The organism is Streptomyces sp. NBC_00358 (genome assembly GCF_036099295.1).
Classification (GTDB): Bacteria; Actinomycetota; Actinomycetes; order Streptomycetales; family Streptomycetaceae; genus Streptomyces.
In genome coordinates, this window is record NZ_CP107976.1 from 3220844 (window position 1) to 3680500 (window position 459657).

Below are 459657 nucleotides of genomic sequence, written 5' to 3' on the forward strand. Positions count from 1 at the left end.
AGACCGGCCCAGAACGGGCGGTCGCCCCTCCAGTCACGGAAGTTCCGCCGGAACACCGCAAGGTAGTGCTCATCGTTCTGGCCGGGCGCGGCAGGAGTCTCGGCGCTCATGGAAACAGCTCCCTGGAACGGCATTGCTGTGAGAAGTACGCGTTGAGCGCTCCGCCTAGGACGGGCGGAGCGGCGGGGTGGGCGAAGCGGCCTGGGCCTCCTCACCCACCCCTGGAGTGCTCAGTAGCACTCGTGGGTGCCCGCGGACACCGACATCTTCAGACCGCTGAGCTTGAACGTACCGGCGGTGGTCGCCCACGCCGTCTGCTTCACGTTGGTCAGCTCGGCCGAAGTGGCCTGCTGGGCGAACCCGTACGGGTTGGCCTGCTCGGCGCCGCCCTTCATGCCCGGACCCTTGGAGGCGTCCTTGGCGGCAACACCGATGTCGATGCCGTGGAACACGGCATCGGCCGCGAGGTCCTCGACGTCGATGTACAGGTTGTCGGCCTCGACCGGAGTACCGCTGCCGCCGGCCTTCAGCACGAGGCTGACGGAACCGAGGAGCGGGATGTTCGGGGTGACGACCGACTGGCACATGTTGGTGATCTTGGCGCTCTGGAACGCCGAGACCGCGACGGGGTGCAGAGTCTTCGAGCCGTCGAGGTTGTAACCGTTGTCGAGAGCTCCGTACTGCGAGAAGCCCTGACCGTCGAGTCGGTCGGCCGAAACCTTGAACGACTGACCGGAAACGCTGAACGACGCGGCGAGGGCACCCTGCGCGAGGGCGACACCTATCGCTGCCGTGGCTGCCACGCTGGGCACCATGACGACGGCGAACCGCTTCCATCTGGTCCCGCCACGCACCTGGGACATCATAATTTCCTCCTTCTCGGACGTACATCTCCTGGCCCTGACTGCCACGTTGCGGCGGCTCAGCCGGGCAGGGATGGGAGAAGTGCTACGTCCTCGGGAAGGAGAGCGCCTGTACCCGGAGGTGCTGTTGCACCCGAATCACCGGCGATCACCCCCGAGCGACAACCACTGGTCGCGCCTGACACACATCACGCACAACCTGCTGGACAGGCTCCGCCGGACGGCGAAGACCCCCCTGCCCAAGAACCGACCGCACTGGCTATCGGCCCTACTCGGTGGGGACCCAGAAAGTCCGCCGACCCGATTGGCTGTCGGGGTGCGGGAATGGACCGAGCGTCGCCGATCGTGGTGCATTCTCGCCGCGTGCACAAGGGGGTTCGTTACTGGCTAGTAACGGCGGGATAACCGAAGAACGACCCGTCGGTATCGGGTGGCGACTCAGGGTGGCCCCATCGGGGGTGACACAACGGTCAAATGCCGGACGGAACCAGACAGTTCAACGCCCTCGACTTACTACGAGTAACAGCGGCCGCGTTTACCAAGTTTTGGTAAAGCGCGGCCACATGCACCCCTGTCGGCCAATCTTTCACCTGGGCATCACAAGCCCCGGCGTTTAGGGACTGGTCAGAACAGAGCCCTGGCCAGAGCCCGGCGCGCCGCGATCACGCGCGGGTCGTCGGCCCCTACCACCTCGAAGAGTTCCAGCAGCCGCAGCCGTACGGCGTCCCGGTCGTCGCCCGCCGTGCGCCGCACCGTGTCGATGAGCCGCCCGAAGGCGTCCTCGACATGGCCGCCGACGAGGTCCAGGTCGGCCCCCGCGATCTGCGCACGCGCGTCACCGGGCTTCTCGGCGGCGTCCTTGCGCACCTGCTGCGGGTCCAGACCCTGCACCCGCTGGAGCAACTCGGCCTGGGCCAGGCCCAGTTTGGCCTCCGTGTTGCCCGGGTCGTCGCCCAGCACGTTCCGGTAGGCCTGGACGGCACCGCCGAAGTCGCCCGCGTCGAGCGCCTGTACGGCGGCCTCCAGCAGCGCGTCGTACGGTCCGGCCGGCATCTCCTGCGCGGCCGGGGTCCCGGCCGGCTCGCCGTCCGCGTCGACCGTCAGACCCGTCAGGCCGAAGCGCTGCTCGGCGACCTGGACGAGCTGGTCCAGGGTCTCGCGGATCTGCGCCTCGCCGGCGGCTCCCTGGAAGAGCGGCAGGGCCTGTCCGGCCACCACCGCGAAAACGGCCGGAATCCCCTGGATCCCGAACTGCTGCATCAGCATCTGATTGGCATCGACATCGATCTTGGCGAGCACGAAGCGCCCGTTGTATTCGACGGCCAGTCGCTCAAGGACCGGGCTCAGCTGCTTGCAGGGCTCGCACCACTCGGCCCAGAAGTCGATGACGACGGGCACCTCGGTGGAGCGCTGCAGGACGTCGTGCTCGAATCCCGCCTCGTCGACGTCGATGACAAGGCTCGCGGGGGTCACTGCGCCACCCCCGCCGCCCTGCCTGGCGGCTTCGGCGCGCGCCTGCTCCGCCTTCGACTTGGCCTCCTGGGCCGCCTTCACCGCGGCGAGGTCGACGACTCCGCTCATGGACATGTTCCGTGGCTGCATGAGTACATCCTCCCCCTTCCTCGCGCACGTGTGAAAAGCGTCGTGAAAGCCAAGCCTTGTCCTGCGTGTTCGGCGCCGGGTCCCCACCTGACGCCTGTGCGGTTGTCGCCGCGGTCGAGCTTTCGCTACGAGTCGTAGCGTAACTGGGTGGGGACACGCCTGTGCACCGTCTTCCGGTGATCTCCCTCACGACTTCACATAACCGCCGGATATGGCCATGGAAGCGGCCGGATATGGTCACTGGCATGCAATGTCGCTCCCAGGCCGCCCGTACGGGCCGCCCCCGCAGCGCCGCCGCGGACGCCGCGATCCTGGAGGCGACGCGCACGGCCCTGGTCGAACTGGGCTGGTCCAAACTGACGTTGGGGTACGTCGCGACCCTCGCCGGGGTCGCCAAGACGACCCTCTACCGTCGCTGGGCGGGCAAGAACGAACTCGTCGTGGACGCGGTGGCCGAGCTCTTCGACGAGCTGGAGCTCCCCGACCGGGGCAGTCTGGCCGCCGACATCGAGGGCGTGGTGCTCCAGTTCGCGGCGATCCTCGACCGCCCGGAGGCGAAGACGGCGCTGATGGCCGTGGTCGCGGAGTCCACCCGTGACGAACCGCTGCGCGAACGCATCCGCACGTCCATCGTCGACCGGCAGAAGCGCCTGGTCATGGAGGGCCGTGCCCGCGCCCAGGCCCGCGGCGAACTGCCCCCGGAGGCGGACCCGGCGGCCGCCGACCGCACCGCCGCCCTGATCTTCGACGTGGTCGCCGGAGCGGTCGTCCACCGCACCCTGGTCAGCGCCGAACCCGCGGACGAGGAGTGGGTGCGCTCGTTCACCCGCATCCTGCTCCTCGGCCTGACGGGCGCGACGGCCGCCGGCCCGGTCCCCCCGGAGGCGGTCTCCGGCCCCTGACCGACGGGGCGGGCGTCCGGAGTCGGCGCGTCGCGGGTCGGGGCCGTGCCGGTACATCCGCCCGCATCCGAACGGATCCCACCGGGGTTTCGAGGTGCGAGTGGGTGACGATCCGTCCGGCCTGCGGGCATTTGATGTACCGGCACGGCCCCTCCCGAGCGCGGCCGACTGCGGGTGCAAAATCCAGCCCCTCCGGCGATTGAGGAGCGGGGGTCCGGGGGCGGAGCCCCCGGGTACGGGACGGGTAGGGGCGGAGGGGGCGAGAAAAGGGCACCTGGCGCCGCGCAGGCCTCGGTGGCGGAGCGGGGACCCGGCGCCCCGGGCCCGGCCCGGATGCCGGGCAGCCAGGGACGCCAGGGACGCCAGGCCGCCCGGGCTGCCCGGGGTGGGTCAGAAGCCCGCCGGCTCCGTGTACACGCCCCACTCGTCCCGCAGGACACCGCAGATCTCGCCCAGCGTCGCCTCGGCGCGGACCGCCTCCAGCATGGGGGCGATCATGTTGGAACCGTCGCGCGCGGCGGCGAGCATCGCGTCCAGCGCGCCGCGCACCGCGGCCTCGTCGCGGTCCGACTTGCGCGAGGCGAGCACCCGCACCTGCTCACGCTCCACCTCGTGGCTGACCCGGAGGATCTCCAGGTCGCCGGTCACGGACCCGTGGTGGACGTTGACCCCGACGACGCGCTTGTCGCCCTTCTCGACCGAGCGCTGGTACTGGAACGCCGACTCGGCGATCTCCCCGGTGAACCACCCGTCCTCGATCCCGCGCAGGATGCCCGAGGTGATGGGCCCGATGGGGTGCTTGCCGTTCGGGTGCGCCCGCAGCCCGCGCTCCTTGATCTGCTCGAAGATCTTCTCGGCGTCGGCCTCGATCCGGTCGGTGAGCTGCTCGACGTACCAGGAACCGCCCAGCGGGTCGGCGACGTTGGCGACGCCGGTCTCCTCCATGAGCACCTGCTGGGTCCGCAGCGCGATCTCCGCGGCCTGCTCGGACGGCAGGGCGAGCGTCTCGTCCAGCGCGTTGGTGTGCAGCGAGTTCGTGCCGCCGAGAACCGCGGCGAGGGCCTCCACGGCGGTGCGTACGACGTTGTTGTACGGCTGCTGGGCCGTCAGCGAGACACCGGCGGTCTGCGTGTGGAAGCGCAGCCACTGGGCCTTCTCGGAGGTCGCCCCGTACACGTCGCGCATCCAGCGGGCCCAGATCCGGCGGGCGGCGCGGAACTTGGCGATCTCCTCGAAGAAGTCGACGTGCGCGTCGAAGAAGAAGGACAGTCCGGGGGCGAAGACGTTCACGTCGAGCCCGCGGGAGAGCCCCAGCTCCACATAGCCGAAGCCGTCCGCCAGCGTGTACGCGAGCTCCTGCGCGGCCGTGGAGCCCGCCTCCCGGATGTGGTACCCGGAGACGGACAGCGGCTTGTACGCGGGGATCTTCTCGGCGCAGTGCTCCATCAGGTCGCCGATGAGGCGCAGATGCGGCTCGGGCTGGAAGAGCCACTCCTTCTGCGCGATGTACTCCTTGAAGATGTCGGTCTGGAGCGTGCCGTTCAGTACGGCGGGGTCGATGCCCTGGCGCTCGGCCGCGACCAGGTACATGCAGAAGACCGGCACCGCGGGCCCGCTGATCGTCATCGACGTCGTGACGTCACCGAGCGGGATGTCCTGGAAGAGGACCTCCATGTCGGCCGCCGAGTCGATCGCGACACCGCAGTGCCCGACCTCGCCGAGCGCACGGGCATCGTCCGAGTCGCGGCCCATCAGCGTGGGCATGTCGAAGGCCACGGAGAGGCCCCCGCCGCCGTTGGCGAGGATCTTCTTGTAGCGCTCGTTGGTCTGCTCGGCGTTGCCGAATCCGGCGAACTGCCGGATGGTCCACGTACGCCCCCGGTAGCCGGTCGCGTACAGCCCGCGCGTGAAGGGGTACTCCCCGGGCCAGCCGATCTGCTCGAAGCCCTCATAGTTGTCCCCGGGCCGGGGACCGTACACCGGCTCCACGGAATCACCGGAGAGCGTGGTGAAGTCGGCCTCGCGCTTGCGCGAAGCGTCGTAACGGGCCTGCCAGCGTCGGCGGCCTTCCTCGATGGCGTGAGCGTCCATACCCTCGAATTTACTAGGACGTCCTAGTAAATGTCGATGGCAAACCGCCGTACGGTCCCGTACGGCGGTGTGGATCAGGCCTTGACGGCCTCGGGGGAAGCCTCCGTGACCTGCGACTCCAGCTCGTGGCTGATGCGGCGCTCCACGAAGAAGGCGGCCGTGGGAATCGTGCCCGCCAGCAGCACCCAGAGCTGCTTGCCGACCGGCCACTTCGCCTTGGAACCCAGGTCGAAGGCGAAGATCAGGTAGACGACGTACAGCCAGCCGTGCGCGATGGCGACGACACGGGTGAAGTCCGCGGCCCCGTCGACGCCCATGCCGTACTTGGCGATCATGCTCAGGCACAACAGGACCAGCAGCACGCCGGTGACGTAGGCCATGACGCGGTAGCGGGTCAACACGCTCTTCTTCATGGCACGAGGGTAACCACCCTTTTTGCGCGATCTTCACGCGCCCCCACGCCGCGCCGCGGGACCCCGGCCCGCGCCCGGTCCGCACCCGCCCCGGCGCCGCGACGGTCACGAGAGGGCCCGCCGGCCGGCCTACTCGTCGGCGAAGTCGTGCGCCGCGACCCGCAGCGGCCGCAGCATCGCGAAGATCTCCGCGCACTCCTCGGCGTCGTAGACCCCGAGCCCGAAGTCCATCGACATCAGGTCGCGGGTGGCCGCGTCGCAGACCTCGCGGCCCTTGTCCGTGATCGAGGCGAGGGTGCCCCGCCCGTCGTTCGGGTTCGGGCGCTTGTCGACGAGCCCGGAGCGCACCAGCCGGTCCACCGTGTTGGTGACGGAGGTCGGATGCACCATCAGGCGCTCGCCGATCTTGGACATCGGCAGCTCGCCCGCCTTGGAGAAGGTCAGGAGCACCAGCGCCTCGTAGCGCGCGAAGGTCAGTCCGTACGGCCGGACGACCGCGTCCACCTCGGCCAGCAGGATCTGGTGCGCGCGCATGATCGAGGTGATCGCGGCCATGGACGGCACGGAACCCCAGCGCTGCTGCCAGTGTTCGTCGGCGCGGGCGATGGGATCGAAGGCAAGACTGAGCGGCTTCGGCACGCCAAAGACCTTACCGGCCGGTCACATCGTGGTCAGCCCCGTCTCGCGTTTCGGTACACGGCCCCTCGGCGGCCAGGTTCCGGACCCCTTCGGGCGACCGGACCCACCGGCCGTCCGCGCCGCTCCCCCACCGGTCCGCCGTGACTACTCGCCCCGCGCCCCGCCGTGTCCGGTCCGCCGCGCCGCCACCGCCAGGCCCGCGCAGACCACGGTCCCCAGCACGCCCGCGCCCACGACCGTCGCCCGCACCCCGGCGAACTCCGCCACCACCCCCGACAGGGCCATGCCCACACCCTGGATCGTCATCAGCCCGGCCGAGTTCAACGTCATGGCGCGTCCGAGCAGTTCGTCCGGCACCGCCCGCACGAACCACTGGTCCAGGCCGAGGGTGTACGCCGACCCGGCGCCCGCGAGCACCAGCAGGACCAGCGTCCAGCCGAGACCGGGCCGCAGCGCGTACCCGGCGTAGGGCAGCAGCGTGACGCAGACCAGCGGGAGCGTGAGCCGGTTGCGGGTCGCCGGCCGCAGCCTCGATCCCGCGAACAGCTCTCCCGCGATGGTGCCGACGGGCAGCGCGCACATCAGCAGCCCGAGCCCGGCCGTGCCGGCCCCGAGCCCCTCGGCGTACGGCGCGGCCAGCGCCTCCGGAGCGACGACGAACATCGACGGCGCCCAGAAGAGCAGGAGCAGCACGAGGACGCGGCGGTCGGACAGCACCTGACGGGCTCCGCCGAGGGAGTCCCGCACGAGCGCCTGCCCCCCGTGCGCCCGCGCGGGCCGCCGCCGGGTGCCGAACCGGAGCAGCACGGCGGAGAGGAGGAAGGTGCAGACCGTGACGAGGAGCGCGTGGCGCGGGGACACGACGGTGAGCAGCAGCCCGCCGGCCCCGAACCCGGCCAGCAGCGCGCTCTGCGACAGGATCCGCAGCAGGGAGCGGCCGAGCACGAACAGTTCCCCGTCGCCGAGGACGTCCGCGAGGGTCGCCGTCCGCGTCCCCTGGAAGACCGGGGCGACCAGGGCGAGCGCGGCCCGCATCGAGAGCAGTACCGCGATGGGCGCGCCCGGCACCACCATCACGGCCACGCATCCCGCGCACATCAGGTCGCACACCACCAGGACCCGGCGGGCCGGGAAGCGGTCCGCGACGCCGGCCAGCAGGGTGCCGCCGATCAGATAGGGCAGGAAGCCGAGCGCGAACGTCAGGGCGCTCAGCAGCGGAGAGCCCGTCAGGTCGTAGACGAGGACGGAGAGCGTGATCTCGGCGACGACGAGTCCGAGCAGCGAGAACGCGTGCGCGGCGAAGACCGCGCGGAACTCGCGCACGGCGAACACGGGACCGTACCCGGTACGCGCGGGAGCGGCCTCCGGGGTGCCCACCGAAGCACTCGGGACGCTCCCCAGGGCAGTCTCCACTGCGCTCCCCGAGCCGGTCTCCACGGCGGGCTTCGCGGTGCTCGTCACGGTGTCCTGCGTGGCGGGGTTCGCGGTGTCGTCCGCGGTGCCCGTCGGTGCGGGCACGCCCGTCGTGACCTTCGTCTCTGCTTCTGGCATGGGCGCCAGCGTGCCCGGCCCCGCTCCGGCACCGTAGAGTTTCGGCGTCAGCCGAATCTTCTGGGGTCGCGCCATGCCGTCACTGCTGCACTTCGGGGAGGACGACCTCCTCAACTGCAGGTTCGCGGTGTCGCCGCTGTGGGAGACGCAGGAGGCGGTCCGCACGCTCAACCGGCCCGCGCGGCACGGCTATCACGCGCACTGGCTGCGCCGCATACGCGCGGCGGCGGCCGGACTCGACCTGACCCCGCTGTGGCTGCTGATGCCCCAGCGCGGCTACTCCCCCGACTGGCTCGGCCCGCCGCCGCTCGGTCCGGCGGCGAGCTTCGAGGAGGAGATCGCCGCCATCCGCGCGGCCGACCCGGACATGGCCCGCGAGGAGAGCGCGCGGTCGCTCGCCGAGACGCCCGGCGCCCTCGCCTCGCCGCGCGGCCGGGCGCTGCTGGCCGACCCCGCCCGCATGGTGCGCGAACTGACCGGCCTGCTCGAACAGGCCTGGCACACCCTCGTCGAACCGGACTGGCCCCGGCTGCGCGCCCTGCTGGAGGCCGACGTCGCCTTCCACTCACGGCGGCTCGCCGAGGTCGGCCTCGGCGGGCTCCTCCCGGAGATCGACCGGCGGTTCGGCTGGCGCTCCCACACCCTGACCGTGGAGGTCGCGGGCCGGCACGAACGTCATCTCGCCGGACAGGGCCTGGTCCTCATCCCGAGCGTCTTCTCCTGGCCGGACGTGATCAGCGGCTTCGAACCGCCCTGGCAGCCGACTCTCGTCTACCCCGCGCGAGGCGTCGGCGGTCTGTGGGCCGAGCCGACGGACCGCACTCCCGACGCGCTCGTACGGCTCCTCGGGCGCGGCCGGGCCACCGTGCTCACCGCGCTCGACGAACCGGCCGGCACGACGGCCCTCGCGCACCGGCTGCGCCTCGCGCCGTCGTCGGTGTCCGCGCATCTCGCCGCCCTGCGCGACGCGGGCCTGCTGGTCTCCCGGCGGTACGGGCACCAGGTGCTGTACGAGCGGACGCCGCTCGGGATCGCGCTGGCGTCGGGCGGCGGCTGACCCGGTGGCCGGGCGCCGGCCGCGCCACGCCGCTTCCCTGCCGGAATGCCCCCTTGTGCAACGATTGGTGACCGACTGTCACCTTCGCCAAGGGAGCGGCATGCCCCGGCTGATCCACACCCTCGCGGCACTCGCGGTGCTCGGGTTCGTGGCGGGCTGCACGCCCGCGCCCGAGGCCGGCGGGGCCTCCGTCGCCGGGGCCGCCCCGAAGCGGTCCGGCCCCGCCGCCCGTTCACCCTTCTGGGTCGACCCGGACGGACCGGCGGCCCGGCAGATCGAGCTGTGGCGGCGGCAGGGCCGCACCCGGGAGGCCGGTCTGCTGCGGCGGATCGCGGACGAGCCGGTCGCCCTGTGGCCGGCCGGCGAACTCGACCCGGGCCCGGCGGTACGGGCGGCGACCGCGTCCGCGACCCGGGAGGGGCTGACGGCGGTGTTCGCGGCGTACGACATCCCGCACCGGGACTGCGGCCAGCACTCGGCGGGCGGAGCGGCGGACGCGGACGCCTACCGCCGGTGGATCGACCGGTTCGCCGACGCCCTCGGCGACGGCAGGGCCGTGGTGGTCCTGGAGCCGGACGCCGTCGCCCACATCGTGGACGGCTGCACCCCAGGCGAGTACCACGACGAGCGCGAGCGGCTGCTGAGCGAGGCGGTCGTCCGGCTGAAACGCCAGCCGGACACCAAGGTGTACCTGGACGCCGGAAACCCCGCCTGGATCGCCGATTCCGGGAAGCTGGTCGAGCCCCTGGAACGCGCGGGCATCGCCGACGCCGACGGCTTCGCGCTCAACGTCTCCAACTTCCAGACGGACGCGGCCAGCAGGCGGTACGGAGTACGCCTCTCCGAAAGACTCGGCGGCAAGCACTTCGTCGTCGACACCAGCCGCAACGGCAACGGCCCGCTGGAGGGCGTCTGGTGCAACCCGCCGGGCCGGGCACTGGGCACCCCGCCGACCACGGCCACCGGTGAACCCTCCCTCGACGCCTACCTGTGGATCAAGCGGCCGGGCGAGTCGGACGGAGAGTGCGGGGGCGGACCGGCGGCCGGCCGGTGGTGGCCGGACTACGCCCTGGAGCTGGCGCGCGGCCCCGTCACCTGACCCGGATCCACTTCGCCTCGGACGGGGTGCCCTGGCCGTCCGTCACGAAGAGCATGTACCAGCCGGGCGGCACCAGGGCGGGGTCCCGCGGTACGTCGACGGTGACCGAGTCCGCGGTCTTCGTCAGCCCGAGCTCGATCGACCGCTGCTCGACGTCCGTGGTGTGGGTGACGGCGCTGGGGCGCATCAGCCGGGCCCTGACGACCCGTTCGGGGTGGTCGGTGGCGAAGGTCGCCCGGTGGTTCGCGTCGAGCTCCTCGGGGCCGCGGCCGAGCACCGGACGGTTCCTGCCGTTGCGGTGCAGGGCGGGCGGGGTGAAGACCTCCATGCGCTGTTCGAAGTGGCCCAGTTTGGTGTTCCGCCGGTCGTCGAAGAGCGGGTCGGAGCCGAACGTGGCGACGCGGCCGTCGGGCAGCAGCAGCGCCTCGGAGTGGTAGTTGCGGCCCACGCGCGGAGCCGCCGCCTCATGGAAGGTGTTGGCCCTGGGGTCGTAGAACTGCGCCTTGAGGATGTTGCTGGCGCCGCGGCCGCGGTAGTCCCTGGAACCGTTGGTGGTGAAGACGGAGTCGTCCGGCATGATCACGCTGTTGAGGTAGCGCGTGCCCTGGGGAAGGTCGGGGCCGTCCCGGAAGACCGGGTTGGCCTGCTTGAGGTCGACGACGGCGGTACGGGCGGTGGACTTCCTCGACTCGCCGACCCCTCCGCCGCCCAGGATCATCACCTTCTGGTCCTGCGCGGGCGGCAGCAGCAGCGAGGCGGAGGTCTCCGTCCGGTCGGCGTCCCGCAGACCGGGCACCTTCTGGAACGTGTTGGTCCGCGGATCCCACAGGCCCGGCTCGCGGCCCTGGTCGGCGGGCCCGTACCCGGCGTTGGAGGCCGGGTAGAAGAGCTTGCCGCCCTCGGTGAGGAAGAGGGCCGGGTAGGTGGGGAAATAGCGCCGCGGTCCCGGGCTCCACTTCTTGGTCACCGGGTCGTAGATCTCGGTGTCGCCGGGGTCGATGACCCCGACGTCGTCGAGGCCGGAGACCGCGAGGACCCGCCCGTCGTCCAGCCCTACCAGGGTCGGGTACCAGCGGGCCTTGTCCATCGGGTCGACGGGGATGTACTTCTCGGCCTTCGGGTCGAACTCGTAGGCGGCCCTGATGCCCTGGAAGTCCTGCTTCTCCAGGGTGATCTTCTCCGAGAGACCGTACGTGTTGTAGGCGTCCTCGCCCCGCAGGCCGACGATCTCGTACTGGGCCTGCCGGTCGGTGACCGACCCCGGTCCCTTCTTCGCGGCCTCCACGAAGACGCGGGCCTCTCCGGCGGTGACCTCGGTCTTCCAGGGCCGCATGGCACCGGACCGGTCGTACGTGACGACCTGGTTCCGCCTGGCCCGGGGGACCGTCACGTCGACCCTGCTGACGTAGTCGACACCCGCGGGCGAGCGGAAGACGGTGCCCTTCCTGAGGACGACGGCCTTGTCGGGGTTCTCGTTCTTCACCCGCATGCCGCCGCCGGCCCGTACGACCTCGCCGTCCAGCCGTTCGTAGCGGGCGGTGCCGCCGGCCACGAGCATTCTGCCGTCGGGGAGCTGTGCGTGGCCGGCGCAGAAGAAGTCGTCCGGGGTGGGGATCTTCTTGAAGGTGTCCGTCCTCGGATCCCACAGGACCGTGTCGAAGGACCCCTCGTCGAACTTCTTCTGCTCGTTGCCCGATCCGGCGACGATGAGCACCTTCCCGGTGTGCAGGAGCGCCGCGTGGATCGCGTTGGTGCGGTACTCCTCGGGGATGTCGACCGGGCTCCAGGAGCCGTACTTCGCCATGTAGGCGGGCCGGGAGATCTCGTACTCGTGGTACCGCTCGCCGGCGAAGCCGAGGGCGGCCGGGGCGTTGAGTCCCGCGAGGACGGCGATTCCCGCGATGCCGAGCACCGTCTTCTTCGTCTTCTTCGAGGGCCGGTACGCCATGGCCTAGGTGCCTCCTGTCGTGGAGCCGGTGACCGTCAGGGGGGTGCCGGCAGCGGCCGGCACCGGTACCCCGCTGTCGTGAGCGCGGGCGGGGGCCGGCAGGGCGGGCCGGGTCCGGCGCTCCCTGAGAGTGGTGAGGACCCAGACCGCGACCGGCGCGAGCGAGATCCCCATGGCCAGCAGCGCCCAGGTCCGCATGGCCGCGTGGGTGTGGCCGAGGACCTCCGACGCGCCGAGCGAGACGGCGAGCAGCGCGGCCCAGCCGAGGTGGACGCGGAACGTCCGGAGCCGGTCGGGGCTGGCGTCGCGGCCCTTCGGGGTGACGACGAAGCGGCTGGGCCGCCTGATCAGGGCCTCGCTCAGCGACTTCAGATAGATGGGGGCCGACAGGGCCGACATCGCCATGCCGGCCAGGCCGCCCGATCCCTCGGGTTCGTGCGGCGAGACGTTGTGCCGCCGGTTCCACAGGTACAGGCAGATCTGGAGGGCGGCCGCGTCGCTGTAGAGCATCAGCCACACGGAGGCGGTGACCTGCGTCCCGGAGGCCCCGAACCACAGGAAGAGGAAGCAGCTGATGATGCCCAGAAGCCAGTTGACGGCCGTCATCGGGTAGTAGACGAGCATCAGGGTGTACGAGAACAGCCGGCCGGGAGGCATGGTGAACAGGGCCTTCCCGTACTGCTTGAACAGGGTCTCGTAGGTGCCGCGCGACCAGCGCGTCTGCTGGGTGAAGAAGTCCGTCCAGGTGGACGGTCCCTCACCGACGGCGAGGACGTCGGGCGTGTAGACGGACCGCCAGTGCCGGCCCGTCCGGGGGTTCCTGTGCCGGTGGATCTCGAACCCGGTGGCCATGTCCTCGGTGATGGAGTCGTACAGCCCGCCGATCTGCTTGAGGGCCGCGATGCGTACGACGTTGTTGGTGCCGACGAACATGGGCGAGCCGTACCGGTTGCCGGCGCGCTGGATCAGGGCGTGGAAGAGGAACTGCTGGGACTCGGCGGCCTTGGTGACGGGGTTCTCGTAGTTCCCGTACACCTGGGGGCCGACGACGAACGCGACGTCGGGGTCCCGGAAGTAGCCCATCATGCGTTCGAGGAATCCGGGCAGCGGGACATGGTCGGTGTCGACGGAGGCGAAGAAATCGTACGCGTGCCCGTAAAGGGAGAGCCACGCGTTGTAGTTGCCGTGCTTGGTGCGGGCCCGGTGGCTGCCCTCGGGGCGGTTCCACTCGGGCACCCCGTTGCGGGTGAAGTGCCGCACCCCGAGTTCGGCGCAGAGGGCTCTGGCCTGTTCGTCGTCGCCCTCGTCGAGAAGCCAGATGTCGAGGCGTCCGGTGTGGGTGACGGTGAGCGCGCCCTCCAGGGTGGCGCGGACCGTGGCGAGGGGTTCCTTTCCCGGTACGTAGGTGGTCAGGAAGGCGACCCGGGTCCCCTGCTCCGGGACGACGGGAACGGGATCGCGGGCGGCCATCGCGGCGTGGGCGATGCTCATGACGTTGACGACCATGAAGAACTCGATCAGACCGATGGACACGAGCATGGTGGTGTCGAGGGCGATCAGCCAGGACTCGGCGCCCTCGCGGTCCACCCAGTGGGTGGGCCAGACGAGGTAGACGAGAAGAGCGCCGGTGACGACAGGGGCGAGGGTCATCAGCAGGATGGCGCGTATTCGGTGCGGTTCCCGCGAGAGGAGCTGGGTGTACTGCACCCGGTAGCCCGTGCCGGACGGCTGGGTCAGCGGTCCGGCGAGTCGGCTGCAGGTGTCGTAGTCGTAGCCCTCGGGCCGCACATCGCCCTCCCGTGGTTGAACGTGCCCGGTGATCGTTCTGGCTGGTACCCACACATAAGTGGAGTTTTGACGATGTGTCGAACGGGGCGCGTCCGGTCGGGTGCGGGGGGCGTGCGGGCGGGTGGTCTTTGGCCCCCGCCGTCCCGCGCACGAAGGAACCCCGGTCCTGGGGACCGGGGTTCTCGGTGCGGGGCCCGCGCCCCGAGGTCATGCCCGGCGTGCCGACACGCCGTCATACCGCTCTGCCGTCGGAGCCGTTCCGCCCGTCGGACCGTTCCGCCGTCACGACGACAGGTGCCGCTCCACCGTCTCCACCTTGGAGGTGAGGCCGTCCGTCACGCCGGGGCGGATGTCCGCCTTGAGGACGACCGAGACCCGGGGCGCGCGTTCCTCGACGACGGCGACGGCACGCTTGACGACGGCCATCACCTCGTCCCAGTCACCTTCGATCGAGGTGAACATCGCGTCGGTGCGGTTGGGCAGGCCCGACTCACGGACCACGCGGACGGCGTCGGCGACGTACTCCCCCACGTCCTCGCCGACACCGAGCGGTGTCACGGAGAAGGCGACGATCATGCGTTCACGACCCCTTCCTTGCGGGCGCGGGAGGCGACGACCGCGTCCTCGGCCTCGCGCTTGAGCTTGCGCTCGGCGAAGAAGCCGCCGGTGGGCAGGACGGAGAGGACGAAGTAGAGGACGCCGGTGCCGGCGCTCCACCGGGCGCGGTTCCAGGCGTCCGCCCAGAAGATCACGTACAGGATGAAGAGGACACCGTGGACCGCGCCCATGACGGGAACGGCGTTGAAGTCCGTGGTCCGCTTCAGCACCGAGCAGACGAGCAGCAGCAGGAAGGAAACGGCTTCGGGGGCCGAGACCAGACGGAGCCGGCGGAGTGCGGTGGCGGTCTTTATGTCCACGGGTCACCTTCGGTGGGATTCGCTGTCGGGGGGAACGCCTGCCTTGTGAACGCAAGCACAAGCATCCCGGACATTGTGGCATCCAGAGCACGGGATCCCGGGTCCGGGGCCCCTAGGGGTCGGCTCAGGGACGGGATCCACCCGTGGGCTCTGTCCGCCGTCCGGCGCTGCGGCTACCTTCACACCTGTGGCGATGTTTCGACTTCAGGGCAGCAAGGTGCTGGCCGTCGACATGACCGGGGACGCCGTGAAGGCGAAGAACGGCTCCATGGTCGCGTACGACGGTCAGATGGCCTTCAAGAAGCTGAGCGGGGGCGGTGAGGGGATCCGGGGGATGGTGACCCGGCGCCTCACCGGTGAGCAGATGACGGTGATGGAGGTGAAGGGGCACGGCACCTGCTGGTTCGCGGACCGGGCCTCGGAGATCAACCTGGTGGCCCTTCAGGGGGACAAGCTGTACGTGGAGTCGAGCAACCTGCTCGCCACGGACACCGGTCTGCGCACCGGCACGACGTTCACCGGGCTGCGCGGCGCCTCGCAGGGCAACGGTCTGTTCACGACCACCGTCGAGGGCCACGGCCAGGCGGCGATCATGTCGGACGGGCCCGCGGTGGTGCTGCGGGTCAGCGACCGGTACCCGTTGACGGTCGATCCGGGGGCGTACATCGCGCACCAGGGCAACGTGCGGCAGTCGCTGCAGTCCGGTGTGACGTTCCGCACTCTCCTCGGCGAGGGCGGTGGCGAGGCCTTCCAGATGCGCTTCGAGGGCGACGGGCTGGTCTACGTGCAGCCCAGCGAGCGCAACACGATCGCGGGGGATGTCTGACATGCCCTTCCGCGAGGTGAATTCGAAGATGGTCGAGGCGACCGTGGTGCCGGGTCAGCGGCTGTTCAGTCAGCGCGGCGCGATGCTCGCGTACAAGGGCGAGGTGTCGTTCACGCCCAACATCCAGGGCGGGCAGGGCGGGGTGATGTCGATGATCGGCCGCCGGCTGGCCAACGAGGCGACTCCCCTGATGACCGTCGAGGGCGCGGGCACGGTGCTCTTCGGGCACGGCGGCCACCATGTCCATGTGATCAGCCTCACCGGGGACACGCTGTACGTCGAGGCGGACCGGCTGCTGGCGTTCGACGGGGCGCTTCAGCAGGGCACGATGTTCCTGGGCTCGCAGGGCGGCGTGATGGGCATGGTGCGGGGCCAGGTGACGGGCCAGGGGCTCTTCACGACCACGCTCAAGGGGCACGGCGCGGTGGCCGTCATGGCGCACGGCGGCGTCTTCGAGGTCCCGGTCACCCCGCAGCGGACGGTGCACGTCGACCCGCAGGCGTACGTGGCGCACCACGGCGACGTGCGCAACAAGCTGTCCACGGCGCTGGGCTGGCGCGACATGGTGGGCCGCGGTTCGGGCGAGGCGTTCCAGCTGGAGCTGAGCGGGAGCGGTTCGGTGTACGTCCAGGCCTCGGAGGAGAAGCTGTGAGCTACGGAGCCCCCGGCGGCCCGGTGATCCACGATCCGATGTCGCTGCCGGTCGACGACAACGTCAACAAGTACACCTTCTGCGTGGAGCTCAAGGGGAGCGAGTGGTTCCTGCAGAAGGGCAAGATGATCGCCTACTACGGATCGATGGAGTTCAACGGCATCGGGCACGGCCGACTTGACCGCCTTGTCCGTACGTCGTTCCATTCGCCTCTGCACGCGAGCGACTGGGTCGTGGCGCAGGGTTCGGGCAAGATGCTGCTCGCCGACCGGGCCTTCGACGTGAATTCGTACGACCTCGACGACGGCAACCTGACCATTCGCTCTGGCAACTTGCTCGCTTTTCAGCCAAGTCTCGCGCTCAAGCAGTCGATCGTGCCGGGCTTTCTGACCCTGATCGGAAACGGCAAGTTCGTGGCCGCGTCAAACGGTCCGGTGGTGTTCATGGAGCCCCCGATCAGAGTGGACCCGCAGGCCCTCGTCGGGTGGGCGGACTGCCCGTCCCCGTGCCACCACTACGACCATGGGTACATGACAGGCGTCATGGGCGGTCTACGTGCGATGACGGGCCTCGGAGGGGCCTCCGGGGAGGAGCACCAGTTCGAGTTCGTGGGGGCCGGCACGGTGCTGCTCCAGTCCACCGAGATCCTGATGGCGGAGCAGGCCACGGGGGCGGTCCCGCAACAGGCCGGAGTGCCCGGCGCGGGAGGGGCGCCCGGTCAGCACGGGGGGCAAGCCGGCGCACCGCGCCTTCCCGGACAGCTGGGGGACCTCCAGCGTCGCTTCGGGCTGTGAGCGGTAGTCTGCGGAGTGTGACATCGAACGCGCATCGAACGCGTGCGCACGGTCACACAACCCCTCACTAGTTCGCCTTTCAACATTTTAGGTAGACTTCACATATGGAGACCGAGACGGCCACGCGCTGGCTGACCGATGCGGAGCAGTGCGCCTGGCGCACCCACCTGGAGGTCAACAGGCTGTTGACGTACCAGCTCGAAAGGGACCTTCAGCCGTTCGGGCTGACGATGAACGACTACGAGATCCTGGTGAACCTCTCCGAGTCGGAGGGCGTACGGATGCGGATGAGCGACCTGGCGTCCGCCACCCTCCAGTCCAAGAGCCGCCTCTCGCACCAGATCACGCGTATGGAGAACGCGGACCTGGTGCGCCGGGAGAACTGCGAGTCCGACCGGCGAGGGCTGTACGCGGTCCTCACCGAGCACGGCATGGAGACGATGAAGAAGGTCTCGCCGCATCATGTGGCGTCCGTACGGCGGCACTTCATCGACCTGGTGTCACCGGACGCTCTGGAGGATCTGCACAAGTCGCTGCGGCCGATCGCCGAGCACCTGCTGGGCCAGCGCGGCAAGCCATAGGCCTAGCACGGGAGTTGCGCGCCGTCCGTTTCGGCGGGGCGCGCGCTCCCGGCCGTACCGTGCCCCGCGTCCGTGTCCGGACGCGGGGTCCGTGCGCTCCGGACGCAGACCAGGGCCGCCACGAGCGCCAGTGCCCCCGAGAGCGCGAAGCACAGCCCCAGGGGCAGTCGGCCCACCAGCAGGCCCGCAGCGGCGGCGCCCCCTGAACTCCCGGCGTTCACCGCGGTGTTGACCCAGGCTCCGGCCTGGGTGCGAAAGCCCGGCGGAGCGGCCGCGTCGGCCATCAGATAGGACGTCGTGAGAGCCGGGGCGACGAAGAAACCGGCGCAGGCGACAGCCGCCGTCAGCGTGCCGAGGCCGGGGGCGAGCCCCGCGGCGAGCAGCGTGACGCCCAGAGCGCCGGCCAGCAGCGGCAGCCGTACGCCGGGGGCCGTGCGCCAGTCGACCGCGCCGTTCAGCAGACCGCCCAGCGCGCTGCCCAGCGACAGCGCGGCGAGCACCCAGGCCACCGCGTCCGCACCTCGGTGATGCTGTTCGGCGAAGGCCATGACCAGCAGGTCGACGGCGCCCAGGGACAGTCCGACGCCGAGGGCGGCGACGACGGGCTGGGCCAGGGCCCGTCCGCCCCACCGGCGGCGCCCGCCGCCCCACCGGCGCCCGCCGAGCGCCGCCTTCGCCGCGGCCGGGCGGACGCCCGCCACGACCGGGGACAGGACGAACGCCAAGGTTCCCGACCACACCAGCAGGGCGCTCAGCGCGACCGCCGCGGCAGGCGGTGCCACCTGCACGACCGCGCCGACGAGCAGCGGTCCGGAGACGAAGAGGATCTCCTCGACGACACCATCGAGGCTGTAGGCGCGCCGCAACAGCCTTTCGTCCTGGACCACTTCGCCCCACACGGCGCGCATCGTGGGGCCGAGCGGGGGTGTGCAGGCGCCCGCGGCGACCGCGAGCGCGCCGATCGCCGTCGCCGGTGCGCCGGGCCGCCACGCCGTGGCCGCGAACGCCGTGAGCAGACCCCCGTAGAGCGAGGCCATCGGGATCAGCGCACGGCGGGCGCCGTACCAGTCGATCAGGGCCGCCCGCACGGGCGACAGGAGCACGCTCGTCGCCCCGAACAGCGCCATGACCGTGCCGGCCACGGCGTACGAACCGGTGGCGCGGGTGGTGGTGAGCATCAGGGCCAGGGAGACCACGCCGTACGACAGACGGCCGGTCATGGCCGCCAGGAAGGCAGAGCGGGCGTGGGGGATGCGGAAGAGCGCGGCGTAGGACGGCCGCGAGGGTGACGCAGACATGGGTGGAGTTCCTCAACAGCGAGGCGGGACAGGGGTCGCCGGATCGCCGCGACGCGGCAGCCGCAGTGCTGCCGGTACGTCGCGGGCCTGGGCGGGCCCTATGCCAGGAGGAGGAACATGCCGCTCAACGTAACAGCGGCCGCGGAGGTCGGCCAGGTATTTCCCGGCCGCGCCACCCGGACCAGCACCGTCCCGCCCGACACCGCCCGGCCCGGCCCTCGGGGAGCACACACGCGGACAGCCCAAGTACCGGCGGGCGGCGGGCGGTGCGGTGTCGGTGAGGAGCGCGGGTGGTGCGAGGCGCTGCCTCGGCCTGCTGGACGGGTGCGCACCGCTTCGGCGGGCGCCGTGCCGTGCGACACGGCGCCGGGGCGCACCGCGGCACCTCGGCCCGGGGGTGCGCACGACGGCTCCGGAGTGGGCGCCCGGAGCGGGACCCACCCGGTGCCGCCTCGTGCGTGCTCAGCTCTCCGTCAGACCCTCGATCAGGGTGTCCGCGGCCCGGTAGGGGTCCAGTTCGCCGGCGACGATGCGCTCCGCGAGGGCGCTCAGGCGGTGGTCGCCGTGGAGGTCGCCGATGCGCCGGCGCAGCGCGGTGACGGCGATCGTCTCGACCTCCTGGGACGCGCGGGCGAGCCGGCGCTCGGCCAGCACGCCGTGCTCCTCCATCCACGCCCGGTGCTTCTCCAGGGCCTCGACGACCTCGTCGATGCCCTCGGCGCGCGCGGCGACGGTCTTGACGATCGGCGGCCGCCAGTCCCCCGGACGACGGGACTCACCGAGGCTGAGCATGTGGTTCAGCTCGCGGGCGGTGGCGTCGGCGCCATCGCGGTCGGCCTTGTTGACGACGTACACGTCGCCGATCTCCAGGATTCCCGCCTTGGCGGCCTGGATGCCGTCGCCCATGCCGGGGGCGAGGAGGACGACGGAGGTGTCGGCCTGGGAGGCGATCTCGACCTCCGACTGGCCGACGCCGACGGTCTCGACCAGGATCACGTCGCAGCCCGCCGCGTCCAGGACGCGGATCGCCTGGGGGGCCGACCAGGCCAGTCCGCCCAGGTGACCGCGTGTCGCCATCGAGCGGATGTAGACGCCCGGGTCCGACGCGTGGTCGGACATCCGGACGCGGTCGCCGAGGAGCGCGCCCCCGGAGAACGGCGAGGACGGGTCGACGGCCAGCACACCGACCCGCTTGCCCTGCCGCCGGTAGGCGCTCACCAGCGCCGACGTCGACGTCGACTTGCCGACGCCGGGCGAGCCGGTGAGCCCGACCACGTACGCGTTGCCGGTCAGCGGGGCCAGGGCGGCCATGACCTCACGGAGCTGTGGTGCCGCTCCCTCCACGAGGGAGATCAGCCGGGCCACCGCCCGCGGCCGTCCTTCCCTGGCCTGGGTCACCAGCGAGGAGACGTCCTGCATCACAGCTCCGTTCACGAGAGGTCGGTCGGTCGAACGCGGGTCAGGCCTTGGCCACCCGCACGATCAGCGCGTCGCCCTGACCGCCGCCGCCGCACAGGGCGGCCGCGCCCACACCGCCGCCGCGCCGCTTCAGTTCGAGGGCGAGGTGCAGCACGAGCCGGGCGCCGGACATGCCGATCGGGTGGCCGAGGGCGATGGCGCCGCCGTTGACGTTCACCTTTTCCGTGGACACCCCGAGGTCCTTCATTGACTGGACCGCGACGGCCGCGAAGGCCTCGTTGATCTCGATCAGGTCGAGGTCCCCGACCTCCAGGCCCTCCTTCTTCAGGGCGTGCAGGATCGCGTTCGAGGGCTGCGACTGCAGGGAGTTGTCCGGGCCGGCCACGTTGCCGTGGGCGCCGATCTCCGCGATCCACTCCAGACCGAGCTCCAGCGCCTTGGCCTTGCTCATCACGACCACGGCGGCCGCGCCGTCCGAGATCTGGGAGGCGCTGCCCGCGGTGATGGTGCCGTCCTTGGCGAACGCGGGGCGCAGCTTGCCGAGCGACTCGGCGGTCGTCTCGGCGCGAATGCCCTCGTCCTTGCTGAAGACGACCGGCTCGCCCTTGCGCTGCGGGATCTCGATCGGTGTGATCTCCGCCTCGAAGAGGCCGTTCTTCTGGGCGGCGGCCGCGCGCTGGTGGGACAGGGCGGCGATCTCGTCCTGCGCCGGACGCTGGATCCCGAGGCGGGTGTTGTGCTTCTCCGTCGACTCGCCCATGGCGATGTTCTCGAAGGCGTCCGTCAGGCCGTCGTACGCCATCGCGTCGAGCATCTCGATGGCGCCGTACTTGTAGCCCTCGCGGGACTTCGGGAGCAGGTGCGGGGCGTTCGTCATCGACTCCTGGCCGCCGGCGACGACGATGTCGAACTCGCCGGCGCGGATCAGCTGGTCCGCGAGGGCGATGGCGTCGAGGCCGGAGAGGCACACCTTGTTGATGGTGAGGGCCGGGACGCTCATCGGTATGCCCGCCTTGACGGCGGCCTGGCGTGCCGGGATCTGCCCTGCCCCGGCCTGGAGCACCTGGCCCATGATCACGTACTGCACCTGGTCGCCGCCGATGCCCGCACGGTCGAGGGCGGCCTTGATCGCGAAGCCACCGAGGTCGGCCCCGGAGAAGGACTTCAGCGAGCCCAGCAACCGCCCCATGGGCGTTCGGGCGCCCGCGACGATCACCGAGGTACTGCTGTTCGTTCCAGACATGAGGTGCGATCCCCTTACCGGCTTGCACAGCCGAGGAGTGAACGAGGGTTTACTGAGAATGTACTGAGCGGTAGGCCACCCGTCATCCGGCCCGCAGTGTGATCGCGCGCACGTTGCGTAACCACGCCGGGAGCGCTGCACTGACTCCATGCTGACGCGAATCGACCACATCGGGATCGCCTGTTTCGACCTCGACGCCACTGTCGAGTTCTACCGTGCGACGTACGGCTTCGAAGTCTTCCACTCCGAGATCAACGAGGAGCAGGGCGTCCGGGAGGCCATGCTCAAGATCAACGAGACGTCCGACGGCGGCGCCTCCTACCTCCAACTGCTCGAACCCACCCGCGAGGACTCCGCCGTGGGCAAGTGGCTGGCCAAGAACGGCGAGGGCGTGCATCACATCGCCTTCGGCACCGCCGACGTCGACGGTGACGCCGCGGACATCCGGAACAAGGGCGTCCGAGTGCTCTACGACGAGCCCCGGACCGGGTCCATGGGGTCCCGGATCACCTTCCTCCACCCCAAGGATTGCCACGGAGTACTGACAGAACTGGTCACTTCGGCGGCGGTTGAGTCGGCTGAGCACTGACCTCCGTATATCTGGGCCGGTAGGGTTGGGGTCGGCCGTCGCCTTTCGCGGGTGACGGCCGAGGTCCCGACGCCTTCCGGCGAGCGGGACCAAGGGCCGGGGTCCAGGTTTCGGGGGGCGAGCGTCGGGGCAGCAGCCCGTGCTCCGCCGTTGATCTGACACCATTCCCCGGGGGCCCCGTTCGGCGGAAGAACGGTGCTCGTTCGGAATTACATGCGACCAGGGGACGGATGGGACCGCGCAGTGCGGGGCTACGAACGCCAGGAGCGAGAGCCGGCGGCTGACGTCGACCACCTCTCTCGGTTCGAGGCCGAGATGGAACGGCTGAAGACCGAGCGGGAGAAGGCCGTCCAGCACGCCGAGGACCTCGGCTATCAGGTCGAGGTGCTGCGCGCCAAGCTGCATGAGGCGCGCCGCAGTCTGGCGACCCGTCCTGCCTACGACGGGGCCGACATCGGCTATCAGGCCGAGCAGCTCCTCCGTAATGCCCAGATGCAGGCCGACCAGCTTCGCGTCGACGCCGAGCGCGAGATCAGCCAGGCCCGGGCGCAGACCCAGCGCATCCTCCAGGAGCACGCCGAGCAGGCCGCCCGGCTCCAGGCGGAGCTGCACCAGGAGGCGGTCACCCGTCGCCAGCAGCTCGACCAGGAGCTGGCCGAGCGCCGGCAGACCGTCGAGTCGCACGTCAACGAGAACGTGGCGTGGGCCGAGCAGCTCCGCGCCCGCTCCGAGTCGCAGGCCCGCCGTCTCCTGGAGGAGTCGCGCGCCGAGGCCGAGCAGGCGCTGGCCGCCGCCCGCGCGGAGGCCGAGCGGGTCGCCGCCGAGGCGCGCCAGCGGCTCACCAACGACGCCGAATCGGCCCGCGCGGAGGCCGAGGCGCTGCTGCGCCGGGCCCGCACGGACGCCGAGCGGCTGCTGAACGCCGCGTCGACGCAGGCCCAGGAGGCCACCGACCACGCCGAGCAGCTCCGCAGCTCCACGGCGAGCGACTCGGACAACGCCCGCCGTCAGGCCACCGAGCTGAGCCGGGCCGCCGAGCAGCGGATGAGCGCCGCCGAGAACGCGCTGCGCGAGGCGCAGGCCGAGGCGGACAAGGTCCTGGGCGAGGCCAAGGAAGCCGCGGCCAAGACGCTCTCCGGCGCCGAGTCGGTCAACGAGCAGCGCACGCGGACCGCGAAGGAACAGGTCGCCCGGCTGGTCAGCGAGGCCACCAAGGAGGCCGAGAGCACCAAGTCCGAGGCCGAGCAGATCGTCGCGGACGCCCGCAGCAAGGCCGAGACGATCGTCGCGGAGGCCGAGGAGAGCGCCCGCAGCCTCACCGCCGAGGAGACCGCCTCCCAGCTCGCCAAGGCCGCCCGTACCGCGGAGGACGTGCTCAACCGGGCGTCCGACGAGGCCAAGCGGACCACGAAGGCCGCCTCCGAGGAGGCCGAGCGGATCCGCACCGAGGCGGAGACCGAGGCCGACCGGCTGCGCGCCGAGGCGCACGACATCGCCGAGCAGCTCAAGGGCACGGCGAAGGACGACACCAAGGAGTACCGCGCCAAGACGGTCGAGCTCCAGGAGGAGGCCCGCCGGCTGCGCGGTGACGCCGAGCAGCTGCGTTCGGACGCGGTCGCCGAGGGCGAGCGCATCCGTGCCGAGGCCCGGCGCGAGGCCGTCCAGCAGATCGAGGAGGCGGCACGGACCGCCGAGGAGCTGCTCGGCAAGGCGAAGGCGGACGCGGACGAGCTGCGTCAGGCCGCCACCGGGGACAGCGAGAAGGTCCGCACCGAGGCCATCGAGCGCGCCACGACCCTGCGCCGGCAGGCCGAGGAGACGCTGGAGCGGACCCGCGCGGAGGCCGATCGGCACCGCGCGGACGCCGTCGAGCAGGCCGAGGCGATCGCGGCGGACGCGGAGCGGGCCGCCGAGCGGCAGCGCGAGGAGACCGAGCGGGCCATAGCGGCCCGTCAGGCCGAGGCCGCCGAAGGACTGACCCGGCAGCACACCGAGGCCGAGGAGCGTCTGGCCGCCGCCGAGCAGGCGCTGACGGACGCGCGCGCGGAGGCCGAGCGGATCCGCCGCGAGGCCGCCGAGGAGATCGACCGGCTGCGTTCGGAGGCCGCCGAGCGGATCCGTACGCTCCAGGCACAGGCCGAGGCCGAGGCCGTACGGCTGCGCGACGAGGCCGCGGGGGACGCGTCGGCGTCCCGGGCCGAGGGCGAGGCCATCGCCGTACGGCTGCGTTCGGAGGCGGCGGCGGAGGCCGAGCGGCTGAAGTCGGAGGCCCAGGACAGCGCCGACCGCGTACGGAGCGAGGCGCAGGCCGCGGCCGAGCGCCTGGCGACCGAGGGTGCCGAGACGCTGGCCGCCGCCCAGGAGGAGGCCGCCCGGCGTCGCCGCGAGGCCGAGGAGACCCTCGGTTCGGCGCGCCAGGAGGCCGACCAGGAGCGCGAGCGCGCCCGCGAACAGAGCGAGGAACTGCTCGCTTCCGCCCGCAAGCGGGTCGAGGAGGCCCAGACCGAGGCCGTACGGCTGGTCGAGGAGGCCGACCGGCGCGCGACGGAGATGGTCTCCAACGCCGAGCAGACCGCGCAGCAGGTGCGGGACTCGGTGGCAGGGCTGCACGAGCAGGCCCAGGAGGAGATCACCGGGCTGCGCTCGGCCGCCGAGCACGTGGCGGACCGTACGCGGACCGAGGCGCAGGAGGAGGCGGACCGGGTCCGCGCCGACGCGTACGCCGAGCGCGAGCGGGCGTCCGAGGACGCGGCGCGCCTGCGGCGGGAGGCGAACGAGGAGACGGCGGCCGCGAGCGCCCTCGCGGAGCGCACGGTCGCGGAGGCCATCGCCGAGGCGGAGCGGATGCGTTCGGACGCCTCCGAGCACGCCCAGCGGGTGCGCACCGAAGTGTCGGACGCCATCGCGAACGCCGACCAGGACGCCTCGCGCACCCGTGCGGACGCCCGGGAGGACGCGAACCGGATCCGCTCCGACGCGGCCGCGCAGGTGGACACGCTCATCACCGAGGCGACGGCGGAGGCCGAGCGGCTCGGGGTCGAGACCGCGGCCGAGGCCGAGCGGGTACGCACCGAGTCCGTGGCCAAGGCCGAGCAGCTGATCTCGGACGCGACCGGTGACGCGGAGCGGCTGCGCGCCGAGGCCGCCGAGGCGATCGGTTCCGCCCAGCAGCACGCCGAGCGGATCCGCACCGAGGCCGAGCGCTTCAAGGCGCGGGCGACGGAGGAGGCCGAGCGGCGTACGTCGTCGGCGCGCGAGGAGGCCGAGCGCACCCTGGACGCGGCTCGTCAGGAGGCCAACAAGCGGCGCTCCGAGGCGGCCGAGCAGGTCGACACCCTCATCTCGGAGACGGCGTCCGAGGCGGACAAGCTGCTCGCCGAGGCGCAGCAGAGCGCTCAGAAGACGACGGCGGACGCCGAGTCGCAGGCCGACACGATGGTCGGCGTGGCGCGGGGCGAGGCCGAGAGGCTCGTCTCGGAGGCGACCGTCGAGGGCAACACCCTGGTGGAGCGGGCCCGTACGGACGCGGACGAGCTGCTGGTCGGCGCGCGCCGGGACGCCACGGCGATCCGGGAGCGCGCCGAGGAACTGCGCGACCGCATCACGTCCGAGATCGAGGATCTGCACGAGCGCGCCCGCCGTGAGTCGTCCGAGACGATGAAGAACGCGGGCGACCGGTGCGACGCGCTCATCAAGGCCGCCGAGGAGCAGCTCGCCAAGGCGGACGCGAAGGCCAAGGATCTGCTGTCGGAGGCGAACTCCGAGGCGAGCAAGGTCCGTATCGCCGCCGTGCGCAAGGCCGAGGGGCTCCTCAAGGAGGCCGAGCAGAAGAAGTCCTCGCTGGTCGCCGAGGCCGAGAAGATCAGGTCCGAGGCGATCCAGGAGGCGAAGGCCGCCGTCGAGGAGGGCAAGCGCGACCTGGAGGTCCTGGTCCGCCGGCGTGAGGACATCAACGTGGAGATCTCCCGTGTCCAGGATGTCCTGGAAGCGTTGGAGTCTTTCGAGGCGCCGACGGGTGGCAAGGACGGTGCGGTGAAGGCGGGGGCGGCCGCGGGGGCCACCCGCGCGGGCGGCAAGGCGTCGGAGAGCTAGCCGGAAGCAGGCATTCCGTGCTTTGTGGGAGGTTTGTCACAGGTTCTGGCAAGCCATCCGACAGCTAGCCACCCAAAAGGAGTGTCATTCTCCAGATCAAACACGTATCCGCTCGATGACACACCGCATTGCCCCCTAGGATTCCACCTATCACCTCACCGGTCTCATTCGACAGGAACCCCATGAGCGACACTTCCCCCTACGGCTTCGAGCTTGTGCGGCGTGGATACGACCGCGCTCAGGTGGACGAACGCATCTCGAAGCTCGTCTCCGACCGTGACAGCGCTCTGGCCCGTATCACCGCCCTTGAAAAGCGCATCGAGGAACTCCATCTCGAAACGCAGAACGCCCAGGCCCAGGTGAGCGACGCCGAGCCGTCGTACGCGGGTCTCGGCGCGCGCGTCGAGAAGATCCTCCGCCTCGCCGAGGAGGAGGCCAAGGACCTGCGCGAGGAGGCCCGTCGCGCGTCCGAGCAGCACCGCGAGCTCGCCGAGTCGGCGGCCCAGCAGGTGCGCAACGACGCGGAATCGTTCGCCGCGGACCGCAAGTCCAAGGCGGAGGACGAGGGCGTCCGGATCGTCGAGAAGGCCAAGAGCGACGCCTCTCAGCTGCGGGGGGAGGCGCAGAAGGACGCGCAGTCCAAGCGCGAGGAGGCGGACGCCCTCTTCGAGGAGACCCGTGCCAAGGCCGCCCAGGCCGCCGCCGACTTCGAGACGAACCTCGCCAAGCGCCGCGAGCAGTCCGAGCGCGACCTGGCCTCGCGTCAGGCCAAGGCCGAGAAGCGCCTCGCGGAGATCGAGCACCGCGCGGAGCAGCTCCGCCTGGAGGCCGAGAAGCTGCGCACGGACGCCGAGCGCCGCGCCCGCCAGACGGTCGAGACGGCTCAGCGCCAGGCCGAGGACATCGTGGCCGACGCGAACGCCAAGGCCGACCGCATCCGCTCGGAATCCGAGCGCGAGCTGGCCGCCCTCACCAACCGTCGCGACTCGATCAACGCGCAGCTCACGAACGTCCGCGAGATGCTCGCGACGCTCACGGGCGCCGCGGTGGCCGCGGCCACCGGCCCGGCCGAGGACGAGCCGATCTCCCGTGGGGTTCCGGCCCAGCAGTCCCGTTGACCATGCGGTGGTCCCGTTGACCGCATGGCCGTCCCGGTAGGCGCACAGCACGACACCAGGGCCCGTTCCCTCCCCCGAGGGCGCGGGCCTTGTCGTGTCCGCGAGGGTGCCCTCGCTCAAGTGGCAGGCGCCCGGGGGCCGTCTTAGCGTGGCCGCATGATCGAGCTTGAGGGGCTGACCAAGCGGTACGGCGAGAAGGTGGCGGTCAACAACCTCACCTTCGCCGTCAGACCGGGCATCGTGACCGGCTTCCTCGGTCCCAACGGTGCCGGGAAGTCCACGACGATGCGGATGATGCTCGGGCTCGACCGTCCCACCGCGGGCGACGTGAGGATCGACGGTCAGCACTACGACCACCTCAAGGACCCCCTGAAGTACATCGGTGCCCTGCTGGACGCGCAGGCCATGCACGGCGGCCGCAGCGCCTTCAACCATCTGCTCTGTCTCGCCCAGAGCAACGGCATCCCCAAGGCCCGCGTGCACGAGGTCCTCGACACGGTCGGGCTCACCGCGGTCGCGCGGAAGAAGGCGAAGGGCTTCTCGCTGGGCATGGGCCAGCGGCTCGGCATCGCGGGCGCGCTCCTCGGCGACCCGCGGATCCTCATGTTCGACGAGCCGGTCAACGGCCTCGACCCCGAGGGCATCCACTGGATCCGCAACCTGATGAAATCACTCGCCGCGCAGGGCCGTACGATCTTCGTCTCCTCCCACCTCATGAGCGAGATGGCGCTGACCGCCGACCATCTCGTCGTCATCGGCCAGGGCCGGCTGCTCGCCGACACCTCGATGGCCGACTTCATCCAGCAGAACTCGCGCTCGTACGTCCGGATCCGCTCCCCGCAGCGCGAGCGGCTGCTCGATGTGCTGCACGGCGCGGGGGTCACCGTCGTCCGGACGGGCAGCGGCGCGCTCGAAGTGGACGACGGGAAACCGGAGCGGATCGGCGAGCTGGCCGCGCAGCACCAGATCGTGCTGCATGAGCTGAGCCCTCAGCAGGCGTCGCTGGAGGAGGCCTTCATGCAGCTGACCGCGGAGTCGGTGGAGTACCACGCGCACACCGACGCGCCGGGGCCGCAGAGCCTGCCGAGTGGTCCGGGAACGCCGGACTCGGCGTTCCCCGCGCCCCCCGTTCCACCCGCGCCCCCCGCTCCCCCTGCCCCGCAATGGGGCGGCGACTGGAAGAAGGGCTGATGGCGGCCACCCAGGTCCTCAAGTCCGAGTGGACCAAGATCCGGTCCGTGTCGTCCACGGTGTGGACGCTGAGCCTCGCGGCGGTCGTCACGATCGCCCTGGGCATCCTCATCTCGCTCCTCTCCAAGAACGAGTTCGACAACCTGAGCCGACAGGACCGGCTCACCTTCGACCCGACGTTCATCAGCTTCGCGGGCATGACCCTGGGTCAGCTCGCGATGATCGTGTTCGGGGTGCTCGTCGTCGGCAACGAATACAGCACCGGAATGATCCGCACCTCGCTCGCGGCGGTCCCGCAGCGCGGCACGTTCCTCTTCAGCAAGGTCGCGGTGGCGGCCGGCCTCGCCCTCGTCGTCGGCGTGATCACCAGCTTCATCACGTTCTTCCTGGGCCAGGCCGCGCTCGGTTCGCACAAGGCGTCGATCAGCGATCCGGGTGTGCTGCGCGCGGTGATCGGCGGGGGGCTCTACATGACGCTCATCGCCGTCTTCTCGATGGGCGTCGCGGCGATGCTGCGCAGTCCGATGCTCTCGCTGGGCATCCTGATGCCGTTCTTCTTCCTGATCTCCAACATCCTGGGCGCGGTGTCCGCGACCAAGAAGGTCGGCCGCTATCTCCCCGACCAGGCCGGCAGCAGGATCCTCCGGGTGGTGACACCCCTCGACGACACTCCCTACGGTCCCTGGGGCGGCCTCGGCATCATGGTGCTGTGGGTCGCCCTGGCCCTGCTCGGCGGCTACGTACTGCTCAAGAAGAGGGACGCGTAGAGCGACGCGCGGGGCTTCGTGCCGAGGGGGGCACCCGGGTCCGGACGGCCCGTGGCTCAGGAGGGGTCCAGGGGCCGCTCACCGCTCGGGCGGGGACGGGGGATCAGCCCGTCGAACTCGGACCATCCCTCCCAGCGCCACACGTCCTTGCCGAGGTCCGGCTGGAGCGGCACGAAACGGCCGAGCTCGAAGTCCCCGGCCTCCAGGTCGAACCAGCGCTCGTCGGCGACCTCGGTCCCGAGCCCGACGGTCCGCGCGGTCAGCCGGACCAGCAGCTTCACCCCCGACGAGCCGGACAGCTCCTTGCCCTGGATCCGGCGGAACGGAAGCTCGGCCACCGGCGCCTCGACCGGTATCCACACGGTGAAGGGCGCCCCGCGCTCCACCGCGAGCCAGCTCCGCTCGTCGGCCGGCTCGCCGTTCGCGTCCAGGACTTTCAGCCACTGCTTGTAGATGACGAGGCTTCCGTCGTGCGGGGAGCGCTCCAGGTAGCGCAGATGGGCACGGGCCCGAAGGTCGACGACCGACAGATTGTCGAAGCGGTTGTAGAAGCGGACGGCGATGATGGCGTCGTCGCTGTCCGCGTTCCGGCGCGAGTAGCCCGGGAAGTCGGCGGTCCAGGCGTGCGAGATGCTGGCCCGGCGCCGCCAGACGAAGGGCCGCAGCGCGAACATCTTGATCAGGACGATGCCGAGCAGCACCGCGGGCACCAGGGCGCCGGTGACGGAGGCGACCGTGGCGAGCAACTGGTGAGCGGTGCTGTCCGGTTCCGGGGAGAGGTTGTCGGTGCCGACGCAGGCCCGTAGTACGGACAGGCTGAGGTCGAGGAGCCGCTCCTCGTCGGAGAACCGGTCCGCCATCGGCCGCGGCGAGTTCTCGGTCAGCGTCCACGCGGTCGCCACGACCACCGAGAGTCCGGCCAGCGCGCCCAGCGTCATCAGCAGCAGGGCGTGGACGGTGCGACCCGCGATCCACCAGCGAACGGACGTACGGAAACGGGGATGCGCCGGCCCCCGCCGAGATCGCCCCCGTCGCCTCATCGTGCGTCTCAGCGTGCTCAACTCGCCTCCCCCGTAACCGATTTCGCCTTCGCTCGTACAATAGGGACGGCATCATTCCCGGTATCGGTTCAGGCCAACCCCGCTCGGCCGGGGAGACCGGGCCCCGGTCCGGGTACATCTCGCATGAGGACCCGGCCGCTTCTCGCGTGAAAGGCTGTGCCCGCATGCGCGCGACACCACCCCCGAAGGGCGTCACCGTGACGACGAAGGACCGAAGCCTGGAGGCACTGGGTCTGGCCGACGTGCCCGCGAAGAAGCCGCTCACCTATCCGGGCCGCCCCACGACCGAGCCGTCCCTGCTGACCGGCGGTGAACTGCTCCAGCTCGATGTCCGGCCGCTGCGGCTCGGCGAGTGGTACGTGGAGGAGCGCCAGGAGCAGCAGCGGCTGGACCAGGCCCTCGCCGACCGGGGCCAGGTGAGCACCGGGCTGCGCCACCCCGTCATCGCCGTCGGCTCGAACGCCTCCCCCGGACAGGTCGCGCACAAGCTGACCCGGCTCGGCATCCCGGCGACGGTGCCGATGGTTCCGGTACGGGTGCACGGCATCGCGGTGGGCTGCTCCGGGCACATCAGTCCGGCCGGCTACGTGGCCGGGACGCCGTACGTCGAGCGGACCGCCGAGACGACGCTCGTGGTGACCTGGCTGGACTCGACCCAGCTCAAGGCCGTCGACGACACCGAGTTCCCGGACTACCGGCGGGCGATACTCCCCGGCGACGAGTTCGCGATGACGATGCCCTCCGGGGAGCGGCTCGGCGGCGCGTACATCTACTTCAGCGCGCACGGCGTGCTCGCCGAGCCGGAGACCGGCCGGCCCCGCCGGGGCGGCGGCGACCAGTCCGAGCTGCTCTCCGCCCTGCTGGGCGACTCCGCGCGCCTGCGGGACCTGCTCGGGCCCGATCCCACGGAGTGGGTGCGCCGAGCGGGGGCCGACCGGTCGCTGCGCGAGGCGGGCACGCGGGTCTTCGGCGAGGAGGGCTGGGTGCTGCCGCAGACCGAGTTCCTGCCGTATCTCGACGAATCGGCCGAGCTGCGGCTGTACGACGATCTGCCTCCGCTGGACGATTCCCTGCCGGGCCGGACCTGAGAATTCCCCGTCGGCCGGACGGGCGCGGATTCCGTTTTCCCGCCGGACCAGGAAGGTCGGGTACACGACAGGACACCCGTACGGAACTCTGCCCTCTACTGGATCTTTCCGCAGGTTATGGGCATGACTTTACTTTCTCTTGAGTGGAACCGCCCGCGCCCGGATATCCTCCTAACCCTTACGGGGGCGTGCGCCCCGACGTCCTGAACCTTTCGATGGGTGCGGAGAATGATCGAGGCAGTCGGCCTGACGAAGCGCTATGGCGCCAAGACGGCCGTGTACAACCTTTCCTTCCAGGTGCGGCCGGGCGCCGTCACCGGTTTCCTCGGGCCCAACGGCTCGGGCAAGTCGACGACGATGCGCATGATCCTCGGCCTCGACAACCCCTCCTCCGGGCAGGTGACGATCGGCGGCTTCCCCTACCGCAAGCTGCCGAACGCGCCCCGCCAGGTCGGCGCGCTCCTCGACGCCAAGGCCGTGCACGGTGGCCGGAGCGCCCGCAGCCATCTGCTGAGCCTCGCCCAGCTTTCGGGCATCCCGGCCCGCCGGGTGGACGAGGTGCTCGGTGTCGTCGGCCTCCAGGACGTGGCCCGAAAGCGCTCCAAGGGCTTCTCCCTCGGCATGGGCCAGCGCCTCGGCATCGCCGCCGCGCTCCTCGGCGACCCCCAGGTGCTGCTCTTCGACGAGCCGGTCAACGGCCTCGACCCCGAGGGCATCCTCTGGGTGCGCAACCTGATGAAGTCCCTCGCGGCGGAGGGCCGTACGGTCTTCGTCTCCTCGCACCTCATGAGCGAGATGGCGCTGACCGCCGACCATCTCATCGTGATCGGCCGCGGCCAGCTGCTCGCCGACCAGAACATCAAGGACTTCATCTCCCACAACTCGGCCGACTTCGCCCGGGTGCGCACCCCCGACACCGAGCCGCAGCAGCGCGAGAAGCTGACCGCCGCGCTGACCGAGGCGGGCGGCCAGGTGCTGCCCGAGCAGGACGGCGCGCTGCGCGTCACCGGACTGCCGCTCCCCCGCATCAGCGACCTCGCGCATTCGTCCGACGTCCGGCTGTGGGAGCTGTCGCCGCACCAGGCCTCGCTGGAGGAGGCGTACATGCGGATGACGCAGGGCGCCGTCGACTACCGCTCGACCGTCGACCAGAAGGCCGGGCTCCAGCAGCAGCTTCCGCCGGGCGCCGTGCCGCCGGCGCAGATGCCGGTGGCGGGCCAGGGCCAGCCCGGCTGGTACGCGCCGCCGCCGCCCCAGCAGGGCGGGCAGCCCTTCGCCATGCCGCAGGCCGGACCGTACGGCGCCCCCGCCGCCCCGGGCGGGGGGACTCCCGGTCCCTACGGCGCCCCCGCCGCCCCTGTCGCGGGCGGTCCCAGCCCGTACGGCGCGCCGGCCGCTCCCGGTGGCGCGGACGTCAACCCGTACGCCCAGGCGGCCCCCCAGACCCCGGCGGGCCCTCCGGCGCCCGCGTCGGCGCCGCCCGCACCTGAGCCCGCGCCCGCGCCCTCTGCCGCCCCCGCGCCCGCCGCCGACCTGACCAAGCCCGAGGACGCCCGATGAGCACGCCCCAGCACCCGCTGCCGCAGCAGGCCGCCGCCCCCAACTGGCAGGCGGCGCCCGGCACTTCGTACACCTCGCCGATCCCCGTCACCCGCACCCACCTCGGGCACGCGCTCAACTCCGAGTGGACGAAGATCAAGTCGGTGCGCTCCACGATGTGGACGCTCGGCACCTTCCTGCTCCTGGTGATCGGCATCGGCTTCCTGGTCGCCGCGCAGACCACGCAGGAGGACTTCCAGGACACCCCGTACACGATCCCCGCGTTCTTCGGGCTGATGCTCGGCCAGATCTGCCTGATCACGCTGGGCGTGCTGGTCGTCTCCTCCGAGTACGGCACGGGCATGATCCGTACGACGTTCACGGCCTCGCCGCAGCGGTACCGGGTGCTGGCCGCGAAGCTGATCATCTTCTTCGCGGTCGCGTTCGTCGTCTCGGCCCTCTCGATCGGGCTGGTCGGCCTGTTCACCGCGGGACTGCACAACGGCGACTCCGGCGTCCCGTGGGGCGGCACCGTCCTGATGGCCTCGCTGTACGTCTCGCTGCTCGGCGTGCTCGCGCTCGCCGTGGGCTCGATGCTGCGCCACTCGGCGGGCGCGATCACCACGATGCTCGGGGTCGTGCTGCTGCCCGCGATCATGCCCGCCTTCCTGATGATGTCCGACAGCATGCGGACGATCGGCGAGAAGATGCAGGAGTACAACGCTCCCAACGCCCTCGCCCGGATCTTCCGCCTGGGCAGCGAGGACAGCCACGGCGGCGCACAGCTCGGCCTGCTGGCCGGGGTGACGGCGGCGGCGGTCGTCGGCGCCTTCGTGCTCCTGGAGCGCCGGGACGTGTGACGACCCGGCGGCCGGGCACCCCGGCCGCCCCGGGACGGACGGCCAGGGCCGGTCCACCCGAAGTCGCCTAGAACCTGGGCGCGTTACGGGACCGCTGCACCCGCGAGGTGCGGCGGTCCTTCGCGTTCCAGCAGGCCTTGTGCCAGTGCCGGCGCTCGTCGACGCCCGAGTGCTCCGGCCAGGCCACCACGTGCGGGATCCCGGAGGGGATCAACTGGTCGCAGCCGGGGCACCGGTAGGTCTTGCCCTGCGCGCTCGCGCCCGCCACATGGCGCACGCTCCACTCCTCGCCCCGCCAGCTCTCGGTGGACTGCCAGCCGCCGTAGCGGTCCGACGAATCCTCCTCGGCGCTCCTGCCGGACGATCCGGCGTCCTTCGGACGGTTGCGACGCGGGGACAAGGGACACCTCACGGAGCTATACAGGGAGCAGGGGCCAACTCCAGCCTACGCGGCGCGCACAGGGGTACGCGTACTCCGCCAACCCGCTCGGAACCCCCATCGGACAGCCCAATTCCCAGACAATCCGCAAATCTCTCCGCAAGGCCGTGTCTTCGGCACGTGTCAGGCGGTTATGCCGCGTGGGGGAGCTCCGTGTCGGAGCCGAGGAAGCAGGAAGTTCGATGCACGTTGGAAGCTTTGTACTGGCCGCCCAGTTCCCTGGACAGGGCCAGGGGGAGGCCCTGCACCGCGCGGCACGGTCGGCCGAGGTCGCCGAGGAGGCCGGGCTCGACACCGTCTGGCTGGCCGAGCACCACTTCGTGCCGTACGGGACATGTCCGTCGGCGGTCACACTCGCGGCGTACCTGCTGGGCCGCACCCACCGTATCCGGATCGGCACGGCCGTCAGCGTGCTGCCCACCGTCCATCCCGTGGCGCTCGGCGAGCAGGCCGCGCTCCTGCACCTGATGTCCGGCGGACGGTTCTCGCTGGGAGTCGGCCGGGGCGGCCCCTGGGTCGACCTGGAGGTCTTCGGCGCGGGTCTCGCGGCGTACGAACAAGGGTTCCCGGAGTCACTCGATCTGCTGGTCCGCTGGCTGCGCCAGCCGTCCGTCTCCGGCACCTCCGAGCGGTTCTCGTTCCGTGAGGTCCCCGTCGTCCCCCGCCCCTCGGAGGCGCTGAGCGGCGCTCCGGGTCCCGAGGTCGTCGTGGCGTGCACCTCACCGGCGAGTGTCAGGCTCGCCGCCGAGCGCGGACTGCCGATGCTCCTGGGCATGCACGTCGGCGACGAGGAGAAGGCCGAAATGGTCGCGCTGTGGCGACAGCACGCGCACGCCGCGGGCCGCCCGTCGGACGAGATCCTCGGGGCCGCCCATGTCTCCGCCGGCGTCTGCCAGATCGCGGACCGCCGTACCGACGCCGTCGAGACGCTCGTCAAGGCGATGCCGGGCTGGCTGAGGCAGGGGCTGGACGCCCATGTGACGGTCGACGGCCGCGCCCGCTCGATGCGGGACCCGGTGGCGTACACCGAGCTGCTCTGCGGGCTGCACCCGGTGGGCACCCCGCGCCTGTGCGCGGACCGGCTCGCGGCGACCTCGGAGCGGACCGGCATCACGCGGTTCGCGCTGCTCGTCGAGGGCTCGGGCGATCTGGCGGCGACCGAGGAGAACGTACGACGGCTCGGGGCCGAGGTACTGCCCCAGATCCGGTGACCGCGTCCGGGCCGGCCGTACGGGCCGAAGCCTCGGGGAGCTTGCCGCCCCGGTACCAATGCACCTCCCGCGTACGGAGCGGCAAGCAATGCGGCACTGCGTCAGCAGTCCCTGAACTCCGGGGACTGATTGAGCAGCTGACTGCGGACCGAGGTGAAGCGCGCCAGTGTGTCGTCCACCGAGTCGTCCAGCGGGAACACCGCCACCCGGTGGCAGTTCTGGAAGGCCAGCCGCACTCCGAAGTGCCGCTGCAGCGCGCCGCGTATCGCGTCACTCGCGAGCGCACGCAGCAACTGGCCACGTGCCTGCTCGTCCGGCGGGGGCGTCTGGTTGTCGGCGAACTTGCCACCGTCCACCTTCAGCTGGGCCACCAGGGAGCTGACCATCTCCCACGCGTAGGGCAGGGAGGTCCGGACGCAGTCGACGAAGTCAGCTTCGTCGACCTCGCCTCGCTCGGCCTGTTGGAGTAGGGCCGGTGAGACGTCGAGCGACATGGGTTCTCCTCTCGCACCCCTATACCTCAGGGGTTGCCGGACAGGGACGGGGATCGCAATATCGAACACGCTGAGTACATACATCGCGACCTCCCGTTCATACGGTAAGCATCGCCAGGTAACGGCACCAGGAGAATGCGCACATAGCGAACGCCCACTAGGCCGACAATCAGCCACGGTCGAACAGGGAACCTTCAGGATCAATGGGGTGACCCGCGAAAACCCCGGCCGGGCCCGACGTCGGCAGCCGGGAGAACACCCGGGAGAACAAAAGGGGCGAACCGCGAGTTCTCCGTCCGGCCCGGCCACCGGAGACGGCGGGAGAATCGCGTGCACCACCGTCGGTCGAGTAGCGTTGCCGACCATGCGTCTCGTCATTGCCCGCTGTTCCGTGGACTACGCGGGCCGGCTCACCGCCCATCTCCCGTCGGCCCCCCGCCTCATCCTCGTGAAGGCGGACGGCAGCGTCTCGATCCACGCGGACGACCGGGCCTACAAGCCCCTCAACTGGATGTCGCCGCCCTGCACACTGAAGGAGGGGTCCGGCGACGACGAAGGCACCTGGACCGTCATCAACAAGGCGGGCGAGAAGCTCATCATCACGATGGAGGAGATCCTCCACGACTCCTCGCACGAGCTCGGCGTGGACCCCGGCCTCATCAAGGACGGCGTGGAAGCGCACCTCCAGGAACTGCTCGCCGACCGCATCGAGACCCTCGGCGAGGGCTACTCGCTCATCCGCCGCGAGTACATGACCGCCATCGGCCCGGTCGACATCCTGTGCCGGGACGCCGACGGGAAGACCGTCGCGGTGGAGATCAAGCGACGCGGCGAGATCGACGGCGTCGAGCAACTCACGCGCTATCTGGAGCTGTTGAACCGCGACCCGCACCTCGCGCCGGTCCGCGGCATCTTCGCGGCCCAGGAGATCAAACCGCAGGCCCGCGTCCTCGCCACCGACCGCGGCATCGGCTGCGCGGTCCTGGACTACGACGCCCTGCGCGGCATCGAGGACGACAAATTGCGGCTGTTCTGACCCCCTGGGGTTCGTATACGGGAGAGGGCCGGGTCCGGCATCGGACCCGGCCCTCTCCCGTTCCGCGTGTTCAGACGGCGGTGCCGCTTCCCGTCGTGGCGACGCCGGTGCCCACCGGCGCGCTGCCGGCCGGCACGTCGGCCGACGTGGTCACCGGCGCGCTGCTCGACACGGGGCCGCTCGCGGAGTCCGAGGTGGCGGGAGCGGTCGGTGTGGTGGCCGAGGGCGAGGCGGACGCCGACGGGCTCCCGGTCTTCGTGCCGGTCGGCGACGGCGAACCGCTCGACGTCTTCGTGCCGGTCGGCGACGGCTTGCCCGTGGACGACTTCGAGGGCTTCGACGTCGCCGACTTCGAGGGCTTGCCCGAGGTCGTGTGCGTCCCGCTCGGTTCGCCGGACGGCTGATGCCCCGTCGTGGCCTCGGCCGGGGGCGTCGGGTCGTCCGAGGTGCCGTAGGTGCCGTCCGGCCCCGGGTCGGTGGGCTTGGCGACGGCGCTGGGGGCGGAGTCGTCGCCCTTCTTCGCCTTGTCCGCGCCCAGGCTGTCGTCCTGACTGCCCGGCGTGGCCGAGGGGTTGACGCCGACCCTCTCGGACGGGATGTCGTTGTTCTTGTGGTCCGAGGTCGCGCCGAGGGTGACCACGGTGCCGAGGACCGCGACGAGGAGCGCGCCCGCTCCGGCGGCCACCAGGTTGCGCCGGGTGCCGGTGACCAGCCGCCCCGCGACCCCCTGCCGCCTGGCCGCCGGTGCGCCGGAGCCGGGCGGGAGTGCGAGCACCGTCACCGTGTCGCCGGACAGCGCGGTCGCGGAGAAGGCGGCCGGTACGCCGCCGGGAGGCGACATCGACTCCTCGTGACGGGCGTCGGGCACCTCTTCGCCCGCCGCGGTGCGCCCGCCGAGGATCTGCAGGGTGCCGGAGCGGTCGGCGACCAGCGCGAGGGCGCGGCGGCCCGCGGTGGTGCCGCGTTTGTCGGCGAGCGCGCCGCGCATGCCGACGGAGGCGTCCAGTTCGGCGCGGGCCCGGTCCAGTTGGTGACCGCAGAGCGCCAGGACGCCCAACTCGTGGTGGAAGTAGGCCTGTTCGCCGACGTCCTCGGCCAGCTCGGAGGCCTCCACGCCGAAGCGCAGGACGCGTTCCCAGGCGCTCCAGTTCAGCCCCGCCGCGAAGGCGGGCGCGGCCGTGCGGGCGAGCTGGACGGAGACGCTCTCCTCCTCCTCGTCCTGCGGGGCGGTGGTGACGGGGACGAGTACGTCGAGCGCGGCAAGCAGCGCCTCGGCCTCGGCGCAGACCCGCTCCGGGGTGACGGAGGGGTGCCCGGCCCACCAGGTGTAGTGCTGGGCGGCGGTCTGCGCGCTCTCCTGGAGGGTGTCCGCGTATCCGGAGGCCTCAAGCTGGGCCCGTACCCCGGCGGCGAGCCGGTAGCGGGTACCGACCGGGGAGACGAGCGCGGAGGCGGCGAGTTCGGCGAGCGCGGCGTCGGCGTGGGTGTCGCCCACGAGCGCGGGCAGATGGGCCTGGTGGGGCACCTCGCCGCCGAGCGCGACGGCGAAACGCAGCGTGGCGCGCGCCGAGTCGCTCAGCCGGGAGGCGAGCAGCGCGGCGGGTGCGGCGCCTTCGGCGAGGGAGGGCAGCGGGAGGTCGTGGCCGTCGCCGCTCTCGAAGTGCGCGTCGGACGGGGCCTCCTGGAAGACGCCGTAGTCGTCGAAGGCCTCCTCGCTGGCCTGCAGCCGGTCGCGCTGCCGCAGCAGTGCTCCGGCCTGTATGAAGCGCAGGGGCAGTCCCTCGGACTCGAACCAGAGGTCGCCGGCCCAGTTCGACTCGTCCTCGGTCAGGACGCGTCCGACGGCGCGCTCCAGCAGTTCGAGGCCGCCGCTGCGGTCGAGGCCGCCGAGGACGACCTCTTCGAGGAGCGCGTGGGCGCTCGGGGCGGGTATGTCGGGGGTGGCGGCGATCACGAAGGCGCACTCGGGCGTGGCGTCGAGCAGCTCGTCGAGGGCGCCGCCGCCTATCTCCGCGTCGTCGAGGACGACGACCGCGCCGATCTCGTGGACGAGCCGGAGGAGTTCCTCGCGGTCCGGACGGTGCAGGGGCGCGTCGTAGACGGCGGTGAAGAGGTCGTACAGCAGGTCGCTCGCCGTGCGCCGGTAGCCGCAGAGGCGGACGACGCCGTCGGGGGCGAGGTCCGCGCAGTCGTCGGCGACGGCGTCCAGCAGGACGGTGCGGCCGGATCCCGAGGGGCCGGTGAGCCGTACCGAGCGCCCGCGCGCGAGGAGGCGTACGAGCCGCTCGCGCTCCTCCTGGCGCTCCAGGAGCGGCAGCCGGGGCTGTGCCGGGCCGGGCGGAACGGGCGGCTGGGCCGCGCGGGCCAGCTCGGCCCGTTCGGCGGCGCCGTGCTTGACCGGCGGCTGCGGGCGCTCGTGCGGCGGGCAGTTCTCGATCTCGCTGCCGTCGACGGGGTTGACCGTGAGCAGGAATTCGCCCGTGACGAGCCGGACCGTGCGGGCGAGCACGGGTTTGTGCTGGATCAGGTCGGCTGCGAGCGGGTCGCGCGGCGGGCGCGGGCGAGGCGCCTGGCCGTCGTCGTCATGGCCGTACTCTTCGGATCCCCGGTTGATCGGGTCCATGTTCCAAGCCCCCCAAAAGCGTCGTGTGCCGATGCCCTCCCGGCCTGGCTGCACACCGCTCTGTCGCTTCTGGTCCGGTGCCCGCTCTTAGGGTTTCGGTCGGCGGGCAGCCGAACCCTAAACCTTCGCACAGTATCTACGAACAGGCGGGGTACCGCGCCGTCCGAACCGTCACAGCTTCGTGAGGATTGTGCACGTGATGCGCTTCGTGCGCCGGTCAGGGCGCGTGCGCGGTCGCGTACGCGGAGCGAACGGGGCGCGTGCCCAGGTCACACCCGGGGCAGGGACTCGACCCCGATACCACCCTCGATCGCCAGGATCCGGTGCAGCCGGGTCGCCACCAGAAGGCGCTGCATCTGTGGTGGTACGGCACGCAGCACAAGCCGTCGGCCGCACCGCCCGGCCCGTCGGTGGGCCCCCATGATGACACCGAGTCCGGTGGCGTCCCAGGAGTCCAGCTCGGACAGGTCCAGCACCAGATCGCCGGCTCCGTCGTCGACGGCCGAGTGCAGGACCGTGCGGGCGTCCGCCGCGCTGCGTACGTCGAGGCGGCCCCCGACGACCAGCTCGGCGTGGTCGCCCCTGATGTACATATGCGCTCCCCGAGAATGCGTCTCGTAACTCCGCGTGTGTCTGTTTCCGCGACTTCGCGTCTGCATGTTGTGCATGGTCTGACTGCCTGAGGGCCACGGAGGTTGCCGTCTGTAAGCGAACCGATACCGAATTCACCTCATGGAGTGACGTCCAGAGGCACGCACGGCGTCCGTGGCACATGCGGCGACCGGTGTCCCGGTCGCCGCATGATCGTTCAGTGCTTGTAGAAGCCCTGCCCGCTCTTGCGCCCGATGTCACCGGCGTCAACCATCCGGCGCATCAGTTCCGGCGGCGCGAACTTCTCGTCCTGGGTCTCGGTGTAGATGTTGCCGGTGGCGTGCAGCAGGATGTCGACGCCCGTGAGGTCGGCGGTGGCCAGCGGTCCCATGGCGTGACCGAAGCCGAGCCGGCAGGCGAGGTCGATGTCCTCGGCGGTGGCCACGCCCGACTCGTACAGCTTCGTCGCCTCGACGACGAGGGCCGAGATGAGGCGGGTGGTCACAAACCCGGCGACGTCGCGGTTGACGACGATGCAGGTCTTGCCGACGGACTCGCTGAACTCCCGTGCGGTGGCGAGCGTTTCGTCGCTGGTCTTGTAGCCGCGGACCAGCTCGACGAGCTGCATCATCGGCACCGGCGAGAAGAAGTGCACGCCGACGACCCGCTCCGGGCGCTCCGTGGCCGCCGCGATCTTGGTGATCGGGATCGCGGAGGTGTTGGAGGCGAGCACCGTGTCGGGGCGGACGATCTTGTCGAGCGCCTGGAAGATCTCGTGCTTGATCTCAAGCTTCTCGAAGACCGCCTCGACGACGATGTCCGCGTCGGCGGCGGCGTCCAGGTCGGTGGTCGCCGTGATGCGCGCGAGCGCGGCGTCGGCGTCCGCGCCTTCCAGCTTGCCCTTGCTCACGAACCTGTCGTACGAGGCCCTGATGCCGTCGAGGCCGCGGTTCAGCGCCTCGTCGGTGACATCGCGCAGGACGACGTCCCAGCCCGCCTGTGCGGAGACCTGGGCAATACCGGACCCCATGAGTCCGGCTCCGATGACGGCGAGCTTCCCTGCCACTCCGACTCCCTCAACACCCGTAACACGCTGCTTGTGTATGCCTCTTCGGCGGAGAGTAGCGTTCGGGAGGGGCCGTGAAACCCGTAAGTAACGCGTGTCACGGTCTCAGGGCGTGAGACGCCCGTCACGTCGCGTCCGGCTCACGTCACCGGCGGTCGGGTCACCCGGCCGCCCGTACGGCGTAGTCGAGGACCTTCCGGCTCAGCAGGTCCTCCGCGTCGTCGAGCAGCACGAGGATCTCGCGTGACACTTCGTCCGGATCGCGCCCGGCCATCATCTCGCGGCCGATGGCCGACACGACGGTCTGGTGCACCCAGTTGATCTGGCCGGCGACGAGGCCCGGCAGCGGGTCCCCGGGCGGTGCGCCGGTCTCCTCGCGCAGCGCCTCCTCCAGGTTGACGAGGACGTCCTGGCCGATGGCCCACAGCCGCGAACGGAGCGCGGGGGCCTCGTGGACGACCTGCATGAAGCGGGCGTACCCCGTCATCAGGCCGAGCCGGGGAGACACCGCCTCGACCTCCTCGCGCAGTTCGCGCAGGACGGCGGCGGCGGCCGACTCCCCCTTCGGCCGGCCGCGCACCCAGCGGGCGAGCCGGTCGGCCACACCGGCGGAACGGTCGAGGAGGAGGTCCTCCTTGGCCGGGAAGTAGTTGTAGACGGTGTTCACGGAGACGTTCGCGGCGTCCGCGACCTCCGCGACGGTCACCGCGTCGAAGCCCCGCTCCAGGAACAGCCCCGTGGCGACATCGGAGATGTACTGCCTGGTCTGCCGTTTCTTCCGCTCCCTGAGTCCCTCAGCCATGTCCGCATCGTAGCTTCGCTGGACATCCTGAAATCTTGGAGTCATTGCAAAATTGCAGGGACTCTGTTTTTCTTGACGCCATGCCCATCATCAGCACGGCCGGTCTTGCCCGCACCTTCCGGACCAGGCACGGCCCGGTGGAGGCGGTGCGCGGCATCGACCTCACGGTGCGTCCCGGCGAGATCCTCGGCCTCCTCGGCCCGAACGGCGCGGGCAAGACCACCACCCTCAAGATGCTCACCACCCTGCTCGCGCCCACCGGTGGCGCGGCCACCGTCGCGGGCTGCGACCTGGTCTCCGATCCGGCCGGTGTGCGCCGCGCCTGCGGTTACGTGGCCCAGTCGGGCGGTGTCGACCCGCAGGTGACCGTGCGGGAGGAACTCGTCACCCAGGGACGGCTCTACCGCCTGACGAAGCCGCAGGCGGTGGACCGGGCCGAGGAGCTGGCGCACGAGCTCGGCCTCGGAGACCTGATGGACCGCAGGACCGCCGCGCTCTCCGGGGGACAGCGACGGCGCCTGGACATCGCGCTCGGCCTCACCCACCGCCCCCGGGTGCTCTTCCTCGACGAACCGACGACAGGCCTCGACCCCGCCGCCCGCGCCGACCTCTGGGACCTCGTGCGCCGGCTGCGCGACACGCACGGCACCACGGTCTTCCTGACCACCCACTACCTCGACGAGGCGGACGCGCTCGCCGACCGGCTCGTGATCGTCGACCGGGGGGTGGTGGTCGCCGACGGCACGCCCGGCGCGCTGAAGCTGGCCCACGGCGGCTCCCTCGACGCGACCCTCCAGGACACCTTCCTCGCCATCACCGGCCGCGGCCCCGAGCCGGCCGGGACCACCCCCGTAGCCGTATAGGACGTATCGACCGATGCTTCTCCACGACACCGCGCTGATCTTCGGGCGCTACGCCCGTCAGACCCTGCGTTCCCGCTTCGCGATGCTCTTCGGCGTCCTGATGCCGCTGCTCTACCTGTTCTTCTTCGGCCCGCTCCTGACCGGTCTGCCGCTCGGCGCCCGGGGCACGTCCTGGCAGGTCCTGGTCCCCGGACTGCTGCTCCAACTCAGCCTGTTCGGAGCCGCGTTCGCCGGATTCACCATCATCGTCGAGAAGAACCTGGGCATCGTGGAGCGGATGCGGGTCACCCCCGTCAGCCGCCTCGCGCTGCTGCTCGGCCGCATCCTGCGCGACGCCGCCGTCCTCGTCCTCCAGGCGGCGCTGCTCGTCCTGGCGGCGCTGGTGACGGGCCTGCGCGCGCCGCTCGCCGGCGTCCTGATCGGTTTCGCCTTCGTCGCCCTGCTGGCCCTCTCGCTCGCCTCGCTCTCCTACACCCTCGCACTGCGGGTCCGTACGCCCCAGGAGTTCGGACCCACCGTCAACGCGCTGACCATGCCGTCCATGCTGCTCTCCGGACTGATGCTGCCGATGGCGCTGGCCCCCGGCTGGCTGGACGTCCTCTCCCACCTCATGCCGCTGCGCTACCTCGTGGACGCGGTGCGGGACGCCTACGTCGGCTCGTACGCCACCGCGCACATGCTCTACGGGGTTCTGGTCGCCCTCGCCCTCGCCGCGACCGCCGTGACCGTGGGCACACGGGCCTTCCGGAGGGCCGGGGCGTAACTAGGCTGGGTCCATGGTCAATCTGACGCGCATCTACACCAGGACCGGCGACCAGGGCACCACCGCCCTCGGGGACATGAGCAGGGTCGCCAAGACCGATCTGCGGATCTCGGCGTACGCCGACGCCAACGAGGCGAACGCGGTGATCGGTACGGCCATCGCGCTGGGCGGCCTGGAGGCGGAGGTCGTCGAGGTCCTCACCCGGGTCCAGAACGACCTGTTCGACGTGGGTGCGGACCTGTCGACGCCGGTGGTCGAGGACCCGAAGTACCCGCCGCTGCGGGTGGAGCAGTTCTACGTCGACAGGCTGGAGGCGGACTGCGACCTCTTCAACGAGCGGCTGGAGAAACTCCGCTCCTTCATCCTGCCCGGCGGCACCACCGGGGCGGCGCTCCTCCACCAGGCCTGCACGGTCGTGCGCCGGGCCGAGCGTTCCACCTGGGCGGCGCTGGAGGTCCACGGCGAGGTGATGAACCCGCTCACCGCGACCTACCTCAACCGGCTCTCCGACCTGCTGTTCATCCTGGCACGTACGGCGAACAAGGACACCGGCGACGTGCTGTGGGTCCCGGGCGGGGAGCGCTGAGCGACCCCTCGGGCCTACGCCCCCGTACACCCCACACACCCTCACACCCCGTACACGCCGAACAGGACCAGGGCGTCTGCGCCGGGCTCGGAACGACCTTCGAGCCCGCTGCCGCAGGCGCCCTTCGTCGTTCCCGCCGAAGGCGCCGGCCGACCGTGCGCGGGAACGTGAAGAGCCACGTCAGCCGCCTGCCGGACCGTCAGGACCGGGCGAACCGGTCGTCAACCCTCCCCAGCAACAAGGGAGTTGATGATCAAGTGCAACAATGAACAAGTGGTCCAGACCTATTGACCTATGGTCCAGACCTTCCTATTCTCACGGGCACCGTGGGCGTGAAGGCTCAGTTACGCCCCTCCCCTCCCCCAACTCCCCCGAGGAGCGGAATGCGCTTCAGACAAAGAGCTACGGCAGGGCTCGCCACCCTGCTGCTCCCGCTGGCGGGCCTGGTCGGTCTCGCGAGTCCCGCCCACGCGGCCGACACCGCCACCGCCACGTATGCCAAGACCCAGGACTGGGGCACCGGCTTCGAAGGCAAGTGGACCGTCAAGAACACCGGTACCACCGCGATCAGCTCGTGGACGATCGAGTGGGACTTCCCCTCCGGCACCTCGGTGACCTCGGCCTGGGACGCGGACGTCACCAGCTCCGGCAACCACTGGACCGCCAAGAACAAGTCCTACAACGGCAGCCTCGCAGCGGGTGCCTCGGTCTCCTTCGGCTTCAACGGCGCGGGTGCCGGCTCCCCGTCCAACTGCAAGCTGAACGGCGGCAGTTGTGACGGCGGCACCACCGTCCCCGGCGACTCGGCCCCCTCCGCTCCCGGCACCCCCACCGCCTCCTCCGTCGCCGACACCTCGGTGAAGCTCTCCTGGAGCGCGGCCACCGACGACAAGGGCGTCAAGAACTACGACGTCCTGCGCGGCGGCACCAAGGTCGCGACCGTGACGACGACCTCGTACACGGACACCGGCCTGACCGCCGGCACCGACTACTCGTACACCGTCCAGGCCCGTGACACCGCCGACCAGACCGGTCCGGTCAGCGGCGCGGTCGCGGTCCACACCACCGGCGGCACCACCACCCCGCCGCCCACCGGCAAGGCCGTCAAGCTCGGCTACTTCACCGAGTGGGGCATCTACGGCCGCAACTACAACGTCAAGAACCTGGTGACGTCGGGCTCGGCCGCCAAGATCACGCACATCAACTACGCCTTCGGCAACGTCACCAACGGCCAGTGCGCGATCGGCGACTCCTACGCCGACTACGACAAGGCCTTCACCGCCGACCAGTCGGTCAGCGGCGTGGCCGACACCTGGGACCAGCCGCTGCGCGGCAACTTCAACCAGCTCCGCGAGCTGAAGGCCAAGTACCCGAACCTCAAGATCCTCTGGTCCTTCGGCGGCTGGACCTGGTCCGGCGGCTTCGCCCAGGCCGCCGCCAACCCGACCGCGTTCGCGGACTCCTGCTACAACCTCGTGAAGGACCCCCGCTGGGCCGATGTCTTCGACGGCATCGACATCGACTGGGAGTACCCGAACGCCTGCGGTCTGTCCTGCGACACCAGCGGCGCCGCGGCCTACAAGAACCTGATGCAGGCCCTGCGCGCCAAGTTCGGCACGAACAACCTGGTCACCGCGGCCACCACGGCCGACGGCACCTCCGGCGGCAAGATCGACGCCGCGGACTACGCGGGCGCCTCGCAGTACGTCGACTGGTACAACGTGATGTCGTACGACTTCTTCGGCGCGTTCGCCGCGCAGGGCCCGACCGCACCGCACTCGCCGCTCACCTCGTACAGCGGCATCCCGACGCCCGGCTTCGACACGGCCGACGCCATCGCCAAGTTCAAGTCGAAGGGGGTCCCAGCGAGCAAGCTGCTCATCGGGATCGGCTTCTACGGCCGAGGCTGGACCGGTGTCACCCAGGCCGCGCCCGGCGGCACGGCGACCGGCCCGGCGGCCGGTACGTACGAGCAGGGCATCGAGGACTACAAGGTCCTCAAGACGTCCTGCCCCGCCACCGGCACCGTGGCCGGCACGGCGTACGCCTACTGCGGCAACAACTGGTGGTCGTACGACACCCCGGCGACCATCGGAACCAAGATGTCGTGGGCCAAGAGCCAGGGCCTGGGCGGCGCCTTCTTCTGGGAGTTCAGCGGAGACACCAGCAACGGTGAACTCGTCAGCGCCCTCAGCGGCGGCCTGAGCTGATCACCGGACCGGGACACCGGTCCACAACACACCAAAAGAACCGCGGGCAGACCTCAGGGTCTGTCCGCGGTTCGCTGTTGCTGGGGTCACGCGACGTTCACCCTCCCCCAACCGCTCCGCGGCCGGGGGGACCCCCACCCAACGGGGCCCTGAACGTCGCTACGCGACGTTCACCCTCCCCCAACCGCTCCGCGGCCGGGGGGACCCCCACCCAACGGGGCCCTGAACGTCGCTACGCGACGTTCACCCGTTGTCCGGGCGGGGCCGCTTCCAGCCAGGCGAGGAAGCCGGTCAGCGCGTCCTCGCTCATCGCCAGTTCCAGGCGCGTCCCGCGATGGAGGCAGGCGAGGATGGTCGCGTCGGAGAGCAGCGCGAGCTCCTCCTCGCCCTCCGCGGCACGGCGGCCGGCCACCTCGATCGCCGAGCGTTCGAGGACGCGGCGCGGGCGGGGGGCGTACGAGAAGACGCGGTACCACTCGATGCGGTCGCCGTTGTAGCGGGCGACTCCATAGCTCCAGCCCTTGCCGCTGGGGTCACCCTTCTCGGAGACGTCCCAGCGGAGGCTGCAGTCGAACGTTCCGCCGGAACGCTGGATCAGCCGGCGGCGGAGGCCGAAGACGAACAGCCCCACCACTACAAGCGCTACTAGTACTCCGCACACAGTCAGAGCGAGGACCATCGACACCGACCTCCTCGTCTCCTAGGTAACGGAAAAGAAAAAACTTCCGGATTTGCCTCAGCCGCGGCCAGGGCCGGAGTGATCCGGTCCCAGCCGCGGCTGAGTCAAAGCTTCACACAGTGCTCCCCCAGCACACGAAGGGCTGGGGTCGCACCGATGATCAGTGGTTCGCCACCGCACGCAGACGGACGTCCGCGCGACGCTCGGCGGACGCGTCCGCGTCCGACTTCGCGCGCTCGAGCGCCCGCTCCGCACGCTGGACATCGATCTCGTCCGACAGCTCGGCGATCTCGGCCAGCAGCGACAGCTTGTTGTCGGCGAATGAGATGAAACCGCCGTGCACAGCGGCGATGACCGTTCCACCATCACTCGTACGAATGGTCACCGGGCCCGACTCCAGCACACCGAGCAGCGGCTGGTGACCGGGCATGACGCCGATGTCGCCGGACGTGGTACGCGCGACGACCAGGGTGGCCTCGCCGGACCAGACACTGCGGTCCGCGGCGACGAGCTCGACGTGCAGCTCAGCAGCCAAGGTGGGCTCCTCGGGTCACCACCCGGCGTTGCTGCCGGGTGTTGGGTCAAAGTCTAGTAGGCGTACGGAGGGGGAAGGACCGCACCCCGCGAGGTGCGGCCCCGCCCCCTCACTCAGAACACGAGGTTCAGGAGACGCCGAGCTCCTTGGCGTTGGCCTTGAGGTCCTCAATGCCACCGCACAGGAAGAACGCCTGCTCCGGGAAGTGGTCGTACTCGCCGTCGATGATCGCGTTGAAGGCCACGATCGACTCGTCCAGCGGGACGTCCGACCCGTCGACGCCGGTGAACTGCTTGGCGACGTGGGTGTTCTGGGACAGGAAGCGCTCCACGCGACGGGCACGGTGGACGGTGAGCTTGTCCTCCTCGCCCAGCTCGTCGATACCGAGGATCGCGATGATGTCCTGAAGGTCCTTGTACTTCTGAAGAACCGACTTGACGCGCATCGCGGCCGCGTAGTGGTCCGCCGCGATGTAGCGGGGGTCCAGGATGCGGGACGTGGAGTCCAGCGGGTCCACGGCCGGGTAGATGCCCTTCTCGGAGATCGGACGGGAGAGAACCGTCGTCGCGTCGAGGTGGGCGAACGTGGTGGCCGGGGCCGGGTCGGTCAGGTCGTCCGCGGGGACGTAGATCGCCTGCATCGAGGTGATCGAGTGACCACGGGTCGAGGTGATGCGCTCCTGGAGGAGACCCATCTCGTCGGCCAGGTTCGGCTGGTAGCCCACCGCGGAGGGCATGCGGCCGAGCAGGGTCGAGACCTCGGAACCGGCCTGCGTGAAGCGGAAGATGTTGTCGATGAAGAACAGCACGTCCTGCTTCTGCACATCGCGGAAGTACTCCGCCATGGTCAGACCCGCGAGGGCCACGCGCAGACGGGTGCCCGGGGGCTCGTCCATCTGGCCGAAGACAAGGGCGGTCTTGTCGATGACGCCCGACTCGGACATCTCCTCGATGAGGTCGTTGCCCTCACGCGTGCGCTCGCCGACACCGGCGAACACGGAGACACCGTCGTGGTTGTTGGCGACGCGGTAGATCATCTCCTGGATGAGCACCGTCTTGCCGACACCGGCACCACCGAACAGACCGATCTTTCCACCCTTGACGTACGGGGTGAGAAGGTCGATGACCTTGACGCCGGTCTCGAACATCTCGGTCTTCGACTCGAGCTCGTCGAAGCGCGGGGCCTTGCGGTGGATGGACCAGCGCTCGCCCGAGTACTTCTCGTCCGAGTTCAGCACCTCACCGAGGGTGTTGAACACCTTGCCCTTGGTGAAGTCACCGACGGGCACGGTGATGCCCGCGCCGGTGTCGGTGACGGCGGCCTGGCGGACCAGACCGTCGGTGGGCTGCATGGAGATCGTACGGACCAGGCCGTCACCCAGGTGCTGGGCGACTTCCAGGGTCAGCGTCTTCTTCTCGCCGGCGTTGGCCGGGTCGGCCACCTCGACGTGAAGGGCGTTGTAGATGTCCGGCATCGCGTCGACGGGGAACTCCACGTCGACGACCGGGCCGATGACCCGGGCGACGCGGCCCGTGGCAACGGCCGTCTCAGAAGTCGTCGTCATTACTTGTCACTCCCCGCGGTCGCGTCGGCAAGGGCTGCGGAGCCACCGACGATCTCGCTGATTTCCTGGGTGATTTCGGCCTGGCGGGCCGCATTGGCAAGTCGGGAGAGCGTGGTGATCAGGTCTCCCGCGTTGTCGGTCGCCGACTTCATCGCGCGGCGCGTGGCGGCGTGCTTGGAGGCAGCCGACTGGAGCAGCGCGTTGTAGATACGGCTCTCGACGTAGCGCGGCAGGAGGGCGTCGAGGACGTCCTCCGCCGACGGCTCGAACTCGTACAGCGGAAGGATCTCGCCCTCGGGCGCTTCCTCCGCCGCAACCTCTTCGAGGCGAAGCGGCAGCAGCCGGCCGTCGATGGCCGTCTGCGTCATCATCGAGACGAACTCGGTGTAGACGATGTGGAGTTCGTCCACGCCGCCGTCCGCCGTCTCCTTCTCGATGGCCTCGATCAGCGGACCCGCGACCTTCTTCGCGTCCGCGTAGGTGGGCTCGTCGGTGAAACCCGACCACGACTCCACGACCTTGCGCTCGCGGAAGTTGTAGTGGGCGAGACCGCGGCGGCCGACGATGTACGTGTCGACCTCCTTGCCCTCGGCCTCAAGACGGGCGGTCAGCAGCTCCGCCGCCTTGATGGCGTTGGAGTTGAAGGCGCCGGCCAGTCCGCGGTCGCTCGTGAGGAGCAGAACCGCGGAACGGCTCGCCGTCTCCGCCTCCGTGGTCAGCGGGTGCTTGGTGTTCGAACCGGTACCGACCGCCGTGACCGCGCGGGTGAGCTCGGTCGCGTACGGCGTGGAGGCCGCCACCTTGCGCTGCGCCTTGACGACGCGCGAGGCGGCGATCATCTCCATCGCCTTGGTGATCTTCTTGGTCGCGGTGACGGATCGGATGCGACGCTTGTAGACCCGGAGCTGGGCTCCCATGAGTCAGGTCCCTTCCTTACGTCACTTGGCCGCGGACGGAGCGTCCTCGCCGAGAAGCTTCCCGTCCGAGGTCTCGAACTGCTTCTTGAAGTCCGCGATGGAGTCCGCGACGGCGGTGAGGGTGTCGTCCGACATCTTGCCGCCCTCCTTGATGGAGGTCATGAGGCCCTGCTCCTTGCGGTGCAGGTACTCCAGGAGCTCCTTCTCGAAGCGGCGGACGTCGACGACCGGAACGTCGTCCATCTTGCCGGTGGTACCGGCCCAGACGGAGACGACCTGGTCCTCGGTGGCCATCGGCTGGTACTGAGCCTGCTTGAGCAGCTCGACCAGACGCTGACCGCGCTCCAGCTGCGACTTCGACGCGGCGTCCAGGTCGGAACCGAAGGCGGCGAACGCCTCCAGCTCGCGGTACTGGGCGAGGTCGAGGCGGAGCCGGCCGGAGACCTGCTTCATCGCCTTGTGCTGGGCGGAGCCACCGACGCGGGAGACCGAGATACCGACGTTCAGGGCCGGACGCTGGCCGGCGTTGAACAGGTCGGACTCCAGGAAGCACTGGCCGTCGGTGATGGAGATGACGTTGGTCGGGATGAACGCCGACACGTCGTTCGCCTTGGTCTCGACGATCGGCAGACCCGTCATCGAACCGGCGCCCAGGTCGTCGGAGAGCTTCGCGCAGCGCTCCAGCAGACGGGAGTGCAGGTAGAAGACGTCACCGGGGTAGGCCTCGCGCCCCGGCGGACGGCGGAGCAGCAGGGACACGGCGCGGTAGGCGTCGGCCTGCTTCGAGAGGTCGTCGAAGATGATGAGGACGTGCTTGCCCTCGTACATCCACTGCTGACCGATGGCCGAACCGGTGTACGGCGCAAGGTACTTGAAGCCGGCCGGGTCGGACGCCGGGGCGGCGACGATGGTCGTGTACTCCAGCGCGCCGGCCTCTTCGAGGGCGCCACGCACGGAGGCGATGGTCGAACCCTTCTGACCGATGGCGACGTAGATGCAGCGGACCTGCTTCTTGGTGTCGCCCGAGCGCCAGTTGTCGCGCTGGTTGATGATCGTGTCGACGGCCAGCGCGGTCTTGCCGGTCTGACGGTCGCCGATGATCAGCTGACGCTGGCCGCGGCCGATCGGGGTCATCGCGTCGACGGCCTTGTAGCCCGTCTCCATCGGCTCGTGCACCGACTTGCGGACCATGACGCCCGGAGCCTGCAGCTCCAGGGCGCGGCGGCCGGACGTCTCGATCTCGCCGAGGCCGTCGATCGGGTTGCCGAGCGGGTCGACGACGCGGCCGAGGTAGCCCTCGCCCACGGCGACGGACAGCACCTCACCGGTGCGCTGCACCGGCTGGCCCTCTTCGATACCGCTGAACTCGCCGAGGACGACCGCACCGATCTCGCGCTCTTCCAGGTTCAGCGCGAGGCCGAGGGTTCCGTCCTCGAACTTCAGCAGCTCGTTCGCCATGGCCGAGGGGAGACCCTCGATCTTGGCGATACCGTCGCCGGCGACGGTGACCGTACCGACCTCCTCGCGCGAGGCCGCGTCCGGCTTGTACGACTGGACAAAGTTCTCCAGCGCATCCCGGATCTCCTCCGGCCGGATCGTGAGCTCCGCCATCTGGGTTCCCTGCTCTCCTTGTTGGGCCCGAAGTTTCACTTGGGGGGATGGGGACTCCCCCCTGAAAGAGGTGAATCCTCTGCACGGCCCAACATGGGCCGTAATTGCGTACTGCTTATGGGGTTACTAGCTCGCCATGCGGCGGGCGGCGTCCTCGAGACGGTCCGCGATGGAACCGTTGATGACCTCGTCGCCGACCTGCACCCGGATCCCGCCGAGGACATCGGGGTCCACGTCGAGGTTGAGGTGCATCGGGCGGCCGTAGAGCTTCGCCAGAGCGGCGCCGAGGCGCTGCTTCTGGCCGTCGCTCAGCGGCACCGCCGAGGTGACCACGGCGACCATGCGGTCGCGGCGCTCGGCGGCGAGCCTGGACAGGGACTCGAGTCCCGCTTCCAGGCTACGTCCGCGAGGCGCGGTCACAAGGCGCGTCACCAGACGCCCGGTCGTCACGTCGGCCCGGCCGCCGAGCAGGCTGCGCAGCAGCTCGCTCTTGGCCGCCGTGGTGGCGGCCCGGTCGGTCAGCGCGGCGCGCAGCTCGGTGTTCGAGGCGACGATCCGGCCGAAGCGGAACAGCTCGTCCTCGACGTTGTCGAGCGCGCCCGTCCGCTGCGCCGCCGTGAGGTCGGCGGTCGCGGTGAGCTCCTCCAGGGCGTCCACCAGGTCGCGGGGCTGCGACCAGCGGGAACGCACCATGCCGGACACCAGGTCGGCGGCGGTGCCGCCCACCTGGGCGCCGAGCAGGCGCTGGACCAGCTCGGCCTTGGCCTCGCCGGGCTGCGCCGGGTCGGTGAGGACCCGACGCAGCGACACCTCGCGGTGGAGCAGCGCGGTGACCGCGGCGAGCTCGTCGGCGAGCTGTGCCACGTCCACGGACGTCGAGTCCGTCAGCGCGTCGAGACGCTCACGTGCGGCTGCGGTTGCCTCGCGGCTCGCTCCGTGTGCAGTCATCGAGCCGCCTCGGCCTTCTCCTCAAGCTCGGAGAGGAAACGGTCGATCACGCGGCTCTGCCGGGCGTGGTCCTCAAGGGACTCGCCGACCAGCTTGCCGGCCAGGTCGGTGGCCAGGTGGCCGACGTCCTGACGCAGCGCCTGAGCGGCGGCCTTGCGGTCGGCCTCGATCTGCGTGTGACCGGCGGCGACGATCTCCTCGCGCTGCCGCTGGCCTTCCGCGCGCATCTCGGCGATGAGCGTGGCGCCCTGCTCCGTTGCTTCCTGGCGCAGGCGCGCGGCCTCGTGACGGGCTTCGGCGAGCTGAGCCTTGTACTGCTCAAGAACGCTCTGGGCCTCGGTCTGCGCGGCCTCGGCCTTTTCGATACCGCCCTCGATGGCCTCGCGGCGCTGCTCCAGAACCTTGTTGATGTTCGGGAGAAGCTTCCAGGCCAGGAAGCCGAAGACGATGACGAAGGCGAGCAGGCCGATGACAAGCTCGGGGATCGGCGGGATGAGAGGGTTTTCCTTCTCGGCCGCCAGAATGAGCATGTGGCTCATGTCAGTGCCTTTCGTCTAGTGGGCTGTCGCTGATCGGGTGGATCAGGTGCCGTAGACGAACGGCATGACCAGACCGATGAGGGCGAGCGCCTCACAGAAGGCGAAGCCGAGGATCTGGTTGGCGCGGATCAGACCGGCGGCCTCAGGCTGACGGGCGAGGGCCTGGGTGCCGTTACCGAAGATGATGCCGACGCCGACGCCGGGGCCGATGGCCGCGAGGCCGTAACCGATCGAGCCGAGCGAGCCGGAGACAGCGGCAAGGGTCTGCATGCCAGTTATTCCTTTTCTTTACGGACCGGTGGGGGTTGGCCACCGGACGACTGGGGGGTCGTGAGGACGGACGCTCAGTGGTTCTCGGCCAGCGCGCCCTGGATGAAGGTGCAGGTCAGCAGCACGAACACGTACGCCTGCAGAGCCTGGATGAACAGCTCAAAGGCCGTCATCACGATGACCATGATGAACGAGACGCCCGAGTAGACGATCCCGAGGCCGTTGAGCAGGTACCAGGTGGCGATCGTGAACAGCAGCAGCAGGGTGTGACCCGCGAACATGTTCGCGAACAGTCGCACCGCGTGCGTGAACGGCCGGACGATCAGGTTCGAGAGCAGCTCGATGAACATGGCCAGCGGGAGGACCGGGCCCAGCGACTTGTCGTAGCCGCTGATGTTCTTGAACGCTCCGACGAATCCGTGGCGCTTGAACGTCAGGGACACCCAGACGACGTAGACGATTCCGGCCAGTACCGCGGGGTACGAGATGATCGCCGTCACCGGGAACTGCGCGACGGGGATGATCGACCAGAGGTTCATCATCCAGACGAAGAAGAACAGCGAGACGACCAGCGGTACGTACTTCTCGCCTTCCTTCTTGCCGATCGTCTCGTAGACGACGCCGCGGCGGATGAAGTCGTAGCCGGCCTCGGCGACCATCTGCAGCTTGCCCGGGACGACCTTCGGCTTGCGGAAGGCGGCCCAGAAGAAGGCGACGACGATAACCGAGCCGAGCAGCGCCAGGAGCATCGTCTTGTTGAAGTACACGTTGCTGTCCCCGTTGCCCCACAGGGGCTCGAACAGGAACGAGTGCAGGCCGGGTGCCGGGAAGCCACAACCGTTGTTCTCGAAGATGTGGCAGTCGGTCTCGAAAGCGAGCACCTGCGTCGGGTCAGCACTCACCGCGGGCTCCTTCAGCGTGGCGCATAGGTACGGCAACCTCGTTGTGTCGGCGCGGCGCACAGCCGCGGTTCGGCACTGGACTGGTGTTACGGATGTGGGGGCGGCAGTGGGGCATCAAGCCTCGCGATTGAGCAGGCGTCAGCTCAGATGCCCGCGCCCGCGATGCCGCAGTTGGCACCGGACGATAGCAGGATCTCCTACGTGCACTTATCCCGGCCCTACCCCTCACGACGAATGCCCCTTGTTTTCGGGCTTGTCGCCCTTCGAGGAGTCAGGTTCGACGTAGAGGATCTTGGCCTTCATATGGGCACGCGCCTGTGCGCCGATCCACACGAGGGTGGTGACGACCAGGGTGAGCGCGAAGGACTTGGGATTGAACAGCGATGTGTTCTTGAACGCGGCGACAAAGATGAAGAGCAGAAGAATTTGCGCCGTGTAGAGCAGGAGACCCATCGCCTGGAACAAGTGCGGAAGCGATTTGGCAACGCGCTGCAGAACGTAGAGCCCGATCCCCATGAAGAGAATCACGACCAGCGTCGCGACGATCGCCCCGAGCGCCCCCTTGCCGCCGGCGACCACACCGCTGACGACGGCGGCAATCGCGCCGACGGCAGCCGTGGGTACAGCGGCCTGAAGGAGGATCCGGGCGTCATTGGACGGCATGGCGGCAACTCCGCTTGCTAAGGGGGGCGTGTCGTCATGGACGAGCGTAGTCCCGGGCTGAGAGGGAACCTCACGCCAAAGGACCGTCGTACTGGGGTCCTTCGGCTCTGCCCTGGGTTCTCGTGAACCGTATCACAAACTATTTGATGAGGTCTTTACCTGGTTGGTGTGCTGACTGTCACACATGAGAGTGACGATGCGCGTCTGTGCACCCACGGGGTCAACTTGTCTGGTATTGGGACGCTTTACTACCCCACGAATTGGTCACGCGTTAGTCAGATTCTTACCTTCGGCTCAGCGCGAGGACTCGGCCTCGCGGCGGTCCAGGAGTCGCGGACGGGCACCAATTGCCGTCGCGCCGTTGACTCCTGAGACTCCGGCAGCCGCCGGCGCACGGTGCTCCCGCGCCTCGTCCGGCTCGCCCACCACAGCCGTCTCGTGGGTGACGGGTGCCCCCTCGGCGGCGGCGGCCGCCGCGGCGGCCCTGCGGCGCCGGTAGCGCGGCGGCAGGAGGTGCTCGGCCCACCGCGGGGCACGGGGTGTGAAGCGCGGCAGCAGGAGCAGTACGAGGCCCACCGCGCTCAGGGCCGCGATGGCGAGCACACTCCACATGGCCCCGGAGTTGACCGAGTACGCGAGGGCGCCGAAAGCGATCAGCGCCGACCAGAAGTACATGATCAGGACGGCCCGGCTGTGCGAGTGTCCGACCTCCAGCAGGCGGTGGTGCAGGTGACCGCGGTCCGCGGCGAACGGCGACTGACCGCGCCAGGTGCGCCGCACGATCGCGAGCACCAGGTCGGCGGCCGGGATCGCGATGATCGTCAGCGGCAGCAGCAGCGGGATGAACACCGGCACCGTCTGGTGCACGGTGTTGCGCTCGGAACCGGAGAACAGGTTCATCACGTCGGGGTCGATCTGCCCGGTGATCGAGATCGCGCCCGCGGCGAGCACCAGACCGATGAGCATCGAACCGGAGTCGCCCATGAAGATCCGCGCGGGGTGCATGTTGTGCGGCAGGAAGCCCAGGCACATGCCCATCAGGATCGCCGCGAACAGCGTCGCCGGGGCGGCCGCCTCGATGCCGTACGAGTACCAGATCCGGTAGGCGTAGAGGAAGAACGCGGCGGACGCGATGCACACCATGCCGGCGGCCAGTCCGTCGAGACCGTCCACGAAGTTGACCGCGTTGATCGTGATGACGACGAGCGCCACCGTCAGCAGCGTGCCCTGCCACTGGGTCAGCGCGACCAGGCCGACCCCCGGGATCGGCAGCCACAGGATCGTCAGACCCTGCATGACCATGACGCCCGCGGCGATCATCTGGCCGCCGAGCTTGATCAGGGCGTCGATCTCGAACTTGTCGTCCAGCACGCCGATCAGCCAGATCAGCGCGGCCCCGGAGAGCAGGGCGCGTGGTTCGTTGGAGTTCGAGAAGACCGCGTTCAGGTTCTTCAGATGGTCGGCGACCAGCAGTCCGGCGCACAGACCGAAGAACATCGCGATGCCGCCGAGCCTCGGCGTGGGTTCTCGGTGCACGTCGCGCGCCCGGATTTCCGGCATGGCTCCGGCCACGATCGCGAATTTCCGTACCGGCCCTGTCAGCAGGTACGTCACCGCGGCCGTGATGCAGAGCGTCAGCAGGTATTCACGCACGGGCTTCCCCACAGGTCTCGCTGGCCATCACAGCCCCACACCCTAGCGATGCACGCATATGGTTGAGGACTTTCGGGTAGCGACGATGGTTGCACGAGTGGCTGTGCAGCTCGGTACGCGTACCCCCGGTCAGTCCGGATAAGGCGGAAATCTACCGGTCAGTTCCCGCACTTCCGCCCGTGCCGTCCGGGCGTCGGTCTCCTCCCGCAGCACCCCCGCGAACAGTGCGGCGACCCGTGCCATCTCCGGCTCGCCCATCCCCTGGGTGGTCAGCGCCGCGGTGCCGAGCCGCAGGCCGCGGGCGTCCCCGTGAGGCAGCGCACAGGTGTCGAGGACCATACCGGCGGCGGCCAGGCGGCCGCGCGCGGTGCGCCCGTCGACACCGAGCGGCGCCGGATCCGCGGCCAGCAGATGGGTGTCGGTGCCGCCCGTGGTGATCGCGAGCCCCTCCGCGCCCAGCCCCTCGGCCAGCACGCGCGCGTTGGCGACCACCTGGTGGGCGTACGCCGTGAAGGCCGGGGTCGCCGCCTCGCCGAACGCGACGGCCTTGGCCGCGATGGTGTGCATCTGCGCACCGCCCTGGGTGAACGGGAAGACGGCCCGGTCGACGCGCTCGGCCAGTTCGCCACCGCACAGGATCATGCCGCCGCGCGGGCCGCGCAGCACCTTGTGGGTGGTCGCGCACACGACATCGGCGTACGGCACCGGGTTGGGCGCCGCTCCCCCGGCGACGAGACCGATCGGGTGGGCGGCGTCCGCGATGAGGTAGGCGCCGACCTCGTCGGCGATCTCCCGGAAGAGCGCGTAGTCGATGTGCCGGGGGTACGAGATCGATCCGCAGACGATGGCCTTGGGCCGGCGGGCGCGGGCCAGGGCGCGCACCTGCTCGTAGTCGATGAGCCCGGATTCCGCCTCGACGCCGTAGCCGACGAAGTCGAACCAGCGGCCGGAGAAGTTCGCGGGCGACCCGTGGGTCAGATGACCACCGAAGGGCAGGCCCATCGCCAGGACGGTGTCTCCGGGGCGCAGCAGGGCCGCGTACGCCGCCAGTACGGCCGAACTCCCCGAGTGGGACTGGACGTTGGCGTGATCGGCGCCGAAGAGGGCCTTGGCACGGTCGACGGCGACGCGTTCGGCGGCGTCGACGAACTCGCAGCCGCCGTGATGGCGGGCGCCGGGATACCCCTCGGCGTACTTGTTCGCCAGCGGTGAGCCGAGCGCGGCCAGCACGGCCGGCGAGGTGAAGTTCTCCGCGGCGATCAGCTGCAGGGTGGTCGACTGCCGGTCCAGCTCGCCGATCAGGATCTCGGCGAGCTCGGGGTCCTGGCGGGTCAGGACATCCGCTTCGAGGGTGGTTGCGACCGGCATGGTGGACTCCGGACATCTGCGGGGGACGCTTACGTCCAATGTAGAACCGCGACCCGTGGGACGCCCGGTGTCACGTCCGTGCGGGTACCCCCGTGAGAGCGGTGACGACCGGGTCGAGCGCCTCGTTGATCTCGTCGCCGATGGACCGGAAGAACGGCAGCGGCGCCCCGTAGGGGTCGTAGACCTCGTCGGCCTCCGCGGTCGGGGCCAGCAGCCAGCCGCGCAGGGCCGCCGCGGCCCGCACCAGGGCGACGGCGCGCTCGATCACGCCGTCCTGGAGGGGCGGCAGGGTCGCGGTGTCTATGGCGCGGACCAGGCGGGTGAACTCCTTCAGGGTGAAGGTGCGCAGGCCGGCCGAGTGACCCATGGAGATGACCTGGGCGCGATGGTCGCGGGTGGCCGTCAGGACCAGGTCGGCGCGGATCACGTGGTCGTCGAGCAGCTCGCGCCCGACGAAGCCGGAGGGGTCGGCGCCGAAGTCGGTGAGGACGGTCGCCGCGTTGGCCTCCATGGGCGCGCCCTCATGGCCCCAGGTGCCGGCGCTCTCCACGATCAGGCCGCCCCACAGGGGGTCGCCGAGCCGGTCCGCCAGGGCATGCCGGGTCAGCCGCTCGGTGATCGGCGAGCGGCACACGTTGCCGGTGCTGACGTGGAGGATGCGGAAGGACCCCTGAGGGGACCCACCGGTCCCCGTGATCCCCGCGCCTATCCATCCGCGCCCCGTGTCAGGGGCTGTCAATTCGCCACCTCGAGGTCGGGTACGACCTTCCGGAGCTCCTCCGCCGACAGGGCGCCCGCGCGCAGCAGCACGGGCACCTTGCCGGTCACGTCGACGATGGAGGAGGGCACGTTGCCCGGGGTCGGGCCGCCGTCCAGGTAGACCGAGACGGAGTCGCCGAGCATGTTCTGGGCGGCGTCGCAGTCCTCCGGCGCCGGGTGGCCCGTGAGGTTGGCGGAGGAGACGGCCATCGGGCCGACCTCCGTGAGGAGCTCGATGGCGACGGGGTGCAGCGGCATACGGACGGCCACCGTGCCCCGGGTGTCCCCCAGGTCCCACTGGAGGGACGGCTGGTGCTTGGCGACGAGCGTGAGGGCACCCGGCCAGAACGCGTCGACGAGTTCCCAGGCCATCTCGGAGAAGTCCGTGACGAGGCCGTGCAGCGTGTTCGGGGAGCCGATGAGGACGGGGGTGGGCATGTTGCGGCCACGGCCCTTGGCGTCCAGCAGGTCGGCGACGGCCTCCGAGGTGAACGCGTCGGCACCGATGCCGTACACGGTGTCCGTCGGAAGGACCACCAGCTCGCCACGGCGGACGGCGGACGCTGCCTCACGCAGACCTGTGGTGCGGTCGGTCGCGTCGTTGGTGTCGTATCGCCGTGCCATTTAGCGGGCCTCCTCATACACGTACTGCTGGCTGGGGGTGCGAAGAAACGCGGTGCGGGGACACCCGGCGCGGGGGCGCACGACGGCGCCGCCCGCCGGAACCCCGTGGGCGGTGCTCACGGCATCGCCCTGCGGGCGGTCGCGAAGCGCGGCCGGTTGTTGAGGTCCGGGTGGTCGGCCGCGTCGGCCCAGCCCCGCTCCTCGGTGAAGATCCAGGGCACCTGTCCGCCCTGGGTGTCGGCGTGCTCGATGACGACGACGCCGCCGGGGCGCAGCAGCCGGTGCGCGGTGCGCTCGATGCCGCGGATGAGGTCGAGTCCGTCCTCGCCCGAGAAGAGGGCGAGTTCGGGGTCGTAGTCCCGGGCCTCCGGCTGTACGTACTCCCATTCGGTGAGCGGGATGTACGGGGGGTTGGAGATCACCAGGTCGACCTGGCCGTCGAGGTCGGGGAAGGCCGCGAGGGCGTCTCCCTGGCGCAGGTCGACCCTGGACCCCTCGACGTTCTTGCGCGTCCACTGGAGGGCGTCCTCGGAGAGCTCCACGGCGTGCACCCGGGAGCGCGGGACCTCCTGGGCGAGGGCGAGCGCGATGGCGCCCGAGCCGGTGCACAGGTCCACGATCAGCGGCTCGACGACATCCATCGCGCGGACGGCGTCTATGGCCCAGCCGACGACCGACTCGGTCTCCGGGCGCGGGACGAACACGCCGGGGCCCACCTGGAGTTCGAGGTAACGGAAATAGGCGCGGCCGGTGATGTGCTGGAGCGGCTCGCGGGCCTCGCGGCGCGCGGTCACCTCCCAGTAGCGGGCGTCGAAGTCCGTGTCCTTGACACTGTGCAGCTCGCCCCGCTTCACGCCGTGCACGAAGGCGGCGAGCTCCTCCGCGTCGTTGCGCGGCGAGGGCACGCCGGCGTCGGCCAGCCGCTGGGTGGCCTGGGCCACTTCCGCGAGCAGCAGGTTCACGCTGGTCCTCCGGGACTGAGCTGGTGTCGTTTGCTGTTATGCGGCGGCGAGCTTGGCGGCCGAGTCCGCGTCGACGCAGGCCTGGATGACGGCGTCGAGCTCACCGTCGAGGACCTGGTCCAAGTTGTACGCCTTGAAGCCGACGCGGTGGTCCGAGATGCGATTCTCCGGGAAGTTGTACGTACGGATCTTCTCGGAGCGGTCGACCGTGCGGACCTGGCTGCGTCGGACGTCGGAGGCTTCCCGCTCCGCTTCCTCCTGCGCCGCCGCGAGGAGCCTGGAGCGCAGGATACGCATCGCCTGCTCCTTGTTCTGCAACTGGCTCTTCTCGTTCTGGCAGGAAGCGACGACTCCGGTGGGAATGTGCGTGATGCGCACCGCGGAGTCGGTCGTGTTGACGGACTGGCCGCCGGGGCCCGAGGAGCGGTAGACGTCGATACGGAGATCGTTCGCGAGGATCTCGACCTCGACCTCCTCGGCCTCGGGCGTGACGAGGACACCGGCGGCGGAGGTGTGGATGCGGCCCTGCGACTCCGTCGAGGGCACGCGCTGCACCCGGTGCACGCCGCCCTCGTACTTCAGCCGGGCCCAGACGCCCTGGCCGGGCTCCGTGGCACCCTGGCCGCCCTTGGTCTTCACGGCGACCTGGACGTCCTTGTAGCCGCCGAGCTCGGACTCGGTGGCGTCGATGAGCTCGGTCTTCCAGCCGACGCGCTCGGCGTAGCGCAGGTACATGCGCAGCAGGTCACCGGCGAACAGGGCGGACTCGTCGCCGCCGGCGCCCGCCTTGATCTCCAGGATGACGTCCTTGTCGTCGCTCGGGTCGCGCGGGACCAGCAGCAGGCGGAGCTTCTCGGTGAGCTCCTCGCGCTGCTTCTCCAGGTCCTTGACCTCGGCGGCGAAGTCGGGGTCCGCGGCGGCGAACTCCTTCGCCGTGCCGATGTCGTCCCCGGTCTGCTTCCAGGAGCGGTACGTCGCGACGATCGGGGTCAGCTCGGCGTAGCGCTTGTTGAGCTTGCGCGCGTTGGCCTGGTCGGCGTGGACCGACGGGTCAGCGAGCTTCTTCTCCAGATCGGCGTGCTCGCCGATCAGTTCCTCGACCGCCTCGAACATCTCCGGCTCCAATGGACTGTCCCCCGCTCCATGACGGGCTCGGGGACGTAGGTACGGCGTGGGGTTCCCCTGCTCGAACGGGTCGAGAAGCCTGGGGAGGGGGCTGGACCGCAAAGCGCCGGTCCCGGCGTCCCCGTGCAGGGGACCCCGAAGACCGGCGCTGTGGGCTCGCTACTTGCTGGCAGCGGCAGCCTTGCCGAAGCGGGCCTCGAAGCGGGCCACACGGCCACCGGTGTCGAGGATCTTCTGCTTGCCCGTGTAGAACGGGTGGCACTCGGAGCAGACCTCGGCGCGGACGGTGCCGCTGGAGATCGTGCTGCGGGTGGTGAACGACGCGCCACAGGTACAGCTGACCTGCGTCTCGACGTACTCGGGGTGGATGTCGCGCTTCAAGGTGTCTCCTAGTTTCGGGAGGGCACCGGGTCGCCGCCACTGGATGCGGATGCGTGAACCGGGGCCGACGTACCAGTCTGCCAGCACTGGCCGTATCCCCCAAAACGGGGGGACGCGACGATCTATTCCCCGGGGGTCCGCGCGCGCGTCAGCCGGAGCTGACGACGCCCTTCGCCTGGCCGGTGGCGGTTCCCTCGGTGGCCGCCTTCGGGATGGGCCGGTCGGCCTTGAGCGCCTTCCAGACCAGCTCGGCCTTGGCCTTGTCGACCAGCACGCGGTTGGCGTCGGCGCGGTCGTACTGGACCGGCATCGTCACCATGGCCATGTGGGACGAGCCGATGCCCTTGAGCCCGCTCGCGAAGGAGGCGAGGCGCGTGACGCTGCCGATGCCGGAGTCGGTGGTCACCGCCTTGGTCGCGGTGTCGGCGAGGTCGTACAGCTTTTTCGGGTTGGACAGGAGGCCGACGTGCTTGACCTGGTCGACCAGCGCCTTCATGAACGCCTGCTGGAGCTGGATGCGGCCGAGGTCGGAGCCGTCGCCGACACCGTGCCGGGTGCGGACGAGGCCGAGCGCCTGCTCGCCGTCGAGGTTGTGCGACCCGGCCGACAGACGCAGATGGCTCTCGGGGTCCGAGATGGCCTTGGTGGTGGTGACGGTGACGCCGCCGAGGTCGTCGATCAGCTTCTGGAAGCCGCTGAAATCGACCTCCAGGTAGTGGTCCATACGGATGCCGGTCATGGACTCGACGGTCTTCACCGCGCAGGCGGCGCCGCCGGTGGAGTAGGCGGAGTTGAACATCGCGCCGGAGGCCGCGCCGTGGACGGTGCCCCGCGCGTCGGCGCAGGCGGGCCGCTCGACGAGGGTGTCGCGGGGGATGGACACCACGCTGGCCTTCTTGTGGCCCTTGTACACGTGGACGATCATCGCGGTGTCGGAGCGGGCGCTGCCGTCGTCGGCGCCGCCGCCCAGCTTCCTGTTGCCGCCGGACCGGGTGTCGGAGCCGAGGACCAGGATGTTCTCGGAGCCGTTGTCGACCTTCGTGGGCCGGTCGCTGCCGAGTGCCTGGTTGATGTCGACGGTCTTGAGGTTGCCGTTGAGCTTGAAGTAGAGGTAGCCGGCTCCGGTGCCGCCGAGCACCACGATCCCCGCCGCGGCCCAGGCCGTGACGATCAGGGCCTTGCTCCGCGGACTGCGGGCCCCGCGGCGGCCGCCCTTCGGACGGCGCTGGGTGCTGTTGCCGGGATCCCCCGGTATTCCGGGCTCCGGCGTGCTCTCGGCAGGCATGTACTCCTCGATCCCTTTGCGGTCGGTTACCCCCTGCTTTCAGGGCCAGGCCCATCTGGTCGTGACAAGGCGTACCGCTCCATGGTCACTCCGTACGGTCAGACGGGGAAACTCGGGAAAGGGTTGCACGACGCAGTGTGCCCACCGCGTCACGCGGTGGGCACACTGTGTGTTCGGCGGGAGCGGGGAGAACCCGCTCACCTGCGAGGTCAGCCGAAGATGTCGTACTGCTTGAAATCGGTACCGACCGAGATCCTTGTGGCAAAGATCTCGCTGGTGGCCTTTCCGGTCCCCGGGTACAGGTAGAGCGTGCCGCCGGGGGTGCGGGCCAGGAAGTCGGCCTTGCCGTCGCCGGTCACGTCACCGACGGCGTCGAAGGCGTTGTAGTCGGCCCAGGTGCGCACCTTGATGCGGGCGGAGAAGGCGCCGCTGCCGGTCTTGCCGGTGCCCTTGTACAGGTAGACGTACGAGCCGGTCTTGCTGCGCGCGATCAGGTCGGCCTTGCCGTCGCCGGTGAAGTCGCCGTGCGCGCGCACCGAGTTGTACTGGTTCCAGCCGGTGCCGACCTCGACGCGGGCCGAGAAGGTGCCGTCACCCTTGCCCGGGTACTCCCACATCGCTCCGGAGGAGTCGACGGAGAGCACGTCGGGCAGGCCGTCGCCGGTGAGGTCACCGGGGGCGATGATGCGGGCGCGGGTCTTCCAGTTGGTGAAGATCTTGTCGCTGACCGAGCGTCCCGTCGACGGCAGCACGTGCACCCAGTAGACGTCGCCGGTGGCGCTGTCCCGGACGACGAGGTCCTGGTAGCCGTCGCGGTTGAGGTCGGTCTGGAGCACGACGTTCACGCCGGCCCACGAGTCCATCGACTTGCGCGCGGCGAACGAGGTGCCGTTGGAGTCCTTCTCGTAGCCCGTCTTGGTCGACGAGTTGCGGACCCACAGGTCGGCCTTGTGGTCGTCGTTGAAGTTCGTGTCCTCGACGCGCGGCCAGATGGCGCCGACATAGGCGCTGGTCTTCGAGAAGACGCCGTACGCGCCCTTCTCGACGCAGTCCGCGACACCCCAGGAGACGACGCCCACGATGCGGGCGGTGGTGCCGCTGCCGACGATCAGGGGGCCGCCGGAGTCGCCGTTGCAGGCCGTGGTGGTGCCGGTGTCCGTGCCGGTCGCCGCGGTGCCCGCGCAGATCATGTGGCCTTCGATGAAGTCGTCCTCACCGAGGACCGACTTCATGGCCGTGTTGCACGTGCTGTCGGAGTTGATCGGCAGCGTGGCCGTCTTCAGCGTCTCGGAGATGTCCTGCGTGGTGGAGCTGGTGCGGCCCCAGCCGTAGAGCGTCGCCTTGGTGCCCGACGCGTACGACGTGGTGTCACCGGACGTCGTCATGCGGATCGGCTTGGCGGTGACGGGGTTCGCCAGCGTGAGGACGGCGACGTCGTTGTCGATCCTGGTCGGGCTGTACGACGGGTGGGTCCACTGCCGCGAGACGGCGGTCACCGTACCGCCGTTGAGGCTGGTGTCGGTCGGCAGCTGGGAGGTGCCGGTCACGATGGCGCCGTTGGCCGCCCAGTCGTAGGTCCTGCCGTTCTCGTCCTTGGTGCAGTGCGCCGCGGTGAGGATCTTCGTCGGCGAGACGACGGAGCCACCGCAGAAGAAGCCGATGTCCTTGGCCTCGTCGTAGTACCAGAGCTGCGCCATCCAAGGGGCGGTGGCGATGGTGGTCGTGGTGCCACCGATGATCTTCGGGTCCACGTGCGCCGGGGTGGTCGACGCGCTCAGGGACGCCTTCTTCGTCGTCCGGCCCGCGGTGTCGTCACCGGCGAGAGCGCCCTCGACGCGCTTCTCCAGCACGGCCTGGGACGGCGAGGAGTCGGCGAGCCGCACGGCGGGTATGGACAGCGCCGCCGGGCTGGGTGCGGCGTTCGCCGACGACACCAGCAACGCGCCTGCGACGGCGGCAGCGAGGCCGGCCGCGGCCACCGGAACGGCGATCCGTATGCGGCGTCTGTGACGACCGCCTGCGGAAGTGGACGTATCCACTCAAGTCCCCCCTCAGAGTCAAGAGTTCAGGTCTGATTCAGCAGAAGTTCGAAGGCGCGATCGTACACGTGTGCCGGACAGCGCAAAGGGCCGCCCCCGTCACTCTCGTGACGGGGGCGGCCCTTGGTGGTTCTTGCCCTGGGACCTAGTCGTTGCCGTTGCCCGGCGACGGCGTGGTCTTCTGGATCTGGAGCAGGAACTCGGCGTTCGACTTCGTCTGCTTCATTTTGTCGAGCAGCAGCTCGATCGCCTGCTGCTGGTCGAGCGCGTGGAGCACGCGACGCAGCTTCCAGGTGATGGCGAGCTCGTCGCTGCCGAGCAGGAGCTCTTCCTTACGGGTACCGGACGCGTCGACGTCCACCGCCGGGAAGACGCGCTTGTCGGCGAGCTTCCGGTCGAGCTTGAGCTCGGCGTTGCCGGTGCCCTTGAACTCCTCGAAGATGACCTCGTCCATGCGCGAGCCGGTGTCGACGAGCGCGGTGGCCAGGATGGTCAGCGAGCCGCCGTCCTCGATGTTGCGCGCGGCACCGAAGAAGCGCTTCGGCGGGTACAGCGCGGTCGAGTCGACACCACCGGACAGGATGCGGCCGGAGGCCGGGGCGGCGAGGTTGTACGCACGGCCCAGACGCGTGATCGAGTCGAGCAGCACGACGACGTCGTGGCCCAGCTCCACCAGACGCTTGGCGCGCTCGATGGCGAGCTCGGCGACCGTGGTGTGGTCCTCGGCCGGACGGTCGAAGGTCGAGGAGATGACCTCGCCCTTGACCGACCGCTGCATGTCGGTGACCTCTTCCGGACGCTCGTCGACCAGGACGACCATCAGGTGGCACTCGGGGTTGTTGTGCGTGATCGCGTTGGCGATCGCCTGCATGATCATGGTCTTGCCGGTCTTCGGCGGGGCCACGATCAGACCGCGCTGGCCCTTGCCGATCGGCGCGACGAGGTCGATGATCCGGGTCGTCAGCACACCCGGGTCGGTCTCCAGGCGGAGCCGGTCCTGCGGGTAGAGCGGCGTCAGCTTGTTGAACTCCGGCCGTCCGCGACCGGAGTCGGGGGCCATGCCGTTGGTCGAGTCCAGGCGCACGAGCGCGTTGAACTTCTCGCGGCGCTCGCCGTCCTTGGGCTGGCGGACCGCGCCGGTGACGTGGTCACCCTTGCGCAGACCGTTCTTGCGGACCTGGGCGAGGGAGACGTACACGTCGTTGGGACCCGGCAGGTAGCCCGACGTACGGATGAACGCGTAGTTGTCGAGGATGTCGAGGATGCCCGCGACGGGGATCAGCACGTCGTCGTCGGCGACCTGCGGCTCGGCGATCTCGTCGCGTCCACGACGCCCGCGGCGGTCGCGGTAGCGTCCGCGCCGGCCGCGGCGTCCGCCCTCGAAGTCGTCGTCGTCCTGCGGGCCGTTGTCGCGCGGGCCGTTGTCACGCGGGCCGCTGTCGCGCTGCTGCTGGCGGTCCTGACGGCCGCCGCCCTGCTGCTGACGGTCCGGGCGGTCCTGACGGTCCTGACGGTCCGGGCGCTCCTGACGGTCCGGGCGCTGCTGTCCGGCACCCTGGCCGCCCTGCTGCTCGTCGCCCTTGACCGGGCGGCGGTCGCGGTCACGGCCGCCCCGGTCGCGGTCACGGCGCTCACGGCGCTCACGGCGGCCGTCGGCGCCCTCGGCGTCGCCCTGCGTGTCGTTCTTCGGCTCGTTCTTCGCCTCGGCGGTGACCGTCTCGGGGCTGCCCGCGTCGGCGGTGGCACGGCGACGGCGGCGCTCGGCGGGGGCGTCGTCGCTGAGCGCCGCGTCGGCGGTGGCACGGCGACGGCGGCGCTCGGCGGGGGCGTCGTCGCTGAGCGGCTGGCCGGGGATCTCGATCTGCTGCTGGGCCACGGCCTTCTCGGCGGCGACCTTCTCGGCCTTCTGCTCGGCCGGCGCGGCGGCCTCGTCACCCGTACGGGCCTTCGAGGTGGTCCGGCGCTTCGGCTTGGTCTCGGCGGCGGCGTCGTCGGACGCCGTCTTGGCCGGAGCACCTCCCCCGGCCTGCGCCTCCTTGATGACCTCGATCAGCTGGCTCTTGCGCATACGCGCGGTGCCCCTGATCCCGAGGCCGGATGCGACCTGCTGAAGCTCGGCCAGCACCATGCCTTCGAGGCCGGTACCGCGGCGTCGCCTGGAGCCGGCACCGGTGGCAGGCGCGGAGGCGTCCGTGGCGGGCGCGGCAGCGGTCTCCTCGACACGTGCGCCCATCAGATCGGTGGTGTCGCTCACGAAGGGTCCTTCCCTGGAGCGGACGTCGGCCTGTCTGGCTCGGCGACCGGTTGTGCTGTCCGGCATTGGTCCTTGCTGTGTGGACCGTGCCGGGGCGGTGGTCCGCCAAAGCGGCGGAAGACATATCTGGTGATGACGATTCCGGAGCCGTGGCACTGAGGTTCGGTGTCATCGGCTCGGTCACGCCGGTTCCGGAGCGTGCTCAGCACTGCTCAGCGCATAGCACCCAATGCAAGGCACGAAGCAGTTTGGGAGGCTCCCGGAAGAATGGGTGTCCCGGACGGGGACGCGAAGCACCTCGCCATGGTGAGGTCGGGTGCAGACTTGAGGTTAACACTACCGGATCCAACAAACATTCCCCCTCTCCAAATCCGGCAACCGTGCGTCGTCAATTGACCCCGACAGGTGCGAGCGGCAACACGCACGCCCCCTGGGCGTCGAGGTCCAGACGGTTGGCGGCCCAGCCCTGACCTGCGAGATCGGCCACCTTGTCGGCCGACGCGCGGTCGGCGAGCGCGAGGACCGTGGGTCCCGCTCCGGAGATCACCGCGGGGATGCCGTCGGCGCGCAGGCGCTCCACGAGCGCGGCGCTCTCGGGCATCGCCGGGGCGCGGTAGTCCTGGTGCAGCCGGTCCTCGGTCGCGGGCAGCAGCAGCTCGGGCCGCCGGGTCAGCGCCTCGACGAGCAGTGCCGCGCGACCGGCGTTGGCGGCGGCGTCGACATGCGGAACGGTGCGCGGCAGCAGGCCGCGCGCGGTCTCGGTGAGTACGGGCTTCCCGGGTACGAAGACCACCGGAACGACGGAATCGGCGGGCTCCATCCTGATCGCCCGCGCGGCGCCGGACTCCATCCAGGAGAGCGTGAACCCGCCGAGCAGACAGGCCGCGACGTTGTCGGGGTGTCCCTCGATCTCGGTCGCGAGCTCCAGGAGCGCGGTGTCGTCGAGTCTGCTGTCCCCGCCTATGGTCACCGCGCGGGCGGCGACGATGCCGGCGCAGATGGCGGCCGAGGAGGAGCCGAGACCCCGGCCGTGCGGGATGCGGTTGGCGCAGACGATCTCAAGACCGCGCGGCTGTCCGCCGAGCAGGTCGAAGGCGGTGCGCAGGGAACGTACGAGGAGATGACTCTCGTCGCGCGGCAGCGTCTCGCTGCCCTCACCCGCGATGTCGATGTGCAGTCCGGAGTCGGCCACCCGGACGACCACGTCGTCGTACAGCCCCAATGACAGGCCGAAGGCGTCGAACCCCGGGCCGAGGTTGGCGCTGGTGGCGGGGACGCGCACCCGGACGGCGGCGGCGCGGAACGCTGGACCGGCCATCGCTCGATGACTCTCCTTGAGCTGCGTGATGTACGAGATTTTCGAAGAACTGCGGGATGAACCGCGACAGACGGGCACAGGACCCGGAATCCGCAAAGACGGGCGCGGCACCGCGGCATATGCGGCGGGCGGGTTCGGTACAGCCTATCGAAGGAAGGTTCTGTGGCGACATAGGGCGCACAGGAGGCGCACGATGCGTGTCGTAAGCCCCTCGTGCACCCCCCGTCGGGTCGCCGTCGGGATACCCCTCGGAGCGGGCGGTTTCCGTCGGCTTTCTGACGGTTTTCCGCCTGTCCGCGGCGTGTTGCGCCCCGTCCGGCGCGTTCCGCCGCGTACGCGCGGGGCCTGTCGACCCCGCCTGGCGGGTTCACGCCAGGCGGGTTCACGCCAGGCCCGGCCGGGACGCGCACCAGACGTGGCGTGCGTCCGGGCCGGATCCGGCCCGGATTCAGGCCGGATCAGGACCGGTTCAGGCCGGATCAGGACCGGTTCAGGCCAGCCCGAGCCGCTCGGCCGCCGTCGCCGCGTCCACCGGGACCGTGACGGGCTGCGGAGCGCCCGCGACGGCCCAGTCGGGGTCCTTGAGACCGTTTCCGGTGACCGTGCAGACGATGCGCTGACCCGGGTCGACCTTGCCCTGCTCGGCGGCCTTCAGCAGACCGGCGACGGACGCGGCGGACGCGGGCTCGACGAAGACACCCTCCTGAGCGGCCAACAGCCGGTAGGCGCGCAGGATCTCACGGTCCGTCACCTCGTCGATGAAGCCGCCCGACTCGTCCCGCGCGGCCAGCGCGAAGTTCCACGAGGCCGGGTTGCCGATCCGGATCGCGGTGGCGATGGTCGACGGGTCCTTGACGACCTCACCGCGCACGATCGGCGCGGAACCGGACGCCTGGAACCCCCACATGCGCGGGGTGCGCCGGGCGATGCCGTCGGCGGCGTACTCGGTGTACCCCTTCCAGTACGCGGTGATGTTGCCCGCGTTGCCCACCGGAAGGACATGGATGTCGGGCGCGTCGCCGAGCATGTCCACGATCTCGAACGCGGCGGTCTTCTGGCCCTCGATACGCACCGGGTTCACCGAATTGACCAGCGCCACCGGGTAGTTGTCGGACAGCGAGCGCGCCAGCGTCAGACAGTCGTCGAAGTTGCCGTCGACCTGGAGGATCTTGGCGCCGTGGATGAGGGCCTGGCCCATCTTGCCGAGCGCGATCTTGCCCTGCGGCACGAGGACGGCGCAGACCATCCCGGCGCGCACGGCGTAGGCCGCGGCGCTCGCCGAGGTGTTGCCGGTGGAGGCGCAGATGACGGCCTTCGCGCCCTCCTCCTTCGCCCGCGTGATGGCCATGGTCATTCCGCGGTCCTTGAAGGAACCGGTCGGGTTGGCGCCCTCCACCTTGAGGTGGACCTCGCAGCCCGTGCGCTCGGAGAGCACCTGCGCGGGTACGAGCGGCGTGCCGCCCTCGCGGAGCGAGACGACCGGCGTGCTGTCGGACACCGGAAGCCGGTCCCGGTACTCCTCGATGATTCCGCGCCACTGGTGGGTCATTGCTGGTTACTCTCCTTCAACCCGCATGATGCTGGCGACACCCCGCACGGTGTCGAGGCTGCGCAACGCCTCGACGGTCCCGGCGAGGGACGCGTCGGACGCACGATGGGTGACGACGACGAGGGAGGCCTCGCCGTCCTTGCCCGACTGACGCACGGTGTCGATGGACACGCCGTGCTCGGCGAAGACGGTGGCGACCTGGGCGAGGACACCAGGTTTGTCGGCCACGTCGAGGCTGATGTGGTAGCGCGTGACGACCTCGCCCATGGGCGAGACGGGCAGCTGGGTGTACGCGGAGTCGCCGGGCCCGGTGGCCCCGCCGAGCCTGTTGCGGCACACGGCCACCAGGTCGCCGAGCACGGCGGAGGCGGTCGGGGCGCCACCGGCTCCCGGCCCGTAGAACATGAGCTGCCCGGCGGCGTCCGACTCGACGAACACGGCGTTGTACGCGCCGCGCACGGAGGCGAGCGGGTGGGTCAGCGGAATCATCGCGGGATGCACCCGCGCCGTCACCGATCCCCCGTCGGCGGCCCGCTCGCACAGGGCGAGCAGCTTGATGGTGCAGCCCATCTCCTTCGCCGAGGCGAAGTCGGCGGCGGTGACCTCGGACATGCCCTCGCGGTAGACGTCGTCGAGGCGCACACGGGTGTGGAAGGCGATCCCGGCGAGGATGGCGGCCTTGGCCGCGGCGTCGAACGCCTCGACGTCGGCGGTGGGGTCGGCCTCGGCGTACCCGAGCGCGGTGGCCTCGTCGAGGGCCTCCTGGTAGCCCGCGCCCGTGGAGTCCATCTTGTCGAGGATGAAGTTGGTGGTTCCGTTGACGATGCCCATCACCCGGTTGATCTTGTCGCCGGCGAGGGACTCGCGCAGCGGCCGGATCAGCGGGATGGCGCCGGCGACGGCGGCCTCGTAGTAGAGGTCCCTGCCGTGCTCCTGGGCCGCCGCGTGCAGGGCCGCACCGTCCTGGGCGAGCAGCGCCTTGTTCGCGGAGACGACGGAGGCGCCGTGCTCGAACGCGGTGGTGATCAGCGTACGGGCGGGCTCGATGCCCCCGATGACCTCGACGACGACGTCGATGTCCCCGCGTTTGACGAGGGCGGTGGCGTCGGTGGTGACCAGAGCGGGGTCGATGCCCTCGCGCACCCGGGAGGGCCGGCGGACGGCCACGCCCGCGAGCTCGACCGGGGCGCCGATCCTGGCCGCGAGGTCGTCGGCGTGCGTCGTCATGATGCGCGCCACCTCTGAGCCGACAACCCCGCAGCCCAGCAGCGCCACCTTCAGCGGACGCGTACGCATCATCCGACCTCGTTTCCTCATACCGTCTTCGGTTGGACCAGTCTCACTCACCGGACGGGAGTTTCTACCCTTCGTCCGGATCGTGAGACGTCCATTTCATTTTTCTGCTGGGTGACGACAGGAGATCTTCCACCCGGCGCGCACCCGGCACGTCCGGTACATCCGACCACCTGAAGTCACCCCCTGTCACCTGACGTTCACACCCGGGCGCCCGACGCCGTGTCGAGTGCGAGTCCCTCCGGTCACCCGACATCGAGACGCAGCAGGTCCTCCTCCGTCTCGCGGCGGACGATCACCCGCGCCGCGCCGTCCTTCACGGCGACGACCGGCGGGCGCAGCGCGTGGTTGTAGTTGCTGGCCATCGACCGGCAGTACGCGCCGGTGGCCGGGACCGCGATCAGGTCTCCCGGCGCCAGATCGGCCGGCAGGAAGGCGTCCTTGACCACGATGTCCCCGCTCTCGCAGTGCTTGCCCACGACGCGCACGAGCATCGGCTCGGCCTCGGAGACACGCGAGACGAGGGCGACGCTGTACTCGGCGTCGTACAGCGCGGTCCGGATGTTGTCGGACATGCCGCCGTCCACCGAGACGTAGGTGCGCAGCCCGTCGAGCGGCTTGATGGTGCCGACCTCGTACAGCGTGAACGCTGTGGGACCGACGATGGCGCGTCCCGGTTCCACGGAGATCCGCGGCGTGCGCAGCTTCGCGGCCTCGCACTCGCGCGTCACGATCTCGCTCAGCGCCTTGGCGATCTCGTGCGGCTCGCGGGGGTCGTCGTCGCTGGTGTACGCGATACCGAGGCCACCGCCGAGGTCGATCTCGGGCAGCTCGACCCCGTGCTCGTCCCGCACGGCGGCCAGCAGCGCGACCACACGCCTGGCGGCGACCTCGAACCCGGCCATGTCGAAGATCTGCGACCCGATGTGCGAGTGGATCCCGACGAGTTCGAGCGAGTCCAGCCCGAGCACCCGCCGTACGGCCTCGGCCGCCTGCCCGTCGGCGAGCGCGATCCCGAACTTCTGGTCCTCGTGCGCCGTGGCGATGAACTCGTGCGTGTGCGCCTCCACGCCCACCGTCACCCGGATCTGCACCCGCTGCCGCTTGCCGAGGGACCGCGCGACGTGGGCCACCCGCACGATCTCCTGGAAGGAGTCGAGCACGATCCGCCCGACCCCCTTCTCGACGGCCGTACGGATCTCGTACTCGGACTTGTTGTTGCCGTGGAAGGCGATGCGGTCGGCGGGCATCCCCGCGGACAGGGCGGTCGCCAGCTCGCCCCCGGAACACACGTCCAGGTTGAGCCCCTCCTCGTACAGCCAGCGCACGACCGCGCGCGAGAGGAAGGCCTTGCCCGCGTAGAAGACATCGGCGTCGTGCCCGAACGCGGTGCGCCAGGCACGCGCCCGCTCCCGGAAGTCGGTCTCGTCCAGGAAGTACGCCGGCGTGCCGAACTCCTCGGCGAGCGCGGTGACTTCGAGCCCTCCGACGGTCACGACACCCTCGTCCGTACGACTGACGGTGTGCGCCCACACCTTCGGGTCGAGGGCGTTGAGGTCGGCGGGCGGGGCGCTGTAGTGGCCCTCGGTGAAGACGTCGGCGTGGCGGGGCCCGGCGGGGTGTGCGGAACGACTCATGTCTGTAGAGCTTTCTGCTGTGTCTTCTACTGGGTCATCTGCTGGTCAGAGGTATTCGGGTGCGCTGATGCCGAGCAGGGACAGGCCGCCGGCGAGCACCGTCCCGGCGGCTTCGGCGAGCGCGAGCCGGGCGCGGTGGGCGGCCGAGGGTTTCTCGTCGCCGAGCGGCAGCACGACGTGCTGGAAGCCGAGAAGGGCGTCGGCCGTCACGACGAGATGCCGCGCCAGCCGATCGGGCGCGCGGTGCAGCGCGGCGACGGACAGGGCGTGCGGATATTCGGCCAGGGCGGCGAGCAGATCGGCTTCGCCCTGGCGGGAAAGCACGGAGATGCCGGAGGCATCGGCGATATCGAGGCCTCCCCGTCGACCCGGGAGGACACCTTCCCTCGTACGGAGGATGTCGGCGAGCCCGGAACCGGGAGACCGGAGGTCGTCACCGAGGAGACCCTCCGCATTGCGGCGCAGGGCCCGGGTGCGGGCGTGGGCGTAACGAACGCGGAAGAGAGGGTTGCTCTCACGCTGGACGAGGTGGTCGGCGCCGATCCGGGGCCGGTCGTGGGGCGCGGGATGGAGCAGTGCCCAGCGGGCCGCGTCGGGGCCGAGGACGGCAGGGTCCTCGGGCGCGGGCACGGGCCGCAGGTTCACGGGCTCGGCGTGACGGACCTCGGCACGTCCGCCCTGGGCCGCGACGATGCGTACGAGGGTGTCGGCGACGACTTCGGCCCGGGTGTCGTACGGCACCCGCAACTCGACGACCTGCCCGGCGAGGGTGTCGCCGTACCCGTACCGCGTCCCCTGCTCCAGAACCTCTTCCACCAGACCGGCGAAGGCTCCGTCCCCGAGGGTGATGTTGAGGAACCCCGGTCCGGTGACGGTCACGTCGGTGACACCGGGGGCACCCGCGAGGTGCGGCCGCAGGACCTCGGCGACCTCCAGAGCCGGCCGCCCGGCCGCCCCGGCCAGCCGCAACGCGATGTTCGTCGCGAAGTCCCCGCACCCACCCGCCCCCGGCGGGGTGACCACCGCGCTCGCGGGCACGGAAACGCTCAGCTCCCCCCCGTCGACAGCACGACGCACCGCGCACAGCACGGTACGAGAGAGCTCAACGGGAGTCACGGGACAAGCCTAGGGGAGGAGGGGGGTGGGTACGCGAGTCCGTTTAGCGGATGGTCCGGGATGTGGACGGGGGGCGGGGCTGGGGGCGGGGCTGGGGGGCTGGGGGGGCGGCGCGGATCCGGGGACGGGGAAACGCCGATGGCCGTGCGCCGGCCGGCACGCCGTACGTCGACCTTGCCCCCAGACGCCCAGACGAACAGACCACGGCGGACACGGCTGCCACGGCTGGCCCGGCGGACACGGCTGAGGATGAGGCTGCTGCCACTGCTGCCACTGCTGCCACTGCTGCCACTGCTGCCACTGCTGCCACTGCTGCCACACAACGGCTGGCACGTCGGAACGGTTCAGTGGCCGGTGGGCCGGGACGGTTCAGTGGCTGGCGTGTCGGAACCGCTCAGTGGCTGGCGTGTCGGAACCGCTCAGTGGCCGGTGCGCCCCGCCCGCTCGGTCTCCTCGACGGCGCCGCCCGGGGCGACACCCCCGTCCTCATCACGCCGTTCCATCAACTGCCGCACAAGGCGTACGAGTTCGGAGGGCTCGAAGGGCTTGGCGAGAAAGGCGTCGACTCCGACGTCGAGCCCGCTCTCGACCTCGTACTGCGTGCAGGCGCTCACGATGGCGAGGGGAAGATTCCGTGTCCGGGGATCGGCACGCAGCCGAGCGGCGGTGCGCAGGCCGTCGAGCCGAGGCATCACGACATCGAGGGTGACGACATCGGGCCGAACTTGATGAACGACGTCCAGACACTCGGCACCGTCAGCCGCGGTCACGACCTCGAGACCCTCCAGCTCAAGGTTGACCCTGATCAGCTGCCGGATGACCTTGTTGTCGTCCACAACAAGCACCCGACCGGACACGCCTGGCACAACTCGAGAGTAGGTCCGCGCCCACCGCCGCGTCCGGGTTTTCCCCACTTCCAACCCGTGCGGACCCCATCACCCACCGCGGGCGGACTCCACCGCACCGCCGCGTCCGGACTCCATCAGCCCACAGCCCTCCGTGTCCAGATGCCATCAGCTCACCGCGTGCGCACCCCATCCACCCTGCAGCAGCCACTCCTCCCACGCTCCCCGCAACACCACCCGGCCCGGGCCAAAACACGTGGCGATCACCCCTGGAAGAGCTGGTAGGGTTCTACCCGTCGCCGCACAAAGCGCCCGACACGCCCCCGTAGCTCAGGGGATAGAGCAACGGCCTCCGGAGCCGTGTGCGCAGGTTCGAATCCTGCCGGGGGCACTCGCCACACAGCCAGCAAGAATCACACGCTGAGCTGGGCGGATGCCTGGACGAAAGAGCGGGAGTCAGTCTCACTGACTCCCGCTCTTTCTCGTTCTTTCTCACTGTTCGCGCACTATCTGCGATACACACCACGCACGTCCGATCTTGCCGGGATGATGCTGCGATGGATGACGGCAAGGCGACGCTGCTCGCTGGCATAGCCGCGCTAGTGGGCACCCTCGCGTCGGCAATCGCCGCATGGCTGGCTGCCCGCTTCGGCGCAAGGCAGGGCATCGAGACGGCAAGGGCGCAAGTGGCCGCCCAACGATCAGCCGATTGGGAGCACTGGGCGCGAGAACAGCGCAGCCAGGTTCTCTTAAACGTACTCGATCAGGTGGCGACAGTGGACAGCGCCCTGGGGGCCGCGTCGGTCAAACTCGCTCTCGGGCAAATGCCAGGAAACGAGTTGCACGACCAGTATTTGGAAGCGCACCGCGCGATGTTGCGCAACGCCCTCCTGCTCGGCGTCTGGGGACCAGACGAGGCCCGAGCGATCTGTCAGACGGTTTACGCCCTGGCGGTCCCGATCTACGACTCCTGGTGCCGGTGGGAGGGCGCCACCAGCGGAGGGCTGCCTATCGATGCACATTCCGACGCTTTCCACAGCAGGCGTCGAGCGTTTCATGAACAGCGGGGGAAGTTGATCGATATCACCAAGCAGGCTTTGCGGGAGCCGAAAGAGGGCGACTCTTAGAAGAGTCGCCCTCTGCACCTGGCGCATTGGCTAGATGATGTCTCCCTCTTCCTCCAGGACCTTCGTGATCTTCTCGTTGGCCGCTTCCTCGTGCCCGTCGATGCAGCCGTGGTACCGGCGGTGGATCACCTCTGGGGAGTTGCCGACGCGCCGGGCCACTTCAGCGATCGGGACTCCCGCGTTGAGCCACCGCGTGATGCAGGCGTGCCGCAGGTCGTACGGGCGTCCGGCGAGCGGCGATACGACGCGGTCGGGCGGGAGGGCGAGCAGTCGCGCTTCCTCCCATACGCGCCAGTACGTGGATGAGCCGACGACTCCCCCGCGCTCGTTCCCGAACACGCGCCCTTCCTTGGCGGTCCCGAACTCCTTCAGGTGAGCCCGAAGGATGGCGACCAGGACGGGCGGGATGGGCACCGGGCGGTCGGTATCGGACTCGCGAGCCTTCAGGCCCCGACGGTCGTGCCGCTCCCCGGAGTCGGTCCACTGCTTGCCCGAGACAGGGCGCGTCTCCCGCAGCGTCAACGTGCCCCAACCCTTCTCCGATAGGTGACAGTCAGAGAGCCTCAACCCGACCGCCTCAGCGGGCCTGAGCCCCGCGTAGTACAGGACCCCGTAGAACGCCACCAGGCGCCGTCCGCGGTTGCGGTCCCACGAGCCGACGTAGGAGACGGCGGTGAGCAACTGGCGCCCCTGTACGGCGTTCACGAGAACGCGGCGGTCCACCACTCCACCGGAGCCCACGCGTTTCCCGCGGGCTCCTTGGAGCGGGTTCTCGGGGAGTTCCTTGGCGGCGACTGCGTGTTCGAGGGCCGTGTTCAAGGCGCGGCGCCGCCGTCTGTGCGTCTCACCCGCCGCTGGGGTGCCGTCCAGCCGATAGCTGAGGCGGTACACCACGTCCTCGAACACCTCAAGGTCAATCAGGTCGACAACGGGCCGGTCCTGCGTCGTGAGCCACCCGTACGCGGCTTTCAGCTCGGCCGGCGGATCCTCTCCCGCGTTCGCGGGGACGATCCCCCACCGGAATGCCAGCCGCAGGTACTTGTCGTCAGGAGCGTCGTCCCCGCGCTTCACCATGGCCAGGGCCACGGCGGCGAGCGCGTCCGCCATGCCCTCACGCGTCTTCGCTGCGCTCATGCGCCACCGCCCGGCGACGTACTTCCGGCAGAATTCGAACCACCGCAACGACGGCTCGGCCTCAGCCGCCTTTGCCGCCGCTTCAGCCGCCGCACGGACTTCGGACTCAGGCTGTCCACTCGCGATCTCGAACGCCTCGCCCCGGCGCATGGCCTGTCGGAGCTCCGAGCGTCGGCTCTCGGCGAGTGCCGAAGTGGCGAACGTCGCGCTGCTCACCTTCCCGCCCACGACCCAACGGAGTTGATACGGGCGCGCCTTGCGGTCGACCTTCGTGACCTTCCACAGCCGGACGTCGAGGGAGTATCCCGGCCGGGCCGACCCGTGCGGGCGTCGAGCCGGGGTGCCCTCATTCGTGCTCACGCAGCGTCCTCCCGCTCCGTGAGCCAGCGCTCGTACTCCGACCGCCGGATCCGCACGTCGCCGTTCGGGAGCTTGATCGCGCGGGGACCCTTCCCGAGCTGGCGCCACCGGTAGAAGGTCGACGGAGCCACCTTCAGATCAGTGATGACCTCGGCGACGGTCAACTTCTCGTCCAGCGCGCGGGCGCTCATACCGCCGTCCCTTCGGCTTCGGTCGACCCGGACAGCCCGGACAGCTCCAATTCCGACTGTCCGGGCCGTTCTTGCAGCTCAGGGGGGTTAACCGGACAGCCGGACAGCCCGGACACCTCCGGGGCGCCCTGTGTCCGGGTCTCGGTGTCCGGGTAGTACCGGCCGCCGACGTCCCTGGTGAGCTGTCCCGCTTCGGCCATGCGGGCGCAGGTCCGGCGGATCGTGTCCATGTCGACGTGCGGCAGCTCGCCTGCCATGTCCTTGGGCTTCGCGCCGGGATGGGCACGGACGTAGCGGAGGATCGTGGCTCGGGTGTCTCCGACGGTGTGGTCGGTGGCCGGGCCGTCCAACAAATGCCAGGCTCCGGAGGCGGGTTGGAAGCTGAGGGCGTACTCGGCTTCGTCTACGTCGCGGCCCGTGACGTGCAGGATGCCGTCCGCCTGCCCGCGGGCCCGCTTCAGTACGAGCGTTGCGTCCGCGGCGCCCGCGATGCCGTTGGTCCCGGACACCTCTGTCAGGAAGTCGTCCGAGCCCGCTTTGCGGACGTGGTGGACCAGGACGACGGCGATGCCGTAGTGGTCCGCAAGGCGCTTCGCGTAGCCGACGGAGACGTAATCCGCGTCGTACGCCGAAACGCCGGCCGGGGCCTGTCCGCGCATCTTGGCAAACACGTCAATGACGACCATGCGAGCGTCGGGGTTACGGTCCAGCCACTGGGCGATGGCCTCGGTTCCGCCCTGGGGGAAGGGTGGGCATTCGGTGACCAGGGTCAGCCCGGCGGGTGCCGGCTGTCCGCCCAAGAGCTTGCCCATCCGGGTCTGAAGGCGCCGCGGGGTGTCCTCTAGTGCGAGGTAGAGCACGGGTCCGCCCTGGACGGGCACGGAGTCGAACGCTTGGCCTCCGGCTGCGACCGCGAGGGCGAGTCCGAGGGAGAGCCAGGACTTGCCGACCTTGGGCGGTCCGGCAAGCAGGCTCACGCCCTCGGCCAGGATGCCGGGCACGGCCCATTTCGGCTCGGGGAAGCTGGCGGCCATGAGCTGATCGGCCGTCCATGCGGTCCGCGGGCGCTCCCGCTTCGGCGGCGGGACCGAGACCGCCTCGGTGTCGCTGGGCACGGAGTACAGGTGCAGGGGCGGGATGGGGTTGGCGCTCATGCGGCGACCGTCCGGGGACGCCGGGCGCCAGCCCGCAGGCCGGAAGCGATGGTGCGCCGTGCTTCGCGTTCGCCCTGGCCGACTTGGAGCGCGGCGGTGAGGAGCCAGCCGGTGACGTCGGCTTCGCTCAGCTCGCCTCCGGCGACGAGCTGTCCCAGGGCAACCGCGGCGATGTAGAGCGCGTTGTTGTGCTCATGCGGGCCGGAGCCGATAACCCGCTCCACTTCCCCGTTGAGCGCGGAACGCAGGAAGGCGGTGCGCCGTCCGTGGCCGGTGAGGGCGACCGTGATGGGCGTCTGTGGGGGCAGCGGCGCAGGGCGCAGGAGTTCGGCGAGCCAGCCCGGCAGGGGTGCTACGGGCCTGTCGTGGGTGATCTCGTACGGCTGTCCGGCGACGGTGCTGCCCGCGCCGACCACCAGCCCGCCCCATGCTCGGGTGTCGACCTTCCAGCCGAGCCCGCAGGCGCTGTCCCCGGCGGTGTTGCGCAGTGGTTCGCCCTCGGGGGCGAGGAAGTACAGGTGGATGCCGCCGCTCCAGGTGCGGACGGTGTATGTGTCGGCGGGGAAGGGCTGGCCGTGGTGCTCGCAGAGCACGGCGAGGACGTCGGCGCCGTCGCTGACGCCGTGCTCGGCCCACGCGGCCGGCGGGGTGTCGCCGGGGTGCTTGGGCTTGTCCAGGTCGATGACGATCAGGCCGGAGGGGCCGGTGGAGATGCCGACGTTGAAGGCGCCGACGGACCAGGCCCGGGTGATGCGGTCCGGGTCGGTGGTGGCGCGGGTCTCCCAGTCGGAGATGGCCGGGCGCTTGTCGCCAGGGATGAGAGGGAAGACGCGCCAGTTACGGGATGCCGCGTCAAGCGCGGCGGTGAGCTGGGCAGAGCCGTCCGGGTACGGCATGCTGGTGGTTCTCCTGTTCTGTCTTCGGATGGGCAGGGAGAACCGCGGCGGCGGGCGACCTTGCTGGGGAGTCCCGCCGCCGCGGCGTTGCTACTGGTTCTTGGCCCAAGCGGCGTACTGCTGGCGGACGTAGTGGCGCGGGTCGCTGGCGACGGCCGTGTCGTCCAGTTCCATCAGCCGTTGTGCGGCTCGGGTGGCGAGGTCGGTCGCGTCGTGGGTGACGCTGTCGGCTTCGTTGCTCAGCGCGATGCGGTCCAGCAGCGCGGCCTTGCGGAGCCAGAACTCCCGGTTGAGCGCGTCGAGGAACGGCCTGTCGGCTGCGGTCCGGGCGGTCCATCCGATCTCGCTGATGATGCTCGGGGCGAGTGCGTACGCCGCTTCCGCCGCGGGCCACGGCTCCGGCGCGGTGCGGTGGTCAGCGGTGAGGTAGAGGCGGGTGCGCTGGCCGTCGCGGGTAGGGTGCTGGCGCGCCGGACCGGTGGTGAATGCGGCGGCCAGGGTCGCGGTTACGCGGTCCTTGTCGGCTGGGTCGCAGATGATGCGGATCTCGAACATGGGTCAGTACTCCTTGCCGGTGCTGATGGACGGGAGTTCGGGCAGTCCGGCGGCTTCGACGGCCTTGGAGTCGAAGCCGGGCAGGACGGCACGGGTGATGAGGGCTTGGGCGAGCTGTTCGGCGTAGGCGGCGCCGGTGCGGGCCACCTCGATCTGTGCTCCGGCACGCAGGGCTTCGACGCGCTCGGTGTGGGCGTGTTCCTCGAGGCGCGCGCTGGTCTGCCGCTCGTAAGCGATGAGCTCGCGGCGGTCGGTGCGCCAGTACCGCGCGGCGAGCCCGTAGGCGACGGCGGTGGCGAGCACCCACAGCAGCAGCGGCAGCGAGAGGCCGTCGGCGTATCCGGCAACCCCGGCGAGGGCGAGCCCGCCGGAGGCGGCGAACGCGGTTCCGGCGATGACGGGGTCTCCGGCCTGGCCGATGCTCGCGCACATGCCGGCCGCTGCGGCAGCGAGGGACAGCGCGGTCATCAACACGGCGTTGCCGATGGAGTGTTCGGCGCCGTTGGCGTTCCAGATGCGGGCCAGGATCAGCACGGTGGATGTGGCGATGGCGGGCGTTGCCTTGGGCGCGATGATGGCGAGCCAGTGCCGGGCGATGATCTGTTCGTTCACGTGCCCACTCCTCACGAGTGCGGGATGGCGTCGATGACAGCGACGGCGAGTTGGTTGATGGGTCCGGCGGCGCCGGTCGAGGCGAGGAAGAACCCGAACATCGCGGCGATGAACGCGGCGCCGTAGCCGAGGGACTTGGAGCGCAGCAGGAAGAACAGGACGAGTCCGAACAGGGCCACAAGCGAGACGGTGACGGCCACGACGGGAATCTCCTTTGACGGTTCGCTGAGAGGGTTGGTTGGATGCGTCTGGCCCCGGGGTGCTGGCAGCCCTCGGCGGCTGGCCGACGGTTGCGCCCGCCTAGCTCCTGCAAAGAGCGGGGTACGTCTCATGACGGGCACCGTCGGCCGTCTCGCGTCCGCTGTCAGCGCGTTCCTTCGCGGTAGATCCGCTGGGCGCGGTTGTAGAGCCATCGGCCGATGCGGACGCGTTTGCCGCGGCCCTTGCAGCGGCGGCAGTGCTTGCCGCGCTTGGGGCGTCCTTTGCGGTCGGTGGTGGTGGCGAAGCCGAAGCCGTTGCACTTGCGGCAGGTGCCGAACGGGCTCCCTGCACACAGAGTGCTGTAACAGAGTGTGATGACGAGCAGGCATGCGACAGCGAGGGCTATGGGGGTCATCGGGGTCCCTCCGGGCCGGTTTCCGGGGTTTTCGCAGGTGGGGTGCTATCCGCTAGATCACAGGTGGGGTGCCATTTGGGGTGCTAGCGGGGGTGCTACCGGTAGCAGGTGGGCCCGCTACCGGTAGCGGTGGTGCGGGGCTAGGCGGCTCCCCGGTTTTCGTCACGCTCCGCAATCGCGGTGGTGAGGTCGTCGCGGACGATTCCGCGGCGGGTGGTGCGCTCGCCGTCGTCGGTGGTCCCGGCGATGCCGGTGGTCTTGATGCCGTGCGGCTTGAGGGCGCTGGTGACGTTTTCGCCCTTCCAGCCGCCGTAGATCTCCGGCCGCAGTTCCGCGAGCCGGGCGGCGATCCGCTCGTTCCACACCCGCTTCTCCGAGGCGGGCACGACCGCGGCGACGTCGGCGAGCAGGTCGTAGGACGGTCCGGTCGTGCTCTCGGCGTCCTCACCGAGCGCGTGGCCGGACAGGGTGCCTTCGGCCTTGCGCAGGGCGAGGGCGCGCTGGGCGATGGTGTTGGTGGCCGGGTCGTCGAGGTAGGCGGTGCGGACCACGCTCGGCAGGGGGCCGGCACCGGCGAGGTAGCCGTTGCCTGCGTCGATCTCCGGGCGGAACGCGGTGGCGCGCACGCCGTTCCTGTAGGCGCTCGTGCCGAGGATCATGTCGTTCTCGACCTGGCCGGCGACGCGGAGGCAGAAGCGGATGGACACGTTGCCGCTGATCCCGGTCGGGAGTGAGTCCTTGTCCGGGCGCTGGGTGGCCAGGATCAGGATCACCCCGAGGGCGCGGCCGAGCTTGATGATGAACTCGGCGTCCTCACCTGCCTGTTTGCCGTACTTGGGGTGGGCGAACAGGTTCTGGCACTCGTCGAACACGGCCAGCAGCGGCCACAGCTTCAGCGAGCGCTTGTCGGCGATGGCGCGGGTGATGCGCTTGTCCGGGCACAGGTCCCGCGGCAGCTTCTTGATCGCGGCTGCGCGGCGCATGACCTCGGCGCGCAGCAGGGTGAGGGAGTCGGCGGCGTACTTGATGGAGTCGTCGTCGATGCCGGAGACGAACCGGTGACAGGTGCAGGCGAGGGCGTCCACGTCGCCGGTGCCTTTCAGCTCGTGCAGCCACATTTCCACCGACGGGTCCAGTGCCGCCCCGCAGGCGAGCACGCGGACGGAGGCGGTCTTGCCCTGGCCGGGCTGGGAACCGATCAGCACGTTGTGCTGGATCATCGGCACCGACTGGCCACGGCCGCGCGGGTCCAGGCCGAACGGAATGCCCTTGAAGATGTCGTGCCGGCGGGCGCCTGCGAGCTGCCACCTGACGATGCCGGTCTTGGACAGGTCCCGGTCCCCCACCCACAGGATCAGGCGCCCCTCGTGCTCGTTGGGGTCGGCGTCCGGCCACACGCACCCGAGCGGCCGGCGCAGGCCGGAGGCGAGCCGGGCACGCCGGTCGGCCACGTCCGCGACCGTGACGCCGAGCGGCAGGTCGATGTCCGCGCGCCAGCCGGGGCCCTCGCGGGTGATGGGAGCGGCGAACTGGATGCCGTCCTTGCCCTTGGCCACGGCACTGGCGATCTGGCCGATGCCGATGGAGGCCATGGCCTTGACCACGATGTCGCTGGTCAGCTTCTGCACCTCGGTCTTGACGACCGCCCGCGTCGCCAGCGGCGCATCCGCCGGCGCCCCGGCCAGACCGAAACCGAGCACCGCCACCGCAACGGCGATGACCTGCGTCATCGGCTCAGCGCCGTAGACCAGGAACAGGGCGAGTCCGAGGGCGAAGACGGCACCGATGACGGTGAGGATCATCCGCAGGCGCACTCGGCGGTCCCGCTGCCGGGAGAGCTTCAGGTACTCGTCGACCTGCTCGTTCGTGGCCGTGTACTGACGCAGCGCCTCGCCCTCGGCGTCCACAGACCAGCGGCCCACCTTGCCAAGGGAGTTGAGCGCGCCGCGCGGGGCGCGCCAGACGAGCTTGGGCAGGTAGACGAACGGCACGCGGACCGCGTGGAAGGCGACGGTGTGCCAGGCGTGCCCGGCCAGCCAGCCGAGCGCTTCCCGGAACTCCGCCGCCGACTTGAGCCAGGCCGGGAAGACGTCCAGCCGCTTGGAGTTCTTGATCCGGTCGATGACGCCGGGCCCGGACACGGTCGGCACCATGCTGTCGACCAGGGTCCGCCGTCCGTCGGCCGACTCGGTCGACTCCGGGTCGGCCGACTGCGACAGCCGGGAGTCGGCCGACGCGTCGGGAGCCGAATCGGTCGACTCGCCGCGCGCGGTGCGCGCCTTGCCGAGGTCGACCACCTCGCCCCCGGACCGGGCCGCGGGATCGGTCATCTCGGCTTCCAGCCGGTTGAAGAGTTCGTTGTCGTCGTCGGGGTGCTTCACTGGGACTTCCTTCCTGAACAGGAGGGGTAAGTCGGGGCTCGGTCATCGCTTTGGTCGGTTGAGGGCCGAGCCCCAACGGGCGTTGAACCTAGGGCTGTTTGGGCCCCGGAACCCTGAACTGAAATCAGGCCTGACTGGGATTCAGGGGTGGTTACAGGTCGAACAGGCCGCACTGATCTGTCGGGGTCGGGGGAAGCTGCCTGCGGACGTGCCGTGCGGCGGCGCCGTGGCAGTCGGGGCACCAGGCGCGCAGCTCGCTCGCCGGAAGGCGGGCGGCGGCGACGTCGGTGGCGAGGGGGTCGGCGGGTGCGGCCATCAGTCGGACCCGGCGTCCGTGCTTGCTGGTGTGGTGGTCGTGCTCGTGCCGGCAGCGGCCGTCGCCCTTGGTGTGGGGCTGGCCGCACTCGCCGCTGCACTGGCAGCGGTAGCCGGCCGCCTCCATCACCGTGCGGAAGAGCGCGGCGCCGACGATGGGCTGTGACTTCACGCCGCTGCCCTCCCCCACGTCGCGGGTTCGGTACGGCTGAGCAGGAGGTGCAGGGCTGCAACGGCCTGCGGCGGCACCACGCCGTTTCCCAGTGCCTTGAGCTGGGCGGTGCGCGACAGGCCAGGCACGGCGGTGACGTGGCCGGGGTCCAGGCCCATCATCCATTCGACGAACGCGGGGCTCAGGCGTCCGCGATCGTCAGTTGCCCAGGGGGCACGGCGGTCGGTCGCCGCTTCCCACCGCGCGATCGCGGGCCCGAAACGGCCCCACGCAAGGTCGGATTGCCCCGCCCGTACTCCGTGCTCGCCCGTTCCCCGTCCGATGCCGTCGGTGTCGGCAGCAGCAGGCGCGCCGCATCGAGGAGCGTCATCCCGTACCCGCTGCTGTAGGGCGTCCCGTCCGGCCGGTAGTTCGCCGTCGTCCCGGGAGACGAGGCGTTCGGCGTCGGCAACAGGCTGACGGTGGTCCGCAGGTCCATTCCCCCGTCGCCGTGCTGACCCGCTCCGTTCGTGTCCGAGGTCCGCGGCGTCGGCAGCAGCGACGAGGAGGAAAAGCCGCTTACGCCGATGGGGAGCACCGACCTCGTCCGCGCGTACAACACACCACTCAACATCGAACCCGAGGTCGGCAAGGTCGCAGAGGACAGTGTCGAAGCCGATTCGAAGGTGGTTCGCGACGTTCTCAAAGATCGCGTAGCGGGGTCGAAGAACCCCAAGGGCACGGGCAATGTACGGCCAGAGGTGCCGGGCATCCTTGGTTCCCTCCCGTTTGCCCGCGGTGCTGAACGGCTGGCACGGATAGCCGCCCGTGAGGACGTCGACCGGTTCGACGTCGCGCCAGTCCAGGGCGGTGATGTCCCCGAGGTTGGGCACGCTCGGGTGGTGGTGGGCGAGGATGAGTGCGGCGCCGGGGTCGTTGTCCGCCAGCCACGCCAGCTCTCCGCGGAACACCTCCTGTACGGCCTGGTCCAGGCCCCCGTAGCCGGTGCACACCGAGCCGATCCGCAGGGCGCTCATGCCGTCACCCCCGCGGCCGGCGTGTTGGTGCGGGCGCCCCTCCGGCCAGCCCGCCGTCCGGCGACCGTGCCGAACAGCCGGCCCAGTCCCGCCCGGCGGGTGCCGGCTCGTCCCTGCTTGGCCGCGTACATCGCTTCATCCGCCCGCCGCAGTAGAACGGACAGGTCGTCGCCGGGAAAATCGGCGGCGCGCACCCAGCCGAGAGAGACCGTGGTGTGTACGACCGGGTCCTGGCCGTCGACCGGGCGGGCGAGCACGCTGTGCAGGATGGCGAGCATGTCGGCAGCGGTGCCGTGGTCATCGATCAGGACGGCGGCGAACTCGTCGCCCCCGAGCCGCCCGGCGACTCCGGCATGGCCGACGTAGTGGGCGAGCCGGCCGGCGGTTGCCTTCAGCAGCGCGTCTCCGGCTGCGTGGCCGAAGGTGTCGTTGATCTGCTTGAAGCGGTCGACATCGGCCAGCACCACGATGGCGCGTGAATTCCGCAGCAGAGCAGTGGCACGGCGGGTGAACGCCTCGCGCGTCCGCAGTCCGGTCAACGGGTCACGGCGGGCGACGTTCAGGCGCCGCCGCAGCCACAGCGTGTGCGCCGTCCAACCGGAGGCGACCGGAGCCGCCGCGGCCAGCATGCTCACCATGGTGTTCATGCCGCCGCCCCCTCAATGCCCTGGCTGTCGTCCCCGTCGACGGTGTGCAGGTGGCGCCCCTCGGCCCGCTCGCTGAGCAACAGATCGCGCAGCACTCGGGAGTTGGCAGCCGAGCAGTGCAGCGTGGTGCGGATGGCATCGGCGTTGATCGCGCCATCGGCCCACTCGGCCGTCGCCTGGCGGGCCTCAGCGAGCAGTTCCGCCGGGGTCCGCGGCGCCTTGCTGGCCTTGGCCTTGCCCTTGGTGCCGGTCGCGCGCTTGCGCGGTGCCTTGGGAATCTGCGGTGCCGGTTCGTCTGTCTGCTGAGGCAGGGGTGGGACGTCCTCGATCGCCGGGGCCAGCTCCCCCAGCTTCAGCAGCACACGTTCCGGGCGAGGGGTCTTCGACCGCCACCGCCAGCCGTGCTGCTCACGCAGACGGGCACGGGCTAACTGCCGCTCACGTTCCCGCTTCAGCGCCTCGGAGTACGAGGTGATCTCCCACAGCGTCATCCGCCGCCACAGTGCGAACGTCGACAGCGGGGCAAGCATCCAGCGGGAGAACCGCACCTTCTCCATCCGCCGGCCGATCGCGGCGCCGATCCGCACTGCGTAGACGTGGGCGCCGATCTCGGAGAACACCACCCACAGCAGCGGCATCGTGCCGTGTGCGACCTTCGCCCACAAGGAATGCCCGGCGGCAACGTTCAGCCCGCAGGTGACCAGCGTCAGCGCCCACGGCACGAACCGCACCCACGCCAACGCCATGTCCATCCGGATCAACAGCAGGTTGGCCACGGTGAACACCGGAATGGCCACGTCGATACCGACCGGCAGCATCCACGGCTCACCGAACCCCCATCGGGCCGCAGCAGTGGAGACGGCGTCGAACGAAGCGATCAGTCCCAGGGCGCCGACCCCAGCCGCGGCCAGCGCGCCCAGTCCGGCAAGACCCGTCTCCGGCTTCGTCAGCGGCGGCACCGCCGGCCGACTGACGACCTCAGTCGCAGCGCTCATGACGTCTCGCCCTCCTCCGAAGCCCGGAGCTGGGCGTCCATCAGTTCGGCTTCCACGTTGACGACCTGGCCGTCAAGGATCCGCTGGTAGACGGCCTCACTCTCCAGGAACATGCGGTCCTGGAAGTTGATGTCCTCACTCATGCCGCCGCCCCCTTCCGAGAGGGCCGACGGCGCCCGCTCGGGCGGGCCAGCGGGACCACGTTGAACAGCTCCGGGGCGTGTGCCTCGATCACCTCGGCGGCGATGCGGGCCACGTCGTCCGGGAGGCTGCGGTACTCCGGGGCCACAAGGATGTCCCGCGCCGCGTCCAAGCGGGCCGCGCGCTCCATCTCGTTCTCACCCTCCACCCCGAGCCACAGCTCGACCGGGGTGCCCAGGGCCAGTTCCACGAAGTCTTCTGCCGATACGGCCTGTTGATGGCCGACGTACGTGCGCATGGGCGTTCTCCAGAGTCGAAGGAGCAGGGAGAGCCGCGATGTCGGGCGACCTTGCTGGGGAGTCCCGGCGTCGCGACTTCAGATTGACCTATGTCAATCCGAACTGTCAATCGGGTTGACCTGAGAAACCGAGATTGACCTAGGTCCAGCTACTCTCGACCCCATGGAGCAGAGCCCAGAAGCGCCCAAGCAGGCACCCACAGCAAAGGAGATCGCTGCGGAGTTCCGCGAGAAGATCACGGGGCCGAGCCACGGGTACGACCCGGGAGATCGGCTTCCTGCCGCTCGCAAACTCGCCAAAGACCTCGGCGTGCAGCTCATGACCGTGCAGAGCGCGTATGGCCAGCTGCGTGACGAGGGACTGGTTCTCACCCAGCAGGGCCGCGGAACGTTCGTCCGTGACCCATCGTTGCCGCTCGGGACCGAGCCCGGCAGCAGTCCGGCGTTCACCGCCCTCTCGGCAGAGCTCAGCTCTATTCATGACGCGCTTCGCCTGCTCGGCGAGCGGCTGGACCGCCTGGAACAGCTTGTTGGCGACGAGACTCCACCCTCGCAGTGAGCTCATCGGCGCGCCTCACCAACCGCTCCGCCGTGGCGCGCGCCTTGCTCAAACTCGCTTGGATCACGGCAAGTTCTGCAGGAGTCAAGCCTCCTAACTCGCCGACTCGATCATTAGTCCCTGACATGCCAACGAGCATGCGGCCGTCAACAGACAAGGACCCGGACACTCTGTCCGGGTCCTCTTTTCCGTGCAGGACAAGCAGGTTGACGAGCCGTCAAGACCTAGCTGCGTCCACGGCGTCCAGTACGGCTGTCCACGGCAGTTCGCGCGAAGCCGGCGCTTCCCTTGGCTCGTACAGCGGCCAAACGTCAGGGCCGTAGACGACGCGAGTTCCCCCGGCTCGGAGGGTGTCGATGTGGCCCTGCCACGCGGGGTGCCGAGCATGTGCCGCGTTCACGCGCGGGAAGACGACAACTGGTAGGCCGAGGGTGCCGATAGCCTCACCAACCTGGGTCAGAGCTTGGTTGTCCATCAATCCGACCGCGAGTTTGGCAACCATGTTGGCCGAAGCAGGAGCGACCGCGTAACAGTCCACCGCTGGGTGTGGTCGAGCCTCACCAGGAAGCCGCGGTTCGTCACGTACGGGCAGGCCGGTGAGTCTTTCCAGCCGCTCGACTTCGCCGTTCATCCGTAGCCACTGACCAGCGGTCGGCGTCAGGGTGACAGCCACCTGCCACCCTCGCGCCATCGCGGGTTCGACAAGGCCAGTGCGCAGTGCCTCTACGCCTCCGGCCGCCGATCCGACCACCCCAAGCACTCCGCGCCTGCCTGAACTCACTGCACCGCCCTGCACCGCTGAGCCATCACGAACACCTCGGATGAACGCGATCCGCCGGTCACGGGGGACTGTTTGATCAGGTCCCGGAGCGTCTCACGCACTCTCGGATTGTTGCGCACGAGCTGCGGGGAAGTGCGCTCGGCTGTGCGTAGCGCTGCGAATGCCTCGTCACCCTGGCCCGCGAGCGACAGAGCACGCGCATAGTCGATGCGGTGCGAGACGCTGCGCTCCTGCGGCATGTGGTCGACGTTGATCCGGCCGTGCTGCACAACGTACGAGACGTTGTCGAGATCCAGCTCAATGGACAGGCGATGGAGCAGGACATTCGTCGGTCCAAAGCCGGTCTGCCAGTAGTTCTCATCCGACCCGAGGTCGCCTGCGAGCTCTTCGGCACGAGCTAACAGACCTGTAGCCGTGGGCCGGTCCTGATGCCGTGCCGCCGCGACAGCCGCCCGGAGGTGAATCATCCCCAGCAGACTGAGCGCCGCTGGATCATGCACGGACACCTGGGACGCCAGCCAGGCCGCAGCCGTGTTACCCAGTTCGAGGGCGTCGTCGTAGCGCCCATTGGCAAGCAGAGCATGCGTGCCAGACCGGGCCGCGGACGCCAGCACGAGCGGGTCATCCGACTCATCAGCGGCTCGCATCGCACGCTCGGCAGCGAGCCAAGAGACGTCCGACTCCCCGATCTTTGCCAGTGTTGTAGCCGCGAGATGATGCGTACGGGCCGACACTGCCCAGCAGTCGCCGCGCTCTTCACCGCGCCGCGCGGCTCGCTCTTCCAACTCCTGCGCCGTCTGAAGCAATGCAGGAAGCGCAGCAACGACAGTGCCGAGCCGTCCGCCCTGATAGTCGTTCCACGCCTGTTCCACGCGTACGGCCACAGGAGCGGGAGTCGGGAGCTGAGCGTCAGCGTCGGGACCAAACAGCAGGCGTGAGAGGCGCCGTGGGCTCATGAGTGCGTCACGAACAGCGGGGACGTCATCCTGCTGTCGCTCATCTTCCAAGAGAACGGTCTGCCCAAGCAGATCCCCGAGCTGGACGCGCAGGATGCGGGCTAACTCCGCGAGCATGTCGATACGCGGCGGCTTCCGTCGCCCGGTCTCAATCTTCGCGAGCCAGTCGGTGCTACGACCGACCAAGCCAGCCAGCACCTCCTGCGTGTAGCCGCGGCGCTTCCGGTAGAACGCAATGCGCTCGCCGATGCTGAGGTGATCTCCAAGACCACGCATGGGGTGTTGCCTCCCGCTGCTGAGTAGGGGCGTCTCTCACGGTACCGACGCGGCGGGGAGCTAGTAAGCAATCTCGGCCTCCAACAACCCCACGGCGAGCGTGAGGCACGGAGCAAGAGCAAACCCGGACAGATTGTCCGGGTCTGACGGACCTATGCCGAACGTGTCCGGACTGTCCGGCTGTCCGGTTAGCGCTCTCACCTGCGCTAATGGGTCGGACAGCTCATTGAGCCGCTGTCCGGGCTGTCCGGTGACAGACGGGCTGCAACACCCAGGGTGTTTCAGCCCGTCGGCGAAGCCGACCTTTCAATGGGCGTAGGAGCCGGGAGGCGACTTCCGATCCGAGCCTGGTCAAGGCTGCTCGGCTTCCAGCCGAGCCTGCGCCCCTGTCCCCACCCCTGAGCCCCGCCGACGAAGTCTGCTACGGGGAGTACGCCGCCCTTGGCCCCGCCTGCCGTTATTTGGCTCGCATCACGGCTCCATCACGCGTTCTAACTTCAACAGTCATCCGGGGCGAAGCGGTTCGAAGCGTTGCATAATACTGCAGGCTCTACGTTCACGACTACAAGAAGGCTTTAAAAACAGTCAACAGAATCGTCGCACCCCAGACTGCCGTTTTATACGGCGAAAGCGTCTTGAAGGTCTTCATCCGGTGCGCATAGAGCCGCAGAGATACCCGAGAATTGTAGATCCCCCTGACAAAATGACGAGGGTCTTCTTCACTTGTCTTTTTTCTCGCCGGCCGACGCGAATTTGGATTCACTCGCCATATGTCACTTCTGATCATTTTGCTCATCAGCATCACAATCAAAAACAGAAAGAATGCCACCAAGGCGACGGACAGCCAGCCGATTAGCGATCTATTACCCGTGAACGCCACGCCAGAGAAAAGGATTAGAACTATCTCCATAGATATTAGCGCCGCCAGCGTAGATACTGACGCAGATGCAAGGGATGATAGTCGAAAAAGGAAGCCGAGCAGATGCTCCCTGTCTTTTTCTCTCACAGGTAGATCGATTTCATGCTTCTCCGCTTGACGAGCTTCACTGTCAAAGAATCGCCTCGCCAACGGCTTTAGGGTTTCAGGCAGCAAGACCACTAGAGTTGCCTGAAGAAACGCGACAACCAGCAGAGCGGTAGACAGCTCACTGGCTGACACTAATCTCCTACCTCAATGTCATACTGACATGTTCGATCAAATCGCCGGGAAGGCTCATCAACTACAGGGTCATTCGATTCCTCTCTGGACCAGTCTGCGACTGTTGTGACAACCTCGACCCCTTCAGCCCATCCCGCCCTCTGAAGCTCGAACTCCTTCACCGCCAACCGCCCTCCGAACACGGATCCGTGCCGAACTCGCGAGCTGGACGAATAATTAGGTGCCTGATATGCCACCTCAAGTACGGGATTCATCCACAGGGAAGTGGACACCTTGAAATGCATATCAAAGAGTCTAATGTCGGTGAGGTTATCCAGGGTCGCCACATGCAAACCGGACGCCTTAATTCTGTCCGAGTCACATTCGGCGAATAGGTGTATATCTCCGCGCGGATCTCGCCCGTTAGGCATCTCACTCACCCTCAAGTCGCCAGAGTGACGCTATTTCTCGCGTTACCCAGCCGACGTACTCCGGCGTGCACTCGTTGATATAAAACTGCGCATCCCTGAAGAGGCTAAGCAGGGGAGTTTCGCTCTGCTCTGGCGATGACTCCGAATTGAGATAGAGACTCATGCCGGAAAGCGTTTCAGAGGGATCTACGACACTGGGGGCCACAGGCTCCCTGAAGCGCGTTATTTGCGAATAGAGATCACGCTCATATCTTACCGACAGTAGCTTCGCCGAGGTGTAGGTTTCAACAGCCTTCGGGTCCAGCGTGGTCACCATATCCCGCATGTCATATCTATCACGGAAGGCACTCAAGACCCAAGCCGTGTCCACTGGCATGGGAGACGCAGCCCCCAGGATGAAGCGGGTTGAGTCTTCACATCTACAGAGCACCTGATAGGCGGCTATCCGATGCTCTCTCCTAAAGACGTGAACCCATCCCTCGTCATAAATATCTTTTTCCTTACTCGTCCACTCCCACATTTTTCCCCATTCGAACTCGGTGGGGTCGGGCGGGAAGTCCTCTGGCGCGGGGGGCTCTCCGACTAGAGCAAGCCAGCGGCAATGTATTCCTGACATTTTACCCCCAGCGCAGGCTTTCGATCGTGATCCGGCAAACCTCTAACCGCCCCCACATTCACGGAGCCCAAATGTGCCGGTATGGCCATTATAATGCAGTTCACTGGGCCTGTCTCGCTAGAGACAGGCGGGCGCCAGCCCTTCGACATATCGGCACTCAGGGCTCTATTACAAGGCGCGTGGCGCTGGCCAAATACCGCCAGTTGAGCACCTGGGCCGCAGCGTCCAACGGACCGAGCGGGCGCGCCAGTCGTTGAGGAGGCAAGGCGGTGGGCTACCCGTGGACTCGCCTACGCCTGGTCGGTAACGACCAGGCCCTGACCTGCTCCGTTGACCAAGCATGAAACGCCCTCCAGAACGGTTGCAGTACAGCAGCGAAGTAATGATCGACTGACCAGCCCGCCGGACCCCAATGCCCTCGCAGCCGAGAGTTCGGGACGAAGAGGTCGGTCGGTTAGCGGGCTGCGCGTAACCAGCGAGATCCTGGCTTGTCCCGAGTGCAGCCAACCCCCGACGCCCGCTGACTTCGCGCTGTACGAGCGGGGTCGTATGGCCGACGCATCTGCCGGTCGCTGTTGAAGTACGCCGCTGAGCATGTCTGGTGGAGCTGGGCCCACTGGCCGGACAAGCCTTAGAGGTCTGGCCTGTTCCGGGCTGGAGAACAGCCCCTAGCCAGATAGCGGTCCGGCGGCTCGCGCCAGCAGGCGAGAGGGCCAGCTCAGACACGGGCCAGCCCCGGCTTCGCACTATCTGCGATACACGACGCCACAGGACGTCACCCGCGATCAAGAAACCTGCTGGTCAAGGGCCATTCGCAAGCCGAACTCTGATTGTGCTCCGGAGCCGTGTGCGCAGGTTCGAATCCTGCCGGGGGCACCCCTTATGAGGTGCCCAAAGACCCCGTCACCAGCGGAAACGCTGAGGCCGGGGTCTTCGCGTATGTGCAGGCGGATGCAGCCCGAAGCGGCTCCACGTCGAAGGCTGTGGACGAGGCGTGGACGGGATCTTGGGGCATTGCCGCAGGTGATGAGTCTTCTGAGGGTCGAGCCGACTTACCCTCCCTTCCTGTCGGCCCGGTCTTGAACCATGTGCCGAAGGGTAGGGAGCATGGGCATGGCAGGTGACCGTCGCGTCGCCTGCCGACTCACACCTGGACGAGTTGGGGATCTCGTGGATGTGACAACGCTTGCGGTCACGCTCATCAGCGTCGGAGGGACGCTGGGCGGGACTCTGGGTGGAGCAGTACTCAGCCAGCGCGCCAGCCGCGCCGAAGCTGCGGAGCAGAACCGCCGTACCGAACGTGAGCGAGAGCAGGAGCGTGATGAGCAAGGGCTGCAAGAAAAGCGCGATCTCTATGCCCGTCTGAACACCACAGCTCGCGCCTATCGAGTCGCCGCCCGAGACGCTGTCCTGGCAGCCGAGCGCGGTGAAAGCCTCGACCCGGCGTTCCTCGACGCCGCCAAAGAGGCCTGGGCCGACCAGTACTCTCAGGCCCAGATGACACTGGCGAAGGATGTCCTAGACGTGGCCTCGGCACTTAACAGGTCGCTCGGGGTTGGGTACGCAGTCGTCAAGCAGTTGCCAAACAGCCCCAATCTCGGCGGGGCGTACCAGCGGGCGAAGACATGGTTCGGCGGCCCTTTGTCCGATGGCGTCTATCTGCTGCGGGTCACGTTGCGACACGACCTGGGTGTGGAGGTCGACCCTCATTTCGCCCAGGCTCGTATGCAGATTCTCGCCGCGCTCCGCGACGCGCGGAACGACCTAGATCGCATACTCACGGCAGATCGATCCCAGCCCGCCCGACTCAACTGACAGGCAGCACAAAGGATGAGGCCCCCTGGGAAATGCCAGGGGGCCTCGAATACGTCGCTTTGGTGTCACTCGTACTCGCGGAGCAGGTCCTCGATGCGTCGGTTGGCAACGTCTTGCCGTCCGTCGAGGCACTTCGCATAGCGGGTCAGCAGCACCTCAACGCTGTTCCCGGCACGCTCGGCAACCTCGGTGGGATCCACCCCGGCATTGAGCCACGTCGACAGCGCCGAGTGCCGAAGGTCGTAGGGGCGACTCGCGAGCGGCGAGGCCGCGGCGGCCGGCGGGAGAGCCAGGAACCGGGCCTCCTGCCAAACCCGGTAGTAGGTGGAGGACGGGACGACCGAGCCCTTCTCGCTGAAAAAGAGCCGCCCGTCCTCCGCTGTACCGAAGGTGGCCAGGTGCTCGCGGAACACGGCAACGAGGTGAGGCGGGATAGGCACCCGCCTGACGTCCTCGGTCGGTCGATTCTTGAGCCCGCGGTCGTCGTGGGTTTCGCCCGAGTCGGTCCACTGCTTGCCAACCGACGGACGAGTCCGATGGAGCAAAACCGATCCCCAGCCCTGCTCTGGAAGGCCTAGATCCGTCTCAGCGAGGCCGACCGCCTCAGCTGGCCGGAGGCCGCCGAAGTACATGGCAGCGAACAGACCCACGAGGCGCCGGCCCCGAGCACGCCGGTGACCGCCCACGTAGGAAACGGCCACCAAAAGATTGCGAGCCTGCTCCGGGTTGGCGACGACCCGAGGGTCGACCTGGTTGGAAACCTTCGGCTTCTGCCAGCGGACGGCCGTGATCGGGTTCTCGCGCAGCTCCCCCAAGTCAACCGCGTAGTTCGCAGCGTTGACGAGGGTCCGCCGCTTACGCCGCACGGTTTCGGCTGCCGCGGCCGTGCCGTCGAGCTTGAGTTTCAGCGAGTCCAGCACCGCACGGGCCGTAGCCGGTTCAGCGAGATCGGCCAGCGGTCGCGATGCCTTCGACACCCAGTGGAGGACGTTCCGCACATCGTCCGGGACGTCTCGATCATCAGGACCCGGCAAGACGAAGGCCCAGTTGCGGAGCGCCTGGCGGATGGCCTGATCGGACGGCCGTCCAGCCCGCTCGTCGAGGAGCTCCGCAGTCACGCTGGTGAGCGATTCGTTGATGCCGTTGCGCGTGTTGGGGGCGGCGTGGGGCCATTTCATGGCGAGGTACCGAAGAGCGAAGTCGTACCAGGACACGGCCGACTTCTTCGGTTCCATCGAGTCCGGAAGCCCGGATGCCCTGTCGAACTCCTCGCCGTCGCGCATCGCCCGCATCAGCTTCGAGCGGTAGTGATCGGCGAGTGCCTTCGTGCGGAACGAGTCGGAGAAGACGTTGCCCGCCACAGACCACCGCACGCCGTACGAGGGCGTTTTCGTATCCCGCTTCCGTACGGCCCAGACCTTCACGTCGAGAGACTTCACGCCGCGGCCTCCAGCTCTCGCAGCCATGTGGAGAAGTCACTCCGCCACACTCGGAGCTCCCCGTTGGGCAGCTTGAACGCGGCCGGCCCATGCCCCAGCTCACGCCAGCGGTAGAACGTCCGGCGAGAGACCCCACCCAGCTCGTTCAGGACCTGGCGCACGGTCATCAGCTCATCGCGCTGCGGGCTCACGTCGGTTCTCCTTCCGTACCGAGGGCGGGTTCGAGGGATGCGGCGAGCCAGGCTTCGGCGGAGGACAGACCGATTCCGGCAAAGACCCAGTGCGAAAGAACGAGAGTCGTGTCCGGCTCGTCCTCGGTGATCACTGCGGCTTGTGCGCGGCGCCATTCGGCGCGGGCGGTGCGGAGGGCGCCGAGGGTGGTGGAGTAGCGGCGGGACTTGGTGGAGAAGTGGCCGCGGAAGCCGAGCATGTGAGCCCAGGCCCGGAGCCGGAGATCTTCTAGGTCCTTGCGGGCGCCGAGCGTCCAGGCCGTTCGGATCAGCCGGCGGGCGTGCTCGCTGATGTCGAGCTGGGCGAGTTCGGCGAGGAACTTCAGTGGGCGGTCGAGAGCTCCCGTGGCGGTCTCGGCGCCCTTGGTGGCGTACTTGGCGATGTACGAGGCCACGGCCCGCTCGGCAGCTCCTGGCCGCCGTCGAAGTCGGCGGAGCGAATCGCACGCACGTCGAGCTGACGGCCGAAGGCAAATGCGTGCGGGCGTCCGTCGACGACGGGGCCGTCGACTCGGGAGTGAGCAGCAGCGGCGCCGATCGCGTCGGTGAGCAGTTCGGCAGTCGCCCAGGTGGGAGGCGGGGTGTCGCCGCCCTCAGGCCCGTCGATGCGGATAACGGCGTGGAAGTGGACCGCACCGCGCTTCTGGTACTCGGCGACTTTGGCGAAGGAGACCCGGGCAAAGTCGGCGAAGTCCCGCTGGGTGAGGCCGGCCCGCTTGGCTATCTCCCGGCGGAGGTAGATGGAGAAGCGCCGCCAGAGCATTCCGGCGTGCGCGTTCCACAGGACGGCGCCCTCGTAGTCGTACGTCGTCGGGTCCAGGGGTGTGCCGAGCGATTCGTCGGCGGCGTCGTGCAGGAGTCCGCAGCGGCAGGCACGGACGGTGCCGCGCCGGTCCGTGGGCCGGTTGTGGACGGTGCCGAAGCCGGGGGCGGTAAAGGTGGCGAACACCTTCGGGTGGCGGGTGACGCCGACGGGAGTGCCCTTGCCGCCCCGCAGTCCGGCGGTGATCAGGTGGAAGGTGTCCCGGCGGTAGGTCTCCGCGCAGGCCGGGCAGCGGGTCGCGCGGCGGTTGTTGCAGCGCACGAGGAGGTTGCCTGCCGGAAGCGAGGCCGAGTCGAGGCGGCGGAGAACCCGGCCGATCTCGCCGGTTCGGGTGTCGACCGCGTGCTCGACGCGATGGCCGTCCAGGCGCACAGGCTGTGTACAACCACCGATGCCGCGGAGCTGTTTGACGAGGGTGGGCATGCCACCCAGGGAGACGAGCGCGCCCAGTTCTTTGACCGGGGGCGGAACGCGTCCGGTAGTAATGGGAACTGTCCTTTCGGTTTCGGTCGGGAGGTCCGCGCCTGCCGGGGCGGCGGGATGCTTGGCGGTATCGAGGCCGCCCCGGCAGGCTGGTCAGCGCTTGTGGGCGCTGTTGAGCAGGGAGCGCAGCACCAGGGCCGCGATGGAGACGGAGACGGCCGTGATGGCGACCGTGGCCAGGAGCGCGGTCAGCACGACTCCGACGACGAGGACCGCGGCGACGGCGCTCGCCCCACGGCCGACGAACGGCGCGACCTGGCGACTGGCGGACGCCATCGGGGCGTGAGCGCAGGAGCAGGTGACCGGGGCGTGGTGGTGCTCGACCGGCATGGCGGACGTGTACGTGATCGGTACGGGAGCCGCGTCGGGCATCTTCGGGCGGAGCAGCATGGCGTTTCTCCTTTCAGCGATGGGTGCCGTCGACGACGTCGACACCGGAGCGGGTGCCGGACTCGATGGCCGGGGCGAGGAAGGTCTGAGAGAGCAGGAAGCCGAACAGGGCGATCACGACGGCCACCCACATGCGGATGCCAAGGAACTTGATCGCGGCCCAGGCGATGACGCCGAGGACGAAGACGAGAGGCAGGCTGACGGTCACGGCGGTCTCCTCAGCGGGCCGAGCAGCGGTGGGTGCGGGCGGCCAGCTCGGCGGCGGCGCGGCTGTCGTAGTCGGTGGAGAAGCCGCAGCGCGGTGCCGTGCAGGCGGCGGTGTGCTTCTCCCGGCCGCGGCTGTCGTAGTAGGTGGCGACCTGGACGGGGCCGATGCGGACGACCCGGCGGAAGCGGGGGTTGGCGGGCATCAGGGCAGCTCCTTCGGGTTCTCGTGGTTCTCGTCGGTGAAGTCGGCGACGTGGTCGAGCAGCCACCGCCGGATCTCCTCGCCCTCGATGTCGTCGGCGACGAGGATCACGGGTTCGGCGATGAGCATTGCTTCGGTGAGGCGGTTCTGACGGGTCAGCTCGGCGGCGCGGTTGAGGGCGCGGAGCGTTGACGGACGCATGGGTGGAAGTTCTCCTGGGGTCAGGTGAGTTGGGCGGCGATGGCTTCGGCGAGCGGGGCTGGGACGCCGAGGCGGGCTCGCAGGGTGTCGGTGTCGATGGGCGCACCGGTCCGGGTGCGGTGCTCGGCGGCCACCTTTCGGGCGTGGTCGACGAGCGCGGTCGGGAGCCGATCTGTCGGTGGAGCGGCAAGCGCGGGACGTGAAGCAGGGGCAGCGGGCGGGGACGCAGTCGCGGGCCCGGGGAGCGATCCCTGTTGCGCCGCTTCGTTCGTCGGCTCGTCGTGCTGTTCACGTGGGTCCGGGGCCGGATCGGCGGGTCCGTGTGCGAGCAGCGTGCCGCCGAGGAAGGCGACCGCCGGCCAACCGGCCACGACGATGCGGAGCGAGGCAGGAACGTGGCGGAGGTCGAGGAGCCCGGCCGTCGCGACGTTGGCGCCGAGACTGGCGGTGAGCGCGACCAGGAACCAGCACCACCCGGCCGCCTTGGACTCCCCCGACCTCAGGCGCCTCCAGGCCGCCACCAACAGCAGATCGACGCTGATCGGGTAAGCCCACGCCTTCCAGCCGTCCTGTCCCGCTGCGACGGCCAGGTCGTGGAGGTGGGCGAAGGACAGCGCGGCAGCGATGACCGCTTGGACCAGTACGGCGTCCACGCGGACCGGAAGGGCGCGCGGTGCGGAGCGCTCGGCCACGCTGATCACGTCCTCTCGTTCGGTTTCGGGCATGGCGGGGGTAGGGACTTGGCGCGAAGCGGTCGCGCCGACCGGTGGGTCGGTGGGTCAGCCGGTCGCCGGGTGCGGCTTGGTCACGGTGATCGGGGCGTCCGCGGACGATGCCGGGACGTGCGGCCGGAACGGCTTCAGGGCCGGTACGTCGGGGGCGAGCTCGGCGGTCTCGCGGCAGATGGCCGCAGCGTCGCCGAGGGACAGATACGGAGTGCGCATGCGTCCCCAGCCGCCGGACGTGTCGCCGGATACGGCCAGGCCCGGACGGTCAGCGGGAATGGTGGCAGCGACGCCGACCGCTTCGGGGGCGATGTCGCCAAGGGCCATTTTCGCCGAGGCCTCGTCGTTGACGCGGTGGCAGACGCGGCCCGTCAGTTGAGCGCGGAGCATGGTCGCGCCCTTGCCCAGCTCGGCGCCGAAACGCTGGCCGCAGATCTCCAGGTAGATGCCCGCGGCCCGCCCGAGCTGGGCGAGTCGGATCAGCTGGGTCACCATCTCGTCGCGTCGTTCCTCATCCTTGCGGCTCGCCACGAGGAAGAGTTCGGCCACCTCGTCGACGAACAGCACGATCGGCGGCGGCCGTTCAGCATCCGGCAGCCCCCACACGTCAGAGGTGATCTCTTCATCCGGAGTGCCGGGCGCGATGCCTTGCCGTGCCTTGATCAGGTCGTAGCGGTCCTCCATTTCCTGGACGAGGACGGGCAGCAGCTCGGCGGCTTCATCGGAGTCGGTGGCCAACGCCGACAGTCGCGGAGCGAAGGGCGCCAGCTCGACCCCCCGCTTGCAGTCGATGCCGACCAGGGCAACCGGCTGAGCGGCCAGCCCTGTCAGCAGATTGCGGAGGAACATCGACTTCCCCGACAGGGTGGCGCCGAGGACGAGTTCGTGAGGAACGGCCCGGTAGTCGCGGACGAACACGGTCGCGTCCTCCCGTAGAGCCACCGGCACGGCAAGGAGGTCGTGCCCCGTGCTGCGAGGCATCTTCACCTTGCGCAGCACGTCGAAGCCGACCAACCGCAGCTCGACCACGCCCGGCTTGATCTCACGGACGTGGACCGCATGAACGCCCCAGGCGTGCCGCAGCCGCTCACACGAGGCAGCCACGTCCGCCGGCTCCTGGCCGGGAGCGAGCCGAAGCCGGACCCGCAGCCCCGTGGAGGTGGGACGGATCAGCCCCCGGCGCGGAGGCACCGGCCGAACCTCACGGCGAGTGGTGGCCCGCACCGCCAGCGCCCGCAGCCGGGACGGCTGGACCGTCAGCCCGCACGCGTCCATGGTCGAGCTGTACGAGCCGACCAGCCGGGCCACCGACGCGGGCAGCCCGACCGTGGCCCAGTAGACCGACGGATGTGCCTTCCGGGCGTAGACCGCCCCGCCTAATAAGGCGAGGGGTCCACCCAGTTCGGCCAGGGTCATCAGCTCGGACACGAGATCAGTTCTCCTGTCCGACGGGGAAGACACCCGGGACCACGGCCGCCGCCCGGTAGGCGATGCCGTGACGAGCCTGCCCGCTGAAGACGCTCTCCCAGGGACGAGCGACGAGGCCCGGAAGGGAGACCGGAGCACCGACGGCCAGGCCACCCGTGACACCGCTCTCCGGGACGGTCACCGCGATGAGCGACGACTCCCCCTCGTCGATGTAGACGACGCCGACCTTCATCAGCACCTCCCCGCTGACCGCGTCCTTGGCGATCTCGCCCGTCTGCCGGTCCTTGACCTTCGGCTCGGGGGCCTCGGTCAGCAGGATCGTCGCGGACGAGGTCTCAACTCGGATTGCACGCACAGAACTTCTCCTTCGTAGACACCCGCCAGACGACCTGACAGGTTGACTTAGCAAGTTCGAAGTTAGAGATGCCAGGTTGACTTGTCAAGTCACTCGGAGGGCTCAGCGGCGGCACTGACGCGATCACGAGCGCACGATGAGAACAGCGCTTCCCGGAAGGACAGGCGATGAGCGAAGTCCCCGACAACCAGAACCCGCACGCCCAACCACCGCAGGCCTGGGGCCCACGACCAGCCGCTACGCCACCGCCTCAACCTCGCCAGTGGGCCGAACCTCCGCGGGCTTCTCCTCCGAACCAGCCACCCGCAGGACCACCGGCGCCTCCCAGAAAGCGCCACCGGGTGTTCTTCTGGTTCTTCCTCGCGGTGCAGATCTTCTTCCTGGTGTGGGTCATCGCGGGCGTCGCCAGCGGAAACGGGGCAGATGAATCCTGCTCAGGCCTGACAGGCGACAGCTTGAAGACCTGCCAGGACGCCGGCGACGTGGGCACCACGATCGGAGTCGGCCTGGTCGTCGCTTTCTGGGTGGCCGCGGACTTCATCCTGGCCCTCACCTACGTGATCTACCGGCTCGCCCACAGGCAGCAGCGGGCGTAGTGCCGACAGCGCTGGGACTCCTCGCGATCAGGGTCAGTCGAGGCGGTAGGTCTCTTCGAGTTCTTGCCGGTCAGCGGGCAGCAAGACATCCGTGACCTGCAAGGCCTGACCCGACGCGTCGCATGCAAGGACGAGCACGGACAGAACCGGTTCCCCTTCAGGCATTTCGAGGAGATCCGCTTCCTCCTTGCTCGGGATACGCGCCGAAAGTCGCTCTGTGACGTGGTCGAATCGGATCTTCTTGCGCGCTTCGAGGTGCACACGCAGCCCCTCGCCGAGCAGAGCCGAGTCGGCGAGTTCAGTACCCTCCGCCATGTCGACAGAGAAGTAGGAAGAGGAGAGCTCGACCGGCTCTCCATCCGCTTCGATCAGCAGCCGCCGAAGGAGCACCTGCGTCTTCCTGGGCACACCCAGGAGCGCTGCGACTCGGGGCGGAACAGGCACCTGACGGACTTCGACGAGGCGCCCCGGAGCCTGATCCTCCTGACGGTCGAGCACCTCCCGGCCACGCCGGACCTTCTGCTCAGCCGCTTCCGGCCGCCCGCGGACGATGGTTCCGAATCCCTGCCGGGACTCCAGCCAGCCGTCCCGCTTCAGCAGCTCCAGCGCGCGGACGACCGTGGGCCGGGACATTCCGAAGGCTTGGACCAGCTGATTTTCACTCGGGACCCGGCTCCCGGGCGGGTACGTACCGTCCTCGATACGCCCCTGGAGCGTCTGCGCCAGCCGCACATACTTGGGTGCAGCCACCTCGTACGCCATAGCCCCGCCTAGTGAGAATCCGCCAAGTCAACCTGTCAACCAGCCTACTCACGCGAGCGGGTACTGAACACCCGAAGACACGCAGGCGCCGAAGGCGGGGATCGACTTCACGGCTTCCAGGCTTCGTCGATCTGGAACCACACGACGGTCCCGCCGAAGCGGCTGGGGCCGGCGGCCCAGGAGTCCGCCAGCGCGTTCACCAGGCAGAGCCCGCGGCCGTGCGCATCGTTGGCTCGGGGGCTGCGGAGCCGAACGTCCGCCGGGAAGCCCGGGTTGTGGACATCTACCCGCAGGGACTCCCCTAGGCGCGACCACTCGACCCGGACCCGCCAGGGTTCTTCGGCTTCGCCATAGAGGATCGCGTTCGTCACCAGCTCGGAGAGCATCAGTACGCAGTCGTCGATCGGACAGGCCAGGTTGTACGGGGCGGTGAACTTCCGGAACCATCGCCTGGCCCGAGCCACGGACTCGGGCACGGGATAGAGGGTCATACCCCCGATCGGCGTTGGTCCGACAACCGCGGCTCCGGACTCTTCACGCGCATCCGTCATGAGCACCACTACTCCTTACCGGTGCCGTCACAGTCGAGACAGCGCCGCTTGGACGTAGCACGGACGCGAGCATCAGTGGCGGAGAGTGCCAGGGCGGAGCGGGAGCCGACGTGCTTCCACCCTCGCCCCCGGCATCCACGGCAGACCGCTTCCCGCGAGACGTGCCGTAACTCCCCGCACTCCTGGCTCACGTCCGTGCCCCCTTCCGGTCAAGTGGCCTTAGCCACTTACTGGATAGTGGCATTAGCCACTCGGAGCCACAAGCGATTCTCGGAGAGAAGGCCGATTTTCTAGCTGATCGGGTAGCCCTGCTCGAACGCCCAACGCCCAGGCGGGTACGTGGCCTCAGCGAACTCAAGAGGTCGATCCTGCAGGTCGTAGACCACGTGATGGACGATCAGAACAGCCGCCCCGGGTTCAAGTTCAAGGTCAGCAGCCTCGTCCTCGGTCGCCAGCCGGGCACACATCCGGTCTTCGGCATAGCTTCCCTGCCGACCCGTGACGCTCTCGACGTACATGAGCGTCCCCTCCTGGATCCGGTCAGGATCACAGAGCTTGGGCGCCCGATCGCCGACATCGGCACCGAACCACGAGGTGGAGATGGTGATGGGGCCCGACTCGTTCTTGGTGACGCGTCGACGGTGAACGGCTTGGGTTCCCTTCGCCAGGCTCAACGCCTCAGTCACGTAGTTGGGGGCCTTCAGCCAGCCGGCGGACGTGATGACCGCGTACTCACCCGGCGTGTAGATCTTGCCGGTCTGCTTGGCGCGGCCGTAGAGCTCTCGCGCACGCCGATTCACCGCGAGGCCCCGCACGTAAGTGCCCGAACCCTGACGCTTCTCGACCAGACCTTGGTGACTCAGAGCCTCCAGCGACCGCGCCGCCGTCGGGCGTGAAACGCTCCAGTCGGCGGCCAGTTGACGTTCCGAAGGAACCTCGTCGCCAGGCCGCAAGTCGCCTCGCAGAATCTGATCGCGAATGTGGTGTGCGATCTGGAGGTACTTGGGCTGGGTCTCTTCGATCTGCGGCATCGGAGCCCCTCCCTAAGTGGCTATGACCAGTAGCCACTATAGGGTGAGTGGCCAGCAGGGGAACCCGTACGCTGCGAGGGTGACCCGCTTGATCGTGGCAGCCGGAGGAGGGGGCGACGCAGTCGCCGCCGCAATGCTCGACGCAGCCCTCTACGGGGGTGACGGCAGTCCAGCGGTGATCCTCACGTACGCGTGGGACCGCCTCCTGATCGACCCGGTACCGGGACCCCGAGAGCCGACGAACTTCACGGGTCTACGTCCTCTCACGCAAAGCGTCTGGACGGTCCCGGCCGACGCGAAGCCCATCGCCCCCGCCGGTTCGACACTCCCGCGCCTGGCAGCCGAACTCCCCCACACCTTCGCCCTGATCGACCCCACGCACGGCGCCGAGGGCATCACACGCCAGCTAGAAGAACTCATCGAGCAGCTAGCCCCCGAGTCCATAGATCTCCTGGATGTAGGCGGCGACATCCTCGCCAAGGGCGACGAAGCCACCCTCCGTAGCCCGCTGGGCGACGCCCTCACGCTGGCCGCATGCTGCCAAGTCAACGCGCCCGTGCGACTCCTGGTCGCCGGTCCCGGCCTGGACGGAGAGCTCCCAGCCGAGATCCTGGCCGACCGAATGGGCCCGCCGACGCTGACGCTCACGGCCGAACACGTCGAACCGATCAGCTCAGTTCTTGAGTGGCACCCGTCCGAGGCAACGGCGATGTTGGCAGCCACAGCCCGCGGAGTACGCGGCCTCTGCGAAGTCAGAGACGCCGGCCTCCCGGTCCCCCTCACCGACGAAGGCCCCACCGTCCACGAAGCCGACCTGGACGACGCTCTCAACCGCAATGAGCTCGCGCGCGCCATCCTCGCAACGGAGACCCTTACCGAGGCGGAGCAATATAGCCGCGAGGTCTGCGGGTACTCAGAGATCGACTACGAGCGCAACAAGGCCAGTTGGCTCGGCAGCCAGCCGGAACAGAAGCTCGACCCGGAAGCCACGCTGCGCCAGCTCGACCAGTTCGAGGCCCAGGCCCGCGACCGCGGCATCACCCACACGACATTCCGTCGGATCACCGAAGCCCTCGGCCTCAACGGCAAGCAGCGCCAGGACCTCAGAGCGCTACTGCTCAACAGCCGTCCTGACCAGTACGAAGCCCCACTATGGCGCATCCAGCCGAAGCCTGAGTAACAACCTTCTTTACTGGTTCAAGGCGGCTCGCTCCGCTCACCGCGCGCGGCACGGCCCCCGGCCGGGCCTGCGCTCCTGTCTCCGCCCCGCTCCAGCCCGGCCGGCGCCCGTGCCGCGCACAGCAATCAGCCAATTGATGCCCGAAAAGAGGTAGGGCGCGACCGGAACAGTCGACGACACGGATTCGCGGAGCCACTTTGGTGTGAGCCTCGATCAATCACACCAAAGGAGCTCCAAGCCATTTCAATGATCGCACAGCACCCTTACCTTCCAGGCGGCTGTCGCCTTTTTCTCTTTAGGCCTACAAACCCATTAAGGTTGGGGCTCACGTCATTGATCTCAACGTACGCCGAGTAGAGGCGCGGGACAATAAAAACGAAGATCACTAGGACGTAGGAGCTAATCGCCGCAGAAAGGGCCGCCCAGAATCCGTAAAGGTGACCCTCTTTGGTTACACTCACGTTCATCCCGATGACCAGCGAGGCTACGTCAAACGCACACAAGAGGGAACCTGTAAGGAGATGTGCGGCCGTCTCGTCGAGCATACCTTTTTCTACTTCATAGCGACTGACTTCGGAAACACCCACCCACTCTTTAACTTTAAGCCGGAGAGCAGATAGGTGAGTAAATGCACTCAACATTCCACCCGCCAACAGAGCTACGCCAGTCAGCAGCGCTCCAGGTGTAGAAAGATGCCCTTTCTTCAGCCACATAAGGAGGAAGACCGCTATTGGGATAAGGAGTGCCGAGCGCGCCAATACGTCGGGTCTAGGGGGCGCATATCTGCCGTCTGTCAAACCCTTCCAGTGGCCACGCAGGACTGGGATAAAGTTGAACCGACTAAACAACTCACGCCTCCCCCTCGATTAGGAGACGGGCCAGTCGATGCCTACTTTCGCCGCAGGCTGGATCTCCAATGCCGTCTCTCTCACCGCAGCATAGAACCTAGGTGTGACAGGCTGGTGGTCCTCGGACAGGCGGTACGTGAAAACGTCGGTCATCTGCGTGGGCTTCACACGCTTGACCTGGCCGTCGGGGTCCTCGATCTGCACCCAGCCATCGTCAAGGTCCATGTCCGCGATCTGTGGACCGACGATTGCCGCCAACTGCCTAGCGCCCTGCTCGTTGGTAATTCCGGCTTCTCCAATCCCTTCTGTTCGCTTATTTCGCCGATACCAACCCTGCACAACCTGTACGGTCTTTTCCATTCGGCCCGAGATGGCCAGGGATGCAGTTATTTCCACATCCTTCACGGTGCGGGTCCTGCCCGCAGTAATAGCATGCCGCACCAGCACGAGGGTCTGAGCCTGTCCTTCACGAATCATCTCGGCAAGACGGTCTTCATCGGCCAGGGGGGATGCAGAGAGTCGCCACCAGACGCCTTCATTGTTTCCCTGAGTTGCCTCATCGCGGGATTTCTTAGTCATCCATCTGATGAGCGGTGCCACAGGGCAAGATCGACCAATCGACTCGACTGCAAGAATTCCGATGTCACCTTCCTCGGGAAAGGTGAGAATCACGCGAAAGAGATTGCTTGCAGCTTTATCCTTAATGTCGGTGTCGCTTCCCGAGGCGTCTCCAATAGCCATCACGTGGCTGCCAAATTTGCCTGCCCATACTGTTGCCCGGATGGTGTTGTCAACGGTCCGCACATCCTCGACGCGCAGAGCCAGCTTGCCGAACGCGCCTTCATCCTCCACCTCGGCTTGACCATCATCCGTGGGGTCGCCTACCGCTGTACCAACAGAAAGGATCTTCAGAAGAGACTCTGCTATCTCCTGGTACGGCTGCCCCTTGCAGTCGGCGAGGTCCAGAGGCGTTCGCTTGAAACCTCGGAATACCTGGAAGGTGAAAAGGCGGTAACCGTAGGAGGTCATGTCCGTTCCTGGGATCGAAGTGCTGCTTACTCGAAGCTGAATGACTGTCAGCTAGGTTACGGCACAGCCGCAGAAGGCACTTCAAGAATAAATGGCACTGAGTGTCCTGGATTTGCACGGAATCCTTCATTCCCGGAAATCGAAGATCCATAAGCGCTTCTCCTTGTCACGGAGTGCCAATCTTCGCGCGTATACCCGTCACCCTCCTGTGAGGAACGTCTCGTGATGTGGACGAGTGCCGATCTGTTGTGTCCGAGCTGAAAGTCCTTGTGGCTTGCTCTGGTTGAAGGAGCCAGCAGCGTGGCTGAGGGGGTGGGGGTGCAGCGAGGCATACGCGTGCGTGGTCGATCGGCTCAGCCGCCATCGTGGCTGACTGTCGGCGGCTGAGGTTTCAGACGGGGAACGGAGCAGGTTCCGGCCGTCCCACCCAGGTTGCTTCGGTACAGAGAGATCGCCGTGCCATAGCCAGTGCCAGAAGCAGGGGTCAGCAGCGATCAATAGGGGTGGCCAGCGGATGCATACACGACTGCTAGCTCGGCCGACGAAGCCGGAGGCCACCTGCTGTACTCCCGTGCCCCCAAAGCGGGGGTCCACCTCTCCGGCCGACGCCACCGCCGCCCCTGTCGGCCAACGCTCGACTCGGCCACTGAAACTCCGTCGAACCCATGGCGCGACCGTTAATCGGTGGCCGCAACACAAGGAGCAGCCAAGGGACAATCACCGAGGCGCAACGGAAAAGGCCGCACCAACCCAGTGAGGGAAGTGCTAGGCCACTAGCGGGCAGTTCGCCTACTCCAAAATGCCCTCGGATGGAGTCAGCCCGCTGCAGGCTCAGCAGGCGAGGTCAACAGCAGAGGCAGCGAAGTCGTCCTCGAGCTGCCGGGAAACGTCGTCCTTCACCTGCAGAACTTCAGCATCGAAGAGCATGGAGGTCAGCGCCTCGGTCAGGGGTGGGGGGACGGCATTGCCGATGATGACCTGAACCTCGGTGCGAGTCAGCTCGTAGCGAGGCTTGGCCCTCTCGTCGACGAACTTGAAATAGTCCGGGAAGCCTTGGATACGCGCGGCCTCGTGGGCTGTCAGACATCGGGGGACACCAGGATGGACAAACCGTCCGCGCCCCATCGTTGCGAAGCCGCTGGTAATGGTCTGAGACGGACGGTTCCACCACAGGCGGCCATACATTGAGGTGTAGTTGTGCTTGCCCTGGTGACACTCGGGGCGCTCTTCGTTCGGCAGATTGTGCTCGTCGTTCCTGAAGAGATACTCCATACGCCGCTGGTTATCCGCGTTGGGTATGGCAGCTTCATCGAAGAATGACTTCGGTCGCACGTCGAGCAGGTCGCCGATCGCCCAACGCAGGTCATGGGGTGTGGCATTGCGGTCTTCGATCTGCAGCAGGTCAGCAGCCGAGAAACCGAAAGGCAGCGCGTCTTCGCGGACGGCCAGCAGTATGTGGCGCTTGCGTGTCTGGGCCACGCCGAGCTTGAGTAGGTCGATACGACTGGTGGCGACTTCGTATCCAAGCTTCTTGAGGTGAACGATGGCGCGTGAGACCACCTGCTGCTTGTCATTGACAACGGCCAGCACGTTTTCGATGACGACTACACTGGGGCGCAAAACCTCTGCAGCGCGAGCCATACGCAAGTACAGGCGGTTCTTGGGATCATCGCGGCGGGTATGGTTATTGAGGTTACTGTGCCCCTGGCATGGCGGCCCGCCGATCAGGAGCTCCACCTCACCCACCATCGAGCGAGTCTCGGCCTCTTGAGCGGTCAACGAGGCGCCAAGGTCACCGTCAAAATAGGACTCGACGGTTCCCTGTTGGACGTTGGCCTCAGGAAAGTTGACCTTGAAAACCTTGGTAGGGGCTGCCTCGAAGTCAACTGCGAGGCGAACATCGAGCGAGACGTCATGCTTGTGGGCTGCCTGGGCGATACCGAGAGTGAGGCCACCGCAGCCGGCGAAGAGGTCCACGACTCGCAGGGAGCCGACCCCTCCCTCAAACTTCGGTCGCCGCTTGGCGCGCAAGGGGTACCGCTCACCCACGTGTGACCCCCATCTGGCACTACCTCTAGAACCGGCGGAACGAACGGTCATGGTACTCGATCAAGGATGAGCGCGCGGAGTAGACCGATACCTCAGCGTCGCCTGACGTGCCGACCAAGACGGTTCCACGCCTCACCTTCCGGCATCAGGGGCGCCCTGAGCGAGCTCGTCAACGGCCATCAGGTGCGCCGCCGCTGCTACCGCGGCTCGACGAGGCCTACGTCCCGTACGTCCTAAACGCGATCGCAGTAGCAACGCGCGCCTCAGCACCAAGCACGATGACCAAGATCCCCGGCACGGTCAGGCGCTGACGAGACAGGCGCACATCAGCGCCCTAAAACGGCATTTGATCTATCGTCAGGAGCGGTGACAGTTAGACTTTTGCAGCGCTCACGGCTCGGTCGACGAAGGACAGCAGCATGCCGCTAGAGGTCAACAAACACGTCCAACGAATACGTCGCTACCAGCCGTTTGATGTCGACGCCTCGGAGATGATCTACGAGCAGGCGGACCAGGCGGACCGGACGCAGTCACCGTACCCCGTGGCGACGCTGGAGTACCTGGTGACCGCCATTGAGCAACCAACCACGAAGACCATCGTCCTCACCGGGGACGCCGGGCACGGCAAGACGAGCCTGTGCGCGAACCTTCTGGCCGAGCTGAGGATGGGTGGCGAAACAATCCCATCAGATGTCCGAAGGACAGTTTTCAACGAGTTGCTCAAAGACGGAGACGCCGGCCGCCCCGTTGCCCTGACGCGTAGCGGGCGCCCGCTGTACATCCTCAGGGACCTCAGCGAGCTAAGCCTTCAGGCGGGCGCCCACAAGCTCGTGGAGCTGCTTGACCCCCCGGACGAGGGGGTCGCGATCATCTGTGCAAACGAGGGCCAGCTGCGTAAGTGCGTTGCCGAAGACGACAATCTCGACAGCGGCGGCACCGGGCGCGCCAAGATTTTGGGGAAGACCCTCACGGATGGCATTGCTCGTGGGCAGGTCAGCGACCCCGATGGCGCAGTCACTGTCATCAACCTCAACTACCAGTCCGTAGCGGCCGACAGTCGCACTGGTGGGTTCGTCCCTTGGGTTCTGAGGCAGTGGACGACCCCGCAATGGTCGCGATGGAAGCCCTGCGAGACGTGTGATGCGCGTGAGGTCTGCCCGATTCTGGCCAACCGCAACGAGTTGAACGATGCCACTCACGGGCCTCAGCGCCGGGCAGCGATCCGAGAGCTGTTTGCTGCCGCCGAGCGCGCCGGAGCCGTCGTCACGACTCGTCAGGCGCTCTCGGTGACCAGCTACATGATCACTGGTGGGCTGTCCTGTGAGAACGTCCACGCCAAGTACCAGCGGTCGCACTCGAACAGGTTGTGGCAAGCTCCCCACCTGTACCATCAGGCGCTCTTCGGTGACCAGTTGACCCAGCAACAGCGTCGTCGTGTTCCTGCATTCCTCACGCTGCGCAAGTTGGACCCGGGCAAGGTCTCTCGTCGCCAGGTTGACGACCGTCTCGATCCGGACACAGTCGGCCGGTTTCCTCCCGGGGATCCCAAAAGCTACCTACAGAAGGCCCGGACGACCCGAGACGCGCAGAAGCAGGCCGAACAGCTGCGGGGCTTGTACACGTTCCTGCGACGTGCTGACTTCTTCAACAGCATCGACAGCAAGGACCGGTTTGCCCGCATGGGCTTGCAGGCCGGCGACGACTTCGTCACTGTCCAGAACGAGAGGGGGGATCTGGCGGACACCACGGTGCGCGACCGTTTCCTCAAGGGTTTGGAAGCCGTCCAGGGTATCCACCGAGCCGGGAGCAACCCTGACTTCCTCGTGCTCGACCCCGCCTTCTTTGCCCAACGCGCCCGCGCAGCCGTGATCTCCCGACGGGTGTCCAGCAAGAACGTCGAGGTGGTCGACCAGGTCACCCAGTGGCAGAAGGAAGGCCGAACGGGGGACATCCCGGGGATGCGGAATGCTGTCGAGTGGCTCAACCGCTCCATCTTCATCCGGATCCCGGCCGTCGCTCCTGGCCAGGGCGCAGTTTCGGTCGAAGTGGATCTTCTGCGCTTCGAGTTGCTGACCCGGTGGGCCGCAGGGCTGCGTAGCGAGGTCCAGCACGAGGCCGAGATCCGCGGACTGAGCGGGTCTCTGGCAGACCTGGCTGACTCATTGAACAAGGATGACGAGATCCAGGTACTTGTGGGCAACGTCATGAGAAAGCTCATGATCGACGTCGGCGACAAGATCAGGTCGGTGCGGGCCTAATGGCTGATCGTTCCAAGTCAGAAGTCATCCGCCGTCTCTTCGGGGTAAATCTTGAACAGCAGGGCCGAGGCTTCTACGTCCCGCTGGAGATGCTCGCGATCGCCCGCGGCGTCTACCTGGCACATCAGGAAGACCCAGAGAAGCACGCGGGACTCCTGGACGCCGGAGACCGGGTCGCCTACAAAAGGACCTCACACGACCTGGCTCGGAGGATCGCAACCAAGGCCCCCATCGCTGAAGGCGACGAAGAACTCAGCAAAGCGGTCGAGCTGGACTCTCCCGAGACGTTGGAGACGCTCCACGCCCTGTTCTCGTCCCTGTTGGTCGAAATCCCGGGGCGCCGCAGTCAGCCCAGCTGGTTCGGGGCGCACATCTATCCGTTCGTCGGTGAACTCATCCACTACGACGCAGTCGACCGACCAATCGTCCAGCGCGGCGCCACCCCCAAGAAGAAGGAGCAGGCCAGGAAGCTCGCGGCCAAGGCCAAGGCGAAGGCTCCGAGCATCGAGCGCTATCTGTTCCGCGGCCCTGGGGGCTGGGCCTACAAGGTCCTGCGTAGCGACTCTGATCCTGACCGCAAGGCAGCGACCCGACAGGGCCTTGATGACCTCGTCCGGGACAGCGGCACCCCGCTTGGCAACCTCGCCAAGGCACTCAGCGCCCACGACTTCGACTACGACGAAGAGCCCTACGAAGACGATTCAGAAAGAGACATTGCTCTTTACGAGGACCTCAGCCCGTGGCCTGTCCTGCTGCGGATTGGGGCTCGTAACATCGTCGCCCGGACTACGACGCCCAGGGCCAAGCGCACCGAGAGCCTCATGCACTGGGTCCCCTATTGCTTGGCCCGCCACCAGCTTCGCCTCGCACGCAGGAAGCTGGGCCTTACCGATGGCGAGTCAATCCTCCTGGACTTCGGCAACGAGGCAACCCCGCTGCGCAGCGGGTCGCAGAAGAACCTCACCAGCTTCCGCAACGACATCGCCAACGCGATCAACGCCCAGGCCCGAGAAATGATCAACGAAGCCGAAGGCGACGAGGCTAAGAAGGGCCGCTACGAGCGATTCACCAAGGAGACCGGCAACGCGTTCGCATCGCCTCGAGCGTTCTTCAGTGAGACCCTCGCCGCTGTGGGAGCCCTGAACGCGACGGCCGGGCGCCGACACTTCACCATGAAGCCGCCGATGCTTGAGGCCCTGGTGTCTGCCACCATCCGGCAGGGCACGGAGATGGAGTTCGACCAGTTCTGTGCGCTGCTGTACAAAAACTACGGTCTAGTGGCGGAGAAAACGGTCGCGGCTGTGAGCCCGTTGGCCCATGAGGTCGACTCGTCGGTCTTTGAACACAACGGCAAGGCCTTCCGGGAGAAGCTGGCCGCTATCGGTCTGCTCACTCAGTATTCAGACGCAACCAGCATGGTACGAGGGGAGCCCCGTTGACCGACAGCAGCATCCGAGCGCTCGGCCGGTTCATCGCCGATGAAGCACTGCGCAAGGTCACTGAGACCAGCGGGGCCCGTGTCGGTCTGCGTATCAGTGGGTTCGATCAGCCGACCGTGGCCGAGGCCCTCCGTCGCACGGCCCAGAAGCTGTCCGAGTCGCCGGAACCTCAGGTTGTAGTCAAGGTAGGCACGTCCGAACAGATCGCTGGCGTACCCGATGAGTTCCTGCTGAATCGGGGAGACCAGCTGACCAAGTGGCGAAATTCCGGGCAGGGCACCGCGGTGCTGCTGTTCGAGTGGGGGCAGTCTCCGGACGCAGAGGGCCTGGCGGCCATGAACGCTCTTGACGACGCCCCGATCCTGGGCGACCACCATGACACCTCCAGCGAGCGTGGATTCGACAGGTTCATGGCAGATGTGTGGCGGGAGGCGGGTGGCAGCGGCACAGTTCCGGCCATGATGGCCGACTCTCTGCCGGAGATCTGGCGTGCCGTCACCGATGAAGATCCCCTGTCCTTGCACCGCTGGGCCGCCTTCCTCGTCGAGACGGCGCAGAGGGTCGTAGCAACTCGGGTCCACACACCTGACGCCGTCTGTACCGAGATTTCTGCAGCCCTGCCCGCTCTTGGCCTCTTCCCGGACCGGAGCCTCTTTGCCAAGCCTGCCGCACTGCCCGCCCGGATCAAGAAAAACGTATGCGTCAGCGCCTTCAAGCAGCCCACTGGCAAGGAAATCACCGCGGACGACCTAATAGACCGCATTGCCACGGCTGAGTTCAGCGAGGAATCCCTAGAACACATCGGTGCGGACTCAGAGACTGTCAAAACGCGCATGCGCGACCTCGTACTCAATCTCGACGACCGTGGGCCTGCCCTGCAGGATCGTCGTCAACTGCGCAGCGGGCAGGACCTGACCCTTTGGCTCGAGGTCTTCGAGCAAAAGTCCAAGAAGATTGGCCTTGGCCAGCAGGTCAAGCAGGAGATCGAGAGGACCGCCGCGGACCGAGTCGATGACTTCGACGCGATGATGATCGAAGAAGCGCTTGACCGCGGAGACCAGGAATCCGCCCAGCGCTTCCTTGACGAGGTACCCGCCAGCGGCGCTGAACCGCTGGCCGACCTGCTGTCCAAGCGTTCACGCCGCAAAGTTGAGAAGCTCGCCTTCCCAGACTCTCAGTTCGTCCAGGACCCACTGCGTGCCCTGCTGCGCGAGTTGACCTACTTCTCCGACGAAGAAGAAGGCTCCGTCGTCGTCCGACTTGAAGGAAACCAGGAAGCCGGGCGGTGGAGCCGCTGGTTGTTCGCCTTCCTGTACGCACGTACCCTGCGTGACATCCAGGAATCGACCAGTCTCCGCCTGACTCTGGAGGTCCAAGGCTGCCTGCTGGACGTGACCAAGCCGTCCCTGCCGGAGAACCAAGAAACCCAAGAACCGTTCGATCTAAATATCGAGTGGGCCCCGCTGCGCTTCCTGGTCGAAATGGACGGGGCCGCCCAGCGACGCTTTCGCTGGGACCCCATGGGCATCCCCGGACAGATAGCCCTGGCAGCCCTCATCGACAGCTGGCAACCCTCCCCTGGCCACGGCAGCAATCTGACCTTCGACACCTTCCTCGAGAAGTTCAACGACCCCCGGCAGTGGCAGACCGACGAACCGGTGCCTGCCCCTGAAACTCATTTCGCCGGCCGACTGGACCGCCTCAAGCGGAAGCACTTCGAGCGATTCTCCGAAGGGCTCGATGCCACGAACATCGGCGAATACGTACGCGAGTGGGAAGACATCCTCCGCGAAGCCCGCACCACCCTGGTTCCCGACAACGCTCCGGATGCAGACCTTGAGGCAGTCGTGCTGGCCGACATCGTCGAGCTGGCCAATCACCGCATGATGATGCTGGCCACCCACCCGTTGAAGCTGCGATGGCTGGCAAGGAACTACACAGAGACCTCCGACAGCATTGAGATTGCCCTCAACAATGAGGGAGGCCTGAGCCTCAACCAGGAGAACGAGGACCTCTTCTTCGACGCCATCGACCGCATCTCCCCACACGGAACGCCGGCGGTCCTCGTCGGGCCGCGTGGCACGATCGCCATCCCGATGCGGGAATCGGCCGGCCACGAGGAGTACGCACCGGTCCGCCGCGGCGGCAACGAGTCCAAGGAATGGCTCTCCAGCGTCGACGAGGCCGCGATCGACGAGATGGTCCGCGTCATCACCGACTACCTGACGACTTACCCTCACAAGCTTGACGGCCTACGCGTACTGCTTTTGGACCGCAACGGCGACCCTGTCCTGCCCGTGCGTGTGGCCAAGCAGGTACGGGCCAAGAATCCCCGTCTGAAGGTCGATCTGGTGGTCCTGGCTCCCCAGGCCACCCATCACGAGATCATCCAGGGTTTCGACCTGCAGTTCTCCGGCGCGGAGATGTCCGAGGACAGTTTCCTGCCCGACGTTCAACTCATCCTGCAGGCATGGGAGCCCGACCAGACAACAGACCTGTCGGGGCTGGAAGGCACCATCGACCTCGCCTTGGCTCCGGCACTGTTCGGCACCCAGACCAGTATCAAGGAGAGCACCAAGAAGGAATCCTTGTCGGGCTCCTTCAACCCCTGGAAGCACCCGGCCTCACACAACCTGGCTCAGACCAGCGAGAACGTCGTGAGAGCGCTGTTGCCCGAAACCGCCGACGAGACTCTTGAGTCCTGGTCCACCCTATGCGTGCGCTACGACCGCCGTTCCCCGGTCTCCCGGGAGAGTGTCGACGGCATCGACTATTTCGAGATGCAGGTGCAATTCGACCAGCACCAGGATCTGTTCGCCGAACTGCACAGCGTGGCCCACTGGGTCGTCACCCTTGACAGCTTCATTGGCCGTGAGCAGATCGATGCCCTGCGCAACCGCCCAGACGTCATCCTCGTCAAGCCGAGTGTCGGCAAGAACGAGTCGTACACCCTCATCGTCAGCTCACAGACCGGCAAGCAGTTCGTCGTCCAGCGACTACGACGCCGCCTGGAGCAAATCGGCGTCGTCACCCCGCAGGACTCCGAAGGCACCGCCAAGCGAATCTACGAGGTCGGCCGCAACGTGGCTCCTGGCGCCGTGCTGCGCTCCCTCGGCATCGGCACCACGGTCAACGAAGTCGTCGGCCTTGTGGCCACGCGGTTTGTCATCGACCAGCAGTTTCCCATCCCTCAGCAGGGCACGAGCCTCATCACCTGGATCAGCTTCGACGAGCACCACCGGTGGTTCGGTCGCGGACACAAAACCCGTGCCGATCTGGGCCGATTCATACTGACGGTCCAGAACGACGGCATCGTTCGCCTGGATGTCCTGGTGGCCGAGTCCAAGTTCCGCCAGACCTTCGACGTCGGCTCGGCGGAAGAGCAGCTCAACCGAACCACCGACCTGTGCAAGGATGCGTTCCGCTCGGACGGCGAGGCTCGCCACGACCGTCCCTTCTGGCTGGACGAGCTGGCCGCCGCGATCGCTCAGACAAGCGGAAACGCCCTACGAGCCGCAGAACTTCCAGCGCGCACCACAATCGGCAAGGACGACCATCGTCAGGTCGAAGCGAAGGTCCTAGACGCCCTGCGCTCCGAGGATGTTCAACTCGGTCAAGTCTCCGGCGTTGCCGTGGCCATCTCGGCCGAGGACGACCAGCCGGCCCCGGCGGTCAACACCTTCGGCAGGCACACCCTGGTGAGGCTGAACAAACACGAGCTGCTGAACCTCATCGGCGCTCTGCGCGCCAACCAGGACCCAACAGATGCCGACCACCTCGTTGACTCCTGGAACCTAAGTGAACCCGCGAAGATCCCCTACACGGTCATCAAACCCACCTCAGGCAGTTCCTCCGAACTCCTCACCCAGGAAGAGCAGGCAGCACCTGCCGAGGTTGCCATAGCGACTGCTCGAACGACCGTACCGAGCCAGGTAGTTGGCGGTGACACCGCAGCAGAGGCCAATCCTGACACTCTGAATAGCCACCGCGGTGGGCTCGGCGAGGAGGAGCTGAGGCTCCGATACAACAAAGTTCTCGACGTCTTCCATCGCCACAAGGTCGGAGTTACCGCTCCGGGGAACGGCAAGTGGCAGGAGGGGCCCGGCTTCTACATCTTCCGGTTCATCCCCGACCCTGGGGTCACCGTGGACAAGCTAACCAACCGACGCGACGAGATCTTTCTGGCCCTGGCACTGCCCTCCGGGTTCAGCATCCGCACCCGCAGCGACCGCGGCTCCGTGCTCTTCGAGATCCCCAAGATCGACGACGAGAAGTACGGGGTCGACGCCAAGGCACTGTGGCAGCGGTGCCCGGCCGACCCCGAGAGCCTCATCGCCCCGCTGGGCAGCGACATCGAAGGCAACCCGGTCGCCATCGACCTGTCCTCTGCGGACTCCCCACACTTGCTGGTAGCAGGTACTACCGGATCAGGAAAGTCCGTCGCTCTGGACACGATCCTCAAGGGCCTGGTCCGGTACGACAAGAGCGCCCTGCGGCTGCGTCTTGTCGACCCGAAAGGCACCGAACTCGTCGACTTCGAGGACGACCCTCACCTTGACGGCATGATCGGGATGGACGCCGCCGACGCCATCGAGATTCTTGAGGAAACCGTCGAAGAGATGGCCGTGCGTTATAGAGACATGAAATCAATCCGCACGCGCAAGCTCGTTGAGTACAACGCCCAGGTCGACCAAGCACTCCGAAAGCCGTGGATCGTCATCGTCCTGGATGAGTACGCAGATCTCACCAGCGATCCAGAGGAAAAGAAAAAAATCGAAGTGCTGCTCAAGCGCCTCACCCAGAAGGCCCGCGCTGCGGGCATCCACGTCATAGCCGCCACGCAGCGCCCGAGCGCGGACGTTATCTCGACGACCATCCGCTCCAACTTCCCCGCCCAACTCGCCCTGCGGGTCAAGACCGCGACCGACAGCCGCATCATCCTGGACGAAACCGGAGCCGAGGCACTGGCTGGACAGGGCGACGCCTTTCTGCACACTGCCAAGGGCACCATACGAGTGCAGGTTGCCTACGACGGGAGCTGACGAGGCCCAGTCTCGGCGAGGTTCGAAGGGCTGCGGTCCAAGGCGAATAACCTGGTGGAGCCGGGGCCGTCACGGGGATGATGAAAGACGCCAGCGAGCCTAATCCCCGGCGACAGCCACCTCTTCGTGCGACCTATACGTGGACAGCACCCCCTCCGATGCACCGCCTCAAGCTCTTTGACCAGCAAAAACAGGGTCTAGGCCCAATGCCCTCCGGAACTGTTGCAGCAGTGCAGCGCAGTAAACCGAACCCTTCGACCGGCGAAATCCATAGGGTCTTCCGCGGGCAGGCTGATCAGCGCCTCGGAGTCTGGAAGCAGCGACGGTTACAGACCCCGCACGGCAGGGGCCGAGGATGGCCGCTCTGCGGCCCCAAGCATGTGCTACGGGGCCGCAGAGCTTTGAAGGTCGTCACCTGGGCCGTCGGACGTCCGTCAGAACGTCGTCCAGCAGTCCTCTTACGTCGCTTCCGCCCAGGACCAGCTGTCGATCCAGCAGCCGGTTTCCGGTCTCACAGGAGGTCTCACTCACAAGGGAACAACCGTGACAGGCCGAGAGGTTCAGCTGTGAGGCTCCCTGACGGTCGCTTTCGATGCAGACCGGATCGTTGGAGCAGAAGTCCGCGTCGTCCAGGGCTGCCACCAGGAGTGGGATCAGCTTCTTGGGATCCCCGAGCCTGACGAGGCCGCCGAGAGTCCCCTGGGCGTCCCCTGCTGCGGTGTAGATCAGGATCCCGGCGGTCTTGTCCGTGCGGTCGGAGTTCGCGTAGATCCTTTCCTGCAGCGAGGCAGACGCGTAGCCGCTGGCGAACGCCAGCCGCCGGATGAGCAGGTGTGCCAGCGTGTGCAGGACGATAAACCTGGGTTCCGGCACGTCGAGGCGGCCGGCCCAGGGAGAGTCGGCCCTTCGCGTCTTGAGGATGCCAGCGCGTGCCTGCACCTCCGGTTGTGCCTCCCATGCGGCAAGCTTCTCCTCGTCGAACCGCAGGAAGATCCCTTCCCCGAACAGTTCGATCGCCGGGTAGGTGGGCCGATACGACCGGTCCGACCCCAGATCGACGTTGATCAGCGCCGCTTCCGCATCGTGGCGTCGGAAGCCCTGCAGGGCACGGACCTCCCGTACCCGGCGTACCTGTCCGATGCCGCTGATCTTGCCGAGGAGGCTCTGCGGTCCCACGAGCCCTTCGAGGTTTCGTCCGTCGACGACGAAGTCGCTTCCCGTGCGGTCTCGCCCTTCGTCGAGTTTCTTCAGAAACGCCGACCACTCGCCGTCCTTCAGGTCGAGCAGCAGCTCGCCCGCAGGGCTTTCCGCCCCCGCCGCGACGCCGAGAACGGTTTCCGCCGTCACTCCGAGATCGTCGGCAATCAACTGCGCCAACACTTCCGACTGGGGTCCGCCGTTGTCGGTCACGACTTTCCCGAAGAGCATGTGGCCACGGATCTTGTCGGCCGCCTCCGCGGACTGCGGACGTTCCTCCGGTATGTCGAGAGCCGAGATCCTCTCGGCGATGTAGTTGCCCGTGGCACCACGCTGCACGGCGACCAACTCGTACGGACAAGGCTTCTTGACGGAGTCTTCCGGCTCCCAAGGCTGTCGTCCCTCACAGCGGATCCCGTTCTGGTGCAGGGCCCTCTTCGTCACGAGTTCCGCGAGCTTGCGCTCGTTCTTGCATCCGTAGCACTTCACCACCAGTGCCGCGAGGCCTTCGCCGCGGGTGGCCAGCTTGTGGAACCTGAGCGCTTTGTAGTCACGGCAGACGCGGACCGCTTCGTTCAGGTTCGCCGCACGCCCACGATGCGCCCACTTGAACCAGTTGACGTCCTGGATATGGCTGCCCTTTTCGCAGACCGCGACATATCGCATCGGCACGAGCGCGCCGCCGCAGTCACAGGTGTTGCTCCACTTGCCCTTTTTCCTCCCGGTCAGCTTCGAGAGCTTGTCGCAGCGCTCGCAGAACCGCCAAGCAGGAAAGCGCCAGTACGGCAGCGCGGGAGTCTCCTTGGCGGCACGACCCGCATGCGCCGGCGGTTGCCTCAGGACACCGGCACCGAGGCGGGCCATCAGACGCTCACAGCTGATCTCGTGGGCGAACTTCTTGTCCCACCAGGACGTGTCCGGCGCCATGAGCGACTCGCCTCGCACGTCGACGATCGCTCCGACACCGAACGGTGAGATCGTCTCGGAGAGGCGCAGGTCATGCCTGATCTTCTCCATGGTGCACCTCCTCCTGCGGTTCCTGGACCTCTACCGCCACGTTGGGCTCCACGGACCTCATCGAGTCTCCGACGAGCCACCCTTCCCCGGGCTGGCCGAACTTCTTCAACAAAGCTGCCTGGTCTTTCGTCGTCCGCTGGTAGTACAGAGGCTCGTCCGACTCGCGTGCCTGCGCTGCCCGTCGGTCCCAGTCCCTCAGGAGGCTCCATACCGCGGAGCGTGTTTCCGGGGCTTCGAGATCGTCGGCGCGCGTCACGTAGCCGAGGAACCGGTCCACGAGTCGATCGACCGCTTCGCGGATCCTGTCGTCCCCGAGGTCGAAGCGACCTGCCGCGTCGTTCGGAGCGAGTGCGGTGAACGACTGCCGCAGCAGCGCCACGAGCGCGCCAGCGAGCGATCGCGCGCGCGAGGCCAACGACCATGGCGTGACGCTCGTGGGCTCCACGCTCCGGTAGAGGGCTTCGTGGTAGCCACGGAAGGTCTCGAAGTGCGACCGATCACGGGCCCTGCCCGACCGAAACAGCGTGACGACGACGCCCTTCGTGTCTCCACGTCCGACACGGCTCGTGGCCTGGATGTACTCGGCCGTGGTCTTCGGCTGCCCCACCATGAGCATCAGCGCGAGCCGCGGAATGTCGATGCCCACGGAGAGCATGTTCGACGAGAGGACCACGTCGACGGCCTCCGGCGACTCGTCGGCCCTGACCCTGAGCGCGCGCAGATCGTTCGGCAGCTCCTCGGCTCCGCGACGGCTCGTCAGTTCCAGGACCTTCCCCGCCCTGACGGGCCGCAACGGGAAGCCGAGCCTCTCGGCTCGGGGCTCCAGACGACCGTTGACGTCATCGACGACCAGCGTCCCAGTACGCCCGAGCTCACGAAGACTGTTGTGGTACATGACCAGCGTCCAGTACGCGTCCCGTGACGCGGCGGACGGGGCGCGGGCGGCGAGCGCCTCCGGCATCTCCACCATGGGAGTGACGGCGGCGATGACGGCCGACGGCTGCGAGACCGACTGCGGCATCAGGCCGACGTAGAGACGTCCTTCCCCGCTCTCCACCGGGCGGGAGAAGAAGGTCCGGTCGTCGTCGAGTCCCGATGGCGGATACAGAGCGACCTCACGCCCGTACAGTCCCTCCACCTGCTCCTCGGACGCGCGGATGGTGGCCGTCGAAGCCACGATCTTGGGACTGGAGCCCGACCGACTCAACAGGAGCTGGATCACCGCGTCGAAGACTGCGACGGTGGTCCCGAGCGGCCCCGAGAGCAGGTGCAGCTCGTCCTGGATGATCATGGACGGTTGCTCGAAGGCGGTCCCCAGACCGAGCAGCCGGCCCGCTTCCGGTCTGAACTGCAGACGTGCGAACTTGTCGACGGTGGCCAGGAGGATCGTGGGCGGTTCCTCGTACAAAACCTCGTCGACGACCGCGAGCGGAAGCTCGTCGGCGAACCCGCACGACTCGTCGACACAGTGGAGCACGACGTCCGCGCCCACCAAGCGCATGCCGTAGTCCTGCGGCTTGTCGCTCCTGAGCTTCGGCACCACCGGCGTCAGACACCAGGGGCAGCTCTCGACCTGGAACTCGTTCGCCTCTTCCGGGCGCGCGGCCTTCTGAAGTCGCTTGAGTGCCTCACGCGCCTCTGAACGCGCGCCGGGGGTGACCTCGTTGCCCACCCATAGACCGATCGAGAACGGCGCCATGCCCTTCGCCCGGTCGTCCGTGGCCCGCAGCATCTCCATCGCGCAGACCAACGCCGCAGCTCGTTGGAACTGCTGAGAGGTCAGGAGCCGCAGGGTGTAGCGGGTGATGACGGCGGTTCCCCCACCGGCCGTGCCGTGGGCGAGCCGTCGGCGGAAGACCTCGATCGCGGCGAGACCCAGGTACGCCTCGGTCTTGCCGCCACCGGTCGGGAACCAGACGAGGTCGACGAGGTCCCGATCCTTGTGCCTCTGATCGACGGTGGAGGCCAGCGACACGAGCAGGAAGCCGAGCTGGAAAGGGCGCCACCGGGGCTCCGGCACCTGCTCCTCCGGCTGCCCACGGTTGATCGACGCCTGCCGCATCTGAAGACGCATGGCGGCCATGCCGAGCGAGAAGGCCGTTCGAAGGTCCTGTCGTCCCGACGCCCGGAGGAGGTCTATGCCTTCCCTCATCCTGCCGACGGCGTCCTGCGAACGCCCGGCGATCCGGACGGCCACGGTCCTGTCGTCGCCGAACGCCTCCGCCCGTTCCATCTGTCGGGAGGCCCAGCCGGCGAACGCCTCGACGAAGGCGTCCAACGATCGCAGAACCGCTTCGGGATCCTTGTCGATCTGCTGAAGGTGCCCCAGCTCCAACGCCTTGGCCTCGGCCGTCCCCTCGCCGAACCCCGTGGTCTCGACGGCGGGCACCACGAAGGCCGGTACGGGATCGAGGAAGACCTTGGCACAACGGTCCGCCGCGAACTCCCAGTCCGCGGCCATTCCGTGCCCGACCGCGTAGACCTTTCGGTTGCGGTATCGCAGGCGCAGCTCGGCGGCTTCCGGGTCGGTGTCGATCGAGCGCGTCGTGTCGTACTCCAGGATCTCCGCCCCGGCGGAGGGGGCGGCGGCCAGGTGGACCTGGAACAGCGTCCGGGGGATGTCGAGTCGGTCGTCACCCGTGGATTCGGTCAGGACTCGTACGTGGACGGTGACCAACGAGTCGCCCTGGAAGTCGCGCCAACGCGACCCGATCTCGACCGAGACACCGCCCGCGGAAAGGCGCTCGGGCCCCTTCCCCCGCCGGAGATCGAGGCCGTCCACAGAGAACGGGGTACGCCGCCATCTGGGAGGCCCGTCCCCCTCGACAGCGGCGTACGTACCGCACGAGAAGTCGACGTCGACGGAGTCGCTGTCGGTGACGAAGGAGAGCGCGACGGACGAGGGCTTCCAGTCCTCGGCCAGAGGGACCCCGTCCCCTTTCTCCTCGACATCACCCTCGGGGACGTCGGCGGAGACCTCTTCGTCCGTGCCCCCGCCGCCGTGAGGTCCGCGTGCCTCGGCCTCGACCGGGAACAGCATGCCGACGGCGTACTGTCGGTGAGGCAGGTTCGTCGTGACCTCCTCGTCTCCCGCCTCAGGCCCCACGTAGGAGGCTCGGAGATGGTGGAGGGCCTCCTCCTGGGCCGCTGTGAGGTTCACTTGCCAACCTGCTTTCGAAGAAGATCTTGGAGCCGCTTCTTGTCGTCCTTCGACGCAACCACGTGGAGCGTGACCCGCGCCCTTGTGACAGCCACGTAGAACGCGGCGAGACCCCGGTCGTCGTATTCCCGGGGCAGGTCGCAGACGATGACGTGCTCTGCTTCCAACCCCTTGGCAAAGCGGGGGTTCGTCACTAGGAACCCGGCCTCGCTCCTGCGCGGCTCGGCGTCATAGGAGACGCTGATGATCCAGATGTCCTGGCGGCGGGCCCCGTTCGCGACGAGGTCGCGAGCCACGGTCTCGGCCGCAGAGACGCCAGCCGTCCCGTCGGACCACCGCCATTCCACTCGGTCGCCGTGGACGATGCCCGGGTCCCCGACATCGGCGCCGAGGTACTCCTGCACGACGTGGACGATCGCACGGGTGTTGCGGACGTTCCGGTCCAGGTCGTACTGGAGTGCCTCCTGCTGGACCAGCTCGCAAACGTCCGGGTCGAACTCGCCGTCGACGCGTGCCTGGTTGTTGGGATCGAGGAACATCCTCCACCGGCCGCCTTCGCGACCTCCGCTGATCACGGCGTCCAGGGAGTCCATGCCCTCGGCGTTCATGAGGTCCTGTGCCTCGTCGACGAAGACGACGTCGTACTGCTTGTCACCGGACAGGTCCGCGAACGGAAGGAGATCGATGTCTCTGCCCTCGATCCGCGGGCCGAAGAAGTCGACCAGGGCGGGCGAGTGAAAGGTGATGAGGACCGACTTCCCTTCGCCCACCTCCTGCTTCGCGCCTTCCGCCAGCACCAGGGACTTCCCGGTGCCCGCGCCGCCGAAGACGAGCATCCTCGGGTTCCGGGAGAGCGCGGCCAAGACCCTGGCCTGGCCCTCGGTCGCTCGATTCTGCTCCTCCAGCACGGCGCCCCGCTGTGCATCGATGACGGGCATCCTCGTGAACTCGCCGAAGAGACGCGCCCGGAGGGTCTCGGACCGGGCGACTCTGACTCCGTAGGGGGCAGTCCTCGCCTCGCCGGCAACCTTTTCGAAGGCTTCCGTCAGCGCAGCGATGCTCATCTGCTCCTTGGCCCACCAGTGGCTTCCCTTCCATTCGACGGCAGCCGGAGGCGCGTCTATGTCGGGGGTGAGGGCAACGGCCTCGGTCGCGAACCATCCGACGCCTTCCTCCTGGAGGATGTCGCGCAGCGCGTACATCGCCGACTGCGCCTGGTCCATCGGAGACTCGCGCAACTTCTTCCAGTCACCGTGGCGGTCGATGGAGTACCAGACGCCGTCGTACTTCCTGACACCCCCGCCCTTGACCTCGACGATGACGACGACGCCATTCCAGAGCACGACGAAGTCCGCTTCCCCCTGCTGCTTGACCGCGTGGCTCCGCAGCTTCACGGAGTGGAAGGCGACGGCGTCGGGGGGACCGTCGATCGCTTGCAGCAGTCGGGCCACCCGCCGTTCGGCGTTGCTGGTGGTGGTCGTCTCGATATCGGCGAGGTCCGGTATGAGGATCATGATCCCTGCTTTCGCCAGAGGGCTTCGTAAGCGCGGTATCCGAGGAAGTCGTTGACCGCACCGAAGTTGTCGGCGACGTCCACGATGAGGCACTCCGGCTTGCCGCCATTCGCGGGGCCGCGCAGACCGCGGCCGGCCATCTGGATGTATGCGCTGGGACTGAACGTCGGTCTCGCGATGTACAGGGCTCGGACACCCGGTGCGTCGAAGCCCTGGATCAACAGATCGCAGTTGGCCAGAACTCGGACCTCTCCCTTCTTGAACTTCTCGATGACGTCACGGCGTGCCTGCCGTCCGGTCTGACCGCTGACCGCCTCGGCCGCGACCTGCCGGTAACGAAGGGTCGCGGCAAGTACCTGGGCGGACAGGACGTTCGGCGTGAACACGAGGATCGGCCATTCCGGGTCCCGGCTCAGAATGTCCTCCACCAGGATCCTCATGCGGGCCTGGTCCCCGCCGATACGGTCAAGGACATGGGGCTCGAGCCTGCGCAGGGACTGCACCTGCGCAAGTTCGTCCGGCTCTAGCGCGACTTCCATGCCGTCCAACACCTCGTGCCGGACACGGGCGAGGACACCTCTCTTCGACAGCTCCTGGTAAGCGTTGCCGTCGAAGGCGCTCAACTTGTGGTGACCGAAGCGGGCCGCCAGTTCCTTCGTCGGCTCGGTCACATCTCCGCTCCCCTTGAACGGCGTCGCCGAAATGCCCACCAGGGGCCGTTCCCAACTACGACCGTCGACTCCGAGCCATCTGAGGATCTTTGTGTACATCTTCGACCCGCCAGCCCGATGTGCCTCGTCAATGAAGACCGCAGAGGCTCGGCTCAGCCACTCGTACTCAGGAGTGTCGGCCAACCGGTCGAGCTTGGCGTCAGTAGCCACGACCACGCTGAACTCGGTGTCGGGTTCGTGGACGACGTTGTTGTTCCAGAGCCGACCGATCGTCAACGGACGCTCGTCCCCGAGCCAACGCCAGACGGTGCTGAACGTCTGCACCGCTTGCTCGCAGAGCTCCTCCGACTGCGCGATCCAGAGCACTGTTCCGCTCACGCCACCGTCGACGAACAACCGCAGCACTGTTTCGGTGGCCACCCGGGTCTTCCCGGCTCCAGTCGGAAGCTCCACCATGCCCTTGCGCGCGCGACCATCGGCCCCCCGGGACGTCAGGACCTCATGCAGTTCCTCGCTGATCCTCTCCTGGAAGTCGTGCAGGGGCTTGAGCTTCACGGCACCGGGCACGACGAACTCGTCGTCCTGGTGCCGGGTGCGACGCCCGGCGTACTTGGCGCCGAACCCCATCTTCCGGAGCCAGGCGACGGTCGACGCTCCACCAGCCCATGTCATGGGAACGTCCGTATACCCTTCAGCGCTGAACCCCTCCGCGAGGAGCTTGATCGAGTCGCTGCCGTAGACGGTCAGGAAGAGCTCCGCGACGGACGTGTAGTCGTCCACCAGGCCTTGGCCCTCGAGTGCCTGCCAGAGTCCCGTCGGCAGGTTCTCCTTCAGCGTGTCGTCACCGATGAAGATCGCCAGCCGCTCCGCGTCACTGGACGCGGCCCGGGCGTCCTGCCGTTGCGTCTCCAGCTGTCGGTCGACGCGTGCCTGGAGGATGTCGCTCAGCTCGGCGTTCGACAGGCGCAGGTCGAACGCCCCGTTGACGATCTGCAGGACCCGATGTTCGTCGAGTTCTGCCTGGACCACGACAGTCAGTCCCTGGCGGTGCCACTCGAGCGACTGGTCCTCCACCCCGTCCTCAGTGGTCACACGCTTCGTAATCTGGACGGCCTTCGCCACGGTCGCGTTCGTGACCTTGTCCTCGACGAACGTCGAACGCAGTCCGGTGTACAGGTCGATGACGCGCTCCTCGACCTGCTGGCCGTCGACGAGCAGCGAGAAGGAGAAGCTGTCCTCGAACCGTCGGCATCCGACCCCTTCGACGAACTGCTCCGCTTCGTCCTCATCCACCTTGAGGTACGGCTTCTGCCTGAGGCTGAGAAACTCGCGTTCCTCCTCCGTCGTCGCCAAGTACACCGCGTCGGGCCGCCTCCTCTCGATGGTGCGTCCCACCCGGGCGGGGATGAACACCGGGTGCCCCTCCGGGAACGCAAACCGACTCGCGGTGAGGACGAACCCCGTCAGCGCCGCGTTACTGATCGGCGAGGTGACCTCCGCCTCGAGCGCTTCCCGCAGGACCTCCGCAGGAACCTCGCCCAGATCCTTGGGCAGTGCCAGAGCGGCCTCGACGTGGCGCGGTCCTCGGAAGAGAGGCAGCAGGGCCTCGTACTCAACGAGCGACGCAGAGACGACACGATCGGGAGCCCGGTAGCCGCGAGTCGACTTCAGCAGGCCGGCCCGACCCGCCGCCCAGCGAACGGGGGACAGGACCCGGTGACTGAGCCCCGTGTCGATGTCCGTGCAGAGCCAGCTGCCTTCCTGGTCAAGCCTGATCAGTCCTTCCGTCCACCGCTCGCGTATAAGTTCAGACGCGCCCGCCTCCTGCAACATCAGGAGTGCCGAGAAAGGACCGGGGCCGTCTCCCCTGTCGAACTCGACCTGCTCGACGGGGCGCTCTCCGGGCCCAAGCCTCCGGTTCACCTCGTCCAGCACGTAATGGCAGTAGTCCTCGAAGTGGACCTCGTCCTCGAGCGAGTACGAACCCACCGGCTCGGTAATGACGCCTGCCGCGTGTGCGAGCTGGGGCACGCACCTCGTCCCGTCCAGGACTCGATCGGGTGCGCTGTCGCCGAGGCCGTCGATATCCAGCACATACGTGGGCAAGGCCCAACCACCGTCGCGTGTCGGAACCCTGAGAGCACCCGCCTTGTTGCCAGCCACGACCTTCTGTGCCTGCGCCATAGGCGCCTCAGTCGCCGCCTTCCAGAACTTCGGAAGTTCGTCATCCTCCGACTCCGGTGACAGCATGGCCATCCTGGCCTCGAACTTCGCGAGCGAGTCCAAGTCCCGGAACCCTCTGTCGGAGAGCTTCCTTTCCACGCCTGGAATCGCAAGGAAGCTCGGTTCGACGAAGCAAGCCCCCTCTACGTCGATACCGTCCGCTCGATGGAGGTAGACCTGTCCACGGTCTCTGATGGACCGCATACCATCGGTCGTCGGTACAACCTTTGCAGAGTCAAGGCCGTTCGGATTGCGCACGACGAAATCGAGAGCCTTACCAGCAGAGGCCATGTCCGTTCCCTCTGCCCACTCACGCAGCCACGACAAGATTCCCCTCTTGTTGCGAATGCTCTCCAACGCCTTCTTTTCGTCCCTGGGCCGCGAGTCGGAGAAGGCGGGAGAGACGCTGCACAAGTAGATAGTCCTCAGTCGCGCCACCCGCTGAGAGCTGGCATAGCAGCGCCAGTGTGGCACGTCATCATCGGTGTTGGGCGACTTGATCCACTCTTCGTGATCGCGCTCAGATGCGCTGTTGACACCGAAGTCAAGGGGACGAAGCTCCGGTGGTGTGCGTAGCGCACCGGTCGCGTCGGGAATCAGCGCTTTCTCGCATCCGAGCTGCGGGACATAGACACAGAGGATTTCGTCGCCGAAGGAGTGTGCCTCACGACCACGCGCCGGCATGTAGTCCAAGTGTGCTGCCGGATCATCGGCGGAAGAGATCTTCGGCAAAGCGTGGAGGAACATCTCGGAGAGAGTCACAAGGATCTCTCGGTTGTATCTGTTCGCGAGCAGGGTGGTGCGGTCGTCGTTGACGCTCCAGGGGGCATTGAAGAGGGCGGAGGCCGATGTCCTGTCCTGGAGCGGGAAGTACGACCAGAACTCGCCCGTTCTCAGTTGAGCGAAGCGCGCCGGCATCGCAACCGTGACCTTCATTCGGTCACGTGACACCGCTTCACCCACCTCAATCCGAGCCTCGGGACTGGGTGTATGCATTCGGTTCTCGACGTACCACTCGTCGTGGTCGCCCTCGGGACGCTCGATCCGGAACCTGCCATCGCCCAGGTCACGCGACACATGACTCGTCACGAAGTTCGCGTCGGCTCCGACGACCCGGAGTCGGATCTCACGCACCGAGTTGACAAAGAGGAGGAACTCGGAGCGGAATTCCTCGATCTCCTTCTTGAGGTTCTCCAGCCTAGTCGCATTCGGCAGTCTGACGATCGTCACCGCCCACTCCGCCAGCTCGGCCAGGATCGGGTCCTTTACAAACTCGGCCTCTGCATTGATCCGGGTCAGGGTCCTCAGGACCGGGAGTCTCTTGGGCGCAGGGGCGATCGTCGCGATCGCCGTCTTTGCCTTTGAGGAGTTGAATTCGAAGGCGACCGATCGACTGAATACCTGCGGGGTATCGGTGACCGCGAGTACCGACTTGAAACCGAGCCCGAAGCGCCCGATCTCGTCGCCTCGCTTACCACTGAGATGCGCGTGAGCGAGCGTGGTGAGGCCGCTTCGGGAGAACGGACGGCCAGCGTTCGCGCAGTACAGTGTCTGACGGTCGAGGTCGAGGACGATCTCAACCCGCCCCGCCCCCTCCTCGCGCTCGTCAGCCCCCGACATCGCGTCAGCCGCGTTCTGCACCAGTTCCAGAAGCGTGCGGTTCGAGTAACCGCCAACCCGGATGGACTCCTCTTGGTTGGCGTGCTCCGTAATCAGGTTCGAATTCGCGCGATACGAGTTGATCGCCCGCTCGAAGAGTTCATCAACCTCGCGGGCCAATCCCGCGTCGGGCACCCAATCGGCATTCTTCCTCATCACGGCTGCGCCGCCCCCACTCCCGATACCACAATTTGCCAATATCAGACCTGCGCCTATGCGGTTCCTGAACATCGATTGCCGATGTTGGGACAGGGCGCGATATCACACACTGTCGACCCGCCGTGGACGGTAAGCCCAGCCAACGACATCCCGCTCCCGCGGGATGCTCAGGTGGCGGTTGACACGCGGGCGCCAGAACGCCCAAATTGCCGCAGGGGGCGGACTCGCCGCCCTTGATGCAGGGTGTTCCGACCGCAGGTCGATACGAGCGCCGTCGATCCACCCCATGGTCCGGAACCGCTCGACCGACCTCGGCGACGTTTGTCGTCAGAGGCAGGTCGGCGTCACCCCACCCCGACACACAGATGTACATGGCTCCTCTTGCGTCAGCGGGAGGTCAACGACCGACCCAGGCGCTCCGCCTGAACGCGCGCCAGACACACAACGATCTTCACAGTTCCCCCGCATTCGCGAAGCTCAAGAGTTCAACAAATCTCCGCCACGGGGAACCCCCCGTTACCGATTCGCAATCCGGAGATCAGGTACAGCATGCGGCCCAGAACCAGCACGTCGTCAAGGGTTTTGCCTGCCAGGCAAAGCGCACCCACCCGGGGACCGCGTCGACCGTGCGCAACTGGATGCCCCAACAGCAACCAGACGCCTTTGGCTCAGTGCACATCAACCGGCCTTCACAAGTCTCCCTGCTCGCGCTTCGTAAAGGCTCCAGCAACTCCTAGCCAGGTGGAAGCGGTTCTGCCGAATCGAGCTACGTCGATCGGGGCACAGCAGTGGTGGAGTGCGCCCATCGTGCGCCCCTGTACCACCACACTGCGCCCCCGTCAGCTACAGGTCAGCCGGCGATGGTCACCCCAACCCCGCACTGCCGTAGGCGCCTTCACCCCGGCCTCACGGACGCGGCTTCATGTAGCTTGTCGACACTCCCACCACGGAGCAGGCATTGCCCCCGTGTGCCGAGTCATGACGACCGAGGTGACGACCTCCGTCGTCCGACGAACGCAACGAACACCCCCGCGGAGCGGTGGACCATACGTGGACACGGAACCGTCCGCTGCCAGTCCATACGTCCATGACCTGTGGAATTTCCGCATCGAGAAGGGCCCTCCGGAGCCGTGTGCGCAGGTTCGAATCCTGCCGGGGGCACCCCTCATAAGGTGCCCAAAGACCCCGTCACCAGCGGAAACGCTGAGGCCGGGGTCTTCGCGTATCTACAGTCCTGTGCAGCCGAATGCCGCCCTGAGCCGCCCCGAGTGGCCCTATGGCGGCGTCTGTCGACCAATCACGGAAAGGATCTTGGAGTGTTTTCCCTGGTCAGTCGCCGCAAACGGCTGAGGCCTCCCGTAAAGACCCCCGGAAAGGTCCACGGGCCCGGTCCACGCTGCGGGTCAGGCGCGGATCTCGCGGATCAGAGTGCCGTCTCCGTCGTAGAGCTCAAGGGAGAAGTCGAACCCCGAGCGGTGAAGGAGGGCGCCGAGCTCGTCGTAACGCTCGGGGTCCACAACCCCGTTCAGCAAGACCTCTGAACTCTCGATGGGGTCGATCTCCACCTGGCACCAGGCGGGCTCCAGCTCGTAGCCGTGCCAGGAGGACGACCTCGACCGCCAGCCGGCCCGCACGAATCGATCGGCCACAGTTGAAGCGTCCCGGCAACCGCGCACGATTCCGGACACATTGTTGCCGACCTCGACCCATCGGCGATCAAGTTCCGTGCCCTCGTCGGGTATGTCCACGCACGGAGTATGAAGCACAGGGGCAACCACGATCACTCGCGTGCGCGGAGCACGTCCTCGGTGCGGTGGTTGGCCACTTCCTGGCGCCCGTCCGGGCGGTTCGATTACCGGCCGAGCAGACCTCGACGTTGTTGCCCGTCCGTTCGGCGGCCTCGGTCGGGTCGACCCCGGCGTTGAGTCATGTCGACAGGGCGGAGTGGCGAAGGTCCTACGGTCGACGGGCCAGTGGTGAAGCCACCGCGGTGCGACCTTCCCGTGGGAGAGGCGGCGGGTATCGGCCAGTTCGCGTCGGGTCAGGCCCGCGCGGGCGGTGATCTCACGGCGCAGCCGCCTGATGAAACGGTGTCACAGATTTCTCCCCTTCCGGTCGGGGCCTGTGCACGGCGCGGGTTCACGCCGTGCACAGGCCCCGACCAGAGAGGCCGCCGCCCTGTCTTCGTCGGCCCGACCCCACCCGGCGGCGGGCCAACGGCAACCGCAACGCCAGCGCCAGCGCCAGCGCCAGCGCCAACGGCAACGGCAACGGCAACGGCAACGGGGCAGGAAGTCAGAGACCCCTTCTGTGACTGGACGGTCGGCTTCAGGTTTTAGGGTGTGCCCAGCGCGAGGGTCGGCTGGTGCTCCGGGTGGCCGGCAGGTGATGTACGGCCGCCGCGATCCGCTCGCCGACCGCCCGTTCCCGAGGTGGTGCCGCAGCCTACGCACGCGAGCCGGTGTGCTCAAGCAATGCGGTGTGGCGCCTGCTCGGCGGCGGCGGGCAGTCTGCGAGAAGGGGGCGCGGGAGGCGCTGAAGCGGGTGATTCCCTGGTGACCCGCGTGTTCGCCGGTGGTGCGGTGACTTCCGCGGAACCGTGAACTCTTTGGAGTCCATCGGGGAACAGCAGGTGACACGCACTCACCGACGAGTCAGGGGAAGCATTGTGAGCGGACCACCACCGCCGCCTACGGCCGGGACGGGGGACGACGCGGAGATAGTCGTGCAGTCGTTGGAGCAGTCGGAGCTGTTCGCCCTGCTCTATGACCGCTACGCCCCCGACATCCACCGCTACGCGGCCCGTCGCCTGGGCGACAGCGCCGCAGACGACATCACCGCCGACACCTTCCTGGTCGCTTTCCGGATCCGGTCCCGCTACGACCGCACGCGTGCCAACGCGCGCCCCTGGTTGTACGGCATCGCAGGAAACCTCATCGGCAAGCAGCGCCGCGCCGAGGTGCGGGCGCTCAGGGCGCTCGCCCGCACCGGCCACGACCCGCTCGCCGCGTCCGGGGGCGAGTTCTGGCTGGAGGACGCCGACAGCCGGATCGCGGCGCAGGGCCCGCTGGCCGGCGCCCTCGCGGGACTGTCGGCGCCGGACCGGCACGTCCTGCTGCTCGTCGCCTGGGCCGAACTCACCTACCAGGAGGTCGCGGAGGCGTTGGACATACCGGTCGGCACGGTTCGCTCGCGGCTCAACCGGGCGCGCCGCAAGGTACGTACGGCACTGGGTGCCGATCCTGCATTCGTGATCGACGTGGCGGAGGTGGCGTAGCCATGGACGAGATGACCGAGGTGCGCGAGCTGCGTGCCCACGTGCCGGTGCCCGACCGGGCCCGGCTCGCACCGGGACGGGCGCGGCTCACCGAGGCCGCGCGGGTCAGGGAATCGCGCCACGCGTTGTGGCGACGGCGGGAGTTCGCGATCGTCGCGGTCGTGGCCGCGGTGACCGCCGTCGCCGTCACCGCCGGCCTGCTGGTGGGCGGGAAAGGCACGGGACGCGGGGTGCGGCCCGCGGCCACGCCGAGCGTGCGCTTCAAGGGGGTGAGCGCGGCCGAATTCCTGCGGCAGGCCGCTGACGCGGTCCAGGTGCAGCCGGACCGCGCCGTTCCGTCGGCAAAGCAGTGGATCTACACCAAGTCGGCGCAGGAGCCTTCGGACAAGTCCCACGGCCTTCCGGCCGAGCAGGAGAACTGGATCCGGTACGACGGCTCCGCCAGCGCCTCCCGGATCGGAGACGAGCCGCTCTACATCACCAAGATGCATCTGGAGAACGGCGGCGAGGGCGACGACCGCTCGGCGCGCGAGATGTACCGGGTCCTCATCGCTCTGCCGGCCGACGGCAGGGGGACGCTGAAGGCGCTCCGGGAGCAGAACGCCATCGCCGACTCCAAGAAGGTCTCACAGGCAGACAACGACTACGTCGAGATCAGCGTCCTGTTGTCGGCCGACGTGATGCCGGCCGAGGGCCTGGCCTCCCTCTACCGCGCCCTCGCACTCGTACCGGGCGGAAAGGTCACCGACCACCTGGTCAGGACCGCCGCCGGACGCCGGGTGATCGCCCTGGACTACAACCGCGGGGAGAACCCCAAGGCGAGTGGAGCGATCCATGACCAGTGGCTGATCGACCCGCAGACCTACCGGATCGTCGGCATGCGGATGGTCGCAGGCGACGGCAAGGTCTTCGGCGGCGACTCGCTCGTCACGACGGCTGTGGTGGACCGGGCGGGCGACCGCGGCTGACCACCCACGATTCCGGGCGGCCCGCACCACGGGGGCGGGCCGCCCGTCTCCCGCCCCGGCGGTGGGAGCGGTGAGGACAGCCGCGCTGCTCGGCTCACCATGTCGCGACTTCACCCGGTCGGCGAGGCTGCCGGCTCGGGAGCAGGGGTCGCGGGCCGCCAGGTGGTCTCAAGTCCCGGGGAATCACCACGAGTAGACTGCGCAACCCCTGATCGTGGCTGCCCCTGCGCGAGCGCGAATGCGGAGTGCTGAGAGGACCTCGTATGGCCACCCCGGAACAAGTGAGGGAAGCACTCACCCGAGAGCTTTCGGGACCGCAGAGCCAGGGAGGAGGGACCTCTCTTGACGTCCTTGAGGTGAACGTACCTTCTGTGTTCCCAGAGTTGCTTCTCAGGATCCGGGTCAGAGTCTCAGGGCAGCTCTGGGAAGTCTCACTCGACTACCAGGGCCAGGAAGCGAGTCTGGTGAGCGGAGACCTCGCCGACGACAACCTGGACTACCTCGGGTTCCTGATTCGAGTCCACCTGTTCGAGTGGTGGTACACGAAGGACACGGAGAAGTTCTCGGCGCGCATGGGGAAGAGACTGGACTGAGGCTCCCTCCGCCCACCGTGCGGCGACCGGCGGCCTCTTGCGATGCCAACAGGCCTTGCCCAGCGCCGAGTTGGCCACTCGGCCGCTCTGGAGTCGTCGTCTTGCAGGAGCGCCGCCTACCGATGCCGTCGTAAACACGCCGCAGGTAGGCGTGCGGAGGCGCGGCTCCCGGGGCCCGGTGGGCATGCTCGGGCAGGGAAGCTGTGGGACGTGGTGCTGAGCCTTGGAGAGATGAGGCGGGATGCGGGCCTGGTTGCGGCAAGGGATCTTCCAAGGACCTCAGTCCAGAACCCATCTGGAAGCGCTCAAGAGGCTCCAGCCCGAACCCCAGGACATGTACACCCACGACTATCTCTACGACTGTCTCAGCGTGCTGGACTCCAAGGCCCAGGTGCTGCTCGCCTATGACGGCTTCCTGGTGGCCGCCGCCTCGGTCGTGCTGACCATTCTTCCCGGGGGTGCCGGCTCAACTACGCTTCTGGTCGCGGCTCTTGTCGCGAGCGGCCTCTCCGGGGCGCTGAGCCTCACGGTCGTGTCGGTGCACTGGACCGACACGTACGACCTGGAACATCCGCATGAGATCTTCCCGCGGCTGCTGGAGGTCCGCAATCACCGGACGGTCAACTACCGCCTCTCCTGGGGCATCGCACAGATCGCCTCCCTTCTGCTGGTGTGCGGGGTTCTTGTGCATCTGCTGGGGTGGTAGGGGTACGACGGGGCGGGTGCAGGGGGTGCGGTTGTGGGGCGGGCGGACGCGCGGACGCCCGGATCGTGCGGACCCGGGGCTAGGAACTCCGGGCGGTCTGCTCTTCTGAGACCTTCGCCGTTCCTCCCAGGTGGATGCGCGGGCCCCGTCGGCCGGGGCGGGCGGTGGCCGTGATCGTGGCGGGGCTGCCCAGTGCGTCGCCCATGTCGATGGTGAGTTCGGCCGTGCCCTGTCCGGCCAGGTGTGCGGCCAGGCAGGCGCTGCTGTTGGCGTTGGCGATGTCCTCCGGTACGCCGATCGACGGTGCGAACATGCGGGCCGCCAGGGAACCGGAGGGTGACGGCGGGGAGTAGACGTACGCGCCCAGCAGGCCGAACGTGTCGCAGGCGTCCCGGAGCCGGCCGAGGTCCGGGGCCAGCGCCGCGAGCGTCGCGCGGTCCGGAACGGGGACCAGCAGCCGCTCCCTCCCCATCGAAGCCACCCGCACGTCCGGGCCGGACCCGTCGGGCACCACGCCCAGGGCCTCCAGGGCCAGTCCGCGCTCGGCTTCGGTCGGTTCACGCAGGTCCACGGGGCCGGGGTCGAAGGCGGCCGCGAGATGGGACCCCCGCGGTTCCGACCAGCCGTCGAAGACGCGTCGCGATGTCCGCAGGGTGGCCCGGTAGGACCCCGGAGCGCCGTTCCGCGACCCGTTGTACGCGAGGTACGCCAGCGCGGCGACCGTTCCGTGGCCGCAGGCCGGCAGCTCCCCCTCGGCGGTGAAGAAGCGCAGGTCCACCGTCGGGTCCTGGGTCTCGTCCGAGTGCACGCGGACGTACACGGCGTGCGAGGTGCCCGCCTCCACCGGCACCCGGCGCCGCTCCTCGTCGCTCAGGTTCCGCTGTTCCTCCTCCAGCACCACGGCGGTGGGGCTGCCGCCCGCGCCGTCGCGCAGGCAGGCTCGGACGAGTGCCACGGGCGGCGCGCTCATCGGCCTCGCCTCGGCCGGCCGCCGTCTCTCGCGGTCCGCCGCGGTCGCGCGCTTCGTCCCGGACCTCCGGGCGGTCCCTCTGTCACAGGCGCCTCCAGTGTCACTGGTCCGACCGGTGCGGCCAGTACCGGCCGTACCGGCACTGCCGGCGGTGACGGCAGCACTGCCGGTGTCGGCAGTACCGGCGGTGTCGGCAGCACTGCCGGGGCACGGTCCGGCTCCGTCACTTCGTGTTCTCCAGTGTGGCGTAGCCCGTCTTCGCGTCCCGTTCCGCGGTGTGGGCGCCTTCCTGGAGCTGGAACAGGGAGCCGAAGGGGCTCTGGGCCTGCGGGGCCTCGGTCAGGCGGAGGCTCGTTTGCGGGGGGCCGTCTTCTTCGCGGGCGTCTTCTTCGCGGGCGTCTTCTTCGCGGTGGTCTTCTTGGCCGCCGTCCGGGAGTCCGCCGCGCCGTCGGCCGGCTTCGCCGCGGTCCTGCCGGCCGTCTTGGCGGTCGACTTCCTCGCCGTCGATTTCTTCGCCGCGGTCTTCTTGGCCGCCGGCTTCTTCGCCGTGGACGTCGACTTCTTCCCGCCCACCTCCTTGGGCTCCGTACGGGCCGAGCCACGGGCCGCGGTCTTGCCGGCCGGCAGCCGGGTGACCTCGGCGTCCTCCCCCGCCCCGGCGGCCTCCTCGCCCCGCGACTCCTTCGCCGCGCGCACGCTCTTCTCCAGGGCCGCCATCAGGTCGAGCACCTTGCCGCCGGCCTTCTCCCCGGAGGGGGCGGCGGGCGCCTCGTGCCCCTCGGCCTTGGCGGTGACCATCTCCTCGACGGCCTCGCGGTAGTCGTCGTGCAGGTCTTCGAGGTCGACCTCGCCGAGGGTGTCCATCAGGGCGTCGGCCAGGTCGAGTTCCTTGTCGCGGACCGTGATGGCGGCGTCCGGGGCGACCTCGCCGGTGGCCCGGATCTCGTCCGGCCACAGCAGACCGTGCATGGCGATGACGTCGTCGACGACGCGCAGCATGCCGAGCCGTTCCCGCCCGCGCAGCGCGAACTTCGCCACGGCGACCTTCTGGCTGCGCTTGAGTGCCTCGCGCAGCAGGACGTACGGCTTGGCGGCCGGGACACCGTTCGCGGCCAGGTAGTACGCCGTGTCCATCTGGAGCGGGTCGATCCGGTCCGCCGGGACGAAGGCCACGATCTCGATGGTCCGGGCGGTCGGGATGGGCAGCGACGCCAGGTCCTCGTCCGTGATCGGGATCAGCGTGCCGTCCGCGTCCTCGTACGCCTTGCCGATCTCGGCGGTCGAGACCTCGCTGTCCTCCAGTTCGCAGACCTTGCGGTAGCGGATGCGCCCGCCGTCGTCGAGGTGGATCTGGCGGAAGGAGATCGCGTGGCTCTCCGTGGCGTTCACGACCTTGATGGGGATGCTGACCAGGCCGAAGGAGATGGCGCCGTTCCATATGGATCGCACGTGCAGCATCCTTCCGATCACGTTGAGCGATTTTCGTGCCATTTTCGTGGGATTGTCATGGTATGACGCCGATCACGGAGGTGGAGGGCAGAAGGCTCGCGCTCACCAATCTCGACAAGGTCCTGTATCCGGCCACCGGCTTCACCAAGGGCGAGGTGCTGCACTACTACGCCACGGTGGCGGACGTACTGCTCCCCCATCTGCGGGACCGGCCGGTCTCCTTCCTGCGCTATCCCGACGGGCCGGACGGTCAGCTCTTCTTCACCAAGAACGTGCCGCCCGGTACGCCCGCCTGGGTCACCACGGCCGAGGTGCCGCGCTCCGAGGGGCCCGCGCGCATGGTCCTCGTCCAGGACCTGGCCTCGCTCATGTGGGCGGCGAACCTGGTGACCGAGTTCCACACACCGCAGTGGACGATCGGCACGCCGGGGATCGCCGACCGGATCGTCTTCGACCTCGATCCGGGGGCGCCGGCGACGGTCGTGGAGTGCTGCGAGGTGGCGCTGTGGCTGCGCGAGCGGCTGGCCGGGGACGGGATCGAGGCGTACGTGAAGTCGTCCGGTTCGAAGGGGCTGCACGTGCTGGCCTCCGTCGCGCCGACGCCGTCCGCCGAGGTCAGCGCGTACGCGAAGGAGCTGGCCGTGGAGGCGGAGAAGGCGCTGCCCCGGCAGGTGGTGCACCGGATGACGCGGAGCCTGCGGCCCGGAAAGGTGTTCGTCGACTGGAGCCAGAACGCCGGCCGCAAGACGACGGCCACCCCCTACACGCTCAGGGCGCGGGCGGAGCCGGCGGTGTCGGCTCCGGTGACCTGGGACGAGGTCGAGGCATGCCGGACTCCGGACCGGCTGGCCTTCCGGGCACCGGACCTCGCGCGCCGGGTACGGGAGTCGGGCGACCTGCTGGGCCCCCTGTTCGACCCGGACCGGGCCCGCCCGCTGCCCTGACCGGCTCGACTCGGCACGACTCGGCACGGCACGGCACGGCACGGCTCGACTCGGCACGGCACGGCACGGCTCGGCACGGCACAGACGCGACACAGCAGGCTCGGCAACAGCAGGCTCGGCAGCCGCCCGGCACCGGGGGCCGCCGGACACGAGTGGTCACCGGACGCCGGAGGCCGCCGGAGGCCGCCGGAGGCCGCCGGAGGCCGCCGGGCACGGGTGGCCGCCGGACGCCGGGCACCCGGTTCGTCCTCAGACCCGCGACCAGGTGTGCCGGTCGCGGGCCATCGCGTGCAGGGCCTCCACATCCGCGGGCTTGAGCACCCCGCCGAGCCGGGCGAGATCCGCGATGTCGGTGTCCCGCAGGACGCGGACCCCGCGCGGTGGCGCCGTCGTGTCGAGGCGGGCGGGACCGACCACGGCGAGGACGGCGTGCACCTCGGCCGTCAGGGCGTGGGACGCGCGGTCGGCGTCGGCGCGGACCCCGCGGAGCAGCGGACGGGGTTCGCGGCGGCCGACGGCGACCATCGGGCCGGCGACCAGGACACGCTGCTTGCGGGCGTACAGGGCGTGGACGCAGAAGAGGCCGGCGGGGCCGATCACCAGGTGGTGGATACGGTCGCCGCCCGGGAGCGGGACGGAGTGCAGGGTGTGCCAGCCGCCTCCCTCCAACCGGTCCAGGGCCGCGCCGACGGCCTGTTCGGCGGCGAGCGCGCGGCGGCGCGGATCGGGGCGCAGCCGGTGCGCGGGGCCCGGATCGCGGTCGAGGTCGATCACCAGGGCCTCGCCCGGCCGGTTCGGCGCGAGGTCGTCGTCCGGGTGGAGCGTCAGACGGGCCAGTTCGGCGGGGGTCGGGACGGGCGGCGGCCCGACCGTCACCGGCCCGGTCAGGAACGGCCCCAGCGCATCGAGCACGTCCTCGCGCCGGTCCTGGCTGAGCAGATTGACCCTGGCGGTCTCACGGTCGTACCAGGCGACGCTCCTCCCGTCGGTCAGGCAAACGTAGAGACGCTCCTGTCCGTGGCGCCAGGCCGGTACGACGCGCAGTCCGTTCATGCGGCATCACCCCACGACCATGGGAACAGGCGGGGTGCTCCGTGGGCAAGAACCCGGTTACCTTTGACAGGAGTTGGGGGAGTTGGGTGGGAGGCGCCGTTGCGGACTCGCAGAAGATTTCCGGATGTTCCGGCCCCGGACAGCCCGTGGAACGAGATCGTGCCCGGCCTGTGGATGGGCGGCCACGAGTACGCGGGGCGTTCGGGACATCCCGAACCCGTCGTCGTACACGATGAGTTCGACCTGGTCCTGACGCTGCTGCGACTGCCGGGGCACGGGCCAGACCCGGGGGTCGAGCACCACGTGTGGCCGGTACCGGACGGCCCCTTGGACGGTACGCAGCTCACCGGGGTCATGCGGCTCGCACGGGCCGCCGACGACGCGCTGGAGGACGGACGCCGGGTGCTCGTCCGCTGCTTCCACGGGTACAACCGCTCGGGGCTGGTCGTCGCGCACGCGCTCATCCTCGCGGGGCACACCGCCGACGACGCGATACGGCTGATCCGGGCCCGGCGTTCGCCCTGGGCGCTGCACAACGAGCTCTTCGTGGAGTACCTGCGGACCGGGCTCGCCACGGCCCGTCTCCTCGAAGAACTCGCGGATTGACGTCCTGCCCGGCCCGAAGCCCCGGGAGGCGACCAGCACGGAGGGCGCGTGCGGACCTCGGGAACTTCTGCATGAATATGTGGGCGGGGCGCCCGGCCGCCCCGCGTCGTGCCCGATCGCCGCGGGCCGGCCCGTCCTCGACGGTCACCGGGCCGACGGCATCGCTTCCTCCGCCGGTCCCGTGCGGCAGCGGCGCGCCCACGGACGGGGCGGCCCGGACACAGGAGCGCAGTGACCCACAGCCGACCCGCCCGCGCGACCGCCAGGCCCCGCCGCGCCGGCCGCGCGGCCCGCGGAGCCGTCGTCGCCTTCGTGCTGGCGGCGGCCCTGGCGGCCTGCGGCGACTCCGGCGACCTGCACGGCGCGGGCGCGACCCCCACCGCCGTCGGCCCGGCCCGGCTGTGGCCGCGGCTGCCGCCCGCCTCGACGCCCGCGATCGACTACGGCGAGGCGGACACCGAGACGGTCAAGGGCGTCACGGCGCCCGGCGACGACATCCACGCGGTCGATCCGGTCGCCGTGGTGCGCGCCGAGGTCGCCGCCCATCCGGACGAGTACAGCGGGCCGCACGCGAGGTACGCGCGGACGGCCCGGCAGATCGAGGACTGCGGGAAGCCGGGCGCCCGGGGCCGGAGCTGCCCGGTCCTTCGGGCGTACTACCGCGATCTCACCGGCGACGGGAAGGACGACCTGGTGCTCGGCATCCGCTTCCCCGCCCACCAGTTGGCGGTACGCGTGTACACGTTCCTGCACCACCGGCTGGTGCAGGTCATGGGCACCTCGGACAGCGTGGTCAGTGTGGAGCTGGCGGGCCGCGAGGTGATCATCCGCTCGCCCTCGACCCTGCCCGGCTACGAGTTCCGCACGGTCTGGTCCTGGGATCCGCACCAGAACGCCATGCTGGCGACCCGCGACGAGATCCTGCGGGTCCGGCCGCCGGCACGGCCGGTCTCGCCCGCCCCCGTACCGTCCGCCGCCCTGCCGTCCGCCCCCTCCCGGGAGCCCTCCCCCACGCTCTCCCCGTCCGCGAGCCGCTCATGAGACAGCGCCCGCGCCTGCCGCACTGGACCGCCACCCTGACCTGGAAGGCGACCGCGTTCATCGCGGTGATGTGCTGCGGTCTGGCCGCCCTCCTCGGGGTCCTCGTGCATGTCTCGGTGACCGACCAGACCGTCGGCGAGGCACGCGGCCGCGCGCTCGGCCGGCTCACCGACGTCACGGCGGCCTACGAGGCGGGAGAGCGGCTGCCGCCGGACGCGGGCGTCGATCCGCCCGGACTGCCCGCGCGGCTGCGGGAGCTGGCGGTGGACGGGAAGCGGGGCTCGATGGTCGGCGGGCACGACACGCACCCCACGATGTGGGCGGCCGGTCCCGCGGACGGCGGACGCGCGCTGGCCGTCCGGTTCGACTACGCCCAGGGCGCGCACACCATCGACGCCCTGGACCGGGCGATCGTGTGGTCCTCGGCCCTGGCGATCGGCGTGACACTGCTGGTCGGGGCGTTCGCGGTGACACGGGTGACGCGTCGGCTGCACGCGACGGCGCGGGTGGCGCGACGGATCAGCGCGGGCGACCTGGACGCGCGCGTCGACGACCCGCGCGCCCAGGATCCGACGCGCCCCCAGGACGAGGTGGCCGCGGTCGCCGGTGCCCTCGACACGATGGCGTCGTCGTTGCAGGGCAAGCTGCTGAGCGAGCAGCGGTTCACGGCGGACGTGGCGCACGAGCTGCGCACTCCGCTGACCGGGCTGCACGCGGCGGCCGAACTGCTCCCACCCGGGCGGCCGACGGAGCTGGTGCGCGACCGGGTGGCCGCCCTGCGCACCCTCACCGAGGACCTGCTGGAGATCTCCCGGCTGGACGCCCGCAGCGAACGGCTGGAGCTGGACTTCGAACCGCTGGTGCCGCTGGCCGAACGGGTGGTGCGCGCGTCGGGGACCGACACCGACGTCCGGGTGGTGCGGCGCGCGCGGGCCGAGACCGACCGGCGCCGGCTGGAGCGGGTGCTCGGCAATCTCGTGGCCAACGCCCACAAGCACGGCAGGGGGCCGGTGGTGCTGACCCTGGACGGCCCGGTCGTCACCGTCCGGGACCACGGGGACGGCTACCCGGACTACCTCGTGGAGCACGGGCCGCAGCGCTTCCGCACCGAGGGCGGCGCGACGGGCCACGGACTCGGCCTGACCATCGCGCTCGGCCAGGCGGAGGTCCTCGGTGCGCGCCTGGAGTTCGCCAACGCCCCGGACGGCGGAGCGGTGGCGACGCTGACACTCCCTCAGGGCGGCGAGGAGGAGCCGGGCGTCTCCGATGGCGGAGTGTGACCTGCGCGCCCAGGCTCACGATCCTAATGTGGCGATAAGTCAGGTTCGCCCCCTTTCCGGAGGAGCCCTCCATGTCCCTGCGGTCCACATACACCCGAATCGGTATGGCTCTAGCCGCCGGCAGCCTGGTCGCCCTGGCCGGCGCGACGCCCGCCCTCGCCGACGGCGAGGGCGGCACCGGAAGCAGCGACGGCCACCAGTGGAGCAACGGGGGCGGCGGAGACGGGGGCGGTGACGGCCAGGCACAGAGCAACGGTGGCGGCGGCAACGGCCACACCTGGAGCAACGGCGGCGGGGGTACCGGCAACGGCACCGGCACCGGCCAGACATCGAGCGACAACGGTGGCGGTGGCGGCCAGACGTGGAACAACGGCGGTGGCGGGAACGGCCAGACCTGGAACAGCGGCGGTGGCGGTGGTGACAGCCAGGAACCGGAGGCGAACGGGAACGGCAGGGGCGACGGCCGCCAGGACGACCCGCGCCTGTACAAGGGCAGGGTCACCGCCCGCGGCGGACTGGCCCTGCGCAGTTCCCCGACCCGCGGCAGCCAGCTTATCCGGGTGGCGCGACAGGGCGAGATCGTCTCCATCTTCTGCAAGACCTCGGGTCAGACCGTCGAGGGCAACCCGCTCTGGTACCTCCTCACGGACGGCACCTGGGCCTGGGGCGCCGCGCGCTACATCGACAACATCGGCCCCTCGCCCCGCTGGTGCTGACACCACGGTGACGAACAGCGGCGAACGATGACGAACCGGACCGGCCGGTTCGTCATCGCACTACGGGACATCGGGTCGCCCGCTTGCTACGTTCCGGACATGATCCAGCCCGGAATGTCCGGAACGGCCGTGGCGGCGGACCCGGCCCCTCCCGCTGAACGCCTGCCCAGGCGCCGTGGCATCGAGTTCACCCTCATCGTCCTCGCCGTCCTGCTCTGCGTGTACGGCTACTGCGCCGTGGGTCTCGCCCAGCACGGCACCGTCCCGCCCGGCGCCGCCGGTTACGGCGCCGGGCTCGGCGTGCTCGCGCTCCTCGCCCATGTCGCCGTGCGCCTGAGGGCCCCGCACGCCGATCCGCTGCTGCTGCCCATCGGCGTCCTCCTCAACGGGCTGGGTCTGGTGCTCATCTACCGGCTCGACCTTGAGACGCCGGCCGACCAGGCGGCACCCATCCAGCTCATCTGGTCCACGCTCGGCGTCGCGTTCTTCATCGTCGTCGTGTTCTTCCTGCGCGACCACCGTGTCCTCCAGCGCTACACGTACGTCTCGGTGGTCGGCGCACTCGCCCTGCTCGTCCTGCCGATCTTCTTCCCGTCGGTGAACGGCGCCCGCATCTGGATCCGGATCGCCGGATTCTCCATCCAGCCGGGCGAGTTCGCGAAGGTGCTGCTCGCCGTCTTCTTCGCCGGCTACCTCGCCGCGAACCGCAACGCGCTCGCCTACAGCGGCCGCCAGATCTGGCGGTTCCGGTGGCTCCAGCTACCCACCGGCCGCGTACTCGGCCCGATCGTGGCGATCTGGCTGCTGAGCGTGCTGGTCCTGGTCCTGGAGCGGGACCTCGGCACCTCGCTGCTCTTCTTCGGCCTGTTCGTGATCCTGCTGTACGTCGCCACCGGCCGCACCGGCTGGATCGCGGTCGGGCTGCTGCTGGCCTGCCTCGGCGCGGTCGCCGTCGGCCGGCTCGAACCGCATGTGCACAGCCGGGTGCAGGACTGGCTGGACCCCTTCGCGTCGATCACCGCGGGCCAGGGACCCAACCAACTCGCCCAGTCCCTCTTCGCGTTCGCCGCCGGCGGGATGCTGGGCACCGGCCTCGGGCTCGGCCACTCGGTCCTCATCGGGTTCGCCGCCAAGTCCGACTTCATCCTGGCCACCGCGGGCGAGGAGCTCGGACTGGCCGGCCTGTCCGCGATCTTCCTGCTCTACGGCCTCCTCGTGGAGCGCGGCTACCGCGCGGGCCTGGCGCTGCGCGACCCCTTCGGCCGGCTGCTCGCGATCGGGCTCGCCTCGATCGTGGCCCTCCAGGTCTTCGTCATCGCGGGCGGTGTGACCGGGCTGATCCCGCTGACCGGCATGGCGATGCCCTTCCTCGCACAGGGCGGCTCCTCGGTCGTCACCAACTGGATCATCGTGGCCCTGCTGATCCGGATCAGCGACTGCGCCCGCGGTCAGTACGACGGGACACCGGCGCCATGACCAAGTACATCCGCCGGGCCATCGGACTGTGCGCCGTGCTGCTGGTCGCCCTCCTGGTCAACGCCGTCCGCGTCCAGGTCGTCCAGGCCCCGTCCTACGACCACAACCCCGCCAACCGCCGCCAGGCGATCGCCCGTTACGGCCAGCCGCGCGGCGACATCGTCGTCGGCGGCCGGACGGTCACCGGGTCCAAGGACACCGGCGAGCAGTTCCGCTACGAACGGACCTACCGGGACGGCCCGTTGTACGCGCCCGTCACCGGCTTCGCCTCGCAGTTGTACGGGACGACACTGCTGGAGGGCACCGAGGACGGCGTCCTCTCCGGCGCCGACCCGATGCTCGCGCCGTTCCCCCTGCTGAACGGCCTCACCCGGGCCCGCAGCCCCGGCGGCACGGTCGTCACCACCCTCAACGCGGCGGCCCAGCGCGCGGCCTACGAAGGGCTCGGCCCCCGCCGTGGCGCGGTCGCCGCGATCGAGCCGACCACCGGCCGGATCCTGGCCCTGGTCTCCACCCCGTCGTACGATCCCGCGCTGCTCTCGGGGACGGGGCCCGCCGCGTCCGAGGCGTGGGCACGGCTGAACGGGCAGGCCGACAAGCCGATGCTCAACCGGGCGATCCGGCAGACCTATCCGCCGGGGTCGACGTTCAAGGTACTGACCGCGGCGGCGGCGCTGGACTCGGGTGTCGTGGACGATGTGGACGCGCCCACCATGTCGCCGGACCCCTACCGGCTCCCCGGCACCACGACGAGCCTCACGAACGAGACCGAGGGCTGCGAGGACGCCTCCCTGCGCTACGCATTCACCTGGTCCTGCAACACGGTCTTCGCGAAACTGGGTGTGGACATCGGGCTCGACGACATGACCAGGACGGCGGCGGGCTTCGGTTTCAACGACCGCAAGCTGCGCATCCCCTTCTCGGTGGCGCCCAGCAACTTCGATCTGCGGCTCGACAAAGCGCAGTTGGCGCTCTCCTCCATCGGGCAGTTCGACACCCGCGCGACGCCGCTGCAGATGGCGATGATCTCGGCGGCCGTCGCGGGCGACGGTTCGGTCAGGACGCCGTATCTGGTGGAGCGGACGACCGCACACGGTGGCGGGACATTGGCGACGACCGGCCCGCGCACCCTCCACCAGGCGATGAGCGCTTCGACGGCGCAGCGCATGCGCGAGCTGATGACCGACGTGGTGGAGAAGGGAACCGGAACCGTGGCCGCCATCCCCGGCGCCACCGTCGGCGGCAAGACCGGCACCGCCCAGCACGGCATCGGCAACTCCGGTACCCCGTACGCCTGGTTCATCTCCTGGGCCCGCCCCGACGACTCCACGGAGCCGGCGGTGGCCGTCGCGGTCGTCGTCGAGGACGCGGCGGCGCAGCGGGGGGACATCACCGGCGGCGGGTTCGCGGGGCCGATCGCGCGGGCGGTGATGGAGGCGGTGCTGGGGTCGTGAGGGGGTGGGCGAGGACGAGGAGGCGTGGGCGAGGAGGCGTGGGCGAGGAGGCGTGGGCGAGGGGCTGCGGGAGGGGGTTCCTCTCAGTGCGTGAGACGGGGGTGTGGGGGCGGCTCCCGCCGACCTAGCGTTCGGGCATGACTGAGTCGACAGCGTCGTACGAGCTCGCGCAGGTCAACATCGCCCGCCCCAAAGCACCGCTGGACTCACCCCAGTTGAAGGATTTCGTCGAAGCGCTCGACCCGGTGAACGCCGTCGCCGACGCGGCGGACGGGTTCGTCTGGCGTCTGCAGGGCGACTCCGGCAACGCCACGGACGTTCGCGTGCTCGGCGACGCATGGCTGATGGTCAACATGTCCACGTGGCGGGACACGAACGCGCTGACCGCGTTCATGTACCAGGGCCGGCACCGTGAGCTGATGGCGCGGCGCCGCGACTTCTTCGAGCGGCTGGAGGAGGCGGTGACCGCGCTGTGGTGGGTCCCGGCCGGCCATCGGCCGACGGTCGCCGAGGCCGAGTCCCGACTGCTGCACCTGCGGGAACACGGGCCCACCCGGCACGCGTTCACCCTGCGGACGTCCTTCCCGCCGGCGGCGGTGGAGGGGGCCTCCTGAGCTGACGCCGTGCCGGGCCGCCCGGTTCCGCCGCGACCGCCGGGGCCCGTCCGCTACGTCTCCGCCCCCTCCTCGATCATCTCCTCGACCTCCGCCACGCGTTCCTGCTCCTCCGCCGCGAACCGCTCGGAGTCCAGCCGTTCGGCGATCTCCTCGTCCTGGGCCATCAGGAGGTCCAGGTTGGAGTTGCCCATGTCGAAGACACCCATGTCGACGTAGGCCCGCTGAAGGCGTTCACCCCACAGACCGATGTCCTTGACGCAGGGGACGATGCGGCTGAACAGCAACTGGCGGAAGAGGTGCAGGAATTCGGACTGCTCGCTGAACTCCTCGGCCTGCGCCTTCGGGATACCGAAGTTCTCCAGCACCTCGACCCCGCGCAGCCTGTCCCGCATCAAGTAGCAGCCCTCGATGACGAATTCCTCGCGCTCGCGCAGTTCGGCGTCGGAGAGCTGCTTGTAGTAGTCGCGCAGGGCCATGCGGCCGAAGGCGACATGGCGTGCCTCGTCCTGCATCACGTAGGCCAGGAGCTGCTTCGGCAGGGGCTTGTCGGTGGTGTCCCTGATCATCCCGAAGGCGGCCAGGGCCAGTCCCTCGATCAGGACCTGCATCCCCAGGTAGGGCATGTCCCAGCGGGAGTCGCGCAGGGTGTCGCCCAGAAGGGACTGGAGGTTGTCGTTGATCGGGTAGACCATGCCGATCTTCTCGTGCAGGAAGCGGGCGTAGACCTCCGCGTGCCGGGCCTCGTCCATGGTCTGGGTGGCCGAGTAGAACTTCGCGTCCAGGTCGGGGACCGATTCGACGATCCGCGCCGCGCAGATCATGGCGCCCTGTTCGCCGTGCAGGAACTGGCTGAACTGCCAGGAGGCGTAGTGCTTGCGCAGTTCGCCCTTGTCCCGGTCGGTCATCTTCGCCCAGTACGGGGTGCCGTACAGGGTCATCGCCTCGTCGGGGGTGCCGAGCGGATCACGGGGATCGACCTCCAGGCCCCAGTCGATGCGCTTCTGGCCGTCCCACTGCTTGTCCTTGCCCTTCTGGTAGAGGGCCAGCAGCCGGTCACGACCGTCGTCGTACTCCCAGCTGAAGCGGGCCGCCCCCGAGGCCGGTATCTGCCAGAGAGGATCTCCCGAGTCCGCGGCGTACAGCTCATGCGTCGGCATACTTCGCAGGCTCACACGGAGTAGACGCGCCGTCAACAAGTCCGGCACAGGGGATTGACGGGCTTGCTGACAAGCAGTCTCATAAGTGGTGACCGCCGGTAACCCATAGAGATCCGGTACGACGAGGTGGGAACAGCCATGACGACGGTGCCCGAGGCCGATGTGCTCCGTGACGCGCTCGGTCTGCTCAAGGACCGGGAGCAGGTGGCCGAGCGCCTCCTCGACTCCTCCGCCAAGCACTCCTTCGACCCCGACAAGGAGCTGGACTGGGACGCGCCCTTCGAGGAGGGCAAGTGGTTCTGGCCGCCCGAGCTGGTGTCGCTGTACGACACGCCGCTGTGGCGGAAGATGGGCGAGGAGCAGCGGATCGCGTTGTCCCGGCACGAGGCGGCCGCGCTGGCCTCGCTGGGCATCTGGTTCGAGATCATCCTGATGCAGCTGCTGGTGCGGCACATCTACGACAAGGCGGCGACGAGCGCGCATGTGCGGTACGCGCTGACCGAGATCGAGGACGAGTGCCGGCACTCGAAGATGTTCGCGCGGCTGATCACCCGCGGGGGTACGCCGTACTACCCGGTGAGCCGGGCGCATCTCAATCTGGGGCGGGTCTTCAAGACCATCTCGACCACGCCGGGTTCCTTCACGGCCACGCTGCTCGGTGAGGAGATCCTCGACTGGATGCAGCGGCTGACGTTCCCGGACGAGCGGGTGCAGACCCTCGTCCGGGGGGTCACGCGGATCCACGTGGTGGAGGAGGCGCGGCATGTCCGGTACGCCCGGGAGGAGTTGCGGCGGCAGATGCTCACCGCTCCGCGGTGGTCCCAGGAGTTCACCCGGATCACCTCGGGCGAGTTCGCCCGGGTGTTCTCGGTGGCCTTCGTCAACCCCGAGGTGTACACGAACGTCGGGCTCGACAAGCGGGAGGCGCTGGCCCAGGTGAAGGCCAGTGGGCACCGGCGGGACGTGATGCAGACCGGGGCGAAGAAGCTGACCGACTTCCTGGACGAGATCGGGGTGCTGCGGGGGGCGGGGCGGCGGCTGTGGAAGTCGTCGGGGCTGCTGGCCTGAGGCGGGGCCCTGCCGGGCGGGGTCGGGTTCGGCAGGGTTTCGGTTTCGGTTTCGGTTTCCGGTTCGGCTCCGGACTCGGGTTCGGCTCCGGACTCGGCTCCGGACTCGGCTGAGGCTCAGGGCCGGACTCGGCTCGGGGCTCGGCTCCGGACTCGGCTCCGGGCTCGGGGCAGAGGCCGCGCCGTCGGGGGCGCGCCCGGGTGGCGCGGGGCGGGGCCGCGCCGGTACATCCGCCCGCATCCGGACGGATCCTGACCGGCGTTCCCTGTGGTCGTCCGTCGTGATCCGTCCGGCTGCGGGCATGTGATGTACCGGCACGGCCCCTCGCGTTGTTCGGCGGCCGCAGGTGGGTGGGGCTTGCGTGCCGGTGGGTCCCTCCTCGTCCGCGGCCGGGTGGGGGCCTGGGTGTCGGGCGGGCTGCTTCTTGTCCGCGGTTGTACGGGGGTGTGTCCGGTGGGGAGGCGGTTCCCGGTGTGTGGTGTACGGGTGGGGGCGGTCGGGTGGGCGGTTACGCTGCCCGGCATGACCTCGCAGGCTTCCACCCCCGCCTATCGTCGGCTCAGTGTCGAGGAGCGGCGCAGTCAACTGCTCGAAGCCGCGCTGTCCCTGTTCGCGCAGCGCGTGCCCGAGGAGGTCTCGCTGGACGACGTGGCGGAGGCGGCCGGGGTGTCGCGGCCGCTCGTGTACCGGTATTTCCCGGGCGGCAAGCAGCAGTTGTACGAGGCTGCCCTGCGGTCCGCGGCCGAGGAGCTGACACACTGTTTCGCCGAGCCTCCGCAGGGGCCGCTCACCGAACGGCTCTCCCGGGCCCTCGACCGCTACCTCGCCTTCGTGGACCAGCACGACGCCGGATTCAGCGCGCTGCTGCAGGGCGGGAGCGTCATCGAGACCTCGCGGACGACCGCCATAGTCGACGGGGTCCGCCGGGCCGCGGCGGAGCACATCCTCGGCCATCTGGTGGTGAAGGATCCCGGGCCCCGGCTGCGGATGACCGTACGCATGTGGATCACTGCCGTGGAGGCCGCCTCGCTGATCTGGCTCGACGAGGGCAAGGAGCCGCCGCTGGACGAGCTGCGGGACTGGCTCGTCGAGCAGTTCGTGGCCGCTCTCGCGGCGAGCGCGGGGCGCGATCCGCAGACCGCGGCGGTGGTCCGGGCCGCGCTCGCGCTGGAGAGCCCGGACGGCATCGTGGGGGCGCTCGTGCGCCGGGTGCTGCCGGTTGTCGGGGATGCGGCCCACCTGCTGTGACACTGGTCCGGTGAAGAGCGAAGACACCCCCTTTTTCGGCGGCCCGCTGGACGGGCGCGTCATGCCCGTACTGCTCGGCATCACCGGTCACCCGCCGAAGATCTACCGGATTCCGGTGCCCGACCCGGCCGGCGGCAAGCCCAGCGTGCTGGTCTACCGGCGTGTCCAGGCGGCCACCAGCAAGCGGCTCGGCCTCCACCAGGGGTGGAAGTACGAGTACGACCCCGAGGGCGAGGCGTCGGGACGCCGGTTCTCGTTGCCCTGGTCCCCGGGCACGCACAAGGGCCGGGGCAGCGGCGGCGCCACGCCGGACGGCCACGCCGACGAGTGACCTTCTTGGGCCGAAGTGGTCACCCGGCGCGCGCGGGAGACACCTCGGGCCGATCCTGCCGGTGCGAGACGGGTGGTCGACGGACCACCCCGGTACCGGAGGTGATGACGTGTCAGGAAGGCTTCTGCGTCTGGTGTGTACGGGAGCGGTGGCGGCCGGGATGCTGCTCTCGCCCACACCCGCCGCGGCCGACCCGGAGCCCGGCCAGGGTTCCGGGGCCGAGGCCCAGCGGTCCGTCTCCTCGCTGCTGACGGACCTTCAGCGGCTGTACCGCGACGCCGAACGCGCCACCGAGACGTACAACGCGACCGCCGAGAAACTGAAGAAGCAGCGCGCGGAGGTCAGCAGGCTCGACGCCGGGCTCGCCAGGGCCCGCCTCTCGCTGGAGGACAGCCGCGGAGCCGCGGGACGGCTGGCCCGGCAGCAGTACCAGAGCAGCGACGACCTCTCCACGTACCTGAAGCTGCTGCTCGCCCGCGATCCGCAGCACGCCCTGGACCAGGGACACCTGATCGGGCAGTTGTCGCTGGAGCGGGCCGCGACCGTGCGGCGGGTGACGGGCGGCGAGAAGAGGACCGATGTGCTCGCGCGTGCCGCCCGAAAGGCTCTGGACGGCCAACTCTCCCTCGCCGGACGGCAGAAGAAGGAGCGGGACGAGGTGCGCGAACGGCTCGACGACGTCCAGCGGCTGCTCGCCTCGCTGACCGCGGATCAGCTCGCCGAGCTGGCCGGCGCCGAGAAGTCGGGGACGGCGACGGCGCAGAAGAGGTTCATGGCGTCCGGTGCGCTCAGCAGCGTCCGGCCGCCGTCGCCGGAGGGCGAGAAGGCACTCAGCTACGCCGTCGACCAGATCGGGAAGCCGTACGAGTGGGGCGCGGAGGGGCCGGCGGCCTACGACTGCTCGGGGCTGACGTCCCAGGCCTGGGACCGGGCCGGCCGGCCCATCCCCCGCACCAGCCAGGAGCAGTGGGCCCAGCTCCCGAAAGTCCCGCTCGACCGGCTGCGTCCCGGCGATCTGGTGATCTACTTCCCCGAGGCCACCCACGTCGCCATCTACCTCGGCGGCGGAATGGTGGTCCAGGCTCCGCGCCCCGGGGCGAAGGTCAAGGTGTCGCCCATCGCGGCCAACCCCCTCCTCGGCGCGGTGCGTCCGGACCCGGCCGGGAAGCCCCTCGGGCACTACACACCGCCGAAACTCCCCGAGGGCGCCACGGAGGGAACCGACGAGGGGTACGCCTCCGGCGCTCCCACGGACGGCTGACACGTCGGCGCTGCGGGGGCGGGAGTCGCGTGGCACATGGCGAAGGGGCGTCCCGCTCGGCAGCGGGGCGCCCCTCTCGCGCACTGCGACGGCGGCGGAACCTCCGTCGGACGCCCGTCAGGCGCCGGTGACCGACGCCAGGTAGGCGGCCGTCTTCCCGGGCTCGAAGAAGAAGTTCTCGAAGTCTGCCGGGTTGTTGAAGCCGTTGGCGAACCGGTCGGCCACGGGCGGGAGTTGGCCCGCCGCGCCGATCAGGTTGAGCACGTGCTCCGGCGGGACGCCCAGCATCGCGTTGGTCCACTTGGTGACGTGCTGCGCGGTGTCCCAGTAGCGGTCGAACGTGGCCTGCATCCACTCCTCGTCGAAGGGCTTGTCGCCCTGCTCGACGATCGAGGAGAGGTAGGCGGCGGCGCACTTGGCGGCCGAGTTGGAGCCCTGGCCGGTGATCGGGTCGTTGGCCACGACGACGTCCGCGACACCGAGCACCAGGCCACCGCCGGGAAGCCGGCCGATCGGGTTGCGGACGGTGGGGGCGTACCGCCCGGACAACGTGCCGCCCGCGTCGGTCAGTTCGACGTTGGTGGCGCGCGCGTACTCCCAGGGCGTGAACCGCTCCATGAGCTCCAGGGTCAGCGAGAGGTGCTCGCCGGGGTCCTTGACGCCGTTGAAGACGTCGAGCGGGCCGCCGGGTATGCCCTCCCAGAAGAGGATGTCCGCGCGGCCCGAGGTGGTGAGGGTCGGCATGATGAACAGTTCACCGACGCCGGGTACCAGGTTGCAGCGGACCGCGTCGTAGTCCGGGTGCTCCGGGCGCGGGCCCAGGCCGTGGACGTAGGCCACCGCGAGGGCGCGCTGCGGCTCGGTGTACGGGGAACGGGCGGCGTCACGGCCGAACATCGAGACGAGTTCGCCCTTGCCCGCCGAGACGAGGACCAGGTCGTACGCGCGGGAGAAGTAGTCGAGGTCGGACACCGCCGCGCCGTGGATGACCAGTTGGCCGCCGCGCTGCGCGAACGTCTCCATCCAGCCCGCCATCTTGACCCGCTGGTCGACCGACTGCGCGTACCCGTCGAGCTTGCCGACCCAGTCGATGACGCGCTGCGAGGGCCCCGGGTCGAAGGAACCGGGGGCCGCGACCGAGACGCCGAGCCCTTGGATCTTCGGGGCCTGGGACTCCCAGAAGTTCACCTGAAGATCGCGCTCGTGCTGGAGCGCCGTGTCGAACATGCACTGCGTCGACATGACCCGGCCGGAACGGATCTCGTCCGCCGTCCGGTTCGACATCAGGGTGACCTCGTACCCCTGCGACTGGAGTCCGAGGGCGAGCTGGAGTCCGGACTGGCCGGCTCCGACGACGAGTATCTTCCGCATGCGGGTTGCTTCTCCTAGGACTCAGGCGTCCCTATTCGGGGCTGACTTCGAGCGCGTGGCCCACCAGAGCGAGCAGGGTCTCGACGACCGAGATCCGGCGGCGCGCGTCCATGATCATGACAGGTATGTGTGAAGGCACCGTGAGTGCTTCGCGCACATCGTCGGGCTCGAACTCGTCGCTGCCGTCGAAGTGGTTGACGGCGACGATGTACGGAAGTCCGCAGCTCTCGAAGTAGTCGAGCGCCGGGAAGCAGTCCGAGAGACGGCGGGTGTCGGCGAGGACCACCGCGCCGATCGCGCCACGCACCAGGTCGTCCCACATGAACCAGAACCGCTGCTGGCCCGGCGTACCGAAGAGGTAGAGCACCAGGTCGTCGTCGAGCGTGATGCGGCCGAAGTCCATGGCCACGGTCGTGGTCAGTTTCTCCGGCGTGGCCGTGAGGTCGTCGGTGTCCTCACTGGCCCGGGTCATCAACGCCTCCGTCTGGAGAGGCGTGATCTCCGAGACGGACGTGACGAGGGTGGTCTTGCCGACGCCGAAGCCGCCCGCCACCACGATCTTCGTGGCGATCGGCGCGCGCGTGCGGTCCGTCTGCCAGGCCTGCAGATTCTCCTCATCGTCGAGGAGGGGGGCGACGCCAGGTTCGGCGTCAGAGACGACGGAGTCCACTCAGCACCCTTTCCAGCAGAGCGCGGTCCGGCTGTCCCGGGCCGTGACCTGTTCCGTACACACGGATCTTTCCCTGGTCCGCCAGGTCGCTCAAGAGCACTCGGACCACTCCGAGCGGCATCCTGAGAAGAGCGGCGATCTCGGCCACCGTACGCATCCGGCGGCAGAGCTCGACGATGGCCCGCATCTCGGGCATGACCCGAGTCGTCAACGAGCTGTTGGTCAGCTCCTTGCGCGCCTCGGGGGCCTCCAGCGCGGCCACGAAGGTCTCCACCAGCAGGACGTGGCCGAAGCGCGTACGTCCGCCGGTGAGCGAGTAGGGGCGTACGCGGGCGGGCTTGCGGCCGCCGCCGCGGACCGGGAGCTTCTGAACGCCGTTCGACACGGTCATCAGGCACTCCCGTGAGCGTCGGCCTCAAGCGATTTCCGTAGCTCGATGCGCAGTTCGGGGGTCAGGACATGTCCTGCCCGGCCGACGAAGAGCGCCATGTGGTACGCCACCACGCTCATGTCGCAGTCCGGGGAGCCGTGGACTCCGAGCAGCGAACCGTCGCTGATCGCCATGACGAAGACGCTGCCCTCGTCCATCGCGACCATGGTCTGCTTGACGCCGCCGCCGTCCATCAGCTTGGCGGCACCGATGGTGAGGCTGCCGATGCCGGAGACGATGGTGGCGAGGTCCGCCGCGGAGCCCTTGGGGCCGGTGCGCTTGGTGCTGTCCGCCGTCCTCGCCTCGGCGTTGCGGCCGGGGTCCGAGGAGAGCAGCAGCAGGCCGTCGGAGGAGACGACCGCGACCGACAGGAGGCCCGGCACCTCCTCGACGAGATTGGTCAACAGCCAGTGCAGGTTACGTGCTTCGCTGCTCAGGCCGAAGGTACTGGTCGCGGTCAACTGCTTGCCTCCTCGACTGTGCCCCCCGATGCTTCCACGTCCTGTGCGTCGATCTGGTGCGCGGTGGGCGCGGGTCCTGCGGGCGCGTGTGCGGGTGCGGGTACGGTCGGCGCGGGTGCCGACGGGGACTGTCCGCCGTCGGGCGCGGGGGTCTCCGCCGTCCGGTCGGCGATCTCGGCCTCCACGTCCCGGCGGCCCTCGACCGCTCCCCGGTGGAACCCACCGAGCCTGCGGCGCAGGGCATCGGCGTCCACGCCGCCCACGCGGGGCCGCGGGGCGGCGGCGGGGGCGGAGATCTTCGGCGTCCGCTTGGGCAGACCCTTGTCGGTGACCCGAGCATGCTCATCGGGCACCCGCTCATGGCTGTCGGGCCCGATGGCGTAGGGGTCGGGGGCGTGGGAGTGGGAGGTCTGGGGGTGGGGGTGGGGGTGGGCGGCCTGGGTGTCGTCCGGACCTGCGGGCAGGTCGGTACCGCTCCCCGCGGCCGGATCGGCCACGACCCCAGCAGGCTCACCGGCGCCAGTCCCAGCCTCTGCGGGCCAGTCATCGACACTCCCAGCGGGCTCACCAGTCCCAGCCCCGGCGGGCCAGTCGTCGGCACTCCCAGCGGGCTCGCCGGTCCCAGCCCCTGCGGGCTCCTCGGTACCTACGGGCCAGTCGTCGGCACTCCCGGCGCGCTCGCCGGTCCCAGTCCCTACGGGCCGGTCGTCGACACTCCCAGCGGGCTCGCCAGTACCAGCCCCTGCGGGCCAGTCGTCGGCACTCCCGGCGCGCTCGCCGGTCCCAGCCCCTGCGGGCCAGTCATCGACACTCCCAGCGGGCTGGTCCGTCGTCGGCGCGGGCTCGGTGGCCCGCGCCGGCTCCGCGGCCGGTGTGCCGGGGCTGGAAGCCGCCTCGGCCGCGCCGCCGGAAGTCGTTCCGGCTGCGCCGGGTGCGGTGGCCGTTCCCGTGGAAGCGGGCACAGCCGTCGTCGCCGTGGAACCGGACGCCGCCTCGGCGTGGTCCGACGTGGGGGCCGCCGGTGCGAAGGCGTCCGGTGCGGGGGCGTCCGGAGCGAGCTCCGGAAGCAACAGCTCCATCGTCGTCTCGGACAGGCGTTCCGGTTCCGGCTCGGTGGCCGGTTCGGCCTCGCGGGGGGCCGGGATGACCGGGCTCTGCTCGGACGCCACCCGCGGGTCGGGAGCGGCGTCCCGTACGGCCGCCTGGGCCGCCGCGATCAGCGGGTCCTCGTCACCGGCCGAGGCCGACACGGAGGCCCTGAGGAGCGAACGGCCGCGCAGGACGTTGGAGTTGGCCTCGGCGTCGGCACCGGGCAGGGCCACCGCCGGGGCGCCGCCGACCACCCGGGTGGCGGCGGGAACGGTGGACGAGGGGGCGGCGGCGAGCAGCGCCTTCGGGAGGACGACCACGGCGGCCACCCCGCCCTGCTTCTGCTCGCGCAGCTTCACCCGTGCGCCGTGCCGGTGGGCGAGCCGGGCCACCACGTACAGGCCGAGCCCGAGTCCCTCGCCGCTCTCCTGGTCGTACGTGTCCTCGGGGTCGAACTCGGAGAGGCGGACGTTGAGATGGCGCATCCGCTCGTCGGTCATGCCGATGCCCTCGTCCTGCACGGAGAGCATCACGTCGCCGCTCTCCAGGAGCCAGCCGGAGACCTCGACGGGCACGTCGGGCGGCGAGAACGAGGTGGCGTTCTCCAGGAGTTCGGCGACCAGGTGGCTGAGGTCGTCGGCGGCGAACCCGGCGATGTGCGCGTGCGGGGGCAGCGCGGCGATGCGCACCCGCTCGTACCGCTCGATCTCGCTGACCGAAGCCCGTACGACATCGACGAGCGGGACCGGGCCCGCGTGGTGCTGGACGTGCTCGGCGCCCGCGAGGACGAGCAGGTTCTCGCTGTGCCGCCGCATGACGGTGGCGAAGTGGTCGAGCTTGAAGAGGGTGGAGAGGCGGTCTGGGTCCTGCTCCCGCTCCTCCAGTCCCTCGATGACGCCGAGCTGGCGCTCGACGAGGCCGAGGGTGCGCAGCGCGAGGTTGACGAAGGTGCTGTGGATGGTGCCGCGCACCTGCTCCAGGAGGGCGGCGGACTCGGCGAGTTCGCCGCGCAGCTTGTCGCGCTCATCGGCCATGAGCTGACGCTGGCCGATGAGGTGCTTGCGGTCGCCTTCGAGGGTGCCGAGCCGCTCGTGCAGCGTGGCGGCGTGCGCGTGCAGTGCGTTGACGGAGCGGACGACCTGGGCGAACTCGTCGTTGCGGCCGGTGAACTTGACCGGTTCCTGGGAGCCCGGGTCGGCGGCGAGCCGGGCCGAGCCGATGCGCAGGACGGCGAGCGGCCGGGTGAGGGAGCGGGCCATGGCCATCGTCATGCCGGCCGCGACGAGCATCAGGACGCCGAGGAGGGTGACGCGGAGCTCCAGGGCGGTGACGTCGTCGTCCCGCAGCTTCTCGATGTCCTTGGTGCGGTGGTCGTTGAGGGACGCCTCGGCGCCGCGCATCAGGTCGATGCGGGCGGACAGGGCGGCGTCCAGCTTCTTGGTGCTGGTGCCGAGCGCCGAGTCGGAGAGCTTCGGCTGCCCGGTCAGGTTCGCCAGGTACCGGTCGGCGGAGCCGACGTCGGGGCCGGTGACCGTGGAGTCGTAGACCGAGACGGCCTGATCGGGCGCGGTCTCGCGGAAGTCGGCGAGAACCGCGTCGGAGCGGACGCGGGCCTGCTGGGCGGCGGCGCTCAGCGCGTCGCGCTGCTTGATGTCGGCGTCCGACGAGGTGCTCGTGGTGGTCGACAGGCCGGTGACGGGGTTGTAGACCGTCTGGGTGGTGCGCGGGATGGCGAGGGCCGCGAGGAGCAGTCCGCGGGCGGCCTCGGACTGCTGGACGGCGGTGTCCAGCTCGGCGAGGGCGTGCGCGCCGGAGCCCGCGCGCGGCGGCATCCGGTCGGCCAGGTCCTCGGCGAGGGCGTGGAGTTCGGTGATGGCCTCGGAGTACGACCGGTGCGCCGCGAGAGCGGTGCTCTTGCCGGTGAGCGCCGCTCGCCGCAGAGCGGCGATGCCGTCCAGGTCCTTGAGCAGCGCGGCGGGGGCGTTCCCGTCCGCGCGCAGCTCGTCGACCTGCCGGTCGACCAGGGCGCTGCGCTGCTCGGAGGGGGCCTTGGCCTTGGGCCGGCCGGCGGCGACGTACGCGGTGACGTCGTCGCGTTCGTCGGCCAGCGAGTGCGCGAGGGTCAGCGCCTGCTGGGTCCGCTGGGCGAGCGTCACCAGGTTCTGGGAGTCGTTCAGTTGTTGCGAGGCGGACAGCACCGTGGGCGCGCCGGCTCCGGCGATGGCGGCCGCGACGACCGCCACGGCCACGATCAGCCGGTTGCGTACGTGGGCGGTCCTGCCCCGGCCTGTGGAGTCGGTGGCGTCGCCGACGGCGCCACCCTCTGTGGTGTTGGAGGCCGTCTTCTTGCCTGTGCGCCTCGGCCGCGTCTTCTGCACCGGTGCTCGCATTCCTGACTCGTGTACCCATTTGGGGCCCGGGTGACGTCCCGTCAATCGCGGCGTCCGCCCGGTACGGCTCCCGACCCTCCCAGTGCCGGTGGGCAGTGGTCCCGCATCATCTGACCCGCCACCCGAAGGAGTGAACATCGGAGGGGAGTTGGCGGGCAAGTCCCGGCGCGCTCGCGACGGGCCCTCGCGGCGGGCCGGTTGGACGTCGGGGACGCGCTTTGGCAGTATTCGCCGCCACGCGTTGCCGGAGTCGATCATTCCATGCCAAACCCGGCGGCTGAGCTGCCGGTCCGCGCGTCGAGCGATCTCCGCCGGCCTTTCGCGGGCCCTGTGAAGGGCTCGTGCAGACTGGCGGAATGCGCACTGAACTCGTCTCGGAGCCCGGAGACCCGGGCCATCCCAATGAGGACTTCGCATCGGTCGGACTACCCGCTTCAGGACAGGGCGGTTCACTGGTCGTGCTCGACGGGGTGACACCTCCCAAGGGCGACTACGGCTGCCGGCATCCGGTCTCCTGGTTCTCCGCGCGACTGGGCGGAGCGCTGACCGAACTGTCCGTTTCGCAGGGGGATTTACCTCTGGCCGATGTCCTGTCGCACGCGATTCGCCGCGTCGCGGCGGCACACGCCGACACCTGTGACCTTTCTCACCCGCGTACGCCCCAGGCGACCGTGGTCCTCGCCCGGTGGTCCGCGTCCGAGGTCGAGTACCTGGTCCTCTCGGACTCCGTCCTACTGGTGGAATCCCCCGCCGGCGAGGTCGGGGCCCTGCTGGACGACCGCCTCTCCCGTCTCCCCCGCGGCTCGCTCGCCACCGACGCGGTCGTCGACAGCACGGTCCGCAACAAGGCGGGCGGCTTCTTCACCGCAGCCGCGGACCCCTCGGTGGCCTCGCGCGCGGTGACGGGCACGCTCCCCCGTTCCTCCGTCCGCGCGCTGGCGGCCCTCACGGACGGCGCCGCCCGGTGGGTGGAGAGGTTCCACGCGGGCGACTGGGCCGGGCTGCTCGCGCTCGTGCGCGAGGAGGGCTCCGCCGCGCTCGTCGAGCGCGTACGGGCACTGGAGCGGGCGGACGCGCTGGAGCCGTCGCGCCCGCGGCGGGGCAAGACGCACGACGACGCGACGGTGGTGTTCGCGGAGCTCTGAGGAGAGACGGACGACGGAGGAGGGGCGGACGCCGGAGGGATGCGGACGCCAGAAGGGACGCGGACGGCCGCCGGGCGGGCGTTACTTCTCCATGCCGCGGTTCAACTGATGGAGCAGCCTGGCGAGTTCGGCGACCTCGTCCTGGTCCCAGTGGGCGAGTTGGCGGACGTAGCGGGCGCGGCGGGCCTCCCGGACGCTGCTGACGCGGCCGCGGCCCTCGTCGGTGAGGTGGACGAGCCAGGCACGGCCGTCGGCGGGATCGGGTTCGCGCGCGACCAGGCCCAACTCCTCCAGGGCGCGCAACTGCCGGGACATCGTGGCCTTGCCGACGCCGATGTAGGCGGCCAGCTCGGTGGCGCGCTGGCGGCCGCACTCCTCCAGACGGACGAGGAGTCCGTACGCGGCGGACTCCAGGTCCGGATGGACCTCGCGGGCCATCTCCCCCTGACTGGCCCGGGCGCGGCGCAGGAACACGGTCAACTCGCGCTCCAGGGAGAGGAACTCGCGTTCCACTCCGCCCCGCGTCGCGGGGCGGTCCACACCATTTCCCGACACGTCGGATGCGACCGGACGTCCGCCGTCGTTTCCGTCCTCGTGCACGTCAGCACCCCTGACTCGGTTTCCCGATCCTGAAAGTTTCTGCCAGAACCCGCCGTTGCCGCAGCTCCGCCAGTATTTCGCAGGCGTAGACCAACGGCAGCCTCCGGCCCCCCTTCCCACGTCGTCGTCTACGTGCGTAGCTTCTTTATCAGACACTTATTTGCTGGCATGCGCACGCCACCCCAGGTCAAGGACGACCTGATCCCCCCTTCGGCACGCGTGCCCGCGTTCTCCCCCCACCGAGCTCCATCGGGCTCCCCCGGGCCCCGGAGCTCCATCGCCCTTCGGAGGCACGCACATGCCCGTGCACAGATCCGGAACGGCCCACCGCCTGCGAGCGCTCGCGGTAGGAACCCTGCTCGCCGCCTTCTCCCTCCTCTCCTCCCTCCCCTCCTCCGCCGCCGACACCCCCGCCCGGGGCTCCGCCCGGATGGGCATGGGGGTCCTCGCCCACGACGGCCAGGACGGCACGCCGTCCACCGGTGACGCCACCCAGACCGAAGGCGTGGACGTCGCCGGCTACCAGGGCAACGTCGCCTGGTCGACGCTGTGGAGCAGCGGGGTCAGATGGGCCTACACCAAGGCGACCGAGGGGACGTACTACACGAACCCGTACTTCGCCCAGCAGTACAACGGCGCGTACAACGTCGGCATGATCCGCGGCTCGTACCACTTCGCGACCCCGGACACCACGACCGGCGCCACCCAGGCCAACTACTTCGTGGACCACGGCGGCGGCTGGTCGGGCGACGGCAAGACGCTGCCCGGCACCCTCGACATCGAGTGGAACCCGTACGGAGCCGCCTGCTACGGCAAGACACAGAGCGCGATGGTCAGCTGGATCAGCAGCTTCCTCACCCAGTACAGGGCCCGTACCGGTCGTGACGCGGTGATCTACACGGCCGCAAGCTGGTGGACCCAGTGCACGGGCGACTACAGCGGTTTCGCCTCCGCCAACCCGCTGTGGATCGCGCGCTACGCCTCCGATCCCGGGACGCTCCCGGCCGGCTGGGGGTACTACACGATCTGGCAGTACACGTCGTCCGGTCCGACGGTCGGGGACCACGACAAGTTCAACGGCGCCCTGGACCGCGTCAAGGCGCTCGCCACCGGCTGAGGTCCGGCACCTCGCTGCCGTACGCGATGCCGTACGGCAGTGACGTACCGCGCTGACGTGCACAACTGTCGTACGGCGAAGGCCCGGGCCTCCCTCACGGGACCCGGGCCTTCCCTTCCGGCAACCTCCGTCACGCGGCCACCGAAACCTCCGGCACCGCGCCGTTGGTCGCCGGCGCCAGTGCCAGCTCCAGGACCTGACGGACGTCCGTGACGGCGTGGACGTCGAGCTTCTCCAGGACCTCGGCCGGGACATCGTCCAGATCGGCCTCGTTGCGCTTCGGGATGATCACGGTCGTGACACCCGCCCGGTGCGCGGCGAGCAGCTTCTGCTTCACGCCTCCGATCGGCAGGACACGGCCGGTCAGCGACACCTCACCGGTCATGGCCACGTCCGTGCGGACCAGCCGGCCGGACAGGAGCGAGGCCAGGGCGGTGGTCATCGTGACGCCCGCGCTCGGGCCGTCCTTGGGGACGGCGCCCGCCGGGAAGTGGATGTGCACACCCCGGTCCTTCAGGTCGCCGACGGGCAGTTCGAGCTCCGCGCCGTGCGAGCGCAGGAAGGAGAGCGCGATCTGCGCCGACTCCTTCATCACGTCGCCCAGTTGACCGGTGAGGGTCAGACCGGCGGCACCCGTCTCCGGGTCGGCCAGCGACGCCTCCACGTAGAGGACGTCACCGCCCGCTCCCGTGACGGCCAGCCCGGTGGCGACACCGGGCACCGCCGTACGGCGCTCGGCCGGGTCCTGGGCGGACTCGGGCACGTGGTGCGGACGCCCGATGAGGTCGCGCAGGTCGGTGTCCTTCACCGTGAACGGCAGCTCCCGGCGCCCCAGTTCGTGCTGGGCCGCGACCTTGCGCAGCAGCCGCGCGATGCCCCGCTCCAGGTTCCGCACGCCCGCTTCCCGGGTGTACTCCCCGGCGAGCCTGCGCAGGGCGCTCTCGTCGAGGACGACCTCGTCCTTCTCCAGGCCGGCCCGCTCCAGCTGGCGCGGCAGCAGGTGGTCCCGGGCGATGACGACCTTCTCGTCCTCGGTGTAGCCGTCGAGGCGGACCAGCTCCATACGGTCGAGCAGGGCCTCCGGGATGGCTTCGAGGACATTGGCCGTGGCCAGGAACACCACGTCGGAGAGGTCGAGTTCGACCTCCAGGTAGTGGTCGCGGAAGGTGTGGTTCTGCGCCGGGTCGAGGACTTCGAGCAGCGCGGCCGCCGGGTCGCCCCGGTAGTCGGAGCCGACCTTGTCGATCTCGTCGAGCAGGACCACCGGGTTCATCGACCCGGCCTCCTTGATGGCGCGCACGATCCGGCCGGGCAGCGCGCCGACGTACGTACGGCGGTGTCCGCGGATCTCGGCCTCGTCCCGCACACCGCCGAGGGCGACGCGGACGAACTTGCGGCCCATGGCGTGCGCGACGGACTCGCCGAGCGAGGTCTTGCCGACGCCGGGCGGGCCGACGAGCGCGAGCACGGCACCGCCGCGCCGGCCGCCGACGACTCCGAGGCCGCGCTCGGCGCGCCGCTTGCGCACGGCCAGGTACTCGGTGATGCGCTCCTTCACGTCCTCCAGACCCGCGTGCTCGGCGTCGAGCACGGACTGGGCGCCCCTGATGTCGTACGCGTCCTCGGTCCGCTCGTTCCACGGCAGCTCCAGGACGGTGTCGAGCCAGGTCCGGATCCAGCTGCCCTCGGGCGACTGGTCACTGGACCGCTCCAGCTTCTCGACCTCCTTGAGGGCGGCCTCGCGGACGCTCTCGGGAAGGTCGGCGGCCTCGACACGGGCACGGTAGTCGTCGGACTCGTCCTCGCCGTCCTCTCCCTTGAGGTCGCGCAGCTCCTTGCGTACGGCTTCGAGCTGGCGGCGCAGCAGGAACTCGCGCTGCTGCTTGTCGACGCCCTCCTGGACGTCCTTGGCGATCGACTCGGCGACATCCTGCTCGGCGAGGTGCTCGCGAAGCTGCTCGGTGGCGAGCTTCAGGCGGGCCACCGGGTCGGCGGTCTCCAGCAGCTCGACCTTCTGCTCGACGGAAAGGAACGGTGAGTAACCGGAATTGTCGGCGAGGGCGGAGACGTCGTCGATCTGCTGCACCCGGTCGACGACCTGCCAGGCGGCGCGCTTGCGCAGCCAGCTCGTGGCCAGGGCCTTGTACTCCTTCACCAGGTCGGCGACCCGGCCGGGCAGGGGGTCGGGCACGGTCTCCTCGACCCGGGTGCCCTCGACCCAGAGGGCGGCACCGGGACCGGTGGTCCCCGCGCCGACCTTCACGCGCCCACGCCCGCGGATCAGCGCGCCCGGGTCGCCGTCGGCCAGCCGGCCCACCTGTTCGACGGTGCCGAGCACGCCGGTGCTCGCGTAGGTCCCGTCGATGCGCGGCACCAGGAGTACCTGGGGCTTGCCGGGCGTTGAACGGGCAGCGGCCTGAGCGGCCTCCACCGCGGCGCGTACGTCGGTGTCGTTCAGATCCAGCGGAACGACCATTCCGGGCAGCACGACCTCGTCATCGAGCGGCAGCACGGGCAAAGTGAGTGATGCGGACGTCGAAGCCATGATCTCCCCTTCGGCATTCAAGTTGAGCTATGTCGACTCAATGCATGGGAGCCCCTCAATGTTCCCCGGGGACTGTTCGCTCTGAGCGATCACTTCCGATCTCCCGGCCCCGAACGGATCGCCGCAGGTCGGCCGCCCTGAGGTGAAGGCCGGGTGCCGGTCGGGTCGGGCCCCGACCGATGCGGGACGACCGGTGGGCGACGGGTAGCACTCCGCCGGTCGGCGGAGTGCTGCCGGAGGAGCTCGCCCGGCTCCGGTCACCGGGCATCCCGTCGCCCGGCACCGGACCGCACCCCGTCACGACTCGGGTGGTCCTGCCCCTTCAGCCCTCGCTCGGGATGCGGGGCGGCCACTCGCCTTGGATGGTGTGGTCATGAACCATCACCACTCCCAGTCCACGATCGACATCGACACCCGGCTCGTCAGGACCGGCGCCCTGCTCACCGCGGCCGGCGCCGTGGTGGCGTGCACCGGAATGTTCATCGCGGCCACCGCCGTGTTCGCCGCGGGCCGGCGCATGGTCCGCGCCATGGATGTACCTCCGACCCAGCAGGCGGTCATCAAGTGGCGGCAGGCCAAGGAAGCGTCCCTGGCGGGCGTACAGGCATGGCAGCAGTCCGGGGCCGGCACCCCGAACGGGTCGTCGACGCGCTAGCGGCCGCCCGGACACGCGCGCCGGACCGGACCGTGGCGCCCCGCGCGGCGGCCGGTCCCCCGGACGGCCCAACCGAGGCGCTTCCCGTCGGCGGGGCGAAAGACACGGCGCCCGCTGCCCGGTCGCCCGGCCGGAGAGCCCCTCCGGTAAGGGAGCCGGCGGCTCAGGGCCGCGCGACCGGCCCGGGCAGGCGGTCCCGGTGGCGCGACTCGTGGCCTCGATGCCGCTGCTGATGCTGCCGCTGCCGCCGGACCAGCGGCCAGGTCGCGATGCCGATCCCCAGCGCGATCAGGTGTCCCCCGTCCGTCACGGGGTCGGTGAGGAGGATCAGGTCCTCCGCGAGGACCGAGCCGAAGCCGATCAGCAGCGGCCAGCGCAGCCACGGAGAGAGGAGTCCCGCGAGCGATCCGACGCTCGCGGCGACGCCGAAGCTGATGCCGTAGTCGAGCCGGTGGAGGGAGCCGACGGGCAGTCCGCCCGCCAGCACCGCCATTCCGACCGGCACCTCGGTGGCCAGCGTGGCCACCACATGCCCGAGCAGGAAGACGCCGGCCGCCCACGCCGTGCCGGTACGGCGCTCCAGCGCGGTCAGCACGAGCAGGAATCCGATCGCGTACGGCGAGGCGATCCCCCCGACGATCCACAGCGCGCTCGCGACCAGGACGAGCACGGGGTGGCGCGCGAGGTGCGCGACGTCCGTACTCGACGCCTGGTGCAGGGCGCGGACGACCGCGGGGCGCGTGTGTCCGGCGAGGCCGGAGACGGCGGCGAGGACGACCGCGTACCCGAAGGTGAAGGGCGTACCGCGCGGAGTCGGGAGCAGCCGCCCGACACGGAGTCTCCCCAGCCGGCCGGGGAAAGCCCGCGAGGCGGAGCCGACCGCGGGAACCTGCCCGCCCTCGGCCCCGGCCTCGGTTTCGGCTTCGGTTTCGGTTTCGGCTTCGGCCCCGGACGCACCCGCCGATCCCGGCAGGCCCCGGGGGCCGGGCACGTCCGTCGATCCCGGCCGGCCGGAAGGCCTGGGCGCGGCCGCCGCACCTCGCATGTTCCGGGTGCAGCCCGCCTCCGCCGATCCCGGCGCCGCCGCCGGACCGGGTGCGGGGGCCGACGTGGTCGTCGGTGCGGACGGGACGGGCGGGGCGGGGGCCGAGGTGGAGCCTTCGCGCTGCTGCGGCATTCCGGGGAGGTTCGGGGGAGGCGTGCCCGGCGCGGGCCCGGTGGACGTACCGGCTCGGCCGGTGGGCGTATCGGCTCGCTCGGTGGTGCTCCGGTCCACGGTGCGGCGCTCCTTCCGTCGCATCCCACCCTTCGCGTCCCCCGAGTCGCTGTCTATGACCGGCGCCACGCACCGGGCGATTCTCAGCAACTCCTCAAGAAGAGAGGAGAGGAGAAGGGCCGGGATGAAGAGAGGAGAGGGGCCGAGGTGCCGGGCCGGACCGGGGATCTCCGGGGCGTGGGGCCCGCACCCCGGAGATCCCCGGTCCGCCACCGCGTCAACCCCGCGCGGACCGCCGTCACCCTTGGGATCGCCGGACCCGGCGGCCCGCTCGCACCCCGCGCGGGGAGGGCCCGGACAGCGGGGCCGGGCCGCGCCGACCCGGGCCCCGGAATTCCGGCGACCCGTACCGGCCGAAGTGCCAGGATGGCGGCCATGACTGCCTCGTACGACACCCCCGTGGTCATCGACCGACGCGAGGGCCCGTACGGCGAGGTCGTGCTGCGGCGCCACGGCGCTCTGCTGCAGATCATCGCCAACGGGTGCTTCCTGATGGACACGTCCGACGGGCGTTCCGAGCGACTGCTCATGGACGCGGCCCACGACGCGCTGGACGGGCGTCCGGAGCCGCGCGTCCTGATCGGCGGGCTCGGCGTCGGGTTCTCGCTCGCGCACGCCGCCGCGGACCACCGCTGGGGACGCATCACCGTGGTCGAGCGCGAACGGGCCATCATCGACTGGCACCGGGACGGGCCCCTCGCCGCCCTCTCGGCAAGCGCGCTCGCCGACCCGCGCACCGAGATCGTCGAGACCGATCTCGTCGACTACGTCAATGAGATCTCCGACACGTTCGACGCGCTCTGTCTCGACATCGACAACGGGCCCGACTGGACCGTCACGGACGGCAACGCGGGACTGTACGGCGAGTCCGGACTGGCAAGCTGCGCAAGGGCGTTGAGGCCGGGCGGCGTGCTCGCCGTATGGTCGGCGCAGCCCTCTCCGGAATTTGAAGGAACGCTGCGGAATGCCGGATTCCGACGGGTCCGTACCGAAGTGGTCCCCGTTGCCCGGGGCGTTCCCGACGTGGTGCATCTCGCGGTAAGGCCTGGATAGCCGAGGCACGGTGACTGCCCGTACCCTGCTTGCCTGACGCGGATCATTCAAGCGTCAAGCGCAGTCATGGGATCACCCCACGGATTCCGGAAAGCACACTTCAGGGGCGGGCGATGGAGCAGACACACACCTCCCAGAACGGCACGGCCGCGACCCAGGGCGCTCAGCGCCGGGTTCTGGTCGTCGAGGACGACCCTACGATCGTCGACGCCATCGCGGCCCGTCTGCGAGCCGAGGGATTCCTCGTGCAAACCGCGGGCGACGGTCCGGCCGCCGTCGACACCGCCGAGGCATGGCAGCCCGATCTGCTGATCCTCGACATCATGCTGCCCGGCTTCGACGGTCTGGAGGTCTGCCGCCGTGTGCAGGCCGCCCGGCCGGTGCCGGTGCTGATGCTCACCGCGCGCGACGACGAGACCGACATGCTGGTCGGGCTCGGCGTCGGCGCCGACGACTACATGACCAAGCCGTTCTCGATGCGCGAGCTGGCCGCCCGGGTGCACGTACTGCTCCGCAGAGTCGAGCGCGCGGTCGTCGCGGCCTCCACTCCGCGCAGCGGCATCCTGCGCCTCGGCGAGCTGGAGATCGACCACGCGCAGCGCCGGGTGCGGGTGCGCAGCGAGGACGTACACCTCACTCCCACCGAGTTCGACCTCCTCGTATGCCTCGCGAACACCCCGCGTGCCGTACTCTCGCGCGAGCAGTTGCTCGCCGAGGTGTGGGACTGGGCTGACGCCTCCGGTACCCGGACCGTCGACAGTCACATCAAGGCGCTGCGCCGCAAGATCGGTGCCGAGCGGATCCGTACGGTGCACGGCGTCGGCTACGCACTGGAGACCCCGACTCCCTGAGCCGGGCCTTCGTCGGAACGTCGGGACCGTGACCGGGACCCGCGTGAGGGGCTGATGTGATGAGCGGACTCGGAGAAAGAGGACGCGGGCTCGGTGAGCGCGCGTCCGGTGAGCGCAGGGGCACCGGCTCCTGGGGTGATGTGCGGCCCTTCTCGATCAACACCAAGCTGGGCGCGCTGGTCGTCATCTCCGTGCTCATCACCACGGGTCTGTCGATGATCGCGGTGCACACCAAGACCGAGCTCCGCTTCATCACGGTCTTCTCGATGATCGCCACCTTGCTGATCACGCAGTTCGTGGCGCACTCGCTCACCGCGCCGCTGGACGAGATGAACGCGGTGGCCCGCTCCATCTCGCACGGCGACTACACCCGCCGGGTGCGGGACGACCGGCGGGACGAGCTGGGAGACCTGGCCCAGACGATCAACCTCATGGCCGACGAGCTGGAGGCCCAGGACCGTCAGCGCAAGGAGCTCGTGGCGAATGTCTCGCACGAGCTGCGCACCCCCATCGCGGGTCTGCGCGCGGTCCTGGAGAACGTCGTGGACGGCGTCTCGGCCGCCGATCCCGAGACGATGCGCACGGCGCTGAAGCAGACGGAGCGGCTCGGCCGGCTGGTGGAGACGCTCCTGGACCTGTCCCGGCTGGACAACGGCGTCGTACCGCTGCGCAGGCGCCGCTTCGAGGTGTGGCCCTATCTGTCCGGTGTGCTGAAGGAGGCCAACATGGTCGCCTCGGCGCGCGCGGACATAGCCTCGGGCTCCGGCAGCCACACCCGCACGGACGTCCATCTGCACCTCGACGTGTCCCCGCCGGAGCTGACCGCGCACGCGGACCCGGAGCGGATCCACCAGGTCGTGGCGAACCTCATCGACAACGCGGTCAAGCACAGCCCGCCGCACGGCCGGGTGACGGTGCGGGCACGGCGGGGCGACTATCCCGAGTCACTGGCCCTGGAGGTCCTGGACGAGGGGCCCGGCATTCCGAAGTCGGAGTGGCACCGCGTCTTCGAGCGGTTCAACCGGGGCGGGGTGCCCGCGCCGCACGGTCCGGGCAGCGACGGCGGTACGGGCCTGGGCCTGGCCATCGCCCGCTGGGCGGTGGATCTGCACGGCGGACGGATCGGTGTGGCCGAATCTCAGCGGGGTTGCCGGATCCAGGTCATCCTTCCGGGACTCCCTTCTCTGCCAAGTTGACGTAAAGTTCGAACCGGAGCCGCAAGATCCATCGGTGTCGCCGTGCGCGTACACGTGTGATCAGGCACAGGACCGTGTGAAGGGTGCCGCGGCCCTCGGTCGACGTACCCGTTCCGAAGCGGAACCCCGGTTGTTTCCCGCCATTTCCATGGGCGAAACACGGATTCCGATGTGACTTACGCGACGTTGGACGGGCCCGGCCTGACCTTCTCGGCCAGGGAGGCGTAGCCTTTATTCCCGCTGTCCATCACCTTGTGAAGCGGAAGAGGGCGGTTGCCGCCGTGTCGCCACAGTCCCCCAGTAACTCGAGCCTCTCGACCGATGACCAAGCCGCCGGGAAGAACCCCGCGGCCGCCTTCGGTGCCAACGAGTGGCTCGTCGACGAGATCTATCAGCAGTACCTCCAGGACCCGAATTCGGTAGACCGAGCCTGGTGGGACTTCTTCGCCGATTACAAGCCCGGGGCGCCCGCCGCCTCGGCTCCGGCGGGTACTGCGGCCGCGGGGGCCGCAGGGACCACCACATCCGCGCCTGCCGCGCCGGCTGCCCCCGTGCCGCCCGCGGCACGCCAGGCTCCACCTCAGGCGGCCCCGGCCGCGCCCGCTCCGGCTCCGGCCGCCGCTCCTGCGGCTCCGCAGCCCGCTGCCGCCGCCCCGGCGCCCGCGAAGGCGGCTCCGGCCGCCGCCGCGCAGCCGAAGGCCGCAGCGGCCACCGAGGCGCCCGAGGGCCCCGAGTACGTGACCCTGCGCGGTCCCGCCGGTGCCGTCGCGAAGAACATGAACGCCTCGCTGGAGCTGCCCACGGCCACGTCCGTGCGCGCGGTCCCGGTGAAGCTGCTCTTCGACAACCGCATCGTCATCAACAACCACCTGAAGCGCGCCCGGGGCGGGAAGATCTCCTTCACCCACCTCATCGGGTACGCGATGGTGCAGGCCATCAAGGCCATGCCGTCGATGAACTGGCACTTCGTGGAGAAGGACGGGAAGCCCACCCTCGTCAAGCCTCCGCACGTCAACTTCGGCCTCGCCATCGACCTGGTGAAGCCCAACGGTGACCGCCAGCTCGTCGTCGCGGGCATCAAGAAGGCCGAGACGCTGAACTTCTTCGAGTTCTGGCAGGCCTACGAGGACATCGTCCGCCGCGCCCGTGACGGCAAGCTGACGATGGACGACTTCACCGGTGTCACGGTCTCGCTGACCAACCCCGGCGGCCTCGGCACCGTCCACTCGGTCCCGCGTCTGATGCCCGGACAGTCGGTCATCATGGGCGTCGGCTCGATGGACTACCCGGCGGAGTTCCAGGGCACCTCCCAGGACACCCTGAACAAGCTCGGCATCGCGAAGGTCATGACGCTCACGTCGACCTACGACCACCGGGTCATCCAGGGCGCCGCCTCCGGCGAGTTCCTGCGCGTCGTGGCGAACTCGCTGCTCGGCGAGACCGGCTTCTACGACGAGGTCTTCGAGTCGCTGCGGATTCCCTACGAGCCGGTCCGCTGGCTCAAGGACATCGACGCCAGCCACGACGACGACGTCACGAAGGCCGCCCGCGTCTTCGAGCTGATCCACTCCTACCGGGTCCGCGGCCACGTCATGGCCGACACCGACCCGCTGGAGTACAAGCAGCGCAAGCACCCCGACCTGGACATCACCGAGCACGGCCTCACCCTCTGGGACCTGGAGCGCGAGTTCGCCGTCGGCGGCTTCGCGGGCAAGTCCCTGATGAGGCTGCGCGACATCCTCGGTGTGCTGCGCGACTCGTACTGCCGCACCACCGGCATCGAGTTCATGCACATCCAGGACCCGAAGCAGCGCAAGTGGATCCAGGACCGCATCGAGCGCCCGCACACCAAGCCGGAGCGCGAGGAGCAGCTGCGCATCCTGCGCCGGCTGAACGCGGCTGAGGCCTTCGAGACCTTCCTGCAGACGAAGTACGTCGGCCAGAAGCGCTTCTCGCTGGAGGGCGGCGAGTCCGTCATCCCGCTCCTCGACGCCGTCATCGACAGCGCCGCGGAGTCCCGTCTGGACGAGGTCGTCATCGGCATGGCCCACCGCGGCCGGCTGAACGTCCTCGCGAACATCGTCGGCAAGTCGTACGCGCAGATCTTCCGCGAGTTCGAGGGCAACCTCGACCCGAAGTCGATGCACGGCTCCGGCGACGTGAAGTACCACCTGGGCGCCCAGGGCACCTTCACCGGCCTGGACGGCGAGCAGATCAAGGTCGCGCTGGCCGCGAACCCGTCCCACCTGGAGACGGTCGACCCGATCATCGAGGGCATCGTCCGCGCCCGCCAGGACATCATCAACAAGGGCGGTACGGACTTCACGGTCCTGCCGGTCGCCCTGCACGGTGACGCGGCCTTCGCGGGCCAGGGTGTGGTCGCCGAGACGCTCAACATGTCGCAGCTGCGCGGCTACCGCACGGGCGGCACGGTCCACATCGTCATCAACAACCAGGTCGGCTTCACCGCCGCCCCGGAGTCGTCGCGCTCCTCCATGTACGCCACCGACGTGGCCCGCATGATCGAGGCGCCGATCTTCCACGTGAACGGTGACGACCCCGAGGCCGTCGTCCGTGTCGCACGGCTGGCGTTCGAGTTCCGTCAGGCGTTCAACAAGGACGTCGTGATCGACCTCATCTGCTACCGCCGCCGCGGACACAACGAGTCCGACAACCCGGCGTTCACGCAGCCGCTGATGTACGACCTGATCGACAAGAAGCGCTCGGTGCGCAAGCTCTACACCGAGTCCCTCATCGGTCGCGGCGACATCACCCTCGAAGAGGCCGAGCAGGCGCTGCAGGACTTCCAGGGCCAGCTGGAGAAGGTCTTCACCGAGGTCCGCGAGGCCGTCGCGCAGGCACCCGAGACGCATGTCCCGGACGTGCAGGCCGAGTTCCCGGTCGCCGTGTCCACCGCGGTCTCCCAGGAGATCGTGAAGCGGATCGCCGAGTCCCAGGTCAACATCCCCGACAACGTCACCGTGCACCCGCGGCTGCTCCCGCAGCTCCAGCGCCGTGCGGCGATGATCGAGGACGGCACGATCGACTGGGGCATGGGCGAGACCCTCGCCATCGGTTCGCTGCTCCTGGAGGGCACGCCGGTCCGGCTGTCCGGCCAGGACTCGCGCCGCGGCACCTTCGGCCAGCGTCACGCGGTGCTGATCGACCGGGTCACGGGCGAGGACTACACCCCGCTCCAGTACCTCTCGGACGACCAGGCCCGCCTGAACGTCTACGACTCGCTGCTCTCCGAGTACGCGGTCATGGGCTTCGAGTACGGCTACTCGCTGGCCCGCCCGGACGCGCTGGTCATGTGGGAGGCGCAGTTCGGCGACTTCGTCAACGGCGCCCAGACGATCGTCGACGAGTACATCTCGGCCGCCGAGCAGAAGTGGAACCAGACGTCCGGCGTCACCCTGCTGCTCCCGCACGGCTACGAGGGCCAGGGCCCGGACCACTCCTCGGCCCGGATCGAGCGCTTCCTCCAGCTCTGCGCCCAGAACAACATGACGGTCGCCCAGCCGACGTCCCCGTCGAACTACTTCCACCTCCTGCGGTGGCAGGTGCACAACCCGCACCACAAGCCGCTGGTGGTCTTCACCCCGAAGTCGATGCTGCGCCTCAAGGCCGCGGCCTCGAAGGCGGAGGAGTTCACCTCGGGTCAGTTCCGCCCGGTCATCGGTGACGACTCGGTCGAGGCGTCCGCCGTGCGCAAGGTCGTCTTCTGCGCCGGCAAGCTGTACTACGACCTGGAGGCCGAGCGGAAGAAGCGCGGCTCCACGGACACGGCGATCATCCGTATCGAGCGCCTGTACCCGCTGCCGGGTGCCGAGCTCCAGGCGGAGATCGCCAAGTACCCGAACGCCGAGAAGTACCTGTGGGCCCAGGAGGAGCCGGCGAACCAGGGTGCCTGGCCGTTCATCGCGCTCAACCTGATCGACCACCTCGACCTGGCGGTCGGCGCGGACGTCCCGGGCGCCGAGCGCCTGCGCCGCATCTCGCGTCCGCACTCCTCCTCCCCCGCCGTCGGTTCCGCGAAGCGGCACCAGGCGGAGCAGGAGCAGCTGGTGCGTGAGGTGTTCGAGGCGTAGGCCTTCGGCACGGCAGTACGAAAGGGCCCGGCCCCGAGTTCCTCCGAACTCGGGGCCGGGCCTTTCGGCGTGCCGGACGGTGCCGGGGCCGACAGGCCCGGCGCGCGGAGGGTATGCGCACCGGCGTCGGCACCCTTGGCTCACGTCTCCTGCGGTTCGAAGTCCCAGTAGGGCCGGTTGCGGGAGCGGGCCGAGATGGTGTGGACGTGGCGGGGGCCCAGGGTGGCGTCCAGGTCGGCGAGTGCCTCCTGCTCCGTCTTCTCGGCCTGGCGGCCGTCCCGGAGGGCGCGCAGGTCCGCGGCCAGGGCGATGCGGGCTGAGAGGGTCAGCGGGTGGGTGCGGCCCAGGGTCTCGGTGGCCCGGTGGACCGTCTGCTGGCTGAGGGCGGCGGCCTGCTCCGGGTCGCCGACGAGGTTGCGCAGGGCGGAGGCGTTGATGGCGCAGCCCAAGGTCCAGGGGTGACGCTCCCCCACGGCCTCGGTCATGACGTCCAGGGCCTGCTCGACGACGACATGGGCCTGGTCCCGTTCGCCGACACTGCGCAGCACCAGGGCGTGGTTGGCGCGGACACCGGCGATGTAGGGGTGCCCCTCGGCGAGCATGACCTCGTACCGGGCGACGACGGACTCACCGAGCTCCCGCGCCTGGTCGATGTTGCCGTGCTCACGGATGAAACAGCTCGTGGAGGCGGCGAATCTCAGCGTCTGCGGAGCCGTCTCGCCCAGGGCGCGCTCGCAGCGCTCAAGTACCCGGGTGAGCAGTTCGACCGCCGAGGCGCGGTCTCCGGTGCGGTAATGACACAGAGCGAGATTGTGCTCGGCGTCGAGGGTCGGCGGCGCGGCGGCCCCCATGACCAGGCGGTACTCGCCCACGTTCTTGGCCTGGATCGACTCGGCCTCGGCGTAGCGGCCGAGCAGGCGAAGGTCGACGGCGTAGTGGAGTTCCGAGGACAGGGTCCACGGATGCCGGGCCCGCAGCAGCAGTCGGCGGGCCTCCAGGGTGCGCCGGTCGATGTCCAGTGCCGCTTCGTAGTGGCCCAGCAGGCGCAGGGAGACGGCCAGGTTGTTCTGGGCGCCTTGGGTCCGCGAGTCCTGTTCGCCGAGGAGGTCGCGGTAGGCCGTGAAGATCCACCGGGAGAGTTCCAGGGCCTCGTCGTAGCGGGCGAGACCGCGCAGGTCGGCTGCCAGTCCGGTGGCGGCGCGCAGATGCTCCAGGTCCTGGGAGCCACGTTCCTCGCGCAGATGTTCGACGGCCGCGCGTTCGATGGCCTCGGTGCGCTGGTAGTCGCCGACCGCGCGCAGCAGGTTGGCGTAGTGGTGGGTCAGCTCCCAGATCCGCGGATGGTTCTCCCCGAGCAGTTCCCGCCAGGCCGTGAGCGCGCGTCGGCCGAGCGTGATGCCCGACTGGTACTCGCCCGAAATGTACATGTAGCGAAGGCAGTTGAAGACCAGTGTCTGCACTGCCGGGTCCTTGCTCCGCAGTACGTCCGCGTACTTCAGATGCGGGACGATCTCCGCGTAGCCGCTCCACAGCCGCGTGTCCGTGGGGCGCCGGGGGTCCGCCGCGGCCAGTGCGCGCCGGACCACGTCGATGAAGTCGCGGCGGTCCTCGTCGGGCATGTCCTTGTGGACGATCTGGTGGACCATCCGGTGCAGGTACAAGGACTCGCCGGAGGACGCCGCCTCGTCGCCGGCCGTCTCGTGGGACTCCAGCCGGACGACGGAGTACTGGCGGAGCTGGTTGATCGCCCGGTTCCACAGCAGGGGATCGTTGAGCAGGCCAGCGATCTGTTCGGGCAGCTGGTCGTGCGGCATCTCCTTCAGCAGACGCACGGGGATGAAGCCCGGCGCGAAGAAGGTGCACAGCCGCAGCAGGTCGACGGACTCCGGGACGGTGTCGCGGAGCTTGTTGAGCAGTATCGACCAGGCGGTCTGGAAGGCGACCGGGAAGTCGGCGGAGACCTTGACGACGTCCTGGTCGATGCCGCCGTCCAGCAGGGCGATGTACTCCTGGACGGACAGGTCCGAGTCGTTGAGCCAGCCCGCCGTCTGGTCCAGCAGGAGGGGCAGGTCCTCCAGCGCCTCGGCGAGCTGGTCGGCCTCGGGTTCGGTCAGGCGCGGGGCGCGGCGGCGGATGAACGCGACGGACTCGTCACGGGCGTAGACCGGCACCTCCAGCAGCTTGCTGTTGTGCTCGCTCCACTCGGGATTGCGCGAGGTGATCAGGACATGTCCTGGCCCGGTGGGGACGAGGTCGTAGATCTGGTCGGGTTCGTCCGCGCCGTCCAGGATCAGCAGCCAGCGGGAGTACGGGTCGCCCCGGCGCAGCGAGTCACGTACGGCACGCAGCCGTTCGCCGTACTCGGCGCCGGTGGAGAGCCCCAACTGCGGTGCCAGTTCGGCCAGTCGGCGCCGGTAGGTGACCCGCTTCTCGGCGTTGACCCACCACACCACGTCGTACTCGGAGCCGAAGCGGTACACGTACTCGGCGGCGAGCTGGGTCTTCCCCACTCCGGACATGCCGTGCAGGGTGACCACGCCCGCGCCCGCGTCGGAGCCCTGGAGCAGGTGGTAGGCGTCGTTCAGGAGCGGCTCACGGCCGGTGAATCGGGTGTTGCGGCGGGGTACGCCGCCCCAGACCTCGGGCATGGCGGCCGGGAAACGGGGGCCGCGCCGGGCGCCCTCGACGGATTCCGGCAGGGGTTCGGAGGGCAGGTCCAGGCGTTCCAGGACGCGGCGCTCGGCCTCGTCGGCGCCCATGTTGTCGAGGTTGGCCGCGCCGAGCACGGCGGTGGCCGTCGGCACCGGGCTGTTGGTGACGGAGACGGCCGCGAAGCGTGACGGGTCGGGCCCGACGACTTCGCGCAGTGCCGCGTTCCACTCCTCGTAGGTGCGCGGGCCCAGTTGGAAGTACCACTCGCTGACGATGATCAGGATGCGGCCCTGGGCCAGCGTCAGATCGCGCAGCAGGTCGACGAGCGGCACCTCGGCCGGTGCGTCCCAGCGCTGGTACACCACGCGATGGCCACGCCGCTCCAGACGGTCCCCGATCCAGGCCGCCCAGGCCCGGTTGAAACCGGCGAAGCTGATGGTGACGGTCTGCTTCGCGGGCCCCCTCTCGGCTGGCCCGACCGGCGTACGAGCTCCAGACATGCAGCGGCCTCCCCGCGCGTGATTTTAGAACCGCCGCGAGGGCCGGCGATAGAGCGCCGACACACGCCGGCCGCCTGCTCCACGGTTCCTTTTCAACGTGTTCAGCGACGATCTTGGCTTACGGACCCTTCCACGTCCGGGAACCCGCGGCTTTCGGCGAGGATGGCTCAATCGGGACGATGCGTGGCGCGTTCGACCGGCGCGCGGGGCGCGTTCGGCTGGCCCGGTTCGACTCGGCCGACCCGTGCCGCGCCCCCGGGGAGGGGTGCGCTTCATTCGCCCGGTGTGTGGCGCCGGGTCCACAGCGCCCGGGCGGCCTGTACGTACGCCGTCGCGCGCGCCGCGTGCCCGCGCGGCGGAGGCTGCTCGGCGAGCCGTTCGTACACCTCGACCATGCGGTCGACGAACTGGCGCCCCCGCACGGTCAGATCACCCGATCCGACCAGCGCCGGCAGAACGGCGCCGACCTGCTCCTGGTAGCGCGCGTGCTGCGCCCAGGCGGCGTCCCGGCGGGCGGGAAGGGTGGCGGCGAGCGCGCAGCGCTGGAAGAAGTCCGCCAGCGCGAGATGGGAGTAGGCGCCCTGCAACAGGCCGTCGTACGGGCGCGGATCGGGGCGCCAGGGGGCGAAGTGGCGTGCGTGCGGGCTCGCGTGATGGAGCGTCACCATCTCGCCCAGCGCGGCGAGTTTGGTGTGCTGGATCTCGTGGACGAGGGTGGCCGCGAACGTGGTCGCCGTCGCGGGCGCGCTGCTGAGGACGGCGCCGAAGGCCTCGCGCCGGGTGCCGCTGCAACTGCCGCCGGACCGGCCCGGCCCCGAGCCGGGCGGCGCGGAGAGCGGGACCATGCAGCGCAGCAGGGTCACCGCTTCCGCGAGCCGTCGCTCACCGCCGAGCCCGAGCGCCGCCGCGGTGCCCGACCAGGTGTGCAGCCAGTGCTTGCGCTCGGCGTCGTCGAGGGTGACCGGGCCGCTCAGCGTGTCCGGGCGGGGTCCGCCGCGTGCGGTGCGATAGGGGTCGAGGTCGTCCAGCGGGACGGCGGCCGAGCCGGGCACCAGACCGGGCAGCGCGTACGCGGGTGTCCAGGCCTCGGCGTCCGACCATGCGCCGGCGCCGCTCTGCAGGCGGACGACCACGTCCGCCTCCCCGGGCCGCCGGAGCGTCAGCCGCCCGCGCCGGTGTACGACACCCACCGCGGTGTCCCCGTAACCGGAGCCGCCGCCCGTCCGCAGCGCGCCGAGCGAGGGCAGCGTCAGCACGCCGTCGTGGGCGGTCAGCCGCACCGCGTAGGACACCCCGGCGCGGGCGGCGGCCACGGCGGCGAGGGACCCGAAGTGGGCGAGCGCTCGCGCCGGTTCGCGGGGGTCCCGGCCCGCGCTCGGGCCCGCACCGGCCCCGAGTGCGCGCAGGGCGTCCCGGGCCCAGGGGCCGATGAACGGGTGAAGGAGCAGAGCGCGGACGAGGGACGGTGGAGGACGGTTCCCGGACGCCGGATCCCCGTCGGACACGTCCACGTGCGCACCTCGGCTCCCGGACGCCCGCGCGGAACCACCCGACGGGCCGTGTCCCGGCGTGGAACCGTACGGCCCGGCGTACACCGCCGCGGAACCGTACGGGCCCCCGGCCGCCGGCCCGGGACCGCCTCGGCTCCCGGGCGCCGGCACGCAACCGTCCGGTCCCCCGGCCTCCGGCACGGAACCCCCCGGCCACGAGAACGCCGCCGCGGAACCGTAGGGCCCGGGCCCCTCGGACACCGGCGCCTGAAGCCCCGGCCGGCCGAGTCCCGCCAGGGAACCGTCCGGCCACCCGGACCCCGGGCCGCCGGGCGGCCCGGGGCACGGACCACCCCCGTGGGAACGGTCCCCGACGCGGGCGGACCCCTCCAGGCGTTCGGCCTCCTCCAGCAGGGCCCAGTCCTCGCGGAGCCGGGTCAGGACGGGAGCCGGGCAGACGCCCGGGCCGGCCGACTCGGCCGCGTCGAGGACCGCGCGGAGCAGCAGCAGCCGCCGGGTGTGCTGGTCGCGGACGAGGAGCCCGAGGGTCTCGGGGCCGCCTTCGGTGCGGCCGAGTTCGTCCACGGCCCGTGCCGGGACCGCGGGCAGGATCACGGGACGTCTCCTTCGGCGGCGGCGCGGACGGCGGGCGCGGCAGCCGCCCCGGCGAGTCTTCGCGCGACGTGGTGGATGAAGCGCTGGAGGTCGGCGCAGTACACGGACGGGTTGGCGAAGCCGTGTCCGGCGCGGTATCGATGCGCGTAGTGTCCGCCGCCGCAGACGGCGAGCAGCGGACAGGCCCGGCAGCGCGCGGACAGCGAGGCGGCGCCCGCCTGCCGGGCCGCGACGCCGGGGTGGCGCAGGGCCTCGTCGAAATCGTTCCGGAAGACGTCGAGGCCGGTCCTGGCCGCCCCCTCGTAACAGGACTTGAGGGAGTCGACCTGCTCGATGGAGCCGTCCGTCTCCACGACGACGGCGTCGAAGGGGGCGAGGCCCAGCGACTCGGTGGCGGCGGGCAGTCCGAGGAGCAGCGCGACGCACTCCTCGAAGAGCCGCACCCGCGTCTCGCGCCGCCCGGCCCGCCACCAGCGGTCGAAGACGGCGCACAGCCAGTCGCCGTAAGGGGTCCCCGAGTCGCCCCGGTGCGGTGGCCGCGTGGACCAGTTGCCGTGCGGGAGCAGCAGGTCCAGTGCCGGCGGGCGCAGCGCGAGCAGCGACTCGTACAGCTCGACCGGGTCCGTCGTGGGGTCCACGACGGTGAGGATCCCGGCGTACGCCTGCGGGTGGCGTTCGGCGATCAGCCGGGCGCCGCGCGCGGCGGCGGGCCAGGACGGGCGTCCGGCGTGGTCGGTGCGCAGCGTGTTGTGCTCGGGCAGGCCGCCGTCCAGGCTGATGCCGACGCGGACGGAGTGCCGGGCCAGGACGGCCAGCCGCCGTTCGGTGAGCAGGGTGGCGTTGGTCTGGACGGTGGCGTGCACGGTGCAGCCGCCCGGTACCCGGTCGCGTACGAGATCGGTGAACCGGGCGAGGGTGTCCACGCCCGCCAGCAGGGGTTCACCGCCGTGCAGGACCAGGGACAGGGCCGTCGTGCCGTGGGCGCGGGCGTGTTCGCCGATCCTGAGCGCGGTCCGTTCCAGGACTTCGGGCGGTGCGGCGGCGGGACGGGTGCGCCAGGAGTGGTCGGGGCCCTCGTAGAGGTAGCAGTAGCGGCAGGCGAGGTTGCAGCGGCCGTGCATCTTGACGATGAACTGACGGAAGGGGAACGGCGGTCGGCGGACCGGCGGGGCGGTCGGGGAGGTCGGGACGGTCGGAGAACCCGGGGGGCTCGGGGAGGTCGTCTCTCCAGACACTCCGGCACCCCCATGACGTACGGCTCCGCGGCCCCCACTGCGGACCGCGCCACGGCCCCCTGCCCGTACCGGGCGACATTCCCGGACGCGGACCGGCCACAAACGCCGCCCGCTCGAAGTTGTCCGGTTCAATCACGGGCGGGGACTTGAACTGACGCCTTGTGAGCGACGGTTGACGCGGCCATCGCTCACTTCGCCGTTCAGAAGGCGTTGTTGAATCCCCAGAGGATCTCGCTCGGCTGCCCGGCGCGCTCCCGCAACTCGGCCAGCACCTCGGCCAGTACGGGGTGTTGGACGGTCCGGAGCTCCGCCAGGTCCAGTTCCAGCGGATCCGGGGGCTCCGCCGCGACATCGCGGCCTCGCGCGCCGTCCGGGACGCCGTCACTGGCCTCGTCCCGCACGTCGTCCGGGACGCCGTCCCGTATGTCGTCCCCCGTGTCGTCGCGTACGCCCATGTCGTCCCTCTCGTATTCCGCGGCTCCCCCCGGCGTCCGCCGGCGGGCGTTCCTCACTCCAGTTCGGCCAGCCGCTGCGCCGTCTGCCGGGCCGTCGGTTCGCCCGTGCTCACGACACCGTCCGGCAGCCTGGCCCACTCGGCCCGGGCGGCCCGGTAGGCCTCGCGGGCGGCACGGGGTCGCGCCGCCGCCTCGTAGGACATACCCCGCCAGTGCTGCGCTCGTGCGCCGAGTTCCACGGCTTCCTGGCGACCGCGCCCGGTCTCCGCCTCCTCCTCGGCCTCGCGCGCCGACTCGGCCGCGGCCCGGAAGGCGTCGATGGCCTCGTCGAGCCGTGCCTTGCGGCCGAGGCTCTGGTACGCCTCGAACTGCGCCTGCCCGAGCTCCAGCCAGCAGCGGGCGGTGATCAGCGGTGGGCCCTCCTCCAGCGCCGCGAGCCCGAAGAGGTGCTCGGCCTCGCGCAGGTCCACCCGGTCGCCGCGGGCGCGGAAGCGCAGCATCAGCGCGCGGCCGAGCATCAGCAGGCGGTGGGCCACTGCGGGGCTGCCGGCCGGGGTCTCGGTACGGCAGTCCCGCAGCACCCGGATGGCCCGGGACAGCGATTCGCGCGGGTCGGGTCCGTTGTCCAGCACGGCGCGGCGCAGCAGGACCTCGCCCCATTCGGCGAGGACGTCCGCGTGCGCGGGGGCGTCCCGGGGGACGCCACGGGACGCCTGTTCGAACCGCGCGGCGGCGTCCTGGAGTTCGCGCGGGTCGCCCGAGTCGGCGTACCGGGCCACGTGGACGCGTCCGGCGCGCACCAGCAGGGCGGAACGCAGACCCTGTTCGCGGGTCAGGGCCAGCGCCTCGTCGACAAGGGCCTGGGCGTCGTCCAGCTCACCGCCCGATCCGAGGATCGCGTCGACGAGGTCGAGGAGGACGCGGACGCGGGAGGAGTCACCGGCGGCGGTGGGCGCGTTCTCGGGGCCGGTCTCCAGGGCGGCGCGCAGGGAGCGCGCGCCCTGTTCCGCGTACAGCCTGGCCTGTTCGTGGTCGGCCGTGGCGCCCGACAGGCGCAGCAGGATCCGGCCGTGGGCGAGCGGGAGTTCGGACGGGCGGCCCAGGGGGTCGGGCCAGGCGTCGGCGAACGCCTCCAGCATGCCGACGGCGCCCTGGAGGAGCGCGCTGTCGCCGCCCAGGCGCCACTGTGCCTCCAGCGCGCGTACGCGCTCCAGGGTGAGCCGCAGGGCTTCGGTGGCGTCCAGTTCGGGCGCGGCGCAGGCCACGGCGTACTCCCGGTCGGCGCGTTGCAGCAGGTCGAGCGCGCCGCGCCGGTCACCGCGCCGCCTGCGGTCGGTGGCGGCGGCGTGCAGCACCCTGGCCAGGACCGCCCGTTCGCGCAGGGCGCGGGGGTGCGCGACGGCGCGCTCGGCGGCCGCCTCCGCCTCGCGCAGCAGCTCCACGCCGCCCTGCACCTCCCACAGCAGCAGCACGCAGTTGGCGTACTCGGCCCACAGCTCCGGGTCGGCGCCGACGGGCAGTTCGCGTTCGGTCGCGCCACGCAGGAGCTGTACGGCGTCGATGAGGTCCTGGACCATGCCGTCGCTGCCGAACTGGCGGGCCAGTGAGCGGGCCCGGAACACCGCGGGGTGGGTCGGCCGCTCGTCGGGCGGGTCGTCGCGGCCGCGGGCCACCCCGTAGAGGGCGAACTGTTCCGGCAGTGGCATGAAGCGCTCCAGTACCCGCGCCGCGACCTCGGCGAAGGGCTGCGGGACGAGGGTGGCGCCGCCGTTGTCGCCGTTCTCGCCCGGGTATCCGGCACCGGGCGCGTAGGGCCGTCCGGAGCCGGACCGGCCGAGCTGCGCGAGGGCCAGCGCGGGGAAGTTGGGGCCGCCCTTGCCGAAGCGGTGCTCGATGTACTCGGAGCAGTGCTTGAGGACGAGCATGGCCTCGTCGCGGCCCAGCGGTGACAGCAGGGCTTCCTGCGTGCCGGGCGCGAACTCGTACCACTGGGTGCCGTCGGCGCCGTACTCCTCGGCCTTGGCGCGCGAGAGAAGGCCGCTGAGCAGGACCTCGGCCAGCTCGGAGGGTCCCGAGTCGGGGAGCATGGTGCGCTGGACGAGCTGCATCACCGGGAGGCTGAGCGGGGCCGCGGCGAGATAGCCGGCGAGCCGCCCGGCGGCCTTGGAGGCGTTGGAACGGAACCTGCTGACCAGTTCGAGACCGGACACCCGGCGGCCGGGGCGGGCGCTCCCGGCGGGCTCGTGGTGCCGGCGCACCCAGCCGACGGCTCCGGCCACGGGTCCCGCGCCGGCTCCCGACAGCAGCCGTGCCCAGGCGCCGAGCGCGGCGGGCTCGGGCGGCAGGACCGGCACCGGGAGCGCGCCGTCACGGGCCTCGGGAGGGGTTCCGGCGGGCAGCCGGACCTTGAGTGCGGCTGCGCCCCCGAGGGCCTCGCCGCGGGTCAGTTCGCCGTACGACACCGGCAGCCGGGTGCGGTTCCACATGCGCTGCGGCAGCGGCTGGAGCACCGCGGCGGGGCCGAGCCGGGACAGGTGGTGCAGCAGCCGGTGCGCGTGGCCGCTGTGCCACAGGGGGCCCGCGCAGTCGCTGACGAGGAGGGTGACGCGGCGGCCCGTCGGGTCGCTCAGCCGGTCGGCGGAGTGCAGGGGGGCCGCGCCGGGCTCGGGGCTGCGGCTGACGGCGGGCTCTCCGTCGGGGCCCTGGTGGAGATGGCTCACCTGGATGTCCCAGAAGGCGCCCAACCGGCTGAAGACCTGCTCCAGTTCGGCGAACATCCGGTCCCACACACGCATCGACGAGGAGGCGTCCATCACGAGCTGGAGTGCGGCGTCCGCCCGGGTCACCCCGCGGAACACCGGCAGGACCAATCCGCCCGCCCGGGCGCTCAGTTCGGCGGTCGCGGTCTCGTCGAGGACGGTGCGCAGGGGCGGCGCGGCGGTCCGGTAGCCCTGCAACGGGCGTAAGGCGCGCTGGAGTTCGAGCGGAGCGGGGAACGCGGGCGCGGCCGGTACGCCGACCGGCAGCACCGCCGACCGGCCCTGCCCGTGTCCGCGGGCGGCGCCGTCCCGGGGCACCGGGTACAGCGCGACGCGCCGGTCCGGCTCCGTGTCCCGCCAGGCCGGTACGGGCGGGTCGCCGGACGGTGGCCGCTCGGTGCCCCGCGGGTCCGGGCGCCCGGGAACGGGGTCGTCGCCCGCCGCCGTCCGGCCGGACGGCGGCACGCTCCCCCGCTCGCCCTCGACCGCGTCCGTCCGGCGCGAGAAACGCGCGAGCCACAGCGCGTCGGCCAGTTGCCGGGCATCGGGTTCCATCCCGGCCTGCCGCATCCGGGCGATGAGTTCGGCGATCGGGTCGCCGCCGGGCATCAGGGCGTCACCTCGGGCGGTCGAGCCGCTGGATGAGCAGGTCCGCGAGCCGGTCGCGGCTGGTCGGGGCGGCCGCGTCGGTGAGGTGGATGGCGTTCAGCAGTTGGTCGGCGGCGACGAGTTCGCTGCGCGAACGCTCCAGGAAGTGGGTGATCAGATCGTCCCCGGCGCGCGCCGCCTCGTCGCCCAGGTGGGCGCGCACGAAGGTGGCGAGCCGTTTGTGGTCCGGGCGCCCCAGTTCGAGGTGGATGCAGCGGCGCATCAGCGGGGCGGGGAAGTCGCGCTCGCCGTTACTGGTGAGCACCACGAAGGGGAAGGCGGAGCAGCGCACCCGGCCGTCGCGCACCCGCGCCTTGGTGCCGTCGGCGGTGAGCACCTCGGCCTCGCCACCGGGCAGCCGGTCGGCGACGCGCTCCAGTTCGGGAATCGCGAACTCGCCCTCCTCCAGGACGTTCAGGAGGTCGTTGGGCAGGTCGATGTCGCTCTTGTCCAGCTCGTCGATGAGCAGCACGCGCGGGGTCTCGGAGGGCAGCAGCGCGGTGCCGAGCGGGCCGAGCCGGATGTAGCCGCCGATACCCTCGACGGAGCCGGGGGCGCCGGGCGCGGCCGGGTCGGCGCCCTGCGGCGCGGCGATCTGCACGTCCTGGAGCCGGGCGATCGCGTCGTAGTGGTAGAGCCCGTCCTGCAGGGTGGACCGGCTGACGATCGGCCAGCGCAGGACGTTGCCCAGACCGAGTTCGTACGCCACCGAGTGCGCGAGCGTGCTCTTGCCCGCGCCGGGGCTGCCGGTGACCAGGAGCGGGCGGCGCAGATACAGCGCCGCGTTGATCATTTCGAGTTCCTCGGCGCCGGGCCGGTGCAGTTCGGCCAGATGCCGGTGCGCCCCCAGCCTGCGGTCCTCGGAGCCGTCGCCGTTCGCCCCGGCGGCGTGCCGGCTCGCGAAGTCGCGCCACGGCGGCGGGGCGGGAAGGCGGTTCAGGCCGTCGTGGGGTTCGCCTGCGCCTCGGTAGATGAGCCACTCGCTGGATTCGGTCATTGCCCAGTCCTCGTCGTCACTCGTCCACCACGGCAGCCGTCGATCGTCGCCTCACCGTATCGACCCTCGCAGGGCCCCGTAAGGTCCCAAGAGGGGCTCATAGCAGACCGGTTCGGCCTGGTTCGAGCATCGCGCGACAGCGGGTGAGCGGATGCGGTCATGGCGCCTCCAGCAGGTCCCCGGTGCCGGGCAGCGGCCGGCGCGGGTCGTCGTAGAACAGGGCGATGCCGTCGGCCCAGTAGGTCTCCGGCCGGCCCGCGCGCAGTCCGGCCCGCAGGGCGTGCACCAGTGCCGGGAGCCGGTCCGCGCCGCCCGCGCCCGCCACCGTGTCGCCTGCCCTGCGGTGGAACTCGCCGCAGACCGCGTCGGACTGCCCGCGCCAGCGCCGCCACAGCGCCACGCCGTAGCCGCCGTGCACGATCCGTACGAGCGCCACCGGGTCGTCCTCGAAGCGGTGGTCGCCGTAGCGGCAGAGCACGGGGACGGTCTTGTGCGGCAGGCCGCGCAGCGACTCCGCCGCCGGTACCGGTACCCGCAGTCCGTCCTCGCAGTCGAGGACTTCCGCCTGTGCGCCGTGCTGGTGGATCCACCGCCAGCGGGCCTCCCGCTCGCGCTGCTCCTCCTCGGCAAGGGGCGACTTTCCGGCCGGGACCGGCGGGACGGCCGGATCGGGCAGCTGTTCCCGGTCGGCACAGCGCACGACGACGGGCCGGTGCGCGCCGAGCGGCGGTTCGCCGGGCCCGGACTGCCAGGCGTCGACGTCGAGTCCGAGCAGCAGATGGGGCAGCGCGACCTGGAGGTCCGCGGGCCGGCCGGGTTCGTCGCACTGCCGGAAGGCCTCCGCCAGGGGTGGCGCGAGAACGGCGGGCAGCTCGTCCAGCGGGGTGCGCTCGCCGTCCCGCAGCCGCACCACCTCCCCGGTCGGCCGGCCCACCGAGACGTGCCAGTCGCAGCGGCCGGGTTCCCAGCCCAGTTGCTCCAGTTCGAGCAGGACGTAGAGACGGGGCGCACGGTCGGCGCTGCGCGCTCTGACGTGCGCCTCCCCTGCTTCCGCCGGAGACGGGTCCCGGGGCGCCGACTTGAGCCGTTCGATCCACTGCTGGCCGAGCCGGCGCCGGTAGGCCGGGCCCGGCCTGCCCTCGGCCGTCTGGCGCACCCACTCCCACAGCGCGCGTTCGGCCGCCTGGGTGCCCGGCGTGACGAAGGGGCGTTCGGCGGACATGACCCGCATCGCGTAGTCGAGGACGAGGTCCAGGGCGGAGTCCTGGCGCGAACTCTCGTAGAGCGCCCCGAGCCCGTCGCGCCAGCCGCGCGGCGCCGGGTGCGGGATCGCGGCCCGGTCGCCGACCAGGGATTCGAGCAGGCCGAGCAGGGCGCGGGTGCTGACCGGCGGCGGCAGATCGGCGAGCCGGCCGAGCAACTGGGTCCGCTCCTCGGGGCTGAGCGCCCGGCCCGGCCGGGCGCCGAGCTGGTTCTGGACGTCGGCCCAGGTGCCGCGGTCGGTGTCGGGATGGCGCTGCCGGTCCCGGTGGTAGCGGTCGTGGGCGTGGAGGACGGCGTGGTAGAGGTCGTCGTGCTCGGCCCGCATCTCCCGCGCCGGCACCGGCAGGGAACGCAGTTGCTCCACTCCGGTGCAGGTGCCGCCGAGCCCCCGGTCCGTGCGGGACTTCAGGACTCCGACGACCTCGCCGCGTACGGGGTCGACGACCGGCCCGCCCGAGACTCCGGGCGGCAGCACATCGCCGCCGAGCCGGATCTGCTCGTCGTCGGACCAGCCGCCGAGCGTGCCCTGCACCGTGCAGGTGCCGCTCAGCCGGCGCAGCTCCCCGCCGACCACGGACCAGCCGGAGTAGAGGACGACGGCCTCCTCGTAGTAGGCGGCCGGGCGCTCGGTCACGTAGGCGCAGTCGTGGTCGACCGGCTCGCGCAGCCGCACCAGGGCCAGGTCGGGGGACGGCCAGGTGCCCCGCACCGGGAGCTCGACATGGTCCGGGAGGGTCGCCGCGATCTCACCGGTGACGGCGGACGTGCCGCGGCCCGGCCCTGTCTCGTACACCACCGTCACCTCGTCCCCCTCCCCGCTCCGGACCACATGCGCGCAGGTCAGAACCCAGTTCGGAGCGATGAAGAAACCACTCCCGAGGAACGTGCCGGGTTCGTCGAGGGCATACCCGGAGCCCGCGCGATGGATGCGCACGGTGGCGGCCATGACGAGATCACGCAGCGCACGGTGGCCGTTCCCGGGGCCGCCCGGTGCGCCCGGGGCGTGCCCGTCCGTCATGCCCCGCCCCCGCCGGAGGCATCGGTGACGGCGCCGTGCGCCGGGGCGCCGGGAGACGCGCCCGCGTGCGGGGCGGCCCCGGTCTCCTCCAGGTCCGGCGGACCGCCGTTCCAGGTGAGCGTCACGGTGATGCCCGCCTTGGCCTCGCCGTCGGCGAGCAGTCCGACCACCTTGCCGGCCTTGGCCGTCAGCTCGATGCCGAACTCGACGCTGACCTCGTCGGGCCGCACCGCGCGCAGGGGCGCGGCGAGCGAGCGCGCGACACTGGTGATCACCGAGTGCAGGCTCTCGACCTGTGCCTCGACGCGTTCCCCGAAGCCGACGTCCGTCAGCGACAGCCCGCCGCCCGGTTCCTCCAGTTCGTCGGCCCCCGAGATCCGGGCCCACACCGGTGTTCCGTCCGGCATCTCGATCCGTGCGATGCGGGTCACCGCGTCACTCATGGCATCCCCCGTTCCCCCACGCCCCCGTGGTGCGACCGGCCTCGCAGGCTAGCCGCAGGGGGGCGCCCACGACAGAGGCCCTTCATGGGCCCCGCGCCCCCGCCTATCCTTTTCCCAGCGTTCCACTTCCCTTTCACCCACGGAGCACCATCCATGTACTTCACCGACCGCGGCATCGAGGAACTTGAGAAGCGGCGCGGCGAGGAAGAGGTCACCTTCGAGTGGCTCGCCGAGCAGTTGCGTACGTTCGTCGACCTCAACCCGGACTTCGAGGTGCCGGTGGAACGGCTGGCGACCTGGCTGGCCCGGCTGGACGACGAGGACGAGGACGAGGACGACGAGTAGCGGACCCGCCCCGGAAGGACGGCCGGCCCCTCAGTCGTAGGCGCGCAGGTGGTCGTAGGCGAGGCCGAGCGCGCCGCGGAGCATCAGGACCGCCCCGGCGACGATCCAGCCGCCGCTGCGGCGCCGTACGCCCCAGACGGTGACCGGGAGACCCACGACGAGCTGGGCCGCGGACAGGGTGCGCGCCCTCGGGCCGCGCAGCCAGGGGCCGAGACCGCCGCTCTCCACGACGTCGAGTTCGGCGCCCACGGCGGCACGCCAGCCGGTCCACTCGATCTGCTCGGTGTCCGGCAGGCCCCGCACCGCGTCGCGGAGCCGGTCCGTGGACTCGCCGGGGTCGAGACCGGCCGGGAGCAGCACTCCCGCGCGCGTGAGGACGGCGAGCAGCCCGGTCACGCGCGCGTGGGCGTCGGCCGCCGGGTCGGGCCGCGCCAGGGGTTCCAGGGACTGGATGTCGAGCACCGGATCGAGGCCCAGACGCGCGGCGAAGGTGCGCATCGCCTCGTCCTCGCCGACCGGGGTGCCGTTCGCCAGCCATTCGTAGCCGACGGTTCGGCGGAAGCCCGAGGCCAGGGTGAAGCCGCTGCGGTCGGTGTCCCACCACAGGGCCAGGACGGGCCAGGGGGCGCCTACGGCGAGCGCGGTGGCCCAGCCGGTGAGCACGCGGTCGACGGGTTCCGCGCCCTCCTGCCAGGGAGTGCCCTCGGGGACCAGCACGCTCCACTCGGGTCCCGCCCCGGCGAGCAGCATCCGCTCGCGCAGCAGTTGGGCGGCGGGGCCGACCGACTCGGGACGGGCCCGGCACAGCAGCAGGGCCCCGGGGGCCTGGACCGGGCGGTGGCCGTCCCGGGACGCGCCGGAGGCAGTCGACATAGCCCCACTTTAGGGCGATTCGCCCGCTTCAACGCGCCGATGATCCCCAGAACGGGTGTCTTGACTTTCCGTATCCGCGATATATCGTGAATGAGGAAGACGCGATATGGCGCGTCGCGCTCGGACTCGTCCGCGGGTCCGGTCCGGTCGAGGAGGTCTGCACCATGTCCGAGTGGTCCGTGACAGAGCCGAAGAAGTTCTCCTTCGACGGCCCGGTGAAGACGCTGCACGTACGCATCGTCAACGGAACAGTGAACGTCGTGGGGACCGACGAGGGTTCCGCCCGGCTGGAGGTGTCCGAGCTGGACGGCCCCCCGCTCCAGGTGACCCATGAGGACGGCACGCTGACGGTGGCCTACGAGGACCTGCCCTGGAAGGGCTTCCTCAAGTGGCTCGACCGCAAGGGCTGGCGCCGCGCGGCGGTGGTCTCGCTGGCCGTCCCGACCGGCACGCAGGTCGAGGTGGGCGTGGTCGGCGCCGCCGCCGTCGTCTCGGGGATGGACGGACGGATCCAGGTCAGGGGCGTCACCGGCGACACCACCCTCGTCCGCGTCGCGGGCCCCGTCCGCGTGGAGACCGTCTCGGGGAACCTGGAGGCCCAGGCCGTCACCGGCGACCTCCGCTTCAACTCGGTCTCCGGCGACCTGACCGTCGTCGAGGGCTCCGGCTCCTCGGTGCGGGCCGAATCGGTGAGCGGTTCCATGATCGTGGACCTCGACGCCACGGGCACGCCCACCGACGTCCAGTTGTCGAACGTCTCGGGCGAGATCGCCATCCGGCTCCCCCACCCGGCGGACGCCGAGGTGGAGGCCAACACCGCGAGCGGCAGCGTCTCCAGCGCCTTCGAGGACCTGCGGGTCAACGGCCAGTGGGGGGCCAAGAAGATCACCGGCCGGCTCGGCGCGGGCAACGGCAGGCTGAAGGCGATGACCGTCTCGGGCTCCATCGCCCTGCTGCGCAGGCCCTCCACGGAGGACGACCCCTACGAGGAAGTCCCGAAGCCCCGGGACACGGCCCCGCCCGCCGGCCCGGCCGACACCACGGACGACACCGCCGCCGACACCACCGACGACGCAGCGCGCGACACCGGGGGCGACACCGGGGGCAAGGGTGCCGCCGACAGCCGGCCGGCCGACTCCGCGACCGACAAGAAGGTGCTCTGACATGGCTCCCGTCTTCGCCCACGGCCGGCTGCGCCTCTACCTCCTCAAGCTGCTGGACGAGGCTCCGCGCCACGGGTACGAGGTGATCCGCCTCCTGGAGGAGCGCTTCCAGGGCCTCTACGCACCCTCGGCGGGCACCGTCTACCCCCGGCTGGCGAAGCTGGAGGCCGAGGGGCTCGTCACGCACACCTCCGAGGGCGGCCGCAAGGTCTACGCGATCACCGACGCGGGCCGCGCCGAACTGGCGGACCGCAGCGGCGAACTGGCCGACCTGGAACTGGAGATCCGCGAGTCGGTCGCCGAGCTCGCGGCGGAGATCCGCGCGGACGTCCGGGGCGCGGCCGGTGACCTGCGGCGCGAGATGCGGGCGGCGGCCACCGAGGCACGGCAGGGTTCCACGGGTGGCACCCGGACCGGGCAGCACGACGGCGTGCCGGGCGGGTCCGGCGGCCCCGACGACTTCCAGGACAAGGAGTCGTGGCGGGCGGCGAAGGAGGAGATGCGGCGCGTCCGGCAGGAGTGGAAGGAGCAGGCCCGCCGCGCGAAGGACGAGAGCCGCCGCGCCCGCGACGAGGCGCAGCGTGCCCGCCGCCAGGCCAAGGAGGCCCACGAGAAGGCCCGCGCGCAGGCCCAGGAGGAGATGCAGCGCATGGCCAAGCACGTCCAGGACCAGGTCCAGGACCACTTCGCGAGAGGCGACTGGCCGACCGGCGTGCGCGAGGGACTGACCGAACTGGCCAAGGAGTTCGGCGACTTCGGGAAGAACTTCGGCAAGGACCTGGGGAAGGATTTCGGCAAGGAGTTCGGCTTCGGCCGTACGCCCTCCGGAGCGCCCGCGGAGCCGGAGCACTCGACGACCCCGGACGACTTCCCCGCCGCGTACGAACCCGCGTGGGCCCACGAGGACTCCACCGGCAACCCCGGCCGCGACCTGGACCGCCTGCTGGACCGCTTCCGTGACGACATCCGCGACGCGTCCCGCGACCGCGGTGTCACGGAGGATCAACTCCGGGACATCCGCGGCCACTTGTCGGCGGCGGCGGCCCTCATCGGCTCGGCCCTGCGGAGCGGGCGGCCGTAGCCCTCCTACCCCGGGGCTCCTCGCCCCGGGGGCCGTCCGGACCAGGGAGCTGTCCGAACCCGGGCTGTCCGGACCGGGGGCTCTCCTGGCCAGGGAGCTGTCCGGACCGGGGGCCGTCCGGGCCAGGGGCTGCCCGAACCCGGGCTGGCCGGAAACGGGGCTGGGCCCCGCACGCGGAGCCCAGGCCGTTTCCGGCCCTCAACCCGCCTCCGCCGCGCCGTCCTCCCCGTAGAGCACCCGCGTCACCGACCGGTACGTGATTCCGCGATCGGCCAGCACCTCTCCGGTGACCCCGCCCCGCAGGGTGATCGCCAGCAGCAGGTGCTCGTCACCGATGTGGCGGTCCCGTCGGGCGGCGGCGACCCGCAGGGCCCGCGTCAGCAGATCCTTCGCCCCCTGACCGAAGGGCCGGCGCCGGATCCGCCGACCGTCACCGGCCCGCTTGCCCGACTCCAACGCCCCCTCCCCGTGCGCCTCCTCGATCCGGGAGACGATCTCGGACAGATCGATACCGAGTCCGGAGAGGGCTTCCGCGTCGGAGCGCGACAGCCCGCCCCGACGGCGCGCGTCCGCGAGGTCGCGCTCCAGCGCCTCCCGGAACCCGTCCGCCCCGAGCGAGGTCAGCGCGAAGGAACCCCGGCTGCCCTCCCGGTCGAGGAGGGCCAGCAGCATGTGCTCCTCCTCGACCGTCTCGGCCCCCACCCGCTCGGAGTGCGCGACCGCGCCCTCGACGACGGCACGCGCGTCCTTCGTGAAGCGTTCGAACATCACTGCCTCCCGTGCTTCTTGTGCACTGCCTGCCGGCTCACCCCGAGTTCCGCGGCGATCTCCTGCCACGACCAGCCCTGATTGCGCGCGCTGCGCACCTGCACCGCCTCCAACTGCTCCAGCAGTCTCCGCAGCGCGGAGACCGCCCGCAGCCCGATCCGCGGATCGCGATCACCCGCGCGCTCGGCAAGATCCGTTGCTTCGGTCATGCTGTCAACTTACGTTGACGAGATCCGCATGTCAACCAAAATTGACACCCTCCCCTGCCCGGACACACGAAACGGCGGGCCCGGACACCCGGACCCGCCGCGACACAACACAGCACAGCACAGCACAGCACAGCGCGACACAGCGCACACAGCGCCGACAGCGCCTCAGGGCATCAGCCCGCGGTCAGCACGATCTTGCCGAACTGGTCGCCGGACTCCAGCCGTTCGAACCCTTCGCGGGCTCGGTCGAGCGGCAGCACCTCGTCGACGACGGGCCGCACCCCGGTGGCCGCGCAGAAGGCCAGCAGATCCTCCAGCTCGTCCTTCGTCCCCATGGTGGAGCCGACCACCTTGAGTTCGAGGAAGAAGATCCGCGTCAGCTCGGCGTGCGAGGGCCGGTCGCCGCTGGTGGCACCCGAGATGACGACAGTGCCTCCGGGACGCAGCGACTTGACCGAGTGCGACCAGGTGGCGGCGCCGACGGTCTCGATGACCGCGTCGACCCGCTGCGGCAGCCGCGCGCCGGACTCCAGCGCCTCGACGGCGCCGAGTTCGAGCGCCCGCTTGCGCTTGGCCTCGTCCCGGCTGGTGGCGAAGACCCGCAGCCCGGCGGCCTTCCCGAGCACGATCGCGGCGGTGGCCACACCCCCGCCCGCACCCTGCACGAGCACGGAGTCGCCGGGCCGCACCCCGGCGTTGGTGAACAGCATGCGGTACGCCGTCAGCCAGGCGGTCGGCAGACAGGCGGCCTCCTCGAAGGACAGCTCCCTGGGCTTCGGCAGCACGTTCCACGCCGGTACGGAGACCTGCTCGGCGAAGGTGCCCTGGTAGCGCTCGGTGAGGATGGAACGGGGCTCGTCGGGGCCGACCCCGTGCCCGCTCTGGCCGATGACGGAGTGCAGGACGACCTCGTTGCCGTCCTCGTCGATTCCGGCGGCGTCGCAGCCGAGGATCATCGGCAGTTTGTCCTCGGCGAGGCCGACCCCGCGCAGCGACCACAGGTCGTGGTGGTTGAGGGAGGCGGCGCGTACGTTCACGGTCGTCCAGCCCGGCCTCTGTTCGGGGGCCGGACGCTCCCCCAACTCCAGGCCGTTCAGCGGCTGGTCACGGTCGATTCGGGCGGCATAGGCAGCGAACATGACCCCGACGATAGGCTCCGCCCCCGGCCGGGGGAACCGCCTCCCGCTGTGACACGTCCCCCACCGACCGAGTGGCCCCCGGCACAGACCGCCCTCGCTCCCTCCGCCGGCCTGGACGACCTCGTCCTCAAGTGCCGGACGGGAGACTCAGCTGCTCCGGCGTTCGAGGAGCGGGGGTCCGCTGGGCAGCGCCCCCAGTACGGGACGGGCAGGGGCGGAGGGGGCGAGAACCACCCACCCGGACGCTCCCGCGAGGGTGAAGCGGGCAGAAAGAAGCCGGCCCCGCCGGGATGCTCCCGACGGGGCCGAGCAGGACGCGAACCGTCAGCGACGGGCGACACCCTCCGCACGGGCGGCCGCGGCCACCGCGGCCGTCACCGCCGGAGCCACCCGCTCGTCGAACGGCGAGGGGATGACGTAGTCCGCGGCGAGGTCGTCCCCGACGACCGCGGCCAGCGCGTCGGCTGCGGCGATCTTCATGCCCTCGGTGATCCGGGAGGCCCGGACCTGGAGCGCACCGGCGAAGATCCCCGGGAAGGCGAGCACGTTGTTGATCTGGTTCGGGAAGTCCGACCGCCCGGTCGCGACGACGGCCGCGTACTTGTGGGCGATTTCGGGGTGCACCTCGGGGGTCGGGTTGGCCATCGCGAAGACGAAGGCGCCCTCCGCCATGGAGGCGACCGCCGGCTCCGGCACCGTACCGCCGGAGACCCCGATGAAGACGTCGGCGCCCGAGAGCGCCGCTTCCAGCGAACCGGAGATCCCCGCCTTGTTGGTGATCTCCGCCAGCTCCCGCTTGACGTCCGTCAGATCGTCCCGGTCCCGCGACACGACGCCCTTGCGGTCGGTGACCGCGACATCGCCGAGGCCGGCCTCCAGCAGGAACTTGGCGATGGCGATACCGGCCGCGCCCGCGCCCGAGATCACCGCGCGCAGCTCGCCGAGCGAGCGCCCGGTGAGCCTGGCGGCGTTCCGCAGGGCCGCGAGGGTGACGACCGCCGTCCCGTGCTGGTCGTCGTGGAAGACGGGAATGTCCAGCCGCTCCTGGAGCTTGCGCTCGATCTCGAAGCACCGCGGTGCCGAGATGTCCTCCAGATTGACGCCGCCGAAGGAGGGAGCGAGCCGGACCACCGTCTCGACGATCTCGTCGACGCCGGTGCAGGCGAGCGCGATCGGCACCGCGTCCACTCCGCCGAACTGCTTGAACAGGATGGCCTTGCCCTCCATGACGGGGAGCGAGGCCTCCGGGCCGATGTCACCGAGCCCGAGCACGGCCGTGCCGTCGGTCACCACAGCGACCACGGACGACTTCCACGTGTAGTCGTGGACGAGTTCCGGCTGCTCGGCGATCGCGCTGCACACCTTCGCGACGCCGGGCGTGTACGCCAGGGACAGGTCGTCCTTGTCGCGGATCGGCACAGTGGCTTGCACAGCCATTTTGCCGCCGCGGTGCAGCGCGAAAGCCGGGTCGAAGGAATCGAGGGGCTCTGCCCCGCCTTCGTGATCCGTACTGCTGTCGCTGCGAGGATTGACGATCTCCGCTGCCACTTTGTTTTACCCCTTAAGTCTTCAATGTTTGAGGGTGACCACTCCTGGTTGAGGGGTGGGCGGGCACCGCGCAGGCCCTGCCGCCGTGGTTGCGTACGGGCCGCTGCGCGACGGGCGCGCCGCACACGCGCCCTGAGCCCCGGATGAGGGGTGTAAAGAACCTTCTTACCGGACCGATGGTGCCGAGGACGAGTCCATAACGCCAAGATCACACGTCGGTGAGATGACTCATGCCGTGATCCATTGACACTTCCTGACATGTCCTCGTTCGGCCGCGAGTGCCGCGTAGCGGTCGTCCGCATCGCGCGTTGCGCCGCAGATCTTCCGGCCGGAGAGGAGGATTCCCGCACAAGATCCGGTCGTTCCCTACTGGCCCGTAACGGTTCGGGGGTCGCCCGTTATCCGATTTTGACATAGCGGGCACCCTGAATCGCGCGATCCGAATGGCAAGATGCCGTCATTACACGAGGTCGCGACACTCGAAGGTGTGTGTTCTCGTCGACCTATCGGCTACTCCCTCATCCGCCGGAGGAACCCTCATGACCGCACGCACCACCCGTCGTACCACGACCGCGCAGTCCCGGATAGCAGCGGTCGGTGCGATCGCGGTCGCCGGCGCCCTGATCCTCACCGGTTGCGGTGACCAGACGAAAAGCAGCGGCACCGCGAAGGCCAACAGCGCCCCCCTGTTCTCCAAGCTGCCCAAGAAGATCCAGGACGCGGGCGTCATCAAGGTCGGCACGAACGCCGAGTACGCCCCCATGGAGTCGACCGATGGCGGCAAGATCGTTGGCGTCGACCCTGACCTGGCCGACGCGCTGGCCAAGCAGCTCGGTGTGAAGTTCGAGTTCACCTCGGGCTCGTTCGACGGCCTCATCACCGCCGTCAACTCCGGCCGCTACGACATCGGCATGTCGTCCATCACGGACAACAAGCAGCGCCAGGAGGGCCTGGACGACAAGGGCAAGAAGCTCGGCGAGGGCGTCGACTTCGTCGACTACTTCACGGCCGGTACGGCCATCTACGTGAAGAAGGGCAACCCCGAGGGCATCAAGGGCATCGAGGACCTCTGTGGCAAGACGGCCGCCGTGCAGCAGGGCACGACGTACGAGACGGCCCTGAAGGACCAGTCCAAGAAGTGCACGGACGCCGGCAAGAAGGCCATCAACATCGAGTCGTTCCAGAACGACACCGAGGCCCAGACCCGTGTGAAGTCCGGCGGCGCGGTGGCCGGCATCAACGACTACCCGGTGGCGGTCGACCTGTCCAACAAGGCCGACGGCGGGAAGGCCTTCGAGGTCATCAACAAGCAGTACGACGCCGGCCCGTTCGGCATCATCCTGAACAAGAACAACACCCAGCTCCGTGACGCGCTGAAGGACGCTGTCGACGCGATCATCAAGGACGGCTCGTACAAGAAGGTGCTGGAGAAGTGGGGCGCCCAGTCCGGCGCGATCGAGCAGTCCGCGATCAACGGCGGCAAGTAAGCCGAGCGCACCACTGAAGGGCAGTCACGTGACTGACAATCTCGACAAGTCCGCCTCGGACACCCCGCCTCCGGGCGACACGGTGTCCCAGAGCGGAACCTCCGGGCCCGCCCCGGAGACCATCAAGGCGATCCCCGTCCGGCACTACGGCCGGTGGGTCAGCGGCGTCATCGTCGTCGCGCTGCTGGTGGCGCTCGGCGTGGCGTTCTCGCAGGGCAACATCCAGTGGCACACGGTCGGCAGCCAGCTCTTCGTGTCCACTGTCGTCCAGGGCGCCGGCCGCACGCTCCTGATCAGCATCCTCGCCATGATCGTGGGTGTGGTGCTGGGCGTCGTCCTCGCGGTGATGCGGCTCTCGAAGAACCCGGTGACCAGCACGGTCGCGTGGCTGTACATCTGGTTCTTCCGCGGCACGCCGGTCTACGTCCAGCTCCTGCTGTGGTTCAACCTGGCGCTGATCTTCCCCGTTCTGAATCTCGGGCCGATCTACAAGAACAACATGACGGACGTCATGACTCCGTTCATGTGCGCCCTGCTGGGTCTCGGTCTGAACGAGGCCGCGTACATGGCCGAGATCTGCCGCGCCGGCCTGCTGGCCGTCGACGAGGGCCAGACGGAGGCCGCGCAGGCCCTGGGCATGAGCCACACCAAGACGCTGGCGCGGATCGTGATCCCGCAGGCGATGCGCGTGATCGTGCCGCCGACCGGCAACGAGTTCATCAACATGCTGAAGACCTCGTCGCTGGTGTACGCGGTCACGTACAACGAGCTGCTGCGCTCCACCTCGGCGATCGGCTCCACGTCGTACGCCGTCATGGAGATGCTGTTCGTTGCCTCCATCTGGTACCTGGCCATGACCAGCGTGTTCAGCGTCTTCCAGTACTACCTGGAGCGTTACTACGCACGCGGTTCCAGCCGCAGCCTGCCGCCGACCGTCTTCCAGAAGATCAAGGCGAACATGCTTGGGCTCGGCAGTGAGAGGGGCAAGGCATGACCGCGATGGTGAAGTCGGAGGGCGTGCACAAGTCCTTCGGCCCGGTGGAGGTCCTCAAGGGCATCGACCTGGAGGTGAACACCGGTGAGGTGTTCTGCCTGATCGGCCCGTCCGGCTCCGGTAAGTCGACCTTCCTGAGGTGCATCAACCACCTGGAGAAGATCAGCGCCGGCCGGCTGTACGTCGACGGGGAACTGGTCGGCTACCGGCAGAAGGGCGACAAGCTCTACGAGCTCAAGGACAGCGAAGTCGCTCTGAAGCGCCGTGACATCGGCATGGTCTTCCAGCGCTTCAACCTGTTCCCGCACATGACGGCCGTCGAGAACGTCATGGAAGCGCCGATCCAGGTGAAGGGCACGAAGAAGTCGGACGCCCGGGACCGTGCGATGGAACTGCTCGATCGCGTCGGCCTGTCCGACAAGGCGAAGAACTACCCTTCGCAGCTCTCCGGCGGCCAGCAGCAGCGCGTGGCGATCGCCCGCGCGCTGGCCATGGACCCGAAGCTGATGCTCTTCGACGAGCCGACCTCGGCGCTGGACCCGGAGCTGGTCGGTGACGTCCTCGACGTCATGCGCGACCTCGCCGAGTCCGGTATGACGATGGTCGTCGTCACGCACGAGATGGGCTTCGCCCGCGAGGTCGGCGACAGCCTGGTCTTCATGGACGGCGGTGTCGTCGTCGAGGCCGGCAACCCCCGCGACGTCCTGACGGACCCGCAGCACGAGCGCACGAAGTCGTTCCTGTCGAAGGTCCTCTGACCGGGACGTCGACTCACGCGGACGAGAAATAAAGGGCGGTACGGGATTCCGTGCCGCCCTTTTCCATTCACGGGAATGGAAACTCAAGTAAACCTCAGATCATCTCCCTTCTCTTGACACCCAACCGACCGTACCGGAAGATCATTTCACTGCACTTCGCCAGAGCCGTGCCGGGGAAGTAGCAAAATGCCGCAGGCATCAAAGGATCCATTGGGGAGAATATGAACCTTCGTCCTATGAGCGCCCTATTGCTCTCCGGTGTCGCCCTGGCGGGCACAGTGGTCGCAAGTTCGCCCGCGCAGGCGTCCACGCGCACTTGCACCGCCACCATTGTCCAGTACGACATCTGCTTCGACGGCAGCAACGACGCCTTCTACGTCTCGGACACGGTGGCTGACGGCCGTAGAGCTGTCGCGTCATGGAAAGCCTACGACGGCTCCGGACGGTCCGGCGAGTGTCACGACTCGGATGGCGCCCTTAACGGCGCGACTGTATGTGACTACGACTTCAAGGAAGGGGTGAACAATTACATCACCTTCATGGGCTCGACCCGCAATGGCGCCAACGGGGCGGACGATGACCTTTCGCTTCTGATCATCGCCTATGTCACTCCTCGATAAACCCGCAAAAGCTTGAATTTCACAAAAAGTAAAGCATCCAAGGGGCGGTACGGGTCTCCCGTACCGCCCCTTCCTCATACCCCTCCCGCTGGCGCAGTGCCGGGTTCTGGATCAGCTTGGTCAGCTGGGCCCGGGTCAGCGGTGGGGTCTTGAGCAGGTGGCCGAGCCGGCCCTTGCCCTGGAAGCCGGTGCCGGATGGAAAGAGCCCTGCCGTCCTTGAGCTGAAGGCGGGCGTCGAACTCCCGCCCCGCGACCGGAATCGGGTGCAGCGCGGGATCGGACGGGGTGTCTCCCAGACACCGAGAAGGCTGCCGTCGGACAGCTTCTGGGTGGTGCAGCCGACACCCCCGTCCTTGCAGGGGCTCTCCAGACCCTTGCCGCCCATCTTCACCGCGAACTCGGACGCGGTGATCACGTACGTGCTCGCGCCGCCAGAACCGGCGGCGGGCGGAGATGAAGGTGTTGACCAGCGTCTTGCGCGCGTAGGCCTCGAGGTTTTCGAGGCGTCCGTGCCGGCGCGCGCCGAGGACGACCTTCACCAGCGTCGTCTGAACGAGGTCCTCCGCCTCGTCGCGATTGCCGCACGCAGATGGGCTCCCCCAAGCTCTCGGCTTCGCTCGAGCAGGGGGCACCCCCAGCAGAACAGCGCCAGCCGTCTACCCTCCACGAAAGCGTGCAGAGCGGCTTCCTCGCCGTGCGTCATCCCGCCCCCCTTCCCCGGCCCGCGCTCGCGGACCGTCTCACCCTTCCAGTGCGGTGGGAGGTGCCACAGGACGCGGTGGAGGCGGTACGGATTTCCCGTACCGCCTCAACACAGCCTTCGGGTGGCCTACTTGACCGCGAGCACCAGCGTGTCCGAGGGCGAGCACCACACCGGGCGGGCCTCCGCGAAGCCCCGCTCGCGCAGCGTGCGCGCGTGCCAGTCGGCGGAGGGGGTGTCCCCGTCGGCGTGCTCGCCGTAGATCTCGAAGCGGCGGGCGGTCGGTCCGGCGAGGACGGGGTCCTGGGCGGCCACCTCCCACCATTCGGCCCAGTCGAGGGCGCCGTCCTTGCCCGCCAGGTCCATACGGGCGTGCCGCTGGGCGCGCTCGGCGGCGTTGATTCGGGGCGTCGACTCGTCGGTCATGTGGTCGGCGTTCATGAACACACCACCGTCGCGCACGAGTTCGGCGATCTGACCGTAGAGGGCGGCCAGCGGTTCGCTGTGCAGCCAGTGCAGGGCGGTGGCGGTCAGCACGGCGTCGTACGTGTCGTACGGCAGCGCGGTGCGCCACTTCGGGTCCGTCAGGTCGGCGGTGACGAGGGTGACCCGGTCGTCGCCGGCGAAGGTGCCCTCGGCGATGGCCAGGAGGGCGGGGTCGAGGTCGACGCCGGTGCTGGTGGCCCCGGGGAGGCGGTCGAGCAGCCGGGCGGTGATCGTGCCGGTGCCGCAGGCCAGGTCGAGGACGCGGGGCGCGGGTCCGGCGAGCGCCTCGGTCATGTCGAGCATGACGCGGAAGCGGTCCTCGCGATCCGGCATGTAGAACTCCTGCTGCCGGTCCCAGCTCCGCTGCCAGGCGTTCCAGTCGGTTCCGGTGCCGATGGCCATGAGAGCCCCTCCTCCAGTCGACCACGTAATACCCTGTAAGCGCGATCGTCTGTTACCTGACCGCCGTCCCGACGATAGAGTGCCTCCGTAAGGACTACAAGTGGAATTGGCCTATTACTCGGATTACGCCGTCCGTCTCGTCAACACCGAGGAACCGGCCCGGGGCAAGGACGCGCTGACCTCGGTCGAGGCCGTCCGCGACCTGTTCGGGGGCAACGCCTCGGCGGCCCGTCGCGCCGCGGAGGCGGACGTCACCCGCTTCCGTTCGGTACGGGGGCGACTGCGGGCGGTCTTCGAGGCGGCGGACAGCGGCGAGGAGACCCTCGCGGTGGACCTGCTGAACTCGCTGCTCCTCGAATTCCCGGTGAGCCCGCAGATCTCGGGCCACGACCACCGCGACGACGACGACCGGCCGCTGTGGCACATGCATCTGGCGGACCACCCGTCGAACGCGACCGCGGGCTACGCGGCGATCGCGGCGATGGGCCTGGCCTTCCATCTGACCGAGTACGGCGTGGACCGCCTGGGCCTGTGCGAGGCCGCGCCGTGCCGCAACGCCTACCTGGACACCTCGACCAACCGCTCCCGGCGCTACTGCTCGGACCGCTGCGCGACCCGCGCCAACGTCGCGGCCTACCGCGCCCGCAAGCGCCTGGAGGCGGACCGGACGGGAAGCACCGGCCTGGCCGCCACCAGCACCCAGCGGGCGACGGCGAACGGCGAACGCTGACCCGCCTTCGGCGGCCGGAAGCGGAACCGCACCTTCCCGAGGACGAGTTCCTCGGGAACGGTTCCGTAGTCGGTGCTGTCCCCGCCCGCGAACGCGTTGTCCCCGAGCACCCACCAGCCGCCGTCACGCCGCTCCGCGATCCGCTTCACGACGAGCAGGTCCTGCTGGAACGGATGCCGCAGGACGACGACGTCACCCGGCCCCACCCTCGCGCCCCACTGGACGACGAGCCGATCCCCGTGCTGGAGCGTGGGCACCATGGAAGGGCCCGTCACCTCCGCCGCCCCGAACGGCAGCAGGGCCTTCCCCCGCTCGGTCTCCTGCGACAGCTCCGGCATCACCGGCACCTCCCCGGTCCTATCCTCCACCAGTCCCAGTTTCACCCTGGACTTTTGTCCTAAGCCCATGGGGGCACTCGCGAAAACGCCTCTCCTACGGAGTAATGTCCCACCTGAGAAGACGATCACGAGGAAGGACAGCTCAATGCTCTCCCGCCTGTTTGCCCCCAAGGTCAAGGTCAGCGCGCACTGCGACCTGCCCTGCGGCGTGTACGACCCGGCCCAGGCCCGCATCGAGGCGGAGTCGGTGAAGGCCGTGCAGGACAAGATGGCCGGCAACGACGACCCGCATTTCCAGGCTCGCGCCACCGTCATCAAGGAGCAGCGCGCCGAGCTCGCCAAGCACCACGTGTCGGTGCTCTGGAGCGACTACTTCAAGCCCCCGCACTTCGAGAAGTACCCGGAGCTGCACCAGCTGGTCAACGACACCCTCAAGGCCCTCTCGGCCGCGAAGGCGTCCACCGACCCGGCGACGGGCCAGAAGGCGCTGGACTACATCGCCCAGATCGACAAGATCTTCTGGGAGACCAAGAAGGCCTGACCTTCGTCCGGGCCGGCCGACCCGCGTTGTCGCGGATCGCGCCGCCTGCTTGTCCGCACCCGGTCCGCGGGCCGCCGTTCCCGGCGTCCCGACGGTCCGGGTGCGTACTGCTTTCCAGGGGCCGTCCTTCCGCGGGCCCGCGTTCTGCGGCCCTGGTTTCCACGGGTCGGCACAGCTCTCATACGGGTAGCTGGCGCATCTCGATCACACGCAGGCCCAGCGCCTGGAACCGGGTGAGCAGTCCGTACAGATGGGCGTCGTCGATCACGGTGCCGAAGAACAGGGTCTGCTCCTTCGTACGCACCCTGTCGAGTTCGGCGAAGGCCGTGGCGAGCGTGTCCGAAACAAGGCCGGCGATGCGGAATTCGTAACGCATACGAGCACTTCCCTCGGGGCCGGGGCGCGGGGTCCGCTGAGATGCCCTGCCATCGTCGGTCCCGCGCACCGATGTGGCATCCCCCGGTGCGGGCGACATCCACCCAGCTCGGAACGGTTCCGCTCACACCCTCGCCCCTCCACCTTCCACCCGTGCCCCGGCGCTTCGCCCTCCGGGCGCCGAAAAAGGCCGAAAAAAGGGTGAGCGGGCCCCTCTCCCCGCGCGGGGCTCACCTTCGACGGGTGATGCGGGTGGTCGCGCGGGCGGCGAACCTGGGGAGGCGGGTCCGCGTTCCGCCGGCCCCGGGACCGCCTCGGAGGATGTCCGATGAACGCTCTCGCGGGAGCCGGCCGGGGTACGTCCGTCCGCACCGGCCACGCCGCGTTCCGCCGTCGGCGGCGGTTGCGCGCGGGTCTCCTCCAACTGCTGTTCATCGCCGTCGGACTGGGCCTCGGCCTGCTCGTCCCGGAGTTCACCCGTGGACCCGTGCTGCCCTCCCGCCAGGTGGCCGAGATGCTGCTCGCGACGGGCTTCGGGGTGCTCGGCGCGGCCACCGTCATCTTCTCCGTGCTGTTCCTGGTGGTGCAGTGGGCGGCCACCACCTTCACCCCGCGGCTCACCCTTTTCCGGGACGCGCCGATCGTGTGGCGGACGTTCGCCTTCGCCGTCGGGCTGACCGTCTTCTGCGCCACGGCGGCCCTGACCATCGCCAACCGCGACGAGGTCTCGGTGGTCGTGCCGATCAGCGCGGGCGTCCTGCTGCTCCTGCTGTTGACGCTGCTGCGCAACCTCCTGCTGCAGGCCGTCTCCGCGATCCAACTGGCCCCGGTACTCGGCTCCGTCACGGAACGGGGCCGGCGCAACCTCGACGCCCTCTACCCGGACGCCCGGCGAGACCCGGGCAACGCGGGAGAGGCGGGAGACTCGGGAGACCTGTCCGAGCCGGACGGGCCGGACGGGCCGGGCGGGCCGGGCGGGCCGCGGGCGACGGTCCGATGGCCGGGCGGCGCCGCAGTGCTGCAACGCGTGGACGAGAGCCTGCTGGCGGGCGCGGCCCGGGCGGCGGACGCGGTCGTCGTGCTCCGGGTGACCCCCGGGACCACCGTGCAGCACGGCACCGCCGTCGCCGAGGTGTACGGCGGTGAACTGGCCGCCTCCGCCGTGCTGCGCGGCCTGGAGACCGGCGCCGAACGGGTCTTCGACCAGGACCCGGGACTCGCCTTCCGGCTGCTCGCCGACATCGCGCTCAGGGCGCTGTCCCCAGCGGTCAACGACCCCGCCACGGCGGTCCAGGCACTGGACGCCGTGGAGGATCTGCTGGGCCGGCCGGTCCCGGCGCGGGCCCGGTCCCGCGAGGTCGCCGACCGCGGGGGCGCCTTGCGCGTGGTCGTCCCGCTGCCGGGCTGGGACGACTTCCTGCGGACCGCTCTCGACGACGTGATCCCGGCAGCCCGGAACTCCCCGATGGTCCTGATCCGCCTCCGGACACTCCTGGAGAACCTGCGCGGGACACACGGCGGGGCGCCCCTCACCAGGCGGCTGACCTGGGTGGACGAGGAACTCGGCACCCGGTTCCCCGGCCTCCGGGACGCCCTCGCGAAGGAGGGCGAGGGCCATCACCGGCGCGACGGGCACGGGGAGCCGCGGGAACGCGAGGAGCGAGCGTGAGAGCGGCCGTGGGGACGGCGCACAGACGTTCCGTCGGCCTCCGGGGGACCGACCCACTGGCCGTGGGCGGTGTCCGCGAAGTCCTCGTGGAGGGTTCGCGAGCTCACCCGCGGGGGGTGATCCGGTGGGGCGGGGGGTGACCGCACTCTGGAGCCGAGGCAAGACGTCACGCGTCAGAGAGGGCATCGCTCATGGCCTGCATCCAGCGGCAGAACCGGCCCGCGCCGGGTGTGCCGTGCTCCGGGCCCGTCCGCCACGCCGTGAAGGACACCGAACCGTCCTTCGCGGCACCGTGGCCGACCGGGTCCCCGCGGCCCGCGCCGTCGATGCAGCCGTCGCCCCCCGACGGCGCCGAGAACGTCGCACCGATCGCACCGGTCACGCCGGACCACGTCGTCACGGCGCGCCCCGTGTGTTCGGGGGGCCCTGCCCGCCCCCCGCCTTCGAGCATCTGTCCACCGGCGGACCCCGCCGTACCGTCCGCCCCAGCACCGCGCTCTGCGCACCGAACCGTCAGGCCCTGCCGACCGTCCGCGGCTCCCGCCGGACCGGCCTGGACGGAATCCCCGAGATCGCGACCCGGCGCCCGGCGACAGTTCGATCCGCCCGACACCAAGGCAACGCTCGCGGAGATGTCGCACAACCGACAGGAGTTCGACCATGAACGGCTCGACGCTCAATCTGGCAGCGGACTACCCCCTGCTGAACGTCTTCTGGACCACGATGTGGTTCTTCCTCTGGATCCTCTGGTTCATGCTGCTCTTCCGCGTCATCGGGGACATCTTCCGCGATGACGCGCTGAGCGGCTGGGGCAAGTCGGGCTGGTGCGTCTTCGTCGTCATCCTGCCCTTCCTGGGCATCTTCGTGTACCTGATCGCACGGGGTCGCGGAATGGGTGAGCGCGAGATGAAGCGCATCCAGAAGAACCAGGAGGACATGAACTCCTACATCCGCGAGACCGCCGGGACCTCCGGCAAGGCCGACGAACTGGCCAAGCTCGCGGACCTCAAGAGCCACGGTCACATCACGGCCGAGGAGTTCGAGCAGGCCAAGGCCAAGGTCCTCGCCGCCTGACGGCACGAACACCCCCGCACCCCCACGACCGCCGCCGTCCCCCGGGCCAGTGATCCCCCGGGGGACGGCCGGCCGTGTGCCATTCTGGGGTGGTGGGAAACTCCAGACCCCTCGAAGATCTGGTCCGGTTGCGGCAGGCGCGCGACCGGATGAACCGCGAGTACGCGGAGCCGTGGGACATGGCCACGCTCGCGCGCACCGCGCTGATGTCGCCCGGCCATTTCCAGCGGAGCTTCAGGGAGGCGTTCGGCGAGACGCCGTACACCTATCTGATGACCCGCCGGATCGAACGCGCGAAGGCTCTCCTGCGGGGCGGCGACTTGACGGTGACCGAGGTGTGCTTCGCGGTCGGCTGCACCTCGCTCGGTTCGTTCAGCTCACGGTTCACGGAGCTGGTGGGTGAGACCCCGAGCGCGTACCGGGCCCGCCCGCACGACCACGGTGCCCCGATCCCGTCCTGCGTGACCCGCCGCCTGACCCGTCCGGCCCGCCACCGCAATCCGGAGGCGGAGCCCGGCACACGTCTCTAGCGGCTGCCGTCCGGGTCGCACGGCACGGAAGCGCGAGCCGCCGGGCAGCCCTTAGGTTGGACGCATGGATCTGAAACTCTCCCAGTGCTTCATCTCCGTCGACGACCACGACAAGGCGCTCGCCTTCTACCGTGACGTACTGGGCCTGGAGGTCCGGGGCGACGTCGGGTTCGAGGGAATGCGGTGGGTCACCGTCGGCTCGCCGCTCCAGCCGGACGTGGAGATCGTCCTGGAGCCCCCGGCGGCCGACCCGGACGCCTCGCCCGCGGACAAGCAGGCCATGGCCGAACTGCTGGCCAAGGGGATGCTGCGTGGTGTGATCTTCTCGACGACCGACTGCGACGAGCTCTTCGAGCGCGTCCGCGCCTCGGGCGCCGAGGTTCTGCAGGAGCCCGCGGACCAGCCGTACGGCGTGCGGGACTGCGCCTTCCGCGACCCGGCGGGCAACCTCCTGCGCTTCGGCCAGAAGCGCGCCACCGACTGACCGTGCCCGCCCCCGGCTCGACGCGCCGGCGCCCGCCCGGTTCGGCGCTCCGCCCGAGGCGCGGGCCGGCCGCCGTTCCCGGTCGAGCGCGAGGACTCCGGGCGGGGGCGACGGGCGGCCGGGGCCGGGCGGGAGGGACACTACGTCCGTGTACCGCGGGCCTGATCGCCCGCGGCGGGAAACCGTCCGAGCACCTTCGAGGAGTCACCCGTGCCGTCCGCGCGCCCCCGCGTCCTGTTCGTCAGCGACCTGGCCTATCCCGCCAAGGGGCGGCGGTACTGCGACGAGGACATCATCCTGACCTCGCGGCTGCGCGAGGAGTTCGACATCGCCCTGTGCCACCCGCTGGACGCGGCCGCGCTGATGACCGGCTTCGACGCCGTGGTCGTACGCAACAGCGGGCCGGTCCTGCACTACCAGGCCGCGTACGACGCCTTCCGGGAGCGCGCGCTCGCGGCGGGGGTCCGGGTCTACAACCAGCTTTCGGGCAAGGGGGACATGGCCGGCAAGGGATACCTGCTGGAGCTGACCGCCGCCGGGTTCCCGGTCATCCCGACCGTGGACAGCGCCCCGGACCTCGACCGGCTGCCCGAGGCCGGCCTGTACGCCGTGAAGCCGAAGCAGGGCGCGGACTCCATCGGCCTGGAGTTCGTGCCGCGCGAGGACCTCGCCGGGCTGCCGTTCGGCGACATCCTCGTCCAGCCCCGCATCGACTTCCGCTACGAGGTGTCGTTCTACTTCGTCGACGACACCCTCCAGTACGCCCTGTACGCGCCCGACCCGGAGCGCCGATGGGCCCTGGAGCCGTACGAACCGACCGCGGAGGACCGGGAGTTCGCGCAGCGCTTCGTCGACTGGAACGACATCGCGTACGGCATCCAGCGCGTGGACGCCTGCCGGGCCCCCGACGGTGAGCTGCTTCTCGTCGAGTTGGAGGACCTCAACCCGTATCTCTCGCTGGACGTCCTGACCCCCGAGGTCCGGGACGCCTTCGTCGCGCGGATGAAGACGTCGTTGCACGCCCTGATCGCCGAGGAGCCGGTACGAGCCGTACCGGCCGTCCTGCCGGGAGAGTCCCTATGACGACACGACCGGTCATCCGGTGGACCCATGTCTTCGTCGACCGGCCGACGGCGGATCTCGGGCCGGCCCTCGGCTTCTGGACGGCGGTCACCGGCACGAAGGTCTCCGAACCACGCGGTGTACAGGGCGAGTTCGTGACGCTGCTGCCCGGCGCGGGGGATCCGTACGTGAAGGCGCAGGGCGTCGGGGACGGCGCCGGGGGCGCACATCTCGACCTGTCCGTGGAGGACGTGCCGGCCCTGGTGGAGTCGGCGCTGCGGCTGGGTGCCGATGTCGTCTCGGGGCACGACGGATGGGCCGTACTGCGGTCCCCCGGAGGGCAGTTGTTCTGCGCGGTGCCCTGGAACGGGGAGTCCGCGCGGCCCCCGGTGGTCGAGGGACCGGGCGGTACGACGAGCCGGCTCGACCAGGTGAGCATCGACCTGGCACCGGGCGCGCACGCCGCCGAGATCACCTTCTGGAGCGAGCTCACCGGGTGGGAGTCCCACCCCGGCGCCCTCCCGGAGTTCCACCTGATCAGGCCGCCCGCCGGGCTGCCGCTGCGCATCCTGCTGCAGCGCCTCGGCACCGACCGCCCCGCCTCCGCCCACCTGGACCTCGCCTGCTCGGACGTCGAGGCGGTCCGGGAGGGTCACGAAGCCCTCGGAGCGACAACGGTCGGCCGGGGTGCGCGCTGGACGGTGATGCGGGACCCCGTCGGCGGCACCTACTGCCTGACCGGCCGCGATCCCGTGACGGGCAGCCTGCCCTAGGCCGTGTCCGGTCGGCCGGTCGCGGCCCCGCCCTGCTCCCAGACCTCCACGTCCACGACGGCGTCCGCCGGGATCGGTCCGTAGATGTGCGGGAACTCCTCGCCGCCTGGCTTCATCGCCTCGAAGCGGACCGGCGCCGTGAGCCGTTCGGGGTCGACGACCAGCACCACGAGCTCGTCGGGCCCGGCGTAGGTGCCGTACAACATGGCTGCCACCGCGGGGAGTTGGTGGCGCAGCGAGCAGTGGATGAAGCCCTCTTCCCGGAGGGTCCGGCCACGGGTGGACATCTCGAAGGAACCGGAGGAGCGGGCCGCGTCCCACACGGAGCGCTCGGTGATGTGCAGCAGGGGTTCGGGCATGGGGGCAACGCTAGGGCCCAGCCGGGCCGCTCGCGCCTCCAGGTAGCGTCGTTCGGGGAGGCTGAGGGTCTTTCCGGCCGCCGATGCGTAGGCGCTCCGCGCTCCTGCCGGATCACCGGCGCGCTCCAGCAGATGTCCGCGGACCGCGTCCAGCCGGTGCCCGGCGGCCGACGGGCCCTCCAGGCGGTCGAGTTCGGCGAGGGCGGCGTGCGGGCCGTGCACCATGGCCACGGCGACCGTGCGGTTGAGGCGCTCGACGGGGCCGGGGACCCGGCGGACGAGGACGTCGTACAGGCCGAGGATCTCGGTCCAGTCCGTCTCCCGGGGCGAGGCCGCCTCGTCGTGGACGGCCGCGATGGCGGCCCGGAGCCGGTAGGGGCCCGCGGGGCCCCGCGCCAGCGCCTTGGTCACCAGGGCGACGCCCTCCCCGATCGCCGCGCGGTCCCAGCGGCCGCGGTCCTGCTCGTCGAGGGGAACGAGTTCCCCGTGCGGCCCGGTCCGCGCGGCGCGCCGGGCGTCGGTCAGCAGCATCAGCGCGAGCAGGCCGGCCACCTCGCCGTCCTCGGGCAGCAGGCGGTGGACCGTGCGCGTCAACCGGATGGCCTCACCGGCGAGTTCGACGCGTTGCAGTGCCGTGCCGGAGGTGGCCGTGTAGCCCTCGTTGAAGATCAGGTAGAGGGTGTGCAGGACGGCGGGAAGCCGTTCCTCCCAGTGGTCGGGGCGGCCGAAACCGACGCCGCGGATCCGCTGCTTGGCCCGGCTGATCCGCTGCGCCATCGTCGCCTCGGGCACGAGATACGCCCGCGCGATCTCCGCCGTCGTCAGACCGCCCACCGCGCGCAGGGTGAGCGCGATCTGCGCGGACTGCGTCAGATCGGGGTGGCAGCACAGGAAGAGGAGGGAGAGCGTGTCGTCCTCGGACGGGGCGCGGTCCGCGCCCGGGGGTGGCGCCGTGAACGTGTCCCTCGGTGCCAGTGCCGCCGCCTTCTCCTCCCGCAGCCGCCGCGCCTCCTCCGCCCGCAGGGTGTCCACGAGCCGCCGCGAGGCGACCTTGATCAGCCATCCGCGCGGGTTGTCCGGCACACCCTTCGCGGGCCACTGCGCGGCGGCCGCGAGCAGTGCCTCCTGCGTGGCGTCCTCGGCGGCGTCGAAGTGCCCGTAGCGGCGGACGAGCGCGCCGAGGACCTGCGGCGCGTGGCGGCGCAGCAGGTCCTCGACCTCGGTCGTGCCTCGCAATCCGGCTCCGTTCCGGCTCAGAGGTCCCGGGCGTCGTCCTGGATGCGCCGGATGACCACCGGGTACTCGGTGAGCCCGTCGGGGCCCGGGCAGCGGGTGACGCGTTCGGCGATCTCGGTGACCCGTTCCAGGCTCGCGCAGTCGACCACCCAGTAGCCGGCCATCAGCTCCTTGGTCTCGCTGTACGGGCCGTCGGTGATCACGGCCTTGCCGTCCGGGCCGCGGGCCACCAGGCGGGTCTGGGCGGGATCGGTCAGCCCCTGCGCGTCGACCAGCTCCCCGGATTCGGAGAGGTCGTCGCTGATCGCGCCCATGTAGGCGTACATGGCCTGCAGCTCCGTCTCGTTCCAGGCCGGCGCGCGCCCGGACGCCTTGCCTCGCATGCCCTCGTAGTCGGCCTGCGTGCCCTGCACCATCACCAGGTACTTCATGAGTCCGCTCCTTCGGCTTTCCTCGGTTCGGACCACCCGTGGTGGGCGGCTCTCACAGGGGACGTCGGAGCCGGCCGGCGTTTCTCTACACATCTGTGCGCGGCGGCGTCCGGTGCGTCAGGATTTCTCGGCGGCGGGCTCCTCGGGCAGATCGCCCCCGTGTCCCTGGATGTGCCCCCGTGCGTGCCCGGGCTCGTCGGCGTACGCGGCGCATTCCGGGTTCCGGCAGGGTCCGGGGCCCCATCTGGGTACCCAGGCGCCCAGGGTCTTGTACCGGTGCACCGTCGTGGCGACCGGTTGCCCGCATTCGGGACATGCATGCTCGTCGGTGCCCATGCCTTCAGGGTAGGGCGGCGGACTCGGCGCTTCCTGTTGTACGCCGGGCCCCCGACCCTGACCACGGGGCAGCCCTCAGGCCTCGGTCCGGGGCCCGGTCCGGATCCCTCGCCCCGGACGCGGCTCGCGCCACATCGGCCACATCCGCGGACCGTCCGGCAGGTCGAGGGGGTGTCCCGCGAGCGCGAAGCCGAGCCGTTCGTACAGCGCGCGGCTGCGGGCGTTGCTCGCCTCCAGGTAGGCGGCCCGGCCCTCGCGGTCGCAGCGGTCGAGGACCGCCTCGATCAGTGCGCCGCCGAGCCCCTCGCCCTGGCGCTCCGGCGCCACCGCGATCATCCACAGGTATTCGTGGGCGCGTCCCTCCGGGTGGACGTCGGCCGTCAGCCGGCCGATCAGCTCGACCCGTTCGTTGTCGGGGTCGACCGCCGCGCGCAACTGCGCGGGGCCGTCCTCGTCGTCAGCCCCGCCTGCGTCCTGGCCCTCGCCGTCGTGGTTCCCGGCGGGGACGGACAGCCACAGGGCGCACGCCGAACCGTCCTCGGCCAGGTCGATGCGCCCCTCGGCGAGCACCACGTCGGTGAACGCGGCCATCAGCCCGGGATGCGTCACGCGGCGGTGCGCCGGGTCCGGGAAGACCCAGGTGCTCACCGGATCGTCCTGGAACGCCTCGTCCAGCAGCCGGACGACCAGCTCCCGGTCCCTCTCGCCCGCCACCCTGATCGCCACACCCATGACCAGCCCCGCCCTTCGCCCAACCAGCCTTGACCGTACGGCGGTTGAGCCTATTACGCCCGGGAGCCTGCACATCGCTCCCGGGTACCGGAGGGGCGGGATGCCCATGCCCCGGGCGGGCCTGGTGTCCGGTGTGGGTGCGGGCCCCGCACGCCGTGGGGATGTGCAGGGCCCGCTCTCCGGAGCCGTGCATCGTACGGATGTCAGGTGCCGTACGGTGCCTGGGCTCCGGGGCTCCGGGGCTCCGGGGCTCCGGGGCTCCGGGGTCGCCGACCGGCCGACGGGGCCGGTCAGTTGCTTCGGCGGGTGACGAACTCGGCCAGCGCGAGCAGGCCGCCCGCCGCCTCTGGATCGGGTACCGCGCGGGACAGTTCGTGCATCGCGCGGGACATCCGGTCGGCCGCCTCGGCCTGTGCCCAGTCGCGACCGCCCGCCCGCTCGACGGCCAGCACCGTGCGCTCCAACTCCCCTTCCCGGTACGGCGCCGCGTACAGTTCGGCCAGCTCCGCGGCCGCCGGGGTGCCCGAGGTGAGCGCGGCGACCACGGGCAGCGACTTCTTGCGGACGGCGAGGTCCGCCCCGGCCGGTTTGCCGGTGCGGGCCGGGTCGCCCCAGATCCCGATCACATCGTCGATGAGCTGGAAGGCGAGCCCGGCCGCCCGGCCGAACGCGTCGAGCGCCTCGACGTCCTGGGCGTCCGCTCCCGCGTACAGCCCGCCGATGGCGCAGGCGCTGCCGAGCAGCGCGCCCGTCTTCGCCTCGGCCATGGCGAGGCACTCGTCGAGGGTGACCTCGTGCGGGCTGAGCTTCTCCATGGCCGTGTCCGTGTGCTGTCCGGCGCACAGTTCGACGACGCAGCCGGCGAGCCGCGCGGCGGCCGCCGAGGACGCGCGGTGCGGGTCCTCGGCGAGCAGTCGCTGGGCCAGTGCCTGCAGGGCGTCCCCGGCGAGGATCGCGTCGGCGTCGCCGAACACGGTCCACGCGGTGGGACGGTGTCTTCGGGTGGTGTCCCGGTCCATCACGTCGTCGTGCAGCAGAGTGAAGTTGTGGATCAGCTCCACCGCGGCGGCCGCCCGTACGGCCGTCGCGTGCTGCCCGCCGAGCGCCTGCACCGCGGTGAGCACGAGCGCGGGCCGGATGGCCTTGCCCGCGTTCCGCGCCGCCGGGGTGCCGTCCGCCTGCTCCCAGCCGAAGTGGTACAGCGCGATCCGGCGCATCGAACCCGGCAACGAGTCGATGGCCCGGCGCAGTTCGGGGTCGACCCACGACCGCGCCCGCTCCAGGATGACCGCGGCCTCCTGCGCGTCGGGCGGGTCCGGGGCGCCCTGCCGTTCCAGGGGTCTCCCGCCGTGACCTCGCCGGTCCGGGATGCCGGCCGGACGCCGCCTGTCGGGAATTCCGGCCGGACCCTGCCGCGTCTCCGTCGTCATGCGTTCACCCGCGCGATCGCGTCGGAGGGCCGGCCGACGACGGCGCCCGAACGGCGGCCGGGCGGGTGCCCCCGTCGCGGCCCGGCCCCGAGGGGCGCGAGCGCGACGGGCTCCGCCGCGCGGATCGTCACCGCCACCGGCCGATCTCGACGTTCTCCAGGATGCCGAGGGCGTCCGGCACGAGCACCGCGGCCGAGTAGTACGCCGTCACCAGGTAGGAGATGATCGCCTGTTCGTTGATTCCCATGAAGCGCACCGACAGGCTCGGCTCGATCTCGTCCGGGATGCCCGCCTGCTGGAGCCCGACCACTCCCTGCTCGGCCTCGCCGGTGCGCATGGCGATGATCGAGGTCGTACGGGCGTCGCTGACCGGGATCTTGTTGCACGGGAAGATCGGCACCCCGCGCCAGGTCGGGATGCGGTTGCCCGCCACCTCGATGCTCTCGGGGACGAGTCCGCGCTTGTTCAGCTCGCGGCCGAACGCGGAGATCGCGCGCGGGTGGGCGAGGAACAGCTTGGTTCCGCGCCGACGGCTGAGCAGCTCGTCCATGTCGTCGGGGCTCGGTACGCCGTCGTGCGGCTGGAGCCGCTGGTCGTACTCGCAGTTGTTCAGCATGCCGAACTCGCGGTTGTTGATGAGCTCGTGCTCCTGGCGCTCCTTCAGCGCCTCCACGGTGAGCCGCAACTGCTGCTCGGTCTGGTTCATCGGCTGGTTGTAGAGGTCGGCCACGCGCGTGTGCAGGCGCAGGACGGTCTGGGCGATGCTCAGTTCGTACTCGCGCGGGCTGGCGTCGTAGTCCACGAAGGTGCCCGGGATGTCCTGCTCCCCGGTGTGGCCGGCCGCGAGGTCGATCTCCTTCTCGCCGTACTTGTTGGTGCGCTGCGACGGAATCGCGCGCAGTTCCTGCAGATGGGCGCTCAGGGACTCGGCGCGCTCCGCCACCTGTTCGAGGTCCTGGCGGGGCAGCGCAAGCACGGTGACCGCTGTCACCGCGCGGGCCGTGTACTCCCAGATGGCCTCCGGGTCGATGAGCGCCTGCTCCCCGAAGTACGCGCCGTCGGCGAGGACACCGAGCACCGCGTCGCCCCCGTAGGGACCGGTACCGATCTTCTCGACCTTGCCGTGCGCCAGCAGGAACACCTCCTCGGCCCGGCTGCCGAAGGAGGCCAGCACCTCTCCCGGGGCGAACTCCCGCTGCTGGCACCGCTGGGCGAGTTCGCCCAGCACGTCGTGATCCTCGTACGACCGCAGCACGGACAGTTCCCCGAGCTCCGCGGGGATGACCTGGACGCGGTCGCCGGTCTTGACGAACGTCACCCGGCCGTCGCCCACGGAGTAGCTGAGCCGCCGGTTCACGCGGTACGTGCCACCTTGCACGTTCACCCACGGAAGCATGCGCAGCAGCCACCGCGAGCTGATCTCCTGCATCTGTGGCGCGGACTTGGTGGTGGTGGCCAGGTTCCGCGCGGCTGATGTGCCGAGACTCTGCTGCGGACGGTTCTGCTCCGCGCGGACCTCTTCGCCTACCGACATGAAAATTGCCCTCCCGGTCGTGCACTGATCTTCGGGAGCAAGCCTTCCATCACGGAGCGTGCTGGTGCTATTACACGAATGAGGGGGAATGGATCACTCCGGACATGGGCAGAGAGGGCGATTCCGACGGGCCGGGCCACCCCGGACCGTCGCCCCGGGGCCCGGTCGGCCCGTCGGCCCGTGGGCCCGTCGCCCCGGGGAACTACGCGATCCCGCCGTCCGTTCGCTCCGTCGACGGACGACGACGGGAGACAGCAGTGGCAGGCTTCCTGGACCGCGCGAAAGAGCAGGCGCAGCGTGGCCTCACGCAGGGCAAGCAGAAGCTGGACGACGTACAGGCGCAGCGGGCGGGTGGCGACCTCCTGAAGAGACTCGGCGCCGCGTACTACGCGGAGCGGCGCGGGAGCGGCTCCCCCGAGGCGACCCGGCAGGCGCTTCAGGCGCTGGAGAGCCACATCGCCTCCCACGGGGACGCTTTCCTCCGTTCCTGACCGGTTCCTCCGGGGCTGACCGGATCGGCTCGCACGCTGTGCGAACGAGTGGGTCCGGCAGCCCGGCCGGCTATAGAAGCTGCGGTACGAGACGGGCACGACCGGTGGCCGACGTACAGCGCGAAGGAGTCGGCCATGGCATCGCCCATGTCCGCGGGCAGTTTCCTGGACCGGATCAGGGAGGAAGGCGTCCATGTCGTCGAGGTCGGCGACTGGGAGCACCACAACCGCAATCACAAGGGCCCCTGGGGCCCGGTGCACGGGGTGATGATCCACCACACGGTGACCTCGGGGACCGAGCTGACGGTCGGACTCTGCCGCCAGGGCCGCGAGGACCTGCCCGGACCGCTGTGCCACGGTGTCATCACGAAGGACGGCGTCCTCCATCTGGTCGGCTACGGCCGCGCCAACCACGCGGGCCTCGGCGACGACGACGTGCTGCGCGCCGTGATCGCCGAGAAGGCGCTTCCGCACGACAACGAGGCGAACACCGACGGCAACCGCCACTTCTACGGCTTCGAGTGCGAGAACCTCGGCAACGGCAAGGACCCGTGGCCCGAGGCCCAGCTCGTTGCCATCGCCAAGGTCTCCGCCGCGATCTGCCGGTTCCACGGGTGGACGGAGCGGTCGGTCATCGGGCACCTGGAGTGGCAGCCGGGAAAGGTGGACCCGCGCGGATTCACGATGGACTTCCTGCGGGGGCGGGTCCGCGAGCTGCTGAAGTGAGCTGAGTCCCCGAGGGCCGACGGGGACGGGCGGGGACGGGCGGGCGGCACGGACCCCGCGTCCGGCCGTCCCCGGACAGGTGTCCGACAATGAACGGGTGCCCAGTCCCACCGCCCCGGACAACACCGGCCCCGACACCCCGGACCGTGCCGCCGCGGCCGCCCCCGGAGCGCCCGGAGCCCCTGGCCGCGCCGACCCGCTCGGACCCGTCGGTCCGCCCGGTCTGCGGCCGCGTGTCCCGTCGCCGCTGCGGGAGGTCGTGGACGGGCGGTTCGCCCGTCATGGCGTCCGGCTGGTGCTGAAGCGGGACGATCTGATCCACCCGGAGCTGATCGGCAACAAGTGGCGCAAGCTGGCGCCGAACCTCGAAGCGGCGGCGGGCCGCACCCTGGTCACCTTCGGCGGGGCGTACTCGAACCATCTGCGCGCCACCGCCGCCGCGGGCCGCCTGCTGGGCCTGCCCACCCTCGGCGTGGTCCGCGGCCAGGAGCTGGCGCACCGCCCCCTCAACCCCTCGCTGGCCCGCTGCGCGGCCGACGGCATGCGCCTTCACTTCGTCGACAGATCGACCTACCGCCACAAGACGGACCCGCGGACACTGGCCGGGATCCTGCGCGCGACGGGTACCGAGGACGCGTACGTGGTGCCCGAGGGCGGCAGCAACACCCTCGCCGTACGCGGCTGCCGGGCGCTCGGCGAGGAACTGCGGGACCACGGAGGTATCGACGTGGCCGCCCTCGCGTGCGGCACCGGCGGCACCCTCGCCGGGCTGGCCGCTGGCCTCGCCCCCGGTCAGCGCGCTCTCGGCGTCCCGGTCCTGCGGGGCGGCTTCCTCGACGCCGGGACGGAGGCCCTGCAGACGGCCGCGTTCGGTTCCCGGCGCGGCGCCTGGTCCCTGGACGACCGCTTCCACTTCGGCGGCTACGCCCGTACCACCGCCGAACTCGACGCCTTCGCCGAGGACTTCGAGCAGCGCCACGGGCTGCCCGTGGAACGTCTCTATGTCGCCAAGATGCTCTACGGACTTGTCGCCCTCGCGGAGGAGGGCGCGTTCCCGCGCGGCACGACGGTGGCGGCGGTGATCACCGGGGCGCCGTTCCCCGCGGCGGAGACCGGACCTCAGGCGGCCTCCCGGTAGGCCGCCGCCTCCTCCAGGTCCAGCCGGCGCAGCAGGGTGCGCAGCATCTCGTCGTCGATGTAGCGGTGGTCGCGCAGCTTCACGAAGACATCGCGCTCGGTGCCGATCATCTCGCGGGACAGGCGGCGGTAGGTGTCGTCCGCGGTCTCGCCGGTGACCGGGTTGACCGCGCCGAGCCGCTCCCAGACGGCGTTGCGGCGCCGCTCCATGACCGTGCGCAGGCGCTCGGCGAGCGGCGGGGGCAGGGCGTTGCGCTCGTCGGCGAGGAGTTCGTCGAGACGCTCCTCGGCGGCACGGGAGGCCTGCGCCTGGGCGTTGGCCTCGGCGAGCGTCTCGGCCTGTGTGTCGCGTCCCGGCAGTCTCAGCAGCCGGATCAGCGGGGGCAGCGTCAGGCCCTGCACGACGAGGGTGCCGATGACGGTGGTGAAGGTCAGGAACAGGATCAGGTTGCGGTCGGGGAAGGCCTCGCCTCCGTGCACGGTGAGCGGGATGGAGAAGGCGATGGCGAGCGAGACGACACCGCGCATGCCGGCCCAGCCGATGATGAAGGGCCCCTTCCAGGTCGGGTTGTCCTCGCGTTCGCGGATGCGCGCCGACAGCAGGCGGGGCAGGAAGGTGGCGGGGAACACCCACACGAAGCGGGTCGCCACGACGACGAGGAAGAGGGCGAGGGCGTACCAGGCGGCGCTCGCGCCCGCGTAGGCACCGAGGCCCTTCAGGACGACCGGCAGTTGGAGTCCGATGAGCGCGAACACAGCGGACTCCAGGACGAACGCGACCATCTTCCAGACCGCCTCCTCCTGGAGCCGGGTCGCGAAGTCCACCTCCCAGGAGCGGTGTCCGAGGTAGAGCGCGACGACGACCACCGCGAGCACCCCGGAGGCGTTGAACTGCTCGGCGATGCCGTAGGCGACGAAGGGGATCAGCAGGGAGAGGGTGTTCTGCAGGAGCGCCTCGTTCATGTGGGTGCGCAGCCAGTGGATGGGGATCATCAGGACGAGCCCGACGACCACCCCGCCGACGGCGGCGAGCAGGAACTCACGGACGCCGCCCGCCCAGGTCGCGCCCTCGCCCACCGCCGCCGCGAGGGCCACCTTGTACGCGGTGATCGCGGTCGCGTCGTTCACCAGGGACTCGCCCTGCAGGATCGTGGTGATCCGCGAGGGCAGCCCCACCCGGCGCGCCACGGCCGTCGCCGCGACCGCGTCCGGCGGCGCCACCACGGCCCCGAGCACCAGCGCGGCAGGCAGCGGCAGGCCCGGTACGAGCAGATACGCGGCCCAGCCGACCACCAGGGTCGCGAAGAGGACGTACCCGACGGAGAGCAGCGCGACGGGCCTCAACTGGGCCCTGAGGTCGAGGTAGGAGCTGTCGGTGGCCGCCGTGTACAGCAGCGGGGGCAGCACCAGCGGGAGCACCACGTCGGGGTCCAGTTCGTACGCGGGCACCCCGGGTACGTACGAGATCAGCAGGGCGACCGCGACGATCAGCAGGGGTGCCGGTACCGGAGTGCGGCGGGCGGCCCCGGCGACCGCCGCGCTCCCCGCGACCAGCAACAGCAGTGGCAACACATCCATCGTCTTCCGCCCGCCCTCATTTTCCGCGCGGCATCCCGCACGCCCGACGTAACCTGGCAATCATGAAACAGTGCACGCACGCCGAAGCGCTGCCGCAGCCCGAACCCGACCCGGGGAGCGATACCTGCCTGGAGTGCGTGGCCGCCGGCACCCACCCGGTGCAGCTCCGGCTGTGTCTGGAGTGCGGGCATCTCGCCTGTTGTGACTCCTCACCGATGCGGCACGCGACGGAGCATCACAAGGACACCGGACATCCGATCATGCGCACGTTCGAGCAGGGGGAGAACTGGCGTTGGTGTTTCGTGGACCACGTACTCGTCTGAGCCGCCGGTCACCTTCGCGTCCGAACCGCGGATCGCGTACCCGCGTGACTCACGATCCGGACGGTTCGACCGTCTGACGTCTGGGTACGTCAACCCGGCGCGCGCTCTTCCTATTTGGGGCCGCAGACCTCTAGCCACTGTCCGTACTCATGGGCTTACTATGAGTGACAGCAAGGGGCGGGGTCCCCAGGACAGGAAAGTCGGGAGCGCGGTAGCGTCACCGCTGAACGACGTAGCGCGTTACCCCGGGGGGCGACCCTCGGCCCCCGAAAGAGCTCGAATGAGCTTGTACCACCATGGAGGTGAGGGTGTCCCAGATCGCAGGCGAGCCCGCGACGAAGGACTTCGTGGAAGTCCGGCTGCCGGCCGCGGGTGCCTACCTGTCGGTACTGCGCACGGCCACGGCCGGGCTGGCGGCCCGTTTGGACTTCACCCTCGACGAGATCGAGGATCTGCGCATCGCCGTGGACGAGGCCTGCGCGATCCTGCTGCAGCAGGCCGTCCCCGGTTCGGTGCTCAGTTGTGTCTTCCGGCTCATCGACGACTCACTGGAGGTCACGGTCTCGGCACCGACCACCGACGGTCACGCTCCGTCACGTGACACCTTCGCGTGGACCGTCCTGTCGGCTCTCGCGGGCAAGGTCGACTCCACCGTCGCCGAGGACAAGACCGTTTCGATCAGCCTCTACAAACAACGCGGCGCGGGACCCGGGCCGGCGTGAGGAACGGGGACGGGCCGGTGCGGGACGAAGAGCGCGGCACACGGGAGCCTCCCGCGGAGCGCGCCGACGGCCCGGACGGGCCGCGGCACACAGCGGACGGCGTCGACGGCGTCGACGGCATCCCCGAACAGGCCCGGCCGCATCCGGAGATCGGCGTCTCCTCGGCAGCGGCGGTTCAGCCGGTGGTCTTCCCCGTGCGGGGAGGTCCCCCCGGTCCGGGCGCAGCCGAGGACACGGGGGAAGAGCCGCGAGCTCGGGGAATGGTGACGGGCGGGACTATGAGCGAGCACGAGCGAAACGCGGAGCAGAACGTGCAGGGCGCGCAGCACGGGCCGAGCGCCCAGCACATCCAGCACGGGCCGAGCGCCCAGCACATCCGGCACGACCCGCAGGACCGCAGCGGGGCGCGGGCGATGTTCATCGAGCTGCGCAAGCTGCAGGACGGCAGCGCCGAGTACGCGGAGCTGCGCAACCAGCTGGTCCGCATGCATCTGCCGCTCGTCGAGCACCTCGCCCGCCGCTTCCGCAACCGTGGTGAGCCGCTGGACGACCTCACCCAGGTCGCGACGATCGGGCTGATCAAGTCGGTCGACCGTTTCGACCCGGAGCGCGGTGTCGAGTTCTCCACGTACGCGACCCCGACGGTGGTCGGCGAGATCAAGCGGCACTTCCGTGACAAGGGCTGGGCGGTGCGCGTCCCGCGCCGCCTGCAGGAGCTGCGTCTCGCGCTGACCACGGCGACCGCGGAGCTCTCCCAGCTCCACGGCCGCTCTCCGACGGTCCACGAGCTGGCCGAGAAGCTGGCCATCTCGGAGGAGGAGGTCCTGGAGGGCCTGGAGTCCGCCAACGCGTACTCCACGCTGTCCCTGGACGTCCCCGACACGGACGACGAGTCCCCCGCGGTCGCGGACACCCTGGGCGCCGAGGACGAGGCGCTGGAGGGCGTCGAGTACCGGGAGTCGCTGAAGCCGCTGCTCGAGGACCTGCCGCCGCGGGAGAAGCGGATCCTGCTCCTGCGCTTCTTCGGCAACATGACGCAGTCGCAGATCGCGCAGGAGGTCGGCATCTCGCAGATGCATGTCTCGCGACTGCTGGCCCGCACCCTGGCCCAGCTCCGGGAGAAGCTCCTCGTCGAGGAGTGAGCCCGCGGAGCGAGTCCGTGGGGCGAGTCCGTGGAGCGAGACCGCGGAGCGAGACCGCGGATCGAGTCCGTGGATCGAGTCCGTGGGGCGGCCCGGCGGGTGCGCCCCGCCTACTTCTCGTTCTGTACGTCGCCCCCGGGCCCTCGGATTCCGAGGGCCCGTGTCGTTGCCGGGTTCACCAGGAGCACCAGGGCCGTCACCGCGACGACCGCGAGGGCGATGCCGGCCGGGATCGCGGCGCTGTCGGCCTGGAGCAGGGTGTAGGCGAGGGGCAGCGCCAGGATCTGGGTGATGAGGGCCGGGCCCCGGCTCCAGCTCCGGCGCAGCAGCAGTCCGCGCGCCGCGAGGAGCGGCAGCAGCGCGAGCACGATCAGTGTGACGCCGCCGGTGACGGCCTGCTGCCGGCTGTCGGGGTCGCCGGTGAGGCCGAGGACGAGGATGCACACGCCGCCCGCCACCAGGGCGGCCCCTTCCAGCGCGGCCAGCGCCGCCGCGGCGGTCAGCCGCCCGGGACGGGCTTCGGGGAGGGGGGCGTCGGGGGTGGGATTCTGCTCACGGCTCACCCCCGAAGAGTAGCGGCCGGTCCTCGGCCGCCGAGTGCCCCGGGGCCGGTCACCGCTCGGTCCCGAGGCGCACGCCGAACCGTTTCAGCACCCACGGCGCACCGGCGGACTCTTACTGGATCCCTACCTCGGTCTGGGACGAGTACCACCCAGTAGGTACCCTGCATCGCATGCGTGCACTTCTCGTGGTCAATCCGGCGGCAACCACCACCAGCGCGCGCACGCGTGACGTCTTGATCCACGCGTTGGCCAGTGAGATGAAGCTCGAAGTGGTCACCACCGAGTACCGCGGCCACGCCAGGGACCTCGGCCGGCAGGCCGCCGACAGCGACGACATAGACCTGGTCGTGGCCCTCGGCGGGGACGGCACGGTCAACGAGGTCGTGAACGGTCTTCTCCACCGGGGCCCCGACCCGCTCCGTCTCCCCCGCCTCGCCGTGGTCCCGGGCGGCTCCACCAATGTCTTCGCCCGCGCCCTCGGCCTGCCGAACGACGCCGTGGAGGCGACCGGCGCCCTGCTGGACGCGCTCCGCGAGGAACGCGAGCGCACGGTCGGCCTCGGTCTCGCCGCGGGGACCCCCGGCACCGAGGACGAGGCGGTGCCCTCCCGCTGGTTCACCTTCTGCGCGGGCCTCGGCTTCGACGCCGGGGTGGTGGGCCGGGTCGAGCAGCAGCGCGAGCTCGGCCGGCGCTCCACTCACGCGCTCTATCTCCGCCAAGTGGTACGCCAGTTTTTGGACGAACCTCACCGCCGGCACGGAATGATCACCCTGGAGCGCCCCGGCGCCGACCCGGTGACCGATCTGGTCCTGTCCATCATCTGCAACACCGCGCCGTGGACGTTTCTCGGCAATCGTCCGGTGTACGCGGCGCCTAAGGCCTCGTTCGATACCGGACTCGACGTACTGGCCCTCAGCCGCATGTCGACGGCCTCCGTTGCCCGGTATGCCACTCAGTTGCTCACTTCGTCCCCCGAGCGTGGACCCCAGGGCAAGCACGCCGTCACTCTGCATGACCTGACGGACTTCACCTTGCATTCGAAGGTTCCACTACCCCTTCAGATGGACGGCGACCACCTGGGACTGCGTACAAGCGTGACGTTCACAGGCGTACGCCGTGCACTGCGTGTGATTGTGTGAGTGGAAGAGGCCAAACTCCTTTCACTCGAACGTTTAGACCAGGGTCCACCCCATGGAAGTACGGCTGTGACTCAGCCGACACCGAGGAATCAAAAAAAACTTTCCTGAAGGGGTTGTATCCGCCGCTGAGGTTTGCGAGTCTCTACGTGGCGCTCGGGACGGCCCGCACAATCGGCCCCACAGAGCACCGGAACCCCTCCTCAAATCACAGGACCACACCAGTCCGTCTGGTTGTCGGCCCTTCACTTGTTGAGGGATTCGTGAAAGCGTTCACATTCACAAGCAACGTGCATGTAATACCAAGGAGAGGTAGCAGCCATGGACTGGCGTCACAACGCCGTTTGCCGCGAGGAAGACCCCGAGCTCTTCTTCCCCATCGGCAACACCGGTCCTGCGCTGCTGCAGATCGAGGAAGCCAAGGCCGTCTGTCGTCGCTGCCCCGTCATGGAGCAGTGTCTGCAGTGGGCGCTCGAGTCCGGCCAGGACTCCGGCGTCTGGGGTGGCCTCAGCGAGGACGAGCGCCGCGCAATGAAGCGCCGTGCCGCCCGCAACCGAGCTCGTCAGGCCACCGCCTGACGTTCCACCCCGCACGAGCCTGAGCTTGGCGGCGCGTACAGCGAGTACGCATCTCCCGCCCCCGAGCCGCAGCGCGCAGTACCCCGATGCGCTTGATGCAACGAGCTTTCAGCCCCGGACCACCTGGTGGTCCGGGGCTCATTGCTGTTCACGTCCGGAACCAGTCACGGTGAGTGACGCTCTCCGTGGGCATCAACCGCCCTTGCCCGTCGGCCACTTGTGCGAGCCGCGCCCGGACGTACTCACCGGGCGCGGCACCGGCCGCGTCACTTCGGCACGATCACCGGAATGTCCAGAAGCACCTGGGTACCGCGCTCCGGAGCGGCCACCATGTCGAAGGTCCCGCCCAACTCACCCTCCACCAGCGTCCGTACGATCTGCAGGCCGAGGTTGCCCGAGCGGTGCGGGTCGAAGCCCTCGGGCAGTCCGACCCCGTCGTCCGTCACGGTGACCAGCAGCCGGGCGTCCTTGGAGGTGCCGCCGCGCACCGCGGAGACCTCGACGGTGCCCCGGTCGCCCTCGCGGAAGCCGTGCTCCAGCGCGTTCTGCAGGATCTCGGTGAGCACCATCGAGAGCGGCGTCGCGACCTCGGCGTCCAGGATGCCGAAGCGTCCGGTGCGCCGGCCGGTGACCTTGCCGGGGGAGATCTCGGCGACCATGGCGAGCACCCGGTCGGCGATCTCGTCGAACTCCACCCGCTCGTCCAGGTTCTGCGAGAGCGTCTCGTGCACGATCGCGATGGAACCCACCCGGCGCACGGCTTCCTCCAGCGCCTCCCGGCCGCGGTCGGAGTCGATGCGGCGGGCCTGAAGCCGCAGCAGGGCCGCCACCGTCTGGAGGTTGTTCTTCACCCGGTGGTGGATCTCCCGGATGGTGGCGTCCTTGGTGATCAATTCGCGCTCGCGGCGGCGCAGTTCGGTGACATCGCGGAGCAGGACCAGGGAACCGACGCGGGTGCCCTTGGGCTTGAGCGGGATCGCCCGGAGCTGGATCACGCCCTCGGCGCTCTCGATCTCGAACTCGCGGGGCGCCCAGCCGCTGGCGACCTTCGCCAGCGCCTCGTCCACCGGGCCCCGCGACGGGGCGAGTTCGGCGGTCGTGGCGCCGAGTTCGCAGCCCACCAGGTCGGCGGCCAGGCCCAGGCGGTGGTACGCGGAGAGCGCGTTCGGTGAGGCGTACTGGACGACGCCGTCCGCGTCGAGGCGGATCAGCCCGTCCCCGACCCTCGGCGAGGCGTCCATGTCGACCTGCTGGTCGGGGAACGGGAAGGTACCCGCCGCGATCATCTGCGCGAGGTCGGAGGCGCTCTGCAGATACGTCAGTTCGAGGCGGCTCGGGGTGCGCACGGTGAGCAGATTGGTGTTGCGGGCGATCACACCGAGGACGCGCCCCTCCCGCCGTACGGGAATGGACTCGACCCGGACCGGCACCTCCTCGCGCCATTCGGGGTCGCCCTCGCGGACGATCCGGCCCTCGTCGAGCGCCGCGTCCAGCAGGGGGCGGCGTCCGCGCGGGACCAGATGGCCGACCATGTCGTCCTGGTACGACGTCGGCCCCGTGTTCGGGCGCATCTGGGCGACCGAGACGTAGCGGGTGCCGTCGCGCGTGGGAACCCACAGGACGAGGTCGGCGAAGGAGAGGTCGGAGAGCAGCTGCCACTCCGAGACCAGCAGATGCAGCCACTCGAGGTCGGAGTCACCGAGAGCGGTGTGCTGGCGTACGAGGTCGTTCATGGAGGGCACGTGTGCGAGCGTACCCGGCGGATCCGACAGGTCCCGAAATCAGCCACCCGGGCGGGGCTCCCACGGGCGCCGTACGGGCCCGGAGACACCCGCGGGCCGCGGCGCCTGGGAGGGACCCTCGACCCTCCCGGCACCGCAGCCCGGAGCAACAACGGCCGTGGGGTGTGCGGTCCCGGTCGGCCGAAGGGAGGAGCCGGAGCAGTCAGGGCAGAGAGCGCCGGTTCCTCGGTCCGTCTTCCTGTGCGGGGAAGACGGAGGCTTGTTCAGTTTCTCAAGGCAATTGTGGACTAGACCATGGCGCCGCGTCCATGTGTCCGCAGCCCGTGCGCCCGGGGATGTTGTTCGTTGTCCGCTTATCCAACACCAGGGAGCGCCCATCAGGCTATCCCGCTTCGGTTCGTGAACGGAGCGAGTTGCGGGACGGCCGGAGCCGGGGACGCGCCGCGATACGGGGCGACGGAAGGGTGACGCTCTGCTAGATTGGTCTATACCACATGTGTCCCCCTTCGGATTCGGCTGCGTTTCCCGAGTCCCCTCTGCAGATCGGCAGGCCCAGCGTGGAAGTTGTCATCGTCCCGGACGCCAAGGCGGGCGGCGAGCTGATCGCCGAGGCCATGGCGGAACTGCTCAGGCGCAAGCCCGGCGCACTGCTCGGCGTGGCCACCGGCTCGACGCCGCTGCCGATCTACGAGGCGCTGGCGGCCCGAGCGGGTTCCGGTGCCGTGGACGCCTCGGGCGCGCGCGTCGCGCAGCTCGACGAGTACGTGGGGCTGCCGGCCGAGCACCCCGAGTCCTACCGTTCCGTTCTGCGGCGCGAGGTGCTGGAACCGCTGGGCCTCGGTATGGACGCGTTCATGGGTCCCGACGGCACCGCGACGGACGTGCAGGCCGCCTGCGAGGCGTACGACCGGGCACTGGCCGCGGCCGGCGGGGTCGACCTCCAGCTCCTGGGGATCGGGACCGACGGGCACATCGGCTTCAACGAGCCGTGCTCCTCGCTCGCCTCGCGGACCCGGATCAAGACACTCACCGAGCAGACCCGGGTGGACAACGCCCGGTTCTTCGACGGCGACATCGAACAGGTGCCGCACCACGTCATCACCCAGGGCATCGGGACGATCCTGGAGGCGCGGCACCTCGTGCTGCTCGCCACCGGCGAGGGCAAGGCGGACGCCGTGGCGGCGACGGTCGAGGGACCGGTCGCGGCGGTCTGCCCGGCGTCGGCCCTGCAACTGCACCCGCACGCGACGGTGGTCGTCGACGAAGCCGCCGCGTCCAAGCTGAAGCTGGCGGACTACTTCCGGTACACCTTCGCGGCCAAGCCGGACTGGCAGGGCATCTAGGACCTCGATCGCGGGGCTTCGCGCAAGAAGCGCAAGAAGCGCAGGAAGCGCAGGACTCTGGGCGCGTTTCGCGGACCCCGCTCGGGGCTCGCGGACCGTGCCCGGGTCGCGGACTTCGCGCGGCCTCGCGGACCGGCGGCGCGGCCCTGTGCCGTGAGCGTGCCACCGCGCGGTGAACGCACGGATGCCGGGTCTCCCCAGGGAGGCCCGGCATCCGTGCGTCCGGCCCGGAGGCCGGTCCGCTACTCCCCCGCGACGACCTCCGCCGCCGCCTGCCCGCAGACCCGCGCCGCGCCATGCGTGGCGATGTGCAGGGCGCCGCGGGGCGCCGACTGGGGAACGCCCATCTCGACCACGACGGCGTCGGGGCGGGAGGCGAGCACGGTGTCGAGGGCCGCCGCCATCCAGGGATGACGGTGTTCGTCGCGGACGACCACGACGAGGGGCCGCGCGCCCGCGGCGGCGACGGCCGAGGAGCCCGCGTCCTCGCCGCTGAAGCTGCCGGTCTCGGTACCGGGGAGCAGCCGGGCCAGCTCCGCGGCCACGCCCCAGGGGGTCTCGTCACCGACGGCGATGTTCGCGACCGGGGTGAGCGCGGCGACGAAGGGGGCCCCGGCCAGCGGGGTGTACGACGGGGAGCGGGTCACGGTCAGCGCGCGCCGGGCGGCGACCAGGCCGATGCCGCTGCCCGTACCGCCGGTACGGGCGGAGGTGCCGGTGCCGCTGCCGCTGCCGGTACGGTCCGAGGCGGCGGTACGGTCCGGTTCAGCCGTACCGCGCGTACCTTCAGCACCGCTCGTGCCTGCTGCACCACCCATACCGTTCACGCCATCCGTACCGCTCGTACCGTCCGTACCGTCGACGCCGTTCGAAGCGTTCGAGCCGTTCAAGCCATTCATGTGCCGCGTGCCGGAGCCGGTGGCGCCCCCGCCCGTGACCACGGCCGCCGGGCCGGAGCCGGCCGGGGAGGTCTTCGGGATCGCGGAGGCGGCGGCCGTCCACGCGGCCAGCGCCCGCACCCGGTCCGCCGCGTCGGCGAGGCGTTCCTCGGGGAGTTCCCCGGCGCGGACGGCGGAGACCAGGGCGTCACGGAGGCGGCGCACGGTGTCGTCGTCCGCGAGTCCGCCACCGACGCAGATGGCGTCGGCGCCGGCCGCGATGGCCAGCACGCTGCCCCGCTCGATGCCGTACGTCGCCGCGATGGCCTGCATCTCCATGCCGTCGGTGACGATCAGGCCGTCGTAGCCCAGTTCCTCGCGCAGCAGGCCGGTGAGGATGCGGCGGGAGAGGGTGGCCGGGCGGTCCGGGTCCAGCGCCGGGACGAGGATGTGCGCGCTCATCACGGCACGGCTGCCCGCGGCGATCGCGGCCCGGAAGGGGACGAGTTCGCGGGACTGGAGGACCGAGAGGTCCGCGTCGATACGGGGCAGGGCGTGGTGGGAGTCCACCGCGGTGTCCCCGTGGCCCGGGAAGTGCTTGGTGCAGGCGGCGACGCCGGCCGCCTGGAGGCCGGTGACGTAGGCGGCCGTGTGCCGGGCCACCAGGCCGGTGTCGGCGCCGAAGGACCGTACGCCGATGACCGGGTTGGAGGGGTTGGAGTTCACGTCGGCGGACGGCGCCCAGTTGAGGTTCACTCCACACGCGGCGAGCCGGCGGCCGAGTTCGTGGGCGACGGCCTCGGTGAGCTCCACGTCGTCGACGGCGCCGAGCGCGTGGTTGCCCGGGAAGGACGACCCGGTGCGCACCTCCAGGCGGGTGACGTCACCGCCCTCCTCGTCGATGGCGACCAGGACGTCGTCCCGTTCGGCGCGCAACTGGGCGGTCAGAGAGGCCAGTTGATCGGGCGATGCGATGTTGCGGCCGAACAGGCCGACGGAGGCGAGGCCTTCACCGAGGCGGCGCAGCAGCCAGTCCGGAGCCGTGGTCCCGGTGAAGCCGGGCTGGAGCACGGTCAGGGCGTCGCGCGTCAGGGTGTCCTTTGAATTGGACGCAGTGGTACCACTGGCGAATGTCGTCATCGGGAGGCGTTATCCCTTCACGGCGCCCGCGGTCAGACCCGCGGCCATCTTGCGCTGGACGAGGAGGAACAGGACGACGATCGGCAGGGCCATCATGGTGGATCCGGCCATCATCGGGGCGTACTCGGTGCCGTGCTTGGTGGTGAAGTTGCCGAGCCAGACGGTGGCGGTCTGATTCTGCTGGCTCAGCAGCATGAGCGCGTAGAGGTATTCGTTCCAGGCCTGGATGAAGGCGTAGACGGAGGTCGCGACCATGCCGGGGGCCAGCAGCGGGAAGACCACGCGGATGAAGGCGCCCGTGCGGCTGCATCCGTCGACCATCGCCGCCTCCTCCAGTTCCTTCGGGATGTTGACGATGAAACCGCGCAGCGTCCACACCGTGAAGGGGAGGATGAAGGTCAGATACGTGATGACCAGGCCGGAGAGCTTGTCGTACTGCCCGAGGTCGTTCAGCAGCAGGAAGATCGGGATGATCATGGCGACCAGCGGGACCATCTGGACCGCGAGGATGCCGACGATCACGGCTTTGCGGCCGCGGAAGGCGAAGCGGGAGATGGCCAGCGCGGCCAGCATCCCCACCACGATGCCGATCACGACCACCGAGAGCGACACGATCAGGCTGCGGCCGACCGGGCCCCAGAAGTCGGCGATGTTCAGCGCGCGGCGGAAGTTGTCGAGCGTGAACCCGGTGGGGAACAGGCTCGGATCGGAGTCGATGGCGTCCTTGGCCGGCTTGACGGCCGTGTTGAGCATCCAGTAGACGGGGAAGCCCGCGACGGCGAAGACGAGCAGGCCGAGCAGGTTCCAGCCGAGCTTGGACCTGCGGGGACCGGAGGACTTCCGCCCCGCGGCGGACGTACGCCCGGACGTGGCGACGGCACTCATTCGACCTCTCCGATCTGCAGCATCTGACGCATGTACACGGCCACCACGCCCAGCAGGAGGACGACGGTCAGCAGGGCGATCGCCGACCCCTGCGCGTAGTCGTTGACGACGAAGGCGCGGTCGTACGAGTACGTGGTGAGCAGTTGGAACTCCGCTTCCGGGTGACCGCCCCGCATGACGAAGACCTGCGGGAAGACCCCCATGTCCCAGATGACGGAGAGGGTCGTGAGCATCACGATGATCGGCTTGAGGATCGGCAGCGTGACATGGCGGAAGACGCCCCAGGCGCCCGCGCCGTCGAGCCGCGCGGCCTCCTCCAGCTCGGCGGGCACCTGGGTGAGTCCCGCGCTGAGGGTGATGACGACGAACGGCACCGCGCCCCAGACGACCAGGAGCATGATCACGCTCAGGCCCTGCGTACCGCTCGCGAACCAGTTGTGGCCGATCATGTCGACGCCGGGGAGCTTGCTGAGCAGCGCGTTGAAGACGCCGTAGTCGGAGTCGAAGAGCCACTTGAAGACCGTGGTCGCCACGATGATGGGCATGCCCCAACTGGCCACCAGCACGATGTTGATGAGTGTCTTCACCCAGCCGGAGACCCGCTGGAGGAGCAGCGCGATCAGCATGCCGACGACCATCGTGAAGACGACGGCCCCGCCGGCGAAGAGGACCGTGCGGACGACCACCGCCCAGAACTCGCTGTCCGAGAGCACCTTGGAGAAGTTGTCGAAGCCGACCGACTCGGCCGGCTGGAAGCCCCAGAGCTGGGACTGCCCGAACTTCTGGAAGGAGAGCGTGACCAGGCGTACCAGCGGATAGCCGAGGACCAGCGCGAGGATCAGCAGACACGGGGCGAGCAGGACCCAGGGGGCCGCCGCTGTGCCCGCGGTCCGCTTGGCGCGTGGTGCCGCCGCGGGGACGGCCGGTGGCGGTGCCTGCCGCGGTGGCGGCACCTTGGCGGGGGTGGTCGTGTCTGCGGCACTCATCGCGCGCTCCTCAGCGGTCCCTCAGGTCGTACGAAGGCGAAGTCCCGCACGGCCGGGTACCGCGGGGGTGGACCCCGGGCCGGGCCGTACGGGAGGCGGGGCCCCGTCCCTCCGTGAAGGAGGACCGACGGGGCCCCGCTCTCAGGTCACTTGGTGTTGATGACCTTGTCGATCGCGGCGTCCGCTTCCTTCGCGGCGTCCGCCACCGACTTCTTGCCGGTGCCGATGTTCTGCAGCATGGTCTGCAGGACCTGGGCCTTCTCGACCTGGCCCCAGCCCGGCGCCATCGGGACGAACCAGTTGGACTCGGCCGCGGTGGCCGGGACGACCGTCGCCGGGTCGTTCTTCAGGGTGGCGAGGTCGGTCTTGTTGTTGGGCAGGTTGCCCTTGCCCATCAGACCCTTCTGGCCCTTGGCGCCGGTGAACGCGTTGATCCACTCGGCGGCGAGCGCCTGCGCCTTCGACTTCACCGGGACGGCGAGGTCGGAGCCGCCCAGGAAGACCGGGAGGTTCTTGCCGGACGGGCCGGGCATCACGAAGTTCTCGAGGTTGCCCTTGAGCTTGCCGGTCTTGTCGCTCTTCGGGTCCTCGGCGGTCGCGCCCTCCCAGGCGGCGCCGAAGATCATGCCGGACTTGCCCTGGCCGTAGACGATGTAACGGTCGGACTCGTCCTTGGTCTTGTCGCCGTGCATGTACTTGTCGACGACGTTCTTGAACTCGGTGAGGCCCTTCTGCGACTCGGGCGAGGAGAGGTTGGCCTTCCACTGGCCGCCCTCCTGCTTGGCGATGGAGCCGCCGGCGTCGTAGACGAAGGACATGGCCGCGTACCAGTCGCGGGTGGGCTGGTACCAGGCGCTGAACTTGCTGCCCTCCTTCTTCTGGATCTTGTCCAGAGCGGAGGTGAGCTCCTGGTACGTCTTCGGCGGGGTCTTCACGCCGACCGAGGCGGCGACGTCCTTGCGCCAGTTGCCGACGCGGCCACCGGCGTAGTACGGCACGCCGTAGGTCTTGCCGTCGTAGGTCACGGAGGCCTTGAGGCCGTCCAGCCAGGCGGCCGAGTTCTCGAACTTCGAGGCGTCGAGGGGAGCGAAGGCGCCCTTGACCATGTAGCCGAGCATCTCGGTGTTGCCCATCTCGACCACGTCCGGCGCCTTGTCGGTGGCGAGGACCGCGTCGAGCTTGGTGTTCTTGTCCGGCCAGCCGTAGTACTCGTGGTTGATCTTGACGCCGGGGTGCTTCGCCTTGACCGCCGCGTCGGCCGCCTTGACCAGCTCGGGCCAGTTGTTCTGCGCGTCGACCGTGAGCCAGACCGTCAGCTCCTTGGCGTCCGCACCCTTGTCCGACCCCCCGGACCCGTTGTCGTTCCCGCACGCCGCGATGGAGAACATCATGCCCGCGATACCGATCGCGGCTACCAGCTTGCGCTTCACGCCACCCTCCTCAGGGATGCCACAAACCCCCCTGCTCCCCGCGGTGACATACGCCGTGTACCGCCCGTGGGGCCGGGACTGGACCAATGGTGTAGACCAGTACGGGGAGCTTGGCCTAGACCTAGGGGGGTGTCAAGGGTGCGTAAGCCCGTCCAGTCGTCCGTTATGGGACCTACATATGCAAGGACCTTTAAGTAGGTAAGCGGCATAAACAGCGGGCCTGTTCGCGGCCCGCGAGGGAAGCGTCCCCGAACCGCCCCCGAACCGCCCCCGCGCCCTCGCGCATGGCCAACCACGGCCCCGTCCGCGCGTGATGGACTAGACCAACGGGTACGCCGACGGTATATAGAGGGGATCACGGAGCGTGCGGGTGGACACTCGCACGGAAAGCCGTGCCACGATGTGAGCCGTGGCCGTCGATATGTCGGTCGCTTCGGCATCCGGAGCCGGGAAGGCAGAGCATGAGCACCGACGTCAGCAGTGCGGAGAACGAGGGTGGGGCGCCCATCCGTACCGCGCGCGTGCCCAAGTACTACCGCCTCAAGAAGCACCTGCTCGACATGACGGAGACGCTGCCGCCCGGTACGCCGGTACCGCCCGAGCGGACCCTCGCCGCCGAGTTCGACACCTCGCGCACCACGGTGCGGCAGGCCCTTCAGGAGCTGGTCGTCGAGGGCCGTCTCGAACGCATCCAGGGCAAGGGCACCTTCGTCGCCAAGCCGAAGGTCTCCCAGGCGCTCCAACTGACCTCGTACACCGAGGACATGCGCGCCCAGGGCCTCGAACCCACCTCGCAGTTGCTGGACATCGGCTACATCACGGCGGACGAGAGCCTCGCCGGCCTGCTCGACATCTCGTCCGGCGGCCGGGTGCTGCGCATCGAGCGGCTGCGCCTGGCGAGCGGTGAGCCGATGGCCATCGAGACGACCCACCTCTCCGCCAAGCGCTTCCCCGCCCTGCGCAGGTCGCTCGTCAAGTACACCTCCCTCTACACCGCCCTCGCCGAGGTCTACGACGTCCACCTCGCCGAGGCCGAGGAGACCATCGAGACCTCGCTGGCCACCCCGCGCGAGGCGGGGCTGCTCGGCACCGATGTGGGCCTGCCCATGCTGATGCTCTCCCGCCATTCGCTCGACCGGCAGGGCGAGCCGGTGGAATGGGTGCGGTCGGTGTACCGGGGCGACCGGTACAAGTTCGTCGCCCGCCTCAAGCGCCCGCAGGACTGAGCCGTACGGGTGGCGCGCGGGTACGGGACCTCCGCTCCCGGACCCGCGCGCGGCGCCCCGCCGTCCGGGCCGGCCCGGACGCACCGTCAGGCGCCGTACCCGCTCCGGGGGTTCCGCTCCTGCTGAGCGCGCCGTGCACACCGACACGAACCCTCCACACCCGCCCCCCGAGGCGGGGTTCCCCAAAGCGGAACCATCCCCTAGATTGCCTGCGCGTTACCCAGGTGACCGATGAGGGGACGGAGCCGCCCTATGTCAGACCTGCCCGAAGTGAAACCACCGGTGGTGACACCGGTACGTGTGGTGACACCGGTACGTGTGGTGATCGCCCTCTGCCTGCTCGCGCCCTTCGTGGCGATGCTGTGGGTCGGCTCCTACACGAAGACGGACCCGGCCTTCATCGGCATCCCCTTCTTCTACTGGTACCAGTTGCTGTGGGTGCCCCTGTCCACGGTGCTGACCGTGACCGCGTATCTGTTGTGGCGGCGTGACCAGCGGGCCCGCACCTCCGCCTCCGCCGAGAGAGGTGCCGGAGCATGAACGACGGTGTGAACGGCGTCGCCCTCGGCGTCTTCGTCTTCTTCTTCCTGGCCGTCACGGTCATGGGCTTCCTGGCCGCCCGCTGGCGCAGGGCCGCCGACGAACACAGCCTCGACGAATGGGGCCTGGGCGGACGGTCCTTCGGCACCTGGGTGACCTGGTTCCTGCTCGGCGGCGACCTCTACACGGCGTACACCTTCGTCGCCGTACCCGCGGCGGTCTACGCGGCGGGCGCGGCCGGCTTCTTCGCCGTGCCGTACACGATCCTGGTGTACCCGCTGATCTTCACGTTCCTGCCCCGGCTGTGGTCGGTCTCCCACAAGCACGGCTATGTGACGACCTCGGACTTCGTGCGCGGTCGCTTCGGCTCCAAGGGCCTGTCCCTCGCCGTGGCCGTCACCGGCATCCTGGCCACCATGCCGTACATCGCGCTCCAACTGGTCGGCATCCAGGCCGTCCTCGACGTGATGGGCGTGGGCGGCGGCGACAGCACCAACTGGTTCGTCAAGGACCTGCCGCTCCTCATCGCCTTCGGCGTGCTGGCCGCGTACACCTACTCCTCGGGGCTGCGGGCCCCCGCCCTGATCGCGTTCGTGAAGGACACCCTGATCTACATCGTGATCGCGGTGGCCATCATCTACATCCCGATCAAGCTGGGCGGCTTCGACGAGATCTTCAAGGCGGCGAGCGCCAAGTACACGGCCGCGGGCGCCGGCGGACTCGTCCCCGCGCAGGCGGGCCAGTGGACGTACGCCACCCTCGCGCTCGGCTCGGCGCTGGCGCTGTTCATGTATCCGCACTCGGTCACCGCGACGCTGTCCGGCCGCAGCAGGGAGGTGATCCGGCGCAACACCACGATCCTGCCGCTCTACTCGCTGATGCTGGGCCTGCTCGCCCTGCTCGGGTTCATGGCGATCGCCGCCGGGGTGAAGGTCACCAACGGCCAGCTCGCCATCCCCCAGCTCTTCGAGAACATGTTCCCCGACTGGTTCGCGGGCGTGGCCTTCGCCGCCATCGGCATCGGCGCGCTGGTGCCGGCGGCCATCATGTCCATCGCGGCCGCGAACCTTTTCACCCGCAACATCTACAAGGACTTCATCAACCCGAACGCGACCCCGCGCCAGGAGACCCAGGTCTCCAAGCTGGTGTCGCTCCTGGTGAAGGTGGGCGCGCTGGTCTTCGTCCTGACCATGGACAAGACCGTCGCGATCAACTTCCAGCTGCTGGGCGGCATCTGGATCCTGCAGACCTTCCCGTCACTGGTCGGCGGGCTGTTCACCCGCTGGTTCCACCGCTGGGCGCTGCTGGGCGGCTGGGCGGTCGGCATGCTCTACGGCACGATCGCCGCCTACGGGGTGGCCTCGCCGACCCAGAAGCACTTCGGCGGCAGCTCGAAGGAGATCCCCGGCATCGGGGAGATCGGCTACATCGGCCTGACCGCGTTCGTCCTGAACCTGGCCGTGGCCGTCGTCCTCACCTTCGCCCTGAGGGCGTTCAACGCGCCGGACGGCATCGACGAGACCTCGCCGGAGGACTACACGGCCGACGCGGGGGACCCGGGGGTCGAGACGGAGCTCCCGCCGGCCACGGCGGACGCCGGCCTGTAGCGACAGCGCCGCACGACGGGCCGCCGGACGAGAACCGGCGGCCCGTCGCCACGCGGCCCGTCGCCTCGCAGGCCATCACCGTGCGGGCCGTCGCCGTGCGGGCCGTCGCCGTGCGGGCCGGGCACACCTACGAGTTGGCGATCCAGCACGCTCCGTAGTGCTCCAGAACTCCGACCCGACACAACATGTGGGGGCACTCCCGAGGCCCGGCACAAGATGTATGCTCATGGTCGCTGTCGCCGCAGGGGAATCCGGTGCGAATCCGGAACTGTCCCGCAACGGTGTACCTGTGCGTGTTCGCGTATTCGCGTGCCCGCACTCGCGTCAGTCCGAGGACCTGCCGACAGCGCGCCCCGGCCGTCCGGCCCGGGTGCCGACGACGTCCGGGCCTCGCGGAATGGGCCGGTGGACGCGGTGCGCTGCTGCCCAGAAGCGCTCTCGTGTGCCCCGCTCCGCCCCGTAGGGCCCTGTGCCGAGCGAGGGAGATCCCCACGTGACCATCGCGCCAGCCGATCCGGCTTCAGTGACCGCGCAGCAGGCCCGGGTGGAGACCGACGGTCCCGGAACCGCGCTGCTGCGGACCCTGACCGATCTCACCACCGACCTCACGGCCGCCGACCCCGGCCGGGTCGCCGCCGCGGCGCTGCGCGGCCGGTCCGCCCGCGCCGACGAGGCCGAGCTGCGCGAACTGGCCACCGAGGCGGCCGCGGGTCTCATCTCCGAGGACCCCGCCTACTCCCGGCTGGCCGCCCGCCTGCTCACGATCAGCATCGCCGCGGAGGCCGCCTCCCAGGGCGTCACGACCTTCTCCGAGTCGGTCGCCGTCGGCCACCGCGAGGGTCTGATCGCCGACCGCACGGCCGCGTTCGTCCGGCTGCACACGGCCCGCCTCGACGCGCTCATCGACATCGAAGGCGACGACCGGTTCGGCTACTTCGGGCTGCGCACGCTGCACAGCCGCTATCTGCTCCGGCACCCGATCACCCGCAAGGTCGTCGAGACGCCCCAGCACTTCATGCTGCGGGTGGCCTCCGGTCTCGCCGAGGACGACACGGCCCGGTCGGTGGACGAAGTCGCCGCGCTCTACCGGCTGATGAGCCGCCTCGACTACCTGCCGTCCTCCCCCACGCTCTTCAACTCCGGTACGCGGCACCCCCAGATGTCGTCCTGCTACCTCCTCGACTCCCCGCTGGACGAGCTGGACTCCATCTACGACCGCTACCACCAGGTGGCGCGCCTGTCGAAGCACGCGGGCGGCATCGGCCTTTCGTACTCGCGTATCCGCTCGCGCGGTTCGCTGATCCGCGGCACCAACGGACACTCCAACGGCATCGTCCCGTTCCTCAAGACGCTCGACGCCTCGGTCGCCGCGGTGAACCAGGGCGGCCGGCGCAAGGGCGCGGCCGCGGTCTACCTGGAGACCTGGCACTCCGACATCGAGGAGTTCCTGGAGCTGCGCGACAACACCGGTGAGGACGCCCGGCGTACGCACAACCTGAACCTCGCGCACTGGATCCCGGACGAGTTCATGCGCCGGGTGAACGAGGACGGCGTCTGGTCGCTCTTCTCCCCCGCCGACGTGCCGGAACTGGTCGACCTGTGGGGCGACGAGTTCGACGCCGCGTACCGCAAGGCCGAGGAGGCGGGCCTCGCGAAGAAGACCATCCCGGCCCGTGACCTGTACGGCCGGATGATGCGCACCCTCGCGCAGACCGGCAACGGCTGGATGACCTTCAAGGACGCCGCCAACCGCACCGCCAACCAGACGGCGGAGCCGGGCCACACCGTCCACTCCTCGAACCTGTGCACCGAGATCCTGGAGGTCACGGACGACGGGGAGACGGCGGTCTGCAACCTGGGCTCGGTCAACCTGGGCGCGTTCGTCGTCGGTGACGACATCGACTGGGAGCGGCTCGACGAGACCGTGCGCACCGCGGTGACCTTCCTCGACCGCGTCGTCGACATCAACTTCTACCCGACCGAGCAGGCGGGCCGCTCCAACGCCAAGTGGCGTCCGGTGGGCCTCGGCGCGATGGGTCTCCAGGACGTCTTCTTCAAGCTGCGGCTGCCCTTCGACTCGCCGCAGGCCCGCGCGCTGTCCACGCGGATCGCCGAGCGCATCATGCTCGCCTCCTACGAGGCCTCCGCGGACCTCGCCGAGCGCAACGGCCCGCTCCCCGCCTGGGAGAAGACCCGGACCGCGCGTGGCGTCCTGCACCCGGACCACTTCGACGTCGAGCTGAACTGGCCGGAGCGCTGGGCCGCCCTGAGGCAGCGGATCGCCGAGGTCGGCATGCGCAACTCGCTGCTCCTCGCCATCGCGCCGACGGCCACCATCGCGTCCATCGCGGGCGTGTACGAGTGCATCGAGCCGCAGGTGTCCAACCTGTTCAAGCGCGAGACGCTCTCCGGCGAGTTCCTCCAGGTCAACTCCTACCTGGTGGCCGAGCTGAAGAAGCTCGGTGTGTGGGACGCGCAGACCCGTGAGGCGCTGCGCGAGTCCAGCGGCTCGGTGCAGGGCTTCACCTGGGTCCCGCAGGACGTCCGCGACCTGTACCGCACGGCGTGGGAGATCCCGCAGCGCGGCCTGATCGACATGGCCGCCGCCCGGACCCCGTTCCTGGACCAGGCGCAGTCGCTGAACCTGTTCCTGGAGACGCCGACCATCGGCAAGCTCTCCTCGATGTACTCCTACGCCTGGAAGTCGGGCCTGAAGACGACGTACTACCTGCGTTCCCGCCCGGCGACGCGCATCGCCCGCGCGGCCCAGGCCCAGGCGCAGCCCGAGAAGACCATCCCCGTCCAGCAGGCGGCCGACCCCGACGCCGTCGCCTGCTCCCTGGAAAACCCCGAGTCCTGCGAGGCCTGCCAGTAATGTCCGACACGAACACCGAGAAGAACCTCCTCGACCCGGGCTTCGAACTGACCCTGCGTCCCATGCGCTACCCGGACTTCTACGAGCGCTACCGGGACGCGATCAAGAACACCTGGACCGTCGAGGAGGTCGACCTCCACTCGGACGTCGCCGACCTCGCGAAGCTGACGCCGGGTGAGCAGCACATGATCGGCCGGCTGGTCGCGTTCTTCGCGACGGGCGACTCGATCGTGTCGAACAACCTGGTGCTGACGCTGTACAAGCACATCAACTCCCCCGAGGCGCGGCTCTACCTGAGCCGGCAGCTTTTCGAGGAGGCCGTGCACGTCCAGTTCTATCTGACGCTGCTGGACACCTATCTGCCCGACCCGGAGGACCGCACGGCGGCCTTCGCGGCGGTCGAGAGCATCCCCTCCATCCGCGAGAAGGCGCAGTTCTGCTTCAAGTGGATGGACTCGGTGGAGAAGCTGGACCGGCTGGAGACCCAGGCCGACCGCCGCCGCTTCCTGCTGAACCTCATCTGCTTCGCCGCGTGCATCGAGGGGCTCTTCTTCTACGGGGCCTTCGCGTACGTCTACTGGTTCCGCAGCCGCGGTCTGCTGCACGGCCTGGCGACGGGCACCAACTGGGTGTTCCGCGACGAGACGATGCACATGAGCTTCGCCTTCGAGGTCGTCGACACCGTCCGCAAGGAGGAGCCGGAGCTCTTCGACGACCGGCTCCAGGAGCAGGTGACCGACATGCTGCGCGAGGCCGTCGAGGCCGAGCTGCAGTTCGGGCGGGACCTGTGCGGTGAGGGTCTGCCGGGCATGAACACCGACTCGATGCGCCAGTATCTGGAGTGCGTCGCCGACCAGCGCCTGCAGCGGCTGGGCTTCGCACCGGTCTACGGCTCGGAGAACCCGTTCTCCTTCATGGAGCTCCAGGGTGTCCAGGAGCTGACCAACTTCTTCGAGCGCCGACCGTCGGCGTACCAGGTCGCGGTGGAGGGCACGGTCGACTTCGACGAGGACTTCTGACCGGTCCTCACATTCTGACTGCTCGTCACCGACGTTGGCCGGGACCCCTGTCGGGGCCCGGCTTTCGTCACGTACTGCCCCCGCGCCTCCAATCACCGGGCCAATCCCCGTCCATGGAGCGGCAAAGTTCTTCCGGCACGGCTGTTCGCGCGCCGTTCACCCCGGCTAGGTTCTGGCCGTCCCGTCATGCCGCGCACCACGGCACGCCAGGACGACTGAATTGGCATGCCCATGACGTGTCTCTCCACGGTTCGCGCTACGCGCGTCACGGGCCTGCCCGTTCAGAGCGCCGAGAACCCCCACTTCCGGCTATGGCGCCGCGAACGGCCCTACCCCGGCCCGAGCGGCACCGGCCTCGAACCGATGGAGGCGACACCCCCATGCGTTCACAGCGCCCGATACCCTCCGGCAGACCGGCCCGGAGCCTGCGAAGACTCCTCACCACCGCCCTCCCCGCCCTGGCCCTCGGCCTCGCCGGGTTCGCCGCGGCACCTCCCGCCGACGCGCAGCCCGCACCGACCCCCCACGTCTCCCGGGCGGCCCAGAACGCCGGGGCCCTGACCGATCCCGCCCGCCAGGCGGTCCACTCGACCGGCAAGGCCGGCCAGAAGGTGGCGACCAAGCACCTGTGCGCCGAGGCGACGAAGCCCGGCCAGATGTCGTGTTTCGCGCAGCGCCGCACCGACATCGCGCAGAAGCTCGCGGCCAAGGTCTCCCCCGACGCCGCCGCCGCGGTGTCCGGTCTCAGCCCGGCCAACCTGCACAGCGCCTACAACCTGCCCTCGACGGGCGGCTCCGGCCTGACGGTCGCCGTGGTCGACGCCTACAACGACCCCAACGCCGCCGCCGACCTGGCCACCTACCGCTCGCAGTTCGGCCTGTCCGCCTGCACCGTGGCCAGCGGCTGCTTCAAGCAGGTCAGCCAGACCGGTTCGACCACCTCACTGCCGACGAACGACTCCGGCTGGGCGGGTGAGGAGGCGCTCGACATCGACATGGTCAGCGCCGTCTGCCCCAACTGCAACATCATCCTCGTCGAGGCGAGCTCCGCGAACGACTCCGACCTCGGCATCGCCGAGAACGAAGCGGTCACGCTGGGCGCGAAGTTCGTCTCCAACAGCTGGGGCGGCTCCGAGTCCTCCTCGCAGACCAGCGAGGACACCTCGTACTTCAAGCACCCGGGCGTCGCCATCACGGTCTCCTCGGGTGACGAGGCCTACGGCGCCGAGTACCCGGCGACCTCCCAGTACGTGACCGCCGTCGGCGGTACCGCGCTGAGCACCTCCTCCAGCACCCGCGGCTGGACCGAGTCGGTCTGGAAGACCAGCAGCACCGAGGGCACCGGCTCCGGCTGCTCCGCCTACGACGCCAAGCCGTCCTGGCAGACCGACACCGGCTGCACCAAGCGCATGGAGTCCGACGTCTCCGCGGTCGCCGACCCCGCCACCGGCGTGGCCGTCTACGACACCTACGGCGGCTCCGGCTGGGCGGTCTACGGCGGCACCAGCGCCTCGTCGCCCATCATCGCGGGCGTGTACGCGCTGGCCGGCACCCCCGGTTCCGCCGACTACCCGGCGAAGTACCCCTACTCCCACACCTCGAACCTGTACGACGTGACGAGCGGCAACAACGGCTCCTGCTCCCCGTCGTACTTCTGCACCGCGGCCACCGGCTACGACGGCCCGACCGGTTGGGGCACCCCGAACGGCACGGCCGCATTCACCTCGGGCACCAGCACGGGCAACACCGTGACCGTCACCAACCCGGGCAGCCAGTCCACGGCCACCGGCGGCTCGGCGAGCCTGCAGATCTCGGCGAGCGACAGCGCGGGCGCGACCCTCACGTACAGCGCGACCGGGCTGCCGACCGGGCTGTCGATCAGCAGCTCGACCGGGCTGATCTCCGGCACCGCGAGCACCGCGGGCACGTACGCGGTCACCGTCACGGCGAAGGACAGCACCGGAGCCTCCGGCTCGGCCTCGTTCACCTGGACCGTCAGCACCTCGGGCGGCGGCACCTGCACCTCGGCGCAGCTGCTCGGCAACCAGGGCTTCGAGTCGGGCGCGACCGTGTGGACCGAGACGAGCGGTGTCATCACCAATGACACCGGCGAGGCCACGCACGGCGGCTCGTACGACGCCTGGCTCGACGGCTACGGCTCGACCCACACCGACACGCTGTCCCAGTCGGTGACCATCCCGTCCGGCTGCAAGGCCTCCCTGACCTTCTACCTCCACATCGACACCGCCGAGACCAGCACCACCTCGGCCTACGACAAGCTCACCGTCACCGCGGGCTCGACCACGCTCGCGACGTACTCCAACCTCAACAAGGCCACCGGGTACGCCCAGAAGACCTTCGACCTGTCCTCCTTCGCCGGATCGACCGTCACGCTGAAGTTCAGCGGCGTCGAGGACTCCTCCCTCCAGACCAGCTTCGTCGTGGACGACACCGCCCTGACGACCAGCTGACCCGTGACCGAGCCGGACCGCCACGGCGGCCCGGCCCCGTGAGAGGGCCCCGGTCGCGATGGCGGCCGGGGCCCTTTCACGCGCTGCCCGGAACCCGCGGCCGGAACGCGTGGTCCGGAACGCGTGGGGATGGATCCTGATCCACCGGTGGTACGTCCAACCCGCAAGGAGGTCACCCCATGCGTCGAACGACCCACACCCGGACCATCGCCCTCACCGCCCTGGCCCTGCTCCTCGCGGGCTGCGGCACCACGAGCGGAGGCGACGCGGGCGGCAGCGGCACCGTGTCGCCGTCACCCGCCCCGTCCCACCCGAGCTGCGTGACGGCGAAGGAGGAGCTCGGCGCCGCCGACACCGGCCACACGTACTGTCTGGCGCCCGGCGGCACGATCCGCGTCTCCCTGGACGGCACCACCCGCCGGCCCTGGGCGCCGGTGAAGGCCGCGGGAGGCGCCCTGGAGGCCACCAACAGCGGGATCGTCCTCCAGCCGGGCGACGCGTCCGCCGCCTACCGGGCGGTCTCGGCGGGAACGGTCCGGCTGACCTCGTCCCGGCCGGTGTGCGCGAGCGACCCGGCGCGGGTCTCCTGCGACGCCCTTCAGGAGTGGACGGTCACCGTGGTCGTGACGAAGGAGTGAGACCGCGGCGCCCGCCCGGTCTCCTGGCGGGCGTCGGCGGCCGCCCTGAGCTGACGGTCCACGCGCCGCTCGCGGGCGAGCCCGGCCAGCGAGGGGAGCGCCACGACCACGAAGATCCCGAGGACGGCGAGGATTCCGGCGAGGTTGTCCATCACTGAGTTCATGGACACCAGTCTCATGCCGATGACTCCTTACCGTCAGTGGCAGAACTGCCGCACACCCTCGAATTACTGCCACCGCCGGGGCACACTGGACGGCATGCTGAACAACGTGGCGGCCGTCCTGCTCGACGGTGTGCATCCTTTCGAACTCGGCGTCGTCTGCGAGGTGTTCGGCCTCGACCGCAGCGAACAGGGGCTTCCTGTCTACGAGTTCGCGGTCGTCTCCGCCGAGGGGCCGACGCTCGGCACCCATGTCCCCGGGTTCACGGTCTCCACCCCGTTCGGCCTCGACCGCCTGGAGGAGGCCGACCTGGTGGTCGTACCCGCCGGTGACACCTATGCCGTTCGCGGCTATCCGCCCGAACTGCTCACGGCGCTGCGCCGCGTGGTGGACCGCGGTGCCCGGGTGCTCAGCGTCTGCTCCGGGGTCTTCGCGCTCGGCGCGGCCGGTCTCCTGGACGGCCGGCGCTGCGCCGTGCACTGGCAGCAGGCCGACGAGCTGGCCCGGCAGTACCCGCGGGCGGTGATCGAACCGGACGTCCTGTACGTGGACGCCGACCCGGTGATCACCTCGGCCGGTACGGCCTCCGGCATCGACGCCTGCCTGCACATCGTCCGCAAGGAGCAGGGCCCCGAGGTGGCCAACGCCATCGCCCGCCGCATGGTGGTGCCGCCGCACCGCGACGGCGGCCAGGCCCAGTACATCGAGCGGCCGCTGCCCCGCTCGCGGTGCGACACGGTCGGCGAGGTGCTGGTGTGGATGCAGCGGCACCTCGACCGGGAGACGACCGTCGAACAGCTCGCGGCCCGTGCCCATATGGCGCCGCGCACCTTCGCACGCCGCTTCCAGCAGGAGACGGGGACCACGCCCTACCGCTGGATTCTGCGTCAACGGGTGCTGCTGGCCCAGGAGTTGCTGGAGGGCACGGACGAGACGATGGACGCGGTCGCGGGCCGGGCCGGCTTCGGCAACGCGGCGGCGCTGCGCCACCAGTTCGTCCGGAGCCTGGGGACGACCCCGCAGGCGTACCGGCGCACGTTCAGGGGCCCGAGGGCGGCCTGAACGTGCGCCCGTGGACGTGCGGTACGGCCACCGGCGGGGCGGAACCCGGCCGAGCGGCACGCCTAGCGCGGACGGGCCTTGAGCCGCAGCTCGTGGGGCCGCAGGGTGATGCCGACGCGGGTCGCGTCGTTGGACCCCGACACCTGCTCGAAGCGCCACCGGGACGCCACGGTCGCGGTGATCAGGGAGAGCAGCGCCATCGAGAAGTGGTCACTCGGGCACTTCCGGTTGCCGACGCTGAAGGGGCGCATCGCGTACTTCGGGATGTCCTTGGAGCGTTCCGGAAGCCAGCGGTCGGGATCGAAATCCAGATGCTCCTGGTACGACCGGGGGTCGCGCTGGATCGCGTAGGGGCTGTAGACGATGTCGGCACCGGCCGGAATGCGATAGCCGCCCAGTTCGGTTTCGGCCACCACCCGCCGCGTCAATATCCATACGGCGGGACGTAAACGCATAGCCTCGACGACCACATTGTTCGTGTGCGACAGCTTTCGGACATCGCCGAATCCGACGGGCCGGTCCCCGGCGACGGATTGGACCTCGGCGGCCACCTTGTCCGCCTGTTCCGGATGTTCGGTCAGCACTTGCAGCAACCACATGATCGTGGATGCGATGGTTTCGCTGCCGGGGGTGAGTATCGCGACGACTTGGTCGTGGATCTCCTGTTCGTCTATGGGGTCGCCGTCGTCGTTCTTCGCTTCCAGCAATGCGGTCAGCAAATCGTCCGGCTTTTGACCAGATGCCCGTCGCTCGTCGATGATCTCGTCGACGAGTGCGTGCAGATCGGCCAATGCCCGGTCGAATGCGCGCATCCCGGGGAGCGGGAGCCGATAGAGCGGCCCGGCGGGTATGACCATGCGCCGGTACATACCGCGGAAGACGGTGGCGAGCGCGAGACTCAGCCGCTCCGCGCGCTCGTCCATGAACCGGCCGCGCAGCAGACAGCGGGCGGCCACCCGGACGGCGACGCGGAACGACTCGGAGGTGCAGTCGACCGCCGTGCCCCGCTCCCAGCGCGCCGCGAACGCCCGCGACTCCTCCTCCATGATCGGGCCGTACTCGGGGATGATGTCGGCCCGGAACGCGGGCTGGATGGTCCGCCGCTGGCGCCGGTGCTGCGGCCCGTTGGCCGTCGCGACACCCTGCTTGCCCAGCAGCCCTTCGAGCGACTCCCACAGGGGGCCGCCTATCTCGTAGTCCGGACTGAGCGCCAGTGCCCCGGTGAGCGCGGGGGTGGTGACGGCGTACACCGTCTTGGGGCCCATCCGGAGCCGGACGACATCACCGTGGTCGCGCAGCCGGGCGAGGAAGCCCAGCGGATCGCGGACCAGTTTCCAGCCGTGCCCGAGAACGGGCACCCCGCCTCCGGCGAGGGGCGGGACGGAGAGCTCCCGCGCCCCGGACACCTCGGGTCGTACCGACTCGACGGTCATTTCTCACCTGCCGCTTCATTGTTGACGTACGGGGGTGTGGAGCGGTCGTCCCAGCTGTCGACCATGTACCGGCCCGACTCGTGGTGGAACCAGTACACGGAGCTGAACCAGTTCCGCATGTTCCCGAGGCACGCCGTCACGGCGGCGCTCGTCGCTTTTCCCCGAACAGTGCCGTCCGCCAGTAATTCGGCGAGCCGTAACACGTCCTTCTCGGCGATGAGGAATTGCTCGACGCATTCCTCTACCCGCCGCCTCACATCGGTGACGGCTTCTTCGAGTGTCAGCCCCTGATGGTGAATGAGACTGATTCCGAGATTGTGGACCTCGTCGCCCGCTATTTCTTTGGGAAGGGAGCAGAGATCGTTGTACCAGGCGGCGAATTCCTGACTGAGGAGCGCCGCCCGGTGAAATGCGGGATGCAGTCGCACTTTCGCGGGGAGTTCCTGGCCCGCACTCGCTTCCAGAAGGTCGGTCCAGATCCAGTGGGCGAAAGTGAGCCGACGGAGTTCGAGGTATTCCGCGACCGTGGGAACAGTGCCGGAGGTCCGGTTCCTGAACTCCCGGTCGTACGCCTCGATCACCGCGTGGAAGTGGAGCGCGAACCGCTTGTTCCAGTTCTCACCGAGGAACGAGTACAGGCGCACCATGCTGTCCGCGAACCCCGCGACCAGGGGATCCTGGTGGTGCAGATGGTCCCTGGGAGCGTCGAGGGCCGCGTGGAGCCGGAACCTGAGCTTCCGCCAGGCGTCGGCCCGGCCGTGGATGACATCGCGGTCATGGCGGTCGTCCCAGACGAAGAACCACGCGCTGTAGTCCGCTATCGCCTGCATGACCTCGTCGGGGGCCCCTATGTAGTAGCCCGCCATGAGGTCCGTGTAGCACAAGCCGTCCGCATACTCCTCGACCTTGTCCGCGGGCATCAGCCGTTTTTCGAGGAGCCAGGTCCTGGTGTTCTCCTGGAGCTTGGGCCAATACGGGTGCAGTTGACGGGGAAACCCGGACTCGATCACCGGAAGGCAGAGCGCCGGTGGTACCGCGAGCGCTGTCGATGAAGAGCCGTATGAGAAAGCATGCACGAACAAACCCCTCTCAGCCGCCTGTTGACGTCACACCCCTCCACCTGTGCCGGGCGCGCGCCGTTGCGTATCCCCGCACTTCCCATTCAGCACTACAACTGACCGTTCTGGGAACGGATTTGGCCCACTGACTACCTCACCATGCCGAGAATCTCCCCCTGTATGACTGAATCTGGATCACTGATGGAGCACAAGGGATCGAACGGGCGACGTACATGCGAACGGTGCCTGGTCAGGTGGATCACCTGACCAAGCACCGTTCGAGTGGACTCACGAGGGGCCGCGCGTCACGCCTGTCAATTTATGTCACAGCCGTGCGGGGCGCCCGGCGAAGAGGTGGCTCAGCCGTTCGCCACGATCTCGTAGCGGGGCTCGTTCTCGGCCATCTGCCGCAGCGCGTCCTTGCGGTCGCGCTTGGAGAGCCGGTCGATGTACAGGTAGCCGTACAGGTGGTCCGTCTCGTGCTGGAGGCAGCGTGCGAAGTAGCCCGTACCCCGCACCCTGACCGGGTTGCCCTTCTCGTCCTGCCCGGTGACCTCGGCGTAGTCGGGGCGGGCCAGTGGCGCGTAGGCGGTCGGCACGGAGAGGCAGCCCTCGTTGCTCTCGTCCAACTGGCGCCGTTCGGCGGGCAGGTCGACCAGCTTGGGGTTGCACACCACGCCCACGTGCCGGTCGCCCTGGTCGTCCTGGCAGTCGTAGACGAAGACCTTCAGGTCGACGCCGATCTGGTTGGCGGCCAGGCCCACGCCCTCGGCGGTGCGCTGGCTGGCGAACATGTCGGCGACCAGCCGGCCCAGCTCGTCGCCGAAGTCGGTGACGTCCTTGCACTCCTTGTGCAGCACCGGGTTCCCGACCACCGTGATCGGCCGCGAGGCACCGCGCTCGCGGTAGGCCGCCTCACGCTCCTCGGTGTCCTCGGTGTCGATGACGAACCCGTCGTCGTCCACGGGGAGCACGCCCACGTGCTGCTGATCGGTGTCCTGCTGCGCCATGACGACGTACGCCTTCCTCAGACCATGAAAATTTCTGCGAGTACAGCCTAAAGGTGCGCTCAGCAGACCTCTTCCAGATCCCGCCAGTCACGGGAGTCCGGGCTGTCCGCGACCCAGCCGTCGAGCAGGCCGCGCACCAGCGAGGCGGGGGCCGCGAGCCCGCACTCCCGCTCGGGCACCCAGAGCTGCCCGTCGGTACGGTGGCCCAGCGGCCCCGGGTGCCCCGGCTCGCTGTGGTCGTGCGGATCGAGGTGCTCCTCGTCGCCCTCGTCGGACGGCATCCGGGACTCGGAGCACATCCGGCACAGCAGCCGTACGGACGACGACCAGTCCTCCGCGGCGAACCCGGCGTCGGCGGCGAGCTGCTCCAGCGCGTCCCGGTCGTCCTCGGTGGCCGCTTCCAGCAGCACGACCCAGGTGGGCACCGGCGAGGGGGCCCACAGCTCGATCTCGTCGAAGACCGGGTAGGCGTGCCCCGCGGCGGTGGTCCGCTCACCGTGCGGAACGCCGTCGTGCAGGACGACCTCGCCCCAGCGGCGTCCGGAGGACGGCAGCGGGATCGACAGCACCTCGACGCGGGCGGGGTCCAGTCGGCGCCCCCACACCACCTCGGCCTCGCCCTCCGGCGACAGCCGCACGGCCGCGCTGCCGAGGTCCATCCCCACCGGCTCGCCGGAGACCGCGGCACCACCGGGGACCCGCAGCCCGTACGCCTGCCAGGAACGGCGGGCCAGCGGCCAGTCCTGCAGGGCGGTGGCCGCGATCCCCACGTTCCACCAGTCAGGTGCGCCGGCCTCCCGGTCGAGCAGCGCGACGGCCCGCAGGCCCGCCGCCCGCGCCTGCTCCCAGTCGTGCCGGAACTTGTGCAGCAGGGCCAGGTTGAACCAGGACTCGGACAGCCAGGGCTCCAGGTCCGCGGCACGCGTCAGCAGCGCTCCCGCGTCCTCGTACCGGCCGTCGCCGATCAGCGTGAACGCACGGTCGGTGGCCTGCCGCCATGAGGCGGAGGGCCGGTGCCGTCCCTTGCCGAAGATCCTCACGATTCCCGCCTGCCAGTTCCTTGCGTTTCCCGCCTGCCGGTCCTTTGAAGAGTCCCTTGAAGGCAGTGCAGCCCCGGGCTGGCCCATGCCCCCGAACACCCTCTTCCTCGCATCCAACCACGTACCCTCGGACGGCCGCTCATTACCCATGGGTTACCCAGCCCAGGGCAGGGTCAGACCGGGTCGGGACAGGACCCGCGCCAGCGACTCCACGACCTCGGGCTGATAGTCGCGGGCGGTGGCCAGCCGCAGCTTCTCCAGTGCGGTCAGCGGCCCCGTGGGCCCCGCTTCCCGGGCCATCTCCTCGTACGCGTTCACGGTCCGGACGATGCGCGCGGTGACGGGCTGGTCCCGGTAGGGGTCCGCCTGCCGCTCCACCACCACCGCGACCTCGGCGTCCACCCCGGTCTGCCGGACGACGGCGCCGCCGAGCAGCGCGATCCGCCGCTGCTCGTCCGCCGGGAGCACGGCGGTGGCGCCGGCCGGTACGGGGTCGACCAGGCTGAGCTGTCCGATGTCGTGCATCAGCGCCGCGTACTCCAGGACGGTCAGATCGGGCTCGGACAGGCCCAGCTCACGGCCCACGGCCCGGCTGAGGACGGCCACCCGCCGGGCGTGCCCGGCCGGTGTGTACCCGGCTATCTCGGTCGCCCGCGCGAGCGAGGCGATCGTCTGCCGGTAGGTGACCCGCACGGCGGCGTACCGCCGAAAGGAAAGCTGGGTGAGCAGCAGCGGCAGTGAGAAGACGGGCAGCGCCCACAGCCCGACCACCGCGACCGCGAGCGACATGACGACCCCGGTCGCGCACACCGCCGAACCGATCCCGAGGGTGGCCCGCAGCTCGTCGCGCAGCAGCGGCCCGAACGGCCACCGGGTCCGCGCGTGGGCCGTCGCCGCCGCGAGCACGGCGTCGCACAGGGTGGTGAGCACCAGCAGTGCGACGAGCAGCAGTGCCTGGGCCGGACCGCTCCACCTCAGCAACCTTCCCTGGTCGTACAGGGGTTGGAAGCAGACGGCGGCGAAGGCGACGGTGAGGATCCGCCGGGCGAGGTGGTCGGGCGTGCGCCCGTGTCCCCGGGCCACGTGCGGAACGCAGCCGATCAGCGCCGCCGCCCCGACGACGGCGACGACCTGCAGGACGCCGTGGTCGGTGCGGTGCCCGGCGTTCTCGCCGAGCAGCGCGTAGGCGAGGGCTCCGGCGGCCCCGAGGGGTGCCGACTCCCGTTCCTCGGCGCCGCTCCACCGGGCGAGCTCGCCGACGGCGATGAGCAGGCCGAAGGCGAGCGCGGTACCGCGCTGGTCGAGCCCGTCCCAGAGGGTGGCACCCAGGGAGAAGAGCGCGAGGAGGAGGGCGAGGACACGCACCGCGGTGAGGTCACCGGGCGCTCTCCCGGCCGACGGGAGGACGGCGGACCGGGCGGGAAGTCCGCGCCGTGGGGTGGCGGTGCTCACGGCGCGCTCCGCCCGACGGTGTCGGACGGCCGCGTCGGCGGCATGCCGGGTACGACGGCCGGGGCCAGGTCCGCGGTCACGGCGGGGTGCCAGCCGTGCCGTCCGAGCGCCCGCGCCAGCGCCCCCACCATCCGGGGGTCGAACTGCGCCCCCGCGCACCGCGTCAGCTCCTCCAGCGCCGCCGGCACCGGGCGGGCCCTGCGGTAGGACCGGGTCGACGTCATCGCGTCGAAGGCGTCGGCGACGGCCACCACCCGGGCGAACTCCGGGATCTGCGCCCCCGCCAGCCCGTACGGGTATCCGCTGCCGTCCAGCCGCTCGTGGTGGTGCAGGATCGCCGAGCGGGCTTCGCCGAGGAACCCGATCCCGCGGACCATCTCGTGCCCGTACTCGGGATGCAGTTCGATGACCCGCCGCTCCTCGGGGGTCAGTGGTCCGTCCTTGCGCAGCAGCCGCGTGGGGACACCGAGTTTGCCGACGTCGTGCAGGATTCCGGCGAACCGGAGCACCTCGACGCGCTCGTCGTGCATGCCCAGTTCGCGGGCGATCAGCACGGATGCCTGGCCGACCCGCTCACTGTGCCCGCGGGTGTAGCCGTCCTTGATGTCGACGGCCTGGACGAGGGCGCGGATGGTGGCCTGGTGGGCGGCGCGTTCGCGGTGGTACTGGGCGAACACCCAGCAGGACACGTACATCGGCAGCAGGACGAGCAGCGCGGCGACCGGCCCGTAGGGGCTGCGCCACAGCACCGCCATCATCAGCCCGGCGAGGCCGTGCACGGCGACGGGCGCCAGCGAGCGCGCGAAGAGACCGCGCCAGGCTCCGCGCACCGGGGCCCGCTCTGCGAGCGCCAGGATTCCGCCGTCCAGGACGGTGAGCACGGCGCAGAAGGTGAGCACGGCGGCCCCTGCGGGCACCAGCGCGTAGGGGAAGTCGGGTGTGACCAGCGCGTCCCGGCCACCGAGCGCCCCGTACACCCGGGAGGCTGCCCAGACGGCGACGGCGAGCTGGGCCGCGCGCCAGATCCGGCGCGGGCCGCGCGGGCGCTGTTCGACCCGGGCGAGCAGCGCCCCGGGCAGCGCGACCAGGGCGGCGGCGGGCGGCGGCAGCAGAAAGGCCCCGGCCAGCAGGACGGGGAGGAAGGTGCCCATCCCCGCGGCGATCTCGCCGCCGGGCGCGCCGGCGGCGCCCTGCGGGGGCCGCAGCGTGACGCGCTCGCAGCCCGCGTACAGCACGGCGAGCAGCGCGACGATCCCCCAGGGAACGCGGAGGTGCGGCAGGGGTGCGAGGCAGGCCAGAGCCATGAGAACGACACAGGCCACATACGCGCGGGCCCACGCCGGAACCGAACCCATCTCCCCCTACCTCCCCCGTACCTCCCCTGATCTCAGGCTCCGGAGCCTAGGACGGGAGGGAGGGGGCGGGGACGAGTATGAACGAATCCGCGGGCTCCAGGCCCGCGGATTAGCACGTTCGGGTGATAAACGGAGGGTCCTCGCCGGACGTCCGCGGCCGCGCCGGGGACACCGGCTCGCGCCCGGGGGACCGGGGTCAGGACTCCTGGGCCGACGCGGTCACGTCGTGCTCGGGCACGGCCTGACCGGAGCGGATCAGGTCGATGCGGCCCATGACCTTGGCCCGCAGATCGGTGGGCACGTCGTCATGGCCGCAGCACCGCTTGACGAGCTTCTTGACGGCCTGTTCGAGGCCGTACTTCTCCAGGCACGGGGAGCACTCCTCGAAGTGCACCTCGAACTTGGTGCAGTCCGCGTCCGGCATCTCATGATCGAGGAACTCGTAGAGATGATCGAGTACCTCACTGCAATCCGTCTCGTGCGGCTCTCCGCAGCTCATGAGCCCGAGCCTTTCGCTTCGTTCGACTCTCCGGCGCCGGCGGGAACCAGCCCGCGGTCACGGGCGTAGTCCTCCAGCATGCCGCGCAGTTGGCGACGCCCCCGGTGCAGCCGGGACATCACCGTACCGATGGGTGTCCCCATGATGTCCGCGATCTCCTTGTACGCAAAGCCCTCGACGTCCGCGAGATAGACGGCGATGCGGAATTCCTCGGGGATCGCCTGCAGCGCTTCCTTGACGTCCGAGTCGGGCAGGTGGTCGAGCGCCTGCGACTCGGCGGAACGCAGCCCCGTCGACATGTGCGACTCGGCGCGCGCCAGCTGCCAGTCCTCGATCTCCTCGGCCGCGCTGCGCTGGGGTTCGCGCTGCTTCTTGCGGTACGAGTTGATGAAGGTGTTGGTCAGGATGCGGTACAGCCACGCCTTGAGGTTGGTGCCCTCGCGGAACTGGTGGAAGGACGCGTACGCCTTGGCGTACGTCTCCTGCACCAGGTCCTCGGCGTCGGCCGGATTGCGCGTCATGCGCAGGGCGGCCGAGTACATCTGGTCGAGGAATTCGAGCGCGTCCCGCTCGAAGCGCGCGGTGCGCTCGGCGGACGTCTCCGCCGTGGCGTCGCTCGTGCCCTGGCCCTCGGGCTGCTCCGCCTGGCCGTTTTCGGTCCCTGCGTCGGTCCCAGTGACCGGACCCACCTCCTCCAGCGACGTAGCGAGACCGAGACCGGTCCCACTGGAATCGGAGGATAGACGACCTTCGGTCGGGGAGGGATGTACATCTTGTCCGCCCGCCGCCCGAATAGGGGCGTTCTTGCCCGCGTGCAGCACCGTCCAGTCCAGGTCAGCGCGGCTGCTGCGGCTCGGGCAGAAGGTCGAACCCATGCGGCGGACTTCCTCTCGTACGAACGGTGCAGCACGCTGCGTGCTGTCTGCTCGGCACAACAGAAGTCCGTCACTCTGCATTCCCGGCTGTCACCCGAGTGACGCGGCCCACCGTACGACGCCGTCCGTGATGACCTTCAGCGCCTCCTCCTGGCCGACCGGAGCGCGCTTCGGGACGGCGAAGCCGTGATCTCCGTAGGGCACTTCGACCAGCTCGTACGAGCCCGGCGGGAACTCCTCGGGCTTCCCGAACGGGTCGTTGCCGCCCTGCACGACGAGGGTGGGCACCCCGGCGCCGAGCAGTTCGGCGGCGCGGGACTTCTCGGGCTTGCCCGGAGGGTGCAGCGGGAAGCTCAGCGCGAGGACGGCGGCGGCCCCCAGCTCGGTCGCGGTCCGGCACGCGACCCGGGCACCGGCGCTGCGGCCGCCGGAGACCACGGGCAGCCCGGGCTTCGCCAGCGCCGGCCAGACCCCCCGCCAGCCGACGTCCAGCGTCTTGGGGGCCGGGGCGACCTTCTTCCCTGCGACCCGCCAGGGCTGTTCTACGAGTGCGACGCTCACCCCGTGCGAGGGCAGCGCCGCGGCGAGCGCCCGCAGGTCCCGGGCCTCGATCCCGCCGCCCGCGCCATGGCTCACGGCCAGGACGAGCCGCGCCTGCACCGCCCGGCACCAGGTGACACGGGCCGTACCGGCGTCGGTCTCGATGGTCTCGCTCATGTCGCTGGTCCCGGTCACATCAGAAGAGTGTGCCCTCCTCGGGCCCCTCCAGCTCCTTCAGCAGCTCCGGTCCGTTGTTGCGGACGTTGCTGACCATGGTGGAGACGGGGTAGGCGCGCATGAGTCCGGTCGGCGGGGGCGCGAGGAGGTCACGGAGTTCGTCCGGGTCCGTGCGGGACGGGTCGAGCCAGCCGTCCCAGCGGTCGGGGGTGAGCATCAGGGGCATCCGGGGGTGAATGTCGGCCAGCGCGTGCGGGCCCTCGGCGGGAGCCATCGCGAGCGGCGCCGTCTCCGCCTCGGTCGTGATGACCGAGCAGGTCACCCACCAGGCCAGCGGATGATCGTCCGGCAGCGTCCGGTCCCGCCAGAACTCGTACAGGCCCGCCATCGCGAAGACCGAGCCGTCCGCCGGAGTCACGAAGTACGGCTGCTTGCGCGGCCGCTTCTTCTTTCCCTCGACCTCCAGATCGCGTTCGGCCGTTCCGGTGACCCACTCGTAGTAGCCGTCGGCGGGGACGATGCAGCGCCGGGCGGCGAAGGCGCGGCGGTACGAGGGCTTCTCGTGCACCGTCTCCGCGCGCGCGTTGATCATCCGGGCGGCGCCCTCGGGCGTCTTGGCCCAGGACGGGACGAGTCCCCACTTGAGTCTGCGGAGCTGGCGAACCGGCCTCGGACTGTCGGCGTCCTTCACAGGGCGGTCGAGGACGACGTAGACCTCCTTGGTCGGGGCCACGTTGTAGTCGGGCGCCAGGGTCTCCTCGGGATCCCTCTTCTCGACCTCAAAGATTCCTGCGAGATCCTCGGGTCCACGACTGGCTGCATACCGTCCGCACATACGTGCAACACTGCCAGATTCCGCGTCACTCAAGGGAGCCACCGCCGACAATGGACAGCACCGCATCCACCTCGCTGGCCTCGCTCACCTCCCTGTGGGACCAGGTGTTCGGCACGCAGCCGGACCCCGACCTGTGGGTGGTGATCGCCACCATGGTCGCGGCCCTCGCGGCGATCGTCCCGCACGGGGTCTGGCGCCTCTCCCGCAACGCCATCACCATCGCGCACGAGGGCGGCCACGGCCTGATCGCGCTGCTCACCGGGCGCAGCCTCAGCGGCATCCGGCTGCACTCCGACACCAGCGGTCTCACCGTCAGTCGCGGCAAGCCGACCGGCCTCGGCATGATCCTGACGGCGGCGGCGGGTTACACGGCTCCCCCGCTGCTCGGCCTGGGCGGCGCGGCGCTGCTCGGCGCCGGGCACATCACCCTGCTGCTGTGGGCGGCCACGGCCCTGCTGATAGCCATGCTGGTGATGATCCGCAACGCGTACGGCGCGCTGACCGTGATCCTCACCGGCGGCACCTTCCTCCTGGTGTCCTGGCTCGCCGGACCCCAGGTGCAGGCCGCGTTCGCGTACGCCGTGGTGTGGTTCCTCCTCCTCGGCGGTGTCCGCCCGGCCTTCGAACTCCAGGCAAAGCGGACGCGGGGCGGCGCGGGCGACTCGGACGCGGACCAGTTGTCGCGGCTGACGCACGTCCCGGCCGGGCTGTGGCTGTTCCTCTTCCACGCCGTGTCGCTGTGCTCGCTGATGGGCGGCGGGCGCTGGTTGCTGGGGCTGTGAGCAGCGGGCACCGTCCGGAGGGCCCCTGACCTGCGTCGCGACCGTCCGGCCGGCCCCCGGGGCACCCGGCGCCCGGCTCCCCGGCCCGGACGCCACCGGCGGTGACGGACCCGCGGCCGTCCGGCGCCCTGCCACTAAAGTGGGGCGCATGACCGTGAACCCCGCCCACACCGCCCTCTGGCCAGCCCCGCACGCAAGCGGAGCCGTCGACGCGACGGTTCACGTGCCGGGGTCCAAGTCGGTCACCAACCGCGCTCTCGTACTGGCCGCGCTGGCCTCCGAGCCGGGCTGGCTGCGCCGCCCGCTGCGTTCCCGCGACACCCTGCTGATGGCCGGCGCGCTCCGCGCGATGGGTGTCGGCATCGAGGAGACGGTCGCCTCCAGTTCCACGGTCGCGGGGGGCCCGGACGCCTCCGGCGAGGCCTGGCGGGTCATCCCCTCCGGCCTGCGCGGCCCGGCCACGGTCGACGTCGGCAACGCCGGCACCGTGATGCGCTTCCTGCCCCCGGTCGCCGCGCTCGCCGACGGCCCCATCCGCTTCGACGGCGACCCGCGGTCGTACGAGCGTCCGCTGCACGGCGTGATCGACGCGCTGCGGCTGCTCGGCGCCCGGATCGACGACGACGCCCGCGGCGCGCTGCCGCTGACCGTGCACGGCGGCGGCGCCCTGGACGGCGGCCCGGTGGAGATCGACGCGTCGTCGTCCTCCCAGTTCGTGTCCGCCCTGCTGCTCTCCGCCCCGCGCTTCAACCAGGGCGTCGAGGTCCGGCACACCGGCTCGACGCTGCCGTCCATGCCGCACATCCGGATGACCGTGGACATGCTGCGCGCGGTCGGCGCGCAGGTGGACACCCCGGAGTCGGGCGGCGAACCGAACGTCTGGCGGGTGACACCGGGCGCGCTGCTCGGCCGGGACCTGATCATCGAGCCGGACCTGTCGAACGCCCAGCCGTTCCTGGCGGCGGCGCTGGTGACCGGCGGCACGGTCGTGATCCCCGACTGGCCGGCGCGCACCACCCAGCCCGGTGACCGGCTGCGGGAGATCTTCACCGAGATGGGCGGTTCCTGCGAACTGACCGAGGGCGGCCTGGAGTTCACCGGTTCGGGTGCCATCCACGGTATCGATGTGGACCTGGGCGAGGTCGGTGAGCTGACCCCGGGCATCGCGGCGGTCGCGGCGCTCGCCGACTCTCCCTCCACGCTCCGGGGTGTGGCGCATCTGCGGCTGCACGAGACGGACCGGCTGGCCGCGCTCACCAAGGAGATCAACGAACTCGGCGGCGATGTCACCGAGACCGCCGACGGCCTGCACATCCGGCCGCGCCGGCTGCACGGCGGCATCTTCCACACGTACGACGACCACCGCATGGCGACGGCCGGCGCGATCCTCGGGCTGGCGGTGGAGGGCGTCCAGATCGAGAACGTGGCGACGACGGCGAAGACCCTGCCCGACTTCCCCGACCTGTGGACCGGGATGCTCGGGAACTGACGGGCGGACCTGGATCATGCGCCGATACGGCAAGAACACCGACGAGGACGACATCCGCCAGCGCCCGAACCGCAAGGGCAACCGTCCGCGTACGAACATCCGCCCCAAGCACGAGGAAGCCGTCTCCGGCATGGTCCTCACGGTCGACCGCGGCCGGCTGACCTGCCTCGTCGAGGACCGCGTCGTCATGGCGATGAAGGCCCGCGAACTGGGCCGCAAGGCCGCCGTCGTCGGCGACCGGGTCGCCATCGTCGGCGATCTGTCCGGCGAGAAGGACACCCTCGCCCGCATCGTCCGCATCGAGCCGCGCGGTTCGGTGCTGCGCCGCACGGCCGACGACGACGATCCCTACGAGCGCGTGGTCGTCGCCAACGCCGACCAGCTCGCCATCGTCACCGCCCTCGCCGACCCCGAACCGCGGCCCCGTCTGATCGACCGCTGTCTGGTGGCGGCCTTCGACGGCGGTCTGACCCCGCTCCTCGTGCTCACGAAGTCGGACCTGGCTCCGCCGGACAAGTTCCTGGAGCTGTACGGCGCGTTGGACATCCCCTATGTGGTGACCAGCCGCGAGGAACTGCGGAGCGAGGCCGTCGCAGACCGGGTGCGCGAGCAACTGGACGGCAGGATCACGGCGTTCGTCGGCCACTCGGGTGTCGGCAAGACGACCCTGGTGAACGCGCTCGTGCCGCCCGAGCAGCGCCGGACGACCGGACACGTCAACGCGGTCACGGGCCGCGGCCGTCACACGACCACCTCGGCGCTGGCCCTGCCGCTGGCAGGCAGCGCCGGAGGCTGGCTCGTCGACACCCCGGGCGTCCGTTCCTTCGGCCTGAACCACGTCGACCCGTCCCGGGTCATCAACGCCTTCCCGGATCTCCAGCCCGGCACCGAGGGCTGCCCCCGCGCGTGCAGCCACGACGAACCGGACTGCGCGCTCGACCAGTGGGTGGCCGACGGCCACGCGGACCCGCAGCGGCTGTACTCGCTGCGCAGGCTGCTGGCCACGCGCGAGCGCCGCGAGGGCGACTGACGCCCCCGTGTTTGCGTGCGCCCGCCGTCGGTAAGGGCTTCTGCGGGTCGGTGAATGCATAATCGCACCGAACCGGATCCGGGCCGGCCGAAGCAGTCGACGTGCGGATGTGGGAGGACAAGACATGGCGTGGCTGCTGGTCGTTGTGGCGGGACTGCTCGAAACCGGCTTCGCGGTCTGCCTGAAGCTCTCGCACGGCTTCACCAGACTCTGGCCCACCGTCGCCTTCTGCGTCTTCGCCCTCGGCAGCTTCGGTCTGCTGACCCTCTCCCTGAGAAAGCTCGATGTCGGTCCGGCCTACGCGGTGTGGACCGGCATCGGCGCGGCGGGCACCGCCATCTACGGCATGATCTTCCTCGACGACCTGGTCTCCATCCTGAAGATCGTCTCGATCAGCCTCGTCATCATCGGCGTCATCGGGCTCCAACTGTCGGGGTCCGCACAGTAGGGACACGCCCCGGAGCGCTGCCGCGTACACGCCCCGGAGCCCTGGTCCGTACGCGCCGGGAGCCCTGCCGTGTACGCGCCCGGGGTCCCTTCTCAGACGCCGAGCCGTTGGGACGGTGCCAGCGCCGCCCTGACGAGTTCGGTGACGCCACCCCGCGCGGGCGGCGCGACGACCCACGACAGCGCGAGCCGGACCACCAGTTCGCACGCCCGGGTGGCCTCGGGGGTGTCCGCCCTGGACAGGGCGAGCGCGGCGACCGAGCGGTCGCGGACCAGCACCACGAAGTCGGCGGGTGAGGGCAACGGCCCGTCGGCCCGCCGCTGCGCGGGCACCACGGCCGAGGAGGGCACGGCGGCCGGCGCGGGCGAGGGCAGCCGCTCGCTCCAGCATCCGGTCAGCATCGCCCGCACCAGCGCGTTGCTCCGCGCCGCCGAGGCGGTCCACTCGGCCGCCGCGGCCAGCCGGTCCCGGACGTCCGTGTGAGCGGCCAGCGCCCGGTCGACACCGGCGAGATAGGCGTCGGCCTCCCGCCGTACGAGGGCACGCGCGAGCCCTTCCTTGCTCCCGAACTCGTTGTAGAGCGTCTGGCGTGACACCCCGGCGACGGCGGCCACGTCGACCATCCGGACCGCGGACCACGCTCGGCGCGCCAACGCCGTATAGGCGGCGTCCAAGAGGGATTCTCGCGCTGCGGGCATCATCGCCTCCCTGGGGCGAGCGGCTCTCCAGCCAGATTTGACGCGTACGGAAGCACTGTCAAGGGGTCGCGGCGACCCCACCGGGAGCACCCCCGGAGCCGTACGCACCCCGTACTCGGGTACGCGCCCCCACGACCGTGCCCGTCCGGACGGGTCAGGGCGGTCGGCCCGGTGATGATCCGCGGTCCTGTGTAGCCCCGTCCGGACGCGGGCAGATACGGTTCACCCATGCCCGACTATCGCGATGACCTGCGCCTCGCCCATGTCCTGGCGGACGCCGCCGACGCCGCGACGATGGACCGGTTCAAGGCGCTCGACCTGAAGGTCGAGACCAAGCCGGACATGACGCCGGTGAGCGAGGCGGACAAGGCCGCCGAGGAACTCATCCGCGGCCACCTCCAGCGGGCCAGGCCGCGCGACGCGATCCTCGGCGAGGAGTACGGCATCGAGGGCACGGGCCCGCGCCGCTGGGTCATCGACCCGATCGACGGCACCAAGAACTACGTCCGCGGTGTGCCCGTCTGGGCCACCCTCATCTCCCTGATGGAGATGGGCGAGGGCGGCTACCAGCCGGTCGTCGGCGTCGTCTCCGCCCCCGCGCTCGCCCGTCGCTGGTGGGCGGCGAAGGGCCACGGCGCCTTCAGCGGCCGCAGCCTGTCCTCGGCGACCCGGCTGCGGGTCTCCAGCGTCTCGCGGATGACCGACGCGTCCTTCGCGTACTCCTCGCTGTCCGGCTGGGAGGACCAGGGCCGCCTCGACGGTTTCCTCGACCTCACGAAGGCGGTCTGGCGCACCCGCGGGTACGGCGACTTCTGGCCGTACATGATGGTCGCCGAGGGCTCGGTGGACATCTGCGCCGAACCCGAGCTGTCGCTCTGGGACATGGCGGCGAACGCGATCATCGTGACCGAGGCGGGCGGCTCCTTCACCGGCCTCGACGGGCGCCCCGGCCCGCACAGCGGCAACGCGGCCGCGTCGAACGGCCTCCTCCACGACGAGATGCTGGGCTACCTCAATCAGCGTTACTGAGAGCGATTCCTGAGCAGCCCCGGCCGGTCCGGGGCTGCTGAGCAACCCCCGGGCGCCCCCGAACTCGCCGCACGCGCCCCCTTGTTGACCCTCCCTTTAACTGCGACTCTGAGAGCTCCCCCACTTGTGAACTTGTGAACCGCTTCTCTTTGCGCTCCTCCTGGAGCCGGGAGGCCCGCGGCTCACCAAGGAGGTGGCTCCAGCCCATGCTCGTCCGCGACGCCATGAGCACGGTGGTCCTCACCATCGGCCCGGCACACACCCTCCGGCAGGCGGCCCGCCTGATGTCCGCGCGCCACGTCGGCGCGGCGGTGGTCCTCGACGAGGACTCCTCCGGCCTCGGCATCCTCACCGAACGCGACATCCTCAACTCCCTCGCCCTCGGCCAGAACCCGGACCACGAGACCGCCTGCACCCACACCACCACCGACGTCGTCTTCGCGGCACCCACCTGGACCTTGGAGGAGGCCGCCTCCGCGATGTCGCACGGCGGCTTCCGGCACCTGATCGTGCTCGACGGCAACGGCCCGGTCGGCATCGTCTCGGTCCGCGACATCATCCGCTGCTGGGCACCCGTGCGGCACCGCGTACCTGCCTGAGCGAACGGGTGGCCGGAGTTCCCAGGGGCATCCCCGGGGGCTTCGGCCACCCGGTCCACCCCGGTCCACCCCGGTCCACTCCGGACCGGGCCGGCCCTTCGGCCAGTACCGCATCCGATCCCGTCGTAGATGATGTCTAAACCGAGGCGTCTTCTAAAGTCACACCCATTCGGAAACTGGTCCAGTGGCTGTTACGCTGACCTGTATGAGTGACCTGTTGGAACGACTGCGCGGACGTGGCTGGCGGCTGACCGCACAGCGACGCGTCGTGGCCGAGGTCCTCGACGGCGACCACGTCCATCTGACGGCCGACGAGGTGCACGCCCGAGCCGTGGCCAAGCTGCCCGAGATCTCCCGGGCGACCGTCTACAACACCCTGGGTGAACTGGTCTCGCTCGGCGAGGTGCTGGAAGTCGCCACGGACAAGCGCGCCAAGCGGTACGACCCGAACGCGCACCGGCCGCACCACCACCTGGTCTGCGCCCGCTGCGGCGCGATCCGCGACGTCCACCCGCTCGGCAACCCGCTCACCGACCTCCCCGACTCGGAGCGCTTCGGCTTCACGGTCTCGGACGTCGAGGTGACCTACCGGGGCGTCTGCCCGAACTGCGCGGTCGTACAGGCCTAGCAGGCCGCCGCCAAACCGCCGTAGAAGCACGTACACGAAGGCCCCGGCACGCGACGCGCGCCGGGGCCTTCCGCACACCACTCGCCTGTTCGCTGTTCGCTGTTCGCTGTTCGCTGTTCGCTGTTCGCTGTTCGCTGTTCGCAGCAGCGTTCTCGGACCCGGATTCGGGAACGACCGAGGGCCGGAACCCTTTCGGATTCCGGCCCTCGGCCTTCAGTAGCGGGGACAGGATTTGAACCTGCGACCTCTGGGTTATGAGCCCAGCGAGCTACCGAGCTGCTCCACCCCGCGTCGATGAACTGAACAGTACGTCAACTCCGTGGCCCGCGCAAATCCCTTGATCCAGCGCTCCGGGCGGGCCGGCCGAGTCGGGAGCGGGCCGCCCCTCACGCGGCCGGCTCCTCACGGGCACGGCTCCTCACGCGGACAGTTCCTCGCGCAGGGCGTCCCGCAGCCGCGCCGCCCGCTCGGAGACCTCCGCCGGCCCCAGCGACACGGCCCGGTCGGCCCACTGCTGCCCCTCGGCCAGCTCTCCGCGCCGCGCGTACACGAGCGCCAGCCGGAGCGCCGCCCGCCCGTGTCCCGCGTCGGCCGCGCGGGTCCACCACAGCGCCGCCTCCGGCTCGCTCCCCTCGCGGGCCAGCAGCAGCCCGAGATTGAACGCGCCGTTGCGCGAGCCGGCCTCGGCGGCCTCGCGGTACCAGCGGGCCGCCTCCACCACGTCACCCCGCGCCGCGGCCAGCATCCCGACCCGCACCTGCGCGCGCCGGTGCCCCTGGGACGCCGCCCGCTCGTACCACTCCTCGCACTCGCTCTTCTCCTGCGTGGGCTCGCCGAGCTCGTGCGCGGGCGCCGGCGGCCGCCGGGCGTCGAGCACGGCGGCGAGCCGGTAGGCGGCCTCGGCGCTGCCCCCTCCGGCCGCGCACCGCAGATGCCGCTCGGCGGCCGGCTCGTCGCCCTCCCGCAGCCGTGCGATGCCCACCTGGAGCGCCGCCTCCGTGTGCCCGGCGGCGGCCGCGCGCTCGTACCACCGCAGCGCGGCGGCGTCATCGTTCCCGGTGGCGCGTCCGGCGTGCAGGATGCCGAGGTTGAACGCGGCGTCCACGCTTCCGGCCTCCGCGGCCTTGGAGAACCACGGCTCGGCTCCGGCCGCGTCGCCGACCTGGAGCAGCAGGATCGCCAGCGCGTTCGCGGCCTCGCGATGACCGGCGTAGGCGGCCCTGCGGTACCACTGCTCGGCCTGCGCGGTCCGTCCCTGCTCGGCGCAGAGCAGTCCGAGGTTGTACGCGCCGTTCACATCGCCCGCGTCCATCGCGGCCCGGTACCACCGCTCGGCGGTCTGTGTCTCACCGCGCTCGGCGTGCTGGGCGCCCAGCGCGTTGGCGGCGTTCCCGTCCCCGTCCTGTGCGGCCCGCAGCCACCAGACGGCGGCGCTCTCGGGGTCCCCGGCATCGCGCAGGAGGAAGCCGAGGGCGCACGCGGCCCGCGCCTCACCGTCCTTCGCGGACGTCAGATACCAGCGCCCGGCCTCCTTGAGATCGCCCCGCTTCTCCAGGATCGCCCCGAGGTGCAGCGCGGCCCTGCGGTGCCCGCGCGCGGCGGCCTGCCGGTACCACTGCTCGGCGGCCTGCCCCGCGGCACCGATGACACCGTTGTCGCCCACGGCCTCGCCCGAGTCCAGGGCCTTGCGGTCCAGTGTCCGCGCCAGCCGGTAGGCGGCCTCGCGGTGCCCGCGCTCGGCGGCGGCCCGCATCCACTGCTCGGCGCCGACATCGCTGCGGTGCTCCAGCAGATCGGCGAGGGCGTACGCGCCCAGCGCGTGGCCCTGCTCGGCGGACTGGCGCAGCCAGTACTCGGCGGCCGGCTCGTCGCCGCGCTCACGGTGGTGCCGGCCGAGCGCGTGCGCGGCGGCGGCGCTGCCTGCGACGGCGGCGATCCGCCACCATCCGGCGGCCTCGTCGGCGTATCCGCGCTGGTACAGGAGGACACCCAGATTGTTGGCGGCGGCGCGGTCGCCCGCGGCGGTGGCCGCGCGCAACTGGGGCTCGGCCGCGGCGAGATCGCCGCGGCGCAGCAGCATGGCCCCGAGGACGCTCATCGCCTCGACGTCGCCGGCTTCGGCGGCCGACCACTGGCGCGCCTCCTCGGCAGCCTCACCAGTTTCGTCCCGGTCGGAAGGCTGCGTGAGATCCGCAGGCCGCGCAAAGTCCGCAGGCCGCGCAAACCGCCCTGTATCCAACAGAGTTGCCTTGTCCCCCATAACGTCCATCGTCGCACCACCTGCAAACTGGGTACACCTGGTATACCGCAGCCAGTTAGGTCACTTCAGCGTTTTGTCGACATGCCCACAGAGAGACAAGTCAAACACAGAACGCCCAACTCCCCCCGCATGTCGCGGCACTTCACACGAGTCGCCAGGTCACCGGGGGCGTCCCGGCGTGGCGCCACACACGCCGAAGGCCCGGATCCATGAACTGGATCCGGGCCTTCGATTTCAGTAGCGGGGACAGGATTTGAACCTGCGACCTCTGGGTTATGAGCCCAGCGAGCTACCGAGCTGCTCCACCCCGCGCCGTTGTGTTGCAACCGTACCACGGCGCGGGGTGGGCTTCCGATCAGCCGCTTCCGGGGCTCTTTTCGCTGGTCGGACTGCTGCTCGGGCTACTGCTGGGACTCGGGGCGGCGCTCTTGTCGCCGCCCTTGTCGGCCGTCTTTCCGGCGCCGGAGCTGCCGCCGGTCTTGTCCGCCTTGGCCTGCGCGTCCTCGGCCCGCTTCAGCGCGTCCTCAAGATTCTTCTGCGCCTCGCCGTACGCCTTCCAGTCACCCTTCTTGAGGGCTTCCTGCCCTTGGTCGAAGGCCTTCTGGGCGTCGCCGAGCGCGGCCTGGACCGTCGGGTTGCTCGACGTGGGCGGGTTCGTGGTGCTCTGGTCCGGTGGCGTGGTCGAACTCTCCGCCCCGAAGACCTTGTTGAGCGCCTGGCCCAGCGTGTCCTCGAAGGCGGTGTTGCCGCCGTAGGTCACCAACACCTTGCGCAGCAGCGGGTACTTGAGATCGCCGCCGCGGACGTAGACCGGTTCGGCATAGAGCAGTCCGCCGTCGAGCGGCACGGTCAGCAGGTTGCCGTACTCGACCTCCGAGTCGCCGCCCTTGAGGAGCCTGATGGACTCGGCGATGGACGGCTCGGAGTTGAACTGGCTCTGCACCCGCTTGGGTCCGTCGACCGTTCTGCCGGTCGGCAGTTTCAGAACACTGATCTTGCCGTAACCGGGCGTCCCCGCCTCGGCGTTGACCGAGACGAACGCGCTCAGGTTGTCCCGGCCGTTCGGTGTCATCGTCGTCGTCAGCGAGAACGCCTGCGACGTCTGCCCCGGGAGTTTCATGCTCAGGTAGTACGGCGGTACCGCGCTGCCCGACTTGTTGGTCGGGTCGTCCGGGACCTGCCACACCTCGCTGCCGCTCAGGAACGTCTGGGCGTCCTTCACGTGGTAGCGGGTGAGCAGTTCGCGCTGGACCTTGAACAGGTCCTGCGGATACCGCAGATGAGCCATCAGCTCCGGCGAGATCGACTTCTCCGGCTGCACCGTGCCGGGGAACGCCTTCATCCAGGTCTTCAGGACCGGGTCCTCGGTGTCCCACTGGTAGAGCTTCACGGCGCCGGTGTACGCGTCGACGGTCGCCTTCACCGAGTTGCGGATGTAGTTGACCTGGTTCTGCTGGGCCACCACCGCGCGCTGGTTGTTGGCCGCCGTCAGCGAGTCCGCCGTGGTGTCGCCGAGCGTGGTGCGCGACGCGTACGGATAGCCGTTGGTGGTGGTGTACGCGTCGACGATCCACTGGATCTTCCCGTCGACGACCGCCGGGTAGGCGTCACCGTCGATGGTCAGCCAGGGAGCCACCGCCTCGACCCGTTCCTTGGGCGTGCGGTTGTAGAGAATCCTCGAACCCTCGCCGATCGCGCCCGAGTACATGATCTGCGGCTCGCCGAACGCCACCGCGTACGCGGCCCTGTTGACGGGGCTCGCGAGGCTGACGCCGCTCTTGCCCTGGTAGCTGGTGGTCTTCTCACCGCTGTCGTCGGAGTAGTCGATCTCCTTCTGGGGACCGCCGACGATCGAGTACTGGGTGGTCTTCTCGCCGTAGTAGATCTGCTGCTGGTACGCGCCCAGGTCGCCCTTGGACGGCAGGTTGTACTCGGTGAAGACCGGGCGGCCCTGGTCGGCCGTGGTGCCCTTGGCCGCGACGACGCCGTATCCGTGGGTGTACCGGAAGTGGTCGTTGATCCAGTTGTTCTTCGGGATGCCGGCGAGGTTCAGCTCACGCAGACCGAGGACCGTGTCCTGTTCCTTGCCGTCCTTGCTGTACCGGTCGACGTCCAGGTTCGACGGGAAGCCGTAGTAGTTCCGCACCTGCTGGAGCTGCTGGAAGGTCGGCGACACGATGTTCGGGTCCATCAGCCGGATGCTCGCGATGGTGTCGGCGTCGTCACGGAGCTTGGACTTGTCCTTGGTGTCGCTCGACCCCGGGTAGTCCTGCACAACGGTGCCGTCGATCCCGTACGCCTCGCGCGTCGCTTTGAGGTTCTTCTCGACGTACGGCGCTTCCTTGGCCTGCTCGTTCGGCTCGACCTGGAACTTCTGGACGATCGCCGGGTAGAGGCCGCCGATCAGGATCGCCGAGAGCACCATCAGGCCGAAGCCGATCACGGGAAGCTGCCAGGTGCGCCGCCACAGCGTCGCGAAGAAGAGCAGCGCGCAGATGACGGCGATGCAGAACAGGATCGTCTTGGCGGGCAGATAGGCGTTCGCGTCGACGTACCTCAGGCCCGTCCAGTTGCCGGTCGCCTTGAAGTCACTGGACTTGACCGCGAGCCCGTACCGGTCGAGCCAGTAGGCGACCGCCTTCAGTGCGACGAAGACGCCGAGGAGCACCGAGAGATGCCCGGTGGCCGCGGCTGTCGCGCGCGCTCCCGGGCTGGTGATCCGCAGGCCGCCGTACAGATAGTGCGTGAGCGCGGCGGCGATCAGCGAGAGCACGGCGGCGGCGAAGCCGAAGCCGAGCAGGAAGCGGTACCAGGGCAGGTCGAACGCGTAGAACGAGACGTCGAGGTGGAACTGGGGGTCCTTCTGGTGGAAGGGCACTCCGTTCACCCACATCAGCCAGGTGCGCCACTGGCCCGAGGCGGACGCTCCGGCGATCAGCCCCACGAGGGAGGTGACCGCGAGCAGCAGCCACCGCTTGTAGGGCGCGATGCCCATGCGGTACCGGTCCAGGCTCTGCTGTTCCATCGACATGGCGCTGAGCGGCGGACGCAGCCGGTGGGCCAGCCAGATGTTGAAGCCCACCGCGGCCGCCATCAGCAGACCGAAGACGAAGAAGAGCCCGATCTTGGTCCACAGCATGGTGGTGAAGACCGACGAGTAGTGGACCGAGCGGTACCAGAGCCAGTCCGTCCAGAACCCCGCGAACATGACGAAGGCCATGGCCAGCACGGCCAGCACGCCCAGTGTCATGAGCAGGGTCCGGACGCGCCGGGACGGCCGGCCCACTCTGATCCGTGACCCCGTCGGGCCTCCGCCACGGTCCGGCATCTGGAAAGCCAAGGTGCGCACCTCGAAGTCGCTGTTGATCCGTCAGGCCCCCGTGTCGGTGGGCCGTCCGTAAGGCTCCGTGATCGAGGAGCCTCATCTATGCAACTTACTCACGCTTTACTCGGTTCCCGATTCCGGTCACGAACGAGGCAGGATTGTGACCATGTCCAACACTCCCATGGCAGCGAGCCCGCTCACCCGGGCCGTACTCGAGATCGACGAGTACGCCTCCGGCCTCGGCTGGGACCAGCCCGCTCGCCTCTTCGCCCTCGTAGACACCGCAAGACTGCGGGCCCAGGAGCCCGGCCTCGCCGCACAGCTCGGCCTGGAGAACGAACAGCAGACCATCGGTCTCACCCCCATCGAGCAGGACGAGATCCCGGCCGGCAAGCCGCTGGACGATTTCCTCGGCACCATCGCCTGGCCGGACGCCGTCGTCGGCTGCGCGCTCACCGTGGAGCGGCTGATGCTGCCGCCGTCGGCGGAGGCCTCGGTCCCGGAGGGTCTCAGCGGCAAGAAGCTCACCCAGTGGGTCGCCGCGCACCCGGACCGCCAGGAGGTCCGCATGACGGTCGGCGTGCTGCGCGACGGCACCCGCGACTCGGCACTGCGGCTGCGTGAGAAGGACGCGGCGACGGAAGTGCTCACGGGGGCGGGCCTGGTGCCGGGCCTCGCGGAGGCCCTGTCGGCGACGTTCGCGGACTGATCCGCGCACGGACGACGTGGACGGGGCGCCCCTCGGTTCGAGGGGCACCCCGTCCACGTGAGCGTGCTTGTCTGCCAGGGTGCCCGCGCGCGTGCCGCGCCGACGTGCCCGGGCGAGCGGTGTCCGTCAGCCCTTGGTGGTGCACTTCGGCAGGTCGGAGGTCCGGCCCGCGCTGATGTCCTTGAGAGCCTTCATCGCGTCGTCGATGGTGTTGACCTTGACGAGCGTGAGTCCGTCGGGGGTGTCCTTGGCGGCGGCGGCGCAGTTGTCCTTGGGCGTCAGGAAGTACTGGGCGCCCTTGTCGCGAGCGCCGACGGTCTTCATGTCGATGCCGCCGATCGGGCCGACCTTGCCGTCGTCGTCGATGGTGCCGGTGCCCGCCACGAACTTGCCTCCGGTGAGGTTCCCCGGAGTGAGCTTGTCCACGATGCCGAGCGAGAACATCAGACCCGCGCTCGGACCGCCGACGTCCGCGAGCTTGATGTCGATGGTGAACGGGAACGTGTGGTCGGTCCCGGCCGAGATCCCGACGATGGCGCGATCGGTGCCGCTGTCGTCGGACTTGGCCGTGGTGAGCGTCACGTCCTTGGTCGCGGTCGCCGTCGTGTGCTCCTTCTCGGCGGCGGCCTGCTCCTTGGCGGGCACGATCCTGAAGACGACCTTCTGGCCGGGCTTGTGCTTGGTGACCAGCTTCGCGACGTCGTCGGGCGCCTTCACGGCCGTACCGTCGACGGCCTTGATGACGTCACCGGCGTGCAGCCGTCCCTGGGCCGGGGAGTCCTTGACGACCGTGGAGACGATCACCCAGGACTTCACCGGGATGCCCAGCTCCTTCAGGGCGGACACCTTGGCGCTCTCCTGGGACTGGCTGAACTCCTCGGCGTTCTCCTGCGTCGACTGCTGCTCGGTCTTGCCGTCCGGGTAGAGCGTGTCGTGCGGCACGATCTTGCTGTCGTGCGCCAGCCATCCGTACACGGCCTCGACGAGGTTCATGTTGTAGTCGGCGCTGGTGACCCGGACCGTGGTCATGTTCAGGTTCCCGGTCGTCGGATACGTCTTGCGCCCGGAGATCTGCAGCACCGGCTCACCGTCGTGGTCACCCAGTGTGTTCACCGTGGGACCCGGTGACATCTCCGAGTACGGCACTTTGATGAACACTCCCGCGCACAGGAGCGCGATCAGGATCAGAGTGGAGGCGAGCATCGTCGCGGTGCGGCGTGGCATGGAACGACAGTACGGGACGGTGCTGTAAGCGCACCGTCGGGGCCGTCCGTACGTGGTGGCGCCCGAGCCCGCCCGAAGGGCACGCCTGCTCTTCCCGAAGGAATCTCACACCGCGTCGGAGGTGGACTTCTCCCGGACGTCGGCCCGCTCCATGGCCTCACGGAAGCGCGTGTAGCCGGCGAGCTCGACACCGTCTCCCGCTGCCTTGCGATTCCGGCCGGCCCAACTGCCCCACAATCCGGCACCGATCGCTGCCATCAACGGAATCAGCAACCAGGCAAGCGCCGCCATGTCGACCTCCCAACCCCAGAGCGACCGCAACTGACTGATCAGCAGATTAACCATCCGCAGTGTTAACGCTCACGGCAGGGCCCCGGTTACGCAACCGGACGGCGGGTGAGAAGTCGGTCAGTCCTCGGCAGCGGAGAATCGCGCCGGTCTCAGCAGGCCCCGACCCACTCCTGTGAGCCGTCGGAGAACCTTTGCTGCTTCCAGATCGGCACCTCGTGCTTGAGGTCGTCGATGAGCATGCGGCAGGCCTCGAAGGCCTCGCTCCGGTGCGGGCACGACACGGCGACGACGACGGCCAGGTCCCCGACGCGCAGGTCGCCCACCCGGTGGACGGCGGCCAGCGCCCGCACCGGATAGGCGGCGGCCACCTTCTCCGCGACCCGGCGCATCTCCGCTTCCGCGGTGGGGTGGGACGAGTACGCCAGCTCGTCGACATCGGCACCCCCGTCGTGATTGCGCACCGTCCCCACGAACAACGCGGTCCCCCCGGCGGCGTCGTCCCCGACGGCCTTGAAGACCTCGTCCAGGGAGAGCGGCTCGTCACGGATCGCGAGCAGCCGGATCGGATCCTGCGCGGCCCGCTCGCCGGGGTGGTCATAGGTAGGTGCCATGCCTCCATCGTGCCGCACCCCGCCGACACCGTGGAATACGGCTTTCACCCGGCACGCGCGCGTACCGCTTGGAGCCTCCTCCAGAAGGTGCGGGCAGCGCCCGGGCACGGGCACCACGCCGGCCCGGTGTCAGATCCTGCGCCGGGCCTTTCGCGCACGCCGCACCACCGCTGCCGCGCCCAGGAGGGCCACGGTCGCGCCCGCCGCGCCCGCCGCGGTCGCGTCCTTGCGTCCCAGCCGCCGTCCGGCCACCGTGTGACGCCCGGCGACCTCCTCCAGCAGCTCCGCCAGGACCTCCTCGTTGGTCCAGCGCGGCCGCCATCCGGCGTCGTGCAGGCGGCTCCCGCTCACCACCCAGGGGTACATCGTGTAGGCGAGGTCCCCGGCGGGCGAGGGCGTCAGCCCGATCCGGTGGAGCCGGGCGGCGGCGCCCAGCGCGACCGCGGACGGCAGTTCCATCCGCCGGATCCCGCTCAGCTCCTCCACCTGCTCCTGCTCCAGCCACCCGTCGCACCCGACGGCCAGTTCGCCCTCGACCTTCTCGACGACCGCGTACTCCAGCGCGCTGCACAGATCCTCGATGTGGCAGAACTGCCAGGCGGGCTTCGACCCCGCCACGACCAGCAGCCGAGGAGACTCGAAGTACCTGGTCAGCGCGGTGTCCGTACCGCCTCCGACGAGCACGCCGGGCCGCACGACGGTCACGTTCAGTCCAGGGTGCGCCCGCGGCGCGCGGCGCGCGAGCCGCTCGATCTCCAGGAGGTCACCGACGCCCGTCGCCTCGGCCGTGGCCCGCAGTTCCGCGTCCTCCGAGAGAGGCAGCTCGTTGTCGGGCAGCGCCCCGTAGACCATGGCCGAGGTGCACAGCACGACCCGGTGGACCCCGGCCGCCGCCGCGGCGGTGAGCACGGTCTGCGTCCCCCGGACGTTGTACGCCGTCCGGGCCGCCGCGTCCGTCTCCAGATCGAGGTCGAGCGCCAGATGCACCACGACGTCCGCGCCGCGCAGCTTCTCGGCGATCGCCGGGTCCCGGACGTCGAGGATGTGCCACTGGGCGTCGACGCACTCGCCGCGCCGCTCGTCGATGGCGACGACCTGCCTGATCTCCTCGCTGGCGGCCAGCCGCTCGGTGAGCAGCGCGCCCACACCGGCCGCGGCGCCGGTGACCGCGACGACGGGGCCGCGCGAGGCTGGGCTGGTTGAGTGGTTTCGCGCTGCGCGAACCTGCGGATCTGGGGAACTCACCGGGCGTCTCCAGCGGTTGTCTTCAGTAATGGACGCGTGTGACGCGCCCCTACCAGGTGGCATCCATCCTGCCGCAGGCGACGAGTCGGCGAAGCACCGAGGCCCGATCGGGTTCAGGTGTCTACGCTGGGTGGTGTTGTGGGCAGCCGCCGTCGGAACGAACCGGCGGCCTTACCAGCCGAGGAATCCCGTGAGTGACACCCCATTCGGATTCGGCCTTCCGCCGGAGGAGCCGGAGAACGGCGACGAGGGCAAGAAGAAGGACCAGGAGAGCGGCGGTGGTCAGGGACCGTTCGGTTTCGGGCTGCCCGGAGCCGGTGGCCCCGGAGCCGACAATCCGCTCGCAGCCATGTTCGGTTCGATGAACCCCAATGACCTGGGCGCCGCGTTCCAGCAACTGGGCCAGATGCTCTCGTACGAGGGTGGTCCGGTGAATTGGGACATGGCCAAGCAGATCGCCCGGCAGACGGTCGCCCAGGGCACCTCTGACGGCACCAAGGACGCGAGCGTCGGCCCCGCCGAGCGTCTCGCGGTCGAGGAGGCCGTCCGTCTGGCCGATCACTGGCTGGACGACGCGACGTCCCTGCCGTCCGGTGCCACCTCCGCGCTCGCGTGGAGCCGCGCGGAGTGGGTCGAGGCGACCCTGCCCGTGTGGAAGGAGCTCGTCGACCCCGTCGCCGAGCGGGTCGGCGCGGCCATGGGCGACGTGCTGCCCGAGGAGATGCAGGCCATGGCGGGCCCGCTGATCGGCATGATGCGCTCCATGGGCGGAGCCATGTTCGGTACGCAGATCGGGCAGGCCGTGGGCGTGCTCGCGGGCGAGGTCGTCGGCTCGACCGACATCGGTCTGCCGCTCGGCCCGGTCGGCAAGGCCGCGCTGCTGCCGCTGAACATCGAGTCGTTCGGCAAGGACCTGAGCGTCCCCCAGGAAGAGGTGCGGCTCTATCTCGCCCTGCGCGAGGCCGCCCATCAGCGCCTCTTCGCGCACGTGCCGTGGCTGCGCTCGCACCTGTTCGGCGCAGTCGAGGGGTACGCGCGCGGGATCAAGGTCGACACCGCGAAACTGGAGGACGTGGTCGGCCAGTTCGACCCGCAGAACCCGGAGGAGCTTCAGCAGGCGCTCCAGCAGGGCATGTTCCAGCCTGAGGACACGCCCGAGCAGAAGGCCGCGCTGGCCCGCCTGGAGACGGCGCTCGCGCTGGTCGAGGGCTGGGTGGACGCGGTCGTCCACTCCGCGGCCAAGCCGCGTCTGTCCTCGGCCGACGCGCTGCGCGAGACGCTGCGCCGCCGCCGCGCGACGGGCGGTCCCGCCGAGCAGACGTTCGCCACGCTGATCGGTCTGGAACTGCGCCCGCGCCGGCTGCGCGACGCCTCGCGGCTGTGGGCCTCGCTCACCGACGCGCGCGGTGTGGACGGCCGGGACGGTCTGTGGGCCCACCCGGACATGCTGCCGACGGCGACCGACCTGGACGACCCGGACGGCTTCGTGCACCGCGAGCACATGGACTTCTCCGAGCTCGACAAGATGCTCGGTGAGGCCGCGAGCGGTTCCGCCGAGAAGCCGAACCTGAAGAAGGACGACACCGGAGAATCCGACCCGGGCGACGGCAAGGGCACGGACAGCGGCACGGGCGACGGCACCGAGTGAGCCTGTACGACGACGCGGTCCTCGTACTGAAGGGCCACGAGGGCCAGGAAGAGCTGCGCCAGGTCTATCTCGACCACCTGTCCGAGCATCCGGACGGGATGTGGAAGGCGTGCCACGCCGGGCACGTCACGGCGAGCGCGCTGGTGATCGACCCGCGACGGGGCCGCGTCCTGCTGACGCTGCACCGCAAGCTGCGGATGTGGCTCCAGATGGGCGGTCACTGCGAGCCCGGCGACCCGACCCTGGCCGAGGCGGCTCTGCGCGAGGCGGCCGAGGAGTCGGGTATCCAGGGGCTGACCCTGCTGCCGGGCGGCCCCGTGACGCTGGACCGGCACGCCATCCCGGCGCCGTGCAACTGGCATCTGGACGTCCAGTACGCGGCCCTCGCCCCGGCCGATGCCGTCGAGGACATCAGCGACGAGTCCCTCGACCTGCGCTGGTTCGCGTACGACGAGGTCGCCGACGTGGCCGACGCCTCGGTCGTCCGTCTCCTGAAAGGGGCCCGCGCCCGGGTGTGACCGCGGCGGGCACGCCGGACGGGTCACCGCGGGGACCAGTACGGGTAAGGGGCGACCGCCATGGGCGGTCGCCCCTTACCCGTACTCACTGGACCGTCACTTCGCGAACGGCGAACGGCCCGACGGTCAGCTCCAGGCGTTGCCCTGGTTCTGCGCGTGCACGCCCTGCTGTCCCATGCCGTACTGGGCGCGCAACCCCTGGCCGATCGCCGCGTTCTGCGGCGGCAGCAGTTCACTGGGCTGCACGAGCGCGTAACCGCTGCCCATGAAGCTGAGCTCCCAGCCCTCGCCGGTGTTGCCGCGGCGCCGCCACACTCCGGAGGAGTGGGTCTGGGCCTGCATCTGTACGCGCAGGCCGGTGGACCACGCGACGATCGCGTCGGCATCGCAGTTGACGTACCGGTCCGGGGTGACCTGCATCATCAGCGGCGCCCCGGAGGTCACCAGCGCGACCTTGCCGCGCCCCGTGATGTTGAGCTGGTACTTGCCCGAGCCGGAGATGCCGTACTGGCTGTCCACGGCGATGACCTCGTGGTGCAGCCCGGAGTCCATCGCCAGCACGTAGCTGCTGTCGACGGTGAGACCGTCCTGGTCCACGTCGAGGACGTGGACGTGCTGGCCGAGGTTGGCGAGGTAGACCGTGCCCTGCCCGTGGCAGCGCATCAGGTCGAGTCCCTCACCGGTGTACGCACGCGCGCGGTGCTGGCTGGTGTTCTGGTACTCGGCGTCGAACTCGACGAGACCCTGGTACGCGACCATGGTGCCCTTGCGGGCGAGGATGTCGTCGTGGCCCTCCAGGACGACGCGCAGCATCTGCTCGTTCTGCAGGCTGTAGCGGTCCTGGGTCTGCTGCTCGTTGTAGCCGAAAAGCGGGCTCTGCATGATGTCCTGCTCCCCCTCAGCCCCGGACTCGGAGGCGGTCGGTGCTGTCCTCGCTGGGCTGGACGACGACGATGCCCTGTCCGGAGAACGCCATCTGGAACGCCTCGCCGCTGCCGCGTCCGATCAGCGACTGCGCCTTGAAGCTGCGCTTGCCCTTCACCTTGAGGTTCGGGGACCAGGCGACGAGCGCGTCCGGGTCGACGTACGTCTCGTCCTCACCACCGCCGCAGTCGACGACGATCGGGGTGCCCCGAGAGGTCAGCGCGACCCAGCCCTGACCGGAGATCTTGGTGTTCCACAGACCCTGTCCGGCGAACTTGGCGAGCCCCTTCACCCGCTCGACACCCCAGGTGAGATGGGCGTCGAAGGCGAGCAGGTTCGTCGCGTTGACGGAGATCGCGTCCCCGTTGAGGTTGATGACGACGACGTTCGCCCCGTAGTCGGCGAGATAGAGCAGGCCGTCGCCGGAGCACTTCATGAGGGGCGCGCCCTCGCCGGTCATCCAGTCGCGTGCGATCTGGCGTACGGCGGGCGGGTTGGGCTCGTACTGGACGAACCCTTCGTAGGCGACCATCGACCCCACGCGCGCGAGGAGGTCGCTTCCGGTCTGCATGGCGACCTTCAGCATGTGACTGCCGTGGTTCTCCATGCGCGCGGTGACGGGTGCCGGGGCAAAGCCCGCGAGTGGCTGGTTCATGTCGGGCTCCCTCAGACCTCGTACGGCTGGACGACGACGAAATTGCCTGGCGCGGCGCGGAACTGGAGGTTCACGCTCTCGCCGGTGTCGCCGGCGTAGGCGTTCCGGCGCATCCTCACCTGACTGGAGACGATCACCTGAGCGGCCGCGGACCAGGCGACGACGGCGTTGCAGTCGGCGAACGTCGTGGGCGTCACCGGCAGGACGACAGGGGCGCCGTGCGTCTTGACGACGATGGTGCCCGTCCCCTGGAACTGCATGGTGAACAGGGCGCCCCCGGGGATGCCGTGTCCCTCGATGCGACGGACCTCGTACTGAAGGGACTCGTCGAAGGCGAGGACGCTCTCCGCGGAGACACAGATCGCGTCCCCCTGGAGCTCGATCGGGTGCACATGGGTGGCGTTCTCGGCGAAGAACACCTGGCCCTGACCGGTGCAGCGCATCAGCTGCATCTCCTGGCCGGTGGCGCTGCCCACGAGCCGGCCGGCGAACCCGGCGCCCTTGTAGCTGAAGTCGACCTTGCCCTGGTACAGCACCATGCTGCCCTGGCGGGCCAGCACGGGCTGACCGCCGATGCCGAGATCGACGCGGATGAGCTTCTTGTTCTGCGGAGTCCACCGCTGGCCCGTGGGCGTCTCCTTGAAGGCTCCCAGCGCGGCGGACACACCGGCCCCACCCTGCGGGGCGCCCTGGGGCGCGCCGTACGGGGAAGGGGCGGGCTGACCCGGGTACGGCGCGGGTGCCTGGCCCGGGATCTGGCCGAACTGCGGCTGCTGACCGTATCCGGGGGGTGCCGTCGGAGGCTGCTGGCCGTAACCGGGAGGAGCGGGCGGTGACTGCTGGCCGTATCCGGGGGGCGGACCGGGCGGGCCGGGCGGCTGCCCGTACGGCGCGGGGCCCGGCGGCGGAACGGTGCCGCCCGGCGGGATGTGCAACGGACCCACGAGAGTGGGCGCGGCGTGCACGGAGGGCACGGGCGTCGGAGCGTGCGGCGTGGCACCGGGGGGCGGCGCGAAGCCCTGCGGGGCGGGCGCCGCCGGCGCGCCGAACGTGGGCGGGGCGAAGGACGGGGCGGCGCCGGACTGCGGCTGCGGGTCTGCGGGCGCCTCTTCGGCGACCTCGCCGCCGAAGTTCTTCAGGAGTGCGTCGAGGCCGCCGTCGAAGCCCTGCCCCACGGCGGCGAACCGCCATACGTCCTTGAGGTAGAAGTCGCCCAGCATCACGGCACGTTCGGTGGAGAACTCGGAACCGCTGAACGCGTACCGGGCCACCTCCTCGCCGCCCGCGACGACGCGCAGGTATCCAGGGGCTATCTGCGACATCTGTCCGGCGCCGTCGATCGTCGCCGTGAAGGCCAGCTTCTGGATCTGCGCCGGGATCCGGTCGAGGGTGACCCGGAAGGACTCCGTGTCGCCCGATTGCGCGCCGAGCAGCTGAATGGACTCCTCGGGGGACTTCGGCTGATTGAAGAAGACGAAGTACCGGTCGTCCGACAGCCGTTCCTCGGCGTCCAGACCGAAGCAGCTGATGTCGAAGGTGAGTCCGGGGCCGGTGATCTGCACACCTACGTACAGATCGGTGCCCGCGGTGAGGTCACTGATCTTGGCCTTGTGGCCGCGTTGGAATTCCCTGGCCATGCGTAACGACCGTCCCCCATCCCGAATGCGAGTGCGTCGCGTCAGGCTAACGGCAAAGTCCGGAAGTGGACGAAGCCGGTACAGACCCGGTACACAATCACCCTCGTGGCGGGGTCCGTCCGCCTCTACTCGTCGCGTGCCACCGGGAGGTGGGGCAGCCGGTCGGCGGCGACGACGCCTTCGAGATAGCCGCGAGCGCGCTCGGTACGCGGATAGGACTCCAGGAGCCGCCAGAAGCCCGGTCCGTGGCCGGGTACGAGCAGATGGGCGAGCTCGTGGAGCAGGACGTAGTCGACGACGTACTCGGGCATGCCCTGCAGCCGGTGGGACAGCCGGATGCTGCCCTCGGCCGGGGTGCAGGAGCCCCAGCGGGTGTTCTGGTTGGTGACCCAGCGCACCGAGGACGGCCGGGCGCGGCCGTCGAAGTAGTGGGCCGACAACCGCTCGGCGCGTTCGGCCAGCTCGGTGTCGCCGAGGACCCGTTTGCTTTCCTGCGCGGCCAGTTTGTCGAGCATGACGGTCACCCAGCGCTGCTCCTCCGCCTCGGACATACGGGCGGGGATGAGCACGACGGTGCGATCGCCCTCGCGGTACGCGGAGACGGTTCTGCGCCGTCGGGCACTCCTGCGGACCTCGATCGCGCTCGCCCCCGAACCGCTCGGCGGCGGGCTCGTCGTGCTGCGCTGTGATGTTGGGGCGCTGTGCAGTGGGTCGGCGGGCACGCCCCGACGTTACCCGCTGCACATGGGGGAAGTCCCGCCCCCGGGACGGTTCGATGCCGATCCGCACCCTGCGCGTTTTATTTGTGCGACGAACGGTGCCGCCTGTGGACAACTTTCGGCGGGGTTCGGCGGGCGCGGGCATGCTGGCATTCGGTCCGCGCTGCGCAAGTGCGCCGCGGACATTCAGGGACGAACTACGGTCTACGGGGGTAGGTCATGCATCCGATCGTGAAGCCCGCTCTGCGGCGCGGCTGGCGGGATCTCAACACCGTGCAGTTCGGAATGGCACCGGCGCACGCGATGGTCCTGGGCCCGATGGACACGGCGACGGGCAGCTTCCTCGAACTGCTCGACGGGACCCGCGGAATGCCGCTGTTGCGCGAACAGGGCCGTGAGATGGGGCTGCCCGACGGGCATGTCGACGGACTGGTGGACCGGCTGGCCCGGTCGGGTCTGCTGGACGACACGACCGGAGGCGGCCCGGCCGCGGCCGCGTTACGAGAGAAGAAGGAGGTCATGGACCGGCTGCGATCCGACCTCGCCTCCCTCTCACTCGTCGCGCCCGGACCGGGCGGGGCCGTCGAGCGGCTGGCCGCCCGCCGCTGCCTGCGTGTGCGGGTGCGGGGCGCCGGCCGGGTGGGGGTCGTCCTGGCCGCGCTGCTCGCGGGCGCCGGCGTGGGCGAGGTCGAGGTACGTGACCTCGGCCGCGTCGAACCGTGGGACGTGGCGCCCGGCGGACTTCCCGTCGAGTCCATCGGCGAGCGCCGTGAGGACGCCGCCCGCCGGGCGGTGCGCCGAGCCGCCCCGGACCGTCCGCCCCGCCCCTCCGCCGAAGGGAAGGAGGGAGAAGGGACCCACGGACTGTCGCTGGTGATCCTCGCTCCCCGCGACGGTCTCGCCGTCCACGCGCCGGACCCCGCCGCGGCCGAGAGCCTGATCGCTTCAGGGACACCCCACCTCTACGCGGGGGTGGTCGAGGCGACCGGAATCGTGGGCCCCTTGGTCCTGCCGGGCGACACCGGCTGCGCGAACTGTCTGGACCTGCGGCGCACCGACCGGGATCCGACCTGGCCGCGGCTCGTGGCACAGTGGCGCTCCGGGCGGCAGTGCCGAGTGACCGCATGCGATCTGGCCCTGGCCGCGGCGGTCGCGGGACTCGCCGCGAGCCACGCGCTCGCCTTCCTGGACGGGGATCTTCCCGCCACCGCGGGCGCCCGCTGGGAGGCGTCGCTCCCCGGAGCCGACTGGCATGCGACGCCGGTCTGGGCCCATCCCGCCTGCCCCTGCGGCACCGCGGAGAAAACAAAAGGTGAGCGGACCCCCGTGGACGGCGAAGGGCACGAGACAATGGCAGGGCAACAGCCGCACGCGGCACGGCTTGCTGGGACCTGGAGGGCGCATGTCTGATCTTCCCCGGAAGGCAGTCACCCGTACTGCCAAACTGGCCGCGCTGCCGCTCGGCTTCGCCGGGCGGGCGACCTGGGGACTCGGGAAGCGGATCGGCGGGAAGTCGGCGGAGATCGTGGGCCGCGAGCTCCAGCAGCGCACGGCCGAGCAGCTCTTCCGGGTCCTGGGCGAGCTGAAAGGCGGTGCGATGAAGTTCGGACAGGCACTGTCCGTATTCGAGTCGGCGCTGCCGGAGGAGGTCGCGGGTCCGTATCGGGCGGCGCTGACGAAGCTCCAGGAGGCGGCACCTCCCATGCCGACGCGCACGGTCCACTCCGTGCTGGAGGAGCGGCTCGGCGCGGACTGGTCGGAGCTGTTCGTGGAGTTCGAGGACAAGCCGTCCGCGGCGGCCTCGATCGGCCAGGTGCACCGGGCGGTGTGGCACGACGGCCGTGAAGTCGCCGTCAAGGTGCAGTATCCGGGCGCGGGTGAGGCCCTGCTGTCCGACCTGACCCAACTCGGCCGATTCGCACGGCTCCTGGGCCCCCTGATCCCCGGCATGGACATCAAGCCGCTGATCACGGAGCTGCGCGACCGGGTCGCCGAGGAGCTCGACTACGGTCTGGAGGCGCAGGCCCAGGCAGCGCACGCCGAGGAGTTCGCGGGCGACCCGGACGTCCTGGTGCCCGCGGTGGTCCATCAGTGCGAGCAGGTCCTGGTGACCGAGTGGATCGACGGGGTGCCTCTGTCGGAGGTCATCACCGGCGGCACGCAGGAGCAGCGGGACCGTGCCGGCCAGTTGCTGGCCCGCTTCCTCTTCTCGGGCCCCGCCCGGACGGGCCTGCTGCACGCCGACCCGCACCCGGGCAATTTCCGTCTTCTGCCGGATGAGAAGAGCGGCTGGCGCCTGGGAGTCCTGGACTTCGGCACGGTGGACCGGCTTCCCGGCGGCCTGCCTCAGCCGATCGGCGATTCCCTGCGCATGACCCTCGACGGTGACGCCGAGTCGGTCTACGAACTGCTCTGCGAGGAAGGCTTCGTCAAGGAGTCGATAGACCTCGAACCCGACGCGGTGCTGGACTATCTGCTGCCGATCATCGAACCGGCCGAAGCGGACGAGTTCACCTTCACCCGAGGCTGGATGCGCAGCCAGGCCGCCCGCATCGCCGACCCGCGCTCCCCCGCCCACCAGTTGGGCCGGCAGCTGAATCTGCCGCCCGCGTACCTCCTCATACACCGTGTGACCCTCAGCACCATAGGGGTGCTGTGCCAGCTCGGCGCGACGGTCCGTCTGCGCGACGAACTGGAGGAGTGGCTGCCGGGGTTCGTCCGGGAGGAGGAGCTGGAGGACGAGGAGTTGGGAGAAGCGGTGTCGGCCGCCGAGGCGTGAGCCGACGCCGGGGCGGCCCCCGGGCTCGCAGCCGTCGGGCCCGTTGCGGATCGGCCGTTGTCCAGCGGAGTTGTGTCTCGGGCGTTGTCCCAGGGGGTGCGGGTCGGGCGCGGTCGAGCGGGTCTACCACCAGGCCGAATCGAGACGGCCCTCGATCGCGCTGAGGTTGACGCGGGCGCAGTCGTCGCAGAAGTAGTGGCGGGTGCCGTCCTCGACGGAACAGGTCCACATGGGCCGGGGACCGTCGGCCGCTGTACCGCAGCGGGCGCATACGATCTTCGGCGCTTCGCCCGCGTCGGACCGCGATGGGGAGCCGGTGCTGTCACTGTCTTCGGGAAGACTCGTCACCCGGGCGACGATATCGCCGTGATCGGCGGTTCGCGCGGCACAACGCACCGCGGGGGCCGGTCCGTTCGGACCGACCCCCGCCGAATTCAATGCCTGGGACTGCTGCGACTGCAACGGCTGCTACGACGACACGCGTCGATTACTGCATGACCGCCATGGCCAGCGCGCGCCGGGCTCGCATGGAAGCGCGCTCGGCCCGGCGCTGCATGCGGCGAGCGGCCGCCAGGCGCACGGCCCGGCGTTCCCGCTCGGCCTGGTGCAGTCGCTCGTGCATATGCGCACGAGCCAAGGCTTCTGGGATGAGTTGCATCTCTCGGGTCCTGTTCTGACGCGAGGCGTTCGCGCCGGTGGTGGTGAAGTCTGGGGTCGCGGAGCCTGCGGGCTCGCTCGGGGACGGCTTCATCGGGGCCTGTTTCTTGGGGTCGTGCGTCAGGGGGCGGTCGATCGTTCCTCGGATGTTCATGCCGCAACCGGGTTCTTGCGCGGGCGGCCACGCGGCCGCTTGCGGGCCACGACAACACCCTGGACGAAGAGCTCGCCACCCCAGACGCCCCAGGGCTCACGCCGCTCCTTGGCGCCGGCGAGGCAGGCCTCCATCAGCGGGCAGGTACGGCAGAGAGACTTGGCGTACTCGACGTCGGCCGGCGACTCGGCGAAGAAGACCTCCGGGTCGTAGGAACGGCAGGGGACGGGTACGCCGAGGTTCTCGATGGCGTCGTCGAGCGCGGTGAGCGCAGTGAGCGGGATCAAGGTGGAGTCCTCCGTGAGGCCGGGCGGGGGGATCGTTTCGGAAGGCGGTACGGACGGGGCGTGCGCTTCGAGTTGCACGGTTCGTCTTCCTCGTCTGGTCGTGCCGGCCGGGGTCGGCCGGTTGGCGGCTGGTACCGGGTTCTTTTCTTGTCCCGAGGCCCCTTCGCTCTGTCGTCCCCGGTCGGGGACAAACAGAAGGGCCGCGGATCCCGGGTGGGGTTCCGCGGCCCTGAAGGCGCCGGCCTGATCGTGAATCAGGCTGGATCACTCCAGGGTTCAGGCCCACGGAAGGCCCACATCGTGTGGTGCTGCTGCGTCTGCTTCAGGGATCCGGCACCGGTTGCCGCAAAGGCATAGGCATGTGCCTCTGCCACTACTGCCGCTTCCAGTGCCTGGGTCGGTCGCTCATTGCGCTCACTGACGGGAAGACCCGCGAGAGACACGGAGGACGCCGGCCGGACGGCGGGAATGCCGGACAGACCGGTGCCCAGGTTCGAGACGCCGAGCATGCGTGTGGAGGCGACGACCGAGCGATCGGTCATTTTCACGGTGTTGATGAAGCTGGTGTTGATGCTGATCACTGGAATCGCCTCCTCTCGGCGTCTTGGGGGACCGGTGCGAACCGGTCCGACGGTTATTAAGTACAGCACGGAACCAGGGCCTTGGAGAAGGCCGCTGCTGCCGTGGTTAAGAACCTATGGGGATTGCTGGGGCATGCGCAAACTATTTTCTCGACGAGTTTCAATCAGTCGCCCTCGCCGTCTCCCCCAACCTCTCGACCTGCGCAGATGGCCAGAACTTCGGCTCCGAAGCGGTTGAGTTTGCGCACGCCGACCCCTGGGATCCGCGCGAGCTCGCCCTCGTCGTCCGGCGCGGTCTCGGCGATCGCCATCAGCGTCTTGTCGGTGAAGACGCAGAACGCGGGCTGTCCGGTGCGCTGCGCCTGCACCGCGCGCCACTCGCGCAGCCGCTCGTACAGACCCTCGTCCATGTCGGAGGGGCAGCCGTCGCAGCGCATCAGCTTCATCTCACCGGCGTCGGTGAGGGTGCGGCCGCAGACCCGGCAGCGCGCCGGGCTCCGGCTCGTGCGCCGGGCGGCCGTGGCACCGCGGGTTCCGGCGCCGCGCTCGATGCCTCCCGAGGCTCCGCCACCGCCGCGGCCCGCCGCGACGGTGGAACCGGGACGGAGCCCGTCCAGGAACCGGCTGGGGCGTCGGCCCGCCCGGCCGCCGGGTGAGCGGGCGAGCGCCCAGGAGACGAAGAGGTGCTCTCTGGCGCGGGTGACACCGACGTAGAGGAGGCGGCGCTCCTCCTCTATCTGCTCCTCGGTCTTTGCGTACGTGATCGGCATCATGCCCTCGGCCACACCGACCAGGAAGACGACGTCCCACTCCAGCCCCTTGGCGGAGTGCAAGGAGGCGAGGGTGACGCCCTGGACGGTCGGGGCGTGCTGGGCGCTCGCACGTTCGTCGAGCTCGGCCACCAGGTCGCCGAGCGTCGCGCCGGGCTTGGCGGTCGCGAAGTCCTGCGCGAGGTTCACCAGGGCGGCCAGCGACTCCCAGCGTTCCCGGACGGCGCCGGAGCCGGCCGGGGGCTTGCTGGTCCAGCCCTCGCCCGAGAGCACCGCCCGGACCTGCGAGGGCAGGTCGACGACATCGTCGAGCAGCGAGTCGTTGCCGCCGAAGCGGGCGGCGGCGCGCAGGGCCGAACCCGCTTTGCGCACCTCGGGGCGGTCGAAGAAGCGCTCGGCACCGCGGAGCTGGTAGGACACTCCGGCGTCGGCGAGGGCCTGTTCGTAGGTCTCGGACTGGGAGTTCGTACGGAACAGGATCGCGATCTCACCGGCGGGGACGCCCGAGGCGATGAGGTCGCGGATGCGCCGGGCGGCACCCTCGGCCTCTGCGGGCTCGTCCGTGTACTCGGCGTAGACGGGCTCGGCGCCCGGGGGCCGCTGGGAGATCAGTTCGAGGCGGTGCTCGGCGGCCCGTCCGCGGGCCTGGGAGAGCAGGCCGTTGGCGAGGCGGACCACCTGGGGGGTGGAGCGGTAGTCGCGGACGAGCTTGACGACGGTGGCTCCGGGATGGCGAGTGCGGAAGTCGAGGAGGTGGTCGGGGGTTGCACCGGTGAACGAGTAGATCGTCTGGCTGGCGTCGCCGACCACGCAGAGGCTGTCCCGCTCCCCGAGCCACAGCTCCAGAAGCCGCTGCTGGAGCGGGCTGACGTCCTGGTACTCGTCGACCACGAAGTGCTGGTACTGGGAGCGGACCTGTTCGGCGATGTCGTGCCGGTCCTGAAGGATGGCGACCGTCAGCAGCAGGACGTCCTCGAAGTCGATCACCGAGCGGTCGCGCTTGAGGTCCTCGTACGCCGAGTAGATCTTGGCGGTCTCGGCCGGGTCCCGGGGGGCTTCGCGGCCGGCGAGGGCAGCGGCGGCGGCGTAGTCGGCGGGGATGGTCTGGGTGACCTTGCACCACTCGATCTCACCGGTGACGTCCCGCAGCTCTCCTCGGTCGAGCCGGATGCGGCAGGCGGCGGCCGCGTCCGCGACGAGCTGGATCTTGCGGTCCACGAGCCGGGGCAGACTGCCACCGACGGCTTTCGGCCAGAAGTACTGGAGCTGGCGCAGCGCGGCGGAGTGGAAGGTGCGGGCCTGGACTCCTCCGGCGCCGAGCTGGCGCAGCCGGCCGCGCATCTCGCCCGCGGCGCGGTTGGTGAAGGTGACCGCGAGCACGCTGGAGGGCTGGAGGATTCCCGCGCGCACCCCGTAGGCGATGCGGTGCGTGATCGCCCGGGTCTTGCCCGTACCGGCGCCCGCCAGCACGCACACCGGCCCGTGCAGGGCGGTGGCGACCTCGCGCTGCTCGGGGTCGAGCCCGTCGAGCACCGCGTCGGCCGTGTCCGGAACCTGCGGGAAGAGGGTGGAGTGCGTTGCTGCTGTCACCCCGCCATGCTGCCAGGTCTGGCGGGACGGATGAGCAGGTTGTCCACAGGGAGGCGCCCGCAGTCGTACGAATGCGGTGAGCGTCACGTCCGCCGGGTGGGCCGTGGTCGTATCTCGGCCATGTGCCCCCGGTCCGCCTCTTCCTTGTCGCGGCCGTCCCACCTGGGGCGCGGCGGAGGAGAGGCGAGCATCACGTCGACGCGGGCCCCCTCGATACCCCCCACGGGAATGGTGGCCGGGTGGCCTGCGTTCCCCTTGCAGCGACGACCATCCCCAGCCGTGAAGGAGCGCATGAGACATGCAGGGCACTGTGACGATGTACAGCACCACGTGGTGCGGCTACTGCCGTCGGCTCAAGAGCCAGATGGACCGTGAGGGCATCGCGTACAACGAGATCAACATCGAGCAGGACCCGCAGTCCGCGGCGTTCGTCGAGAAGGCCAACGGCGGGAACCAGACGGTTCCGACGGTTCTGGTGGTTCCCTCCGGCGGTGGCGAGAACATCGTCATGACGAACCCGAGCCTGGCCCAGGTGAAGCAGGCTCTCGCGGTCTGACGCTCCCGCACGCCACGCCCCCTCCGGTCCAGGTCACAGGAGGGGGCGACGCTGTGTGCGGGCGCGGCCGCACGGAGGGCAGGAACGACGGCGACGGTCCAGGCAACGCCCCCCGAGGGAGATCAGCCCCGCCTCGTACGCGAGGGCGACGGCCTGGACGCGGTCGCGGAGATCCGGCTTCGGCAGGATGCGGCTCGTGCGTGAGGCTCCGCAGCTGGTGCTGCTGGGGCAGGCCGGGATCGTGATCGCTGGGCGCGCTGCTTCCGGCGGGCTGGGCGGCCAGGGCCCGCACGGCCACGGCGCCGCGCACGGAATGAGTGCCGGGCCAACCCCACAGGCCGACGTCAGCAGGCCGGCGGAATTCGGGCTGCCGTGCGGCCTCGGGGCGCGCGGCGTGTCCCTCCGGCAGGCGTCAAGACCCCCGGAAGTGATCCGGACCGGGGCAGGCGGCGGGGGAAGCCGGATCGCCCCTGGCATCGCACTGGCGCCAGGGGCGATCCGTGAAGCCGCTGCCGGGGAGCCGCCGGGACATCGTCGAGATGGTCACGGCTGAGCCGGGGCAGGCGAGGCGGATCGTGCCCGCCGTTGTCCGCCCGGACGGTCCGCCGCTCACGAGGCCTTCCGCTTTCACGGTTCAGGCACAGGAGCGGCGTCCGGCCGGTGTCAGGTGAGGTGCCCCCGCGTCGGCAGGGGCTTGCCGTACCAGAGTTCGATCAGGCGGGCCGCGATCGAGATTCCGTAGGGAGGCAGCACCTCCCCGGACTCGAAGGCGGCCCGCAGGTCTTCCCGGGAGAACCAGCGCGCTTCGTGGATCTCCTCGCCGTCGACGTTGATCTCCGACGAGGTGGCGCGGGCCCTGAAGCCCAGCATGAGGCTGGAGGGGAACGGCCAGGGCTGGCTGGCGACGTACTCGACCTCGCCGACGGTGACGCCCACCTCCTCGAAGACCTCGCGGCGGACGGACTGCTCGATGGACTCGCCGGGCTCGACGAAGCCCGCGAGCGTGGAGAAGCGGCCTTCGGGCCAGTGCATCTGGCGGCCGAGCAGGACGCGGTCCTCGTCGTCCGTGACGGCCATGATCACGGCCGGGTCGGTGCGCGGGTAGTGCTCGGCGCCGCACGCGGGGCAGCGGCGGATGTGACCGGCGGCCGCGATGACCGTGCGCTCACCGCAGCGGGAGCAGAAACGGTGCAGCCGCTGCCAGTTCTCCAGCGCGACCGCGTGCACCATCAGGCCGGCGTCGCGCGGCGACAGCAGGAGGCCCGCCTCGCGCAGCCCGGCGGGACGGGCGGACTGGTCGATACGGCCGGGAAGCGCGTCCTTCTGGAGCGCGAAATAGCTCACCCCGTCGTCGTCCGTGCCCAGGAAATAGCGGTGCGCCTCGGTGAGCGGGGCCTCGAAGGAGGGCGTCATCAGCAGTTCGGTGGTGCCGTCGGCCATCTCGTCGATGAGCACCTGACCGCCGGAGACCACGAAGACACGGGTCGTGGGGTGGCTCCAGGCCGCCGCGAGCCAGGCCTCGTCGAGCCGGTGATGGGCGGCCCGGTCGATGCCGGTCGGGGCGGTGAGCGAGATGGGACGGTCGGCGCTGTGGTCGGTCCAGGTGGTCACGGGTGCTTCCAACTCCCCCGGTGGAACGGTTATTTCGGCGGACGGTTCAGCGGGACGGGCGTGCGGTGCGCTCTTGAAAGTGCGGATCGGCTTGTTCAGTGTGTCTCGCGCCAGTTCTCGGCCAGGTCGCCCCACAGGTGGGCGGCCGTTTCGACGCCCTTCATGAGGAGGTCGAGTTCGACCTTCTCGTTGGGTGCGTGCCAGCCGTCGGAGGGAACGGAGATGCCCAGGAAGAGCACCGGGACGCCGAGGACGTCCTGGAGGTCGGCCGCCGGTCCCGAGCCACCCTCGCGAGTGAAGCGGATCGGCTGCTCGAAGGCGCGGCCCATGGCGCGGACGACGGACTGCAGGGCGGGGTGGTCCAGTGGCGTCAGACACGGGCGGGTGGCCGCGCCGAACGTGATCTCGTGCCGGATGCCGTCGGGCACCTGCTCGGCCGCCCAGGCGCGTACGACCTTCTCGATGTGGTCCGGGTCCTGCCCGGCGACCAGTCGGAAGGAGAGCTTCACCAGGGCCGAGGACGGGATGATCGTCTTGCTGCCGGCGCCCTGGTAGCCGCCGCCGATGCCGTTGACCTCGGCGGTCGGGCGGGCCCAGACGCGCTCCAGGGTGGTGTGCCCTGCCTCTCCGTGGGTGGCCGTCGACCTGGCCGTGCGCAGCCACCGCTCCTCGTCGAAGGGCAGCTCGGCGAAGAGTTCGCGCTCGCGGTCGGTGAGTTCTGTGATGCCTTCGTAGAAGCCGGGTACGGCCACGCGTGCGTGCTCGTCGTGCAGGGCCGCCACCAGCCGGGCGACCGCCGTGGCGGGATTGGGCACGGCGCCGCCGAACGATCCGGAGTGGATGTCCTGCTCGGGCCCGTACAGCTCGATCTCGCACTCGGCGAGACCCCGCATGCCCGTGCAGACCGTGGGGGTGTCCTCGGACCACATGCCGGTGTCGGAGACGATCACGGCATCGGCGGCGAGCCGCTCGGCATGCTCCTCGACGAGGTCGCGGAAGTGCGGGGAACCGGACTCCTCCTCGCCCTCGATCAACAGCTTGAGGTGGACGGCCGGGGTGGTGCGCCCGGTGGCGGCGAGGTGGGCCCTGACACCGAGTGTGTGGAAGAACACCTGGCCCTTGTCGTCGGCGGCTCCGCGCGCGTGGAGGCGGTTTCCGAGGATCACCGGCTCGAAGGGCTCGGTGTCCCAGCCGTCCTCGCGGGCGGCGGGCTGCACGTCGTGGTGCCCGTAGACGAGGACCGTGGGCGCGTCGGGGTCCTCGGAGCGCCATTCGGCGAAGACGGCCGGGGCGCCCGCGGTCGGCCAGACCTCGCTGGTCGGGAAGCCGGTCTTCCGGAGTTCGGCGGCGAGCCAGTCGGCGCTGCGTGCCACGTCCGCGGCGTGCTCGGGCTGAGCCGAGACCGAGGGGATGCGCAGCCACTCCACGAGGTCGTCGAGGAAGGCGGCGCGGTGGGTCTCGATGTACGTACGGACGGTGCTGACGGCGTTGTCAACGGGCTTGCTCATGTTCCTGAGCCTATCCGCCCACAGAGGCGTGTTCGTCCGGTGGTTCTCCGTGAGCCCCGTCCTGAGGGTCCGCCGGGTCCTCGGTGAGCAGCCGCTCCAGCGCGGCACGGTCCGGAAGGCGGTCCGGCCGTACGACCTCGCCGTCGCGGACGTACAGGAACGCGGCCGTGACGGATTCCAGGGGCACACCCTGCCGCTCGGCCCAGCCGAGGCGGTACAGCGCGAGCTGGAGGGGGTCGGCGGTGCGACCGTGGCCGGTCTTCCAGTCGACGATCTCGTACGCCGTCCCGTCGCCGTCGTCCGTCCTGTAGACGGCGTCGATGCGGCCGCGGACGACCCGGCCGGCGATCGCGAGCTGGAAGGGCACCTCGACGCGGTACGGGGTGCGGTGCGCGTAGGGAGTGCGTTCGAAGGCGTCCTTCAGGGCTTCCAGGTCACGTTCGTCGGCGATCTCCGCCTCGCCGCCGGGCAGCTCCTCGGGGCCGAGCATGGGCAGCCGCAGTTCCTCGAAGCGGGACTCCACCCAGGCGTGGAAGCGCGTGCCCCGCCGCGCGGCGGGCTGCGGGGGGCGCGGCATGGGGCGCGCGAGTTCCTGCGCGAAGCCGTCCGGGTCGGCGGCCAGCCGCAGCAGCTGGGACGCGGTGAGCGAGGCCGGCAGGGGTACGTGGGTCACGGTCGCGCGGGCGCGCAGGAGCTCCCCGGTCAGCGCGTCCAGGTCACGGTCCCAGGAGGCGAGCGTGCGGGCCTCCTCCGGCGTGAGGCGCTCGCCCCCGGTCTCCTGGGGGTGCGGGCGGGCGGCGGGTACCGGGGCCGGTCCCTGGGACTGGTGCGGCACCGTGGGGCGGCCGCTCCCGTGGTCGGCCGGGCGGTCCCCCGGTCGTTCCGTCGCCCAGGAGTCCCAGTCGGCGTCGGAGTCGTCGCCCGCGGGCAGGGCGGTCTTCGCGAGGTCGCCGTCCGGGAAGGGGTCTTCCGGGAAGTGGTCCTCGGGAAGGTCGTCTTCGGAGAACCCTCCTTCGGAGAAGTCGTCCTCGTCGTAGGGCGGGATGTCGTCCTCCGGCGGGGGCGGCCACTCCGGGTCGTCGGACGACGCGGGGTCGTGGGCGGCCGCGGGACGGAGTCCGTCGGACCCCGGGTGGGTCCCGTCGTGGGCCGCGACCCGCTCCAGGTGGGCGAGCACCGTCTCCGCCGCGGCACGTCGCCGGGCGAGGGCCGCGTCGTCGAGCGGGAGCGGCCAGGCGTGGTCGGCGGACGCCTCGCTCAGGGCGGGATTCTCTTCGTCCTCCGCCGGTTCGTCCGCCCAGACCTCGATCTCGCCGTGTCCGGCCGCGCAGTGGTCGTACAGGGCGTGCAGGAAGTCCGAGGGGCCGCGGGGCCGCTTCTGGGAGGGGCCCCACCAGTGTCCCGAGCCGAGCAGGAGCGAACGGGGGCGCGTGAACGTGACGTAGCCGAGGCGCAGTTCCTCGGTGTGCTGGTGGTCCTTCATGGCCTCGTGGAAGGCCTTGATGCCCTTGGCGTCCCAGGCCTCGACGTCCGGCAGGGTGTCGGCGTCGCCGCGCAGCCCGTGCGGCAGGACCTTGCCCTGGGCGGTCCATTTCTCGCGGCCCTGGCCACTGGGAAAGGTGCCGTTGACGAGACCGGGGACGACGACCACGTCCCACTCCAGGCCCTTGGACTTGTGCGCGGTGAGCACCTTGACGGTGTTCTCGCCGCCGGGCAAGGCGTTGTCCAGGCCCTTCTCGTACCGCGCGGCGGTGCGCAGGAAGCCGAGGAAGGCCAGCAGGCTCGCCTCGCCGTCCCCGGAGGCGAAGGACGCGGCGATGTCCAGGAAGTTCGACAGGGTCTCGCGACGGCGGGCGGCCAGGGCGTGCGGGGACGCGGAGAGCTCGACCTCCAGGCCGGTGACGGCGAGGACCCGGTGCAGGACGTCCATCAGCGGGTCGGCGAGCGAGCGGCGCAGGTCGCGCAGTTCGGCGGCGAGCCGTGCGAAACGCACGCGGGCGTCCGGGGAGAAGGGCAGCCCGTCGTCGTCCCCCGCGGCCCCGATGGGCGTCTCCAGGAACGTGTCGAGGGCGTCGGCGAGCGATATCACCTCGGCCGGGTCGACCCCCTCGACGGCCGCGGCGAGCTGGCGGTCCGGATCGTCGTCGGTCCCCACGCGTGCGTGGGACACGAGCAGACGGGCGCGACGGCCGAGGAGGGCGAGATCGCGCGGGCCGATCCGCCAGCGCGGGCCGGTGAGCAGCCGGACGAGGGAGGCGTTGGCCCCCGGGTCCTGGAGGACTTCGCAGACGGCCACGAGATCGGCCACCTCGGGCAGGTGCAGCAGACCGGAGAGGCCCACCACCTCGACGGGGATGTCGCGGGCGACGAGCGCGCCCTGGATCTCGGCGAAGTCGGTGGCGGTGCGGCACAGGACCGCGATCTCGGCGGGTTCCTTCCCGGTGCGTACGAGATGGGCGATCGAGTCGGCGAGCCAGTCGATCTCCTCCGCGTGGGTGCGCAGCAGCGCGCAGCGCACCAGGCCGTCACGCTCGGCTCCCGGGGCGGGCCGCAGGGCCTCCACGCCCGCGTGCATGGCGCGCAGCGGCTCCGCGAGGCCGTTGGCGAGGTCGAGGAGGCGGCCGCCGCTGCGGCGGTTCTCGCTGAGCGACTGGCGGGTGGCGGGGCCCCCGTCGGGGCGCGCGAAGTGCTCGGGGAAGTCGTCGAGGTTGGCCACGGAGGCGCCGCGCCAGCCGTAGATCGCCTGGCAGGGGTCGCCGACCGCGGTCACCGGGTGTCCCGTGCCGCCGCCGAACAGTCCGGCGAGCAGGACGCGCTGGGCGACCGAGGTGTCCTGGTACTCGTCCAGCAGGACGACCCGGAACTCGTCGCGCAGGATCTCGCCGACTTCGGGACGGGTGCGGGCCAGGGTGGCCGAGAGGGCGATCTGATCGCCGAAGTCGAGCAGGTCCCGCTCGCGCTTCGCCGCTCGGTAGCGCCCCACCAGCGCGGCGAGTTCACGCCGGGCGGCGGCGGCCTCGGGGACCTTGCGCAGATCCGCGTTGGTGAGTCCGGCGCTCTCCAGGGTGCGCAGCAGTTCGGCGTCGTAGGCACGCAGGTCCTCGGCCCGTACGAGGTGTTCGGAGAGCTCGGAGTCGAGGGTCAGGAGGTCGCCGACCAGGTCCGGGAAGGAGCGGGTCAGGGCCGGATAGTGGCCCGGCGCCTCGCGGAGCACGCGCGCGGCGAGCTGGTAGCGGGTGGCGTCGGCGAGCAGCCGGGACGTCGGTTCGAGCCCGATGCGCAGGCCGTGGTCGGTGAGCAGGCGGCCCGCGAAGGCGTGGTACGTGGAGATGACCGGCTCGCCCGGCGGGTTGTCGGGGTCGATGACGTCCGGGTCGGTGACGCCCGCCTTGACGAGTGCCTTGCGGACGCGTTCGGCGAGTTCACCCGCCGCCTTGTTGGTGAACGTCAGTCCGAGGACCTGCTCGGGAGCCACCTGCCCGGTGCCGACCAGCCACACCACGCGAGCCGCCATCACCGTGGTCTTGCCCGAACCGGCTCCGGCCACGATCACCTGAGGGGCAGGCGGCGCGGTGATGCACTCCGTCTGCTCCGGGGTGAACGGGATCCCGAGGAGCTCCTTGAGCTGCTCGGGGTCGGTGATACGGGCGGGCATGTCGGAGAGGCTAGCGGCGCCCGCTGACAACGGTGGCCACATCGGCGTCAGAGGCGAAAGAACCGCAGGTCAGCACGTGTGGTGCCGTACGTCACTCGACCACTTGCTGTCCCTCCGGCCGGGCGCTGCACGACGCCTGGAAGGAGCAGTGCGCGCAATGCTGTCCGGTCGTCGGGGAGAAGCGTTCGTCGAGGACCTTGCCGGCGGCGTTCGCCAGGAGGTCGCCGACCCACTCGCCCTCCAGCGGCTCCTGCGCCTGCACCTTGGGAAGGGTCTCGCCGCCGCTCTTCTTGGCGGCGCCCTGGCGGAGCTGGACGAGTTCGGCGCCGCCCGCCTCGGGTCGTACACCGTCGAAGACGTCGTCGACCGCGCCTTCACGGACGGCGAGCTGGTAGACGGCGAGCTGAGGGTGGTGGGTCACCTCGGCGGCGGTCGGCGCATGCTTGCCGGTCTTGAAGTCGACCACGTAGGCGCGGCCCTCGCGGTCGGCCTCGACACGGTCCATGGAGCCGCGGATGCGTACTTCGTAGGAGCCCGCTTCGAGGGTCACGTCGAAGTCGTGCTCGCTGGCCACCGGCGTACGGCCGGTGCGGTCCATGACGTGCCACTTCAGGAAGCGTTCGAGCGCCACGCGCGCGTGTTCCTTCTCCTGGGCGGACTTCCAGGGCGCGTCGAAGGCGAGCGCGTTCCACACCGAGTCGAGGCGCTCCATGAGGACGTCCAGGTCCGCGGGGGTACGTCCGGACGCGACCTCGTCGGCGAGGACGTGCACCACGTTGCCGAAGCCCTGGGCTGCCGTCGCGGGCGCGTCGGCCTTCACCTCCCGCCCCAGGAACCACTGCAGGGAGCAGGTGTTGGCGAGTTGGTCGAGAGCGCTGCCGGAGAGCACGACGGGCTGGTCGCGGTCGCGCAGCGGGACCTTGCTCTCGGTCGGCTCGTACATGCCCCACCAGCGGTAGGGGTGCGCGGAGGGGACCAGTGGGCGGCCGTCCTCGTCGGCGAGCGCGGCGAGCCGGGCGAGGCGGCGGGCCGCGGCCTGCCTGAGGCCTTCCGAGACACGCGGGTCGACCGTGGTGGCGCGCAGCTCGGCGACCAGCGGGGCGACGGCCAGCGGGCGGCGCGGACGGCCGGTCACGTCCTTGGGTTCGACACCGAGTTCCGTGAGGAAGCGGGAGGGCTGGTCGCCGTCGTCGGCCGGCGCCTTGACCGCGGTCACGACGAGGCGTTCACGCGCGCGCGTGGCGGCCACGTAGAACAGCCGGCGTTCCTCGGACAGGAGTGCCCCGGGTGTGAGGGGTTCGGCGAGTCCGTCCCGCCCGATGCGGTCGGCCTCCAGCAGGGAGCCGCGCCGGCGCAGATCCGGCCACAGGCCCTCCTGGACGCCCGCGACGACGACGAGGCGCCACTCCAGGCCCTTGGAACGGTGCGCGGTCATCAGGCGTACGGCGTCGGGGCGGACGGCCCTTCGGGTGAGTGTGTCGGCCGCGATGTCCTCGGCGTCGATCTCCTCCAGGAAGTTCAGGGCGCCCCGGCCTCCCGTGCGCTCCTCGGCGCGGCCGGCGGTCGCGAACAGCGCGCACACGGCGTCGAGGTCCCGGTCGGCGTTGCGTCCGGCCGCGCCGCCGCGCCGGGCGGACCGCTCCAGGCGCTGCGGCCACGGAGTGCCGTCCCACAGGTCCCAGAGGGCCTCCTCGGCCGTCCCGCCGCCCGCGAGGCGCTCACGCGCCGTACGCAGCAGCGCGCCGAGGCGCTGGGCCCCTCGGGCGTACGCCGGATCGTGCGCGACGAGCCGCTCCGGCTCGGCCAGCGCGCGGGCGAGCAGGACGTCGGACGGCGGCGGTACGAGGTTTCCCCCGGCGCGCTCCTCCTCCCGCAGCGCCCGCCCCAGGCGCCGCAGGTCGGCGGCGTCCATGCTCGCGAGCGGCGAGGCGAGGAGCGTGAGGGCGGTCTCGGTGTCGAGCCAGGACGCGACGCGGACGTCCGCGGTGTCCTGAGGGAGATCGGTGTCACTGCCCGGGTCGGTGTCACCACGCCCGCCGGCGTCCGCACCCGCACCCGTATCGGCATCCGTATCGGCATCGACATCGACATCGACAAGCCGATCGGAGCCGGTACCCCCATTGGCGTCGGCGGACCCGTCGGAGGCGGCACCCGCACCGACCTCGGCGGACCCGTCGGCGTCGGCACGCGCACCGGCGTCCGCGGGGTGGTCGGAGCCCGTCCGCGCGGCGGCGTCCTCGCCGGACGCCCCCTCCGGACCCGACTCGGCCCGGGCCACCGCCCGCAACGCCGTCAGCAGGGGCGCGACCGCGGGTTCGTGCCGCAGGGGCAGATCGTCGCCGTCGATGTCGAGGGGCACGCCCGCCGAGGTGAGCGCCCGCCGGATCGTGGGGATCGTCCGGGAACCGGCGCGCACCAGGACGGCCATCTCCCCCCACGGAACACCGTCCTCCAGATGGGCACGGCGCAGGATGTCCGCGATGTTGTCGAGCTCCGTGCCGGACGTCGGGTACGTGTAGACCTCGACCTGGCCCCCTCCCCGTACCGGGGACAGCTCGCGGTGGGCGCGGACCTTCTGCGCCGGCAGACGGGTCAGCGGCATGCGCAGGGTGAGCAGACGGGTGGCTTCGAGCAGCCTGGCACCCGAGCGGCGGGACGTGCCGAGGACCTCGACCGGAGCCGGCCGGCCGTCCACGCGCGGGAAGGTGTCGGGGAAGTCCAGGATGCCGTTCACGTCGGCGCCGCGGAATGCGTAGATCGACTGGTCGGGGTCACCGAAGGCGACAAGGGTGCGGCCGCCTCCGGAGAGGCCGCGCAGCAGCCGCACCTGAGCGGGGTCTGTGTCCTGGTACTCGTCCACGTAGACGGCGTCGTACTGGGCGGCGAGCCGCCCGGCGACCTCGGGCCGCCGGGCGAGGAGCACCGCGCGGTGCACCAGTTCCGCGTAGTCGAGGACTCCCTGCATGTCGAGCACGTCGAGGTATTCGGCGAGGAAGGCGGCCGCCGCGCCCCAGTCCGGGCGGCCGATGCGCCGGGCGAAGGCCTCCAGGGCGTCGGGGCCGAGCCCGAGCTCCCGGCTGCGGGCGAGCACCGCGCGGACCTCGTCGGCGAAGCCGCGGGTGGTCAGGCAGGCGCGCAGCTCGTCGGGCCAGCGCACATGGGCGAGGCCGAGCCGCTCCAGGTCGGGCTGGCCCGCGAGCAGCTCGCGCACGGCGACGTCCTGCTCGGGGCCGGACAGCAGGCGCAGCGGCTCCACGAACAGGTCACTGTCCTGGTGGGCGCGGATCAGTGCGTAGCAGAAGGAGTGGAACGTGGTGGCCCGGGGCGCACGGGCGGCCCCTATGCGCAGCGCCATACGGTCCCGCAGCTCGACGGCCGCCTTGCGGCTGAACGTGAGCACCAGGATGCGTTCCGGGTCGCCGCCCCGTTCGATCCGGGCGGCCACGGATTCGACGAGCGTGGTCGTCTTGCCCGTGCCGGGACCCGCGAGCACGAGCAGGGGACCGCTCCGGTGGTCAACCACCGCGCGCTGTCCTGCGTCAAGACGAGGGGGATCCACCCGGGCCGGCGACGTGCGCACCAGCCGGTACGCACCGCGGCCCCCCTGGCGCACCGATGGGTGCGTCAGGCGCCTGGTGGAAGAAGTGGAGCTCACGTGGTTCGCCGGTCCTGGTGGTCGTACTGGTGGGCGGGCTGCCGCGCGTGGAGGGCGGTGACCGCGGGGTGAGCGGGACGCGTGCCGACGACGCTACGCCGGCGCGACTCGCGGAAGGAGGGCTTCCGATTCTTCCCTCACGTCACGTGCGCCCCGTGCCTCACGAACGTACGGCATGTCACGGATGTGCCTCGTTTCCCTCGTACGGGCCTCAGTTTCCCCCTCCGCACCGTGGATGCCGGAAGCTGTCAGGTGTGACCTTCCGCGCGTTCGCCGCCGTCCCATCGGGCCCGTCCCATGTCGACGCGTGGAAGATGTCCCTCGGAGGCCCTGCTCGCCTCCCTCAGCGGCGTTCCCTCGGCGCGGTAGTGCGCCAGCGCGTCCAGTTCGTGGCCGGGGAGCAGCGCGCCGTCGGCGCGTACGACCCGCCACCACGGAACCGCGCTTCCATAGAGGGCCAGCACCCGGCCGACCTGGCGCGGGCCGCCCTCTTCCAGCCATTCGGCGATGTCTCCGTAGGTCATGACGCGGCCGGGCGGGATCAGCTCGGCGACGTCGAGGACCCGCTCCGCGTACTCCGGCAGGGCGTCCGCCGGACGGTTCTCCTCGCTCATCCGCCCCATCCTGCCCCACCCCACCGACAACGTGAGCCCGCGGCGACTGTGCACATTCCTCGCCACGGAGTGACGCTTGAGACAGATTGCACGCCCCGCATTTGCACCCTGATGCCCCCGTGTGTCGGTCGGGCATGCCACCATCGTGCGGGCGGTGACTGGTGATACGAGATCAAGAAGAGACCATGAGGCAGCAGGGCGTGCACCCCGAAGACGCGGAGGGCACCTCCGCCGCTTCGTCACGCCCTGACATCGGCGGCGTCGACGACAAGGACACGGACGGCGGGACGGACGCTTCCTCCGCCGTGGCGGCCGGGACGGGCTCCGGCGACGCCGAGGGTTCCTCTCCGAGCGTCCGCGAGCCTTCGCCCCGGACCGCCGACGAGGAGAAGCCGCAGGCCGAGCCGGACGTGGACTGCGCCGACGAGGCCCACGCCGAAGAGGTCGAAGGCGACGAACCACTGCTCCCCGCGCGCGTGCACCGCCCCTCCGACCTGATGCGGCTCCTGGTCGGCGTTCTCGCGATCGTGGTGCTGCTCGCCATCGCCGCGTTCGCGCACGGCACCACCTCGGGCCTCGAACAGGACATCAACAAGGGCACCGGACAGGCGCCCGATCTGCTGATCAGGATCGCGGGTCTGGCATCGAGCATCGCGATCCTCCTGGTGCCGGTCGCTTTCGCCGTCGAGCGACTGATCAAGCGGGACGGACTGCGGATCGCCGACGGCGTTCTCGCCGCCGTCCTCGCGCACGGAGTGACACTCGCCACGGACCTCTGGGTCGCGAAGGGCGCCCCGGGTTCCATCCAGGAGGCGCTCACCCAGCCCTCACCGGGTGACATCCACGCCCTCACCGACCCGGTGCACGGCTACCTCGCACCGGTCATCGCCTATATGACGGCCGTCGGCATGTCCCGCAGACCGCGCTGGCGCGGGGTGCTGTGGGTCGTGCTGCTCCTCGACGCCTTCTCCATGCTGGTGACCGGCTACACGACCCCGTTCTCGATCATCCTCACGGTGCTGATCGGCTGGACCGTCGCCTACGGAACGCTGTACGCCGTCGGCTCACCGAACGTGCGGCCCACCGGGCGGACCCTGATGGCGGGCCTTCGGCACGTCGGCTTCCACCCGGTCAGCGCCGCCCGCGAGGAGATGCCGGAGACCGCGGAGAGCGGCGACCGCGGCCGGCGCTACTTCGTCACACTGGAGGACGGCCCGCCGCTGGACGTCACGGTCGTCGACCGCGAGCAGCAGGCCCAGGGGTTCTTCTACCGTGTCTGGCGCCGGCTGACGCTGCGCGGCATCACCACGCGCCGCAGCCTCCAGTCACTGCGCCAGGCCCTGGAGCAGGAAGCCCTCCTGGCGTACGCGGCCATCGCGGCCGGTGCCAACGCGCCCAAGCTGATCGCGACCTCCGAGCTGGGCCCCGACGCCGTGATGCTCGTCTACGAGCACACCGGAGGTCACACGCTCGACTCACTGCCCGATGAGCTGATCACGGACGATCTGCTGCGCGACACCTGGCACCAGGTGCAGGCGTTGCAGTCCCGGCGCATCGCGCACCGCCGGCTCGCGGGCGACGCGATTCTGGTGGATCGTTCCGGCACGGTGATCCTGACCGATCTGCGCGGCGGCGAGATCGCGGCGGGCGATCTGCTGCTGCGCATGGACGTCGCACAACTGGTGACCACCCTCGGGCTGCGTGTGGGCGCCGAGCGCGCGGTGGCGTCGGCGGTCGGCGTCCTCGGTCCGGACGCGGTCGCGGACTGCCTGCCCATGCTCCAGCCGATCGCGTTGACGCGCTCCACGCGCGCGACGCTGCGAAGACTTGCCCGGGAGCGCTCGCAGCGCGAACGTGAGGCGGTGCTGGAGGCCTCACGGCTGGCCAGGCTCGCCCGCGCCGAGGCGGCGGCCGGGGAAGCGCCGGAAGCGGTCCTCGCCGCACCGGAGAAGCCGGGCAAGAAGGCCGTACGTGCCGAGCAGCGTGCCGAGAAGCGGGCGATCGACGAGGCCCTGGACGAGGCGCGCGAGGAGGATCTGCTCACCCAGATCCGCCATCAGGTACTGCTGATCCGGCCCCAGGCGCCCGTCGAACCGGCCCGCCTGGAGCGGGTCAAGCCCCGCACGGTGATCAGCGTCTTCGCCGGAGCCATCGGCGCGTACTTCCTGCTGACGCAGCTCACCCACATCCAGTTCGGAACCCTGTTCGACAACGCCGAGTGGGGCTGGGTCGCGGCGGCCGCGCTGTTCTCCGCCCTGAGCTACTTCGCGGCGGCGATGAGCCTGCTCGGCTTCGTGCCCGAGCGGGTGCCGTTCTTGCGGACCGCGGCGGCGCAGGTCGCCGGCTCGTTCGTGAAGATCGTGGCGCCCGCCGCGGTCGGCGGTGTCGCCCTCAACACACGCTTCCTGCAGCGGGCCGGGGTGCGGCCCGGACTCGCGGTGGCGAGCGTCGGCGCGTCGCAGCTCTTCGGACTCGGCTGCCACATCCTGATGCTGCTGTCCTTCGGCTATCTGACGGGTACGGAGAAGACACCGTCCCTGTCGCCGTCCCGCACGGTCATCGCGGGTCTGCTGACGGTCGCCGTCCTCATCCTGGTCGTGACCTCGGTTCCGCTGCTGCGCAAGTTCGTCTCCACGCGCGTGCGGTCGCTGTTCGCGGGCGTCGTACCGCGCATGCTCGACGTGCTGCAGCGGCCGCAGAAGCTCGTCACCGGCATCGGCGGCATGCTGCTCCTGACGGCCTGCTTCGTGATGTGCCTGGACGCGTCGATCCGCGCGTTCGGCCACGAGGAGACGACCTCGCTCAGCCTGGCCAGCGTCGCCGTCGTCTTCCTCGCCGGCAACGCGCTGGGTTCGGCGGCGCCGACCCCGGGTGGTGTCGGCGCGGTCGAGGCGACCCTCACCGTCGGTCTGATCGCCATCGGTCTCCCCAAGGAGGTCGCGGCGCCCGCGGTGCTGCTGTACCGACTGCTGACCCTGTGGATTCCGGTGCTGCCGGGCTGGCTGTTCTTCAACCATCTGACGCGCAAGGGCGCGCTCTAGGGTCCGCGCGGGGACCGTCCCGTACGCACCTCGGCCCACGCGCGTGAGGACGGCCCCGGACCTGCCCCGCGCCCCTGGGATGCGGCCGCGCGATGCGCCCTCACCCACACGGCTCGCGCCCCGAGCGCCCCACCCCGCCCGCCCGCAGGATGGGGAGCATGCCGAACCCGCCGCAGCCGCGCGCCGCCGTCCTGGCCGTCACCGCCGTCCTGCTGACCTCATGGGTGTCCGGCTGCAGCACCGACTCCAAGGACCAGGACCTGACGGCGCAGAAGCTGAACTGGAAGGCGTGCCCGGCACCGTCCGAGGCCGAAGGCGGCGGCAGCGCCCCCTCGCCCCTGCCGGGCGGCGCGGAGTGGGAGTGCGCCACCTTGAAGGTGCCCCTCGACTGGTCCGAGCCCAAGGGGGACACGATCGGGCTCGCGCTGATCCGGGCGAAGGCGAGCGGCGCCCCGGACAAGCGCATCGGCTCGCTCGTCTTCAACTTCGGCGGCCCCGGCGGCTCGGGCGTCTCCACCCTGCCCGCGTTCGGACAGGACTACGCGGCCCTGCGCACGCGATACGACCTGGTGAGCTTCGACCCGCGCGGAGTGGGCCGCAGCGCGGGCGTCGAGTGCGAGAGCGACCAGCAGCTCGACAAGTTCTTCCAACAGGACGCCATTCCGGACGACACCGCCGAACAGCAGGAGCTGCTGCGGAACACCAGGACGTTCAACGCGGCCTGCGACAAGAACTCCGGCACGGTCCTCCCCCATGTGCGCACGACGGACGCCGCTCGCGACATGGACCTGATGCGCCACGTCCTCGGCGACGCGAAGCTGCACTACTTCGGCATCTCGTACGGCACCGAACTGGGCGGCGTGTACGCCCACTTGTTCCCCAAGAACGTGGGCCGCGCCGTCTTCGACGGGGTCGTCGACCCGACTCAGAACCTGGAGCAGAGCTCTCTCGGACAGGCCAAGGGTTTCCAGCTCGCACTGGACAACTTCGCCGAGGACTGCACCTCGAAGGTCGAGGACTGCCCGATCGGTGACACCCCGCAGGACGTCAAGGACCGCATCGCCAAGCTGCTCAAGGACCTGGAGAGCAAGCCGATCCCCGGCGCCTTCCCCCGCCTGCTCACCCAGACCGCCGCGACCGGCGGCATCGCCCAGTCGCTGTACTCGAAGGACTTCTGGGAGTACCTGACGGAGGGACTCCAGCAGGCGTACGACGGCGACGGCAAGGTGCTGATGCTGCTGTCGGACTCGCTGAACGGGCGCAGCGAGAACGGCCAGTACAGCAACATCACCGCGGCGAACATCTCCATCAACTGCGCCGACGACAAGCCGCGTTACACCGCCGACTTCGTGCAGTCGAAGGTTCCGGAGTTCCGGGCCGCCTCCCCGTTGTTCGGCGACTATCTGGCCTGGGGCATGGTCAGCTGCACCGACTGGGCCGTGCCGGGAGCCGCGGAGCATCCGGACGTCAGCGCCCCCGGAGCGGCACCGATCCTCGTGGTCGGCAACACCGGCGACCCGGCCACGCCGTACGAGGGCGCTCGGGCGATGGTGAACGCGCTCGGCAAGGGCGTCGGAGTCGAGCTGACGTACAAGGGCCAGGGACACGGGGCGTACGACAGCAAGAACAAGTGCGTGCAGGGCGCGGTGAACCGCTATCTGCTGCAGGGCACCGTGCCTTCGGCCGACACCGTCTGTTCCTAGAAAATCGCAGGTCAGAGCGTTATCCACAGGCCTCGACGGCAGTCCGCGGCCGGCGCCTACTATGGCGTGCAGGTGATCCGCGACTTCGGGCGGACCACGGCGAGGGGGGACGCTCATGACACGGTTCGCACGATGGACGGCCGCGGTTGCCGCCGCGTTGCTGGTGGCCGGCTGCGGCGGGGGCTCGTCCGGCGGCACCCAGGGCGAGGGGAAGAACGGCGACGATCCGCCGTCCGCGGCGAAGGCTTCCGGCGGGTCGCCCGGCCTGCCCGCCTCGCTCACCTCGCAGAGGCTCGACTGGGGCCGCTGCAAAGGCACTTCAAACTCCCCCGCGCCCGGGAGCGGCTGGCAGTGCGCGACGCTCAAGGTGCCGCTGGACTACGCGAAGCCGGGCGGCGGGACGATCGGTCTGGCGCTCATCCGCTCGAAGGCGACCGGCACCCGGGACAAGCGCATCGGCTCGCTCCTGTTCAACTTCGGCGGCCCCGGCGGCTCGGGCGTCTCCACCATGCCGGCCTACGAGAGCGTGGTCGGCACACTCCACGACCGCTACGACCTGGTGAGCTGGGACCCGCGGGGAGTCGCCGCCAGCGAAGGCGTGCGGTGCCGCGGGGACAAGGCGATCCAGGCCTCCGAGTCGGTGGACGCCACACCGGACGACGCGGCAGAGGAAGCGGCGTACTTCAAGGACGCGGCGGACTTCGGCAAGGGCTGCGCGAAGGCCGCCGGGAAGCTGATGTCCCATGTCTCGACGACCGACACGGCCCGCGACATGGACCTGATGCGCCAGGTCCTCGGCGACCGCCGGATGCACTACTTCGGCATCTCGTACGGCACCGAACTGGGCGGCGTGTACGCCCACTTGTTCCCGAAGAACGTGGGACGTCTGGTGCTCGACGCGGTCGTCGACCCGAGCGCGGACACCGTGGGCCACGCCAAGAACCAGACGCTGGGCTTCCAGCGCGCCCTGAACGACTACCTCAAGTCCACCGGCCAGGACCCCGCGCAGGGCTCCCGGAAGATCGCGGACCTGCTGAAGCGGATCGACGCCAAGCCCCTGCGCACCACCGGCGGGCGCGAGCTCAGCCAGACCCTGGCTCTGACCGGCATCGTGCTGCCGCTCTACAGCAAGGAGGGCTGGCCGCGCCTCACCGAAGCGCTGAAGGACGCCGAGGGCGGGGACGGTTCGGCCCTGCTGGCGCTCGCCGACGGTTACAACGATCGGGACGCCTCGGGGCACTACGGCACGACGACGCATTCCCAACGGGTCATATCGTGCTTGGACGACAAGCAGCGCCCGACTCCCGAGGAGACCCGGAGGCGGCTGCCCGAGTTCGAGAAGATCTCACCCGTCTTCGGGGACTTCATGGGCTGGGACACGGCGGGCTGGTGCCACGACTGGCCGGTGGCCGGTCAGTACGACACCCCCGAGGTCAGTGCGCCGGGAGCCGCACCCGTCCTGGTCGTCGGCAACACCGGGGACCCGGCGACACCCTACGAGGGCGCCCGCAGGATGGCGGACGAGCTCGGCAAGGGCGTGGGTGTCGAGCTCACCTGGAAGGGCGAGGGCCATGGCGCCTACGGGAGTGGGAGCGACTGCGTCGACTCGACCGTGAACAGCTACCTGATGGACGGGACGGTGCCGAGGGACGGCAAGGTCTGCTCATGACGACGGCGGGGGTCTCGCGAACACCGCGTCCGCGAGACCCCCGCCGTCGAAAGAGCAGGCCGAGCCGCCGGTCAGTACACCGGCTTGTCGGGCTCGATCTGGTGGACCCAGCCGATCACACCGCCGCCTACGTGCACCGCGTCGGAGAAACCGGCGGACTTCAGGACCGCCAGGACCTCCGCACTGCGGACACCCGTCTTGCAGTGCAGGACGATCTTCTTGTCCTGCGGCAGGGTCTCCAGGGCGGTGCCCATGAGGAACTCGTTCTTCGGGATCAGCTTGGCGCCGGGGATCGAGACGATCTCGTACTCGTTGATCTCGCGGACGTCGATGATCTCGATGTTCTCGCCGTCGTCGATCCACTCCTTGAGCTGCTTGGGAGTGATCGTCGAGCCGGCCGCCGCCTCCTGCGCCTCCTCGGACACGACGCCGCAGAAGGCCTCGTAGTCGATGAGTTCGGTGACGGTGGGGTGGTCGCTGCAGACCGCGCAGTCCGGGTCCTTGCGGACCTTGACCTGGCGGTACTGCATCTCCAGGGCGTCGTAGATCATCAGGCGGCCGACCAGCGGCTCGCCGATGCCCGCGAGGAGCTTGATCGCCTCGTTGACCTGGATGGAGCCGATGGACGCGCACAGCACGCCGAGGACACCGCCCTCGGCGCAGGAGGGGACCATGCCGGGCGGCGGGGGCTCCGGGTAGAGGCAGCGGTAGCAGGGGCCGTGCTCGGACCAGAAGACCGAGGCCTGTCCGTCGAAGCGGTAGATCGAACCCCACACGTACGGCTTGTTGAGCAGCACGCACGCGTCGTTGACCAGGTAGCGGGTCGCGAAGTTGTCCGTGCCGTCGACGATCAGGTCGTACTGGCTGAAGATCTCCATCACGTTCTCGGCCTCAAGCCGCACTTCGTGAAGGACCACGTTCACGTACGGGTTGATGCCCAGCACGGAATCGCGCGCGGACTCGGCCTTCGAGCGGCCGATGTCCGCCTGGCTGTGGATGATCTGGCGCTGCAGGTTCGACTCGTCGACCTCGTCGAACTCCACGATGCCGAGCGTGCCGACGCCCGCCGCGGCCAGGTACATCAGTGCCGGCGATCCGAGGCCGCCGGCGCCCACACACAGCACCTTGGCGTTCTTCAGCCGCTTCTGCCCGTCCATACCCACATCGGGGATGATCAGGTGGCGGGAGTACCTGCGGACCTCGTCTACGGTGAGCTCAGAGGCTGGCTCGACCAGGGGTGGCAGCGACACGGGGACTCCGTTGGTCGGTCAATCACTACAGTTGTTCTCCCCGTAACACTGCCACGCCCTTCTTCATTCCGAGACACCCGTTCCGATCCGCGAGACGATCTCGTCCCAGTAGCCGGGCATCGTCTCCCAGGGGTCGGTCCGCCCGCCGTGATCGGAGCGGTCGGTGAAGTAGATCGTCGAGGCGCCCTGCCAGCGGGCGATGCGCAGTGCCTCGTCCAGGTGGCCGCGCGGCATACCGTGCACGAAGTGGCAGAAGCGCTCGGGGGGATAGTCGGCGGTCCACTCGGCGACCTGCGACCAGCGGTACTCGGTCCAGGGGCCCGAGAAGGTCACCAGTTGGTCGGCGTTCTCGGCGTATCCCGGGTGCGGGTGGGTGCCGTGGCCCAGCACGATGTGGGCGCCGTCGCGCAGGGCGCGGAGCGCGCCGACCGTGCGGCGGATCTCAGGGAGCGCGGCGCGTTCGGTGGGACAGCGGTCGAGGATGAATCCGTCGGCCTGGTACCAGTCGAGATGGCGGCGCGCGTCGGCGATCGTTTCGCCGAAGGGGCGGACGCCATGGGCGGCGTCGAGGAGTCCCAGCACCCGGACGCCCGCGTTGCGCAGCCGTCCGGTGGCCTCCAGGCAGCGCGGGTCGGGTCGTTCGCCGGGACCGTTGTCCACGTTCAGGACGACCCAGTGCAAGGGGGTGCCGGGGCGGGTGAGTTCGTCCCATTCCACGGGAGCGACGAGGGGGTGCGCATAGCCGGGGACACCGAAGCCGAGTCCTAAGTCGGTGCTCGCGCTGCCGGTCGCGGTGCTGGTCAGATACGACATGCCGCCTCCATCCAGATGTCGGCGAGAGATTCCTCGAGGTTGATCCGGGGCCGCCAGCCGAGGCGGTCGCGAGCGGTGCGCACATCGGCCTGCTGCCAGCTGCCGCAGCCGTCCGGGTAGGGGTACGCGACCGGGGCCAGGTGGTCGGGGTCAGGGCGGGGGTGGCCGATGGACGGCCGCATGGACGGGCCGGGCGGGCCGTCGAGTTCGTGCAGGGTGCCGCTGTAGCCGGCCACGCGCGCGAGGACGGCGGCGGCGTCGCGGAGGCGGACGGCACGGCCCGAGCCGATGTTGATCACGCCCTGTGCGGCGGACAGGGAGGCGGCGTGGACCGCGCGGGCGACATCGCGGACGTCGATGAAGTCGCGTTGCACGCCGAGGCCGCCGAGCTTCAGTTCGCCGTCGCTGGCCTGCATGGCACGGCGCAGGGCTTCGGCGAGCCGGCCGAGCGGCGATCCGGCGGGCGTGCCCGGGCCGGCGGGCGAGAAGACCCGGAGCACGACGGCGTCCAGGCCGGAGCCGAGGACGAGTTCGGTCGCGGCGAGCTTGCTGACGCCGTACGGGCCACCCGGGCGCGGGACGGCGTCCTCCGCGGTGGAGGAGCCGGGCTGGCTGGGCCCGTACTCGGCGCCGCAGCCGATCTGGACGAGCCGGGCCCCGCAGCCGCTGCGGCGCAGGGCTTCGCAGACGGTGGCGACGGCGACGGTGTTGTGCCGGGTCAGGTCGCGGGCGCCGCCGCGGGTGGCGCCGGCGCAGTTGATGACGACTCCGGGGTGCACCGCGTCCAGGAAGCGGGTGAGGGCTCCGGGGCTGCCCGAGGCGAGGTCGAACCGCACGTCGGCGTCGTCTCCCCGGCCGAGCGCGGTGAGCTGCACGGCCGGGTCGGCGAGCAGCCGGTCGGCGACGAAACGGCCGAGGTAGCCGTTGGCTCCGATCAACAGGACCCTCATCGGGCGGCTCCCGGGGCGGATTCTCCGGTTCGGGAGGTGATCATCTGACTGTCTCCTTCGAGGTGGTGCCGTAGTCGTGGTGAGGGCCCGCGGTGTCGGCCCCGCGGGAGATGGGGGCCCGGATCCAGGACGTCGCCGGACTCCGGGGAGGGCTCACGGCGGTGTGGGCGTCGTGGGCCGGTTTCGGGGGGCCTCGGTCCGCCGGGGCCGCGGGCGTACTGCGCCGGGGCGCGGATCGCGGCTCATGCGGCCTCGCAGGGCAGGGCATGGGCCGAGGCCCGGGTGAGGGTGCGGGCCGCCTGGACGAGGAGGACGAGGGCGCCCGTCCCGCAGGCCAGGGCCGGTACGGCTCCTGCTCCCGCCGCCGCGACCAGGCTGTCGACGGGGGTGGCCAGGAACGAGCAGCCGGGCAGTCGCGCGGCGAACACGGTGGCGAGGGCGGTGGCCTCCGCCGCGCCCGCACCGGCGAGCGCGCGGGCCGGGGCGTGGGTGAGGCCGCGTGCCGTCAGCAGCCGCGCGGGCAGGAGCAGTGCGCCGAGCGCACCGGCTCCGGCGTAGGCGGGCGACTCGTTCAGTGCCGTCCCGCACAGGGCGAGCAGCCCGCCCAGCGCGCAGAGGAACAGCCCGAACGCGCCGGTGAGCAGGGGGCGTACGGAGGCGGCGAACTCCCGTAGACCGCGGCTCGCGTTGAGTCGGCGTCGGGCGCGGGCGAGGAAGAGGTGGGTGCACCAGGCCGCCGGGGCGCAGGCGAGGGAGAGGGCCAGCACGGGTGCGGTGGCCAGGGTCCAGGGGCCGTCGGGGCCGCCGTCCCGGCCGGCGCTCAGCAGTCCGTCGCCGGCGAGGGCGTACGCGACGAGCCAGCAGGTCCACGCGCGGGCCGCGTTCGTCGTGCGGTGCCCCGTGCTCAGCGGACCTCGGCGGAGGGCGGCGTACAGGCCCGCGGTCATGGCCAGGGCGCCGAACGCGGCGACGGCGAGACGCGGCTGCCCGTCGGTGAGCCGTAGCCCGGCCACGACGGCCGCGCCGAGGGCGCCCGGCACCAGTGCGAGTGCCGCCCAGTAGGCGCGTGCACGGGTAGGGCCGGGAGTCTCGGCGCGGGACACGGACTCCTCCTGGCGCGCCGCGCGGGCGTACATCTCCTCGGCGAGCGAGAAGACGTCCCGGTGCCGGAAGCGCGCGGCGGCGCGGTCGGTCACGCCCTGCGCCTCCAGACCCGCCGCGATCTCCAGCGGGTCCACCGCCCGCTCGCAGAGCTCGCGGTGGCGGTGCATCAGCGCTTTCACGGGGTCCACCGCGCCCCGGCGCCCGACGGACCTGTACGCACCGTGGACGCCGTCACGCGCCGCGTCGGCGTCGTGCCCCACATCACCGTCACGCCCCGCACCGCCGTCGCGTGCCACGTCACCGTCGCGTGCCACGTCACCGTCGCGTGCCACGTCACCGTCAAGTGCCGTGTCGGAGTGAGGTGCCGTGTCACCGTCGCGTGCCGTGCCACCGTCGCGGAGCGAACGGGTGTCGTGTGCCGGGCGCTCGTCGCAGGTGACGGGGCTCGCCGGTGTCGTGGGCCGGGGGCGTTCGCCCCGGTGGTCGAGGCCGTTCGGGGCGGCCGGTCCCCCGCTGTCGATCGTCACGCGCCCTCCCCCACGGAAACGGGCACCGGCTCGGACAGGGCCTCGGACAGGGGCTCGGGCACTGGCACGGGCTGAGGCTGCGACTGCGGCTGGGGCTGCGAGTGCGGCTGCGGCTGCGGCTGGGGGCTGGGCGCGGTGGCCCGGACGGGTGCTCCCGCCGCCCAGCGCGGTCGGCCCGCGGTCATGCGGCGGGCCTCGGTCCAGCGACCGGGCACATGGGCCTCGGCGGGGACTCCGAAGGGCAATGGTTCTCCCTCGTCGTCCACGATCACCCGACGCACCGGGGAGTGCGAGACGATCTCCAGGTAAATGCCGCGAAATGCCGTGATGTTCTGCTCGACGGTGAAGAGTTCCAGGGCGCGTGCGCGGGCGGCGGCGCCCAGACGCTCACGCCGCTCGGGGTCGCGCAGCAGTGCCACGCACGCCTCCGCGAGGGCCCGCGGATTGCGCGGCGGAACCACCAGCCCCGTACCGCCGATGACCTCGACGACCGCTCCCACGTCCGTGGACACGGTGGCGCGGCCGCAGAACATGGCCTCGACGAGACTGATCGGGAAGCCCTCGACCACGCTGGACAGGACGACCAGGGCGCCGCCGGCGTAGGCCTCCGCGAGGCTCGGGATCTCCGGGCCGCCGATCTCCTCGAAGGACACCGGGTTGTCGCCGACCGCGTGCACGCCCTCCGCCTCGTCGGGGAAGAGCTGCGCGGCCAGTGCCCTGCAGTGGGCCAGATAGGTCGCACCGTCCGGGCCCTCGGCCGGGGCACCGACGATCCGCAGCCGGGTCCTCGGTTCGGCCCTGCGGATCTCGGCGAAGGAGTGCAGCAGGGAGATCAGGTCCTTGGCCGGTTCGATGCGGCCGACCCACACCAGGGTGTCGGGGTCCGCGCACCGGCTCCCCTGTGCGCCCTCGCCCACGTCCGCGAAGTGCGCGGCCTCCATGCCGGGGTGGACGGTCCGCAGTTTGGCGCGGTCGGCGCCGCAGCGCTCCTGCCAGCGGCGGGCGTGTGTGTTGCCGGGGGTGATGAGCGTCGCCGCGCGGTAGACCTCGGTGGCGAGCGCGCCGTGGAACGCGGCGAGCAGGGCCCGCACGGCGGGCGGCTCGCCGACGGTCGCGGGGGCGAGGTAGTGCGCCCGCAGTTGCACGCCGTACTCGGTGACCAGCAGTGGGACCCCGAGGAAGTAACGGGCCAGGAGGCCGGGCAGCGCTGCGGCTCCGCCGGCCGCGGCGTGGCAGAGGTCGGCCGAGCCGAGCGCGTCGTCCTCGTACCAGTCGAGCGACAGGGGGCGCAGGGTGCGCTCGATGTGTGCGGCGACGGTGAGCAGTTCGGGGACGTGAGCGGTGCGGGCCGTGCGGAGTGCGCCGGGCGCGCGACAGGCGTGTTCCAGGGCGCGTACGGCGCCCTCGGAGCGCAGGGCGCCGACCAGTCCGCCTTCGTCCCTGGCGAGTTCGGCCAGTGCGTACAGGGCGCTGGCGAAACGGTCCGCCTCGGCGCCGACGGAATCCGCCGGGTCCCCGGCGACGTCCGCGCCCACGGCGTTCGGCCCCGCGCACACCGCAGCCGCCAGTTCCCCGTACGCCTCGGCGAACCGGCGTCGCGCCCGGCGCCCGTGCACGACCCCGTCGCCGGGCGCCGTCCACAGCGGTGCGGTGCGTACGCGGCCGACCTGGGGCGGTAGCTGGATCCAGCCCCGGTCCTCCTGGCGCTCGGTGCGGCTGAGCGCGTAGATGTCGAACGTGTGCTGCCCGAGCCCACGCACGAGCCGGTCGCACCAGAGTCCGGCGTCACCGCTCACATACGGATAGCCACCCTCCGTAAGCAGTCCGATGCGCACGAGCACACCCCCGATCTCCCGTATGGGGAGCCGCCGTTGACCCGGCGACTCGCAGCGGGACGAACGTATGCGGACAAGGTGGTGGTGCGACGGACGGTTGTCCGTCGCACCACCAGAAGGGGTGAACGGCCGTAACTTTCCCGCGCAGACCGCGTTTCGCCGCGCTACGAGATCAAGTGGGCGGTTTCTCTCCGGCTCCGGGCCCTCTCACGGGAAATGCCTTCTCTCCGGACCGGGCCCTCGAACGGGTCATGCCGGGTCCGGGGACAGCTCCTTGCGCTCCGCGCGGCGCCGCGCGGCGACCTCCGGGTCCAGCGCCGGTACGGCGGCCAGGAGCTGCCGGGTGTACGGGTCCCGCGGGCTCTCGTACACCTCGTCGGCGGGACCGTACTCGACGAGCCGGCCGCGGCGCATCACCGCCACCTGGTCGCTGACCTGGCGCACGACCGCGAGATCGTGTGCCACGAACACCAGGGCCAGCCCGAGTTCCCGCTGCAACTCGCCGAGCAGGGCGACCACTTGGGCCTGCGTGGTGACGTCGAGCGCGGAGACGGGCTCGTCGCAGACGATGGCGTGCGGCTCGGCGGCGAGCGCCCGCGCGATGCCGACACGCTGGCGCTGCCCGCCGCTGAACTCGTGCGGGTAGCGGTCGTAGTGCGCCCCTTCGAGCCCCACGCGCTCCAGCAGTTCCCTCACGCGCCCCCGGATGCGCTCCTCGTCCCTCCACCGCTCCCGGCTCCCGCGCGCCCGCAGCGGATCGGCGATGGACTCGCCCACGCTCCGCCGGGGGTTGAGGGAGGACACCGGGTCCTGGAAGACCATCTGCACCGATGGGTGGATGCCGGACTGCTCGCGCCCCGCGTGGCGGACCACGCCGGCCGTGGGCTCCAGGAGCCCGACCAGCATCCTTCCGAGGGTCGTCTTCCCGCTGCCGCTCTCGCCGACGATCCCGAGGGTCTCGCCCCGGCGGACGCTCAGCGACACGTCGTCGACGGCCGCGAACCGCCGCTTCCCGCGCCCGAACTCCCGCCGGAGCCCGACCGCTTCGAGGACGACGTCGTCCGGCTCGGCGCCACGCGCCGCAGGACGCCGTGCGTCCCCGCCCGGTCCGTCGCCGACCCCGACGGGCCCCTCGCCCGTGTCCGGCCCGGCGCCGGGTCCGTCGTACCCCGTCCGCTCGGCCACCCGGGGGGTGTCCACCCGGGGGACGGCGCCGAGGAGTTCGCGGGTGTAGGGCTCCCGGGGCGCGCCGAGGACGCCGGTGACCGGGCCGTGCTCGACCGCGCGTCCGTGCCGCATCACCAGGATCTCGTCGACGCTCTCGGCCGCGACCCCGACGTCATGGGTGACCAGCAGCAGCCCCGTCCCGGTCTCCTGCCGCAGGGTGTGCAGGAGGTCGAGGATCTGGGCCTGGACGGTCACGTCGAGGGCCGTGGTCGGCTCGTCGGCGATCAGGAGCTCGGGCTCGCAGGCCAGCGCCATGGCGATGAGGGCGCGCTGGCGCATACCGCCGCTGAACTCGTGCGGGCGCGAGCGGGACCGGCGTGCCGCGTCGGCGATGCCGACCCGGTCCAGCACCCGCACGGCACGCGCGCGTGCCGCCCGCCGGGACGCCTTCGTGTGCACCCGGTACACCTCGGCGATCTGGTCGCCGACCGCGTAGTACGGGTCGAGGGACGACAACGGGTCCTGGAAGACCATGGCGGCCTTTCCGCCGCGCAGCCGGCGCAGGTCGTCGTCGGACGCCCGCTGCACGTCCACGCCGGCCACCCGGACCGTGCCGCCGACGTGCGCTCCGGTGCCCCGGTGCAGCGCCAGCAGGGCCGACGCCACGGTGGACTTGCCCGAACCGGACTCGCCGACCAGGCCCAGCGCGGCGCCCCTCTCCAGCCGGAAGGAGAGCCCGTCGACGGCGCGCAGGTCCCCGAAGTCGACGACGAGGTCACTCACTTCGACCAGCGGGGCCACGGCCTCCGAAGGGGTCGTGGAATTGGTTGGGGAAGAGTCGTTCATGCCAGCACCACCCGTCGGTCGGCCACCGCGTAGAGCACGTCCGCGACGGCGTTGGCGATGACCACGAAGAAGCCGATGACCAGGACCATGCCGACGACCACCGGAAGGTCGACGACGTTCACCGCGTGCACCAGTTCCTGGCCGATGCCGGGCAGCCCGAAGAGGGTCTCGGTGAGCACCGCGCCGCCGACCGCCGAGCCGAAGGTGTTGGCGTTCAGCGCGATGATCGAGGCGAGGGCGCCCCGGACGGCGTGCCGCCCGATGATCGACCGCTCGCCGACGCCGTACGCCCGGAAGGTCCGGATGTGGTCCTCGGCCAGCGTCTCCAGCATCGAGGCCCTGGTCAGCCGGGCGAACGCGGCGGCTTCGACGAGGGCGAGCGACAACCAGGGGAGCACCAGGTTCCACGCCCACTGCTCCGGGTCGTCGGAGAAGTTCACGTACTGCGGGAAGGGCAGCAGTCGCAGTTGTCCGCAGACGACGATCATCAGGATCAGACCGATGACGAAGACCGGCGTGGCCGTGCCGGCGAGGGTGACGCCGGTCAGCACGCGCTCGCTGAGCCGGCCGCGCCGCCACGCCGAGAGCACACCGGTGCCGACACCCAGGACCAGCCATACGACCATCGCGCCGAACACCAGCGACAGGCTGACCGGCAGCTTCGTCAGGATCAACTGCGTGACCTGCTGGTCGGTCTGGTACGACAGCCCGAGGCAGGGCGCCGAGCAGTGCTGGACGGAGGTGCCGGTCGAGTAGTCCTGGCCGACGAGAACGCCCTCCAGGAAGTGCCAGTACCGCACGTACAGCGGGTCCCCGAGATGCAATTGAGCGGCGACCTGCTGCACCTGGAGGGGCGAGCAGCGCGGACCGCAGGTGATCTGGGCGACGTTGCCGGGGGTGGCGTAGAAGACGACGTAGATGATCACCGAGATGGCGAAGAGGGTGATCGCGGTGCCGAGGGCACGGCGCAGGACGAAACCGCCGAAGCCGCTCATACCGTGGTCTCCTTCGTGTCGTCGCCGGATGTACCGGGCCGGGGAACATCCGCGCCCCGCGGAGGCGTTCCGGCGTCCTGCGCAGAGGTTCCGGCAGCGTACGTGGGCTTCCCGGCGTCCCGCGGAGGCGTTCCGGTGTCCTGTCGGGGCAGGGGAACGCCGTCGTCGGCGGCCGCGGCGGACGCGTCCGCGTTCCCGCTCGCGTCGGCCCTGGCCTCCCGTCTGCGGCCCGTGCCGACGCGCAGGCGGGAAGCCGCGCGCGGGTCGAGGGCGGTGCGCACCCCGTCGCCGAGGACGGTCAGGGCGAGGACGGTGAGGAACAGCGCGCCGGCCGGCAGCAGCAGATACTGCGGTGCGGCCTGGTACCAGACGTCGGCAGCGGTCAGCATCTGTCCCCAGGACGGCGTCGGGGGCTTCACACCGACGCCGAGGAACGACAGCGCCGCCTCGACGCCGATGTTCGCCGGCACGAGGAGCGCGGAGTACGTGATGAGGGGGGCGGCGAGGCCCGGCAGCAGATCGCGGCGGGCGATGCGCCAGGTGCCCCAGCCGCTGAGCCGCGCGGCGGCGACGTAGTCCAGTTGCTTGAGCGTGAGGGTCTGCGCGCGCACGATCTTCGCGAGGGTGCCCCAGGCGATCAGGCCGATGACGAGGGCGACGAGTACGGGACGCGGGAAGCTGCCGGGCACGATGGCCAGCAGCGCCAGCGACATGATCATCAGCGGCAGCGCGACGATGATCTCCGTGACGCGGCTCAGCAGTTGATCGACCCATCGGTTCCCGAGCGCGGCCGCGACGCCCACGACGACGGCGATGGTGACCTGCACCAGCGTCGCCGCGAGGGCGACGCCGAGGGAGACCCGGGCGCCGTACACGAGGCGTGCGAAGAGGTCGCGGCCGGTCTGGGGTTCGACGCCCAGCCAGTGGTCCGCGCCCATGCCGCCGAGCGGGCCGACGGGGACGCCACCGCGGGCGGAGTCCACCAGCGAGGGGTGGAAGGTGGTGGGGTCCTGGCCCTCGATCGCCGTGAGCAGTGGCGCGGCGAGTGCGACCAGGACGAGCAGGGCGACGACGGCCGCCGCGACGAGGGCGGCGCGCTGCGCACGCAGCCGCCGCCAGAACTGACGGGCCCCCGAGGCCCCCGTGACGGACGTGTCCGTCACGGGGGCCGAGGAGGCGGCAAGTGCCTCGCTCACGGTGCTACTTCACCGCTACCTGGGAGATGTCCAGGACGCCGGTCCAGTCGCTGATCACGATGTTCTTGACGCCCGCGCCGTACAGGCGCTTGTAGACGGGGTGGAACAGCGGCACGGTCAGCGCCTGCTCGCCGATCTTCTTGTCCAGTGCGCCCCAGCGCTTGGCGGCCGCGTCGAGGTCGGTCAGCTTGTTGATCGCGTCGATCTCGTCATTGACCGACTTGTCATTGAGGAGGCCGGTGTTGAAGTTGGCTCCGTCCTTGACGATCTGCCGGCCGTCGAAGATCGGGGCCAGGAAGGGACCGCCGGAGGGCCAGTCGGCACCCCAGTGGGCGAGGAAGAAGCCCGGCTCGGTCTTGACGCTCTGAACCTTGTCGCTGTAGTCGTTCTCCTCCAGTCCCTGGAGCTTGACGGTGATGCCGGCCTTCTTGAGCGCGTCCTGGACGGCGGTCGCGATCTCCGGGCTGGTCTCGAAGTTCTTGCTGTTGGAATGCGTCAGCGTGACGGTCAGGCCGTTCTTGTAGCCGGCCTGCGCCAGCAGGTCCTTCGCCTTGGCGGCGTTGCCGGACGCGCCCGCCGGGAACAGGTCGTAGGGCGTGTAGCCGAAGGACTTCTGGTTCGGCAGGTACGTCGTCGCGGGCTCGGCGAGCGAGGAGCCGCCGGCGGCGTTGATCACCGAGCTGCGGTCGATGGCGTACGAGATCGCCTGGCGCACCTTGGGGTTGTCGAACGGCTTCACCTTCGGGTTGAAGGCGATGTAGTCGGTGTAGCCGAAGTGGCCGGTTCCGACGCGGGAGGCCAGTTCCTTGTCCCCGGTCACCTTGGCGAGTTCGGCCGGGCCGAGGTTGGTGTCCGTCGTGACGGCGGTGGCGTCCGCGCCCTGGGAGGAGGACAGCCGCTGGTTGATCACGGAGGAGTCCAGGCCGGACCGTACGTCGATCTTGTCCGGGTAGGCCTTGCGCTCGTCGTCGGTCGACGCGGACCAGTACGTGTTGCGCTCCAGGGTGAGGCGCTCGCCGTCGTTCTCGTTCTTGACGACCTTGTACGGGCCCGAGGAGACCGGGTGCTCCTCGTACTTCGTGCCGGTGTCCTTGGCCTTCGGGACGGGGGTGGTCTGCGTCTGCGTGGCCAGGTAGGGGAACTCGCCCTCGGGCTTGTTCAGGTGGAAGACGATGGTCAGGTCGTCGGGCGTCTCGATCGAGTCGAGGCCCTTCTTGTCCTTGTAGGGACCCTGGTAGGCGGCGCCGCCGATCAGCCAGTCGCGCAGGTAGGGCGCGCCCCCGGAGAGCTCCGCGGCGAAGGAGCGCTCGATGCCGTACTTGATGTCGGCGGAGGTGATCGGCGTCCCGTCCTCGTACTTGAGGCCCTTCTTCAGGGTGTACGTCCACACGGTCGCGTTCTTGCTCGGGCGGCCGGTGTCGGTGGCCAGGTCCGGCACGACCTGGGTGCCGGCGGCCCCGTTCTCGCGGTTGCGGGTGGTGAGCGTCCGGAAGACGAGCGAGGGCACGTTGCCGCCGCCGGAGGTGTAGAGCCGCGCGGGGTCGAAGTCCTGCTGCGGGTTGGCGTTCAGGACGGTGAGGGTGCCGCCCTTGCGGGGCTGGGAGTCGCCACCGGGACTCTTGGCATCGCTGTCCTTCGGCCCGCAGGCGGCGGCGCCCGCTGCCACGACCAGGCTGACGGATGCAACGGCCACGCGGCGCGCTATGACGGACGGTTGACGCATCGGAAGACGACCTCTCGGATGACTCGAATACTGAGACGGAATGACACGGAGTGAGACAGAGGAGCGCGGAGCTCACCCAGGGCGTCAGGCGTCGGAGTCCGACCGGACCGAAAGAGGCACGGGCACGCGGAACCGCAGCGGTTCAGGAGCGCACGGGAACAAGACAGGGAGGAAAGCGACGCACTCGCCTGGGGCGGGCGTCAGCAACAGTGGATGTCGGCCACGCAGAGCGCGGTCACGCCGAAGAGCGCCAGCTCAAGAGCGGCGCGAACGGAGGCGTGACGGGGTGACATGCGGAAAATATGAACGATCTTTTTCCGCATGTCAAAGCGGTGCGAGCGCTTTCCGTCAACTCGTGGGATAGGGCCAGGGGTTGGCCAGACAGTGGATTCCGTCGTGGTCGAGGAACTTGGTCTGCTGCTGCATGACCGGGGCGAGGTCTCCGTCCTTCTGGCAGGAGACGTGCCCGTATCCGAGCCGGTGGCCGACCTCGTGGTTGATCAGCATCTGCCGGTAGGAGTGGATCTTGTCACCGAAGCCGTAGGTCTTGGAGCCCTGGGCCCAGCGGTACGCGTTGATCATGACGCGCTCGGTGGACGCCGAGTCGCACGACACGTTGTCCTCCGTGGTGTCGAGCCCCGACTTGGCGCACCACTCGGCGGTGGTGCCGGGACTCGCCAGCGTGATGACGAAGTCCGGTTTGCCGGAATCGACCCGCTCGAAGGTGCGGGCACCCTTGTGGGCCCAGCTCCGTCCGTCGTTCAGGGTCTTCTGCACGGCGTCGGCGAAGAGCGCGCCGTCCAGACCGAGGCCCTGTTCGATGTCCACGCGGTAGGTGTACTTGTGCCCCTTGCCCGGCGCCTTGGCGACTCCGGGCACCACGTCGAACTTCCCCGACCCCTTGAGCTTCGCCCCGAGCGGGTACGTCCGGGCCATCTTCTGGTCGAACGTCAGGGCCGCCGCGGCCACGGCCGGCTGCCCCGACTGGGTCGGCCGGTCGTCTCCGCGCGAGGCGGAGTCCTGGGTCGCCCGGCCGGCGGCGCCGTCGGCGGACTCCGTCCGCGCGCCGGTGTCGTGCTGTCCCGACGTCATCTGCCCGGCCACGACGACGGCCAGCACGGTGGTGACGGCGGCCGCCGCGATCCCGGTGAACGCCCAGCTCTTGCGGGCCTTGCCCTCGCCCTGCTCGTCGGTGTCCGGCAGTGGCCGCCCACCGGTCCCGGTGGACCGGCCGTCCCACTCGGCGGCGGGGCCGTGGGGGTCGGCGGCACGGGCGGCCGTCCGCCGAGCGGCGCCGTCACGGGGCGCGGCGAGGTCGCCGCTCTCCCGCGCGTCGAGGTCGAAGGCGTCGACGTACGCCTGGCGGGGTGCCGCCACGGCCTCCTGGCGCTGCCGGGGGACCCTCGGCCCGGGAGGCGCGCCCTGCGGAGCCCCACCGGCCCTGGACTCCCCCCAGCCGCCGCCCTGTTCACGCTGCTCGGGATGCCCGCCGCGCACCTGCGGCATTCCGTGGGCCGGGGTCCCGTCGGGGAGCCGCGGCACACCGTGCGCCGGGGTCCCGTCGAAAAAACGCGGCACCCCGCGTGCCGGGGTGCCGTCGTCGAACCGCGGGACCCCGTGCGCGGGGGTCCCGTCCGCGAATCGCGGCACCCCGCGTGCGGGAGTGCCCTCGGTCATCCGCGGGAAGCCGTGCGCCGGGGTCCCGTCGGGAAGCCGCGGTCCGCCCTGGGGGCCGGTGCCGTCCTGGAAACGCGGGACCCCGCGCGCGGGAGTGCCCTCGGCCGGCCGCGGGAAGCCGTGCGCGGGGGTCGCGTCGTCGAAGCGCGGTGCGCCTCGCTGTGCCGCGCCGCGCGGTGAAGTCCCTCCCGCGGGCGGGTAGGGGCCCTGCGAACCGGGCGACCGGGTCGCCGCGCGGCGGGCGTCGTCAGGACCCGGCACCGGACCGGGAGCCGCCTCCGCCGCCGGCACCGCTCGCGTCCGCGAGGTGTCCGCCTTGTCGGCCCGCCCCCGACGACTGTGTCGTCCCACTTCCCGCCTCAGCTCTCCGCGCCGATTGCCACCGAAGAGGTCAACTCTCCCAGATCCGCCAGGAGTTCACGAAAGGCGGTGGCGACCGTCTCCGGATACTCCATCATGGCGACGTGCCCCGCCTCCGGCAGGGACAGCAGCCGGGAGTCGCGGAAGGCACGGGCCGCGCGCTGCGCCATACGGTAGCCGACAAGTTGGTCGCGGCCTCCGTAGACGAGGAGCGTCGGGGCGAGCACCCGTTCGGCCTGACGCCACAACCCGTGCTGTCCGCCCAGCGTGTACGCGTTCACGACCCCGCGCGCGGAGCGTGCCATGGCGTCCCAGAAGTAGGGCAGGGCGAGCCGCCGCTCCATCTCCTCGACCGCGTGGCGGAACCCCTCGGGCGTGACGATGCCGGGGTCGCCGTAACAGAGGGCCAGCACCCCCCGTACCCGCTGCTCAGCGCTCCAGTCCTGGGTGAGTCTGGTGAACAGCCCCGCCACCCCGGGCAGCGCGAGCAGCGCGGTCGGCCACGCGGAGCGCTGCGCGCGGATCTCGGGGAGCGCGGGTGAGACCAACGTGAGCGTCCGGACGAGATCCGGCCGCACGGCGGCGACGCGCGTCGTGACGGCTCCACCGAGTGAATTGCCGAAAAGATGTACAGGCCCGCGTCCGGACGCGTCGAGATAGCGGATGACCGCGCGCGCGTGGCCGGTGACCGAGTAGTCGCCGTCGTCCGGCGGCGGCGAGTCGCCGAAGCCCGGCAGGTCCAGGGCCTCACTGTCCACGAGCCCGTCGAGCAGGGACATCAGCGCCGACCAGTTCTGCGAGGAACCGCCCAGACCGTGCACGTACAGCGCGGACGGCAGGTTCTCCCGGACCGGCGGTCTCGACCGGACCGTCAGCGTGATGCCGGGCAGCCCGACCGATCGCAGTCGCTCGCCCTCCGCGACCCTGACGGCACCGACCCTCGGCATCACGGTGGCGGCCGGCGCGGAAGGGAGTTCGGTCGAAGACATGCCGCAATGTTACGAGACGATCACGCGGGGGCTCATGTGTTCGCCGTCACAGATGGCGAGCGGATCGCATAGCGTCCGGATCGCGTGTCTCCTAGGCTTCGAACGAGGGCACTCGTACGCACATCAGGAGCGCACTCGTACCGTTCGGGAAGAGGAACCATGACAGTCGACCCGACAGACCCCGGAACCTTCGACGACCAGTTCCGGGAAATCCTCGACACGGAGGCCCCCGAGGCCGACGCCGCCGAGCAGTCCGCCGAGCTGGACCCCGCGGACGATGTCGACCCGGAACCCCCGGGCGACCGGCTCAACGCCGATGAGGCGGATCTCGCCGAGCAGGCCCGCGTCGTCCGGCTGAACGAGGACGACTATCGGTGACATGACACCGCTGACCGAGGCCACCGGGACGGCCGCGTGCCCAGCTCGTCCCCTTCGGCACACTGTGCGCCGTCCCCATCGGCGTCCGGTCCGTGAAATTCTGCGCTCGCACCGCACACAGCAGGGTTACCGAAAAGTACGATGGCGGCGCGGCGCACACCGCACGTGGACAATTTGGGAGGCGGCGTGACAGCCATCGAGCAGACAGAGGCAGCACGCCCGCGGGGCACTCGCCTGCCGCGCCGTGCCCGACGCAACCAGCTCCTCGGCGCCGCCCAGGAAGTTTTCGTTGCGCAGGGGTATCACTCGGCCGCCATGGACGACATCGCCGAGCGCGCGGGCGTCAGCAAGCCGGTTCTCTACCAGCACTTCCCGGGCAAGCTCGATCTGTACCTCGCGCTGCTGGACCAGCACTGCGAGTCGCTGCTCCTGTCGGTGCGGACGGCGCTCGCGTCGACCTCGGACAACAAGCTGCGCGTCCGCGCCACCATGGACGCCTACTTCGCGTACGTGGAGGACGAGGGCGGCGCGTTCCGGCTGGTCTTCGAGTCGGACCTGACCAATGAGCCGGCGGTGCGCGAGCGCGTCGACAAGGTGACGCTCGAATGCGCCGAGGCGATCTGCGACGTCATCGCGGAGGACACCGGTCTCTCGCGCACCGAGTCGATGCTCCTCGCCTCGGGGCTCGGCGGTCTGGCCCAGGTGGTGGCCCGTTCCTGGCTGCACAGCGACCACAGTGTCCCGCGCGACCAGGCGGTCCAGCTGCTGACCTCGCTCGCCTGGCGGGGCATCGCGGGCTTCCCGCTGCACGGCAGCGAGAACCACTGACCCGCTGAATCACCGACATCGGGAGAAGCGGCCGGGAGCGTACCCCCGGCCGCTTCTTTGTTCCCGCCGGCTGTTCGCTCCTGGCGTTCCCGGGCGGAGCATGCACCCTCCCTCGCCGGGCTAATGTGTGCTGCGTACGGCGCGTACGAACGCGCACATGACTGACCGTCGGAGGGACAAAGCCGTGGAGGTCAAGATCGGCGTGCTGCACGCGCCCCGCGAGATCGTTCTGGAGAGCGGTCAGACCCCGGAAGAGGTCGAGCGCGCGGTGTCCGAGGCGCTGGCCGGCAAGTCGCAGCTGCTGAGCCTCGTGGACGACCACGGCCGCAAGGTCCTGGTTCCGGCCGACCGGCTGGCGTACGTGGAGCTCGGTGAGCCCACGCAGCGCAAGGTCGGATTCAGCGCTCTGTAGGACAACGCAGTAACAGCAGTGACAGGGGAAGGGCCCGGTGACCAGGTCACCGGGCCCTTCCCCTGTTGCGCGGACGGAGCACATCCCGCACACAGGGGAGGGTTGCGTTCCACACGTCACGGGTAGGACCGGCTACGACCGATTTGCACCGGCCGTGCGGGAGGGACTCTCACCATGTTCTTGGAAGTGCTCGGCTCCGCGCTGCTCGGTCTCGCGCTGGCGTGGGCGGCCTCGTACCGCCTGCCCCACCGGTTGCCGACCCGCAACCTGGTCCTGTCGACGGGCGTGGCGGGAGCCCTGGTCGGCGCGTTCCTGACGCACACGGCACTGGGCTCCGGCCACTTCCTGGTCATCCTGCTGGGCGCGGCGGTCGTCTCCGCGGCACTGCTGTCGCTGCTGCTCCGCCCCGAGGAGCGGTTTCGCCGCCGCTCGGCGACGGCGTAAGCCGTTCCGGCGACCGCGGTCGCGTGACCGTGAACCGCGCTCCTGAGGGCTGTCCCGTCAATCCCCGGTAGGGCCGTTCGGCGAGCCCCGGACGTGTCCTGGGTGCGCCCCGGGCCCCGCCTGGGCCCGTCCTAGGCGGCGAGGCCCAGTGCGGCCATCCGCTTGGTGTGCGCCTCGGTGATCCGGGAGAACATCCGGCCGACCTCGGCGAGGTCGAATCCGTCGGCGACGCCGCCCACGAGCATCGTCGACAGGGCGTCGCGGTCGGCGACCACGCGCTGCGACTGGGACAGCGCCTCGCCCATCAGCCGTCGCGCCCACAGCGCGAGCCGGCCCCCCACCCGGGGGTCGGCGTCGATCGCGGCGCGCACCTTCTCGATGGCGAAGCCGGCGTGACCGGTGTCGTCGAGGACGCCGAGGACGAGCTTGCGCGTGTCCGAGTCGAGCCGGGCCGCGACCTCACGGTAGAAGTCACTGGCGATCGAGTCGCCGACGTAGGCCTTGACGAGCCCCTCCAGCCAGTCCGAGGGGGCCGTCTGCCGGTGGAAGCCGTCGAGCGCCGCGACGAACGGCTCCATCGCCTGCGTCGGCTCCGCGCCGACCGCGGCGAGCCGGTCCCGCAACTGCTCGAAGTGGTGGAACTCGGAGGACGCCATCTTCGCCAGTTCCGACTTGTCGCTGAGCGTGGGCGCCAGCTTGGCGTCCTCCGCGAGCCGCTCGAACGCCGCGAGCTCGCCGTACGCGAGCGCTCCCAGCAGGTCCACGACCGCGGCGCGGTACTGGGGGTCGACCGAGGCCGTGTCCCAGTTCTGCGCGGCGACCCCGGTGGCCGCGGGGGCGGTGTCGGCGGGGGCCCCGGAGGGCTTCTCAGCGGCGTTGTCAGGCGTCGTCATGAAGCGCACAATAGCCCGCTCACAGCACGGTGGAAGCCCCTGGTCAACCAGTGTGACGGCGACTACGTGACCAAATCGGCCATCGCATGTGCGCGATTCCGGGGTATGGTGGTAATGCGCCCGGCGAGTAAATTCGACGGGCCGCACGAATGAGGATGCCCGGTCGGTGGCCCGATCGGCTCCGACCCGACAGCCCTCCTCGTCGGTACGGCACATTGCGTACGGCATCCGGAGGGAACCCTCAGCGGCACGAGAGCTCGAGCGTCGGCAGTGGTCCCACGCCACTCGGCCCGCCCGTCAAGAGCGGCCGACGTCCCCGGCACGGTCCCGTCACGACCCCCGCGCTCGCCTCGCACCGCGTACACAGAAGAGGCAGCACCCTGACTACGACTTTCCGAGACCTCGGAATCCTTCCTGAGACCGCCGAAGCCCTTGAGGCCGTCGGCATCATCAACCCCTTCCCCATCCAGGAGATGACGCTCCCGGTAGCCCTTTCCGGCTCCGACGTCATCGGCCAGGCCAAGACCGGCACCGGCAAGACGCTGGGCTTCGGCCTTCCGCTCCTGGAGCGCGTCACCGTCCCCGCGGACGTCGAGGCGGGCCGGGCCAAGCCCGAGCAGCTCACCGACGCCCCGCAGGCCCTCGTCGTCGTCCCGACGCGTGAGCTGTGCACCCAGGTGACCAACGACCTGCTGACCGCGGGCAAGGTCCGCAACGTGCGCGTTCTCGCCATCTACGGCGGCCGTGCGTACGAGCCCCAGGTGGAGGCCCTGAAGAAGGGCGTCGACGTCATCGTCGGCACCCCGGGGCGACTGCTGGACCTCGCGGGCCAGAAGAAGCTCAACCTCAAGCACGTCAAGGCGCTCGTCCTCGACGAGGCCGACGAGATGCTCGACCTGGGCTTCCTGCCCGACGTCGAGAAGATCATGAACATGCTGCCGGCCCGCCGTCAGACGATGCTGTTCTCGGCGACCATGCCGGGCGCGGTCATCGGTCTCGCGCGCCGCTACATGTCGCAGCCCACACACATCCGCGCCTCCGAGCCGGACGACTCGGGCGCGACGGTCCGCAACACCGCGCAGTTCATCTACCGCGCGCACAACATGGACAAGCCGGAGCTGGTCGCCCGCATACTGCAGGCCGACGGCCGGGGACTGGCCATGGTCTTCTGCCGCACCAAGCGCACGGCGGCCGACCTCGCCGACCAGCTCCAGCAGCGCGGTTTCGCGTCCGGCGCGGTCCACGGCGACCTCGGCCAGGGCGCCCGCGAGCAGGCGCTGCGCGCGTTCCGCAACGGCAAGGTGGACGTCCTCGTCTGCACCGACGTCGCGGCCCGCGGTATCGACGTCGAGGGTGTCACCCACGTCATCAACTACCAGTCCCCCGAGGACGAGAAGACGTACCTGCACCGCATCGGCCGTACCGGCCGCGCGGGCGCCAAGGGCATCGCGATCACCCTCGTCGACTGGGACGACATCCCGCGCTGGCAGCTCATCAACAAGGCACTGGACCTCGGCTTCGGCAACCCGCCGGAGACGTACTCCACGTCCCCGCACCTCTTCGAGGAACTGAGCATCCCGGTCGGCACCAAGGGTGTCCTGCCGCGTTCCGAGCGCACCCGCGCCGGGCTCTCGGCCGAAGAGGTCGAGGACCTGGGCGAGACCGGTGGCCGTGGCGCCCCGCGTGGCCGCGGTGGTCGTACGGCGGCGCCGTCGACCACCGAGCGAGAGCGTGAGCGCCCGGCGCGCACGCCGCGCCAGCGCCGTCGTACGCGCAACGGTGCGCCGATGGACGAGACGTCCACGTCCGCCGAGACGACCACGGAGTCTCCCGCGTCCGTCGAGGCCACCGAGCCCCGCACGCCGCGCCGCCGTCGGCGTACCCGCGGTGGAACGGGCTCCGAGCCGGTGGCCGCCGCTGCCGTGGCCGCCCCGGTGGCCGAGGCCGCCGTCGCGACGGCCGAGGGTGTCACCGACGAGCCGGCCGCGCCGCGCCGTCGCCGGACCCGCAAGAGTGCCGGACCGGCCGAGACCGCCGTCGAGACGGCGGAGGCGGCCGTGACCGCGGCCGAGGCCGTCGTCGAGAGTGCCGCCGCCGAGATCGTCGCCGAGGCTCCGGCCAGGCCGGCCCGTCGTCGGACCCGCAAGGCCGCCGAGACGGCGCCTGCGGCCGAGCCGGTCGCCGAGGCCGTCGAGGTCACCGAGACCGCGGCCAAGCCCGTGCGGCGCCGGACGCGCAAGGCCGCGGAGGCCGTCCTCGACACCGTCGAGGCCGTCGCGACCGAGGTGGCCGAGACCGTCACGGAGACCAAGCCGCGGCGCACCCGCGCCAAGGCCGCCGCGACCGAGGTGGCCGAGACCGCCGAAGGCACCGAGGCCACGGACGCCAAGCCCGTACGCCGCCGGACCCGCAAGGCCGTCGCCGACACCGACATCCCGGCCCAGGCCGCCGACGAGACGGACACCAAGCCCGCCACCCGTCGACGCACCCGCAAGGCCGCGGAGGCCGTCCTCGACACCGTCGAGGCCGTCGCGACCGAGGTGGCCGAGACCGTCACGGAGACCAAGCCGCGGCGCACCCGCGCCAAGGCCGCCGCGACCGTCGCCACCGACACCGCCGAAGCCGCCGAGGCCACGGACGCCAAGCCCGTACGCCGCCGGACCCGCAAGGCCGTCGCCGACACCGACATCCCGGCCCAGGCCGCCGACGAGACGGACACCAAGCCCGCCACCCGTCGACGCACCCGCAAGGCTGTCGCCGCGGAGCCCACGGAGAGCTGATCTCCCGTCCGATGGCCCGGTCCCCCCTTCCGGTGGGGGCCGGGCCATCGGCGTTTCCCACTCCGCGCCCCAGCGTGCCCGTCCCGCCTCGCGCCCCCGTTGTCCCGTCGCCTTCCCCCGCCGATCCGCCCCTCGCGCCCCTGTTGATCCGTCGCCCTCTCTCGCCGGTCCGCCCCTCGCGCCCCCGTTGACCCGTCGCCCTCCCCCGCCGGTCCGCCCCTCGCGCCCCCGTTGACCCGTCGCCCTCCCCCGCCGGTCCGCCCCTCGCGCCCCCGTTGACCCGTCGCCCTCCCCCGCCGGTCCGCCCCCGCGCCTCTGCTGGTCCCGCTGCTCGTCCCGCCCCCCGGCCGCCACAGGACCGGAATCCGCGGCCGATCGGGCGGCCTGCCACCCGCGGCGCCCGCCCGGTGCCGGCCCCGGACCGCCCCACCCGCCGAGCGGCCGTCATGTTCGCCCGATAGCCTCCTGCGCATGAGCAGGCCCTATACCTTCGTTCCGCCCGCCGGCGTCCGCGCCTATCGGCTGTCGACCGCGCGCGGCGAGTTCGCCGTGCTCGACGCCGTGCCGGACGGCGGGTCCAAGGGGACCGCCTTGCTGCTGCCGGGCTTCACCGGGAGCAAGGAGGACTTCATCGCGCTGCACGCGCCGTTGGCGGCGGCGGGGTACCGGACGGTGGCCGTGGACGGGCGCGGACAGTTCGAGAGCGAGGGCCCGAGAGACGACGAAACGGCTTACGCGCAGGGCGAGTTGGCGCAGGACGTACTCGCGCAGGTCGCCGCGGTGGGCGAGCCCGTGCACCTTCTGGGACACTCGCTCGGCGGCCAGATCGCCCGCGCCGCGGTGCTGGTCGACCCGTCGCCGTTCCTCTCCCTGACGCTGATGGCCTCCGGCCCCGCCCAGATCTCCACGCCGCAGCAGCAGCGCGTCAAACTGCTGCGGGACGCGCTGGCCGTGATGAGCATGGCCGAGGTGTGGGATGCCATCCGGGCGATGGAGTCGCCGGAGGAGACCGACACGGGCGGGCTCGACGCGGGGCTCGACGACCTCGCCGACCTGCGCCGCCGCTGGCTCGCCAACAGTCCCGCCCAGCTCGTCGCCACGGGCCGCCAGCTCTGCGAAGAGCCCGACCGCGTCGCCGAACTGGCCGCCGTCCCCCTCCCGAAGCACGTGATATCCGGGGAACGCGACGACACCTGGTCGGTCTCCCTGCTGGACGGGATGGCCCTACGACTGGACGCGCACCGCACGGTCGTCGAGGGCGCGGAGCACTCCCCGAACGCCGATCAGCCCCTGGAGACCGCCCACGCCCTCGCCGGCTTCTGGGACAGCACGGGCACGAACCCCGCCCCCTGATCCGGACGACAGCCCCAGCCACCAGCGGCCACCACTACCGCGCCCGCACACCGGCTCCTGCCGGTCCGACCAGTACTGACGGCGCCGCCGGCACTGCTAGGGCGTGTTTCGAAAGTAGCGTCGTCCGCCCGGAGGGCGGGGCTCGCGGCGTCTGGTGCGGTGCATCGCAAGGCGGAGGGTCGTCCGCGTACTGGGCGTACTCGGGCGATCCCGACAACGCGGCGTGGGGGTCCCCCCTGCTCGAAGAGCTTGGGGGAGTGCCGTGCCAGGCGTCGCGAGCCAGACGGGACTTTCGAAACACGCCCTAGTACTGCGCCTGCAGGTGCTCCCAGAAGCCGTCCCGCAGGGCGCGGCGCAGGTCCGACTGTCCGCGCAGGGAGTACTGGAGCAGTCCCTCGGCCTCGACCAGCAGGTCCTGGTCCACGGAGCCGGGGAGGTAGGGATGACCGGGAAGCAGTTCCACCAGGGATTCGCGGCCCCGTGCGGCCAGCCACTTCGCGGCGATCTGCGCGCCCACGAAACGCACGTCCTCCCGCGTGGGCCGGACCGCCGCCGTCGGGTCGTACGACTGGGCGGTCCGTCTGGCCACGTACGGCTTGAAGAAGTCGAGGTCGAGCGTGCGCTGGCTGTCGACCTCCCAGAGCAGCGGCTCGGCCTGGTTGCGGCCCTCGGGCGCCTCGATGCCCCAGAGGTGGACCCGGGCGCCGTAGCCCTGCGCCGCCTCGACCGCGGAGACGAGATCCTCGTCGCCGCCGAGCAGCGCCGCGTCGCTGATGGCACGATGCCGGGCGAGGGATTCAAGGTCCGACCTGATGATCGAATCGACGCCCTTTTGCTGGTTGTTGGCGTTCAGGTTGCCCAACCGGACCTTCACGTCCGGGAGTTCGGCGATCGACTGCTGCTCCGCGGTGTGGATGCGGCGCCGCGCCCCGTCGTACCAGTAGACGCGCAGCAACCGGCTGTCCGCGAAGATCGTGCGGGCCCGGTCGATGAGCGCCTCGATGAGGCCCTCGGTGTCCAGGTCGAACGAACGGCGGTCCTCCGTGCCGGCGACGAGCCGCCCCGCGGCCGCGTACAGATAGCCGGCGTCGACGAAGATCGCGTGGGTGGAGGGGGTCTTCGCGACCTCGGCGAGCATGCGCTGGAGCAGCTCGTTCGTACGGTCTATGCGGGCGGCGAGCGCCGCGTGGTCGTCGTTCATCAATGCCATTGTCCCGGCGGTCACGCTGCGAACACAACTGGCGTCGTTCAGTCTCCGCCACCCGGCCTACCCGCCGGTAATTAGGTTCTCGAAAAATTTCCTTAGCGTAGGGAATGTTTGTAACACGCATCCCGTTGAATCGGTGTAAGAGCGAGGCAGAGGTGCCTCGCCCTTGCACATACAAGTAGTTCTCCTCAGGAGGATGACCAGACGAAGGGAGAAGCCCATGCGCTTCGAAATCATGCGACTCGACGATGTCGACGGCACGCCCGTGGACAGCACTGTCGTAGACGCCGCCTCCGTCAATCGGATCGTTCAGCAGGCCGCCGCCATCGGGCAGCGACTGTGGATCCGCCCGGCCGACACAACCGCTTCGTAACACGACGATCATCCGCTTCGCCGTACGAGGACGCACCGAACGCGCCTCGTAGCGCCGGGCGTCGCGGACCGCAGACGCTTCACAGACTTCAGAGCCCCGCACGGCATGATGCCGTGCGGGGCTCTGCGTGTCCGGCCGCGGCGGCGAACCGCCCCGGACCGCCGGAAGAGGCCGTCCACTCCCCGGAATGCCCGGAGGGAACGGTCAGCTCCCCTGGATCACCTGTGTGACGCCGTTGATGATCTGCTGCACCGCGATGGCGGAGAGCATCATCCCCGCGAGCCGGGTCACCAGCACCACGCCCCCGTCCTTGATGACGCGGATGATCAGCAGCGAGTAGCGCATCACCACCCACAGCACGACATGGATCGCGAGGATGGCCGTCCACAGCGACACCTGCGTGGCGACGGTGTCGGCCTTCTGGACCGCCAGGATCACGGACACGATCGCGCCGGGCCCGGCGAGCAGCGGCATGCCCAGGGGTACGAGGGCGACGTTGACGTCCTTGGTCTGCTTCGGCTCGTCCGTCTTCCCGGTCAGCAGGTCGAGGGCGATGAGCAGGAGCAGCAGTCCGCCCGCGATCATCAGGGCGGGCACGGAGACATGCAGGTAGTCCAGGATCTGGTGCCCGAGGAGCCCGAAGACGGTGATGACGCCGCCGGCCACACAGACCGCCTGGAAGGCCATCCGGCGCTGCACCCTGGCCGGGCGGCCCGCGGTGAGCGCCAGGAAGATCGGGGTGATCCCAGGGGGATCCATGATGACGAAGAGCGTGACGAAGAGGGAGCCGAAGACGGCGACGTCGAACATGGTGAAGAGAAGCCTTGCGAAGTGGTGGAAAGGGTGGACGGGTCTTCCGGCCACCGCTGCGGGCAGTGGTTCCGCGAGGCGGAACGGGGAGGCGCGACCGGCGGCGCCGGGTGCCGGGAACGGGCCGGCGAGCAGGGTCGCGGCCGGGCTCGGGACGGACGCGCGCGCTCACGGGGCGCGCCGGGCCGGGTTCGCGGGTCCGTCCGTACCCGTGCGACCGGAGCGGACGCGGGTGTCGGTGGTCGCGCCGGCCGACGTGGTGGGCGTCCTACGACACCGGCCCGGTTCGCACGGGCCTCACCACGCGAACGCCGCGAGTACGAGTACGAGCCCGACAACTGGAGGCCGACGACACGGACCGTCGGACACCGGCCTTGGGACACGGGCCTTCGGACACGGGCCTGACGACCCACCCGGAACCTGAAGCACGGCCCCGGTCCGCACGGACCTCGTGACGCCGACACGTCGGCACGTCGGCACCGGCACCGGCACCGGCGTGGGCACCAACGCGGGCGCCGTCACGGGCGCGAAGGAACCGGTCCCGGCAGGGAACGTCCGGGGATTCAGACTCCGCCCGCGCCCGGTACCGGGAACGCCCCGGTGGCACGGCGGGTGATCTCCCCGTAGACCTCGGGGTCGGTCGTGAACTCCCCGAGCACACAGGTCTTGCGGCTGCCGTGATAGTCGGACGAGCCCGTGGTCAGCAGCCCCAGCTCGGAGGCCAGACCGCGCAGCCGTGCCCGGGTGGCCGGCTCGTGGTCCATGTGGTCCACCTCGATGCCGTCGAGTCCGGCGGTGGCGAGCTCCGCGATCACCGACTCCGGCACGGTGCGGCCCCGCTTGGCGGCGGCCGGGTGTGCGAGGACGGTGACGCCTCCGGCCCCCTTGACCAGCCGGATCGCCTCGAAGGGGTCGGTCTCGTGCTTGGGGACGTAGGCGCGGCCGCCGTCGGCGAGCCACTCCTCGGTGAAGGCGGCCGAGACGCTGTCGACGACACCCAGCTCGACCAGGGCGGAGGCGATGTGCGGGCGCCCGACCGATCCGTCGCCCGCGATGCGCGCCACCTGCTCCCAGCTGATCGGCACGCCGATCTCCCGGAGCCTGGCGATCATGCTCTGGGCGCGCGGCACCCGGTCGTCCCGCACCAGTTCGCGCTCGGCGAGCAGTGCGGGCTCCTCGGGGTCGAAGAGGTAGGCCAGCATGTGCATGCTGATGCCGTCGATCCGGCAGGAGAGTTCCGCACCCGTGACGAGGGTGAGCCCCTCGGGCAGGGCGGCGATCGCCTCGGAGTATCCGCGGGTGGTGTCGTGGTCGGTCAGCGCGACGACGTCCAGACCGGCGGCGGCCGCGTTGCGCACCAGCCCGGCCGGGGTGTCCGTACCGTCGGAGGCTGTGGAGTGGGCGTGCAGATCGATGCGCACTACGCGGACTCCAGGCGGTGACGGAACGAACGGGGACGCTCAAGGATAACGGGAATCCGGGCCCCTCTTGTCACACCCGCACCCACCGAGCACCCCCTACCGACCCGCCCCGCACCGGGCACGCGCGGAAGCACTACCGACCCCGGCCGTCCCGCCCCGCACCGGGCACGCACGGGAGCACTACCGACCTCTACCGTCCCGCCCTACACCGAGCACGCACGGGAGCACCACCCACCCCAGCCGTCCCGCCCCGCACCGGGCACATGCGGAAAGCGCTACCGACCCGCCCCACACCACACGGGGCGCACGCGAGAACGCCGCCGACCCGCCCCGCACCGGGCGCGCGGGAGCGCTACGGCCCCAGGATGCGCGGGGACAGCGCGCCGCACGGCAGCAGGTCCACTTCCGCGCCGGCGTCGCGCAGATCCGTCAGGACCAGTTCGTCGTACATGAGCAGTCCGGTCTGCTCGGGCCACACGACGGCCCACAGCCACAGCCCGCGCGCCTCGCCCGCGAAGACGGCACGGTCGTCGGGAGAGCTGGAGACATGCCAGAGCGGGGTGGGCCGGCCGGCCGCGAGGACCTTGGCCTGAGGCGGCTTCTCGACGCTCATGTACGGGCCGGGATCGGGTCCGTCCATGCCCGCGTACCGCGCGCCGAGACCGACGCCCAGTTCCTCGGCGATCAGGATCAGCTCACCCATGCCGCCCAGCGGTCCGGGCCCCGAGCAGGCGACCGCGGTGGCCCTGCCACCGCTGCGGTCGTCCCCCGCGAACGCCACTCCGGTGAACAGCCAGCCGACGGGAAGCGGCCACGGCATCCACACCGGCACCCGCGCACGGTGCACGACCACACTGAGGCCCTCGACACTGGGCGGGATCACGGGCTGCAGCGGATGCACCGTGCCGTGCACGGCGCACTGCCAGGAGTCGGCAAAGAGGCCGGGAGCCCTGACCCGGCCACCACACTTCGGGCAACTGGGTTCGCCCCTCATAGGGCCCAACGGTCCTCCCCGTCCTTCGCCGCGTCAAGGACGATCACCCGTCCGGCGTGTGCCTGTCATGACAAAAACTACGTGCACCTTGCATTAATTAGCCGATCTAACTTATTGTGTGTATAAGGCAACGATCCAGTCGGTGACAGTGGAGGAGCGGGCATGATCAACAGTACGGAAGGCCCCGCGGAGGGGGATGCGTTCGACGCCGGCGCGGGCAGCATCCTGCGCCAGCCGAGGGCCGTCTGGGCGACCGCCGGGGCGTCCGTCGTCGCCTTCATGGGCATCGGGCTCGTCGACCCGATCCTGCCGTCCATCGCCCGGGGACTCGACGCCACACCCGGCCAGGTGTCCCTGCTCTTCACCTCGTACTTCCTGATCACCGCCGTCGCGATGCTGCTGACCGGCTTCGTGTCCAGCCGGATCGGAGGCCGCAGGACCCTGCTGCTCGGCCTCGCGCTGGTCGTGGTCTTCGCCGGACTCGCCGGCACCTCGGGATCGGTCGGCGAACTCGTCGGCTTCCGGGCCGGCTGGGGCCTCGGCAACGCGTTGTTCGTCTCCACCGCCCTCGCGGTCATCGTCGGGGCGGCGGCCGGCGGCAGCGCCGCGGCCATCCTGCTGTACGAGTCCGCGCTCGGCCTCGGCATGGCCTGCGGGCCGCTGCTCGGCGCCCTGCTCGGCAACGCGAGCTGGCGCTACCCGTTCTTCGGCACCGCGTTCCTGATGGCGATCGGCTTCCTGTGCATCACGGCGTTCCTGAAGGAGCAGCCGAAGCCCGCCCGCAAGACCTCACTGCTCGACCCGCTGCGCGCCCTCGGACACGGGGGCCTCGCCTCCGCCGCGACGTCCGCCTTCTTCTACAACTACACGTTCTTCACCGTGCTGGCCTTCACCCCGTTCGTGCTGAACATGACGCCGTACAAATCCGGCGCGGTGTTCTTCTGCTGGGGCCTGCTGCTCGCGGTCTTCTCGGTGATCGTGGCGCCGCGCATGCAGGCACGGTTCGGCTCACTGAAGGTGCTGGGCGGCTCCCTGGTGCTGCTCGCCGCCGATGTGCTCGTCCTCGGGTACGGGGACCACACCACCGCCGTCGTGTGCACGATCCTGTCCGGCGCCTTCATCGGCGTGAACAACACCGTCTACACGGAGCTGGCTCTCGGGGTCTCCGACGCCCCGCGCCCGGTGGCCAGCGCCGGCTACAACTTCGTGCGCTGGTTCGCGGCCGCGGCGGCGCCGTACTTCGCCCCGAAGATCGAGGAGTGGAGCGACATCCATGTCCCGTTCGTGGTCGCGGGGGTCGCCGCGCTGCTCGGCGCGGCGGTGGTCTTCGTCCGGCGGGACGCCCTCACCCACGAAGCGCAGGAGCTGGAGCCGGCCCACGCCACCGAGGACGGCGTCACGGTCTTCGCCGACTGACGGTCTTCGCCGGCCGAGGCCTTCGCCAACCATGGCATTCGCCAACCGACCCCATGAACAAGGAGATTGACGGGGCGTCACATTCGACGCCGCCGGGCTCGGTCAGTCCAGTGGAACGGACTTGCGCAGCGGATCGCGCAGGTCCGTTCCGCCGTTCAGCCAGCGCTCCTGGAGGGCGCCGGCGCCGTGCACGCGCTTCCAGGCCGCCTCGTTGGGCGTCATCGGGAGCAGCGGCAGGAAACGTACGGGGTCGGCGGGCTCGTCCAGTTCCAGATCCTCCACCAGACCGCCGGACTCCGACACCAGGACGGAGGTGAACGGTGCGCCGGGCCACAGGGGTTCACCCACGTCGAGGGAGGCGCCGGCGGCCACGACCAGGCCCTCGACCTGGGGCGAGGCGGCGAGCACGGCCAGCGGGCGGAGCACCTTGTCGGTGTCGGCACCGGCCGGACGGACGGAGAGGACCAGCTCGGCGCGCGGCCCCTTCACCGGATCGGCGAGCGCGGCGGTGGGGTCCGCCATCGGCTGGGCGGACATGCCGAGCGTGGCGTAGCGGACGATGTCGCCCTCGGTGAAGCGCAGCACCTCGATGCGGTCGGTGCCCAGGAAGGTGACCGCGGCCCGCGCGTCGGGTTCGCCCAGCGCGGAGCGCAAACGGGCCTCGACCAGAGGAAGAACATCAGCCATGAATCGAGCATAGGCCGCGTCAACTGCGCCACAGTGCACCGGACCCCGGTCAACAACGCGCAAAGCGGGGACTTGACGTATCGGTGCGCTGATAGTCTTGGCCGCTGGTCGGAGCAGTGCATGACTGAAGGCCCCACCAGGCCCTCATGGCACTGCGGGAGTTGCTCCCGGGCTCCGACGCTCTGAGACTGATCTGACTCCCCTTCGGAGGGAGACAGACTCCCCTTCGGGGGATGGATCGTCCCTCACGGGGGACCGACCGGAGGAGGTGGGGCTGCAATGGACCGAAGTCGACCGTGCAGTACCACCCGCTCTTCCGGTCGCTGAGTCCGTAGCTGGTCCCGCTGGGTTTTCGGCCCCGCCGGCTGCCGCCTCCCGCAATCGTGTGCATACGTGTCAGCGTTGCCCGGTGCACCACGGAAGAGCGCTTCGTTTCCGCCTGATCTGTCCGATCTGAACCCCTGATCTGTCTGATCTGAATCAGTAGCGAAGCTGCCACCGCGACGGTGCGGTGCTCCCCGCTTTGTGGACGTGCCAAACATCCGCAGTCAGGACGTCCCCATTCCGGGTAGTTCCAACCGTCGCCGGCCGCCTCCGTTGCGAAAAGGAGCCTGCCATGTCGATGATCCGTGACCTGCGCGCCGCGGTCCGCCCCCGCCCCCCGATGCGCAAGGACAGTGGCTCGTACGACACCACGCGCGACCCCGGCACCCCGTCGGCCGTGGTCGACTGCGCCGTCTACCGCGACGGTGCCCGCGTCGCCTCGCGCACGCCGCTGACGCCGCACGAGGCGATGCGTCAGGTGCGGCGCGACGGCGGCTTCGTGTGGATCGGCCTGCACGAGCCCACCGAGGACGAATTCGCCGGGATCGCCCGGGAGTTCGGGCTGCACCCGCTGGCCGTGGAGGACGCCGTCCAGGCCCACCAGCGACCCAAGCTGGAGCGCTACGACGACTCCCTGTTCACCGTCTTCAAGACCATCCACTACGTCGAGCACGACCGGCTGACGGCGACCAGCGAGATCGTCGAGACCGGCGAGGTCATGTGCTTCACCGGACGGGACTTCTTCATCACCGTCCGGCACGGCGGGCAGGGCTCCCTGCGCGCGCTGCGGCACCGGCTGCAGGACGACCCCGAGTTGCTCGCCAAGGGCCCCTCCGCGGTGCTGCACGCGATCGCCGACCATGTCGTCGACGGCTACATCGCGGTCGTGGACGCCGTGCAGGACGACATCGACGAGGTCGAGACCGAGGTGTTCTCGCCGGGCCGCAAGGGCACCCCGCGCGGCACGGACGCCGGGCAGATCTACCAGCTCAAGCGCGAGGTGCTGGAGTTCAAGCGGGCGGTGTCGCCACTGCTGCGCCCCATGCAGCTGCTCAGCGAGCGCCCGATGCGGCTGATCGACCCGGACATCCAGAAGTACTTCCGCGACGTCGCCGACCACCTCGCCCGGGTGCAGGAGCAGGTCCTCGGCTTCGACGAACTGCTCAACTCGATCCTCCAGGCCAACCTCGCGCAGGCCTCCGTGGCGCAGAACGAGGACATGCGCAAGATCACCTCGTGGGCCGCGATCGTCGCCGTACCGACGATGGTCTGCGGTGTGTACGGCATGAACTTCACGTACATGCCCGAACTTCACTGGCGGTACGGCTACCCGGTGATCATGGGTGTCACGGTCGGGCTCTGCCTCGGCATCCACCGCATCCTGAAGCGCAACGGCTGGCTGTAGTGCGGGCTGGATAGTCTTGGCCCCATGACCCAAGAGCTGCTCGACCAGGCCCTCGTAGAGGAGGCCACCAAGAAGTCCGGGCTGATCTGGGTGCGCGGCATCAGCGTGCCGGCACCCTCCGGTCCGGACGACGAGGTGCCCGCCCAGGCGCTGTGGCACGTCTGGCACGACGGCGCGGCCTGCCTGGTCGGCGACGGGCCCGGCGAGCAGCCGCTGCCGGGGCTGATCGACGGCGGCGACGCGGTCGTCACCGTCCGCAGCAAGGACAAGGGCGGACGGCTCGTTTCCTGGTCCGGCACGGTCGTGGAGCTCGCCGAGCACACTCCCGCGTGGGAGGCGGCCGTCGCCGAGCTCAAGGGCAAGCGGCTGAACGCCCCGGACGGCGAGGCCATGACGGAGCGCTGGGCTCGCGAATGCCGGGTGCTGCGCCTGGAACCGACGGGCGCGACCGCCGAGTTGCCGCAGGGTTCGCTCGCCGAACGTCCGCTGCCGACCCCGGCGACCACCCGCCGCCCGGTTCCGGCCGCGCTGCCCCGCCTGCTCCTGAAGAAGCGCAAGCGCCGCTAGGACCCGTCCCCGGCCGGCCGCGGGTCTACGACGAGGGGAGCTGCCCCCCGTAGTCGACCGTGTCCTTCCTGGGCGGCTGCTCCAGCGGGAAGTCCTTGCCCCAGTCGGTCAGCCGGAGGGTGCCGGCGTTGCCCGCGCGCCCCAGCAGGACCGGGTACGGGGTGCCTTCCAGGGAGACGTCCAGGGTGCCGCCCGAGCCCTTGCCGCCGGTGATGCGGATGGTGCGGACGCCGGACTCGTCGTGATGACCGTCCTTGGCGAGGGAGCCGTGCAGACTGAGCAGCCCGTCGAGCAGGACGTCCTTGTCCGTGAAGCCGCTGAAGCGCTTGTACGCGGGGTCCCCGGTCGGCACCTTCACGTACATGCCCTCCAGCTTGTCCGCCGCCGCGGTGTCCGACGGCTTCCCACCGCTCTTGCCGTCCTGGTGCGCCCAGAACCCGGCGTCGGCCTTGAGGAAGAGGTGCTCACCGACCCGCAGCAGCCGGAAACCGGCCCCCTTCGAGGTGACCGACCCGGTGCCGCCGTCGGACTTGAGACGCATGTCGAGGGTGAAGGTGGTCCCGTTGGAGACGACCGTCCCGGAGAGCCGCACGGTCGGCGCGGTCTCGGCCGCCTTCTTCGCCTTCGCCTGGATGGCGGCGGCGGACAGTTTGCCGACCCCGTTCGTACCCGCGTCCGGGTCCCCGCTGCCGCATCCCGTCAGTCCCGTCCCTGTCACAACCAGTGCGCACATCGCGGCCACTGTCATGGCTCTGCGGGTACGGCCCTGGGGAAATACGGTCACAGGTGGGGCTGCCTCTCGTACGCGGTCCTCAAACGGCGTACGGCAGCGTACCGGTGCGGCACCCGCGTGGCGGAGGCAGTCCGTCCGGACCGCCCACCAGGGCGTACCCGACCGGGACGGGCTAGCCTGAAGCCCACCCGAGCGGACAGACCGGCACATAACGCTTCGAAGCGAAGGAGGCGCGGGCATGGCCGCAGCCGCCCCCCGGATCTTCGTCTCGCACCTGGCCGGTGTCGCCGTCTTCGACCCGAACGGCGACCAGGTGGGCCGGGTGCGCGACCTCGTCGCCATGCTGCGCGTCGGACGGCGGTCCCCGCGCATGCTCGGCCTCGTCGTCGAACTGTCCACGCGCCGCCGGATCTTCCTGCCCATGACCCGGGTGACCGGCATCGAGTCCGGCCAGGTGATCACGACCGGCGTCCTGAACGTGCGCCGCTTCGAGCAGCGGCCCACCGAGAGGCTGGTCTTCGGAGAACTGCTCGACCGCCTCGTGACCCTCGTCGAGACGGGCGAGGAGGTGACCGTCCTGGACGTGTCGATCCAGCAGCTTCCGGCCCGCAGGGAATGGGAGATCGGCCGGGTCTTCGTGCGCAAGGGGCGCAGCGGCGCCTTCCGGCGCACCAAGGGCGAGACGATGACGGTCGACTGGTCCTCCGTCACCGGGTTCTCGCTGGAGGAGCACGGACAGGGCGCGGAGAGTCTGCTCGCCACCTTCGAGCAGTTGCGCCCGGCCGACCTCGCGAACGTGCTGCACCACCTGTCGCCGAAACGGCGCGGCGAGGTGGCCGCCGCGCTCGACGACGACCGGCTGGCCGATGTGCTCGAAGAGCTCCCCGAGGACGACCAGATCGAGATCCTCGGCAAGCTCAAGGAGGAGCGCGCGGCCGACGTCCTGGAGGCGATGGACCCCGACGACGCGGCCGACCTGCTCGCCGAACTGCCCACCGAGGACGTGGAGCGCCTGCTGACGCTGATGCGGCCGGGCGAGGCGGCGGACGTCCGGCGGCTGATGGCGTACGCGGAACGCACCGCGGGCGGGCTCATGACCACCGAGCCCATCGTGCTGCGGCCCGACGCGACCGTCGCCGACGCGCTCGCCCGGGTGCGCAACCCCGACCTCTCCCCCGCGCTCGCCGCCCAGGTGTACGTGTGCCGCCCGCCGGACGAGACGCCGACGGGCAAGTACCTGGGCGCGGTGCACTTCCAGCGGCTGCTGCGCGACCCGCCGTTCACCCTGGTCGGCTCGCTCGTCGACGACGACCTCCAGCCGCTGGCCCCGGAGGACGAGCTGCCCGTGGTCGCCGGGTTCTTCGCGACGTACGACATGGTCGCGGCCCCCGTCGTCGACGAGAGCGGCTCGCTGCTCGGCGCGGTGACCGTGGACGACGTACTGGACCACATGCTGCCCGAGGACTGGCGGGAGACGGAGTTCCACCTCGACGAGGGCGTGCACGAGAGCGTCCACGCGGACACGCACGACCGTCACGACACCGCCGACAGGCACGACAGCCCCGAGGCGGGCCGCGGCGGGGTCCCCGAGGACGGCCACGGCCACGAGGGCGACCGGGGTCCGGACGCCCGGCCCGGCGGGGAGGGACGCCATGGCGCCTGAGCGTGAGGCCCGTGAGCGGGCCGCCACGGGGGCGACGGCGGCCCCCCGGCCGCGCATCCGGCTCGACCAGCCGAAGCCGCCGCGGCGCAGACTGCTGCCCGAGTGGGACCCGGAGGCGTTCGGGCGGTTCTCGGAACGCATCGCCCGCTTCCTGGGCACCGGGCGGTTCCTCGTCTGGATGACGATCGTCATCATCCTGTGGGTGGTCTGGAACGTCTTCGCGCCGGGCGGTCTGCGTTTCGACAACTACCCGTTCATCTTCCTGACCCTGATGCTGTCGCTCCAGGCCTCCTACGCGGCCCCGCTGATCCTGCTCGCGCAGAACCGGCAGGACGACCGCGACCGGGTCAACCTCGAACAGGACCGCAAGCAGAACGAGCGCTCCATCGCCGACACCGAGTACCTCACCCGCGAGATCGCCACCCTGCGCATGGGCCTCGGCGAGGTGGCCACCCGCGACTGGATCCGCAACGAGCTCCAGGACCTGGTCAAGGAGCTGGAGGAGCGGTATCCCGACGGTCATGGGGACGGCCGGGTCGTATTCCCGGCGGAACGGTCGCACGGACGTGACGTAGACGACCGGTGACGGGGCTTTCCGGCGCCCCTGGGCAGCGCCGTACCATCGTCCCTATGGCTACGGAAGACGCGGTGCGTGAAGCACTGGCGACGGTGAACGACCCCGAGATCAACCGACCCATCACCGAACTGGGGATGGTCAAATCGGTGGAGATCGGTGCGGAGGGCGTGGTCGCGGTCGCCGTGTACCTGACGGTCTCCGGCTGCCCGATGCGCGACACGATCACCCAGCGCGTGACAGAGGCGGTCTCCCGGGTGGAGGGCGTCACCGGCGTCGAGGTCGAACTCGATGTGATGAGCGACGAACAGCGCCGCGAGCTGGCGACCGCGCTGAAGGGCGGCACCGCCGAGCGCGAGGTGCCCTTCGCCAAGCCCGGCTCCCTGACCCGTGTGTACGCGGTCGCCTCCGGCAAGGGCGGTGTCGGCAAGTCCTCGGTCACCGTGAACCTGGCGGCCGCGATGGCCGCCGACGGACTCAAGGTCGGTGTCGTGGACGCCGACATCTACGGCCACTCGGTGCCGCGCATGCTCGGTGCTGAGGGCCGGCCGACCCAGGTCGAGAACATGATCATGCCGCCGTCCGCGCACGGCGTGAAGGTCATCTCCATCGGCATGTTCACCCCGGGCAACGCTCCGGTGGTCTGGCGCGGCCCCATGCTGCACCGCGCTCTGCAGCAGTTCCTGGCGGACGTGTACTGGGGCGACCTGGACGTCCTGCTCCTCGACCTCCCGCCGGGCACGGGCGACATCGCGATCTCCGTCGCCCAGCTCGTCCCGAACGCCGAGATCCTGGTCGTCACGACCCCGCAGCAGGCGGCGGCCGAGGTCGCCGAGCGGGCCGGCTCCATCGCCGTGCAGACCCACCAGAAGATCGTGGGCGTCGTCGAGAACATGGCGGGGCTGCCCTGCCCGCACTGCGACGAGATGGTCGACGTCTTCGGCACCGGCGGCGGCCAGTCCGTCGCCGACGGCCTGACCCGCACCACCGGCGCGACCGTCCCGGTCCTCGGCTCCATCCCGATCGACGTCCGCCTGCGCGAGGGCGGCGACGAGGGCAAGCCGGTGGTCCTGACCGACCCCGACTCCCCCGCCGGCGCCGCCCTGCGGGCCATCGCGGGCAAGCTGGGCGGCCGTCAGCGCGGCCTGTCGGGCATGTCGCTGGGAATCACCCCGCGCAACAAGTTCTAGGGCTCCGGGTACGAAGCTCCAGCGCCGTCCTTACGAAGGAGGGGGCGCCGTCCGCACGGACGGCGCCCCCTTCCTCGTAGCGGCTGCCGGGCCCCGTGCCGGGCCCGCCGGGTCCACCAGGGCGGGCGCGGGCCCTGGAGCCGCTGTCAGGGGCTTCCTAGGCGTATGCCGCGATGTCCTTGATCATCGCGAAACCGAGGCCGTACGCGCTCATCCCCCGCCCGTACGCGCCCACATGGACGCCTTCCGGCGTCGAACCCGCGAGGACCCAGCCGAACTCGGACTCGCGGTAGTGGAAGGTCGTGGGCACACCGTCCACCGGGAGGGACAGCGTGGACCAGTCCGGGCCGTCCAGGTCGTCGGCCAGCACCCACGCGGTCTCCGTCTGCTGGTCCAGCCAGTCGTCGCGCAGGGTGTGGTCCATCTGACCGGGCCAGGTGAAGGACAGCAGCCCCACACCGGCCAGCCACGCCGCCGAGGACACCGAGGTGGCCTCCAGCAGTCCCGTGCCGTCCGCGCTGCGGCGTACGGGGCTGGCGGCGACGGTGACCACCACCGCGAACCGCTCCTTGTCCTCGGCCGGCTCGGGGCGCACCGAGGGCTCGTCACCGTGCCCGATCGAACCGTGCTCGACGGCACCGTCCGCCGAAGTACCCACCGGCATCAGCCAGCGCGTCCCCGTGAAGGCCTCGTCGAGGCCGTACCAGGGGAAGGGCGCCAGCAGGTAGCCGTCGACCGTACGCCGGGCGAAGGGGGCCTGTTGTCCGCCCTCCGCGGCCGGCGCCTGCGCGCCTACCCGACTTGTCGTCTCCATCTGCCGGACGCCTCCTCGCTCTCGTCGGACCGGGTGGCCCGCCCCCCTCGGGCGTCCTTGTCGGTCCGCACAACAACTGGGCAGCATAGCCACACCGCCGCGGGCAACGGCGAAAGCGCCCGGCGCGTAAGGCGTGTGGACGGCGTGTTCGGACCGCGCGGGGCGGGTTTCGCGGCCCGCGGACGAACACGTTCCCGCGCCGGAACCGCCCGGCCGGGGGCAGGACTGTCCGGCCCGTGAGGGTCGTCGGGGACCGTCGCGCACACTGCCGCGCGGCGGCCGGCGGGCCGGGGCTCCGTACGGCTCAGGTGGCGTCGGCGTCGTAGGGCGGGGGCTCGTCGGCTTCGAGCTTCTCGCGCTTCTTCGTCATGTCGACGGAACCACCGGCCGCGCCGTTGGAGGACCCGGTGGACGCGGAGGAGTCGGACTCGCGGCCGTGCACCGCGTCCGTGACGTCGGCCATCTCCTTCTTCAGGTCGAAGCCGTTGCGGATCTCCTTGAGCCCCAGCTCGTCATTGTCCAGCTGCTTGCGTATGAACGTCTTGGGGTTGAGGTCCTCGAACTCGAAGTCCTTGAACTCCGGACCGAGTTCATCACGGATGTCCGCCTTCGCGCTGTCCGAGAACTCGCGGATCTTGCGGATCGTGCGCGACACGTCCTGGATCAGCTTCGGGAGCTTGTCGGGACCGAACACGAGCACGGCAAGGACGACGAGCGTCACCAGCTCAAGCGGTCCTACGTCATTGAACACCTGGTAGCTCCTCGCGATGCTCTCGGGCCTCGGCCCTCGGGAAGTCTTCCGTGGTCCGGGCCGGGTCCAACGGTACCCGGCGTTCCTGTCCGTCCGGAACTGTCCCGAGGCTTCCGACTTCATGCGCCCCGCTGGTTTTCCATGATGTTTGCCGTCCGGACCTGCGTCACCATGCTCGGCTGTGAGGTACGCGTCACACCCGCCCGGGACCCCGCGGGGCCCTCAGTCGCCGTCCGCGGAACCGAGGACCAGGGTGAACGTGCGCTCGGCGCCACCCCGCCGGACCGTCAGCCGGAGCCGGTCGCCGGGCCGGTGGGCGCGGGTCATCACGATGAGTTCCTCGCCGGAGTGGACGCGCCGGCCGTCGACCTCGGTGATGACGTCGCCCGCCCTGATGCCCGCCCGCGCCCCGGGACCACCCGAGGCGACGGCCGGACCGCCTCCGGCCGCCTTGGCGCCGACGCGGGCGCCGTCGCCCGCGTAGTTCATGTCGAGCGTGACACCGATCACGGGGTGGGTGGCCCTGCCGGTGTTGATGAGCTCTTCGGCGACGCGCTTGGCCTGGTTGACCGGGATGGCGAAGCCGAGACCGATGGAACCGGCCTGCCCGGTCCCCAGGTCGGAGCCGCTGTCGGCGGACCGGATGGCGCTGTTGATGCCGATGACACGGGCCCGGGAGTCGAGCAGGGGCCCGCCCGAGTTGCCGGGGTTGATCGGGGCGTCGGTCTGGAGCGCGTCCACGTACGACACGTCGGTGCCGTCCCCGTCCTCGCCGCCCGCGGTGATGGGCCGGTCCTTCGCGCTGATGATCCCGGAGGTGACGGTGTTCGCCAGGTCGAAGGGCGCGCCGATGGCGACGACGGGGTCGCCGACCTGGACGCTGTCCGAGTTGCCGAGCGGCATCGGGGCGAGACCGTGGACTCCCGAGACCTTGACCACGGCGAGGTCGTAGCCGCTGTCGTGCCCGACGACCTCGGCCTTCGCGGTCTCACCGCCGCTGAAGGTCACGGATATCGTGCCGTTGGCGCCGGCCGGCTTGATCACGTGGTTGTTGGTGAGGATGTGTCCCTCGCCGTCGAGGACGAATCCGGTGCCGGTTCCCTCCTCCTCGCTGCCCTTCACATGCAGGGTGACGACGCTGGGCAGCGCGTGCGCCGCGATCCCGGCCACGCTGTCCGGGGCGCGGCCCGGAGCCTCCTTGGCGGCCTGCGGCAGCTCGATGTCCGTCAGCCCTCCGTTGCGTTCCAGGTACGCCCCCGCGGCGCCGCCCACTCCGCCGGACACCAGCGCCAGCGCGACCGCCCCGAGCACCAGGACCTTCCTCGCCCGCCTGCGGCGCTGCGCCACGGTGGGCACGGCGACCCCGCTCTGCTGGAGCGAACCGGGCGCGGCCCAGGGGTCGTAGTTCTGCCAGGGGTCGCGGACGGGCGCCTCGTCCGGGATTCCTTGAGGGAGGGGCGGCGCGTGTACGGGGGCCTCCTCCCCGAGCGGTGGCCCCTCGTGGGAGGGGGCTCCGTCCGCGAGCGGCGTTCCGTGGGCGGGCGTGGCCGCCTCCGGGGAACCGGACTCGTACGAGCCGTGCGGGAGCCCGCCCTGCTCGTGCCCGCCCTGCTCGTGCGCGTGCGGGTCCTGCGGGCGGGGGTCCTGCGCGTGCGGGTCGTACGCGTGCCCGTCCCGCACCTGCGGGGTGCGCGCGTCGGGGCCGTCCTGCGACCGCGGGGCCGTCGGGTGCTGGACCGGTGGGGCGGGTGCCCACGGGCCCGGGCCGCCGTAGGGCGGGGTGCCGTAGGGGTCGGGATCGTGCAGGGCCTTGGGGCGAGGAGGAGCGGGCCGCTCCAGTTCGAAGTCCCCGTCACCGTGCCCGTCGTCCCCGTCACCGTCACCGTCATGGTGACCGTCGCCACCGTCACGATGACGGTCGCCCTGACCCGCGTCCGCGTCCGCCTCTGCGGGAACGCGATCGGGTACGGCGGGCGCCGGGGCGACGGAGGCCGCCGCCTCTCTGGGACCGGGGATGCCCGCGGGCCGCTCCAGCTCGTAGTCGCCCCCGGTGTCGCCCTCACGGGCCCTCCCGGGGTGCGTCGTCCGTGCCTCGGGCGGACCGCTCGGCTCCGCACCGCCCCCTGCGCTGTCCGGAAGGACAGCGGGGTACGCGGAATCCGGTTCCGTGAGGTGGTCCGGTGCGGTGTCCGCGCCCGTGCCCTGGGGCCGGGGTCGGCTCCACCAGTTCGCCTTCGTGGGCCTGCCCTCGTTCATGCTCTCCCCACACCTGGCCCGCGCGGCACCACCCGCCGACGGTCACCGCAGACTTGTCGACTCCGCGCCCGTGATCCCTCCCGCGGGTGCGGCCCACCCCGGATTCAACCAGGTTCGTGGGCCGACGCGCAGAGGGCGGGGTCAGGGAGTACTGCGGGGGGTGGGGGACGGGGAGGAGGAGGGGGACGGTGTGGCGGCGGGGGCGGCCGGCAGCCCCGGAGTCGAGGTCAGTGTGAGCGGCTGGGCGTCCGTGAGCGGACGTATGAGCGGGGACGTCGCGGCGGCACCGGCGACCACCGGAGTCGTCAGTGTCTGCGTGACGTCCTGGCCGCGGCCCGCCGGAGCGGGAACTCCGGGCAGCAGCGGGGCGGACACCGCGGTCGGAGCCACCGGGCCATTGCCGAGCGCCCGCTCGCCCTGGGCGAGTACCGGCCCGACGGACCGGCGTCGCCCCGACTCGGGAGCCGTGGGACTCCCGGTTCCCTGGGAACGCGACGGCGTCACATTGCTTCCGGCGCCGGCCCCTCCGCGCGCGTCCGGTGTGTCTCCCGGGATTCCGGTGGACACACCGCCGAGCGCGACGGCGGCCAGCGACACCGCGCCCGCCGCCGCGAAGGCGAACCGCAGCCCGCGCGAGGCCGACCGCTCGGCCTCGTGACGGCTGACGTCATGGATACGGAAACCGCGCCCCGGAGCGGGGGGCAGTACATCGGCGTGCGGTCCGGCCGGCACGTACCCGAAGGGTTCGCCCCGCATTCCGAAGACGCCGGGCATCCCGGGGCCGGCGGAGCCGCCGGGGAGTCCGCCGCCGAAGCCTCCTGCGCCCAGTCGCGGGCTGTCGGAGTCGCCTCCCCCGGGGAGTCCCTGGAGCCGGGCCAGGAAGCTTTCGGAGGGGGGCGGCGGGGCCATTTCGGCGAAGACGTTCTTCAGTCGGCGCTGGGCGTCGGCCTCGGCCTTGCACTTCGCGCAGGTGACGAGGTGGGCCAGGACGCGGTCACGCGACTCATGACCGAGCTCTCCGTCCACCAGGGCGGAAAGTCGGTCCCCGAGGTGCTGCTCGGCAGGGGTGGGACGGGTTCCACTCACGCGGTCGCGCCCCCTCCCCCCAGCACGGGCACCCGGGCCGCGAACGAGCGTCGCTCGGCGCGGGCCTCGGGAGACCGGTGTGCCAGGGCCTTGCGCAGCTGGGAGCGGCCGCGGTGGATCCGGGAGCGGACCGTGCCGAGCTTGACGCCCAGGGTCGCGGCGATCTCCTCGTAGGACAGTCCTTCGATGTCGCAGAGGACGACGGCGGCGCGGAACTCGGGCGCGAGCGTGTCCAGCGCCTGCTGGACGTCGGCGTCGAAGTGCGCGTCGTTGAAGACCTGCTGCGGGGAGGGCTCGCGGCTGGGCAGCCGCTCGGCCGCGTCGTCGCCGAGGGCGTCGAAGCGGATGCGCTGCTTGCGCCGCACCATGTCGAGGAAGAGGTTCGTGGTGATGCGGTGCAGCCAGCCCTCGAAGGTGCCGGGCGTGTAGGTCGACAGCGAGCGGAAGACACGGACGAAGACTTCCTGAGTGAGGTCCTCGGCGTCGTGCTGGTTGCCCGTGAGGCGGTAGGCCAGACGGTAGACCCGACCGCTGTGCGTGCTGACGATCTCCTCCCAGGTGGGGGGAGTCCACGCCTGCGACTCCGCGTCGGTGGTGAACGTCGCGGTCTGCGCCGGGGCGGCAACGTGGAACTGGTCAGCTTTGTCGGTCACGGATTTCGGCTCACCCGCTGATCTGAGTAGGCGCCTCAGCACCCCTCCCCGATCCACAGGCGCAGCCGCACCTCCCCTGTCGGCTCTGGTGGTGTCCAGTGGAGCCCCTACCATAGCCACCTCGCCCGTTAGCTCCGGATAAGCGGTTTTACGAGAATTTGATACGGGGTCATAGGGGCGCGTGTCCGTCTGACCGCGGCCCCGCTCCGTGTACCGGTCCATCGACTTCCCCCCGCTCGGCTTCCCCACCCCTCTAAACGCCCGGTCCCATCCGCAGGTTCCCGGCACCAACGGATACAGTCACGCCCAGGCAATCACGGGGACAGGAGTGGGTCATTACCGGCAACCGGCAGACGAGCTGGTCGGCGTTCGCCGACGCCTTTGTCGCCGAGGACGAGGCACTGCGGTGGGCCCGGGACCGGGCCCACGAGGCAGGCCTGCGCTCGGTGTCGCCGGGCACGGGCGCCGCGCTGCGCCTGCTGGCCGCCACCGTCGACGCGAAAGCGGTCGCCGAGATAGGCACCGGGACCGGTGTCTCCGGAATTCATCTTCTGCACGGCATGCGGCCGGACGGGGTACTGACCACGGTGGATCAGGAGCCGGAGCGCCAGCAGTTCGCCCGGCAGGCGTTCCGCGCGGCCGGTTTCGCCAGCAACCGGGCGCGGTTCATCCCGGGCCGCGCGCTGGACGTCCTGCCCCGTCTCGCGGACGCCGGCTACGACCTCGTGTTCTGCGACGGCGACCGGCTGGAGAGCCTGGACTACCTCGCTGAATCGTTGCGCCTGCTGCGGCCGGGCGGGCTCGTGGCCTTCGAGGGCGTCTTCGCCGACGGCCGCACGGTGGACTCGGGACCGCAGCCGGTGGAGGTGAGCCGGTTGCGCGAACTGCTGCGCGCGGTGCGCGAGAGCCAGGAGCTGGTGCCGTCGCTGCTGCCGGTCGGCGACGGGCTGCTGTGCGCGGTCAAGCGCTGACCCGACCGCCCCGCCCGTTTCCCGTCAGACGCCTCTGACCTGGCCGTATGCCCTCGCCGGTCGCTGCCCGGTCGAGCGGCGCGGCAGTCCCTTACGCGACAAAAAAGCTTCCCCGGCACCATGTGCGGTGCCGGGGAAGCCGAAGAGGTACGGTCGCGTTCCGCGTCAGCCGACGACCTTCTTGAGGGCGTCGCCGAGCGCGTCGGCCTCGTCAGGGGTCAGCTCGACGACGAGCCGACCGCCGCCTTCGAGCGGAACGCGCATGACGATGCCCCGCCCCTCCTTTGTCACCTCGAGCGGGCCATCGCCCGTCCGCGGCTTCATGGCCGCCATGCTCGTTCCCCTTCCTGAAACCAGCTCATCGTCGCCGACGGCCCCCTCGGAGGGCACGCACGTCCCCTCATAGGACACACGTCACCGGCATCGAACACATTGCTTCCAGGCCATTATCCCGCATCTCAGGACCCGATGACCAACATCAGTCGGCATCGCTTGCGCAACGCGCTTGAGCAAAACCACTCAATTCGGCGATGTGGCTGCGATACTGCGCCGCCGCATGGACTTCCAGGGCAAGGAATTCTTTGACGCAGGTCACACGCGGGCCCCGCGCCACCGCCGGTGATCTCCGCCATGCTGTCATCGGACACAGGCCGTACCGGCCGGTACGGCGAGCCGCGACCCCGGAAGGGACCCACCATGGCCGACACCGTGCTCTACGAGGTGAGCGACGGACTCGCGACGATCACGCTGAACCGCCCCGAGGCGATGAACGCGATGAACACCGAGACCAAGGTCGCCTTCCGGGACGCGGCGCAGGCGGCCGCGGCGGACGACGCCGTACGGGCGATCCTGCTGACCGCCGCCGGTGACCGCGCGTTCTGCGTCGGACAGGACCTCAAGGAACACATCGGGCTGCTGGCCGCCGACAAGCAGTCGGGGTCGCGCCACACCATGGGCACCGTGCGCGAGCACTACAACCCCATCGTGCGGGCCCTGACCGGCGCCGCGAAGCCCGTGGTGGCCGGGGTCAACGGCGTCGCGGCCGGGGCCGGATTCGGTTTCGCGCTCGCGGCGGACTATCGCGTCGTCGCCGACACGGCCGCCTTCAACACGTCCTTCGCCGGAGTCGCGCTGACCGCCGACTCGGGGATCTCCTGGACGCTGCCCCGCGTCATCGGCCCGAGCCGTGCCGCCGATCTGCTGCTCTTCCCGCGCAGCATCACCGCCCAGGAGGCGTACGAGCTGGGCATCGCGAACCGGCTGGTTCCGGCCGGTGAGGTGCGGGCCGAGGCGGAGAAGGTGGCGCGTGCGCTGGCCTCGGGGCCGACGCTGGCGTACGCCGCGCTGAAGGAGTCCCTCGCGTTCGGGCTCACCCACTCGCTGGACGAGACCCTGGAGAAGGAGGACGAGCTCCAGGCACGGGCCGGCGCGTCGGAGGACCACACCATCGCGGTCCAGGCATTCGTGAACAAGGAGAAGCCGAAGTACCTGGGGCGCTGACCCGGTCCGGGGCGGGAGCCGCCGGCCGCTGCCGGCCCGCGGCGCCGCCCCTCCTGCCCTCGACGGCCGCCGGCCGTCTCCGGGAGGGCACCCGGGTCACGCGGCGTCGCGTACCGCGCAGTCCGCCAAGTGGTCGTTCACCAGGCCGCACGCCTGCATCAGGGCGTACGCCGTCGTCGGGCCCACGAAGCGGATGCCGCGCTTCTTGAGGGCCTTGGAGAGGGCGGTCGACTCGTCGGTGACGGCCGGTACGTCGGAGAGTTTCCCGGGGGCCGGACGGGTGGCCGGGTCGGGGGCGAAGGACCAGATCAGCTCGTCCAGCTCGCCCGGGGCCCAGTCGGCCAGCACGCGCGCGTTGGCGACGGTCGCCCGGATCTTGGCGCCGTTGCGGATGATCCCCGGATCGGCGAGCAGCCGTTCCTCGTCGGCCTCCGTGAACGCCGCCACCTCGGTGATCCCGAAGTCGGCGAAGGCCGCGCGGAAGCCCGACCGGCGGCGCAGGATGGTGATCCAGGACAGCCCCGACTGGAAGGCCTCCAGACACAGCCGCTCGTAGAGGGCGTCGTCGCCGTGGACCGCCCGGCCCCACTCCTCGTCGTGGTACGCCACGTAGTCCTCGGTGGACAGCGCCCAGGGGCAGCGCAGGACGCCGTCGGGTCCGGCCAGCGCGTCGCTCACTGCTCGTCCTCCGGGTGCTTGCGCAGCGAGGTGGTGTGGCTCGCCGCGCGGGCGCCCGCGAGCGCGGACTCCAGGTCGGCGATCCGGGCGTCCCGCTCGCTGATCTCGGCGCCGAGCCTGCCGAGGGCGTCGTCGACGTCCGCCATGCGGTATCCCCGCACGGTGACGGCGAAACGCAGCGCGTCGACGTCGGCCTGGTGCACCGGACGGTCGTACGGCAGAGGATCGCTGAGCCGTTCCGGTTCGGCGTCGGCAAGGGGGGTGCTCTCGCCGCCGCCCACCACGGACAGGGTGACCGCGGCGACCACGACGGCGAGTGCGACGACCAGGAACAAGAACATGAACATCGCTGAGGTCCCCACGCTCTGGTGCCGGCGCTGATCGCGTCGGCGCGAAAGTACTGGTGCTGACGAAGGCAGCCTGACGCTGGAAGTGTCAGGGTCCGATCGTGCCATGCGAGTCTGACAGTTAAGGTCGCAGGCGGCTTATCAGTGCGACTTACCGGGAGAGGTCACAGGGGATGCTCAGGCTGGGCAGGCGTGAATTCGACGCGCACGAGCCGGTGATCATGGCGATCGTGAACCGGACCCCGGACTCCTTCTACGACCGAGGGGCCACCTTCCGGGACGAGCCCGCCCTCGCGCGCGTGGAGCAGGCGGTGTCCGAGGGGGCCGCCATCATCGACATCGGCGGGGTCAAGGCCGGGCCCGGCGAGGAGGTGACCGCCGAGGAGGAGGCGCGCCGGACGGTCGGCTTCGTCGCCGAGGTGCGCCGCCGCTTCCCGGACGTGGTCATCAGCGTCGACACCTGGCGGCACGAGGTCGGCGAGGCGGTCTGCGAGGCGGGTGCCGATCTGCTCAACGACGCCTGGGGCGGCGTCGATCCGCGACTGGCCGAGGTGGCCGCCCGGTACCGGGTGGGGCTGGTGTGCACGCACGCCGGGGAGTCGGAACCGCGCACGCGTCCGCACCGGGTCGCGTACGACGACGTGATGGCCGACATCCTGCGGGTCACGCTCGGCCTGGCGGAGCGCGCGGTCGCCCTCGGGGTGCCCCGCGAGTCGGTGCTCATCGATCCCGGGCACGACTTCGGGAAGAACACCCGGCACAGCCTGGAGGCGACGCGACGGCTGGAGGAGATGGTCTCCACCGGGTGGCCGGTTCTCGTCTCCCTCTCCAACAAGGACTTCGTGGGCGAGACGCTCGACAAGCCGGTCAAGGAACGGCTCGTCGGGACGCTGGCGACGACCGCCGTCTCGGCATGGCTGGGGGCGCAGGTGTACCGCGTCCATGAGGTCGCGGAGACCCGCCAGGTGCTGGACATGGTGGCGTCGATCGCCGGGCACAGACCGCCGGCGGTGGCCCGGCGCGGCCTGGCGTAGCGGACGGACCGCGGGATGCGGGGTGCGCGGACCGCACGGCTGCGGGACGCACGGACCACATGGACCGCCCGGCTGCAGGACGCACGGCGCACGGGAGAGGCCGACTCCGGAGAGCCGCCTTCCCGTACGCCCGGCCCGTCGGGGCCTCGGCCCAGGCGGACGCGGGTCCCGTCGAGGGGTGGGCCCCTCGGACCTCCGGAGCGGGCCCTAGCGGCCGGCCTCCTTCGACACCAGGGCCACCGCTTCGTCCACCTCGTCGGTCAGGTGGAACAGCAGCAGGTCCTTCTCGGACGCCTTGCCCTGGGCGATGAGGGTGTTCTTGAGCCAGTCGACGAGGCCGCCCCAGTACTCCGTGCCGAACAGGACGATGGGGAAGCGGGTGACCTTCTGGGTCTGGACCAGGGTGAGCGCCTCGAAGAGCTCGTCGAGGGTCCCGAGGCCGCCGGGCAGGACCACGAAGCCCTGCGCGTACTTGACGAACATCATTTTCCGGACGAAGAAGTACCGGAAGTTCAGCCCGATGTCGACGTACGGGTTCAGCCCCTGCTCGAAGGGGAGCTCGATGCCGAGGCCGACGGAGATGCCCTTCGCCTCGCAGGCGCCCTTGTTGGCGGCCTCCATGGCACCCGGTCCACCGCCGGTGATCACCGCGAACCCGGCCTCGACCAGGCCCCGGCCCAGGGCGACGCCCGCCTCGTACTCGGGCGAGTCCACCGATGTCCGGGCCGAGCCGAACACACTGATCGCGGGCGGGAGTTCGGCCAGCGTGCCGAAGCCTTCGATGAACTCCGACTGGATGCGCAGAACCCGCCAGGGATCGGTGTGCACCCAGTCGGAGGGACCGCCCGCGTCCAGCAGCCGCTGGTCCGTGGTGCTCGCCTGGACCTGATCCCGCCTGCGCAGCACCGGGCCCAGCCGCTGCTCCTCAGGTGGCCGCTTCTTTCCCCTCGGGTCGCCAGTAGCCATGTCCACTCCCTCCGCGTACGGATCTCCCCCGCTCCGGCCGGGGCCGGTGCGGGGGAAGGTCGTTCCGCCCCAGAGTAGATCTCCGCCGGTTACGGCGGGGGGACGCGGGCATGTCCGCCATGAACCACCGGCGGATACACAGGTCCGGCCAGGACCTGCCCGGCCGGAGGGGTCCTAGGCGGTGAGCCAGTCGCGCAGCCGCTGTTCGCCCGCGAGGATCTTGGCCGTTTCCACTCGCTCGTCCCGCTTGTGCGCCAGGTGGGGATTGCCGGGGCCGTAGTTGACCGCCGGGATGCCGAGGGCGCTGAAGCGCGAGACGTCCGTCCAGCCGTACTTGGGCTGCGGGGTGCCCCCCACCGCCTCGATGAACGCCGCGGCGGCCGGGTGGGAGAGGCCCGGGAGGGCGGCACCGCTGTGGTCGTCGATGACGAACTCGTCCACACCGCAGTCGGCGAAGACCTCGCGGACGTGCTCGATCGCCTCCTCCTCGGTGCGGTCGGGCGCGTAGCGGAAGTTGACGGTGACGACGCACTCGTCGGGGATGACGTTGCCCGCGACACCGCCCGAGATGCCCACCGCGTTCAGTCCCTCGCGGTACTCCAGGCCGTCGATCACCGGGTAGCGCGGCTCGTACGCGGCCAGCGCGGCGAGGATCGGGGAGGCCGCGTGGATGGCGTTCGAGCCCATCCAGCTCCGGGCCGAGTGGGCCCGCTCGCCCTTGGTCTTCAGCAGGACCCGCAGCGTGCCCTGGCAGCCGCCCTCGACCTGTCCGTCGGAGGGCTCCAGGAGCACCGCGAAGTCGCCCTGCAGCCAGTCGGGGTGGGCCTCGGACACATGCTTCAGCCCGTTCAGGTGGGCCGCGACCTCTTCGTTGTCGTAGAAGACGAAGGTCAGATCCCGGTTGGGTGCGGGGACGGTGGCCGCGATACGGAGCTGGACCGCGACGCCCGACTTCATGTCGCAGGTGCCGCAGCCCCACAGGACGCCGTTCCCGTCGAGGCGGGAGGGCACGTTGCCGGCGATCGGCACGGTGTCGATGTGGCCGGCGAGGACGACCCGCTCGGCGCGGCCCAGGTTCGTACGCGCCACGACGTTGTTGCCGTACCGGTCGACCGTCAGATGCGGCAGGGCGCGCAGGGCGGCCTCGACGGCGTCCGCGAGCGGCTTCTCGCTGCCGCTCTCCGAGGGAAAGTCGACGAGCTGCGCGGTGAGTCCGGCTGCGTCCTGGGTGAGGTCAAGTGGGGTGTCGGCCATGCCGTCGACCCTAGCGCGCCCGGTCCGGGGGTCCCGAAAACAACCGGATGCGGTCGTATCCCCCGGCCGCCCTCCCGTTGTCCACAGCCCCACAGATCGCCGACAGCGGTCTCCAGTACCTTGTACGCGTGTCTGAGCCGTCCCCCACTCCTGTCCGGCGCCGCCGTCGCCTCCTTCGCTTCGGAGGGGCCCTCGTGGTCCTGTTCGCGATCGCGGGCTATCTCGGCGTGCAGTACCTGACGGGCGGCGTGGGCGCGCCGCGCTGCAAGGTCGTCTCCGGCAACAGCGACGGCGCGTCCTACGAGTTCACGCCCGAGCAGGCGGTGAACGCGGCGACGATCTCGGCCATCGGCACCTCCCGCGGCATGCCCGAGCGCGCGGTGGCCATCGCCCTCGCGACGGCGCTCCAGGAGTCGGGGCTGCGCAACATCCAGCACGGCGACCGGGACTCGCTCGGCCTGTTCCAGCAGCGGCCGTCGCAGGGCTGGGGCACCAGGAAGCAGATCATGGACCCGACCTACGCGGCGGGCGTCTTCTACGAGCACCTGGCCAAGGTGCCCGGCTACTCGCGCCTGCCGCTCACCGTCGCCGCGCAGCGGGTGCAGCACAGTGGCTTTCCGCAGGCGTACGCGAAGCACGAGCCGGACGCCACGCTGCTCGCCGCCGCGCTGACCGGCCGCGCGGCGGCCACGCTGACCTGCCAGGGGCGTCCGGGCGCGACCCCGGCGGGCGGCCCGGCCCCGGTGCGGGCCGCGCTCGCCCGGGACTTCGGGCGCGATGTGCTCCAGGAGGCGGGCGCCACCGTGGGTGCCGCGGGTTCCTCCGCGTCGCCGACGCCCAGCGCCCCGGCCGCCGCGGAGACCGCCGACCGGACCGTGACCGTTCCCGTGCGCGAGGAGTCCACCGCCGGGACCGGGGCGCTGCGCCGCGGCTGGGAGCTGGCGCACTGGGCGGTGGCCAACTCCTCCGCCCTGCACATCGAGCGGGTGTCGTACGCGGGGCGCGAGTGGACCGCGGGGACCTCGGAGGGCTCGTGGCGCACGGCCGACGCGAAGGGCGGTCCGGCGGAGAAGAAGGCCGCGGCCGAGGTCCGGATCGTCACCGGGCAGTAAGCGACCGGGCAGCAGTACGGGTCCTCACCCTCAGGGAGGACCCGGCCCTCGGCGGGCCGGCGCGGTGCGGGAGCCTTCGCCCGCTCACCGCGGCATCCGGGAAATCCCTTGGGGACAAAGGGCCGCGGGCATTCGGCGGGCGTTCCGGCCGTGCATTGTTTGCCCGTTTTTATCCACAACCGATAATGCGACGCATTACCAACTCTTTGCGGCGGGCCACCGCAACCTTCGCGGACTTCGAGCGGTAGTCACTGCGTCCGAGCCCGGAACGATCACCTCAGTCGATCAGCATCCGGTGGCGCGGTCGGTCGGCAGCCAGCCGGTCGGCTGCCGGGCACGGCAGGACACTTCCCCGTTCTCTTCCGTCTAAGGAGCACCATGTCCCTCCCCCTGACCCGCCGGATCGCCCGTGTCGTGCTGCTCGTCGCGGCCGGAGCGGCGCCCGTGGTCGGTGCGGCCGGCTCCGCCTGCGCGGCCGACCTGCCGGTCGCCACCAACCTCGGCGGGCTGACCGCCCTGGACGGGGCGAACGTCGGCAACACGGTCGACGGAGCGACGCAGAACGTGACCGGGATCGCCGACAGGTCCGGCGGCCACACGGTCAAGAAGTCCGTGCCGGCCACGGGCAGGACCGGCGGGAAGGCCGCCAAGAAGGCGACGCCCGCCGCCCAGAAGGCGGCCGGGGACGTGGCCGGGCAGGCCGGCGGCCTCGTCGGCGCCACCGCGCAGAGCGCGGCCGGCGGCGGCCTGCCGACGGGCTCCGTGACCACGGGCGGCCTGCCGACCGGACAGCTTCCGCTGAAGGGCCTGCCGCTCGGCTAGTCGAGCCGGGGCGTACGGCGACGGGGTCCGGGAACTCGCTTCCCGGACCCCGTCGCCGTAGTCCCACCGGCTACCGCAGTCGTTCCACCGCCGCCGCCACGCGCTCGTCCGAGGCGGTGAGGGCCACGCGGACGAACTTCTCGCCCGCCTCGCCGTAGAAGTCGCCCGGGGCCACCAGGATGCCCAGGTCGGCCAGATGGGCCACCGTGGACCAGCAGGACTCGTCCCGGGTGGCCCAGAGGTAGAGGCTCGCCTCGCTGTGCTCGATGCGGAAGCCGTGGTTCAGGAGTGCCTCGCGCAGGACGGCGCGGCGGGCGGCGTAGCGGTCGCGCTGCTCGCGGACGTGGGTGTCGTCCGAGAGGGCCGCGACCACGGCGGCCTGGGTCGGCGCGGAGGTCATCATGCCGCCGTGCTTGCGGATCGCGAGGAGCTCACCGAGGACGGCCGGGTCGCCCGCGAGGAACGCGGCGCGGTAGCCCGCCAGGTTCGAGCGCTTGGAGAGCGAGTGGACCGAGACGATCCCCTCGTAGGAGCCGCCGCACACGTCCGGGTGCAGCACCGAGACCGGGTCGGCCTCCCAGCCCAGCTCGATGTAGCACTCGTCGGAGAAGACGAGGATGCCGTGTTCGCGGGCCCAGGCCACGATCCGGGTGAGTTCCGCGGCGGACAGGACCCTGCCGGTCGGATTCGACGGGGAGTTCAGCCACAGCAGCTTCAGGCCCGTCGGGTCCAGCTCCGTCGGGTCGTCGAAGACGACGTGCTCCGCCCGCGCGAGCCGCGCGCCGACCTCGTACGTGGGGTACGCGAGGCGCGGGTACGCGACCTTGTCGCCGGGGCCGAGACCGAGCTGGGTCGGCAGCCAGGCGACCAGTTCCTTGGAGCCGACGATCGGCAGGACATGGCGGTGGGTGACGTCCCGCGCGCCGAGCCGTCGCTCCACCCATCCCGTGAGCGCGTCGCGCAGTTCGGGAGTGCCCCACACCGTGGGATAACCGGGCGAGTCCGCGGCCGCGACCAGAGCTTTCTGGATCAGCTCGGGCACCGGGTCGACCGGGGTGCCGACGGACAGATCGACGATGCCGCCCGGGTGAGCGGCGGCGGTCGCCTTGTAGGGCTCCAGCTTGTCCCAGGGGAAGGTGGGAAGCCGGTCGGAGACTGCGGACACGGGATCGGGCTCACTTTCTCGTACGGACGGCCCGTACCGGCGGATACCGGCTGCCGCACGGACTGCTGCGGGCTGAAACGGCAAATGCCTCGGCCCCGTACGGCGATCGGAGCGATCAGCGGTACGGGACCGAGGCGGCGCGTATGCGGGCCGCTTACTGGTTCTGCGGCGGAAGCGCTGCGATGAAGGGGTGGTCGCGCTCGATCAGACCGAGCTTGCTGGCGCCGCCGGGCGAGCCGAGTTCGTCGAAGAACTCGACGTTCGCCTTGTAGTAGTCCTTCCACTCTTCCGGAGTGTCGTCCTCGTAGAAGATCGCCTCGACCGGGCACACCGGCTCACAGGCTCCGCAGTCGACGCATTCGTCCGGGTGGATGTACAAGGACCGGGAGCCCTCGTAGATGCAGTCGACCGGGCACTCCTCGATGCACGCCTTGTCCTTGACGTCGACACAAGGCTGCGCGATGACGTAGGTCACGCTGTCGTTCCTCCTCGATAGGGCGCTGGCGGGCCTCCGTAGGCTCCGCCGCCTGGCGCGCGGGAGCGCGGCGTCGTCGATGCCCGCCCCTAGTATCTCCGTTCTTGGGCATGATCCGAACAGGAGGGGTGAACTGACCTGTGGAAATCTCTGCTTCCGGCCGCCTTGAGGTCCGTATCACCGCTGCTGACGTGGGAAAACGTGTCTCGGTGCGACGCATGATCGACGACGGAGACACGGGAGAGAAGTTCACCGATACGGTCGGTGTTCTCACATCATGGGACGACGGTGTGCTCCTGATCACACGACGGACCGGTGAACGCGTCCGGATCGCGGAATCCTCGCTGGTCGCGGCCAAGGTCGTGCCGTCCGCCCCGGCACGTCGGCGCGGGCCCGCGGCGTCCTACGAGGAGCTGGCGCGCGTCGCCGCGCGGGCCTGGCCGCCGGTGGAGAGCGAGCGGCTCGGCGGCTGGGAGCTGCGGGCGGCGAGCGGGTTCACCCGGCGCGCCAATTCCGTGCTGCCGCTGGGCGACCCGGGGATACCGCTCGACCGGGCCCTGACGTCCGTACGGGACTGGTACGCCGCCCGTGATCTGCCCGCCTACGTCCAGAGCGCGACCGGCGCCGAGGGGACGCAGGAGGTGCTCTGCGCGGAGCTGGAGGCGCGCGGCTGGACACGAGAGGTGACCGCCGAGCTGTGGACCGGCCCGCTCGCGCCGGTCGCGGACCTGGAGGCTCCCGGGGCACCCGAGGTGGCGCTCTCGCGCACGGCCGACGACGCGTGGCTCGGCCGATACCAGCGCAGAGGCGTGAGCGACGTGGCCCTGAAGGTGCTGGGCGGCGGGCCCTCGGTGTGGTTCGCGACGGTGCCCGGCGACGCAGGCGCGGCTCCGGCCGCGATCGGGCGGTGCGTGGTGGACGGCCGCTGGGCCGGTTTCGCCGCTGTCGAGGTCGACCCGGACCGGCGCCGCAGGGGCCTCGCCACCGCCGTCATGGCCGCCCTGGCCCGTCGCGCCCTGGACGAGGGCGCCTCGGCGGCCTGGCTCCAGGTGGAGGCGGGCAACACCGGGGCCCGGGAGTTGTACGCCCGGATGGGCTTCGGCCCGCATCACGCGTACCACCACTACCACTGGACGCCCGGCACCGGCACGGACGTCCGTCCGGGCACCGCCGCCGATGCCGGCACCGACGCCGGCACGTCGCCGGACGGCAGTACGGCGGACGGCAGCGCGGCGGACGGCGGACGCGTCGGCACCGAGCCGGGTGCCGAGCCGTATCGATCAGCGTGAAGGGGCACGAGCCAGCCATGCGTTCCCCCGAGCCACCGCAGCCGGAGCGAGCCGACGAGGTACGGCGGCGGTTCGCCGACGAGGCGCGGGCCGAGCGGCCCGATCTGGCGGCGCTGTGCCTGCTGATCGGCGCCGCGGCGGACAGGACGCTGGACGAGGCCGGGACGGACGCGGCGCAGATCGAGCTGGACGACCTGGCGGGCCGGCTGCCCTTCCGGCCGGACGGTCCCCGCTCCTGGGCGACCGCGCTGGCCGAACTCCTCGGCGGGCGCTGCGGATTCCGGGGCACGCCGGGTGACTACCAGCGGCTGGAGTCCTCCCTGCTGCACACGGTGCTGCGACGGCGGCGCGGGCTGCCCATCCTGCTCTCGGTGGTGTGGATGGAGGTCGCCCGGCGGGCCGGGGCGCCGGTCTACGGGGTCGCGCTGCCCGGTCATTTCGTGGTGGGTTTCGGACCGCCCGAACAGCAGGTGCTGGCCGATCCCTTCGACGGCGGGCGCGTGCTGACGGGCGCCGACGCGGAACTCCTCGTCGCGGGCGCGACCGGCGCTCCGCTCGACCCGGCGATGCTCACCCCCGCCGACCCGCTCGACGTCGTGGTGCGCGTCCTGAACAACATCCGTGCCTGGGCCGCCGCCCGCCCCGAACGCTCCGACGTGGCCCTGTGGTCGGTGGACCTCTCCCTGCTGCTGCCCTCGCACCCGGCGCGCCTGCGCTACGAGCGGGCCCAACTCCTCGTCCAGCGCGGCGACTTCCTGACCGGAGCCGGTGAACTCGACGCGTACGCGGACGTGGTGGCGGCCGTGGACGAACCGGCCGCGGCCCGAGTACGCCAACAGGCCCACGCGGCACGGGCGATGCTCAACTGAGGCACCGGCCGGCCGTGCCGCTCACAGCCATCCCTTCTCCCGCGCGATCCGTACCGCCTCCGCCCGGTTGCGTACCGCGAGTTTCTGGATCGCGGTCGAGAGGTAGTTGCGGACGGTGCCCTGGGAGAGGTGGAGGGCCTTGGCCAGTTCGGCGTTGGTGGAGCCGTCGGCGGCGGCGCGGAGGATCTCGCGCTCACGGTCGGTGAGGGGGTTGGCGCCCCCGGCCAGGGCGGCGGCCGCGAGGGTGGGGTCGATGACCCGCTCGCCGGCCAGCACCTTGCGTACGGCCGCGGCGAGCTGGGCCGCGGGGGCGTCCTTGACCAGGAAGGCGTCGGCGCCGGACTCCATGGCGCTGCGGAGATACCCGGGGCGGCCGAAGGTCGTGAGGATGACCAGCTTGAGGGCGGGGAACTCCTGGTGGAGTTCGGCCGCGGCCTCTATCCCCGTCATGCCCGGCATCTCGATGTCGAGGAGCGCCACATCCACGTCATGGGTGCGGGCCGCCGCCAGCACCTCGTCGCCGCGGGCCACTTGGGCGACGACCTCGATGTCCGGCTCCAGTCCCAGCAGGGCGGCCAGCGCCTCGCGGACCATCGACTGGTCCTCGGCGAGCAGGACCTTGATCGTGCGGCTCATGCACCGGATCCTACGGGGTCGTCCGCCGTGTCCGCGGAGGCCCGGTCGTCCGCCAGGGGCGCCCGTGCGACCAGTCGGAATCCACGCCGGACGCGTCCCGCCTCCAGTGATCCGCCCGCCTTCTCCAGGCGTTCGGTCAGGCCCGTCAGACCGTTGCCGTGGACGGCGCCCGAGGAGCCGCCCGAGCCGTCGTCCTGCACCGTCAGTTCGAGCACCGGGCCGTCCAGGGTCTGGCGCCGGACGAGTTCCACCGAGCAGCGCCGGGCGTCGCTGTGCCGTACGACGTTGGTGACCGCCTCACGCAGCGCCCAGGCCAGCGCGGACTCGCACTCCTCGGGAACACCGTCGAGATCGGGTTCGGCCGGCAGGTCGGCCACCACGTCCGCCGCGGTCAACGCGACCTGGGCGCCCGCGAGTTCACCGGCCAGCCGGGGCCGCCGGTAGCCGGTGACCGCCTCGCGCACGTCCACCAGGGCCTGGCGGCTGACCTGTTCGATGTCGGCGACCTGCTGGGCCGCCTTGTCGGGGTGGTCGGGGAGCATCCGCCCGGCCAGTTCGCTCTTCAGCGTGATCAGCGAGAGGGAGTGGCCGAGCAGGTCGTGCAGGTCCCGGGCGAGCCGCAGGCGCTCCTCGTTCGCGGCGAGCTGGGCGACGGTGGCCCGCGCCTTGCGCAGCTCCACCGTCGTGCGGACAAGCTGCCGTACGCCGGTCATCGCGAATCCGATGAGGACGACGAGCAGGACGAGGTTGCGGGCGTCCCGCTCGCCGCCGTGCAGGCCGACGAGCAGCATCACGACGGCGGTCAGCGGGATGGTCCAGTACGAGACGCGCAGCGGGAACGTCGTCCCGCAGGCGACCGAGACGTAGACGAACAGGCCGAGCCAGGGCGCCCCGAGCGTCAGGCACAGGACGACGGCCAGCGCGCCGAGGGCGATCACCATGAGGGTGACGGCCAGGGAGCCCGTGAACGCCTTGCCCATGTGCCGGAAGACCAGCATCAGATAGACCGCGACGAAGGCCGCGAGGCCCACCCAGCCGGCCGCGGTGGCCGCGGACGTGTGGTGGCCGGAGACGAGGTCCTGGACCGGCGAGCTGAGGAACACCAGCCAGATGACGATCCACACCGACTTGCGCAGGGCCTCGCGGAGGTTGCGCGGGGACTCTCCCATCCTCACGATCCGGTCCGTGCGGGCCCCGTCGGGCAGCGGGTCTTCCGTCATGGCACTCACGCCTTCAGCGTGTCCTTCCGGTACAGCCAGGCCGCGCCGCCCGCGAAGACGGCGAAGGAGACGGCGAGGATCGCGATGTCCTTCGCGTGCGGGGCGTTGCCCAGTTCGATGGCCTGCCCCAGGGCAGCGTACGCGTGCGTGGGCAGCCACTTCGCTATGTCCTGCAGCCAGTCGGGGAAGGTGGTCGTCGGCATCCACAGGCCGCCGAGCATCGACAGACCGAAGTAGACGATCATCGTGATCGGACGGACCGCGTCCCCGCTCGCGAGATAGCCGATGGCGACGCCGAGCGCGGCGAAGACGAGGCTGCCGGCCCAGATCACGCCGGTGAGCGCGAGCCACTGCCAGGCGTCCAGGCGTACGTCCTTCACCACCGCCGCGACCACGAAGACGATCACGATCGACGGCAGGCTGATCACGGCGGCGCTGGCCGTCTTGGCGAACACATAGCCGCGGCCCGGCAGCGTGGTGAGCCTCAACTGCCGTACCCAGCCGCTCTCCCGCTCCTTCGCGATGCGTTCGCTGTTGCCCATCAGGACGGCCGTCAGGGCGCCGAAGGAGGCCATGGAGACCATGAAGAAGGTCGGCAGGGTGAGGCCGGTGCCGGGCACCTTGGTGGTGCTGTCGGCGCTGCCGGCGATCAGCAGGAACAGGGCCGAGGGGTAGATCACCGAGAAGAACAGGAACTTCCGGTTGCGCAGGGCGCGGGTGATCTCCAGCTTGATGAGACTGTTCACTTGGACGTGGCCTCCTCGGCGGCGGTGCGGGTGGCCTGTGAGGCCGGAGCGCGGGTGGCCTCCGCGGCCGCCGCGAGGGTGGCCTCCTCGGCGGCGGTGATGGCGACGAAGGCCTGCTCCAGGCCGAGCCCGGCGACTTCGAGGTTGCGGGGGTAGACCCCGAGCCCGTACAGCGCGTGGACGGTGGCGTCCGCGTCGGAGGACTGGATGCGGACGGTCTGCCCGGACCCCGCGGCGGAGCCGCTTTTGGACACAGTGATCGAGGTGAGGAACGGCAGCGCGCGCAGCGGGGCCTCGTCGATCGCGCCCTCCAGGTCGAACGCGACGCGGCGGGCGCCGGCCTTGGCCTTGATCTCGGCGGCGGTGCCGTCGGCCAGCAGCCGTCCCCGGTGCAGGACGAGCACCCGGTCCGCTATGGCGTCGGCCTCCTCCAGGTAGTGCGTGGCGAACAGGACCGTACGGCCCTGGTCGGCCTGCTCGCGCATGGTGGCCCAGAAGGCCTGCCGGGCGGAGACGTCCATGCCGGTGGTGGGCTCGTCGAGGACGATCAGGTCGCTGTCGCCGGCCGTGGCGAGGGCGAAGCGGACGCGCTGTGCCTGGCCGCCGGAGAGCTTGTTGACCTTGCGGTCGGCGATCTGGGTGATGCCGGCGCGGGTGAGGACGTCACCGGCGCGGTACGGCTTCGGGTGCAGATCGCAGGCGAGCTTGACCAGTTCACCGACGGTTACCTCGTCCATGAGTCCGCCGCTCTGGAGCATGGCGCCCACCCGGCCGGCCACGATCGCCTCGCGCGGGCCGGTGCCGAACACCCGGACCGTCCCGCTGTCGGCGTTCTTGAGGCCGAGCAGCAGGTCCAGCGTGGTCGACTTGCCCGCGCCGTTGGGGCCGAGGAGGGCCACGGTCTCGCCGGGGTGCAGGTCGAGCGTCAGGCCGTCCACGGCCCGGACGTCCCCGTAGCTCTTCGTCACCGATTCGAACCGGACCACCGATGTGGTGGTGGTCGCCGCAGTCGTTGTCATGTCGTCCATCGTGAGGGAGGAGGGGGCGTCCGCGGCAGTGCGGTGTGTCCTGGGTCGCGGATGACAGATGTCATGCCGACCGCGCCCGTGCCCCTCGGGCGAGGTCGCCCGTGGCGCGCGGCGGATCGGTTCCGTGCCCGGGGGATGCGTGTGCCACGGCAAGAGGGCACCCGGCCGATGAGAACTCGGCCGGGTGCCCTCCGCGCGCGGTGCGCCCTAGTTGGGGTTGGTCGGGATGGTCACGTCACGGGCGGCGGTCGTCTTCCCGACGAGCGCCCGGCCGACGGCGGAGGCCACGTCCGCCGGGCTCACGGCCTTCTTGCTGCCGTCGCCCCTGGTGATCGTCACACCGTCGAAGGCATGGCCGTACAGCGACTGGAGCACGTTGAGGTCGTAGTGCTCCACGAGCTTGCCCTGGATCGGCCGGACGCTCAGGAACTTCCAGATGGACTTCTGCGGGCTGAAGGGGATGTAGTGGCTGGCGTCCGTACGGATGGTGATGTTCGCCGACATGGCGACCGTCGCGAACGTCGACATCTTCCGGTCCACCTCGTCCCTGGCGATCGTCGGCTGACGGGTCGTGGTGGCGACCTTCACCGGGGTCGTGGCGTTGGTCTCCACCTGGGCGCGGTAGGCGTCCTCGACGGCCTGGATGGACGCTTCGGCGTCGATGCCCTTGCCCGCCTTGCCGTAGACGGCGACGGCCTTGCCCGGCTGGAACTTGATCGTGCCGTCGTTCGCCGAACCGGCGCCGCCGGCGGCGCGCTCCAGGGCGGCCTGCAGCTTCTCCTTGTCGACCGGCATGACGGGCTCGACCACGCGCTCCTGGCCGAACAGCGAGCCGATCACCGAGATCGGGTTGTAGTCGCTGCCGGCGGCGGCGCGGACGGTGGCCTGGCTGTCGAGCTGGAGTCCGGCCTGGTCGGGCCTGAGCTGGACGGTGTCGCCGTCGACGGACAGGGTGATCGGCTTGTTCGTCCGCGTGCCGAAGGCGTCGTCGAGCTTCTTGACGGCGTCGTCCCGGGTGCCGCCGCCGATGTCGACGCCGAGCACGGTGGTGCCCTTGGGCACGTCCGAGTGGTTCATGAGCAGACCCGCCCCGTAGGCGCCGCCGCCGAGGACCACGACGAGGAAGCCGAGGAGCGCCGGCTTGTTGCGGCCCTTTTTCTTCTTCGTCTGCTGCGCGGAGGCGGACGGCTGGCGGACCGGCTCGGGCAGCTTCGGCGGGGTGTGCGACCGGGGTCCGTCGTTGCCCTCCCCGGCCTCGAACGCGAAGTTCTGGCTGGGTGTCACGACGGGGATGCCACTGGTCAGTGTGTGCCCGGAGACGTTCTCCGCGGGGGCGCCGTAGCCACCGGGTCCCGGGGAGGGCGCCGGCTTCTGCGGGGTGAGGATCGCGGTGTCGTCGCTGAGACCGCCGCTGAGGCCGCCGCGCGAGCCGGTGCCGGGGTATCCCTGGCCGGTGTTCCGGTTGCCGGGTCCCGGGCCGCGCGACGCGGCCAGGCTGCCGGGCGCCGCGCCCGCGCCGGCCGGAGGCGCCAGCGGGCCGTCACCGGTGGTGGGACCGGTGGTCGGACCGGCCGGGCCGCCCCTGCCGCCCTCGGAGAAGTACGGGAGGTCGTCGCGGCGCGGTTCTCCGGACCCGGCGGACCCGCCGGATCCGCCGGCCGCACCGATGGCCGGGAAGGAGCCGGTGTCGCGCAGCGCGCCGGAGACGTCGAAGGAGCCCGTGCCGCCGCCGTGGCCGGGGGCCACGGGTCCGGCGCCGGTGGCACCGGGGAGCCCGGCACCGTTCGTACCGCCGGGCCGGACGCCGCCGGTGATGCCCAGCGGGCCGGCGCCGTTGGACGTCATCGGCCGTCCCGCGCCCTGCGTGCCCGCCGAGCCGTTGGTGCCACCGCTGCCGCCGGCGCCGTTGGGAACCGAACCGCCGGGCAGGCCCGCCCCATTGGTCGAGCCGCCTCCCGGTCCGCCCTTGGGGGGCGCGCCGGCCTTACGGGGCGCGAACCAGTCGCTCGTCTTCTCCTCGGCCGCCGCGGGCTGGTCCCCCTGCGGTGTCGCGGGTGCCGGTGCGGACGGGGCCGGGGCGGTGTCCGCCGGGGCCGGGGCGCCCGCGGGCGAACTCATGCCCTGCGGCGCCCGGTGGGTCCCGGTGCGCGCGCCGTCGCCGCCCTCGGGGGACGCGTCGGTGTCGGCGACGGGGGTACGGACGACCACGGGCGGGATGGGCCGCGACCCGGGGATGTTGATCCGGATCCGGGTCGTCAGCGTGGTCTCGGTCTTGCGCTCCTCCGGCGGCTTGCCGGCGGCCGAACGGCCCGCGTCGGCACCGCCTTCGGAGGCCATAGGGGTTCCGTACGGCGGCGTCCCCGACGGGTACGCGGCTCCACCGCGCCCGTTGGGCCCGGAGGACGAACTGTCAGTTTCACGACTCAAGGCAGGTTCTCCCGGTTGGCTCCGCCGCCCGTTTACTCGACCTCATCTCGGGCAGCTCGGCGGCGCGCACCACCATACTGGCCATGTACGACCCGCAAACCTCGCCCGTGCAGGAATCTCGCACAGGACCCGCGCGGGACCGATACGGCGAAGTGGTACGTCACTTGCCAAGTCGGGCATCGGAAGGGCCTGGTTGCCGCCCCTGACCGAGGGTGGCGCACATCACAGCCAGCGCCATGCCTCCGAGCAGGAAGAGGTACGAGACGACCCCCGCGCCGAAGAGGAAGTCCCCTTCCGGGCGGCTGGCGGTGAGCAGGACGACGGCGACCATCCAGCCGGCCGCGGGGGCCACGGCGCCGGCCCGGGACTCGGTGGCCCGCGCGCCGCCCAGGAACAGTCCGGCCGCACCCGCCAGCGCGAGCAGCAGCCCGAACGGGAACCAGCCCGGCTGCACCAGCGCGCCGGCGACCCCGACCACGGCACCGAGCAGGAAGAGCCCCAGGTAGGCGGCGATCCGCCCGCCCGAGGGCCGGGTCAGCGGCTGGGCGAGCATGCTCGCGCCACCGCGCTGTCCGTTCGTACTCATCACAGATCCGCCCCTCGACAGGTCGCCCTCGTCGTCGCCGCGCCCGTCATCGGTCGATCCCCTCGAAGAGGTCCGTCTCACGGGTCGCGGGCCGCCGGGCGTCGGCCAATTCGTAGTACTCGGTGGTGAAGAGCGGCTGCGCCAGCTCGTTCGAGAGGACGAACCAGGGCCCGTCCACGGTGATCTGGGTGGCGTGCGCCCGCATCGCGGCGGCCTTGGCCGCGGCGTACGCGGTTCCGTCGATCTCGGTGGTGATCGTCGCCTCGTCGACCACGCCCGGTACGTCGTCGACGGCGGCCGCCCGGTCGAACGGGAGTTCCGGGAGGGCGTCGCGCAGCCGGGCGAACGCGTCCTCGGCGACGGGGCGCGGCACGCGGTTCCAGTAGGTCTTGGTGATCCGCCAGGCGTCGCCGAGGTCGGGGCGGTGGGTGGGCCGGGCGGCCAGTTCGGCGGCGCGCATGGCCACGCGGTGGGCCTGGATGTGGTCGGGGTGCCCATAACCCCCCTCGGGGTCATAGGTGACGAGCACCTGGGGTCGTACCTCGCGGATCACCTCCACGAGGCAGTCGGCGGCCTCGTCGAGGTCCGCGGCCCAGAAGGCGCCCGCGCGGTGGTTCTGCTCGACACCCATCATCCCGGAGTCGCGGAACCGGCCGGGGCCGCCCAGGAAGCGGTGGTCGGCGACACCCAGTTCCTTCATGGCGGCGCTCAGCTCACCCGTCCGGTACGGGCCGAGTCCACCGTCACGGTCGGGGGCGAGATGGGCGAGTTCGGGCGGGATGACCTCACCCTCCTCGCCGAGGGTGCAGGTCACCAGCGTCACCTGGGCGCCCTCGGCCGCGTACCGGGCCATGGTCGCGCCGTTGTTGATCGACTCGTCGTCCGGATGCGCGTGCACCAGGAGCAGACGCCGGTCGGGCAGTTCCGTCATGGCCCCACCCTACGAGGCCCCGGAGCCCGTCCCGAGTCCCCGTGGTTTCGAGGGAGCCGGACAGGGCAGGCGGGGAACGGGAGCCGGGCCCCGGGCCCGGGTGTCGTCCCCGCCGGCGCTCCCACGGGTCAGAACTTGATGCTGCCGATCATCCCCGCGATGTTCGTGGTCAGGTTGCTGATCGTGGGCGCGATCGTCGAGGAGGCGAGATAGAAGCCGAGCAGCATGCAGACGACCGCGTGCCCGCCTTTCAGTCCTGACTTCTTGATCAGAAGAAAGACGATGATCGCCAGCAGCACCACCGCCGAAATCGAGAGTGCCACGGCGGCTCACCTCCAAAGTTCCCAGGGACCTGGGGTCCGGTACGGGGTCGGACATGGGGGGGTCGGTAAATCCTTGCAGCAGCCAGCAGGTTCCTACCCACGCAGCGCTAGTGATCATAACTATCCGTACGCGCGCATCGATCGGCGCACGGCCGCACAAGGGGGCGCATGGCCAATATGGTCGAGGCATGACGACCGAGCCTCTCTCCTTCCCGCGTCGGTACGCCCGCACCCAGCGGTTCACCTCCGGCGCGCCGCGCGCGTTCACCGTGTCCCCCGACGGCTCCCGTGTGGTGTTCCTGCGGTCCGCCTCCGGTACGGAGCGGGCGCATCAACTGTGGGTCCTCGATGTGGCGGAGGGCCGGGAACGGGTGGCGGCCGACCCCGCGGCGCTGCTCGGCGGCGCCACCGAGCACCTCTCCCAGGAGGAGCGGGCGCGCCGCGAACGCAGCCGCGAGGGCGGCGCGGGAATCGTGGGCTATGCCACGGACGCAGCCGCCGAGTTGGCCTGTTTCACCTTGTCAGGACGGCTGTTCACGGCGGAGCTGCGGGCCGGCACGGCACGTGAACTCCCGGTCCCCGGACCGGTGATCGACCCGCGCCCCTCTCCCGACGGCACGCTCGTGGCGTACGTCCACGGGGGCGCGCTGCGGGTCGTCGGGGCCGAGGGCGAGGGCGACCGGGTGGTCGCGGAGCCGGAGCCCGTCGCGGCGCCCGGATCGGTTTCCTATGGAACGGCCGAGTTCATCGCGGCCGAGGAGATGGGGCGTTCACGCGGCTTCTGGTGGTCACCCGAAGGAGACCGGCTGCTCGTCGCCCGGGTCGACGACACGCCCGTACAGCGCTGGTGGATCTCCGATCCGGTGCACCCGGAAGCGGAGCCGCAGCGGGTCGCCTACCCGGCGGCCGGAAGCGCCAACGCGGAGGTCCGGCTCTTCGTGTTCGGGCTCGACGGGGTCCGCACGGAGGTCTCCTGGGACCGGGCGCGGTACCCGTATCTGGCCCATGCGCACTGGTCAGCGGCGGGTGCGCCGCTGCTTCTGGTGCAGGCGCGGGACCAGCGCAGCCAGTTGTTCCTGGCCGTGGACCCGGATTCCGGGACGACTCGGATGGTGCACGCGGACGAAGATCCAACTTGGCTTGATCTTTTCCCCGGAGTGCCGTGCTGGAGCCCCGGCGGACAGCTCGTCAGGATCGCCGACGAGGGCGGCGCGCGAGTCCTGGCGTTCGGTGAACGCCCGCTGACCGGAGCCCAGTTGCATGTCCGGGCGGTGCTCGACGTCTCGGCCGACGACGTGCTGATCGCGGCTTCGGCGGGCGAGGGCGCGAACGACCCGGAAACCGGCGAAGTGCATGTGTACCGGGTGAACGAACTCGGCCTGGAGCGCGTCTCGCAGGAGCCGGGCGTGCACTCGGCGGTTCGCGCCGGGGGCGTGACCGTGCTGGTGTCGTCGGTGCTCGATCAGCCGGGCGCCCAGGTACAGGTGCTGCGCGCGGGAAAGCCGATCGCGACCATCCCCTCCTATGCCGAACACCCCGGTTTGTCCCCGCGCGTGACGCTCACACAGGGGGGCGCACAGAAAATCCCATGCGCCGTGCTTATGCCTACCGACTACGACGGCGACACTCCCCTACCGGTCCTGCTGGACCCCTACGGCGGTCCGCACGGGCCCCGCGTGCTGGCCGCGCACAACGCCCACCTCACCTCGCAGTGGTTCGCCGACCAGGGCTTCGCGGTGGTCGTCGCCGACGGCCGCGGCACCCCGGGGCGCTCCCCCGCCTGGGAGAAGGCGATCCGCGACGACCTCACGCTCTCCCTGGACGACCAGGTGGAGGCGCTGCACGGTCTCGCCGAGCGGTTCCCGCTCGACCTGTCCCGGGTGGCGATCCGCGGCTGGTCGTACGGCGGCTGGCTCGCGGGGCTCGCCGTGCTGCGCCGCCCCGACGTCTTCCACGCGGGCATCGCGGGCGCCCCGGTCGCGGACTGGCGGCTGTACGACACCCACTACACGGAGCGGTACCTCGGCGATCCGGCGGCGAGCCCGGCGACGTACGCGAAGAACTCGCTGGTCACCGACGAGGGGCTCTCCGCGCCCGCCGAACCGCACCGGCCGCTGATGATCGTGCACGGCCTCGCGGACGACAACGTGGTGGTGGCGCACTCCCTGCGGCTGTCCTCGGCGCTGCTGGCCGCCGGCCGCCCGCACGAGGTGCTGCCGCTCTCGGGGGTCACCCACATGACCCCGCAGGAGACGGTCGCCGAGAACCTGCTCCTGCTCCAGGTGGACTTCCTGCGGCGCGCTCTCGGTCTGGGCTGACACGGCAACGAGCCGGGGTGACATGGCGCACCCCGGCTCGTTTACGGCACCCGCACGGCCGTACGGTGTTCACCTTGGCGCGTCCGTATATCGGTACCGCTTCCGCCAAGTTGCTTGCGTGTTAACGAAGTTCGCTCACATTTGTGATGTTATGCAACCCCGTCGGTCGGCTCCTCCGGGGGAACGACCTGCTTCTCCTCCGCGAAGTGACAGGCCGAGTCGTGGGCGGCCGGACCGGCGGCGAGCCGGAACTCGGCCGGCACCGCGAGCAGCGGCACCTCCAGCGTGCAGCGCTCCTGCGCCTTCCAGCAGCGGGTGCGGAACCGGCAGCCGGACGGGACGTTCGCGGGCGAGGGCACGTCCCCGTGGAGGATGATCCGCTCCCGGTGCTCCCGGGCCTCCGGGTCCGGCACGGGAACGGCGGAGAGCAGCGCCTGGGTGTACGGGTGCGTCGGATGGTCGTAGATCTCGATGTCCCTGCCGGTCTCCACGATCCGCCCGAGGTACATCACCCCGATCCGGTCCGAGATGTGCCGCACGATCGACAGGTCGTGCGCGATGAAGACATAGCTGAGGTCGAACTCGGACTGGAGCTTGTCCAGCAGGTTGATCACCTGCGCCTGCACGGAGACGTCCAGCGCGGAGACCGGTTCGTCGGCGACGATGATCTCGGGCCGCAGCGCCAGGCCCCGCGCGATGCCGATGCGCTGACGCTGGCCGCCGGAGAACTGGTGCGGATAGCGGTTGATGTACTCCGGGTTGAGGCCGACCACGTCCAGCAGGTCCTGGACCCTGCGCCGCCGGTCGCCCTTCGGCGCGACCTCGGGGTGGATGTCGTAGGGCTCCCCGATGATGTCGCCGACGGTCATCCGCGGGTTGAGGGAGGTGTACGGGTCCTGGAACACCATCTGGATGTTGCGGCGTACGGCCTTCAGCGCCTTGCCGGTCAGCCGGGTGATGTCCTCGCCCTTGTACTTGATCGAGCCCTCGGTCGGCTTCTCCAGGTTGACCAGCATCCTGGCGACCGTCGACTTGCCGCAGCCGGACTCGCCGACGATGCCGAGGGTCTCGCCGCGGCCGAGGTGGAAGTCGACGCCGTCCACGGCCTTGACCGCCCCGACCTTCTTCTTGAACAGGATGCCCTGGGTGAGCGGGTAGTGCTTGACCAGTCCGCTGACCTCCAGCAGCGGCTCAGTTGCTGCTTGTGTCATCGAGGCACTCCCTCCAGAAGAAGCAGGCGCTCCTGCGGTCCGCGTCGACCTCCGCGAGCGGCGGCACCTCGCTGCGGCAGATGTCCTGGGCCATCGGGCAGCGCGGGTTGAAGGCGCAGCCCGGCGGGATGTGCATCAGGTTGGGCGGCAGTCCCTTGATCGCGTACAGCTCCTGGCCCTTCTGGTCGAGCCGGGGGATCGATTTCAGCAGCCCCTTCGTGTAGGGATGGGCGGGGGCCTTGTAGATGTCGTGGACCGGGGCCGTCTCCACGATCCGGCCCGCGTACATCACCGCGATCCGGTCGGCGACGTCCGCGACGACGCCGAGGTCGTGGGTGATGAGGATGAGTCCCATGTTGAGCTCGCGCTGCAACTCGGCGAGCAGGTCCATGACCTGGGCCTGCACGGTGACGTCGAGCGCGGTGGTCGGTTCGTCGGCGATGATCAGGGCGGGCTCCAGGGCCAGCGCCATGGCGATCATGATGCGCTGGCGCATACCGCCGGAGAACTGGTGCGGATAGTCGCGCACCCGCTCGGCGGCGGCCGGGATGCGCACGTGCTCCATCAGCTCGATCGCCTTGGCGCGGGCGTCCTTGCGTGACATCCCCCGGTGCACGGTGAACATCTCGCCGAGCTGGTCGCCGACGGTGATCACGGGGTTCAGGGAGGACAGCGCGTCCTGGAAGATCATCGCCATCTCGGCGCCCCGCACCTTGCGCCGCTCCTCCTCCTTGAACTTCAGCAGGTCCTTGCCCTGGAAGAGGATCTCGCCACCGGTGATCTTCCCGGGCGGCATGTCGAGAATGCCCATGACCGCCTGGGCGGTCACCGACTTGCCGGAGCCGGACTCGCCGAGCACGGCGAGCGTCTCGCCCTCGTCGACGCTGTAGGTGACCCCGTTGACGGCCTTGGCGACCCCGTCCCGGGTCCTGAACTCCACCTGCAGATCGCGCACTTCGAGCAGCACGGCGGTCACCTCAGCTTCGGGTCGAGGGCGTCGCGCACCGCGTCGCCGAGCATGATGAACGCGAGCACGGTGATCGCGAGCGCGCCGGCCGGCCACAGCAGCATGTGCGGGGCCTGGCGGATGTACGCGGAGGCCGAGGAGATGTCGATGCCCCAGCTCACCGTCGGGGGCTTGAGACCGACCCCCAGGTACGACAGCGTCGCCTCCAGCGAGATGTACGTGCCGAGCGCGATGGTCGCGACGACGATCACCGGCGCGACCGCGTTCGGGGTGATGTGCCGCAGCATCAGCCGGGAGTTGGAGGCGCCGAGCGCGCGGGCCGCCTGGACGTAGTCGTTCTCCTTGGTGGTGATGACGGAGCCGCGCGCGATACGGGAGATCTGCGGCCAGCCGAGCAGCACCATGAACCCGACGACCGGCCAGATCGTGTTGCTGGTCACCACGGAGAGGAGGACCAGACCGCCGAGCACCACGGGGATCGCGAAGAAGATGTCGGTGGTCCGGGACAGGATCGAGTCGCCCACCCCGCCGTAGAACCCGGCGAGCCCGCCGAGGAACGAGCCGAGGAGCGCGACCCCGAGCGTGGCGAGCACACCGACGCTGATCGAGACGCGGGTCCCGTACACGGTCCGCGTGTAGACGTCGCAGCCCTGGCCGTCGTAGCCGAAGGGGTGTCCGGACTGCGAGCCCTGCTGCGCCTTGGAGAGGTCGCACTGGAGCGGGCTCTGGGAGGTGATCAGGGAGGGCCAGATCGAGATCACGACCAGGAAGAGGATGACCAGTCCGGAGATGATGAAGACGGGGTTGCGGCGCAGGTCCCGCCAGGCGTCGGACCACAGGGAGCGCGGCTTCTCCTTCGGCCCGGTTCCCTCCGGTCCTCCCGGCGTCTTCTCCAGGGTCTCCGCTTCGCTCGATCCGAGGTCCATGGTGCCGCCGAAGCCGGTCGGGGCCATGGCGAGGTCCTCCGGCGGGGGACCCTGCGGCCCGTGGTGCGGTTCTTCCTCGTACGGCGGCTGCTCAGGCATAGCGGATCCTCGGGTCGAGTACGGCGTACAGAAGGTCGACGAGCAGGTTGGCGACCAGGAAGACGAGGACGAGGATGGTCACGAAGCCGACGACGGTCTGGGTGTTCTGGTGCACGATCCCCTGGTAGAGCTGGTAGCCGACGCCGTGGATGTTGAAGATCCGCTCGGTGACGATCGCGCCGCCCATCAGCGCGCCGATGTCGGTGCCGATGAAGGTGACGACGGGGATCAGCGAGTTGCGCAGCAGGTGCCGGGTGGTCACCCGGCGCCGTGACAGGCCCTTGGCGACGGCCGTACGGACGTAGTCGGACCGTTTGTTCTCCGCGATGGAGGTACGGGTCAGCCGGGTCACGTACGCGAGGGACACCGAGGCCAGCACCAGGCCGGGAACGATCAGCTCGCCGAAGGTGGCGTCCGCGGAGACGGACGGTTTGATCCAGCCCCACTTGATGCCGAGCAGTAGTTGGGCCAGCAGACCGGTGACGAAGGTCGGCACGGAGATGACCACGAGGGTGAGCAGCAGGACGCCGGTGTCGACGGGCCGGCCGCGGCGCAGACCGGTGATGACGCCGAGCGTGATGCCGATGACGATCTCGAAGAAGATCGCGACGATCGTCAGCCGGATGGTGACCGGGAAGGCGGAGGCCATCAGCTCGGTGACCGGCTGTCCGGTGAACGCGGTGCCGAAGTCTCCGGTGAAGATGTGGCCGATGTAGGTCAGGTACTGCTGCCACAGGGGTTTGTCCAGGCCGAACTCCGTGCGCAGCTGGGCGGCCGTCGCGGGGTCGCACTGCCGTTCACCGCACAGGCCCGCGATGGGGTCGCCCATCACGTTCACCATCAGGAAGATGAGAATGGTGGCGCCGAAGAAGACCGGGATCATCTGCAGCAGACGCCGGATGACGTACCGTCCCATGAGTGCTCCGGAGATAGAGGGGCGGGCCGTTTCGACGGGCCCGCCCCGGGCGGCTCAGTTGACGGTGATCTCGTTGTAGACCGGGACGCTGAACTGGTTCAGTGCCACGTTCGAGACCTTGTCCGAGTAGCCGGCGCTGCCGTTCTGGTACCAGAGCGGGATGGCGGCCATGTTGTCCCGGACGACCCCTTCGGACTGCTGGAAGAGCTTGATGGCCTTGCTGGTGTCGGTCTCGGCGTTCGCCTGGTTGACGAGGCTGTCGAACTGCTTGTTCGACCACTGGCCGTCGTTGGAGGACGCGTTCGTGTAGTACAGCGGCTGGAGGAAGTTCTGGATCAGCGGGTAGTCCATCTGCCAGCCGGCCCGGAACGGACCGGGCATCTTGTGCTGCCCGATCTGGTTGCGGAAGTCGGCGAACGTGCCGATCGGGTTGCCGACGCAGGCCTTCTCGTTGCCGAGCGCGTTGTTGATGGAGTTGCAGACGGCGTCGACCCACTCCTTGTGGGACCCGGTGTCCGCGTTGTACGAGATCTTGACCTGGCCGCCGGGCAGACCGCCGCCCTCCTGGACCATCTTCTTGGCCTCGGTCGGGTTGTAGTCGCAGTACTTGCCGCACAGGCCTTCCTGGAAGCCGCCCTTCTCGCCGAGCACCGGTGAGGTCCAGTCGCTGGCGGGCGTCCGCGTCTTCTGGAAGATCGTGTCGGTGATCTGCTGGCGGTTGATCGCCATGGACAGTCCCTGACGGACCTTCGTCGCGCCGCTGGTGTTCCACTTCGGGTCGTAGAACGGGAAGGCGAGCGTCTGGATGATGCCGGCCGGGGTGTTGATGTACCGGCCGTTCAGGTCGGTCTTGGCGTTCTTGAGCTGGGCCGCGGGCACGTCGTCGACGAGGTCGAGGTTGCCGGCCAGGAGGTCGTTGTAGGCGGTGTTGTTGTCCGTGTAGACCTTGAGGGTCACACCGGCGTTCTGCGCCTTGTCGTCACCGGGGTAGCCGTCCCACTTCACCAGGGACATCTGGGAGCCCTTGGAGTAGGAGTCGATGGTGTACGGGCCGTTGCCGATGGGCTTCTTCACCCAGGCCGCGTGGTCGCTGAAGAACGACTTGGGCAGCGGCGAGAAGGCCGCGTAGCCGAGGGTGTCCGGGAAGGTCGAGAACTTCTGGGTGAGCTTGACGGTGAACGTGTCCGTGCCGGTCACCTTGAGCCCGGAGAGGGTGTCCGCGGTCTGGCTGCCCGTTTCGGGGTGCACCTTGTCGTAGCCGTCGATGTACCCGAAGAAGTACGCGTTCTTCTGGTTGTTCTTCAGGCTGGCGCCGTAGTTCCAGGCGTCGACGAAGGACTGCGCGGTGACGGCCTCGCCGTTGCTGAACTTCCAGCCGCTCTTGACCGTGATCGTGAAGTTCTGCGAGTCGGTGGTGTCGATCTTCTGGGCGAGCATGTCCTCGGCGGCGCCGGTCTTGGCGTTGTACCGCTTCAGCCCGCGGAAGATCATGTCGAGGACCTTGCCGCCCTGCACCTCGTTGGTGTTGGACGGTTCGAGCGGGTTCTGCGGGTCACCCCAGGAGGCACTGACGGTGCCGGAGCCGCTGCTGCTGCCACCCCCTCCGCCCCCGCAGGCGGACGCCGCGAGGGCTACCGCCACCGCGCATGCGGCCCATTTGGCGTGTGTGGCTCCACGCATGGAGTGCCTCCTCAAGAGTGCGCTGTGCCGCCGGCGCCGGGGTCGGGGTCGGACGTCCGGCTCCGGTGCGTTGTGCCTTTAGGGCCCAATATCCGTCCATACATGGCGCATCGCACATTTACCCCACCCTTTCGGGTGTCGGTCCATCCGGAAGGGGGTACTCCAAACGCGCCGTCAGAGGATCTTGACCTTCGGCGAAGAGGATCTTGACCTTCGGCGCAACAGGTCTCCGCACTTCGATACGGAACCGTTGATTCCAGCGCACCAGATGTACGCATTCCGAGACTCCGGCGTCCGGATAACGAACTCATTGACCGTTTCGCGTAATTGGTCCGAATCCGGACACAGAACGGCCACGATGCGCTACACGCGTAGTTACGCCGAGGTCAAATCCAGGCAAAGACAGTAAAGAGAAACCCAAGGCGACCGAGATTTTATTGACCTTGCATGAATTGCGTTGAAAAAGTCCGGCGTAGCCCGTAGGGAGCGCCCTGCGGAGCCCTTGACCCCCACGGGCCTGGAGCACCATGACCCCCCCTACTCCTTCCGCGGCCGCCCCGCTTGAGGTGACCGACGAGAGTGCCGAGATCTCGGCGCACTCTCCCGCCGCCAAGGCCAACGAGAGCCGGTCCCCGGGACAACTCGCGTGGCTCCGGTTCAAACGGGACCGCACGGGCGTCATATCGGCGTACATAGTGATTGTCTTCTTCGTCGTGTCGATCGCCGCGCCGCTCATCGCGAAGCTGTACGGCAAGGACCCGACCACGACCTACGGTCTCAACCAGCCCGGCCTGCTCGGCGACAACAGCTTCCCGATCAAGGCGAACGGCGGTATCAGCGGCGACTTCTGGTTCGGGCTGGAGCCCGGCCTCGGCCGTGACGTGTTCACGTTCCTGCTCTACGGCATCCGCAACTCGCTGCTGATCGCCACGGCGGTCACGCTGCTGGTCGTGATCATCGGTGTCGTGATGGGCATCACCGCCGGCTACATGGGGAACAAGACCGACTGGCTCATCGGCCGGGTCATCGACATCCTGCTGGCCTTCCCCTCGCAGCTCTTCTTCATCGCGTTCACCCCGGTCGTGCTCGCCCTGTTCGTGGCGGACGACGAGAACACGCCGGGCTGGCTCACCGTGGTGTCCCTCATCGGCATCCTCACCATCTTCGGCTGGGCCTCCATCGCCCGACTGCTGCGCGGCCAGGTGATGGCCCTGCGGGAGCGTGAGTTCGTAGAGGCCGCCAGGGTCACGGGCGCCTCGCCGGCCCGCATCATCTTCAAGGAACTGCTGCCCAATCTCTGGACGCCGATCCTGATCCAGGCCACGCTCAACCTGCCGTTGATGGTCACCACGGAGGCAGGTCTCGCCTTCCTGGGCGTGGGCGTGAAGGAATCCACGCCCGACTGGGGCGTCATGCTCGGTCGCGCCGCCGACGTCTACCAGGACGACATCACGTACCTGCTGTTCCCGGGTCTCACGATGGTGGTCTTCGTCCTGGCGTTCAACCTCCTCGGAGACTCGCTGCGCGACGCGCTCGACCCCAAGACCAAGCGCTAGATCCGGTCCCTCAGGGGCCACGGCAACGACGCCGGGTGCCGGCTTCTCTCATCACACTCACTCTCAAGGCAGGATGCGATGTCTTTTTCGCGCAGAAATTTCCTGATCGCGACCGGTGTTGCGGCCGCAGCTGGCTCCGTGCTCACCGCGTGCAGCAGCGGTGACTCCACCGGGAGTGGCTCCGGCGGTGGCAAGCAGGACGCCGCCAAGGCGCACACCACCCAGGTCAAGATCGGCACCAAGGCGGACTCCACGGGCCCCGCGCCCGAGGTCTCCGGCGCGAAGAAGGGCGGGACGGTCTACCTGCTCAACGACGACGACGTCTCGCACCTCGACCCGCAGCGCATCTACTACGCGTGGAACTCGCTCGCGTCGATCGTCCTCAACCGCGCGCTGACCGGCTACAAGGTCGGCGACGACGGTTCGCTGACCCTCGTCGGTGACCTCGCCACGGACACGGGCACGATGACCGACGGCGGCAAGACCTGGGCCTTCACCCTGAAGGACGGCGTCAAGTGGGAGGACGGCACCGACGTCACCGTCGACGACGTCCGCCACGGCATAGAGCGCGCCTTCGCCAGCTTCATCACTGAGGGCGCCATGTACGTCCAGCAGTGGCTGACCGGCTCGGCGGAGTACCGCAAGTCGTACCCGGGCCCGTACAAGAACAAGCACCTGAAGTCGATCGTGACCAGCGGCAAGACGGTCACCTTCCACCTCTCCGAGGCGCGCCCCGACTTCAACTACGTCGTCGCGATGAACTCGTACGCGCCGACCCCGGTGAAGAAGGACACCAAGGAGAACTACGACAAGAAGCCGGTCTCCAACGGTCCCTACCGGGTGAAGTCCCACGTCACCGACAAGTCGATGGTCCTGGTCCGCAACGAGCACTGGGACGCGGCCACCGACCCGATCCGCAACGCCTACCCGGACGAGTTCGACTTCACCTTCGGCGTCGAGCAGCTCACCGCGATCGACCGCCTGCTCGCCGACTCCGGCAAGGACCAGTACGCCGTGTCCTGGCGCACGATCCCCCAGGAGCGCATCACGAAGGCGCAGTCGGAGGCCAAGGACCGCATCTTCATGCAGCTCGGCAGCGGCGTCAGCGTCTACTGGATCAACACCACCCGGATCACGGACCACTCCGTCCGTGAGGCCCTGATCAAGGCGTGGCCGACCGCGCAGATCCGTCAGCTCCAGGGCGGCTCGGCCAAGGGCGACTTCGCCACCGGCATCATGAGCCCGCTCGTGGCCGGCTACGAGTCGCAGGACGTGTGGGGCAAGCTCAAGACCCCCGCGGGCGACCCGGCCGCCGCGAAGAAGATCCTGAAGAAGGCCGGCAAGACCGGCTACAAGGTCGTCTACGCCTACCAGCAGGACGACGTCCAGCCGAAGCTCGCGGTCGTGATCGAGAACGCCCTCAAGGCGGCCGGCTTCGACGTGGTCACCAAGTCCATCGACTCGACCACCTGGTACGACCAGATCGGCAAGGTCGACAACCCGTACGACGTGTACTGGGGCGGCTGGGGCTCCGACTGGCCGACCGGTTACTCGGTCTTCCAGCCGCTGTTCGACAGCAAGGGCATCACCGACGGCGGCTCGAACTACGCCCACCTCAACGACCCGGCCGTCGACGCCGCGATCAAGGCCGCCACGGCCGAGACCGACCAGACGAAGGCCAACAAGATGTGGGCCGCCCTGGACAAGCAGGTCACCGAGACCGCGGCGTTCATCCCGGACCTGTACATGAGGCGCATCTACCTCCACGGCTCCAAGCTCGGCAACGTCAAGATGGACCCGAACTTCGACGGTTGCATGCTCTACAAGATGTACGTCAAGGCCTGATCCGTCCGCCGGGTGGGGCGGCCACGCGCCGCCCCACCCGGTCCGCCTTCCGCGGTCTCTTCGTCACACCCGGTCCGAATTCGCTCCGCATGACGGCCCATCCCAGGAAAGCCACTCCCCATGCTTCGCTTCCTCGTCCGCCGCATCCTCGGCGCCGTGATAACGCTGGTGATCATCAGTGCGATCACGTTCATGCTCTTCTACGCGGTGCCGCGCGATCCGGCCCGGATGGCCTGCGGCAAGCTCTGCACCCCGGACACGCTCCTGGTGATCCGCCACAACATGGGGATCACCGATTCGCTGCCCGTGCAGTACTGGCACTGGCTGACGGGCATCTTCCTCGGCCGGGACTACGGGTCCTACGGCCACTGTGACGCGCCGTGCCTCGGCTACTCGTTCAGCAGCCGTCAGCCCGTCCTCTCGACGATCATGAGCCGCTTCCCGACGACGATCTCGCTCGCCATCGGATCGTCCGTGGTGTTCCTCATCTTCGGTGTCGGTGCCGGCATGCTCGCCGCCGTAAAGCAGGGCAAGGCCCTCGACAAGATCGCCAGCAGCGCCTCGCTGATCGCCTCGTCGATGCAGATCTACTTCGTCGGCACGCTGGCCCTGTACGTCTTCGTCTACCAGCTGCACATACTGGACCAGCCCTCGTACACGGACTTCACCGACAACCCCGCCTCGTGGGTCAACGGACTGCTGCTTCCCTGGCTCGTGCTGGCGCTGATCTTCACCGCGAACTACACCCGCATGACGCGCTCCCAACTGGTGGAGCAGCTCAGCGAGGACTACGTGCGCACCGCCCGCGCCAAGGGACTCTCCCGCAGGAACGTCTTCTTCCGCTTCGCCTGGCGCGGCGCGATGGGACCGATCGTCACCGTCTTCGGCATCGACCTCGGCGTCCTGCTCGGCGGCGCGGTGATCACCGAGAAGACCTTCAGTCTCCAGGGTGTCGGCCTGCTCGCCCTGAAGTCCGTGACCGCGAACGACCTGCCCATGCTGCTCGGCATCATGGTCATCACCGCGTCCTTCGTGGTCATCGCCAACATCGTCGTGGACGCCGTCTACGCCCTGATCGACCCGCGTATCCGGCTCGCCTGATCCGCCGCCCCCACCAGCTACCCCGCATCACCCCCTCAGGAGCGTCCCCGTGACGAGCACCGACCAGCAGCCCTTCCTGTCCGTCAAGGACCTGAAGGTGCACTTCTCCACCGAGGACGGCACCGTCAAGGCCGTCGACGGCCTCTCCTTCGACCTCGTCCGCGGCAGGACCCTGGGCATCGTCGGTGAGTCAGGGTCCGGCAAGTCCGTCACGAACCTGACGATCCTGGGGCTGCACAACCCGGACAACACGGCCGTCGAGGGCTCCATCACCCTCGACGGACAGGAGCTCAACGGCGCTCCGGAAAAGCTGCTGGAGAAGCTGCGCGGCAACAAGATGTCGATGATCTTCCAGGACGCCCTGACCTCTCTGTCGCCGTACCACACCATCGGTGCGCAGATCGGCGAGACGTACCGCAAGCACACGGGGTGCTCCAAGCGGGAGGCCAGGACTCGCGCCATCGAGATGCTGACCCGCGTCGGCATCCCGCAGCCGGACATCCGGGTGGACGACTATCCGCACCAGTTCTCCGGCGGTATGCGCCAGCGCGCGATGATCGCGATGGCGCTGGTCTGCGACCCCGAGCTGCTGATCGCGGACGAGCCGACCACCGCGCTCGACGTGACCGTGCAGGCCCAGATCATGGACCTGCTCAAGGACCTCCAGCAGGAGTTCGGCACGGCGATCATCTTCATCACCCACGACCTCGGCGTCATCGCCGACATCGCGGACGACGTCCTGGTGATGTACGGCGGCCGGTGCGTGGAGCGGGGCACCAAGAAGGAGGTGCTGCGCGCGCCGCAGCACCCCTACACCTTGGGCCTGCTCGCTTCGATGCCGAGCCTGGAGGGTCCTGTCGACGTTCCGCTGACTCCGATCCCCGGCTCGCCCCCCTCGCTCCTCAACCCGCCCTCCGGCTGCCGCTTCCACCCTCGGTGCACCTTCGCCGAGAAGGTGGACGGCGGGCGCTGCTCCTCCGAGCGCCCCCTGCTGGAGATCACGGACGGACGCGGTTCCGCCTGCCACCTGACCGCCGACCAGCGCCGCGAGCTCTTCAGCGACTTCGCCGGCAGCCGGGCCAACTGACGTAAACGAGACGGGAATTCACCACCATGAGCAGCACCACTCCCCTCCTGGACGTCTCCGGGCTCCGCATGCACTTCCCCATCAAGGGCGGTTTCCCCATCCGTCGTACGGTGGGCGCGGTCCAGGCCGTGGACGGTCTGGACTTCCAGGTGGCCGAGGGCGAGAGCCTGGGGCTGGTCGGTGAGTCCGGATGCGGCAAGTCGACGACGGGCCGGCTGATCACCCGCCTGCTGGAGCCGACGGCCGGCAAGATCGTCTACCGCGGCCAGGACATCACGCACGCCGACCGCAGGAAGCTGGCGCCGGTCCGCTCCGAGATCCAGATGATCTTCCAGGACCCGTACGCCTCCCTCAACCCGAGGCACACGGTCGGCAAGATCATCTCGGGTCCGATGGAGGTCAACGACATCAACCCGCCCGGCGGCCGCGAGAAGCGCGTGCGCGAGCTGCTGGAGACGGTGGGCCTCAACCCCGAGCACTACAACCGCTTCCCGCACGAGTTCTCCGGCGGTCAGCGCCAGCGTATCGGGGTGGCCCGCGCCCTGGCCCTGGAGCCGAAGCTGATCGTCGCGGACGAGCCGGTCTCGGCCCTCGACGTCTCGATCCAGGCGCAGGTGGTGAACCTGCTCCAGAAGCTTCAGAAGGACCTGGGCATCGCGTTCGTCTTCATCGCGCACGACCTCGCGATCGTCCGGCACTTCTCGCAGCGTGTGGCGGTCATGTACCTCGGCAAGATCGTGGAGATCGCCAACCGCGACGACCTGTACGACAACCCGCGCCACCCGTACACGCGCGCACTGCTCTCCGCCGTCCCCGAGGTCAGGGTGGACGACGCCCCCGACCGCGAGCGCATCCGTCTCACCGGCGACGTCCCCTCTCCGATCAACCCGCCGTCGGGCTGCCGCTTCCGCACCCGCTGCTGGAAGGCGACGGAGAAGTGCGCGAGCGAGGCTCCGCCGCTGGTGCAGATCTCGGGCAGCAACGACGGTCACCTGACGGCGTGCCACTACCCGGAGACGAAGGAGACCATTCCGGCCCAGCGTCTCTCCAAGGACCCCGAGGCGGCGGTCTGACACACCCCTTTCCGTCAGCCGCCCCCTTCAGAAACCGACTTTCCCGGCCCATTGACCCGAGCCTATGAACGCCGGTTTCAGGGGAGACGAAGGCCCGCACCGTCTCGGTGCGGGCCTTCTGCGTCCCCCTGGGAATCGCGGGGTCCTGACGGAACCGTTCCGGCCCCGGCCGGCAGGGTCAGCCCGACTCCAGATCCCCGCGCTCCACGCAGAACTCGTTGCCCTCCGGGTCCGCGAGGAGGACCCAGCCCCCGCCGTCCGGGCGGATGTGGTCCGCGACGCGGCCGGCGCCGAGGGACAGGGCGCGTTCGACCTCCTCGTCGCGGGTGCGGCCGTGCGGGGTCAGATCGAGGTGGACACGGTTCTTGACCGTCTTGCCCTCGGGGACCCGCACGAACAGGAGGGTCGGGCCACCGGACGGGTCCACGATCACCGCTTCCGGATCACCGGGCTTGTCGTCGTCGGCGAGCGGCCGACCCAGCAACTCGCTCCAGAACAGCCCGACATCGTACGGATCGCCGGTGCAGTCGAAGGTGATGGTGCGGATGGTGGGGTGCGACAACTGGGCTTCTGCCATGGTCTAGGCCCCCGTCCGGCCGTCGGCCAGTTCGCGCAGGATGTCGAGGTGGCCGTTGTGGCGGGCCGTCTCCTCCACGAGGTGGAGGACGATCCAGCGGAGGTCGAAGCGCGCGCCGTCGCGGCCCGGCCGCTCGGCCTTGGCGTCGAGGTCGTGCGCCGCCACCAACTCGCGGTAACGGGCGCTCTGTTCGTCGTACTCGTCGAGCAACTGCGACAGCGGGAAGTCGACGGCGACGCGCATCTCGCGGTCGGGGTCCTCGTCCGTCCAGGGCCCCTTGTCCTCCTCGCCCAGGAAGACCACCTGGAACCAGTAGTACTCGACCCAGCGGAGATGGTTGACGAGCCCGCTGAGGGTCATCAGCGGGGACCCGGGCAGCGGGGCCTTGCGGGCGTCCTCCGCGGACACCCCGTCGCACTTGGCGCGGACGGTGGCGCGGGCGTAGTCGAGGAAGGTGGCCAACTGGGTACGCTCGTCCCAGGTGGGGGGCGTGTCCGTTCGTTTCTGTGAAGTCATCGGGGTGAAGCATCCCGGTCGCCCCGGTCGGTGTCGAGCGATTATCCGGCAGCCCGGAACGGCCAACAGGCGGCATCCCCGGCGGTGTTGCCTTGACTCCGACACCACCGGCAGACTGTCGCGTCATGCCCCTGCACCTGCGCGGAACGGTCCTGCCCGACGGCGTCGTGCGCGACCTCTGGACACTCGGCGACCGGATCACCTTCGAGCGCCCCTCCGCCCCGGCGGACACCGTCGCCGACGGCGGATTCCTGCTGCCGGGCCTCGTGGACGTCCACACGCACCCGGGTGCCGCCGCCGGGGACGACCCGGTCTTCGATCCGGAGGTCTTCGCCGAGCAGATCGCCGAGCACCGGGACGCGGGTGTCACGGCCCTGCGGTTTCCGGGGCTGCTGGGCGAGATCCCCGACGAGCTGAGGGAGGCCCCCGGTTCACCCCGCATGATCACGGCGGGACGCTGGCTGGCCTGGGCCGGGCTCTCCCGCAGCGCCGGGTTCCACACGGTGACCGACGACCTGGTCGCCGCGGCGGTGGCCGAGGCGAAGGCCCACGACGGGTGGTGCAAGCTCATGGGCGACTGGGACTTCGAGGCGCCACCGGTGCCGTACGAGTTGCTGCGCGCCGTGGTCGACGGCGTGCACGCCGCGGGCGGCCGGGTCGCGGCGCACTGCCAGTCCGCGGAAGGAGTGCTGGGCGCGGCCCGCGCGGGGGTCGACTCGATCGAACACGGCATGGGGATGCCTCAGGAGTGCGTCGGGCTGATGGCCGGGCACGGCACGTCGTACGTCCCCACGCTCACCGCGTTCGCGCAGAGCGCGCCCCTCCGCGCCAAGGACAACGCCCGGGGCCGGCTCTGGCACGAGGGGCACCGCACGATGATCCGCCGGGTCCAGGAGGCGTACGACGCCGGTGTCACCGTCCTGGCCGGCACAGACTCGGCGCCCCATGGCAACGTCGCCGTCGAGGTCGAGCACCTCATCGGCGCCGGGCTTCCTCCCGAGGCCGCCGTCGGCGCGGCGAGCTGGACCGCCCGCGCCTTTCTGGGGCTGCCCCTGCTGGCCGAGGGCGCCCTGGCCGACATCACCGTCTATGACACGGACCCCCGCGAGGACGCGGGCGTCCTGCGTCACCCGCGCCGCGTCGTGCTGCGCGGCCGGATCATCCGCTGAGCCCCTGGGCCTCCCTCTCCTCGTCCCTGGCCACGAGCTCGGCCTCGAAACCGTCGGTGTTCTCCAGATAGGCGGCGTACTGCCCGGGGCCGCCCGCGTGGGGATGGCGTTCCGGGAACAGCAGCGTCCAGCCGTACTCGGGCGCCTCCTCGACGAGCGTGTCGAGTTCGGCACGGCTGGAGACATGGAAGGCGAGGTGGTTGAGCCCCGGGCGCAGTCGGTCGTGGTGATCGGCGACAAGGGCGGGCGACCGCTCGAAGACGAGGTAGGTCTCCCCCAGCCGCCAGCTCCGGCCGTCCGGCCAGTCCTGGTACGGCGCGTACCCGAGCCGCTCCAGCAGCCAGCCCCAGGAGCGCACCGCCCGCCCCAGGTCCGGCACCCACAGTTCGATGTGATGCAGCATCTCGTCCCGTTCCTCGCAAACGCTGTCGGAGCCCGGTCCCCCGGTTGCCCGTCGACCGGCAGCCGGTCACCCGGTCGGGTCCCACCGGTCGGCCGGCCGGTTCAACCTGGCATGTTTTCCACGGACTTGCCCACCCGATTCCTTCACCCGATTCCTTCCCGATCAGTGGTTTCGGACGGCCCCGCGGGCTGACAGACTGCTGTGATGACTGACCGTTCGTTCAGTGATGTCTCCCTCGCCGCCCTGTACGACACGCTGAATCCATGGGGACCGAGTGACGATTTCTACCTGGACCTGGTGATGTCCGCGCGGTCCGTGCTCGATGTCGGGTGCGGGACGGGGCGGCTGCTGGCGCAGGCCCGGGAGTCCGGCCACGGGGGACGGCTGTGCGGGCTCGATCCCGCCGCGGCCATGCTGGTGCAGGCGCGCCGGCGGGCCTCCGTCGAGTGGGTGCTCGGGGATCTCGGATCGGCGCGCTGGGAGCGGGAGTTCGACCTCGTCGTGATGACCGGGCACGCGTTCCAGGTGCTCGTCGGCGACGAGGAGGTGCGCTTCGCGCTGGGCGCCGTACGGCAGGCTCTGCGCGACGGCGGGCGGTTCGTCTTCGAGACCCGCAATCCCGCTGTACGGGCGTGGGAGGACTGGAGGCCCGAGCGGGCACGCGAGGTCGTCGACGCGTACGGGAACGCCGTACGGGTCCGCCACGAGGTCGAGGCGCCGGTGCTCGGGGACCGCGTGACGTTCAGCGAGACGTTCGAGCACGCGCGCTGGGGGCGGCCGAGGACCAGCCGCAGCACTCTGCGGTTCCTGGACGCCGACGCCTTGCGGGAGTTCCTCGGTGAGGCCGGGCTCGTCGTGCGCGAGCAGTACGGGAACTGGGGGCGCGAGCCGCTCTCCGCCACCGCCCCCGAGATCATCACCGTCGCCGGGCCTGCCTGACGGGCGAGAGCGGGCCCGCGCACAGGGCGCGGACCCGCTCCGTACGCCGGTGGGGCTCTAGGAGCCCTCGGCCGCGTCCTCCAGCGCCGCGAGCGCCGGGTCCAGCACGATGTCCTTCTCGCGTTCGACGGTCGGGTCCTCCGGGAAGTGGCACGCCGTCAGATGGCCCGCCTCGTTGCCGGAGATCCGGACCAGCGGCGGCTCCTCCTGGGCGCACTTGTCCTGCGCCTTCCAGCAGCGGGTGCGGAACCGGCAGCCGGAGGGCGGGGAGATGGGTGACGGCACGTCGCCCGCGAGGCGGATCCGCTCCCGGCGGACCTTGCCGGACTCCTCCAGTTCGACCTCGGGGACCGCGGACAGCAGGGCGTGGGTGTAGGGGTGCCGGGGCCGGGTGTAGATCGAGTCACGGTCGCCGACCTCGATCACCTTGCCGAGGTACATGACCGCGACGCGCTGCGAGAAGTGCCGTACCACCGCCAGGTCGTGGGCGATGAACAGGAACGCGATGCCCAGTTCCTTCTGTACCTCCTGGAGGAGGTTGACGACCTGCGCCTGGATGGAGACGTCGAGGGCCGAGACCGGCTCGTCCGCGACGATCAGCTTCGGCTCCGGGGCCAGCGCGCGGGCCACCCCGATGCGCTGGCGCTGTCCCCCGGAGAACTCGTGCGGGAAGCGGTTGTAGTGCTCGGGGCTCAGACCGACGATCTCCAGCAGTTCGCGGACCCGCTTCTCGCGGCCGCCGGGCGGGTTGATCCCGTTGACCTCCATCGGAGCCGAGATGATCTTGCCGACCGTCTGGCGCGGATTCAGCGAGGAGTACGGGTCCTGGAAGATCATCTGGATCTCGGAGCGGATCGGCGCCAGGTCCTTGCGGCTCGCGTGGCTGATGTCCTTGCCGCGGTACGAGATCGTGCCGCCGGTCGGTTCCAGCAGGCGGGTGATCAGGCGTCCGGTCGTCGACTTGCCGCAGCCCGACTCCCCCACCAGGCCGAAGCTCTCGCCGACGTTCACCGTCAGGTCGATGCCGTCCACGGCCTGCACCGCGCCGATGGTGCGGCGGATCGGGAAGCCGCCCTTGACGGGGAAGTGCTTGACCAGCTTGTCGACCACCAGCAGCGGTTCGGCGGAGCTGTCGACGGTGGCCGCGCGCGGGGCGGGCAGCGTGGTCTCACCCGTCGGGACGTCCTTCGCGACGTCTTCCTTCATGGCGCTGTTCTCCCTACCGCAGCCGGGGCTTGATCTGCTCGACGAAAATGGTCTGCTTCTGCTCGGCCGTGAGGTGACACGCGCCTCCGCGGCCCGCCGGCAGCAGCGGGAGTACGTCCACGCACCGCGCGCCCCCGACCTCGCCCTGGAAGGTGCAGCGGGGGTGGAACCGGCAGCCCGACGGCGGCCTCAGCAGGGAGGGCGGCGCGCCGGGGATGGGGGCCAGCGGCGTGCTCAGGTCCGAGTCCAGCCGCGGCATGGAGTTGAGCAGTCCCCAGGTGTAGGGATGCTGGGGCGAGCGGAGTACCTCGTTCACCGTGCCGCGTTCCACCGCCCCGCCCGCGTACATCACCATGATGTCGTCGGCCATGTCCGCGATCACGCCCAGGTCGTGCGTGATGAAGATGATCGCGGAGCCGAACTCCTGCTGGAGGTCCTTCAGGAGGTCGAGGATCTGGGCCTGCACGGTCACGTCGAGCGCGGTGGTCGGCTCGTCCGCGATCAGCAGGTCGGGGTCGCAGACCAGTGCCATCGCGATCATCGCGCGCTGGCGCATACCGCCGGAGAACTGGTGCGGGTAGTCCTTCGCCCGTTCCCTGGGGTTGGGGATGCCGACCTTGCCGAGCATCTCCACCGCCCGGTCCCAGGCGGCCTTCTTCGAGGCCCCGGTGTGCTTCCTGAACGGCTCGGCGATCTGCCGGCCCACCGTGTAGTACGGGGAGAGGGCCGTCAGCGGGTCCTGGAAGATCATCGCGGCCTTGTTGCCGCGCACCTTCTCCAGCTCCGACTCCCGGGCCGTGATCAGCTCCTGGCCGTCGAGCACGATCTCGCCCTCGACGGTCGTGAACATCGGGTTGTGCAGGCCGAGGATGGTCAGGTTGGTCACCGACTTGCCGGAGCCCGACTCGCCCACGATGCCCAGGGTCTTGCCCCGTTCGAGGTCGAAGGAGAGCCCGTCGACGGCCTTGACGACGCCGTCCTCGGTCTTGAACCGGACGTACAGGTCACGCACCGAGAGGAAGGCACCCGAGTCGGCCGGGGCACCGGCGCCCGATTCCTTGGTGAGAGTGGTCACGGAGTGCTCCTAGGACAGCCGCACGCGCGGGTCGATGAAGGCGTAGCAGGCATCCACGATGATGTTGAACAGAAGGATCATGGCGGCGGAGAAGAGCATCACGCCCAGCAGCAGCGGAAGATCGCTGAAGAAGACGGCCTGCACGGCGAGTTGACCGAGGCCCGGGAGTCCGAACGTGTACTCGGTGATGATCGCTCCGCCCAGCAGCGAGCCGAGGTCGATGCCGAAGATGGTGACGATGGGGATCAGGGAACCGCGCCAGGCGTAGCGGAAGAAGACGTACTTGCGCGACATGCCCTTCGCCCGCGCGGTGCGGACGTGTTCCTCCTGGAGCTGCTCGATCATCGACGAGCGCGCCATACGCGTGTACTGCGAGGCGAAGATCGTGGACAGGATCACCCACGGGATGATCAGCCCGGTGAACCAGCTGACCGGGTTCGCGGTGAAGTCGTTGTAGGCGGGCTTGTCGAAGAGGTGGCTCTGGTAGACAAGGGCGGCCAGCGCCAGCGGGCCGAGGAAGTAGATCTGCATCGAGCTGAGGACCATCGCCCCGGCCGTCACCGTCTTGTCCACGAGCGTGCCCCGCTTCCAGGCGGAGAGCATGCCCGTGCCGAGGCCGACGATCAGGAAGAAGACGGCCGAACCCAGCGTCAGCGAGACGGTGGTGGGCAGCCGGTCCATCAGCGTGCCCCAGACCTGCTCGTTCGTGTGGTACGAGTACCCGAAGCAGGGGGCCGGGCAGGGACCCTGAGCGAAGTCGTTGCTGCCCAGCACGAGGTTGTGCAGGAAGATCGCGTACTGCTCGGGGATCGACTTGTCGAGGCCGAGCACGTGGTGGATGTTCGCGAGGTTGGCCGGCGTGCATGTCTTGCCGCACATCAGCAACCCCGGGTCCCTCGGCATCCCGAAGAACAGCAGGAACGCGACGATACTCAGCAGGAAGAGAATGACGACGGCGCCGAGTGAGCGGCGAACGAGGAAGCGCAGCATGACAGGGGCAGCTCTCAGACGTCAGCGGGGCCCGACGGGGCCCGGCGCGTCCGCTCACCGAGCGGTGGGCGCACCGGGCCCCGTCAGAGCGACGGTTACTTGACGAACAGGCGACGCGGGTCGACGCCACCGATCACGTCGTCGTAGACCATGCCGCCGACCTTGGAGCCGGCGATCTGGGTCTGCTTGTAGTAGCCGGTCGGGACCTCGTTGACGACGTCCTTGACCAGGTACTGGTCGACCTTCTCCCACTCGGCCGCGGCCTTGATCGGGTCGGTGATCTTGTTGATGCGGTCGATGTCCGCGTTGACCTTGGGGTCGTTGACCTGCGAGTAGTTCTGCGCGCCGTCGGCGATCGCGCGGCCGTCGTACAGCGGCGGGATCACGGTCGAGGAGGACGGCCAGTCGGCACCCCACGCGGTGTGGAAGATGTCGTAGTTGTTGTCCAGCTTGCTGACCTGGTCGTAGTACGTCTCGGCCGGGATCTCCTGGCGCTGGACGTTGAAGCCCGCCTTCTGCAGGCCCGCCGCCATGGCGGTGGAGTACTGCTGGCCCTCGGGGGTGTTGATGTAGCCGAAGGTCAGCTTCATGCCCACCTTGCCGGCCTTCTTCAGCAGGGCCTTGGCCTTGACGGGGTCACCGGCCGGCTTCTTCTTCTTGCCGAACGGGTCGAAGGACGCGTCGTAGCCGCTGACGGTCGGGCTGATGAGGCCGCCGGCGACCTCCATCGCGTCGGTGCCGCCGTAGGCACGGATGAAGGGAGTGATCGGCAGGGCGTAGGCGATGGCCTCGCGGATCGTCTTGTCCTTGAGGGCCGGGTGGCTCATGTTGATGTTCATCTGGCCGACGTAGGGCTGGAAGCCCGAGACCGTGCGGGACTTCAGCTTCGGGTCGGCGAGGACCTTGGAGAGGTTGCCCGCGTCGACCTGGTTGTTGAAGCTGATGCCGGTCTGGTCGGTGCCGGTGTCCGCCAGCAGCGTCTTGGTGGACGTCTCGTACTGCTGGTTGAACGTGATGTTGAACTGGTCCACGTACTGGTGACGGATCGGGTCGGTCTTCGGGTCCCAGTTGGTGTTCTTCACGAGGACCATCGACTTGCCGGACTTGAACGACTGGATCTTGTACGGGCCGGTCGTGACGGGCGCCCGGTCGTACTTCGTCTTGGTGTCACCCTTCGCGGAGACGACCGCGTAGCCCGCCATGGCGAGGGCGTACGGCAGGTCGGGGTGCGAGGTCTTGAACTTGAAGACGATGGTCTTGTCGTCCGGCGTCTGCAGGATGCTGTCCGGCAGGTGCTTGCCCTTGTAGGGGCCGTCCTTCAGCAGCTTGCGGTAGTCCGCGCCGGGGGTGTTGGCGAGCCACTGCTGGATGTAGGGCGGGCCCTGGTTGATGAAGGGCGCGAACATACGCTCGATGGTCTGACGGACGTCCTTGGACGTGATCGGCGAGCCGTCCTCGAACTTGATGCCGTCCTTGAGCGTGTACTTCCAGGTCTTGCCGCCGTCCGTCGTGGTGCCGGAGTCGGTGGCGAGGTCGCCGACGACCTCGTGCTTGGAGCCGTCGTTGCCCGTGGCCTTGTATCCGGTGAGACCACGGTGGATCAGCGTGGCGAGGGAACCCTCGTCGGAGACGTAGATCTGGCCCGGGTCCAGGTGCGCGTAGCTGTCACGCTGGAGGACCTCCATCGTGCCGCCGCTCTTCGCGCCGGGGACCTCGGCCGCGGGGCCGGTGGAGTCCGCGACGGTGCCGAACTTGATCGACGCCTGCTGGCGCTTCGCGTTCTCCTTGTCCTTGTTGCTGCCGTTCCCGTTGTCGCTGCCGCCCTTGCTGCAACCGGTGAGCACGAGAGCTCCCGCCGCGAGCACGGAGATCGCGGCGTATGCGTGGCGTCCGCCCCTACTCATCACTCAGATTCCTACCCATCTGTGTATCACCGGTGCGAGCAAGTGCACCTGTGGTGCCGGTGAGTTGCGGTCTTCGAACCAGTGAAGTGCCGTTGAGGTGCTGTGGAATTGCCGTTCGAAATCGGGGCGAAGGCGCCCACAACTCGTTGGTCAGCGGGCCGTCTTCGGATCGAAGGCGTCTCGGACCGAATCCCCGAGCAGGTTGAACGCGACGACGAAGATGATCATCGAGACACCCGGGAAGAACATGTAGGTGATGTCGTTCTGCAGGACGAGTTCCGTCGAGGCCTTGGAGAACATCTGCCCCCAGTCGGGCGTCGGTTCGACGATTCCGACACCGAGGAACGACAGGCCCGCCTCGATCGTCACGAAGTTGGGGAGCAGATAGGTGGCCTGCACGAGGAGCGGTGTCACCACGTTGGGCAGCACTTCCTTGCGGATGATCCGCCAGGGGGACGCCCCGCTCACCTTGGCCGCTTCGATGAACTCCCGCTCGCGCAGGGCGAGCGCGGTTCCGCGCAGGATGCGGGCGAGACTCATCCAGCCGAGGGCCCATTGGACGGCGATCAGCGCGAGCACGCGCACATAGGTCGGCGTCTCGTCCCGCGGGCTCACGAAGAGCGAGACCACCACGGGCATGCTCGCGATGAAGAAGAGCTGCGACGGGAAGGCCAGCAGGAAGTCGATGACGCGGCTGATGCCGTAGTCGACCTTGCCTCCGATGTAGCCGGCGGTGACTCCCAGCAGGATGCCGGTCAGCACGACCGTGACGGTCACCGCCACGGAGATCATCAGCGAGGTCCGGATGCCGTAGATCAGCTTGGTGAACACGTCGTAGCCGTTGCCCGGTTCCAGACCGAACCAGAACTCGCTGCTGATACCGCCGTTGGGCTGGAGCGGCACGCCGGCGCTGTCGAAGAGCTCGGGGCGTTCGTCCGCGTACACCGTGTACGGATTCTTGCCGTACAGCTTGGCGATCAGCGGGGCGACCGCCCCGATCAGGAAGAAGAACCCCACGACGTAGGCGGAGATGACCCCCGAGCGGTCCCGCTTGAAGCGGAGCCACATCAACTGGCCGGGAGACCGGCCGACGAGCGGCCCGGCCTCGGGTTTCGCGGTCGCCACCTGCCCGCCGTGCACGACGACCGGTTCCGCGCCGTCCTCGGTCTCGATAGGACTCGTCACAATTCGCCCATTCCGCAAGTGTGGGTGTGCCGTACTCGGCTTCGCCGGTCCGCCGCAGCGGAGGAGGCTGTGCCGAGTCGGCGGCCGTCACCTGGCGTGTCGGCCACCGTTCGGTTCAGAAGAGACGTCAATTACCCGGCAGTCGCCCGGAACTCCCAGCGGGACGCGCGTAGTTGAAACTACGGCGCGGTCCGTGGGGCCGGACTTTCGGCACCGGCCTCCGCGTCAGTACGCGCAGACGCGGATCCGGGTTCGGAACTCCGCGCCGTCGTCGCGGACCGCAGGGGACGATGTGACCCACATGGTGCTGATGACACCGCACATGGGTACCTCCTCATGACTCAACCGGTGCACGGACAGGAGGGGCACTGTTGACCTCCGACACCCCTGACGGAGGATCAAGCACCCCACTGTGCTCGTGAGTCGGCGCTGTCCCCACAGCGCATGACCCATTGACCCGAGCGTTACGCGGCTAACTATCTGACATGAGCCAGATAACCGACCACAGCCTTTTGGTCTCGGTTCCATCACAGCTCTCGCGTACATCTTCCAAAATCTGGACAAAATGATCTGCGGGAGAAGCCCCCGAAACGGACGTGTTACATGCGTATCGGTCTGGGCGCACCGCATTTCGGACATGGGAGGGCGGAAAACGGGTGGCAAAAAGCCCGGGTGCCCCCATGGAGGGGGCACCCGGGCTCAAGTCGTGCTGGATCAGCGGGTCAGTGCCGCTGGATCAGCCGGTGAGGCCGGTCGATCAGCCGTGCTTGGCGCGGCTGGCGCTGCGACCGCGCTCCTTCTGGTCGAGAACGAGCTTGCGGATGCGAACGGACTCCGGGGTCACCTCGACGCACTCGTCGTCGCGGCAGAACTCCAGCGACTGCTCCAGGGAGAGCTTGCGCGGCGGGACGATCGCCTCGAACGAGTCGGCGGCGGCCGAACGCATGTTGGTGAGCTTCTTCTCCTTGGTGATGTTCACGTCCATGTCGTCGGCGCGCGAGTTCTCGCCGACGATCATGCCCTCGTACACCTCGGTGCCGGGGTCGGTGAACAGCACACCGCGCTCCTGGAGGTTCGTCATCGCGAACGCGGTGACGGCGCCCGCGCGGTCGGCGACCAGCGAACCGTTGTTACGGGTCGTCAGGGTGCCGAACCACGGCTCGTGGCCCTCGTGGATCGAGTGGGCGATGCCCGTGCCGCGCGTACCGGTCAGGAACTCGGTCCGGAAGCCGATGAGGCCGCGGGACGGAACGACGAACTCCAGGCGGACCCAGCCGGAGCCGTGGTTCGACATGTTGTCCATGCGGCCCTTGCGGACGCCCATGAGCTGCGTGACCGCGCCCATGTGCTCCTCGGGGACGTCGATCGTCATGCGCTCGACGGGCTCGTGCACCTTGCCGTCGATGACCTGGGTGACGACCTGCGGCTTGCCGATGGTCAGCTCGAAGCCCTCGCGGCGCATCTGCTCGACCAGGATGGCGAGCGCGAGCTCACCGCGGCCCTGGACCTCCCAGGCGTCCGGGCGCTCGGTGTCGAGCACGCGGAGGGAGACGTTGCCGACCAGCTCGCGGTCGAGGCGGTCCTTGACCTGGCGGGCGGTGACCTTGCGGTCCTTGTCCTTGACCGCGGCCTTGGCGTCCGCGCCCTTGCCCGTGCCACCACGGCCGACCAGCGGCGAGGTGTTCGTGCCGATGGTCATGGAGATCGCCGGCTCGTCGACCGTGATCAGCGGCAGCGCGATCGGGTTCTCCGGGTCGGCCAGGGTCTCGCCGATCATGATGTCCGGGATACCGGCGACGGCGCAGATGTCACCGGGGCCGGCCACCTCGGCGGGCTTGCGGGTGAGCGCCTCGGTCATCAGCAGCTCGGTGATACGCACGTTGGACATCGTGCCGTCGCGCTTGATCCACGTGACGGTCTGGCCCTTGCGCAGCTCACCCTGCTCGACGCGGAGCAGCGCGATGCGGCCGAGGAAGTTGTCGGCGTCCAGGTTGGTCACGTGGGCCTGGAGCGGCGCGGACTCGTCGAAGGACGGGGCCGGGACGGACTCCAGGATCGTGGTGAAGAACGGCTCCAGGCTGTCGCTGTCGGCCGGGACGGTGCCGTCCTCCGGCTTGGTCAGCGAGGCCACGCCGTCACGCGCACACGCGTAGACGATCGGGAACTCGATCTGCTCCTCGTCGGCGTCCAGGTCCAGGAAGAGGTCGTAGGTCTCGTTGACGACCTCGTCGATCCGGGAGTCCGGGCGGTCGGTCTTGTTGATGCACAGGATGACCGGCAGACGCTGCTGCAGCGCCTTGCGCAGCACGAAGCGGGTCTGCGGCAGCGGGCCCTCGGAGGCGTCGACCAGCAGGACGACCGCGTCCACCATCGACAGACCGCGCTCGACCTCACCACCGAAGTCGGCGTGGCCGGGGGTGTCGATGATGTTGATCGTGATGACGTCGCCGCCATCCTTCGGGTGGTACTTGACCGCCGTGTTCTTCGCCAGGATCGTGATGCCCTTCTCACGTTCCAGGTCGTTCGAGTCCATCATGCGGTCGTCGAGCGACTCGGCGGCGTGCGCGGCGAAGGCACCGGCCTGCTTGAGCATGGCGTCGACCAGAGTGGTCTTGCCGTGGTCGACGTGGGCGACGATGGCGACGTTGCGGATGTCGTGGCGCGTGGCCATAATGAGGCGCTTCTCCCGGAGTGAGTGGACGGCCTCCGCAGCGCGGGGCCTGCCGGGCTGAACACGCCACGGCCTTACCCCATGGTACGTGGCCCTGACAGAGGCGGCCTCCGCAGGGCCACGGGGGGCCGGGCCGAACGGGCCCGCCACAGGGCGGGCCCCGGTCGTTCACCCGCAGGTCACCGGCTCTTCGACGGGCTCGCCGAAGGGTGCGCGCCCTTCTTCAGGAAGCCCATGTCCTCGTACACCGGGGTCTGGAAACCGAAGGCTCCGGTGTTGGCGAGACCGATGCGGGCGGCGGCGAGCTGGGGGCGCTGGTAGAGGGGGATGGAACCGGCCGCGGCCCAGATGCGGGCGTCCGCCTTGCGGACCAGGGAGCGCTCCTCGTCCTCGTTCAGGGTGGAGAGCGCCTTGTCGAAGAGCTGGTCGACCTGGTCGGTGCCGACGCGGGTGTAGTTCTGCTCGACGCTCAGCGAGCCGTCGGCCGCCGGTACCGGCTTGGCGTAGATCGGGCGGGCGTCGGTGGCCGGGAAGGCCGAGGCCGGCCACGAGTAGAGCGCCAGGTCGTACTGGCCCGAGGCGATGTGGTCCTTGAAGTAGCTGTCGTCGGAGACCTTCGAGATGTCCGTGCGGATCCCGATGCGCTGGAGCATCCGCGCGATCTTGTCGGCGACGGCGCGCAGCGATTCCGAGCCCTGCCCGGAGGGCACGACGAAGCGGAGCGTCAGCGCCTTGCCGTCCTTGGCGAGGACGTTGGACGCGGCACCCGCCGGTGCGGCCGATCCCTTGGGCGCGGCCGATCCCTTGGGCGCGTAAGCCCCCGCAAGTCCGCCCCGCCCGGCGTACTTCCGGCCGTCCAGGTGCCGGGCGGCCTGCTCGTCGGTGTGCGCGCCCGACCTCGCGTCGGCCTGCTGCTCCTGCTTCCTGGCGTGGTCCCTGGGGTCCTGGGTCAGCCCCCGGCGGGCCCCGGACGGCTTGTCGTCCTCGCCGAGTACGTACGTCCCGCCGTCGCCCGGCCTGTCGTCCTCGCCCGAGGCGCTCTTCTCCCCCTTGGACCCGGCCGCCTTCTCCGTCTTCTTCTGCTCCGTGACCGGCCCGCCGGGCACCCATCCGGCGTCGGCGAGCAGGGCGCGCACCTCGGCGGCGTCCTGCTTCCCGAGGGCGCCGCTGTTGTCGGCGTAAGCCGGCTGGCCGGCGAGGGCGAGGTGACTGCCGACCGGCTCGGCGGGCAGACCGAGCGGCTGGAGGACGGTCCGGGCGAGTTCCCTGCGGTCCAGGGCGCGGGCCACCGCGCGGCGGACGCGCTCGTCGGCGAGGGGGCCCTCGGAGCCGTTGAGGGCGAGCTGCGTGTAGGCGGGTTCGAGGGACTTGCGGACCACGAACGCGCTCAGCGCGGACTGGAGGCGGGCCGCCTTCGACCTGTCCTCGCTCCCCTTCGAACCCTCCTCGCCCTTCTCGCCGTCGTCACTCTTCCCGCCGTCGCCGTCGTCGCTCTTGTCGGCCCTGTCGCCCTTCTCGCCCTTGTGGCCCTTCTCGCCCCGCGCGTCCTGGTGGCTCCTGCCGCCCTTCGCGTTCTTCCCGTCCTCCTCCTCCTCGGAGGACTTGTCCTTGCCCTTCTTCTCGGACGCTCCCTTCTTCTCGGAGGCGTCCTTCCCGCTCTTGTCCCCGGACGTGTCCTTCTCACCCTTGGCGCCCGCCGTGTGCGTCCCGTTCGCCGCGGAGGCACCCTGCAACGCGGCGCCGTCCTTGTTCCGGGCGGCGAGGGTGACCCGCTCGGCCTCGGCGGGGTCGATCTCGGCCAGGTCGAGCCTGTCCTCGGCGAGTGCCTCGGCCCGCTTGTCACGGGCCACGGCCACCAGGTCGATCTCGTCGAGCTTGCTGGGGCGGCCCCACCAGCGCGCGTTGCGGGTGAGGGTGACCTCGCCGCCCGTGCGGTCGACCTTCTTCACCGCGAAGGGACCCGCGGTGACCTTGAGCTTGCCCCGCGCGCCGTCGTTGAAGGAGTCCGCGGTCCCCATCACGTCCTTCGGGTACAGCGGCGAGAACAGCGCCTTCCAGTCGGCGTAGGGCCGGCTGAAGGTGACGCGGACCTCCAGGTTGTTCTTGCCCCGCTCGATCTTCTCGATACGGTCGTATCCGGCGTTGCGGGCCGTCCAGTACGCGGAGTCCTTGCCGGACAGGGCGCGCCACTGGGCGGCGAAGTCGGCGGCGCCGATCTCGCGTCCGTCGCTCCACACGGCCTGCTGGTTGAGCTTGTACAGCACGACCTGCTTGGGCGACGTGCCCACGACCTTCGCCGACTCCAGGTAGTCGGGGTTGATCTGCGGCCGCCCGTTCGCGTCGAGCCGGTACATCGACGGCAGGACGGCACCGGCGACCCGGGAGGTCGCGGCGTCCGCGTCCGCCTGGAACGTGTTCAGCGTCTGCGGTACGGCGTCCACGGCCCAGCGCAGGGTGCCGCCGTCGGCGATCAGGTCACGGGACGCGGGCGCGATGTCCTGCACTGCCGCGGGTCTGTCCGCCTCGTCGTCCGCACTGCACGCGGCGAGGGCGGGTACCGCGAGCACGCCCGCGGTCAGGAACGCGGCCGAGCGCATCACCGCGCGCAGTCCGACGCCTTCGTGGGACATCACTGCAACCTCCGGGGGACGCTCCGCTGTAGGGGGCAGGTCTGTCTCTGATCCCGTTTGGCGGTATATGGAGCTGATCCGATCTACGGGCTAACTGAAGAGCAGCGCGGCCGGGGGTACGCGACGACACGGCGACGCCCGTACGGAACCCCACTCGTGCGGCGCAATCCGCCCGCGAGGACAGGGGCCGCGACACGCACGGGGCACGGGGCCCGGGGCGCACGGGGCGCGCGGGGCGCACGGGGCGCGGGGCCCGTGGCGCCCGTGGCGCGCGGGGCGCCCGTGGGGCACGCGGGGCGAAGTGCCTGCCGCCCGATTCCCCGGCCGCCGGGCCGCCGGGCCGCCGGGCACCCGGGGCACCCGGGGCACCCGGGGCACCCGGCACCCGGGGGCGCATCGCCTCGTACTGTCCCGGGCGCCCGGGAGTCTCCCTGTGCGCCGGTCGGATTCGACCGGCGCACAGGGAAATCCACCGGCGCGCACGCTTCGTTCTGAAGCGCTTCAGTCTTCAATCCGTGCACACGCCTTCACACGGGTGCGGGTGACGCGCAACACTCGCAGGCGCATGAACGTTGCCGCCTGGGGCCGCAGGGCCCGCGGAAGTGAGGGCAAGTCATGTCCGTGCACGACGACCTGACGTCAGTCCAGCGCAGCCTCGACGATCTGCAGCGGTCGGTGCGGCGCCTGGAACAGCAGATGGGCGCCGGTCTGGAGATGCGCCGCGTGCGCGCCGACGCCGACCACCTGCGGGAGAGCGTCGCGCTGCTGCGCGATGCCACCGGCCCCTCCCCCCGGCGCTCCACCGGGCCCGGACCGGCGGTGTCCGCGTCCGGCCGGCTGCCCGACCTGGTGCCCGTCCCCGACACCCCGTACGACAGCTCCTTGTGGACCGATTCCGACGACGAGGGTCTCGGCGCCCATCACGGTCCCACCCACTGAGCGCCGCGCCCCCGACACCGGCGCGCCCCCGAACCCGACCGGAGTGCGAAGTTGGCCACTGGTACGGAACCTCATCTGAACAGCGGCGGTGTACGAACGGGTACGCGCGCCGCGATCGCCGCCCCGCATCTGCGGACCGACCGCTGGTGGCTGGCGCCCGCCGCGACCGCGGCCGGGCTGCTGGCCTTCGTCGTGTACTCGACCTTGCGGGCCTTCTCGGACGCGCACTACTACGCGGCGCCGTACGTCTCGCCGTTCTACTCGCCCTGTCTGGCCGAGCGGTGCGGGACCATGCACGCGGGACCGAACGCGGACCTGTTCGGGAGCTGGTGGGCCGTCTCTCCCGCGATCATCATCCTGATCTTCCCGCTCGGTTTCCGGCTGACCTGCTACTACTACCGCAAGGCCTACTACCGGGGTTTCTGGGCGAGCCCGCCGGCCTGCGCGGTCGCCGAGCCGCACAAGAAGTACACGGGTGAGACCCGCTTCCCGCTGATCCTGCAGAACATCCACCGGTACTTCTTCTACGCGGCCCTCGTCGTCGCCGGCATCCTGACGTACGACACCGTGCTCTCCTTCCGCGACGAGCACTACCACTGGGGCCACATGGGCCTCGGCACGCTGGTGTTCCTGGTCAACATCACGCTGATCTGGGCGTACACCCTCTCCTGCCACTCCTGCCGGCACATCGTGGGCGGGAAGCTCAAGCACTTCTCCAAGCACCCCGTGCGCTATCGGATATGGCAGTGGGTCGGGAAGTTGAACGCCCGTCACATGCTGCTGGCCTGGGCCTCGTTGGTGAGCGTGGCGCTCGCCGACTTCTACGTGTACCTGGTCGCGTCCGGCGCCTTCGACGATCCGCGCTTCTTCTGACATGAGTGGGGCCTTCTGATGTCCGTGGTCGATCGACAGGAGTGGGACGTCGTCGTGGTCGGTGCCGGCGGCGCCGGACTGCGCGCCGCCATCGAGGCACGCGAGCGCGGCGCCCGTACGGCGGTGATCTGCAAGTCGCTGTTCGGCAAGGCGCACACCGTGATGGCCGAGGGCGGTATCGCGGCCGCGATGGGCAACGTGAACTCCGGCGACAACTGGCAGGTCCACTTCCGCGACACCCTGCGCGGCGGCAAGTTCCTCAACCAGTGGCGGATGGCCGAGCTGCACGCCCGGGAAGCCCCGGACCGGGTATGGGAGTTGGAGACCTGGGGCGCGCTCTTCGACCGTACGAGGGACGGGCGGATCTCGCAGCGCAACTTCGGCGGCCACGAGTATCCGCGCCTCGCCCACGTCGGCGACCGCACCGGACTCGAACTGATCCGCACGCTCCAGCAGAAGATCGTGTCCCTCCAGCAGGAGGACATGAAGGAGACCGGTGACTACGAGTCGCGCCTGAAGGTCTATCAGGAGTGCACCGTCACCAGGATCCTGAAGGACGGCGAGCGCGTCTCGGGGACCTTCTGCTACGAGCGCGAGTCCGGCCGCTTCTTCGTCCTCGAAGCGCCGTCCGTCGTGATCGCCACCGGCGGCATCGGCAAGTCCTTCAAGGTGACGTCCAACTCGTGGGAGTACACGGGCGACGGACACGCTCTGGCCCTGCTCGCCGGAGCGCCGCTGCTGAACATGGAGTTCGTGCAGTTCCATCCGACCGGCATGGTCTGGCCGCCGTCGGTCAAGGGCATCCTCGTCACCGAGTCCGTGCGCGGAGACGGCGGGGTGCTCCGCAACTCCGAGGGCAAGCGGTTCATGTTCGACTACATCCCCGACGTCTTCAAGGAGAAGTACGCGCAGTCGGAGGACGAGGGAGACCGCTGGTACGAGGACCCGGACCACAACCGGCGGCCACCGGAGCTGCTGCCCCGCGACGAGGTCGCGCGCGCGATCAACTCCGAGGTGAAGGCGGGCCGCGGCTCCCCCCACGGCGGCGTCTTCCTCGACGTGTCGACCCGGATGCCCGCCGAGGTGATCAAGCGCCGGCTCCCGTCCATGTACCACCAGTTCAAGGAGCTCGCCGACGTCGACATCACGGCGGAGGCCATGGAGGTCGGGCCCACCTGCCACTACGTGATGGGCGGCATCGCGGTCGACTCGGACACGGCGGCGGCCCGCGAGGTGCCCGGGCTGTTCGCGGCCGGGGAGGTGGCGGGCGGTATGCACGGCTCCAACCGGCTGGGCGGCAACTCCCTTTCCGACCTGCTGGTGTTCGGGCGGCGGGCCGGGTGGCACGCGGCCGAGTACGCGGCCGGTCCCACCGGGGACGGCTCGCGCCCTCCGCTGGACGAGGCCCAGATCGACGCGGCCGCCGCGGAGGCGCTGCGGCCCTTCTCGGCCGAGGGACCGGAGTCCGTCCCCGCCGCGTCGGCCGACGGTTCCCCGGCCCCCGGCGCACGCCCGCCGGAGAACCCGTACACCCTGCACCAGGAGCTCCAGCAGACCATGAACGACCTGGTCGGCATCATCCGCCGCGAGGGCGAGATGGAGCGGGCCCTGGAGAAGCTCGCCGAGCTGCGAGTACGGGCGCGCCGGGCCGGCGTGGAGGGCCACCGTCAGTTCAACCCGGGCTGGCACCTCTCGCTGGACCTGCGCAACATGCTCCTGGTCAGCGAGTGCGTGGCACGGGCGGCGCTGGAGCGCACCGAGTCGCGCGGCGGGCACACTCGCGAGGACCACCCGGCGATGGAGCGCTCCTGGCGCCGGATCAACCTCCTGTGCCGGCTCACCGACCCCACGGGCGGGCTGGCCGCCACCGACCCGGTGGCCGGACAGATCGACCTGGCGAACGAGACCACCCAGCCCATCCGCCCCGACCTGCTCGCCCTCTTCGAGAAGGAGGAGCTGGTCAAGTACCTCGCCGAAGAGGAGCTTTACGAGTGAGCAGGGAGCAGCAGCGGTACGAGGAGGCGCGGTACGCGTGAGCAGCTATGAGGCCCGCTTCAAGGTGTGGCGCGGAGACGTGAAGGGCGGCGGCCTGAAGGACTTCGAGGTCGAGGTCAACGACGGCGAGGTGGTGCTGGACATCATCCACCGGCTCCAGGCCACCCAGGCCCCCGACCTCGCCGTGCGCTGGAACTGCAAGGCGGGCAAGTGCGGTTCGTGCTCCGCGGAGGTCAACGGCAGGCCGCGGCTGATGTGTATGACGCGGATGTCGGTGTTCACCCGGGAGGAGACGATCACCGTCACCCCGCTGCGCGCGTTCCCGGTCGTACGGGATCTGGTGACCGACGTCGGCTTCAACTACGACAAGGCGCGGGAGGTCCCCGCCTTCGTGCCGCCCGCCGGTGTCGGCCCCGGTGAGTACCGGATGATGCAGGAGGACGTCGACCGTTCGCAGGAGTTCCGCAAGTGCATCGAGTGCTTCCTCTGCCAGGACACCTGTCATGTCGTGCGTGACCACGAGGAGAACAAGCCGGCGTTCGCCGGACCGCGCTTCCTGATGCGGGTGGCGGAGCTGGACATGCACCCGCTGGACGCGGCGGCGGAGTCCGGCCTGGACCGCAAACGCACGGCCCAGGACGAGCACGGCCTCGGCTACTGCAACATCACCAAGTGCTGCACGGAGGTCTGCCCCGAGGGCATCAAGATCACGGACAACGCGCTGATCCCCTTGAAGGAACGGGCCGTCGACCGCAAGTACGACCCGCTCGTGTGGCTGGGGTCGAAGATCGGCAGACGGCGGACGTAGGCCGGGACGGGGGCGGGGTGCCGCCCCCTGTCCTCGTGCCCCCCGTCCTCGCGCGTCGCGCCGTCAGCGCGGTTCGATGTCCGGCAGGACCGAGTCGCGGCTGCCCGGACGCTGCCCCAGCATCTGGACCACCTGGCCCACGAGGAACAAGGCCGTCCCGCCCAGGGCGTACGGCGTCATGTCGGCGTCGGGTCCGTGGAACGGTCCGAGGAAAATGAACAGGGCCATGCCGATGGCCCCTGTCAGCGCGCCCCACCCCCACAGCCTCGGGCGCACGACCCGGCGGCGGAACCACGGCGGGACCCAGTACACCGTGATGGCCGCGACCCCGAATGCGGCCTGCATGGTGAGGAGCGGCGCGCCGAACGCCACGAGATACCACTTCATCGGGCCTCCATCCCCCGCGTACCGGGAAGGGCACGCGGTCCGATCATGGCACGCGGGGCCACGGCGGTCATCGCTCGCGGGCCCTCCCGCCCTGAACACCGCCCGGTACGCCTTCCGGGCGGCCTCCGGGTCGGTCTCCAGGTCGGTCGGTAGGCGGTCTCCGGGCGGCGGGGGCGCCTGGGACCAGGACTCCCTCGCCCCTCCCGTACGCCCCCGCATCACCGGTACCCCGGGTGTCGCCAACTCCCCGTATACCGGTCGCGGGGGTGCTCGAACGGCCATACGCTCCCAAATGTGACGTCGCCCCTGAGTCGAAGCCGGTCGCGCCGGGCCCCGTCGCACATAGCCGTGCGGGTGGCGCATGTCGCGCTCGGGGGGCTGGTTGCGGTGGGCTGGCTGGTGCTGCCGCTGGCAGGGGCGGGGGCCGACGGCCCGGCGGCCGTGGCCCGGAGCACCGGGGTCACCGCCCCGCCGGCCGCCGCCCCGCAGCAGGGGACCTCCACCGGGGATCTCGTGCCGCCCCTCGTCGCCGTCGGCGCGGCGGGTGCGCTGGCCGCGTACGGATACGCGCGCCGCAGGCGGCGGGCCACGACCCGGACGACCCCCGGCGGCGGCCCCGAGCCCACGCCTCTCCACGAACTCGACCGGCAGGGTCGCCAGTTGCTCGTCGACATCGACGACTGCGTACGCGTCGGCGCAGAGGAGCTCGGCCTCGCCGCGGACCGCTCGGCGGGTGACGCGGTCGAGCCGTACGTGTACGCGCTGCGGCACGCGGAGGCCGAACTCGCCACGGCCTTCCTGCTGCGGCAGCGCCTCGACGAGGCCGAGGCGAGTGGACGGGGCCCGGCCGAGGACGACAGCAGGGAAGTCCTGGAGGAGATCGTCGCGCGCTGCCAGGACGCCGGGCGGCGGCTGGACGCGGCGGCGCCGGGGTTCGACCAGCTCCGGGCGCTGGAGCGGAACGCGGCGGCCGCCCTGGAGGCCGCCGAGACCCGCTTCCGGGACGTCACCGCGCGCACTCCGGCGGCCGAGGTCACGCTCGCCGATCTCCACAAGCGGTACGCCCCCGCCACCTCGCTCCCGGTGGTCGGTGACGTCGAACAGGCCAAGGACCGGCTCGTGTTCACCACGTTCCATCTCAACCAGGCACGGCAGTACGCGGACCGGGGCGACGGAGCGAAGGCCGCCGCCCATCTGCGGGCGGCGGAAGGGGCGGTGGGGCAGGCGGCCGACCTGGTCGACGGCGTGGACCGGCTGGCCGCGGAACTGGCCTCGGCGGCGGCTGAGTTGCCCGCGGCGCTCACGGCGGTGGAGTCCGTCCGGAACGCGGCCCGCGAACGCGCCCGGGACACGGCCCACGCCCGCCCTTCGCCCGCTTCCGCCGTGCTCGTGGGGCAGTTGGGGCGGACGGAGGCGCTGCTCTGCGGAGTACGCCAGGAGACGGCGGCGGGACCGTACGATCCGCTGGACGCGCTGCGCCGGGTCGTGGGGGCCGCCGAGGGCCTCGCCGGGGCCGGTGGCGGTGACGTCCCCAACGGGCCCGCCCACGCCCTGCTCCCGGCCCGCAGCGCGCTCTTGGGGGCGGCGGGCTTCATCGGCACGCACCGCGGAGCGGTCGGCAGCGAGGCCCGGACACGGCTGGCCGAGGCGGCACGGCTGCTCGGGTCGGGGGCCGTCCCGCTCGCCGGAGTGCGGCGGGCCGATGAACTCGCCAGGGAGGCGCGACGGCTCGCCGAGCGGGACGTACGGGCGTACGGCAATCCCGCGGGGGGCCTCGGGGGCGCCGGGGCGGGCGGCGCGGTGCTCGGCGGGGTTCTCCTGAGCGACGGCGACGGAGGCCCGGTGAGCTACGGCGGCCCGCGCACCCGCGGCCGCCGCTCGGCTTCCTTCACCTGAGCGGGCGAACCGAGAACACCCACGAGGCTCCTCGGCCCTCGGCCCTCGGCCCTCAGCCCTCAGAACAGGCTCAGCAACGCCTCCGCCGGGTCCGTCAGCCCCGTCTCCCCGTCCGGCAGCGGGAGTTCGAACCACACGGTCTTGCCCCGCGGGGTCCGGCGCGAGCCCCACCCGGCGGAGAGGAGGCCGACGAGCTGCAGGCCCCGGCCGCCCTCGTCGGTGTCACGGGCGCGGCGGCGGCGCGGCTGGACGAGGCCGGCGTCCCAGACCTCGCAGACGAGGGTGCGGTCGAGCAGCAGCCGCAGCCGGATCTCGCCCTCGCCGTACCGCAGGGCGTTCGTCACCAGTTCGCTGACCAACAGTTCCGTCGTGTCGACGAGGGGCTCCAGGTTCCAGGCGACGAGCTGGGTGCGCGCGTACTCACGGGCCCGCCCCACGCTGCGCGGCTCGCGGGGCAGGGTCCAGTCGCCGACGGAGTCGGCGGGCAGCCCCTGGACGCGCGCCATGAGCAGGGCGATGTCGTCCTCGCCGTGGTGGGTGTCGAGGGTGTTGAGGACGTGGTCGCAGACGTCCTCCAGCGGCCTGGAGGGATCGGTGAGGGCGCCGACGAACGCCTGGAGGCCCTCGTCGAGGGGGTGGTCGCGCGATTCGACCAGTCCATCCGTGTAGAGCGCCAACAGGGCCCCTTCGGGCAGTTCGACCTCCACCTCCTCGAAGGGCTCGCCGCCCACCCCGAGCGGCATCCCGGGCGGCACGTCGAGCATCAGCGCGGTCTCACCGGGCTCGACCAGCACGGGGGGCAGATGGCCGGCGTTGGCGAAGGTGCACCGGCGGGTCACGGAGTCGTAGACGGCGTACACGCAGGTCGCGAGGTACACCTCGGAGAGGTCGGCGTCGCGGGGCTGGCGGGCCGTGCGGGTGGCCTGCTGGACCCCTCCGGGGGTGCCGAGGCCGCGCGCGATCTCGTCCAGCGCCGAGAGGACTTCGGCGGGTTCGAGATCGAGCAGGGCCAAAGTGCGTACCGCAGTGCGGAGTTCACCCATCGCCACCGCGGCGCGCAGCCCGCGGCCCATCACGTCGCCCACCACGAGGGCCGTGCGGTGGCCGGGGAGTTCGATGACGTCGAACCAGTCGCCGCCGACCTCCGTCGCCGCGTTGCCCGGCAGATAGCGGCAGGCGATGTCGAGGCCGGAGGCCTCGGGGTCGCCCGGGGGCAGCAGGGACCGCTGCAGGATGAGGGCGCGTTCGTGCTCGCGGCGGTAGAGGCGCGCGTTGTCGATACAGACGGCCGCGCGGGCCGCCAGCTCCACGGCCAGGGCCCGGTCGCGTTCCCCGAACGGCTCGCTGCCCTTCGTACGGGAGAACTGGGCGAGTCCGACGACGGTGTCGTGGGCGACCATCGGGACCGCGAGCGTGGAATGGATGAGGCCGCCGTCCTCGGCGGGCACGTGCTGCGGCCGCGCGGTGCGCAGGGCGTCCGCGCAGGGCGAGTTGAACGGGTAGTGGTGGACCGCGCCGACGGCGACGGGTGCCGGGCCGCCGGCGAAGGGCGCGTCGGAGACGGCGCTGGCGAAGGCCACCCGGCGGAGTTCGGCGCTCCCGTCCACGAGTCCTGGCGGGGCCTCGTCGCCGGCCAGCAGACCCTGGTACAGATCGACCGTCGCGAGGTCGCAGAAGCCGGGGACGACGACGTCGAGGAGTTCGCGTGCGGTGGTCTCCAGGTCGAGGGAGTTGCCTATGCGGGCGCCCGCCTCGTTCAGAAGGGCGAGATTTCGCCGTGCCGCGGCCGCTTCCCGGGCGGCGGCGCGACGGGAGGTGATGTCGGTTCCGAGCCAGGCGATCCCGATGGGGCGCCCGCTTCCGCTGTGCACCCGGTAGAGGTTGATGGACCAGTGGCGGCGCTCGTCGGAACCGGGCACCTGCCCGGTGACGTGCATGTCCGTGATGGAGTCGCCGGTCTCCAGGACCCGGCGCAGGACCGCCGTCACCCGCTCGGCCTCCGCGCGCGGGAGGTAGTCGTGGACCCCCTTGCCGCGGTGGTCGTCGACGCCGCCGCCGAAGATGGAGGCGAACCGCTGGTTGGCGCGCCGGACCCGGAGGTCGGTGTCGATCAGCAGGAATCCGAACGGAGATTGACCGAAAATCGCCTGCGAGGCGGCGAGATCCGTCTCGATGTTCCGCAGGGTGCGTACGTCCACGACGATGCACAGGGCGGCACGCTCGCCGTGCTCGGTCGTGGTCGGCATCACATAGACCTCGGCGAGGCCCTCGGCGCTCTCGCCGTCCGTGGTGGCGTCCTCGGAGGCGGGCATCCGGAAGGGCACCAGGCCGGTCCACTCGCGGCCGTCCAGGATCTCCGCCATCTTGCGCTGACCGGACTCACGCCAGTCCGCGGGCACGAACGCCTCGATGGGGTCCATGCCGACGGCCTGCTCGGCGGAGATGCCGAAGATCTGCTCGGCCCGCAGACTCCACTGGTCGACCAGCCCGTCGGCGCCGATGGAGAAGGACGCGGCCTTGATGTAGTCGTAGATCGAACCGGGTGGACTGCTCTGCCACATCGCGTCCCCCGGCGGCACCTCGCCGATCGCGCCGTCGGCCGGGCCGGCCACCGCGCCGCCCACTCCTTCGCCCGTGCCGTCCGCGGCGTCACCGGGAACCGTGCGCGCCGTATCGCCCGCCGCATCAGCCCTCGCGCCGTCCGACGGGTCCTCGGACTCCGTGGCCTTCGCTGGTATCTCGCTCACGCGAACCGTCCCCTCCAGCTCACCGCGTCCGGCACCGGTCACCGGGGGCGGCTGCCCGCAGTATCCAGCACTACGGCGCCGCACGACACGGTGTTCACGATCACAGCACGGTCCCGATGGTTTTTGGACCGGCCGCGACATACTCCCAGTCTTCTAACCAGGTGGCACCCCGTCGAATCAAACAACGCGAGACCCGTCGTGGGCCCGATCCGGCCGGACGCCGTACGGGGGTCCCGGTCTCCGGGTCTCAGCCCGGCACGGCCAGCTCGAACCAGACGGTCTTGCCGGTGTCCGCGGGCCGGGTGCCCCAGCGCCTGCACGAGCCGGCCACGAGCTGGAGGCCGCGGCCGCTCTCGTCCGAGGTGTCGGCGGCCCGTTCGCGGGGCGGGTCCGGCAACGGGTCGGAGACCTCGACGCGGAGCGAGCCCGGCACGCCCTCGGGACGCACCAGACGGACGCCGATCGGGCCCGTCGCATGACGGAGGGAGTTCGTCACCAGTTCACTGACCAGCAGCGCGGCGATGTCGCCGAGGGAGTCGAGCCCCCAATCGCGCAGTTGTCCCCGGACGACGGCGCGGGCGGTGCGGACGGCACCGGGCTCCGCGGGAAAGGTCCACTCTGCGCAGTCGCCTTCGGTGTCGATCAAGCCGATCACTTCCCAGACCAGGAACCCACCCATGTCCGGTTTCGTGGGATTAATTGGCACATACCCGATATGCCTGATGCCTTACCGCACTCAGGGGCACACTGTGGCGCGAACGGCTTACGAATTCCACACCCGGCTCATCAGGCGCCCGGGTCGAGCCACGGCAGCGCGCCCTTGACCGCCGGTACGTCCTGGTCCAGCCAGTCCACGCCCCACACGTCCGCGGGTGCCAGCCAGCGCAGCTCGTCGTGATCCTGAAGGGCCGCGGGCTCGGCCGAGCCGGGCAGCAGCCGGGCGGCCCACACCACCAGCACGTATCCGGGCTTCAGGGGCCACTCGCCGGGGACGCGCTCCAGCGCTTCCGCGTCGACGCCGAGTTCTTCGCGCAGCTCGCGCACGAGGGCGCTCTCGGGGGTCTCGCCGGGCTCGACCTTGCCGCCCGGCAACTCCCAGCGCCCTGCCAGGTCGGGGGGCGCACTACGGCGGGCGGCGAGCAGGCGCCCGTCGCGCACCAGGGCACCTCCGACCACCACGATCCGTTCCGTCATGCGCCGGAGCCTACGGGAGCGGGAGGGGTCATGGGCGAGCCCGGTCAGCGGGTTCCGTTCTGCCCGATCCGCTCGACCCAGTAGAGCTGTTTGTGCCCGCGGTCGTCGAGGCTGTCCGCGATCTTCTGAGCCTCGGCGCGGGTCGCGTACCTGCCCACGCGGTAGCGGTTGCCGTTGTCGTCCTGCCGTATGACGAGCCAGGGAAGCGTGATCGTGCCGTCGTTCATCAAGCCCCTCCACTTCCCGCCCCGGGCCCCCGCCCAACCCCGCATTCCAAGGAAACCGCAATCCGCATATGCCCGAGCCTACGCCTAACCTTCACGCAGCGAATACGCCTTTTCACAAAGAGGTACGCAACCGGCCAGTAAGGAACGCCGGCCCAGGGGGCGCACGCCACCGAACACGCCGCCCACCGCTCCGCGCGCACCCACGAGCAGGGCGAAGTCCTTCCCTGGACGGCGACTTGAGAAAGGCCAGATTCCAACTGGGGTGCCAGGCAGGCCTGTTGAGGCATGGACGGACAGCATCGGCGGAGAGCGGGGGCCCTCGGGCCGGACCGGGGCAAGCGGTCGGCGGCCGGCGAGGGGGCCGAGGGCCCGCGGTCGGTTCGGGGTCGCCGACCGGCGGTCCGCACCGGAACCGCCGGCCGGCGCGGCCACGCCCCGGCCGTGGCACCCGCCGGAAAGCCGACCCCTAGACCCCGCAGGGGTGACGCACGGTCACTTCACCGGCAGGTGGTAGGCGATCCGGTACCGGTCCGCCGGGACGACCACGTCCGCCGTCTCCACCGGACGGCCCGAGGCGTAGAAGGTCCGCTGGATGACGACGACCACATGCCCCGGTACGCCACCCAGAGCGAGGAGTTCCTCGGCGAGGCCGGGACGCGCGCCCACCTCCTCCGTGACGTTGTCCACGATCACGTCGATGGCCGCCATGCGCTCGACGACCCCCATGCCGCCGAGCGGCCCCTCCTCGGGAAGCATCACCGGCGTACGCCCGGTGACGGCGAGCGGCTCCCACGAGGTGGAGAGCATCATCGCCTCGCCGCCGTCCCGGTAGACGTAGTTCGTGCACATCACGCGGTCGCCCGGCTGGATGGCCAGCCGCTCGGCGATGGCTCCGCTCGCCTCCACCTGCCGGCTGCGGGACTCCCAGGTGCCGCGCACGGCGAGGTCGGCCTGCTCCTGGCGGAACGGGGTGGCGCCGCTGTCCGGCCGGTATCCGGAGCGGGCCACGCGGCGCGGCACCGGCCGCTCCCGCACGTAGGTGCCCGACCCGGAGCGGCCCTCGACCAGCCCCTCGGCCATCAGCACCTTGCGCGCCTCCAGGGCGACCGTGTCCGAGACGCCGTACTCCTCGCGGATCCTGGCCTGCGAGGGGAGCCGGGTGTGCGGTGGCAGCGAGCCGTCGACGATCTTCTTGCGGAGATCACCCGCGACACGCAAGTACGCCGGCTGCTCACCGAAAGTCACTTAGCCGCTCCCATCAGGTTGTACAGACAGCAACAGCGTGGCAACCGTGGGTTGTGCCATGCAAGCAAAGGCCAGAGATTCACTCGATGTGATGACGCAGCCCCTTGAGGGCATTACGCAGGCACTTTCTCCCCACTGTGGCCGCCGTCACACCTCGATTCCGGCGCCGCCTTCGCCACCGTTATCGCCGCCCCCGCCCTGGTCGTACTTCGGCGGGGTGGTGGCGAGCCCCAGAGCCTTGCGGGTGGTGACGGTCTTGTCCGCGTCGATGAGTTTCATCGCCTTTTCGTAGTGCCGGTAGAAGGTGTCCGCGTCCGACGCGTCCGCGGCCTTCGACCACTCCTTCCGGGACCGGTCGAGGTTCTTGGCCACAGCCGCGACGCGCCCGCTCGCGGCGGGCGCGAACGTGTGGCCGCGGAGCAGCCCCGCCTGCTCGGCGAGCGCACGCGAGACCCTGGTCGCCCACTTCTTGTGACCCGGCAGATCGTCCTCGACGTACGCCTTGTCCGGAGCCGAGTCCATCGCCCTGTTGAGGATCCGCGCGGCCTTGAGATAGGCGAGCTGGTCCGCGTCGAGGTTCGTGGCGTCCTTGCGCAGCGAGCCGGTCAGCGTGCCCTGCTTGTCGGTGTTCCCGAACATGCAGGTGATCTCGCGGTCACCTTCGCGCCAGCTCTGCCGAGTCGGCGTGAAGTAGTAGACGTCGACGTCGTCCGGCACGGCCCAGCCGTCCATCGCGTACGTGTCCATGAGCGCGTAGCACTTGTCGCCGGCTTCGGCGGAGACCGCGGAGTCGCCGGGGAAGGAGTCGCCGTTCGCGGTCGTCGCGGCGAAGACCTCGGCGTCGTGCTTCCCGGAGCAGGGCACCGTGTCGACGTCGTAGGCAAGGCCTTCCAAGGTGTCACCCGGCGCGTTGAAGCACTGGCCCTTGTGCAGGGAGAACGCGCTGCCGCCGGTGCCCGCGCCCTCCTGGACTCCGGACCAGATGTCGCCCCCTCCCCCGGCGACCATGAGCGCGAGCAGCAGGACCCCGATCGACGACATCACGATGCCGCCCACCGCCATCCCCTTGCCCCGCTCGCCACGCTTCTTGATCTGGACGAGCGCCACGATCCCGAGCACGATCCCGACCCCGGGCAGGAAGCAGAGGATGCCGAGAACCAGCGCCGCTATCGCGAGCCCGTTGAAGGGCGCCGGCCGGTTGTACGGGGAGTAGCCCTGCCCCCAGGTCCGGTACGGACCCGCGTACGGGGACTGGCCTTGCTGGTACGGGTCTTGGGGGTACGCACCTCGCTGGTACGGGCCTTGGGGGTAGGGGCCCTGGGGGTACGGAGCGTGGGGATACGGAGGCGGGTGGGCGCCGGGCGACGACCCCGGTGCGCCTGGCGGCGTTCCGGGCGGCGGATACTGCCCCTCTGGCTGCTGCGGCCCGGGCGGCGGGGGTATGGCCACGAGTTCCCTTGCTCCTCATCCACACACGATGGAACTACTGCACGACTGCCGAATGGCTGCGCGCATCGTATGCGCGGCACGGCCGGGGTCCTGACAGAGGCCGTGTGACGACCGCGGGCGACTCCGGCGCGTCGCGCCTAACCTGCGCGTATGACTCCACTGCCGGACTGCTTCTGCCCCGCGGACGGCACCCGCGTCCCGGCCGGCTCGCTCGCCTGGTGCTGCCCGGTCTGCCGCGGCCCGCTCGATCTGGACTTCGCGCCCACCCCCGCTCCGCTCAGCTCGCTCACCGGGCGGGTGAACTCGCTGTGGCGGTACGCGGAGTGCCTGCCGCTGGCCGCGCCCACCATCAGCCTCGGCGAGGGCCGCACTCCGCTGGTACCGCTCGTCGAGGGCGTCTCCGCCAAGCTGGACTTCCTGATGCCGACGCTGTCGTTCAAGGACCGCGGGGCCGTGCTGCTGGCCGAACTGGCGCTGAGGCTGGGGCCGCGGCAGGTGATCGCCGACAGCAGCGGCAACGCGGGCACGGCGGTCGCCGCGTACAGTGCGCGGGCCGGACTGCCCTGCACGGTGTACGTCCCCGAAGGCACCTCCACGAAGAAGCTGGAGCAGATCGAGGCGCACGGGGCACGGCCGCGGGTGGTCCGGGGCGACCGGGAGGCGACGGCACGGGCCGCGCGCGAGGCGGCCGACGAGGACGGCGTGTTCTACGCCTCGCACGTGTTCAACCCGTACTTCCTGCACGGCACGAAGACCTACGTCCACGAACTCTGGGAGGACCTCGGCGGACGTCTGACGGACGTCGTGGTGGTGCCGGTCGGCAACGGCACGCTGCTCCTCGGCGCGGCCCTCGCCGTCGCCGAACTCCACGCGGCGGGACTGATCGACCGCCGGCCCGCCCTGTACGCCGTCCAGTCCGCCGCGGTCGCCCCGCTGGCCCGCGCCTGGTCCGAGGGCGCCGACGATCTCGTCGGCGTCACCCCGACGGCGCCCACCTTCGCCGAGGGCATCGCGATCCCGCGCCCGCCCCGGGCCCGCCAGATCCTGCGCGCGGTACGCGCCTCGGGGGGCGCCTTCCTGACCGTGACGGAGGACCAGATCCGTCACGCCCAGACGGATCTGGCGGGACGCGGACTGTACGTGGAGTCCACGGGAGCGGCCTGCTGGGCGGCGGTACGAGAGGGCGCCCTCGGCCGACGGGAGGCCGTGGTACCGCTGTGCGGAGCCGGGGCGAAGACGGGCATGGCGCGCGCCTGATCCCGGGCCGCACGACGCGGCCGGGGATCACGACGCGGCCGGGGATCCGGACCGCGCGGCTCACACGGTGAGGCCCAGACGGGCCTGTTCCTCCTCGACGATCCGGCGCGCCAGCTCGGTGTCCGACACGTCGACCGCGTCCGGTGTGGCTTCCGCCACGGCGCTGCGGCGGGCATAGGCGTCGAAGAGCCGGGTCTTGCTCTCCAGCATCTTCACCATGCGCTCGTCGACTCCCCCGGTGGCGAGGAGGCGGTACACGCGCACCGGCCTGACCTGGCCCATACGGTGGGCCCGGGCCACCGCCTGGTGTTCGATGGTCGGCTTGATCTGGGGTTCGCAGATGACGACGACGGAGGCGGCCTGCATATTGAGGCCGATGCCCGCCGCCTGGATCTGCGCCAGGAGCACCGCCGGGCCCTGGACGTCGGCGAAGTCGTCCACGATCTGCTGGCGCCGCCCGGCCGGGACGCTTCCCGTGAGCGGACCGAACAGCGGAGTGCGTCCGGTGGCTCCCGCGGCGAGCTCTTCCTTCACCACGCCCAGTACGTCCTTGAAATTGGAGAAGACCACCGTCTTCTGCCCGTTCTCGCAGGCCTCCTGAACGATCTGCCGGAGCCGGTCCAGCTTGGCCGACTTCTCGGGGCGCATGTACGCGGCCCTGCGCATCGCCATGAAGTTGCCCGCGCGCACGGCTTCCCGGTAGGCCTCCTCGTCCGACGCGCTGAGTTCCTCCCACTCGTCGGTCCGCTGAAGACTGGGGAGTTCCGTCAGCACGTCCTCCTGGTTGCGTCGCAGGTAGACCGGGGCCACGGCCTTGCGGAAGGCGACCGATCCGGCCAGGGTGTCCCGTTCGCCCAGGGAGTCCGCGACATCGCCGTCGAGCATCCGGACCAGGTCGCGGAACTCGGCGACCCGGTTCTCCATCGGGGTTCCGGTCATGAAGAGGGCATGCCCGCAGCGCTCCGCCCACAGGGCGACCGCCTGGGACCGTTTGGCCTTCGGGTTCTTCACGAAGTGCGCTTCGTCGACCACGAGCAGGCCGACCTCTCCGCCGCCCGGCGCGGGAAAGCCGCGCAGCGCGTCGAACGTGGTCACCGCGACCCCGCCCCGCTCCTTCCAGTCGGCCAGCGCGTCGTGCCGGTCGGGGCCGTGGAGCACCGCGACCCTGAGGGCGCTGCGGGACTCGATCTCCCGTGTCCAGTTCACGAGGACGCTCGCCGGGCAGACGACCATGAAGTGGTTCTGCCCCCGGGCGGCCAGGTGTGCCAGCACGGCGATCGCCTGGACGGTCTTCCCGAGGCCCATCTCGTCGCCGAGTATCACCTTGCGCTGCGCGAGCGCGAACCGCGCGCCGAACGCCTGATAGCCGCGCAGGGAGACCCGCCGGTGCGCGTCGTCCAGTTGCTGGGTCCGTACCCGTTCGGCGATCTCGTCCGGCAGGAACCCCTCGGCGGCCGCCGAGTCCGGCAGCCGGTGGGAGATCTCGGCCAGCAGGCTGTAGTACTCGGCGGAGCGGAGCTCGAAGTCCACCCAGGCCGCCAGGTCGGACGAGGTCCCCCGGAGCAGGTCCACCGACGCCTGGGCGAGCAGCCCGGGCAGGCCCGCCCGCTCCGCCTCGTCCACCAGCGACCGGATCTCGGTGACCGCGGCCAGCGCGCGGGTCTTCTTCTCCCGGCCGACCAGAAGCATCCGGAACCGTCCGGCGGCCGGCCTGGCCTCGACGAGCGACGGACCGAGCCGCTCCGACAGGACGGTGGCCCTGTCGACCGCGCGACGGGCGTCCGGGCCGGCCTCCGCCAGCACGTGCAAGGCCATGACGAGCGCGGTGGTGCCCGGCTCCGGCCGGTCCACGTCGATATGGACGGCCACGGTCTCCCGCACGGCCTCGGCGAGCCGGCCGGCGGCGGCGAGCATCTGATCGACGGTCCGCTGCCCCACACCGGGAATCTGGCGCAGCCTGTAGGGCCCCGCCCGGAGAACACCGCCGACCGTGCGAAGCCTGTTCTTCTCGACGTTCCCCAGCCGGAGCCGTCCCTCGGTGACGTCCTGCAGCCGGGCGACGGGGATGGCGTCGAGCTCCCGCTCGACCGCCGCGTCGTGGATGGGCTTCAGCGCCGCCCGTACGGCCTCCACCGCCCGTGCGTGGTCACCGACCACGGCCCGCGCCGCCTCGTACAGCCGCGCTCCCCCGGCGACCGTGTCCCTCTCGCCACGCCCCACGCTTCCGCCCCTCCTCGCCTCCCCGCATCCTCCCATCGCGCGATCGGACTCCCGACGCCCACGACGGCGCCCCGCGGATGCCCCGCCTGCGCTCCACCACTCACAACGGCCAGGCAGGCCCACGGCCGGACGGGTCGGGGGTGCGGCCCCGTCCCGGCGGGGAAAAACAAAGGGCCCGGCCTCCGAAGGCCGGACCCTTCCGATCCGCGTGCCCGCCGGACCAGCGCCGCGACGGGACGGCGCCCGCTACACGTTGAAGCGGAACGCGGAACGCGGCGCGTTGGAGGCAGGGTGGCGATGGGGCGACCAACCACCCGATTGAGAGTCTCGGCCCTCTCCGCCCCCAGAGTGGTCTGTAGCGGAGGGCTCACCGAGATGCGTACGTTGCGGGCCAGGGTCTGACCGATGTTCTCGATCACCAGCACGAGCAGCGATGACCCAGGGATACGAGGCCTGATGTCGACGAGGACGTACGGCTCCGCCTTCTCCGTGAGGGCGTTGGCCTGCGCATCCGCTCTCGCCTGACGTCGGTTGTAGACGGGGGCCCAGAACGCGGCCGTCGTTGAGAAGACAAGAGCCGCCACGGAGATGACCACCGTTGCGATCTGGACCGATGAGTCCCTCATGGCCGGATATTAGGTGGGCGGCCGGTTGTCGTGCGGCAAGTTACCGAAAGACCTCCGGCCGGGATCGTTGGCTCTCCGGCCTCAGCTGCGGGCCGCTACCGTGAAGCCATGACCGCACTGCCCGACTGGATGCGCCCGCCGCGCGCGGAAGGCTGGTTCGCGGAGGACCTCGACCGCCTCCCCGAGGCACCCCGCCACACCGAGCTGATCGATGGAGCCCTCGTCTTCATGATGTCGCCCCGGAGGTGGTGGCACGGCCACCTCGTCACCATGCTCACCGTCGCGCTCATGGAGCAGGTGCCCGCCGACACCAGAGTCGGCCGCGAAATGACCATCAAGCTCGACCCGCGGAACCGTCCCGAACCGGACCTGCTGGTGACGACGGCCGATTTCGACGGCGACCGTACCTGGTTCGCACCGGAGGACGTCCAGCTCGTCATCGAGGTCGTCTCCCCGGAGTCGGCCCATCGCGATCGCACAGTAAAACTCCGCAAGTACACAGAGGCCGGAATCCCGCACTACTGGTGCATCGAGGACGAGTACGGGGCACCCGTCGTCCACGTCTACGAGCTCGACGAACCCACCGGCGCCTACGCGCCCGCCGGGATCTTCCGGGGCACCCTCCAGCGCCCGGTGCCCTTCCAGGTCAGCCTTGACCTCGACAAGCTCACACCGCCCCGGAGCGGCTGAAAAGTCAGCACCAAGTCAGCACGGAATGCAGAAGGGGTCGGACTCGTCAGAGTCCGACCCCTTACGACCTGCACGTTTGACGAAACTACGTAACATAAAGTAACGAAACGCCTACACGTTGAAGCGGAACTCCACCACGTCGCCGTCCTGCATGACGTAGTCCTTGCCCTCCATGCGGGCCTTGCCCTTGGCGCGGGCCTCGGCGACCGAGCCCGTCTCGACCAGGTCCGCGAAGGAGATGACCTCGGCCTTGATGAAGCCCTTCTGGAAGTCGGTGTGGATGACACCGGCGGCCTCGGGGGCGGTGGCGCCCTTCTTGATCGTCCAGGCGCGGGACTCCTTGGGGCCTGCCGTCAGGTAGGTCTGCAGGCCGAGGGTGTTGAAGCCGACCCGGGCCAGGGTGGCCATGCCCGGCTCCTCGACGCCGACCGACTCCAGGAGCTCCCTCGCGTCCTCCTCGTCGAGCTCGGCGAGGTCCGCCTCCAGCTTGGCGTTGAGGAAGATCGCCTCGGCAGGGGCGACCAGGGCGCTCTGCTCGGCCTTGAAGTCGTCGTCGACCAGCTCGTCCTCGTCGACGTTGAAGACGTACAGGAACGGCTTGGTGGTGAGCAGGTGCAGGTCGTGCAGCAGCTCCTCGTTGCCGGAGCCCTGGACGATGCCCGCGGAGAAGAGGGTGTCGCCCCGCTCCAGGATCGCCTGGGCCGCCTCGACCGCCGCGACCTTCGGGCCGATGTCCTTCTTGATGCGCGACTCCCGCTGGAGGCGCGGCAGGACCTTCTCGATCGTCTGGAGGTCCGCGAGGATCAGCTCGGTGTTGATCGTCTCGATGTCGTCCTTGGGCGAGACCTTGCCGTCGACGTGCACGACGTTCTCGTCCTTGAAGGCGCGGATGACCTGGCAGATCGCGTCGGACTCACGGATGTTCGCGAGGAACTTGTTGCCCAGGCCCTCACCCTCGGACGCGCCCTTCACGATGCCCGCGATGTCGACGAAGTCGACGGTCGCCGGGAGGATCTTCTGCGAGGAGAAGATCTCGGCCAGCTTGGTGAGACGGGCGTCCGGGACGCCGACCACACCGACGTTCGGCTCGATCGTGGCGAACGGGTAGTTGGCCGCGAGCACGTCGTTCTTGGTCAGGGCGTTGAACATGGTCGACTTGCCGACATTGGGCAGACCGACGATTCCGATCGTGAGCGACACGTTGCGACTTCCCGTACGAGAGGTGGGCGAAAGGCCCTCTGGGAGTGCGGGCCGATCCACCAGTCTACGGCGTGCCCCGGCCCCGACCGGCGAGGTGTCGAACGCATGGCCAAGCTCCGTCAATGGCCTCGTCTTCGGCTGGTCTCCGGCGTGTCCGATGAGCCGTTCCACACATAAAACGACCTAAGTTGGTCCAGTGGAGCAACACAGGACGCGTACCCCCCAGTACAGACCGCGACGCGGGGCACCCGTCCCGGCACAGGCCGGGCGGGCCGCGGACGGCGGTGTCCGGCGGGGCGCCCCGGTCGCGCGGCGGCCCGCGCCGCCCGCGGGCGTCCGTGAGACGCGCCGGCCGTCACGTCCCCGGCTGACCGGGCTCGGCGCCGGACTGTTCTGCGGGGCGTCGCTGTTCGCGCTGGCCGGTCTTGACCACCTGCTGTTCGGCGGATCGCCGACGGTGTACGGGGTGCTGTTCCTGCCGCTGTGCGTACTGACCGCGCTGTGGGTGCGGCCCGGCGACCTGGTGACCGCCCCGGTGGTCGTACCGATCGCCTTCGCCTTCGGGCTGCTGCCGATCACCGAGGACGGCGGCGGAATCGGCGGCCACGTCATGGGCCTGGTCACCGCCCTCGCCCTGCAGGCGGGCTGGCTGTACGGGGGGACGCTGGTCGCGGTCCTCGTCGTGACCGTCCGCAGGGTCCGCCTGATGAGCCGCCGCGCCGCCGCCCGGCGTCGGGACGCGGCGCGCGCCCAGCCGCCCGGCGGACAGGCCCGCTGACCCTCGTACGTCGTGGACAGGCACCTCGTACCGTCGGCCTCGTACCGTCGGCCTCGTGCCGTCGGGGCGGCGTCCCCCGTGCCGTCGCGGACGGGGGACCCTCGCACCTGTGAGCACCGGGACCCTCGTACCCGTCAGTCACCGGGCGGGGCCGCCGCTGCCGCGCTATCGCGCGAGCTTCGCCGCCCGCATGGCCGCGCCCACGATCCCCGCGTTGTTCTGGAGCTGGGCCGGGACGATCTCCGCCGTGATGCCCTCGATCAGGGGCACGAACTTGTCGGCCTTGCGGCTGACACCGCCGCCGATGATGAAGAGTTCCGGGGAGAAGAGCATCTCGACATGGGCGAGGTACTTGGTGACGCGGCGCGCCCAGTGCTCCCAGGTCAGCTCGTTGTCGTCCTTGGCCTTGGTGGAGGCCCGCTTCTCGGCTTCGTGGCCGTTCAGCTCCAGGTGTCCCAGCTCGGTGTTCGGGACCAGTTCGCCGTCGATGAAGAGGGCGCTGCCGATGCCGGTGCCGAAGGTCAGCAGGACGACCGTGCCCCGTCGGCCCTTCCCGGCGCCGAACTCCATCTCGGCGACACCCGCCGCGTCCGCGTCGTTCAGCACGGTCACCGGCAGGCCGCCCAGCCGCTCGCCGAGCAACGCGCGCGCGTCCGTGTCGATCCAGGCCTTGTCCACATTGGCCGCCGTACGGATGGTGGCACCGCCGGTCACCACACCCGGGAAGGTGATGCCCACCGGACCCGTCCAGCCGAAGTGGCCGATGACGTCCTTCACGCCGTCGGCCACCGCGTCGGGGGTCGCGGGATGCGGGGTGAGCACCTTGAAGCGCTCCTCCGCCAGGTCCCCGCGGTCAAGGTCCACAGGGGCACCCTTGATCCCGGATCCGCCAATGTCCACACCGAAGATCTTCATGGCCCCACGTTACGTCGTACGCCTGACCGTCACTTCCCGGACGTACCAGCGGTACGCGCCTCCACCAGCGCGGCCGCCTCGGCGCGCAGGTCGCGGCGCAGTTCCTTGGGCAGCGAGAACGTGATGGACTCCTCGGCGGCCTTGACGATCTCCACGTCCTCGAAGCCGCGCCGGGACAGCCACTCCAGGACCTGCTCGACGAGGACCTCGGGGACGGAGGCGCCGGAGGTGACGCCGACCGTGCTCACGCCCTCCAGCCACGCCTCCTCGATCTCGTCGGCGAAGTCCACGAGGTACGCGGCGCGGGAGCCTGCGAGCTTGGCGACCTCGACGAGCCGTACGGAGTTGGAGGAGTTGCGTGATCCGACGACGATGACGAGTTCGGCCTCCGCGCCCATCTGCTTCACGGCGAGCTGGCGGTTCTGCGTGGCGTAGCAGATGTCGTCGCTCGGCGGGGAGATGAGAAGGGGGAACTTCTCCTTCAGGGCGTCGACCGTCTCCATGGTCTCGTCGACCGAGAGGGTGGTCTGGGAGAGCCAGACGACCCTGGAGGGGTCGCGGACCTCGACCTTGGCGACGTCCTCGGGGCCGTCGACCAGGGTGATGTGGTCGGGTGCCTCACCGGAGGTGCCGATGACCTCTTCGTGGCCCTCGTGCCCGATGAGCAGGATGTCGAAGTCCTCGCCCGCGAAGCGGACGGCTTCCTTGTGGACCTTGGTGACCAGCGGGCACGTCGCGTCGATGGTGGCGAGCCTGCCGGCGGCGGCCTCGTCGTGGACGACGGGGGACACGCCGTGCGCCGAGAACATGACGATGGACCCCTCGGGGACCTCGGCCGTCCGCTCGACGAAGATCGCGCCCTTCTTCTCAAGGGTCTGCACGACGTACTTGTTGTGGACGATCTCGTGCCGGACGTAGATCGGGGCCCCGTACTGCTCAAGGGCCTTCTCGACGGCGATCACGGCGCGGTCCACGCCCGCGCAGTAGCCACGGGGGGCGGCGAGCAGGACACGGCGGCCAGGCGAAGCAGTCATGCCCCCATCGTAAGGCCGCACCCGGCAGGCCGAGGATCACCTCCTTGGAGACACCGGGCGAGCCGATGACGCCGGTCCAGGGGCGGCCTGCGGCCGACGCCGGGGCCGACGCCGGCCCGAAACCGGGGCCGGGGCGGGCCGCCCGCACGACCGGGGCGGATCCGCGGCGGGCGTGCGGGCGTTGTCGGTGGTGGCCACTACGCTCGGGCGCATGGCTCTCAACACGTCCGCGGACGCTCCGCTGCCCGTCGGAGAGGTGTCACGGCTCATCGGGGGATGGATCGACCGGCTCGGCGCGGTGTGGGTCGAGGGACAGATCACCCAGTTGTCGCGGCGCCCCGGCGCGGGTGTCGTCTTCCTGACGCTGCGCGACCCGTCGCACGACATCTCGGTGGGCGTGACCTGCTACCGGCAGGTGTTCGACGCGGTCGCCGACGTGGTGACCGAGGGCGCCCGGGTGGTGGTCCACGCCAAGCCGGAGTGGTACGCGCCGCGCGGGCAGTTGTCCCTGCGGGCCGCCGAGATCAAGCCGGTGGGGGTGGGCGAGCTCCTGGCCCGCCTCGAACAGCTCAAGAAGTCGCTGGCGGCCGAGGGACTGTTCGCGGCCGGCCGCAAGAAGGCCCTGCCGTTCCTGCCGCAGCTCGTCGGGCTGGTGTGCGGGCGCGCGTCGGCGGCCGAGCGCGACGTGCTGGAGAACGCGCGGCACCGCTGGCCCGCCGTCCGCTTCGAGGTGCGCAACGTCGCCGTTCAGGGCGTGCACGCCGTTCCGCAGGTCGTGCAGGCGGTGAAGGAACTGGACGCGCTCGACGAGGTCGATGTGATCATCGTGGCGCGCGGCGGCGGCAGCGTGGAGGATCTGCTTCCGTTCTCCGACGAGCAGCTCGTGCGGGCGGTCGCGGCCTGCCGTACACCCGTCGTCTCGGCCATCGGGCACGAGCCCGACAACCCGTTGCTCGACCATGTGGCCGACCTGCGGGCGTCCACCCCGACCGACGCCGCCAAGAAGGTCGTGCCGGACGTCGGCGAGGAGTACGAGCGGGTGCGGCTCCTGAGGGACCGGGCGCGGCGGTGCGTGCGGTCGTTCGTCGACCGCGAGGAGCGCGGCCTCGCGCACACGCTGACCCGGCCCTCGATGGAGGATCCGCACCGGATGATCGACGAGCGGGCGGACCAGGTCGCCGCGCTGCTCGACCGGGGCCGGCGCACGCTGGGACATCTCCTGGACCGCGCGGACTCGGAGCTGACGCACACCCACGCGCGCGTGGTGGCGCTCTCCCCGGCCGCGACCCTCCTGCGGGGGTACGCGGTCCTGCAGAAGGACGACGGCTCCGTGGTCCGGGACCCGGCCGAGGTCACGGCCGACGAGACGCTGCGGGCGCGGGTCGCCGAGGGTGAATTCACGGTTCGAGTCGATGCATAGGGTGGGCACATGACCAGCAAGGTGGACGAGGCGCTCGGCTACGAGCAGGCACGGGACGAGCTGATCGAGGTCGTACGCCGCCTGGAGGCGGGCGGTACGACCCTGGAGGAGTCCCTGGCGCTCTGGGAGCGCGGCGAGGAGCTGGCCAAGGTGTGCCGGCGCTGGCTGGAGGGCGCACGGGCGCGCCTGGACGCGGCCCTGGCCGAGGAGGAGTCCGAGAACGAGAAGCCGGCCCCCGGATCCGGCTCCGCCTGACAAACGGCGCCGACTCCACGGCGTCCGGCTCCACGGCGTCCGACTCCACGGCGTCCGACTCCACGGCGTCCGACTCCACCGCCGCCTGACAGGCGGCACCGGCTCCGCGTATTTGAGTTCCTCGGGTTTTCGACTCCGTGCCTGTGAAGCGGATCACGACGCCCCGGTTTTGGTTGAACTTTAAACCTCTTCGACGTACTGTCGTGTTCGCCAGCAGATCCCACCGGATCCACCGCACATACCGAGAAGGTTTCTCATGTCTCTCGTCCTTGACCCCACCGCTCAGGACCTGCTGTTCCGCGAGGCCCGCACCGCGAACACGTTCACCGACGAGCCGGTGTCCGACGAGCAGGTGCAGGCGATCTACGACCTGGTCAAGTACGGCCCGACCGCCTTCAACCAGTCGCCGCTGCGCATCACCCTGGTCCGCTCCCCCGAAGCCCGTGAGCGTCTGGTCCAGCACCTCGCCGAGGGCAACCGGGCGAAGACCGCCGCCGCCCCGCTGGTCGCGATCCTCGCCGCGGACAACGAGTTCCACGAGGAACTGCCGGCGCTCCTCCCCCACTTCCCCGCCGCCAAGGACCTCTTCTTCTCCGAGCGTCCCGTCCGTGAGGGTGCCGCCACGCTGAACGCCGCGCTCCAGGCCGCGTACTTCATCATCGGCGTCCGCGCCGCCGGTCTCGCCGCGGGCCCGATGACCGGCGCCGACCTCGCCGGCATCCAGAAGGAGTTCCTGGACGACGACCACACCCCGCTGATGATCGTCAACATCGGCAAGCCGGGCGAGGACGCCTGGTTCCCGCGCGGCCCGCGCCTGGATGCCGACCAGGTCATCACGACCGTCTGACCACCGGCACCACTGTTTCACCGCGCGCGCACGCGACACGCGCACGAGAAGGGCCCCCGGCACCACTGCCGGGGGCCCTTCTCGTGCGTATGCGTGATCTAGGACGTCTTCAGCGCCTGCGCCATCTTGGCCAGCGTGCCGAACGACCCGGTGCCGGTCACCACGGTCGTCGAACCCTTGTTCTGAAGGACCAGGGCGTCGTAGTGATCGCCCTCGTAGCGCTGCCAGGTCCGGTCACCGATGCGCTGGGTGACCTTCGTCTGCCGGGCGCCCTGGCTCGCCGCGTCGATGAACACCGCAGGCCGCTGAGTCGACTGCTCGACCGCCACGTACTGACCGTCGGGGGCCTGGAAGCCCAGGTGCCAGACATCGAAGTCGCTTCCGTCGTACCGCACCGAGGTCGCCTTCCACGCCGTGGGAAGACCCTCGGGAGCCGCCACGGGATAGCTCGCCGCCCGGCGAGCCGTGAGCAGCTCGACCCGGTAGTCGACACGCTTGAGATCGGGCTTGGAGTCGTCATGCGGGATGAAGATGTAGATAACGCCCGCCATGAGCCCGATGAGGCCCAGGGAAAGAATCATGTCCCGGACCGACTGCTTGCCTTTCATACCTGCCACGGACCTATCGTCGCAGGTGCCCTGGCCTGCTCATCCGTGGGCCCCCCTGCTCATTTTGTAAGCCTGGCGATAGAGTCGGGACATCACCCTCATCCGGCCGTCGTCGTATCAGAAAGGTGCGTGTCGATGACCGAGCATCATCTGCCCTCCGAACTCGAAGTCCCGTCGGAAGCCCCCGACCGGAACCTCGCCCTCGAACTCGTCCGTGTCACCGAGGCCGCCGCGATGGCCGCGGGCCGCTGGGTCGGCCGCGGCGACAAGAACGGCGCCGACGGCGCCGCCGTCCGGGCCATGCGCACCCTCGTCTCCACCGTCTCGATGAACGGCGTCGTCGTCATCGGCGAGGGGGAGAAGGACGAGGCGCCGATGCTCTTCAACGGCGAGCGCGTGGGCGACGGAACCGGTCCCGAGTGCGACATCGCCGTCGACCCGATCGACGGCACCACGCTCACCGCCAAGGGCATGACGAACGCGATCGCCGTGCTGGCCGCAGCCGACCGCGGCACCATGTTCGACCCGTCCGCCGTCTTCTACATGGACAAGCTGGTCACCGGGCCCGAGGCCGCCGACTTCGTCGACATCAACGCGCCCGTGTCGGTCAACATCCGCCGGGTCGCCAAGGCCAAGCGGGTCACCCCCGAGGACGTCACCGTCGTCATCCTCGACCGGCCTCGCCACGACGGGATCATCAAGGAGATCCGGGACACCGGCGCGCGCATCAAGCTCATCTCCGACGGCGACGTCGCGGGCTCGATCCTGGCGCTGCGCGAGGGCACCGGCATCGACCTGCTGCTCGGCATCGGCGGCACACCCGAGGGCATCATCTCGGCCTGCGCGGTCAAGTGCCTCGGCGGCACGATCCAGGGCAAGCTGTGGCCGAAGGACGACGAGGAGCGGCAGCGGGCGGTCGACGCCGGGCACGACCTCGACCGCGTCCTGACCACGAACGACCTGGTCTCCGGCGAGAACGTCTTCTTCGTCGCGACCGGCATCACCGACGGTGAGCTGCTGCGCGGAGTGCGGTACCGCTCCGAGACCGCGACGACCGAGTCGATCGTGATGCGGTCCAAGTCCGGGACGGTCCGCCAGATCACCTCGGAGCACCGGCTGAGCAAGCTGCGTGCGTACAGCGCGATCGACTTCGACCGCGCGAAGTAGGACCACCGGCCGAACGGGGCCGGGCGCCGCGAGGCGCGAGAGGGGCGCCCCTTGTGCGGAGGGGCGCCCCTTCTCGTTTCCTGCGCTCACGCCGGACGGCCCCACCACGGGTGAAGCGGCCCGGCATCAGCCCCGCGGCTCTCGGCCGGCCCCCGCATGCGGGGCGGCCCGGCTCGCACGCGGGGGATCGGTCCGGCTGCCCGCGGGCGGGTCAGCCGGCCTGGGCTATCGTGCCCCGCGCGGCCTTCTTGAGTTCCACGTCGCGGCGGCGGCGCCGCGCGAGCACGACACGGCGCTCGGCGGCGGTGAGACCGCCCCAGACTCCGTACGGCTCGGGTTGCAGCAGCGCGTGTTCACGGCACTCGACCATGACCGGGCAGCGGGCGCAGACGCGCTTGGCCGCCTCCTCGCGGGAGAGCCGGGAAGCGGTCGGCTCCTTGGAGGGGGCGAAGAACAGGCCGGCTTCGTCCCGTCGGCACACCGCCTCCGTGTGCCATGGCGCTTCCTGGTCCCTGTCCCGCACTGGCGCCCGCTGGGCCGGAACGGCAGCTACCTGCAGGGACTGATGCGGCGGTTGCAGCACGGTCTACTCCTGACGACGGCTTCGCGAGCGTGCCGGGTACTGCGGAAAGTTCCACAGCACCCTCCAAGAGGGGATGCAGCAAGCCCTACCCGCTGTGCGCGCGCCTATGCACTGCGTTCCGAAGCCCGGCCCTTCTCGCGCGTGATCGATCGTCCGCCGCCGGACCACCGCGCGTCCGCCGCCGACGCGTTCACCGGCGTCAGCGGTCCAGGTGCTTGCGCAGACCCCGGTCCAGCCGCTCGGCCACCCGGTCGTTCACCCGGCTCGCGACCCGGTCGAGGATGTCCGCGATCCGCTTGCCGCGCTTGGGCCTCGCCTCGACGTTCCCCAGGACGGCGAGACCGTCGACGTAGACCACGGGTGCGTCGGGGTCGCCCGAGTCCAGTGTGTCCACCTCGAAATTGCCCAGCACACCGCCGCCGCTGCCCCGCAGCGAGACGTTCTCCGGGACGTCGATCTCGACGTTGCCGAAGACGGAGATCGCCTTGATGACGACCTGCTGGTACTCGAAGATCGCCTCGCTCAGGTCGATCTCGACGTTGCCGAAGACCGCGTAGGCGTGGATCCGCCGGCCCGCCCGCCAGCGGCCCTTGCGGACGGCGGAGCTGAAGACCGCCACCACGTTGTCGTCGGCCTCCACCGGGATCGCGCCCTGGGTGGGACGGTTGGGCGCGGAGGCGTACGAGGAGGTCGCGCGGCCCGTGTGGGCGGCGGGCAGGTCCCGGACGAACTGGTCGAGCTCACCCACCGTCTTGGTGGCCAGCACCCCCTCCACCCGCTCGGCGTGCTCCTCCGCGGTCAGGCGCCCTTCGGCGACGGCCTCGCGCAGGATGTCGGTGATCCGGTCGCGGTCGGCGTCCGAGGCGCGCAGCTCGGCCGGCTTCGCCGCCGTGGCGGGGGTCGCGTCGGGGCTCTTTTGAAGGTCCACGGCAACAGCGTACCCAAACGCGATAGATCGCGACTACCCCTCTCCCGTCGCCTGTGGAAAACCGGCCGCCGGGCCGCGCGCCGTCCGCTCAGCCGTCCGCGCCGTCGGTCCGGTGCCCGAACTGAGCCTTACCTCACAGTCTCGGCGTCCCCGTCAGGTTCTACGCTGGTGGACGCTGCCGATGACGGCCGGCCTCCGGCGAGTGAGCCGAAGGGGCGCGCCCGAGGCGAACGAGCCCCAAAAGCTGTCTGTCGAGTGAGGAATGGGCGAGATGCCTGAGTTCGCGTACACCGATCTGCTCCCCCAGGGAGAGGACACCACCCCGTACCGGCTGGTGACCTCCGAGGGTGTCTCCACCTTCGAGGCCGACGGGCGCACGTTCCTCAAGGTCGAGCCGGAGGCGCTGCGCGAGCTCGCCGCGGAGGCCATCCACGACATCCAGCACTACCTGCGGCCCGCGCACCTCGCCCAGCTTCGCCGCATCATCGACGACCCCGAGGCGTCGGCCAACGACAAGTTCGTCGCGCTGGACCTGCTGAAGAACGCGAACATCGCGGCCGCGGGCGTCCTGCCCATGTGCCAGGACACCGGCACCGCGATCGTCATGGGCAAGCGCGGCCAGAACGTGCTCACCGAGGGCGGCGACGAGGCGGCCCTCTCGCGCGGCATCTACGACGCCTACCTGAACCTGAACCTGCGCTATTCGCAGATGGCCCCGCTGACCATGTGGGACGAGAAGAACACGGGCTCGAACCTGCCGGCGCAGATCGAGCTGTACGCCACCGACGGCGGCGCCTACAAGTTCCTGTTCATGGCCAAGGGCGGCGGCTCCGCCAACAAGTCGTTCCTCTACCAGGAGACCAAGGCGGTCCTCAACGAGGGCTCCATGATGAAGTTCCTGGAGGAGAAGATCCGCTCCCTGGGAACGGCCGCCTGCCCGCCGTACCACCTGGCGATCGTCGTCGGCGGCACCAGCGCCGAGTACGCGCTGAAGACCGCGAAGTACGCCTCCGCGCACTACCTGGACGAGATCCCGTCCGAGGGCTCCGAGCTCGGGCACGGCTTCCGGGACAAGGACCTGGAGGAGAAGGTCTTCGAGCTGACGCAGAGGATCGGCATCGGCGCGCAGTTCGGCGGCAAGTACTTCTGCCACGACGTACGCGTGGTGCGCCTGCCCCGCCACGGCGCGTCCTGCCCGGTCGCGATCGCCGTCTCCTGCTCGGCCGACCGCCAGGCCGTCGCGAAGATCACCGCCGAGGGCGTCTTCCTGGAGCAGTTGGAGACCGACCCCGCGCGCTTCCTGCCGGACACGACCGACGAGCACCTCGACGAGGCCGGCGACGTCGTGAAGATCGACCTCAACCAGCCGATGGACGACATCCTCGCCGCGCTGACGAAGTACCCGGTCAAGACCCGTCTCTCGCTCTCCGGCCCGCTCGTCGTGGCGCGCGACATCGCGCACGCCAAGATCAAGGAGCGGCTGGACGCGGGCGAGGAGATGCCGCAGTACCTGAAGGACCACCCGGTGTACTACGCGGGCCCGGCCAAGACCCCCGAGGGCTACGCGTCCGGCTCCTTCGGCCCGACGACCGCGGGCCGCATGGACTCGTACGTCGAGCAGTTCCAGGCGGCGGGCGGCTCCAAGGTGATGCTGGCCAAGGGCAACCGCAGCAAGCAGGTGACGGACGCCTGCGACGCGCACGGCGGCTTCTACCTCGGCTCCATCGGCGGCCCGGCCGCCCGGCTCGCCCAGGACTGCATCAAGAAGGTCGAGGTCGTCGAGTACGAGGAGCTCGGCATGGAGGCCGTCTGGAAGATCGAGGTCGAGGACTTCCCGGCCTTCGTCGTGGTCGACGACAAGGGCAACGACTTCTTCCAGGACCCCGCGCCCGCCCCGACCTTCACGACGATCCCGGTACGGGGTCCGGGGCTGGCCTAGTGCCTGCCCGTGCGGCGTACTCCGTCCGGGTGACGGCGCACGGGGAGCCCTCGTGCGTGACGCCGTACGAGCCAGGTGAACGGCCGCCCACCGGGCGGCCGTCCGTCCTGGGCCGCACCGGTGCCGGGCCGCCCGGCGGAACGCCTCGTGCCCGCCGGGCGGGAACAGCGGCGGGCTCCGCGATGCTGTCCCCCATGGAGGTGTCACCAATGGCAGACGGCCAGGGCGAAGGCGCGTACCGGATCGAGCACGACTCCATGGGTGAGGTGCGGGTGCCCGTGGACGCGAAATGGCGGGCGCAGACGCAGCGCGCCGTGGAGAACTTCCCGATCTCGGGACAGCGCATCGAGCGCGCGCACATCGAGGCCCTCGCCCGGATCAAGGCCGCCGCCGCGAAGGTGAACGGCGAGCTGGGCGTGATCGGCAAGGACATCGCCGAGGCGGTCCAGGAGGCGGCCGCGGAGGTCGCCGAGGGGCGCTGGGACGCGCACTTCCCGGTCGACGTCTTCCAGACGGGCTCCGGGACCTCCTCCAACATGAACGCCAACGAGGTCATCGCCACGCTCGCCACCGAGCGGCTGGGCCGGGACGTCCACCCCAACGACCATGTGAACGCCTCGCAGTCGAGCAACGACGTGTTCCCGTCCTCGATCCACATCGCCGCGACCGCCGCCGTGACCCGCGACCTCGTGCCCGCGCTGGAGCATCTCGCCGCCGCGCTCGGCCGCAAGTCGGAGGAGTTCGCCGACGTGGTGAAGTCCGGGCGCACCCACCTCATGGACGCGACGCCGGTGACGCTGGGCCAGGAGTTCGGGGGGTACGCGGCCCAGGTGCGGTACGGGGTCGAGCGGCTGCAGGCCTCGCTGCCGCGGCTGGCCGAACTCCCGCTCGGCGGCACGGCCGTGGGGACGGGGATCAACACACCCCCCGGGTTCTCCGCCGCGGTGATCGCGGAGGTGGCGCGGGCGACCGGGCTGCCGCTGACCGAGGCGCGCGACCACTTCGAGGCGCAGGGGGCGCGGGACGGGATCGTGGAGACGAGCGGGCAGCTCAGGACCATCGCCGTCGGACTGACCAAGATCGCGAACGATCTGCGGTGGATGGCGTCGGGGCCGCGCACCGGACTGTCCGAGATCAGTCTCCCGGACCTCCAGCCGGGGTCCTCGATCATGCCGGGCAAGGTGAACCCGGTCATTCCCGAGGCGGTGCTGATGGTCGCCGCCCAGGTGACGGGGAACGACGCGACCGTCGCCGTCGCGGGCGCGGCCGGGAACTTCGAGCTCAACGTGATGCTGCCGGTGATCGCCAGGAACGTCCTGGAGTCGGTCCGGCTGCTCGCGAACGTCGCACGGCTGCTCGCCGACCGCACGGTCGACGGGATCGTCGCGCACCGCGAGCGGGCCCGGGAGTACGCGGAGTCCTCGCCGTCCGTGGTGACGCCGCTGAACAAGTACATCGGGTACGAGGAGGCCGCCAAGGTCGCCAAGAAGGCGCTGGCGGAGCGGAAGACGATTCGCCGGGTGGTCCTGGACTCGGGGTACGTGGAACGCGGTGACCTGAGCCTGGAGCAGTTGGACGAGGCCTTGGATGTCCTGCGGATGACGCACCCGTAACGGCCGGCACCCGAGGTGAAACGCCTGATGACAGCTCCGTAACAGCAGTTCCCCGATAGCGCGAACCTTGACGCCCGCCGCCGCGTCGTATGCGTGGGACACCTAATATCTGGTCATGGCAGAGGGTGGAGCGGTGAGACGAGCGGAAGCGGGCGGGCCGACGGCGTACTGGAAGCCCGGTAGTCAGGTCCTGTGGCGGTACCGGGAGAACGGCGGCGAGCGCGTCCACATCTGCCGTCCCGTGACCGTCGTACGGGACGACGCCGACCTGCTCGCGGTGTGGATGGCGCCGGGCACGGAGTGCGTGAAACCGGTGCTCGCCGACGGTTCCCCGGTGCACGGGGAGCCGCTGGAGTCGCGTTACACCAAACCACGCGCGGTCCGGCGCGACCGCTGGTTCGGGACCGGGGTGCTGAAGCTGGCGCGGCCGGGCGACCCCTGGTCGGTGTGGCTGTTCTGGGACCAGGGCTGGCGTTTCAAGAACTGGTACGTGAACCTGGAGGCCCCGCTCACCCGTTGGGCGCGCGGGGTGGACTCCGAGGACCACTTCCTCGACATCTCGGTCCACCCGGACCGGAGTTGGCGCTGGCTCGACGAGGACGAATTCGCCATGGCGCAGCGGGCCGGTCTGATGGATGCTCAACTGGCGGCACGGGTGAGGAAGGCGGGGTGGTCCGCGGTGGAGGTGATCCGCGCCTGGGGCGCGCCGTTCTCGGACGGATGGCAGCACTGGAGGCCCGATCCGGGCTGGCCTGTTCCCGCTCTGCCGGATGACTGGGACCGTACGCCCGCGCACGTGTCCTCATGAGACCCTTGATGCGCCCCCGTGGTACAACCGTAGGATCGTCTTCCGCAAGGGCGCACGGCAGCAACAACTCCCGCAGGATGAGCCGGGCTTGACCATATGTCACCGAGGGGCGGCAGGACGTGAGCGAGGGGTACGAGGCGTACGGCGGCGTGGCCGGCCAGGGACCGGCCGTATCGCGCGGGCCGGTCACGACGGCCGCGCGGGCGGGGGCTTCGGCCACCGCCCTCCTGTCGGCACGGGTCGTTCCTGGCCGCCCGCAGGCCGTATCGTGCCGGGCGGCGGCTCTCCTTGCCGTCGTTCCCGGCCCTGACGACACGCAGAATCCGTTCCTGGGGCACACATTCCGGGTATCGGGGCTGCGGGACGAACTGCGCGCACGGCGCGCAGCCCCGGACGGATGGATTCGACACGCGTGACGGAGCACCCCACCTCGCACGAGCGCCGGCAGAGCGGCGCCGGCCGGCCGCCCGCCCCCGCGGACCCTCGCGGGGCGCTCCTGCGTACCTCCGAGCAGCCGTCCCAGCTACCGGGTTCCGGCGCGTTACCGGTACAGGCCCGTACGGGCGACGCGCCGAGGAGCTCGGGTACGGCCACGCCGCGCGGCAAGCGCGGCAAGGCCGGCGGCAAGGTGCCCGCCGACGCCGGCATGTCCTCGGGCACGGACGTGCCGTCCGCCGCGTCCTCCGGGCCCGGTCCGGAGCACTCGCAGCCGTCGGCGACCGAGCCCGACCCGCACCGCCCGCGGCCCGCGCCGGAGGGCATCCCGATCCAGCCGGACGCCGAGCAGGGCCGCGCCTCGCGGACCTCCGGCGCCAAGGAGCGCCGTACGGGTCAGGGTGTCCCGCAGGGCGGACCGATGCCGATGCGGCGGGACGGGGACCGGCTGCGCTTCGTGGGGGCCGCGACCCGGCGGATCGCCCGGGGCATCGACCTCGACGAGATCGTGATGGGGCTGTGCCGGGCCACCGTGCCCACCTTCTCCGACGCGATCCTCGTCTATCTGCGCGATCCGCTGCCGGTCGGCGACGAGCGGCCCACGGGTCCCCTCGTGCTGCGGCTGCGGCGCACGGACCGGATTCCCGAGGAACGGGACACCGAGAGCGGATTCATGTCCGCGCTGCGGCCCGAGCCCAGTGAGCTGTCGGCGATGACGGCAGAGCTGTGCGAGGTGCGCCCCGGTGGCGCGCTCGCCGAGGTGCTGCGCGGTGTGCGGCCGGTGTTCGCGGACGCGCCCGCGGCGCGTGCCGCGCTGCCCGAACTGCTCGGCGACGATCTGCCGGTGCCGAGCGGGCAGCGGGCGATCCTCGCCCCGCTGCGCGGCCGGCGCCGGGTGATCGGCGCCGCGCTGTTCCTGCGCCGGCCGGAGCGGCTCGCCTTCGAGGCGGACGATCTGCTGGTCGCGGCGCAGCTCGCCACGCACAGCGCGCTCGGTATCGACAAGGCGGTGCTGTACGGCCGCGAGGCGTACATCGCGGACGAGCTGCAGCGCACGATGCTGCCCGAGACGCTGCCGCGTCCCACGGGCGTACGGCTCGCGTCCCGCTATCTGCCGGCCGCGGAGACGGCGCGGGTGGGCGGCGACTGGTACGACGCGATCCCGCTGCCGGGCAGCCGGGTCGCGCTGGTCGTCGGCGATGTGATGGGCCACTCCATGACGTCGGCGGCGATCATGGGCCAGCTGCGGACCACGGCGCAGACCCTCGCGGGGCTGGATCTGCCGCCGCAGGAGGTGCTGCACCATCTGGACGAGCAGGCGCAGCGGCTCGGCACGGACCGCATGGCGACCTGCCTGTACGCCGTCTACGACCCGGTGTCGCACCGGATCACGATCGCCAACGCGGGCCATCCGCCGCCGGTGCTGCTGCATCTGGGCGGGCGGGCCGAGGTGCTGCGGGTGCCGCCGGGTGCCCCGATCGGTGTGGGCGGGGTCGATTTCGAGGCGGTGGAGCTGGACGCGCCCGCCGGGGCGACGCTGCTGCTGTACACGGACGGGCTGGTCGAGTCGCGGCTCCGCGACGTCTGGACCGGGATAGAGCAGTTGCGCGAGAAGCTCGCGGCGGTCGCGGCGCTGACCGGGCCGGATCATCCGCCGCCGCTGGAAGCTCTGTGCGACGAGGTGCTCGACATGCTCGGCCCGGGTGACCGGGACGACGACATCGCGCTGCTCGCCGCGCGGTTCGACGGGATCGCGCCGAGCGATGTCGCGTACTGGTTCCTGGAGCCGGAGGACGCGGCGCCGGGCCGGGCCCGGCGCCTGGCCCGGCGGGCTCTGGCCCGCTGGGGCATGGAGGACATGACCGACTCCGTGGAGCTGCTGGTCAGCGAGGTCGTGACGAACGCGGTGCGGTACGCGTCGCGGCCGGTGACGCTGCGGCTGCTGCGGACGGACGTCCTGCGCTGCGAGGTCGGCGACGACGTGCCGCAGCTCCCGCGGCTGCGGCAGGCGCGGGCCACGGACGAGGGCGGTCGCGGGCTGTTCCTGGTGAACCGGCTGGCGCGACGGTGGGGGGCGACCCGGCTGAGTACGGGAAAGGTCGTCTGGTTCGAGTTGAACCGGAACTGACCGGGTACCCGTCGGGCCTCACCCCGGCGGACCGGCCCTGAACCGGTTCCGGACCGGACCGGGACCAGCGCTGAACCGGTCCCGGAACGGACCGGCGCTGAACGGTGCCGGGCCCGCCGGTTCCGGACCGTGCGGGTGCCGGACCTGCCGGGCCTGCCGGTCTTGGACCGTGCCGGTCCCGGGGCCGTACGGGCACCGGACCTGCCGGTGCCGGACCTGCCGGTGTTGGACCTGTCCGTTTCGGACCCGTGCGGCGCCCGGCCTGGCGGTGCCGGACCGTGCGGGCGCCGGGCGGGTTCCATGTTGCCGACATGGTGTCGGCGGCGTTGACTGCTGGGGTGAGCGAAGCGACCTGACGACCTCATCTCCGACAGGAGGACGCTCGTGACGCAGGCATCCCGGAAGGCTCCGTACACCACGAACAACGTCGGGATTCCGGTGGAGAGCGACGAACACTCGCTCACCGTCGGACCCGACGGCCCGATCCTGCTCCAGGACCACTACCTCATCGAGAAGATGGCGCAGTTCAACCGTGAGCGGGTGCCCGAGCGGGTGGTGCACGCCAAGGGCAGTGGCGCGTACGGATTCTTCGAAGTCACCAACGACGTCAGCCAGTTCACCAGGGCCGATCTCTTCCAGCCGGGCAGGCGGACCGAGATGCTGGCGCGCTTCTCGACCGTGGCCGGTGAGCAGGGCTCGCCCGACACCTGGCGCGACCCCCGCGGCTTCGCCCTGAAGTTCTACACCGAGCAAGGCAATTACGACCTGGTGGGCAACAACACCCCGGTCTTCTTCGTCCGTGACACGATCAAGTTCCAGGACTTCATCCGCTCGCAGAAGCGCCACCCGGTGACGGGGCTGCGCGACCACGACATGCAGTGGGACTTCTGGACGCTCTCGCCCGAGTCGGCGCACCAGGTCACCTGGCTGATGGGCGACCGGGGCATCCCGAAGACGTACCGCCACATGAACGGCTACGGCTCCCACACCTACATGTGGATCAACGGCGGTGGTGAGCGGTTCTGGGTGAAGTACCACTTCAAGACCGACCAGGGCATCGACTTCCTCACCCAGGCCGAGGCCGACGAACTGGCCGGGAAGGACCCGGACCTGCACCGCCGGGATCTGTACGAGTCGATCGAGTCGGGGAAGGCGCCGAGCTGGACGCTGAAGGTCCAGATCATGCCGTTCGAGGACGCGGCCGACTACCGGTTCAATCCCTTCGACCTGACGAAGGTCTGGCCGCACGGGGACTACCCGCTGATCGACGTGGGCCGCATGGTCCTGGACCGGAATCCCGAGGACTACTTCGTCCACATCGAGCAGGCCGCCTTCGAGCCCTCGAACCTGGTGCCGGGCATCGGGCCCTCGCCGGACAAGATGCTGCTGGGCCGGCTGTTCTCGTACCCCGACACCCACCGGTACCGGATCGGCCCCAACTACGCCCAGTTGCCGCCCAACCGGCCGCACGCCCCGGTGAACTCGTACGCCAAGGACGGTGCGATGCGCTACGAGCCGTCGACGGCAGCCCGTCCCTACGCGCCCAACTCCTACGGCGGCCCGGCGGCCGACTACGGTCGGTTCGGTGACCCCGCGAGCTGGCAGACCGCCGGCGAGCTGGTGCGTGAGGCGTACAAGCCGCACAGCGCGGACGACGACTGGGGCCAGGCGGGCACGATGGTCCGCCAGGTCCTCGACGAAGCGGCCCGCGATCGGCTGGTCGACAACGTGAGCGGTCACCTCAAGGACGGTGTCACCCGCCCGGTGCTGGGCCGTGCCGTCCAGTACTGGCGCAACGTGGACAAGGAGACCGGCGACCGGATCGCGCAGAGCGTGAACGGGGGCTGAACCGCCGAAGGGCCGGCCGGACCCCGCGTGCGGGGTCCGGCCGGCCCTTCGGTCGGTGCTTACTGCTGGCTGGTCTGGTCGAACGGGTTGTCCGGGACCCCGTCGGTGGGCGTTCCCGTCGGTGTGGACGGGCTCGTCGTCGTCGGCTGGGTCGTCGTGGGCTCGTCCGTGGGGGTCGGCGGGCTGCTCGTGGTGGGCGGCTCCGTCGAGGGCTTCTCGGTCGTCGGGGTCGACGACGGCGTGCTGGACGGCGTCTGGGTGAAGGTGGGGGTGTCGGTCGGCGCCACCGCGGCACCCGAGGTGGTGTTCAGGTCGAACTTGGTGACGTGACCGGCCATCGCCTCGAAGGTGTAGGCCGCCCAGATCTTCGCCGGGTAGCCACCGCCGTTGACACGGCCGCCCTCCAGGAAGAGGCCGGTGGCGCCCTTCATGGAGACCTGGTTGTGGGTCTTCGCGTCCTCACCGAACAGCAGGACCGAGGTGACCAGGCTCGGCGTGTAGCCGGTGAACCAGGCCGACTTGTTGTTGTCGGACGTACCGGTCTTGCCGGCGACCACCTGGCCGTCGCGGTTCGGGTTGTCCCGCACCGAGACCCGGGCCGTACCGTCGTCGACCACGCCGGTCAGCACCGAGGTGACCGTGTCGGCGGCCTCCTCGCTGATGACCTGGTCGCCGATCGGGTCCGGCATCGTGACCGAATGGTCCTTGTGCTCGACCGAGGCGACGATCGACGGCGTGACCAGCTTGCCGTGGTTGTCGAGCGTGGCGTACGCGCCCGCCATCTCCAGCGGGCTCGCGCCCATGGAGCCGAGGGTCTGCGCGGGCACCGCCTGGAGGCCCTTGGTGTTCATGCCGAGCTTGCCCGCGACCTTCAGCACCTCGTCCATGCCGACGTCGACGCCCATCTGCGCGAAGACGGAGTTGATGGACTTGTTCATCGCGGTCTGCACCGTGACGGGGCCGTAGCTGTGCTCGTCCTCGTTCGGCGGCGCGAAGCCGATGTCGCTGCCGACGACGGGACGGCGGTTGGTGCCGTCGTAGATCGTGTTCGCGGTGATCGGCTGCCCGGAGTGCGTCTTGGCCTCCTCGGCGAGGGCGGCCGCGAAGATCAGCGGCTTGAACGTCGAGGCGGCCTGGTAGTCCCGGCGCGTCGCGTTGTTGTAGTAGTGCTTGAAGTAGTCCTTGCCGCCGTACATCGCGAGGACCTTGCCGGTCTTGGGGTCGACCGAGACCGCACCGGCCTGCATGTTGGCGTCGACCTTGCGCTTCTTCGGGTCCAGCTTGCTGGTGAGCTGCTGCTTGACGGTCTTCTCCAGCAGGTTCTGCTTCTTCTTGTCGATGTTGAGCTTGATGGTCCAGCCGCCCGCGTCGACCATCGCGTTGGCGTCGTCGAGGCTGGCCGTGGCGCCCTGGGCGACGAGCTGCTTCGCCAGCTCGCTCTTGGCCTCGGTCATCAGATAGCCGGTCTGGCCCTCCATGCCGGGCGCGCCCTTGGGGTCGTCGGGGACCGGGAACTTCATGGTGGCGCGCCGGCCCGAGTCGAGCCAGTGCTGCTCGACCATGTTGTCGAGGGTGTAGTTCCAGCGGGCCTGGACCAGCTTCTTGCCGGTCTTCGACGCGACCGCCCAGTCGTACTGGCTCGGAGCCTGAAGCAGCGAGGCGAGGTAGGCGCCCTGCTCGACCTTGAGGCGACTGGCGTCGACGCCGTAGTAGGCCCGTGCCGCGGCCTGGATGCCGTACGCGTTGCGGCCGTAGTAGCTGGTGTTGATGTAGCCCGCGAGAATGTCGTCCTTGGACTTCTGGCGGTCCAGCTTCAGCGAGATGACCATTTCCTTCAGCTTGCGCGTGACGGTCTGGTCCTGGCTGAGGTAGTAGTTCTTGACGTACTGCTGGGTGATCGTCGAACCACCCTGCTTGCCCTTGCCGGAGAGGGTGTTGATCAGGCCTCGGGCGGTGCCCTTGAGGTCGATGCCCGAGTCGTTGTAGAAGGTCTTGTTCTCGGCGGCGACGAACGTCTTCTGAACGCTCTTGGGCACCTTGGACAGGTCGACGATCTCGCGGTTGACCTTGCCGGAGCGGCCGAGCAGCGAACCGTCGCTGTACTCGTAGATGTTGCTCTGCTGCCTCGCGGCCGCGTTGCCCTCGGGCACGGACACGACCATGTAGAGCACGATGAAGGCGCCCATGCCGAGCAGACAGAACCCGAAGAACGTCCCGAGGACCGTCTTCCAGTTCACGAACCGGCGTATGCCGGTGCGGCGGGGCTTGCCGCCCGCCCTCGCGCCCGCCGTCACCTCGGCTCCCGGGCCCGCGGACTCATGCCCGGACGAGCGCTGGGGCGCCGCGCGGCGGCCCTGCGCCTGCCGCGCTCGTCTCTCTTCAGCTCGTCCCATGGGTCGATCCGCTCCGCTTCTTTCTCGTGTGGCACACAAGTTCGTCGGTCAGGTCAGCTCAGCAAGCTAACACCGCGCGCTATGACAAAGGGCCGCCGATCCGGTCTTTTCCGGACGTGACAATCAGCACGCCTTACGCACCCGCCTCACTGAATCCGACGAGTGGGAGGGGCGGAAGGTTGCTATGACCGATAAATTGATAACACTTAGATAGATTGCGGCTATCACCTACGCGACGGGGGACCCGTCATGCCGCCCCATGCCTCCCTTCGTGCCTCACCGGCCCCACGCGCATCCGCGGCCGGAACGCCGGGCGACACGCCCGAATCGCCCGCTCCACGGATGCGGCAGCTCGCCGCGCACAGCATCGACCGGGGGCTCGCGGCGGCCTTCGACCCTCCCGGGCCGCTCCCCGGCGCCGCCCGGCGCGCCGACGGCACGGCCCGTCGCGCATCGGGCACGGGGTTCCACCGGTGACGGCCCCGGAGGACGGAACCCCCTCGCGCCCGTCGCGGCGGCAGCGCAAGCAGGTGCTGCTGCGGCTCGATCCGCTGGTGTACGAGGCCCTGGCCCGGTGGGCCGGAGACGAACTGCGTTCGGCCAACGCGCAGATCGAGTTCCTGCTGCGCCGCGCGCTCGCGGAGTCCGGACGCCTGCCGGGCGGTGCAGGACCGATTCCCCGCCGGGGTCGGCCGCCCGTCTCCGGGGAACCGCCGGGCGCCCGGGAGGAATAGGCGGAGCGGGCGGACGCCCGTCCGGGAAACGGCCGGAAGGCGGCAGGAGCGGACGGACGCGTTTCCGGGGAGCCCCGAAGGCCGGGACGCGGACGGTTTCAGAACCGTGACAATCGGCCGCCACCAGCCGGTTCCTCCCCTCCGGACACTCTCTCCGAGGACCTATACGCGACGCGTATACACGTGATGTATACGCTGTGTGTAGAGTGCTCGGCATGTCCATCGGTCACACCCTCCTAGGGCTCCTGGAGTCCGGGCCGCGCCACGGTTACGACCTGAAGCGGGCCTTCGACGAGAAGTTCGGTCACGACCGGCCACTGCACTACGGCCAGGTCTACTCCACGATGTCGCGGCTGCTGAAGAACGGGCTCGTCGAGATCGACGGGATCGAGGCCGGCGACGGGCCCGAGCGCAAGCGGTACGCGATCACCGAAGCCGGGATCACCGACGTACAGCAGTGGCTCGCGACGCCCGAGAAGCCCGAGCCGTACCTCCAGTCGACCCTGTACACCAAGGTCGTCCTCGCCCTGCTGACCCACCGCGACGCGAGCGAGCTCCTCGACACCCAGCGTTCGGAGCATCTGCGGATGATGCGCATGCTCACCGAACGCAAGCGCAAGGGCGACCTGGCCGATCAGCTGATCTGCGACCACGCCCTCTTCCATCTGGAGGCCGATCTGCGGTGGCTGGAACTGGCCGCCGCGCGCCTCGACAAACTCGCCGAGGCGGTGACGACCCGATGACCTCCGTGACCCCTCCCGCGGGTTCCCTGCTCACCGCGTCGGAGCTGCGCAAGACGTACGGCCCGACCACCGCGCTGGACGGTGCCGCGTTCTCCATCCATCCCGGCGAGGTCGTCGCCGTGATGGGTCCCTCCGGCTCCGGCAAGTCCACCCTGCTGCACTGCCTCGCCGGGATCGTCACACCCGACTCCGGGTCGATCACGTACGACGGCCACGAGATGGCGACGATGAACGACGCCCAGCGCAGTGCGCTGCGCCGCTCCGAGTTCGGCTTCGTCTTCCAGTTCGGCCAGCTCGTACCGGAGCTGACCTGTGTCGAGAACGTCGCGCTGCCGCTGCGGCTGAACGGCACCGGCCGCAAGGATGCCGAGCGCGCCGCGCTGTCGTGGATGGAGCGGCTGGAGGTCGACGACCTCAAGGGCAAGCGGCCCGGCGAGGTCTCCGGTGGTCAGGGGCAGCGCGTCGCGGTCGCCCGTTCGCTGGTCACCAGCCCGCGCGTGCTGTTCGCCGACGAGCCGACCGGCGCGCTCGACTCCCTCAACGGCGAGCGCGTGATGGACCTGCTGACCGACGCGGCCCGCTCGACCAACGCCGCCGTCGTGCTCGTCACGCACGAGGCGCGGGTGGCCGCGTACTCGGACCGCGAGATCGTCGTACGCGACGGCAGGTCCAGGGACATGGAGCGGATCATATGAGTGCCCGCCAGTGGTCCCGCGACCTCGCCATGGGCGCCAGGTTCGCGGTGACCGGGGGTCGTGAGGCCTGGGTGCGGGTCCTGCTGACGGCCGTCGGGGTCGGACTCGGGGTGGCGCTGCTGCTGCTCACCACGGCGCTCCCGAGCGCGCTGGACGCCCGGCACCAACGGGAGAGCGCCCGGGGCTACCTGATGTACAGCTCGACGGTCGAGAAGAAGTCCGACCGTACGCTGCTCATCGCCACCTCGGACACCACCTTCCGCGACGAGGACGTACGCGGCCGGCTGGTCGAACCCGAGGGCTCCCGGGCGCCGTTGCCGCCGGGCGTGTCGACGTTCCCGGCTGTCGGCGACATGGTCGTCTCGCCCGCCCTCGACCGGCTGCTGAAGTCACCCGAGGGCAGGCTCCTGCGTGAGCGGCTCGACCACCGCGTGAGCGGCACGATCGCCGACAGCGGACTCGTCGATCCGCACGAACTCGCCTACTACGCGGGCAGTCACGGCCTGACCGTCGGCGCGCTGAGCACCGGCCGGGTCGAGCGCATCGACACGTTCGGCTCCGAGGACCGGTCCGAGGCGATGGACCCCGTCCTGCTGCTGCTCGTACTGATCGTCTTCGTGGTGCTGCTGATGCCGGTCGGCGTCTTCATCGCCGCGGCCGTACGGTTCGGCGGCGAGCGGCGCGACAGGCGGCTTGCGGCGCTGCGGCTGGTCGGCGCGGACGGCCGGATGACCCGGCGGATCGCGGCCGGCGAGGCGCTGGCCGGAGCTCTGGTCGGGCTGGTCCTCGGCGCCGGATTCTTTCTGATCGGCCGTCAGCTCGCGGCCCTGATCATGCTCTTCAGGATCAGCGTCTTCCCGGGCGACCTCAACCCGACGCCCGCCCTGGTGGCGCTGGTGGCCCTCGCGGTCCCGGCCGCCGCGGTCGTGGTGACGCTCCTCGCGCTGCGCGGCGTCGTCATCGAACCGCTCGGCGTGGTGCGGACGGCGCGGCCCTCGCGGCGCCGGCTGTGGTGGCGGCTGCTGCTGCCGCTGGGCGGCCTCGCGATGCTCTACCCGATGATCGGGCAGGGGCGGTCCAACGGGGACTTCAACGAATACCTCGTCATCGGTGGCGTCCTGCTGCTCCTGGTCGGGATCACCGCGCTGCTGCCCTGGGTGGTCGAGGCGGTCGTGGCCCGGCTGAACTCCGGTGGTGTCGCCTGGCAACTGGCCATCCGCAGGCTCCAGTTGAGCAGCGGTTCGGCAGCGCGTCTGGTGAACGGCATCGCGGTGGCGGTGGCGGGCGCGATAGCCCTGCAGATGCTGTTCGCCGGGGTCGACAACGACTACACCAAGGTCAGCAAGAACGACCTCACACGGGCCCAGATGTCCGTCGACGTTCCGGTCGGGGTCTCGCTGGGCCAGGCGGTCGGGCAGCTTTCCGGGACGAAGGGTGTCACCCACCTGACCGCCCTGGGACGGACCGACCTGGGCGACGGACGCGACGAACCCTCGAACGAGTCGACCGCGACGGTCGGCGACTGCGCGGCCCTGCGAGAGGCGGCCGAGCTGCCCTCCTGCAAGGACGGCGACGTGTTCGCGGTGGAGGGCGTCGAGTGGGACACGACCACCGCGAAGCTCGACAGGCCCGGCGCCAGGCTCTACATCGACCCGTCCCAGGGTCCCACCGCCAAGGGCAAGGAGATCGTCTGGACGGTGCCGAAGGGCGTCAAGCCCGCCGGCTCGCGCAAGGACCCCTCGGGCGACGAGCGCGGCGGCTTCCTCTTCACGCCCGGCGCGCTCTCCGGGCCGGCCGCGTCCACCATGCGCGCGACGGTCTACCTCCAGCTCGACGAATCGGTGCCGGACGTCCGTGAACTGGTCCGCAACAGCGCGGCGCGGATCGGCCCGCTGGCCGACGCCAACTCCTGGACGGCGACGACCCAGTCCCAGAAGTTCACGTCCATCCGGACGGGACTGTCCATCGGCGCGGCCTGCGTCCTCCTGCTGATCGGCGCGAGTCTGCTGGTCTCCCAGCTGGAGCAGTTGCGCGAGCGCAAGAAGCTGCTGTCCGCGCTCGTCGCCTTCGGCACCCGGCGGCGCACGCTGAGCATGTCGGTGCTGTGGCAGACCGCCATCCCGATCGCCCTGGGGCTCGGCCTCGCGATGGTCGTGGGGCTCACCCTCGGCACGGTGCTGCTCAAGATGACGGGCACCTCGGTGAGCGTGGACTGGGCGAGCGTGCTGTCGATGACCGGTATCGGAGCGGGAGTCGTGCTCCTGGTGACCCTCCTCAGCCTGCCTCCGCTGATCCGGCTGATGCGGCCGGACGGACTGCGCACGGAGTAGCCGGACGCGCCACCACGGACACCGTCCGCGTCGCCCGCCGGCTTCGGTGGCCCGCCCCGCCCGGGGTGGGCCACCGGTTCGCGTTCACATGCTGTACTCCCGCACCACGCGCCGGACCTGTGCGAAGAGCATGCCCACGTTGACCGCCTTGCGGCAGACGACCACGGCGACCACGTCCTGCTGGTCGTTCATGCGCACGAACAGATGGGTGAGGTTGTCGCTGTTGACCAGGATCTCCTGGAAGAAGTGCGTGTCGGACTCGATGCCGCGGCGCTCCTTGAAGACCTCCTCGATCATCTGGACCGTGCGCCCCTGGAACAGGTCGAGGGTCGCGCCCGCGAGCAGGTCCAGAACCTCCGGCGGATGGTTGTCGACGGTCTCGTACGACAGCAGCATTCCGGTCGACATGTCGACCGCCCCGGCGGCGAGGCAGTCCGGCGCGTCGGTGCGCAGCGACTTGACCAGACCTATGATCTGGTCGGAGAACCCCGCCGTCATTCGCTTGCTGGCCATGTCGTCATGCCCCTTCGGTCGCGGTTTCGGTCACGGCTCCGACGAGCGCGTCGGGCGCGGTCGGGGTCCCGGCGAGCGGGCCGGGGTCGTCCCCGGTGAGGATCGTTCCGATCCGGCCGAGGGCCGGCCGGGTGTGCTCGTGGAGCCGTTCGAGGTCGATGCCCTCGTCGCCGAGGACGATCATCAGCGCGGTGTCGCCGACCGCGTAGAAGGCCGCGAGGCCCTGACTGCCGTAGGTCACGGTCTGCCGGAACGCGCCCCGGCCGGTCACGGCGGTCGCCCGGCGCGCGATGCCGAGGCCGGCGGCGGCGATCGCGGCGAGGGACTCCGGGTCGATGGTGTCGGCGGTGTCCGCCGCGATGAGCATTCCGTCGGCGGCGGCCACCGCCGTATCGGTGATTCCGGGCACCTGTTCCCGGAGGCCTCTCATTTCGCTGGCCAGTGCCTCGTGATTCATGAAATGAACTCCCTGGTTATTGGGCGCATTCGATCGATGACGGGCATGCGGTTTCAGGTACCGGAGTCCGGGGTCCAGATCCGGTGCCGCAGACGGAAGAAGCCTTTCCAGCTCGCTCCGGCCCTTTCGGGGGCGAGTGTTTCGGTGATTCCGCTCGCCCCCGGCTCACGGCGGGGCAGCGACGGAGCGTGCGCGCCGGGTTCCCTGCGGGGCAGGGACGGAGCGCCCGTCCCCGGATGCGGGCCGAGGGCGAGCCGGGGCTCCGGCGCCGTGGCCTCCTGCGCCGGGGCCTCCTGCGCGGCCATCGCCGAGGACAGGGCCGAGACCACCGTGGAGTCCAGCGCGGGCGGGGCGGTGGACGGCCGCTGGCGGAGCGCTCCGGTCGGCGGGGTCCGGACCGTGACCGGGGCCGCGGAATCGGGCTCCTCCGGCAGTTCCAGCAGACCCTCGCCGAGCATGCGGGCCATTCCCACCGTCACGGTGTAGGCGCCGAGGCCGGTCGCGAAGGCGATGTCGCGGGCGGTCCGCCGGCCGTCGGCGTGGGCCAGTAACTCCCTTTGCGGGGGCGGTAGTCGGTCGCACAACTCGTCCGGCACCGCGGCCCGCACGGGGCGTTCGCGGTCCGGCCGTACGGGCTGCGGCAGGGCGGCGACGGCGGCGAGCTTCCGCGCCGCGTCCTGCAGCAGCCGTCCCGGCGCCTCCCCGAGGGCGACCGGCGCGTACGGCTCGAAGGCGGCGTCCAGCGGGTCGCACGCCTCCACGTCACCGGCCACCACGGCGAACGCCGCGTCCTGCATCGCCATCATGCAGACGACCCGGAGTTGTGCGGCCCCCGCGTAGCCGTGCGCGATCAGTCCCGCCTCCGGCCAGCGGGTGCCGCCGGCCTCGCGGAGCAGTTCGGCCCACTGCTCACCGCTGATGCGGCCGGACCGCAGCAGCCGCGCCTCGGGACCGGGAGCGCCCGGACTCTCGACGGCGACGACACAGCCGTCACGGAGATGGAAGACTCCCCCGGGTTTTCCGGACACCCGCAGTTTCCCCGTCGACCGTGTGCCCTGGCATTCGCTCAGCGCGCGCGACAGCAGGTCGTAGCCGACCCTGCCAAGGGAATCCCGAATGCCCGACATCACTCCCCTTGGAACTTCCGGCACTTCGCACAGACGCCTGACGATTCACCCTGAGGGGGTATGTGTATCAGCCGGAGCGGATATCCCCGAGAAAGTCGCCCTACCTGACGGAAGTTGAGAAATCCCGCCTACCGAAGGACTTGATCGGTCGTCCGAATGACCGACTGTGTACGGCAGTTCAGTCCTCGGCGCCCAACACCCGTACGGGCAAAGGGCGTAGCGCCTCGCGGAGGGCCGCCGCCAGCTCCTGGTACTCCGCGCCCCGCGCGGCACCCGCCCGCATCGCGAGCGCGATCCGCCGGGTGGGCGCCGGATCCGCGAAGTACCCGGTGAGGAGCTGATTGCTGCGGGTCGTCTCCACCTTGACGGCGGTGCGCGGCAGCAGGGTCACACCGAGACCGCCTGCGACCAGTTGGACGAGGGTCGACAGGCCCGCGGCGGTGGTGGTGACCGGGGCGTCCGCGCGACCGGCCTCACGGCAGATGTCCAGGGCCTGGTCGCGCAGGCAGTGGCCCTCGTCGAGCAGCAGCAACCGGAGTTCGCGCAGCGCCTCGCGGGGAATGCCCTCCCGGCCGCCGAGCCAGTGGTCGAGTGGGGTGACCAGCACGAAGTCCTCGTCGAACAAAGGGAGTTCGACGACACCGGGCATGCCGAGGGGGACGGCGAGCAGCAGCAGGTCGAGCCGTCCGACCGTGAGGCCCTCCAGCAGGCTGGCCGTCTGCTCCTCGTGCACCTGGAGGTCGAGGTCGGGGTAGCGCTCGTGGACGAGCCGCAGGACGGTGGGCAGGAGGTAGGGGGCGACGGTCGGGATGACGCCGAGGCGCAGTGCCCCGGTGAACGGCGCGCGCACGGCCGCCGCCTCCTCCAGCAGCGCGCCGACCTCGTCCAGCACCGCCTTGGCGCGTACGGCGAGACGCGCGCCGGCGGGCGACAGCAGTACTTTGCGGGTCGTACGCTCCAGCAGGGTCACGCCCAGGATCTCCTCCAGGGCGGAGACCGCGCCGGACAGCGCGGGCTGGCTCATGCCGATCGCGGCGGCCGCGTCACGGAAGTGCAGATGCTCGGCCACGGCGGCGAAGGCCCGCAACTGCGCGAAGCTGGGGCTGGGGCTGCGGCGGCCGTTGACACCGCCCTTGCCCGCCCGGCCGACGGACCCCGGCCGGCCGAGGGGCGAACCCGTCGCGCCGACGGCATCCTCCCTCCCCGGGATGCCCGTGCCGCCGGTGCCGGTAGGGCCGGTGGGGGTCTCCATGGTCGCGCCTCTCGTTCCGGGTCAGGTCACCGACTGCTACTGATAGTCGCACCCGATCAACGCGACCGAGTGTAGCTATTTCCCGAATCAATGCGGGCTGTGCCAACATCACGTCCGTCCAACCCTCAGGGAAAGGCCCTCAAAAGGGGCTATCCCTTGCTGCAAGGAGAGCGCGTGCTCACTGTCGGTGACAAGTTCCCCCAGTTCGACCTGACCGCCTGCGTATCGCTGGAGAAGGGCCAGGAGTTCGAGCAGATCGACCACAAGACCTACGAGGGCAAGTGGAAGATCGTCTTCGCGTGGCCCAAGGACTTCACCTTCGTGTGCCCGACCGAGATCGCGGCCTTCGGCAAGCTGAACGAGGAGTTCGCCGACCGTGACGCGCAGGTGCTCGGCTTCTCCGGCGACTCCGAGTTCGTGCACCACGCCTGGCGCAAGGACCACGCCGACCTGCGTGACCTGCCCTTCCCGATGATGGCCGACTCGAAGCACGAGCTCATGCGCGACCTCGGCATCGAGGGCGAGGACGGCTTCGCCAAGCGTGCCGTCTTCATCGTCGACCAGAACAACGAGATCCAGTTCTCCATGGTGACCGCCGGTTCCGTCGGCCGTAACCCCAAGGAGGTCCTGCGGGTCCTGGACGCCCTCCAGACGGACGAGCTCTGCCCGTGCAACTGGACCAAGGGCGAGACGACCCTCGACCCGGTCGCCCTGCTGGCCGGTGAGTGACCCTTCATGGCCCTCGACGAACTGAAGTCCGCCCTACCGGACTACGCCAAGGATCTGCGCCTGAACCTCGGTTCGGTGATCGGCAACAGCGACCTCCCGCAGCAGCAGCTGTGGGGCACGGTGCTGGCCTGCGCCATCGCCTCGCGTTCGCCGCGCGTGCTGCGTGAGCTGGAGCCCGAGGCGAAGGACCGGCTGTCCCCCGAGGCCTACACGGCCGCCAAGTCGGCCGCCGCGATCATGGCGATGAACAACGTCTTCTACCGGACGCGGCACCTGCTCTCCGACCCGGAGTACGGGACACTGCGCGCCGGTCTGCGGATGAACGTCATCGGCAACCCCGGCGTGGACAAGGTCGACTTCGAGCTGTGGTCGCTCGCCGTCTCCGCCGTCAACGGCTGCGGGCAGTGCCTCGACTCGCACGAGCAGGTGCTCCGCAAGGCCGGCGTCGACCGGGAGACGATCCAGGAGGCGGTCAAGATCGCGTCCGTCCTCCAGGCCGTCGGCGTCACGCTGGACGCCGAGGCCGTACTCGCCGAGTAGCTCTCGCCGCGCGGTTCCCGCGCACCGGGCGGGCCTCGGCCGCTCCGACAAAAAAGGGCCCCGTTCACCTGTCTGGTGAGCGGGGCCCTGAGTCGTCCGTGAAGGCCGCTACGGAGTCAGGCGGTGGGCCGGGGACGCGTCCAGGGCGGTGGCGCCCCGGGGCTCCGGCGCATGACGCAGGTCCGCTTCGCGGGCGTACGAACGCAGGTACACGACCACCGTGTTGGTCACCGCGACCAGCGGGACCGCGACGACCGCTCCGCCGATGCCGGCGACCATGCCACCCGCCGCGACGGACAGGACCACCGCGAGGGGGTGGACGCGGACCGCCCGGCCGAGGATGAAGGGCTGCAGGATGTGGCCCTCGATCTGCTGGACGGCGAGGACCACGAGAAGGGTCATGACGGCGGCGAAGACGCCCTGGGTCACCAGCGCGACGACCACCGCCAGCGCCCCGGAGATCACCGCGCCCACCAGCGGGATGAACGCTCCGAGGAAGATGAAGACCGCGAGCGGCACGGCCATGGGGACCTTGAGGAAGTAGATGCCCAGGCCGATGAAGATCGCGTCGATCATGGCCACTATCACCGTGCCGCGGACGTACGCCGTGAGCGTGCGCCATGCGCGCGGGCCCGCGCCCGCGACCCCGGTCCGGGCGGCGGCCGGGACGAGCTTGAGCGACCACTCCCAGATCCGCTTGCCGTCGTAGAGCAGGAAGAGGGTCGAGAACATCGTGAGCAGGATGCCCGTGAGCGCCTCGACGATCACCGTCACGCCCTGCAGGCCCGCCGAGGTGATCTGGTCCGTGTTCGCGCCGATCGCCTCGCGGAGATTCTTCGCGATCTTGTTGATCTGCTTGTCGGTCACGTGGAACGGGCCTTTGAGGAGCCACTTGCGCAGCTCGTCGATGCCGTCCTGGATCTGGTTGGAGAGGTTGTCGATGTTCTCCTGGACCTGCCAGACCACGAACCAGCCGATCAGCCCCATGATGACGAAGCCGAGGATCGCGGTGAGCGCGGTGGCGAGCCCGCGCGGCACTCCGTAACGCGTCAGCCGGGCCACCGTCGGCTGGAGCAGCGCGGTGATGAGCAGCGCGGCCACGAAGGCCAGCACCACCAGTTGCACGGCGCTGATGACCCGCATCAGCACCCAGACGGTGCCCGCGAGGATGAGCAGGCGCCAGCCGGCCTCGGCTGCGACGCGCACTCCCCACGGCACGGCGAAGGCCGGGTCGGGGCGCTGGTGCGTCAGGGCGTACGCGGTGGCCGCGACCGTCTCGTCGGAGGGGCGCTGGACCGGGAGCGCGGACGGCTCGGCCTCCGCCGCCGCGTCCTTCGCAGGCTCGGGAGCCTCCGAGTGGGCAGCGGGCGTGTCGCGGGACGCGCGTGGGTCGAGGGGAGCATGCCCGTCGAGGGGTGCCTCGCCGCCGAGGGAGACCTGTGACTCCAGTTCGACCTCGGCGCGGCGTTCGTCCAACCGCTCACCCAGCTCCGTGAGTCCGGCGCCGAGCCTGCCGAGCCATCCTGGTACACGCGACATGAGACGTCCTTTTCCCCCGCTGCTCCCCACCAGTCCCCCCGGGAGTCGTCGGGTCCGACCGTACATGGCCGAAGCCCCTCCCCCTATGACGGGGAGGGGCTTCGCAAGGTTGAGCGGCCGTTGGACGGCCCGGAACCTAGTACCAGCTGTTGGCCTGCCAGAACGACCAGGCCTCGCACGGGCTGCCGTACCGGCTGTTCATGTAGTTGAGGCCCCACTTGATCTGCGTGGCCGGATTGGTCTGCCAGTCGGACCCGGCGGACGCGTACTTGCCCGCGGGCAGAGCCTGGAAGAGGCCGTAGGCACCCGAGGAGGCGTTGACGGCGTGGTAGTTCCAGCTCGACTCGTGGTTCACGATGTTGCTGAAGCACTGGAACTGACCGCTCGGCACCATCTGCGCCGCCATCGCCTGGATCTGGGCGACGCTGTACGAGGACTGCACGGAGAAGGTGGAGGCGTCACGCGTCGCGGAGCGGCTGGCCGCTTCCTTCGCCGCCTTACGCTCCTTGGCTTCCTGCTCGGCCTTCGCGGCAGCCTTCTGCTTCGCGACGGCGTCGTCGGCCGCCTGCTTGCGGGCGGACTCCTCCGCGTCCTTCTTGGCGCTCGCGTCGGCGGCGATGGCCTGGGCGTCGGCCTGCTGCGTCAGTGACGCGGTCTGCACCTGGGCCTGCTGGCCCGCAGGTATGTCTGCGAGGAGAGTCGAGTCGCTCGCTGTCGCCTCGGCATCGTTCGAGGGCTGGGCGACGCTGCCTGAGGCAACTCCGACCACGCTTCCGACAGCGGTGACCGCCGTGGCCGAAGCCACTGCGAATCCCCGGACCGAAATCCGGCTCACACGGTTTCCTTCCAGCATCGCCCGTTTAGGTGACCCTCGCGGACGCAATCGTGCCCCTCGGCGCTGGCCTCCCAACTGCGGGGTCACGGGGAGACACGGGCCCGGTGGGCAACTCCCGCTCGGGGAGCGCCGCGTGGTGCGCGGGCGGCATACGACGGCTCTATGGAGTTCTGAGGTTCCGGTGTTGCCGTACCGCTGGGGATACAGCTGTGTCGTATGCGGGGCCTGACAGGAGTGAGACTTTAGCCGCAACCCGACGCCGCAAGGCAATTCCGCGTCGCGTGTGAAAGCTCACACCCCGTTTGCCTCAGCTGTTTCCTGGAAACGCCAGCGCAGCAGGACGCCGCCCGGCTAAGCTTTTTGCCTTTGCCGGGCGGCGCCAACCAGCGTGTATCCACCACCCTTTGACCAGGTGGGGCAGTCGGGATCAGATCTGCCCGTCCTCCAGCATTTCGGTCACGAGTGCCGCAATCTGGGACCTCTCCGAACGATTCAGCGTGACGTGCGCGAAGAGCGGATGGCCCTTCAACTTCTCGACGACGGCGACCACTCCGTCGTACCGCCCGACCCGCAGATTGTCCCTTTGCGCCACATCGTGGGTCAGAACCACCCGCGAATTGGCGCCGATCCGGGACAGAACGGTCAACAGGACGTTCCGTTCCAGGGACTGGGCCTCGTCGACGATCACGAACGCGTCATGGAGCGAGCGGCCGCGGATGTGCGTGAGCGGCAGGACCTCCAGCATCCCGCGCGCGGTGACCTCCTCGATGACCTCGCGGCTGGCGACCGCGGAGAGCGTGTCGAACACCGCCTGGGCCCAGGGGCCCATCTTCTCGGACTCGGAGCCGGGCAGATAGCCGAGCTCCTGCCCGCCCACCGCGTACAGCGGCCGGAAGACCATCACCTTCTGGTGCTGGCGGCGTTCGAGGACGGCCTCCAGGCCCGCGCAGAGCGCGAGCGCGGACTTGCCGGTGCCGGCCCGGCCGCCCATCGACAGGATCCCGATGTCCGGGTCGAGCAGCAGATCCAGCGCGATGCGCTGCTCCGCGCTGCGGCCCTTGATGCCGAACGCCTCCCGGTCGCCGCGCACCAGCCGGACGTTGCCCTCGGCGGTGACGCGGCCGAGGGCCTTGCCACGCTCCGACTGGATCGTCAGGCCCGTGTGCACGGGCAGGCCGGCCGCTTCGGGGACGTAGACGTGCCCCTCCTCGAAGAGGATGTCCACCTGCTCGCCCGGCAGGGTCAGTTCGGACATTCCGGTCCAGCCGGAGGAGCCCGTGATGGCGAGCTCCGCGCGGTACTCCTCGGCGAGGAGACCCACGGAGGACGCCTTGATCCTGAGCGGCAGGTCCTTCGAGACGACGGTGACGTCGAATCCCTCGGCCTGGAGGTTGCGGGCGACCGCGAGGATGCGGGAGTCGTTGTCCCCCAGGCGGTACCCGCTGGGCAGGACGCTGGGGTCCGAGTGGTTGAGCTCGACGCGTACGGTCCCGCCGAGTTCCCCGACCGGGATCGGAGAGTCGAGGCGGCCGTGCCGGACCCGGAACTCGTCGAGCAGGCGCAGGGCCTGCCGGGCGAAGTAGCCGAGTTCGGGATGGTGCCGCTTGGCCTCCAGCTCCGTGACCACGACGATCGGGAGCACCACTTCATGCTCGTCGAAGCGGCTCAGGGCGTTGGGATCGGCCAGCAGGACGCTGGTGTCGAGAACATAGGTGCGCCGGTCAGGCGTGCGGCGCTTTGTGCTGGTCACCACGGAAGGACGTACCCCCTCGGATGAGGTCGGGGAGCGACGAAGGAGATCTGGACCGGTTACAGGCACCGATGCGCGGGCCGAAAACCGGCCCTCCGCTTCGTCCGTACTGACCGCACGGTCGGGCTGGTGCAAAGGGCCTCCCGGGCGGACGGCCCCGAGCCGTCCGCTGAGATACGACACCCGTGGTTCGGGTGTCGACCTGCAAGGCTTATGCCCTCGAACGAGCTAAGCCATGCCACGGCATATGACGGCGCGTTCGTTAACTCCCGATGACGTACGTCCCCGCGAGGTGTCCCGGGCACGGCGGGACACCTCGGGATTCAGCCTCCGTAACGGCGGTGTCGCGCCGCGTAGTCACGCAGGGCGCGAAGGAAGTCGACCTTGCGGAAGGCGGGCCAGAAGACTTCGCAGAAGTAGTACTCGGAGTGAGCGGTCTGCCAGAGCATGAAACCGGACAGCCGCTGTTCACCGCTGGTGCGGATCACCAGGTCGGGATCGGGCTGCGCGCCGGTGTAGAGGTGCCTGCCGATGAGGTCGACGTCGACGCGGTCCGCGAGGTCCTCCATCGAGGTGCCCTTGTCGGCGGCGTCGAGGATCATCGAGCGCACGGCGTCGGCGATCTCCTGGCGGCCTCCGTAGCCGATGGCGACGTTGACGACTATCCCCTCGACATGGGCGGTGGTCTCCTCGGCCTCCTTGAGCGCCGACTGCATCGGGGAGGGCAGGATGTCCCGCGTGCCGACGTGGTGCACCCGCCAGCGGCCGTCGGCCGCCAGGGTGCGGACGACGCCCTCGATGATGCCGAGGAGCGGACCGAGCTCCTCCTGCGGGCGGTCGAAGTTGTCGGTGGACAGCAGCCACAGCGTGACGACCTCGACATCGGTCTCCGAGCACCAGCCGAGGAACTCACCGATCTTGTCGGCCCCGGCGCGGTGGCCCTGGGCGGTGGTGGAACCCGCCGCCTTCGCCCAGCGCCGGTTGCCGTCCATGATGACGCCGATGTGCTTGGGCACCTGGTCGTGGTCGAGGTGGCCTTCCACCCTGCGTGCATAGAACCTGACCAGCAGACGGCGCAGGTTGTCGCGCAAGGTCACGTGTTGTCAGCCCCTCCGTGCGGATCGGACAGCCGCGCCCGAGCACAGTCCCTGTCCATATGACGATCCCCCGGGGCGAAGCCTACCCCCGCGAAACGCCGGAGCTGCCGAGGGGCGTGTGAGCCCTGACATAGGTTCGTCCACATGAACGACCCCTCTCTCTACCGGGCCGCGACGGAGCGGTACGACTCGATGGAATACCGGCGTACGGGCCGCAGCGGCCTCAAGCTGCCCGCGGTCTCGCTCGGCCTGTGGCACAACTTCGGCGACGACCGGCCACTGGACTCCCAGCGCGCGATCCTGCGTCGCGCCTTCGATCTCGGCGTCACCCACTTCGACCTCGCCAACAACTACGGGCCGCCGCCAGGCTCCGCGGAGATCAACTTCGGCAGGCTGCTGAAGGAGGACTTCGCCCCCTACCGGGACGAGCTGGTCATCTCGACCAAGGCGGGCTACCTCATGCACCCCGGCCCCTACGGCGAGTGGGGCTCCCGCAAGTACCTGTTGTCCTCCCTGGACGCCTCCCTGCAGCGTATGGGCGTCGACCACGTCGACATCTTCTACTCGCACCGCTTCGACCCGGACACCCCGCTGGAGGAGACGATGGGCGCGCTCGCGTCCGCCGTCCAGCAGGGCAAGGCGCTGTACGTCGGCGTCTCCTCGTACACCAGCGAGCAGACCGCGGAGGCGGCCCGCATCCTCACCGGGATGGGCGTCCGTCCCCTCATCCACCAGCCCTCGTACTCGATGCTCAACCGCTGGACCGAGGAAGACGACCTGCTCGACACGCTGGAGGCGGCCGGCATGGGCTGCATCTCCTTCGCGCCGCTCGCGCAGGGCCTGCTGACGGGCAAGTACCTCCAGGGCGTCCCGGAGGGCTCGCGCGCCACCCAGGGCAAGTCGCTGGACCCGGATCTGCTGAGCGAGGACGTCGTACGCCGGCTGAACGGGCTGAACGGCATCGCGGCCCGGCGCGGCCAGTCCCTCGCCCAGCTCGCGCTCACCTGGGTGCTGCGGGACGAGCGGATGACCTCGGCGCTCATCGGCGCGTCCAGCGTTCGGCAGCTGGAGGAGAACGTGGCGGCGCTGACGGCCCCGAAGCTCACGGACGAGGAGCTGAAGGAGATCGACACCTTCGCCGTGTCGACACAGGGCACGAACATCTGGGCCCAACGGCACTGAGTCACCGGAATCTCCCCGCCGCACGAGGCGGCCCGACCAGGGGGCGCACGGGGGCGCCCGCCGGGCGGGCCGTCGCGGGCACAAAAAACGGGCCGGTCCGTGGGGGGGAGACGGACCGGCCCGAGGGGGGGTTTCCACCATAACCCTTCGTAAGTGATGCTGCGTGCATCCGCGTGCCACAACTACTCTCCGGAGTCGTCCGGCGACGCCGAGATGAGCGTGGAACCATCGATTCCGGGTGTGATCATGGCCGAATCACAGCTAATTCAAAGGGAATCGCGGAGGATTGGTGGAGATCCAATGGGTCTGCGCCCGCTTTTGCCACATGGCGTCGAGTTGCCCCCAGGTACTCCGGGCGGGTGATGCGCGTGGCGTGCCACCACTTGACTCCGCCCGCTAACTTCGCACCCATGGCCACGTTCACGACGGACACGACGGAGGGTGCGGCCGGACCCGTACCCCTGGAAGTCGCCGCGACGGCGCGCGCCCGGCGCCGCGGACTGCTCGGACGTCCGGGGATCGAGGGCGCGCTCCTGCTGGCGCCGGCGAACTCGGTGCACACACTGGGGATGCGGTTCGCGATCGACGTCGCCTATCTCGACCGGTCGTCGCGGGTCCTGGCGGTGCGCACGATGCGTCCGGGCCGGCTGGGACTGCCGCGGCCGAGGGCCCGGCGGGTCCTGGAGGCGGAGGCCGGGGCGATGGAGCGATGGGGTGTGCGGCGCGGGGCGCTGATCACGGTCCAGGACGGCTGACGGCACGTCACCGGGTAAGGCAGCACCGCGCAGCCCCCTCCTCTGCGCGGTGCCACACGCGCAGCTTTGCTCACGCGAATTACCTTGGTCTGAACTTACGTGAGCCAAACATTGGTGACGAGACACGCTCGATAACGATGTGGAAAACCCGTGCAGATCCGCCGCGCACGGCGAGGCGGCGCCGTCGGGCGCCCGTCCGTCATCCGGACGGACATCTCACGCCGAGCGCCCCTCAAAGGGTTGTTTTCGGTCAATCGGCCCCAGCGGGTGATCCTCGGCCGTTCTTGTTCAGCGGAGCAGTGGGCGCACCCGCTCCGCCGCGAAGCGGACGAACCCCTCGGGGTCCGGCTCGTCGGCGGTGGGCTGGAGGACCACCGTGTCGGCGCCCGCGTCCACAAAACGCCGGACGGCCCTGGCGACGGTGTCCGCGTCGCCCGCGACACCGTGTCCCGGGACGGGGTCCTCGCCGTTGGCCTCGATCTCGGCGCGCAGCCGGGCGGCGGCGTCCGTCCCGGTGGCGGTGTGCAGATAGACCACCACCCGGTGGTGTCCGGCGGTCCGTCCGGCGGCCCGCCGTCCCTCGTCGATCAGCCGACGGGCCCGCCGCACCCCGTCCACACCGGTCGAGGCGGTGAGGACGGTCCCGTCGGCGGCCTCACCCGCGAGGCGCAGCGTACGGGGGCCGGTGGCGCCGGTGAGCACCTCGGGCGTCTCGGCGGGCGGCCAGTCGAGAGCGACACCGTCGAGCTTCACGTACCGCCCGGCGGTGGTCACGCGCTCGCCCCGCAACAGGGCGCGCAGCGCGTCGAGGTGCTCGCGCAGCAACGTCACGGGCGACTCGGCCCGCGCCCCGACCTGTCCCATCCAGTCCTGCACTCCGTGGCCGACCGCGAGGACGGCCCGCCCGGGGAACAGCCGGTGCAGCGTGGCCGCCTCCATCGCCGTGACGGCGACGTTCCGCAGCGGGACGGGCAGCAGCCCCACTCCCACCCGCAGGCGCTCGGTCCAGGCGAGTGCGGCCGCGGCGGCCGAGATGCCCCCTTCGAGGAAGCAGTCCTCCCACAGCCACAGCTCCTCAAGACCCGCCTCCTCCGCCACGCGCGCCAGCGCGCGCAGCCGCTCGGGGGGCAGTTGGGGCCGGAAGACAACACCGAGTGACGTCATGCCGTCTTCCTACCCAGGCCTCCGTGTGCGGACAACCGCTTCGCGTGGCGCGAGTGTCAGGCGTTGTTCCCGTCGGCCGGGCCCCTCGGGAAGGTCACCTCCACCCGGCGGTTCTTGCGGCGGCCCTGCTCGGAGGTGTTGTCGGCGATCGGGTAGTCCTCGCTGTAGCCGCGCACCTCGAAGGTGATGTCCGCCTCCGAGGAGCCGAGCGCGGCGGCCAGCCGGTCGTGCACCTGCTCCGCGCGCTTCTTGGAGAGGGTCAGACCGTGCGCGTACGAGCCGAGGTTGTCGGTGAATCCGAAGACGCGGACGGTGGTCGCGTGCTGGGCCTTGATCTCGTCCGCGATCGCCTGGATACGGGACTGGGAGTCCGGGTTCAGTTTCGAGCTGTCCTTGGGGAAGAGGACCTCCGCCTGGAGCGCGAACGTGACATCCGAGTTGGTGTCCTCCCGCCGCTCCTCGCCCCCGAGGTCCTCCACGACCGACTTGATGTCCAGCACCTTGGCGGGCGCCAGCGTCGCACCGTCGGCGAGCTTGAGCCCCGGGCTGTTGGCGTCGACTTCGGGGGGCGGCGAGGTGGTGACGCTGCCGGGTGGGGCGCTGGGGTCACCGTCGTCGGCGTACGCGGGACCGGGGAGCCCGAGGATGAGCAGTACGGCCAGGGCCGTGAACGTCGTCGCGGTGCCGCGGGGCGGGAGGGCCATGGCTCAGCCCTCGGAGATCTCGATGGAGGCGGGCGGCATGGAGCCGACCTGGAAGTCGACGGCTGTGGTGTCGGCGGGCGGTGCGGGGAACTGGGCGAACCACTGGGTGGTGGCCCCCTGGCGGACACCACCAGTGAACTGCGTGCACAGGCAGCGTCCCGAGGTGTCCCGGAGGATGAGGTACTTCTTCTTGCCCTTCTGGTCGATCAGGCTGGCGCCGGCGATGGATCCGCCGTTCCTCGCCAGTTCCTTCTCGTCGCCGCGCCAGTCGGCCGCGACCCAGAGCGCGTCCGTGTCATTGGTGACCGATCCCTCGACGGTGACGAACCCGCCGTCCTCCCGCTTGGCGGAAGTGACGGTGAGCACCAGGCCGTTCTCGCCCTTGACCTCGGCGAGCACCGCGTCGGCCTCGGGCGTCTGGGATTGCGTCCTGCCGCCGCCGCCGCTGCTCCTGGCGGGAGCCGACGGGGACGAGGCCCCTTTGTCGGACGTCCCGTCACCTCCCCCACCGCAGCCGGCCACCGTGAGGAGGAGCCCAGCCGTGATCGCCACCGCGCTCAGCGCCGTACGGCCCTTCCTCGTGTGCCGAAAGTCCATCGGTACGGCTTCCTCTCACTCGGCCAGGTGCACGGAGAACAGCACCGACGCGTCCGGTAGGTCGTCCGGGTTGAAGTCTCCGGGGTCGATGTCCACGATCTCCCCGCCGCAGTCGAGTTCGACGGGCTTCTTGGGGTCCGCCGCCGGATCGAAATCGCAGCGCGGCTGAATCACGGCGACCGCGTGGGCCGTCGCGTGTCTGCCCTCGGTGCCCGGGATGATGGAGTGACCGACGGTGTAGTTCGTGAGGATGTCGGCCTCGTACCCGGGATAGCCGTTCCTCACGACGAACTGAACACCTTGAAGGCTGGAGTCGTTCGCGGCGGCCAGTTGCTGGGCTGCGGCGTCCACTCCGGCCCCGTCCGCCTTCTGATCGCCGTCCAGCCAGCCCAACCAGTTGTCGTCCACGCCGACGGCGCCTGCCAGGCGGTCCATGAGTTCGTCCCGGGCGTTCTGGGCCGCCGCCAACGCCGAAGCGTCCGCCGCGGATTGAGCTCCATTGCGGGCGGACGCTGCTTGGGCGAAGGCGAAGAAGGCGAACGCGGCGAAGAGCAGGATCCCCGTCAGCCAGATGTAGATGGGGAGGGTCTGCCCTCGGTCACCACGCGAACGTGGGTCGGTCAGCCACCGGTGACGTTGCTGACCGCAGTCATGATCGCTCCCGAGATCACGCCGTCCAGCCCCAACCCGTGGATCATGGTGAAGATCCCCGCAATGAGGATCATCAACCCCGCGTACTCCACGAACCCCGCTCCCGCGTCCCGGTTCGTGCCTCGCGTCCGGGAGATCACCGTTCGTGTCCACATGGTGAACCTGTTCATCAGGACTGCCCTCCCACCCGACGCCACTAACGACCCGAGCACCGTACGTGAGAAGCCGCCTACTCCGGGTGGGCCCAGGGGCCCAACTTCCCGGCCGGGGAGTCATCGGCCCCACCCTTCGTGGGCGGTGCCGAGCCAGTGGGCGATCGCTTCGCTTCGTGAGGAACTGTGCAGCTTCGCGAAGATGCGATTGATGTGGTTCTTGACGGTCTTCTCGGCGATGAAGCAGGTGGCGGCGATCTGGCGGTTGTTCATGCCGGCCGCGATGAGGTCCATCACCTCCACCTCCCTTGAACTCAGGCCGAAGTCGGGCTGATGGACGGCATGACGGTGAAGTCCCGTCGCCGGCAGGGGCCGACCCTCCGACGACTGTCCCACAGTTGATTGCAGTCGCGAAGAAGATGCGGCCGGTTGGTAGGAAAGTCCGAGTGAATCCGGGACAGTCGGACGTACGTGGCGCACATCCCGTACGGCGGCGATGAGTTCGGCCGCCGTGAACTCGCCATGGACGAGATAGCCGGACGCGCCCTTGCGCAGCGCTTCCGCCACGACCTCGGGTTCGCGGCTGTACGTCAGCATCATGACCGGGGCGATCCGGCACAGTCCGGGCAGGGCGGTGAGGCCGTCCGTGCCGGGCATGCGCACGTCGAGCAGGACCACGTCCGGGGCGAGGCGGGCGGCGCAGTCCAGCGCCTCCGCGCCGTCCCGGGCCGCCGCGACGACCGCGATGTCGGGGTGCGCGTCCAGCAGCGCGGACAGCCCGGCCCGTACGACCGGGTTGTCGTCGGCCACCAGGACACGCAGGGGCGGGCCGGAAAGTGCCTGTTCAGGCATGTGCGGCCTCCTCTTGGAGAGTGGGGGGAGAGGGAAGGGCGGCCGACGGGAGCGGGAGAATCAGCCGGACCTCGGTGCCTCCCTGCGGGGATCGGTCCAGCGTGATCAGACCGCCGACGCAGGCGGCTCGTTCCGTCATGCCGAGCAGGCCGAAATGGCCGGATCTCGTCCAGGCGGCGAGCGCCGCGGGGGTCACGTCGATCGGCGGTCCGGCCCCGTCGTCGCGCACGCGCAGCGCGAACTCGTGGACCGATACGTCGAGTTCGACGACCAGTGTGCTCGCGCCCGCGTGGCGGTGGGCGTTCTCCAGGGCCTCGGACACGATCGCCAGGACGTGGTGAGCGGCGGTGCTGGGAAGGACCGGGTCCGCGCCCCGGTGCCGTACGGCCGCGGCGAGGCGGGTACGGGCCCTGAACTCCGCCAGCATGGAACGGAGTTCGGGCAGGAGGTCGGTGTCCGGGCCGGTCAGGTCGGTGTGCCGGCGCAGGTCCGACAGGAGGGTGCGCGACTCCGCGGCGGCGAGCCGTGCGGCGTCGGCCACGACCGTCGCCTGGCGCTTGAGCGCCTGCGGGTCCGCGGCGTCCGCGGAGGCGGCCAGTGCCTCCGCCGCCAGCGCGAGGCCGTGCAGTGTCTTGGCCACCGAATCGTGCATCTCGCGTGCCAGGCGCGCCCGTTCGGACTCCACCGCCTCCGCGACGGCGAGCCTGCTGGTCGCCTCGGACAGGGCCTGGCTGGCCGTGCCGAAGCGGAACATCAGATTGCGCAGGGTGACGCCGATGATCCCGGCGCCGACGCAGAAGCCCGCGATGAGCAGGGTGTTGGCACCCGCGCCGGGCCGGTGTTCCCAGGCCCTGAGCACCGTGAGCAGGACGACGAGCTGGAAGCCGGTGAACACGCCCGCGCCGCGCCAGCCGTACAGCAGGCCCGACAGGAGTGGGGTGCAGACCGTGGCGTAGGCAAGCGGGGAGGCCGGGGACGCGGTCAGGAGCAGGACCGCGCCGAAGGTGAGGTCCAGGCCCATCAGGGTCGGGTGGGCGAGGAGGCGGGGGCCGAAGCGGTCCCAGTCCCGGAGCATGGCGTAGGAGCCCATGACGCCGAGGACGGCCGCGGCGAGGACGGCGTAGCGGGTGAGGCCGTCCGTGGCGTTCGTCATCGCGAAGGGAGCGCCGACGACGATGGCCGCGAGGCGGACGGCGAAGGCCTGGCGGCACAGGGCCTGGAGGGCGTTGAGCTGGAGACGGATGCCGCCGGGGGCGGGGGCGTCGTCCGCGAGGTAGCCGGTACCCCGCTCGCGGCGGCGCGAGGACGGCGAGGGCCAGGACCACCGTCGGCTCTCGCGGTCCGTGTGACCTCGGCTGTTCGGGAAGCCGTTCATCAGCGCCCCAGGATCGAGCCGAAGTTCGTCCCCGAGCCCAGGAACATGCCCGTGGCGATGAGGATCATCGTCGCCGGGAGCATGAAGACGAGGGTGACCATCGTGGCCTTGGGGATGGTCTTGGCGGCGCGGCGGCGGGCGTTCTGGGCGTCGGTGCGGCGCATGTCCGTGGCGAGCTGGATGAGGGTCTCGGCGATCGGGGAGCCGAGTTCCTCGCCCTGCTGGAGGGCCGAGACGAACTGGGCCACCTGCTCGGAGGAGTTGCGTCTGCGGAGCTCGTCGAAGGCCTGGCGGCGGCTGACGCCCATGTCCATCTGGCGCAGGGTGATGCGCAGTTCGTCCGCCCAGGGCCCCTCGTACTTCTCCGCGACCCGGTCCAGCGCCTGGCGGAAGCCGAGGCCCGCGGAGACGACGACCGCGAGGACGTCGAGGAAGTCGGGCAGGGTGCGGTCGATGACCTCCTTGCGTTCGCGGACGGCCTGCCAGATGAGGGCGTCCGCGGCGACCAGGCCGAAGGCCAGGGTGAGCACGGCGAAGAGGAGCTGGCCGTTGGAGAGGAAGACCAGGCCGAGGACGACCCCGAAGACGCCGTAGACCGCGCGGCGGGCCGCGTAGCGGTTCAGGGTCAGACCTCCGGGGTTGCCGGCCATGTCGATGCGGCGGCGTTTGGCGTCCACGCGCCGGGGGCCCATCAGGCGCAGGACGGTCGGCGCGAAGCGCATGCCGAGGCGGTCGACGGCCGAGTCCGTCACGGAGACGCGGGTACCGCCGACCTCCAGGGCGAGCTGGAGGTCGCTGGGGAGTTTGACGTCGGCGCGGATCATCCGGACGCCCAGGAGGACGCCCGCGACGGCCGCGCCCATGAGGACGGCGAGCAGCAGCGGCAGCAACGTGATCCCTCCCTCACACTTCGATCTTGCCGAGCCGGCGGATGACGAAGAAGCCCACGGTGTAGAGGCCGAGGGCGAGCAGCACCAGGCCCTGGCCGAGCGGGGAGCCGGTGACGCGGGCGAGGGCTCCGTCGTTCGAGGAGTTGATCAGGACCAGGGAGCCGATACCGAGGAAGGGGACCGTGAAGGCGGTCGCGTTGACCTCGGAGAGCATCGTGCGGACCTCGCGGCGGGTCTCCTTCCTGTCCTCCAGGGTCTGGGTGAGGTTGCGCAGCGAGCTGACCACCGAGCCGCCCGCCTTGTTGGCGAGGACCAGGGTGGTGACGAGGACGATCAGCTCCCGGGAGGGCAGCCGCTCGGAGAGTTCACCCAGGGCGTCGTCGATGCTGCGGCCCAGCATCAACTGGTCCGCCACATGCGCGAGTTCCTCGCCCGCGGGGGCCTCCAGCTCCTCCGCCGCCATGGCGAGCGCGGTGCGCAGGGCGAGGCCGGCCGCCGTCGCGTTCGCCAGCAGGCGTGCCACGTCGGGGAGTTGGCTGATGAATGCCTCGATACGCTTCTGGCGCTGCCAGTTGAGGAAGACGGCCGCGCTCCACACACCGAGGACGGCGGCGATCGGACCGAAGAACGGGGCGAGTGTCGCGGCGGCGATCAGCCACAGCGCGACGACCACGACCGCGACGTAGGTGAAGAACTCCCCCGCGGTGAGGTCGAGTCCGGTGGCCGTCAGCCGCAGGTGGATCGTTCGGCCGAGGCGGGTGCGGCGCAGCCGGCGGTCGACGCCCGCGAAGCGGCGGACCCGGTGGCCCGCCGAGTGCGGGGAGCCGCCACCGGAGAGGCGGTCGACGAGGTCCCGCCGCTGGGCGCGGCCCGAGGCGTAGGAGTGGACGCCGGCGACGGCGAGGGCGCCGCCGAGGAGCGTCCCTCCGAGGGCGAGGAGTACGGGATCGTTCACGGCTGCCTCCCTTCGTAGGTGGGGGACTCGGAGGAGGCGGGCTCCGGGGCCGCAAGCACCGCCGTGGGGCGGTCGGGGGCCGGGGACTCCACGGTGCGCGGGTCGGGGGCGGGGGGTGTCAACCGATGGCCTGTCTCGTATTGCCCAGGACGTCGATGGCCTCGGCGACCCCGAAGGCGGGCGGCAGCGGTTCGTTGGCGACGTACAGCTTCTCCGCGATCGAGCGGGGGAGCGGGAGGTGCTCGAAGTGGCCCCGGACGACGCGGTCCGGGCCGACCGGGCGGGGCACGAAACGGGTGACGGGGGCGATCCGGAACTGCTCGCGGCCGTGCGAGACGAGCAGCGCCACCTCTGTCACCTTGCGGGAGCCGTCGGCGTGCCGGGAGAGCTGGACGACGACGTCGACGGCGGAGTTGATCTGGTCCTTGAGCGCCTCGAAGGGGATCTGCACCTCGGACATCGAGCCGAGGGTCTGGAGCCGCATGAGTGCGTCCTCGGCGGAGTTCGCGTGGACGGTGGCGAGCGAGCCGTCGTGACCGGTCGACATGGCCTGGAGCATGTCGAGGGTCTCGCCGCCGCGGACCTCTCCGACGATGATGCGGTCGGGCCGCATGCGCAGGGAGTTGCGGACCAGGTCGCGGATGGTGATCTGGCCCTTGCCCTCGACGTTCGGCGGCCGGGACTCCAGGCGGATGACGTGTTCCTGCTGGAGCTGGAGTTCGGCCGAGTCCTCGATGGTGATGATGCGCTCGTGGGACGGGATGAGGCCGGAGAGCGCGTTCAGCAGGGTGGTCTTGCCGCTGCCGGTGCCGCCGCTGACGATGACGTTGAAACGCGCCCTGACGAAGGCGGCGAGCAGCATGAGCGTCTGCTCGTCGAGGGAGCCGAGGCCGATCAGCTCCGGGAGCGTGTACGCGCGGGGGAAGCGGCGGATGGTGAGGGTGGGGCCGGTCAGGGCGAGCGGCGGGATGATGACGTTGACTCGCTCGCCGGTGGGCAGGCGGGCGTCGACCATCGGGTTGGACTCGTCGACGCGGCGGTTGACCGTCGAGACGATGCGCTCGATGGTCTGCATGAGCTGCTCGTTGGACGCGAAGCGCAGCGGGAGCTGTTCGACGCGGCCGGCTCGCTCGACGAAGATCGAGTCCGGGCCGTTGACCATGATCTCGGTGATCGAGGCGTCGGCGAGGAGCGGTTCGAGGACGCCGAGACCGAGGGCCTCGTCGACCACCCGGCGGATCAGCTGGGAGCGTTCGGCGGTGGAGAGGACCGGGCCCTCGCGGCTGATGATGTGGCCGAGGACGCGTTCGAGGCGGACCCGGCGTTCGGCCGCCGCCAGGCTGGACATCTCCGCGAGGTCGATCTCTTCGAGGAGTTTGGCCCGGTAGACGGCGACGAGGTGTCCGTCCTCGCGGGCGGGTCCCCCCTCGTCGGGGGCGGCGATACGGGAACGCAGGCTCATGGCGTCGGCTCCTTTCGGTCAGTCGTCGGTGGGCATGGTGGCGCTGCGGGTGACGGTGTAGGGGCCGAAGAGGGGGATGACACCGGGGACTTGGACCGTGACCGTGGCGGTGGTCGTGTCGGGGCCCGGGGCCGGATCGACCCTCGGGTCCAGCCAGCCGCTCACGGCGGCCTGTCCCGCCGCCCCGCCGTCGCCGCCCTGCGAGGCGACCCGGGCGGCGGCCCGCGCGCCGGAACCGGCCTGGTTGACGCCGTACCCGATGAGTCCGAGCTGGATGGCCGCCATCCCGATGAGCAGCAGGATGGGCAGGAATCCGACGAACTCCAGGATGGATACGCCCCGGTCGTCCCGGAGCCGCCGCGCGACGCGGAACCCGCCCGCCGGGCGGATCCCGGTCGTGGTGCGTAACCCGTCGGCGGCGCCGGGCCGTTCGGGTCGGCGGATCCCGTGCGAGGCGCGGAGCCCGCGCCAGGGGTGTGTCTTCATCCGGCGTCACCCTCCAGTGCCGCGCCCGCCGTGCCCCGTACGTGGAAGCCCGCGTCGAAGCCGGGGAAGAACAGCGGGACGTCGACCTCGACGGTGGCCTTCATGACCGGGCCCGCCGGGCCGCAGGCGATGCCCGCGTCCTTCCAGGAGCCCGGCAGGTTCCTGGTCCCCGCCGTCGCGCACGCGCCGGCGACGTCGCCGTTCACCGCGTACGCCGCGGTGGCGGCCCGCGCCGCCTCGTCCGCCGCGTTCCCGGCCAGCGAGTACGAGTATCCGTACAGCACGCACTGCCACAGGATCGTCATGACGACGAGCAACAGCGGGAACATCCCGGCGAATTCGAGGGTGACCGCTCCCCGGTCGCCGCCCCGGCGCCGCAGCGAGAGCGCGCCCCGGTCCGAAGCGGACGCCTTGCGGCGCCTGCCGCCGCCCCCGCCTTCCTGGGGGACCACGAGCCCCAGTTCGGCGGCCAGGGCCCACAACGCCTGCTTGACGGTCGAGCGGGCGTCCAGGTCCTGCAGCCGCCCCGCGTCGACGACCGACTGGAGTTCCTTGAAGGCGGCGGGGACCGCCGAGCGGGCGACCTTGGTGCCGGTGACGCGTTCGACGAGGGACGGCTGGATCTCCGAACCGCGGGCGAAGCGGTTGACGACCGTGGTGGTCTCCTCCGCCTTGCGGATCTGGAGGCGGTCCCACATCCGGACCATGCGTTTGGCGGCTCGTACGGCGATGACGTCGGGGGTGACGAGGAGCAGGGCCTGGTCGGCCATCTCGACGGCTGCCGCCGTGGCCGAGTTCATCTGGGAGCCGCAGTCGACGACCACCACGTCGTGGCGGGAGCGCAGCGCGCCGAGGACCTGGCGGGCCACCCGGTCGGTGACCTCCTCGCCCCGTTCTCCCTCGGCGGGGGCCAGGAGCAGCGCGATGCCGCTGTCGTGGGTGTAGACGGCGTCCTGGAGGACGCGCGGGTTGATGTCGGTGATGGCGGCCAGGTCGGCCACCGACCGGCGGAACTGCACGTCGAGGTACGAGGCCACGTCCCCGGACTGGAGGTCCAGGTCGAGCAGCGCCACGTTATGCCCTGACGCCCTCGCTGCGAGGGCGAGTTGGACCGCGGTGACGGTCGCGCCGACGCCGCCCTTCGCGCCGGTCACCGTGATGACGGTGCCGCCGGGGCCCGCGTACAGCTCGGGCGCGCCGCTGTGCAGGTGGCGGCGCATGCCGGCGGACCAGGCGGCGGCGGCCTGGACCCGTTCGGCGAGGGCGTCGTAGCCGAGGGGCAGGCCGATGATGCCGCGGGCCCCGGAGTCCATGGCCGCGGTCAGGACGCCGTTGCCGGTGTCGGCGGTGATGAGCACGACGCCGACCGCGGGGAAGCGCATGACCAGGTCTCGGATGAGGTCCAACGCCGGTACGGGGCCTATGCGTTCATGGACCAGGACGACCTCGGGGAGCTCGTCGAGGGACTCCGCCGCGAGGCGCGCGAGGGTGTCGAGGAGGGCCGTCGAGTCGGGTACGGGCGGGGCGGGTTCGGTGTCGGCGAGCTGGCTGAGCAGGGTGGTGAGCGCGCGGGCCGAGTCGATGTCCCCGACGGCGGGAAGGATACGAATGGTCATCGCCGAAGCCCCTCACCGACGTACCGAACCCCGGACCGGGGGGCGGGGGACCCGCCCGCCGGTCCGGGCCAGGGGCCTCGCTCCGCTGCCCCGAGGGCCTGTCGCGCCCTGGGCCGTCCGGGCGACCGTTCCCGCACCCCGGCGGTGCGCGGCGCGGCGGGGGCTCGGCCCCGGCCGGTGCGCGTCCGGTGCGGCGCCGCCGCCGGCCGTCGGTCCGGACCCGTGCGCGTCGGCCTCGTACGCGGCCCTTCGCACCGCCCCGTGGGCATGGACCTCATGCGCGGCCTCCTACTTGTCCTCGTCGAGGGTGTACGTACGGTCGCCGGGCGCCACGATCGTCGCGGAGCCGCCCGCGACCAGGGCGAGCCGGACGTGCTGGGCGAACGACTCGGCGTACGCGACGCGTTGGGCGTCTGCGGTGTCGAGCGCGAAGGTGATGGGCACGGCCTGGGCGGCGCTGCTGCGCCGGTCGGCGCTGGACTGGTCGGGGTCGAGGGCGGTGAGCTTGCCGACGTCGATGACGCGGGCGTTCGCGACGATCACCTTGGACTGGTCCCTGCCCTTGTCGTTCGCGGCCTTGAAGGTGGCGTAGATGTTGACCCGGGAACCGGGGTCGATCTTGCCCGCGACACCGGTCGCCGCGTCGATCATGATGGCGATCTCCTGCTGTCCCGCGGCCAGTTGCGGCTTGTCCACGATCATGTCGGCCTGCAGCAGGGAGCCCTTCTCCAGCTTGGTGACCGCGATCTTGCCGCGGATCCGGGAGAGGTCGGTGACGGCGGTGGACGACAGCCACCGCTCGGGCATCGAGATCTTCTCGAACTGGTCGGCCGACAGCTCCTTGTAGGGCGCGATGTCGTTCTTCAGGCGGTACGCCGTGACCTCCGGGCCGACCTTGGAGTTCACGTCGCGGACCACCGAGAGGACTCCGGCGAAGGCGCCGAGGGCGCACAGGACCGAGAGGACCAGCAGGATGACGCCGCGGCGCTGGCGCGAGTTCACTGAATCTCACCTCGTGGGGCGGTACCGGGGAGTGGACCGAGCTGTCGTTCCTGCCGGGGACCAGGGGTGGTCCCCGGGGTGGTGCAGCATGTTCCGGACAACCTCGGTGTACGGGGACGGCGGGGCCGAGCGGTCGTGCCTGGTGCTGTTCAGATGTGACCGAGGGGGCCTATGTGGCACCTCGGGGCAGAGCGTGTACCGAAGAAACTGCCCGGACTACGGCGGCCGGAAGCTCCTGCGCGGAAGGCGGTGGCAGCGGTGCGGCGCAGAACCCGCAGCGGTCACCGATGAGTTCGAGGCCGCACCAGTGGCACTCCTCCCGCCGGACGGACGAGACGAGCTGGTAGAGCACGGAGACGTCGTACAGTCCGGCGGCGAATTCGACCATCCGTGACGTGCCCCACCAGCGCACCGATTCCTCGGGCAGCGGGACGGTCGCGACGCCCTGGACCTGCCAGGCGGGCGCCAGCGTCGTGGTCACCCAGTCGGAGGGGGGCTGGCCCGCGGCCGAGAGCAGCCGGGTGCCGAACTCCGGTCCGGGCAGGGTGTCCTGGCCGACCCTGATCAACTCGGGCCGCGGATTGGCGAGTACGGCGAACTGGGCGCCCGGCACCCATGACTTGGCGTGCGACTTGAGGGAGACCGGGACCCGGTCGAGCTTGGCGACCGAGCCGAGCAGGGCGCCGGCGTAGATGTAGTGGGCGAGCAGCCGGGCGGCCGAGGCGAGCACGCCGGGGCTGAAGTCGCAGACGGACAGCTGGCGCAACTGCTGTGCCAGCAGGGCGATTCCGAGCGGTGGCAGGTCGATGCCGAGCAGCGCGATGCGGTCGCTCTCCAGGACGGAGCGGACGGTGTGCAGCCGCTGGGTGACGGCGCCCTCGGCGGAGGACGGGTAGAGGGAGATGACGTACCCGTGCTGTTCGATGAGCGCGTGCATCCCGGTGAGGGAGCTCTCCAGGGTGCCGAGCGGCTGGACGACCGCCGGCGGGGTCTGCCGGTCGTGCGGTGGGAGCACCAGATCGGGACTGGTGACGGCTATCGCGGTCGGCACGCTGCACACACCCCGTTCGCTGGGGCGGGGTGGTCAACCACCGCCTCAGATCGCCCCTTTTATCGCCATGGAGCATCACGGACGACCACATACGGCCGCAGATCGTCACTGTGACGTCCTCTTGCATCAGCACC

The 459657-nt window shown here is 70.3% G+C and carries 406 protein-coding genes, 3 tRNA genes, 2 pseudogenes and 1 riboswitch (1 of these 412 running past the window's edge); of the genes and pseudogenes, 155 read left to right on the top strand and 256 right to left on the bottom strand.

The window, feature by feature from the left end:
• From OHT01_RS13245 to OHT01_RS13255, 3 genes are all read right to left on the bottom strand, one after another.
• Positions 1-110, bottom strand: the start of a protein-coding gene (locus tag OHT01_RS13245) for a DUF6114 domain-containing protein (protein WP_328553342.1). The gene continues 466 nt to the left of window position 1, outside the view; only the first 110 of its 576 coding nucleotides appear in the window; the start codon lies at positions 108-110; the stop codon falls past the left edge of the window.
• Positions 111-230: 120 nt separating this feature from the next.
• Positions 231-866, bottom strand: a complete 636-nt coding sequence (locus tag OHT01_RS13250; protein WP_328553343.1) for a DUF6230 family protein — start codon at positions 864-866, stop codon at positions 231-233.
• 621 nt (positions 867-1487) lie between these two features.
• A complete protein-coding gene (locus tag OHT01_RS13255; RefSeq protein WP_328553344.1) occupies positions 1488-2465 on the bottom strand; it encodes a tetratricopeptide repeat protein in 978 nt (325 codons plus the stop codon).
• Positions 2466-2710: 245 nt separating this feature from the next.
• On the opposite strand from OHT01_RS13255, the gene OHT01_RS13260 reads away from it, so the two are divergent.
• Complete coding sequence (locus tag OHT01_RS13260) at positions 2711-3367, top strand: TetR/AcrR family transcriptional regulator (RefSeq protein WP_328553345.1); 657 nt, start codon at positions 2711-2713, stop codon at positions 3365-3367.
• Positions 3368-3757: 390 nt separating this feature from the next.
• Here OHT01_RS13260 and OHT01_RS13265 read toward each other — a convergent pair whose 3' ends face one another.
• The 4 genes from OHT01_RS13265 to OHT01_RS13280 form a co-directional block, all read right to left on the bottom strand.
• The gene (locus OHT01_RS13265) at positions 3758-5458 is read right to left on the bottom strand and encodes an acyl-CoA mutase large subunit family protein (RefSeq protein ID WP_328553346.1); all 1701 of its coding nucleotides are present in this window, start codon (positions 5456-5458) and stop codon (positions 3758-3760) included.
• A 74-nt stretch (positions 5459-5532) separates the two neighbouring features.
• Complete coding sequence (locus OHT01_RS13270) at positions 5533-5871, bottom strand: DUF3817 domain-containing protein (RefSeq protein WP_328553347.1); 339 nt, start codon at positions 5869-5871, stop codon at positions 5533-5535.
• A 129-nt stretch (positions 5872-6000) separates the two neighbouring features.
• Positions 6001-6510, bottom strand: a complete 510-nt coding sequence (locus OHT01_RS13275) for a MarR family winged helix-turn-helix transcriptional regulator (protein ID WP_328553348.1) — start codon at positions 6508-6510, stop codon at positions 6001-6003.
• Between the two features lie 144 nt (positions 6511-6654).
• Complete coding sequence (locus OHT01_RS13280) at positions 6655-8061, bottom strand: MFS transporter (RefSeq protein ID WP_328553349.1); 1407 nt, start codon at positions 8059-8061, stop codon at positions 6655-6657.
• A 73-nt stretch (positions 8062-8134) separates the two neighbouring features.
• Here OHT01_RS13280 and OHT01_RS13285 point away from each other — a divergent pair, with 73 nt between their 5' ends.
• On the top strand, positions 8135-9118 hold the full coding sequence (locus OHT01_RS13285) for an ArsR/SmtB family transcription factor (RefSeq protein ID WP_328553350.1): 984 nt from the start codon (positions 8135-8137) through the stop codon (positions 9116-9118).
• Between the two features lie 100 nt (positions 9119-9218).
• Complete coding sequence (locus OHT01_RS13290; RefSeq protein WP_328553351.1) at positions 9219-10217, top strand: glycoside hydrolase family 6 protein; 999 nt, start codon at positions 9219-9221, stop codon at positions 10215-10217.
• Here OHT01_RS13290 and OHT01_RS13295 read toward each other — a convergent pair.
• From OHT01_RS13295 to OHT01_RS13310, 4 genes are all read right to left on the bottom strand, one after another.
• Positions 10210-12165 carry a kelch motif-containing protein gene (locus OHT01_RS13295; RefSeq protein ID WP_328553352.1) on the bottom strand — a complete coding sequence of 652 codons (1956 nt, stop codon included), beginning with the start codon at positions 12163-12165 and terminating at the stop codon, positions 10210-10212. The two genes, OHT01_RS13290 and OHT01_RS13295, sit on opposite strands and share 8 nt — an antisense overlap.
• Positions 12166-12168: 3 nt before the next feature.
• On the bottom strand, positions 12169-13953 hold the full coding sequence (locus OHT01_RS13300; RefSeq protein WP_328553353.1) for a glycosyltransferase family 2 protein: 1785 nt from the start codon (positions 13951-13953) through the stop codon (positions 12169-12171).
• 282 nt (positions 13954-14235) lie between these two features.
• Positions 14236-14529, bottom strand: a complete 294-nt coding sequence (locus tag OHT01_RS13305) for an MTH1187 family thiamine-binding protein (RefSeq protein WP_328553354.1) — start codon at positions 14527-14529, stop codon at positions 14236-14238.
• Positions 14526-14870, bottom strand: coding sequence for a DUF3817 domain-containing protein (locus OHT01_RS13310; RefSeq protein WP_328553355.1), 345 nt, complete (start codon positions 14868-14870; stop codon positions 14526-14528). Before OHT01_RS13310 ends, OHT01_RS13305 begins: the two co-directional genes overlap by 4 nt.
• Before the next feature lie 193 nt (positions 14871-15063).
• Between OHT01_RS13310 and OHT01_RS13315 the strand changes: the two genes are divergently transcribed.
• The 4 genes from OHT01_RS13315 (at position 15064) to OHT01_RS13330 (ending at position 17723) form a co-directional block, all read left to right on the top strand.
• Positions 15064-15696, top strand: coding sequence for an AIM24 family protein (locus tag OHT01_RS13315; RefSeq protein ID WP_328558108.1), 633 nt, complete (start codon positions 15064-15066; stop codon positions 15694-15696).
• Between the two features lies 1 nt (position 15697).
• Positions 15698-16348: an AIM24 family protein gene (locus OHT01_RS13320; RefSeq protein ID WP_328558109.1), complete on the top strand. Its 651-nt coding sequence runs from the start codon at positions 15698-15700 to the stop codon at positions 16346-16348.
• A gap of 38 nt (positions 16349-16386) precedes the next feature.
• Entirely contained in the window at positions 16387-17142 is a 756-nt protein-coding gene (locus tag OHT01_RS13325) for an AIM24 family protein (protein WP_328558110.1), read from the top strand.
• Positions 17143-17246: 104 nt separating this feature from the next.
• Positions 17247-17723, top strand: coding sequence for a MarR family winged helix-turn-helix transcriptional regulator (locus OHT01_RS13330; RefSeq protein ID WP_328553356.1), 477 nt, complete (start codon positions 17247-17249; stop codon positions 17721-17723).
• A 2-nt stretch (positions 17724-17725) separates the two neighbouring features.
• Here the strand turns inward: OHT01_RS13330 and OHT01_RS13335 are convergent, their stop codons facing one another.
• The 3 genes from OHT01_RS13335 to OHT01_RS13345 form a co-directional block, all read right to left on the bottom strand.
• On the bottom strand, positions 17726-19021 hold the full coding sequence (locus tag OHT01_RS13335; protein ID WP_328553357.1) for an MFS transporter: 1296 nt from the start codon (positions 19019-19021) through the stop codon (positions 17726-17728).
• A gap of 462 nt (positions 19022-19483) precedes the next feature.
• The gene (meaB, locus tag OHT01_RS13340) at positions 19484-20440 is read right to left on the bottom strand and encodes a methylmalonyl Co-A mutase-associated GTPase MeaB (protein WP_328558111.1); all 957 of its coding nucleotides are present in this window, start codon (positions 20438-20440) and stop codon (positions 19484-19486) included.
• Between the two features lie 40 nt (positions 20441-20480).
• The gene (locus OHT01_RS13345) at positions 20481-21683 is read right to left on the bottom strand and encodes an acetyl-CoA C-acetyltransferase (protein ID WP_328553358.1); all 1203 of its coding nucleotides are present in this window, start codon (positions 21681-21683) and stop codon (positions 20481-20483) included.
• A 148-nt stretch (positions 21684-21831) separates the two neighbouring features.
• Between OHT01_RS13345 and mce the strand changes: the two genes are divergently transcribed.
• From mce to OHT01_RS13370, 5 genes are all read left to right on the top strand, one after another.
• Entirely contained in the window at positions 21832-22272 is a 441-nt protein-coding gene (gene mce / locus OHT01_RS13350) for a methylmalonyl-CoA epimerase (RefSeq protein WP_261707191.1), read from the top strand.
• Between the two features lie 243 nt (positions 22273-22515).
• Complete coding sequence (gene scy / locus OHT01_RS13355) at positions 22516-26364, top strand: polarized growth protein Scy (RefSeq protein ID WP_328553359.1); 3849 nt, start codon at positions 22516-22518, stop codon at positions 26362-26364.
• A 182-nt stretch (positions 26365-26546) separates the two neighbouring features.
• Complete coding sequence (locus tag OHT01_RS13360; protein WP_328553360.1) at positions 26547-27482, top strand: cellulose-binding protein; 936 nt, start codon at positions 26547-26549, stop codon at positions 27480-27482.
• 156 nt (positions 27483-27638) lie between these two features.
• Positions 27639-28673 (top strand): ABC transporter ATP-binding protein, encoded by a 1035-nt coding sequence (locus OHT01_RS13365; RefSeq protein ID WP_328553361.1) that lies wholly within the window; start codon positions 27639-27641, stop codon positions 28671-28673.
• Positions 28673-29440, top strand: a complete 768-nt coding sequence (locus OHT01_RS13370; RefSeq protein ID WP_328553362.1) for an ABC transporter permease — start codon at positions 28673-28675, stop codon at positions 29438-29440. Before OHT01_RS13365 ends, OHT01_RS13370 begins: the two co-directional genes overlap by 1 nt.
• A gap of 56 nt (positions 29441-29496) precedes the next feature.
• Here the strand turns inward: OHT01_RS13370 and OHT01_RS13375 are convergent, their stop codons facing one another.
• Complete coding sequence (locus OHT01_RS13375; RefSeq protein ID WP_328553363.1) at positions 29497-30501, bottom strand: hypothetical protein; 1005 nt, start codon at positions 30499-30501, stop codon at positions 29497-29499.
• A 164-nt stretch (positions 30502-30665) separates the two neighbouring features.
• On the opposite strand from OHT01_RS13375, the gene OHT01_RS13380 reads away from it, so the two are divergent.
• The 3 genes from OHT01_RS13380 to OHT01_RS13390 all read left to right on the top strand — a co-directional run bounded on the left by OHT01_RS13380 (position 30666) and on the right by OHT01_RS13390 (position 33988).
• Positions 30666-31589 carry a hypothetical protein gene (locus OHT01_RS13380; RefSeq protein ID WP_328553364.1) on the top strand — a complete coding sequence of 308 codons (924 nt, stop codon included), beginning with the start codon at positions 30666-30668 and terminating at the stop codon, positions 31587-31589.
• A 228-nt stretch (positions 31590-31817) separates the two neighbouring features.
• Positions 31818-33149: an ABC transporter ATP-binding protein gene (locus tag OHT01_RS13385; protein ID WP_328553365.1), complete on the top strand. Its 1332-nt coding sequence runs from the start codon at positions 31818-31820 to the stop codon at positions 33147-33149.
• Positions 33146-33988 carry an ABC transporter permease gene (locus OHT01_RS13390; RefSeq protein WP_328553366.1) on the top strand — a complete coding sequence of 281 codons (843 nt, stop codon included), beginning with the start codon at positions 33146-33148 and terminating at the stop codon, positions 33986-33988. The genes OHT01_RS13385 and OHT01_RS13390 overlap by 4 nt, the downstream gene beginning before the upstream one ends.
• A 67-nt stretch (positions 33989-34055) precedes the next feature.
• Here OHT01_RS13390 and OHT01_RS13395 read toward each other — a convergent pair whose 3' ends face one another.
• Positions 34056-34388, bottom strand: a complete 333-nt coding sequence (locus OHT01_RS13395; RefSeq protein ID WP_328553367.1) for an ATP/GTP-binding protein — start codon at positions 34386-34388, stop codon at positions 34056-34058.
• Between the two features lie 221 nt (positions 34389-34609).
• Between OHT01_RS13395 and OHT01_RS13400 the strand changes: the two genes are divergently transcribed.
• A complete protein-coding gene (locus OHT01_RS13400) occupies positions 34610-35638 on the top strand; it encodes an LLM class flavin-dependent oxidoreductase (protein WP_328553368.1) in 1029 nt (342 codons plus the stop codon).
• A gap of 101 nt (positions 35639-35739) precedes the next feature.
• On the opposite strand, the gene OHT01_RS13405 is transcribed toward OHT01_RS13400, so the two are convergent.
• Positions 35740-36132, bottom strand: a complete 393-nt coding sequence (locus OHT01_RS13405; RefSeq protein ID WP_328553369.1) for an SCO5389 family protein — start codon at positions 36130-36132, stop codon at positions 35740-35742.
• 364 nt (positions 36133-36496) lie between these two features.
• Here OHT01_RS13405 and nucS point away from each other — a divergent pair, with 364 nt between their 5' ends.
• Complete coding sequence (nucS, locus tag OHT01_RS13410; protein WP_328553370.1) at positions 36497-37168, top strand: endonuclease NucS; 672 nt, start codon at positions 36497-36499, stop codon at positions 37166-37168.
• 70 nt (positions 37169-37238) lie between these two features.
• Here the strand turns inward: nucS and OHT01_RS13415 are convergent, their stop codons facing one another.
• The 4 genes from OHT01_RS13415 to OHT01_RS13430 form a co-directional block, all read right to left on the bottom strand.
• A complete protein-coding gene (locus OHT01_RS13415; RefSeq protein ID WP_328553371.1) occupies positions 37239-39791 on the bottom strand; it encodes an ATP-binding protein in 2553 nt (850 codons plus the stop codon).
• Between the two features lie 269 nt (positions 39792-40060).
• Positions 40061-40384, bottom strand: coding sequence for an STAS domain-containing protein (locus OHT01_RS13420; RefSeq protein WP_328553372.1), 324 nt, complete (start codon positions 40382-40384; stop codon positions 40061-40063).
• 215 nt (positions 40385-40599) lie between these two features.
• On the bottom strand, positions 40600-41448 hold the full coding sequence (locus tag OHT01_RS13425) for a 3-hydroxyacyl-CoA dehydrogenase family protein (RefSeq protein ID WP_328553373.1): 849 nt from the start codon (positions 41446-41448) through the stop codon (positions 40600-40602).
• A gap of 160 nt (positions 41449-41608) precedes the next feature.
• The gene (locus OHT01_RS13430; protein WP_328553374.1) at positions 41609-42250 is read right to left on the bottom strand and encodes a TetR/AcrR family transcriptional regulator; all 642 of its coding nucleotides are present in this window, start codon (positions 42248-42250) and stop codon (positions 41609-41611) included.
• 80 nt (positions 42251-42330) lie between these two features.
• Between OHT01_RS13430 and OHT01_RS13435 the strand changes: the two genes are divergently transcribed.
• The 4 genes from OHT01_RS13435 to OHT01_RS13450 all read left to right on the top strand — a co-directional run bounded on the left by OHT01_RS13435 (position 42331) and on the right by OHT01_RS13450 (position 46672).
• Positions 42331-43113, top strand: a complete 783-nt coding sequence (locus tag OHT01_RS13435) for an ABC transporter ATP-binding protein (protein ID WP_328553375.1) — start codon at positions 42331-42333, stop codon at positions 43111-43113.
• 13 nt (positions 43114-43126) lie between these two features.
• Positions 43127-43876, top strand: coding sequence for an ABC transporter permease (locus tag OHT01_RS13440; RefSeq protein ID WP_328553376.1), 750 nt, complete (start codon positions 43127-43129; stop codon positions 43874-43876).
• A 13-nt stretch (positions 43877-43889) separates the two neighbouring features.
• Positions 43890-44462, top strand: coding sequence for a cob(I)yrinic acid a,c-diamide adenosyltransferase (locus OHT01_RS13445; protein WP_328553377.1), 573 nt, complete (start codon positions 43890-43892; stop codon positions 44460-44462).
• A 383-nt stretch (positions 44463-44845) separates the two neighbouring features.
• The gene (locus OHT01_RS13450; RefSeq protein ID WP_328553378.1) at positions 44846-46672 is read left to right on the top strand and encodes a glycoside hydrolase family 18 chitinase; all 1827 of its coding nucleotides are present in this window, start codon (positions 44846-44848) and stop codon (positions 46670-46672) included.
• Positions 46673-46904: 232 nt separating this feature from the next.
• Here the strand turns inward: OHT01_RS13450 and OHT01_RS13455 are convergent, their stop codons facing one another.
• The 26 genes from OHT01_RS13455 to OHT01_RS13580 form a co-directional block, all read right to left on the bottom strand.
• Positions 46905-47351, bottom strand: coding sequence for a DUF2550 domain-containing protein (locus OHT01_RS13455; protein WP_328553379.1), 447 nt, complete (start codon positions 47349-47351; stop codon positions 46905-46907).
• 160 nt (positions 47352-47511) lie between these two features.
• The gene (locus tag OHT01_RS13460) at positions 47512-47886 is read right to left on the bottom strand and encodes a F0F1 ATP synthase subunit epsilon (protein WP_328553380.1); all 375 of its coding nucleotides are present in this window, start codon (positions 47884-47886) and stop codon (positions 47512-47514) included.
• A gap of 127 nt (positions 47887-48013) precedes the next feature.
• Positions 48014-49450: a F0F1 ATP synthase subunit beta gene (atpD, locus tag OHT01_RS13465; RefSeq protein ID WP_328553381.1), complete on the bottom strand. Its 1437-nt coding sequence runs from the start codon at positions 49448-49450 to the stop codon at positions 48014-48016.
• Positions 49450-50367: a F0F1 ATP synthase subunit gamma gene (locus tag OHT01_RS13470; RefSeq protein ID WP_328553382.1), complete on the bottom strand. Its 918-nt coding sequence runs from the start codon at positions 50365-50367 to the stop codon at positions 49450-49452. Before OHT01_RS13470 ends, atpD begins: the two co-directional genes overlap by 1 nt.
• Before the next feature lie 21 nt (positions 50368-50388).
• Positions 50389-51978 carry a F0F1 ATP synthase subunit alpha gene (gene atpA / locus OHT01_RS13475; protein WP_328553383.1) on the bottom strand — a complete coding sequence of 530 codons (1590 nt, stop codon included), beginning with the start codon at positions 51976-51978 and terminating at the stop codon, positions 50389-50391.
• A gap of 126 nt (positions 51979-52104) precedes the next feature.
• Positions 52105-52926 carry a F0F1 ATP synthase subunit delta gene (locus OHT01_RS13480; protein ID WP_328553384.1) on the bottom strand — a complete coding sequence of 274 codons (822 nt, stop codon included), beginning with the start codon at positions 52924-52926 and terminating at the stop codon, positions 52105-52107.
• Entirely contained in the window at positions 52923-53465 is a 543-nt protein-coding gene (locus OHT01_RS13485; RefSeq protein WP_328553385.1) for a F0F1 ATP synthase subunit B, read from the bottom strand. Before OHT01_RS13485 ends, OHT01_RS13480 begins: the two co-directional genes overlap by 4 nt.
• A gap of 42 nt (positions 53466-53507) precedes the next feature.
• Positions 53508-53735, bottom strand: coding sequence for an ATP synthase F0 subunit C (atpE, locus tag OHT01_RS13490; RefSeq protein WP_391858896.1), 228 nt, complete (start codon positions 53733-53735; stop codon positions 53508-53510).
• A gap of 74 nt (positions 53736-53809) precedes the next feature.
• Positions 53810-54637, bottom strand: coding sequence for a F0F1 ATP synthase subunit A (atpB, locus tag OHT01_RS13495; protein WP_328553386.1), 828 nt, complete (start codon positions 54635-54637; stop codon positions 53810-53812).
• 225 nt (positions 54638-54862) lie between these two features.
• Entirely contained in the window at positions 54863-55300 is a 438-nt protein-coding gene (locus OHT01_RS13500; protein WP_328553387.1) for a hypothetical protein, read from the bottom strand.
• Positions 55301-55594: 294 nt separating this feature from the next.
• A complete protein-coding gene (locus OHT01_RS13505) occupies positions 55595-56953 on the bottom strand; it encodes an MraY family glycosyltransferase (RefSeq protein WP_328553388.1) in 1359 nt (452 codons plus the stop codon).
• Positions 56954-57082: 129 nt separating this feature from the next.
• On the bottom strand, positions 57083-58321 hold the full coding sequence (gene glyA / locus OHT01_RS13510) for a serine hydroxymethyltransferase (protein ID WP_328553389.1): 1239 nt from the start codon (positions 58319-58321) through the stop codon (positions 57083-57085).
• Positions 58322-58391: 70 nt separating this feature from the next.
• Positions 58392-59060, bottom strand: coding sequence for an arsenate reductase/protein-tyrosine-phosphatase family protein (locus OHT01_RS13515; protein WP_261707163.1), 669 nt, complete (start codon positions 59058-59060; stop codon positions 58392-58394).
• Positions 59057-59704: an L-threonylcarbamoyladenylate synthase gene (locus tag OHT01_RS13520; protein ID WP_328553390.1), complete on the bottom strand. Its 648-nt coding sequence runs from the start codon at positions 59702-59704 to the stop codon at positions 59057-59059. The genes OHT01_RS13515 and OHT01_RS13520 overlap by 4 nt, the downstream gene beginning before the upstream one ends.
• 116 nt (positions 59705-59820) lie before the next feature.
• The gene (gene prmC / locus OHT01_RS13525) at positions 59821-60666 is read right to left on the bottom strand and encodes a peptide chain release factor N(5)-glutamine methyltransferase (protein WP_328553391.1); all 846 of its coding nucleotides are present in this window, start codon (positions 60664-60666) and stop codon (positions 59821-59823) included.
• A gap of 36 nt (positions 60667-60702) precedes the next feature.
• Positions 60703-61779 carry a peptide chain release factor 1 gene (gene prfA / locus OHT01_RS13530; RefSeq protein WP_328553392.1) on the bottom strand — a complete coding sequence of 359 codons (1077 nt, stop codon included), beginning with the start codon at positions 61777-61779 and terminating at the stop codon, positions 60703-60705.
• Positions 61780-61950: 171 nt separating this feature from the next.
• Positions 61951-62172 carry a 50S ribosomal protein L31 gene (rpmE, locus tag OHT01_RS13535; RefSeq protein ID WP_328553393.1) on the bottom strand — a complete coding sequence of 74 codons (222 nt, stop codon included), beginning with the start codon at positions 62170-62172 and terminating at the stop codon, positions 61951-61953.
• 148 nt (positions 62173-62320) lie between these two features.
• Entirely contained in the window at positions 62321-63457 is a 1137-nt protein-coding gene (locus OHT01_RS13540) for an LCP family protein (RefSeq protein WP_328553394.1), read from the bottom strand.
• Positions 63458-63666: 209 nt separating this feature from the next.
• The gene (locus OHT01_RS13545) at positions 63667-65436 is read right to left on the bottom strand and encodes a trypsin-like serine protease (RefSeq protein ID WP_328553395.1); all 1770 of its coding nucleotides are present in this window, start codon (positions 65434-65436) and stop codon (positions 63667-63669) included.
• Between the two features lie 205 nt (positions 65437-65641).
• A complete protein-coding gene (gene rho, locus OHT01_RS13550; protein WP_328553396.1) occupies positions 65642-67750 on the bottom strand; it encodes a transcription termination factor Rho in 2109 nt (702 codons plus the stop codon).
• A gap of 388 nt (positions 67751-68138) precedes the next feature.
• Positions 68139-69068 carry a homoserine kinase gene (gene thrB / locus OHT01_RS13555; RefSeq protein ID WP_328553397.1) on the bottom strand — a complete coding sequence of 310 codons (930 nt, stop codon included), beginning with the start codon at positions 69066-69068 and terminating at the stop codon, positions 68139-68141.
• A 490-nt stretch (positions 69069-69558) separates the two neighbouring features.
• Positions 69559-70617, bottom strand: coding sequence for a threonine synthase (gene thrC, locus OHT01_RS13560; RefSeq protein WP_328553398.1), 1059 nt, complete (start codon positions 70615-70617; stop codon positions 69559-69561).
• A gap of 6 nt (positions 70618-70623) precedes the next feature.
• Positions 70624-71916: a homoserine dehydrogenase gene (locus OHT01_RS13565; protein ID WP_328553399.1), complete on the bottom strand. Its 1293-nt coding sequence runs from the start codon at positions 71914-71916 to the stop codon at positions 70624-70626.
• Between the two features lie 239 nt (positions 71917-72155).
• On the bottom strand, positions 72156-73547 hold the full coding sequence (lysA, locus tag OHT01_RS13570) for a diaminopimelate decarboxylase (protein ID WP_328553400.1): 1392 nt from the start codon (positions 73545-73547) through the stop codon (positions 72156-72158).
• Between the two features lie 45 nt (positions 73548-73592).
• Positions 73593-74663, bottom strand: a complete 1071-nt coding sequence (nrtL, locus tag OHT01_RS13575) for an ArgS-related anticodon-binding protein NrtL (protein ID WP_328553401.1) — start codon at positions 74661-74663, stop codon at positions 73593-73595.
• Positions 74664-75082: 419 nt separating this feature from the next.
• Positions 75083-75583, bottom strand: a complete 501-nt coding sequence (locus OHT01_RS13580) for a response regulator (RefSeq protein ID WP_328553402.1) — start codon at positions 75581-75583, stop codon at positions 75083-75085.
• Positions 75584-75827: 244 nt separating this feature from the next.
• Here OHT01_RS13580 and OHT01_RS13585 point away from each other — a divergent pair.
• Positions 75828-75899, top strand: a tRNA-Arg gene (locus OHT01_RS13585).
• Between the two features lie 166 nt (positions 75900-76065).
• Positions 76066-76635 carry a hypothetical protein gene (locus OHT01_RS13590; protein WP_328553403.1) on the top strand — a complete coding sequence of 190 codons (570 nt, stop codon included), beginning with the start codon at positions 76066-76068 and terminating at the stop codon, positions 76633-76635.
• Between the two features lie 30 nt (positions 76636-76665).
• Here OHT01_RS13590 and OHT01_RS13595 read toward each other — a convergent pair whose 3' ends face one another.
• The 15 genes from OHT01_RS13595 to OHT01_RS13665 all read right to left on the bottom strand — a co-directional run bounded on the left by OHT01_RS13595 (position 76666) and on the right by OHT01_RS13665 (position 88118).
• A complete protein-coding gene (locus tag OHT01_RS13595) occupies positions 76666-78129 on the bottom strand; it encodes a tyrosine-type recombinase/integrase (protein ID WP_328553404.1) in 1464 nt (487 codons plus the stop codon).
• A complete protein-coding gene (locus tag OHT01_RS13600; RefSeq protein WP_328553405.1) occupies positions 78126-78320 on the bottom strand; it encodes a helix-turn-helix transcriptional regulator in 195 nt (64 codons plus the stop codon). Before OHT01_RS13600 ends, OHT01_RS13595 begins: the two co-directional genes overlap by 4 nt.
• Positions 78317-79474: an AAA family ATPase gene (locus OHT01_RS13605; RefSeq protein ID WP_328553406.1), complete on the bottom strand. Its 1158-nt coding sequence runs from the start codon at positions 79472-79474 to the stop codon at positions 78317-78319. Before OHT01_RS13605 ends, OHT01_RS13600 begins: the two co-directional genes overlap by 4 nt.
• The gene (locus OHT01_RS13610) at positions 79471-80370 is read right to left on the bottom strand and encodes a bifunctional DNA primase/polymerase (protein ID WP_328553407.1); all 900 of its coding nucleotides are present in this window, start codon (positions 80368-80370) and stop codon (positions 79471-79473) included. Before OHT01_RS13610 ends, OHT01_RS13605 begins: the two co-directional genes overlap by 4 nt.
• A gap of 90 nt (positions 80371-80460) precedes the next feature.
• Positions 80461-80925: a hypothetical protein gene (locus OHT01_RS13615; protein ID WP_328553408.1), complete on the bottom strand. Its 465-nt coding sequence runs from the start codon at positions 80923-80925 to the stop codon at positions 80461-80463.
• A gap of 3 nt (positions 80926-80928) precedes the next feature.
• On the bottom strand, positions 80929-81537 hold the full coding sequence (locus tag OHT01_RS13620; RefSeq protein WP_328553409.1) for a hypothetical protein: 609 nt from the start codon (positions 81535-81537) through the stop codon (positions 80929-80931).
• Between the two features lie 11 nt (positions 81538-81548).
• Positions 81549-81737, bottom strand: coding sequence for a hypothetical protein (locus OHT01_RS13625; protein ID WP_328553410.1), 189 nt, complete (start codon positions 81735-81737; stop codon positions 81549-81551).
• Positions 81738-81901: 164 nt separating this feature from the next.
• The gene (locus OHT01_RS13630; protein ID WP_328553411.1) at positions 81902-82153 is read right to left on the bottom strand and encodes a hypothetical protein; all 252 of its coding nucleotides are present in this window, start codon (positions 82151-82153) and stop codon (positions 81902-81904) included.
• A 140-nt stretch (positions 82154-82293) separates the two neighbouring features.
• On the bottom strand, positions 82294-84534 hold the full coding sequence (locus tag OHT01_RS13635; protein WP_328553412.1) for a cell division protein FtsK: 2241 nt from the start codon (positions 84532-84534) through the stop codon (positions 82294-82296).
• 151 nt (positions 84535-84685) lie between these two features.
• A complete protein-coding gene (locus OHT01_RS13640) occupies positions 84686-85021 on the bottom strand; it encodes a hypothetical protein (RefSeq protein ID WP_328553413.1) in 336 nt (111 codons plus the stop codon).
• Complete coding sequence (locus OHT01_RS13645; RefSeq protein WP_328553414.1) at positions 85018-86037, bottom strand: DNA cytosine methyltransferase; 1020 nt, start codon at positions 86035-86037, stop codon at positions 85018-85020. The genes OHT01_RS13640 and OHT01_RS13645 overlap by 4 nt, the downstream gene beginning before the upstream one ends.
• A complete protein-coding gene (locus tag OHT01_RS13650) occupies positions 86034-86684 on the bottom strand; it encodes a GGDEF domain-containing protein (RefSeq protein WP_328553415.1) in 651 nt (216 codons plus the stop codon). Before OHT01_RS13650 ends, OHT01_RS13645 begins: the two co-directional genes overlap by 4 nt.
• The gene (locus OHT01_RS13655) at positions 86681-87679 is read right to left on the bottom strand and encodes a DUF2637 domain-containing protein (protein WP_328553416.1); all 999 of its coding nucleotides are present in this window, start codon (positions 87677-87679) and stop codon (positions 86681-86683) included. Before OHT01_RS13655 ends, OHT01_RS13650 begins: the two co-directional genes overlap by 4 nt.
• Positions 87676-87822: a hypothetical protein gene (locus OHT01_RS13660; protein ID WP_328553417.1), complete on the bottom strand. Its 147-nt coding sequence runs from the start codon at positions 87820-87822 to the stop codon at positions 87676-87678. Before OHT01_RS13660 ends, OHT01_RS13655 begins: the two co-directional genes overlap by 4 nt.
• The gene (locus tag OHT01_RS13665; RefSeq protein ID WP_328553418.1) at positions 87819-88118 is read right to left on the bottom strand and encodes a hypothetical protein; all 300 of its coding nucleotides are present in this window, start codon (positions 88116-88118) and stop codon (positions 87819-87821) included. The genes OHT01_RS13660 and OHT01_RS13665 overlap by 4 nt, the downstream gene beginning before the upstream one ends.
• A gap of 163 nt (positions 88119-88281) precedes the next feature.
• On the opposite strand from OHT01_RS13665, the gene OHT01_RS13670 reads away from it, so the two are divergent.
• Positions 88282-88677, top strand: coding sequence for a winged helix-turn-helix domain-containing protein (locus OHT01_RS13670; protein WP_328553419.1), 396 nt, complete (start codon positions 88282-88284; stop codon positions 88675-88677).
• 217 nt (positions 88678-88894) lie between these two features.
• Here the strand turns inward: OHT01_RS13670 and OHT01_RS13675 are convergent, their stop codons facing one another.
• The 4 genes from OHT01_RS13675 to OHT01_RS13690 form a co-directional block, all read right to left on the bottom strand.
• Positions 88895-89473 (bottom strand): flavoprotein, encoded by a 579-nt coding sequence (locus OHT01_RS13675; RefSeq protein WP_328553420.1) that lies wholly within the window; start codon positions 89471-89473, stop codon positions 88895-88897.
• A complete protein-coding gene (locus OHT01_RS13680) occupies positions 89455-90690 on the bottom strand; it encodes a helix-turn-helix domain-containing protein (RefSeq protein WP_328553421.1) in 1236 nt (411 codons plus the stop codon). Before OHT01_RS13680 ends, OHT01_RS13675 begins: the two co-directional genes overlap by 19 nt.
• Positions 90691-91252: 562 nt before the next feature.
• Complete coding sequence (locus tag OHT01_RS13685) at positions 91253-91849, bottom strand: hypothetical protein (protein ID WP_328553422.1); 597 nt, start codon at positions 91847-91849, stop codon at positions 91253-91255.
• A gap of 411 nt (positions 91850-92260) precedes the next feature.
• Positions 92261-92875 (bottom strand): hypothetical protein, encoded by a 615-nt coding sequence (locus OHT01_RS13690; RefSeq protein ID WP_328553423.1) that lies wholly within the window; start codon positions 92873-92875, stop codon positions 92261-92263.
• Positions 92876-93988: 1113 nt separating this feature from the next.
• Between OHT01_RS13690 and OHT01_RS13695 the strand changes: the two genes are divergently transcribed.
• Positions 93989-94690, top strand: a complete 702-nt coding sequence (locus OHT01_RS13695; RefSeq protein ID WP_328553424.1) for a hypothetical protein — start codon at positions 93989-93991, stop codon at positions 94688-94690.
• A 65-nt stretch (positions 94691-94755) separates the two neighbouring features.
• On the opposite strand, the gene OHT01_RS13700 is transcribed toward OHT01_RS13695, so the two are convergent.
• The 10 genes and pseudogenes from OHT01_RS13700 to OHT01_RS13745 form a co-directional block, all read right to left on the bottom strand.
• Positions 94756-96129, bottom strand: coding sequence for a tyrosine-type recombinase/integrase (locus tag OHT01_RS13700; RefSeq protein ID WP_328553425.1), 1374 nt, complete (start codon positions 96127-96129; stop codon positions 94756-94758).
• The gene (locus OHT01_RS13705; protein WP_028805806.1) at positions 96126-96296 is read right to left on the bottom strand and encodes a helix-turn-helix transcriptional regulator; all 171 of its coding nucleotides are present in this window, start codon (positions 96294-96296) and stop codon (positions 96126-96128) included. Before OHT01_RS13705 ends, OHT01_RS13700 begins: the two co-directional genes overlap by 4 nt.
• Positions 96297-96316: 20 nt before the next feature.
• Positions 96317-97605: pseudogene (locus OHT01_RS13710) on the bottom strand (replication initiator).
• Positions 97606-97758: 153 nt separating this feature from the next.
• On the bottom strand, positions 97759-98052 hold the full coding sequence (locus tag OHT01_RS13715; RefSeq protein ID WP_328558112.1) for a SpdD protein: 294 nt from the start codon (positions 98050-98052) through the stop codon (positions 97759-97761).
• 16 nt (positions 98053-98068) lie between these two features.
• The gene (locus OHT01_RS13720; RefSeq protein WP_328553426.1) at positions 98069-98263 is read right to left on the bottom strand and encodes a hypothetical protein; all 195 of its coding nucleotides are present in this window, start codon (positions 98261-98263) and stop codon (positions 98069-98071) included.
• A gap of 10 nt (positions 98264-98273) precedes the next feature.
• A complete protein-coding gene (locus tag OHT01_RS13725) occupies positions 98274-98465 on the bottom strand; it encodes a mobile element transfer protein (protein ID WP_328553427.1) in 192 nt (63 codons plus the stop codon).
• Positions 98465-98665: a hypothetical protein gene (locus OHT01_RS13730; RefSeq protein ID WP_328553428.1), complete on the bottom strand. Its 201-nt coding sequence runs from the start codon at positions 98663-98665 to the stop codon at positions 98465-98467. Before OHT01_RS13730 ends, OHT01_RS13725 begins: the two co-directional genes overlap by 1 nt.
• A 20-nt stretch (positions 98666-98685) precedes the next feature.
• Positions 98686-99366, bottom strand: a complete 681-nt coding sequence (locus OHT01_RS13735; RefSeq protein ID WP_328553429.1) for a DUF2637 domain-containing protein — start codon at positions 99364-99366, stop codon at positions 98686-98688.
• 78 nt (positions 99367-99444) lie between these two features.
• Positions 99445-100818: an FtsK/SpoIIIE domain-containing protein gene (locus tag OHT01_RS13740; protein ID WP_328553430.1), complete on the bottom strand. Its 1374-nt coding sequence runs from the start codon at positions 100816-100818 to the stop codon at positions 99445-99447.
• A gap of 4 nt (positions 100819-100822) precedes the next feature.
• Entirely contained in the window at positions 100823-101173 is a 351-nt protein-coding gene (locus OHT01_RS13745) for an SCO3933 family regulatory protein (RefSeq protein ID WP_328553431.1), read from the bottom strand.
• A 341-nt stretch (positions 101174-101514) separates the two neighbouring features.
• Between OHT01_RS13745 and OHT01_RS13750 the strand changes: the two genes are divergently transcribed.
• Positions 101515-101769, top strand: a complete 255-nt coding sequence (locus tag OHT01_RS13750) for a hypothetical protein (RefSeq protein WP_328553432.1) — start codon at positions 101515-101517, stop codon at positions 101767-101769.
• A gap of 33 nt (positions 101770-101802) precedes the next feature.
• Here the strand turns inward: OHT01_RS13750 and OHT01_RS13755 are convergent, their stop codons facing one another.
• From OHT01_RS13755 to OHT01_RS13765, 3 genes are all read right to left on the bottom strand, one after another.
• Positions 101803-102531, bottom strand: coding sequence for a GntR family transcriptional regulator (locus OHT01_RS13755; protein ID WP_328553433.1), 729 nt, complete (start codon positions 102529-102531; stop codon positions 101803-101805).
• 107 nt (positions 102532-102638) lie between these two features.
• On the bottom strand, positions 102639-103022 hold the full coding sequence (locus tag OHT01_RS13760; protein ID WP_328553434.1) for an ATP-binding protein: 384 nt from the start codon (positions 103020-103022) through the stop codon (positions 102639-102641).
• Positions 103023-103372: 350 nt separating this feature from the next.
• Positions 103373-104113 (bottom strand): GntR family transcriptional regulator, encoded by a 741-nt coding sequence (locus OHT01_RS13765; protein ID WP_328553435.1) that lies wholly within the window; start codon positions 104111-104113, stop codon positions 103373-103375.
• Positions 104114-104192: 79 nt separating this feature from the next.
• Between OHT01_RS13765 and OHT01_RS13770 the strand changes: the two genes are divergently transcribed.
• Complete coding sequence (locus tag OHT01_RS13770; protein WP_328553436.1) at positions 104193-105293, top strand: DUF1152 domain-containing protein; 1101 nt, start codon at positions 104193-104195, stop codon at positions 105291-105293.
• 263 nt (positions 105294-105556) lie between these two features.
• Here OHT01_RS13770 and OHT01_RS13775 read toward each other — a convergent pair whose 3' ends face one another.
• The 3 genes from OHT01_RS13775 to OHT01_RS13785 all read right to left on the bottom strand — a co-directional run bounded on the left by OHT01_RS13775 (position 105557) and on the right by OHT01_RS13785 (position 109147).
• Entirely contained in the window at positions 105557-106090 is a 534-nt protein-coding gene (locus OHT01_RS13775) for a hypothetical protein (protein ID WP_328553437.1), read from the bottom strand.
• A gap of 69 nt (positions 106091-106159) precedes the next feature.
• The gene (locus tag OHT01_RS13780; RefSeq protein WP_328553438.1) at positions 106160-107170 is read right to left on the bottom strand and encodes a hypothetical protein; all 1011 of its coding nucleotides are present in this window, start codon (positions 107168-107170) and stop codon (positions 106160-106162) included.
• 831 nt (positions 107171-108001) lie between these two features.
• Positions 108002-109147, bottom strand: coding sequence for a DNA cytosine methyltransferase (locus OHT01_RS13785; protein ID WP_328553439.1), 1146 nt, complete (start codon positions 109145-109147; stop codon positions 108002-108004).
• 491 nt (positions 109148-109638) lie between these two features.
• On the opposite strand from OHT01_RS13785, the gene OHT01_RS13790 reads away from it, so the two are divergent.
• Genes OHT01_RS13790 through OHT01_RS13800 form a run of 3 tightly spaced genes read left to right on the top strand, consistent with a single transcriptional unit; the run spans position 109639 to position 117958 of the window.
• A complete protein-coding gene (locus OHT01_RS13790) occupies positions 109639-111477 on the top strand; it encodes a hypothetical protein (protein ID WP_328553440.1) in 1839 nt (612 codons plus the stop codon).
• Positions 111477-112916, top strand: coding sequence for a hypothetical protein (locus OHT01_RS13795; protein ID WP_328553441.1), 1440 nt, complete (start codon positions 111477-111479; stop codon positions 112914-112916). The genes OHT01_RS13790 and OHT01_RS13795 overlap by 1 nt, the downstream gene beginning before the upstream one ends.
• Positions 112913-117958: an FtsK/SpoIIIE domain-containing protein gene (locus tag OHT01_RS13800; protein WP_328553442.1), complete on the top strand. Its 5046-nt coding sequence runs from the start codon at positions 112913-112915 to the stop codon at positions 117956-117958. The genes OHT01_RS13795 and OHT01_RS13800 overlap by 4 nt, the downstream gene beginning before the upstream one ends.
• A gap of 411 nt (positions 117959-118369) precedes the next feature.
• Here OHT01_RS13800 and OHT01_RS13805 read toward each other — a convergent pair whose 3' ends face one another.
• The 5 genes from OHT01_RS13805 to OHT01_RS13825 form a co-directional block, all read right to left on the bottom strand.
• On the bottom strand, positions 118370-120172 hold the full coding sequence (locus OHT01_RS13805; RefSeq protein WP_328553443.1) for a DUF1998 domain-containing protein: 1803 nt from the start codon (positions 120170-120172) through the stop codon (positions 118370-118372).
• A complete protein-coding gene (locus OHT01_RS13810) occupies positions 120153-123332 on the bottom strand; it encodes a helicase-related protein (RefSeq protein ID WP_328553444.1) in 3180 nt (1059 codons plus the stop codon). Before OHT01_RS13810 ends, OHT01_RS13805 begins: the two co-directional genes overlap by 20 nt.
• Positions 123329-124846: a nuclease-related domain-containing DEAD/DEAH box helicase gene (locus OHT01_RS13815; RefSeq protein WP_328553445.1), complete on the bottom strand. Its 1518-nt coding sequence runs from the start codon at positions 124844-124846 to the stop codon at positions 123329-123331. The genes OHT01_RS13810 and OHT01_RS13815 overlap by 4 nt, the downstream gene beginning before the upstream one ends.
• Positions 124843-129630: a DEAD/DEAH box helicase gene (locus OHT01_RS13820; protein WP_328553446.1), complete on the bottom strand. Its 4788-nt coding sequence runs from the start codon at positions 129628-129630 to the stop codon at positions 124843-124845. Before OHT01_RS13820 ends, OHT01_RS13815 begins: the two co-directional genes overlap by 4 nt.
• A gap of 1331 nt (positions 129631-130961) precedes the next feature.
• Complete coding sequence (locus tag OHT01_RS13825; RefSeq protein ID WP_328553447.1) at positions 130962-131207, bottom strand: hypothetical protein; 246 nt, start codon at positions 131205-131207, stop codon at positions 130962-130964.
• Between the two features lie 1019 nt (positions 131208-132226).
• Here OHT01_RS13825 and OHT01_RS13830 point away from each other — a divergent pair.
• From OHT01_RS13830 to OHT01_RS13845, 4 genes are all read left to right on the top strand, one after another.
• Complete coding sequence (locus OHT01_RS13830; RefSeq protein WP_328553448.1) at positions 132227-132835, top strand: RNA polymerase sigma factor; 609 nt, start codon at positions 132227-132229, stop codon at positions 132833-132835.
• A gap of 2 nt (positions 132836-132837) precedes the next feature.
• On the top strand, positions 132838-133803 hold the full coding sequence (locus tag OHT01_RS13835) for a CU044_5270 family protein (RefSeq protein ID WP_328553449.1): 966 nt from the start codon (positions 132838-132840) through the stop codon (positions 133801-133803).
• Between the two features lie 263 nt (positions 133804-134066).
• On the top strand, positions 134067-134396 hold the full coding sequence (locus OHT01_RS13840) for a hypothetical protein (RefSeq protein ID WP_328553450.1): 330 nt from the start codon (positions 134067-134069) through the stop codon (positions 134394-134396).
• 241 nt (positions 134397-134637) lie between these two features.
• Entirely contained in the window at positions 134638-135102 is a 465-nt protein-coding gene (locus OHT01_RS13845) for a hypothetical protein (RefSeq protein ID WP_328553451.1), read from the top strand.
• Between the two features lie 79 nt (positions 135103-135181).
• On the opposite strand, the gene OHT01_RS13850 is transcribed toward OHT01_RS13845, so the two are convergent.
• Together OHT01_RS13850 and ku are read right to left on the bottom strand one after the other, a co-directional pair.
• Positions 135182-136072 carry a PhzF family phenazine biosynthesis protein gene (locus OHT01_RS13850; RefSeq protein WP_328553452.1) on the bottom strand — a complete coding sequence of 297 codons (891 nt, stop codon included), beginning with the start codon at positions 136070-136072 and terminating at the stop codon, positions 135182-135184.
• Between the two features lie 339 nt (positions 136073-136411).
• On the bottom strand, positions 136412-137521 hold the full coding sequence (gene ku, locus OHT01_RS13855; protein ID WP_443043391.1) for a non-homologous end joining protein Ku: 1110 nt from the start codon (positions 137519-137521) through the stop codon (positions 136412-136414).
• A 62-nt stretch (positions 137522-137583) separates the two neighbouring features.
• Between ku and ligD the strand changes: the two genes are divergently transcribed.
• Positions 137584-138465, top strand: coding sequence for a non-homologous end-joining DNA ligase (gene ligD, locus OHT01_RS13860; protein ID WP_328553453.1), 882 nt, complete (start codon positions 137584-137586; stop codon positions 138463-138465).
• A 249-nt stretch (positions 138466-138714) separates the two neighbouring features.
• On the opposite strand, the gene OHT01_RS13865 is transcribed toward ligD, so the two are convergent.
• Positions 138715-139518 (bottom strand): nuclease-related domain-containing protein, encoded by an 804-nt coding sequence (locus OHT01_RS13865; protein ID WP_328553454.1) that lies wholly within the window; start codon positions 139516-139518, stop codon positions 138715-138717.
• Positions 139519-139617: 99 nt separating this feature from the next.
• Between OHT01_RS13865 and OHT01_RS13870 the strand changes: the two genes are divergently transcribed.
• The 7 genes from OHT01_RS13870 to OHT01_RS13900 all read left to right on the top strand — a co-directional run bounded on the left by OHT01_RS13870 (position 139618) and on the right by OHT01_RS13900 (position 146705).
• The gene (locus OHT01_RS13870) at positions 139618-140124 is read left to right on the top strand and encodes a protein-tyrosine phosphatase family protein (RefSeq protein ID WP_328553455.1); all 507 of its coding nucleotides are present in this window, start codon (positions 139618-139620) and stop codon (positions 140122-140124) included.
• A gap of 231 nt (positions 140125-140355) precedes the next feature.
• Positions 140356-141165: a hypothetical protein gene (locus OHT01_RS13875; RefSeq protein ID WP_328553456.1), complete on the top strand. Its 810-nt coding sequence runs from the start codon at positions 140356-140358 to the stop codon at positions 141163-141165.
• Positions 141162-142445, top strand: a complete 1284-nt coding sequence (locus tag OHT01_RS13880; RefSeq protein ID WP_328553457.1) for a HAMP domain-containing sensor histidine kinase — start codon at positions 141162-141164, stop codon at positions 142443-142445. Before OHT01_RS13875 ends, OHT01_RS13880 begins: the two co-directional genes overlap by 4 nt.
• A gap of 104 nt (positions 142446-142549) precedes the next feature.
• Positions 142550-143161 (top strand): SH3 domain-containing protein, encoded by a 612-nt coding sequence (locus OHT01_RS13885; RefSeq protein ID WP_328553458.1) that lies wholly within the window; start codon positions 142550-142552, stop codon positions 143159-143161.
• A 99-nt stretch (positions 143162-143260) separates the two neighbouring features.
• Positions 143261-144637 carry an FtsW/RodA/SpoVE family cell cycle protein gene (locus OHT01_RS13890; RefSeq protein WP_328553459.1) on the top strand — a complete coding sequence of 459 codons (1377 nt, stop codon included), beginning with the start codon at positions 143261-143263 and terminating at the stop codon, positions 144635-144637.
• Positions 144634-146091, top strand: coding sequence for a penicillin-binding transpeptidase domain-containing protein (locus tag OHT01_RS13895; protein WP_328553460.1), 1458 nt, complete (start codon positions 144634-144636; stop codon positions 146089-146091). The genes OHT01_RS13890 and OHT01_RS13895 overlap by 4 nt, the downstream gene beginning before the upstream one ends.
• Positions 146092-146228: 137 nt before the next feature.
• Positions 146229-146705: a DUF3291 domain-containing protein gene (locus tag OHT01_RS13900; protein WP_328553461.1), complete on the top strand. Its 477-nt coding sequence runs from the start codon at positions 146229-146231 to the stop codon at positions 146703-146705.
• Positions 146706-146758: 53 nt separating this feature from the next.
• Here the strand turns inward: OHT01_RS13900 and OHT01_RS13905 are convergent, their stop codons facing one another.
• Complete coding sequence (locus tag OHT01_RS13905; protein WP_328553462.1) at positions 146759-147865, bottom strand: ferritin-like domain-containing protein; 1107 nt, start codon at positions 147863-147865, stop codon at positions 146759-146761.
• 138 nt (positions 147866-148003) lie between these two features.
• Here OHT01_RS13905 and OHT01_RS13910 point away from each other — a divergent pair, with 138 nt between their 5' ends.
• The 4 genes from OHT01_RS13910 (at position 148004) to OHT01_RS13925 (ending at position 151773) form a co-directional block, all read left to right on the top strand.
• The gene (locus OHT01_RS13910; protein WP_328553463.1) at positions 148004-148933 is read left to right on the top strand and encodes an AurF N-oxygenase family protein; all 930 of its coding nucleotides are present in this window, start codon (positions 148004-148006) and stop codon (positions 148931-148933) included.
• Positions 148934-149455: 522 nt separating this feature from the next.
• Positions 149456-150181 carry a TetR/AcrR family transcriptional regulator gene (locus tag OHT01_RS13915; protein ID WP_328553464.1) on the top strand — a complete coding sequence of 242 codons (726 nt, stop codon included), beginning with the start codon at positions 149456-149458 and terminating at the stop codon, positions 150179-150181.
• Positions 150182-150191: 10 nt separating this feature from the next.
• Entirely contained in the window at positions 150192-150512 is a 321-nt protein-coding gene (locus tag OHT01_RS13920; RefSeq protein WP_405916130.1) for a hypothetical protein, read from the top strand.
• Positions 150513-150621: 109 nt separating this feature from the next.
• Positions 150622-151773, top strand: a complete 1152-nt coding sequence (locus OHT01_RS13925) for a C40 family peptidase (RefSeq protein ID WP_328553466.1) — start codon at positions 150622-150624, stop codon at positions 151771-151773.
• 117 nt (positions 151774-151890) lie between these two features.
• Here the strand turns inward: OHT01_RS13925 and OHT01_RS13930 are convergent, their stop codons facing one another.
• The 5 genes from OHT01_RS13930 to OHT01_RS13950 are packed head-to-tail and all read right to left on the bottom strand — an operon-like array spanning position 151891 to position 158172.
• Entirely contained in the window at positions 151891-153144 is a 1254-nt protein-coding gene (locus OHT01_RS13930) for a styrene monooxygenase/indole monooxygenase family protein (protein ID WP_328553467.1), read from the bottom strand.
• 31 nt (positions 153145-153175) lie between these two features.
• Complete coding sequence (locus OHT01_RS13935) at positions 153176-153814, bottom strand: GTP-binding protein (protein ID WP_328553468.1); 639 nt, start codon at positions 153812-153814, stop codon at positions 153176-153178.
• Positions 153795-154205 (bottom strand): DUF742 domain-containing protein, encoded by a 411-nt coding sequence (locus tag OHT01_RS13940; RefSeq protein WP_328553469.1) that lies wholly within the window; start codon positions 154203-154205, stop codon positions 153795-153797. The genes OHT01_RS13935 and OHT01_RS13940 overlap by 20 nt, the downstream gene beginning before the upstream one ends.
• Positions 154205-154705: a roadblock/LC7 domain-containing protein gene (locus tag OHT01_RS13945; protein ID WP_328553470.1), complete on the bottom strand. Its 501-nt coding sequence runs from the start codon at positions 154703-154705 to the stop codon at positions 154205-154207. Before OHT01_RS13945 ends, OHT01_RS13940 begins: the two co-directional genes overlap by 1 nt.
• The gene (locus OHT01_RS13950; RefSeq protein WP_328553471.1) at positions 154702-158172 is read right to left on the bottom strand and encodes a sensor histidine kinase; all 3471 of its coding nucleotides are present in this window, start codon (positions 158170-158172) and stop codon (positions 154702-154704) included. Before OHT01_RS13950 ends, OHT01_RS13945 begins: the two co-directional genes overlap by 4 nt.
• Positions 158173-158540: 368 nt before the next feature.
• On the opposite strand from OHT01_RS13950, the gene OHT01_RS13955 reads away from it, so the two are divergent.
• The gene (locus tag OHT01_RS13955; protein WP_328553472.1) at positions 158541-159329 is read left to right on the top strand and encodes a protein phosphatase 2C domain-containing protein; all 789 of its coding nucleotides are present in this window, start codon (positions 158541-158543) and stop codon (positions 159327-159329) included.
• Positions 159330-159410: 81 nt separating this feature from the next.
• Here the strand turns inward: OHT01_RS13955 and OHT01_RS13960 are convergent, their stop codons facing one another.
• On the bottom strand, positions 159411-159929 hold the full coding sequence (locus OHT01_RS13960; RefSeq protein ID WP_328553473.1) for a MarR family winged helix-turn-helix transcriptional regulator: 519 nt from the start codon (positions 159927-159929) through the stop codon (positions 159411-159413).
• Positions 159930-160227: 298 nt separating this feature from the next.
• Between OHT01_RS13960 and OHT01_RS13965 the strand changes: the two genes are divergently transcribed.
• Positions 160228-161046, top strand: coding sequence for a lysozyme (locus tag OHT01_RS13965; RefSeq protein ID WP_328553474.1), 819 nt, complete (start codon positions 160228-160230; stop codon positions 161044-161046).
• A 130-nt stretch (positions 161047-161176) separates the two neighbouring features.
• Here the strand turns inward: OHT01_RS13965 and lon are convergent, their stop codons facing one another.
• On the bottom strand, positions 161177-163591 hold the full coding sequence (lon, locus tag OHT01_RS13970; RefSeq protein WP_328553475.1) for an endopeptidase La: 2415 nt from the start codon (positions 163589-163591) through the stop codon (positions 161177-161179).
• Positions 163592-163964: 373 nt separating this feature from the next.
• Between lon and OHT01_RS13975 the strand changes: the two genes are divergently transcribed.
• Positions 163965-164246: a hypothetical protein gene (locus tag OHT01_RS13975; protein ID WP_328553476.1), complete on the top strand. Its 282-nt coding sequence runs from the start codon at positions 163965-163967 to the stop codon at positions 164244-164246.
• 163 nt (positions 164247-164409) lie between these two features.
• Here OHT01_RS13975 and OHT01_RS13980 read toward each other — a convergent pair whose 3' ends face one another.
• Positions 164410-165522, bottom strand: coding sequence for a rhomboid-like protein (locus OHT01_RS13980; RefSeq protein WP_328553477.1), 1113 nt, complete (start codon positions 165520-165522; stop codon positions 164410-164412).
• A 375-nt stretch (positions 165523-165897) separates the two neighbouring features.
• Here OHT01_RS13980 and OHT01_RS13985 point away from each other — a divergent pair, with 375 nt between their 5' ends.
• The 4 genes from OHT01_RS13985 to OHT01_RS14000 all read left to right on the top strand — a co-directional run bounded on the left by OHT01_RS13985 (position 165898) and on the right by OHT01_RS14000 (position 172713).
• Entirely contained in the window at positions 165898-166575 is a 678-nt protein-coding gene (locus OHT01_RS13985) for a spermidine synthase (protein ID WP_328553478.1), read from the top strand.
• A gap of 113 nt (positions 166576-166688) precedes the next feature.
• Positions 166689-167426, top strand: a complete 738-nt coding sequence (locus OHT01_RS13990) for a response regulator transcription factor (RefSeq protein WP_266762665.1) — start codon at positions 166689-166691, stop codon at positions 167424-167426.
• A 59-nt stretch (positions 167427-167485) separates the two neighbouring features.
• Positions 167486-168622: a HAMP domain-containing sensor histidine kinase gene (locus OHT01_RS13995; protein ID WP_328553479.1), complete on the top strand. Its 1137-nt coding sequence runs from the start codon at positions 167486-167488 to the stop codon at positions 168620-168622.
• Between the two features lie 281 nt (positions 168623-168903).
• Complete coding sequence (locus OHT01_RS14000; protein ID WP_328553480.1) at positions 168904-172713, top strand: multifunctional oxoglutarate decarboxylase/oxoglutarate dehydrogenase thiamine pyrophosphate-binding subunit/dihydrolipoyllysine-residue succinyltransferase subunit; 3810 nt, start codon at positions 168904-168906, stop codon at positions 172711-172713.
• A 140-nt stretch (positions 172714-172853) separates the two neighbouring features.
• Here the strand turns inward: OHT01_RS14000 and fxsT are convergent, their stop codons facing one another.
• From fxsT to OHT01_RS14040, 8 genes are all read right to left on the bottom strand, one after another.
• Positions 172854-175865 carry an FxSxx-COOH system tetratricopeptide repeat protein gene (fxsT, locus tag OHT01_RS14005; protein WP_328553481.1) on the bottom strand — a complete coding sequence of 1004 codons (3012 nt, stop codon included), beginning with the start codon at positions 175863-175865 and terminating at the stop codon, positions 172854-172856.
• A gap of 272 nt (positions 175866-176137) precedes the next feature.
• A complete protein-coding gene (locus OHT01_RS14010; protein WP_328553482.1) occupies positions 176138-177970 on the bottom strand; it encodes an aKG-HExxH-type peptide beta-hydroxylase in 1833 nt (610 codons plus the stop codon).
• Positions 177967-179091 carry an FxsB family cyclophane-forming radical SAM/SPASM peptide maturase gene (locus tag OHT01_RS14015; protein WP_328553483.1) on the bottom strand — a complete coding sequence of 375 codons (1125 nt, stop codon included), beginning with the start codon at positions 179089-179091 and terminating at the stop codon, positions 177967-177969. The genes OHT01_RS14010 and OHT01_RS14015 overlap by 4 nt, the downstream gene beginning before the upstream one ends.
• A 314-nt stretch (positions 179092-179405) precedes the next feature.
• The gene (gene fxsA, locus OHT01_RS14020; protein WP_328553484.1) at positions 179406-179660 is read right to left on the bottom strand and encodes an FxSxx-COOH cyclophane-containing RiPP peptide; all 255 of its coding nucleotides are present in this window, start codon (positions 179658-179660) and stop codon (positions 179406-179408) included.
• 53 nt (positions 179661-179713) lie between these two features.
• Entirely contained in the window at positions 179714-183028 is a 3315-nt protein-coding gene (locus OHT01_RS14025; protein WP_328553485.1) for an SAV_2336 N-terminal domain-related protein, read from the bottom strand.
• Between the two features lie 7 nt (positions 183029-183035).
• A complete protein-coding gene (locus OHT01_RS14030; RefSeq protein ID WP_328553486.1) occupies positions 183036-184064 on the bottom strand; it encodes an AAA family ATPase in 1029 nt (342 codons plus the stop codon).
• Positions 184065-184221: 157 nt separating this feature from the next.
• Entirely contained in the window at positions 184222-186345 is a 2124-nt protein-coding gene (locus tag OHT01_RS14035) for a VMAP-C domain-containing protein (RefSeq protein ID WP_328553487.1), read from the bottom strand.
• A complete protein-coding gene (locus OHT01_RS14040) occupies positions 186342-186788 on the bottom strand; it encodes a CU044_2847 family protein (protein WP_328553488.1) in 447 nt (148 codons plus the stop codon). The genes OHT01_RS14035 and OHT01_RS14040 overlap by 4 nt, the downstream gene beginning before the upstream one ends.
• Positions 186789-186941: 153 nt before the next feature.
• On the opposite strand from OHT01_RS14040, the gene OHT01_RS14045 reads away from it, so the two are divergent.
• On the top strand, positions 186942-187133 hold the full coding sequence (locus OHT01_RS14045) for a DUF6104 family protein (protein ID WP_328553489.1): 192 nt from the start codon (positions 186942-186944) through the stop codon (positions 187131-187133).
• 30 nt (positions 187134-187163) lie between these two features.
• On the opposite strand, the gene OHT01_RS14050 is transcribed toward OHT01_RS14045, so the two are convergent.
• A complete protein-coding gene (locus OHT01_RS14050; RefSeq protein WP_328553490.1) occupies positions 187164-188006 on the bottom strand; it encodes a hypothetical protein in 843 nt (280 codons plus the stop codon).
• Positions 188007-188170: 164 nt separating this feature from the next.
• Here OHT01_RS14050 and OHT01_RS14055 point away from each other — a divergent pair, with 164 nt between their 5' ends.
• Both OHT01_RS14055 and OHT01_RS14060 read left to right on the top strand, forming a co-directional pair.
• Entirely contained in the window at positions 188171-189169 is a 999-nt protein-coding gene (locus OHT01_RS14055) for a DUF4097 family beta strand repeat-containing protein (protein ID WP_328553491.1), read from the top strand.
• A gap of 1 nt (position 189170) precedes the next feature.
• Positions 189171-190250, top strand: coding sequence for a PadR family transcriptional regulator (locus tag OHT01_RS14060; RefSeq protein WP_328553492.1), 1080 nt, complete (start codon positions 189171-189173; stop codon positions 190248-190250).
• A gap of 198 nt (positions 190251-190448) precedes the next feature.
• Here the strand turns inward: OHT01_RS14060 and OHT01_RS14065 are convergent, their stop codons facing one another.
• The 4 genes from OHT01_RS14065 to OHT01_RS14080 all read right to left on the bottom strand — a co-directional run bounded on the left by OHT01_RS14065 (position 190449) and on the right by OHT01_RS14080 (position 193914).
• On the bottom strand, positions 190449-191018 hold the full coding sequence (locus OHT01_RS14065) for a Clp protease N-terminal domain-containing protein (RefSeq protein ID WP_328553493.1): 570 nt from the start codon (positions 191016-191018) through the stop codon (positions 190449-190451).
• Positions 191018-191227, bottom strand: a complete 210-nt coding sequence (locus OHT01_RS14070; RefSeq protein ID WP_328553494.1) for a helix-turn-helix domain-containing protein — start codon at positions 191225-191227, stop codon at positions 191018-191020. Before OHT01_RS14070 ends, OHT01_RS14065 begins: the two co-directional genes overlap by 1 nt.
• A 173-nt stretch (positions 191228-191400) precedes the next feature.
• Positions 191401-192366: a zinc-binding dehydrogenase gene (locus tag OHT01_RS14075; protein ID WP_328553495.1), complete on the bottom strand. Its 966-nt coding sequence runs from the start codon at positions 192364-192366 to the stop codon at positions 191401-191403.
• A gap of 324 nt (positions 192367-192690) precedes the next feature.
• Positions 192691-193914, bottom strand: a complete 1224-nt coding sequence (locus OHT01_RS14080) for an NAD(P)-dependent malic enzyme (protein WP_328553496.1) — start codon at positions 193912-193914, stop codon at positions 192691-192693.
• 539 nt (positions 193915-194453) lie between these two features.
• Between OHT01_RS14080 and OHT01_RS14085 the strand changes: the two genes are divergently transcribed.
• The 4 genes from OHT01_RS14085 (at position 194454) to OHT01_RS14100 (ending at position 197773) form a co-directional block, all read left to right on the top strand.
• Entirely contained in the window at positions 194454-195401 is a 948-nt protein-coding gene (locus OHT01_RS14085; RefSeq protein ID WP_328553497.1) for an ABC transporter substrate-binding protein, read from the top strand.
• A gap of 28 nt (positions 195402-195429) precedes the next feature.
• The gene (locus OHT01_RS14090; RefSeq protein WP_328553498.1) at positions 195430-196395 is read left to right on the top strand and encodes an amino acid ABC transporter permease; all 966 of its coding nucleotides are present in this window, start codon (positions 195430-195432) and stop codon (positions 196393-196395) included.
• On the top strand, positions 196392-197153 hold the full coding sequence (locus OHT01_RS14095) for an amino acid ABC transporter ATP-binding protein (RefSeq protein ID WP_328553499.1): 762 nt from the start codon (positions 196392-196394) through the stop codon (positions 197151-197153). Before OHT01_RS14090 ends, OHT01_RS14095 begins: the two co-directional genes overlap by 4 nt.
• 236 nt (positions 197154-197389) lie before the next feature.
• The gene (locus tag OHT01_RS14100; RefSeq protein ID WP_328553500.1) at positions 197390-197773 is read left to right on the top strand and encodes a hypothetical protein; all 384 of its coding nucleotides are present in this window, start codon (positions 197390-197392) and stop codon (positions 197771-197773) included.
• Between the two features lie 19 nt (positions 197774-197792).
• Here the strand turns inward: OHT01_RS14100 and OHT01_RS14105 are convergent, their stop codons facing one another.
• The 3 genes and pseudogenes from OHT01_RS14105 to OHT01_RS14115 all read right to left on the bottom strand — a co-directional run bounded on the left by OHT01_RS14105 (position 197793) and on the right by OHT01_RS14115 (position 199361).
• Positions 197793-198188, bottom strand: a complete 396-nt coding sequence (locus OHT01_RS14105; RefSeq protein ID WP_328558433.1) for a hypothetical protein — start codon at positions 198186-198188, stop codon at positions 197793-197795.
• A 7-nt stretch (positions 198189-198195) separates the two neighbouring features.
• A pseudogene (locus OHT01_RS14110) lies at positions 198196-198476 on the bottom strand (sigma factor); the annotation flags it as partial.
• Positions 198477-198602: 126 nt separating this feature from the next.
• The gene (locus OHT01_RS14115) at positions 198603-199361 is read right to left on the bottom strand and encodes a class I SAM-dependent methyltransferase (RefSeq protein ID WP_328553501.1); all 759 of its coding nucleotides are present in this window, start codon (positions 199359-199361) and stop codon (positions 198603-198605) included.
• Between the two features lie 100 nt (positions 199362-199461).
• On the opposite strand from OHT01_RS14115, the gene OHT01_RS14120 reads away from it, so the two are divergent.
• Positions 199462-200091, top strand: coding sequence for a CGNR zinc finger domain-containing protein (locus OHT01_RS14120; protein ID WP_328553502.1), 630 nt, complete (start codon positions 199462-199464; stop codon positions 200089-200091).
• Here the strand turns inward: OHT01_RS14120 and sodX are convergent.
• Positions 199995-200429, bottom strand: coding sequence for a nickel-type superoxide dismutase maturation protease (gene sodX, locus OHT01_RS14125; RefSeq protein ID WP_328553503.1), 435 nt, complete (start codon positions 200427-200429; stop codon positions 199995-199997). The two genes, OHT01_RS14120 and sodX, sit on opposite strands and share 97 nt — an antisense overlap.
• 145 nt (positions 200430-200574) lie before the next feature.
• On the opposite strand from sodX, the gene sodN reads away from it, so the two are divergent.
• Positions 200575-200970 carry a superoxide dismutase, Ni gene (sodN, locus tag OHT01_RS14130; RefSeq protein ID WP_053662116.1) on the top strand — a complete coding sequence of 132 codons (396 nt, stop codon included), beginning with the start codon at positions 200575-200577 and terminating at the stop codon, positions 200968-200970.
• A gap of 178 nt (positions 200971-201148) precedes the next feature.
• Here the strand turns inward: sodN and OHT01_RS14135 are convergent, their stop codons facing one another.
• Complete coding sequence (locus OHT01_RS14135) at positions 201149-201346, bottom strand: hypothetical protein (protein WP_328553504.1); 198 nt, start codon at positions 201344-201346, stop codon at positions 201149-201151.
• A 327-nt stretch (positions 201347-201673) separates the two neighbouring features.
• Here OHT01_RS14135 and OHT01_RS14140 point away from each other — a divergent pair, with 327 nt between their 5' ends.
• Complete coding sequence (locus tag OHT01_RS14140; RefSeq protein WP_328553505.1) at positions 201674-203014, top strand: DUF2254 family protein; 1341 nt, start codon at positions 201674-201676, stop codon at positions 203012-203014.
• A gap of 166 nt (positions 203015-203180) precedes the next feature.
• Here OHT01_RS14140 and OHT01_RS14145 read toward each other — a convergent pair whose 3' ends face one another.
• Positions 203181-203414 (bottom strand): hypothetical protein, encoded by a 234-nt coding sequence (locus OHT01_RS14145; protein WP_328553506.1) that lies wholly within the window; start codon positions 203412-203414, stop codon positions 203181-203183.
• Between the two features lie 260 nt (positions 203415-203674).
• On the opposite strand from OHT01_RS14145, the gene OHT01_RS14150 reads away from it, so the two are divergent.
• The 5 genes from OHT01_RS14150 to OHT01_RS14170 all read left to right on the top strand — a co-directional run bounded on the left by OHT01_RS14150 (position 203675) and on the right by OHT01_RS14170 (position 206937).
• Positions 203675-204088 carry an SHOCT domain-containing protein gene (locus OHT01_RS14150; protein ID WP_328553507.1) on the top strand — a complete coding sequence of 138 codons (414 nt, stop codon included), beginning with the start codon at positions 203675-203677 and terminating at the stop codon, positions 204086-204088.
• A gap of 149 nt (positions 204089-204237) precedes the next feature.
• Positions 204238-204618 carry a helix-turn-helix transcriptional regulator gene (locus tag OHT01_RS14155; RefSeq protein WP_328558114.1) on the top strand — a complete coding sequence of 127 codons (381 nt, stop codon included), beginning with the start codon at positions 204238-204240 and terminating at the stop codon, positions 204616-204618.
• Between the two features lie 64 nt (positions 204619-204682).
• Positions 204683-205102 (top strand): VOC family protein, encoded by a 420-nt coding sequence (locus OHT01_RS14160; RefSeq protein WP_328553508.1) that lies wholly within the window; start codon positions 204683-204685, stop codon positions 205100-205102.
• A 210-nt stretch (positions 205103-205312) separates the two neighbouring features.
• Positions 205313-206185, top strand: coding sequence for a hypothetical protein (locus tag OHT01_RS14165; protein ID WP_328553509.1), 873 nt, complete (start codon positions 205313-205315; stop codon positions 206183-206185).
• Positions 206182-206937: a VOC family protein gene (locus OHT01_RS14170; RefSeq protein WP_328553510.1), complete on the top strand. Its 756-nt coding sequence runs from the start codon at positions 206182-206184 to the stop codon at positions 206935-206937. The genes OHT01_RS14165 and OHT01_RS14170 overlap by 4 nt, the downstream gene beginning before the upstream one ends.
• Here the strand turns inward: OHT01_RS14170 and OHT01_RS14180 are convergent.
• The 6 genes from OHT01_RS14180 to OHT01_RS14205 form a co-directional block, all read right to left on the bottom strand.
• On the bottom strand, positions 206934-208532 hold the full coding sequence (locus OHT01_RS14180; RefSeq protein ID WP_443043392.1) for a DUF952 domain-containing protein: 1599 nt from the start codon (positions 208530-208532) through the stop codon (positions 206934-206936). The two genes, OHT01_RS14170 and OHT01_RS14180, sit on opposite strands and share 4 nt — an antisense overlap.
• 17 nt (positions 208533-208549) lie before the next feature.
• Positions 208550-208963: a YciI family protein gene (locus OHT01_RS14185; protein WP_328553511.1), complete on the bottom strand. Its 414-nt coding sequence runs from the start codon at positions 208961-208963 to the stop codon at positions 208550-208552.
• A 117-nt stretch (positions 208964-209080) separates the two neighbouring features.
• Positions 209081-209299, bottom strand: coding sequence for a hypothetical protein (locus OHT01_RS14190; protein WP_328553512.1), 219 nt, complete (start codon positions 209297-209299; stop codon positions 209081-209083).
• 75 nt (positions 209300-209374) lie between these two features.
• A complete protein-coding gene (locus OHT01_RS14195; RefSeq protein WP_328553513.1) occupies positions 209375-210031 on the bottom strand; it encodes a GNAT family N-acetyltransferase in 657 nt (218 codons plus the stop codon).
• Between the two features lie 290 nt (positions 210032-210321).
• Complete coding sequence (locus OHT01_RS14200) at positions 210322-211461, bottom strand: family 2 encapsulin nanocompartment cargo protein polyprenyl transferase (protein ID WP_328553514.1); 1140 nt, start codon at positions 211459-211461, stop codon at positions 210322-210324.
• Positions 211462-211588: 127 nt separating this feature from the next.
• Positions 211589-212995, bottom strand: coding sequence for a family 2B encapsulin nanocompartment shell protein (locus OHT01_RS14205; RefSeq protein WP_328553515.1), 1407 nt, complete (start codon positions 212993-212995; stop codon positions 211589-211591).
• A 257-nt stretch (positions 212996-213252) separates the two neighbouring features.
• Between OHT01_RS14205 and OHT01_RS14210 the strand changes: the two genes are divergently transcribed.
• The 3 genes from OHT01_RS14210 (at position 213253) to OHT01_RS14220 (ending at position 215350) form a co-directional block, all read left to right on the top strand.
• Positions 213253-213486, top strand: a complete 234-nt coding sequence (locus OHT01_RS14210; protein ID WP_328553516.1) for a hypothetical protein — start codon at positions 213253-213255, stop codon at positions 213484-213486.
• A gap of 135 nt (positions 213487-213621) precedes the next feature.
• Positions 213622-214212 (top strand): N-acetylmuramoyl-L-alanine amidase, encoded by a 591-nt coding sequence (locus OHT01_RS14215; RefSeq protein WP_328553517.1) that lies wholly within the window; start codon positions 213622-213624, stop codon positions 214210-214212.
• Between the two features lie 223 nt (positions 214213-214435).
• Complete coding sequence (locus OHT01_RS14220) at positions 214436-215350, top strand: 1-aminocyclopropane-1-carboxylate deaminase/D-cysteine desulfhydrase (RefSeq protein ID WP_328558116.1); 915 nt, start codon at positions 214436-214438, stop codon at positions 215348-215350.
• On the opposite strand, the gene OHT01_RS14225 is transcribed toward OHT01_RS14220, so the two are convergent.
• Positions 215332-216927 carry a Na+/H+ antiporter gene (locus OHT01_RS14225; RefSeq protein ID WP_328553518.1) on the bottom strand — a complete coding sequence of 532 codons (1596 nt, stop codon included), beginning with the start codon at positions 216925-216927 and terminating at the stop codon, positions 215332-215334. The two genes, OHT01_RS14220 and OHT01_RS14225, sit on opposite strands and share 19 nt — an antisense overlap.
• Positions 216928-216989: 62 nt before the next feature.
• Here OHT01_RS14225 and OHT01_RS14230 point away from each other — a divergent pair, with 62 nt between their 5' ends.
• The 3 genes from OHT01_RS14230 to OHT01_RS14240 all read left to right on the top strand — a co-directional run bounded on the left by OHT01_RS14230 (position 216990) and on the right by OHT01_RS14240 (position 219114).
• Entirely contained in the window at positions 216990-217250 is a 261-nt protein-coding gene (locus OHT01_RS14230) for a UBP-type zinc finger domain-containing protein (RefSeq protein WP_328553519.1), read from the top strand.
• Between the two features lie 308 nt (positions 217251-217558).
• Positions 217559-217972, top strand: a complete 414-nt coding sequence (locus tag OHT01_RS14235) for an anti-sigma regulatory factor (protein WP_054228129.1) — start codon at positions 217559-217561, stop codon at positions 217970-217972.
• Positions 217969-219114 (top strand): RNA polymerase sigma factor SigF, encoded by a 1146-nt coding sequence (locus OHT01_RS14240; RefSeq protein ID WP_328553520.1) that lies wholly within the window; start codon positions 217969-217971, stop codon positions 219112-219114. The genes OHT01_RS14235 and OHT01_RS14240 overlap by 4 nt, the downstream gene beginning before the upstream one ends.
• A gap of 110 nt (positions 219115-219224) precedes the next feature.
• On the opposite strand, the gene OHT01_RS14245 is transcribed toward OHT01_RS14240, so the two are convergent.
• Positions 219225-219677: a hypothetical protein gene (locus tag OHT01_RS14245; protein WP_328553521.1), complete on the bottom strand. Its 453-nt coding sequence runs from the start codon at positions 219675-219677 to the stop codon at positions 219225-219227.
• Positions 219678-219847: 170 nt separating this feature from the next.
• On the opposite strand from OHT01_RS14245, the gene OHT01_RS14250 reads away from it, so the two are divergent.
• Positions 219848-220816, top strand: coding sequence for a diacylglycerol/lipid kinase family protein (locus OHT01_RS14250; protein ID WP_328553522.1), 969 nt, complete (start codon positions 219848-219850; stop codon positions 220814-220816).
• Between the two features lie 318 nt (positions 220817-221134).
• Positions 221135-221392 carry a WhiB family transcriptional regulator gene (locus OHT01_RS14255; RefSeq protein ID WP_006380970.1) on the top strand — a complete coding sequence of 86 codons (258 nt, stop codon included), beginning with the start codon at positions 221135-221137 and terminating at the stop codon, positions 221390-221392.
• A gap of 266 nt (positions 221393-221658) precedes the next feature.
• On the opposite strand, the gene OHT01_RS14260 is transcribed toward OHT01_RS14255, so the two are convergent.
• The gene (locus tag OHT01_RS14260; RefSeq protein WP_328553523.1) at positions 221659-223134 is read right to left on the bottom strand and encodes a sensor histidine kinase; all 1476 of its coding nucleotides are present in this window, start codon (positions 223132-223134) and stop codon (positions 221659-221661) included.
• 557 nt (positions 223135-223691) lie between these two features.
• Between OHT01_RS14260 and nagB the strand changes: the two genes are divergently transcribed.
• The gene (nagB, locus tag OHT01_RS14265; RefSeq protein ID WP_328553524.1) at positions 223692-224477 is read left to right on the top strand and encodes a glucosamine-6-phosphate deaminase; all 786 of its coding nucleotides are present in this window, start codon (positions 223692-223694) and stop codon (positions 224475-224477) included.
• A 242-nt stretch (positions 224478-224719) separates the two neighbouring features.
• Here nagB and OHT01_RS14270 read toward each other — a convergent pair whose 3' ends face one another.
• The 4 genes from OHT01_RS14270 to OHT01_RS14285 form a co-directional block, all read right to left on the bottom strand.
• Positions 224720-226495, bottom strand: a complete 1776-nt coding sequence (locus tag OHT01_RS14270) for a glycoside hydrolase family 3 protein (protein WP_328553525.1) — start codon at positions 226493-226495, stop codon at positions 224720-224722.
• Positions 226496-226504: 9 nt separating this feature from the next.
• Positions 226505-227380, bottom strand: a complete 876-nt coding sequence (locus OHT01_RS14275) for a carbohydrate ABC transporter permease (RefSeq protein ID WP_328553526.1) — start codon at positions 227378-227380, stop codon at positions 226505-226507.
• The gene (locus OHT01_RS14280) at positions 227377-228366 is read right to left on the bottom strand and encodes a carbohydrate ABC transporter permease (protein ID WP_328553527.1); all 990 of its coding nucleotides are present in this window, start codon (positions 228364-228366) and stop codon (positions 227377-227379) included. The genes OHT01_RS14275 and OHT01_RS14280 overlap by 4 nt, the downstream gene beginning before the upstream one ends.
• Positions 228367-228512: 146 nt before the next feature.
• The gene (locus OHT01_RS14285; protein WP_328553528.1) at positions 228513-229796 is read right to left on the bottom strand and encodes an extracellular solute-binding protein; all 1284 of its coding nucleotides are present in this window, start codon (positions 229794-229796) and stop codon (positions 228513-228515) included.
• Positions 229797-230257: 461 nt separating this feature from the next.
• Here OHT01_RS14285 and OHT01_RS14290 point away from each other — a divergent pair, with 461 nt between their 5' ends.
• The 7 genes from OHT01_RS14290 (at position 230258) to OHT01_RS14320 (ending at position 240172) form a co-directional block, all read left to right on the top strand.
• Complete coding sequence (locus OHT01_RS14290) at positions 230258-231022, top strand: GntR family transcriptional regulator (RefSeq protein ID WP_328553529.1); 765 nt, start codon at positions 230258-230260, stop codon at positions 231020-231022.
• 252 nt (positions 231023-231274) lie between these two features.
• Positions 231275-231562: a DUF3311 domain-containing protein gene (locus OHT01_RS14295; protein ID WP_328553530.1), complete on the top strand. Its 288-nt coding sequence runs from the start codon at positions 231275-231277 to the stop codon at positions 231560-231562.
• The gene (gene mctP / locus OHT01_RS14300; RefSeq protein WP_328553531.1) at positions 231559-233169 is read left to right on the top strand and encodes a monocarboxylate uptake permease MctP; all 1611 of its coding nucleotides are present in this window, start codon (positions 231559-231561) and stop codon (positions 233167-233169) included. The genes OHT01_RS14295 and mctP overlap by 4 nt, the downstream gene beginning before the upstream one ends.
• A 210-nt stretch (positions 233170-233379) precedes the next feature.
• A riboswitch (cobalamin riboswitch) is annotated at positions 233380-233528 on the top strand.
• A gap of 134 nt (positions 233529-233662) precedes the next feature.
• A complete protein-coding gene (locus OHT01_RS14305; protein WP_328553532.1) occupies positions 233663-236044 on the top strand; it encodes a ribonucleoside-diphosphate reductase subunit alpha in 2382 nt (793 codons plus the stop codon).
• Entirely contained in the window at positions 236044-237063 is a 1020-nt protein-coding gene (locus tag OHT01_RS14310) for a ribonucleotide-diphosphate reductase subunit beta (protein ID WP_328553533.1), read from the top strand. The genes OHT01_RS14305 and OHT01_RS14310 overlap by 1 nt, the downstream gene beginning before the upstream one ends.
• Before the next feature lie 380 nt (positions 237064-237443).
• Positions 237444-239534 (top strand): putative Ig domain-containing protein, encoded by a 2091-nt coding sequence (locus OHT01_RS14315; RefSeq protein ID WP_328553534.1) that lies wholly within the window; start codon positions 237444-237446, stop codon positions 239532-239534.
• Positions 239535-239713: 179 nt separating this feature from the next.
• Positions 239714-240172, top strand: a complete 459-nt coding sequence (locus tag OHT01_RS14320) for a hypothetical protein (protein WP_328553535.1) — start codon at positions 239714-239716, stop codon at positions 240170-240172.
• Here OHT01_RS14320 and OHT01_RS14325 read toward each other — a convergent pair.
• Complete coding sequence (locus tag OHT01_RS14325) at positions 240133-240351, bottom strand: hypothetical protein (protein WP_328553536.1); 219 nt, start codon at positions 240349-240351, stop codon at positions 240133-240135. The two genes, OHT01_RS14320 and OHT01_RS14325, sit on opposite strands and share 40 nt — an antisense overlap.
• 79 nt (positions 240352-240430) lie before the next feature.
• Between OHT01_RS14325 and OHT01_RS14330 the strand changes: the two genes are divergently transcribed.
• Complete coding sequence (locus OHT01_RS14330) at positions 240431-241396, top strand: GlxA family transcriptional regulator (protein WP_328553537.1); 966 nt, start codon at positions 240431-240433, stop codon at positions 241394-241396.
• 62 nt (positions 241397-241458) lie between these two features.
• On the opposite strand, the gene OHT01_RS14335 is transcribed toward OHT01_RS14330, so the two are convergent.
• The 10 genes from OHT01_RS14335 to OHT01_RS14380 all read right to left on the bottom strand — a co-directional run bounded on the left by OHT01_RS14335 (position 241459) and on the right by OHT01_RS14380 (position 251670).
• Positions 241459-242829 carry a bifunctional albaflavenone monooxygenase/terpene synthase gene (locus OHT01_RS14335; protein ID WP_328553538.1) on the bottom strand — a complete coding sequence of 457 codons (1371 nt, stop codon included), beginning with the start codon at positions 242827-242829 and terminating at the stop codon, positions 241459-241461.
• Positions 242826-243905 (bottom strand): epi-isozizaene synthase, encoded by a 1080-nt coding sequence (gene cyc1 / locus OHT01_RS14340; protein ID WP_328558117.1) that lies wholly within the window; start codon positions 243903-243905, stop codon positions 242826-242828. Before cyc1 ends, OHT01_RS14335 begins: the two co-directional genes overlap by 4 nt.
• 341 nt (positions 243906-244246) lie before the next feature.
• Positions 244247-244897 carry a peptide deformylase gene (gene def / locus OHT01_RS14345; RefSeq protein ID WP_328553539.1) on the bottom strand — a complete coding sequence of 217 codons (651 nt, stop codon included), beginning with the start codon at positions 244895-244897 and terminating at the stop codon, positions 244247-244249.
• Positions 244898-244956: 59 nt separating this feature from the next.
• The gene (locus tag OHT01_RS14350; protein ID WP_328553540.1) at positions 244957-245937 is read right to left on the bottom strand and encodes a tetratricopeptide repeat protein; all 981 of its coding nucleotides are present in this window, start codon (positions 245935-245937) and stop codon (positions 244957-244959) included.
• A 153-nt stretch (positions 245938-246090) separates the two neighbouring features.
• A complete protein-coding gene (locus OHT01_RS14355) occupies positions 246091-247302 on the bottom strand; it encodes an HD-GYP domain-containing protein (protein WP_328558118.1) in 1212 nt (403 codons plus the stop codon).
• An 83-nt stretch (positions 247303-247385) separates the two neighbouring features.
• Entirely contained in the window at positions 247386-248744 is a 1359-nt protein-coding gene (locus OHT01_RS14360; protein ID WP_328553541.1) for an HD-GYP domain-containing protein, read from the bottom strand.
• A 196-nt stretch (positions 248745-248940) separates the two neighbouring features.
• A complete protein-coding gene (gene rsrA, locus OHT01_RS14365) occupies positions 248941-249243 on the bottom strand; it encodes a mycothiol system anti-sigma-R factor (RefSeq protein WP_328553542.1) in 303 nt (100 codons plus the stop codon).
• Complete coding sequence (sigR, locus tag OHT01_RS14370; protein WP_326790805.1) at positions 249240-249932, bottom strand: RNA polymerase sigma factor SigR; 693 nt, start codon at positions 249930-249932, stop codon at positions 249240-249242. The genes rsrA and sigR overlap by 4 nt, the downstream gene beginning before the upstream one ends.
• A gap of 276 nt (positions 249933-250208) precedes the next feature.
• Entirely contained in the window at positions 250209-250835 is a 627-nt protein-coding gene (locus OHT01_RS14375; RefSeq protein ID WP_328558119.1) for an alpha/beta hydrolase family protein, read from the bottom strand.
• A gap of 19 nt (positions 250836-250854) precedes the next feature.
• On the bottom strand, positions 250855-251670 hold the full coding sequence (locus tag OHT01_RS14380) for an SOS response-associated peptidase (RefSeq protein ID WP_328553543.1): 816 nt from the start codon (positions 251668-251670) through the stop codon (positions 250855-250857).
• Between the two features lie 50 nt (positions 251671-251720).
• Between OHT01_RS14380 and OHT01_RS14385 the strand changes: the two genes are divergently transcribed.
• From OHT01_RS14385 to OHT01_RS14400, 4 genes are all read left to right on the top strand, one after another.
• Complete coding sequence (locus OHT01_RS14385) at positions 251721-252452, top strand: M50 family metallopeptidase (RefSeq protein ID WP_328553544.1); 732 nt, start codon at positions 251721-251723, stop codon at positions 252450-252452.
• A 148-nt stretch (positions 252453-252600) separates the two neighbouring features.
• Positions 252601-253941, top strand: a complete 1341-nt coding sequence (aroA, locus tag OHT01_RS14390) for a 3-phosphoshikimate 1-carboxyvinyltransferase (protein WP_328553545.1) — start codon at positions 252601-252603, stop codon at positions 253939-253941.
• Positions 253942-253957: 16 nt separating this feature from the next.
• Entirely contained in the window at positions 253958-254971 is a 1014-nt protein-coding gene (gene rsgA, locus OHT01_RS14395) for a ribosome small subunit-dependent GTPase A (protein WP_261707996.1), read from the top strand.
• A 124-nt stretch (positions 254972-255095) separates the two neighbouring features.
• Positions 255096-255419, top strand: a complete 324-nt coding sequence (locus tag OHT01_RS14400) for a DMT family transporter (protein ID WP_328553546.1) — start codon at positions 255096-255098, stop codon at positions 255417-255419.
• Positions 255420-255511: 92 nt separating this feature from the next.
• Here the strand turns inward: OHT01_RS14400 and OHT01_RS14405 are convergent, their stop codons facing one another.
• A complete protein-coding gene (locus OHT01_RS14405; RefSeq protein ID WP_328553547.1) occupies positions 255512-256120 on the bottom strand; it encodes a TetR/AcrR family transcriptional regulator in 609 nt (202 codons plus the stop codon).
• Between the two features lie 225 nt (positions 256121-256345).
• Here OHT01_RS14405 and hisN point away from each other — a divergent pair, with 225 nt between their 5' ends.
• The 3 genes from hisN to OHT01_RS14420 all read left to right on the top strand — a co-directional run bounded on the left by hisN (position 256346) and on the right by OHT01_RS14420 (position 258373).
• The gene (gene hisN / locus OHT01_RS14410; protein ID WP_328553548.1) at positions 256346-257146 is read left to right on the top strand and encodes a histidinol-phosphatase; all 801 of its coding nucleotides are present in this window, start codon (positions 256346-256348) and stop codon (positions 257144-257146) included.
• Positions 257147-257352: 206 nt separating this feature from the next.
• Positions 257353-257745 (top strand): CBS domain-containing protein, encoded by a 393-nt coding sequence (locus OHT01_RS14415; protein ID WP_328553549.1) that lies wholly within the window; start codon positions 257353-257355, stop codon positions 257743-257745.
• Between the two features lie 205 nt (positions 257746-257950).
• The gene (locus OHT01_RS14420; protein WP_328553550.1) at positions 257951-258373 is read left to right on the top strand and encodes a Fur family transcriptional regulator; all 423 of its coding nucleotides are present in this window, start codon (positions 257951-257953) and stop codon (positions 258371-258373) included.
• A 217-nt stretch (positions 258374-258590) separates the two neighbouring features.
• Here the strand turns inward: OHT01_RS14420 and OHT01_RS14425 are convergent.
• The 4 genes from OHT01_RS14425 to OHT01_RS14440 all read right to left on the bottom strand — a co-directional run bounded on the left by OHT01_RS14425 (position 258591) and on the right by OHT01_RS14440 (position 263961).
• Positions 258591-258664, bottom strand: a tRNA-Met gene (locus OHT01_RS14425).
• Positions 258665-258791: 127 nt separating this feature from the next.
• Positions 258792-260642: a tetratricopeptide repeat protein gene (locus tag OHT01_RS14430; RefSeq protein WP_328553551.1), complete on the bottom strand. Its 1851-nt coding sequence runs from the start codon at positions 260640-260642 to the stop codon at positions 258792-258794.
• A 229-nt stretch (positions 260643-260871) separates the two neighbouring features.
• A tRNA-Met gene (locus OHT01_RS14435) sits at positions 260872-260945 on the bottom strand.
• A gap of 43 nt (positions 260946-260988) precedes the next feature.
• A complete protein-coding gene (locus OHT01_RS14440) occupies positions 260989-263961 on the bottom strand; it encodes a UPF0182 family membrane protein (protein WP_328558120.1) in 2973 nt (990 codons plus the stop codon).
• A gap of 163 nt (positions 263962-264124) precedes the next feature.
• On the opposite strand from OHT01_RS14440, the gene OHT01_RS14445 reads away from it, so the two are divergent.
• Entirely contained in the window at positions 264125-264667 is a 543-nt protein-coding gene (locus OHT01_RS14445; RefSeq protein ID WP_328553552.1) for a PPA1309 family protein, read from the top strand.
• Between the two features lie 126 nt (positions 264668-264793).
• Here OHT01_RS14445 and OHT01_RS14450 read toward each other — a convergent pair whose 3' ends face one another.
• From OHT01_RS14450 to OHT01_RS14465, 4 genes are all read right to left on the bottom strand, one after another.
• Complete coding sequence (locus OHT01_RS14450) at positions 264794-265891, bottom strand: YlbL family protein (RefSeq protein WP_328553553.1); 1098 nt, start codon at positions 265889-265891, stop codon at positions 264794-264796.
• 105 nt (positions 265892-265996) lie between these two features.
• Positions 265997-266236: a hypothetical protein gene (locus OHT01_RS14455; protein ID WP_328553554.1), complete on the bottom strand. Its 240-nt coding sequence runs from the start codon at positions 266234-266236 to the stop codon at positions 265997-265999.
• A 95-nt stretch (positions 266237-266331) separates the two neighbouring features.
• The gene (locus OHT01_RS14460; protein WP_328553555.1) at positions 266332-266793 is read right to left on the bottom strand and encodes a molybdenum cofactor biosynthesis protein MoaE; all 462 of its coding nucleotides are present in this window, start codon (positions 266791-266793) and stop codon (positions 266332-266334) included.
• Between the two features lie 129 nt (positions 266794-266922).
• Positions 266923-268038: an SDR family oxidoreductase gene (locus OHT01_RS14465; protein WP_328553556.1), complete on the bottom strand. Its 1116-nt coding sequence runs from the start codon at positions 268036-268038 to the stop codon at positions 266923-266925.
• Positions 268039-268228: 190 nt separating this feature from the next.
• Between OHT01_RS14465 and OHT01_RS14470 the strand changes: the two genes are divergently transcribed.
• Both OHT01_RS14470 and OHT01_RS14475 read left to right on the top strand, forming a co-directional pair.
• Positions 268229-269686 (top strand): zinc-dependent metalloprotease, encoded by a 1458-nt coding sequence (locus OHT01_RS14470; protein ID WP_328553557.1) that lies wholly within the window; start codon positions 268229-268231, stop codon positions 269684-269686.
• Positions 269683-270204: an NUDIX hydrolase gene (locus OHT01_RS14475; protein ID WP_328553558.1), complete on the top strand. Its 522-nt coding sequence runs from the start codon at positions 269683-269685 to the stop codon at positions 270202-270204. The genes OHT01_RS14470 and OHT01_RS14475 overlap by 4 nt, the downstream gene beginning before the upstream one ends.
• A 126-nt stretch (positions 270205-270330) precedes the next feature.
• Here the strand turns inward: OHT01_RS14475 and OHT01_RS14480 are convergent, their stop codons facing one another.
• The 4 genes from OHT01_RS14480 to OHT01_RS14495 all read right to left on the bottom strand — a co-directional run bounded on the left by OHT01_RS14480 (position 270331) and on the right by OHT01_RS14495 (position 274142).
• Positions 270331-271086: an AIM24 family protein gene (locus OHT01_RS14480; protein ID WP_328553559.1), complete on the bottom strand. Its 756-nt coding sequence runs from the start codon at positions 271084-271086 to the stop codon at positions 270331-270333.
• 16 nt (positions 271087-271102) lie between these two features.
• On the bottom strand, positions 271103-271783 hold the full coding sequence (locus tag OHT01_RS14485) for an AIM24 family protein (RefSeq protein WP_328553560.1): 681 nt from the start codon (positions 271781-271783) through the stop codon (positions 271103-271105).
• A gap of 11 nt (positions 271784-271794) precedes the next feature.
• Positions 271795-273420 (bottom strand): TerD family protein, encoded by a 1626-nt coding sequence (locus OHT01_RS14490; protein ID WP_328553561.1) that lies wholly within the window; start codon positions 273418-273420, stop codon positions 271795-271797.
• 125 nt (positions 273421-273545) lie between these two features.
• Positions 273546-274142 carry a M48 metallopeptidase family protein gene (locus OHT01_RS14495; protein ID WP_328553562.1) on the bottom strand — a complete coding sequence of 199 codons (597 nt, stop codon included), beginning with the start codon at positions 274140-274142 and terminating at the stop codon, positions 273546-273548.
• A gap of 216 nt (positions 274143-274358) precedes the next feature.
• Between OHT01_RS14495 and OHT01_RS14500 the strand changes: the two genes are divergently transcribed.
• Positions 274359-275549: a TOMM precursor leader peptide-binding protein gene (locus OHT01_RS14500; RefSeq protein ID WP_328553563.1), complete on the top strand. Its 1191-nt coding sequence runs from the start codon at positions 274359-274361 to the stop codon at positions 275547-275549.
• On the top strand, positions 275542-276918 hold the full coding sequence (locus OHT01_RS14505; RefSeq protein ID WP_328553564.1) for an ABC1 kinase family protein: 1377 nt from the start codon (positions 275542-275544) through the stop codon (positions 276916-276918). Before OHT01_RS14500 ends, OHT01_RS14505 begins: the two co-directional genes overlap by 8 nt.
• 123 nt (positions 276919-277041) lie before the next feature.
• Here the strand turns inward: OHT01_RS14505 and OHT01_RS14510 are convergent, their stop codons facing one another.
• The 5 genes from OHT01_RS14510 to OHT01_RS14530 form a co-directional block, all read right to left on the bottom strand.
• Positions 277042-277266 carry a hypothetical protein gene (locus tag OHT01_RS14510; RefSeq protein ID WP_328553565.1) on the bottom strand — a complete coding sequence of 75 codons (225 nt, stop codon included), beginning with the start codon at positions 277264-277266 and terminating at the stop codon, positions 277042-277044.
• A gap of 139 nt (positions 277267-277405) precedes the next feature.
• Complete coding sequence (locus OHT01_RS14515; protein WP_328553566.1) at positions 277406-277729, bottom strand: hypothetical protein; 324 nt, start codon at positions 277727-277729, stop codon at positions 277406-277408.
• Positions 277726-278094, bottom strand: coding sequence for a WhiB family transcriptional regulator (locus OHT01_RS14520; protein WP_028802016.1), 369 nt, complete (start codon positions 278092-278094; stop codon positions 277726-277728). The genes OHT01_RS14515 and OHT01_RS14520 overlap by 4 nt, the downstream gene beginning before the upstream one ends.
• Before the next feature lie 176 nt (positions 278095-278270).
• The gene (locus tag OHT01_RS14525; protein ID WP_328553567.1) at positions 278271-278597 is read right to left on the bottom strand and encodes a hypothetical protein; all 327 of its coding nucleotides are present in this window, start codon (positions 278595-278597) and stop codon (positions 278271-278273) included.
• Between the two features lie 164 nt (positions 278598-278761).
• A complete protein-coding gene (locus tag OHT01_RS14530) occupies positions 278762-280957 on the bottom strand; it encodes an ATP-dependent DNA helicase UvrD2 (RefSeq protein WP_328553568.1) in 2196 nt (731 codons plus the stop codon).
• A 298-nt stretch (positions 280958-281255) separates the two neighbouring features.
• Between OHT01_RS14530 and OHT01_RS14535 the strand changes: the two genes are divergently transcribed.
• On the top strand, positions 281256-281513 hold the full coding sequence (locus tag OHT01_RS14535; RefSeq protein ID WP_328553569.1) for a mycoredoxin: 258 nt from the start codon (positions 281256-281258) through the stop codon (positions 281511-281513).
• 663 nt (positions 281514-282176) lie between these two features.
• On the opposite strand, the gene nudC is transcribed toward OHT01_RS14535, so the two are convergent.
• The 5 genes from nudC to OHT01_RS14560 form a co-directional block, all read right to left on the bottom strand.
• Positions 282177-283124, bottom strand: a complete 948-nt coding sequence (nudC, locus tag OHT01_RS14540) for an NAD(+) diphosphatase (protein ID WP_328553570.1) — start codon at positions 283122-283124, stop codon at positions 282177-282179.
• A gap of 95 nt (positions 283125-283219) precedes the next feature.
• Complete coding sequence (locus OHT01_RS14545; protein WP_328553571.1) at positions 283220-284632, bottom strand: dipeptidase; 1413 nt, start codon at positions 284630-284632, stop codon at positions 283220-283222.
• A 10-nt stretch (positions 284633-284642) separates the two neighbouring features.
• The gene (locus tag OHT01_RS14550; protein ID WP_328553572.1) at positions 284643-288287 is read right to left on the bottom strand and encodes an ATP-dependent helicase; all 3645 of its coding nucleotides are present in this window, start codon (positions 288285-288287) and stop codon (positions 284643-284645) included.
• Between the two features lie 91 nt (positions 288288-288378).
• Entirely contained in the window at positions 288379-291942 is a 3564-nt protein-coding gene (locus OHT01_RS14555) for an ATP-dependent helicase (protein WP_328553573.1), read from the bottom strand.
• Positions 291943-292190: 248 nt separating this feature from the next.
• A complete protein-coding gene (locus tag OHT01_RS14560) occupies positions 292191-292565 on the bottom strand; it encodes an MGMT family protein (protein ID WP_405916175.1) in 375 nt (124 codons plus the stop codon).
• A 176-nt stretch (positions 292566-292741) separates the two neighbouring features.
• Between OHT01_RS14560 and OHT01_RS14565 the strand changes: the two genes are divergently transcribed.
• The 3 genes from OHT01_RS14565 (at position 292742) to OHT01_RS14575 (ending at position 298969) form a co-directional block, all read left to right on the top strand.
• A complete protein-coding gene (locus OHT01_RS14565; protein ID WP_328553575.1) occupies positions 292742-295597 on the top strand; it encodes a lysylphosphatidylglycerol synthase transmembrane domain-containing protein in 2856 nt (951 codons plus the stop codon).
• Positions 295598-295755: 158 nt separating this feature from the next.
• Complete coding sequence (locus tag OHT01_RS14570) at positions 295756-297300, top strand: alpha/beta hydrolase (protein WP_328553576.1); 1545 nt, start codon at positions 295756-295758, stop codon at positions 297298-297300.
• Between the two features lie 115 nt (positions 297301-297415).
• Complete coding sequence (locus tag OHT01_RS14575) at positions 297416-298969, top strand: alpha/beta hydrolase (protein ID WP_328553577.1); 1554 nt, start codon at positions 297416-297418, stop codon at positions 298967-298969.
• Between the two features lie 71 nt (positions 298970-299040).
• Here the strand turns inward: OHT01_RS14575 and moeZ are convergent, their stop codons facing one another.
• The 12 genes from moeZ to OHT01_RS14635 all read right to left on the bottom strand — a co-directional run bounded on the left by moeZ (position 299041) and on the right by OHT01_RS14635 (position 314401).
• Complete coding sequence (gene moeZ / locus OHT01_RS14580; protein ID WP_328553578.1) at positions 299041-300219, bottom strand: adenylyltransferase/sulfurtransferase MoeZ; 1179 nt, start codon at positions 300217-300219, stop codon at positions 299041-299043.
• Positions 300220-300282: 63 nt separating this feature from the next.
• Entirely contained in the window at positions 300283-301032 is a 750-nt protein-coding gene (locus tag OHT01_RS14585; protein WP_328553579.1) for a spherulation-specific family 4 protein, read from the bottom strand.
• A complete protein-coding gene (locus tag OHT01_RS14590) occupies positions 301020-301982 on the bottom strand; it encodes an NAD-dependent epimerase/dehydratase family protein (RefSeq protein ID WP_328553580.1) in 963 nt (320 codons plus the stop codon). Before OHT01_RS14590 ends, OHT01_RS14585 begins: the two co-directional genes overlap by 13 nt.
• A 242-nt stretch (positions 301983-302224) precedes the next feature.
• On the bottom strand, positions 302225-303346 hold the full coding sequence (locus tag OHT01_RS14595) for a hypothetical protein (protein ID WP_443043525.1): 1122 nt from the start codon (positions 303344-303346) through the stop codon (positions 302225-302227).
• A 263-nt stretch (positions 303347-303609) separates the two neighbouring features.
• A complete protein-coding gene (locus OHT01_RS14600; protein WP_328553582.1) occupies positions 303610-305448 on the bottom strand; it encodes a DUF3492 domain-containing protein in 1839 nt (612 codons plus the stop codon).
• A gap of 249 nt (positions 305449-305697) precedes the next feature.
• Positions 305698-307461, bottom strand: a complete 1764-nt coding sequence (locus OHT01_RS14605; protein ID WP_328553583.1) for an ABC transporter ATP-binding protein — start codon at positions 307459-307461, stop codon at positions 305698-305700.
• Positions 307458-308456: an ABC transporter permease gene (locus OHT01_RS14610; RefSeq protein WP_328553584.1), complete on the bottom strand. Its 999-nt coding sequence runs from the start codon at positions 308454-308456 to the stop codon at positions 307458-307460. The genes OHT01_RS14605 and OHT01_RS14610 overlap by 4 nt, the downstream gene beginning before the upstream one ends.
• Positions 308453-309652 (bottom strand): ABC transporter permease, encoded by a 1200-nt coding sequence (locus OHT01_RS14615; protein WP_328553585.1) that lies wholly within the window; start codon positions 309650-309652, stop codon positions 308453-308455. Before OHT01_RS14615 ends, OHT01_RS14610 begins: the two co-directional genes overlap by 4 nt.
• A gap of 4 nt (positions 309653-309656) precedes the next feature.
• Positions 309657-311375, bottom strand: a complete 1719-nt coding sequence (locus tag OHT01_RS14620; RefSeq protein WP_328553586.1) for an ABC transporter substrate-binding protein — start codon at positions 311373-311375, stop codon at positions 309657-309659.
• A 200-nt stretch (positions 311376-311575) separates the two neighbouring features.
• The gene (locus tag OHT01_RS14625) at positions 311576-311668 is read right to left on the bottom strand and encodes an Ms4533A family Cys-rich leader peptide (RefSeq protein WP_328553587.1); all 93 of its coding nucleotides are present in this window, start codon (positions 311666-311668) and stop codon (positions 311576-311578) included.
• A gap of 55 nt (positions 311669-311723) precedes the next feature.
• A complete protein-coding gene (locus tag OHT01_RS14630; RefSeq protein ID WP_328553588.1) occupies positions 311724-313403 on the bottom strand; it encodes a DUF3152 domain-containing protein in 1680 nt (559 codons plus the stop codon).
• A gap of 8 nt (positions 313404-313411) precedes the next feature.
• A complete protein-coding gene (locus OHT01_RS14635; protein WP_328553589.1) occupies positions 313412-314401 on the bottom strand; it encodes an alpha/beta fold hydrolase in 990 nt (329 codons plus the stop codon).
• Between the two features lie 159 nt (positions 314402-314560).
• Between OHT01_RS14635 and OHT01_RS14640 the strand changes: the two genes are divergently transcribed.
• From OHT01_RS14640 to OHT01_RS14655, 4 genes are all read left to right on the top strand, one after another.
• Positions 314561-314779: a hypothetical protein gene (locus tag OHT01_RS14640; RefSeq protein ID WP_328553590.1), complete on the top strand. Its 219-nt coding sequence runs from the start codon at positions 314561-314563 to the stop codon at positions 314777-314779.
• Positions 314780-314965: 186 nt separating this feature from the next.
• Complete coding sequence (locus OHT01_RS14645; protein WP_328553591.1) at positions 314966-315607, top strand: TetR/AcrR family transcriptional regulator; 642 nt, start codon at positions 314966-314968, stop codon at positions 315605-315607.
• Positions 315608-315791: 184 nt separating this feature from the next.
• The gene (locus tag OHT01_RS14650; RefSeq protein WP_328558121.1) at positions 315792-316019 is read left to right on the top strand and encodes a DUF3107 domain-containing protein; all 228 of its coding nucleotides are present in this window, start codon (positions 315792-315794) and stop codon (positions 316017-316019) included.
• Positions 316020-316193: 174 nt separating this feature from the next.
• Entirely contained in the window at positions 316194-316463 is a 270-nt protein-coding gene (locus OHT01_RS14655; protein WP_328553592.1) for a hypothetical protein, read from the top strand.
• Positions 316464-316594: 131 nt separating this feature from the next.
• Here OHT01_RS14655 and OHT01_RS14660 read toward each other — a convergent pair whose 3' ends face one another.
• Positions 316595-317365 carry a ferritin-like fold-containing protein gene (locus OHT01_RS14660; RefSeq protein ID WP_328553593.1) on the bottom strand — a complete coding sequence of 257 codons (771 nt, stop codon included), beginning with the start codon at positions 317363-317365 and terminating at the stop codon, positions 316595-316597.
• Positions 317366-317829: 464 nt separating this feature from the next.
• On the opposite strand from OHT01_RS14660, the gene OHT01_RS14665 reads away from it, so the two are divergent.
• Positions 317830-320136 (top strand): DEAD/DEAH box helicase, encoded by a 2307-nt coding sequence (locus tag OHT01_RS14665; protein ID WP_328553594.1) that lies wholly within the window; start codon positions 317830-317832, stop codon positions 320134-320136.
• 471 nt (positions 320137-320607) lie between these two features.
• The gene (locus tag OHT01_RS14670) at positions 320608-321489 is read left to right on the top strand and encodes an alpha/beta fold hydrolase (protein WP_328553595.1); all 882 of its coding nucleotides are present in this window, start codon (positions 320608-320610) and stop codon (positions 321487-321489) included.
• A 304-nt stretch (positions 321490-321793) separates the two neighbouring features.
• On the opposite strand, the gene OHT01_RS14675 is transcribed toward OHT01_RS14670, so the two are convergent.
• Complete coding sequence (locus OHT01_RS14675; RefSeq protein ID WP_328553596.1) at positions 321794-322690, bottom strand: NYN domain-containing protein; 897 nt, start codon at positions 322688-322690, stop codon at positions 321794-321796.
• 226 nt (positions 322691-322916) lie between these two features.
• Between OHT01_RS14675 and OHT01_RS14680 the strand changes: the two genes are divergently transcribed.
• The gene (locus OHT01_RS14680) at positions 322917-323069 is read left to right on the top strand and encodes a hypothetical protein (protein WP_020136747.1); all 153 of its coding nucleotides are present in this window, start codon (positions 322917-322919) and stop codon (positions 323067-323069) included.
• 204 nt (positions 323070-323273) lie between these two features.
• Here the strand turns inward: OHT01_RS14680 and OHT01_RS14685 are convergent, their stop codons facing one another.
• The 3 genes from OHT01_RS14685 to OHT01_RS14695 form a co-directional block, all read right to left on the bottom strand.
• The gene (locus OHT01_RS14685; RefSeq protein ID WP_328553597.1) at positions 323274-323879 is read right to left on the bottom strand and encodes a MarC family protein; all 606 of its coding nucleotides are present in this window, start codon (positions 323877-323879) and stop codon (positions 323274-323276) included.
• 563 nt (positions 323880-324442) lie between these two features.
• A complete protein-coding gene (locus tag OHT01_RS14690) occupies positions 324443-325300 on the bottom strand; it encodes a PHP domain-containing protein (RefSeq protein WP_328553598.1) in 858 nt (285 codons plus the stop codon).
• A gap of 352 nt (positions 325301-325652) precedes the next feature.
• Positions 325653-326294: a DUF6758 family protein gene (locus tag OHT01_RS14695; RefSeq protein ID WP_328553599.1), complete on the bottom strand. Its 642-nt coding sequence runs from the start codon at positions 326292-326294 to the stop codon at positions 325653-325655.
• Positions 326295-326456: 162 nt separating this feature from the next.
• Here OHT01_RS14695 and OHT01_RS14700 point away from each other — a divergent pair, with 162 nt between their 5' ends.
• Positions 326457-327710, top strand: coding sequence for an MFS transporter (locus tag OHT01_RS14700; protein WP_328553600.1), 1254 nt, complete (start codon positions 326457-326459; stop codon positions 327708-327710).
• 102 nt (positions 327711-327812) lie between these two features.
• On the opposite strand, the gene OHT01_RS14705 is transcribed toward OHT01_RS14700, so the two are convergent.
• Positions 327813-328397: a suppressor of fused domain protein gene (locus OHT01_RS14705; protein WP_328553601.1), complete on the bottom strand. Its 585-nt coding sequence runs from the start codon at positions 328395-328397 to the stop codon at positions 327813-327815.
• 616 nt (positions 328398-329013) lie between these two features.
• Between OHT01_RS14705 and OHT01_RS14710 the strand changes: the two genes are divergently transcribed.
• Complete coding sequence (locus tag OHT01_RS14710; RefSeq protein WP_328553602.1) at positions 329014-330126, top strand: magnesium and cobalt transport protein CorA; 1113 nt, start codon at positions 329014-329016, stop codon at positions 330124-330126.
• Positions 330127-330150: 24 nt separating this feature from the next.
• Positions 330151-330693, top strand: a complete 543-nt coding sequence (locus OHT01_RS14715) for a hypothetical protein (RefSeq protein WP_328553603.1) — start codon at positions 330151-330153, stop codon at positions 330691-330693.
• A gap of 25 nt (positions 330694-330718) precedes the next feature.
• On the opposite strand, the gene OHT01_RS14720 is transcribed toward OHT01_RS14715, so the two are convergent.
• On the bottom strand, positions 330719-331426 hold the full coding sequence (locus tag OHT01_RS14720) for a hypothetical protein (protein ID WP_443043394.1): 708 nt from the start codon (positions 331424-331426) through the stop codon (positions 330719-330721).
• 238 nt (positions 331427-331664) lie between these two features.
• On the opposite strand from OHT01_RS14720, the gene OHT01_RS14725 reads away from it, so the two are divergent.
• The 3 genes from OHT01_RS14725 to OHT01_RS14735 are packed head-to-tail and all read left to right on the top strand — an operon-like array spanning position 331665 to position 334853.
• Positions 331665-333089: a magnesium transporter MgtE N-terminal domain-containing protein gene (locus OHT01_RS14725; protein WP_328553605.1), complete on the top strand. Its 1425-nt coding sequence runs from the start codon at positions 331665-331667 to the stop codon at positions 333087-333089.
• Positions 333079-333675: a DUF1003 domain-containing protein gene (locus OHT01_RS14730; RefSeq protein ID WP_328553606.1), complete on the top strand. Its 597-nt coding sequence runs from the start codon at positions 333079-333081 to the stop codon at positions 333673-333675. Before OHT01_RS14725 ends, OHT01_RS14730 begins: the two co-directional genes overlap by 11 nt.
• A 44-nt stretch (positions 333676-333719) precedes the next feature.
• Positions 333720-334853, top strand: a complete 1134-nt coding sequence (locus tag OHT01_RS14735; protein WP_328553607.1) for an Mrp/NBP35 family ATP-binding protein — start codon at positions 333720-333722, stop codon at positions 334851-334853.
• A 157-nt stretch (positions 334854-335010) separates the two neighbouring features.
• Here the strand turns inward: OHT01_RS14735 and OHT01_RS14740 are convergent, their stop codons facing one another.
• From OHT01_RS14740 to sigE, 5 genes are all read right to left on the bottom strand, one after another.
• Positions 335011-335667: a hypothetical protein gene (locus OHT01_RS14740; RefSeq protein ID WP_328553608.1), complete on the bottom strand. Its 657-nt coding sequence runs from the start codon at positions 335665-335667 to the stop codon at positions 335011-335013.
• Positions 335668-335971: 304 nt separating this feature from the next.
• Positions 335972-336418, bottom strand: coding sequence for a sec-independent translocase (locus OHT01_RS14745; RefSeq protein WP_328553609.1), 447 nt, complete (start codon positions 336416-336418; stop codon positions 335972-335974).
• Positions 336419-336640: 222 nt separating this feature from the next.
• Positions 336641-338674 carry a S1C family serine protease gene (locus OHT01_RS14750; RefSeq protein WP_328553610.1) on the bottom strand — a complete coding sequence of 678 codons (2034 nt, stop codon included), beginning with the start codon at positions 338672-338674 and terminating at the stop codon, positions 336641-336643.
• Between the two features lie 141 nt (positions 338675-338815).
• A complete protein-coding gene (locus tag OHT01_RS14755) occupies positions 338816-339760 on the bottom strand; it encodes an anti-sigma factor family protein (protein ID WP_328553611.1) in 945 nt (314 codons plus the stop codon).
• Complete coding sequence (gene sigE / locus OHT01_RS14760; RefSeq protein ID WP_328553612.1) at positions 339757-340455, bottom strand: RNA polymerase sigma factor SigE; 699 nt, start codon at positions 340453-340455, stop codon at positions 339757-339759. The genes OHT01_RS14755 and sigE overlap by 4 nt, the downstream gene beginning before the upstream one ends.
• Positions 340456-340682: 227 nt before the next feature.
• Here sigE and OHT01_RS14765 point away from each other — a divergent pair, with 227 nt between their 5' ends.
• Positions 340683-341384 carry an O-methyltransferase gene (locus OHT01_RS14765; protein WP_328558122.1) on the top strand — a complete coding sequence of 234 codons (702 nt, stop codon included), beginning with the start codon at positions 340683-340685 and terminating at the stop codon, positions 341382-341384.
• Positions 341385-341549: 165 nt separating this feature from the next.
• Here OHT01_RS14765 and OHT01_RS14770 read toward each other — a convergent pair whose 3' ends face one another.
• Positions 341550-341717, bottom strand: coding sequence for a DUF3117 domain-containing protein (locus OHT01_RS14770; RefSeq protein WP_003966491.1), 168 nt, complete (start codon positions 341715-341717; stop codon positions 341550-341552).
• 363 nt (positions 341718-342080) lie between these two features.
• Between OHT01_RS14770 and OHT01_RS14775 the strand changes: the two genes are divergently transcribed.
• Entirely contained in the window at positions 342081-342884 is an 804-nt protein-coding gene (locus tag OHT01_RS14775) for an enoyl-CoA hydratase/isomerase family protein (protein ID WP_328553613.1), read from the top strand.
• Between the two features lie 96 nt (positions 342885-342980).
• Here OHT01_RS14775 and OHT01_RS14780 read toward each other — a convergent pair whose 3' ends face one another.
• Both OHT01_RS14780 and OHT01_RS14785 read right to left on the bottom strand, forming a co-directional pair.
• The gene (locus tag OHT01_RS14780) at positions 342981-343562 is read right to left on the bottom strand and encodes a DNA-3-methyladenine glycosylase I (protein WP_328553614.1); all 582 of its coding nucleotides are present in this window, start codon (positions 343560-343562) and stop codon (positions 342981-342983) included.
• On the bottom strand, positions 343559-343909 hold the full coding sequence (locus OHT01_RS14785; protein ID WP_328553615.1) for a DivIVA domain-containing protein: 351 nt from the start codon (positions 343907-343909) through the stop codon (positions 343559-343561). Before OHT01_RS14785 ends, OHT01_RS14780 begins: the two co-directional genes overlap by 4 nt.
• Positions 343910-344082: 173 nt before the next feature.
• Between OHT01_RS14785 and folP the strand changes: the two genes are divergently transcribed.
• A complete protein-coding gene (folP, locus tag OHT01_RS14790) occupies positions 344083-344943 on the top strand; it encodes a dihydropteroate synthase (RefSeq protein ID WP_328553616.1) in 861 nt (286 codons plus the stop codon).
• 207 nt (positions 344944-345150) lie between these two features.
• Here folP and OHT01_RS14795 read toward each other — a convergent pair whose 3' ends face one another.
• Positions 345151-345909, bottom strand: coding sequence for a TIGR00730 family Rossman fold protein (locus tag OHT01_RS14795; protein WP_328553617.1), 759 nt, complete (start codon positions 345907-345909; stop codon positions 345151-345153).
• A gap of 174 nt (positions 345910-346083) precedes the next feature.
• Complete coding sequence (gene dapE, locus OHT01_RS14800; RefSeq protein WP_328553618.1) at positions 346084-347163, bottom strand: succinyl-diaminopimelate desuccinylase; 1080 nt, start codon at positions 347161-347163, stop codon at positions 346084-346086.
• A gap of 128 nt (positions 347164-347291) precedes the next feature.
• Here dapE and OHT01_RS14805 point away from each other — a divergent pair, with 128 nt between their 5' ends.
• Together OHT01_RS14805 and OHT01_RS14810 are read left to right on the top strand one after the other, a co-directional pair.
• Positions 347292-348275, top strand: coding sequence for a heavy metal transporter (locus tag OHT01_RS14805; RefSeq protein ID WP_328553619.1), 984 nt, complete (start codon positions 347292-347294; stop codon positions 348273-348275).
• A 378-nt stretch (positions 348276-348653) separates the two neighbouring features.
• Positions 348654-349097, top strand: coding sequence for an ATP-binding protein (locus OHT01_RS14810; protein WP_328553620.1), 444 nt, complete (start codon positions 348654-348656; stop codon positions 349095-349097).
• A gap of 70 nt (positions 349098-349167) precedes the next feature.
• Here OHT01_RS14810 and OHT01_RS14815 read toward each other — a convergent pair whose 3' ends face one another.
• Positions 349168-350262, bottom strand: a complete 1095-nt coding sequence (locus OHT01_RS14815; RefSeq protein ID WP_328553621.1) for a bifunctional succinyldiaminopimelate transaminase/glutamate-prephenate aminotransferase — start codon at positions 350260-350262, stop codon at positions 349168-349170.
• Between the two features lie 154 nt (positions 350263-350416).
• Positions 350417-350737: a ferredoxin gene (gene fdxA, locus OHT01_RS14820; protein WP_018089397.1), complete on the bottom strand. Its 321-nt coding sequence runs from the start codon at positions 350735-350737 to the stop codon at positions 350417-350419.
• Positions 350738-350877: 140 nt separating this feature from the next.
• Here fdxA and OHT01_RS14825 point away from each other — a divergent pair, with 140 nt between their 5' ends.
• On the top strand, positions 350878-352026 hold the full coding sequence (locus OHT01_RS14825; protein WP_328553622.1) for a GNAT family N-acetyltransferase: 1149 nt from the start codon (positions 350878-350880) through the stop codon (positions 352024-352026).
• A gap of 17 nt (positions 352027-352043) precedes the next feature.
• Complete coding sequence (locus tag OHT01_RS14830; RefSeq protein ID WP_328553623.1) at positions 352044-352895, top strand: transglutaminase-like domain-containing protein; 852 nt, start codon at positions 352044-352046, stop codon at positions 352893-352895.
• 21 nt (positions 352896-352916) lie between these two features.
• On the opposite strand, the gene OHT01_RS14835 is transcribed toward OHT01_RS14830, so the two are convergent.
• The 8 genes from OHT01_RS14835 to OHT01_RS14870 form a co-directional block, all read right to left on the bottom strand.
• Positions 352917-353531 (bottom strand): response regulator transcription factor, encoded by a 615-nt coding sequence (locus OHT01_RS14835; RefSeq protein WP_328553624.1) that lies wholly within the window; start codon positions 353529-353531, stop codon positions 352917-352919.
• Positions 353528-354751, bottom strand: coding sequence for a sensor histidine kinase (locus tag OHT01_RS14840; protein WP_328558123.1), 1224 nt, complete (start codon positions 354749-354751; stop codon positions 353528-353530). The genes OHT01_RS14835 and OHT01_RS14840 overlap by 4 nt, the downstream gene beginning before the upstream one ends.
• A 5-nt stretch (positions 354752-354756) precedes the next feature.
• Positions 354757-355497 (bottom strand): ABC transporter permease, encoded by a 741-nt coding sequence (locus OHT01_RS14845; RefSeq protein ID WP_328553625.1) that lies wholly within the window; start codon positions 355495-355497, stop codon positions 354757-354759.
• The gene (locus tag OHT01_RS14850) at positions 355494-356516 is read right to left on the bottom strand and encodes an ABC transporter ATP-binding protein (protein WP_328553626.1); all 1023 of its coding nucleotides are present in this window, start codon (positions 356514-356516) and stop codon (positions 355494-355496) included. Before OHT01_RS14850 ends, OHT01_RS14845 begins: the two co-directional genes overlap by 4 nt.
• A gap of 216 nt (positions 356517-356732) precedes the next feature.
• Positions 356733-358952, bottom strand: a complete 2220-nt coding sequence (locus OHT01_RS14855; protein ID WP_328553627.1) for a hypothetical protein — start codon at positions 358950-358952, stop codon at positions 356733-356735.
• Positions 358953-359112: 160 nt separating this feature from the next.
• Entirely contained in the window at positions 359113-359538 is a 426-nt protein-coding gene (locus OHT01_RS14860; protein WP_328553628.1) for a DUF6113 family protein, read from the bottom strand.
• A 46-nt stretch (positions 359539-359584) separates the two neighbouring features.
• The gene (gene mshB, locus OHT01_RS14865) at positions 359585-360469 is read right to left on the bottom strand and encodes an N-acetyl-1-D-myo-inositol-2-amino-2-deoxy-alpha-D-glucopyranoside deacetylase (protein WP_328553629.1); all 885 of its coding nucleotides are present in this window, start codon (positions 360467-360469) and stop codon (positions 359585-359587) included.
• A 128-nt stretch (positions 360470-360597) separates the two neighbouring features.
• Positions 360598-360792 (bottom strand): hypothetical protein, encoded by a 195-nt coding sequence (locus OHT01_RS14870; RefSeq protein ID WP_328553630.1) that lies wholly within the window; start codon positions 360790-360792, stop codon positions 360598-360600.
• Positions 360793-360980: 188 nt separating this feature from the next.
• Between OHT01_RS14870 and OHT01_RS14875 the strand changes: the two genes are divergently transcribed.
• Entirely contained in the window at positions 360981-363110 is a 2130-nt protein-coding gene (locus OHT01_RS14875; protein WP_328553631.1) for a S9 family peptidase, read from the top strand.
• 149 nt (positions 363111-363259) lie between these two features.
• Here the strand turns inward: OHT01_RS14875 and OHT01_RS14880 are convergent, their stop codons facing one another.
• From OHT01_RS14880 to OHT01_RS14900, 5 genes are read right to left on the bottom strand one after another with little or no spacing between them, the layout of a single operon-like run.
• Positions 363260-364321 (bottom strand): ABC transporter ATP-binding protein, encoded by a 1062-nt coding sequence (locus OHT01_RS14880; protein WP_328553632.1) that lies wholly within the window; start codon positions 364319-364321, stop codon positions 363260-363262.
• The gene (locus OHT01_RS14885) at positions 364302-365288 is read right to left on the bottom strand and encodes an ABC transporter ATP-binding protein (RefSeq protein WP_328553633.1); all 987 of its coding nucleotides are present in this window, start codon (positions 365286-365288) and stop codon (positions 364302-364304) included. Before OHT01_RS14885 ends, OHT01_RS14880 begins: the two co-directional genes overlap by 20 nt.
• Before the next feature lie 5 nt (positions 365289-365293).
• Positions 365294-366313, bottom strand: coding sequence for an ABC transporter permease (locus OHT01_RS14890; protein ID WP_405916196.1), 1020 nt, complete (start codon positions 366311-366313; stop codon positions 365294-365296).
• On the bottom strand, positions 366306-367229 hold the full coding sequence (locus OHT01_RS14895; protein WP_328553634.1) for an ABC transporter permease: 924 nt from the start codon (positions 367227-367229) through the stop codon (positions 366306-366308). Before OHT01_RS14895 ends, OHT01_RS14890 begins: the two co-directional genes overlap by 8 nt.
• 54 nt (positions 367230-367283) lie before the next feature.
• Positions 367284-368909, bottom strand: a complete 1626-nt coding sequence (locus OHT01_RS14900) for a peptide ABC transporter substrate-binding protein (RefSeq protein ID WP_328553635.1) — start codon at positions 368907-368909, stop codon at positions 367284-367286.
• Positions 368910-369436: 527 nt separating this feature from the next.
• Between OHT01_RS14900 and OHT01_RS14905 the strand changes: the two genes are divergently transcribed.
• The 5 genes from OHT01_RS14905 (at position 369437) to OHT01_RS14925 (ending at position 375571) form a co-directional block, all read left to right on the top strand.
• A complete protein-coding gene (locus OHT01_RS14905; protein ID WP_328553636.1) occupies positions 369437-370465 on the top strand; it encodes an ABC transporter permease in 1029 nt (342 codons plus the stop codon).
• A gap of 78 nt (positions 370466-370543) precedes the next feature.
• Complete coding sequence (locus OHT01_RS14910) at positions 370544-372310, top strand: ABC transporter substrate-binding protein (RefSeq protein ID WP_328553637.1); 1767 nt, start codon at positions 370544-370546, stop codon at positions 372308-372310.
• A gap of 120 nt (positions 372311-372430) precedes the next feature.
• Complete coding sequence (locus tag OHT01_RS14915) at positions 372431-373411, top strand: ABC transporter permease (protein WP_328553638.1); 981 nt, start codon at positions 372431-372433, stop codon at positions 373409-373411.
• A 49-nt stretch (positions 373412-373460) separates the two neighbouring features.
• Positions 373461-374498: an ABC transporter ATP-binding protein gene (locus OHT01_RS14920; RefSeq protein WP_328553639.1), complete on the top strand. Its 1038-nt coding sequence runs from the start codon at positions 373461-373463 to the stop codon at positions 374496-374498.
• Positions 374499-374524: 26 nt separating this feature from the next.
• Positions 374525-375571, top strand: coding sequence for an ABC transporter ATP-binding protein (locus tag OHT01_RS14925; RefSeq protein ID WP_328553640.1), 1047 nt, complete (start codon positions 374525-374527; stop codon positions 375569-375571).
• A 178-nt stretch (positions 375572-375749) separates the two neighbouring features.
• Here the strand turns inward: OHT01_RS14925 and OHT01_RS14930 are convergent, their stop codons facing one another.
• On the bottom strand, positions 375750-376148 hold the full coding sequence (locus OHT01_RS14930; protein ID WP_328553641.1) for a VOC family protein: 399 nt from the start codon (positions 376146-376148) through the stop codon (positions 375750-375752).
• Positions 376149-376151: 3 nt separating this feature from the next.
• Positions 376152-376664 (bottom strand): DinB family protein, encoded by a 513-nt coding sequence (locus OHT01_RS14935; protein ID WP_328553642.1) that lies wholly within the window; start codon positions 376662-376664, stop codon positions 376152-376154.
• 125 nt (positions 376665-376789) lie between these two features.
• Here OHT01_RS14935 and OHT01_RS14940 point away from each other — a divergent pair, with 125 nt between their 5' ends.
• A complete protein-coding gene (locus OHT01_RS14940) occupies positions 376790-377833 on the top strand; it encodes an amidohydrolase family protein (protein WP_328553643.1) in 1044 nt (347 codons plus the stop codon).
• Here the strand turns inward: OHT01_RS14940 and OHT01_RS14945 are convergent.
• A complete protein-coding gene (locus OHT01_RS14945; RefSeq protein ID WP_328553644.1) occupies positions 377823-378236 on the bottom strand; it encodes a VOC family protein in 414 nt (137 codons plus the stop codon). The two genes, OHT01_RS14940 and OHT01_RS14945, sit on opposite strands and share 11 nt — an antisense overlap.
• Positions 378237-378440: 204 nt before the next feature.
• Here OHT01_RS14945 and OHT01_RS14950 point away from each other — a divergent pair, with 204 nt between their 5' ends.
• Positions 378441-379175, top strand: coding sequence for a class I SAM-dependent methyltransferase (locus OHT01_RS14950; protein ID WP_328553645.1), 735 nt, complete (start codon positions 378441-378443; stop codon positions 379173-379175).
• Positions 379176-379232: 57 nt separating this feature from the next.
• On the opposite strand, the gene OHT01_RS14955 is transcribed toward OHT01_RS14950, so the two are convergent.
• From OHT01_RS14955 to OHT01_RS14985, 7 genes are all read right to left on the bottom strand, one after another.
• Complete coding sequence (locus tag OHT01_RS14955) at positions 379233-380381, bottom strand: ABC transporter ATP-binding protein (protein WP_328553646.1); 1149 nt, start codon at positions 380379-380381, stop codon at positions 379233-379235.
• A gap of 13 nt (positions 380382-380394) precedes the next feature.
• On the bottom strand, positions 380395-381456 hold the full coding sequence (locus OHT01_RS14960) for an ABC transporter ATP-binding protein (protein ID WP_328553647.1): 1062 nt from the start codon (positions 381454-381456) through the stop codon (positions 380395-380397).
• Between the two features lie 9 nt (positions 381457-381465).
• A complete protein-coding gene (locus tag OHT01_RS14965; RefSeq protein WP_328553648.1) occupies positions 381466-382446 on the bottom strand; it encodes an ABC transporter permease in 981 nt (326 codons plus the stop codon).
• A 95-nt stretch (positions 382447-382541) separates the two neighbouring features.
• Positions 382542-384350: an ABC transporter substrate-binding protein gene (locus OHT01_RS14970; RefSeq protein ID WP_328553649.1), complete on the bottom strand. Its 1809-nt coding sequence runs from the start codon at positions 384348-384350 to the stop codon at positions 382542-382544.
• 150 nt (positions 384351-384500) lie between these two features.
• Complete coding sequence (locus OHT01_RS14975) at positions 384501-385535, bottom strand: ABC transporter permease (protein ID WP_328553650.1); 1035 nt, start codon at positions 385533-385535, stop codon at positions 384501-384503.
• A 757-nt stretch (positions 385536-386292) separates the two neighbouring features.
• A complete protein-coding gene (typA, locus tag OHT01_RS14980; protein WP_328553651.1) occupies positions 386293-388206 on the bottom strand; it encodes a translational GTPase TypA in 1914 nt (637 codons plus the stop codon).
• Between the two features lie 179 nt (positions 388207-388385).
• Positions 388386-390836: an ABC transporter family substrate-binding protein gene (locus tag OHT01_RS14985; protein ID WP_328553652.1), complete on the bottom strand. Its 2451-nt coding sequence runs from the start codon at positions 390834-390836 to the stop codon at positions 388386-388388.
• 615 nt (positions 390837-391451) lie between these two features.
• On the opposite strand from OHT01_RS14985, the gene OHT01_RS14990 reads away from it, so the two are divergent.
• From OHT01_RS14990 to OHT01_RS15005, 4 genes are read left to right on the top strand one after another with little or no spacing between them, the layout of a single operon-like run.
• Positions 391452-391775, top strand: a complete 324-nt coding sequence (locus tag OHT01_RS14990; protein WP_328553653.1) for a hypothetical protein — start codon at positions 391452-391454, stop codon at positions 391773-391775.
• Between the two features lie 51 nt (positions 391776-391826).
• On the top strand, positions 391827-392648 hold the full coding sequence (locus tag OHT01_RS14995; RefSeq protein ID WP_328553654.1) for a hypothetical protein: 822 nt from the start codon (positions 391827-391829) through the stop codon (positions 392646-392648).
• 18 nt (positions 392649-392666) lie between these two features.
• On the top strand, positions 392667-394643 hold the full coding sequence (locus OHT01_RS15000; RefSeq protein ID WP_328553655.1) for a fumarate reductase/succinate dehydrogenase flavoprotein subunit: 1977 nt from the start codon (positions 392667-392669) through the stop codon (positions 394641-394643).
• A gap of 37 nt (positions 394644-394680) precedes the next feature.
• The gene (locus OHT01_RS15005; protein WP_328553656.1) at positions 394681-395451 is read left to right on the top strand and encodes a succinate dehydrogenase/fumarate reductase iron-sulfur subunit; all 771 of its coding nucleotides are present in this window, start codon (positions 394681-394683) and stop codon (positions 395449-395451) included.
• Between the two features lie 63 nt (positions 395452-395514).
• On the opposite strand, the gene OHT01_RS15010 is transcribed toward OHT01_RS15005, so the two are convergent.
• Positions 395515-395838 (bottom strand): hypothetical protein, encoded by a 324-nt coding sequence (locus OHT01_RS15010; RefSeq protein WP_328553657.1) that lies wholly within the window; start codon positions 395836-395838, stop codon positions 395515-395517.
• 294 nt (positions 395839-396132) lie between these two features.
• Here OHT01_RS15010 and OHT01_RS15015 point away from each other — a divergent pair, with 294 nt between their 5' ends.
• Positions 396133-397734, top strand: coding sequence for a hypothetical protein (locus tag OHT01_RS15015; protein ID WP_328553658.1), 1602 nt, complete (start codon positions 396133-396135; stop codon positions 397732-397734).
• 59 nt (positions 397735-397793) lie between these two features.
• On the opposite strand, the gene OHT01_RS15020 is transcribed toward OHT01_RS15015, so the two are convergent.
• The 6 genes from OHT01_RS15020 to OHT01_RS15045 form a co-directional block, all read right to left on the bottom strand.
• Complete coding sequence (locus OHT01_RS15020; protein ID WP_328553659.1) at positions 397794-400481, bottom strand: SpoIIE family protein phosphatase; 2688 nt, start codon at positions 400479-400481, stop codon at positions 397794-397796.
• Positions 400482-400728: 247 nt separating this feature from the next.
• The gene (locus OHT01_RS15025; protein ID WP_328553660.1) at positions 400729-401160 is read right to left on the bottom strand and encodes an ATP-binding protein; all 432 of its coding nucleotides are present in this window, start codon (positions 401158-401160) and stop codon (positions 400729-400731) included.
• A gap of 107 nt (positions 401161-401267) precedes the next feature.
• Positions 401268-401675, bottom strand: coding sequence for a (deoxy)nucleoside triphosphate pyrophosphohydrolase (locus OHT01_RS15030; RefSeq protein ID WP_328553661.1), 408 nt, complete (start codon positions 401673-401675; stop codon positions 401268-401270).
• A 44-nt stretch (positions 401676-401719) separates the two neighbouring features.
• Entirely contained in the window at positions 401720-401902 is a 183-nt protein-coding gene (locus OHT01_RS15035) for an SPOR domain-containing protein (RefSeq protein ID WP_266454873.1), read from the bottom strand.
• A 492-nt stretch (positions 401903-402394) separates the two neighbouring features.
• Entirely contained in the window at positions 402395-403147 is a 753-nt protein-coding gene (locus tag OHT01_RS15040) for a GntR family transcriptional regulator (protein ID WP_328553662.1), read from the bottom strand.
• Positions 403148-403294: 147 nt separating this feature from the next.
• On the bottom strand, positions 403295-404596 hold the full coding sequence (locus tag OHT01_RS15045; RefSeq protein WP_328553663.1) for a DUF4190 domain-containing protein: 1302 nt from the start codon (positions 404594-404596) through the stop codon (positions 403295-403297).
• Between the two features lie 150 nt (positions 404597-404746).
• On the opposite strand from OHT01_RS15045, the gene OHT01_RS15050 reads away from it, so the two are divergent.
• A complete protein-coding gene (locus OHT01_RS15050) occupies positions 404747-405853 on the top strand; it encodes a threonine synthase (protein ID WP_328553664.1) in 1107 nt (368 codons plus the stop codon).
• Between the two features lie 60 nt (positions 405854-405913).
• On the opposite strand, the gene OHT01_RS15055 is transcribed toward OHT01_RS15050, so the two are convergent.
• Entirely contained in the window at positions 405914-408073 is a 2160-nt protein-coding gene (locus tag OHT01_RS15055; RefSeq protein WP_443043396.1) for a DEAD/DEAH box helicase, read from the bottom strand.
• A 734-nt stretch (positions 408074-408807) separates the two neighbouring features.
• Between OHT01_RS15055 and OHT01_RS15060 the strand changes: the two genes are divergently transcribed.
• On the top strand, positions 408808-409389 hold the full coding sequence (locus tag OHT01_RS15060; protein ID WP_328553666.1) for a Uma2 family endonuclease: 582 nt from the start codon (positions 408808-408810) through the stop codon (positions 409387-409389).
• Positions 409390-409500: 111 nt separating this feature from the next.
• Here OHT01_RS15060 and ychF read toward each other — a convergent pair whose 3' ends face one another.
• Positions 409501-410589, bottom strand: a complete 1089-nt coding sequence (gene ychF / locus OHT01_RS15065; protein WP_328553667.1) for a redox-regulated ATPase YchF — start codon at positions 410587-410589, stop codon at positions 409501-409503.
• Between the two features lie 196 nt (positions 410590-410785).
• Here ychF and OHT01_RS15070 point away from each other — a divergent pair, with 196 nt between their 5' ends.
• A complete protein-coding gene (locus tag OHT01_RS15070; protein ID WP_328553668.1) occupies positions 410786-411367 on the top strand; it encodes a DUF6542 domain-containing protein in 582 nt (193 codons plus the stop codon).
• A 165-nt stretch (positions 411368-411532) separates the two neighbouring features.
• Here OHT01_RS15070 and ppgK read toward each other — a convergent pair whose 3' ends face one another.
• Entirely contained in the window at positions 411533-412282 is a 750-nt protein-coding gene (gene ppgK, locus OHT01_RS15075) for a polyphosphate--glucose phosphotransferase (protein ID WP_328553669.1), read from the bottom strand.
• Between the two features lie 29 nt (positions 412283-412311).
• Entirely contained in the window at positions 412312-413316 is a 1005-nt protein-coding gene (locus tag OHT01_RS15080; protein ID WP_328553670.1) for a 4-hydroxy-3-methylbut-2-enyl diphosphate reductase, read from the bottom strand.
• Positions 413317-413527: 211 nt separating this feature from the next.
• Between OHT01_RS15080 and xseA the strand changes: the two genes are divergently transcribed.
• The 3 genes from xseA to OHT01_RS15095 all read left to right on the top strand — a co-directional run bounded on the left by xseA (position 413528) and on the right by OHT01_RS15095 (position 415838).
• Positions 413528-414736: an exodeoxyribonuclease VII large subunit gene (gene xseA / locus OHT01_RS15085; protein WP_328553671.1), complete on the top strand. Its 1209-nt coding sequence runs from the start codon at positions 413528-413530 to the stop codon at positions 414734-414736.
• 9 nt (positions 414737-414745) lie between these two features.
• Positions 414746-414991: an exodeoxyribonuclease VII small subunit gene (locus OHT01_RS15090; protein WP_328553672.1), complete on the top strand. Its 246-nt coding sequence runs from the start codon at positions 414746-414748 to the stop codon at positions 414989-414991.
• Positions 414992-415247: 256 nt separating this feature from the next.
• Entirely contained in the window at positions 415248-415838 is a 591-nt protein-coding gene (locus OHT01_RS15095) for a malonic semialdehyde reductase (RefSeq protein WP_328553673.1), read from the top strand.
• Positions 415839-415936: 98 nt separating this feature from the next.
• On the opposite strand, the gene OHT01_RS15100 is transcribed toward OHT01_RS15095, so the two are convergent.
• A complete protein-coding gene (locus OHT01_RS15100) occupies positions 415937-416455 on the bottom strand; it encodes a DUF4245 domain-containing protein (protein WP_328553674.1) in 519 nt (172 codons plus the stop codon).
• Between the two features lie 126 nt (positions 416456-416581).
• On the opposite strand from OHT01_RS15100, the gene glpX reads away from it, so the two are divergent.
• The gene (glpX, locus tag OHT01_RS15105) at positions 416582-417613 is read left to right on the top strand and encodes a class II fructose-bisphosphatase (protein WP_328553675.1); all 1032 of its coding nucleotides are present in this window, start codon (positions 416582-416584) and stop codon (positions 417611-417613) included.
• 211 nt (positions 417614-417824) lie between these two features.
• On the opposite strand, the gene OHT01_RS15110 is transcribed toward glpX, so the two are convergent.
• Together OHT01_RS15110 and OHT01_RS15115 are read right to left on the bottom strand one after the other, a co-directional pair.
• The gene (locus OHT01_RS15110; RefSeq protein WP_328553676.1) at positions 417825-418196 is read right to left on the bottom strand and encodes a WhiB family transcriptional regulator; all 372 of its coding nucleotides are present in this window, start codon (positions 418194-418196) and stop codon (positions 417825-417827) included.
• A 199-nt stretch (positions 418197-418395) separates the two neighbouring features.
• The gene (locus tag OHT01_RS15115; RefSeq protein ID WP_328553677.1) at positions 418396-419124 is read right to left on the bottom strand and encodes a DUF1707 SHOCT-like domain-containing protein; all 729 of its coding nucleotides are present in this window, start codon (positions 419122-419124) and stop codon (positions 418396-418398) included.
• A 271-nt stretch (positions 419125-419395) separates the two neighbouring features.
• Here OHT01_RS15115 and OHT01_RS15120 point away from each other — a divergent pair, with 271 nt between their 5' ends.
• The 5 genes from OHT01_RS15120 to OHT01_RS15140 all read left to right on the top strand — a co-directional run bounded on the left by OHT01_RS15120 (position 419396) and on the right by OHT01_RS15140 (position 427895).
• Positions 419396-421063, top strand: a complete 1668-nt coding sequence (locus tag OHT01_RS15120; protein ID WP_328553678.1) for a fumarate hydratase — start codon at positions 419396-419398, stop codon at positions 421061-421063.
• Between the two features lie 209 nt (positions 421064-421272).
• Positions 421273-422676, top strand: a complete 1404-nt coding sequence (locus OHT01_RS15125) for a class II fumarate hydratase (protein ID WP_328553679.1) — start codon at positions 421273-421275, stop codon at positions 422674-422676.
• 115 nt (positions 422677-422791) lie between these two features.
• A complete protein-coding gene (fomD, locus tag OHT01_RS15130; protein ID WP_328553680.1) occupies positions 422792-423484 on the top strand; it encodes a cytidylyl-2-hydroxypropylphosphonate hydrolase in 693 nt (230 codons plus the stop codon).
• A gap of 397 nt (positions 423485-423881) precedes the next feature.
• The gene (locus OHT01_RS15135) at positions 423882-426047 is read left to right on the top strand and encodes a SpoIIE family protein phosphatase (RefSeq protein WP_328553681.1); all 2166 of its coding nucleotides are present in this window, start codon (positions 423882-423884) and stop codon (positions 426045-426047) included.
• 384 nt (positions 426048-426431) lie between these two features.
• Complete coding sequence (locus tag OHT01_RS15140; RefSeq protein WP_328553682.1) at positions 426432-427895, top strand: catalase; 1464 nt, start codon at positions 426432-426434, stop codon at positions 427893-427895.
• 59 nt (positions 427896-427954) lie between these two features.
• On the opposite strand, the gene OHT01_RS15145 is transcribed toward OHT01_RS15140, so the two are convergent.
• The gene (locus OHT01_RS15145) at positions 427955-430288 is read right to left on the bottom strand and encodes a transglycosylase domain-containing protein (protein ID WP_328553683.1); all 2334 of its coding nucleotides are present in this window, start codon (positions 430286-430288) and stop codon (positions 427955-427957) included.
• Positions 430289-430630: 342 nt separating this feature from the next.
• Between OHT01_RS15145 and OHT01_RS15150 the strand changes: the two genes are divergently transcribed.
• The 5 genes from OHT01_RS15150 (at position 430631) to OHT01_RS15170 (ending at position 434790) form a co-directional block, all read left to right on the top strand.
• Positions 430631-430765, top strand: coding sequence for a hypothetical protein (locus OHT01_RS15150; protein ID WP_328553684.1), 135 nt, complete (start codon positions 430631-430633; stop codon positions 430763-430765).
• Positions 430762-431022 (top strand): hypothetical protein, encoded by a 261-nt coding sequence (locus OHT01_RS15155; RefSeq protein WP_328553685.1) that lies wholly within the window; start codon positions 430762-430764, stop codon positions 431020-431022. Before OHT01_RS15150 ends, OHT01_RS15155 begins: the two co-directional genes overlap by 4 nt.
• Positions 431023-431237: 215 nt before the next feature.
• Positions 431238-431765, top strand: coding sequence for a PadR family transcriptional regulator (locus OHT01_RS15160; RefSeq protein ID WP_328553686.1), 528 nt, complete (start codon positions 431238-431240; stop codon positions 431763-431765).
• Between the two features lie 5 nt (positions 431766-431770).
• Positions 431771-432460 (top strand): ABC transporter ATP-binding protein, encoded by a 690-nt coding sequence (locus OHT01_RS15165; RefSeq protein ID WP_328558125.1) that lies wholly within the window; start codon positions 431771-431773, stop codon positions 432458-432460.
• The gene (locus tag OHT01_RS15170) at positions 432457-434790 is read left to right on the top strand and encodes an ABC transporter permease (RefSeq protein ID WP_328553687.1); all 2334 of its coding nucleotides are present in this window, start codon (positions 432457-432459) and stop codon (positions 434788-434790) included. Before OHT01_RS15165 ends, OHT01_RS15170 begins: the two co-directional genes overlap by 4 nt.
• A gap of 84 nt (positions 434791-434874) precedes the next feature.
• On the opposite strand, the gene OHT01_RS15175 is transcribed toward OHT01_RS15170, so the two are convergent.
• The 4 genes from OHT01_RS15175 to OHT01_RS15190 all read right to left on the bottom strand — a co-directional run bounded on the left by OHT01_RS15175 (position 434875) and on the right by OHT01_RS15190 (position 437974).
• Positions 434875-435303, bottom strand: coding sequence for a hypothetical protein (locus tag OHT01_RS15175; protein WP_328553688.1), 429 nt, complete (start codon positions 435301-435303; stop codon positions 434875-434877).
• A gap of 4 nt (positions 435304-435307) precedes the next feature.
• Entirely contained in the window at positions 435308-435760 is a 453-nt protein-coding gene (locus OHT01_RS15180; protein ID WP_328553689.1) for a roadblock/LC7 domain-containing protein, read from the bottom strand.
• 53 nt (positions 435761-435813) lie between these two features.
• Entirely contained in the window at positions 435814-436887 is a 1074-nt protein-coding gene (locus tag OHT01_RS15185) for a MarR family transcriptional regulator (protein ID WP_328553690.1), read from the bottom strand.
• Between the two features lie 178 nt (positions 436888-437065).
• Positions 437066-437974 (bottom strand): LysR substrate-binding domain-containing protein, encoded by a 909-nt coding sequence (locus OHT01_RS15190; protein ID WP_328558126.1) that lies wholly within the window; start codon positions 437972-437974, stop codon positions 437066-437068.
• A 339-nt stretch (positions 437975-438313) separates the two neighbouring features.
• Here OHT01_RS15190 and OHT01_RS15195 point away from each other — a divergent pair, with 339 nt between their 5' ends.
• Together OHT01_RS15195 and OHT01_RS15200 are read left to right on the top strand one after the other, a co-directional pair.
• Positions 438314-438868 (top strand): peroxiredoxin, encoded by a 555-nt coding sequence (locus tag OHT01_RS15195; protein ID WP_328553691.1) that lies wholly within the window; start codon positions 438314-438316, stop codon positions 438866-438868.
• A 6-nt stretch (positions 438869-438874) separates the two neighbouring features.
• Positions 438875-439408: an alkyl hydroperoxide reductase gene (locus tag OHT01_RS15200; RefSeq protein ID WP_328553692.1), complete on the top strand. Its 534-nt coding sequence runs from the start codon at positions 438875-438877 to the stop codon at positions 439406-439408.
• A 108-nt stretch (positions 439409-439516) separates the two neighbouring features.
• Here the strand turns inward: OHT01_RS15200 and OHT01_RS15205 are convergent, their stop codons facing one another.
• The 4 genes from OHT01_RS15205 to OHT01_RS15220 all read right to left on the bottom strand — a co-directional run bounded on the left by OHT01_RS15205 (position 439517) and on the right by OHT01_RS15220 (position 444629).
• Positions 439517-440947: an AI-2E family transporter gene (locus OHT01_RS15205; RefSeq protein WP_328553693.1), complete on the bottom strand. Its 1431-nt coding sequence runs from the start codon at positions 440945-440947 to the stop codon at positions 439517-439519.
• Positions 440948-441083: 136 nt separating this feature from the next.
• On the bottom strand, positions 441084-441782 hold the full coding sequence (locus OHT01_RS15210) for a transglycosylase SLT domain-containing protein (protein WP_328553694.1): 699 nt from the start codon (positions 441780-441782) through the stop codon (positions 441084-441086).
• Between the two features lie 427 nt (positions 441783-442209).
• Positions 442210-443535: a PhoH family protein gene (locus OHT01_RS15215; RefSeq protein ID WP_328553695.1), complete on the bottom strand. Its 1326-nt coding sequence runs from the start codon at positions 443533-443535 to the stop codon at positions 442210-442212.
• Positions 443536-443855: 320 nt separating this feature from the next.
• Positions 443856-444629, bottom strand: coding sequence for an isoprenyl transferase (locus OHT01_RS15220; protein ID WP_328553696.1), 774 nt, complete (start codon positions 444627-444629; stop codon positions 443856-443858).
• A 144-nt stretch (positions 444630-444773) separates the two neighbouring features.
• Here OHT01_RS15220 and mgrA point away from each other — a divergent pair, with 144 nt between their 5' ends.
• Both mgrA and OHT01_RS15230 read left to right on the top strand, forming a co-directional pair.
• Positions 444774-445811 carry an L-glyceraldehyde 3-phosphate reductase gene (gene mgrA / locus OHT01_RS15225; protein ID WP_328553697.1) on the top strand — a complete coding sequence of 346 codons (1038 nt, stop codon included), beginning with the start codon at positions 444774-444776 and terminating at the stop codon, positions 445809-445811.
• Between the two features lie 410 nt (positions 445812-446221).
• On the top strand, positions 446222-446566 hold the full coding sequence (locus tag OHT01_RS15230; protein ID WP_328553698.1) for a DUF192 domain-containing protein: 345 nt from the start codon (positions 446222-446224) through the stop codon (positions 446564-446566).
• A 288-nt stretch (positions 446567-446854) separates the two neighbouring features.
• Here OHT01_RS15230 and OHT01_RS15235 read toward each other — a convergent pair whose 3' ends face one another.
• The 14 genes from OHT01_RS15235 to OHT01_RS15300 form a co-directional block, all read right to left on the bottom strand.
• Positions 446855-447730, bottom strand: coding sequence for an LLM class flavin-dependent oxidoreductase (locus tag OHT01_RS15235; RefSeq protein WP_328553699.1), 876 nt, complete (start codon positions 447728-447730; stop codon positions 446855-446857).
• Positions 447731-447786: 56 nt separating this feature from the next.
• Positions 447787-448434, bottom strand: a complete 648-nt coding sequence (locus tag OHT01_RS15240; protein ID WP_328553700.1) for an OmpA family protein — start codon at positions 448432-448434, stop codon at positions 447787-447789.
• Positions 448435-448437: 3 nt separating this feature from the next.
• Entirely contained in the window at positions 448438-449031 is a 594-nt protein-coding gene (locus OHT01_RS15245) for a hypothetical protein (protein ID WP_328553701.1), read from the bottom strand.
• A 15-nt stretch (positions 449032-449046) separates the two neighbouring features.
• A complete protein-coding gene (locus tag OHT01_RS15250) occupies positions 449047-449655 on the bottom strand; it encodes a pilus assembly protein TadG-related protein (protein ID WP_328558127.1) in 609 nt (202 codons plus the stop codon).
• Positions 449652-449837, bottom strand: a complete 186-nt coding sequence (locus OHT01_RS15255) for a hypothetical protein (protein WP_443043526.1) — start codon at positions 449835-449837, stop codon at positions 449652-449654. Before OHT01_RS15255 ends, OHT01_RS15250 begins: the two co-directional genes overlap by 4 nt.
• Before the next feature lie 117 nt (positions 449838-449954).
• Entirely contained in the window at positions 449955-450686 is a 732-nt protein-coding gene (locus tag OHT01_RS15260; protein WP_328553703.1) for a response regulator transcription factor, read from the bottom strand.
• On the bottom strand, positions 450679-452061 hold the full coding sequence (locus OHT01_RS15265) for a sensor histidine kinase (RefSeq protein WP_328553704.1): 1383 nt from the start codon (positions 452059-452061) through the stop codon (positions 450679-450681). Before OHT01_RS15265 ends, OHT01_RS15260 begins: the two co-directional genes overlap by 8 nt.
• Positions 452061-452951: a DUF5936 domain-containing protein gene (locus OHT01_RS15270; protein ID WP_328553705.1), complete on the bottom strand. Its 891-nt coding sequence runs from the start codon at positions 452949-452951 to the stop codon at positions 452061-452063. The genes OHT01_RS15265 and OHT01_RS15270 overlap by 1 nt, the downstream gene beginning before the upstream one ends.
• A gap of 13 nt (positions 452952-452964) precedes the next feature.
• Positions 452965-453906, bottom strand: a complete 942-nt coding sequence (locus tag OHT01_RS15275; protein ID WP_328553706.1) for a type II secretion system F family protein — start codon at positions 453904-453906, stop codon at positions 452965-452967.
• Between the two features lie 118 nt (positions 453907-454024).
• Positions 454025-455368 carry a CpaF family protein gene (locus tag OHT01_RS15280; RefSeq protein ID WP_328553707.1) on the bottom strand — a complete coding sequence of 448 codons (1344 nt, stop codon included), beginning with the start codon at positions 455366-455368 and terminating at the stop codon, positions 454025-454027.
• Between the two features lie 18 nt (positions 455369-455386).
• Positions 455387-455854 (bottom strand): TadE/TadG family type IV pilus assembly protein, encoded by a 468-nt coding sequence (locus tag OHT01_RS15285; protein ID WP_328553708.1) that lies wholly within the window; start codon positions 455852-455854, stop codon positions 455387-455389.
• Positions 455851-457470, bottom strand: coding sequence for an AAA family ATPase (locus tag OHT01_RS15290; RefSeq protein WP_328553709.1), 1620 nt, complete (start codon positions 457468-457470; stop codon positions 455851-455853). The genes OHT01_RS15285 and OHT01_RS15290 overlap by 4 nt, the downstream gene beginning before the upstream one ends.
• 288 nt (positions 457471-457758) lie before the next feature.
• Positions 457759-458472, bottom strand: coding sequence for a Flp pilus assembly protein CpaB (gene cpaB, locus OHT01_RS15295; RefSeq protein WP_328553710.1), 714 nt, complete (start codon positions 458470-458472; stop codon positions 457759-457761).
• A gap of 169 nt (positions 458473-458641) precedes the next feature.
• Positions 458642-459523 (bottom strand): hypothetical protein, encoded by an 882-nt coding sequence (locus tag OHT01_RS15300; RefSeq protein WP_328553711.1) that lies wholly within the window; start codon positions 459521-459523, stop codon positions 458642-458644.
• Positions 459524-459657: the final 134 nt, after the last annotated feature.

Excerpts from the sequence above, each read along its gene's own strand:
- OHT01_RS13250 (WP_328553343.1), bottom strand. The coding sequence starts at position 866 with ATGATGTCCCAGGTGCGTGGCGGGACCAGATGGAAGCGGTTCGCCGTC.
- OHT01_RS13255 (WP_328553344.1), bottom strand. The coding sequence starts at position 2,465 with ATGCAGCCACGGAACATGTCCATGAGCGGAGTCGTCGACCTCGCCGCG.
- OHT01_RS13260 (WP_328553345.1), top strand. The coding sequence starts at position 2,711 with ATGCAATGTCGCTCCCAGGCCGCCCGTACGGGCCGCCCCCGCAGCGCC.
- OHT01_RS13265 (WP_328553346.1), bottom strand. The coding sequence starts at position 5,458 with ATGGACGCTCACGCCATCGAGGAAGGCCGCCGACGCTGGCAGGCCCGT.
- OHT01_RS13270 (WP_328553347.1), bottom strand. The coding sequence starts at position 5,871 with ATGAAGAAGAGCGTGTTGACCCGCTACCGCGTCATGGCCTACGTCACC.
- OHT01_RS13280 (WP_328553349.1), bottom strand. The coding sequence starts at position 8,061 with ATGCCAGAAGCAGAGACGAAGGTCACGACGGGCGTGCCCGCACCGACG.
- OHT01_RS13285 (WP_328553350.1), top strand. The coding sequence starts at position 8,135 with ATGCCGTCACTGCTGCACTTCGGGGAGGACGACCTCCTCAACTGCAGG.
- OHT01_RS13290 (WP_328553351.1), top strand. The coding sequence starts at position 9,219 with ATGCCCCGGCTGATCCACACCCTCGCGGCACTCGCGGTGCTCGGGTTC.
- OHT01_RS13295 (WP_328553352.1), bottom strand. The coding sequence starts at position 12,165 with ATGGCGTACCGGCCCTCGAAGAAGACGAAGAAGACGGTGCTCGGCATC.
- OHT01_RS13305 (WP_328553354.1), bottom strand. The coding sequence starts at position 14,529 with ATGATCGTCGCCTTCTCCGTGACACCGCTCGGTGTCGGCGAGGACGTG.
- OHT01_RS13315 (WP_328558108.1), top strand. The coding sequence starts at position 15,064 with ATGTTTCGACTTCAGGGCAGCAAGGTGCTGGCCGTCGACATGACCGGG.
- OHT01_RS13320 (WP_328558109.1), top strand. The coding sequence starts at position 15,698 with ATGCCCTTCCGCGAGGTGAATTCGAAGATGGTCGAGGCGACCGTGGTG.
- OHT01_RS13325 (WP_328558110.1), top strand. The coding sequence starts at position 16,387 with ATGTCGCTGCCGGTCGACGACAACGTCAACAAGTACACCTTCTGCGTG.
- OHT01_RS13330 (WP_328553356.1), top strand. The coding sequence starts at position 17,247 with ATGGAGACCGAGACGGCCACGCGCTGGCTGACCGATGCGGAGCAGTGC.
- OHT01_RS13335 (WP_328553357.1), bottom strand. The coding sequence starts at position 19,021 with ATGTCTGCGTCACCCTCGCGGCCGTCCTACGCCGCGCTCTTCCGCATC.
- meaB (WP_328558111.1), bottom strand. The coding sequence starts at position 20,440 with ATGCAGGACGTCTCCTCGCTGGTGACCCAGGCCAGGGAAGGACGGCCG.
- OHT01_RS13345 (WP_328553358.1), bottom strand. The coding sequence starts at position 21,683 with ATGTCTGGAACGAACAGCAGTACCTCGGTGATCGTCGCGGGCGCCCGA.
- mce (WP_261707191.1), top strand. The coding sequence starts at position 21,832 with ATGCTGACGCGAATCGACCACATCGGGATCGCCTGTTTCGACCTCGAC.
- OHT01_RS13360 (WP_328553360.1), top strand. The coding sequence starts at position 26,547 with ATGAGCGACACTTCCCCCTACGGCTTCGAGCTTGTGCGGCGTGGATAC.
- OHT01_RS13365 (WP_328553361.1), top strand. The coding sequence starts at position 27,639 with ATGATCGAGCTTGAGGGGCTGACCAAGCGGTACGGCGAGAAGGTGGCG.
- OHT01_RS13370 (WP_328553362.1), top strand. The coding sequence starts at position 28,673 with ATGGCGGCCACCCAGGTCCTCAAGTCCGAGTGGACCAAGATCCGGTCC.
- OHT01_RS13380 (WP_328553364.1), top strand. The coding sequence starts at position 30,666 with ATGCGCGCGACACCACCCCCGAAGGGCGTCACCGTGACGACGAAGGAC.
- OHT01_RS13385 (WP_328553365.1), top strand. The coding sequence starts at position 31,818 with ATGATCGAGGCAGTCGGCCTGACGAAGCGCTATGGCGCCAAGACGGCC.
- OHT01_RS13390 (WP_328553366.1), top strand. The coding sequence starts at position 33,146 with ATGAGCACGCCCCAGCACCCGCTGCCGCAGCAGGCCGCCGCCCCCAAC.
- OHT01_RS13400 (WP_328553368.1), top strand. The coding sequence starts at position 34,610 with ATGCACGTTGGAAGCTTTGTACTGGCCGCCCAGTTCCCTGGACAGGGC.
- OHT01_RS13405 (WP_328553369.1), bottom strand. The coding sequence starts at position 36,132 with ATGTCGCTCGACGTCTCACCGGCCCTACTCCAACAGGCCGAGCGAGGC.
- nucS (WP_328553370.1), top strand. The coding sequence starts at position 36,497 with ATGCGTCTCGTCATTGCCCGCTGTTCCGTGGACTACGCGGGCCGGCTC.
- OHT01_RS13415 (WP_328553371.1), bottom strand. The coding sequence starts at position 39,791 with ATGGACCCGATCAACCGGGGATCCGAAGAGTACGGCCATGACGACGAC.
- OHT01_RS13420 (WP_328553372.1), bottom strand. The coding sequence starts at position 40,384 with ATGTACATCAGGGGCGACCACGCCGAGCTGGTCGTCGGGGGCCGCCTC.
- OHT01_RS13430 (WP_328553374.1), bottom strand. The coding sequence starts at position 42,250 with ATGGCTGAGGGACTCAGGGAGCGGAAGAAACGGCAGACCAGGCAGTAC.
- OHT01_RS13435 (WP_328553375.1), top strand. The coding sequence starts at position 42,331 with ATGCCCATCATCAGCACGGCCGGTCTTGCCCGCACCTTCCGGACCAGG.
- OHT01_RS13440 (WP_328553376.1), top strand. The coding sequence starts at position 43,127 with ATGCTTCTCCACGACACCGCGCTGATCTTCGGGCGCTACGCCCGTCAG.
- OHT01_RS13445 (WP_328553377.1), top strand. The coding sequence starts at position 43,890 with ATGGTCAATCTGACGCGCATCTACACCAGGACCGGCGACCAGGGCACC.
- OHT01_RS13450 (WP_328553378.1), top strand. The coding sequence starts at position 44,846 with ATGCGCTTCAGACAAAGAGCTACGGCAGGGCTCGCCACCCTGCTGCTC.
- OHT01_RS13455 (WP_328553379.1), bottom strand. The coding sequence starts at position 47,351 with ATGGTCCTCGCTCTGACTGTGTGCGGAGTACTAGTAGCGCTTGTAGTG.
- atpD (WP_328553381.1), bottom strand. The coding sequence starts at position 49,450 with ATGACGACGACTTCTGAGACGGCCGTTGCCACGGGCCGCGTCGCCCGG.
- OHT01_RS13470 (WP_328553382.1), bottom strand. The coding sequence starts at position 50,367 with ATGGGAGCCCAGCTCCGGGTCTACAAGCGTCGCATCCGATCCGTCACC.
- atpA (WP_328553383.1), bottom strand. The coding sequence starts at position 51,978 with ATGGCGGAGCTCACGATCCGGCCGGAGGAGATCCGGGATGCGCTGGAG.
- OHT01_RS13480 (WP_328553384.1), bottom strand. The coding sequence starts at position 52,926 with ATGACTGCACACGGAGCGAGCCGCGAGGCAACCGCAGCCGCACGTGAG.
- OHT01_RS13485 (WP_328553385.1), bottom strand. The coding sequence starts at position 53,465 with ATGAGCCACATGCTCATTCTGGCGGCCGAGAAGGAAAACCCTCTCATC.
- atpE (WP_391858896.1), bottom strand. The coding sequence starts at position 53,735 with ATGCAGACCCTTGCCGCTGTCTCCGGCTCGCTCGGCTCGATCGGTTAC.
- OHT01_RS13500 (WP_328553387.1), bottom strand. The coding sequence starts at position 55,300 with ATGCCGTCCAATGACGCCCGGATCCTCCTTCAGGCCGCTGTACCCACG.
- glyA (WP_328553389.1), bottom strand. The coding sequence starts at position 58,321 with ATGCCGGTCGCAACCACCCTCGAAGCGGATGTCCTGACCCGCCAGGAC.
- OHT01_RS13520 (WP_328553390.1), bottom strand. The coding sequence starts at position 59,704 with ATGGCACGGCGATACGACACCAACGACGCGACCGACCGCACCACAGGT.
- prfA (WP_328553392.1), bottom strand. The coding sequence starts at position 61,779 with ATGTTCGAGGCGGTCGAGGAACTGATCGGCGAGCACGCCGATCTGGAG.
- OHT01_RS13540 (WP_328553394.1), bottom strand. The coding sequence starts at position 63,457 with ATGCCTGCCGAGAGCACGCCGGAGCCCGGAATACCGGGGGATCCCGGC.
- thrB (WP_328553397.1), bottom strand. The coding sequence starts at position 69,068 with ATGGCCGGTCCAGCGTTCCGCGCCGCCGCCGTCCGGGTGCGCGTCCCC.
- thrC (WP_328553398.1), bottom strand. The coding sequence starts at position 70,617 with ATGACCCACCAGTGGCGCGGAATCATCGAGGAGTACCGGGACCGGCTT.
- OHT01_RS13565 (WP_328553399.1), bottom strand. The coding sequence starts at position 71,916 with ATGATGCGTACGCGTCCGCTGAAGGTGGCGCTGCTGGGCTGCGGGGTT.
- lysA (WP_328553400.1), bottom strand. The coding sequence starts at position 73,547 with ATGAGTCGTTCCGCACACCCCGCCGGGCCCCGCCACGCCGACGTCTTC.
- OHT01_RS13590 (WP_328553403.1), top strand. The coding sequence starts at position 76,066 with ATGGATGACGGCAAGGCGACGCTGCTCGCTGGCATAGCCGCGCTAGTG.
- OHT01_RS13600 (WP_328553405.1), bottom strand. The coding sequence starts at position 78,320 with ATGAGCGCCCGCGCGCTGGACGAGAAGTTGACCGTCGCCGAGGTCATC.
- OHT01_RS13605 (WP_328553406.1), bottom strand. The coding sequence starts at position 79,474 with ATGAGCGCCAACCCCATCCCGCCCCTGCACCTGTACTCCGTGCCCAGC.
- OHT01_RS13610 (WP_328553407.1), bottom strand. The coding sequence starts at position 80,370 with ATGCCGTACCCGGACGGCTCTGCCCAGCTCACCGCCGCGCTTGACGCG.
- OHT01_RS13615 (WP_328553408.1), bottom strand. The coding sequence starts at position 80,925 with ATGTTCGAGATCCGCATCATCTGCGACCCAGCCGACAAGGACCGCGTA.
- OHT01_RS13630 (WP_328553411.1), bottom strand. The coding sequence starts at position 82,153 with ATGACCCCCATAGCCCTCGCTGTCGCATGCCTGCTCGTCATCACACTC.
- OHT01_RS13645 (WP_328553414.1), bottom strand. The coding sequence starts at position 86,037 with ATGAGCGCCCTGCGGATCGGCTCGGTGTGCACCGGCTACGGGGGCCTG.
- OHT01_RS13650 (WP_328553415.1), bottom strand. The coding sequence starts at position 86,684 with ATGAACACCATGGTGAGCATGCTGGCCGCGGCGGCTCCGGTCGCCTCC.
- OHT01_RS13655 (WP_328553416.1), bottom strand. The coding sequence starts at position 87,679 with ATGAGCGCTGCGACTGAGGTCGTCAGTCGGCCGGCGGTGCCGCCGCTG.
- OHT01_RS13660 (WP_328553417.1), bottom strand. The coding sequence starts at position 87,822 with ATGAGTGAGGACATCAACTTCCAGGACCGCATGTTCCTGGAGAGTGAG.
- OHT01_RS13665 (WP_328553418.1), bottom strand. The coding sequence starts at position 88,118 with ATGCGCACGTACGTCGGCCATCAACAGGCCGTATCGGCAGAAGACTTC.
- OHT01_RS13670 (WP_328553419.1), top strand. The coding sequence starts at position 88,282 with ATGGAGCAGAGCCCAGAAGCGCCCAAGCAGGCACCCACAGCAAAGGAG.
- OHT01_RS13680 (WP_328553421.1), bottom strand. The coding sequence starts at position 90,690 with ATGCGTGGTCTTGGAGATCACCTCAGCATCGGCGAGCGCATTGCGTTC.
- OHT01_RS13690 (WP_328553423.1), bottom strand. The coding sequence starts at position 92,875 with ATGTCAGGAATACATTGCCGCTGGCTTGCTCTAGTCGGAGAGCCCCCC.
- OHT01_RS13695 (WP_328553424.1), top strand. The coding sequence starts at position 93,989 with ATGGCAGGTGACCGTCGCGTCGCCTGCCGACTCACACCTGGACGAGTT.
- OHT01_RS13705 (WP_028805806.1), bottom strand. The coding sequence starts at position 96,296 with ATGACCGTGCGCCAGGTCCTGAACGAGCTGGGTGGGGTCTCTCGCCGG.
- OHT01_RS13725 (WP_328553427.1), bottom strand. The coding sequence starts at position 98,465 with ATGCCCGCCAACCCCCGCTTCCGCCGGGTCGTCCGCATCGGCCCCGTC.
- OHT01_RS13730 (WP_328553428.1), bottom strand. The coding sequence starts at position 98,665 with ATGCGTCCGTCAACGCTCCGCGCCCTCAACCGCGCCGCCGAGCTGACC.
- OHT01_RS13755 (WP_328553433.1), bottom strand. The coding sequence starts at position 102,531 with ATGGCGTACGAGGTGGCTGCACCCAAGTATGTGCGGCTGGCGCAGACG.
- OHT01_RS13760 (WP_328553434.1), bottom strand. The coding sequence starts at position 103,022 with ATGACCCTCTATCCCGTGCCCGAGTCCGTGGCTCGGGCCAGGCGATGG.
- OHT01_RS13765 (WP_328553435.1), bottom strand. The coding sequence starts at position 104,113 with ATGCCGCAGATCGAAGAGACCCAGCCCAAGTACCTCCAGATCGCACAC.
- OHT01_RS13780 (WP_328553438.1), bottom strand. The coding sequence starts at position 107,170 with ATGACCTCCTACGGTTACCGCCTTTTCACCTTCCAGGTATTCCGAGGT.
- OHT01_RS13790 (WP_328553440.1), top strand. The coding sequence starts at position 109,639 with ATGCCGCTAGAGGTCAACAAACACGTCCAACGAATACGTCGCTACCAG.
- OHT01_RS13795 (WP_328553441.1), top strand. The coding sequence starts at position 111,477 with ATGGCTGATCGTTCCAAGTCAGAAGTCATCCGCCGTCTCTTCGGGGTA.
- OHT01_RS13805 (WP_328553443.1), bottom strand. The coding sequence starts at position 120,172 with ATGGAGAAGATCAGGCATGACCTGCGCCTCTCCGAGACGATCTCACCG.
- OHT01_RS13815 (WP_328553445.1), bottom strand. The coding sequence starts at position 124,846 with ATGATCCTCATACCGGACCTCGCCGATATCGAGACGACCACCACCAGC.
- OHT01_RS13820 (WP_328553446.1), bottom strand. The coding sequence starts at position 129,630 with ATGTTCAGGAACCGCATAGGCGCAGGTCTGATATTGGCAAATTGTGGT.
- OHT01_RS13835 (WP_328553449.1), top strand. The coding sequence starts at position 132,838 with ATGGACGAGATGACCGAGGTGCGCGAGCTGCGTGCCCACGTGCCGGTG.
- OHT01_RS13840 (WP_328553450.1), top strand. The coding sequence starts at position 134,067 with ATGGCCACCCCGGAACAAGTGAGGGAAGCACTCACCCGAGAGCTTTCG.
- OHT01_RS13845 (WP_328553451.1), top strand. The coding sequence starts at position 134,638 with ATGCGGGCCTGGTTGCGGCAAGGGATCTTCCAAGGACCTCAGTCCAGA.
- OHT01_RS13850 (WP_328553452.1), bottom strand. The coding sequence starts at position 136,072 with ATGAGCGCGCCGCCCGTGGCACTCGTCCGAGCCTGCCTGCGCGACGGC.
- ligD (WP_328553453.1), top strand. The coding sequence starts at position 137,584 with ATGACGCCGATCACGGAGGTGGAGGGCAGAAGGCTCGCGCTCACCAAT.
- OHT01_RS13865 (WP_328553454.1), bottom strand. The coding sequence starts at position 139,518 with ATGAACGGACTGCGCGTCGTACCGGCCTGGCGCCACGGACAGGAGCGT.
- OHT01_RS13880 (WP_328553457.1), top strand. The coding sequence starts at position 141,162 with ATGAGACAGCGCCCGCGCCTGCCGCACTGGACCGCCACCCTGACCTGG.
- OHT01_RS13885 (WP_328553458.1), top strand. The coding sequence starts at position 142,550 with ATGGCTCTAGCCGCCGGCAGCCTGGTCGCCCTGGCCGGCGCGACGCCC.
- OHT01_RS13890 (WP_328553459.1), top strand. The coding sequence starts at position 143,261 with ATGATCCAGCCCGGAATGTCCGGAACGGCCGTGGCGGCGGACCCGGCC.
- OHT01_RS13895 (WP_328553460.1), top strand. The coding sequence starts at position 144,634 with ATGACCAAGTACATCCGCCGGGCCATCGGACTGTGCGCCGTGCTGCTG.
- OHT01_RS13900 (WP_328553461.1), top strand. The coding sequence starts at position 146,229 with ATGACTGAGTCGACAGCGTCGTACGAGCTCGCGCAGGTCAACATCGCC.
- OHT01_RS13905 (WP_328553462.1), bottom strand. The coding sequence starts at position 147,865 with ATGCCGACGCATGAGCTGTACGCCGCGGACTCGGGAGATCCTCTCTGG.
- OHT01_RS13910 (WP_328553463.1), top strand. The coding sequence starts at position 148,004 with ATGACGACGGTGCCCGAGGCCGATGTGCTCCGTGACGCGCTCGGTCTG.
- OHT01_RS13915 (WP_328553464.1), top strand. The coding sequence starts at position 149,456 with ATGACCTCGCAGGCTTCCACCCCCGCCTATCGTCGGCTCAGTGTCGAG.
- OHT01_RS13930 (WP_328553467.1), bottom strand. The coding sequence starts at position 153,144 with ATGCGGAAGATACTCGTCGTCGGAGCCGGCCAGTCCGGACTCCAGCTC.
- OHT01_RS13940 (WP_328553469.1), bottom strand. The coding sequence starts at position 154,205 with ATGACCGTGTCGAACGGCGTTCAGAAGCTCCCGGTCCGCGGCGGCGGC.
- OHT01_RS13955 (WP_328553472.1), top strand. The coding sequence starts at position 158,541 with ATGCGCACTGAACTCGTCTCGGAGCCCGGAGACCCGGGCCATCCCAAT.
- OHT01_RS13965 (WP_328553474.1), top strand. The coding sequence starts at position 160,228 with ATGCCCGTGCACAGATCCGGAACGGCCCACCGCCTGCGAGCGCTCGCG.
- lon (WP_328553475.1), bottom strand. The coding sequence starts at position 163,591 with ATGGCTTCGACGTCCGCATCACTCACTTTGCCCGTGCTGCCGCTCGAT.
- OHT01_RS13975 (WP_328553476.1), top strand. The coding sequence starts at position 163,965 with ATGAACCATCACCACTCCCAGTCCACGATCGACATCGACACCCGGCTC.
- OHT01_RS13985 (WP_328553478.1), top strand. The coding sequence starts at position 165,898 with ATGACTGCCTCGTACGACACCCCCGTGGTCATCGACCGACGCGAGGGC.
- OHT01_RS13990 (WP_266762665.1), top strand. The coding sequence starts at position 166,689 with ATGGAGCAGACACACACCTCCCAGAACGGCACGGCCGCGACCCAGGGC.
- OHT01_RS13995 (WP_328553479.1), top strand. The coding sequence starts at position 167,486 with ATGAGCGGACTCGGAGAAAGAGGACGCGGGCTCGGTGAGCGCGCGTCC.
- fxsT (WP_328553481.1), bottom strand. The coding sequence starts at position 175,865 with ATGTCTGGAGCTCGTACGCCGGTCGGGCCAGCCGAGAGGGGGCCCGCG.
- OHT01_RS14015 (WP_328553483.1), bottom strand. The coding sequence starts at position 179,091 with ATGCACGGCCGCTGCAACCTCGCCTGCCGCTACTGCTACCTCTACGAG.
- fxsA (WP_328553484.1), bottom strand. The coding sequence starts at position 179,660 with ATGGGCGTACGCGACGACACGGGGGACGACATACGGGACGGCGTCCCG.
- OHT01_RS14025 (WP_328553485.1), bottom strand. The coding sequence starts at position 183,028 with ATGCCCGGCGGCGACCCGATCGCCGAACTCATCGCCCGGATGCGGCAG.
- OHT01_RS14030 (WP_328553486.1), bottom strand. The coding sequence starts at position 184,064 with ATGACCGAATCCAGCGAGTGGCTCATCTACCGAGGCGCAGGCGAACCC.
- OHT01_RS14035 (WP_328553487.1), bottom strand. The coding sequence starts at position 186,345 with ATGACGGACGGGCACGCCCCGGGCGCACCGGGCGGCCCCGGGAACGGC.
- OHT01_RS14040 (WP_328553488.1), bottom strand. The coding sequence starts at position 186,788 with ATGAGTGACGCGGTGACCCGCATCGCACGGATCGAGATGCCGGACGGA.
- OHT01_RS14045 (WP_328553489.1), top strand. The coding sequence starts at position 186,942 with ATGTACTTCACCGACCGCGGCATCGAGGAACTTGAGAAGCGGCGCGGC.
- OHT01_RS14050 (WP_328553490.1), bottom strand. The coding sequence starts at position 188,006 with ATGTCGACTGCCTCCGGCGCGTCCCGGGACGGCCACCGCCCGGTCCAG.
- OHT01_RS14055 (WP_328553491.1), top strand. The coding sequence starts at position 188,171 with ATGTCCGAGTGGTCCGTGACAGAGCCGAAGAAGTTCTCCTTCGACGGC.
- OHT01_RS14060 (WP_328553492.1), top strand. The coding sequence starts at position 189,171 with ATGGCTCCCGTCTTCGCCCACGGCCGGCTGCGCCTCTACCTCCTCAAG.
- OHT01_RS14065 (WP_328553493.1), bottom strand. The coding sequence starts at position 191,018 with ATGTTCGAACGCTTCACGAAGGACGCGCGTGCCGTCGTCGAGGGCGCG.
- OHT01_RS14070 (WP_328553494.1), bottom strand. The coding sequence starts at position 191,227 with ATGACCGAAGCAACGGATCTTGCCGAGCGCGCGGGTGATCGCGATCCG.
- OHT01_RS14075 (WP_328553495.1), bottom strand. The coding sequence starts at position 192,366 with ATGTTCGCTGCCTATGCCGCCCGAATCGACCGTGACCAGCCGCTGAAC.
- OHT01_RS14085 (WP_328553497.1), top strand. The coding sequence starts at position 194,454 with ATGACCGCACGCACCACCCGTCGTACCACGACCGCGCAGTCCCGGATA.
- OHT01_RS14095 (WP_328553499.1), top strand. The coding sequence starts at position 196,392 with ATGACCGCGATGGTGAAGTCGGAGGGCGTGCACAAGTCCTTCGGCCCG.
- OHT01_RS14100 (WP_328553500.1), top strand. The coding sequence starts at position 197,390 with ATGAGCGCCCTATTGCTCTCCGGTGTCGCCCTGGCGGGCACAGTGGTC.
- OHT01_RS14115 (WP_328553501.1), bottom strand. The coding sequence starts at position 199,361 with ATGGCCATCGGCACCGGAACCGACTGGAACGCCTGGCAGCGGAGCTGG.
- sodX (WP_328553503.1), bottom strand. The coding sequence starts at position 200,429 with ATGCCGGAGCTGTCGCAGGAGACCGAGCGGGGGAAGGCCCTGCTGCCG.
- sodN (WP_053662116.1), top strand. The coding sequence starts at position 200,575 with ATGCTCTCCCGCCTGTTTGCCCCCAAGGTCAAGGTCAGCGCGCACTGC.
- OHT01_RS14135 (WP_328553504.1), bottom strand. The coding sequence starts at position 201,346 with ATGCGTTACGAATTCCGCATCGCCGGCCTTGTTTCGGACACGCTCGCC.
- OHT01_RS14140 (WP_328553505.1), top strand. The coding sequence starts at position 201,674 with ATGAACGCTCTCGCGGGAGCCGGCCGGGGTACGTCCGTCCGCACCGGC.
- OHT01_RS14150 (WP_328553507.1), top strand. The coding sequence starts at position 203,675 with ATGAACGGCTCGACGCTCAATCTGGCAGCGGACTACCCCCTGCTGAAC.
- OHT01_RS14155 (WP_328558114.1), top strand. The coding sequence starts at position 204,238 with ATGAACCGCGAGTACGCGGAGCCGTGGGACATGGCCACGCTCGCGCGC.
- OHT01_RS14160 (WP_328553508.1), top strand. The coding sequence starts at position 204,683 with ATGGATCTGAAACTCTCCCAGTGCTTCATCTCCGTCGACGACCACGAC.
- OHT01_RS14170 (WP_328553510.1), top strand. The coding sequence starts at position 206,182 with ATGACGACACGACCGGTCATCCGGTGGACCCATGTCTTCGTCGACCGG.
- OHT01_RS14185 (WP_328553511.1), bottom strand. The coding sequence starts at position 208,963 with ATGAAGTACCTGGTGATGGTGCAGGGCACGCAGGCCGACTACGAGGGC.
- OHT01_RS14190 (WP_328553512.1), bottom strand. The coding sequence starts at position 209,299 with ATGGGCACCGACGAGCATGCATGTCCCGAATGCGGGCAACCGGTCGCC.
- OHT01_RS14195 (WP_328553513.1), bottom strand. The coding sequence starts at position 210,031 with ATGGGTGTGGCGATCAGGGTGGCGGGCGAGAGGGACCGGGAGCTGGTC.
- OHT01_RS14200 (WP_328553514.1), bottom strand. The coding sequence starts at position 211,461 with ATGACGACGGAGACGCGGCAGGGTCCGGCCGGAATTCCCGACAGGCGG.
- OHT01_RS14205 (WP_328553515.1), bottom strand. The coding sequence starts at position 212,995 with ATGTCGGTAGGCGAAGAGGTCCGCGCGGAGCAGAACCGTCCGCAGCAG.
- OHT01_RS14215 (WP_328553517.1), top strand. The coding sequence starts at position 213,622 with ATGGCATCGCCCATGTCCGCGGGCAGTTTCCTGGACCGGATCAGGGAG.
- OHT01_RS14225 (WP_328553518.1), bottom strand. The coding sequence starts at position 216,927 with ATGGATGTGTTGCCACTGCTGTTGCTGGTCGCGGGGAGCGCGGCGGTC.
- OHT01_RS14230 (WP_328553519.1), top strand. The coding sequence starts at position 216,990 with ATGAAACAGTGCACGCACGCCGAAGCGCTGCCGCAGCCCGAACCCGAC.
- OHT01_RS14250 (WP_328553522.1), top strand. The coding sequence starts at position 219,848 with ATGCGTGCACTTCTCGTGGTCAATCCGGCGGCAACCACCACCAGCGCG.
- OHT01_RS14255 (WP_006380970.1), top strand. The coding sequence starts at position 221,135 with ATGGACTGGCGTCACAACGCCGTTTGCCGCGAGGAAGACCCCGAGCTC.
- OHT01_RS14270 (WP_328553525.1), bottom strand. The coding sequence starts at position 226,495 with ATGACGACATTCGCCAGTGGTACCACTGCGTCCAATTCAAAGGACACC.
- OHT01_RS14275 (WP_328553526.1), bottom strand. The coding sequence starts at position 227,380 with ATGAGTGCCGTCGCCACGTCCGGGCGTACGTCCGCCGCGGGGCGGAAG.
- OHT01_RS14280 (WP_328553527.1), bottom strand. The coding sequence starts at position 228,366 with ATGAGTGCCGCAGACACGACCACCCCCGCCAAGGTGCCGCCACCGCGG.
- OHT01_RS14290 (WP_328553529.1), top strand. The coding sequence starts at position 230,258 with ATGAGCACCGACGTCAGCAGTGCGGAGAACGAGGGTGGGGCGCCCATC.
- OHT01_RS14295 (WP_328553530.1), top strand. The coding sequence starts at position 231,275 with ATGTCAGACCTGCCCGAAGTGAAACCACCGGTGGTGACACCGGTACGT.
- mctP (WP_328553531.1), top strand. The coding sequence starts at position 231,559 with ATGAACGACGGTGTGAACGGCGTCGCCCTCGGCGTCTTCGTCTTCTTC.
- OHT01_RS14310 (WP_328553533.1), top strand. The coding sequence starts at position 236,044 with ATGTCCGACACGAACACCGAGAAGAACCTCCTCGACCCGGGCTTCGAA.
- OHT01_RS14315 (WP_328553534.1), top strand. The coding sequence starts at position 237,444 with ATGCGTTCACAGCGCCCGATACCCTCCGGCAGACCGGCCCGGAGCCTG.
- OHT01_RS14320 (WP_328553535.1), top strand. The coding sequence starts at position 239,714 with ATGCGTCGAACGACCCACACCCGGACCATCGCCCTCACCGCCCTGGCC.
- OHT01_RS14325 (WP_328553536.1), bottom strand. The coding sequence starts at position 240,351 with ATGAGACTGGTGTCCATGAACTCAGTGATGGACAACCTCGCCGGAATC.
- OHT01_RS14330 (WP_328553537.1), top strand. The coding sequence starts at position 240,431 with ATGCTGAACAACGTGGCGGCCGTCCTGCTCGACGGTGTGCATCCTTTC.
- OHT01_RS14335 (WP_328553538.1), bottom strand. The coding sequence starts at position 242,829 with ATGACCGTCGAGTCGGTACGACCCGAGGTGTCCGGGGCGCGGGAGCTC.
- def (WP_328553539.1), bottom strand. The coding sequence starts at position 244,897 with ATGGCGCAGCAGGACACCGATCAGCAGCACGTGGGCGTGCTCCCCGTG.
- OHT01_RS14360 (WP_328553541.1), bottom strand. The coding sequence starts at position 248,744 with ATGGGTTCGGTTCCGGCGTGGGCCCGCGCGTATGTGGCCTGTGTCGTT.
- rsrA (WP_328553542.1), bottom strand. The coding sequence starts at position 249,243 with ATGAGCTGCGGAGAGCCGCACGAGACGGATTGCAGTGAGGTACTCGAT.
- OHT01_RS14375 (WP_328558119.1), bottom strand. The coding sequence starts at position 250,835 with ATGAGCGAGACCATCGAGACCGACGCCGGTACGGCCCGTGTCACCTGG.
- OHT01_RS14380 (WP_328553543.1), bottom strand. The coding sequence starts at position 251,670 with ATGTGCGGACGGTATGCAGCCAGTCGTGGACCCGAGGATCTCGCAGGA.
- OHT01_RS14385 (WP_328553544.1), top strand. The coding sequence starts at position 251,721 with ATGGACAGCACCGCATCCACCTCGCTGGCCTCGCTCACCTCCCTGTGG.
- aroA (WP_328553545.1), top strand. The coding sequence starts at position 252,601 with ATGACCGTGAACCCCGCCCACACCGCCCTCTGGCCAGCCCCGCACGCA.
- rsgA (WP_261707996.1), top strand. The coding sequence starts at position 253,958 with ATGCGCCGATACGGCAAGAACACCGACGAGGACGACATCCGCCAGCGC.
- OHT01_RS14400 (WP_328553546.1), top strand. The coding sequence starts at position 255,096 with ATGGCGTGGCTGCTGGTCGTTGTGGCGGGACTGCTCGAAACCGGCTTC.
- OHT01_RS14405 (WP_328553547.1), bottom strand. The coding sequence starts at position 256,120 with ATGATGCCCGCAGCGCGAGAATCCCTCTTGGACGCCGCCTATACGGCG.
- hisN (WP_328553548.1), top strand. The coding sequence starts at position 256,346 with ATGCCCGACTATCGCGATGACCTGCGCCTCGCCCATGTCCTGGCGGAC.
- OHT01_RS14415 (WP_328553549.1), top strand. The coding sequence starts at position 257,353 with ATGCTCGTCCGCGACGCCATGAGCACGGTGGTCCTCACCATCGGCCCG.
- OHT01_RS14420 (WP_328553550.1), top strand. The coding sequence starts at position 257,951 with ATGAGTGACCTGTTGGAACGACTGCGCGGACGTGGCTGGCGGCTGACC.
- OHT01_RS14430 (WP_328553551.1), bottom strand. The coding sequence starts at position 260,642 with ATGGACGTTATGGGGGACAAGGCAACTCTGTTGGATACAGGGCGGTTT.
- OHT01_RS14440 (WP_328558120.1), bottom strand. The coding sequence starts at position 263,961 with ATGCCGGACCGTGGCGGAGGCCCGACGGGGTCACGGATCAGAGTGGGC.
- OHT01_RS14445 (WP_328553552.1), top strand. The coding sequence starts at position 264,125 with ATGTCCAACACTCCCATGGCAGCGAGCCCGCTCACCCGGGCCGTACTC.
- OHT01_RS14450 (WP_328553553.1), bottom strand. The coding sequence starts at position 265,891 with ATGCCACGCCGCACCGCGACGATGCTCGCCTCCACTCTGATCCTGATC.
- OHT01_RS14455 (WP_328553554.1), bottom strand. The coding sequence starts at position 266,236 with ATGGTTAATCTGCTGATCAGTCAGTTGCGGTCGCTCTGGGGTTGGGAG.
- OHT01_RS14460 (WP_328553555.1), bottom strand. The coding sequence starts at position 266,793 with ATGGCACCTACCTATGACCACCCCGGCGAGCGGGCCGCGCAGGATCCG.
- OHT01_RS14480 (WP_328553559.1), bottom strand. The coding sequence starts at position 271,086 with ATGCAGAGCCCGCTTTTCGGCTACAACGAGCAGCAGACCCAGGACCGC.
- OHT01_RS14485 (WP_328553560.1), bottom strand. The coding sequence starts at position 271,783 with ATGAACCAGCCACTCGCGGGCTTTGCCCCGGCACCCGTCACCGCGCGC.
- OHT01_RS14490 (WP_328553561.1), bottom strand. The coding sequence starts at position 273,420 with ATGGCCAGGGAATTCCAACGCGGCCACAAGGCCAAGATCAGTGACCTC.
- OHT01_RS14500 (WP_328553563.1), top strand. The coding sequence starts at position 274,359 with ATGCATCCGATCGTGAAGCCCGCTCTGCGGCGCGGCTGGCGGGATCTC.
- OHT01_RS14505 (WP_328553564.1), top strand. The coding sequence starts at position 275,542 with ATGTCTGATCTTCCCCGGAAGGCAGTCACCCGTACTGCCAAACTGGCC.
- OHT01_RS14515 (WP_328553566.1), bottom strand. The coding sequence starts at position 277,729 with ATGAACATCCGAGGAACGATCGACCGCCCCCTGACGCACGACCCCAAG.
- OHT01_RS14535 (WP_328553569.1), top strand. The coding sequence starts at position 281,256 with ATGCAGGGCACTGTGACGATGTACAGCACCACGTGGTGCGGCTACTGC.
- OHT01_RS14545 (WP_328553571.1), bottom strand. The coding sequence starts at position 284,632 with ATGAGCAAGCCCGTTGACAACGCCGTCAGCACCGTCCGTACGTACATC.
- OHT01_RS14550 (WP_328553572.1), bottom strand. The coding sequence starts at position 288,287 with ATGCCCGCCCGTATCACCGACCCCGAGCAGCTCAAGGAGCTCCTCGGG.
- OHT01_RS14560 (WP_405916175.1), bottom strand. The coding sequence starts at position 292,565 with ATGGGGCGGATGAGCGAGGAGAACCGTCCGGCGGACGCCCTGCCGGAG.
- OHT01_RS14565 (WP_328553575.1), top strand. The coding sequence starts at position 292,742 with ATGAGGCAGCAGGGCGTGCACCCCGAAGACGCGGAGGGCACCTCCGCC.
- OHT01_RS14570 (WP_328553576.1), top strand. The coding sequence starts at position 295,756 with ATGCCGAACCCGCCGCAGCCGCGCGCCGCCGTCCTGGCCGTCACCGCC.
- OHT01_RS14575 (WP_328553577.1), top strand. The coding sequence starts at position 297,416 with ATGACACGGTTCGCACGATGGACGGCCGCGGTTGCCGCCGCGTTGCTG.
- OHT01_RS14585 (WP_328553579.1), bottom strand. The coding sequence starts at position 301,032 with ATGTCGTATCTGACCAGCACCGCGACCGGCAGCGCGAGCACCGACTTA.
- OHT01_RS14590 (WP_328553580.1), bottom strand. The coding sequence starts at position 301,982 with ATGAGGGTCCTGTTGATCGGAGCCAACGGCTACCTCGGCCGTTTCGTC.
- OHT01_RS14605 (WP_328553583.1), bottom strand. The coding sequence starts at position 307,461 with ATGAACGACTCTTCCCCAACCAATTCCACGACCCCTTCGGAGGCCGTG.
- OHT01_RS14610 (WP_328553584.1), bottom strand. The coding sequence starts at position 308,456 with ATGAGCGGCTTCGGCGGTTTCGTCCTGCGCCGTGCCCTCGGCACCGCG.
- OHT01_RS14620 (WP_328553586.1), bottom strand. The coding sequence starts at position 311,375 with ATGCGTCAACCGTCCGTCATAGCGCGCCGCGTGGCCGTTGCATCCGTC.
- OHT01_RS14625 (WP_328553587.1), bottom strand. The coding sequence starts at position 311,668 with ATGTCACCCCGTCACGCCTCCGTTCGCGCCGCTCTTGAGCTGGCGCTC.
- OHT01_RS14635 (WP_328553589.1), bottom strand. The coding sequence starts at position 314,401 with ATGTCTTCGACCGAACTCCCTTCCGCGCCGGCCGCCACCGTGATGCCG.
- OHT01_RS14640 (WP_328553590.1), top strand. The coding sequence starts at position 314,561 with ATGACAGTCGACCCGACAGACCCCGGAACCTTCGACGACCAGTTCCGG.
- OHT01_RS14655 (WP_328553592.1), top strand. The coding sequence starts at position 316,194 with ATGTTCTTGGAAGTGCTCGGCTCCGCGCTGCTCGGTCTCGCGCTGGCG.
- OHT01_RS14665 (WP_328553594.1), top strand. The coding sequence starts at position 317,830 with ATGACGCTCCCGGTAGCCCTTTCCGGCTCCGACGTCATCGGCCAGGCC.
- OHT01_RS14670 (WP_328553595.1), top strand. The coding sequence starts at position 320,608 with ATGAGCAGGCCCTATACCTTCGTTCCGCCCGCCGGCGTCCGCGCCTAT.
- OHT01_RS14675 (WP_328553596.1), bottom strand. The coding sequence starts at position 322,690 with ATGAACGACGACCACGCGGCGCTCGCCGCCCGCATAGACCGTACGAAC.
- OHT01_RS14680 (WP_020136747.1), top strand. The coding sequence starts at position 322,917 with ATGCGCTTCGAAATCATGCGACTCGACGATGTCGACGGCACGCCCGTG.
- OHT01_RS14685 (WP_328553597.1), bottom strand. The coding sequence starts at position 323,879 with ATGTTCGACGTCGCCGTCTTCGGCTCCCTCTTCGTCACGCTCTTCGTC.
- OHT01_RS14695 (WP_328553599.1), bottom strand. The coding sequence starts at position 326,294 with ATGAGGGGCGAACCCAGTTGCCCGAAGTGTGGTGGCCGGGTCAGGGCT.
- OHT01_RS14700 (WP_328553600.1), top strand. The coding sequence starts at position 326,457 with ATGATCAACAGTACGGAAGGCCCCGCGGAGGGGGATGCGTTCGACGCC.
- OHT01_RS14705 (WP_328553601.1), bottom strand. The coding sequence starts at position 328,397 with ATGGCTGATGTTCTTCCTCTGGTCGAGGCCCGTTTGCGCTCCGCGCTG.
- OHT01_RS14710 (WP_328553602.1), top strand. The coding sequence starts at position 329,014 with ATGTCGATGATCCGTGACCTGCGCGCCGCGGTCCGCCCCCGCCCCCCG.
- OHT01_RS14715 (WP_328553603.1), top strand. The coding sequence starts at position 330,151 with ATGACCCAAGAGCTGCTCGACCAGGCCCTCGTAGAGGAGGCCACCAAG.
- OHT01_RS14720 (WP_443043394.1), bottom strand. The coding sequence starts at position 331,426 with ATGTGCGCACTGGTTGTGACAGGGACGGGACTGACGGGATGCGGCAGC.
- OHT01_RS14725 (WP_328553605.1), top strand. The coding sequence starts at position 331,665 with ATGGCCGCAGCCGCCCCCCGGATCTTCGTCTCGCACCTGGCCGGTGTC.
- OHT01_RS14730 (WP_328553606.1), top strand. The coding sequence starts at position 333,079 with ATGGCGCCTGAGCGTGAGGCCCGTGAGCGGGCCGCCACGGGGGCGACG.
- OHT01_RS14735 (WP_328553607.1), top strand. The coding sequence starts at position 333,720 with ATGGCTACGGAAGACGCGGTGCGTGAAGCACTGGCGACGGTGAACGAC.
- OHT01_RS14740 (WP_328553608.1), bottom strand. The coding sequence starts at position 335,667 with ATGGAGACGACAAGTCGGGTAGGCGCGCAGGCGCCGGCCGCGGAGGGC.
- OHT01_RS14750 (WP_328553610.1), bottom strand. The coding sequence starts at position 338,674 with ATGAACGAGGGCAGGCCCACGAAGGCGAACTGGTGGAGCCGACCCCGG.
- OHT01_RS14770 (WP_003966491.1), bottom strand. The coding sequence starts at position 341,717 with ATGGCGGCCATGAAGCCGCGGACGGGCGATGGCCCGCTCGAGGTGACA.
- OHT01_RS14775 (WP_328553613.1), top strand. The coding sequence starts at position 342,081 with ATGGCCGACACCGTGCTCTACGAGGTGAGCGACGGACTCGCGACGATC.
- OHT01_RS14785 (WP_328553615.1), bottom strand. The coding sequence starts at position 343,909 with ATGTTCATGTTCTTGTTCCTGGTCGTCGCACTCGCCGTCGTGGTCGCC.
- folP (WP_328553616.1), top strand. The coding sequence starts at position 344,083 with ATGCTCAGGCTGGGCAGGCGTGAATTCGACGCGCACGAGCCGGTGATC.
- OHT01_RS14795 (WP_328553617.1), bottom strand. The coding sequence starts at position 345,909 with ATGGCTACTGGCGACCCGAGGGGAAAGAAGCGGCCACCTGAGGAGCAG.
- dapE (WP_328553618.1), bottom strand. The coding sequence starts at position 347,163 with ATGGCCGACACCCCACTTGACCTCACCCAGGACGCAGCCGGACTCACC.
- OHT01_RS14810 (WP_328553620.1), top strand. The coding sequence starts at position 348,654 with ATGTCCCTCCCCCTGACCCGCCGGATCGCCCGTGTCGTGCTGCTCGTC.
- OHT01_RS14830 (WP_328553623.1), top strand. The coding sequence starts at position 352,044 with ATGCGTTCCCCCGAGCCACCGCAGCCGGAGCGAGCCGACGAGGTACGG.
- OHT01_RS14835 (WP_328553624.1), bottom strand. The coding sequence starts at position 353,531 with ATGAGCCGCACGATCAAGGTCCTGCTCGCCGAGGACCAGTCGATGGTC.
- OHT01_RS14840 (WP_328558123.1), bottom strand. The coding sequence starts at position 354,751 with ATGACGGAAGACCCGCTGCCCGACGGGGCCCGCACGGACCGGATCGTG.
- OHT01_RS14850 (WP_328553626.1), bottom strand. The coding sequence starts at position 356,516 with ATGACAACGACTGCGGCGACCACCACCACATCGGTGGTCCGGTTCGAA.
- OHT01_RS14860 (WP_328553628.1), bottom strand. The coding sequence starts at position 359,538 with ATGAGTACGAACGGACAGCGCGGTGGCGCGAGCATGCTCGCCCAGCCG.
- mshB (WP_328553629.1), bottom strand. The coding sequence starts at position 360,469 with ATGACGGAACTGCCCGACCGGCGTCTGCTCCTGGTGCACGCGCATCCG.
- OHT01_RS14875 (WP_328553631.1), top strand. The coding sequence starts at position 360,981 with ATGACGACCGAGCCTCTCTCCTTCCCGCGTCGGTACGCCCGCACCCAG.
- OHT01_RS14880 (WP_328553632.1), bottom strand. The coding sequence starts at position 364,321 with ATGACACAAGCAGCAACTGAGCCGCTGCTGGAGGTCAGCGGACTGGTC.
- OHT01_RS14890 (WP_405916196.1), bottom strand. The coding sequence starts at position 366,313 with ATGCCTGAGCAGCCGCCGTACGAGGAAGAACCGCACCACGGGCCGCAG.
- OHT01_RS14895 (WP_328553634.1), bottom strand. The coding sequence starts at position 367,229 with ATGGGACGGTACGTCATCCGGCGTCTGCTGCAGATGATCCCGGTCTTC.
- OHT01_RS14900 (WP_328553635.1), bottom strand. The coding sequence starts at position 368,909 with ATGCGTGGAGCCACACACGCCAAATGGGCCGCATGCGCGGTGGCGGTA.
- OHT01_RS14905 (WP_328553636.1), top strand. The coding sequence starts at position 369,437 with ATGACCCCCCCTACTCCTTCCGCGGCCGCCCCGCTTGAGGTGACCGAC.
- OHT01_RS14910 (WP_328553637.1), top strand. The coding sequence starts at position 370,544 with ATGTCTTTTTCGCGCAGAAATTTCCTGATCGCGACCGGTGTTGCGGCC.
- OHT01_RS14915 (WP_328553638.1), top strand. The coding sequence starts at position 372,431 with ATGCTTCGCTTCCTCGTCCGCCGCATCCTCGGCGCCGTGATAACGCTG.
- OHT01_RS14925 (WP_328553640.1), top strand. The coding sequence starts at position 374,525 with ATGAGCAGCACCACTCCCCTCCTGGACGTCTCCGGGCTCCGCATGCAC.
- OHT01_RS14930 (WP_328553641.1), bottom strand. The coding sequence starts at position 376,148 with ATGGCAGAAGCCCAGTTGTCGCACCCCACCATCCGCACCATCACCTTC.
- OHT01_RS14935 (WP_328553642.1), bottom strand. The coding sequence starts at position 376,664 with ATGACTTCACAGAAACGAACGGACACGCCCCCCACCTGGGACGAGCGT.
- OHT01_RS14940 (WP_328553643.1), top strand. The coding sequence starts at position 376,790 with ATGCCCCTGCACCTGCGCGGAACGGTCCTGCCCGACGGCGTCGTGCGC.
- OHT01_RS14945 (WP_328553644.1), bottom strand. The coding sequence starts at position 378,236 with ATGCTGCATCACATCGAACTGTGGGTGCCGGACCTGGGGCGGGCGGTG.
- OHT01_RS14950 (WP_328553645.1), top strand. The coding sequence starts at position 378,441 with ATGACTGACCGTTCGTTCAGTGATGTCTCCCTCGCCGCCCTGTACGAC.
- OHT01_RS14955 (WP_328553646.1), bottom strand. The coding sequence starts at position 380,381 with ATGAAGGAAGACGTCGCGAAGGACGTCCCGACGGGTGAGACCACGCTG.
- OHT01_RS14965 (WP_328553648.1), bottom strand. The coding sequence starts at position 382,446 with ATGCTGCGCTTCCTCGTTCGCCGCTCACTCGGCGCCGTCGTCATTCTC.
- OHT01_RS14970 (WP_328553649.1), bottom strand. The coding sequence starts at position 384,350 with ATGAGTAGGGGCGGACGCCACGCATACGCCGCGATCTCCGTGCTCGCG.
- typA (WP_328553651.1), bottom strand. The coding sequence starts at position 388,206 with ATGGCCACGCGCCACGACATCCGCAACGTCGCCATCGTCGCCCACGTC.
- OHT01_RS14985 (WP_328553652.1), bottom strand. The coding sequence starts at position 390,836 with ATGTCCCACGAAGGCGTCGGACTGCGCGCGGTGATGCGCTCGGCCGCG.
- OHT01_RS14990 (WP_328553653.1), top strand. The coding sequence starts at position 391,452 with ATGTCCGTGCACGACGACCTGACGTCAGTCCAGCGCAGCCTCGACGAT.
- OHT01_RS15000 (WP_328553655.1), top strand. The coding sequence starts at position 392,667 with ATGTCCGTGGTCGATCGACAGGAGTGGGACGTCGTCGTGGTCGGTGCC.
- OHT01_RS15010 (WP_328553657.1), bottom strand. The coding sequence starts at position 395,838 with ATGAAGTGGTATCTCGTGGCGTTCGGCGCGCCGCTCCTCACCATGCAG.
- OHT01_RS15025 (WP_328553660.1), bottom strand. The coding sequence starts at position 401,160 with ATGGGTGGGTTCCTGGTCTGGGAAGTGATCGGCTTGATCGACACCGAA.
- OHT01_RS15030 (WP_328553661.1), bottom strand. The coding sequence starts at position 401,675 with ATGACGGAACGGATCGTGGTGGTCGGAGGTGCCCTGGTGCGCGACGGG.
- OHT01_RS15035 (WP_266454873.1), bottom strand. The coding sequence starts at position 401,902 with ATGAACGACGGCACGATCACGCTTCCCTGGCTCGTCATACGGCAGGAC.
- OHT01_RS15050 (WP_328553664.1), top strand. The coding sequence starts at position 404,747 with ATGACTCCACTGCCGGACTGCTTCTGCCCCGCGGACGGCACCCGCGTC.
- OHT01_RS15060 (WP_328553666.1), top strand. The coding sequence starts at position 408,808 with ATGACCGCACTGCCCGACTGGATGCGCCCGCCGCGCGCGGAAGGCTGG.
- ppgK (WP_328553669.1), bottom strand. The coding sequence starts at position 412,282 with ATGAAGATCTTCGGTGTGGACATTGGCGGATCCGGGATCAAGGGTGCC.
- OHT01_RS15080 (WP_328553670.1), bottom strand. The coding sequence starts at position 413,316 with ATGACTGCTTCGCCTGGCCGCCGTGTCCTGCTCGCCGCCCCCCGTGGC.
- xseA (WP_328553671.1), top strand. The coding sequence starts at position 413,528 with ATGGCTCTCAACACGTCCGCGGACGCTCCGCTGCCCGTCGGAGAGGTG.
- OHT01_RS15090 (WP_328553672.1), top strand. The coding sequence starts at position 414,746 with ATGACCAGCAAGGTGGACGAGGCGCTCGGCTACGAGCAGGCACGGGAC.
- OHT01_RS15095 (WP_328553673.1), top strand. The coding sequence starts at position 415,248 with ATGTCTCTCGTCCTTGACCCCACCGCTCAGGACCTGCTGTTCCGCGAG.
- glpX (WP_328553675.1), top strand. The coding sequence starts at position 416,582 with ATGACCGAGCATCATCTGCCCTCCGAACTCGAAGTCCCGTCGGAAGCC.
- OHT01_RS15120 (WP_328553678.1), top strand. The coding sequence starts at position 419,396 with ATGCCTGAGTTCGCGTACACCGATCTGCTCCCCCAGGGAGAGGACACC.
- OHT01_RS15125 (WP_328553679.1), top strand. The coding sequence starts at position 421,273 with ATGGCAGACGGCCAGGGCGAAGGCGCGTACCGGATCGAGCACGACTCC.
- fomD (WP_328553680.1), top strand. The coding sequence starts at position 422,792 with ATGGCAGAGGGTGGAGCGGTGAGACGAGCGGAAGCGGGCGGGCCGACG.
- OHT01_RS15135 (WP_328553681.1), top strand. The coding sequence starts at position 423,882 with ATGGATTCGACACGCGTGACGGAGCACCCCACCTCGCACGAGCGCCGG.
- OHT01_RS15145 (WP_328553683.1), bottom strand. The coding sequence starts at position 430,288 with ATGGGACGAGCTGAAGAGAGACGAGCGCGGCAGGCGCAGGGCCGCCGC.
- OHT01_RS15150 (WP_328553684.1), top strand. The coding sequence starts at position 430,631 with ATGCGGCAGCTCGCCGCGCACAGCATCGACCGGGGGCTCGCGGCGGCC.
- OHT01_RS15160 (WP_328553686.1), top strand. The coding sequence starts at position 431,238 with ATGTCCATCGGTCACACCCTCCTAGGGCTCCTGGAGTCCGGGCCGCGC.
- OHT01_RS15170 (WP_328553687.1), top strand. The coding sequence starts at position 432,457 with ATGAGTGCCCGCCAGTGGTCCCGCGACCTCGCCATGGGCGCCAGGTTC.
- OHT01_RS15175 (WP_328553688.1), bottom strand. The coding sequence starts at position 435,303 with ATGGCCAGCAAGCGAATGACGGCGGGGTTCTCCGACCAGATCATAGGT.
- OHT01_RS15180 (WP_328553689.1), bottom strand. The coding sequence starts at position 435,760 with ATGAATCACGAGGCACTGGCCAGCGAAATGAGAGGCCTCCGGGAACAG.
- OHT01_RS15185 (WP_328553690.1), bottom strand. The coding sequence starts at position 436,887 with ATGTCGGGCATTCGGGATTCCCTTGGCAGGGTCGGCTACGACCTGCTG.
- OHT01_RS15200 (WP_328553692.1), top strand. The coding sequence starts at position 438,875 with ATGGCCCTCGACGAACTGAAGTCCGCCCTACCGGACTACGCCAAGGAT.
- OHT01_RS15205 (WP_328553693.1), bottom strand. The coding sequence starts at position 440,947 with ATGTCGCGTGTACCAGGATGGCTCGGCAGGCTCGGCGCCGGACTCACG.
- mgrA (WP_328553697.1), top strand. The coding sequence starts at position 444,774 with ATGAACGACCCCTCTCTCTACCGGGCCGCGACGGAGCGGTACGACTCG.
- OHT01_RS15230 (WP_328553698.1), top strand. The coding sequence starts at position 446,222 with ATGGCCACGTTCACGACGGACACGACGGAGGGTGCGGCCGGACCCGTA.
- OHT01_RS15235 (WP_328553699.1), bottom strand. The coding sequence starts at position 447,730 with ATGACGTCACTCGGTGTTGTCTTCCGGCCCCAACTGCCCCCCGAGCGG.
- OHT01_RS15240 (WP_328553700.1), bottom strand. The coding sequence starts at position 448,434 with ATGGCCCTCCCGCCCCGCGGCACCGCGACGACGTTCACGGCCCTGGCC.
- OHT01_RS15245 (WP_328553701.1), bottom strand. The coding sequence starts at position 449,031 with ATGGACTTTCGGCACACGAGGAAGGGCCGTACGGCGCTGAGCGCGGTG.
- OHT01_RS15255 (WP_443043526.1), bottom strand. The coding sequence starts at position 449,837 with ATGTGGACACGAACGGTGATCTCCCGGACGCGAGGCACGAACCGGGAC.
- OHT01_RS15260 (WP_328553703.1), bottom strand. The coding sequence starts at position 450,686 with ATGCCTGAACAGGCACTTTCCGGCCCGCCCCTGCGTGTCCTGGTGGCC.
- OHT01_RS15265 (WP_328553704.1), bottom strand. The coding sequence starts at position 452,061 with ATGAACGGCTTCCCGAACAGCCGAGGTCACACGGACCGCGAGAGCCGA.
- OHT01_RS15280 (WP_328553707.1), bottom strand. The coding sequence starts at position 455,368 with ATGAGCCTGCGTTCCCGTATCGCCGCCCCCGACGAGGGGGGACCCGCC.
- OHT01_RS15285 (WP_328553708.1), bottom strand. The coding sequence starts at position 455,854 with ATGAAGACACACCCCTGGCGCGGGCTCCGCGCCTCGCACGGGATCCGC.
- OHT01_RS15290 (WP_328553709.1), bottom strand. The coding sequence starts at position 457,470 with ATGACCATTCGTATCCTTCCCGCCGTCGGGGACATCGACTCGGCCCGC.